Source organism: Pseudomonas sp. GW821-FHT09E04 (assembly GCF_059416185.1).
Genome location: NZ_JBWKOR010000005.1, coordinates 179,078 through 640,450, shown reverse-complemented (window position 1 = coordinate 640,450; position 461,373 = coordinate 179,078). Strand labels below are relative to the sequence as shown.

The 461,373-nt window shown below is 61.4% G+C and carries 391 protein-coding genes, 4 tRNA genes, 2 pseudogenes and 1 riboswitch (1 of these 398 running past the window's edge); of the genes and pseudogenes, 225 read left to right on the top strand and 172 right to left on the bottom strand.

All coding sequences use genetic code 11. The annotated features are described in order from the left end of the window. Positions 1–9,225, bottom strand: partial view of a LapA family giant adhesin gene (locus AC07N4_RS21605; RefSeq protein ID WP_493065926.1) — the 5' portion only. 7,008 nt of this gene lie to the left of the window's left edge; only the first 9,225 of its 16,233 coding nucleotides appear in the window; its start codon is at positions 9,223–9,225; the stop codon falls past the left edge of the window. A gap of 358 nt (positions 9,226–9,583) precedes the next feature. Between AC07N4_RS21605 and AC07N4_RS21600 the strand changes: the two genes are divergently transcribed. The 15 genes from AC07N4_RS21600 to AC07N4_RS21530 all read left to right on the top strand — a co-directional run bounded on the left by AC07N4_RS21600 (position 9,584) and on the right by AC07N4_RS21530 (position 28,449). Next, positions 9,584–10,936 (top strand): TolC family outer membrane protein, encoded by a 1,353-nt coding sequence (locus tag AC07N4_RS21600; protein ID WP_096823038.1) that lies wholly within the window; start codon positions 9,584–9,586, stop codon positions 10,934–10,936. A 34-nt stretch (positions 10,937–10,970) separates the two neighbouring features. Beyond that, positions 10,971–13,127, top strand: a complete 2,157-nt coding sequence (locus tag AC07N4_RS21595; RefSeq protein WP_096823037.1) for a type I secretion system permease/ATPase — start codon at positions 10,971–10,973, stop codon at positions 13,125–13,127. Continuing rightward, a complete protein-coding gene (locus AC07N4_RS21590) occupies positions 13,117–14,484 on the top strand; it encodes an HlyD family type I secretion periplasmic adaptor subunit (RefSeq protein WP_096823036.1) in 1,368 nt (455 codons plus the stop codon). The genes AC07N4_RS21595 and AC07N4_RS21590 overlap by 11 nt, the downstream gene beginning before the upstream one ends. Positions 14,485–14,771: 287 nt before the next feature. Further along, positions 14,772–15,668, top strand: coding sequence for a TauD/TfdA dioxygenase family protein (locus AC07N4_RS21585; protein ID WP_096823035.1), 897 nt, complete (start codon positions 14,772–14,774; stop codon positions 15,666–15,668). 18 nt (positions 15,669–15,686) lie between these two features. Then, positions 15,687–16,712 carry an ABC transporter substrate-binding protein gene (locus AC07N4_RS21580; RefSeq protein ID WP_493065925.1) on the top strand — a complete coding sequence of 342 codons (1,026 nt, stop codon included), beginning with the start codon at positions 15,687–15,689 and terminating at the stop codon, positions 16,710–16,712. Positions 16,713–16,717: 5 nt separating this feature from the next. Continuing rightward, positions 16,718–17,578: an ABC transporter ATP-binding protein gene (locus AC07N4_RS21575; protein WP_085712610.1), complete on the top strand. Its 861-nt coding sequence runs from the start codon at positions 16,718–16,720 to the stop codon at positions 17,576–17,578. Between the two features lie 20 nt (positions 17,579–17,598). Further along, the gene (locus AC07N4_RS21570) at positions 17,599–18,465 is read left to right on the top strand and encodes an ABC transporter permease (protein ID WP_085712611.1); all 867 of its coding nucleotides are present in this window, start codon (positions 17,599–17,601) and stop codon (positions 18,463–18,465) included. Positions 18,466–18,523: 58 nt separating this feature from the next. Further along, positions 18,524–19,441: a LysR family transcriptional regulator gene (locus AC07N4_RS21565; protein WP_011331856.1), complete on the top strand. Its 918-nt coding sequence runs from the start codon at positions 18,524–18,526 to the stop codon at positions 19,439–19,441. A gap of 102 nt (positions 19,442–19,543) precedes the next feature. Further along, entirely contained in the window at positions 19,544–21,079 is a 1,536-nt protein-coding gene (locus tag AC07N4_RS21560) for an MFS transporter (RefSeq protein WP_493065924.1), read from the top strand. 18 nt (positions 21,080–21,097) lie between these two features. After that, complete coding sequence (locus AC07N4_RS21555; RefSeq protein WP_096823031.1) at positions 21,098–22,168, top strand: HlyD family secretion protein; 1,071 nt, start codon at positions 21,098–21,100, stop codon at positions 22,166–22,168. After that, complete coding sequence (locus AC07N4_RS21550; RefSeq protein WP_493065923.1) at positions 22,165–23,664, top strand: efflux transporter outer membrane subunit; 1,500 nt, start codon at positions 22,165–22,167, stop codon at positions 23,662–23,664. Before AC07N4_RS21555 ends, AC07N4_RS21550 begins: the two co-directional genes overlap by 4 nt. Before the next feature lie 83 nt (positions 23,665–23,747). Further along, positions 23,748–24,527: an efflux RND transporter periplasmic adaptor subunit gene (locus AC07N4_RS21545; RefSeq protein WP_102620535.1), complete on the top strand. Its 780-nt coding sequence runs from the start codon at positions 23,748–23,750 to the stop codon at positions 24,525–24,527. Next, positions 24,524–25,843 (top strand): efflux RND transporter periplasmic adaptor subunit, encoded by a 1,320-nt coding sequence (locus AC07N4_RS21540; RefSeq protein ID WP_493065922.1) that lies wholly within the window; start codon positions 24,524–24,526, stop codon positions 25,841–25,843. Before AC07N4_RS21545 ends, AC07N4_RS21540 begins: the two co-directional genes overlap by 4 nt. Continuing rightward, positions 25,844–27,940 (top strand): site-2 protease family protein, encoded by a 2,097-nt coding sequence (locus AC07N4_RS21535; protein ID WP_493065921.1) that lies wholly within the window; start codon positions 25,844–25,846, stop codon positions 27,938–27,940. It begins immediately after the preceding gene. A gap of 11 nt (positions 27,941–27,951) precedes the next feature. Further along, positions 27,952–28,449 (top strand): GNAT family N-acetyltransferase, encoded by a 498-nt coding sequence (locus AC07N4_RS21530; RefSeq protein ID WP_493065920.1) that lies wholly within the window; start codon positions 27,952–27,954, stop codon positions 28,447–28,449. 1 nt (position 28,450) lies between these two features. On the opposite strand, the gene AC07N4_RS21525 is transcribed toward AC07N4_RS21530, so the two are convergent. The 6 genes from AC07N4_RS21525 to AC07N4_RS21500 form a co-directional block, all read right to left on the bottom strand. Continuing rightward, positions 28,451–30,637 carry a lipase family protein gene (locus tag AC07N4_RS21525; RefSeq protein WP_493065939.1) on the bottom strand — a complete coding sequence of 729 codons (2,187 nt, stop codon included), beginning with the start codon at positions 30,635–30,637 and terminating at the stop codon, positions 28,451–28,453. Between the two features lie 12 nt (positions 30,638–30,649). Continuing rightward, complete coding sequence (locus AC07N4_RS21520) at positions 30,650–31,423, bottom strand: hypothetical protein (protein ID WP_493065919.1); 774 nt, start codon at positions 31,421–31,423, stop codon at positions 30,650–30,652. After that, a complete protein-coding gene (locus tag AC07N4_RS21515; RefSeq protein WP_493065918.1) occupies positions 31,420–32,268 on the bottom strand; it encodes a DUF4123 domain-containing protein in 849 nt (282 codons plus the stop codon). The genes AC07N4_RS21520 and AC07N4_RS21515 overlap by 4 nt, the downstream gene beginning before the upstream one ends. Continuing rightward, the gene (locus AC07N4_RS21510) at positions 32,265–34,334 is read right to left on the bottom strand and encodes a type VI secretion system Vgr family protein (protein ID WP_493065917.1); all 2,070 of its coding nucleotides are present in this window, start codon (positions 34,332–34,334) and stop codon (positions 32,265–32,267) included. The genes AC07N4_RS21515 and AC07N4_RS21510 overlap by 4 nt, the downstream gene beginning before the upstream one ends. A 178-nt stretch (positions 34,335–34,512) precedes the next feature. Continuing rightward, positions 34,513–34,824 carry a DUF6916 family protein gene (locus AC07N4_RS21505; RefSeq protein ID WP_096823021.1) on the bottom strand — a complete coding sequence of 104 codons (312 nt, stop codon included), beginning with the start codon at positions 34,822–34,824 and terminating at the stop codon, positions 34,513–34,515. 56 nt (positions 34,825–34,880) lie between these two features. Beyond that, entirely contained in the window at positions 34,881–35,468 is a 588-nt protein-coding gene (locus AC07N4_RS21500; RefSeq protein WP_102620539.1) for a phage tail protein, read from the bottom strand. Positions 35,469–35,709: 241 nt separating this feature from the next. On the opposite strand from AC07N4_RS21500, the gene AC07N4_RS21495 reads away from it, so the two are divergent. From AC07N4_RS21495 to AC07N4_RS21465, 7 genes are all read left to right on the top strand, one after another. Further along, positions 35,710–37,305 (top strand): glycosyltransferase family 39 protein, encoded by a 1,596-nt coding sequence (locus tag AC07N4_RS21495; RefSeq protein WP_493065916.1) that lies wholly within the window; start codon positions 35,710–35,712, stop codon positions 37,303–37,305. A gap of 145 nt (positions 37,306–37,450) precedes the next feature. Further along, positions 37,451–38,287: a sulfotransferase family protein gene (locus tag AC07N4_RS21490; RefSeq protein WP_096823018.1), complete on the top strand. Its 837-nt coding sequence runs from the start codon at positions 37,451–37,453 to the stop codon at positions 38,285–38,287. A 52-nt stretch (positions 38,288–38,339) separates the two neighbouring features. Continuing rightward, entirely contained in the window at positions 38,340–45,638 is a 7,299-nt protein-coding gene (locus AC07N4_RS21485) for an Ig-like domain-containing protein (protein ID WP_493065915.1), read from the top strand. Between the two features lie 47 nt (positions 45,639–45,685). Next, the gene (locus AC07N4_RS21480; protein WP_457381759.1) at positions 45,686–47,200 is read left to right on the top strand and encodes a TolC family protein; all 1,515 of its coding nucleotides are present in this window, start codon (positions 45,686–45,688) and stop codon (positions 47,198–47,200) included. Beyond that, positions 47,184–47,789: an adenylyl-sulfate kinase gene (gene cysC / locus AC07N4_RS21475; RefSeq protein WP_192559451.1), complete on the top strand. Its 606-nt coding sequence runs from the start codon at positions 47,184–47,186 to the stop codon at positions 47,787–47,789. The genes AC07N4_RS21480 and cysC (AC07N4_RS21475) overlap by 17 nt, the downstream gene beginning before the upstream one ends. Further along, positions 47,786–48,571, top strand: a complete 786-nt coding sequence (locus AC07N4_RS21470) for an aspartyl/asparaginyl beta-hydroxylase domain-containing protein (RefSeq protein WP_273539211.1) — start codon at positions 47,786–47,788, stop codon at positions 48,569–48,571. The genes cysC (AC07N4_RS21475) and AC07N4_RS21470 overlap by 4 nt, the downstream gene beginning before the upstream one ends. Beyond that, a complete protein-coding gene (locus AC07N4_RS21465; protein ID WP_493065938.1) occupies positions 48,559–49,533 on the top strand; it encodes a sulfotransferase family protein in 975 nt (324 codons plus the stop codon). Before AC07N4_RS21470 ends, AC07N4_RS21465 begins: the two co-directional genes overlap by 13 nt. On the opposite strand, the gene AC07N4_RS21460 is transcribed toward AC07N4_RS21465, so the two are convergent. Next, positions 49,499–50,257, bottom strand: coding sequence for a slipin family protein (locus AC07N4_RS21460; RefSeq protein WP_007957673.1), 759 nt, complete (start codon positions 50,255–50,257; stop codon positions 49,499–49,501). The genes AC07N4_RS21465 and AC07N4_RS21460 overlap by 35 nt on opposite strands. A gap of 2 nt (positions 50,258–50,259) precedes the next feature. Continuing rightward, complete coding sequence (locus AC07N4_RS21455; RefSeq protein ID WP_493065937.1) at positions 50,260–50,757, bottom strand: NfeD family protein; 498 nt, start codon at positions 50,755–50,757, stop codon at positions 50,260–50,262. Between the two features lie 228 nt (positions 50,758–50,985). Here AC07N4_RS21455 and AC07N4_RS21450 point away from each other — a divergent pair, with 228 nt between their 5' ends. Both AC07N4_RS21450 and AC07N4_RS21445 read left to right on the top strand, forming a co-directional pair. Then, complete coding sequence (locus tag AC07N4_RS21450) at positions 50,986–51,447, top strand: aminoacyl-tRNA deacylase (protein ID WP_096821840.1); 462 nt, start codon at positions 50,986–50,988, stop codon at positions 51,445–51,447. Between the two features lie 130 nt (positions 51,448–51,577). Continuing rightward, positions 51,578–51,823 carry a DUF2789 domain-containing protein gene (locus tag AC07N4_RS21445; RefSeq protein ID WP_085712632.1) on the top strand — a complete coding sequence of 82 codons (246 nt, stop codon included), beginning with the start codon at positions 51,578–51,580 and terminating at the stop codon, positions 51,821–51,823. A gap of 3 nt (positions 51,824–51,826) precedes the next feature. Here the strand turns inward: AC07N4_RS21445 and AC07N4_RS21440 are convergent, their stop codons facing one another. Both AC07N4_RS21440 and AC07N4_RS21435 read right to left on the bottom strand, forming a co-directional pair. Then, positions 51,827–52,108, bottom strand: a complete 282-nt coding sequence (locus tag AC07N4_RS21440) for a type II toxin-antitoxin system RelE/ParE family toxin (RefSeq protein ID WP_096821842.1) — start codon at positions 52,106–52,108, stop codon at positions 51,827–51,829. Continuing rightward, complete coding sequence (locus AC07N4_RS21435) at positions 52,105–52,383, bottom strand: antitoxin of toxin-antitoxin stability system (RefSeq protein WP_096821982.1); 279 nt, start codon at positions 52,381–52,383, stop codon at positions 52,105–52,107. The genes AC07N4_RS21440 and AC07N4_RS21435 overlap by 4 nt, the downstream gene beginning before the upstream one ends. A gap of 205 nt (positions 52,384–52,588) precedes the next feature. Here AC07N4_RS21435 and AC07N4_RS21430 point away from each other — a divergent pair, with 205 nt between their 5' ends. From AC07N4_RS21430 to AC07N4_RS21355, 16 genes are all read left to right on the top strand, one after another. Beyond that, positions 52,589–53,017 (top strand): MarR family winged helix-turn-helix transcriptional regulator, encoded by a 429-nt coding sequence (locus AC07N4_RS21430; RefSeq protein ID WP_173861332.1) that lies wholly within the window; start codon positions 52,589–52,591, stop codon positions 53,015–53,017. Further along, complete coding sequence (locus AC07N4_RS21425) at positions 53,014–55,077, top strand: FUSC family protein (RefSeq protein WP_493065914.1); 2,064 nt, start codon at positions 53,014–53,016, stop codon at positions 55,075–55,077. The genes AC07N4_RS21430 and AC07N4_RS21425 overlap by 4 nt, the downstream gene beginning before the upstream one ends. Then, the gene (locus tag AC07N4_RS21420) at positions 55,074–55,283 is read left to right on the top strand and encodes a DUF1656 domain-containing protein (RefSeq protein WP_007957657.1); all 210 of its coding nucleotides are present in this window, start codon (positions 55,074–55,076) and stop codon (positions 55,281–55,283) included. The genes AC07N4_RS21425 and AC07N4_RS21420 overlap by 4 nt, the downstream gene beginning before the upstream one ends. Beyond that, positions 55,280–56,167 (top strand): efflux RND transporter periplasmic adaptor subunit, encoded by an 888-nt coding sequence (locus AC07N4_RS21415; RefSeq protein ID WP_102620551.1) that lies wholly within the window; start codon positions 55,280–55,282, stop codon positions 56,165–56,167. Before AC07N4_RS21420 ends, AC07N4_RS21415 begins: the two co-directional genes overlap by 4 nt. Next, complete coding sequence (locus tag AC07N4_RS21410) at positions 56,164–57,606, top strand: efflux transporter outer membrane subunit (RefSeq protein ID WP_096821846.1); 1,443 nt, start codon at positions 56,164–56,166, stop codon at positions 57,604–57,606. Before AC07N4_RS21415 ends, AC07N4_RS21410 begins: the two co-directional genes overlap by 4 nt. Before the next feature lie 93 nt (positions 57,607–57,699). Beyond that, positions 57,700–58,335, top strand: coding sequence for an NADH:ubiquinone oxidoreductase subunit N (locus tag AC07N4_RS21405; protein ID WP_096821847.1), 636 nt, complete (start codon positions 57,700–57,702; stop codon positions 58,333–58,335). 200 nt (positions 58,336–58,535) lie between these two features. Further along, positions 58,536–60,047: a YdgA family protein gene (locus AC07N4_RS21400; protein WP_493065913.1), complete on the top strand. Its 1,512-nt coding sequence runs from the start codon at positions 58,536–58,538 to the stop codon at positions 60,045–60,047. A 258-nt stretch (positions 60,048–60,305) separates the two neighbouring features. Continuing rightward, positions 60,306–62,789 (top strand): poly-beta-1,6 N-acetyl-D-glucosamine export porin PgaA, encoded by a 2,484-nt coding sequence (gene pgaA, locus AC07N4_RS21395; protein WP_192559456.1) that lies wholly within the window; start codon positions 60,306–60,308, stop codon positions 62,787–62,789. A 12-nt stretch (positions 62,790–62,801) separates the two neighbouring features. Then, positions 62,802–64,799: a poly-beta-1,6-N-acetyl-D-glucosamine N-deacetylase PgaB gene (gene pgaB, locus AC07N4_RS21390; RefSeq protein ID WP_273539686.1), complete on the top strand. Its 1,998-nt coding sequence runs from the start codon at positions 62,802–62,804 to the stop codon at positions 64,797–64,799. A 1-nt stretch (position 64,800) separates the two neighbouring features. Then, on the top strand, positions 64,801–66,156 hold the full coding sequence (pgaC, locus tag AC07N4_RS21385; RefSeq protein ID WP_096821851.1) for a poly-beta-1,6-N-acetyl-D-glucosamine synthase: 1,356 nt from the start codon (positions 64,801–64,803) through the stop codon (positions 66,154–66,156). Then, positions 66,153–66,683 carry a poly-beta-1,6-N-acetyl-D-glucosamine biosynthesis protein PgaD gene (gene pgaD / locus AC07N4_RS21380; protein ID WP_096821852.1) on the top strand — a complete coding sequence of 177 codons (531 nt, stop codon included), beginning with the start codon at positions 66,153–66,155 and terminating at the stop codon, positions 66,681–66,683. Before pgaC ends, pgaD begins: the two co-directional genes overlap by 4 nt. A gap of 103 nt (positions 66,684–66,786) precedes the next feature. Next, complete coding sequence (locus AC07N4_RS21375) at positions 66,787–67,347, top strand: YbhB/YbcL family Raf kinase inhibitor-like protein (protein ID WP_085733396.1); 561 nt, start codon at positions 66,787–66,789, stop codon at positions 67,345–67,347. An 88-nt stretch (positions 67,348–67,435) separates the two neighbouring features. After that, positions 67,436–69,127, top strand: coding sequence for a vWA domain-containing protein (locus AC07N4_RS21370; protein ID WP_493065912.1), 1,692 nt, complete (start codon positions 67,436–67,438; stop codon positions 69,125–69,127). Between the two features lie 29 nt (positions 69,128–69,156). After that, positions 69,157–69,738, top strand: coding sequence for an RNA polymerase sigma factor (locus AC07N4_RS21365; protein ID WP_493065936.1), 582 nt, complete (start codon positions 69,157–69,159; stop codon positions 69,736–69,738). Then, positions 69,735–70,346, top strand: a complete 612-nt coding sequence (locus AC07N4_RS21360) for a hypothetical protein (RefSeq protein WP_493065911.1) — start codon at positions 69,735–69,737, stop codon at positions 70,344–70,346. Before AC07N4_RS21365 ends, AC07N4_RS21360 begins: the two co-directional genes overlap by 4 nt. A gap of 20 nt (positions 70,347–70,366) precedes the next feature. Then, positions 70,367–70,636 (top strand): hypothetical protein, encoded by a 270-nt coding sequence (locus tag AC07N4_RS21355; protein ID WP_493065910.1) that lies wholly within the window; start codon positions 70,367–70,369, stop codon positions 70,634–70,636. 66 nt (positions 70,637–70,702) lie between these two features. Here the strand turns inward: AC07N4_RS21355 and AC07N4_RS21350 are convergent. Then, a tRNA-Arg gene (locus AC07N4_RS21350) sits at positions 70,703–70,779 on the bottom strand. A gap of 445 nt (positions 70,780–71,224) precedes the next feature. Between AC07N4_RS21350 and gabD the strand changes: the two genes are divergently transcribed. The 3 genes from gabD to AC07N4_RS21335 all read left to right on the top strand — a co-directional run bounded on the left by gabD (position 71,225) and on the right by AC07N4_RS21335 (position 75,483). Beyond that, positions 71,225–72,667, top strand: a complete 1,443-nt coding sequence (gene gabD, locus AC07N4_RS21345; RefSeq protein ID WP_085712649.1) for an NADP-dependent succinate-semialdehyde dehydrogenase — start codon at positions 71,225–71,227, stop codon at positions 72,665–72,667. A 185-nt stretch (positions 72,668–72,852) separates the two neighbouring features. Beyond that, positions 72,853–74,130 carry a 4-aminobutyrate--2-oxoglutarate transaminase gene (gabT, locus tag AC07N4_RS21340; RefSeq protein ID WP_007957613.1) on the top strand — a complete coding sequence of 426 codons (1,278 nt, stop codon included), beginning with the start codon at positions 72,853–72,855 and terminating at the stop codon, positions 74,128–74,130. Between the two features lie 141 nt (positions 74,131–74,271). Further along, positions 74,272–75,483 carry a response regulator gene (locus AC07N4_RS21335; RefSeq protein WP_102620557.1) on the top strand — a complete coding sequence of 404 codons (1,212 nt, stop codon included), beginning with the start codon at positions 74,272–74,274 and terminating at the stop codon, positions 75,481–75,483. Between the two features lie 25 nt (positions 75,484–75,508). Here the strand turns inward: AC07N4_RS21335 and AC07N4_RS21330 are convergent, their stop codons facing one another. Both AC07N4_RS21330 and desA read right to left on the bottom strand, forming a co-directional pair. Continuing rightward, positions 75,509–76,498 carry a GGDEF domain-containing protein gene (locus AC07N4_RS21330; RefSeq protein WP_102620558.1) on the bottom strand — a complete coding sequence of 330 codons (990 nt, stop codon included), beginning with the start codon at positions 76,496–76,498 and terminating at the stop codon, positions 75,509–75,511. Between the two features lie 145 nt (positions 76,499–76,643). Continuing rightward, positions 76,644–77,828, bottom strand: coding sequence for a delta-9 fatty acid desaturase DesA (gene desA / locus AC07N4_RS21325; RefSeq protein WP_493065909.1), 1,185 nt, complete (start codon positions 77,826–77,828; stop codon positions 76,644–76,646). A 146-nt stretch (positions 77,829–77,974) separates the two neighbouring features. On the opposite strand from desA, the gene dibA reads away from it, so the two are divergent. The 6 genes from dibA to AC07N4_RS21295 all read left to right on the top strand — a co-directional run bounded on the left by dibA (position 77,975) and on the right by AC07N4_RS21295 (position 84,181). Continuing rightward, complete coding sequence (dibA, locus tag AC07N4_RS21320; protein ID WP_096821859.1) at positions 77,975–79,894, top strand: phosphodiesterase DibA; 1,920 nt, start codon at positions 77,975–77,977, stop codon at positions 79,892–79,894. A gap of 190 nt (positions 79,895–80,084) precedes the next feature. Continuing rightward, on the top strand, positions 80,085–80,267 hold the full coding sequence (gene oscA, locus AC07N4_RS21315; protein WP_085733386.1) for a sulfur starvation response protein OscA: 183 nt from the start codon (positions 80,085–80,087) through the stop codon (positions 80,265–80,267). Between the two features lie 132 nt (positions 80,268–80,399). Continuing rightward, complete coding sequence (locus AC07N4_RS21310; RefSeq protein ID WP_096821860.1) at positions 80,400–81,413, top strand: sulfate ABC transporter substrate-binding protein; 1,014 nt, start codon at positions 80,400–80,402, stop codon at positions 81,411–81,413. A 70-nt stretch (positions 81,414–81,483) separates the two neighbouring features. Further along, positions 81,484–82,302 carry a sulfate ABC transporter permease subunit CysT gene (gene cysT / locus AC07N4_RS21305; protein WP_493065908.1) on the top strand — a complete coding sequence of 273 codons (819 nt, stop codon included), beginning with the start codon at positions 81,484–81,486 and terminating at the stop codon, positions 82,300–82,302. Positions 82,303–82,315: 13 nt separating this feature from the next. After that, entirely contained in the window at positions 82,316–83,188 is an 873-nt protein-coding gene (cysW, locus tag AC07N4_RS21300) for a sulfate ABC transporter permease subunit CysW (protein WP_064361637.1), read from the top strand. Between the two features lie 3 nt (positions 83,189–83,191). Continuing rightward, complete coding sequence (locus AC07N4_RS21295; protein WP_096821861.1) at positions 83,192–84,181, top strand: sulfate/molybdate ABC transporter ATP-binding protein; 990 nt, start codon at positions 83,192–83,194, stop codon at positions 84,179–84,181. 84 nt (positions 84,182–84,265) lie between these two features. On the opposite strand, the gene AC07N4_RS21290 is transcribed toward AC07N4_RS21295, so the two are convergent. Next, the gene (locus AC07N4_RS21290; protein ID WP_493065907.1) at positions 84,266–84,790 is read right to left on the bottom strand and encodes an Mpo1 family 2-hydroxy fatty acid dioxygenase; all 525 of its coding nucleotides are present in this window, start codon (positions 84,788–84,790) and stop codon (positions 84,266–84,268) included. Positions 84,791–84,875: 85 nt separating this feature from the next. Here AC07N4_RS21290 and AC07N4_RS21285 point away from each other — a divergent pair, with 85 nt between their 5' ends. Further along, on the top strand, positions 84,876–85,559 hold the full coding sequence (locus AC07N4_RS21285) for a Crp/Fnr family transcriptional regulator (RefSeq protein WP_493065906.1): 684 nt from the start codon (positions 84,876–84,878) through the stop codon (positions 85,557–85,559). A 3-nt stretch (positions 85,560–85,562) separates the two neighbouring features. Here the strand turns inward: AC07N4_RS21285 and AC07N4_RS21280 are convergent, their stop codons facing one another. After that, positions 85,563–86,567 carry an AraC family transcriptional regulator gene (locus AC07N4_RS21280; RefSeq protein WP_102620567.1) on the bottom strand — a complete coding sequence of 335 codons (1,005 nt, stop codon included), beginning with the start codon at positions 86,565–86,567 and terminating at the stop codon, positions 85,563–85,565. 100 nt (positions 86,568–86,667) lie between these two features. Between AC07N4_RS21280 and AC07N4_RS21275 the strand changes: the two genes are divergently transcribed. Next, positions 86,668–87,741 carry a fatty acid desaturase gene (locus AC07N4_RS21275; protein ID WP_493065905.1) on the top strand — a complete coding sequence of 358 codons (1,074 nt, stop codon included), beginning with the start codon at positions 86,668–86,670 and terminating at the stop codon, positions 87,739–87,741. Between the two features lie 220 nt (positions 87,742–87,961). Here the strand turns inward: AC07N4_RS21275 and AC07N4_RS21270 are convergent, their stop codons facing one another. From AC07N4_RS21270 to AC07N4_RS21260, 3 genes are read right to left on the bottom strand one after another with little or no spacing between them, the layout of a single operon-like run. Continuing rightward, the gene (locus tag AC07N4_RS21270; protein WP_493065904.1) at positions 87,962–89,572 is read right to left on the bottom strand and encodes an arylsulfatase; all 1,611 of its coding nucleotides are present in this window, start codon (positions 89,570–89,572) and stop codon (positions 87,962–87,964) included. Positions 89,573–89,586: 14 nt separating this feature from the next. Then, entirely contained in the window at positions 89,587–90,402 is an 816-nt protein-coding gene (locus tag AC07N4_RS21265; protein WP_096821867.1) for an ABC transporter ATP-binding protein, read from the bottom strand. Then, the gene (locus AC07N4_RS21260; protein ID WP_102620570.1) at positions 90,399–91,997 is read right to left on the bottom strand and encodes an ABC transporter permease; all 1,599 of its coding nucleotides are present in this window, start codon (positions 91,995–91,997) and stop codon (positions 90,399–90,401) included. The genes AC07N4_RS21265 and AC07N4_RS21260 overlap by 4 nt, the downstream gene beginning before the upstream one ends. A 304-nt stretch (positions 91,998–92,301) precedes the next feature. Here AC07N4_RS21260 and AC07N4_RS21255 point away from each other — a divergent pair, with 304 nt between their 5' ends. Continuing rightward, on the top strand, positions 92,302–93,315 hold the full coding sequence (locus tag AC07N4_RS21255; RefSeq protein WP_011331920.1) for an ABC transporter substrate-binding protein: 1,014 nt from the start codon (positions 92,302–92,304) through the stop codon (positions 93,313–93,315). A 39-nt stretch (positions 93,316–93,354) separates the two neighbouring features. Here AC07N4_RS21255 and AC07N4_RS21250 read toward each other — a convergent pair whose 3' ends face one another. After that, positions 93,355–94,275 carry a LysR family transcriptional regulator gene (locus AC07N4_RS21250; protein ID WP_039764497.1) on the bottom strand — a complete coding sequence of 307 codons (921 nt, stop codon included), beginning with the start codon at positions 94,273–94,275 and terminating at the stop codon, positions 93,355–93,357. A 181-nt stretch (positions 94,276–94,456) separates the two neighbouring features. Between AC07N4_RS21250 and AC07N4_RS21245 the strand changes: the two genes are divergently transcribed. Beyond that, the gene (locus AC07N4_RS21245; protein WP_102620572.1) at positions 94,457–95,365 is read left to right on the top strand and encodes a TauD/TfdA dioxygenase family protein; all 909 of its coding nucleotides are present in this window, start codon (positions 94,457–94,459) and stop codon (positions 95,363–95,365) included. Between the two features lie 113 nt (positions 95,366–95,478). On the opposite strand, the gene AC07N4_RS21240 is transcribed toward AC07N4_RS21245, so the two are convergent. Continuing rightward, positions 95,479–97,089 carry an alkaline phosphatase family protein gene (locus tag AC07N4_RS21240; RefSeq protein ID WP_493065903.1) on the bottom strand — a complete coding sequence of 537 codons (1,611 nt, stop codon included), beginning with the start codon at positions 97,087–97,089 and terminating at the stop codon, positions 95,479–95,481. A gap of 101 nt (positions 97,090–97,190) precedes the next feature. Further along, positions 97,191–98,135 carry a LysR family transcriptional regulator gene (locus AC07N4_RS21235; RefSeq protein WP_096821871.1) on the bottom strand — a complete coding sequence of 315 codons (945 nt, stop codon included), beginning with the start codon at positions 98,133–98,135 and terminating at the stop codon, positions 97,191–97,193. Positions 98,136–98,300: 165 nt separating this feature from the next. Between AC07N4_RS21235 and AC07N4_RS21230 the strand changes: the two genes are divergently transcribed. The 13 genes from AC07N4_RS21230 to AC07N4_RS21170 all read left to right on the top strand — a co-directional run bounded on the left by AC07N4_RS21230 (position 98,301) and on the right by AC07N4_RS21170 (position 111,043). After that, positions 98,301–100,661, top strand: coding sequence for a TonB-dependent receptor (locus tag AC07N4_RS21230; protein WP_102620575.1), 2,361 nt, complete (start codon positions 98,301–98,303; stop codon positions 100,659–100,661). Between the two features lie 23 nt (positions 100,662–100,684). After that, a complete protein-coding gene (locus AC07N4_RS21225; RefSeq protein ID WP_493065902.1) occupies positions 100,685–102,028 on the top strand; it encodes an aryl-sulfate sulfotransferase in 1,344 nt (447 codons plus the stop codon). A gap of 189 nt (positions 102,029–102,217) precedes the next feature. Beyond that, positions 102,218–102,544: a hypothetical protein gene (locus AC07N4_RS21220; protein ID WP_007952780.1), complete on the top strand. Its 327-nt coding sequence runs from the start codon at positions 102,218–102,220 to the stop codon at positions 102,542–102,544. 379 nt (positions 102,545–102,923) lie between these two features. Further along, a complete protein-coding gene (locus tag AC07N4_RS21215; protein WP_493065901.1) occupies positions 102,924–103,736 on the top strand; it encodes an energy transducer TonB in 813 nt (270 codons plus the stop codon). Between the two features lie 45 nt (positions 103,737–103,781). Next, positions 103,782–104,507 (top strand): MotA/TolQ/ExbB proton channel family protein, encoded by a 726-nt coding sequence (locus AC07N4_RS21210; RefSeq protein WP_011331927.1) that lies wholly within the window; start codon positions 103,782–103,784, stop codon positions 104,505–104,507. A gap of 1 nt (position 104,508) precedes the next feature. Then, a complete protein-coding gene (locus AC07N4_RS21205; RefSeq protein ID WP_003220570.1) occupies positions 104,509–104,910 on the top strand; it encodes an ExbD/TolR family protein in 402 nt (133 codons plus the stop codon). A 169-nt stretch (positions 104,911–105,079) separates the two neighbouring features. After that, complete coding sequence (locus tag AC07N4_RS21200) at positions 105,080–105,661, top strand: alpha/beta hydrolase (protein ID WP_085712674.1); 582 nt, start codon at positions 105,080–105,082, stop codon at positions 105,659–105,661. 56 nt (positions 105,662–105,717) lie between these two features. Beyond that, a complete protein-coding gene (locus AC07N4_RS21195; RefSeq protein ID WP_102620578.1) occupies positions 105,718–106,650 on the top strand; it encodes a sigma 54-interacting transcriptional regulator in 933 nt (310 codons plus the stop codon). Positions 106,651–106,814: 164 nt separating this feature from the next. Beyond that, positions 106,815–107,612, top strand: coding sequence for a MetQ/NlpA family ABC transporter substrate-binding protein (locus AC07N4_RS21190; RefSeq protein WP_096821875.1), 798 nt, complete (start codon positions 106,815–106,817; stop codon positions 107,610–107,612). 471 nt (positions 107,613–108,083) lie between these two features. Next, on the top strand, positions 108,084–108,749 hold the full coding sequence (locus AC07N4_RS21185) for an amino acid ABC transporter permease (RefSeq protein ID WP_096821876.1): 666 nt from the start codon (positions 108,084–108,086) through the stop codon (positions 108,747–108,749). After that, positions 108,730–109,389, top strand: a complete 660-nt coding sequence (locus tag AC07N4_RS21180) for an amino acid ABC transporter permease (protein WP_493065900.1) — start codon at positions 108,730–108,732, stop codon at positions 109,387–109,389. The genes AC07N4_RS21185 and AC07N4_RS21180 overlap by 20 nt, the downstream gene beginning before the upstream one ends. Next, positions 109,386–110,168, top strand: a complete 783-nt coding sequence (locus tag AC07N4_RS21175; protein ID WP_493065899.1) for an amino acid ABC transporter ATP-binding protein — start codon at positions 109,386–109,388, stop codon at positions 110,166–110,168. Before AC07N4_RS21180 ends, AC07N4_RS21175 begins: the two co-directional genes overlap by 4 nt. Beyond that, entirely contained in the window at positions 110,165–111,043 is an 879-nt protein-coding gene (locus tag AC07N4_RS21170; protein ID WP_096821879.1) for a transporter substrate-binding domain-containing protein, read from the top strand. Before AC07N4_RS21175 ends, AC07N4_RS21170 begins: the two co-directional genes overlap by 4 nt. 46 nt (positions 111,044–111,089) lie before the next feature. On the opposite strand, the gene AC07N4_RS21165 is transcribed toward AC07N4_RS21170, so the two are convergent. After that, positions 111,090–112,286, bottom strand: coding sequence for an AAA family ATPase (locus AC07N4_RS21165; RefSeq protein ID WP_096821880.1), 1,197 nt, complete (start codon positions 112,284–112,286; stop codon positions 111,090–111,092). A 144-nt stretch (positions 112,287–112,430) separates the two neighbouring features. Here AC07N4_RS21165 and AC07N4_RS21160 point away from each other — a divergent pair, with 144 nt between their 5' ends. From AC07N4_RS21160 to AC07N4_RS21145, 4 genes are all read left to right on the top strand, one after another. Next, positions 112,431–113,534 (top strand): efflux RND transporter periplasmic adaptor subunit, encoded by a 1,104-nt coding sequence (locus AC07N4_RS21160; protein WP_102620581.1) that lies wholly within the window; start codon positions 112,431–112,433, stop codon positions 113,532–113,534. Then, positions 113,531–114,595: an efflux RND transporter periplasmic adaptor subunit gene (locus AC07N4_RS21155; protein WP_096821882.1), complete on the top strand. Its 1,065-nt coding sequence runs from the start codon at positions 113,531–113,533 to the stop codon at positions 114,593–114,595. Before AC07N4_RS21160 ends, AC07N4_RS21155 begins: the two co-directional genes overlap by 4 nt. After that, positions 114,592–117,657, top strand: a complete 3,066-nt coding sequence (locus tag AC07N4_RS21150; protein WP_102620582.1) for an efflux RND transporter permease subunit — start codon at positions 114,592–114,594, stop codon at positions 117,655–117,657. Before AC07N4_RS21155 ends, AC07N4_RS21150 begins: the two co-directional genes overlap by 4 nt. Before the next feature lie 90 nt (positions 117,658–117,747). Then, positions 117,748–120,000, top strand: a complete 2,253-nt coding sequence (locus AC07N4_RS21145) for a glycoside hydrolase (protein WP_493065898.1) — start codon at positions 117,748–117,750, stop codon at positions 119,998–120,000. Positions 120,001–120,003: 3 nt separating this feature from the next. Here AC07N4_RS21145 and AC07N4_RS21140 read toward each other — a convergent pair whose 3' ends face one another. From AC07N4_RS21140 to AC07N4_RS21085, 12 genes are all read right to left on the bottom strand, one after another. Further along, positions 120,004–120,630 carry a class I SAM-dependent methyltransferase gene (locus tag AC07N4_RS21140; RefSeq protein ID WP_493065897.1) on the bottom strand — a complete coding sequence of 209 codons (627 nt, stop codon included), beginning with the start codon at positions 120,628–120,630 and terminating at the stop codon, positions 120,004–120,006. A 48-nt stretch (positions 120,631–120,678) separates the two neighbouring features. Then, positions 120,679–121,323 (bottom strand): methionine ABC transporter permease, encoded by a 645-nt coding sequence (locus tag AC07N4_RS21135; protein WP_096821885.1) that lies wholly within the window; start codon positions 121,321–121,323, stop codon positions 120,679–120,681. Beyond that, positions 121,313–122,434: a methionine ABC transporter ATP-binding protein gene (locus AC07N4_RS21130; protein WP_493065896.1), complete on the bottom strand. Its 1,122-nt coding sequence runs from the start codon at positions 122,432–122,434 to the stop codon at positions 121,313–121,315. Before AC07N4_RS21130 ends, AC07N4_RS21135 begins: the two co-directional genes overlap by 11 nt. Before the next feature lie 2 nt (positions 122,435–122,436). Beyond that, a complete protein-coding gene (locus AC07N4_RS21125) occupies positions 122,437–123,246 on the bottom strand; it encodes a MetQ/NlpA family ABC transporter substrate-binding protein (protein ID WP_096821886.1) in 810 nt (269 codons plus the stop codon). 13 nt (positions 123,247–123,259) lie between these two features. After that, entirely contained in the window at positions 123,260–124,624 is a 1,365-nt protein-coding gene (locus AC07N4_RS21120) for an LLM class flavin-dependent oxidoreductase (RefSeq protein WP_273537029.1), read from the bottom strand. After that, complete coding sequence (locus AC07N4_RS21115) at positions 124,624–125,817, bottom strand: SfnB family sulfur acquisition oxidoreductase (RefSeq protein WP_493065895.1); 1,194 nt, start codon at positions 125,815–125,817, stop codon at positions 124,624–124,626. The genes AC07N4_RS21120 and AC07N4_RS21115 overlap by 1 nt, the downstream gene beginning before the upstream one ends. Positions 125,818–125,855: 38 nt before the next feature. After that, a complete protein-coding gene (locus AC07N4_RS21110) occupies positions 125,856–127,097 on the bottom strand; it encodes an SfnB family sulfur acquisition oxidoreductase (RefSeq protein ID WP_493065894.1) in 1,242 nt (413 codons plus the stop codon). Between the two features lie 209 nt (positions 127,098–127,306). Beyond that, a complete protein-coding gene (locus tag AC07N4_RS21105; protein WP_493065893.1) occupies positions 127,307–128,071 on the bottom strand; it encodes a hypothetical protein in 765 nt (254 codons plus the stop codon). 473 nt (positions 128,072–128,544) lie between these two features. Further along, positions 128,545–129,294: an L-cystine ABC transporter ATP-binding protein TcyN gene (gene tcyN / locus AC07N4_RS21100; RefSeq protein ID WP_192559487.1), complete on the bottom strand. Its 750-nt coding sequence runs from the start codon at positions 129,292–129,294 to the stop codon at positions 128,545–128,547. A 4-nt stretch (positions 129,295–129,298) separates the two neighbouring features. After that, positions 129,299–129,964 (bottom strand): cystine ABC transporter permease, encoded by a 666-nt coding sequence (tcyL, locus tag AC07N4_RS21095; RefSeq protein WP_085733348.1) that lies wholly within the window; start codon positions 129,962–129,964, stop codon positions 129,299–129,301. Further along, positions 129,964–130,764: a cystine ABC transporter substrate-binding protein gene (tcyJ, locus tag AC07N4_RS21090; RefSeq protein WP_096821892.1), complete on the bottom strand. Its 801-nt coding sequence runs from the start codon at positions 130,762–130,764 to the stop codon at positions 129,964–129,966. Before tcyJ ends, tcyL begins: the two co-directional genes overlap by 1 nt. A gap of 246 nt (positions 130,765–131,010) precedes the next feature. Then, on the bottom strand, positions 131,011–132,003 hold the full coding sequence (locus AC07N4_RS21085; protein ID WP_493065892.1) for a D-cysteine desulfhydrase: 993 nt from the start codon (positions 132,001–132,003) through the stop codon (positions 131,011–131,013). A gap of 190 nt (positions 132,004–132,193) precedes the next feature. Here AC07N4_RS21085 and epsC point away from each other — a divergent pair, with 190 nt between their 5' ends. Together epsC and betT are read left to right on the top strand one after the other, a co-directional pair. Then, positions 132,194–133,120, top strand: coding sequence for a serine O-acetyltransferase EpsC (gene epsC, locus AC07N4_RS21080; protein WP_096821894.1), 927 nt, complete (start codon positions 132,194–132,196; stop codon positions 133,118–133,120). Between the two features lie 288 nt (positions 133,121–133,408). Further along, positions 133,409–135,370 (top strand): choline transporter BetT, encoded by a 1,962-nt coding sequence (betT, locus tag AC07N4_RS21075; protein WP_173861336.1) that lies wholly within the window; start codon positions 133,409–133,411, stop codon positions 135,368–135,370. 24 nt (positions 135,371–135,394) lie between these two features. Here the strand turns inward: betT and AC07N4_RS21070 are convergent, their stop codons facing one another. Then, positions 135,395–135,655: a hypothetical protein gene (locus tag AC07N4_RS21070; protein WP_096821896.1), complete on the bottom strand. Its 261-nt coding sequence runs from the start codon at positions 135,653–135,655 to the stop codon at positions 135,395–135,397. A gap of 261 nt (positions 135,656–135,916) precedes the next feature. Between AC07N4_RS21070 and AC07N4_RS21065 the strand changes: the two genes are divergently transcribed. Together AC07N4_RS21065 and AC07N4_RS21060 are read left to right on the top strand one after the other, a co-directional pair. Beyond that, the gene (locus AC07N4_RS21065; RefSeq protein ID WP_065261145.1) at positions 135,917–136,099 is read left to right on the top strand and encodes a type II toxin-antitoxin system HicA family toxin; all 183 of its coding nucleotides are present in this window, start codon (positions 135,917–135,919) and stop codon (positions 136,097–136,099) included. Beyond that, positions 136,096–136,560 (top strand): type II toxin-antitoxin system HicB family antitoxin, encoded by a 465-nt coding sequence (locus AC07N4_RS21060; RefSeq protein ID WP_244142429.1) that lies wholly within the window; start codon positions 136,096–136,098, stop codon positions 136,558–136,560. Before AC07N4_RS21065 ends, AC07N4_RS21060 begins: the two co-directional genes overlap by 4 nt. Positions 136,561–136,582: 22 nt before the next feature. Here the strand turns inward: AC07N4_RS21060 and AC07N4_RS21055 are convergent, their stop codons facing one another. Beyond that, positions 136,583–137,620 carry a LacI family DNA-binding transcriptional regulator gene (locus AC07N4_RS21055; RefSeq protein WP_102620591.1) on the bottom strand — a complete coding sequence of 346 codons (1,038 nt, stop codon included), beginning with the start codon at positions 137,618–137,620 and terminating at the stop codon, positions 136,583–136,585. Positions 137,621–137,826: 206 nt separating this feature from the next. On the opposite strand from AC07N4_RS21055, the gene AC07N4_RS21050 reads away from it, so the two are divergent. Genes AC07N4_RS21050 through mgrA form a run of 3 tightly spaced genes read left to right on the top strand, consistent with a single transcriptional unit; the run spans position 137,827 to position 142,450 of the window. After that, complete coding sequence (locus AC07N4_RS21050; RefSeq protein ID WP_493065891.1) at positions 137,827–140,052, top strand: TonB-dependent receptor; 2,226 nt, start codon at positions 137,827–137,829, stop codon at positions 140,050–140,052. Between the two features lies 1 nt (position 140,053). After that, positions 140,054–141,373, top strand: coding sequence for an LLM class flavin-dependent oxidoreductase (locus tag AC07N4_RS21045; protein ID WP_192559490.1), 1,320 nt, complete (start codon positions 140,054–140,056; stop codon positions 141,371–141,373). Between the two features lie 39 nt (positions 141,374–141,412). Next, positions 141,413–142,450, top strand: coding sequence for an L-glyceraldehyde 3-phosphate reductase (mgrA, locus tag AC07N4_RS21040; protein ID WP_192559491.1), 1,038 nt, complete (start codon positions 141,413–141,415; stop codon positions 142,448–142,450). A gap of 46 nt (positions 142,451–142,496) precedes the next feature. Here mgrA and tauD read toward each other — a convergent pair whose 3' ends face one another. The 7 genes from tauD to AC07N4_RS21005 all read right to left on the bottom strand — a co-directional run bounded on the left by tauD (position 142,497) and on the right by AC07N4_RS21005 (position 150,849). Further along, positions 142,497–143,339: a taurine dioxygenase gene (tauD, locus tag AC07N4_RS21035; protein WP_493065890.1), complete on the bottom strand. Its 843-nt coding sequence runs from the start codon at positions 143,337–143,339 to the stop codon at positions 142,497–142,499. A 57-nt stretch (positions 143,340–143,396) separates the two neighbouring features. Beyond that, on the bottom strand, positions 143,397–144,236 hold the full coding sequence (tauC, locus tag AC07N4_RS21030) for a taurine ABC transporter permease TauC (RefSeq protein ID WP_064382739.1): 840 nt from the start codon (positions 144,234–144,236) through the stop codon (positions 143,397–143,399). Further along, the gene (gene tauB, locus AC07N4_RS21025) at positions 144,233–145,027 is read right to left on the bottom strand and encodes a taurine ABC transporter ATP-binding subunit (RefSeq protein WP_493065889.1); all 795 of its coding nucleotides are present in this window, start codon (positions 145,025–145,027) and stop codon (positions 144,233–144,235) included. Before tauB ends, tauC begins: the two co-directional genes overlap by 4 nt. A 16-nt stretch (positions 145,028–145,043) precedes the next feature. Then, positions 145,044–146,021, bottom strand: a complete 978-nt coding sequence (gene tauA / locus AC07N4_RS21020) for a taurine ABC transporter substrate-binding protein (RefSeq protein WP_192559494.1) — start codon at positions 146,019–146,021, stop codon at positions 145,044–145,046. A gap of 322 nt (positions 146,022–146,343) precedes the next feature. Next, positions 146,344–147,927, bottom strand: a complete 1,584-nt coding sequence (gshA, locus tag AC07N4_RS21015; protein WP_493065888.1) for a glutamate--cysteine ligase — start codon at positions 147,925–147,927, stop codon at positions 146,344–146,346. A gap of 214 nt (positions 147,928–148,141) precedes the next feature. After that, the gene (locus tag AC07N4_RS21010) at positions 148,142–148,525 is read right to left on the bottom strand and encodes a PaaI family thioesterase (protein WP_085712709.1); all 384 of its coding nucleotides are present in this window, start codon (positions 148,523–148,525) and stop codon (positions 148,142–148,144) included. Next, positions 148,525–150,849, bottom strand: a complete 2,325-nt coding sequence (locus AC07N4_RS21005; RefSeq protein ID WP_493065887.1) for a Tex family protein — start codon at positions 150,847–150,849, stop codon at positions 148,525–148,527. The genes AC07N4_RS21010 and AC07N4_RS21005 overlap by 1 nt, the downstream gene beginning before the upstream one ends. A 360-nt stretch (positions 150,850–151,209) precedes the next feature. Between AC07N4_RS21005 and ompR the strand changes: the two genes are divergently transcribed. Next, entirely contained in the window at positions 151,210–151,950 is a 741-nt protein-coding gene (gene ompR / locus AC07N4_RS21000) for an osmolarity response regulator transcription factor OmpR (RefSeq protein WP_007952694.1), read from the top strand. A 114-nt stretch (positions 151,951–152,064) separates the two neighbouring features. Further along, the gene (locus AC07N4_RS20995; RefSeq protein ID WP_096821905.1) at positions 152,065–153,378 is read left to right on the top strand and encodes an ATP-binding protein; all 1,314 of its coding nucleotides are present in this window, start codon (positions 152,065–152,067) and stop codon (positions 153,376–153,378) included. A 35-nt stretch (positions 153,379–153,413) separates the two neighbouring features. Here AC07N4_RS20995 and rimK read toward each other — a convergent pair whose 3' ends face one another. Together rimK and rimB are read right to left on the bottom strand one after the other, a co-directional pair. Then, the gene (gene rimK, locus AC07N4_RS20990) at positions 153,414–154,319 is read right to left on the bottom strand and encodes a 30S ribosomal protein S6--L-glutamate ligase (RefSeq protein ID WP_007949201.1); all 906 of its coding nucleotides are present in this window, start codon (positions 154,317–154,319) and stop codon (positions 153,414–153,416) included. Beyond that, positions 154,316–154,795, bottom strand: a complete 480-nt coding sequence (gene rimB / locus AC07N4_RS20985; RefSeq protein WP_102620599.1) for a retropepsin-like aspartic endopeptidase RimB — start codon at positions 154,793–154,795, stop codon at positions 154,316–154,318. Before rimB ends, rimK begins: the two co-directional genes overlap by 4 nt. Positions 154,796–155,013: 218 nt before the next feature. On the opposite strand from rimB, the gene AC07N4_RS20980 reads away from it, so the two are divergent. Next, positions 155,014–155,421 (top strand): RNA-binding S4 domain-containing protein, encoded by a 408-nt coding sequence (locus AC07N4_RS20980; RefSeq protein ID WP_096821906.1) that lies wholly within the window; start codon positions 155,014–155,016, stop codon positions 155,419–155,421. A 67-nt stretch (positions 155,422–155,488) separates the two neighbouring features. On the opposite strand, the gene AC07N4_RS20975 is transcribed toward AC07N4_RS20980, so the two are convergent. Further along, positions 155,489–156,289 carry a phosphatase PAP2 family protein gene (locus AC07N4_RS20975; protein ID WP_493065886.1) on the bottom strand — a complete coding sequence of 267 codons (801 nt, stop codon included), beginning with the start codon at positions 156,287–156,289 and terminating at the stop codon, positions 155,489–155,491. Between the two features lie 104 nt (positions 156,290–156,393). Here AC07N4_RS20975 and hslO point away from each other — a divergent pair, with 104 nt between their 5' ends. Together hslO and AC07N4_RS20965 are read left to right on the top strand one after the other, a co-directional pair. Next, a complete protein-coding gene (gene hslO, locus AC07N4_RS20970) occupies positions 156,394–157,296 on the top strand; it encodes an Hsp33 family molecular chaperone HslO (protein ID WP_096821908.1) in 903 nt (300 codons plus the stop codon). 181 nt (positions 157,297–157,477) lie between these two features. After that, a complete protein-coding gene (locus AC07N4_RS20965) occupies positions 157,478–159,019 on the top strand; it encodes a phosphoenolpyruvate carboxykinase (protein ID WP_102620601.1) in 1,542 nt (513 codons plus the stop codon). Between the two features lie 65 nt (positions 159,020–159,084). Here the strand turns inward: AC07N4_RS20965 and nadS are convergent, their stop codons facing one another. The 6 genes from nadS to AC07N4_RS20935 form a co-directional block, all read right to left on the bottom strand. Further along, on the bottom strand, positions 159,085–159,372 hold the full coding sequence (nadS, locus tag AC07N4_RS20960) for a NadS family protein (RefSeq protein WP_127796615.1): 288 nt from the start codon (positions 159,370–159,372) through the stop codon (positions 159,085–159,087). Further along, positions 159,369–159,689 carry a type II toxin-antitoxin system RelE/ParE family toxin gene (locus tag AC07N4_RS20955; protein WP_197870129.1) on the bottom strand — a complete coding sequence of 107 codons (321 nt, stop codon included), beginning with the start codon at positions 159,687–159,689 and terminating at the stop codon, positions 159,369–159,371. Before AC07N4_RS20955 ends, nadS begins: the two co-directional genes overlap by 4 nt. A 111-nt stretch (positions 159,690–159,800) precedes the next feature. After that, positions 159,801–160,100, bottom strand: coding sequence for a hypothetical protein (locus AC07N4_RS20950; RefSeq protein ID WP_115076187.1), 300 nt, complete (start codon positions 160,098–160,100; stop codon positions 159,801–159,803). A gap of 311 nt (positions 160,101–160,411) precedes the next feature. After that, on the bottom strand, positions 160,412–160,603 hold the full coding sequence (locus tag AC07N4_RS20945) for an antitoxin PaaA2 family protein (RefSeq protein ID WP_493065885.1): 192 nt from the start codon (positions 160,601–160,603) through the stop codon (positions 160,412–160,414). A gap of 47 nt (positions 160,604–160,650) precedes the next feature. Next, complete coding sequence (locus AC07N4_RS20940; protein ID WP_493065884.1) at positions 160,651–161,778, bottom strand: hypothetical protein; 1,128 nt, start codon at positions 161,776–161,778, stop codon at positions 160,651–160,653. Between the two features lie 102 nt (positions 161,779–161,880). Continuing rightward, complete coding sequence (locus AC07N4_RS20935; protein WP_493065883.1) at positions 161,881–162,162, bottom strand: hypothetical protein; 282 nt, start codon at positions 162,160–162,162, stop codon at positions 161,881–161,883. Positions 162,163–162,466: 304 nt separating this feature from the next. Here AC07N4_RS20935 and AC07N4_RS20930 point away from each other — a divergent pair, with 304 nt between their 5' ends. From AC07N4_RS20930 to AC07N4_RS20915, 4 genes are all read left to right on the top strand, one after another. Next, the gene (locus AC07N4_RS20930) at positions 162,467–162,970 is read left to right on the top strand and encodes a polysaccharide deacetylase (RefSeq protein WP_273539554.1); all 504 of its coding nucleotides are present in this window, start codon (positions 162,467–162,469) and stop codon (positions 162,968–162,970) included. 386 nt (positions 162,971–163,356) lie between these two features. Beyond that, on the top strand, positions 163,357–165,285 hold the full coding sequence (locus tag AC07N4_RS20925; protein WP_493065882.1) for a RecQ family ATP-dependent DNA helicase: 1,929 nt from the start codon (positions 163,357–163,359) through the stop codon (positions 165,283–165,285). Positions 165,286–165,395: 110 nt separating this feature from the next. Continuing rightward, a complete protein-coding gene (locus AC07N4_RS20920; RefSeq protein WP_192559501.1) occupies positions 165,396–166,619 on the top strand; it encodes a 3-hydroxyacyl-CoA dehydrogenase in 1,224 nt (407 codons plus the stop codon). A 31-nt stretch (positions 166,620–166,650) separates the two neighbouring features. Then, positions 166,651–167,082 (top strand): acyl-CoA thioesterase, encoded by a 432-nt coding sequence (locus AC07N4_RS20915; protein WP_096821918.1) that lies wholly within the window; start codon positions 166,651–166,653, stop codon positions 167,080–167,082. A gap of 64 nt (positions 167,083–167,146) precedes the next feature. On the opposite strand, the gene AC07N4_RS20910 is transcribed toward AC07N4_RS20915, so the two are convergent. From AC07N4_RS20910 to AC07N4_RS20895, 4 genes are all read right to left on the bottom strand, one after another. Continuing rightward, positions 167,147–167,626 (bottom strand): glycine zipper domain-containing protein, encoded by a 480-nt coding sequence (locus AC07N4_RS20910; RefSeq protein ID WP_096821919.1) that lies wholly within the window; start codon positions 167,624–167,626, stop codon positions 167,147–167,149. A 210-nt stretch (positions 167,627–167,836) separates the two neighbouring features. Then, positions 167,837–170,185, bottom strand: coding sequence for an FdhF/YdeP family oxidoreductase (locus AC07N4_RS20905; protein WP_273541033.1), 2,349 nt, complete (start codon positions 170,183–170,185; stop codon positions 167,837–167,839). After that, entirely contained in the window at positions 170,182–171,021 is an 840-nt protein-coding gene (gene fdhD, locus AC07N4_RS20900) for a formate dehydrogenase accessory sulfurtransferase FdhD (RefSeq protein WP_096821921.1), read from the bottom strand. Before fdhD ends, AC07N4_RS20905 begins: the two co-directional genes overlap by 4 nt. 92 nt (positions 171,022–171,113) lie before the next feature. Beyond that, positions 171,114–172,001 carry a LysR family transcriptional regulator gene (locus AC07N4_RS20895; protein WP_102620609.1) on the bottom strand — a complete coding sequence of 296 codons (888 nt, stop codon included), beginning with the start codon at positions 171,999–172,001 and terminating at the stop codon, positions 171,114–171,116. Between the two features lie 137 nt (positions 172,002–172,138). Here AC07N4_RS20895 and lysM point away from each other — a divergent pair, with 137 nt between their 5' ends. Then, positions 172,139–172,579 carry a peptidoglycan-binding protein LysM gene (gene lysM / locus AC07N4_RS20890; RefSeq protein ID WP_008080501.1) on the top strand — a complete coding sequence of 147 codons (441 nt, stop codon included), beginning with the start codon at positions 172,139–172,141 and terminating at the stop codon, positions 172,577–172,579. Positions 172,580–172,621: 42 nt separating this feature from the next. Here lysM and yrfG read toward each other — a convergent pair whose 3' ends face one another. Next, positions 172,622–173,284 carry a GMP/IMP nucleotidase gene (gene yrfG / locus AC07N4_RS20885; protein ID WP_102620610.1) on the bottom strand — a complete coding sequence of 221 codons (663 nt, stop codon included), beginning with the start codon at positions 173,282–173,284 and terminating at the stop codon, positions 172,622–172,624. A gap of 88 nt (positions 173,285–173,372) precedes the next feature. Here yrfG and nudE point away from each other — a divergent pair, with 88 nt between their 5' ends. After that, complete coding sequence (gene nudE / locus AC07N4_RS20880) at positions 173,373–173,939, top strand: ADP compounds hydrolase NudE (RefSeq protein ID WP_102620611.1); 567 nt, start codon at positions 173,373–173,375, stop codon at positions 173,937–173,939. Between the two features lie 5 nt (positions 173,940–173,944). Continuing rightward, positions 173,945–174,778: a 3'(2'),5'-bisphosphate nucleotidase CysQ gene (cysQ, locus tag AC07N4_RS20875; protein ID WP_273539010.1), complete on the top strand. Its 834-nt coding sequence runs from the start codon at positions 173,945–173,947 to the stop codon at positions 174,776–174,778. A 31-nt stretch (positions 174,779–174,809) separates the two neighbouring features. Here cysQ and AC07N4_RS20870 read toward each other — a convergent pair whose 3' ends face one another. From AC07N4_RS20870 to rfbC, 4 genes are all read right to left on the bottom strand, one after another. Beyond that, positions 174,810–175,265, bottom strand: coding sequence for a YiiD C-terminal domain-containing protein (locus AC07N4_RS20870; RefSeq protein WP_102620612.1), 456 nt, complete (start codon positions 175,263–175,265; stop codon positions 174,810–174,812). Beyond that, positions 175,262–176,647: a sigma-54-dependent transcriptional regulator gene (locus tag AC07N4_RS20865; RefSeq protein ID WP_102620613.1), complete on the bottom strand. Its 1,386-nt coding sequence runs from the start codon at positions 176,645–176,647 to the stop codon at positions 175,262–175,264. Before AC07N4_RS20865 ends, AC07N4_RS20870 begins: the two co-directional genes overlap by 4 nt. Next, positions 176,644–178,452 (bottom strand): sensor histidine kinase, encoded by a 1,809-nt coding sequence (locus AC07N4_RS20860; protein ID WP_096821985.1) that lies wholly within the window; start codon positions 178,450–178,452, stop codon positions 176,644–176,646. The genes AC07N4_RS20865 and AC07N4_RS20860 overlap by 4 nt, the downstream gene beginning before the upstream one ends. A 106-nt stretch (positions 178,453–178,558) precedes the next feature. After that, positions 178,559–179,104, bottom strand: a complete 546-nt coding sequence (gene rfbC / locus AC07N4_RS20855) for a dTDP-4-dehydrorhamnose 3,5-epimerase (protein WP_096821926.1) — start codon at positions 179,102–179,104, stop codon at positions 178,559–178,561. 175 nt (positions 179,105–179,279) lie between these two features. On the opposite strand from rfbC, the gene AC07N4_RS20850 reads away from it, so the two are divergent. The 3 genes from AC07N4_RS20850 (at position 179,280) to AC07N4_RS20840 (ending at position 183,936) form a co-directional block, all read left to right on the top strand. Beyond that, positions 179,280–182,192, top strand: a complete 2,913-nt coding sequence (locus AC07N4_RS20850; protein WP_493065881.1) for an aminotransferase — start codon at positions 179,280–179,282, stop codon at positions 182,190–182,192. 179 nt (positions 182,193–182,371) lie between these two features. Then, the gene (gene aguA, locus AC07N4_RS20845; protein WP_493065880.1) at positions 182,372–183,478 is read left to right on the top strand and encodes an agmatine deiminase; all 1,107 of its coding nucleotides are present in this window, start codon (positions 182,372–182,374) and stop codon (positions 183,476–183,478) included. Positions 183,479–183,723: 245 nt separating this feature from the next. Further along, the gene (locus AC07N4_RS20840; protein ID WP_065257771.1) at positions 183,724–183,936 is read left to right on the top strand and encodes a hypothetical protein; all 213 of its coding nucleotides are present in this window, start codon (positions 183,724–183,726) and stop codon (positions 183,934–183,936) included. A 64-nt stretch (positions 183,937–184,000) separates the two neighbouring features. Here AC07N4_RS20840 and AC07N4_RS20835 read toward each other — a convergent pair whose 3' ends face one another. Beyond that, on the bottom strand, positions 184,001–186,088 hold the full coding sequence (locus AC07N4_RS20835) for a TonB-dependent receptor (protein WP_493065879.1): 2,088 nt from the start codon (positions 186,086–186,088) through the stop codon (positions 184,001–184,003). Positions 186,089–186,342: 254 nt separating this feature from the next. Here AC07N4_RS20835 and AC07N4_RS20830 point away from each other — a divergent pair, with 254 nt between their 5' ends. The 6 genes from AC07N4_RS20830 to AC07N4_RS20805 all read left to right on the top strand — a co-directional run bounded on the left by AC07N4_RS20830 (position 186,343) and on the right by AC07N4_RS20805 (position 191,041). Then, positions 186,343–187,011, top strand: a complete 669-nt coding sequence (locus tag AC07N4_RS20830) for a DsbA family protein (protein WP_192559506.1) — start codon at positions 186,343–186,345, stop codon at positions 187,009–187,011. A 298-nt stretch (positions 187,012–187,309) separates the two neighbouring features. After that, complete coding sequence (locus tag AC07N4_RS20825; protein ID WP_493065878.1) at positions 187,310–188,596, top strand: OprD family porin; 1,287 nt, start codon at positions 187,310–187,312, stop codon at positions 188,594–188,596. Between the two features lie 232 nt (positions 188,597–188,828). Further along, entirely contained in the window at positions 188,829–189,575 is a 747-nt protein-coding gene (locus tag AC07N4_RS20820) for a 2OG-Fe dioxygenase family protein (protein WP_096821932.1), read from the top strand. A 79-nt stretch (positions 189,576–189,654) separates the two neighbouring features. Continuing rightward, on the top strand, positions 189,655–190,032 hold the full coding sequence (locus AC07N4_RS20815) for a GNAT family N-acetyltransferase (RefSeq protein WP_096821986.1): 378 nt from the start codon (positions 189,655–189,657) through the stop codon (positions 190,030–190,032). Beyond that, on the top strand, positions 190,029–190,745 hold the full coding sequence (locus tag AC07N4_RS20810; protein WP_085608636.1) for an AzlC family ABC transporter permease: 717 nt from the start codon (positions 190,029–190,031) through the stop codon (positions 190,743–190,745). Before AC07N4_RS20815 ends, AC07N4_RS20810 begins: the two co-directional genes overlap by 4 nt. After that, positions 190,724–191,041 (top strand): AzlD domain-containing protein, encoded by a 318-nt coding sequence (locus AC07N4_RS20805; RefSeq protein WP_007909127.1) that lies wholly within the window; start codon positions 190,724–190,726, stop codon positions 191,039–191,041. Before AC07N4_RS20810 ends, AC07N4_RS20805 begins: the two co-directional genes overlap by 22 nt. Here AC07N4_RS20805 and AC07N4_RS20800 read toward each other — a convergent pair. Further along, on the bottom strand, positions 190,958–191,884 hold the full coding sequence (locus tag AC07N4_RS20800; RefSeq protein ID WP_085712740.1) for a LysR family transcriptional regulator: 927 nt from the start codon (positions 191,882–191,884) through the stop codon (positions 190,958–190,960). The genes AC07N4_RS20805 and AC07N4_RS20800 overlap by 84 nt on opposite strands. Before the next feature lie 479 nt (positions 191,885–192,363). Here AC07N4_RS20800 and AC07N4_RS20795 point away from each other — a divergent pair, with 479 nt between their 5' ends. Together AC07N4_RS20795 and AC07N4_RS20790 are read left to right on the top strand one after the other, a co-directional pair. Continuing rightward, entirely contained in the window at positions 192,364–192,582 is a 219-nt protein-coding gene (locus AC07N4_RS20795) for a tautomerase family protein (RefSeq protein WP_065257763.1), read from the top strand. A gap of 49 nt (positions 192,583–192,631) precedes the next feature. Beyond that, a complete protein-coding gene (locus AC07N4_RS20790) occupies positions 192,632–193,342 on the top strand; it encodes an SDR family NAD(P)-dependent oxidoreductase (protein ID WP_096821934.1) in 711 nt (236 codons plus the stop codon). Positions 193,343–193,513: 171 nt separating this feature from the next. Here AC07N4_RS20790 and AC07N4_RS20785 read toward each other — a convergent pair whose 3' ends face one another. The 8 genes from AC07N4_RS20785 to AC07N4_RS20750 all read right to left on the bottom strand — a co-directional run bounded on the left by AC07N4_RS20785 (position 193,514) and on the right by AC07N4_RS20750 (position 200,230). Then, positions 193,514–194,338 (bottom strand): 2OG-Fe(II) oxygenase, encoded by an 825-nt coding sequence (locus AC07N4_RS20785; RefSeq protein ID WP_493065877.1) that lies wholly within the window; start codon positions 194,336–194,338, stop codon positions 193,514–193,516. Between the two features lie 347 nt (positions 194,339–194,685). Continuing rightward, positions 194,686–194,761 (bottom strand) — tRNA-Thr (locus tag AC07N4_RS20780). Between the two features lie 75 nt (positions 194,762–194,836). After that, the gene (locus tag AC07N4_RS20775) at positions 194,837–195,673 is read right to left on the bottom strand and encodes an FkbM family methyltransferase (RefSeq protein WP_493065876.1); all 837 of its coding nucleotides are present in this window, start codon (positions 195,671–195,673) and stop codon (positions 194,837–194,839) included. 344 nt (positions 195,674–196,017) lie between these two features. Further along, a complete protein-coding gene (locus tag AC07N4_RS20770; protein WP_493065875.1) occupies positions 196,018–197,253 on the bottom strand; it encodes a methyltransferase in 1,236 nt (411 codons plus the stop codon). After that, a complete protein-coding gene (locus AC07N4_RS20765; protein WP_007952568.1) occupies positions 197,234–197,923 on the bottom strand; it encodes an ABC transporter permease in 690 nt (229 codons plus the stop codon). Before AC07N4_RS20765 ends, AC07N4_RS20770 begins: the two co-directional genes overlap by 20 nt. After that, on the bottom strand, positions 197,920–198,615 hold the full coding sequence (locus tag AC07N4_RS20760; protein ID WP_096821938.1) for an ABC transporter permease: 696 nt from the start codon (positions 198,613–198,615) through the stop codon (positions 197,920–197,922). Before AC07N4_RS20760 ends, AC07N4_RS20765 begins: the two co-directional genes overlap by 4 nt. Positions 198,616–198,693: 78 nt before the next feature. Next, positions 198,694–199,443, bottom strand: coding sequence for an ABC transporter substrate-binding protein (locus AC07N4_RS20755; RefSeq protein WP_096821939.1), 750 nt, complete (start codon positions 199,441–199,443; stop codon positions 198,694–198,696). Between the two features lie 13 nt (positions 199,444–199,456). Beyond that, a complete protein-coding gene (locus AC07N4_RS20750) occupies positions 199,457–200,230 on the bottom strand; it encodes an ABC transporter ATP-binding protein (protein ID WP_007897462.1) in 774 nt (257 codons plus the stop codon). 552 nt (positions 200,231–200,782) lie between these two features. On the opposite strand from AC07N4_RS20750, the gene gabP reads away from it, so the two are divergent. After that, positions 200,783–202,174, top strand: a complete 1,392-nt coding sequence (gene gabP, locus AC07N4_RS20745) for a GABA permease (RefSeq protein ID WP_493065874.1) — start codon at positions 200,783–200,785, stop codon at positions 202,172–202,174. Positions 202,175–202,244: 70 nt separating this feature from the next. Here gabP and AC07N4_RS20740 read toward each other — a convergent pair whose 3' ends face one another. From AC07N4_RS20740 to AC07N4_RS20725, 4 genes are all read right to left on the bottom strand, one after another. Beyond that, complete coding sequence (locus tag AC07N4_RS20740) at positions 202,245–202,697, bottom strand: hypothetical protein (RefSeq protein ID WP_096821941.1); 453 nt, start codon at positions 202,695–202,697, stop codon at positions 202,245–202,247. Positions 202,698–202,703: 6 nt separating this feature from the next. Continuing rightward, entirely contained in the window at positions 202,704–203,117 is a 414-nt protein-coding gene (locus AC07N4_RS20735) for a hypothetical protein (protein WP_096821942.1), read from the bottom strand. 20 nt (positions 203,118–203,137) lie between these two features. Next, positions 203,138–204,121 carry an alpha/beta hydrolase family protein gene (locus AC07N4_RS20730; RefSeq protein ID WP_493065873.1) on the bottom strand — a complete coding sequence of 328 codons (984 nt, stop codon included), beginning with the start codon at positions 204,119–204,121 and terminating at the stop codon, positions 203,138–203,140. 69 nt (positions 204,122–204,190) lie between these two features. Further along, complete coding sequence (locus AC07N4_RS20725; protein ID WP_102620622.1) at positions 204,191–205,249, bottom strand: PDDEXK nuclease domain-containing protein; 1,059 nt, start codon at positions 205,247–205,249, stop codon at positions 204,191–204,193. Between the two features lie 261 nt (positions 205,250–205,510). Here AC07N4_RS20725 and AC07N4_RS20720 point away from each other — a divergent pair, with 261 nt between their 5' ends. Further along, positions 205,511–205,960, top strand: a complete 450-nt coding sequence (locus AC07N4_RS20720; protein WP_493065872.1) for a carboxypeptidase regulatory-like domain-containing protein — start codon at positions 205,511–205,513, stop codon at positions 205,958–205,960. Positions 205,961–206,003: 43 nt separating this feature from the next. Here the strand turns inward: AC07N4_RS20720 and AC07N4_RS20715 are convergent, their stop codons facing one another. The 5 genes from AC07N4_RS20715 to AC07N4_RS20695 all read right to left on the bottom strand — a co-directional run bounded on the left by AC07N4_RS20715 (position 206,004) and on the right by AC07N4_RS20695 (position 210,195). Beyond that, positions 206,004–206,315, bottom strand: a complete 312-nt coding sequence (locus tag AC07N4_RS20715) for a hypothetical protein (RefSeq protein WP_493065871.1) — start codon at positions 206,313–206,315, stop codon at positions 206,004–206,006. A 136-nt stretch (positions 206,316–206,451) separates the two neighbouring features. After that, positions 206,452–206,527: transfer RNA gene (locus tag AC07N4_RS20710), tRNA-Phe, on the bottom strand. Between the two features lie 103 nt (positions 206,528–206,630). Further along, positions 206,631–206,903 (bottom strand): oxidative damage protection protein, encoded by a 273-nt coding sequence (locus tag AC07N4_RS20705; RefSeq protein ID WP_007952551.1) that lies wholly within the window; start codon positions 206,901–206,903, stop codon positions 206,631–206,633. Next, a complete protein-coding gene (mutY, locus tag AC07N4_RS20700) occupies positions 206,900–207,967 on the bottom strand; it encodes an A/G-specific adenine glycosylase (RefSeq protein ID WP_102620624.1) in 1,068 nt (355 codons plus the stop codon). Before mutY ends, AC07N4_RS20705 begins: the two co-directional genes overlap by 4 nt. Further along, positions 207,964–210,195 (bottom strand): AsmA family protein, encoded by a 2,232-nt coding sequence (locus AC07N4_RS20695; RefSeq protein ID WP_493065870.1) that lies wholly within the window; start codon positions 210,193–210,195, stop codon positions 207,964–207,966. The genes mutY and AC07N4_RS20695 overlap by 4 nt, the downstream gene beginning before the upstream one ends. Positions 210,196–210,548: 353 nt before the next feature. Here AC07N4_RS20695 and AC07N4_RS20690 point away from each other — a divergent pair, with 353 nt between their 5' ends. The 7 genes from AC07N4_RS20690 (at position 210,549) to AC07N4_RS20660 (ending at position 216,361) form a co-directional block, all read left to right on the top strand. Further along, a complete protein-coding gene (locus AC07N4_RS20690) occupies positions 210,549–212,213 on the top strand; it encodes an OFA family MFS transporter (RefSeq protein WP_096821954.1) in 1,665 nt (554 codons plus the stop codon). 263 nt (positions 212,214–212,476) lie between these two features. Further along, entirely contained in the window at positions 212,477–213,070 is a 594-nt protein-coding gene (hisB, locus tag AC07N4_RS20685; protein WP_085712764.1) for an imidazoleglycerol-phosphate dehydratase HisB, read from the top strand. Further along, positions 213,070–213,708, top strand: coding sequence for an imidazole glycerol phosphate synthase subunit HisH (gene hisH, locus AC07N4_RS20680; protein ID WP_085712765.1), 639 nt, complete (start codon positions 213,070–213,072; stop codon positions 213,706–213,708). Before hisB ends, hisH begins: the two co-directional genes overlap by 1 nt. After that, the gene (locus tag AC07N4_RS20675) at positions 213,709–213,969 is read left to right on the top strand and encodes a DUF2164 domain-containing protein (RefSeq protein WP_096821955.1); all 261 of its coding nucleotides are present in this window, start codon (positions 213,709–213,711) and stop codon (positions 213,967–213,969) included. A gap of 42 nt (positions 213,970–214,011) precedes the next feature. Beyond that, positions 214,012–214,749, top strand: coding sequence for a 1-(5-phosphoribosyl)-5-[(5-phosphoribosylamino)methylideneamino]imidazole-4-carboxamide isomerase (hisA, locus tag AC07N4_RS20670; RefSeq protein WP_003220753.1), 738 nt, complete (start codon positions 214,012–214,014; stop codon positions 214,747–214,749). A gap of 9 nt (positions 214,750–214,758) precedes the next feature. Next, positions 214,759–215,529, top strand: coding sequence for an imidazole glycerol phosphate synthase subunit HisF (gene hisF / locus AC07N4_RS20665; protein ID WP_007897430.1), 771 nt, complete (start codon positions 214,759–214,761; stop codon positions 215,527–215,529). A gap of 76 nt (positions 215,530–215,605) precedes the next feature. Beyond that, on the top strand, positions 215,606–216,361 hold the full coding sequence (locus AC07N4_RS20660) for a substrate-binding periplasmic protein (RefSeq protein ID WP_096821956.1): 756 nt from the start codon (positions 215,606–215,608) through the stop codon (positions 216,359–216,361). On the opposite strand, the gene AC07N4_RS20655 is transcribed toward AC07N4_RS20660, so the two are convergent. The 5 genes from AC07N4_RS20655 to gpmI all read right to left on the bottom strand — a co-directional run bounded on the left by AC07N4_RS20655 (position 216,342) and on the right by gpmI (position 222,951). Next, positions 216,342–217,742 carry a Vps62-related protein gene (locus AC07N4_RS20655; RefSeq protein WP_493065869.1) on the bottom strand — a complete coding sequence of 467 codons (1,401 nt, stop codon included), beginning with the start codon at positions 217,740–217,742 and terminating at the stop codon, positions 216,342–216,344. The two genes, AC07N4_RS20660 and AC07N4_RS20655, sit on opposite strands and share 20 nt — an antisense overlap. Positions 217,743–217,850: 108 nt before the next feature. Beyond that, on the bottom strand, positions 217,851–218,627 hold the full coding sequence (locus AC07N4_RS20650; protein WP_102622640.1) for a divergent polysaccharide deacetylase family protein: 777 nt from the start codon (positions 218,625–218,627) through the stop codon (positions 217,851–217,853). A 2-nt stretch (positions 218,628–218,629) separates the two neighbouring features. Further along, complete coding sequence (locus AC07N4_RS20645) at positions 218,630–219,949, bottom strand: S41 family peptidase (RefSeq protein ID WP_096821959.1); 1,320 nt, start codon at positions 219,947–219,949, stop codon at positions 218,630–218,632. 34 nt (positions 219,950–219,983) lie between these two features. Continuing rightward, the gene (locus AC07N4_RS20640; protein WP_493065868.1) at positions 219,984–221,288 is read right to left on the bottom strand and encodes a murein hydrolase activator EnvC family protein; all 1,305 of its coding nucleotides are present in this window, start codon (positions 221,286–221,288) and stop codon (positions 219,984–219,986) included. A gap of 136 nt (positions 221,289–221,424) precedes the next feature. After that, positions 221,425–222,951, bottom strand: coding sequence for a 2,3-bisphosphoglycerate-independent phosphoglycerate mutase (gene gpmI / locus AC07N4_RS20635; protein WP_493065867.1), 1,527 nt, complete (start codon positions 222,949–222,951; stop codon positions 221,425–221,427). A gap of 153 nt (positions 222,952–223,104) precedes the next feature. On the opposite strand from gpmI, the gene AC07N4_RS20630 reads away from it, so the two are divergent. Genes AC07N4_RS20630 through secB form a run of 3 tightly spaced genes read left to right on the top strand, consistent with a single transcriptional unit; the run spans position 223,105 to position 224,317 of the window. Continuing rightward, positions 223,105–223,518 (top strand): rhodanese-like domain-containing protein, encoded by a 414-nt coding sequence (locus tag AC07N4_RS20630; RefSeq protein ID WP_096821962.1) that lies wholly within the window; start codon positions 223,105–223,107, stop codon positions 223,516–223,518. Between the two features lies 1 nt (position 223,519). Continuing rightward, on the top strand, positions 223,520–223,774 hold the full coding sequence (gene grxC / locus AC07N4_RS20625) for a glutaredoxin 3 (RefSeq protein WP_096821963.1): 255 nt from the start codon (positions 223,520–223,522) through the stop codon (positions 223,772–223,774). Between the two features lie 57 nt (positions 223,775–223,831). Next, on the top strand, positions 223,832–224,317 hold the full coding sequence (secB, locus tag AC07N4_RS20620) for a protein-export chaperone SecB (protein ID WP_085733279.1): 486 nt from the start codon (positions 223,832–223,834) through the stop codon (positions 224,315–224,317). 65 nt (positions 224,318–224,382) lie between these two features. Here secB and AC07N4_RS20615 read toward each other — a convergent pair whose 3' ends face one another. Then, positions 224,383–224,838: a tRNA (cytidine(34)-2'-O)-methyltransferase gene (locus AC07N4_RS20615; protein WP_003220777.1), complete on the bottom strand. Its 456-nt coding sequence runs from the start codon at positions 224,836–224,838 to the stop codon at positions 224,383–224,385. On the opposite strand from AC07N4_RS20615, the gene AC07N4_RS20610 reads away from it, so the two are divergent. Further along, positions 224,837–225,277 carry a hypothetical protein gene (locus AC07N4_RS20610; protein WP_493065866.1) on the top strand — a complete coding sequence of 147 codons (441 nt, stop codon included), beginning with the start codon at positions 224,837–224,839 and terminating at the stop codon, positions 225,275–225,277. The two genes, AC07N4_RS20615 and AC07N4_RS20610, sit on opposite strands and share 2 nt — an antisense overlap. Positions 225,278–225,686: 409 nt before the next feature. On the opposite strand, the gene ntrC is transcribed toward AC07N4_RS20610, so the two are convergent. The 6 genes from ntrC to glnA form a co-directional block, all read right to left on the bottom strand. After that, positions 225,687–227,123: a nitrogen regulation protein NR(I) gene (ntrC, locus tag AC07N4_RS20605; RefSeq protein WP_096821966.1), complete on the bottom strand. Its 1,437-nt coding sequence runs from the start codon at positions 227,121–227,123 to the stop codon at positions 225,687–225,689. Next, positions 227,120–228,205: a nitrogen regulation protein NR(II) gene (gene glnL, locus AC07N4_RS20600; RefSeq protein ID WP_096821967.1), complete on the bottom strand. Its 1,086-nt coding sequence runs from the start codon at positions 228,203–228,205 to the stop codon at positions 227,120–227,122. Before glnL ends, ntrC begins: the two co-directional genes overlap by 4 nt. Positions 228,206–228,436: 231 nt before the next feature. Next, on the bottom strand, positions 228,437–229,060 hold the full coding sequence (locus tag AC07N4_RS20595; protein ID WP_493065865.1) for a DUF4124 domain-containing protein: 624 nt from the start codon (positions 229,058–229,060) through the stop codon (positions 228,437–228,439). After that, the gene (locus AC07N4_RS20590) at positions 229,057–229,566 is read right to left on the bottom strand and encodes a DUF4124 domain-containing protein (RefSeq protein ID WP_493065864.1); all 510 of its coding nucleotides are present in this window, start codon (positions 229,564–229,566) and stop codon (positions 229,057–229,059) included. Before AC07N4_RS20590 ends, AC07N4_RS20595 begins: the two co-directional genes overlap by 4 nt. A gap of 97 nt (positions 229,567–229,663) precedes the next feature. Then, on the bottom strand, positions 229,664–231,007 hold the full coding sequence (locus tag AC07N4_RS20585) for a toxin-antitoxin system YwqK family antitoxin (protein WP_493065863.1): 1,344 nt from the start codon (positions 231,005–231,007) through the stop codon (positions 229,664–229,666). Between the two features lie 75 nt (positions 231,008–231,082). After that, complete coding sequence (gene glnA / locus AC07N4_RS20580; RefSeq protein ID WP_085712782.1) at positions 231,083–232,489, bottom strand: glutamate--ammonia ligase; 1,407 nt, start codon at positions 232,487–232,489, stop codon at positions 231,083–231,085. Between the two features lie 328 nt (positions 232,490–232,817). Here glnA and thiI point away from each other — a divergent pair, with 328 nt between their 5' ends. Together thiI and typA are read left to right on the top strand one after the other, a co-directional pair. Continuing rightward, positions 232,818–234,272 carry a tRNA uracil 4-sulfurtransferase ThiI gene (thiI, locus tag AC07N4_RS20575; RefSeq protein ID WP_096821970.1) on the top strand — a complete coding sequence of 485 codons (1,455 nt, stop codon included), beginning with the start codon at positions 232,818–232,820 and terminating at the stop codon, positions 234,270–234,272. A 139-nt stretch (positions 234,273–234,411) separates the two neighbouring features. Further along, the gene (gene typA, locus AC07N4_RS20570) at positions 234,412–236,232 is read left to right on the top strand and encodes a translational GTPase TypA (RefSeq protein ID WP_096821971.1); all 1,821 of its coding nucleotides are present in this window, start codon (positions 234,412–234,414) and stop codon (positions 236,230–236,232) included. Between the two features lie 277 nt (positions 236,233–236,509). On the opposite strand, the gene AC07N4_RS20565 is transcribed toward typA, so the two are convergent. Next, positions 236,510–236,947 carry a YkgJ family cysteine cluster protein gene (locus tag AC07N4_RS20565; RefSeq protein WP_025110918.1) on the bottom strand — a complete coding sequence of 146 codons (438 nt, stop codon included), beginning with the start codon at positions 236,945–236,947 and terminating at the stop codon, positions 236,510–236,512. 258 nt (positions 236,948–237,205) lie between these two features. Between AC07N4_RS20565 and AC07N4_RS20560 the strand changes: the two genes are divergently transcribed. The 5 genes from AC07N4_RS20560 to AC07N4_RS20540 all read left to right on the top strand — a co-directional run bounded on the left by AC07N4_RS20560 (position 237,206) and on the right by AC07N4_RS20540 (position 246,526). Continuing rightward, a complete protein-coding gene (locus AC07N4_RS20560) occupies positions 237,206–239,656 on the top strand; it encodes a glycogen/starch/alpha-glucan phosphorylase (protein WP_096821972.1) in 2,451 nt (816 codons plus the stop codon). A 103-nt stretch (positions 239,657–239,759) separates the two neighbouring features. After that, a complete protein-coding gene (locus AC07N4_RS20555) occupies positions 239,760–243,353 on the top strand; it encodes a DUF2339 domain-containing protein (RefSeq protein WP_493065862.1) in 3,594 nt (1,197 codons plus the stop codon). Then, positions 243,350–244,714 carry a DUF3999 domain-containing protein gene (locus AC07N4_RS20550; protein ID WP_493065861.1) on the top strand — a complete coding sequence of 455 codons (1,365 nt, stop codon included), beginning with the start codon at positions 243,350–243,352 and terminating at the stop codon, positions 244,712–244,714. The genes AC07N4_RS20555 and AC07N4_RS20550 overlap by 4 nt, the downstream gene beginning before the upstream one ends. Positions 244,715–244,909: 195 nt before the next feature. Further along, entirely contained in the window at positions 244,910–245,920 is a 1,011-nt protein-coding gene (locus AC07N4_RS20545) for a class 1 fructose-bisphosphatase (RefSeq protein ID WP_096821975.1), read from the top strand. A gap of 3 nt (positions 245,921–245,923) precedes the next feature. After that, positions 245,924–246,526, top strand: a complete 603-nt coding sequence (locus AC07N4_RS20540) for a DUF924 family protein (RefSeq protein WP_493065860.1) — start codon at positions 245,924–245,926, stop codon at positions 246,524–246,526. Here AC07N4_RS20540 and AC07N4_RS20535 read toward each other — a convergent pair. Beyond that, on the bottom strand, positions 246,515–246,670 hold the full coding sequence (locus tag AC07N4_RS20535) for a hypothetical protein (protein ID WP_493065859.1): 156 nt from the start codon (positions 246,668–246,670) through the stop codon (positions 246,515–246,517). The two genes, AC07N4_RS20540 and AC07N4_RS20535, sit on opposite strands and share 12 nt — an antisense overlap. Positions 246,671–246,854: 184 nt before the next feature. Then, the gene (locus AC07N4_RS20530) at positions 246,855–248,747 is read right to left on the bottom strand and encodes a methyl-accepting chemotaxis protein (RefSeq protein WP_273538994.1); all 1,893 of its coding nucleotides are present in this window, start codon (positions 248,745–248,747) and stop codon (positions 246,855–246,857) included. 283 nt (positions 248,748–249,030) lie between these two features. On the opposite strand from AC07N4_RS20530, the gene AC07N4_RS20525 reads away from it, so the two are divergent. Then, the gene (locus AC07N4_RS20525; RefSeq protein WP_007952486.1) at positions 249,031–249,285 is read left to right on the top strand and encodes a hypothetical protein; all 255 of its coding nucleotides are present in this window, start codon (positions 249,031–249,033) and stop codon (positions 249,283–249,285) included. A 31-nt stretch (positions 249,286–249,316) separates the two neighbouring features. Beyond that, a complete protein-coding gene (locus AC07N4_RS20520; RefSeq protein WP_096821978.1) occupies positions 249,317–249,886 on the top strand; it encodes a lipocalin family protein in 570 nt (189 codons plus the stop codon). 48 nt (positions 249,887–249,934) lie between these two features. Here AC07N4_RS20520 and AC07N4_RS20515 read toward each other — a convergent pair whose 3' ends face one another. Then, entirely contained in the window at positions 249,935–251,299 is a 1,365-nt protein-coding gene (locus AC07N4_RS20515; protein WP_096821979.1) for a formimidoylglutamate deiminase, read from the bottom strand. Between the two features lie 145 nt (positions 251,300–251,444). On the opposite strand from AC07N4_RS20515, the gene hutC reads away from it, so the two are divergent. The 20 genes from hutC to AC07N4_RS20415 all read left to right on the top strand — a co-directional run bounded on the left by hutC (position 251,445) and on the right by AC07N4_RS20415 (position 275,593). Continuing rightward, a complete protein-coding gene (hutC, locus tag AC07N4_RS20510; protein ID WP_173861404.1) occupies positions 251,445–252,155 on the top strand; it encodes a histidine utilization transcriptional repressor HutC in 711 nt (236 codons plus the stop codon). Between the two features lie 22 nt (positions 252,156–252,177). After that, positions 252,178–252,747 (top strand): HutD/Ves family protein, encoded by a 570-nt coding sequence (locus AC07N4_RS20505; RefSeq protein WP_096821981.1) that lies wholly within the window; start codon positions 252,178–252,180, stop codon positions 252,745–252,747. 419 nt (positions 252,748–253,166) lie between these two features. Beyond that, entirely contained in the window at positions 253,167–254,849 is a 1,683-nt protein-coding gene (gene hutU, locus AC07N4_RS20500) for a urocanate hydratase (protein ID WP_493065858.1), read from the top strand. Positions 254,850–254,929: 80 nt separating this feature from the next. Continuing rightward, the gene (locus AC07N4_RS20495) at positions 254,930–256,402 is read left to right on the top strand and encodes a purine-cytosine permease family protein (protein WP_102622792.1); all 1,473 of its coding nucleotides are present in this window, start codon (positions 254,930–254,932) and stop codon (positions 256,400–256,402) included. Between the two features lie 70 nt (positions 256,403–256,472). Then, entirely contained in the window at positions 256,473–257,441 is a 969-nt protein-coding gene (locus AC07N4_RS20490) for an ABC transporter substrate-binding protein (protein ID WP_096819949.1), read from the top strand. Positions 257,442–257,511: 70 nt separating this feature from the next. Next, positions 257,512–258,363 (top strand): ABC transporter permease, encoded by an 852-nt coding sequence (locus AC07N4_RS20485; protein WP_096819948.1) that lies wholly within the window; start codon positions 257,512–257,514, stop codon positions 258,361–258,363. After that, on the top strand, positions 258,360–259,190 hold the full coding sequence (locus tag AC07N4_RS20480; protein WP_102622793.1) for a quaternary amine ABC transporter ATP-binding protein: 831 nt from the start codon (positions 258,360–258,362) through the stop codon (positions 259,188–259,190). The genes AC07N4_RS20485 and AC07N4_RS20480 overlap by 4 nt, the downstream gene beginning before the upstream one ends. Before the next feature lie 77 nt (positions 259,191–259,267). Then, the gene (gene hutH / locus AC07N4_RS20475; RefSeq protein ID WP_493065857.1) at positions 259,268–260,791 is read left to right on the top strand and encodes a histidine ammonia-lyase; all 1,524 of its coding nucleotides are present in this window, start codon (positions 259,268–259,270) and stop codon (positions 260,789–260,791) included. A gap of 117 nt (positions 260,792–260,908) precedes the next feature. Further along, a complete protein-coding gene (gene hutH, locus AC07N4_RS20470) occupies positions 260,909–262,441 on the top strand; it encodes a histidine ammonia-lyase (protein WP_493065856.1) in 1,533 nt (510 codons plus the stop codon). A 77-nt stretch (positions 262,442–262,518) separates the two neighbouring features. Beyond that, positions 262,519–263,724 (top strand): imidazolonepropionase, encoded by a 1,206-nt coding sequence (gene hutI / locus AC07N4_RS20465; RefSeq protein WP_096819944.1) that lies wholly within the window; start codon positions 262,519–262,521, stop codon positions 263,722–263,724. Between the two features lie 10 nt (positions 263,725–263,734). Next, positions 263,735–264,535, top strand: coding sequence for an N-formylglutamate deformylase (gene hutG, locus AC07N4_RS20460; protein WP_102620220.1), 801 nt, complete (start codon positions 263,735–263,737; stop codon positions 264,533–264,535). A 148-nt stretch (positions 264,536–264,683) separates the two neighbouring features. Further along, positions 264,684–265,631: a choline ABC transporter substrate-binding protein gene (locus AC07N4_RS20455; protein WP_096819942.1), complete on the top strand. Its 948-nt coding sequence runs from the start codon at positions 264,684–264,686 to the stop codon at positions 265,629–265,631. Further along, a complete protein-coding gene (locus AC07N4_RS20450; RefSeq protein ID WP_493065855.1) occupies positions 265,631–266,536 on the top strand; it encodes an alpha/beta hydrolase in 906 nt (301 codons plus the stop codon). Before AC07N4_RS20455 ends, AC07N4_RS20450 begins: the two co-directional genes overlap by 1 nt. A 104-nt stretch (positions 266,537–266,640) precedes the next feature. Beyond that, complete coding sequence (gene pip, locus AC07N4_RS20445) at positions 266,641–267,612, top strand: prolyl aminopeptidase (RefSeq protein ID WP_096819940.1); 972 nt, start codon at positions 266,641–266,643, stop codon at positions 267,610–267,612. Beyond that, positions 267,609–268,046, top strand: coding sequence for a D-aminoacyl-tRNA deacylase (gene dtd, locus AC07N4_RS20440; RefSeq protein WP_065260939.1), 438 nt, complete (start codon positions 267,609–267,611; stop codon positions 268,044–268,046). The genes pip and dtd overlap by 4 nt, the downstream gene beginning before the upstream one ends. Positions 268,047–268,367: 321 nt before the next feature. Beyond that, positions 268,368–270,182: a glucan biosynthesis protein G gene (locus AC07N4_RS20435; RefSeq protein WP_096819956.1), complete on the top strand. Its 1,815-nt coding sequence runs from the start codon at positions 268,368–268,370 to the stop codon at positions 270,180–270,182. After that, entirely contained in the window at positions 270,175–272,745 is a 2,571-nt protein-coding gene (gene mdoH / locus AC07N4_RS20430; protein ID WP_096819939.1) for a glucans biosynthesis glucosyltransferase MdoH, read from the top strand. Before AC07N4_RS20435 ends, mdoH begins: the two co-directional genes overlap by 8 nt. A 207-nt stretch (positions 272,746–272,952) precedes the next feature. Further along, entirely contained in the window at positions 272,953–273,750 is a 798-nt protein-coding gene (locus tag AC07N4_RS20425) for a transporter substrate-binding domain-containing protein (protein ID WP_085711037.1), read from the top strand. A 156-nt stretch (positions 273,751–273,906) separates the two neighbouring features. Further along, the gene (locus AC07N4_RS20420; protein WP_096819938.1) at positions 273,907–274,866 is read left to right on the top strand and encodes an amino acid ABC transporter permease; all 960 of its coding nucleotides are present in this window, start codon (positions 273,907–273,909) and stop codon (positions 274,864–274,866) included. Then, the gene (locus AC07N4_RS20415) at positions 274,859–275,593 is read left to right on the top strand and encodes an amino acid ABC transporter ATP-binding protein (protein WP_102620217.1); all 735 of its coding nucleotides are present in this window, start codon (positions 274,859–274,861) and stop codon (positions 275,591–275,593) included. Before AC07N4_RS20420 ends, AC07N4_RS20415 begins: the two co-directional genes overlap by 8 nt. Positions 275,594–275,778: 185 nt before the next feature. Here AC07N4_RS20415 and AC07N4_RS20410 read toward each other — a convergent pair whose 3' ends face one another. From AC07N4_RS20410 to ubiE, 10 genes are all read right to left on the bottom strand, one after another. Beyond that, a complete protein-coding gene (locus AC07N4_RS20410; protein ID WP_493065854.1) occupies positions 275,779–277,695 on the bottom strand; it encodes a methyl-accepting chemotaxis protein in 1,917 nt (638 codons plus the stop codon). A gap of 106 nt (positions 277,696–277,801) precedes the next feature. Next, positions 277,802–278,509, bottom strand: a complete 708-nt coding sequence (locus AC07N4_RS20405; RefSeq protein ID WP_273539251.1) for a 16S rRNA (uracil(1498)-N(3))-methyltransferase — start codon at positions 278,507–278,509, stop codon at positions 277,802–277,804. Continuing rightward, positions 278,506–279,300 carry a twin-arginine translocase subunit TatC gene (gene tatC / locus AC07N4_RS20400; RefSeq protein ID WP_493065853.1) on the bottom strand — a complete coding sequence of 265 codons (795 nt, stop codon included), beginning with the start codon at positions 279,298–279,300 and terminating at the stop codon, positions 278,506–278,508. Before tatC ends, AC07N4_RS20405 begins: the two co-directional genes overlap by 4 nt. A gap of 256 nt (positions 279,301–279,556) precedes the next feature. After that, complete coding sequence (tatB, locus tag AC07N4_RS20395) at positions 279,557–280,009, bottom strand: Sec-independent protein translocase protein TatB (RefSeq protein WP_273539252.1); 453 nt, start codon at positions 280,007–280,009, stop codon at positions 279,557–279,559. A 10-nt stretch (positions 280,010–280,019) separates the two neighbouring features. Next, positions 280,020–280,298, bottom strand: a complete 279-nt coding sequence (locus tag AC07N4_RS20390; RefSeq protein WP_007952423.1) for a twin-arginine translocase TatA/TatE family subunit — start codon at positions 280,296–280,298, stop codon at positions 280,020–280,022. Positions 280,299–280,323: 25 nt separating this feature from the next. Next, positions 280,324–280,656, bottom strand: coding sequence for a phosphoribosyl-ATP diphosphatase (locus AC07N4_RS20385; protein ID WP_007952422.1), 333 nt, complete (start codon positions 280,654–280,656; stop codon positions 280,324–280,326). After that, the gene (gene hisI, locus AC07N4_RS20380) at positions 280,649–281,050 is read right to left on the bottom strand and encodes a phosphoribosyl-AMP cyclohydrolase (RefSeq protein WP_007909357.1); all 402 of its coding nucleotides are present in this window, start codon (positions 281,048–281,050) and stop codon (positions 280,649–280,651) included. Before hisI ends, AC07N4_RS20385 begins: the two co-directional genes overlap by 8 nt. 80 nt (positions 281,051–281,130) lie before the next feature. Then, the gene (gene ubiB, locus AC07N4_RS20375; RefSeq protein ID WP_096819933.1) at positions 281,131–282,735 is read right to left on the bottom strand and encodes a ubiquinone biosynthesis regulatory protein kinase UbiB; all 1,605 of its coding nucleotides are present in this window, start codon (positions 282,733–282,735) and stop codon (positions 281,131–281,133) included. Beyond that, entirely contained in the window at positions 282,732–283,355 is a 624-nt protein-coding gene (locus AC07N4_RS20370) for a ubiquinone biosynthesis accessory factor UbiJ (RefSeq protein ID WP_007952419.1), read from the bottom strand. Before AC07N4_RS20370 ends, ubiB begins: the two co-directional genes overlap by 4 nt. Beyond that, positions 283,355–284,125, bottom strand: a complete 771-nt coding sequence (gene ubiE / locus AC07N4_RS20365) for a bifunctional demethylmenaquinone methyltransferase/2-methoxy-6-polyprenyl-1,4-benzoquinol methylase UbiE (RefSeq protein ID WP_007952418.1) — start codon at positions 284,123–284,125, stop codon at positions 283,355–283,357. The genes AC07N4_RS20370 and ubiE overlap by 1 nt, the downstream gene beginning before the upstream one ends. 165 nt (positions 284,126–284,290) lie before the next feature. Between ubiE and AC07N4_RS20360 the strand changes: the two genes are divergently transcribed. The 3 genes from AC07N4_RS20360 (at position 284,291) to AC07N4_RS20350 (ending at position 286,000) form a co-directional block, all read left to right on the top strand. Beyond that, positions 284,291–284,566, top strand: a complete 276-nt coding sequence (locus AC07N4_RS20360; RefSeq protein WP_085711042.1) for a polyhydroxyalkanoic acid system family protein — start codon at positions 284,291–284,293, stop codon at positions 284,564–284,566. Positions 284,567–284,727: 161 nt separating this feature from the next. Then, positions 284,728–285,150, top strand: coding sequence for a phasin family protein (locus AC07N4_RS20355; RefSeq protein ID WP_096819932.1), 423 nt, complete (start codon positions 284,728–284,730; stop codon positions 285,148–285,150). A gap of 10 nt (positions 285,151–285,160) precedes the next feature. Continuing rightward, positions 285,161–286,000: a phasin family protein gene (locus AC07N4_RS20350; RefSeq protein WP_493065852.1), complete on the top strand. Its 840-nt coding sequence runs from the start codon at positions 285,161–285,163 to the stop codon at positions 285,998–286,000. A gap of 254 nt (positions 286,001–286,254) precedes the next feature. On the opposite strand, the gene AC07N4_RS20345 is transcribed toward AC07N4_RS20350, so the two are convergent. The 10 genes from AC07N4_RS20345 to AC07N4_RS20300 form a co-directional block, all read right to left on the bottom strand. Next, positions 286,255–286,875: a TetR/AcrR family transcriptional regulator gene (locus tag AC07N4_RS20345; protein WP_096819930.1), complete on the bottom strand. Its 621-nt coding sequence runs from the start codon at positions 286,873–286,875 to the stop codon at positions 286,255–286,257. Between the two features lie 30 nt (positions 286,876–286,905). Further along, positions 286,906–288,588, bottom strand: coding sequence for a class II poly(R)-hydroxyalkanoic acid synthase (gene phaC, locus AC07N4_RS20340; RefSeq protein WP_096819929.1), 1,683 nt, complete (start codon positions 288,586–288,588; stop codon positions 286,906–286,908). A 150-nt stretch (positions 288,589–288,738) separates the two neighbouring features. Beyond that, positions 288,739–289,593, bottom strand: a complete 855-nt coding sequence (gene phaZ, locus AC07N4_RS20335; protein WP_085732561.1) for a poly(3-hydroxyalkanoate) depolymerase — start codon at positions 289,591–289,593, stop codon at positions 288,739–288,741. Positions 289,594–289,661: 68 nt separating this feature from the next. Beyond that, a complete protein-coding gene (gene phaC, locus AC07N4_RS20330) occupies positions 289,662–291,341 on the bottom strand; it encodes a class II poly(R)-hydroxyalkanoic acid synthase (protein WP_096819928.1) in 1,680 nt (559 codons plus the stop codon). A 258-nt stretch (positions 291,342–291,599) separates the two neighbouring features. After that, on the bottom strand, positions 291,600–291,977 hold the full coding sequence (locus tag AC07N4_RS20325) for a gamma-butyrobetaine hydroxylase family protein (RefSeq protein ID WP_102620210.1): 378 nt from the start codon (positions 291,975–291,977) through the stop codon (positions 291,600–291,602). Positions 291,978–292,053: 76 nt separating this feature from the next. After that, the gene (hslU, locus tag AC07N4_RS20320; protein ID WP_096819927.1) at positions 292,054–293,391 is read right to left on the bottom strand and encodes an ATP-dependent protease ATPase subunit HslU; all 1,338 of its coding nucleotides are present in this window, start codon (positions 293,389–293,391) and stop codon (positions 292,054–292,056) included. 48 nt (positions 293,392–293,439) lie between these two features. Beyond that, positions 293,440–293,976, bottom strand: coding sequence for an ATP-dependent protease subunit HslV (hslV, locus tag AC07N4_RS20315; RefSeq protein ID WP_003220875.1), 537 nt, complete (start codon positions 293,974–293,976; stop codon positions 293,440–293,442). A gap of 258 nt (positions 293,977–294,234) precedes the next feature. Next, a complete protein-coding gene (locus tag AC07N4_RS20310; RefSeq protein WP_096819926.1) occupies positions 294,235–294,951 on the bottom strand; it encodes an SPOR domain-containing protein in 717 nt (238 codons plus the stop codon). Position 294,952: 1 nt separating this feature from the next. Continuing rightward, positions 294,953–296,689 (bottom strand): arginine--tRNA ligase, encoded by a 1,737-nt coding sequence (gene argS, locus AC07N4_RS20305; protein ID WP_096819925.1) that lies wholly within the window; start codon positions 296,687–296,689, stop codon positions 294,953–294,955. A 142-nt stretch (positions 296,690–296,831) separates the two neighbouring features. After that, a complete protein-coding gene (locus AC07N4_RS20300; RefSeq protein ID WP_493065851.1) occupies positions 296,832–299,051 on the bottom strand; it encodes a primosomal protein N' in 2,220 nt (739 codons plus the stop codon). Between the two features lie 169 nt (positions 299,052–299,220). On the opposite strand from AC07N4_RS20300, the gene rpmE reads away from it, so the two are divergent. From rpmE to AC07N4_RS20285, 3 genes are all read left to right on the top strand, one after another. Next, complete coding sequence (gene rpmE / locus AC07N4_RS20295; protein WP_007975586.1) at positions 299,221–299,439, top strand: 50S ribosomal protein L31; 219 nt, start codon at positions 299,221–299,223, stop codon at positions 299,437–299,439. A 41-nt stretch (positions 299,440–299,480) separates the two neighbouring features. Then, positions 299,481–300,263 (top strand): thermonuclease family protein, encoded by a 783-nt coding sequence (locus tag AC07N4_RS20290; RefSeq protein ID WP_493065850.1) that lies wholly within the window; start codon positions 299,481–299,483, stop codon positions 300,261–300,263. 183 nt (positions 300,264–300,446) lie between these two features. Beyond that, positions 300,447–301,715, top strand: a complete 1,269-nt coding sequence (locus AC07N4_RS20285) for a malic enzyme-like NAD(P)-binding protein (RefSeq protein WP_096819922.1) — start codon at positions 300,447–300,449, stop codon at positions 301,713–301,715. A 169-nt stretch (positions 301,716–301,884) separates the two neighbouring features. On the opposite strand, the gene AC07N4_RS20280 is transcribed toward AC07N4_RS20285, so the two are convergent. After that, entirely contained in the window at positions 301,885–304,329 is a 2,445-nt protein-coding gene (locus AC07N4_RS20280; RefSeq protein ID WP_493065935.1) for a penicillin-binding protein 1A, read from the bottom strand. Positions 304,330–304,548: 219 nt separating this feature from the next. Between AC07N4_RS20280 and AC07N4_RS20275 the strand changes: the two genes are divergently transcribed. From AC07N4_RS20275 to hemE, 11 genes are all read left to right on the top strand, one after another. After that, on the top strand, positions 304,549–305,613 hold the full coding sequence (locus AC07N4_RS20275; RefSeq protein WP_273537446.1) for a pilus assembly protein PilM: 1,065 nt from the start codon (positions 304,549–304,551) through the stop codon (positions 305,611–305,613). After that, positions 305,613–306,179 carry a PilN domain-containing protein gene (locus AC07N4_RS20270; RefSeq protein ID WP_273537445.1) on the top strand — a complete coding sequence of 189 codons (567 nt, stop codon included), beginning with the start codon at positions 305,613–305,615 and terminating at the stop codon, positions 306,177–306,179. The genes AC07N4_RS20275 and AC07N4_RS20270 overlap by 1 nt, the downstream gene beginning before the upstream one ends. Then, positions 306,176–306,799: a type 4a pilus biogenesis protein PilO gene (gene pilO / locus AC07N4_RS20265; protein WP_102620203.1), complete on the top strand. Its 624-nt coding sequence runs from the start codon at positions 306,176–306,178 to the stop codon at positions 306,797–306,799. The genes AC07N4_RS20270 and pilO overlap by 4 nt, the downstream gene beginning before the upstream one ends. Beyond that, on the top strand, positions 306,796–307,320 hold the full coding sequence (locus AC07N4_RS20260) for a pilus assembly protein PilP (RefSeq protein WP_096819917.1): 525 nt from the start codon (positions 306,796–306,798) through the stop codon (positions 307,318–307,320). The genes pilO and AC07N4_RS20260 overlap by 4 nt, the downstream gene beginning before the upstream one ends. Positions 307,321–307,333: 13 nt before the next feature. After that, entirely contained in the window at positions 307,334–309,412 is a 2,079-nt protein-coding gene (locus AC07N4_RS20255) for a type IV pilus secretin PilQ (RefSeq protein WP_493065849.1), read from the top strand. Positions 309,413–309,416: 4 nt separating this feature from the next. Beyond that, positions 309,417–309,935, top strand: coding sequence for a shikimate kinase AroK (aroK, locus tag AC07N4_RS20250; protein ID WP_045121685.1), 519 nt, complete (start codon positions 309,417–309,419; stop codon positions 309,933–309,935). A gap of 142 nt (positions 309,936–310,077) precedes the next feature. Further along, positions 310,078–311,178, top strand: a complete 1,101-nt coding sequence (gene aroB / locus AC07N4_RS20245) for a 3-dehydroquinate synthase (RefSeq protein ID WP_493065848.1) — start codon at positions 310,078–310,080, stop codon at positions 311,176–311,178. Positions 311,179–311,188: 10 nt separating this feature from the next. Then, positions 311,189–312,787, top strand: a complete 1,599-nt coding sequence (locus tag AC07N4_RS20240; protein WP_102620200.1) for an AAA family ATPase — start codon at positions 311,189–311,191, stop codon at positions 312,785–312,787. A 350-nt stretch (positions 312,788–313,137) separates the two neighbouring features. Next, entirely contained in the window at positions 313,138–317,583 is a 4,446-nt protein-coding gene (gltB, locus tag AC07N4_RS20235) for a glutamate synthase large subunit (RefSeq protein WP_493065847.1), read from the top strand. Between the two features lie 33 nt (positions 317,584–317,616). Further along, positions 317,617–319,035 (top strand): FAD-dependent oxidoreductase, encoded by a 1,419-nt coding sequence (locus AC07N4_RS20230; RefSeq protein ID WP_007909438.1) that lies wholly within the window; start codon positions 317,617–317,619, stop codon positions 319,033–319,035. Between the two features lie 190 nt (positions 319,036–319,225). Next, positions 319,226–320,293 (top strand): uroporphyrinogen decarboxylase, encoded by a 1,068-nt coding sequence (hemE, locus tag AC07N4_RS20225; protein WP_007952372.1) that lies wholly within the window; start codon positions 319,226–319,228, stop codon positions 320,291–320,293. Between the two features lie 56 nt (positions 320,294–320,349). On the opposite strand, the gene AC07N4_RS20220 is transcribed toward hemE, so the two are convergent. Beyond that, positions 320,350–321,624, bottom strand: a complete 1,275-nt coding sequence (locus AC07N4_RS20220; RefSeq protein ID WP_096819912.1) for an MFS transporter — start codon at positions 321,622–321,624, stop codon at positions 320,350–320,352. A 117-nt stretch (positions 321,625–321,741) separates the two neighbouring features. Between AC07N4_RS20220 and AC07N4_RS20215 the strand changes: the two genes are divergently transcribed. Then, positions 321,742–322,638 carry a LysR family transcriptional regulator gene (locus AC07N4_RS20215; protein WP_039766450.1) on the top strand — a complete coding sequence of 299 codons (897 nt, stop codon included), beginning with the start codon at positions 321,742–321,744 and terminating at the stop codon, positions 322,636–322,638. Here the strand turns inward: AC07N4_RS20215 and AC07N4_RS20210 are convergent, their stop codons facing one another. Continuing rightward, positions 322,639–323,076, bottom strand: a complete 438-nt coding sequence (locus AC07N4_RS20210; protein WP_096819910.1) for an excinuclease — start codon at positions 323,074–323,076, stop codon at positions 322,639–322,641. Between the two features lie 118 nt (positions 323,077–323,194). Here AC07N4_RS20210 and AC07N4_RS20205 point away from each other — a divergent pair, with 118 nt between their 5' ends. Both AC07N4_RS20205 and AC07N4_RS20200 read left to right on the top strand, forming a co-directional pair. Beyond that, positions 323,195–323,500, top strand: coding sequence for a type II toxin-antitoxin system RelE/ParE family toxin (locus AC07N4_RS20205; protein WP_102620197.1), 306 nt, complete (start codon positions 323,195–323,197; stop codon positions 323,498–323,500). Continuing rightward, positions 323,497–323,784: an addiction module antidote protein gene (locus AC07N4_RS20200; protein ID WP_011332089.1), complete on the top strand. Its 288-nt coding sequence runs from the start codon at positions 323,497–323,499 to the stop codon at positions 323,782–323,784. The genes AC07N4_RS20205 and AC07N4_RS20200 overlap by 4 nt, the downstream gene beginning before the upstream one ends. A 48-nt stretch (positions 323,785–323,832) precedes the next feature. On the opposite strand, the gene AC07N4_RS20195 is transcribed toward AC07N4_RS20200, so the two are convergent. The 21 genes from AC07N4_RS20195 to AC07N4_RS20095 are packed head-to-tail and all read right to left on the bottom strand — an operon-like array spanning position 323,833 to position 342,271. Beyond that, complete coding sequence (locus AC07N4_RS20195) at positions 323,833–324,276, bottom strand: excinuclease (protein WP_192559577.1); 444 nt, start codon at positions 324,274–324,276, stop codon at positions 323,833–323,835. Between the two features lie 20 nt (positions 324,277–324,296). After that, positions 324,297–325,532 carry a beta-ketoacyl-ACP synthase gene (locus AC07N4_RS20190; protein ID WP_493065846.1) on the bottom strand — a complete coding sequence of 412 codons (1,236 nt, stop codon included), beginning with the start codon at positions 325,530–325,532 and terminating at the stop codon, positions 324,297–324,299. Beyond that, positions 325,532–326,260 carry a 3-oxoacyl-ACP reductase FabG gene (gene fabG, locus AC07N4_RS20185; RefSeq protein ID WP_192559579.1) on the bottom strand — a complete coding sequence of 243 codons (729 nt, stop codon included), beginning with the start codon at positions 326,258–326,260 and terminating at the stop codon, positions 325,532–325,534. Before fabG ends, AC07N4_RS20190 begins: the two co-directional genes overlap by 1 nt. Next, positions 326,253–326,717 (bottom strand): hotdog family protein, encoded by a 465-nt coding sequence (locus AC07N4_RS20180; RefSeq protein ID WP_085732583.1) that lies wholly within the window; start codon positions 326,715–326,717, stop codon positions 326,253–326,255. The genes fabG and AC07N4_RS20180 overlap by 8 nt, the downstream gene beginning before the upstream one ends. Continuing rightward, positions 326,714–327,910 carry a beta-ketoacyl-[acyl-carrier-protein] synthase family protein gene (locus tag AC07N4_RS20175; protein ID WP_493065845.1) on the bottom strand — a complete coding sequence of 399 codons (1,197 nt, stop codon included), beginning with the start codon at positions 327,908–327,910 and terminating at the stop codon, positions 326,714–326,716. The genes AC07N4_RS20180 and AC07N4_RS20175 overlap by 4 nt, the downstream gene beginning before the upstream one ends. After that, positions 327,907–328,389: a hypothetical protein gene (locus AC07N4_RS20170; protein ID WP_096819905.1), complete on the bottom strand. Its 483-nt coding sequence runs from the start codon at positions 328,387–328,389 to the stop codon at positions 327,907–327,909. The genes AC07N4_RS20175 and AC07N4_RS20170 overlap by 4 nt, the downstream gene beginning before the upstream one ends. Beyond that, positions 328,389–329,114 (bottom strand): class I SAM-dependent methyltransferase, encoded by a 726-nt coding sequence (locus tag AC07N4_RS20165; RefSeq protein ID WP_493065844.1) that lies wholly within the window; start codon positions 329,112–329,114, stop codon positions 328,389–328,391. The genes AC07N4_RS20170 and AC07N4_RS20165 overlap by 1 nt, the downstream gene beginning before the upstream one ends. After that, positions 329,111–330,358, bottom strand: coding sequence for an NAD(P)/FAD-dependent oxidoreductase (locus AC07N4_RS20160; RefSeq protein ID WP_493065843.1), 1,248 nt, complete (start codon positions 330,356–330,358; stop codon positions 329,111–329,113). Before AC07N4_RS20160 ends, AC07N4_RS20165 begins: the two co-directional genes overlap by 4 nt. Further along, the gene (locus AC07N4_RS20155; RefSeq protein ID WP_493065842.1) at positions 330,345–331,505 is read right to left on the bottom strand and encodes a cation:proton antiporter; all 1,161 of its coding nucleotides are present in this window, start codon (positions 331,503–331,505) and stop codon (positions 330,345–330,347) included. Before AC07N4_RS20155 ends, AC07N4_RS20160 begins: the two co-directional genes overlap by 14 nt. Then, positions 331,502–333,841, bottom strand: a complete 2,340-nt coding sequence (locus AC07N4_RS20150; RefSeq protein WP_493065841.1) for an MMPL family transporter — start codon at positions 333,839–333,841, stop codon at positions 331,502–331,504. Before AC07N4_RS20150 ends, AC07N4_RS20155 begins: the two co-directional genes overlap by 4 nt. Further along, positions 333,825–334,427, bottom strand: a complete 603-nt coding sequence (locus tag AC07N4_RS20145; protein ID WP_273535853.1) for an outer membrane lipoprotein carrier protein LolA — start codon at positions 334,425–334,427, stop codon at positions 333,825–333,827. Before AC07N4_RS20145 ends, AC07N4_RS20150 begins: the two co-directional genes overlap by 17 nt. Further along, complete coding sequence (locus tag AC07N4_RS20140) at positions 334,424–334,849, bottom strand: acyl-CoA thioesterase (protein WP_011332100.1); 426 nt, start codon at positions 334,847–334,849, stop codon at positions 334,424–334,426. Before AC07N4_RS20140 ends, AC07N4_RS20145 begins: the two co-directional genes overlap by 4 nt. After that, a complete protein-coding gene (locus AC07N4_RS20135; RefSeq protein ID WP_273535850.1) occupies positions 334,842–336,386 on the bottom strand; it encodes an aromatic amino acid ammonia-lyase in 1,545 nt (514 codons plus the stop codon). The genes AC07N4_RS20140 and AC07N4_RS20135 overlap by 8 nt, the downstream gene beginning before the upstream one ends. Continuing rightward, complete coding sequence (locus AC07N4_RS20130; protein ID WP_102620185.1) at positions 336,367–337,314, bottom strand: lysophospholipid acyltransferase family protein; 948 nt, start codon at positions 337,312–337,314, stop codon at positions 336,367–336,369. The genes AC07N4_RS20135 and AC07N4_RS20130 overlap by 20 nt, the downstream gene beginning before the upstream one ends. Then, the gene (locus AC07N4_RS20125; RefSeq protein ID WP_096819896.1) at positions 337,311–338,045 is read right to left on the bottom strand and encodes a glycosyltransferase family 2 protein; all 735 of its coding nucleotides are present in this window, start codon (positions 338,043–338,045) and stop codon (positions 337,311–337,313) included. The genes AC07N4_RS20130 and AC07N4_RS20125 overlap by 4 nt, the downstream gene beginning before the upstream one ends. Beyond that, the gene (locus AC07N4_RS20120; RefSeq protein ID WP_493065840.1) at positions 338,038–339,717 is read right to left on the bottom strand and encodes an ApeI family dehydratase; all 1,680 of its coding nucleotides are present in this window, start codon (positions 339,715–339,717) and stop codon (positions 338,038–338,040) included. The genes AC07N4_RS20125 and AC07N4_RS20120 overlap by 8 nt, the downstream gene beginning before the upstream one ends. Next, on the bottom strand, positions 339,714–340,259 hold the full coding sequence (locus tag AC07N4_RS20115) for a COG4648 family protein (RefSeq protein WP_096819894.1): 546 nt from the start codon (positions 340,257–340,259) through the stop codon (positions 339,714–339,716). Before AC07N4_RS20115 ends, AC07N4_RS20120 begins: the two co-directional genes overlap by 4 nt. After that, positions 340,256–340,510, bottom strand: coding sequence for an acyl carrier protein (locus AC07N4_RS20110; RefSeq protein ID WP_007909503.1), 255 nt, complete (start codon positions 340,508–340,510; stop codon positions 340,256–340,258). Before AC07N4_RS20110 ends, AC07N4_RS20115 begins: the two co-directional genes overlap by 4 nt. 9 nt (positions 340,511–340,519) lie before the next feature. Continuing rightward, positions 340,520–340,780, bottom strand: a complete 261-nt coding sequence (locus AC07N4_RS20105; protein WP_085711082.1) for a phosphopantetheine-binding protein — start codon at positions 340,778–340,780, stop codon at positions 340,520–340,522. Further along, positions 340,761–341,570, bottom strand: coding sequence for a lysophospholipid acyltransferase family protein (locus tag AC07N4_RS20100; protein ID WP_096819893.1), 810 nt, complete (start codon positions 341,568–341,570; stop codon positions 340,761–340,763). The genes AC07N4_RS20105 and AC07N4_RS20100 overlap by 20 nt, the downstream gene beginning before the upstream one ends. Then, a complete protein-coding gene (locus AC07N4_RS20095; protein WP_493065839.1) occupies positions 341,546–342,271 on the bottom strand; it encodes a beta-ketoacyl synthase chain length factor in 726 nt (241 codons plus the stop codon). The genes AC07N4_RS20100 and AC07N4_RS20095 overlap by 25 nt, the downstream gene beginning before the upstream one ends. A gap of 370 nt (positions 342,272–342,641) precedes the next feature. Here AC07N4_RS20095 and AC07N4_RS20090 point away from each other — a divergent pair, with 370 nt between their 5' ends. Continuing rightward, complete coding sequence (locus AC07N4_RS20090; RefSeq protein ID WP_096819891.1) at positions 342,642–343,412, top strand: ParA family protein; 771 nt, start codon at positions 342,642–342,644, stop codon at positions 343,410–343,412. A gap of 44 nt (positions 343,413–343,456) precedes the next feature. On the opposite strand, the gene trxC is transcribed toward AC07N4_RS20090, so the two are convergent. From trxC to AC07N4_RS20060, 6 genes and pseudogenes are all read right to left on the bottom strand, one after another. Continuing rightward, positions 343,457–343,891: a thioredoxin TrxC gene (gene trxC, locus AC07N4_RS20085; protein WP_064592954.1), complete on the bottom strand. Its 435-nt coding sequence runs from the start codon at positions 343,889–343,891 to the stop codon at positions 343,457–343,459. Positions 343,892–343,972: 81 nt separating this feature from the next. Then, positions 343,973–345,436: a protein adenylyltransferase SelO gene (selO, locus tag AC07N4_RS20080; RefSeq protein ID WP_493065838.1), complete on the bottom strand. Its 1,464-nt coding sequence runs from the start codon at positions 345,434–345,436 to the stop codon at positions 343,973–343,975. A 48-nt stretch (positions 345,437–345,484) separates the two neighbouring features. Beyond that, on the bottom strand, positions 345,485–348,838 hold the full coding sequence (gene mscK / locus AC07N4_RS20075; RefSeq protein ID WP_493065837.1) for a mechanosensitive channel MscK: 3,354 nt from the start codon (positions 348,836–348,838) through the stop codon (positions 345,485–345,487). Between the two features lie 34 nt (positions 348,839–348,872). Continuing rightward, complete coding sequence (locus AC07N4_RS20070) at positions 348,873–350,615, bottom strand: potassium/proton antiporter (protein ID WP_096819886.1); 1,743 nt, start codon at positions 350,613–350,615, stop codon at positions 348,873–348,875. Between the two features lie 312 nt (positions 350,616–350,927). Next, a pseudogene (locus tag AC07N4_RS20065) lies at positions 350,928–351,527 on the bottom strand (methyl-accepting chemotaxis protein); the annotation flags it as partial. A gap of 303 nt (positions 351,528–351,830) precedes the next feature. Continuing rightward, positions 351,831–352,487 (bottom strand): annotated as a pseudogene (locus AC07N4_RS20060) (MCP four helix bundle domain-containing protein); the annotation flags it as partial. A 343-nt stretch (positions 352,488–352,830) separates the two neighbouring features. Between AC07N4_RS20060 and AC07N4_RS20055 the strand changes: the two are divergent. The 3 genes from AC07N4_RS20055 (at position 352,831) to AC07N4_RS20045 (ending at position 355,397) form a co-directional block, all read left to right on the top strand. Next, on the top strand, positions 352,831–353,061 hold the full coding sequence (locus AC07N4_RS20055) for a hypothetical protein (RefSeq protein ID WP_007952320.1): 231 nt from the start codon (positions 352,831–352,833) through the stop codon (positions 353,059–353,061). Next, the gene (locus AC07N4_RS20050; RefSeq protein ID WP_096819884.1) at positions 353,058–353,360 is read left to right on the top strand and encodes a cell division protein ZapA; all 303 of its coding nucleotides are present in this window, start codon (positions 353,058–353,060) and stop codon (positions 353,358–353,360) included. The genes AC07N4_RS20055 and AC07N4_RS20050 overlap by 4 nt, the downstream gene beginning before the upstream one ends. Positions 353,361–353,459: 99 nt before the next feature. Further along, on the top strand, positions 353,460–355,397 hold the full coding sequence (locus AC07N4_RS20045; RefSeq protein ID WP_102620177.1) for a methyl-accepting chemotaxis protein: 1,938 nt from the start codon (positions 353,460–353,462) through the stop codon (positions 355,395–355,397). Between the two features lie 219 nt (positions 355,398–355,616). Here AC07N4_RS20045 and AC07N4_RS20040 read toward each other — a convergent pair whose 3' ends face one another. Continuing rightward, entirely contained in the window at positions 355,617–357,419 is a 1,803-nt protein-coding gene (locus tag AC07N4_RS20040; RefSeq protein WP_493065836.1) for an acyl-CoA dehydrogenase, read from the bottom strand. 278 nt (positions 357,420–357,697) lie between these two features. After that, positions 357,698–361,651 (bottom strand): trifunctional transcriptional regulator/proline dehydrogenase/L-glutamate gamma-semialdehyde dehydrogenase, encoded by a 3,954-nt coding sequence (gene putA / locus AC07N4_RS20035; protein WP_493065835.1) that lies wholly within the window; start codon positions 361,649–361,651, stop codon positions 357,698–357,700. 458 nt (positions 361,652–362,109) lie between these two features. Between putA and putP the strand changes: the two genes are divergently transcribed. The 5 genes from putP (at position 362,110) to AC07N4_RS20010 (ending at position 368,136) form a co-directional block, all read left to right on the top strand. Then, positions 362,110–363,594, top strand: coding sequence for a sodium/proline symporter PutP (putP, locus tag AC07N4_RS20030; RefSeq protein ID WP_493065834.1), 1,485 nt, complete (start codon positions 362,110–362,112; stop codon positions 363,592–363,594). 227 nt (positions 363,595–363,821) lie between these two features. Further along, complete coding sequence (locus tag AC07N4_RS20025; RefSeq protein WP_493065833.1) at positions 363,822–365,837, top strand: type VI secretion system Vgr family protein; 2,016 nt, start codon at positions 363,822–363,824, stop codon at positions 365,835–365,837. After that, complete coding sequence (locus AC07N4_RS20020; RefSeq protein ID WP_493065934.1) at positions 365,827–366,534, top strand: DUF4123 domain-containing protein; 708 nt, start codon at positions 365,827–365,829, stop codon at positions 366,532–366,534. The genes AC07N4_RS20025 and AC07N4_RS20020 overlap by 11 nt, the downstream gene beginning before the upstream one ends. A 335-nt stretch (positions 366,535–366,869) precedes the next feature. Continuing rightward, on the top strand, positions 366,870–367,190 hold the full coding sequence (locus AC07N4_RS20015) for a hypothetical protein (RefSeq protein WP_096819877.1): 321 nt from the start codon (positions 366,870–366,872) through the stop codon (positions 367,188–367,190). A gap of 106 nt (positions 367,191–367,296) precedes the next feature. Beyond that, positions 367,297–368,136, top strand: a complete 840-nt coding sequence (locus AC07N4_RS20010) for a 23S rRNA (adenine(2030)-N(6))-methyltransferase RlmJ (protein ID WP_007952304.1) — start codon at positions 367,297–367,299, stop codon at positions 368,134–368,136. Between the two features lie 161 nt (positions 368,137–368,297). Here the strand turns inward: AC07N4_RS20010 and msrA are convergent, their stop codons facing one another. The 5 genes from msrA to aceE all read right to left on the bottom strand — a co-directional run bounded on the left by msrA (position 368,298) and on the right by aceE (position 378,331). Further along, complete coding sequence (gene msrA, locus AC07N4_RS20005; RefSeq protein WP_102620170.1) at positions 368,298–368,963, bottom strand: peptide-methionine (S)-S-oxide reductase MsrA; 666 nt, start codon at positions 368,961–368,963, stop codon at positions 368,298–368,300. Positions 368,964–369,070: 107 nt separating this feature from the next. Continuing rightward, the gene (locus AC07N4_RS20000) at positions 369,071–371,767 is read right to left on the bottom strand and encodes a putative bifunctional diguanylate cyclase/phosphodiesterase (RefSeq protein WP_493065832.1); all 2,697 of its coding nucleotides are present in this window, start codon (positions 371,765–371,767) and stop codon (positions 369,071–369,073) included. A 238-nt stretch (positions 371,768–372,005) separates the two neighbouring features. Continuing rightward, positions 372,006–373,403 (bottom strand): alkaline phosphatase D family protein, encoded by a 1,398-nt coding sequence (locus AC07N4_RS19995; RefSeq protein ID WP_493065831.1) that lies wholly within the window; start codon positions 373,401–373,403, stop codon positions 372,006–372,008. 279 nt (positions 373,404–373,682) lie between these two features. Continuing rightward, complete coding sequence (gene aceF / locus AC07N4_RS19990) at positions 373,683–375,674, bottom strand: dihydrolipoyllysine-residue acetyltransferase (protein ID WP_493065830.1); 1,992 nt, start codon at positions 375,672–375,674, stop codon at positions 373,683–373,685. A gap of 11 nt (positions 375,675–375,685) precedes the next feature. Continuing rightward, complete coding sequence (gene aceE, locus AC07N4_RS19985; RefSeq protein ID WP_096819872.1) at positions 375,686–378,331, bottom strand: pyruvate dehydrogenase (acetyl-transferring), homodimeric type; 2,646 nt, start codon at positions 378,329–378,331, stop codon at positions 375,686–375,688. Positions 378,332–378,593: 262 nt separating this feature from the next. On the opposite strand from aceE, the gene AC07N4_RS19980 reads away from it, so the two are divergent. The 18 genes from AC07N4_RS19980 to AC07N4_RS19895 all read left to right on the top strand — a co-directional run bounded on the left by AC07N4_RS19980 (position 378,594) and on the right by AC07N4_RS19895 (position 398,094). Continuing rightward, on the top strand, positions 378,594–378,719 hold the full coding sequence (locus AC07N4_RS19980; protein ID WP_255261909.1) for a hypothetical protein: 126 nt from the start codon (positions 378,594–378,596) through the stop codon (positions 378,717–378,719). Then, entirely contained in the window at positions 378,716–381,655 is a 2,940-nt protein-coding gene (gene glnE, locus AC07N4_RS19975) for a bifunctional [glutamate--ammonia ligase]-adenylyl-L-tyrosine phosphorylase/[glutamate--ammonia-ligase] adenylyltransferase (RefSeq protein ID WP_493065829.1), read from the top strand. Before AC07N4_RS19980 ends, glnE begins: the two co-directional genes overlap by 4 nt. A gap of 51 nt (positions 381,656–381,706) precedes the next feature. Beyond that, the gene (waaF, locus tag AC07N4_RS19970) at positions 381,707–382,741 is read left to right on the top strand and encodes a lipopolysaccharide heptosyltransferase II (protein WP_039766536.1); all 1,035 of its coding nucleotides are present in this window, start codon (positions 381,707–381,709) and stop codon (positions 382,739–382,741) included. A gap of 1 nt (position 382,742) precedes the next feature. Next, entirely contained in the window at positions 382,743–383,804 is a 1,062-nt protein-coding gene (gene waaC / locus AC07N4_RS19965; protein ID WP_085711109.1) for a lipopolysaccharide heptosyltransferase I, read from the top strand. Then, positions 383,804–384,931, top strand: coding sequence for a glycosyltransferase family 4 protein (locus AC07N4_RS19960; RefSeq protein WP_493065828.1), 1,128 nt, complete (start codon positions 383,804–383,806; stop codon positions 384,929–384,931). Before waaC ends, AC07N4_RS19960 begins: the two co-directional genes overlap by 1 nt. Continuing rightward, the gene (gene rfaP, locus AC07N4_RS19955) at positions 384,932–385,738 is read left to right on the top strand and encodes a lipopolysaccharide core heptose(I) kinase RfaP (protein ID WP_096819869.1); all 807 of its coding nucleotides are present in this window, start codon (positions 384,932–384,934) and stop codon (positions 385,736–385,738) included. Beyond that, complete coding sequence (locus tag AC07N4_RS19950) at positions 385,738–386,472, top strand: lipopolysaccharide kinase InaA family protein (protein WP_493065827.1); 735 nt, start codon at positions 385,738–385,740, stop codon at positions 386,470–386,472. The genes rfaP and AC07N4_RS19950 overlap by 1 nt, the downstream gene beginning before the upstream one ends. Next, positions 386,469–387,221: a lipopolysaccharide kinase InaA family protein gene (locus AC07N4_RS19945; protein ID WP_493065826.1), complete on the top strand. Its 753-nt coding sequence runs from the start codon at positions 386,469–386,471 to the stop codon at positions 387,219–387,221. Before AC07N4_RS19950 ends, AC07N4_RS19945 begins: the two co-directional genes overlap by 4 nt. Next, positions 387,221–388,672: a lipopolysaccharide kinase InaA family protein gene (locus tag AC07N4_RS19940; RefSeq protein ID WP_493065825.1), complete on the top strand. Its 1,452-nt coding sequence runs from the start codon at positions 387,221–387,223 to the stop codon at positions 388,670–388,672. The genes AC07N4_RS19945 and AC07N4_RS19940 overlap by 1 nt, the downstream gene beginning before the upstream one ends. A gap of 159 nt (positions 388,673–388,831) precedes the next feature. After that, on the top strand, positions 388,832–389,167 hold the full coding sequence (locus tag AC07N4_RS19935) for a YceK/YidQ family lipoprotein (RefSeq protein WP_493065824.1): 336 nt from the start codon (positions 388,832–388,834) through the stop codon (positions 389,165–389,167). A gap of 5 nt (positions 389,168–389,172) precedes the next feature. Continuing rightward, positions 389,173–389,964 (top strand): DUF3800 domain-containing protein, encoded by a 792-nt coding sequence (locus AC07N4_RS19930; protein WP_493065823.1) that lies wholly within the window; start codon positions 389,173–389,175, stop codon positions 389,962–389,964. Positions 389,965–390,189: 225 nt separating this feature from the next. Further along, entirely contained in the window at positions 390,190–391,947 is a 1,758-nt protein-coding gene (locus AC07N4_RS19925; RefSeq protein ID WP_007952261.1) for a carbamoyltransferase family protein, read from the top strand. After that, positions 391,931–393,061 carry a glycosyltransferase gene (locus AC07N4_RS19920; RefSeq protein ID WP_096819863.1) on the top strand — a complete coding sequence of 377 codons (1,131 nt, stop codon included), beginning with the start codon at positions 391,931–391,933 and terminating at the stop codon, positions 393,059–393,061. Before AC07N4_RS19925 ends, AC07N4_RS19920 begins: the two co-directional genes overlap by 17 nt. After that, positions 393,061–393,957 (top strand): antimicrobial resistance protein Mig-14, encoded by an 897-nt coding sequence (locus AC07N4_RS19915; protein ID WP_096819862.1) that lies wholly within the window; start codon positions 393,061–393,063, stop codon positions 393,955–393,957. The genes AC07N4_RS19920 and AC07N4_RS19915 overlap by 1 nt, the downstream gene beginning before the upstream one ends. 8 nt (positions 393,958–393,965) lie before the next feature. Continuing rightward, the gene (locus AC07N4_RS19910) at positions 393,966–395,411 is read left to right on the top strand and encodes a PIG-L family deacetylase (protein ID WP_493065822.1); all 1,446 of its coding nucleotides are present in this window, start codon (positions 393,966–393,968) and stop codon (positions 395,409–395,411) included. Next, the gene (locus AC07N4_RS19905; protein ID WP_493065821.1) at positions 395,408–396,562 is read left to right on the top strand and encodes a glycosyltransferase; all 1,155 of its coding nucleotides are present in this window, start codon (positions 395,408–395,410) and stop codon (positions 396,560–396,562) included. Before AC07N4_RS19910 ends, AC07N4_RS19905 begins: the two co-directional genes overlap by 4 nt. A 14-nt stretch (positions 396,563–396,576) precedes the next feature. Beyond that, entirely contained in the window at positions 396,577–397,461 is an 885-nt protein-coding gene (locus tag AC07N4_RS19900) for a glycosyltransferase (RefSeq protein ID WP_096819955.1), read from the top strand. Positions 397,462–397,464: 3 nt separating this feature from the next. Beyond that, entirely contained in the window at positions 397,465–398,094 is a 630-nt protein-coding gene (locus tag AC07N4_RS19895; RefSeq protein ID WP_493065820.1) for a CatB-related O-acetyltransferase, read from the top strand. A 4-nt stretch (positions 398,095–398,098) separates the two neighbouring features. On the opposite strand, the gene AC07N4_RS19890 is transcribed toward AC07N4_RS19895, so the two are convergent. Together AC07N4_RS19890 and AC07N4_RS19885 are read right to left on the bottom strand one after the other, a co-directional pair. Continuing rightward, positions 398,099–399,319 carry an acyltransferase family protein gene (locus tag AC07N4_RS19890; RefSeq protein ID WP_102620155.1) on the bottom strand — a complete coding sequence of 407 codons (1,221 nt, stop codon included), beginning with the start codon at positions 399,317–399,319 and terminating at the stop codon, positions 398,099–398,101. Positions 399,320–399,321: 2 nt separating this feature from the next. Further along, positions 399,322–401,187, bottom strand: a complete 1,866-nt coding sequence (locus AC07N4_RS19885; RefSeq protein WP_102620154.1) for a bifunctional O-antigen ligase/aminoglycoside phosphotransferase family protein — start codon at positions 401,185–401,187, stop codon at positions 399,322–399,324. A gap of 154 nt (positions 401,188–401,341) precedes the next feature. Between AC07N4_RS19885 and msbA the strand changes: the two genes are divergently transcribed. The 4 genes from msbA (at position 401,342) to hldE (ending at position 406,144) form a co-directional block, all read left to right on the top strand. After that, positions 401,342–403,144 carry a lipid A export permease/ATP-binding protein MsbA gene (gene msbA, locus AC07N4_RS19880; protein WP_102620153.1) on the top strand — a complete coding sequence of 601 codons (1,803 nt, stop codon included), beginning with the start codon at positions 401,342–401,344 and terminating at the stop codon, positions 403,142–403,144. A gap of 164 nt (positions 403,145–403,308) precedes the next feature. After that, the gene (locus tag AC07N4_RS19875; RefSeq protein WP_096819855.1) at positions 403,309–404,013 is read left to right on the top strand and encodes a sulfotransferase family 2 domain-containing protein; all 705 of its coding nucleotides are present in this window, start codon (positions 403,309–403,311) and stop codon (positions 404,011–404,013) included. After that, positions 404,006–404,617: an adenylyl-sulfate kinase gene (gene cysC, locus AC07N4_RS19870; protein WP_096819854.1), complete on the top strand. Its 612-nt coding sequence runs from the start codon at positions 404,006–404,008 to the stop codon at positions 404,615–404,617. The genes AC07N4_RS19875 and cysC (AC07N4_RS19870) overlap by 8 nt, the downstream gene beginning before the upstream one ends. A gap of 102 nt (positions 404,618–404,719) precedes the next feature. After that, entirely contained in the window at positions 404,720–406,144 is a 1,425-nt protein-coding gene (hldE, locus tag AC07N4_RS19865; protein WP_096819853.1) for a bifunctional D-glycero-beta-D-manno-heptose-7-phosphate kinase/D-glycero-beta-D-manno-heptose 1-phosphate adenylyltransferase HldE, read from the top strand. A 66-nt stretch (positions 406,145–406,210) separates the two neighbouring features. On the opposite strand, the gene AC07N4_RS19860 is transcribed toward hldE, so the two are convergent. The 4 genes from AC07N4_RS19860 to AC07N4_RS19845 all read right to left on the bottom strand — a co-directional run bounded on the left by AC07N4_RS19860 (position 406,211) and on the right by AC07N4_RS19845 (position 409,663). Continuing rightward, a complete protein-coding gene (locus AC07N4_RS19860) occupies positions 406,211–407,179 on the bottom strand; it encodes a metal ABC transporter ATPase (protein ID WP_096819852.1) in 969 nt (322 codons plus the stop codon). 31 nt (positions 407,180–407,210) lie between these two features. Further along, positions 407,211–408,023, bottom strand: coding sequence for an aldo/keto reductase (locus tag AC07N4_RS19855; protein WP_493065819.1), 813 nt, complete (start codon positions 408,021–408,023; stop codon positions 407,211–407,213). Continuing rightward, on the bottom strand, positions 408,020–409,195 hold the full coding sequence (locus AC07N4_RS19850; protein ID WP_273536195.1) for an FAD-dependent oxidoreductase: 1,176 nt from the start codon (positions 409,193–409,195) through the stop codon (positions 408,020–408,022). Before AC07N4_RS19850 ends, AC07N4_RS19855 begins: the two co-directional genes overlap by 4 nt. 135 nt (positions 409,196–409,330) lie before the next feature. Next, positions 409,331–409,663, bottom strand: a complete 333-nt coding sequence (locus AC07N4_RS19845) for a DMT family transporter (protein WP_096819849.1) — start codon at positions 409,661–409,663, stop codon at positions 409,331–409,333. 102 nt (positions 409,664–409,765) lie between these two features. Between AC07N4_RS19845 and AC07N4_RS19840 the strand changes: the two genes are divergently transcribed. Beyond that, on the top strand, positions 409,766–410,668 hold the full coding sequence (locus AC07N4_RS19840; protein ID WP_096819848.1) for a LysR family transcriptional regulator: 903 nt from the start codon (positions 409,766–409,768) through the stop codon (positions 410,666–410,668). An 11-nt stretch (positions 410,669–410,679) separates the two neighbouring features. Beyond that, on the top strand, positions 410,680–411,960 hold the full coding sequence (gene waaA / locus AC07N4_RS19835) for a lipid IV(A) 3-deoxy-D-manno-octulosonic acid transferase (RefSeq protein WP_096819847.1): 1,281 nt from the start codon (positions 410,680–410,682) through the stop codon (positions 411,958–411,960). 31 nt (positions 411,961–411,991) lie between these two features. Here waaA and AC07N4_RS19830 read toward each other — a convergent pair whose 3' ends face one another. Further along, positions 411,992–413,425, bottom strand: a complete 1,434-nt coding sequence (locus AC07N4_RS19830) for a TolC family outer membrane protein (RefSeq protein WP_102620150.1) — start codon at positions 413,423–413,425, stop codon at positions 411,992–411,994. 219 nt (positions 413,426–413,644) lie between these two features. Then, a riboswitch (TPP riboswitch) is annotated at positions 413,645–413,750 on the top strand. A 146-nt stretch (positions 413,751–413,896) separates the two neighbouring features. Between AC07N4_RS19830 and thiC the strand changes: the two genes are divergently transcribed. Both thiC and cytX read left to right on the top strand, forming a co-directional pair. Then, positions 413,897–415,786, top strand: a complete 1,890-nt coding sequence (thiC, locus tag AC07N4_RS19825) for a phosphomethylpyrimidine synthase ThiC (protein WP_096819845.1) — start codon at positions 413,897–413,899, stop codon at positions 415,784–415,786. Between the two features lie 79 nt (positions 415,787–415,865). After that, complete coding sequence (gene cytX, locus AC07N4_RS19820) at positions 415,866–417,158, top strand: putative hydroxymethylpyrimidine transporter CytX (RefSeq protein WP_096819844.1); 1,293 nt, start codon at positions 415,866–415,868, stop codon at positions 417,156–417,158. On the opposite strand, the gene AC07N4_RS19815 is transcribed toward cytX, so the two are convergent. After that, positions 417,127–417,873, bottom strand: a complete 747-nt coding sequence (locus AC07N4_RS19815) for an RsiV family protein (protein WP_102620148.1) — start codon at positions 417,871–417,873, stop codon at positions 417,127–417,129. The two genes, cytX and AC07N4_RS19815, sit on opposite strands and share 32 nt — an antisense overlap. 228 nt (positions 417,874–418,101) lie before the next feature. On the opposite strand from AC07N4_RS19815, the gene AC07N4_RS19810 reads away from it, so the two are divergent. The 9 genes from AC07N4_RS19810 to AC07N4_RS19770 all read left to right on the top strand — a co-directional run bounded on the left by AC07N4_RS19810 (position 418,102) and on the right by AC07N4_RS19770 (position 427,491). Further along, the gene (locus tag AC07N4_RS19810; protein WP_096819842.1) at positions 418,102–418,719 is read left to right on the top strand and encodes an NUDIX domain-containing protein; all 618 of its coding nucleotides are present in this window, start codon (positions 418,102–418,104) and stop codon (positions 418,717–418,719) included. After that, entirely contained in the window at positions 418,710–419,162 is a 453-nt protein-coding gene (locus tag AC07N4_RS19805; protein WP_096819841.1) for a DUF1249 domain-containing protein, read from the top strand. The genes AC07N4_RS19810 and AC07N4_RS19805 overlap by 10 nt, the downstream gene beginning before the upstream one ends. A 126-nt stretch (positions 419,163–419,288) precedes the next feature. Beyond that, the gene (gene cpdA, locus AC07N4_RS19800; RefSeq protein WP_493065818.1) at positions 419,289–420,104 is read left to right on the top strand and encodes a 3',5'-cyclic-AMP phosphodiesterase; all 816 of its coding nucleotides are present in this window, start codon (positions 419,289–419,291) and stop codon (positions 420,102–420,104) included. A 96-nt stretch (positions 420,105–420,200) separates the two neighbouring features. After that, positions 420,201–420,809: a YqiA/YcfP family alpha/beta fold hydrolase gene (locus tag AC07N4_RS19795; RefSeq protein ID WP_493065817.1), complete on the top strand. Its 609-nt coding sequence runs from the start codon at positions 420,201–420,203 to the stop codon at positions 420,807–420,809. A gap of 50 nt (positions 420,810–420,859) precedes the next feature. After that, positions 420,860–422,767, top strand: coding sequence for a DNA topoisomerase IV subunit B (gene parE, locus AC07N4_RS19790; protein ID WP_102620145.1), 1,908 nt, complete (start codon positions 420,860–420,862; stop codon positions 422,765–422,767). Next, a complete protein-coding gene (locus AC07N4_RS19785) occupies positions 422,767–423,756 on the top strand; it encodes an esterase-like activity of phytase family protein (protein WP_192559620.1) in 990 nt (329 codons plus the stop codon). Before parE ends, AC07N4_RS19785 begins: the two co-directional genes overlap by 1 nt. Further along, a complete protein-coding gene (locus AC07N4_RS19780; RefSeq protein WP_096819837.1) occupies positions 423,753–424,277 on the top strand; it encodes a retropepsin-like aspartic protease family protein in 525 nt (174 codons plus the stop codon). The genes AC07N4_RS19785 and AC07N4_RS19780 overlap by 4 nt, the downstream gene beginning before the upstream one ends. Positions 424,278–424,284: 7 nt before the next feature. Continuing rightward, positions 424,285–426,549 (top strand): DNA topoisomerase IV subunit A, encoded by a 2,265-nt coding sequence (parC, locus tag AC07N4_RS19775; protein ID WP_096819836.1) that lies wholly within the window; start codon positions 424,285–424,287, stop codon positions 426,547–426,549. Between the two features lie 231 nt (positions 426,550–426,780). Continuing rightward, positions 426,781–427,491, top strand: a complete 711-nt coding sequence (locus AC07N4_RS19770) for a PqiC family protein (protein WP_102620143.1) — start codon at positions 426,781–426,783, stop codon at positions 427,489–427,491. A gap of 390 nt (positions 427,492–427,881) precedes the next feature. Here AC07N4_RS19770 and AC07N4_RS19765 read toward each other — a convergent pair whose 3' ends face one another. Continuing rightward, a complete protein-coding gene (locus tag AC07N4_RS19765; RefSeq protein WP_102620142.1) occupies positions 427,882–429,396 on the bottom strand; it encodes an AhpA/YtjB family protein in 1,515 nt (504 codons plus the stop codon). 134 nt (positions 429,397–429,530) lie between these two features. Here AC07N4_RS19765 and serB point away from each other — a divergent pair, with 134 nt between their 5' ends. Further along, positions 429,531–430,745 carry a phosphoserine phosphatase SerB gene (gene serB / locus AC07N4_RS19760; protein WP_249482589.1) on the top strand — a complete coding sequence of 405 codons (1,215 nt, stop codon included), beginning with the start codon at positions 429,531–429,533 and terminating at the stop codon, positions 430,743–430,745. Between the two features lie 39 nt (positions 430,746–430,784). Here the strand turns inward: serB and AC07N4_RS19755 are convergent, their stop codons facing one another. Beyond that, entirely contained in the window at positions 430,785–432,539 is a 1,755-nt protein-coding gene (locus AC07N4_RS19755; protein WP_493065816.1) for a cyclic-di-GMP receptor FimW-related protein, read from the bottom strand. A 222-nt stretch (positions 432,540–432,761) separates the two neighbouring features. On the opposite strand from AC07N4_RS19755, the gene AC07N4_RS19750 reads away from it, so the two are divergent. Continuing rightward, positions 432,762–433,163 (top strand): lectin OAA family protein, encoded by a 402-nt coding sequence (locus AC07N4_RS19750; RefSeq protein WP_096819831.1) that lies wholly within the window; start codon positions 432,762–432,764, stop codon positions 433,161–433,163. A 60-nt stretch (positions 433,164–433,223) separates the two neighbouring features. Here AC07N4_RS19750 and asd read toward each other — a convergent pair whose 3' ends face one another. The 3 genes from asd to AC07N4_RS19735 are packed head-to-tail and all read right to left on the bottom strand — an operon-like array spanning position 433,224 to position 436,496. Beyond that, positions 433,224–434,084 (bottom strand): archaetidylserine decarboxylase, encoded by an 861-nt coding sequence (asd, locus tag AC07N4_RS19745; RefSeq protein WP_096819830.1) that lies wholly within the window; start codon positions 434,082–434,084, stop codon positions 433,224–433,226. An 18-nt stretch (positions 434,085–434,102) separates the two neighbouring features. Beyond that, positions 434,103–434,918 carry a rhodanese-like domain-containing protein gene (locus tag AC07N4_RS19740; RefSeq protein WP_493065815.1) on the bottom strand — a complete coding sequence of 272 codons (816 nt, stop codon included), beginning with the start codon at positions 434,916–434,918 and terminating at the stop codon, positions 434,103–434,105. 39 nt (positions 434,919–434,957) lie between these two features. Beyond that, positions 434,958–436,496: an HDOD domain-containing protein gene (locus tag AC07N4_RS19735; protein ID WP_192559625.1), complete on the bottom strand. Its 1,539-nt coding sequence runs from the start codon at positions 436,494–436,496 to the stop codon at positions 434,958–434,960. Between the two features lie 166 nt (positions 436,497–436,662). Between AC07N4_RS19735 and motA the strand changes: the two genes are divergently transcribed. The 3 genes from motA to dinD all read left to right on the top strand — a co-directional run bounded on the left by motA (position 436,663) and on the right by dinD (position 439,615). Continuing rightward, on the top strand, positions 436,663–437,514 hold the full coding sequence (gene motA / locus AC07N4_RS19730) for a flagellar motor stator protein MotA (protein WP_007952169.1): 852 nt from the start codon (positions 436,663–436,665) through the stop codon (positions 437,512–437,514). Between the two features lie 3 nt (positions 437,515–437,517). Then, a complete protein-coding gene (gene motB / locus AC07N4_RS19725; protein ID WP_493065814.1) occupies positions 437,518–438,597 on the top strand; it encodes a flagellar motor protein MotB in 1,080 nt (359 codons plus the stop codon). Positions 438,598–438,763: 166 nt separating this feature from the next. Further along, positions 438,764–439,615 carry a DNA damage-inducible protein D gene (gene dinD, locus AC07N4_RS19720; protein ID WP_493065813.1) on the top strand — a complete coding sequence of 284 codons (852 nt, stop codon included), beginning with the start codon at positions 438,764–438,766 and terminating at the stop codon, positions 439,613–439,615. A gap of 104 nt (positions 439,616–439,719) precedes the next feature. Here dinD and rsgA read toward each other — a convergent pair whose 3' ends face one another. After that, on the bottom strand, positions 439,720–440,751 hold the full coding sequence (gene rsgA, locus AC07N4_RS19715; protein ID WP_102620136.1) for a small ribosomal subunit biogenesis GTPase RsgA: 1,032 nt from the start codon (positions 440,749–440,751) through the stop codon (positions 439,720–439,722). A 107-nt stretch (positions 440,752–440,858) separates the two neighbouring features. On the opposite strand from rsgA, the gene orn reads away from it, so the two are divergent. Next, complete coding sequence (gene orn / locus AC07N4_RS19710) at positions 440,859–441,401, top strand: oligoribonuclease (protein WP_096819824.1); 543 nt, start codon at positions 440,859–440,861, stop codon at positions 441,399–441,401. 84 nt (positions 441,402–441,485) lie between these two features. Next, complete coding sequence (locus tag AC07N4_RS19705) at positions 441,486–442,097, top strand: trimeric intracellular cation channel family protein (protein WP_096819823.1); 612 nt, start codon at positions 441,486–441,488, stop codon at positions 442,095–442,097. Here AC07N4_RS19705 and queG read toward each other — a convergent pair. Further along, entirely contained in the window at positions 442,079–443,158 is a 1,080-nt protein-coding gene (gene queG / locus AC07N4_RS19700) for a tRNA epoxyqueuosine(34) reductase QueG (protein WP_096819954.1), read from the bottom strand. The genes AC07N4_RS19705 and queG overlap by 19 nt on opposite strands. Before the next feature lie 63 nt (positions 443,159–443,221). Between queG and AC07N4_RS19695 the strand changes: the two genes are divergently transcribed. The 12 genes from AC07N4_RS19695 to AC07N4_RS19640 all read left to right on the top strand — a co-directional run bounded on the left by AC07N4_RS19695 (position 443,222) and on the right by AC07N4_RS19640 (position 458,220). Next, positions 443,222–444,721 carry an NAD(P)H-hydrate dehydratase gene (locus tag AC07N4_RS19695; RefSeq protein WP_493065812.1) on the top strand — a complete coding sequence of 500 codons (1,500 nt, stop codon included), beginning with the start codon at positions 443,222–443,224 and terminating at the stop codon, positions 444,719–444,721. Next, positions 444,709–445,179, top strand: a complete 471-nt coding sequence (tsaE, locus tag AC07N4_RS19690) for a tRNA (adenosine(37)-N6)-threonylcarbamoyltransferase complex ATPase subunit type 1 TsaE (RefSeq protein ID WP_096819821.1) — start codon at positions 444,709–444,711, stop codon at positions 445,177–445,179. The genes AC07N4_RS19695 and tsaE overlap by 13 nt, the downstream gene beginning before the upstream one ends. 51 nt (positions 445,180–445,230) lie before the next feature. After that, the gene (locus AC07N4_RS19685; RefSeq protein ID WP_425220387.1) at positions 445,231–446,619 is read left to right on the top strand and encodes an N-acetylmuramoyl-L-alanine amidase; all 1,389 of its coding nucleotides are present in this window, start codon (positions 445,231–445,233) and stop codon (positions 446,617–446,619) included. 5 nt (positions 446,620–446,624) lie between these two features. Beyond that, positions 446,625–448,526 carry a DNA mismatch repair endonuclease MutL gene (gene mutL / locus AC07N4_RS19680; RefSeq protein ID WP_493065933.1) on the top strand — a complete coding sequence of 634 codons (1,902 nt, stop codon included), beginning with the start codon at positions 446,625–446,627 and terminating at the stop codon, positions 448,524–448,526. Continuing rightward, positions 448,526–449,497, top strand: coding sequence for a tRNA (adenosine(37)-N6)-dimethylallyltransferase MiaA (gene miaA, locus AC07N4_RS19675; RefSeq protein WP_493065932.1), 972 nt, complete (start codon positions 448,526–448,528; stop codon positions 449,495–449,497). The genes mutL and miaA overlap by 1 nt, the downstream gene beginning before the upstream one ends. 93 nt (positions 449,498–449,590) lie before the next feature. After that, a complete protein-coding gene (gene hfq / locus AC07N4_RS19670; RefSeq protein WP_007902656.1) occupies positions 449,591–449,851 on the top strand; it encodes an RNA chaperone Hfq in 261 nt (86 codons plus the stop codon). 12 nt (positions 449,852–449,863) lie between these two features. Continuing rightward, a complete protein-coding gene (gene hflX, locus AC07N4_RS19665) occupies positions 449,864–451,165 on the top strand; it encodes a ribosome rescue GTPase HflX (RefSeq protein ID WP_096819817.1) in 1,302 nt (433 codons plus the stop codon). Positions 451,166–451,261: 96 nt separating this feature from the next. Beyond that, a complete protein-coding gene (gene hflK, locus AC07N4_RS19660) occupies positions 451,262–452,431 on the top strand; it encodes an FtsH protease activity modulator HflK (protein WP_085685164.1) in 1,170 nt (389 codons plus the stop codon). Then, on the top strand, positions 452,431–453,300 hold the full coding sequence (gene hflC, locus AC07N4_RS19655; protein WP_007950723.1) for a protease modulator HflC: 870 nt from the start codon (positions 452,431–452,433) through the stop codon (positions 453,298–453,300). Before hflK ends, hflC begins: the two co-directional genes overlap by 1 nt. 313 nt (positions 453,301–453,613) lie before the next feature. Then, positions 453,614–454,801 (top strand): ATP phosphoribosyltransferase regulatory subunit, encoded by a 1,188-nt coding sequence (locus AC07N4_RS19650; RefSeq protein WP_085746509.1) that lies wholly within the window; start codon positions 453,614–453,616, stop codon positions 454,799–454,801. Positions 454,802–454,855: 54 nt separating this feature from the next. Beyond that, on the top strand, positions 454,856–456,145 hold the full coding sequence (locus AC07N4_RS19645; protein ID WP_085711159.1) for an adenylosuccinate synthase: 1,290 nt from the start codon (positions 454,856–454,858) through the stop codon (positions 456,143–456,145). A 140-nt stretch (positions 456,146–456,285) separates the two neighbouring features. Beyond that, positions 456,286–458,220, top strand: coding sequence for a methyl-accepting chemotaxis protein (locus AC07N4_RS19640; protein WP_096819816.1), 1,935 nt, complete (start codon positions 456,286–456,288; stop codon positions 458,218–458,220). Between the two features lie 43 nt (positions 458,221–458,263). Here the strand turns inward: AC07N4_RS19640 and AC07N4_RS19635 are convergent, their stop codons facing one another. The 3 genes from AC07N4_RS19635 to AC07N4_RS19625 all read right to left on the bottom strand — a co-directional run bounded on the left by AC07N4_RS19635 (position 458,264) and on the right by AC07N4_RS19625 (position 461,118). Further along, on the bottom strand, positions 458,264–459,829 hold the full coding sequence (locus AC07N4_RS19635; RefSeq protein WP_096819815.1) for an ABC transporter permease: 1,566 nt from the start codon (positions 459,827–459,829) through the stop codon (positions 458,264–458,266). Continuing rightward, entirely contained in the window at positions 459,829–460,839 is a 1,011-nt protein-coding gene (locus AC07N4_RS19630; RefSeq protein ID WP_096819814.1) for an iron ABC transporter substrate-binding protein, read from the bottom strand. The genes AC07N4_RS19635 and AC07N4_RS19630 overlap by 1 nt, the downstream gene beginning before the upstream one ends. Before the next feature lie 192 nt (positions 460,840–461,031). Further along, a tRNA-Leu gene (locus AC07N4_RS19625) sits at positions 461,032–461,118 on the bottom strand. Positions 461,119–461,373: the final 255 nt, after the last annotated feature.

The following is a 461,373-nucleotide window of genomic DNA, read 5'->3' as shown; positions in this document are numbered from 1 at the left end:
GGTGGTGTCGACGGTGTCGGTGACCGTGGTCGAAACCGGGGTCTTGTCGGCTACGAGGTTTTCGTAGTTGCCGCCCGTCACGCCGGTGATCGCGTTGGTCAACGGCGCGTGACCGGTCAACGCATCGTTCGGTGCGGTGGTGGTGACAGTGCCGGTGGTCTTGCCGACTTCGATGGTGATGCTCTGGCCATTCGACAGGGTCACCGTGACGGGTGAACCGGTCACCGGGGCACCCACGGTTGCGGTGTAAGTAACGGTTCCGCCTTCAGCCGCCGACTCGGTCGCAGTGAGTTTCACCGTGGTGGTGTCGATGGTGTCGGTGACTTGGGTCACGGCCGGAACGGTGCTTGGCACCAGGTTCTCGAAGTTGCCGCCGGTGGCTGTCGAAATGGTCGCTTCGACTTTGCCGGCGTCCTTGTAGACGTCATCGGCCGGAGCCGCAACGGTTACGGTGCCGGTGGTCTTGCCGGCTTCGATGGTGATCACGGCGCCATTTGACAGGGTCACGGTCACCGGAGTGCCGGCCGGGTTGGTCAGCGTGGCGGTGTAGACGATCGAGCCGCCTTCGGCCACGGAGCCAGTGGCGCTCAGGGTCAGATTGGTGGTGTCGACGGTATCGGTGACGGTGGTCGAAACCGGTGTCTTGTCGGCCACCAGATTCTCGTAGTTGCCACCCGTCACGCCGGTGATCGCGTTGCTCAGCGGCGCGTGGCCATTGAGCGCATCGTTCGGCGCAGTGGTGGTCACGGTACCGGTGGTTTTACCCACTTCAATCGTGATGCTCTGACCGTTGGCCAAAGTGACAACCACAGGCGAGCCGGTGACTGGCGCGCCAACCGTCGCGGTGTAAGTGACGGTGCCGCCTTCAGCGGCCGTTTCGGAAGCGGTCAGCTTCACCGTCGTCGTATCGATGGTGTCGGTGACTTCCGTTACGGCTGGAACGGTGCTCGGAACGAGGTTCTCGAAGTTGCCACCGGTTGCATCCTTGATGGTGACTTCGACCTTGCCGGCGTCTTTGTAGACGTCGTCGGCTGGAGCGGCAACGGTCACGGTGCCCGTGGTCTTGCCGGCTTCGATGGTGATGACGGCGCCGTTCGACAGGGTCACGGTCAGCGGCGTGCCGGCCGGGTTGGTCAAGGTGGCGGTGTAAACGATCGAACCACCCTCGGCCACGGTGCCGGTCGCGGTCAGCGACAGGTTGGTGGTGTCGACGGTATCGGTGACGGTGGTGTTGACCGGGGTTTTGTCAGCTACGAGGTTTTCGTAGTTGCCGCCCGTTACGTCGGTGATCGCATTGGTCAGCGGTGCATGACCGTTCAACGCATCGTTCGGTGCGGTGGTGGTCACGGTGCCGGTGGTTTTGCCGACTTCGATGGTGATCGACTGACCGTTCGACAGGGTCACGGTCACTGGCGAGCCAGTCACAGGCGCGCCAACAGTCGCGGTGTAAGTAACGGTGCCGCCTTCAGCCGCCGACTCGGTCGCGGTGAGTTTCACCGTGGTGGTGTCGATGGTGTCGGTGACCTGGGTTACGGCCGGAACGGTGCTCGGCACCAGGTTCTCGAAGTTGCCGCCAGTGGCCGTCGAAATGGTTGCTTCGACTTTACCCGCATCTTTGTAGACGTCATCGGCCGGAGCCGGAACGCTGACGGTACCCGTGGTTTTGCCGGCTTCGATGGTAATCACCGCGCCGTTGCTCAGGGTCACGGTGACCGGCGTACCGGCTGGGTTGGTCAGGGTCGCGGTGTAGACGATCGAACCACCCTCGGCCACGGAGCCAGTGGCGCTCAGGGTCAGGTTGGTAGTGTCGACGGTGTCAGTCACGGTGGTGCTGACCGGGGTCTTGTCAGCTACGAGGTTCTCGTAATTGCCGCCCGTCACGCCAGTGATCGCGTTGGTCAGCGGCGCGTGACCGTTGAGTGCATCGTTCGGCGCGGTGGTGGTGACGGTTCCGGTGGTCTTGCCGACTTCGATGGTGATCGACTGGCCGTTGGCCAGGGTCACAGTCACTGGCGAACCGGTGACAGGCGCACCGACGGTGGCGGTGTAGGTGACGGAGCCACCTTCAGCAGCGGACTCGGTCGCGGTGAGTTTCACCGTGGTGGTGTCGATGGTGTCGGTGATGTTGGTCACGGCTGGAACGGTGCTTGGCACCAGGTTCTCGAAACCGCCGCCGGTGGCGGTCGAAATGGTTGCCTCGACTTTGCCGGCATCCTTGTACACATCGTCCGCAGGAGCCGGAACGGTCACGGTGCCAGTGGTCTTGCCGGCTTCGATGGTGATCACCGCGCCGTTCGACAGGGTCACGGTCACCGGCGTACCAGCCGGGTTGGTCAGGGTGGCGGTGTAGACAATCGAGCCACCCTCGGCGACCGAATCGGTGGCCGTCAGGTTCAGGTTGGTCGTGTCGACGGTGTCCGACACCGAGGTGTTTGCCGGTTTGCTGTCGACCGCCAGGTTTTCGTAGTTGCCACCGGTGGCCTTGTCGATGGTCACGCTCAGCGAACTGCCGCCAGCCAGCGGGCTGTTCGGCGCGACGAAGTTCACGGTGCCGGTGGTCTCGCCGACGGCGATGGTGATGGTCTGGCCGTTGGACAGGGTCACGACGACCGGCGAGCCGGTCACGGGCGCCGTCACGGTTGCGGTGTAGACCACGGTTTCGCCTTCGGCGACGTTGGCGGTAGCGGTCAGCGACACGGTGGACGTGTCGATGGTGTCATTGACGGTGGTGACCGCCGGGGTGGTGCTGGTGACCAGGTGTTCGAAGTCGCCACCGGTCGCGCCCTTGATGGTCGTTTCGACGGTGCCGGCGTCCTTGTAGACGTCGTCCTTCGGTGCATCGACGGTCACGGTGCCGGTGGTTTTGCCGGCCTCGATGGTGATCACGGCGCCGTTGCTCAACGTCACGGTCACCGGGGTGCCGGCGGCGTTGGTCAGGGTCGCGGTGTAGGTGATCTGGCCACCTTCGTTGACTGCCGGCGTCGCGCTCAGGGTCAGGTTGGTGGTGTCGACGGTGTCGGTCACGGTGGTGCTGACCGGTGTCTTGTCGGCTACGAGGTTCTCGTAGTTGCCGCCGCTCACGCCAGTGATCGAGTTGGTCAGCGGTTCGTGACCGTTGAGTGCGTCGTTCGGCGCGGTGGTGGTCACGGTGCCGGTGGTTTTGCCGACTTCGATGGTGATCGACTGACCGTTGGCCAGGGTCACGGTGACCGGCGAGCCAGTCACAGGTGCGCCAACCGTTGCGGTGTAAGTGACGGTGCCGCCTTCAGCCGCCGACTCGGTCGCGGTCAGTTTGACGGTCGAGGTGTCGATGGTATCGGTCACTTCGGTGACGGCCGGAACGGTGCTTGGCACCAGGTTCTCGAAGTTGCCGCCGGTGGCGGTCGAAATGGTTGCTTCGACTTTGCCTGCATCTTTGTAGACGTCATCGGCCGGTGCCGGAACGCTGACGGTGCCGGTAGTTTTGCCGGCCTCGATGGTGATCACGGCACCGTTCGACAGGGTCACGGTCACCGGGGTGCCGGCCGGATTGGTCAGGGTCGCGGTGTAAATGATCGAACCACCCTCGGCCACAGAACCGGTGGCGCTCAGGGTCAGGTTGGTGGTGTCGACGGTGTCGGTGACGGTGGTGCTGACCGGGGTCTTGTCGGCCACGAGGTTTTCGTAGTTGCCGCCGGTTACGCCGGTGATCGAGTTGGTCAGCGGTTCGTGACCGTTGAGCGCATCGTTCGGTGCGGTGGTGGTGACGGTGCCGGTGGTCTTGCCGACTTCGATGGTGATCGACTGACCGTTGGACAGGGTCACAGTCACAGGCGAACCGGTGACAGGCGCGCCGACGGTGGCGGTGTAAGTGACGGTGCCGCCTTCAGCTGCCGATTCAGTCGCGGTCAGTTTGACCGTGGTGGTGTCGATGGTGTCGGTCACTTCGGTGACGGCCGGAACGGTGCTTGGCACCAGGTTCTCGAAGTTGCCGCCGGACGCGTCCTTGATGGTGACTTCGACTTTGCCCGCGTCTTTGTAGACGTCATCGGCCGGTGCCGGAACGCTGACGGTACCCGTGGTTTTGCCCGCTTCGATGGTGATGACGGCGCCGTTGCTCAACGTCACGGTCACCGGCGTGCCGGCCGGGTTGGTCAGGGTCGCGGTGTAGACGATCGAACCGCCTTCAGCCACAGAACCGGTAGCACTGAGGGTCAAATTGGTAGTGTCGACGGTGTCGGTGACAGTAGTCGAAACAGGGGTTTTGTCAGCAACCAGATTCTCGTAATTGCCGCCGCTGACGCCAGTGATCGAGTTGCTCAGTGGCTCGTGACCGTTCAACGCATCGTTCGGCGCGGTGGTGGTGACGGTGCCAGTGGTCTTGCCCACTTCGATGGTGATCGACTGACCGTTGGCCAAGGTCACGGTGACCGGCGAACCAGTCACGGGTGCACCCACAGTCGCGGTGTAAGTGACTGTGCCACCTTCAGCTGCCGACTCGGTCGCGGTCAGTTTGACCGTGGTGGTGTCGATGGTGTCAGTGACTTCAGTCACGGCAGGAACAGTGCTCGGAACCAGGTTCTCGAAGTTACCGCCGGTTGCATCCTTGATGGTCACTTCGACTTTACCGGCGTCTTTGTAGACGTCATCGGCAGGGGCTGGAACGGTCACGGTGCCGGTGGTTTTGCCCGCTTCGATGGTGATGACGGAGCCGTTGCTCAACGTCACGGTCACCGGAGTGCCTGCGGGGTTGGTCAGGGTCGCGGTGTAGACGATCGAACCGCCTTCGGCCACCGAGCCAGTCGCGGCCAGCGACAGATTAGTGGTGTCGACAGTGTCGGTGACCGTAGTCGAAACCGGGGTTTTGTCAGCCACGAGGTTTTCGTAGTTGCCACCGGAAACGCCAGTGATCGAGTTGCTCAGCGGTTCATGACCGTTCAACGCATCGTTCGGCGCGGTGGTGGTGACGGTACCGGTGGTTTTGCCGACTTCGATGGTGATGGTCTGGCCGTTGGCCAGGGTCACGGTCACAGGCGAACCGGTGACGGGGGCGCCAACGGTCGCGGTATAGGTGACGGTGCCACCTTCGGCTACGGACGTATCGGCGCTCAACTTCACGGTCGAGGTGTCGATGGTATCGGTCACTTCAGTGACGGCCGGAACGGTGCTTGGCACCAGGTTCTCGAAGTTGCCGCCGGAAGCGTCCTTGATGGTCACTTCGACTTTGCCGGCGTCCTTGTAGACGTCATCGGCCGGAGCCGGAACGGTCACGGTGCCCGTGGTCTTGCCAGCTTCGATGGTGATGACGGAGCCATTGCTCAACGTCACGGTTACCGGGGTGCCGGCCGGATTGGTCAGGGTCGCGGTGTAGACGATCGAACCGCCCTCGGCCACGGAGCCAGTCGCGGTCAGCGACAGATTGGTGGTGTCGACGGTATCGGTGACGGTGGTGCTGACCGGCGTCTTGTCGGCCACGAGGTTTTCGTAGTTGCCGCCGCTCACACCAGTGATCGAGTTGCTCAGTGGCTCATGACCGTTCAATGCATCGTTCGGTGCCGTGGTGGTCACGGTGCCGGTGGTCTTGCCGACTTCGATGGTGATGGTCTGGCCATTGGCCAAAGTGACAGTCACTGGCGAGCCGGTCACAGGCGCGCCAACGGTCGCGGTGTAGGTGACAGTGCCACCTTCAGCAGCGGTTTCGGAAGCGGTCAGCTTCACGGTCGTCGTGTCGATGGTGTCAGTGACTTCAGTGACGGCCGGAACGGTGCTTGGCACCAGATTCTCGAAGTTGCCGCCGGACGCGTCCTTGATGGTCACTTCGACTTTGCCGGCGTCTTTGTAAACGTCATCGGCTGGTGCCGGAACCGTCACGGTGCCCGTGGTTTTACCCGCTTCGATGGTGATGACGGAGCCGTTGCTCAACGTCACGGTCACCGGCGTGCCGGCCGGGTTGGTCAGGGTCGCGGTGTAAACAATCGAGCCGCCTTCGGCCACAGAGCCAGTGGCGCTGAGGGTCAGGTTGGTGGTGTCGACAGTGTCGGTCACTGTGGTGCTGACCGGCGTCTTGTCGGCCACGAGGTTTTCGTAGTTGCCGCCAGTCACGCCAGTGATCGAGTTGCTCAGTGGCTCATGACCGTTCAATGCATCGTTCGGCGCGGTGGTGGTCACGGTGCCGGTGGTCTTGCCGACTTCGATGGTGATGGTCTGGCCATTGGCCAAAGTGACAGTCACTGGCGAGCCGGTCACAGGCGCGCCAACGGTCGCGGTGTAGGTGACAGTGCCACCTTCAGCAGCGGTTTCGGAAGCGGTCAGCTTCACGGTCGTCGTGTCGATGGTGTCAGTGACTTCAGTGACGGCCGGAACGGTGCTTGGCACCAGATTCTCGAAGTTGCCGCCGGACGCGTCCTTGATGGTCACTTCGACTTTGCCGGCGTCTTTGTAAACGTCATCGGCTGGTGCCGGAACCGTCACGGTGCCCGTGGTTTTACCCGCTTCGATGGTGATGACGGAGCCGTTGCTCAACGTCACGGTCACCGGCGTGCCGGCCGGGTTGGTCAGGGTCGCGGTGTAAACAATCGAGCCGCCTTCGGCCACAGAGCCAGTGGCGCTGAGGGTCAGGTTGGTGGTGTCGACAGTGTCGGTCACTGTGGTGCTGACCGGCGTCTTGTCGGCCACGAGGTTTTCGTAGTTGCCGCCGGAAACGCCGGTGATCGAGTTGCTCAGCGGCGCCTGGCCGGTCAGCACATCGTTTGGCGCCGTGGTGGTCACGGTACCGGTAGTCTTGCCGACTTCGATGGTGATCGACTGACCGTTGGCCAAAGTGACAGTCACTGGCGAGCCGGTGACCGGTGCACTCACCGTGGCGGTGTAGGTGACAGTGCCGCCTTCCGCGACCGACGTATCAGCCGTCAGTTTGACGGTCGAAGTGTCGATGGTATCGGTGACTTCCGTGACGGCCGGAACGGTGCTTGGTACCAGATTCTCGAAGTTGCCACCGGAAGCGTCCTTGATGGTCACTTCGACCTTGCCGGCATCTTTGTAGACGTCATCGGCTGGCGCAGGAACCGTTACGGTGCCAGTTGTTTTACCGGCCTCGATGGTGATGACGGAGCCGTTGCTCAACGTCACGGTCACCGGCGTGCCTGCGGGGTTGGTCAGGGTTGCGGTGTAAACAATCGAGCCGCCTTCGGCCACGGAGCCGGTAGCGCTCAGGGTCAGGTTGGTAGTGTCGACGGTATCGGTCACGGTGGTGCTGACCGGGGTCTTGTCGGCTACGAGGTTCTCGTAGTTGCCGCCCGTTACGCCAGTGATCGAGTTGCTCAGTGGCTCATGACCGTTCAACGCATCGTTCGGCGCGGTGGTGGTCACGGTACCGGTGGTTTTGCCGACTTCGATGGTGATGGTCTGGCCGTTGGCCAAAGTGACGGTGACCGGCGAACCGGTCACTGGCGCGCCCACCGTAGCGGTATAAGTGACAGTACCGCCTTCAGCCGCCGACTCGGTCGCGGTCAGTTTGACCGTAGTGGTATCGATGGTGTCGGTGACTTCGGTGACGGCCGGAACGGTGCTCGGCACCAGGTTCTCGAAATTGCCGCCAGTGGTACCGGTAATGCTGACTTCAACTTTGCCCGCATCCTTGTAAACGTCATCGGCAGGCGCCGGAACGGTCACAGTGCCAGTGGTTTTGCCCGCTTCAATGGTGATGACGGAGCCGTTGCTCAACGTCACGGTCACCGGGGTGCCGGCCGGATTGGTCAGGGTCGCGGTGTAGACGATCGAACCGCCTTCAGCCACGGAACCGGTGGCGCTCAGCGACAGGTTGGTGGTGTCGATAGAGTCGGTGACCGTGGTGGTCGCCGGTGTCGTGTTCGGTACCAGGTTTTCGAAGTTGCCGCCGGTAGCGCCGGTAATCGTGGTGCTGACGGTGCCACCGTTGTTGTAGACGTCATTCGGTGCGGTCGGCACGTTGACGCTGCCGCTGGTCTTGCCGGCTTCGATGGTGATGGTCGAGCCGTTCGACAGGGTGACGGTCACCGGCGTCTGCGCCGGGTTGGTCAAGGTCGCGGTGTAGGTGATCTGGCCGCCTTCGACCACGGTGCCGGTGGCTGTCAGGGTCAAACCGGTGGTGTCGATCGAGTCCACAATCGTGGTGACGGCCGGCGTCGGGTTCGGCACCAGGTTTTCGAAGTTGCCGCCGGTTGCGCCCGTAATCGTGGTAGTGACGGTGCTGCCGTTGTTATAGACGTCATTCGGCGCGGTCGGCACGTTGACGGTGCCGGTGGTCTGGCCGGCGCCGATGGTGATGGTCGAGCCGTTGGACAGGGTGACGGTGACCGGTGTCTGCGCCGGGTTGGTCAGGGTCGCGGTGTAGGTGATCTGGCCACCTTCGGTGACGCTGTTGCCCGCCGTCAGGGTGACGGTGGTGGTGTCGATGGTGTCGGTGACCTGGGTCACGGCCGGGGTGGTCGGCACGGTGACGGTAATGCCGTTGCCACCGGTGGTGCCGGTGACGGTCACGTTGATCTGGGTCGGGTCGTTGTAGACCGTATCGTTCGGTGCCAATGGCACGTTGACGGTGCCGGTGGTGGAGCCTGCCGGAATCACGATCACCGAGCCGTTGGACAGGGTGATGGTCAGGTCGGTCAGCGGCGCCTGGGTCAGGGTCGCGGTGTATACAAGCACGCCGCCGGCTTCAGTGATGGTCGGCGTGGCGCTGAGGCTCAGGGTCGAGTCGCGCAGGGCGTTGGTGGTGGTATCGGTGGTCTGGCCACCGGTGATGTTCTGGGCGGCCTGGCCACCGGAGTTGATGCCTGCGGTCGGGAAGCCGATGGTCGGGTCGACACGGCCTGCGGTCGCGTCGAGCATCACGAAACTGTGGCCGCCACCGGCAGCACCGCCCGTGCCTGCGGCGCTTGGGCCGGCAGCGGTGGCTTCAAGGGCGGTGGTCGGGTCAGCGCCGGCGGCGATGGCTTGTTGCAGTTCTGCAACGGACGGCGCGGCTTGCGCAGAGGCCTCGGCCAGATCGGTGCTGGAGTCCGGAGTGCTGGCGCTCCACTGCGTGTCGCGGCCCAGGTCCAGGGTGCGACCATCGGCCAGTTCCAGGGACACCGCGCCGGAAACGCCGGTATCGACCTGATCACCGACGAACAAGCGGTCGCCTTCAACGAGTACGCGACGGACGCCCTCTGGGGACACCACGAAAACCTGACCGACAATGCTTTTGACGATGGCAACAACACTGCTCATTGAAGACTCTCCGGGTGTCACGTTCAGTTGACTTCCATAGACCTGATGGCTTTCTGCGCCGATTCAGTCTGGACGTACTTTTAAAAAAATGTGAATCAAGTTTGACGCTGATCTTCGTCAATATTTTGGCTAGATTCTTTCGCTATTAAGTTTATGCCAAACTATTGACCTTCTGGGAGCCATCCTAAACAATCGCCCCAGTAATGTCACATTGATATTTATGCGGCGACCTGCCTTCAGCGTGTGATCCAGTTCCGGTTTTAAACTTTCCGACATACGGTCATTCCGGTTGCCATCTTCCGACGCAGCTCGCCATTTTGCTGTGATTCAAGACAAGAAGTTCTGGGAAATCTTTACCATGCGTTCGCACCTGCTCAAGGCTCTACCCTTCGCTCTCGCCGCCTCTTTTGCACAAGCACAATCCTTACCGGAAGCCATGCAACAGGCACTGGATGTCCATCCGGAAATCCAGGCAGGGGTCAACAGTCGATTGGCTGCGGATTATCAGTTAAAGGCTGCCAAAGGTGGATACCTGCCCAAGGTCGATCTGCTCGGCGGTTATGGCCGTGAAGGCACCGACAGCGTCACCACCCGTGCCAACGGTGGCGGCAATCACTGGGAAACCCTGAATCGCGGCGAGTCGAGTGTGCGCCTGTCGCAAATGGTTTTTGACGGTTTTGCGACGTCCAGCGAAGTCGGGCGTCAACAAGCCACCGTCAACTCCCGCGCCTACTCCTTGCTGGGCACCTCCGAACGCACCGCGCTGACCGTGGCCCAGGTTTACCTGGACGTGTTGACCCGTCGCGAATTCGTGCGCCTGGCCGAGGAAAACCTCAAGAGCCACCAGCGTATCTACGACCAGATCCAGTTGCGCACCCAGCGCGGCGTCGGCAGCGGTGCCGACCTCGACCAGGCCGAAGCGCGGATGGCCCAGGCCCGCAACAATCTGCTGACCGAGCAGACCAACCTCGCCGACTCGGAAACCAACTTCCTCAGCGCTGTCGGCCAGATGCCCGATCAACTGGAGCGTCCGGCGCCGTTCATGGCGATGATGCCGGCCAACCTCAATGAAGCGCGCCAGCAGATGCTGGAAAACAGCCCGATCCTGCGCTCGGCCGAGTCCGACATCGCTGCTGCCGAGAAGCAGTACGAAACCGCCAAGTCGACCTTCTACCCACGTTTCGACGCCGAACTGGGCCGCACCGCCGACAACGACCTCGACGGTCAGAACGGTCACAACAATGAATGGCAGGCGATGCTGCGCATGCGCTTCAACCTGTACTCCGGTGGCAGCAACAAGGCTGACCTGGAATCCAAGTCCTACCTGTCGAATCAGGCGCTGGACATCCGCAACAACGCCCTGCGTCAGTTGAACGAAGAACTGGGCCTGGCCTGGAACGCCTTGAACAACGCCAACGCCCAGGTGCCGATCGCTCAGCAGTACGTTGATCACAGCACCTCGGTGCGTACCGCTTACCAGCGTCAGTTCAGCCTCGGCGAACGAACCCTGCTGGATTTGCTCGACAGTGAAAACGAACTGTTCACCGCTTCGCGCCGTCTGGCCGAGATCAAAAACATTCAGTTATTTACTCAGTACCGAATCAAGGCGACCATGGGCGAGTTGCTCAAGAGCCAGGGAGTGGTCGCACCGATGGCATCCGTTGTGCAGAACGACGTGAAGCCCAAGGTCCAACTGCCCGGGATGAATTGAGTTGTCCCTTTTCAACTGTTAAAGAGTGTCGAGCGTGGAATCAGAAGTCAGTCGAGTTCATCTCAGTCATGATCCACGCGCGTTGCACGACGATCCGTTACTGGATGGTCTGCTCGCCCTTTGCATGCTGCACCAGAAACCCGCCAGCGCGGCGATGCTGACCACCGGTCTGCCGCTGCCCAAGCAACGCCTGAGTGTCGAGCTGCTGCCCCGTGCGGCGGCGCGCGCCGGACTGCAGGGGCGGGTGCTGCAACGCAAGCTGGAAGAGATTCCGGCCATCGCCATGCCGGCGCTGTTGCTGCTCAAGGATGGTCGCAGCGCTGTCCTGCTCGGCTGGCAGGGTGAGAACGAAGCCCGGGTGTTGCTCAGCGAAACCGACGGCGGCGAGTCCCTCGTCAACCGTGAGCTGCTGGCCGACGACTACCTCGGCAAAGTGTTCTTCGCCCAACCCCAGCACAAATTCGACGTCAACCATGGCACGCTGATCCCGCGTGCACGCTCGTGGTTCCGCGACACCCTCAAGCGCTCGCGCTGGCTGTACGTCGACGCCATCGCCGCCAGTTTCCTGATCAACATCATCGCCATGGCCGCGCCGCTGTTCGTGATGAACGTCTACGACCGCGTAGTGCCGAACCAGGCTGAAGCGACCCTGTGGGTCCTCGCACTGGGCATCACTGGCGCCTACATTTTCGACCTGATCCTCAAGAGCCTGCGCAGCCTGTGCCTGGATCTGGCCGGCAAGAAAACCGACCTGATCATCTCCGCCACGCTGTTCGAACGCATTGTCGGCATGGCCATGAAATACCGCCCGGCGCGGGTCGGCAGCTTTGCCCAGAACATCCATGAGTTCCAGAGCCTGCGCGATTTCCTCGCCTCGCTGACCCTGACCAGCCTGATCGACCTGCCGTTCACCCTCCTGATCTTCATCGTCATCGCGATTCTCGGCGGGCATCTGGTGTGGATTCCGGTGCTGGCCTTCCCGATTGCGCTGCTGATCGGCTACGCACTGCAGAAGCCGCTGGTGGCAACCATGGAACGCACCATGGCGCTGGGGGCCGAGCGTCAGTCGAGCCTGATCGAAACCCTCGCCGGCCTCGACGCGGTGAAGGTCAACAACGCCGAAAGCGAACGCCAGTATCAGTGGGAACAAACCATTGGCACTCTCAGCCGCCTCGAGCTGCGGGTGAAAATGCTCTCCGGCCTGGCGATGAACATCACCCTGCTGATCCAGCAACTGGCCGGGGTGATCATGATCGTCTTCGGCGTGTACCAGATCATCGCCGGCAACCTGAGCATGGGCGGTCTGATTGCCTGCTACATGCTCAGCGGTCGCGCACTGAGCCCGCTGGCATCGCTGTCCGGTTTGCTGACTCGTTATCAGCAGGCGCGGGTGACCATGACCTCGGTCGACCAGATGATGGAGCTGCCGCAGGAGCGCAATTTCGAAGAGCGCCCGCTGAGCCGCAAGGTGCTGCAAGGCGCCATTGAATGCCGTCAGCTCAACTTCACCTACCCGGATCAACAGAACCCGGCGCTGAAAAACATCAACCTGGTGATCCGTCCCGGCGAGAAGATCGGCATCATCGGCCGCAGCGGTTCGGGCAAGAGCTCGCTGGCCAAACTGCTGGTCGGCCTGTATCAGCCGGACGATGGCGCGTTGCTGGTGGATGGCGTCGATATCCGCCAGATCGACGTCAGCGAGTTGCGCTACAACATCGGCTACGTGCCGCAGGACATCCAACTGCTGGCCGGCACCCTGCGTGACAACCTGATTTCCGGCGCCCGTTACGTCGAGGACGAGCTGGTGCTGCAAGCCGCCGAACTGGCCGGCGTGCATGAATTCGCCCGCCTGCACCCGCAGGGTTATGAACTGCAAGTCGGCGAGCGCGGGCAGAACCTGTCCGGCGGCCAGCGGCAGAACGTCGCCCTGGCCCGGGCGCTGTTGCTCAATCCGCCGATCCTGCTGCTCGACGAACCGACCAGCGCCATGGACAACACCGGCGAAGAGCGCCTCAAGCAACGCCTGGCTGCAGTCGTTGAAAACAAGACCGTGGTGCTGGTGACGCACCGGGCGTCACTGCTGTCGCTGGTGGATCGTCTGCTGGTGATCGACCGCGGGCAGATTCTCGCCGATGGCCCGAAAGCCGCCGTGATGGAAGCGTTGAAGAAGGGGCAGATCAGTGTTGCTTAAGTCGGGTTTCAAGGATTCGATCCGTCGCTACTTCAAGGGCTCTGCCTCGCTGCAGGGCCAGCCGCTGCCGGAGGTCAACAAGGCCTTGATCGAGGACGCGCCGCGTGTGGTGCGGCTGACGATCTGGGCGATCATCGGTTTCTTCGTGTTCCTGATGCTGTGGGCCAACTTCGCCGTCATCGACGAAGTGACCAAAGGCGACGGCAAGGCGATTCCATCGTCGAAGATCCAGAAAATCCAGAACCTTGAGGGCGGTATCGTCTCCGAGCTGTTCGTCAAGGAAGGCCAGATTGTCGAAGCCGGCGCCCCGCTGGTTCGCCTGGACGACACGCGATTCGCTTCCAACGTCGGCGAAACCGAAGCTGATCGCTTGTCGATGCTGCTGCGGGTCGAGCGCCTGAGCGCCGAAGTCGATGACCGTCCGCTGAATTTCCCGGAGGACGTGCTCAAAGCCGTGCCGGGTCAGGCCAAGAGCGAAGAATCGCTGTACGTCAGCCGTCGTCAGCAATTGCACGATGAAGTCGGCGGCTTGCAGGAGCAGTTGATCCAGCGTCAGCAAGAGTTGCGCGAGTTCACCTCGAAGCAGGCGCAGTACCGCCAGCAACTCGGCCTGCAACGCCAGGAAATCAACATGTCCGAGCCGCTCGTGGCCCAGGGCGCGGTGTCGCCGGTGGAAGTGCTGCGACTCAAGCGTGCAGAAGTGGAAACCCGTGGTCAGCTCGACGCCACCACACTGGCGATCCCGCGTGCCGAATCGGCGATCAAGGAAGTGCAGCGCAAGATCGACGAAACTCGCGGCAAATTCCGCAGCGAAGCCCTGACTCAGCTCAACGAAGCCCGCACCGACCTGAACAAGGCCCAGGCCACCGGCAAGGCGCTGGAAGACCGGGTCAGCCGGACGCTCGTCACCTCGCCGGTGCGCGGCATCGTCAACAAGATGCTGGTCAACACCATCGGCGGTGTGATCCAGCCAGGCAGCGATTTGCTGGAAATCGTGCCGCTGGACGACACCTTGCTGGTCGAAGCGAAGATCCGTCCGCAGGACATCGCGTTCCTGCATCCGGGCCAGGAAGCTACGGTGAAATTCACCGCGTATGACTACACCATCTACGGTGGTCTGAAGGCCAAGCTCGAGCAAATCGGTGCCGACACCATCACCGACGAAGACAAGAAAACCACCTACTACATCATCAAGCTGCGCACCGATCGCAGCCATCTCGGCACTGACGAGAAGCCGTTGCTGATCATCCCGGGGATGGTGGCGTCGGTGGATATCATCACCGGCAAGAAGACCGTGCTGAGCTACCTGCTCAAACCGATCATCCGGGCGCGGGCTGAGGCGTTGCACGAGCGATAAGCCTTCACGGACGCCTTCGCGGGACTCGCGAAGGCGTCCGTCGCAACAACGTATCCCGTCCAGAAGTGACACAAATGGTCACTCACCATCCAGTCCATTCCAAAGCAATCGCCATATCGTTATTCGCTAACGGTATTTAAATTCCGCTTCTTATAGCTATAAAGTCGACCTCCTGCGTACCTGCCGACCAATCGGCGCGCCGCACGACACGAACCCACACGCAATCCAGCGTGAGTTTCTGATCGACGCGCGCGCCCTTGAGCGTGCCGTGCGTGGGAGATTGATTGATGTCCGCAGCTACTGCTACCCCAAGCGCCGCGACTGTCGCGCCGCAAACCTTCGAGATCCGCCCGTTCAGCGGTGCCGTCGGCGCCGAAATCATCGGCCTCGACCTGACCCGTTCGGTCAACGATGAAGACTTCGCCCGCATCCACCGCGCGCACCTCGATCACCACGTCGTGGTGTTCCGGGACCAGCGCATCACCCCGCAACAGCAGATCGATTTCAGCCGCCGCTTCGGCGTGTTGCAGATCCACGTGCTCAAGCAGTTCCTGCTGGCCAATCACCCGGAAATCCTCATTGTTTCCAACATCGTCGAGAACGGCCAGAACATCGGCCTCGGTGATGCCGGCAAATTCTGGCACTCGGACCTCTCCTATAAAGAGCTGCCGAGCCTCGGCTCGATGCTGCACGCCCAGGAGCTGCCGTCCGAAGGTGGCGACACCCTGTTCGCCGACATGCACAAAGCCTGGGACAGCCTGCCCGACGCGCTGCGCAAAGCCGTCGAAGGCCGTTCGGCTGCGCATTCCTACACTGCGCGTTACAGCGAAACCAAATTCGAAGGCAACTGGCGCCCGACCCTGACCCCGGAGCAATTGGCCCAAGTCGCCGAGGTCGTGCACCCGGTGGTCCGCACCCACCCGGAAAACGGCCGCAAGGCGTTGTTCGTCAGCGAAGGCTTCACCACCCGCATCGTCGGCCTGCCGGAGGACGAGAGCAAACAACTGCTCGATGAGCTCTACGCCCACAGCGTGCTGCCGCAGAACATCTATCGCCATCAATGGCAGCCCCACGACCTGGTGTTCTGGGACAACCGTTCGCTGATCCACCTTGCCGCCGGTTGCCCTGCGCACCTGCGCCGCAAGTTGTATCGCACCACCATCCAGGGCGACGCGCCTTTCTGATTTGCCGGAGAACCGATCATGTCCAAACGTCTTCCATTCGCGCCGCTGGCGGCTGCCATCGGCCTCGGTTTCAGCCTGATCGCCGGCAGCCTGGTGGCGCCGACCGTGGCCCACGCCGAAGGTGAAATCCGTATCGCCGAACAGTTCGGGATTGTCTATCTGTTGCTCAATGTGGTGCGCGATCAGGGACTGATCGAGAAGTACGGCAAGCAGGAAGGGCTCGACATCAAGGTCGACTGGACTCAGTTGTCGGGTGGCGCGGCGGTCAATGATGCGCTGCTTTCCGGCTCCATCGACATTGCCGGCGCTGGCGTCGGGCCGTTGCTGACCATCTGGGATCGCACCCATGGCAAGCAGAACGTCAAGGCCGTGGCCTCGCTGGGCAACTTCCCGTACTACCTCGTCAGCAACAATCCCAAGGTCAAGACCATCGCCGACTTCACCGAGAAGGATCGCATCGCGGTGCCGGCGGTTGGCGTTTCGGTGCAGTCGCGCTTCCTGCAATACGCGGCCGCCAAGCAGTGGGGCGACAAGGAATTCAATCGCCTCGACAAGTACACCATCGCCGTCCCGCACCCGGACGCCACCGCTGCGTTGATCGCCGGCGGCACCGAGCTGACCGGGCATTTCTCTAATCCGCCATTCCAGGATCAGGCGCTGCAGAACCCGAACGTGCACGTGGTGCTCAACTCCTATGACGTGCTTGGGCCGAACTCGCCGACCGTGCTGTTCGCCACCGAGAAATTCCGCAACGACAACCCGAAGACCTACAAGGCGTTCGTTGAAGCCCTGACTGAAGCCGCGCAATTTGCGCAGAACGATAAAGGCGCGGCGGCGGACACTTACCTCCGCGTGACCAAGGCCAAGATCGACCGCGCCGAACTGCTGAAAATCATCGACAACCCGCAGTTCGAATTCAGCGTCACGCCGAAAAACACCTACCCGCTGGCCGAATTCCTCTATCGCGTCGGCGCGATCAAGAACAAACCTGAATCGTGGAAGGACTACTTCTTCCAGGACGCCAAACCGCTGCAAGGGAGCTGATCGACATGAACGCCCCCTTGCAAGGCCACGCGGCCAGCAACCCGATCGCCACAGCGCAGGCGCTGTTGGCGGTCGACCAGGTCAGCCTCGAATACCGCACGCCGCAGCGCGTCGTGCGCGCCACACACCAGGTCAGTTTCGAAGTCGACCAGCAGGATCGCTTCGTGCTGCTCGGCCCGTCCGGTTGCGGCAAATCAACCTTGCTCAAAGCCGTCGCCGGGTTCATTGCGCCGTGCGAGGGCGAGATCCGTCTGCAAGGTCAGCGCGTCGACGCGCCGGGGCCGGACCGGATCGTGGTGTTTCAGGAGTTCGATCAACTGCCACCGTGGAAAACCGTCAAACAGAACGTGATGTTTCCGCTGCTGGCCTCGCGCACCTTGAAGAAAAAGGAAGCCGAGGAGCGCGCCCTGCATTATCTGGAAAAAGTCGGTCTGGCGGCGTTCGCCGATGCCTATCCGCACACCTTGTCCGGCGGCATGAAGGCGCGGGTGGCGATTGCCCGGGCGCTGGCGATGCAGCCGAAAATCCTGCTGATGGACGAGCCATTCGCTGCGCTGGATGCCCTGACCCGGCGCAAGATGCAGGAGGAATTGCTGCTGCTCTGGGAGGAGGTGCGTTTCACCTTGCTGTTCGTCACTCACTCGATTGAAGAAGCGCTGGTGGTCGGCAATCGCATCCTGCTGCTGTCGCCGCATCCGGGGCGGGTGAGGGCGGAAGTGCACAGTCATCAATACGATCTGCAAAGCCTCGGCGGTGTGGCGTTCCAGGAATCGGCGCGGCGCATTCATCGGCTGCTGTTCGATGAAGGGCAGTCGCCGGAAACCGAGCGCGAGCACGATTTCAACGACATTCGCATCGCTTATTGAGCCACCCGGAGGATCGCCCGATGAGCCATTCATCATCCGTACGTCAAGAATTCGAAACCGTTCTGCAACCGCTGACCAGCGTCCCGGTGGAGCGCGAACTACCGCTGGGCCAGCGCCTGTGGCAGCAGGGCTGGCTGCGCAAAAGCGTGATCCTGATTCTGCTCGCGGTGCTCTGGGAAGTGGTGGCCCGGGTGCAGAACAACGATCTGCTGCTGCCGAGCTTTTTGCAGACCAGTCATGCGCTGTACGACGGCCTGCTCAGCGGCGAGCTGCTGGGCAAGGTGTGGATCTCGCTGGTGGTGCTGCTCAAGGGTTACCTGATTGGCATCGTCCTGGCCTTCGCCCTGACCACGCTGGCGGTTTCGACCCAATTCGGCCGGGACCTGCTGAGTACGCTGACCTCGATGTTCAACCCGTTGCCGGCGATTGCGCTGCTGCCGCTGGCGTTACTGTGGTTCGGCCTGGGTCAGAACAGCCTGATTTTCGTGCTGGTGCATTCGGTGTTGTGGGCGCTGGCGCTGAATACTTACGCCGGGTTTCTCGGCGTCTCGGAAACCCTGCGCATGGCGGGGCGCAACTACGGTTTGAAGGGCATGCGCTTTGTGCTGTTCATCCTGATTCCGGCGGCGCTGCCGTCGATCCTCGCCGGGCTGAAAATCGGCTGGGCTTTCGCCTGGCGTACCCTGATCGCCGCCGAACTGGTGTTCGGCGCCACCAGCGGCAAGGGTGGTCTGGGCTGGTACATCTTCCAGAACCGCAACGAGCTGTATACCGACAAGGTGTTTGCCGGTCTGGCCGTGGTGATCCTCATCGGTCTGCTGGTGGAGAACCTGGTATTCGACACGCTGGAGCGGGTGACGGTGAAACGCTGGGGAATGCAGCGCTGATTGTTTGATCTGCTAGCATTGCGTCCGAATCAATTCTGATCGGTCACGAGTGCTCGGCATGCAACTTCCGGACATGAACCTGTTGGTCGCCCTCGACGCCTTGCTCGACGAGGGCAGCGTGGTCGGCGCCGCGCGGCGGATGAACCTCAGCCCGGCAGCCATGAGCCGCACGCTGACGCGAATCCGCGAAGCCATTGGTGATCCGATTCTGGTGCGTGCCGGCCGGGGTCTGGTGCCGACGCCCAAGGCGCTGGAACTGCGCGAACAGGTGCGCGATGTGGTCGAGCAGGCGGCGCTGCTGTTTCGCTCGGCGGATGCGGTGGAACTAGGCACCCTGCGCCGGCGTTTCAGCATTCGCGCCAACGATTTTTTCGTCGGCGTGTACGGCGGCAAGCTGTTCGACACCTTGGATCAACTGGCGCCGCACTGTGAATTGCGCTTCGTTCCCGAGGGTGACGGCGACGATGAAGCCTTGCGCGAAGGGCGAATCGACCTGAGTGTCAGCAACACGCGTCCGGTGACCCCGGAAGTCAAAGTGCAGAACCTGTTTTCCACCCACTTCGTCGGCCTGGTACGCGAGGATCACCCGCTGCTGGATGGCGAGATCACCGCAGAGCGCTACGCCGGTTTTTCCCACATCAGCATGTCCCGCCGGGGCATCGCCCGTGGGCCTATCGACACCGCCTTGAATGCCCTGGGGCTGGAGCGGCGAGTGGCGGTGATCGCGCCAAGTTTCCACGCGGCGATGTTCGCCCTGCCGGACTCCGACCTGATCCTGCCGGTGCCCAAGGAAGCGCTGCTCAGCGTGCGGCGACTGGGATTGAAGCTGCGCTCGTTCGACCTGCCGATCCCGTTGCCGACGCTGATGCTGACCCAGGCCTGGCACCCGCGTTTCGACAAGGACCCGGCCCACCGCTGGCTGCGGGAAACCCTCAAGACCTGCTGCGACGAAACCTGGCTGGCGGCGCAGCCCTGACGATTGCGTCTGACGCACTTATAAGCTGCCAACAAGTCAATTTTCGTCAGCTCTAAGCCTTACTAAGATGCTCCGGTATTTTTCCCTCCGGAGTTTGCCTGCATGACATCCCTGACGGTTACGGCGCCGATTGCCGCTGCCGCTCCGATGGCCGCCGCGCCCCCGGTGTTCGGGGCGCGGATCATCATTGGCCTGGTCGGCGTACTGCTGGCGGTGCTGGTGTCGGGCCTCAACGAGATGGTGACCAAGGTCGCCCTGGCCGACATTCGCGGCGCCCTGAGCATCGGCTACGACGAAGGCACCTGGCTGGTCGCCAGCTATACCGCGACTTCGGTGGCGGCCATGGCGTTCGCGCCGTGGTGCTCGGTGACCTTTTCTCTGCGTCGCTTCACCCTGTGCGCCATCGGCGTGTTCACCCTGCTCGGGGTGCTCTGTCCGTTCGCCCCGAACTACGAAAGCCTGCTGCTGATGCGCATCCTGCAAGGCCTGGCCGGCGGCGCGTTGCCGCCGATGCTGATGACGGTGGCCCTGCGGTTTCTGCCGGCCAATATCAAACTGTACGGCCTTGCCGGTTACGCCCTGACCGCCACGTTTGGCCCCGGTCTCGGTACGCCGCTGGCCGGGTTGTGGACCGAGTACGCCGGTTGGCAGTGGACGTTCTGGCAAATCATCGTGCCGTGCCTGATCGCCATGGCCGCTGTTGCGTATGGCTTGCCGCAGGATCCGCTGCGTCTGGAGCGCCTCAAGTCGTTCAACTGGAAAGGTCTGCTGCTGGGCTTTCCGGCGATCTGCATGTTGGTGATCGGTCTGTTGCAGGGCAATCGACTTGACTGGTTCGAGTCGAACCTGATCTGCGGTTTGCTCGGCGCCGGTTCGCTGTTGCTGGTGGCGTTTCTGATCAATGAATGGTCGCAGCCGATCCCGTTTTTCAAGTTGCAGATGCTCGGCATCCGCAACCTGTCGTTCGCCCTGATGACCTTGGCTGGCGTGCTGGTGGTGCTGCTGGCGGTGGTGCTGATTCCATCGAGTTACTTGGCTCAGGTGCAGGGTTACCGGCCGGTGCAGACCGCACCGATCATGTTGCTCGCGGCGTTGCCGCAACTGATCGCGCTGCCGCTGGTGGCGGCGTTGTGCAACCTGCGTTGGGTCGATTGTCGCTGGGTGCTCGGCATCGGCTTGAGCATGTTGACGCTGTCGTGCCTGGGCGGCTCGCAGCTGACCTCGGAATGGATTCGCGACGATTTCTACGTCCTGCAATGGCTGCAGATTTTCGGCCAGCCGATGGCGGTGCTGCCGTTGCTGATGCTGTCGACCGGCAGCATCCAGCCACAGGACGGGCCATTCGCGTCGGCGTGGTTCAACACCGTGAAAGGCCTGGCGGCGGTGGTCGCCACCGGTGCCATCGAGGCGCTGACCACGGCGCGCCTGCATTTTCACTCGACGATGCTGGTGGATCGCCTCGGCAACTCGCCGCTGGCCGCGAGCAACGACCCGGGCCTCGCCCATCGCCTGCACGAACAGGCCGTGGTGCTGACTTCTTCGGATCTTTATCTGTGTATGGCTGGCGTCGCAGTGACGCTGATCCTGCTGATTTTCTGGCTGCCGACGCGGATCTTTCCGCCGCGCGCGCCGACTTGACTGGAACAGAAGGTTTTTATGACGACTCAAGCAAAGCAAAAACTCGCGGTGGCCGTGGCCGCCGCTCTGGCGGTCGGTGTGCTGGTGTATCTGGCGATGCCCGGCCTGTTCGGCAAGCGCACTCAGCAGAACACCAACGACGCGTTCGTTTCTGCCGACTTCACCCTGGTGGTGCCGCGTGTGGCGGGGTTCATCAAGGAAGTGCTGGTGGAAGACAACCAGCAGGTCAAGGCCGGGCAGTTGCTGGCGCTGATCGATGACCGCGACCTGCGCGCCGCCGCCGAAGCCGCCGATGCGCACACCGTGGTCGCCCGCGCTCAATTGCAAAACGCCAAGGCCACGCTGGAGCGGCAGACCTCGGTGATCGCTCAGGCGCAGGCGTCGGTGGTTTCGGCCAAGGCTGAAATGGCCTTCGCCCAGCAGGAACTGAACCGCTACAACCACTTGGCCGGCGTCGGTGCCGGCACCGTGCAGAACGCGCAACAGGCGCGCACCCGGATTGATCAGGCTTCTGCGCGGCTGGACACGGCCACGGCAAAACTGGCCGCGGAACGCAAACAGGTCGAGATTCTGACGGCGCAGCGCGATGCCGCCGAAGGCAGTCTGAAACAGGCACAGGCGGCGCTGGAAATCGCCAGTTTCGAGCTGTCCTATACGCGCATCACCGCGCCTCAGGACGGCATGATCGGCGAACGCGCCGTGCGGGTGGGCGCCTACGTGACACCGGGCAGCAAACTGCTGGCGGTGGTGCCGTTGAAGCAGGCTTATGTGGTCGCCAACTTCCAGGAAACCCAGCTCACCGACGTACAGCCCGGACAAGACGTGCAAGTGCGGGTCGACAGCCTCGGCGGAGAAGCCCTGAGCGGTCGCGTTGAAAGCATCGCCCCGGCCACCGGCGTGACCTTTGCCGCTGTCAAACCGGACAACGCCACCGGCAACTTCACCAAAGTCGTGCAGCGGATTCCGGTGAAAATCCTGCTGGAACCGGGCCAGCCGCTGGCCGAGCGCCTGCGCGTGGGGATGTCGGTGGAGGCGAGCATTGATACCAAAAGCTCGGCGGCGTCGGTGCGTGAGGTGACGCAGCGATGAAGCGCTTTCAATCTCTGACGGTTGTTCTCAGTCTGTCGACGCTGGCGGCGTGCACCGTAGGCCCGGACTTTCAGAAGCCCGAAGCCACGCAGATTGCCGACTGGGCAAGACCGTCCAGGTCCGCCCCCAGCCAGGCCGTCAGCGAACCCCTGAACGAGCGTTGGTGGGAGGTTTTTCACGACGCGCAACTCTCAGCCCTGACCCAGCGCGCCGTGAGCAGCAACCTCGACCTGCAACTGGCCAGCAGCCGCCTGCAACAGAGCCGCGCCGCCCGCCAGGTGATCACCGCGGACCGCTATCCGACGACTGCTGCCAGCGGCAGTTATGCCCGCAAACGCAACAGCGGCGAAGGCCTGAGCGACCCGTCCGGGCACAACGGCGATTCCGCCTTCAACCTGTGGGACGCCGGTTTCTCCGCCTCTTGGGAACTGGACTTCTGGGGCCGTGTGCGTCGGGAAGCCGAAGCGGCGGATGCCAATCTCGAAGTCGCGGAAAACGACCGTCGCGGCGTGTTGCTGGCGGTGCTCGCGGACACCGCGCAGAACTACATCCAGCTGCGCGGCGTGCAAAACACCCGCGCGGTCACCGAGCAGAACCTCGAAGTCGCGCGGCACAGCCTGAAACTCTCACAACTGCGGTTGAACGACGGCGTGGCCACCGATCTGGACGTAGCCGAAGCGGCCGCGCAAGTGGCGGCCATCGAATCGCGGCTGCCGGCGCTGGAGCAGCGTCAGGCGCAACTGATCAATGCCATCAGCCTGTTGATGGGCGAACCGCCGCAAGCCCTGAGTAAAGAGTTATCCACAGACGCGCCGGTGCCACAGTCGCCGCTGGAAGTCGCCATCGGCCTGCCGTCGCAACTGGCCGAACGCCGTCCGGACATCCGCCAGGCCGAAGCCCGGTTGCACGCCGCCACCGCCAATATCGGCGTGGCCAAGGGGGATTTCTATCCGCGCATCACTCTGTCCGGCAATCTCGGCTCGCAAGCCATGCAGCTCAGCGATTTCGGCTCCTGGGGCTCACGCGCCTTCGGCTCCTGGGGCTCACGCGCCTTCGGCTCCTGGGGCTCACGCGCCTTCGGCATCGGTCCGCAATTCAGCTTGCCGCTGTTCGACGGCGGTCGCTTGCGTGGCGTGCTGCAACTGCGCGAAGCCCAGCAGCAGGAAGCCGCCATCGGTTATCAACAGACCGTTCTGCGCGCCTGGCACGAAATCGACGACCAACTGACCGCCTACAACGCCAGCCAGCGCCGCCGCGACAGCCTCGCCGAAGCCGTGCGCCAGAACCAGATCGCCCTGCGCACCGCACAACAGCAATACGTCGAAGGCGTGGTCGACTTCGTCAACGTCCTGACCGTGCAAAGCGCACTGCTCGCAACCCAGGAACAATGGGTGGAAAGCTCCACCGGCGTTTCACTGGCGATGGTCGGGTTGTACCGGGCGTTGGGCGGGGGATGGGAGTCGGTGTATCCGGTGGGGGAGATGGCGCAGCGTTGATTCTCGCACTTGAATGATGGCCTTTCGCTTGACGCTAACCCCCGCTGTCGTAGACTCCGAGCATCCGTCAGGGAGTAACGGTTATGCGGCGTTTTCGTGGTTGGGTTGTCGGATTGACCTTAGTAACGTGTGCAGTTCAGGCTCAAACGCCCGCGCCAGACGATCCGCTGCAGGATAGTGGCGGGGCGGCCAATGCGTCGGCCAGCAGCGAAGCACGGGGTGTTTTGCGGGCTCGGGATCAGGCGACGCTCGCCAGCGAGTTGTCCGGGCGGATTGTCGAGTTGCCGTTCAGCGAGGGCGAGTCGTTCAAGAAGGGCGATACCCTGGCGAAGTTCGACTGTTCGGCCTATCAGGCCCAGTTGAATGCCGCGCAAGCCGCCAGCCGTGGCGCCGGTGAAGAACTGGCGCACAACCGGCAACTGGCGGCGCTCAATTCCGTCGGGCGTTTCGAGGTGGCCCGGGCCGAGGCCAAGGTCAGCGAGACTCAGGCGCAATCTCAGGTTTATCAAGTCCAGGTCAAACGCTGCAGCGTGGTCGCGCCGTTCGACGGGCAAGTGGTTGAGCGCAAGGTGCAACGCTACGAAAGCGTGTCGGCCGGAGCTCCGCTGCTCGATGTGGTCGACAACCGCACGCTGGAAATCCATCTGCTGGTGCCCTCGCGCTGGATGGCCAGGCTAAAGCCCGGCCAGACGTTCAGCTTCGTCCCCGATGAGACCGGCCAGCCAATCGACGCCACGGTCAAACGCCTTGGCGCGCGGATCGATGAAGGCAGTCAGACCCTGTTGCTGGTCGCCACACTTCCCGAAGCCAAAGGCCTGCTCGCCGGCATGAGCGGCACCGCGCGTTTTCCGGAGCTTAAGTGAACGCCCCGGTGAGCGGCGCCGCCGAGCAGGTGTTCGCGCGGTTTCTCGATCTCGAACGGCAGACCCGCGCCGCCCGCGATGCGTCGCAACTGGCCTACAGCCTGGTCAATGACGGGCAGTCGCTGTTCGGTTATCGCCATGCGGCATTGCTGATCGCCGGCAAGGTACAGGCCGTGACCGGCGTCAGCGCGGTGGAACCGAATGCGCCGTTCGTGGCGTTCGTCGAGCAGGCGGTGGCGCAGTTGTTCAAGCAGGATGTGTTGAAGGTTGCGCGGGTGATCGCGCCTGAGCTGGTGGGCGAATCGATTCAGGCCGACTGGCGCAGCCTGTCCGCCGCTCAGGTGTTCTGGCTGCCGTTGATCGACCGCGAGGGCGAGGTGTTCGGCGGTTTGTGGCTGGCCCGCGACGTGCCGTGGAATCCATCCGAACAAGTGCTGCTGTCGCAACTGGGCGACACCTACAGCCACGCCTGGTTGGCGCTGCAACCGCGCAAGCCGTGGCGGCTGCGCTGGACTCGCAAGCGCCAGGTGGCGCTGGTCGCGGTGTTGTTGCTTGGCCTGTTGATCCCGGTGCGCCAGTCGGTGCTGGCCCCGGCCGAAGTGGTGCCGCAGGGCGGTCGTGTGGTCGCGGCTCCGGTGGACGGGGTGATCGCCGAGTTTCTGGTCAAACCCAATCAAACCGTGAAAACCGGCGACCTGTTGCTGCGTTTCGAAAGCACCACCCTCAAGGCCCAGGCCGATGTCGCGGAACGCGCGCTCGGGGTAGCCGAAGCTGAACTCAAAGCCAACTCCCAACGCTCGTTCGCCGACGCTGAATCCAGTTCACGAGTGGATCTGCTGGCCGCCCGCGTCGAGCAAAAACGCGCCGAGCGTGACTACGCTCGCGAACTGCTCAACCGCAGCGAAGTGCGTGCCGAGCGCGACGGCATTGCGGTGTTCGCCGACGCCGAGCGCTGGACCGGCAAACCGGTGCAGACCGGTGAGCGATTGATGGAAATCGCCGACCCGAACCAGGCCGAACTGCGCATCGAACTGGCGGTAGGCGATGCGATTTCGCTGGAGCCGGGCGCCGACATTGCGCTGTTCCTCGACAGCGATCCGCTGCAACGCCATGTCGCCAGACTTGAGCGTTCGGCTTATGAGGCGCAGCCCACCGCCGGCGGCCAACTGGCCTATCGGCTGGATGCGAATTTCACCGGCGCACCACCGCGTATCGGCCTGCGCGGCACGGCAAAGATATTTGGCGACCGCGCGCCGCTGGCGCTGTATCTGCTGCGCCGCCCGCTGGCCGGTCTACGCCAGAGCGTAGGCCTGTAAATGAACCTGCCGAGCCTGCGTGCCGACCTGCAACTGTCGCCCGCGGCGCCGGCACTGGACGGCTCGCCGCGCTGGACCCTGGCCGACCCGGTGCGCGGGCGCTATTTCAAACTCGGCACGGCGGCGATGCGCCTGTTGCGCCACTGGTCGTTGGGCGATCCCGAGCAAGTGCTGCGCGCCGCCAACCGCGAACCCGGCTTGCCGCTGGACGGCGTCGAGCTGGAGCAATTGCTGACGTTTCTGCGCGGGCATGACCTGATCAGCGCCCTCGACGATCAGCAACGCGCCAGTTACCAGCTCAAGGCCCTCGCGCAACGCCAGAGCCTGTGGAAAATCCTGCTGCATCAATACCTGTTTTTCCGCATTCCACTGTGGCGACCGGATGCGTTTCTCAATCGGGCGTGGCCGTGGCTGGAGCGCTTCGGGCCAAGGGTGCTGCGCTTCGGCTTGCCGGCGACGCTGGCGCTCGGGGTGTTTCTGGTCTCGCGGGACTGGCAGCGATTTGTCGGCACCTTTCCGCACCTGTTCAGCCTCGGCGGGGCGATTTCATTCGGTGTGGCGCTGTTCTTCGCCAAGCTCTGCCATGAGTTCGGCCACGCGTTCATGGCCAAGCGCGCCGGGTGTCGGGTGCAGAGCATGGGCGTGGCGTTCATGGTCTTGCTGCCGATGTTCTACACCGACGTCAGCGATGCCTGGCGGGTCAATGACCGACGTGCGCGGCTGCTGATCGGCGCTGGCGGGGTGATGGCGGAATTGCTGCTGGCGTGCATCGCGTTGCTGATCTGGTCGCTGCTGCCCGACGGCCCGGCGCGCACGGCGGCGTTCATGCTCGCCAGTGCAACCTGGATCACCACGCTGGTGGTCAATCTCAACCCGTTCATGCGCTTCGATGGCTACTTTCTGCTCAGCGATTTGTGGGAGGTCGACAACCTTCAGGGCCGGGCCTTTGCCTTTTGCCGCTGGCGCCTGCGTGAATTCTTGTTCGGCTATGGCGCACCGGCGCCAGAGCCTTGGTCGCCGGCGATGCAACGGCGTTTGCTGATCTGGGGGTATGGCTCATGGTTATGGCGTGCGGCATTGTTTTTCGGGATCGCGCTGGCGGTCTATCACCTGTTCTTCAAGGTGTTGGGGATCTTCCTGATGCTGGTGGAACTGGTGTGGTTCATCTTTCTGCCGATCATGAGTGAGTGGCGCCAGTGGTGGAGCCGCCGCGAACAGGCGCATGGTCCCCGTGTGCTGCTCAGCAGCCTGGCGGTGCTCGGCCTGTTGCTGGTGCTGATCGTGCCGTGGCGCAGCGCCGTCGAGTTGCCGACGATGCTCGAGGGCGGTCGGGCCAGTGCGTTGCACGCGCCGGTGGCGGCGCGGGTCAAAACGGTGAAGGTCACGGACGGCCAGAAGGTCGCACAGGGCGACGTGCTGATCGAACTGGAGTCGCCGGACCTCGATTCGCGGCAGGCCATCGTCCGCCGGGAAATCCAGATTCAGCAGTTGCTGATGCGCCGTCAGGCCGGTCGCAGCGAAACGGCTGCCGACGCCGGCATCGTCGAGCAACGCCTCGCCGAAGCCGTGGCGGAATACCGTGGCCTGAGCGCCCGCCGCGAACGCCTGCTGCTGCGTGCGCCCCATGCCGGCACCGTGCGTGATTTGCTACCGAACCTGACACCGGGCCGCTGGCTGTCGAGCAAGGATGCGCTGGCGCGGGTGGTCGAGGACGGTTCGCGCCTGCGTGGTTATGTGGCCGAAGCTGAACTGTGGCGGGTCAAACCGGGGGCCACCGGGCGGTTTATCGCCGATGATCCGATGCACCCGGCGATCACCGTGAAGCTCGATGAAATCGATACCAATGGCGTGGCCTATGTCGATCAGGAAGCGCTGACGTCCGATCACCACGGGCCGATTGCCGTGCGCCGCGATCAACAGCAACGGGCGGAACCGGTGCAGGCGCAATACGGCGCGCGATTGACTACGCTGGATCAGCCACCGACGCCGGTGCAACCGTTGCGCGGTGTGGTGGTGTTGCAGGGCAGTGGCGAGTCGGTGCTCGGCGTGGCCTGGCGTCGGTTGGCGGCGCTGGGGGTCAGGGAAAGCGGTTTCTAGGGAGCGTGAACATGGCGGACAATGCAGCAGTGGCGGCAGACGGATTGGTGGTGCGGCCTTCGCGGGCCACCGACGGGCCGTTTTTGCAAAGCCTCTATCAGTCGGCGCGCCCGGATCTGCAATGGATCGACGGCGAGCAGGAAGTGGTGCAGCACGTGGTCGCGCAGCAATTTCAGGTGCAGGAGCAGGGCGTCGGCGAAAACCATCCCAATGCCATGCACTACGTCGTGGAAAAACTCGGCACGGCCATCGGCGCACTGAGTACCGATTTCGGCCCCAACGAAATCCGCGTGTTGTACATCGCCTTCATCCCCCAGGCCCGGGGCAAGGGTTACGGTCGCGCGGTGTTGCAAGGCGTGCAAAAGGCCGCGCAGCAAGTCCGCTGCCCGGTGACGACGGTGGTCTGGGCCAACAATCCTCATGCGCGCCAGCATTACCTGGCGCTGGGGTTCGCGGTGGAAGAACGCAATCCGGCAGCGGAGCGGTTGGTGTGGTATCCACAGGGTTGAGTCAGATGACCGAGTCGATATCAAAGGTGTGCGGCGCGCCGATCTTGTGGCCGTAGAGCGTCGCCAGCAGCGGATCCTCTTCGGTGGCGTCCGGCGCCATGGCCAGTTGATGCGCGACTAGATTCTCCGGGTGGGCCTTCCAGCGCGGCAGGCTTTCGGCGAGTCGTTCCGGTTGTTCTGCCAGTCGCCCGTAAACGTCCTGGGCGACGACGCGTTGATGCCGGAATATTTCCAGACGTTTGCGGGTTGCCTCCACTTTATCGACCTCTCGACTCAAGGCTTCGATAGCTTTTTCACTCGCGCGGACGTAGGCGTCCGGACGACTCGACAAATCATTTCGCTTGTCCCGTAGCTGTAAAGTGATGCGTTGCAGCGCTTTCTCGACCAAGACGTATTCCTGATCGGTGACCAGTGAGCGCCCTGCCTCCAGCGCCTCCTGCCAACGGCGCAACGCCGCCCAGCACGCCGGAATGTACGCTCCGGTCATCGAGTGGTGCCCGGCGTCGAAGATCTGTTTGAGCAACGTCGGCCGATCCGGCAGACCGTGCCGCTGTCGAATCGCTACATCGCATGCGGCGTGCTGGGTGATGGTGTCGCAACCTGGTTTCCACAGGATCGATGACACTTGCCCACGCCCGAACTCGACCGGCATGGCGTGCCGCAGGCTGCCGTGATGGTCGTAGGCCTCTCCGGTCCAATTGGTGATACCGGCGACGAACACCGACAGACCCACCGGCACATTGACGAACGTCAGCGCCGCCCCGGCGCCGTAGATGTCGGCCTTGGTGTTCATCCAGCTGCCGGGCACGCTGGGTACCGGGTCGTTGTGATTGACCATGCGGTGATGCACGAGATCGGCTGCGGCCCGGACGAAATCCGCGTCGCCGGCGCGGGGGGCGCCGTAGGTGTAGAGCTGGATGTTGTAGTTGAACCCTGCTCTTCGGCGCAGCATTTCCGCGAGCAGTAATGTGATCGCACCTCCGAGGCTGTGGCCGCAGATCAGGAGGTTTTGGCCGGTGTAAAAGCGATCAAGATAACTGACCACAAAGGCTGCGGCCTTTTTAGCTGCTTCATAAAAACCACGATGGACTTGGCCCTCACCTTCGGTGAATGGCACTTGCAGGGCATCGGCATCGCGCAATCCATCGGCGATTATCTCGGCAGTGCCACGTACTGCAATCAGAATGAGTTCGTCGTTGTGGGTAATAAAGGCTTGAGTGTCAGTGCTGTATTTATTACCGATATCATCGAGAAAGTGAACGCTGGCCGGGTGTTCCAGATCTCCTTCAGGCGTCGGTCTGTTCATGGGGTAGAGGTTTGGATCGAACGGTATGATTTCGAGCCGTCTCGAGTAGGGTACGTCCTCATAGAGCGGGTAGTAAGCTTGGGTTTGAGCGCTGTCGACTTTCCACAGTTCTTCGCATTTGGCCAGGGAATCGCCAAACCAATTGCCTACGCTTGGTTGCAGAGGAAACTCTACGGTTTTTGTTTCTGCGGAGGGGATTTTGGGTTTCTGGCCGAAAGGGCTGTAACTCAAGGTCGCCATTAGTGCGAGCTGGTACAGATTGAGTGCGCAGAACTCCGGGGCTGTGGACAACATTGGACGCAACGATCGGAGCGGGCGCACTTCCAGAACGGTGTGGCGTTGCGGCATCAGGGCGGCGCCGAGTTTGCCGTGTTCACGCATGATGGCTGCGCACCCGGAATCCAGGGGGTAATCGCGAAATACCTCCGGTGGCAGGTGTGAAACGTGTCTGACCAGATGACGGACCTCAACTTGAAAGTAATCCCCTCCGTTTGCAACCTCGGGTCGTTCACGCGTGCGAGTGGCATTCGGGTTCAGGTAGCTGGTTTTCTCGGCTCGTACCTGGAGTTCGGTGATCTTGAGAGGGTAGTGAGGTCTTTCCATCATGCGCAGATAAACCTTTTCCTTCCCTTCATAAGCTTGGTCGAAGAGTAGAGAAACTGGTCCGGCGAAATGGTTTTCTACTTTTCCAATTCCTTTGGCATCAAGACACCCGGTGTATTTGTTTCCTTCTGAGTCAGTCGCGACGTAGGCTAAACCAGCATAGGGCTCACCTGAACAGTACTCGTCGATCAACTGAAAACTTGTCCACTTTCCGCCTGCGGGGCAAGCCAACATGCGACCGCTCAAGGGTGAATCCAATTCCTTTTCCAATGACTTAATGATGAGCGCTCCTTATTCTGTACAACCGGGATAAATGGTGCAGATACGGCCATCCGGCATGGTGAATCCACTGAAGTCGGTGTAATTGCCGCGGCAGTAGGCATCTTGATCTTCAAGGTTTTCCCCCATGCAGCGCTTCCAACCATTCGGCACCTTCACCCATGTGTCCCCCCATCCAGGCTTTTCCTTTTCTGCTAGCCCGACTTTTAGCCTCAAGGTCTTGCCCGGTAGTTGTTCAAGGGTGAAGGCAGAAAATGTCTTGCCCTGCTCTCGTGTTCCTTGGGCATTGGATGAGGAGCAATCAAGAATCTTGACGATACGGCGGTTGGTTCCCACAGTGCGGAACCACCATTCGCACTGGCTGTAAATGAAGCTTTCCCCAGCATCGTTGAAGGTGTTTTTGTACTGTTCTTCCAGCACATCACGAATGATCACCATGCCTTGATCACCGCTGATGTCTCCCCAGTCCTTGCCATACGCAGAGTTGATTTCCAGGGAGATTTTTCTGACCACCAAAGGACACCCCTTAACCGTCTTGCGAATCGTGATTTCGGCATCCGGCTTGTAATCCGTCCGCCACTTGCTGTTGAACACCGGGGCAAGGTTGTCGCGTCTGTCGAGGGTGCAGGTCTGGCCTTTTTCGGGTACGTAGTAAACCGCCGCGACATAGGCAAATCCCGGCGGTAGATCGGCTGTGAATTTGAAGGTGTTGGGCGGTTCGGTCTTGCAGCCTCCCAGTGCCGCGAAACAGCCGATCAGACCGAGGCTTTTGAGCTGAATCTTCATGAGGGCACCTCCGCGTTCCAGTGCTTCGAGAGCTGGTAAACCCGATCAAAGTGTTCATCCGGCGTTTCGTCCGGTCGGGCTTGCCAATGGGGCGCGAGATTCGGTGTTTGCAGGCTGTGGATCAGCAGAAACTCCAGCCGCTCCGGCGCCAGCCAGCCCCAGGCTTCGGCCAGTTCCAGTCGTTCACGCAGCCAGACATGCGGATCCTGAGCGCACGCCAACGCGGAATAAGCCTGCACATGCCCGGCCAGCAGAAAGCGGTGGGCATTGGCCAGGCGAATCGTCATGGCGTGCTCATCAGGTATCGGCAGTTGCAGCCACGGTGGCGCGGCCGGCACGGGGTAGCTGCCCGGCGCGGGGTTATCGGTTATCTGCCAGTGCGAGCCCTGCCAATGGCAAACGCTGATCGCCGGCCCCAGATACACCGGCAAAGCATCCACCGGCAGATGCTCCAGCGCCCGGGCCAGCACCCGGTTGTCGTGAAAGCGATACAGCGCCTGATGCGGGCGGGCGCCGACGATCAGCCGGTCCTGCCAGTGCCGGACCCAGGTCTTCAGCTCATCTTTGCCCAGGCTGGCCAACCATCCCCAATGGCTGTCCGGCCTGTCGAGCAGGGCGTCGAGACGACGGTCGTCGGGCTGGTCGAAGGTGAAGAGGAATGGGCCGGTGTCTGCCAGTTCGGCGACTGCGGTTTCGCTGTAGAGGCTGGCGTATTGCTCGTAACGGCTGCTTTTCAGCCAGCGCTGGCGCATGTCGCGCTCGTTCTGCGAGTCGAGGACCAGGCACAGGAGGCGATCGGCACGGTGTTGCTCGACCAGCCAGCGTCGTACAAGGGAGTCGCTCATGCTGCGGCCTCCGGGATCGTGCACATGCCCGCACGGCAGGCTTCGCAGATCGGGCAGAAATCCGCGCCCAGGGTTTTGCTGGCGGTCATCAATGCCTGTTGCGAGGGTGCGACCAATGGCGGCAAAGGTGCGGGAGCCGACAGGTCTTCAATACCGTCGGGCTGCAACAGCGGGGCTCGTAGCAAGGGCACCGGTGCGCCGCCGATCAGCAGATCGCTGCTGCCGTAAAGGCCGCTGTGGTCGAGGACAAAATGCTCGCCACCGACCTTCAGGCTGATGCTTTTTCCGGCTTCCAGCACCAGATGTTCGCCGGCGCTGAAGCACATTTGCCCGGCGGCTTCGGCCGTCAGCGATTGACCGGTCTTGATGTGGCTGCTTCCGCCGATGTGCAGGTATTCGCTGGCCTTGAGCCGGGTCTTGCGATCACCCGTGACGGTGCGGTGTTCCTCGGCGTGCAGCACGCTGAAGCTGTTGCCCCGGACGGTTTCCCGCCGTTGGTTGCCGATTTCCAGATGACTGTCGTTCTCGACCTTCAGCTGAAGATCGCGCTGGGCGCGCAGGTAAATCTGTTCCTGGCCTGCGCGGTCTTCGATCATCAGCTCGTTGAATCCCGCGCTGTCCGGCGAACTGCGGGAGCGAAACACGCTGCGGGTCTTGTGCATCGGCAACTCGTAAGGCACCGGGTTGGCGCTGTTGGTCAGGCAGCCACTGATCACCGGATGGTCGGGATCGCCGTGGAGAAAGGTCACCAGCACTTCCATGCCCACGCGCGGAACGATCACGCTGCCATGGGCATTGCCGGCCCAGCCCGAGGCCACCCGCAGCCAGCAACTGCTTTTGTCGTTATGGCGACCCTCGCGATCCCAGAAGAACTGCACCTTGACCCGGCCATACCGGTCGCAATGGATGTCTTCGCCTTCCGGGCCGGTGACCACGGCGGTCTGGGTCGAGCCGATGCGGGGTTTGCGGTAGCGCAACGGCGGGCGGTAGATCGCCTCCCAGGGCGTGGCCTTGAAGTGGTTGCGATAGCCCTGAATGAAGTCGTTCTCCGAGCTGAGTGGCGTGTGGCTGCCGGTTTCCTCCAACACTTGTGGTTGCTTGCCCTCGTGCCGGATTTCGGTCAGCAGCCACAAGTCGTTCAATGCCGGATCGGGATGTTCGGTCAGTGACAGAAAATGCCCCGACACCAGCGCCGGTTCGTTGCTGTCGCCTTCGCCCAGGCAGTCATCGGTGCGCTGGCGCTCCAGGGCCCGCCGGGCCAACCGCTTGCCGTGCTCGCGGACGAGGTAGCGTCCCGGATACTCGTAGACCTCAAGATCTGGCTGCAGGTGTTGATCAGGTTTTCGGGCATCTGCTTCCAGTGCCATCCGCGCCTTTTTAAAGTCATAGGCGCGGCTGGAGGCGTGGTTGGGCCGGGTTTCGAGACGGTAGTCGAAGCGCTGGATCACCGATCTGTCGGCAACCATGGCGTTGTGGGGTTTGAAGCGTGTTGGCCGAGAGAGGCGGGGAAACACGGTCTGGTCGTCGCCAAATACCAGCAGGTGCCTGTCGCGGCTGTGCCGGAAGTGGTAGTGCAGGCCGTCTTCCTGACACAGGCGCTGGATGAAGTGCAGGTCCGATTCGTTGTACTGCACGCAATATTCACGATCCGGCAACGGCTCACCGAGCTTGAACTGGTAGAGGTCAGCGTGAATGCCATGTTCTTCGAGAATCTGCGCGAGGATTCGTGGCACGCTCAGGTTCTGGAAAATCCGTTGATTGACGCGATGACGCAGATTGGCCAGCCGAGGGGCCAGGGTCAGGCTGTATCGCGTCAATCGCTTGCCGATGTTTCCCCGAGCGATGTGCTGGACCTGTCCGTGGATGCCGTGGCCCTGGTCATCGAAAGCAAGAAAGGCCTGTTGGTGCATCAGGCCTGGAAGATCGGCATCCGGTCTGGTGCTGACCAGCTCGACCTTGAAGGCAAAGGGTTCGCTGACGGCTTCGGTGCCGGTGAAGGAAAGCACCTGAAAATCGTGTTTAAAATCGTCGGTCGTGAGGCGAAAACGAGCATTGGCATTGAACATCCGTTGTTCCTTGTCCTGTGACGGATTCGGAACAACGCTATCAAGGTCATCCGGGAAATGATGTCGGACGTTTCCCAATAAAATGGGTTGAAGTGCCCGGACTACAAGGGCCTGACCTTGTTCCTACATCTTTTTCCTACAGGGCTTCGCGCGGATTTTGTAGGGCGCCGGTAGCGCATCAGTTGAAGGAAATGCAGAAGTAGCCCAATTGCGGATCTCGCCCCATCGCCGGCACCCGTGACACGAAGATGTCCTCCACTCGCCCGAGTTCCGGCAGTTCCAATGCGCACAAACCGTCGACAAACTCGGTCGGCACCAGGCTGTTGAATTCGAGGCAGAAGGGCATGCGTTCGCTGAAGCGGGTTTTCGCCGCAGGGACTTCTTCGAGGTATTCGATCTGAATCGGCAGCGCTGTGCCGTCCGGCAGGTGCAGCGTGTGTTGTTGTCCCAGCAATGCCTGGGCGTGTTGGATCTGAACCGCTTGCAGCATGGTCTGACTCCAGTGACGAGAGAAACGGCCGGGGGCCCGAAGCCCCCGGCGGTTGTTCAGTTGCGCGAAGGGAAGAGGCCGTTCAGGGCAACGCTGAAGTTGAGGACCAGGAAGGGGTTCATGATGCCCAGCGGCTGACTGCCGCCAGTGGAGGAAATGTCCCCGGTGACGGTTGTGGTCAGGCCCTGGATTGGAACCGGCGTGGCGCCTTGGGCGTCGGAGTAGATATTCGCCGAGCCTGGGCCGCCACCGGAGGCGCCGATGTAGGAGTTGGTGGCGGTTGGCGTGGTCGCCGGATTGCTCGCGGGTACGGCCAGTTTCAAGGCCGTATTGGCGGTGAGACCGGTCATGGCGTGCGTATGATTGGGCATGTTGGCAATGGTGGCGGTGACACTCTCGGTGCCGGACACTTCACCGATGACACGCGGCGTCAGCCCCAGCCCGGCCCCCTGAGCGACCATCGTGCGCCCTTGCAGATTGGGCAACTGAAAGTTGGTCGTGCCATTACCGCCGTAGTAGGTACCCAGCAAGGCAAACAACGCCTGGTATTGCGAGATGCCCAGGATTTGTCCATTACACAAGGCCCAGCCGCTGGGAGCGAAGTTGAAGGCGAACGGTTGAATCGTACCCATAAAGACTTCCATGGTTCCTCATCCTTCTGTTATGTGGTCGGCGCGCCGCGCGGTAGCCTCTACTGCCGGGCAGGTCGAAACGCTTTACTGACTCCTTCCATTTGCGCGGGCAGGTCACGCCAAGCCGTAGCGTAGACCCGGATCGACGGACTTGCCGGACGTCGTCGTGGCCGCGCGTCGGCTTCAGCTCTGGCCTACAGTGTGCGCAATGAATGGCGCTGTTTTTTACTCGGAATACCGTAAGGGAAGGTTGATGGAAGCGCGTCGCGAGACTCCGCTGGGGGATACCCAGGACCCGTTTGCCGCACCGAATGCCGGTGTCCGGCGTTTGCTGCGCTGGGCTCGCCAGCAGTGGCTGATACCGATTTTGCTGTTGGCGACGGTCGTGCGTTTTTATGACCTGACCGCTGCCGCGATCTGGGGCGACGAAGGCTCCAGCCTGCTGCTGGCGAACTATTCGCTGGGTGGCATCTGGGAGCATGCGGCGTTCGATGTGCATCCGCCGTTTTACTTCATGCTGCTGCATGGCTGGATCGGGTTGTTCGGCGACGGCATCCTGTCGATCCGCAGCCTCAGCGCCCTGGCCGGCATCGCCACGGTCGGGCTGGGTGTGTGCCTGGTCGACCGTCTGGCCACCCGCCGCGCCGCGATCATCGCCGGGGTGCTGCTGGCGCTGCTGCCGACGGCGGTGCGCTACAGCCAGGAAGTGCGCATGTACTCGCTGCTCGGCCTGCTGCTGATCGGCACCACCCTGGCGTTGATCTACTGGATCAGGCGCCCGCAGCGTCGCCGGTATCTGGTGATCTATGCGCTGCTGATGACCGCCGCGCTGTACACCCATTATTTCGCCGTGCTGGCTGCGCTGAGCCACTGGCTGTATCTGGGGCTGATCCGCTTGCTGCCGGGTTATCGCCTGCGGCATCTCCAGCGCAAGGACTGGTGGCTGGCCAACCTGGCCATTGTCGTGCTCTACCTGCCGTGGCTGCCGAACCTGCTCGGTCTGATGCAACACATGGAAGAGCTCAAGGCCGGTGGCGATGTCGGCTGGGAAGATCCGGTGACCCTGTCTTCCCTGCCGTCGATGATCTGGCTGTGGTTGATCCAGAACGATGGTGACCATCTTCCGCTGTTGCTGTTCGGCGGTGTGCCGCTGGCCTTGCTGGTGCTGGCGGGCGTGGCCGTTGCCCGCGACCGCAGTGTGAATCATGGCAGTGTGCTGCTGGCGCTCTACACCGGTGTGCCGTTGTTGCTGGTGTTCGCGGTGTCTTTCATCAGCCCGGTGTTTATCGAACGTTATCTGACAGCCTATGCGCTGGGATTGCCGATGTTGGCGGGGCTGGCCATCGATCGTTTGTACAGCCATGTTCGTGTGCTCGCGATAGCGGTGCTGGTATCGCTGATCGGGGTCGAGATGATCGGGGTGAACACCAACGCCACGGTCGATCCGAACGACCAGTTCAATGTCATGGTCGATCACATCAACCGCCACTTCGTCAGCGGCGACCGGATCGTCACCAGCGACATGCTCTGGTACTTGAGCTACGTCTACTACAACCGCACGGATGCCCAGATCCGCTTGTATACACCGCCCGCCGCCGATGGCCGTTCGACGCGTCCGAACCACTATGGTTTCGGCACGCTGGTGTCCGATGAGGTCTATCTGGATCGGCTGGGGGATCTGCCGAAGGACAGCGCTCGAGTCTGGCTGATCGGTGATCTGGACGTGGATGTACCCGATCCATTCGTACCCTTGCCGCCGACCTGGGAATTGCGTGACCAGACCCACGCCGGTGGAGCGAAAGCGCGACTTTTTTCGTTGAAAACAGCGCAAGGAACAGAAGCCAGATGACTTAAACGCTTCACCTTTTTATTCGCGATAAAAACGCATTTTAATAATCCGTTTTGCTCTATTTTGATATCAAAACACTACTAGTCGAAAGGGTATTGTTGGACTACGCTCGTCGGACAAAGGGACTTACAAATACGGTGAAGGGATGCAGCAGTTCCACTTTATCTCCGGCTTGCCGCGCTCGGGCTCGACCCTGCTTTCTGCGATCCTTCTGCAGAACCCGCGCTTTCATGCCGGCATGACCAGCCCGGTCGGCGCACTGTTCTCCGGTGTCCTTGAACAATGCAGCGCCGGCAGCGAATTCGGCGCGGTGATCGACACCGAGATGCGCCGTCGCCTGCTGCGCGGGCTCTTCGATTCCTACTACGCCGACAAGGCCGACAAACCGGTGGTGTTCGACACCAATCGGCAGTGGAGCTCACGCCTGCCGGCCATCAGCGACCTGTTTCCCCAAGCGAAAGTCATTGCCTGCGTGCGCAACGTCGCCTGGGTGATGGACAGCCTGGAACGGCTGTACCGCGCCAACCCCTATGAAAACACCAAGCTGTTCGGCGATGCCGTCGAGCGCAACACGGTCTACAGCCGCTGCGAAACCCTGGCCCAGCGCAACCGTCTGGTGGGATTCGCCTGGGCAGCGCTCAAGGAAGCCTATTACGGCGAGCACGCCGATTCGCTGCTGATCGTCGATTACGACTTGTTGACCCAGGCCCCGGAGCGCGTGCTGCGGCTGGTATACGACTTCATTGGCGAACCCTGGTTCGAACACGATTTCGAACACCTGGCCTATGACGCGCCAGAGTTCGACCAGGCCCTTGGCGTGGCCGGCCTGCACAAGGTCAAACCCAAGGTCGCCCTGCAGTCCCGGCGCACGATTCTGCCGCCGGACCTGTTCAAGCAATACGCCGATTTGTCCTTTTGGCTCGATGGCTCAGCCAGCGCTGCCAATGTCATTCGTATGAAGTCCGACGCCGCGATCAGTTGATCGCGGCGTTTTTCATTGATGCGTTACAACTGTTCGAGTCCGGGTGAGCAACATGTGGTGGAGCAAGCAAAAGTCGCGGGTAACCGAAGGCCAACGGACGCTGGCTGCGCCGCTGATCATGTCGCTGGAACCGCGCATGCTGTTCGACGGTGCCGTCGCGGCCACTGTCGCTGATACAGCCGCCCAGGCCGACAGCCATCCCACCGCCGATGCAGCCAAGGCGCCGACGGCCGATCATCCGGTGGCCAGCAAGGACACCCACGGCCAGGCTGATGCCACACCTGCCGCCAGCCCTGTCGCGGTACCGGGCCAAAGCGTGGTGTTCGTCGATGCCCGGGTCAAGGATGCCGACAGCCTGCTCAAAGGCGTCGCTCCCGGCACGCAAGTGGTCAAGCTCGATGCCAGCAAGGATGGTTTGCAGCAGATCGCCGATTACCTCGACCAGCACTCGGGCGTCAGTTCGGTGCAGATCATCGCCCACGGCAACGCCGGTGACCTTTGGCTTGGCAACAGCTACCTGTCGGCGGACAACGTCGCGCAGCGCAGCGCGGTGCTGGCTGAAATCGGCAAGGACATGAACGTCGGCGGCGACATCCTCATTTACGGCTGCTATACCGCCGAGGGTGACCGAGGCCTGAGCTTCGTCGACTCGCTGGCACAATTGACCGGCCGCGACGTGGCGGCATCGAACAACCGCACCGGTGTGGGCGGCGACTGGGATCTGGAGATTGCCACGGGCAAGATCGAGAGCGCCAACGTGCTGTCGACCCTGTCGATGAGCGAGTACCAGTGGGGCCTCGCCACCTGGACCGCCACCAACAACGCGAACACCGGGGTCGGCTCGCTGCGCGCAGCGTTGGCCTCGGCGCAGAACGGCGACATCGTGACCTTCGGCACCAGCATGACGGTGCAGCTCACTTCGGAGTTGTTGATCAACAAGAACATCACGGTCGATGGCGACCTGAACAACGACGGTGTCGCCGACGTCACGCTCGATGGCCAGTACAAGACCCGGGTGGTGGAAATCACCTCCGGCAGTACGGTAACGCTCGATGGCCTGGTCATTACCCGGGGCCTGGTCTCGGGCAACGGTGGTAATGGCGGCTACGGCGCAACCGGCGCCATGGGCGGCGGGATTTTCAACGCCGGCATCCTGACCCTGAACAACGTTTCGGTCACGGGTAACGCGGCGGCCGGCGGTGGTGGCGGCGGCGGTGTCACGGGCGCCAACTACGGCGGCGGTGGTGGCGGTGGCGGTGGCCTAGGCGGTCAGGGCGGCGGCCATGGCGGCACGGCCGGGCCAGGCACCGGTACGCTGGGCGGCCAGGCCGGCAGTGGCGGTGTCGGCGGCTACGGCGGTGGCTATGACGCAACGCACATGGGCGGACGCGGCGGCTCGACCACCGGCGGCGCCGGCGGTGTGGGCGTGTCCTATTACAGTAACGGCGGCAACGGCGGCACGGCCAACAACGGCACCATTTCCATTGGCGGCGGCGGTGGCGGCTCCGGTTGGGACAAGGTCGGCGGCGTCGGCGGCAACGCGGCCGGCGGCATTTACAACGCCTCGACCGGCACCCTGAAAATCGTCGGCACCTCGGTCATCAGCAACAACATCGGTGCAGGCGGCGGGGGTGGTGGCGGCAGCGGCCAGGGCAGCAACAACCTGAACGGCGGCGACGGCGGTCGGGGTGTTGGTGCGATCTGGAACCAGGGCGGCACGGTACTGATCACCGCCGCCAACTTCAGCGCCATCAGCGGCAACGCGGCCGGCAGCGGCGCCGGCGGTACGGAACTGGGCGGCGGCGTGACGGGCTCTGTACCGTTGGCCTTCGCGGCGATCTACAACAATGGCGGCACGCTCAATACCGCCTATGTGGAACCACCGACCGCGACCATCGTGATGTCGGACACAGCCCTGAAAATCGGCGAAACCTCGCTGGTGACCATCACCTTCAGCCGGGCAGTCACCGGGTTTACCAACGCCGACCTGACCATCGCCAACGGCACGCTGACATCGGTCAGCAGCAGCGACGGCGGCCTGACCTGGACCGCGACCTTCACGCCAACCAACAACATTACCGACAGCACCAACCTGATCACCCTCGACAACACCGGGGTGACCGCGATCAGCGACGGCGTGGCGGGCGTCGGCACGACCAATTCCATCAACTACGCGATCGATACCGCACGGCCGACCGTGACCATCGTGATGTCCGATACGGCATTGAAGATCGGCGATACGTCGCTGGTGACCTTCACTTTCAGCGAAGCGGTGACCGGTTTCACCAACGCCGACCTGACCATCGCCAACGGCACATTGACGGCGGTGAGCAGCAGCGACGGTGGCATCACCTGGACCGGAACATTTACCCCGAGCGCCAGCATCACCGACACCACCAACCTTATCTCCCTGGACAACACCGGTATTGCTGACCTTGCCGGCAACGCCGGCAGCGGCACGACGGATTCGGCCAATTACGTGATCGATACCGTGCGGCCGACAGCGACCATTGTCGTTGCCGACACCAATCTGGCGGCGGGTGAAACCTCGCTGGTGACCATTACCTTCAGCGAAGCGGTCAGCGGCTTCACCACCGCCGACATGACGGTGGCCAATGGCACCCTGAGCGGTCTGAGCAGCAGTGACGGCGGCATTACCTGGACCGCCACGCTGACGCCGACCGGCAGCATCACGGACACCACCAACCTGATCACCCTGGATAACACCGGGGTCGTCGATCTGGCCGGCAACGCCGGCAGCGGCTCCACCAACTCGAACAACTACGCCATCGACACCGCGCGGCCGACCGCGACCATCGTGGTGGCTGACAACGCTCTGAAAATCGGCGAAACCTCGCTGGTGACCATCACTTTCAGTGAAGCGGTGACCGGTTTCACCAACGCTGATCTGACCATCGCCAATGGCACGTTGACGGCGGTCAGCAGCAGCGACGGCGGCATCACCTGGACGGCAACGTTCACACCCACCGCCAGCATCACTGACGCGACCAACCTGATCACCCTGAACAACACCGGCATCGCTGACCTGAACGGCAACGCCGGCAGCGGCACGACCGATTCAAACAATTACGCGATCGACACCCAGCGTCCGACCGCGACCATCGTGGTGGCTGACAACGCTCTGAAAATCGGCGAAACCTCGCTGGTAACCATCACCTTCAGCGAAGCGGTGACCGGTTTCACCAACGCCGACCTGACCATCGCCAACGGCACGTTGTCGGCCGTCAGCAGCAGCGACGGCGGCATTACCTGGACCGCGACGTTCACCCCGAGCGCCAATATCACCGATGCCACCAACCTGATTACGCTGGATAACACCGGCATCGCTGACCTGGCCGGTAACGCCGGCAGCGGCACCGTCGATTCCAACAACTACGCCATCGATACCCAGCGTCCGACCGCGACCATCGTGGTCGCTGACAGCAACCTCACGGCCGGTGAAACGACTCTGGTGACTTTCACCTTCAGCGAAGCGGTGACCGGTTTCAGCAATGCCGACATTGTGGTTGCCAACGGCACCCTGACGGCGGTGAGCAGCAGCGACGGCGGCATCACCTGGACAGCAACGTTCACCCCGAACGTGGGCATCAATGACGCGACCAACGTGATCGGTCTGGCCAACACCGGCATCGCCGACCTGGCGGGCAACGCCGGCAGCGGCACGACCAACTCCAACAACTACACCATCGACACCGTGGTGCCGACCGCGACCATCATCATTGCCGACAACTCGCTGAAAATCGGCGAGACCTCGCTGGTGACCATCACGTTCAGCGAGGCGGTCACCGGTTTCACCAACGCCGACCTGACCATCGCCAACGGTACGTTGACGGCTGTCAGCAGCAGCGACGGCGGCATCACCTGGACGGCAACGTTCACGCCGACCAGCAACATCAACGACGCCACCAACCTGATCGTCCTGGACAATACCGGCGTACAGAACCTGTCGGGCAACGCGGGTAGCGGCACCACCGATTCGAACAATTACGCGATCGATACCGTGCGTCCGACCGCCACCATTGTGGTCGCCGACACCGCGCTCGGCATCGGCCAGACCAGCCTGGTGACCATCACCTTCAGCGAAGCGGTGACCGGTTTCACCAACGCCGACCTGACCATCGCTAACGGTACGCTGAGTGCGGTGAGCAGCAGCGATGGCGGCATCACCTGGACGGCGACGTTCACGCCGGCGGCCGGTATCACCGACACCACCAACATCATCACACTCGACAACACCGGCATCGCCGATCTGGCGGGCAACGCCGGCAGCGGCACCACCGATTCCAACAACTATGCGATCGACAGCCAGCGCCCGACCGCGACCATCGTGCTTTCCGACAGCAACCTCAGCGCCGGTGAAACCTCGCTGGTGACCATCACGTTCAGCGAAGCGGTGAGCGGTTTCACCAACGCCGACCTGACGATTGCCAACGGTACGCTGACGGCCGTGAGCAGTAGCGACGGCGGCATCACCTGGACGGCGACGTTCACCCCGAACGTGGGCGTCAACGACGCTACCAACGTGATCGCCCTGGCCAACGCCGGGGTCGCCGACCTGGCCGGCAACGCCGGCAGCGGAACCACCAGCTCGGCCAATTACACCATCGATACCGTGCTGCCGACCGCGACCATCATCGTGGCCGACCCCAGTCTGAAGATCGGCGAGACCTCGCTGGTGACCATTACCTTCAGCGAGGCGGTGACCGGTTTCACCAACGCCGACCTGACGATTGCCAACGGCACGTTGTCGGCAGTCAGCAGCAGCGACGGCGGCATCACCTGGACGGCCACCTTCACGCCGACCACCAACATCACCGATGCCACCAACCTGATTACGCTGGACAACTCCGGTGTTCAAAACCTGTCGGGCAATGCCGGCAGCGGCACCACCGATTCGAACAATTATTCGATCGATACGGTGCGCCCGACCGCCACTATCGTAGTGGCTGACACCGCACTCGGCGTCGGCCAGACCAGTCTGGTGACCATTACCTTCAGCGAAGCGGTGACCGGTTTCACCAATGCCGACCTGACCATCGACAACGGCACGCTGAGTGCGGTGAGCAGCAGCGATGGCGGCATCACCTGGACGGCCACCTTTACCCCGGCGGCCGGTATCACCGACACCACCAACATCATCACGCTGGACAACACCGGCATCGCCGACCTTGCGGGCAACGCCGGCAGTGGCACCACCGACTCCAACAACTACGCGGTCGACAGTCAGCGCCCGACCGCGACCATTGTCATGAGCGACTCCAGCCTGCGGCCGGGTGAAACGTCGCTGGTGACCATCACGTTCAGCGAGGCGGTGACCGGATTCGACAATTCCGACCTGAGCGTCGCCAACGGCACGTTGAGCAACGTCAGCAGCAGCGACGGCGGCATCACCTGGACGGCCACGTTCACGCCAAACATCGGTGTGACCGACCTCACCAACCTGATTGTCCTGAACAACACCGGCATCACCGACCTGGCCGGCAACACCGGCACTGGCACCACCAGTTCGGCCAACTACCAGGTGCAGACCCTGGTGCCGACCGCCACCATCGTGGTTGCCGACACTTCGCTCAAGGCCGGGGAAACCTCGTTGGTGACCATCACCTTCAGCGAAGCGGTGAGCGGTTTCGACAACAGTGACCTGACCATCGCCAACGGCACATTGAGCAATGTCAGCAGCAGCGACGGCGGTATTACCTGGACCGCGACCTTCACGCCGACGGCCAATATCTCTGACGCCACCAACCTGATCACCCTGAACAACGCCGGGGTGGCCAACCTGTCGGGCAACAGTGGCATCGGCAACACCGATTCCAACAACTTCGTCATCGACACCGCGCTGCCGACCGCCACCATCGTGGTCGCCGACAACCGGCTGGGCATCGGTGAAACCACCACCGTGACCATCACCTTCAGCGAAGCGGTGAGCGGTTTCGACCTGTCCGACATCAGCGTCGCCAACGGTGCGCTGTCGAACCTGACCAGCAGCGACGGCGGCGTGACCTGGACGGCGACCTTCACGCCAACAGCCGGCGTCAACGACGCGACCAACCTGATCCTGATCGACACCGCAGGTGTCCAGGATCTGGCCGGCAACCTTGGCGCGAGCATCGCCATCTCCAATAACTACATCCTCGATGCGACCCGGCCGACGGTGAACATCGTGGTCGCCAACCCGCATCTGGGCATCGGTCAGAGCACCACGGTGACCTTCACCTTCAGCGAGGCGGTGAGCAATTTCGACCTGTCCGACCTGAGCGTGACCAACGGTGACCTGAGCAACCTGACCAGCAGCGATGGCGGCAAGACCTGGACCGCGACCTTCACGCCGACCGCGAATGTCACCGACCCAAGCAATTTCATTGCCCTGGACACCAGCAACGTCACCGACCTGGCGGGCAACGTCGGCAGCACGGTGGCGGTGTCGAACAACTATGCCCTCGACAGTGAGCGGCCGACCGCCACGGTAGTGGTCGCCAACCCGAATCTGGGCGTCGGCCAGACGTCGCAGGTGATCATCACCTTCAACGAAGCGGTGACCGGTTTCGACCTGTCGGATCTCAGCGTGGCCAACGGCACCTTGTCCAACCTGAGCAGCAGCGACGGCGGCAAGACCTGGACCGCGACCCTGACGCCGAACGCCAACGTCAACAGCGCCAGCAATGCGATCAGCATCAACAGTGCCGGGGTCAGCGATCTGTCCGGAAACAGCGGCAGTGGTGTCAGCAGTTCCGGCAACTACGTGATCAATACAGTGCCGGCAGTGTCACCGACTTCACCGTCAGTCGTGGTGACGCCGGATCCGGAGTTCCGCAGCAGCGATCCGGTCGTGCAGCCGCCACCGCCGAACGTCCCGCTGCAACCGATCGTCTTCATGCCGCCCACCGGCAACCTCGGTTCACCGCTGACTTTCGCACCGTTGTTCGAACAGCGGGTGATCGGCGACGGCATCCGTCCGCTGGGCGATATTTTCATCAACCAAGGTGCGTTGAGCCCGAGTTTCATTGCCCAGGTCTTCACCAGCAGCGACAGCGGCGGTGACGGTTCCGGCCATGGCTTCCTCGGATTCGGCGGCGGCGATGGCGGGGTATTTGGCAGCAGCACGCTGTCGAGTCTGTTCAATCAGGACAGCGCCGCCGAGCGGGGTTCGCTGAACGCTTTCGACAGCCACTCGATCCGGGGCGGCGACGTGTCCCAAGGCCTGCGCGGTGTGTTCGGCGCGCCGACCCTGGGCCAGCAACTGCAACAGATCAAGGACAGCGAGCAGCACCGGGTCGACAACCTGGCGGCGGCTCTGCAACAGGTCGGCATCAGCGAAATGCCGGCCTGACAACACACAACAACTCAATATGTGCGGGACCTAGGGGCGATCCAGGGATGAAGAAAAGTCAGAAGTTGTTCGGCGCCAGCCTGCTGGCGCTGGCGATCAGCGGATGTGCAGTCACCAGTGAACCGATCGAACGCAGCGTCAGTGAGCAACGGGCCCGAGCCGACCTGCAAACCATGTACAAGGGCCAGGAACCGCTGCGCGGTCCGCTGACCCTGCACCAGGCCATGGCCCGCGCCGTGAAGTACAACCTTGAAGGGCGCTTGAAAATCATGGAGGAAGCGCTGGCCAAACGGCAGCTCGACCTTGCCAGTTTCGACATGCTGCCGCGCATGGCGCTGGACGCCGGTTACGTCGGGCGCAACAACGTCAGCGCTTCCAGCAGCCAGAGCGTACGCACCGGCACCCAGTCTCTGGAACCGTCGACCTCCCAGGACCGCGACCGCAACGTCGCGGACCTGACCATGGTCTGGAACGTTCTCGATTTTGGTGTCAGCTACATCAACGCCAAACAACAGGGCGACCAGCGTCTGATCGTTCAGGAACGTCGGCGCAAGGTGATCAACACCATTGTTCAGGATGTGCGCTCGGCCTATTGGCGGGCGATGGCGGCCGAACGTCTGCTCAAGCAGATCGACAGCCTGATGGCGCGGGTCGACGCTGCCCGGCGCAACAGCGAAAGCATGAGCGAGCAGCGTATCGGCGATCCGGTGCAGTCCCTCGGTTATCAACGTTCGCTGATCGAAGCCACCCGACAGCTGGAAGAGCAGCGCCGTGCGCTGTCGCTGGCGAAAACCGAACTGGCGACCCTGATCAACCTGCCGATGGGCACCAACCTGACGCTGGCCACCGACGACGGATATCAGATCCCGGAACTCAAGGTCGATATCGCCAAACTGGAACAGGAAGCCCTGACCAGCCGTCCGGAACTGCGTGAGCAGGATTACCAGACCCGAATCAGCGCCGCCGAAACCCGCAAGGCGATGTTGCGCATGCTGCCGGGCCTGGAGTTTTCCGCCGGCGGGCACTACGACAGCAACTCGTTTCTGGTGAACGACCGCTGGGCCGACTATGGCGTGAAAGTGACCTGGAACCTGTTCAACGTGATCTCCGCCCCGGCGGCCATCGACGTGGCCAAGGCCGGCGAAGAAGTTGCCACTGCGCGCCGTCAGGCCATGTCGATTGCAGTGCTGGCGCAGTTGTACGTGGCCAACGCCAACTATCAGGAGGCGCTGCGTCAGTTCAAGACCAACCAGCAACTGTCGGACATCGACGGGCAAATTGTCGGTCAACTGCGCAACCGTCATCAGGCGGCGGGCATCGGCGAACTGGATCTGATCCAGGGCGAACTGAACAACCTGCAAGCGGACTTGCGTCGCGACCTGTCCTACGCCGATCTGCGCAATGCCTATGGCCAGATCTTCGCCAGTGCCGGGCTCGATCCTTTGCCGGATCAGGTGCAGTCGACCGAAGTGCAGTCGATCGCCACGGCGCTGGCCAACCGCGAAGCGGCGTGGGCGTCGGGGGATATCTCGGTGCCGGTGGCCCATGCCTCCGCGAAGTGATGTGCTGGCGCCGACCGCCAGCATCAGCCGTGCACAGCGCGAGGCCCGCAATGGCCATCGCGGCACGGCCGTGTTGCTGACCGGTTTGCCGGCGGCGGGCAAATCGACCCTGGCTCAGGCGCTGCATGCCGAACTCTTCGAGCGAGGTCTGCAAAGTGTGGTGCTCGACGGCGATGGTCTGCGCGTCGGGCTCAACCGCGATCTGGGATTCACCGATGCCGACCGCCTGGAAAACATCCGTCGGGCCAGTGAACTGGCGGCGCTGCTGGTGGAGAACGGGCAGATCGTGATTCTGGCGATGATCGCGCCACTGGTGGAGTTGCGTGAAGTGTTCGCTCAACGCCTGGGCGATGACTATCGCGAAGTCTGGTGCAGCGCCGCGCTGGCGGTGTGCGAACAGCGCGATCCGAAAGGGCATTACGCCCGGGCGCGACGCGGCGAGCTGGCCGGGTTTACCGGCGTGTCGGCACCTTACGAGCCGCCGGCTCAGGCTTCATTGGTACTCGATACCGGAACGCTGACGGTCGAGGCCTGCCTTGACCGCTTGCTGACCTGGCTCGGCGAATCCGCGGTGTTGCCCAGGACATGAGCCGGCCGGCGTTTTCACGGCTGCCGCTGGCGGTGGATCTGCCGTTGCTGTTGCAGGCGCTGGCGGCGATTGAAAACGATGCCTGGCGCGGGCATTTCAACACGGCCTATTTCGCGGGCGACTGGAGCGGCGTGGCGCTGATTTCCGCTGCCGATGCGCTGACTGAACTGTCCCCAGGAACCGCCGAACCTGTACAGCGTGTGCCTTGGCTGAAGGACCGCCGCTGGCAGCAGGCGTTGCGTGATCTGCCGCTGGATATCGTCAGTGCCCGGCTGCTACGGCTGGGGCCGGGTGGTCAGATTCACGAGCATCGCGACTACGACCTCGAAGGACCTGACGCGGATTTCCGATTGCATATTCCGCTGCTCAGCCCACCTGCCGTGGACTTCTGGCTCGACGGTCTGCGCATGCCGATGTCGGCGGGCGAGTGCTGGTTTCTCGACCTTGCGCGGCCGCATCGGGTCGACAATCGCGACAGTACGGCGCGCATTCATCTGGTACTCGATTGCCGTCCCGGCGTCTGGCTGGAGCAGATGATTGCCGAGGGCTTATCGAACACGCCGCAGCCTGATGCCGAAGACTCGGCGTTGCAGCGATTTCATCGTCTGCTGGCCGTGGATCCTTCGTTGTCGGCGACCTTGCAGGCACTGCACGACCCCGAAGCGTTCATCAGCCAGACACTGGCATTGGCTGCCGAGCGCGGCTTGTCATTCTCCCGGGAAGAGCTGGAGGCGGCGATGCGCAAGGGGCGCCGGTCATGGAACGAACAATGGCGAGCCTGAATTTCGACGGCTGGCTGCCGATTCGCATCTGGAAAGACGCCAGCCAATGGCAGGTGGACTGGTGCTGGTTTGGCGATACGCCGCTGCATCAGCCGTTTTTTCGCGATGCGGTGGAAGAAGCGCTGCGGCTGCCGTTCAATCAGGCGTTTCGCCGACAAACACCCTTATTGGCACTCACGGATTGGCAGGCGCTCAGTTCTGGCCTGGCGCCGAGCGCCTTCATCCTGCACGCCTCGCGTTGCGGATCGACGCTGATCAGCCAGATGCTCGCCCGACTCGACGATCACATCGTGATCTCGGAACCGCCGCCCCTCGATGCCTTGCTGCGCAGTGATCTGCCGGCCGTCGAACGCCGTGCGGCCATCGCCGGGTTGCTCTCGGCCTACGGTCAGCGCCGGCGCGGTGTGGAGCAACGGCTGGTGATCAAGCTCGACGCCTGGAACATCGGTGAATGGCCTCTGCTTCACGAATGCTTCTCCGATACGCCTTGGTTGTTCGTCTACCGCGATCCGCTGGAAATCGCCGTTTCGCATCTGCGGCGCCCGGGCATGCACATGGTGCCCGGCATGCTCGGCGAGTGCGTGCTGGACGACGACTTGCCATTCGAAGGGCGTGAGGATTTCATCGCCCGGAGGCTGGGACGTCTGCTGGAGGCGGGGCGCTTGCACTGCGCTGATTTCGGCGGGCTGACGGTCAATTACAGCGAGTTGCCCGAGGCGATGACGGGGCGGTTGGCAAGGTTTTTCAGGTTGAACGTCACGCAACGTGAACAGGCTCTGGCAGGCTCGGCACAACATGCGAAACAGCCGTCACAGGCGTATGTCGCCGATGGCGAAAGCAAACGCCGTGAGGCTTCCACGCTGTTGCAGGCGCAAGTGGAACGTTGTGCGCGGGCGCCCTACGAAGCGCTTGAACGCCTGCGCGCGCTCACGATTTCGCCGACAGATCCGCCATCCCCTTGAGCAACTCGATCGGCAACGGAAAGACGATGGTCGAGCTCTTGTCGCCGGCAATCGAACTCAAGGTCTGCATGTAACGCAACTGCATGGCGCCTGGCTGGCGCCCGAGCATTTCGGCGGCCTGCATGAGTTTTTCAGAGGCCTGCAATTCACCTTCGGCGTGGATCACCTTGGCTCGCCGTTCCCGTTCGGCTTCGGCCTGTTTGGCGATGGCGCGGACCATCGATTCGTTGAGGTCGACGTGTTTGATCTCGACATTGGCGACCTTGATACCCCAGGCGTCGGTCTGGGCGTCGAGCACTTGCTGGATGTCGATGTTCAGGCGTTCGCGTTCGGCCAGCAGTTCGTCCAGTTCATGTTTGCCGAGCACCGCACGCAGGGTGGTCTGGGCCAGTTGGCTGGTGGCCATGAGGAAATCTTCGACCTGGATGATCGCTTTCTGTGGGTCGAGCACCCGGAAATACAGCACCGCGTTGACCTTCACCGACACGTTGTCGCGGGTGATCACGTCTTGCGGCGGCACGTCGAGGACGATGGTGCGCAGATCCACCCGGACCATTTGCTGAACCACCGGAATCAACAGGATCAGCCCCGGTCCCTTGACCTGCCAGAAGCGCCCGAGCTGGAACACCACGCCACGTTCGTATTCACGCAGGATGCGGAACGTCGAGCCGGCCAGGGCAATGAGCAACAGCAGCAGCGCGACAAAACCGATTTGCAGACCCATGATCACTCTCCGAGCGGTGCCGCGTCAGCCGCGGCCACTTGCAGCAACAAGCCCTTGCGCCCGACCACCCGCACCGGTTGCCCGGTGTGCAGCGGCGTCGCGCTCAGAACTTGCCAGCGTTCTCCCTGTAATTGCACCCAGCCGTTGCGAGCGTCCTGCGGCTGCACGACCGTCACGGCCGTTACGCTGCCAAGCAGGCCGGCGTCGCCGCTGACCGGATGGCGCGGTCGAGTCTTCAACGCGCGGATCAGCAGCGCAATCAACAGCAGGGCGCTGACCAGCCCGAGGCCGATCATCATCGGCACCGGCAGTTCGGCGTTGCCCAGGATCAGCGCGCCGATCACGAACATGACGATGCCGCCCAGGCCAATTACACCGTAGTTGGGCAGCGCGGCTTCGGCGATCAGGAACGCGATGCCCAAGGTGATCAGCCACAGGCCGATGGGGTCGACGGCGTGCAGCGGGGTGTCCACAGCCAGGGCCGATCCGCTCAGCAGCATCAACAGGACAAACGCACAGCGATGGGTGTTCACGTGACCCTCCGGGAGAGTCAGGGGTTCTCTTTACAGTCTAGTTGAGCCTGGGGCTGGATGAATTTTGATCAAATTGCCCGTGTCGCCAGTGGGCGGAATTCCCTTCACTCGCAGCGTGCCCGACTAGACTTTCAAGGACAGGAACAATGTTCATCACCGCCCGCCGCGCAGCGTCGGCGGGCACCGAGGTGCATCATGCGTATGGCAAGAAAAGTGCAAAGCAGCCTGACCCGGGCGCAATGCGAATATGACGTCCTCTCCCATCCGCACTCGAGCAGCAGCCTTGAAACGGCGCGGGTTTCGGGGATTCCGGCGGACAGGGTGGCCAAATCGGTGATCCTCGACGACCACCACGGGCATTACCTGATGGCCGTGTTGCCCGCCAGCCGCCATCTGGACCTGAGCAAAGTGCGCACCAGCGGCGAGTGGCAGATCACCCGCGAAAGCACCCTGGCGCACCTGTTCGACGACTGCGAACGCGGCGCGGTGCCGCCGCTGGGCGACTCCTACGGGCTGGACATGGTCATCGACCCGTTGGTGACCCGGCAAAAAGACATTTACCTGGAGGCCGGCAACCACAACAACCTGCTGCACATGAGCATGCCCGAGTTCCTGAAAATGGTGCCGCATGCGCAGGTGCGGGAGTTGAGTCAGTAGGTTTTTGTTAGCGTCTGCGCCGACGCCAATCGCGAGCAGGCTCGCTCCCACAGGTTCTGCAATGAACCTGTGGCAATGTGGCTTGCTCGCGAAATGTTTGCATCCACTGAATCTTCGAAGGAGTAGAACAATGGAAAATCCGACGCACAGCCTCCCATCCCTGTTCAAACAACTCGGACTGCCCAACGACCCGGTCAGCATCGACCAGTTCATCGCCACCCATTCCCCGCTCAAGCCCGAACTGCACCTGTGCGACGCGTTTTTCTGGACCAAGAGCCAGGCGGATTTCCTGCGGGACGAGATTCTCGATGATGCGGATTGGGCGGAGGTGGTGGACCAGTTGGATGTGATGTTGAGGAAGGGGCGGGCGGGGTAGCAGTCACCGTGGTAACGGCCATAATCGAGCGGTATGGACCAGTGCCAGAATCCAGGCTGCATCGTGTTCCAATTGATAAACGAGCCGATAGCTTTGGTGTGGAATGACTTCTCGCGTGCCGGCAATGATACCGACTGGGCCAATTTCCGGATTCTGAGAAATTCGGGAAACCGCTTCGCTGAAGCGGTTATCCATATCTACAGCGGCTTTTGGGTTTACGGAGTGAAGATAATCCCAAATTTTTTCACGATCCTTTTTGGCGGTTTTCGTCCAGATAATCCTCATTCTTGATTGTCTGCCCGCCTGCGCCTTGCGGCGAATTCTGCTTCTACTTCTTCATTCGACAAGCCATCCCCGTCGCGTATAGAGGCTCGTGCGATATCTACCTTCCGCTGCAGAAACGCCTCGTACTCGCGAGCCTCACGTTGAGTCTGGACGAAGTGCCGCATCATTTCTCTTACGATTTGCGAGGCAGGGCGATGCGTTGCTTCAGCTTCGGCCATGAATTGCTCACGCAACTCCGGCTCCAGCTTCATTGTGAAAACGGCTTGTTTTGACATGCTCAACTCCTTCGAAAGGGGGTTCGTACTGAAAAGGTATATACATTGTAAGTTCCTAATTAGGAACCACCTGATCGCTCTAACGACCAACGGGGCAATTTGTTTCAAAACTTGACTGAATTTCCCCTCAAATGCCATATTGATAGTTAGCAAACTAACAGTGTGTGTGCATTCCCTCGTGCCGAATACCCTCGACGCCCTCCAGATGAACATCAGCAGTGCCATGGTGGTGGCCGCCAGGCATTGGCGGAAGATCTGCCAGACCACGCTGGTCAACTATGGAATTTCCGAAGCCTGCGCCGTCCCGCTCTTGATGATCGGGCGTCTGGGGGAGCGCGTGCATCAGGTGCAGGTGGCGCAGGCGGCGGGGATCGAGAGCCCTTCGCTGGTGCGGCTGCTCGATCAGCTGTGCCACGCCGGCTACGTCTGCCGCACTGAAGATCCGCAGGATCGCCGGGCCAAATGCCTGAGCCTGACCGACACCGGCCGTGAGCTGGTACAAGCGGTGGAAGTCGAGTTGGTGCGTCTGCGTAATGAGGTGCTCGAAGGCATCGACCGGAGTGATCTGGAGGCTACGCTTCGTGTACTGAGAGCTTTTGAGGCGGCCAGCCCGCCAGCGGTGATCTATCCGTGAACGGCTTTTTTTCCGGCATTCCTCCGGCCCGGGACTGGTTCTACGGGATCCGTACGTTTGCAGCCTCGATGATCGCGTTGTACATCGCCTTGCTGATGCAGATGCCGCGTCCTTACTGGGCGATGGCCACGGTGTACATCGTTTCCAGCCCGTTCCTAGGGCCGACCAGTTCCAAGGCGTTGTACCGGGCGATCGGGACCTTTCTCGGCGCTGCGGCGGCGGTGCTGTTCGTGCCGATGTTCGTCCAGAGCCCGTATGTGCTGGTGGTGGTCATCGCGTTGTGGACCGGGATTCTGCTGTTCCTGTCGCTGCACCTGCGCACCGCCAACAATTACGCGCTGATGCTCGCGGGGTACACCTTGCCGCTGATCGCCCTTCCGACGGTGGATAACCCGCTGGCGGTCTGGGATGTGGCGGAAGCGCGCACCGAAGAGATCTTCCTCGGCATCGCGGTGGCGGCGGTGGTCGGTGCGATGTTCTGGCCTAGACGCCTGGCGCCGGTGTTCAACGATGCGGTGGGCAAGTGGTTTGCCGATGCGACGACCTACAGCCTGAAATTCCTCAGCCGCGACGTAAAGCCCGAAGAAGTCACCGCCCTGCGCATGGCCATGGTCGGCAGTTTCAACAGCCTGGAATTGATGATCGGCCAGTTGCCGCACGAAGGCGCGCGGCCGCAAACCGTGCGCAATACCAAGGAACTGCGCGGGCGGATGATCCATCTGCTGCCAGTGATCGACGCCTTGGAAGATTCGCTTTACGCCCTCGAACGGCGCACGCCGGAACTGGTGGAAAAATTCGCGCCGCTGCTCAGCGCCACCCGCGAATGGCTCGGCTATAAAGACGCCGATCTCGACCGCTGGCAAGCGCTGCGCGATCAGCTCGAAGCCCTGCAACCCAGCGCCGAAGCCCTCGAAGATCGCAAACAATTACTGTTTTCCAACGCGCTGTACCGCCTCGGCGAATTCATCGATCTGTGGCAGGACTGCCGCAGCCTGCAGGACGCGATCCTGTGCGAGCGCCAGGACAGCTGGCGCGCGGTCTATCGCCATTGGCGGCTCGGTCGCCTGACACCTTTTTTCGACCGTGGGCTGATGCTGTATTCAGCGACCTCGACCATTCTGGCGATCATCGTCGCTTCGATATTGTGGATTCTGTTGGGTTGGACCGACGGCGGCAGCGCGGTGATTCTGGCAGCGGTGTCGTGCAGCTTCTTCGCCTCGATGGACGACCCGGCGCCGCAGATTTACCGGTTCTTTTTCTGGACCGGGATGTCGGTGTTGTTCGCCAGTCTGTACCTGTTTCTGGTGCTGCCGAACCTGCATGACTTCCCGATGCTGGTGCTGGCGTTTGCCATCCCGTTCATCTGCGTCGGGACCCTGACGGTGCAGCCACGGTTCTATCTCGGCATGCTGCTGACGTTGGTCAACACCTCGTCGTTCATCAGTATCTCGGGCGCTTACGATGCGGACTTCTTCGCCTTCGTGAACTCCAACCTGGCGGGCCCGATGGGGTTGTTGTTTGCGTTTATCTGGACGCTGATCGCCCGGCCGTTCGGCGCCGAGCTCGCCGCCAAGCGCCTGACCCGTTTCAGCTGGAAAGACATCGTCAGCATGACCGAGCCGGCGAACCTCGCTGAGCACCGGCAATTGGGCGTGCAACTGCTCGACCGCCTGATGCAGCACCTGCCGCGTCTGGCGCTGACCGGCCAGGACACCGGCATCGCCATGCGCGAAGTGCGCGTGGGGCTGAACCTGCTCGATCTGCTGGCCTACACCCCGCGCGTGACCGGCGTGCCGAACGCGTTGCTCAAGCAAGTGGTGGCCGAGGTCGGCGATTACTTCCGGGCCTGTCTCAAGGCCGGCGAACGCCTGCCGGCGCCGAGCCCGTTGCTGATGACCATGGACCGCACGCGCCGTGCGCTCAACGGCCACGGCGATGAAGAAACCCGACTACACCTGTTGCACGCTTTGAGTGGTTTGCGTCTGGCGCTGTTGCCCGGCGTTGAATTCGTTTCCAGCGCCGAGCCCGAAGAACCGCTGCCCGAAGGAGCGCCCCTATGATCGGTGACCTGGACATCAGCGGCATTTTCCTGCCGACCCTGCTGGTGCTGATGGGCATCACGTATGTGCTGTTTGTGCTGGTACATGGCGTGCTTACACGCCTGCATTTCTACCGTCTGGTCTGGCACCGGGCATTGTTCAACGTGGCTCTCTACGCCGTGATGCTGTACGGCGTGGACTCACTCAGTCGATACCTGATGACATGAAAAAACCGTTTTTGACCATCGGTCGCGTGATGCTGACCTTGCTGATCGTGACTTTCGCCGTCGTCGTGGTCTGGCGCATGGTGATGTATTACATGTTCGCGCCCTGGACCCGTGACGGCCACATCCGCGCCGATATCGTGCAGATCGCCCCGGACGTGTCCGGGCTGATCCAGCAGGTCGAGGTCAAGGACAACCAGTTGGTGAAACGCGGCCAGGTGTTGTTCAGCATCGATCAGGACCGTTTCAAACTGGCGTTGCGTCAGGCCAAGGCAGCCGTTGCCGACCGCGAAGAAACCCTCGCCCAGGCCCAGCGTGAAGCCAAGCGTAATCGTGGTCTGGGCAATCTGGTGCCGGCCGAACAGCTGGAAGAGAGCCAGTCGAAAGTCGCTCGCGCGCAATCGGCACTGGCCGAAGCGCTGGTGACGGTGGACAGCGCCCAGCTCAACCTCGACCGCTCGGTGATCCGCAGCCCGGTCGACGGCTACGTCAACGACCGCGCGCCGCGCACCCAGGAATTCGTAACGGCCGGGCGTCCGGTGTTGTCGGTGGTGGACAGCAATTCGTTCCACATCGACGGCTATTTCGAAGAGACCAAACTCGACGGCATCCACGTCGGCCAGTCGGTGGATATCCGCGTGATCGGCGACCGCGCACGGTTGCGCGGGCATGTCGAAAGCATCGTCGCCGGCATCGAAGACCGTGACCGCTCGAGCGGCAGCAACCTGTTGCCCAACGTCAACCCGGCCTTCAGCTGGGTGCGCCTGGCGCAGCGGATTCCGGTGCGCATTGCCTTCGATGACGTGCCGGATGACTTCCGCATGATCGCCGGGCGTACCGCCACGGTGTCGATCATCGACGATAAACAGCAGGAGCCCGCGCAATGAACAGGGCCCTGATGATCGCCGGGCTGGGCGTGATGTTGTCGGCCTGTTCCATGGTTGGGCCGGACTATCACCTGCCGGGTGATGCGGCGATCCAGCGCAAGGATTTTCAGGGCGATCTGGCGGTGGCCGGCAAGCCGGTGGTCTCGTCGCCGGTGCCGGCGGACTGGTGGCGGTTGTATCGCGATCCGCGACTGGATCAACTGGTGCAGCAGGCCATGGCGTCCAACACCGATCTGCGGGTGGCGGCGGCGAACCTGTCGCGGGCCCGTGCCCAGGTTGATGAGGCCGAGGCCGCCGGTGGCTGGAGTGGCGGTGTGAAGATGGGCGCCCAGCGCTTGCAGGAATCCGGTCAGGCGTTCCTGCTGCCGGAGAAAGTCCCGGTGGCCAACGTCGCCGACATCGGCATCAGCGCCTCGTACCAATTCGACCTGTGGGGCGTTTTGCAGCGGGGGATCGAAGCAGCGAAAGCCAACGCCGATGCGACCCAGGCCGCTGCCGACACCGCACGCATCACCCTGGTGGCCGACGTGGTTCGGGCTTACACCCAGGTTTGTGCGGCCAACGAAGAGCGGGAAATCGCCCAGCATTCCCTTGACCTGCAATCCCAGAGCACCACGCTGATCCAGCGTCTGCGCGATGCCGGGCGCGGGGACGAAACCCAGGTCACCCGCTCGCAGACCCAATTCAAGTCCTTGCGCGCCGACATGCCGCGCTATGAAGCGGCGCGTCAGGCCGGGTTGTTCCGCCTGTCGATGCTGCTGGCCAAACCGGTCGATCAATTGCCGGCCGGCACCGCGACTTGCGCCGAATTGCCGAAAATCGCTCAACTGGTACCGGTCGGTGACGGTGCTGCGCTGCTCAAGCGCCGTCCGGATATCCGCCAGGCCGAGCGTCGACTGGCGGCCGCGACTGCCGGGATCGGCATTGCCACCGGCGAGCTGTACCCGGACATCAGCATTGGCGCGACCATTGGCACCGTCGGCATTGTCTCCGACCTCGGCGACCCGTCGACCAACCGCTGGGGCTTCGGCCCGTCGTTGAGCTGGAAGGTGCCGACCAACGGCGCCCGGGCGCGGATCCGTGAAGCAGAAGCCTCGACCCAGGGCGCACTGGCGCATTTCGACGGTGTGGTGCTGAACGCCATCCGCGAAACCCAGACCGGTCTGGCCCAGTACACCGCGCTGTTGCAACGCCGCGATGCGCTGGCTGATGCCGAGCAGTCGGCGAAGCTGGCGGCTGACCAGACTCACCGCTTCTTCCAGGCGGGCCGCGAGTCGTTCCTCGCCGACCTGCAAGCCACCCGCACCTACACCGATGTCACCGCGCAACTGGCCGCCGCCAACACCCAGGTTGCCATGAGCCAGATCGATTTGTTCCTCGCCCTCGGCGGCGGTTGGGAAAGCGGACGAACGCAAGCCTCGAGCGCCAGCAAACCCTGAGGCCGTTGCTATGCTTTGAAGTATTGAAGGGGCGCCCTGAGCAAGGCGCCTTTTCAGTGCACATTGCTAGCGCAGGTCTAGGGGAAACCAATAATGAAAAACCCTTACGCTCTCGGCTTCTGGTGCGCCCTGGTCGCACTGGTGCTGCTGTCGGCCACCTATTTCTACGGCATCATGCTGGCCCACCAGATCGACAAGGCGATGGTCTTCCTCGACAGCGCGACTGCGTTGATCGCCGTGATGGCGATCGTGGTGGTGGCCTGGTCGTTGGTGCAGGTGCAAAAACTCAAGAAAAGACAGCTTGAACAAAGCAAGACCCTGCTGCTGATCTGGGACACCAAGGTTGCGCTGCGCAAGGTCGAAACCGTGTTCGACCGCTACTTCTGGGGCAGCTACTGGCAACCGGGACGCACCTTCGCCGAGGTCATGGGCGAACTCACCGGCACCCCGCTGGAAAAAAGCCTCGAAGCCCTGAAAAAACAATGCCTGGCACTCGACAGACAAGTCGCCGATGAAGGCTGGCACTGGTTGAACAATGCGCGTGAATTGTCCGACGTCGCCACGGCCATGGCCCGTGAGCGCTATCAACTGGATTTCTGCGACCCGCGCGGCGACGGGCCGGGCGGGGCGGTGATCGACCGGGACTTCGAGGTGCTCGTGTACACCTGGACCGCACGCCTGAAAAGCTTCGATCATCAGCTCGATGAGATCGAGGTGCAGTATTCCTGACCTCCCGAAAGATCGCCGAACCCGGCGATCTTTTTGTTTGTCCATGTCCCGTGGACACTCTTTAACCTTTAAACATTGGGCCGCCCCGCGCTGCCAGTGCTAATCTCCACCGCTAAATTCAGCGGAGTCGAGCCACGGCCCGGTCACGGGTTCACGGAAGACGACCACACTTTCAGCCACGGAAATCGATCAGGTCATTCATGAATAAATCAGCAGGCGTGCTTCTCGGAATCGTTGTTGCCATCGGCGCCATCAGCGTCGGCGGGGCCTGGTACACCGGCACCAAGATCGAAGGCGTGCTCAACAACGCCGTCGTCGACGCCAACAAAGAGCTGCAAACCGCCATGGCCGGTTCCAACGGCAGTGCGTCGCTGGAGCTGGTGTCGCTGGAACGTCACACCTTCAGCAGCACCGCGCACTATCGCCTCAAGGGCGAAGGCGAGATGTTCGGTGAAGCGCCGGTCGAGCTGCTGTTCGTCGACCACATCGAACACGGCCCGCTGCCGTTCTCCCGCCTGGTCTCGCTGAAATGGCTGCCGGTCATGGCCACCAGTCACTACGAGCTGGAAAAGACCCCGATCACCGAGAAATGGTTCGCCGCCACCAAGGGCGCCGCGCCACTGAAGGGTGTGGTCAATATCGGCTACGACCAGTCCACCACCGGCAACATCGAACTGCTGCCACTGGAAACCGCACTGGACGAGCAGTCGAGCCTGAAATTCTCCGGCCTGAACATGGATATCTCCGCCAGTGCCCAGGCGCAGAAGGTCAAGGCCAACGGCTACATGGACAGCCTGCACCTGACCACCGTGGCTGAAGACCAGGCGCCGGTGCAGATCGAACTCAGCGGCCTGACCCTGGCCAGCAACCTCGCCAAGAGCAGCTACGGCTACTACACCGGCGAAAACACCCTGGAACTGACCAGCAGCAAGACCACTTTCGGCGCCAAGCAGTCCGTGCTGGGTGTGAAGAACTTCGAAATGAAGAACCTCACCGAAGAAAACGGCACCAATGCTTCCGGTCGTGCCGATTACAAAATCGGTGAAGTGACCCTCAACGACAAGAAAATCGGTTCGGCCAATCTGGCCATGAGCCTGAAAAACCTCGACATCCCGTCGGCCCTGTCGCTGATGCAGATCTACCAGACCAAGCTGCAGCCGTACGAAAAAGCCGCCGCCGAAGCCACCGCCGCCGGTCTGCCGGCGCCCGAGCTGAACCTGACCGAAGCCGAGTCCACTCAGGTCAAGGCTGACCTGCAGAAACTGCTGGCAGCCGGCCCGCAACTGGCGCTGGAAGACCTGTCGCTGAAAACCGCCAACGGTGAAAGCCGGGCCAATCTGGTGCTCGACCTGACCAAACCGGCCTCGATGGACCTGCCGCCGGATCAACTGGGCAAACAGCTGATCGCGCTGCTCGACGTCAATGTGCAGGTGTCCAAGCCGATGCTGGTGGACCTGCTCAGCGTTCAGGCCCAGATCGATGGTCAGACCGACGCCAAAGCCATCGTTGACCAGGCCAGCGCCGCTGCCGACATGTTCTCCGGCATGGCCGTGGGTTCGCAGCTGGCAACGCTGGATGGCACCAATGTGACGACCAAGTTGCATTACGCCGCCAATCAGGTGGAGTTCAACGGCCAGAAAATGACCGTCGAGCAGTTCGTCGGTTTCCTGATGAGCAAATTCGCTGGCGTCAACGTAAGCCAGGAACAGTAAAACCCCTCGCTACACCTCAACGCCCGGCCTTTGCTTCCCGCAGACGCCGGGCGTTTTGCTGTCTGGACTCTGCGTTTGCGGCGCGCGCCAGCGTTTCCGGTCACGAATCTGAACAAATATTGTGTTCTGAATATTGGTCTACGCTTGCGTGCAAGACTGCTTGGATAAGCTTGGCCAAGTGATTCTGACTTGGCCTCCGTTACGAATTGGGCAAGGGGGGGCATTGCAACCCGGCTGGCCATGTAAGGATGCTGACGAATGCCGCGTACTGATGTTCCCGTATTACATCGTGGTTTACGCCCTTTGTTTCGAGTCGCGCTGTGCAGCCAGTTGCTCTGGCCGGTACTCGCGTTGGCCGATACGGCCTACGATCAAATGGTGCTCGACGCCCGGGCAGGGCATTACACGCCTGCGCTGACCGCTTTGCGTCAAGTGCCGCCGGCCCAGGCTTCCACCGGCCAGGTCAGCGATCACTTGCAAATCGCCAGTTGGGCCGGGCTCGACGCCGAAGTGGTGCAGGTCTACGAGACCCAGGGACGCGGCCGCGCATTGCCGATCCAGGCCCTGACCGCCACCGCCCGCGCCTATCGCAATCTCAAGCGCTGGGATCAGGCCTCCGAGGTCTACACCAAGGCCCTGGCGCTGGAACCGAACAATGCCGACCTGCAACTCGGTCTGGCGTTGACCCAGGCTGATTCCGGCAAACCCGACGAGGCTGTGACCCGTGCGAAAGCGCTGGTGGCGGCCAAGCCCGACGATCCTTCCCGCCGTCTTGCTTTGGGCTATGCCCTGACCCGCGCCGGCAAGCAATACGACGCGCTGTTCGAATACGATCAGGCCTTCTCTCGTGCCGGCAGCAAACCGGAAGTTGCCCGCGAGTACGTGGTCGCTCTGCAAAAAGCCCGTCTGCCTGAGCCTGCGCTACGCCTGGCCAACCAGCGTCCGGGGCTGATCGATCCGGTGACGCTGCGCCGTCTCGAAGGCGATCTGGCCGCCGAACGCGTGCGTCTCGCCGAATTCGCCACCCGCAGCGAAAAAGAACGTTATGTGATCGCCGACCGTGCGTTGGCCGACTACGACAAACTGCTTGCCACCTGGACCCCCGACGCCAGCGCCCACGACGATGTAACCCGCTGGCGCATCGACCGCATGGGCGCCCTCAAGGCCCGGGCGCGCACTGCCGACGTCATCACCGAATACCAGAAGCTGCAAGCGGAAGGCGTGAAGATTCCGACCTACGCTTTGCGTTGGGTCGCCGCGTCTTATCTGGATCGACGGCAACCGGAAGTCGCCACCGATCTCTATCGCCAGGTGCTCTCGGCGCCGGACGCCGATGCCGGCGATCGCCTCGAAGACACCACCGCGCTGTATTACTCGCTGCTGGAGAGCGACCGGGCCGACGAGGCACGCAAGGTCGCCGAAGACCTGGCCAAAAACGAGAAACCGCGCGTCGAACTCAAGGGACTGCCAATCGGCAACCCCAGCGACGACTGGATGGACGCGCAATTGCTCTCGGCACAGGCTGCCGGTACCTACGGCGCGGACTTGCCCCACGGCGAGGATCGCTTGCAGACGCTGGTCGATCAGGCGCCGGGAAACATCGGCTTGCGCCTGTCCCAGGCCGATCTGTACCTGGCCCGCCAATGGCCGCGTCGCGCAGAAAGCCAGCTCAAGGAAGTCGAGAGCGTGGTACCACGGGACATGGGCTTGGAAGTCGCTCAGGCCCGCACGGCCATGACGTTGCAAGAGTGGCGGCAGATGGATGCGCTGACCGACGACGTCGTCGAGCGTTTCCCGGACAACCGCCAGGTTCAGCGCGCCGCACGCGAGCGCGAAGTGCATGACATGTCCGAGCTGCGCGTCGAAGCCTACGGCGGCAAGGCCAATGGCGGCAGCGGCGGCAATGCCGGCGCGGTCAGCGGCAGTCGGGACTTCGGCATCCAGAGCACGCTGTACAGCCCGCCGATCGATGAAGACTGGCGTGTGTTCGCCGGGGTCGGTTATGCCACCGGCGACTTCGCCGAAGGCACCGGCAACCACCGCTTCCAGCGCGTCGGCCTGGAGCGCCGCACCCGTGACATGACCCTTGAAGCCGAAGTCTCCAACCATTCCTACGGTTACGGTGACAAGCAAGGCGCTCGTCTGGCAATTGCCCGGGACATCAACGACAACTGGCAGTACGGCGGCAGCCTTGAATACCTGTCGGCCGACACCCCGTTGCGCGCGTTGAACAGCGACATAAAGGCCAACGGCGGCAGCGGTTTCATCCGTTGGCGCGCCAACGAAAGCCGCGAGTGGAAACTGTCGGTCAGCCCGTCGCATTTCAGTGACGGCAACAACCGCGTCGAAGCCTTGCTGACCGGGCGCGAAGGCGTCTACAGCACCACCCACGTGCAGGTCGACGCGGGTCTGGAAGTCGCCACCAGCCATAACTCCAATTCCGAAGACGTGCCGTACTACAACCCGAAGGCGGACCTCAGCGTGATGCCGACGGTCAACGTCAACCACGTGCTCTACCACCGCTACGAAACCTCCTGGAGCCAGCAGTTCCAGGCCGGCGCGGGTACGTACAGCCAGCGTGACCACGGCACCGGCGGCATGGCGTTGCTGGGCTACGGCCAGCGCTATGCCTGGAACGACGTGTTCGAGGTGGGCGGTTTGTTCAGTGTGATCAACCGGCCCTACGACGGTGACCGGGAAACCGATCTGCGTCTGCTCGTCGACCTCACTTTCCGCTTCTAGAAGAGTTTGAAGATGCCTTTTATTTCGCGTTTCATCCTTCTGCTGGGAGTGCTGCTGGTCAGCGCCTGCGCCCAGCAAGCTCCGGCCTTCGCACCGCCGTCCGAGCGCCCGGTGGCGGCCAATGAAAAACCATGGCCGAAAAACCACGTGCTGGGCATTGCCTACCACGACATCGAAGACCGTGATCCCGATCAGGCGGTGGTGGCGGTGCGCACCGAGCGCATGATCGAGCAACTGGCGTGGCTGCGGGAAAACAACTACAAGCCGGTGACGGTCGATCAGATCATGGCCGCGCGCAAGGGCGGGCCGGAACTGCCGCCCAAAGCGATCCTGCTCAGCTTCGACGACGGTTATGCGAGCTTCTACACCCGTGTGCTGCCGGTGCTGCGTGCCTACAACTGGCATGCGCTGCTGGCGCCGGTCGGCGTGTGGATCGACACACCGCTGAATCAACCGGTGGATTTCGCCGGCACTCCGCGTCAGCGCTCTGACTTCCTGACCTGGGATCAGGTGCGCGAAATCTCGCAATCCGGCCTCGTGGAAATCGCCGCTCACACCGATGCCAGCCACAAAGGCATCCTCGCCAACCCGCAAGGCAACCTGCAGCCGGCCGCCGCGACCCGGCGCTACGATCCGGTGACCAAACGCTATGAAACCGAGGCGGATTTCCAGGCGCGGATCCGCACCGACGTGGCCACCATTTCGGAGAAAATCCGCAAGGCCACCGGCAAGAAACCGCGTATCTGGGTCTGGCCATACGGTACGGCGGACGGCACTTCGCTGACCGTGGTGAGCGAGCAGGGTTATGAAATGGCCCTGACCCTCGACGACGGTCTCGATGCCTTAGACAACCTGATGAGCAGCCCACGATTCCTCGTCGCCTCCGACCCGGACGGCGAGCATTTCGCCAACAGCATCGTGGCGGTGCAGTCCGATTTCGCCATGCGCGTGGTGCATGTGGACCTGGACAACGTCTACGACCCGGATCCTGCGCAACAGGAAGTGAACCTCGGCAAACTGATCCAGCGCATGGCTGACATGGGCGCCAACACGGTGTTCCTGCAAGCCTTCGCCGATCCGAAAGGCGATGGCCTGGTGCATTCGCTGTACTTCCCCAACCGTCATCTGCCCATGCGTGCCGACATTTTCGACCGTGTCGCCTGGCAGTTGCGCACTCGGGCTCACGTGAAAGTGTTCGCCTGGATGCCGGTGCTGAGTTTTGCGCTGGATTCGAAGCTGCCACGGGTCACGCGCTGGGATCCGAAGACCGGCACCACGTCGGTCGACCCGGATCAGTACAAGCGGCTGTCGCCGTTCGACCCCGAAGTGCGGCGGATCATTGGTGAAATCTACGAAGACGTGGCGCGCCTGACCTCGGTCGACGGCATCCTCTACCACGACGACGCCGTGCTGTCGGACTTCGAGGACGCCAGCCCCGAGGCTCTCAAGGCCTATGCCGCCCACGGTCTGCCGGGCTCGATTGCCGCCCTGCGCGACGATCCGGCAGCCATGCAGCGCTGGACACGGTTCAAGAGCCGCTACCTGATCGACTTCACCAACGAACTGACCGCCAAGGTCCGCGCGATTCGCGGCCCGCAAGTGCTGACCGCACGCAACATCTTTGCCGAGCCGGTGCTCAATCCACAAAGCGAAGCGTGGTTCGCGCAGAACCTCGACGACTTCCTCGTGAGCTACGACTGGACGGCGCCGATGGCCATGCCGCTCATGGAAAAGCAGACCCATGCGCAATCCGGCCCGTGGCTGGAAGAACTGGTGGCGAAGATCAAACAGCGCCCCGGTGCGCTGGATCGCACGGTGTTCGAATTGCAGGCCCGGGACTGGACGAAAAAGGACCAGGCCGACATCGAAGGTGCACAACTGGCCGACTGGATGGGCCGCCTCAAGCGTCAGGGCGCGACGAGTTTCGGCTACTACCCGGACAACTTCCTCGAGAACCTGCCGGACCTGAAAACCGTGCGGCCTGCGCTCTCCAACAAATGGAACCCATGACATGCTGGATAGACTGCTGGCCCTGCTTGTTCTGGCGATTGTCCTCGGCGTCCCGCTGGGGCTGATCTTCCTGGTCACCGGGCAATTCCTGATGGACTTCGTGTTCTTCTACCCGCTGTTCATGTCCGGGTTGTGGATTTCCGGCGGCCTGTATTTCTGGCTGCACTGGGAGCGGCACTGGCCGTGGAAGGACGACACGCTGCCGCCACCGCTGGAAGGCGAACCGCTGATTTCGATCCTGATCCCTTGCTACAACGAGGGCGACAACGCCGCCGACACCATTCACGCGGCGCTGGCCCAGCATTACCCGAACATCGAAGTCATCGCGATCAACGACGGCTCCAAGGACAACACCGCACAAGTACTGGATGCGCTGGCCAAGGAAGATCCACGGTTGCGCGTGCTGCACCTGGCGGAGAACCAGGGCAAGGCCGTGGCACTGCGCATGGGCGCCATCGCTGCACGCAGTGAATATCTGGTGTGCATCGACGGTGATGCGCTGCTGGCGCCGAACACGGCGGCTTACCTCGTGGCGCCGATGCTCGACAACGCGCGACTGGGCGCGGTGACCGGTAACCCGCGGATCCGCACGCGTTCGACGCTGGTCGGGCGGGTTCAGGTCGGCGAGTTCTCGTCGATCATCGGGCTGATCAAACGCACCCAACGAGTGTTCGGGCGGATTTTCACTGTGTCGGGTGTGATCGTCGCGTTTCGCCGCACGGCGCTGAACCGGGTCGGCTACTGGAGCCCGGACATGATCACCGAAGACATCGACATCAGCTGGAAACTGCAACTGGACCACTGGAGCATCTTCTACGAGCCCCGCGCCCTGTGCTGGATCCTGATGCCGGAAACCCTGGGCGGGCTGTGGAAGCAGCGCCTGCGCTGGGCCCAGGGCGGTGCCGAAGTGCTGTTCAAGAACATTCGCGGCATCTGGCAATACCGTCACCGTTACCTGTGGCCGCTGCTGTTCGAATACTGCCTGTCGACCGGCTGGGCGTTCACTTTCCTGTTGTCGGTGATTTTCTGGGTGATGGGCAAATTCATGGTCATGCCTGAAGCGATCGCCGTGCATCACCTGATGCCGCCGGCGTTTACCGGGTTGCTGCTGGCGTTTGTCTGCCTGGTGCAGTTCGCGGTCAGCATCATCATCGACCGGCGCTACGAGCCGGGTCTGGGCAAGACCATGTTCTGGGTGGTCTGGTATCCATTGGTGTTCTGGTTCATCAGCCTGCTGACCACGCTGGTCAGTTTTCCCAAGGTGCTGTTCGGCCAGCATCAGAAGCGTGCGCGTTGGGTCAGCCCGGACCGGGGTATCAAACCGGTCGGGGACGACGAAGAGGAGGTCATCAAATGAAAATCATCCGGACCCGCCAGCGACCATTCCTGGTGGTGGTCGATGTGTTCCTCACGGTGCTGGCCTGGGTTGGCCTGCTGTATCTGTTGGTGCGCGGGCTGTGGCCGCTGATCGAAACCCATGCCGGCGGGCCGCGCATCGATAACTCGGCGTTCGAAGCGCTGGGGACCTTGCAGATCTACCTGTGGGTGGCGCTGGTCAACGCCGTCATTCTGATTTCCTGGGCGCGTTATCAACAACGCAAGAGCCGCAGTTTTGCTCAGCGTCGCCTGGCGGCTCCGGTGGTTGACGATGATGGCCTGAGCAAAAGCTTCAAGCTGTGCGATGACCGCCTGCAGAAGCTTCGCAGCCCGGGCGTCATCACCATCCACAACAATCAGGACGGTGACGTCAGCCATGTGGTGCCGCACCTGTGGCCGGTGGAACAGGCGGAATTGCCGCCACCGCTGGCGCCACTGGAGCATCCGCGGGTGATCTTTCTGCATGCCGAGGACGACGATAACCGTGAGCCGGTGAACCGTCTGTAAGCGCGGTGATACCAATGGGCGTCATTTGCCACTGCCACGGCACGAACGGTACAGCTATAGTCTGCAGGCCGAAGACGGCCCAACTGCACAAGGTGCTCCCGGAATGACCCGATTGACCTCTCTCAACCCTTGGCTGGCGGCCGTTGCCGTCGCCCTTTGCGTGCAGTTTCCGGCGCAAGCCCAGGAGCGCTTCACCCTCAGCATTCCCGGTGTTTCGGACAACCGTCTGTTCACTGCGGCGGCAGCCAGTGACGCCGCCGGTTGCGGCGGCAAGAACCAGTCGCCGGCGTTGAGCTGGAACGCCGGCCCGGCCGCAACCCAGAGCTACGCCATCGTGATGCACGATCCGGACGGCCAGAAAGGCCTGGGCGTCGATCACTGGGTTCACTACGGCATCAAGGCCACGACCCGGCAGATCCCGGCCGGCATTGGCACCAAACCGACCTTCGAAGGCCTGGGGGGCACCAACAGCAAAGGCACGACCACCTATGTCGGCCCATGCCCGCCGACTGGCGACAGTGCGCACCACTACATCATTCAGATCTACGCCCTGGACCTGGCCCCCGACGCCTTGCCGGCCGGCCTGACTCGCGCACAGCTGCTGGAGAAAATCAAAGGCCATGTGCTGCGCAACAGCAGTGCAGTGCGGCGTTATCACCGCTGAAAAAAAATTTCGGCGGCGTTTAACCCGAACTGAAAGGGCTGTCCGTCTCAGAGGTTGAATGGATCAATTCTTCCTCGAGGTCAGCCCCATGTCTCTTCCTTCGATGCTTCTGCGACCCCTTGCTGCCGGTGTGCTGTTGGCCGTCGCCGGTTGCGGCATTTCCTCCAGTCCGGAATCCGCCGCCGTGCCGCCACCGGCGCAGCTCCCCTCGAAACCGGTGGTGCAGCAAGAAGTGGTCATGGCCGATCACTCCTTGGCCAAGCGCAGCGCGCTGGCGGTGCCGATGGCCAGTTTTGCACCGATGCCGGCCGGGGAAAGTTATCCACAGGACTATCGCGCCGAGCCGCGTGAGCAATACGAAACCCTGGCGGATAATCCGATCCACAGCGTTGCCGAAACGCCCGTTTCGACCTTCAGTGCCGATGTGGATACTGGCGCCTACGCCAATGTCCGGCGTCTGCTCAATCAGGGACGCCTGCCGCCGGAAGGCGCGGTGCGGCTGGAGGAGATGGTCAATTACTTTCCGTATGACTATGCGTTGCCCACTGACGGATCGCCGTTCGGCGTGACCACCGAGCTGGCCACTTCGCCGTGGAACTCGCACACCCGCCTGCTGCGCATCGGCATCAAGGCGTCCGATCGTGCGGTGGCGGAATTGGCGCCGGCCAACCTGGTGTTTCTGGTGGACGTGTCCGGCTCGATGGATCGTCGCGAAGGGCTGCCGTTGGTCAAAAGCACCCTGAAGCTGCTGGTCGATCAACTGCGCGAGCAGGATCGCGTGTCGCTTGTGGTGTATGCCGGCGAATCACGAGTCGTGCTGGAACCGACTTCCGGACGGGAAAAGGCGAAAATTCGCACAGCCATCGAGCAGTTGACGGCGGGAGGCTCGACCGCAGGCGCCTCCGGCATCGAGCTGGCCTATCAAATGGCACAACAAGCCTTCATCCCCAAAGGCATCAACCGCATCCTGCTGGCCACCGACGGTGACTTCAACGTCGGTGTCAGCGACTTCGACAGCCTCAAGCAAATGGCTGTGGATAAACGCAAGACCGGGATTTCCCTGACCACCCTGGGTTTTGGTGTGGATAACTACAATGAACATCTGATGGAACAACTGGCGGATGCCGGCGACGGTAACTACGCCTACATCGACAATCTGCGCGAGGCGCGCAAGGTGTTGGTGGATCAGTTGGGGTCGACCCTCGCCGTGGTGGCGAAAAACGTCAAATTGCAGGTGGAATTCAACCCGGCGCAGGTCAGCGAATACCGGCTGCTGGGTTACGAAAACCGCGCGCTCAAGCGTGAGGATTTCAGCAATGACAAGGTCGATGCCGGTGAGATCGGCGCGGGACACACAGTGACGGCGTTGTACGAAATTGTCCCCGCAGGCGAGAAGGGCTGGCTGGAACCGCTGCGTTACGGAAAAACCGATGCAGGGGTTTCTGAAAAGAAAGGAGAACTGGCAATACTGCGTGTGCGATATCAAAAGCCTGAAGGTGGGAAAAGTCTGCTGATCGAACGACCAATTACCAATCAAGTCGCGCCGGCCAGCGAGGATCTGCGATTTGCCGCCGCCGTCGCCGCGTTTTCCCAGCAGCTCAAGGATGGCCGCTATACCGGTGATTTCAGCCTCAAGGACACCGAAGCGTTGGCCCGAGGTGCCCGTGGCGATGACCGCTTCGGCCTGCGCAACGAGTTCGTGCAACTGGTGGAACTGGCGCAGAGCCTGCGGACTTCGACCGCCTCCAACACGATGCCGACCGAGCGACGGATTGAATAGTGAGCCGCCTGAAGGGGTTTATCAGCCAGCTGTTTGCCTCCGCAGACAGCCTTGAGGCCAGCAGCGACGAATCGCTGCTGGCCCGTTATCGCGAGGGTGACGGCAAGGCGTTCGAGATCCTGTACGCCCGCCATCGCCAGAGTCTTTACCGGTTTCTGTTCGGGCTGAGCGGCAAACCGGAACTGGCCGAGGAGGTGTATCAGGACACGTGGCTGAGCCTGATCCGCAGCAGCAGTCAGCCACAAGGCCGGGCGACTTTTCGTACCTGGCTGTTCCAGATTGCCCGCAACCGTCTGATCGATCACTGGCGCAAGCATGGCGCCCATCAACCGCTGCATGACAGTTACGACGAACAGGCCCATGCGGTCAGTGACGATGCGAGCGACCCGGAGCAACTGCTGAGCCTCAGCCGCGACAGCCAACGCCTGGACAGCGCCCTGCAAACCTTGCCCGCCGACCAGCGCGAAGTGTTCCTGCTGCGCGCCCACGGCGAACTCGACCTGGCGCAAATCGCCAGCCTCACCGAAACACCGCTGGAAACCGTCAAGAGCCGCTTGCGCTACGCCCAGCAAAAACTGCGTCGGCTGCTGGCCGAGGAGGTACTGACATGACGGACACCCGCCAGACACCCGAAGAGCAACTGCTCAAGCATTACCGCGAGCAACAGACCGGCGAACCGCCGGCAAATCTCGACGCGTTGATTCTCAGCGCCGCGCATCGCCAGATCCCGGCACCGAAACCGAACCTGTGGCAACGCTGGATCAAGGCCTGCCAGACACCGCGCTATCAGGTGGCTTTCGCCAGTCTGGTCGGCATCGCGCTGATGCTGTCGCTGGTGCATCGCGCGCCGGAACCCGTGGCTCATTACGATTTCGCCCCAGCCGCCAAACCTGCTGCGCCACTGGCTCGTAAAGAGGCCATCGAATCCCGGACATTATCAGCACCCGCTGGCGCGTTATCCGCACCTGCGCCTGCGCCGATGGCGGAAATGGCCGCGCCGATGCAAAGCGAATCGATCAGCGCCGACAGCGCGGACGAAGCCAAAGTCAGCAAGCGCGCTGCCGCCCCGGCCAATGGCCTCGACGAGCAACTGCGCGAAGTCCTGCGCCTGCGCGAATCCGGTCAATCACAGGCTGCCGATACCCTGTACAACAATCTGCACAAGCGTTACCCGAGCGTGAATCTGGACCTGCGCCTCGAACAAATCCGCCAGAACTGACCGGGTGAACTCTCAGCCATTTGGCATTGCTCCGTAAAAACGCGCACTATCAGGCCATTGCCGATGCGCTGGAGGATGCCGTGGCCCAAAAAATCGACCGCATCGCCCAAATGCTCAACTGCCCGGTGAAGGGTGAGGAACTGCGGCGAGCAGTGACCGAGAGTCGCAAGGAGTTTCTTCTGGCGAAACAGGCAGAAGAGGATCTGGAGGAAGACGTTCTTGATGATGAGTTGATCGAGGACGACGAAGACGATGATGAATATGACGAGTTTGACTGGACGACGGAGTGAGTCGCCAATCAGCACCCACAAAAAAGCCCCAGACCTTACGGCCTGAGGCTTTTTCGTTTCTGTTCATGGCGCACCAGGCGGGATTCGAACCCACGACCCCTGCCTTCGGAGGGCAGTACTCTATCCAGCTGAGCTACTGGTGCAGCGGGCGACATCATACCTAGGTCGGCTCGGGGCGTCCATGCCGGGTTTTGGCGCTTATTGTCAGTGCGCGTGTCGGTCGAAAGCGCTGCATTCCATAAAGCTGTAACGTCCTGCAAAAGGCTCGCTTGGCGCTTTGGCGGGACTGAACTAAGGTTTCGTTGCGGCGCAGGCTGGTTTGCTCGTTGATCTGAAAAATCCGGCAAAAGCGGCGTTTTTGTTCTTTTTTTCGAACGACCTATTGTCCTTTACCCCCTTTGATCCTACGATCCGTTTGAGATTTCAAACGCTCTTTGATCGGGTGCCGAGCCGCACGTGTTTGCAACCGTGCACACTTCAGGTGCTTCAGCCCGGTGAATGATTTCCCTGACGGCAGCCTTGCGAGGCGCCTTTCTACAATCATAATTTTGCTCCGCGCTGGCCGCGGTGCTGTTAAGGAAAGCCGACATGCAGCTTAAAGACACCCAGTTGTTCCGCCAGCAAGCCTTCATCGATGGCGCTTGGGTCGACGCGGACAACGGTCAGACGATCAAGGTCAACAACCCGGCCACTGGCGAAATCCTGGGCACCGTGCCGAAGATGGGCGCTGCCGAAACCCGCCGTGCCATCGAAGCCGCCGACAAGGCGCTGCCGGCCTGGCGTGCACTGACCGCCAAGGAGCGTGCAGGCAAACTGCGTCGCTGGTTCGAACTGATCATCGAGAACCAGGAAGACCTGGCTCGCCTGATGACCCTCGAGCAGGGCAAGCCACTGGCCGAAGCCAAGGGCGAGATCGTCTACGCCGCTTCGTTCATCGAGTGGTTCGCCGAAGAAGCCAAGCGCATCTACGGTGACGTGATTCCGGGCCACCAGCCTGACAAGCGCCTGATCGTGATCAAGCAGCCGATCGGCGTGACCGCCGCCATCACCCCGTGGAACTTCCCGGCGGCGATGATCACCCGTAAAGCAGGCCCGGCCCTGGCCGCTGGTTGCACCATGGTGCTCAAGCCGGCTTCGCAAACCCCGTTCTCCGCTTTCGCCCTGGCCGAACTGGCCCAGCGCGCCGGCATCCCTAAAGGTGTGTTCAGCGTGGTGTCTGGCAGCGCTGGCGACATCGGCAGCGAGCTGACCAGCAACCCGATCGTGCGCAAACTGTCCTTCACCGGTTCGACCGAAATCGGTCGTCAGCTGATGTCGGAATGCGCCAAGGACATCAAGAAAGTCTCGCTGGAACTGGGCGGCAACGCACCGTTCATCGTGTTCGATGACGCGGACCTGGATAAGGCCGTCGAAGGCGCGATCATTTCCAAGTACCGCAACAACGGCCAGACCTGCGTCTGCGCCAACCGTCTGTACATTCAGGATTCGGTCTACGACGCCTTCGCCGAGAAGCTGAAAGCGGCCGTCGCCAAACTGAAGATCGGCAACGGTCTGGAAGATGGCACCACCACCGGCCCGCTGATCGACGAAAAAGCCGTGGCCAAGGTGCAAGAACACATCGCTGACGCCGTTGCCAAAGGCGCAACCGTGCTGGCCGGTGGCAAGCAGATGGAAGGCAACTTCTTCGAGCCGACCATCCTGACCAACGTGCCAAAAAACGCTGCGGTGGCCAAGGAAGAAACCTTCGGTCCGCTGGCGCCGCTGTTCCGCTTCAAAGACGAAGCCGAAGTGATCGCGATGTCGAACGACACCGAGTTCGGTCTGGCTTCCTACTTCTACGCTCGCGACCTGGGCCGTGTATTCCGTGTGGCTGAAGCCCTGGAGTACGGCATGGTCGGCGTCAACACCGGGCTGATCTCCAACGAAGTCGCGCCGTTCGGCGGCATCAAGGCCTCGGGCCTGGGCCGTGAAGGCTCCAAGTACGGCATCGAAGATTACCTGGAAATCAAATACCTCTGCCTGGGCATCTAAGCCGGGAAAGGGATCGCTGCAAACGCAAAGGGCACGAGAGCGCTGTCCCTTTGCGTCGTTTCAAACCGGAATTTTCTCTGCGGCCGGGAACGCCGTGGCAGTCGATCATCGCATGCTGCCACCGCCGATTCCTCCCGCTTAATCCTTGAACCACGCCGCCCGATGAGCGGTGAATGAGGACTGTAATGAGCAAGACTAACGCTGAACTGATGGCCCGTCGTACCGCAGCTGTTCCACGTGGTGTTGGCCAGATCCACCCGATTTTTGCCGAGTCCGCGAAGAACGCGACCGTGACCGACGTTGAAGGTCGTGAATTCATCGACTTCGCCGGCGGTATCGCCGTGCTGAACACCGGCCACGTGCACCCGAAAATCATCGCCGCCGTGACCGAACAGCTGAACAAGCTGACTCACACCTGTTTCCAGGTACTGGCCTACGAGCCATACGTTGAGCTGTGCGAAAAAATCAACGCTCGCGTACCGGGTGACTTCGCCAAGAAAACCCTGCTGGTGACCACCGGTTCCGAAGCCGTTGAAAACGCCGTGAAGATCGCCCGTGCTGCCACTGGCCGTGCTGGCGTGATCGCTTTCACCGGCGCATACCACGGTCGCACCATGATGACCCTGGGCCTGACCGGTAAAGTCGTGCCTTACTCGGCCGGCATGGGCCTGATGCCAGGCGGCATCTTCCGCGCGCTGTACCCGAACGAACTGCACGGCGTGAGCATCGACGACTCGATCGCTTCCATCGAACGCATCTTCAAGAACGACGCCGAGCCGAAAGACATCGCCGCGATCATCATCGAGCCTGTGCAGGGTGAAGGTGGTTTCTACGTCGCGCCGAAGGAATTCATGAAGCGTCTGCGTGCCCTGTGCGACCAGCACGGCATCCTGCTGATCGCTGACGAAGTGCAGACCGGCGCTGGCCGTACCGGTACTTTCTTCGCCATGGAACAGATGGGCGTTGCCGCCGACCTGACCACCTTCGCCAAATCCATCGCTGGCGGCTTCCCGCTGGCTGGTGTCTGCGGCAAGGCCGAATACATGGACGCCATCGCGCCAGGCGGCCTGGGCGGCACCTACGCCGGTAGCCCGATCGCTTGCGCCGCGGCCCTGGCCGTGATGGAAGTGTTCGAAGAAGAAAAACTGCTGGACCGCTGCAAGGCTGTCGGCGAGCGTCTGGTAACCGGCCTGAAGGCCATCCAGGCCAAGTACCCGGTGATCGGCGAAGTCCGTGCCCTGGGCGCCATGATTGCCGTCGAGCTGTTCGAAAACGGCGACAGTCACAAGCCAAACCCGACCGCAGTCGCTGCCGTCGTGGCCAAGGCGCGTGACAAGGGCCTGATCCTGCTGTCCTGCGGCACCTACGGCAACGTTCTGCGCGTCCTGGTACCGCTGACCTCGCCGGACGAGCAACTGGACAAAGGCCTGGCGATCATCGAAGAGTGCTTCTCGGAGCTGTAAGCCCGGGCACTGTGTGATCGGATCGACAAAAAACCCGCTTCGGCGGGTTTTTTTACGCTTGCTGAAACACATACCCCGCATTCGAGCTGTATCGAAACGCCAGCATTGGCTAAGGTTCAAGCATTGCAAGGGAGGGCGAGCATGCCTGCCGTCGAATTACCCGCTGTACCCCGAGTCCTGATTGCCGAGGCCGACCCATGGTCTCGTGACCTGCTCAAACAGGTTTTGCTCAACGTGCGCTGCGATGCGCGGCTGGATCTGTGCGCCGATGGCCAGGAGGCGATGACGCTGCTCAGCGAAGTCCCCTATGACCTGGCGATCGTCGACTGGGAGCTGCCCGGTGTCGACGGTTTGAATGTGTTGCGCAGTGTCCGCCAGCGCAAACGCAATCCGCCGCTGCCGTTCATTCTGATGAGCAGCCGCAACGACAGCGCCAGTGTGCGCGAAGCCCTGCCATTGGCGCCGACGGCCTATCTGGCCAAACCCCTGAACATGGAAAGCCTGACCGAGCGTTTGCAGGGGCTGCTGCTCAATGCCGGCGAGGAAGTGTTCTGCGAAGTGCCTGCACTGGCGCCGGGCATGACCCTGTCGGTGTTCCTCGAGCGTCGCCGCGAGCAGGCCGACGGCGCACCGTTGATGACCGACGTACAGGTGGCGGTCAAACGCAGCCTCAACCCCAACGGGCTGGATCTGAAGCTGCTGGAAGAGGAAGTCCGCACCGACCCGCAGATCACCGCCGTGTTGATCGCCGCAGCCAACAGTGCCGCTCAGCATCACGGTGCGGCGGTGCAGACCCTGGCTCAGGCGCTGCATCGCCTGGGCACCGGCCAAAGCATGAACCTGATCCTCGGCCTGGCCCTCAAGCGCAGCGCCAGACTCAGCGATCCATGCCTGGCGGACTACGCGGAGCGCTATTGGGGCCTGTCGCTACACACCGCTGAATACGCGCGTACCCTGGCGCGTCTGCTCGATCTGGATCAGGAACGCTGCTATTGCGCCGGGATGCTCCATCGTCTCGGCGATCTGGCGTTGCTGCGTTGTTTGCAGGAGTGGAAGCAGGCCGGCGGCGAGCTGGATGAACTGGAGGAAGTCGGCGATGCGCTGGCGGAATTCGGTGCGGCGTACGGCTCGGCGTTGCGTACTCGCTGGCGTTTGCCGCTGGAGTTGCGCGAGTTGATTGCATCCGTCTACCAGCTCGGTGGCGGGGTGTACTCCCGCGAAGCGCTGGTGATGAACATGGCGGCGCAAATGGCGCGACTGACCGAGCACGAGGGCGTCGAGGAGCTGGCTAAGAGTCGCACGGCGCGCTTGCTCAAGATCGGGCTGCCGGAGCTGATGCGGATGCGCAAATAGCGCTTGTTCCGCATCAGCGCTGTGTTCAGCCGGAAATGATCCGGTTCTTGCCCTGACGCTTGGCCTCGTACATCGCCGCATCGGCTCGGGCGAACAGGTCGTCGAGGCTTTCGTCTTCCGGGGTGAGGCTGGTGAGGCCCTGGCTGACGGTGATGCCGAAGGCCTGTTCACCGTGGCTGAAGCTCAGACGCTGGATTTCCTGTTGCAGGCGCTCGGCCACCTGCATCGCCATGTCCGGCGCGCAGCCCGGAAAAACCGCAGCAAATTCCTCACCGCCAATCCGTCCGAACAGATCCCCCCGACGCAACGAGGCGCGGCCACTTTCGGCGATTCGTTGCAGCACGTGGTCGCCTTCCGGGTGGCCGTAGGTATCGTTGATCACTTTGAAGTCATCGATGTCCAGCAACAGAAACGCCAGTGGCGCACCCTGTAAACGGGCTTCTTCAAACTCGCGGTTGGCGCATTCGAAGAAGTGTCGACGGTTGCTGCTTTGGGTCAGCACGTCGGTGGTGGCCAGGCGTTGCAGCTCGGTTTCCATCTGTTTTTTCTCGGTGATGTCTTCGGCGATGCCGACGATGATCACCGGTTGTCCCGGTTCTTCCTGGCGGTTGATGAAGCACTTGTCGCTGATCCAGCGCACCTGACCGTCGGCGTCGATGATCCGGTATTCGCGGTCTTCCACGGCGCCTTTGTGCAGCACTTCGGCGAGGCTGCGTTCGGCGTATTCCAGATCCTCGGGGTAGATGCTGTCGCGCCACTGGTTATGGTCGGCGAGCAGCAGGGCGGCTGAACGGCCGAAAATCCGTTCATAGGCGGGGCTGACGTACAGCACCTGACGGGTTTCCCAGTTGAAGGCCCAAAGCACGGCGTTGACGCTGACCAGCAGCGAGCTGAACAGCTGTTCGCGTTCGCTCAGGCGCGCCACTTCGCCTTGGGCGTGCATCAGCGCCATCAGGGTTTGTGCGGCCTCTGGCCACTGGGGAAGGGATGAGTCTTTTTGATTGTTGTTGACCATCGACACGGATCTCAAAGGGCGTGCCGATCAGTCGACAACGGCCACGGGACAGCCCGCCGGGGGTGGCGAAGTGTCTTTGAGATAGGGGATCGGGGGTGAAGTTCCGAAGGGGGCGCCCGGGAACCGGGCGCACCGATCAACGGCATCAGACGGCGGCGGGGCGCAGCGAGTAGGTTTTCAACTGGTCGGCGAATTCGCGCAGGGACTGGATACCGCTGGCCTCGGCCTCGTGTACCCATTCCTTGATGGCCGCGAGCATGTCGTGGCCATTTGCGCTGGTCTTGACCCAGATCTGCTGCAGGGCCAGGCGTTTCTCGTAAATTACCTTCAGCGCCTGGCTGTGCTCGAGCATGTTCTGGATACGCGCGTGGTGGCGATCTTCCAGCAGGCTGGTTTCACGGGAAAGCAGACGCTTGGCGCGGTGGAACTGATGGCGTACCGAATGATCGACCTTGTCCAGCTCCTGCTTGACCAGCGGCCCGATCACCAGCTTGCGGTACTGGGCCATGATCTGGAAGCGGTTGTTGAGGATCGCCATGGCGGTGTCCATGTCCAGGCTGCCCTTGCCTTCGACGCGGTGGGCGATCGGCGCAACGCGCTGCACCTTGGCCAGACGCAGGAAGCTGAAGACCTGGATCCAGGCCCAACCGAGGTCGAACTCCCACTTCTTGACCGACAGTTTGGCCGAGTTGGGGTAGGTGTGATGGTTGTTGTGCAGCTCTTCGCCGCCGATCAGGATGCCCCATGGCACCAGATTGGTCGCGGCATCGCGGCATTCGAAGTTGCGGTAGCCGATGGCATGGCCGAGACCATTGACTACGCCGGCGGCCCAGACCGGGATCCACATCATCTGGATCGCCCAGATGGTGATGCCGATGGTGCCGAACAGCAGCAGGTCGACGACCGCCATGATTGCAATGCCCAGCAACCGATGGCGGCTGTAGAGGTTGCGCTCGATCCAGTCTTCCGGGCAGTTCTTGCCATAGATGCGCAGGGTCTCGGCGTTCTGCGCTTCCTCGCGGTACAGCTCGGCGCCTTTGCGCAGCACTGTCGACAGACCCTTGACGACCGGGCTGTGCGGGTCATCGGCGGTTTCGCATTTGGCGTGGTGTTTGCGGTGGATGGCCGTCCACTCGCGGGTGTTCTGCGCCGTGGTCAGCCACAGCCAGAAACGGAAGAAATGCTTCAGCCCGGCATTCAGCTCCAGGGAGCGATGGGCCGAGTAGCGGTGCAAGTAGACCGTGACGGCAACGATCGTCACATGGGTCATCAGCAGGGTGACGGCGACCAGTGACCAGGCCGACAAGCCAAGAAAACCTTCGTACCACATAGGCTATAGGGCCCTCGATAAAGAAAAAACAGCCGTTGCATTATCACCAAGCACACAGATAAAACCAGTCGCCCTTTCAGATAAGAGATGGCTGGATGTTTCTTGACCTATAATCCCGACATTTTTGTAGGGACATGGACGGCCGAATGTCTGCCTCATACCGCGATGCCTTGCGTGCAGCGCTGCTTTACCTGGTCCTTGCCGTTGTCTGGCTGCAAGGCATTGGCTATTTATTGAACAGTTTCTTCGATAGCTCTGATGAGTTGCTGCGTTGGCAACTGATCAACGGCTATGCCTTTGTGGTGTTCAGCGCCGGTTTGATCTTTCTTGCCCGGGCGCGCCTGTTCGAATGCCTTGGCATTGGTGCCCGGTTGCGCGAGCGCCAGGCCGATCGCGAACGCCTGCGTCAGGCGGCTGCGGTATTCGACTGCACCCGCGAAGGCGTGCTGGTCACGGACCGGCAGGGGCTGATCGTGCACGTCAATCGCGCCTTCATGGAAATCACCGGTTATCAGCGTGAAGAAGTCATTGGCCAGCAGCCCAGCCTGTTCAAGTCCGGGCACCATCCTCCGGGGTTCTATCAGGCGATGTTCGCCACATTGCAGGCGCAGGATGAATGGAGCGGCGAGATCTGGAACCGTCGTAAAAGCGGCGAGATTTATCCGCAATGGCAGACGATCCGCGTCATTCGGGACGAAGACGGTCGGCTCAGCCACTACGTCGCGGTGTTTTCCGATATCAGCGCGATCAAGGATTCCGAGCATGAACTCAAGCACCTGGCCCACCACGATCCGCTGACCGATCTGCCCAATCGCCTGCTGTTCAGCGATCGCGCCGAACAGGCGCTGGCGTCGGCGCAGACCCACAAGCGCGGCTGTGCGCTGCTGATGATCGATCTGGACCACTTCAAACTGATCAACGACAGCCTCGGCCACAACATCGGTGACCGCTTGCTCAAGGCGGTCGCCGCGCGTTTGCAGGCGCTGTTCGGCTCTGGCATCACCCTGGCGCGGCTGGGTGGTGATGAATTCGCAGTATTGGCGGAAAGTTGTCCACAGCCTGCGCAGGCGGCGGCGCTGGCCCAACGCATTCTCGATGCGCTCAAGGAGCCGTTCTGCCTCGACGGTCATGAACTGTTCATCAACGCCAGCCTCGGCATCAGTCTGTTTCCCAGCGATGCGTTGAGCGCCGAACAGCTGTTGCGCAACGCCGATGCGGCGCTGTTCAAGGCCAAGAGCAGCGGCCGCAACGGCTACGCGCTGTACACCGAAGAACTCACTGCCCATGCCCAGCAACGGGTGGAAATCGCCTTCGAACTGCGCCGTGCGCTGGAGCAGCAGGAGTTGCGGGTCTACTACCAACCGGTGCACGACCTGAAAACCAGCCGCCTGATCGGCGTCGAGGCGCTGGTGCGCTGGGAACATCCGCAGCGGGGGCTGGTGTCGCCGGCGGAGTTCATCCCGATTGCCGAGCGCACCGGGATGATCTCGGAAATCGACGCCTGGGTCATGCAGCAAGCCTGCCGGCAGATGTGCCAATGGCAGCAGGCCGGGGTCGTGCTGTCGTTTGTCGCGGTGAACGTGTCGTCGCGGCTGTTCGCCCGCCGCGAGCTTTATCAACAGGTGGCGCAAGTGCTGCACGACACCGGGCTGGACCCGGCCTATCTGGAACTGGAAGTTACCGAAAGCGCGGTGATGGACGATCCGGAAGTCGCGCTGGAACAGATGCATCGTCTGCGCGAGCTGGGCATTCGCCTGGCCATCGATGACTTTGGCACCGGTTATTCGTCGCTGCTGCGGCTCAAGCGCCTGCCGGTGCAGAAACTCAAGATCGATCAGGGCTTCGTCGCCGGCCTGCCGTGGGACGAGGACGACGCGGCGATCGTCCGGGTGATCATCGCCCTGGCGCGCAGCATGGGCATGCAGGTACATGCCGAGGGCATCGAGCAGGCCGAGCAGGCGGCGTTCCTGCTGGAGCAGGCCTGCGATCTGGGGCAGGGCTACTGGTTCGGGCGGCCGGTGCCCGAAGCTCAAATCGACTGGACCCGAGCGCCGGCAATCGGCTGACGGTTGTGCACAGCGGGTTTGTAATCGGGCAAATCCGCCGCAAACCCTTGCTGCATCACATAATGTTTTCCAGTTATATAAACATTCTTAAATAGTCTTTTTAAGAATATCCGCGCCTCTCTTATATTGCTCCCACGCCGAACGCAGTGCCGCCCACTGCCAGGCATATCCCATACAAAGGAGCAGCACCATGAGCGCATCCCTGCGTAGCGTTGACGGTCAGGACGAAACCACCATCTTGCGCGAAATCCAGAGCGCCTTGCGCGACCTGCGTTTCGGCGCGGTGGAAATCACTGTGCACAACGCCCAAGTGGTCCAGATCGAACGCAAAGAGAAATTCCGTCTGCAGCAACCGGGTAACAAACCGGCCTGATTCGTAGTCTGCGGCAGCTCCTGCGGGGAGCTGTTGGCAGAAGCTGCCACAGGCTGCGGTCGTTGAATGAGCAACCCGATTCCAGCAATACATAAGAAAAAGCCACCACCAAGAATTCCAGGAGCTTTCACCATGTCGTCGATTCGCCGTTACGCTTTGGCCGCCCTGGCCAGCGCTGTGTTTGCCGGTTCCGCGGTTGCCAAGGATTACGAACTGCTCAACGTTTCGTATGACCCGACGCGCGAGCTGTATCAGGATTACAACGCCGAATTCGTGAAGTACTGGCAGGCAGAGCATGCCGGCGACACCGTGAAAATCCAGCAATCCCACGGCGGTTCGGGCAAGCAGGGCCGTGCGGTGATCGACGGTCTGCGCGCCGACGTCGTGACCCTGGCCCTGGCCGGCGACATCGACGAAATCGCCAAGCTCGGCAAGACCCTGCCGGCCGACTGGCAGAAGCGTCTGCCGGACGCGAGCACCCCGTACACCTCGACCATCGTGTTCCTGGTGCGCAAGGGCAACCCGAAAGGCATCAAGGACTGGGGTGACCTGGTCAAGAACGACGTCTCGGTGATCACTCCGAACCCGAAAACCTCCGGCGGTGCGCGCTGGAACTTCCTTGCGGCGTGGGCCTACGGCCTGAAAGCCAACGGCGGCAACGAAGCCAAAGCCAAGGAATACGTCCAAACCCTGTTCAAACACGTTCCGGTCCTGGACACCGGCGCCCGTGGCTCGACCATCACCTTCGTCAACAACGGTCAGGGTGACGTGTTGCTGGCCTGGGAAAACGAAGCCTTCCTGGCGCTGAAAGAAGACGGCGGCAAGGACAAGTTCGACATCGTCGTGCCTTCGCTGTCGATCCTCGCCGAACCACCGGTGGCGGTGGTCGACAAGAACGCCGAGAAGAAGGGCAACGAGCAGATCGCCGAAGCCTACCTCAAGCACCTGTACAGCCCGGCCGGCCAGGAAATCGCGGCGAAGAACTTCTACCGCCCGCGTGACAAGGACGTGGCTGCCAAGTACGCCCAGCAGTTCCCGAAACTGGAACTGGTGACCATCGACAAGGACTTCGGCGGCTGGAAAACCGCGCAGCCGAAATTCTTCAACGATGGTGGCGTGTTCGACCAGATCTATCAGGCGCAGTAAGTTTCAATAGCCTAAAACGAGCCCCGGATTTATGTTCGGGGCTTTGCGCGTTCTCAAACCAAGGACTTTTATGTCGCGTCGTATCTCCCCCGTCATACCCGGCTTCGGGCTGACGCTGGGCTACACCTTGGTGTACCTCAGCCTGATTGTGCTTATCCCGCTGGCGGCGATGTTCGTCCACGCCGCCCAACTCACCTGGGATCAGTTCTGGACGATCATCTCCGCGCCCCGCGTTCTCGCCGCACTGAAGCTGAGCTTCGGCACTGCGCTGTGCGCCGCGATCATCAACGGCATCATCGGCACGTTGCTGGCCTGGGTGCTGGTGCGCTACACGTTCCCGGGGCGCAAGGTGATCGACGCGATGATCGATCTGCCGTTCGCCCTGCCGACCGCAGTGGCCGGTATCGCGCTCACTGCGTTGTACACGCCGACCGGGCTGGTCGGGCAGTTCGCCGCCGACCTCGGTTTCAAGATTGCCTACACCCCGCTCGGGATTACCCTGGCGCTGACCTTCGTGACCCTGCCGTTCGTGGTGCGCACGGTGCAGCCGGTGCTGGCTGACATTCCGCGTGAAGTCGAAGAAGCGGCGGCGTGCCTCGGTGCCAAGCCGTTTCAGGTGTTCCGCCACATCCTGCTGCCGGCATTGTTGCCAGCCTGGCTGACCGGTTTTGCCCTGGCGTTCGCCCGGGGCGTCGGCGAGTACGGTTCGGTGATTTTCATCGCCGGCAACATGCCGATGAAAACCGAGATCCTGCCGCTGCTGATCATGGTCAAGCTCGACCAGTACGACTACACCGGCGCTACCTCCATCGGCGTGCTGATGCTGGTGGTTTCCTTCGTCCTGTTGCTGCTGATCAACTTGCTGCAGCGGCGCATCGAAACCCCATAAGGAGGCGCGAACCATGTCCCAATCGTCTATTGCGGCCGCTTCCTCGGCCAACGCCGCCCGCCGTGGCAGCGCCACTTCGCGCAGAATCCTGATCGGCCTCGGCTGGCTGATTTTCTTCCTGTTTCTGCTGTTGCCGCTGTTCATCGTGGTGTCGCAGGGTTTGAAGAACGGCCTCGGTGCGTTCTTCACCGCGATCTTTGAACCGGATGCCTTGTCGGCGCTGAAACTCACGGTGATCGCCGTGCTGATTTCGGTGCCGCTGAACCTGGTGTTCGGTGTCAGCGCCGCGTGGTGCGTGAGCAAATACTCGTTCCGTGGCAAGAGTATGCTGGTGACGCTGATCGACCTGCCGTTCTCGGTGTCGCCGGTGATCGCAGGTCTGGTCTATGTGTTGATGTTCGGCGCCCAGGGCCTGTTCGGGCCGTGGCTGCAGGATCACGACATCCAGATCGTCTTCGCCCTGCCGGGCATCGTGCTGGCGACGATCTTCGTCACCGTGCCGTTCGTGGCCCGTGAGCTGATCCCGCTGATGCAGGAACAAGGCACTCAGGAAGAGGAAGCCGCGCGTCTGCTCGGCGCCAATGGCTGGCAGATGTTCTGGCACGTGACCGTCCCCAACATCAAATGGGGCCTGATCTATGGCGTGGTGCTGTGTACCGCGCGGGCCATGGGTGAGTTCGGTGCGGTGTCGGTGGTTTCCGGGCACATTCGCGGGGTGACCAACACCTTGCCGCTGCACGTCGAGATCCTCTACAACGAATACAACCACGTGGCCGCGTTCGCCGTGGCGAGCCTGTTGCTGATCCTGGCGCTCTTCATCCTGCTGCTCAAGCAGTGGAGCGAAAACCGTATCAACCGCCTGCGCGCCAGCGCCGCGGAGGAATAATTCATGTCGATCGAAGTGCGTAACGTCAGCAAGAATTTCAACGCGTTCAAGGCGCTGGACAACATCAGCCTGGATATCCACAGCGGCGAGCTGGTGGCGCTGCTCGGCCCGTCCGGCTGCGGCAAGACCACCTTGCTGCGCATTATTGCCGGTCTGGAAACCCCGGATAACGGCAACATCGTGTTCCACGGCGAAGACGTTTCCGGCCACGACGTGCGGGATCGCAACGTCGGTTTCGTGTTCCAGCACTACGCTTTGTTCCGCCACATGACCGTGTTCGACAACGTCGCATTCGGCCTGCGTATGAAGCCGAAAAACCAGCGCCCGAGCGAAAGCCAGATCGCGACCAAGGTTCACGAGCTGCTGAACATGGTGCAACTGGACTGGTTGTCGGATCGTTATCCGGAGCAACTGTCTGGCGGCCAGCGTCAGCGTATCGCTTTGGCTCGCGCCCTGGCGGTAGAACCGAAAGTGCTGCTGCTCGACGAGCCGTTCGGTGCCCTCGACGCCAAGGTGCGTAAAGAGCTGCGCCGCTGGCTGGCGCGTCTGCACGAAGACATCAACCTGACCTCGGTGTTCGTGACCCACGACCAGGAAGAGGCGATGGAAGTGGCCGACCGTATCGTGGTGATGAACAAGGGTGTGATCGAGCAGATTGGCTCACCGGGCGATGTCTACGAAAACCCGGCCAGCGATTTCGTCTATCACTTCCTCGGCGATTCGAACCGTCTGCATCTGGGCGATGACAACCACGTGCTGTTCCGTCCACACGAAGTGTCGCTGTCGCGGCATGAGCTGGAGGATCACCACGCCGCTGAAGTCCGCGATATCCGGCCGCTAGGTGCGACCACGCGAGTGACGTTGAAGGTTGAAGGCCAGGCGGATCTGATCGAGGCTGAAGTAGTGAAGGATCACGACAGCCTGACCGGGTTGGCGAAGGGGGAGACGTTGTTCTTCAAGCCGAAGGTTTGGCAGAAAGTCGCCAACGTTTGATCTTGCGCGTTCCCACGCTCTGCGTGGGAACGCCGCGGGATGCATTCCCACGCAGAGCGTGGGCACGAGCGAATCAGCCTGTATTCAGACAGTCGCACGATTCGGATTGACCCGCACCACACCTGCCCGCGCTTCAATCTGCTCTTTCAGCTCATGACGCATCCCGAGCATGAAAGCCAACTCGGCCACCACAAACAGCGGCCCGACAATCAACCCGCTCAAGTCATCGACGAACGCCGGTTTGCGCCCTTCATAGTGGTGCCCGACAAACTGGATCACCCAGCCAATCACAAACATCGCCAGGCCGCTGCTCAGCCAGACCAGGGTGCTTTGCTGTGCCAAAGCATGCCCGGCCCAGACGGAAAGCCCCATCAGCACCGTCATCAACACACCGAGTTTCACTTCCAGTCGCAGGTAAAACCACGCCGAAGCCAGCGCCAAGATAACGGCAGGCGAAATCCACAATCCGCCTACCGACCATTCCGGCCGCGACAACAGCACGGCCACCGCCACCACAATCAGCGGAATCCCGATAAAGTGGCTGGCGATGTTGCGCGGGTCACGGTGGTAAGCGGCGTATTGACTCAAATGATCGACGAGGCTTTTCATTGTTGTTCCTCCTGTAGGGTGATCGAATCATGCCCCGGGTAAACGGTTCGCTCTGTCAGGCAGGCGACAATCTTTAGGAGAACGCATGGATAAGGTCTGGCGCGAGCGCCTGCTGACCGGGCAATGGTTCAGTCATCTGCCTTCGTCCTTTCAGGATAGTCTGCTGGCGGCGGCCAAGGAGCGGCGGCTGGCGGCGGGGCAGCGGCTGTTCCAGCGCGGCGATGCGCCGTGCGGGCTGTATGCGGTACTCGACGGCGCAGTGCGCATCGGTGCGGTCAGCGAGCAGGGCAAGGAGGCATTGCTGAGCCTGGTGGAGGCGCCGCACTGGTTCGGCGAAATTTGCTTGTTCGACGGTCAGCCACGCACCCACGATGCTTATGCGGTCGGTCCTTGTACCCTGCTGAACATTCCTCAGGCCACGCTACTGAAGCTGCTCGACGAACACCCCGTTTACTGGCGGCATCTGGCCTTGCTGATGAGCCACAAACTGCGTCTGACCTTCATCAACCTTGAACAGCTGAGCCTGCTACCGGCCCCGGCGCGTCTGGCTCATCGCTTGCTGATGATCGCCGAAGGCTACGGTGAACTCGATCCGCCACGCCGGGTGCTGCAACTGCCTCAGGAGCAACTGGCATCGATGCTGTCGCTGTCGCGCCAGACCACCAACCAGATCCTCAAGGAGCTGCAGGGGCAGGGGATTATCGGCTTGAGTTATGGCGAAATCGAAATCCTCGACGCTGCGCGATTGCGAGCGCTGGCTACCGTTTGAAACTCAGCGCAACTGATCCCGAAACTGCCCTGGCGTCATTCCCGTCCAGCGTTTGAACGCGCGACTGAAGCTGCTCGTATCAGCAAACCCCAACAGATAACTGACCTCGCTCAACGAGCAGTGCGGATCCCGCAGGTGCAGCAGCGCCAGGTTCTCGCGGCTCTCATTCAGAAGCGTATCGAAGCGACAACCCTCATCCGCCAGATGCCGTTGCAGGCTGCGCAGGCTCAGGTGCAAAGCCTGGGCGATGCGTTCGGCACTGGGTTCGCCTTCGGGCAGTTGCTCTTCGATGGCGTCGCGGACTTTGCGCTCCCAGGTCAGCGGCTTGAGCTGGGCGAGGGTGCGCTTGAGCACCGCTTCGTTGTGCTCGGCCAGTTCCGGGTTGGCGTCGTCGAGGTGGCTGTCGAAGTCGGTGAGGGCAAATTCGATGCGGTCTTCTTCGGCGGCGAAATGCACGGGTGAGCGGAACACTTTGTGCCACTGGTGCTCATCGGCCGGTGCAGGCCGACGCAGATACACCGCCAGTGGCGCGTAGTCGCGGCCCAGGCGATTGCGGCAGGTGCGCACGTAGATTGCGGCGAAGGCGTCGATGGCTTCGAACGCCGGGGCCGGGTTGTCGGCCGGAATCTTAAGGCGAAACCGGTAGCGGTCTTCGGTGCGCGTCAGCTCCAGCTCCAGTGCGTCGCTGACCACTTGGTGATAACGCACGATCCGCTCGAACACTTCCCGCAAGCTGCCGCTGGCCACCAACGCGTATCCCAGCGCGTGAAATGTCGTGGGGCTGACGAATCGCGACACCCGCAAACCGATCGCCGGATCACCGCTGACCTGCACCGCGATTTCCCACAGGCGCGTGGTGGCGGACAACGGATAGCGGGCGTTCGGGTCGTCCATCAATTGTGGATCGAGCCCGGCCTGCTGGCACAGGGCAGTGCTGTCCAGCCCCAGCGCGTCGAGTTGCTTGCGCAGGGCACGGGTCCAGCTGGCGAGAGAAGTCGGTTCCTTCATGCTGATTGGCGCTTCCGGTCAACAGGTTGGCGTTCTCGGCTACCGCGTTCGGAACTTGCACAGGGCAGGATGCGAACATCAATAACCAGAGGATGGAAGCATGGACCGTACTTCTGCAAGTCCCCAGCGACACAATGCTGCCCAGCGATCAGCGCATATTCGCGAAGTGGTGCTGGCCAAAGGCGTCGAGCTGCGCGAGCGCTACCCGATTCTCAACCATCAGGACGCCCTCGGCGCGGGGATTCTGGCCTTCGCGCTGGCCGGGATGATCGGTTCGGCGGCGCTCTACATCAGCGGGCACATGGCTTGGTGGGTATGCCTGTTGCTGAACGCGTTTTTTGCCTCGCTGACCCATGAGCTCGAACACGACCTGATTCACAGCATGTATTTCCGCAAACAGCGCGTGCCGCACAATCTGATGATGGGGCTGGTGTGGCTGGCGCGGCCGAGCACGATCAACCCGTGGATCCGTCGTCATCTGCACCTCAATCACCACAAGGTGTCCGGCACCGAAACCGACATGGAAGAGCGGGCGATCACCAACGGTGAACCCTGGGGTTTTGCGCGGTTGCTGATGGTCGGCGACAACGTGATGTCGGCGTTCATTCGCATGCTGCGGGCCAGGACATGGACGCACAAGTTCAGCATCATCAAGCGTTCGCTGAAGGTCTACGCGCCGCTGGCGCTGGTGCATTGGGGCGCGTGGTATGTGTTTCTCGGTTTCCATGCGGCCAACGGCATCGCCTACTTGATGGGCTCGCCGATTGAATGGTCAGCGACCACGTTGTCGGTGATGCAAGTGATCGACATCGCCGCTGTGGTCATCATCGGGCCGAACGTGTTGCGCACTTTCTGCCTGCACTTCATCAGTTCGAACATGCATTACTACGGCGACATCGAAGCGGGCAATGTGCTTCAGCAGTGCCAGGTGTTGAACCCGTGGTGGCTGTGGCCGTTGCAGGCGTTCTGCTTCAACTTCGGCAGCAGTCACGGGATTCATCATTTTGTGGTTAAGGAGCCGTTTTACATTCGCCAGTTGACGGTGCCGGTGGCGCATAAGGTGATGCGGGAGATGGGGGTTCGGTTTAATGATTTTGGGACGTTTGGGCGGGCGAACAGGTTTGTTCGCAAGGAAAATGAAGGGTTGGCGGGTAAGGTGATCGAGGTGAACTGACTTTGCATGTTTAGCTTGAGAACCAGCCCTCACCCTAACCCTCTCCCGGGGGGAGAGGGGACTGATTGGGGGATATTGGAGAAGTACGCCGACGTGAACGAACTGTTCTGAATCCATCGTCGACGGTTTTTTTCAGGTCGATGTATAGCGAAAGACAACGTGGTCAGCTCCCTCTCCCTCCGGGAGAGGGCTGGGGTGAGGGCGGCTCTTGATCTGAGTATCAATCCGGCTGAAACGGCGACTCACTCAAGATCACCCCGGTCTCCTCCACATACCGCTGCCAATGCTCGATCAGCGCTTCAAGCTTCTGCGGCTGACTCGACGCCAGGTCATGAATCTCCCCCGGATCACTCCCCAGGTCATAAAGCTGCCAGGTCGCCGGCCCCACCGGCCCGGGGATCCACACCGCCTTCCACTGCCCCTGCCGAATCGCCCGGCGCCCGAACAGTTCCCAGCCGGTAACGGTGTGTTCGTCATGCACCTGCGCCGTTTCGCCGGACAAGAACCCCAGCCACGATTTGCCACGCAACAGCGCCACCGGTTTGCCGTGCCACTGCTTGCCCGGATGGCGCACGCCGGCCAGATCGAGGATGGTCGGCGTGATGTCCATCACCGTGCCGAAACCATGGCTGATCTGCCCCTTCAACGGCAGCTGCGGATAGTGCAACAGTGCCGGAACGCGAATCCCGCCCTCGGTGGTGAACGCTTTGAACAGGCGTGACGGCGCGGTCGCCACCTGCGCCCAGTTCGGCCCGTACCAGACGTAGGAATTGGCACGGCCGATGTTGTCGAGGCTGTTGTCGTAATGCTGGCTCAGGTAAGTCACCAGCTCCGGGCCGAATTTCGGGAAAGCCTCCAGCAGCGCGCCTTCGGCACCGTTGTCGGACATGAACAGGATGAAGGTGTTGTCGAGTTGGCCTTGCTGGCGCAGGTAGTCGACGACGCGGCCGATGTTCCAGTCCATGCGCTCGACCATCGCGGCGTAGACCTCCATCGCCCGGGCGGAAATCCGTTTTTGCTCATCGCTCAGCGCGTCCCATTGAGCGGTCAGTTGGATCAGCGGATGCGGCTCGACATCCGGCTCGATCAGCCCCAGCGATTTGAGTTTTTCCAGACGCTCGAGGCGCAAGACTTCGGGGCCCGCGTCGTAGCGGCCACGGTATTTTTCGACGATGTCGGCGGGTGCCTGCAACGGCCAGTGCGGCGCGGAAAACGGCAGGTACGCGAAGAACGGCCGGCTCTGATCGCGCTCTTTGAGGTACTGCAACAGCTTGTCGCCGAAAGCGTCGGAGGAATAGAAATCCTTGGGCAATTCGTCGATGAAAGTGTCGTCTTCGATGTACAGCGCAGGGGTGGATTTCAGCAATCCCGGCGTGTGTTCATCGTAGGTCGGTTCGAATCCGTAGTGGTTCGCGGCGCCGGGCAGCAGCGAGAACGAGCGCTCGAAGCCACGGGCGTGGGGCGCCAGTTCGGCGGTCAGGCCCAGGTGCCATTTGCCGCTCATCAACGTCTGGTAGCCGGCCTCGCGCAGCAACTCCGGCAACGCGACGACGCGGTCGTTGAGGTAACCCTCGTAACCCGGTTTGCCGATCAGTTCCGGCGTCAGCGTTTCGGCCATGGTACCGATGCCGGCGATGTGGTGATCGGTGCCGGTGAGCAGCATCGAGCGGGTCGGCGAGCAGGTCGGTGCAGTGTGAAAGTCGGTCAGGCGCAGGCCGTTGTTGGCCAGGGCATCGAGGTTCGGTGTGGCGATTTCGCCGCCGAAGGCACCGATGTCGGAGAAGCCGAGGTCATCGGCCAGAATCACCAGAAAGTTGGGACGTTGCGGCATCAACAGGCTCCTGTTCAGCAGGCAATGAACGACAACGGCAGATCACGGATCTGTACCGGCACGCTCGGTTGGTAATGGTCATCACTGGTCAGTTCGTGCAGCAGTTCTTCGCGTAACTGATGGAAGTCAAAACTGCTGCGCTGGCGCGGATGGGGCAGGGCGATGTCCACCACTTGTTTGATCCGGCCGGGGCGCGGTTCCATCACCACCACGCGATCAGCGAGGAAAATCGCTTCCTCGACATCGTGAGTGACCAGAATCGTGGTGATTTTTGCCCGTTCACGAATCGCCAGCAGCTCGTCCTGCATCTGCTGGCGGGTCAGCGCGTCGAGGGCACCGAAGGGTTCGTCGAGCAGCAGGATCCGTGGGCTCGCCACCAGCCCGCGAGCAATCGCCACGCGCTGCGCCATGCCACCGGAGAGTTGATGCGGGTAGGCGCGGGTGAAGTCGCGCAGGCCCACCAGTTCGATGAAGTCGTTGATGCGTTGCTGCTTTTCGGAGGCAGCCAGCGGCTCGTTGACCAGGCCCAGGCCGATGTTGTCGGCCACCGTCAGCCACGGGAACAAACGGTGTTCCTGAAACACGATGCCGCGTTCGCCGCCGATCCCGCTGACGGCTTTGCCATCGACCGTGATCTGCCCGCGAAACTGTGTGTCGAGGCCCACCAGCAAGCGCAGCAGAGTGGATTTGCCGCAGCCGCTGGAGCCGACGATGGCGACGAATTCGCCCTCGGCGATGTCGAGGTTGAATTCGCGAATCGCCTCCAGTTCGAAGCCGTCGACGTCGAAGGATTTGCCTACGTGGGTGAAGCTGACAATCGGTGCGTTCATGCGTGTCTCCAGCGGGTGGCGCGGATTTCCAGGCGTTGGCCAATGAGGTTGAGCAGGGCGCCGGTGAGGCCGACCAGCAGCATCCCGGCCATGATCAGGTCCATGCGCAGCAGTTGTTGGGCGCCGATCATCTGGCTGCCGATGCCGCCGTTGGACGGCATGAAATATTCGGCGCCGATGGTGCCGAGCCAGGCGTAGATCAGGCTCAGTCGAAGCCCGGCGAAAATCCCTGGCGCGGCGCCCGGCAGCACCAGTCGGCGCAGGCGTTGAGCGAGGCTCAGGCGCAGCACCTGCGCGGCTTCGTTGAGTTGTGGCGAAAGGTTGGCGACGCTGCGCTGGGTGGCGACGAACAGCGGGAAAAACGCGGCAAGGGCGACGAACACCCACTTGGCCAACTCGCCCAGACCGAACCATGCGGTCAACAGCGGCACCCAGGCGAAAATCGCGATCTGCCGCAGCGCGGCGAGAGTCGGGCCGAGCACGCGTTCGCTGGTGCGCGAAAGACCCAGCAGCAAACCCAGAACGAGGCCGAGGCCGCCGCCAATCAACAGGCCGCCGAGTGTGCGACCCAGGCTCAGGACCATGCCCGAGATCAACGTGCCATCGAGCAATCCGTTTTTCGTCGCCTCAAGCACCGCCAACGGGCTGACCAGAATGTTGGCGTCGACCCATTGCTGATCGACCGCCAGTTGCCACAGCGCAAACAACCCCAGCGGCAACAGCCACGGCTGCACGCGCTGCCAGCCTTCATAGCGCGGCCCGCGACGAATTTCTGCCGTGGCCGGGTGCGGCCAGTGCACCAGTTTTCTGTCCAGCCGGCCGATGCCGCGATCCATCGCCACGCCGATCAGGCCGATCACCACGATGCACACGAACACGATGTCGAGCATGAACAGCTGCCGCGCCCAGACCATCAGGTAACCGATGCCCTCGCTGGAGGCCAGCAGTTCCACCGCGAGCAATGAAGTCCAGCCAGCGGCCAGCGCCAGACGCACGCCGGCCATGAACGCCGGGAGGGCGGCGGGCAGCACCAGTCGGCGGATCAGCAGGCGTGGCGGCAGGCGCAACACGGCGGCGGCTTCGCGCAGTTTCGGTTGTGCGTCACGCACGCCGACCAGTGTGTGCAGGGTCACCGGCACCACGATGGCCTTGACCAGCACCACCAGTTTCAGTGTTTCGCCGATACCGAAAAACACCATGAACAGCGGAATCCACGCCAGCGTCGGCACCTGGGCCAGACCGGCGAAGGTCGGAAAGATGAGGCGTTCGAGGCGACGGCTGAACCCCAGCGCTGCACCGAGTACGGCACCAGCCGAGATCCCGGCGAGCAGGCCCCAGAACAGTCGTTGCAGGCTGATCCACAAGTGACTCCACAACTCGCCCTGGGACAGCTCGACGGCACTGCTCCACACCAGCGATGGCGCCGGCAGGATCTGTTCGCTCATCCATTGATTGCGCGCCGCCAGCCACCACAGGGCGAACAGCCCGAGCGGCAGTAGCCAGGGTAAAACGCGGTGGCTCAGGCTTGGCCAAGTGCGCCGGTTTTTCAACGGCGGTGCGGCCAGTGGCAGGCTGAGCAGGGATTCACGGGCCATGGGTGACCTCCGTTGTCGGGTTGGATCGAGTCAGCGGAATTAGCTAAAAACTAATTGTTATAAGTGAATTAAAAAATAATCATTTTGGAGATAAGCAGCGCCATTTAAGGCCTCCAGCCCTGCACGCATCCAATGCATTCGAAGAATATTTTCGATGCTCTCCATGCATACCGCTCTGCATGTCCCGACTTTGCTGGCTTAGCTTTAAAAGCTATAAAAATGTGCTTTTTAAGTATTTAAGCGCTGGTACGGATTGCGCCTACTTTCGGCTCCTCAATGCCCGCCGTGATCAGGAGCCGCACCCATGAACCTTCCCTTCAAACGTGTCATCAGCCTGTTTGCCGCGCCGGCACTGGCGGGTCTGCTGGCGTTCTCTGCCCAGGCCGACGAGCTCAAGGAAATCAGGATCGCCGTGCCTGATCTGAGCGCCGGCACCCAGCACAGCGGCGGGGGCATCGTGGACGTGCTGCGCGATCAGCAGATCTTCGAAAAGGCCTTCGCCGATCAGGGCATCAAGATTCAGTGGAGTTTCTTCAAGGGCGCTGGGCCGGTGATCAACGAGGCGTTCGCCAACGGTCAGGTGGACCTGGCGTATCTGGGTGATCTGGCGGCCATCATCGGCAAGTCCAACGGGCTGGATACGCGTCTGCTCAGCGCCAGCGCCCGGGGTGTGAAGCAATACCTGGGCGTGGTGCCGGGTTCGGGGATCAAAACGTTGCAGGATCTCAAGGGCAAGCGCGTGGCGATCTTCCGGGGCACCGCGACCCAGTTGTCGTTCGATGCGGCATTGGCCAGCGTGGGCCTGAGCGAGAAGGACGTGAAGGTGATCAACCTCGATTTCAACGCAGCGGTTGCCGCGCTGGCGGCGAAGCAGATCGATGCGTCGTGGGGCAGCTCCGGGCTCACCGCCTTGCAGGCCAAGGGCCTGGCCGAGTTGCCACTGAACACCAAGGACCTCGGTGGTGCCGGCAGTGTGCAGTCGGTGCTGGTGGGTACCGGCAAGTTTGTCGACGGGCACCCGGAAGCCGTGGCGAAGCTGCTCAAGGCGCAGCAACAGGCGGTAGAGTGGCTGACTCAGGACAGCAACAAGGACGCCTACGTGCAACTGGTTTCGGGGCTGGCGAGCTATCCGCCGGTCATCCTGACTCAGGATCTGAAGGATCAGAACCTGAGTGAAGTGTTCCCGTCGACACTGGATCCGCTGTTCCTCGAAAACCTGCAGGGCAAGGTGGATCTGGCGGCGCAGCAGAAGCTGATCCGCAAGCCGTTCAAGGTGAACGAGTGGGTGGCGCCTGAGCTGGCGGCTGCGAAGCTCTGAGTGATGTGATCCTTCCCACGTTGAGCGTGGGAAGGATCCTTAAACCGCGACACTGATTTCCTGTTTATCCACCGCCACCAACGTCTCGATCATCGCCCGCGCCGCCGGTGACAGCCGGAATCCCGTGCGGCTCACAATCCCGCACCGCGCATTCATGCTTTCCAGATTCTGCGGCAGGTTGCGCCAGTGCAGCAGCGCCAGTGAGCCCTGGGCGATGTCCTCGACAAACGCCTCTTCAGTGCCCACGCCAATCGCGTTGGATTGCAGCACCACTTTCACCAGCGCCGGAAAATGCTCGGTCTCGATGGTGGGGGAAAAGTCGATCCGGCCGCTGAGGTTCGCCAGCAGTTTGCGAATGCCCGGCGGGATCAGCGTGGTCGCCAGCGGGTAGTCGAACATGTCGTTGGTCGACAGGCTTTCTTTGGCCAGCAGCGGATGCCCCGGCCGGCAGAAAAATACCCCGCGCTTGGGTGTCAGCGGCTGGGTCTGGAAGTTCGGGTCGGACTCGAAATGGCGGATGTCGGCGATGAAGAACTCGATCTCCTCGCGGCTCAGGGCGCGGCTGAGTTTTTCCCAGTTATCCACCTGAAAACAGGTGCGCACTTTCGGGTGCGCATTGATGAATTGCGCCACCGCATCCGGCACCAGTTTCACCGCCGGCGCCGGTCCGCAACCGAAGTGCAGTTCGCCGGCGTCGAGCTTGGTCATCTGCGTCACCTCGGCGCTGAGCAATGCCGCGCCCTGCACCAGGGTCAGGGCGTGTTGCAGCACCACCTGGCCTTCGGGCGTGGGGCGCAGATCCTTGTTGCCGCGATCCACCAGCACGCAGCCGAACTCCTGCTCCAGCCCTTGAATGCTGCGGCTGAACGCCGGTTGAGTGATGCCCATGGCATCGGCCGCGCGGACAAAACTGCGGTGTTCGTTGAGGGCGATGAAGTAGCGCAACTGGCGAAGATCCATATGCTTTTCCGGCATCCTAAAAATAGCTCGAAGGCATTTGCGACGAGGGTTGCTTGAGGTTTTAAATGCAAGCTCTTATTCCGTCAACGAAGCATGTGAATATCTATTAGATGTAAATGGAATATAGATAGAGCGTTGTTTCGCTGCCGTCCAACCGCAAGCAGTCGATGAGGGTCTACCCATGAGCAATGCCGCACTCGCTGTAAAACCCGCTGTCCACGCGCTGGAGATTCATCCGGTGGCCGGCCGTATCGGCGCCGAAATCCGTGGCGTGCACCTGTCCGGTGAGCTGGATGCCGCGACGGTTGAAGCCATTCAACAGGCGCTGGTGCAATACAAGGTCGTGTTCTTCCGCGAGCAGACTCAGCTCGACGATCAGCGCCAGGAAGCCTTTGCACATCTGCTCGGCGAGCCGGTGGCGCATCCGACTGTGCCGTCCCGCGAGGGCACTCGTTATCTCTTGGAGCTGGATGGCGCCGAAGGGCAGCGAGCCAACTCCTGGCACACCGACGTGACCTTCGTTGATGCCTACCCGAAAGCGTCGATCCTGCGCTCGGTGGTGGCTCCGGCATTCGGCGGCGACACCCTGTGGGCGAACACCGCGACCGCGTACAACGAACTGCCGACCGAATTGCGCGAGCTGGCGGACAAACTGGTGGCCGTGCACAGCAACGAGTACGACTACGCCGGGGCGAAGCCGGACGTGTCGGCTGAGAAGCTTGAGCGCTATCGCAAGATCTTCACCTCGACCGTCTACGAGACCGAGCATCCGGTGGTCCGCGTACACCCGATCAGCGGCGAAAAAAGCTTGCTGCTGGGGCATTTCGTCAAACGCATCAAGGGTTACTCCCAGGCTGATTCGGCGCACCTGTTCGGCTTGTTGCAGAGTCATGTGATTCGTCAGGAAAACACCGTGCGCTGGCGCTGGAAGGCCGGTGATGTGGCGATCTGGGATAACCGTTCGACGCAGCATTACGCGATTGATGATTACGGCACTCAGGACCGGGTGGTGCGTCGGGTGACGCTCAAAGGGGAAGTGCCGGTCGGGGCGAACGGGCAGCGTAGCCAGACCATCAAAGGGCGCGATTAAGATGATCGTTCCCACGCTTTGCGTGGGAATGCCTCAATGGACGCTCTGCGTCCGCTTTGGGACGCAGAGCGTCCCGGGCTGCATTCCCACGCGGAGCGTGGGAACGATCACTGTCACCAAACCCCGATCTGCACCATTTTCTCCGTCTCCGGCTCCCCATAACGAAACCGCTGCCCACGCAAATCAATCTCCTGATGACTGATCGTCGTGCGCCGCTTCAGCCCGCGCACCCACTCGAACAGATACCCCGCATGCTCCTCGCGCACCGCCGCATACGCCGGATCAGCGCCCAGATCCTGCAGCTCCTGCGGATCATTCAACAGATCGAAAAGCTGCGGCCGGAAGCCGTCGTACGCCAGGTATTTCCAGCGCTCGCTGCGCACCATGGTCATGCGACAACGGTCGATCGGCTGGCCCAGCCGCTCCCGTGCCGGGGCCTGGAAGGCGTAGTCGTATTCGCTGATCGCATAGCGGCGCCAGTCGGGATTCTCGCCGTGCAGCAGCGGAATCAACGAGCGACCTTCCAGTCGATGCTCCGCGCCCGTGACGCCCAGCGCTTCGAGAAAGGTCGGCACGCCGTCGATGGTTTCCGCCAGGCGTTCGTCCACCGTACCCCGTGTGATGTCCGCCGCCGCACGCGGGTCGCGCACGATCAATGGCACGCCCACCGCTTGCTCCAGCAAAAACTCCTTCTCCCCCAGCCAGTGATCGCCCAGGAAGTCGCCGTGATCGCTGGTGAACACGATCAAGGTGTCATCCCAGCGACCGTTGCTTTGCAGGAAATCGAACAGCCGCCCCAACTGGTCATCGACCTGTTTGACCAGGCCCATGTACGTCGGGATCACATTCTGTCGTACCGGATCTTTGGAGAAGTTCAGGCTTTCCTCATGCTGGCGAAAGGCCTGATAGACCGGGTGGTCGCTTGGAGAGGCATTACGTACCGGTTCGAGAATCGATTTCGTACTGTACAAGGTGTGGTACGGCGCCGGTACGATGTAGGGCCAGTGGGGTTTGATATAGGACAGGTGTAAAAACCACGGTTTTTCACCTTGCTCACCGATGAAGTCGATGGCTCGATTTGTAGTGTAGACAGTCTCTGAATGTTGCTCGGGAATTCGCGCCGGCAAATGGGCGTTGCGCATTTTCCAGCCGCTGAGAATTTCGCTGTTGTCACCTTCGGCAGCGTTGGCCCAGTCGTGCCAGGGGTTACGCCCCTCGAACCCCTGCTCGCGCAGGTAATGGGTGTACGGCGCGGATTCGCGTTTGTCATCGAACAGCGGGTCGTCGGGGAAGATGCCGTCGTGGCGAAAGTACGGCTCGAAGCCGACTTCATTCAGCACTTCGGCCTGTGCGCTTTCAGGGTTGATCGCCAGCCGCTGCAAGGCATCCACGTTGGCCGTGGCGTGGGTCTTGCCGACCAGCGCAGTACGAATGCCGTGGGGCCGCAGGTAATCGCCGATGGTCAGTTCTTCCAGCGGCAGCGGCACGGCGTTCCACGCCACCTGATGGCTGCTGACGTAACGCCCGGTGTAGGCCGACATCCGCGACGGCCCGCAGATCGTGCCTTGGGTGTAGGCGCGGCTGAAGCGCACGCCGGCAGCGGCCAGGCGATCGACGTTCGGGGTGTGCAGGTGCGGGTGGCCGTAGCAGGACAGGTAATCGCGGCGCAGTTGATCGCACATGATGTACAGCACATTGCGCACGGGGTTTTGCGGGTTGGACATGGGGTTCACCAGTCAGAAAGACAGGCGAGGTTTTTCGCTTTCGGCGAGGGTGTTCGGCAAGTGCATTCGGGGAATGCTTGTGATGCATGAAACGCATGGGCTCAGACGGCGAGGTTTGCCAGCGAGCACACCTCCTCATCCACCGCATCAATCGCCTTGATTTGCTCGATCATCGCCTCGGCCAATGGCGACAACCGATACCCGGCGCGACTGACAATTCCGTAGCGCGTGTACAGCTCCTCGAGATCATCCGCCAATCCCTCGATTTTTAAACACACCAGTTCACCCCGGGCCTGATGCAGCGCATCCGAATAGGCACCGACGATGCCGATCGCGTCGGAGCGCAGCACTACACCGAGCAGACTGGCGCTGTTCTCACACTCGACATTGGGTATGAAATCCGGGCGGCCACTGAGGTCGACGATGACCTTGCGCAGATTCGGCGGGCGAATGCTGACCGCCAGTGGATAACTCATCAATTGCTCGGCCGAGACCCGCTCAAAAGCAGCCAGCGGATGGCCGGCGCGGCAGCAGAAATGCCATTTGCGTGGCCGCAATCGGTAGGTCAGATAATCCGGATCCGCCTCGAAATGCCGGGTGTCGGCGACGAAAAATTCAAACTCTTCGCTCAGCAGCCGCTTGCTCAGGCTCTGCCAGTCATCGACCTGGTAATGCACCCGCGCTTTCGGGTATCGGCCGATGAAACTGCCGATCGCCCGTGGGATCAATCCAGCCGCCGGCGCCGGGCCGCAACCGAAGCGCAACTCTCCCGCCTCCAGCCCGTTGAACTGGCTGATCTCATTGGCCATTTGCTGGGCGCCGCTGACCAGTCGCCGTGCGTGTTCAAGCAGCACCTGGCCCTGTTTGGTCGGCGGCAATTCCTTGCGCCCGCGATCCACCAACTGGCAACCGACGCTGTGCTCCAGCGCCTGAATGCTGCGGCTGAATGCCGACTGCGACAGGTTCACCGCCTGCGCGCCCGCGACGAAGCTGCGTTGTTCGGCGAGGGCGATGAAGTGGCGGAGCTGGCGCAAGTCGATATGCATTTTTCACATAAAAAATATCCGGGAAATGCATTGGATATGCATTAGGTCGACTCCTTATAAAGGCAATCTCTTATGCAGTAAATCTTTGTAAAAACATAAATAAATAACTTAAAAGAATATGCGGCACAGAAGATGTCAGCGTGTTTTTTGACCAGGAGCAGCCCCATGAGTCCGTTGAACCTCGCTTCACCGCCGCCGCCACGACGGCTCAAACGCTTGCCTCTGGCCCTGTTGCTGGCGGGGAGTGCCAGCTGGAATCAGGGTTACGCCGATGAAGCTCAAAACCCTGTACCGACCCCGGCAGGCAAAAACGCCACCGCCACTTCGCAACTGGAGACCGTGACGGTCACCACTCGCCGTCGCGAAGAAAGTTCGCAGGATGTACCGACGCCGATGAGCGTGGTCAGCGGTCAGACTCTGGAGACGCAGCGGGTCTATCGGATTCAGGATCTGCAGCAACTGGTGCCCAGCGTCAACGTCGCCTACATGCATGCACGCCAGTCCAGCGTGTCAATCCGGGGCCTGGGCAACAACCCGGCCAGCGACGGTCTGGAAGGCAGCGTCGGCCTGTACATCGACAACGTTTATCTGGGCCGTCCGGGGATGGCGGTGTTCGACCTGATGGACATCGAACAGCTCGAAGTCCTGCGCGGGCCGCAAGGTACTTTATTCGGCAAAAACACCACCGCCGGGGTGATCAACATCAGCACCCGCGCGCCGAGTTTCACCCCGGAACGCAGCATCGAAACCTCGGTCGGCGAGGACGGTTATTTCCAGACCAAGGGCACGCTTTCCGGGCCGCTCAACGATCAATTGGCCGGGCGCATTTCCGCTTATCGCACCCGCAGCGACGGCGATATCAAAAACGAATTCAACGGTCATGACCTGAACGGCGGTTCCCGCGACGGCTTCCGAGCGCAGTTGCTGTTCAAGCCCAACGAAGATTTCAATCTGCGCTGGATCGGTGACTACAACGAAGAGGATTCCAGCGCCGGTACCCGCGTGCTGTACAACACCGGGCCGACCATCAACGGCGTCAACCTCTATCAGTCGCGGGCCAACGCCGCCGGCGCAACGCTGGTCAATGGCTCGCACCGCAAGGTCAATCTGGACAACGACCAGCACGTCACGGTGCATCAGGGCGGCACATCGGTGGAGGCTAACTGGACGCTGCCGAGCGACTTCACCCTGACGTCGATCAGCTCCTATCGCTTCTGGAATTTCACCCCGGCCAACGACGATGGCCTCAATGTCGCGGCGACCTACAACGCCGGGGTTTCCGTCGAGGACAAACAGTACTCGCAGGAATTTCGCCTCGCATCGCCCAAGGGTGAGTTCTTTGATTACGTGCTAGGCGCGTACTACTTCGGTTCGGATTTGGACAACAAATCCTTCGCCTATTACGGCCCGCAGGCCGACATCTGGAACGGCACGCCACGGGGCGCATTGGCCAACGTCGGCAGCGTCGGCAACGGTCACATCAAGACTGACAGTTTCGCCCTGTTCGCCCAAGGCACCTGGCACCTCACCGAGCGCCTGGATTTCACCGCCGGGGTGCGCGGCACCTATGAAGAGAAGAATGCCTGGGTCACTCGCGATGCACCGGTCGGTGGCGCCGCTGTCACCGGTGCAGCGGCCACTGCACGACGCGGACGTACCGGCGCTTACGACTCTGGCGATCTGAACCAGTACAGCTCCAGCCCATCCGGATTGCTCAACCTCAGCTATCGCATTACCGATGATCTGCTCGGCTACGCCACGCTGTCCCACGGCGAAAAATCCGGCGGGGTCAACCTCGTGGTCGGTTCCGCTCCGACCGCTGGCGCCGACTCGCTGCTGATCGGCACGGAGCGCGCCAACAACGCCGAGCTCGGCTTCAAGAGCACCCTGTGGGACCGCCGCCTGCAGCTCAACGCCAACCTGTTCTGGACTCAGGTCAACGCCTATCAGACCAACGCCTACGATGACGTCAACCGCGTGCAATACCTGACCAATGCCGGTTCTGTGCGCTCGCGTGGTGTGGAATTCGAAAGCACCGTGATCCCGCTGCGTGGCCTGACCCTGAACTTCAACGGCTCGTTCAACGACGTCAGTTACCTCTCGTACAAAGACGCGCCGTGCCCGCCGGAAGTCAGCCTGGCACCGGGGGCTCCGGCCTCTTGCGACCTCAGCGGTCATCAGGTCGTCGGTGCCTCGAAATGGATCGGCAACGCCAACGGCAAATACGAATGGAATCTGGCCAACGGGCTGCAACCTTACGTCACCGGCAGCTACGCATTTCGCTCCAAAGCGGTGGGCACCGTCGAGGATTCCGACTACGGCCAGATCCCGAGCTATGCGGTGGTCAATCTCTCCACCGGCCTGCGCGGCGATTTCAATCAGGGTCAGTGGGATGTCTCGCTGTGGCTGAAAAACGCCTTCGACAAAACCTACTACACGACCCTGTGGACCGGCGGCAACGGCGGTTATGAAGGCCTGCTCGGCACGCCGCGCACCCTCGGCGTCACCGGTCGCTACGACTTCTGATCGATCCTTCAAGGAGCTGCATCATGTTGCGCATCAAAACCGTTTTACCGGTGTTGTTGTCCGGCGCAGTGCTCAGTGCCGGAGCGCTCGCCGCGCCCAGCGTCTATCCCACAGGCGTCACCCGATACGACCCGGCCAAGGCCTTCAACCAATATGTGATCTTCAGCGGTGCCGACAAGCAGACGCACCTGATCGACATGAACGGCAACGAAGTGAAGAGCTGGTCTCAGGCCGGCTTCCCGTCAGCGATCATCGACCCGAAACTGGTCGGTGGTGAGCGCGGTCACGTCCTGCTGCAACTGAGCGACAAGGATCCGGGCAAGCTCGGTTCCGCCGGTAACGGCCTGGGTAATCAGAGTGTCGGCGAGCTGGACTGGAATGGCAAAGTCGTCTGGCAGTGGGGCGACAAGGCACCCGGTGGCGCTGCGCAACAGCATCACGACCAGCGTCGCCTGAGCAACGGCAACACCGTGGTGCTGGCGAACAAGGTGCACAAGGTCAAAGGCTTCAAAGTGCCCGAGGTGATCGACGATGCGATCTATGAAGTCAGCCCCGCAGGCGAGGTGAAATGGCAGTGGCTGGCGTCGGATCACTTGAACGAATTCGGTTTCACTGCCGAGCAATTGAAGCTGGTGCGTGCCAGTGAAAATCCGGATTACCTGCACATCAACAACCTCAGCCTGGTCGGGCCGAACAAATGGTTTGACTCAGGCGACAAGCGCTTCAATCCGGACAATCTACTGCTCGACTCACGCAACGCCAATTTCATCGCCATTATCGACAAACACAGCGGCAAAGTGGTCTGGCGCCTGGGGCCGAACCTGCCGCTGGCCAACCCGAAAACCGCGCAGAAAATACCGCGCCCGGTAGACCAGTTCGTCGGTCAGCATGATGCGCACATCATCCCGGCCGGGCTGCCTGGCGCCGGCAATCTGCTGGTGTTCGACAACCAGGGTTCGGCGGGTTATCCGAACGTCACGCTGGGGCTGATTTCCGGCTCGCGGGTGCTGGAAATCGACCCGGTGAAAAACGAAATCGTCTGGCAGTACAGCGCCGCCAATTCGAAGCAGCCGGGGTGGGCGTTCTACAGCTCGTTCATCAGCAGCGCGCGGCGTTTGCCCAACGGCAACACGTTGATCGACGAGGGCATGAACGGGCGGTTTTTCCAGGTAACGGCCAGCGGTGAAAACGTCTGGGAATACGTCAGCCCTTATCTGGGCAAGGCGCCGGGCAGCGATGCGATCAGCAACTGGGTGTATCGAGCACTGCCTGTGAGTTATGACTGGGTACCGGCCGGAACGCCGCGTTCGGAGACGGCAGTGATTGCGCCGGTAGTCAGTGTGCAACAGACCAACGCCAGCCGTTAGTTTAAATGCTATTAACACTCTTCAGATTCGAAATAAGTTATGAGCGACATGAATAGTGCATATAGCAATATCGTTGAAAAGTCGCGTGGACAATAAGTAAATGTCCAACCATCCTGAGTGTCGTGAGTTTCCAGGAGGAAACTTGCTCTCATCGGAAGACACTTATCCAACGATAAAGGAAATCTCGTTATGTCGAGCATTAATGGCAACTATGTAAACGCTAACGCTGGCGCCAAACTGACGATTACCGATGGCAACGACTCCAACGGCACCTTCAGCGGCAAATTCAGCCAGAACGGCGTGAACTACGACATCGCGTACGGTCACTACCACTTCCAGAACAGCACCGGGCAGCCTACGATCATTACTTTCGCGGCTCTGAATGACGGCACTGGCTATCAGTCCTGGACCCTGTTCTCGCCGGATCACAACTACTCGAAAGTTCGTGCGGTGGGTTCGCGCACCAACTTTGACGGTGATGTAGTCGGTCTGGCCGGGGAGTTTGTGAAGCAATAAGAAATTCTGTAAGTCGAAGGCCGATGCATTAAACATGCATCGGCCTTTTTATTTGCCTCTTGAAAAGTTCGTCAACTATCACCTTGGTATTAGTTGTCACTGAATGCCGGGGCGTCGATAACCCGATGCCTTGGATGAATACTTTTTATGCCGGGAAAGCATGTCGATTCTGGCGAATCGCTGGAAGCCTTGCGGGCCGTGGCTTTGGCGGAAATGACCGTTTTTTATATTCCATAAATATCTATCCATAACATGAAAGATTACTTTCGGAGATAAGCCTCTAGCCCAATGATTAACCCATCGATCACGCCGTGGGGGATTCAACAAGCGGCGCATCGGCTACGCGAAAAAACGCAAAGAGACCGCAGGGAGTAAATCAATGGGCAATGTCCAGACCGCCGCCAGTGCACAGGAGGTGCTGTGGCGCCAGGCGCCGAGCGGCGAGTTGGTCGATCTCGGCCGGCCCCATCGTGTGCCGTTGGGGCAACTGCGTTTGCAGCGCGCGCCCAGGGGCATTCTGAGCCGCCGCGAAACGATTCTGCTCGGCGTTCTGGCGCTGGTGGTGCATGGCGCGGTGATCTACTGGATCAATCAGCACCCGACGCCGGCGCTGCCGATCGTGCCGCCGGAAATTCCACCGATGACCATCGAGTTTTCGCGCCCGGCACCACCGGCACCACCTGTGGTTGTACCGCCGCCACCGGCACCTGTGGTCGAGCCACCGCCACCGGTGGAAGACGAACTGGCAACCAAGCCACCACCAAAACCGAAGCCGATTCCCAAGCCGAAACCGGTCGCCAAACCCGTACCAAAACCGGCCCCCAAAGCCGTCGAGCAACCCCCGGCTCCGCCACAACCGGCGGCCCCGGTCGCCGCACCAGCGCCACCTGCACCACCGGCGCCTGCTCCGGTGACCCCGGCCTCGGCCAACGCCGCGTACCTGAAGAACCCGGCGCCGGAATACCCTTCGCTGGCCCAGCGTCGCGGTTGGGAAGGCACGGTGTTGCTCCGGGTGCACGTACTGGCCAGCGGCAAACCGGGCGAGATCCAGATTCAGAAAAGCAGTGGCCGGCAACAGCTCGACGACGCGGCGCTGGACGCCGTGAAGCGCTGGAGTTTCGTGCCGGCCAAGCAGGGTGATGTCGCCCAGGACGGCTGGGTCAGCGTGCCCATCGATTTCAAGATTCATTAAACCGAAACCAATTTCGCGCTAAACGTTTACACGAGGGAACACATCATGACGTTACTGGCATCTCCACTGGAATCCATCGAAAGCGCGGTGATCTGGCTGCTGGTGGTCTTCTCTGTCGCCACCTGGGGCCTGGCATTGCTCAAGGCTGTGCAGTTCGGCCGGTTGAAGGCGCAGGATCGCAAATTTCACAAGCGCTTCTGGGCGGCGTCGAGTCTGGACTCCGCCGCCGAGTTGAGCGAAACCCAGCCCGGCGCGGCAGCGCGGGTGGCACAGGCCGGTTATGCGGCGATTCAAGTGGGCGAGGCGCCGCAGGCCAATGACCTGAGCCAGGCGATCAACCATCAGGATCGCCTCGAACGTGCCTTACGTCAGCAGATCGTCCGCGAGCGTCGTTCGCTGGAAACCGGTCTGGCGGTGGTTGCGAGTATTGGCAGCACCTCGCCGTTCATTGGTCTGTTCGGCACGGTGTGGGGAATCATGGAAGCGTTGAAAGGCATCAGCGCGGCAGGCTCGGCGAGTCTGGAAACGGTCGCAGGTCCCATCGGTGCAGCGCTGGTCGCCACCGGGGTGGGGATCGCGGTCGCGGTGCCGGCGGTGCTGGTTTACAACTACTTTTTGCGTCGTCTGAAACTGACGGCGGCGGACCTGGACGACTTTGCCCACGACTTCTACAGCCTGGCGCAAAAGAGTTCGTTCCGCGTGCTGATCCACCCGACCGCGCACAAGGCTGCGGCCCAGGGCAACGCAACAAAAGTGAAGGAGGCGTCCTGATATGGCCTTCTCCACGCAAGACAGCGACGAGGTGCTGAGCGAGATCAACGTGACGCCGCTGGTCGACGTGATGCTGGTGCTGCTGGTGGTGTTCATCGTCACCGCGCCGCTGCTGACCAACGCGATACCGATCAACCTGCCGAAGACCGAAGCGGTGGCGCCGGTCGAGCAGAAAGACCCGTTGGTGGTGAGTATCGACGGTGCTGGAAAACTGTTTATCAACAAGGACGAAATCCAGCCGGACCTGCTGGAGTTCAACCTCAAGTCGGCCAAGGCCAAGGACCCGGAAGTGCGCGTGCAATTGCAGGCTGACGACGGGGTGAATTACGGCGAAGTGGCGCGAGCCATGGCTTCGATTGAGCGGGCAGGCATCACCAAACTGTCGGTGATCACTGCACGATAAGGGTTTCACGTTTTTCCGGGGCCGTCTCCTTGGCAGGGTGCGGCCCCTTTTTTTGCCCGAGGATTTATATTCTTTTCAGGTCTTAATAAATAGCTTCTTATTCCTTAACGAATATAAATCCCGTCCCTATACTCCTTCAGGAACAGACACGACGCAGGAGAGCTCCCCCATGCGCAACGAATCAATCCGCTATCTGATTGTGCCGGGCTGGCAAGGATCGCCAGAAGATCATTGGCAAAGCCACTGGCAGAACAGCCTGCCGAACAGCGCGCGGGTGGAGCAGGCCGACTGGCTGACGCCGCGTCGTGAAGACTGGGTCGCGGCGCTGGCCGAGGCGATTGCCGCCGACAGCACGCCGGTGATCCTGATCGCCCACAGCTTGGGTTGCATCACCGTGGCGCACTGGGCGGCCACCGCGCCGTTGCAGCATTTGCGTCAGGTGCGCGGTGCGCTGCTGGTCGCGCCTGCGGATGTAGAACGTCCGGCCTGCGTGCCGGCACTGCGCAATTTCGCACCGATTCCGACCGACCTGCTGCCGTTCCCGAGCCAGGTCGTCAGCTCCGACAACGACGCCGCCGTCAGTGCACCGCGTGCCTTGGAGCTGGCACGCAACTGGGGTGCCGAGGCGGGAATTCTCGCGGGTGCCGGCCATATCAACGTGAAGTCCGGGCATCAACGCTGGGAGCAGGGATTCGCTTATCTGTATCGCCTGCAAAACCGCATGGAACACCACGCCCGGCGTCGTGCCTGACCATTTTTATTTTTTCAGCGCCCCCGTCTCCCGGCGATTTGGGGCGGGAGTCTGCCATGAGTTTCGAAACCTTCGGTCAGCCGTTGCTGACCTTTCCCGATGCGGAAAAAAGTCCCCTGAGCATTCGCGCGAAGGCGCTGGTGTTCGTCGATCCACGCTCGCGCCAGCTGCGCGAGGAAATGGCCCAACTCGCACCGCGCTCGATTTCGGTGTTGATTCGCGGCGAGACCGGTACCGGCAAGGAATTGCTCGCCCGCCATATCCACCGCGCCAGTGATCGCAGCGGCTTGTTTGTCTCGGTCAATTGCGGGGCGATCAGCCCGACGTATGCCGATGCCGAGTTGTTCGGCTACGCCGCCGGCAGTTACAGCGGCTCGGCCAGCAGCCGCGCCGGCTGGTTCGGTTCGGCCAACGGCGGCACGTTGTACCTGGATGAAATCGGCGACCTGCCGCTGCCGATCCAGATCAAGTTGCTCGCCGCGCTGGAAAACCACGAAGTCACCCGCGTCGGTGCCCATCAACCGAGCCCGGTGGATGTGCGCCTGGTGGCGGCGACCAGCATCGATCTGGCCCAGGCGGTGGCGGCGGGGAAATTCCACGAGCGGCTCTATCACTATCTCAGCGAGGGGCATCTGGAACTGCCGGCGTTGCGCGCGCGGGTCGGCGATATTCTGTCGTTGGCCGAGTACTTCCTCGGCATCTACAGCCAGCGCCTGGATCTGCCGGTGCCGCTGATCAGCGAAGCGGCGCAGGAGGTGCTGGAGCAACACAGTTGGCCGGGCAACACTCGGGAGCTGGAGAACGTCATTCATTTTGCGTTGCTGGTGAGCACTGGCGAGGAAATTCTGCCAGAGCACCTGAACCTGCCCGAGGTGTCTGGGACGCTGGTTCAGATCGAACGTCAGGTGGCGAGCATCACTGCCAAAGGGACAGCCGAGGAACGTAAGGCATTGAAAAAATTACTGTTGAGCCTGGGCGAGGCGTTGTAACCATTTTGTTCAACATGAACAAAATGGAATATGAAGCTGAATAAACGTTATTGTCCGGGAATAAAAAATCCCGGTATTGTCCGCTTCACGCCAGCAGTAGCACATCGCTGGCACACGTATTAATGCCGTCGTCGATGACGACCGATTTTCGATAAGGACACTGCATGAAAAAGGTTCTGTTGTTTACCGCATTGGCGGCTGCTCTGACGGCTTCCCTGGCGCAGGCCGGCGAGAAACTGGTTGTCGCGGCGACCCCGGTTCCGCACGCCGAGATCCTCGAACTGATCAAACCGACCCTCGCCAAAGAAGGCGTGGATCTGGAAATCAAAGTCTTCACCGACTACGTACAGCCGAACGTACAGGTTGGCGAGAAGCGTCTGGACGCCAACTACTTCCAGACCCTGCCGTACCTGAACAGCTTCAACCAGGGTAAATACAAGGACGACAAAGCCAAGTACCTGGTGACCGTGCAAGGCGTTCACGTGGAACCGTTCGGTGGCTACTCGAGCAAGTACAAGACCCTGGCCGAGTTGCCGGACGGCGCCACCATCGCCATTCCGAACGAAGGCAGCAATAGCGGTCGCGCACTGATCCTGCTGCAGAAAGCCGGCCTGATCGAACTGAAAGATCCGAAGAACGCCCTGGCGACGCCAAAAGACATCGCCAAGAACCCGCACAACTTCAAGTTCAAGGAACTGGAGTCGGCCCTGCTGCCGCGTGTTCTGAAAGAAGTCGATCTGGACATGATCAACACCAACTACGCGCTGGAAGCCAAGTTGAACCCGACCAAGGACGCCCTGGTGATCGAAGGTGCTGATTCGCCTTACGTGAACTTCCTGGTGGCCCGTGAGGACAACAAGAACAGCGACGCGATCCAGAAGCTGGCCAAGGCCCTGACCAGCCCGGAAGTCAAAGCGTTCATCGAGAAGAAGTACAACGGCGCGGTACTGCCGGCGTTCTGATCTGACGCAGCAACACAACCCCTTCAGGTATGAAAACGCCGATGGCCAGTGATGGTCATCGGCGTTTTTGTGTGTGCGGGTGAGGGGTTTTTAAGCTCACGCTATCCCGGTCTTCAACGCCCGGCGCAACGCCACCAACAATTTCACAATCTCATGCGGATCCAGTCGCTGCGGCACTTTTACGTCCATGTTCTCTTCCTTGTTATGGGGTTCGGCCGAGGGAGTCTGGCCAAAAGCTGTTCGTCCTTGGAGGGCTTTGATGAAAAAAAGATCCGTCCTACAGCGCTGGGGACAATAGCCTTCCTCCTCCTTCCCGGCAAACCCGTCGATTAGTTTTTTGTGTGATATCAATATGCTTTATCGGTATTTAAATTCTTCTTTTTATACCTTTAAAGTCGGTGCCTGCCGGACAGCTATCCGCTGCCCATGGACTGCACCACCGTCGCTTACCGAGCGGCGTCAGGATGTTTCATGAACTTCGATTACGCATTTATCCTCAGCACCCTGCCGGCGTTTCTCAAAGCCGTGGGCGTGACGCTGCAGGTCGGTTTGATCGCCATCGGCACCTCGCTGCTGGTGGCGTTGCTCAATGCGACGATTCTGGTGTTCCGCACGCCTTACCTGCAAAAGCTGGTCGGGCTGTATGTGGAGCTGGCGCGCAACACGCCACTGCTGATCCAGTTGTTCTTCGTCTACTTCGCCTTGCCGGCACTGGGGATCAAGGTTTCCGGTTTCACGGCGGCGATCATCACCATGACTTTTCTCGGCGGCGCCTACCTCACCGAAGTGCTGCGCGCCGGCGTCGATGCGGTGCCTCAGGCGCAACTGGAGTCCGGCCGTTCCATCGGCTTGTCCCACGGTCAGTTGCTGCGCTACGTGATCCTGCCGCAAGCGGGGATCCTCAGCCTGCCGTCGCTGTTCGCCAATTTCATTTTCCTGCTCAAGGAGACCACCGTGGTCTCGGCCGTGGCGGTGCCGGAGATTCTCTACACCACCAAGAGCTACATCGCGCTCTACTACAAAACCTACGAAATGCTCGCCGTGCTGACGCTGATCTGCGTGCTGTTGTTCCTGCCGCTGTCGCTGCTGTTGAGCCGTCTGGAAAGGAGGCTCCAGCATGGCCAGTTCGGGTCTTGAACTGCTCTGGGTGTCGTTGCCGCAATTGGCAAAAGGCGCCGGGCAAACCCTGTCGATCTCGTTCCTCAGCATCGCCATCAGTACCTTCGGCGGCGTGCTCTACGGTGTGCTGCGCACGCTCAACGTGACGTGGCTGAACGCGGTGCTGCGAATTTATCTGGAGCTGTTCCGGGCGATTCCGGTGCTGGTCTGGTTGTACCTGCTGTTTTTTGGCTTGCCGATTTTCTTTGGCCTGAGCCTGCCGAGTTTCTGGTGCGCGGTGCTGGTGCTGTCGCTGTGGGGCGCCAGCGAGGTCGGCGAAGTGGCGCGCGGTGCGCTGCATTCGTTGCCGCGCGGGCAGCGTGAAGCGGGGCTGTCGATCGGTCTGAACGCGGCGCAGCTCTATGGCTACGTGCTGTTGCCCCAGGCGCTGAAACGCATGACGCCACCGACCATCAACGTCTACACGCGGATCATCAAGACCAGTTCGCTGGCGGTGCTGATCGGCGTGGTGGATGTGATCAAGGTTGGCCAGCAGATCATCGAGCGCACCTACGAATCGGTGCTGATCTACGGCGCGCTGTTCCTGTTTTTCTTTTTCATCTGCTACCCGCTGTCGGCCGCCTCGCGCGTGCTGGAGCGGCGCTGGACGCAAGCATGAGCGCATTGATCGAGTTTCAGGGTTTCAACAAATTCTTCGGCGAACAGCAGGTGCTCAAGGGCATCGACCTGCAAGTGAAATCCGGTGAAGTCATCGTCATCCTTGGCCCTAGCGGTTGCGGAAAAAGCACACTGCTGCGTTGCCTGAACGGTCTGGAAACCGCCCACAGCGGTCACTTGAAATTCGCCGGCCGAGAGCTGCTGGACAAGGCCACCGACTGGCGTGAAATCCGCCAGCAGATCGGCATGGTGTTCCAGAGTTATCACCTGTTTCCGCACATGAGCGTGCTCGATAACTTGCTGCTCGGCCCGCTCAAGGTGCAGAAACGCGAACGCCGCGAAGCACGGCAGCAAGCCGAAGCATTGCTCGAACGCGTTGGTCTGCTGGACAAGCGCGATGCCTTTCCCCGGCAACTTTCCGGTGGTCAGCAGCAACGCATCGCCATCGTCCGCTCGTTGTGCATGAACCCGCGAGTGATGCTCTTCGATGAAGTCACCGCTGCCCTCGATCCGGAGATGGTCAAGGAAGTGCTGGAAGTGATTCAGGGCCTGGCCCGCGAAGGCATGACCCTGTTGATCGTCACCCACGAAATGGCCTTCGCCCGCGCGGTGGCCGATCGCATCGTGTTCATGGATGCCGGGCGCATCCTTGAACAGAACCCGCCCGAGCTTTTCTTTACGAACCCGCAAACCGCACGCGCGCAGCAGTTCCTGGAGAAGTTCTCCTACGTTGAAGCACTGCCCACAACGACTCAAACCAAGGAACTGGAACTGCCATGAAAACTGCCAAAGCTCTATTTGCATTACCGCTGATCAGCCTCGCTCTGCTGGCCGGCTGCAACAAGACCGAAGAACCGGCCAAGCCGAAAGTCGCCAGCGAAAGCACCGCGCCGGCCGGTTATCTGGACAAGATCAAGGCCCGCGACAAACTGATCGTCGGCGTATTCACCGACAAACCGCCGTTCGGTTTTGTCAATGAAGCCGGTCGCTATGTTGGCTTCGATACCGACATCGGCCGTCAATTCGCCAAGGATCTGCTGGGCGATGAAAACAAGGTCGAGTTCGTGGCCGTGGAGCCGGCGAGCCGCATTCCGTTCCTGCAAAGCGACAAGGTCGACCTGATCCTCGCCAACATGACCGTGACCCCGGAGCGCAAGGAAGCGGTGGAATTCACCAACCCGAACCTGAAAGTCGCGGTGCAGGCGTTGGTGGCTCAGGGCAGCGAAGTGAAGAAACTGGATGACCTGGCGACCCGCACCACCATCGTCACCACCGGCACCACTGCCGATATCTGGCTGACCAAGAATCACCCGGACTGGAAACTGCTGAAGTTCGAGAAAAACTCCGAGTCCCTGCAAGCCCTGGCCAACGGCCGTGGCGATGCTTACGCGCAGGACAATCTGGTGCTGTTCAGCTGGGCCAAGCAGAACCCGGGCTACCGCGTGCTGGATGAAAAACTCGGTGCCGAAGCCCCGATTGCACCGGCGGTGAAGAAGGGCAACATCGAATTGCGCGATTGGGTGAACACCGAGCTGGCCAAGCTGGGTGAAGAGAAATACCTGCTCAAGCTGTATGACCAATATGTGCGTAAAGAGCTGAGTGATGACACCAAGCCTGAGAGCGTGATTGTTGAGGGTGGGAAGTGGCAGGGCTAAGCCGATGATCGTTCCCACGCATGCGTGGGAACGATCGATCAACAAGCTAATCCGGCCAGTTCCACGCCGGCTCATCCAGCACCCTCTGCCCGACGATCCCGGTCTGGCCGAGGGTTTTTTCCAGCACGATGCAATTGCATTCCTCATCTTCCTGCAATGCCGAAATCAATCGCCGTGCGTGTGAAACCACCCACACCTGACACTCCTGCGATGCGCGAATGATCAACCGCGCCAGCGCCGGCAACAGATCCGGATGCAGACTGGTTTCCGGTTCGTTCAGCACCATCAGCGACGGCGGGCGTGGCGTCAGCAGTGCGGCGACCAGCAGCAGATAACGCAGCGTGCCGTCCGACAACTCTGCCGCCGACAGCGGTCGTAACAACCCTTCCTGAAAAAACTCGATGGCAAAGCGTCCGCCCGCCAGCGGCGCGATGTTCAACCGTGCGCCGGGAAACGCATCGCTGATCGCGGCCTGCAACGCCTCGGGGTCGCCGATTTCGCGGATGGTCTGCAAGGCTGCCGCCAGATCCCGGCCATCGTGATGCAGCACCGGCGTGCGCGTGCCCAGTTGTGGCTGGCGCACCGGGGCGTCGGCGTCGCTGCGAAAGTGATCGTAGAAGCGCCAGCGGCGGATGAACTCGCGCATCTGGAACACTTCCGGCGAGGTGCGCAGGCTACCGACCTGATCGAACAGGCTGTCGAATGTCGGCGTGTGCTGGGCCATGACATCCCAGGTGCGACCATCACGGGTACGAATCATTGGCCCGTCGCGGTCCACCAGCAAGCTGGCAGGTCGATAGAGCGGCCCGGCCCAGATGCATTCCCGCTTGATTTGCGGATCAAGGCTGAAGCGCGAAGGGGTCGGTACACGGTCTCCAGGCAGCATGAAATGCCCGTTGGAGTCGGGGAGCCCGAGGCTGATCGAGTAACTGAAATCCTCTCCGGCAAACCCCAGCCGCAGACGTTTCACACCCTGGCGGACCGTCGATTGAATCGGCACTTCGCCATTGCGCATGCGCCGGCTGATGGTTTCCGGCCCGGCCCAGAACGTCGAGTCCAGCCCGCCCTCACGGGCCAGCGCATTGACCACGCCGCCCTGAGCGGTTTCCGCCAGCAGTCGCAGCGCCCGGTAAAGATTGGACTTGCCGCTGCCGTTGGGGCCGGTGATCAGGTTCAGCCGACCCAGCGGGATTACCAATTTATTGATCGAGCGGTAATTGGCTACCGCGAGGGTCTTGAGCATGAAAATCCTTCTTGGGTGCCCCGAATTCCGGGTCAGGATACCTGCTGCACATAAATGCATATATCGCCCGGACGAAGGTTGAACCCTGTTCTAAGCTCACAGTCGTACCGTCACTTGCACGTTCGTACACAGGAAGGAGTCTGCATGGCGAGTCCCGGATTGAAAACAGCGGTGATGCTGAGCCTGCTCGCTTTGCTCGCGGCCTGCAGCGAAAAGAAGCCACCTCAGGAATACCTGCCACGGGTCTTTGTACAAGAGGTCAAACCCGCGGACTTCGCGGCGTCCGTGACCCTCACCGGTGACGTTCAGGCGCGGGTACAGACCGAATTGTCGTTCCGGGTCGGCGGCAAGATCATCCAGCGCATGGTCGATGTCGGTGACCGCGTTTCGGCCAAACAAGTGCTGGCCAAACTCGATCCCAAGGACTTGCAGACCAACGTCGACTCCGCCCAGGCCCAGGTGCTGGCCGAGCAGGCGCGGGTCAAACAGAGCGCCGCCGCATTCGTCCGGCAGCAGAAACTGTTGCCCAAGGGTTACACCAGCCAGAGCGAATACGATTCCGCACAAGCCGCATTGCGCAGCAGCCAGAGTGCCTTGAGCGCGGCCCAGGCGCAGTTGGCCAATGCCAGGGATCAACTGAGTTACACCGCGCTGATCGCCGATGCACCCGGCATCATCACCGAGCGTCAGGCCGAAGTCGGCCAGGTGGTTCAGGCCACCGCGCCGATTTTCAGCCTGGCCCGGGACGGCGACCGCGACGCGGTGTTCAACGTTTACGAATCGCTGCTGGCCGAGCGCCCGGCGGAGCGTTCGATTGTCGTCAGCCTGCTCGACAACCCGCAAATCAAGACCACCGGCACTGTTCGTGAAATCACCCCGGCGGTGTCGGCGCAGTCCGGCACGGTGCAGGTCAAAGTTACCCTCGACAGTCTGCCGCAGGGCATGCAGCTCGGTTCGGTGGTCAGCGCCACCGCCAAGGGCAGCGGCAAATCGGCGGTGGAATTGCCATGGTCGGCCCTGACCAAAAACATCAGCGAACCTGCGGTGTGGATGGTGGACGACAAGGGTGAGGCGCAACTGCACAACGTCACCGTCGGCCGCTACCTGACCGGGCACGTGATTATCAGCGCCGGCCTCACGGGCGGCGAGAAAGTGATCATTGCCGGCGGCCAACTGCTGCATCCGGGGATGAAAGTCGAGATCGCCGAGAACACCTACAAGGATCTGCAATCGGGAGCGCAGCCATGAAGCCTTTGTGGGTGATGTCGATCGGGCTGCTGCTGGGTGCCTGTTCCAAGAACGAGCCACCGCCGGAGCCGGTGCGCCCGGTGCTGTCGATCAAGGTCGAAGCGCTGAGCGAGGAAAACCTCGGCCGTTTCGCCGGCAGCATTCAGGCGCGCTACGAGAGCAACACCGGTTTTCGCGTCGGCGGGCGCATCGCCAGCCGCAACGTCGATGTCGGCGCCGAGGTGCAGAAGGGCACCTTGCTCGCCACCCTCGATCCGTCCGACCAGCAGAACCAGTTGCGTTCGGCCCAGGGCGATCTGGCGAAAGTCGAAGCACAACTGATCAACGCCCAGGCCAACGCTCGGCGGCAGCAGGCGCTGTTTGATCGCGGCGTCGGCGCCCAGGCGCAACTGGACATCGCCACCACTGATCTGAAGACCACCCAGGCGTCCCTCGATCAGGCGCGGGCGGCGGTCAACCAGAGCAAGGATCAGCTCGGCTATACCGAGCTGCGCTCCGACCATAAAGCCGTGGTCACCGCATGGAACGCCGAAGCCGGTCAGGTGGTGACGGCCGGCCAGCAAGTGGTGACGCTGGCGCAACCGGATATCAAGGAAGCGGTGATCGATCTGCCGGACACGCTGGTCGACCAGATTCCCAGCGACGTGGTGTTTCTGGTGGCCGGGCAACTCGATCCGAGCATCAACACCACGGCCGTCATCCGTGAAATCGAACCTCAGGCGCAAAGCGCCACCCGTACCCGCCGCGCGCGTTTGACGCTGGCCTCAACGCCGCCCGGATTCCGCCTCGGTACGGCGATCAGCGTGACCCTCAGTTCGGCGATCAAGCCGCGAATCGAATTGCCCGCGACAGCCTTGCAGGAGGCCGACGGCAAAACCCGGATCTGGGTGATCGACCCGCAAAACAAAACCGTTGCCCCGCGTGACGTCAGCGTGACCAGCCGCACCGACAGCACCGTGGTGCTGGCCGGTGGGGTCAAGTCCGGCGAGCGTGTGGTCAGCGCCGGCGTCAACAGCCTCAAACCCGGACAAGCCGTGAAACTCGACGAGGACAGTCAATGAAAGGGTCTTTCAATCTTTCCGAATGGGCCCTCAAGCATCAGTCGTTCGTCTGGTACCTGATGTTCGTCGGGCTGCTGATGGGGGTGTTCTCGTACATCAATCTGGGGCGCGAGGAAGACCCGTCGTTCACCATCAAGACCATGGTGATCCAGACCAAGTGGCCGGGTGCGACCCAGGAAGAAACGCTCAAGCAGGTCACGGACCGCATCGAGAAAAAACTCGAGGAACTCGATTCCCTCGACTACGTGAAAAGCTACACGCGCCCCGGCGAGTCGACGGTCTACGTCTATCTGCGCGACACCACCAGCGCCAAGGACATTCCGGAAATCTGGTACCAGGTGCGCAAGAAGATCAACGACATTCGCGGCCAGTTTCCCCAGGGCATTCAGGGGCCGGGATTCAACGACGAGTTCGGTGATGTCTTCGGTTCGGTCTATGCGTTCACGGCCGACGGCCTGACGATGCGTCAGTTGCGCGACTATGTGGAGCAGGCCCGCGCCGAGATCCGCGGTGTGCCGGGGCTGGGCAAGATCGAAATGATCGGCCAGCAGGACGAAGTGCTGTACCTGAACTTCTCGACCCGCAAACTGGCGGCGCTGGGCATCGACCAGCGTCAGGTGGTGCAGAGCCTGCAATCGCAGAACGCCGTGACCCCGGCAGGTGTGATCGAGGCCGGACCGGAACGCATTTCGGTGCGCACCTCCGGGCAGTTCGCCTCGGAAAAGGATCTGGCCGAGGTCAATCTCAAGCTCAATGACCGCTTCTATCGTCTGGCCGACATCGCCGAGATCAGTCGCGGTTATGTCGACCCGGCAACGCCGGAGTTCCGCTTCGACGGCAAGCCGGCCATTGGCCTGGCCATTGCGATGCAGAAGGGTGGCAACGTTCAGGCATTCGGTAAGGCCCTGCACGCGCGCATCGATGAACTCACCGCCGACCTGCCGGTGGGGGTTGGCGTGCACACGGTTTCCGATCAGGCCGTGGTGGTGGAAGAGGCGGTCGGTGGCTTCACCAGTGCGCTGTTCGAAGCGGTGGTCATCGTGCTGGTGGTGAGTTTCATCAGCCTCGGCGTGCGTGCCGGGCTGGTGGTGGCGTGCTCGATCCCGTTGGTGCTGGCGATGGTGTTTGTGTACATGGAGTACAGCGGCATCACCATGCAGCGGATTTCTCTGGGGGCATTGATCATCGCCCTCGGGTTGCTGGTGGACGATGCGATGATCACCGTGGAGATGATGGTGACGCGTCTGGAGATGGGCGAGAGCAAGGAGCAGGCGGCGACGTTCGCCTACACCTCCACAGCGTTTCCGATGCTCACCGGTACGCTGGTGACAGTGGCCGGTTTCGTGCCGATTGGTCTCAACGCCAGCTCCGCCGGTGAGTACACCTACACGCTGTTCGCGGTGATCGCGGTGGCAATGATCGTGTCGTGGGTGGTGGCGGTGTTCTTCGCACCGGTGATCGGCGTGCACATCCTCAGCACCAACGTAAAACCCCATGAAGCCGAACCCGGACGCATCGGGCGGGCGTTCAATGGCGGTCTGCTGTGGTGCATGCGCAATCGCTGGTGGGCGATCGGCATCACGGTGTTGTGCTTCGTACTGGCAGTGTTCTGCATGCGCTTTGTGCAGAACCAGTTCTTCCCGTCGTCCGATCGTCCGGAAATTCTGGTCGATCTGAACCTGCCGCAAAACGCCTCGATCGATGAAACCCGCAAGGCCGTCGACAAGCTCGAAGCCTCGCTCAAGGGCGACCCGGACATCGTGCGCTGGAGCACTTACATCGGCCAGGGCGCAATCCGTTTCTACCTGCCGCTGGATCAGCAACTGCAGAACCCGTACTACGCGCAACTGGTGATCGTCAGCAAAGACTTCAAGGCCCGTGAAGCCTTGAGCCAGCGCCTGCGTGATCGTCTGCGCAAGGATTTCGTCGGCATCGGCAGTTACGTGCAAGCCCTGGAAATGGGCCCGCCGGTGGGCCGTCCGATCCAGTACCGGGTCAGCGGCAAGGACGTCGATCAGGTGCGCAAGCACGCCATCGACCTGGCCACCGAACTGGACAAGAGCCCGCACATCGGCGAGATCATTTACGACTGGAACGAACCCGGCAAAGTCCTGCGCATCGACATCGCTCAGGACAAGGCGCGTCAGCTCGGCCTGTCATCGGAAGATGTGGCCAACCTGATGAACAGCATTGTCAGTGGCTCGCCGCTGACCCAGGTCGACGACGATATCTACCTGATCAACGTGGTCGGTCGCGCGGTGGATTCCGAACGCGGTACACCGGAAACCCTGCAAAACCTGCAGATCGTCACGCCCAACGGCACGTCGATTCCGCTGCTGGCCTTCGCCACGGTGCGATATGAACTGGAGCAGCCGCTGGTGTGGCGTCGCGACCGTTTGCCGACCATCACCATCAAGGCCTCGGTGCGCGATGAAATCCAGCCGACCGATCTGGTGAAAGTCCTCAAGCCCACCATCGATGCCTTCGCGGCCAAACTGCCGGTGGGCTACAAAGTCGCCACTGGCGGTACGGTCGAGGAGAGCGGCAAGGCGCAGGGGCCGATTGCCAAGGTCTTGCCGCTGATGCTGTTCCTGATGGCGACCTTCCTGATGATCCAGTTGCACAGCGTGCAGAAGCTGTTCCTGGTGGCCAGTGTCGCGCCGCTCGGGCTGATCGGCGTGGTGCTGGCGCTGGTGCCGACCGGTACGCCGATGGGCTTCGTGGCGATCCTGGGGATTCTGGCGCTGATCGGCATCATCATCCGCAACTCGGTGATCCTCGTGACGCAGATCGAAGAGTACGAGCAAAAAGGCTACGCGCCCTGGGATGCGGTGGTGGAAGCGACCGAGCACCGGCGCCGGCCGATCCTGCTCACCGCGGCGGCGGCGAGCATGGGCATGATCCCGATCGCCCGGGAAGTGTTCTGGGGGCCGATGGCCTACGCGATGATCGGCGGGATCGTGATTGCGACGTTGCTGACGCTGCTGTTTCTGCCGGCGCTGTATGTGGCCTGGTACAAGATTCGCGAGCCGAAGAAGGACGCCTCGTCATCGGCACAGTGAGTGCGCTTGTTACATATTTGCGAAGGGCCTGACTTACAGCGTCGGCGTATTCGGTTAACGTCCCTCCTCCTTTAGGAGAAGGGACGTCTGATGCTTACCGTTACTTGCTGGCTGCGCGCGTTATTGCTGATTGCCGGTTTATGCCTGTCGTCCCTGTCGTGGGCCGACACGCTATTGGAAAACTCGTTGTGGCGCGTGCAACTCGATCCGGCAACGCTGGCTGTCCGTATCACTCCTGTGGGCCGGGAGACGGTGCAGGCGTCGACGGGGATTGCCCCGCACAAGGTCAGTCAGTTGATCAGGCGCGACAACCGCGTCGACTGGCAATGGGATGACGGAGCCTGGACCCTCAGCGCCACGCTCGATCAACGTGATCTGTCCTTCTCGATCACGGCGCGTGAGCCCGCAGAACTGGAGTTTCTCCGTCAGCCCGCCAGCGCGATGGGCAAGGGGCTGATCTGGCCTCTGGCCGAGGGGCACTACGTGCCGCGCGGCGATCCGGTGTGGCATTCGTTTCTTTTGAATCAGGGCGAATTCAATACCACGCAGGATCTGAGTTTGCCGCTTTGGGGGGTTGAACATGATGGATTCAGCCTGCATTGGCTGATGTCCAATCCCTACAACAATCGACTGCTGCTCAGCGCCGAAGGCAAGACTCTGGCGCTGTCCGCCCGGCATCGCTTCACCTCACTCGATCCGTCGACGCCATTGACGTTCACGCTGTTTCTCGGGGCAACCGACCCGTTGGCCGGCGCCAAGCGCTATCGGCAATGGCTGATCGATAACGATCGTTATGAAGCCTTGAGCAGCAAATTCACGAAAACACCTGAGGCGAGGCGACTGCCGGGCGCCAGTCATCTGTACCTGTGGGGTAACGACCTGCTGGGAGCCAAAGATGTGCGCAGTTGGTCTGTGCTGCTCGACACCTTGCGCGGTGGGGGCTCACTGGCCAGTGAGCTGAAAGCGGGAATGGATCGTGAGGCGTTGCAGATCCTTGCCACTGGCGGGGAGTTGAACCGCTATCAGAAAACCGTACTTTTGCGCAGTCTCAATCACGCCCTGAATACTCTGGCGCGCAAGACCTGGCAGGCCCGGGCCGTGCCGGACATGCAGGCTCTGGTCAACGGTTACGCTGATGTGCGCGCACAAGTGGCAGCCCACCTCGGTGAGGCGCTGACGCCTGAACCCGAGCGCTGGGGCAGCACCTTGTCGCTGGATACGATCAAGCAATTACAGAACGCCGGGCTGTCCCGTTTGTGGTTGGGACTGGGTGAGGGCTGGGAGGGTGGCCTCTGGCACCCCGAGACGATCAAGGCCGGCGTGGCGGCGGGTTATCTGATCGCGCCGTACGACTCTTATGAGACGGCGCTGAGCCGTAGCGAGAACCCTGATTGGACCACCGCACACCTGGGGGACAAGGCAAATCTTGAGTGCGCAATCGTGAAGAGCGACGGAACGCTGAAAAGCGGCTTCCAGCAATCGGGGCATTACACCGACCCCCGTTGCGTGCGACCGCTGCTTGAGCAGCGGGTCGCGGCCATTCGCGACGCCGCCGGTTTCAACAGCTGGTTTCTCGATGCCTATGCCACCGGCATGCTGTTCGACAGCTACCGTCTCGGGGCAACGATGACCCAGGCACAGAATGCCGAAGGCAACATCGGGGCATCACGCTGGATCAATGAAGTGCTGAAACTGCCCGCAGGTTCCGAGGATGGCAACGCAACGACCGCGCAAGGCGTGTTGTTCGCCCATGGCATGCAGACGCCAGTGATCGGTTGGGGCGATGTCGAAATGAGCAAGAACCCCAAGTCCAGGTACTTTGCAGGCAAGTGGTATCCGCCGGAGCAGCCAGAGGTTTTCTTCAAACCTGTGCCGATCAAGGAGTCGTTGCGGCGTATTCACTTTGATCCGGCCAGCCGTTTGCCGTTGTATCAGGCGGTGTTCCATGGCTCGGTCATCACGTCCCACCATTGGCTGTTCGATAGTCTGAAACTGACCAATGTACGGGCGGACAACGAACTCGCGCAGTTGCTCTACAACGTTGCGCCGCTGTATCACCTCAGTGTCGACACGCTTGCGCAGCGATTGCCGCAGATTGCCCGTCAGGATGCATTCTTCCGGCCTTTGCATGAACGTCTGGCAACCCAGGCGCTCACCGGTTTCGAATGGTTGAGCGCGGACCGGCTGGTTCAGCAGACATCCTTTGAAGACGGCACGCGCTTATTGGCTAACTTTGATGTGCAGACGCATGAGGTGCAGGGGCAGACTGTGCCCGGGCGAAGCATCATGGTGCGCTCGCCGGGGAGTGCGCCAACCTGGTTTCAGGTTGAAGCGAGGCCCTGAGTTTCAGGCCTTGCGCCAGACACTGGCCAACCAAGGCTGCTGCTCACGCGGCAGCCCCGCCGGTCGGTAGTAATGCTCAAGTTCCACGAACCCGGCAGCGGTCAGCAATCCGCGCCAGGCTTCAAGATCGTGGTACGAGCCATAACGCGGCCCATTCCAGCCTTCACGGTTATCCCCACGCGGGTTGGAACTGAACAACACCCCACCCGGCTTCAGTGTCCCGTGTAACTGCTGCAGAACCCGTGGCAATTCCTGCAACGGCACATGAAACAGCACCGCATTGGCGAAGATGCCGTCGAAGCGTTCTGCCGGCAGATCCAGCTTCAGAAAATCCTGGCACCACACCTCGCAGCCGCTGTCTTCCCGGGCCATCTGCGCGAATTTTTCCGCGCCGTCGAGGCCGACGGCGACGTGACCCATGCGCGTGAAGGTCTGCAAATCCCGCCCAGGTCCACAGCCGAAATCGAGGATGGAAAACGGCGCCTCAGCCTGAATGTGCCGCAGCAGTGCATCGATGTTCTGGCTGACATCGTGATCGCGGGTGCCTTCACGAAAATCCTCGGCCACCGAGTTGTAGTGGCCGAGGGTGGTGGAGGTGATCTGTTCCAGATCGGTGGGGGTCTGTTTCATGGTCGGGCTGCGCTGGCAATGGATGTTGCCGACTATACGCCATGCAGTTCAGCGCTTGTTCAACCCTCGTGCCAGACGATCGCCGCCCAGCTGAATCACCGCTACCAGCGCCACCAGCAGCACGATTACGGTCAGCATGATCTGGCTGTCGAAGCGCTGATAGCCGTAGCGATAAGCGATGTCACCCAGGCCGCCGGCGCCGATCGCCCCGGCCATGGCCGACGAATTGATCATCGTCACCAGGGTGATGGTGAAACCGCCAACGATCCCCGGTAGCGCTTCAGGCAACAACACGTGCCAGATGATGTGCCAGCGTCGGCACCCCATAGCTTGCGCGGCTTCGATCAAACCGTGGTCGACTTCGCGCAGGCTCACTTCGGCGATTCGCGCAAAAAACGGCGTGGCCGCAATGGTCAGCGGCACAACGGCCGCCCACACACCGTACGTGGTGCCGACGATCAGCCGGGTGAACGGAATCAGTGCCACCATCAGGATCAGGAACGGGATCGAGCGAAACAGATTCACGAACGCGCCCAGCGCGCGATTCAGCACCGGCGCTTCGTAGATCCCCCCCTTGTCGCTGGTGACCAGAATCACTGCCATCGGAATCCCGGCGAGCAACGCGATCAGTGACGACACGCCGACCATCAGAAACGTATCGATGAAACCCTGCAGCAAGCGATCAAACCACATAGCCCAGCACCTCCGTGCGTTGTGCCCATTGGCCGGCGCGCTGACGCAATTCCTCGGCGTTCAGCTTCGAGCCTGCCACCGCCAGCAACAGTTGCCCGAGCGCGTGCCCCTGAATCCGTTCCACGCCGCCCTGCAGTAATTTCACCCGACCGCCGAGCGCGGCGAACAGCGCGGCCAGATCCGGTTCGTCTTGCTGGCTGCCGGTGAACTGCAAACGCAGCACCACGGCCGCATCGGACGACTGTTGCGCCTGCAAACGGCTTTGCAATTCTTCGGGCAAGGCGTGTTGCAGCGGTGCGAGCAAGGTCTGGCTGACTTCGTGCTGCGGGTTGCCGAACACTTCCCAGACCGGGCCGTGCTCGACGATGCGCCCGTGTTCCAGCACGACGACGCGGTCGCAGATTTCGCGGATCACGGCCATCTCGTGAGTGATCAGTACGATGGTCAGGCCCAGGCGTTTGTTGATCTCGCGCAGCAGGCCGAGGATCGACTGAGTGGTTTCCGGATCCAGCGCTGAAGTGGCTTCGTCACACAGCAGAATGTCCGGGTCGTGCACCAGTGCGCGGGCGATGCCGACGCGCTGTTTCTGCCCGCCGGACAGCTGCGCCGGATACGCCTTGTGCTTGGCTTGCAGGCCCACCAGCTCCAGCAGTTCGCGAACCTTTTTCTCCCGTTGCTCCTTCGGGACACCGGCGACTTTCAGCGGCAGTTCGACGTTCTGCCACACCGTTTTTGCCGACATCAGATTGAAGTGCTGGAAGATCATGCCGATCCGCCGACGCAGGGCGACGAGGCGATCCTCGTCGTACTCGCCGATGTCCACCTGATCGATCAGCACCCGGCCCGAGGTCGGTTGTTCGAGGCGGTTGATGGTGCGGATCAGCGACGACTTGCCGGCGCCGCTGCGACCGATGATGCCGAACACTTCACCGCGCTGGATCGCCAGGTCGATGCCTTGCAGGGCTGCGACCGGGCCTTGCTTGCCGTCGTAGGTTTTGCCGAGCCCGACGAAACGCACATGGGCGCGGTTCAGCTCGGGATGCAGCTCGGTGCGCTGTGCCAGCGCGGGTGGCTCTGGAAGATCCAGTCGCCGTTGAATGGCTGCGGTCATCCTCAGCTTTCCCAACCGGCCTGGTACAGCTTGCCGTGGGCCTTATCCAGCGCGGCGCGTACGGCCGGCGAATGCTGGTAGATGTCGACGAACTTGATCAGACGCGGGTCGGTCTTGCTCTTCGGCTGGATCACGAACTGGATCACGTATTCCTTGTGGTCGAGGCCGTCGAACAGCAGCGCAGAGCCTGCATCGAAGGTCTTCGCCAGACGGATGTAGGCCGGGTAGCCCTGGACCAGATCGGCGTCATCGTAGGCGCGTACCAGTTGCACGGCTTCGACTTGCAGGATCTTGATCTTCTTCGGGTTGGCGACGATGTCGTCTTCGGTGGCCTTGTAGCCGACACCCGGTTTCAACGTGATCAGACCGGCCTTGGCCAGCAGTTGCAGGCCGCGACCACTGTTGATCGGGTCGTTGGCGATGGCGACGCTGGCGCCCTCCGGCAGCTCAGCGAAGCTTTTGTATTTCTTCGAGTACAGGCCGACGTTGTTGATGATTCCCGGGGCGAACGGCACCAGGTCGAAACCGGAGGCCGCCTTGGCGTTTTCCAGGAACGGGATGTGCTGGAAGTAGTTCACGTCGATGTCGCCGGCGGCGAGGCTGACGTTCGGCGCGATCCAGTCGGTGAACTCCACGAGCTCGACTTTCAGGCCTTGTTTGGAGGCTTCCTCGACGGCGGCCTCCAGCGGAATCGCGAACGCGGCTGTGGTGCCGATTTTCAACGGCGCGTCGGCGGCGAAAACCGCCGAGCTGAACAGGCCGAAGGCCAGGGCCAGTGCTTTGACTGGGTGGGACAGGCGTTTCTTGGTCATGGTGGTTTTCCAGTCAGTGCGAGGAGGTGTGTCGGTAGTGGGCGCCGGTGTGTTGCTGCGGCAGGTGCGCTTCGCCGTAAAACAGTTTTTCCCGCAGGCTGCCGGTGTCGTACGCGGTCTTGTACGACCCGCGCCGTTGCAGTTCCGGAATCACCAGATCGATGAAATCCACATAGCTTTCCGGGGTGACGATGCGGGTCAGGTTGAAGCCGTCGAGGCCGGTTTCGGCGATCCACGATTCCAGTTCATCCGCCACTTGTTGCGGCGAGCCGACCACCGTGATGTAGCGCCCGCCGAGGGCGTGCTGGTCGAGCAACTTGCGGCGGGTCCAGTCGTTGTTCTGCAGGTTTTTGGTGGCGGACTGGATTGCGTTGCTCTTGACGTACTGGATGGGCTCGTCGATTTCGTACTGGGAAAAATCGATCCCGGTGGACGCCGAGAAATGCGCCACGCCCGCTTCGGCGCTGGCGTAGCTCAGGTATTCGGCATGCTTGGCCCAGGCCGCTTCTTCGGTCTCGCCGACGATCACGTTCAGGCCCATGAACACCTTGATGTCCTCGGGATTGCGACCCGCTTCGACGGCACTGGCGCGGACCTTGTCCACCTGCACTTTGGTCGACGGTTTGTTCTGACCGCTGATGAACACGCACTCGGCATGACGCCCGGCGAACAGCAGACCGCGATCCGAACTGCCGGCCTGGAACAGCACCGGCGTACGCTGCGGTGACGGTTCGCACAGGTGATAACCCTCGACCTGATAGAACTCGCCCTTGTGCTCAACCTTGTGCACTTTGTCTGGCTGCGCGTAGATCCGCTGCTGCGGATCGTTGAGCACTGCACCGTCTTCCCAGCTGCCTTCCCAGAGTTTGTAGAGGACTTCGAGGTACTCGTCGGCCTGGTCGTAACGCCGGTCATGTTCGACCTGTTCACTCAGGCCCATGGCCTTGGCGGCGCTGTCCAGATAACCGGTGACGATGTTCCAGCCCACCCGTCCACGGCTCAGATGATCGAGGGTCGACATGCGTCGGGCGAACAGATACGGCGGCTCGTAGGTGAGGTTGGCGGTCAGGCCGAAACCCAGATTTTTGGTCACCGCTGACATGGCCGACACCAGCAGCAGCGGATCGTTGACCGGCAGTTGGATCGACTCTTTCAGCGTGACGTCCACCGAGTTCTGGTAGACGTCGTACACGCCGACGATGTCGGCGATGAACAACCCGTCGAACAGCCCGCGCTCCAGCAATTGCGCCAGTTCGGTCCAGTATTCAATGGTCTTGTATTGGGTCGAGGTGTCCCGTGGATGGGTCCACAACCCGTGGTTGATGTGGCCGATGCAGTTCATGTTGAACGCATTGAGCAGGATCTTTTTCTTGCTCATCAGATGGTCCCTCGCAGCGGAGGGTTTTCATCGTTGAGGTAGTAATTGCCCACCGCGTGATACTTCCAGCGCACCGGGTCGTGCAGGGTGTGCACCCGGGCGTTGCGCCAGTGACGGTCGAGGCCGTGCTCGATCAGGGTGGCCTGGCTGCCGGCCAGTTCGAACAACGTGCTGCCGGCGGCCAGAGAAATTTCAGTGCTGATCGCCCGTGCTTCGGCGACGGCAATCGAGGCCGCCGCCACCGTCTCGGCGTTGGTCTCGGCCTGGGCTGCATCGAGGAATTCGCCGGCGCGTTCGAGCAGGGCTTCGGTGGCGTGCAGGCGGATGCTCAAGTGGCCGAAGCTCTTGAGGGTCAGTGGGTCTTCGGTGGCCTTGTCATTGCCCGAGTCTATCCATGGCCGGGTCTTGCTGCGCACGAAGTGCAGCGCATCTTCGTAGGCGGCGCGGGCGATGCCGGTGTCGATGGCGGCGTGAAGGATCTGCGCCAGCGGGCCGACGGTGGTCGGGCGTTCGAAAGCACTCTGGAAAGGAATGACGTCTTCGGCTGCGACAAATACGTCTTCGAACACCACCGAACCACTGCCGGTGGTGCGCTGGCCGAAGCCGCTCCAGTCGTCGATCACCGTCAGGCCTTTGCTGTCACGCGGGACGAACGCCAGTTGCTGCACACCGTTTTCATCGACCACGGACGTTGGAATCCGTTGGGCGTAAATGGCGCCGGTTGCATAAAACTTGCGACCGTTGATGCGATAACCGCTGCCGTCGCGTTTCAGGCTGGTAACCCGATCGTGGGCAGTCTTGGTGCCCAGTTCTGCCAGGGCATTACCGAAGCGCTGGCCGGCGAGGACTTCGGCGTACAGACGTTGTTTCTGCTCGTGGCTGCCATTCACCCGGAGTACTTCGAGGGCATAGAAATGGTTCTGCGGAATCTGCCCGAGCGAGCCATCGGCCCGGGCGATCAGGGCGATGACGTTGGCCAGGGTCACGTTGGACACGCCGGCGCCGCCGTATTCCTTGGGGACGCTAATGCCCCACAGGCCGGAGCGGGAAAACACGTCGAGTTCCGGCAGCGGCAGGCGGCGTTCGCGGTCGCGCAGGTTGCTGTCGCGCTGGAAGTCTTCGGCCAGGTCGCTGGCGACGATCAGGGCTTGCTCGTCGCTGGTGATGACCGCGACGGGATGGGAAAGAGTCATGTGTTTCTCCAGAGATCTGGTCAAAAGTGTTCTGGTCGTCAGATCCAGGAATGGCGTGCAGGCAACTTGCCGTTGAGGCGATAGGCGCCGACCGCGTGGTACTTCCAGCGCACAGGGTCGTGCAGGGTGTGCACCCGGGCGTTGCGCCAGTGACGGTCGAGGTTGAATTCGGCGAGGGTGGCGCGGCTGCCGGCCAGTTCGAAGAGCTTTTCGCTGGCCAGCAGCGAGATCTCGGTGGTCAGCACCTTGGCTTCGGCCACGGCAATCGAGGCGCGGGCGGCGGACTCGGCGGTGAGCGGCGCGGAGTGCACCTGATCCAGCACCTGACCGGCCTTGCGCAGCAGCGCTTCGGCGGCGTGCAGTTCGATTTTCAGTTTGCCGATATCGGCGATCACGTAGAGGTCATCGCTGGCGCGTTCGACCTTGGCATCGATCCACGGCCGGGCGCGGGTCTTGACGAATTCGATGGCGTCATCGATGGCGCCACGGGCGATGCCGGCGTCGATTGCTGCCTGAATCAGCTGCGACACCGCGCCCTGGGTGTTGGGCTTTTCGTTGATCTTCCAGTTGTCCACCACAAGACCAGCATCGACCCGCACGTTGTTCAGCAGGATTGTGCCGCTGGCGGTGGTGCGCTGGCCGAAACCGGACCAGTCGTCGACGATGCGCAATCCCGGCGTGCCGCGACGGACGAAGGCCAGGACTTGTTTGCCGTCATCGTTGAGTGCCTTGACCGCGACCCAGTGGGCGAACAGGGCGCCAGTGGAATAGAACTTCTGACCGTTGATCACGTAGTCATCGCCATCGGCGGTGATGCGCGCTTTCAGCTCCAGGGTGTCTTTGGTGCCGCGTTCAGGCCCGGCGTTACCGATGCGCCAGCCTTCGAGCACGCTCTGCAACAATTGTTTTTTCTGCTCTTCGGTGGCGCTGCCGAGGATCAGGTTGATGATGCCGAACTGGTTCTGCGGGATCTGTCCCAGTGCCGGGTCGGCCGCGGAGATGATCGCGAACACCTCGGCCAGGGTCACGAAGGAAACCTGCGGGCCGCCGTACTCGCGCGGAATCGCGATGCTGCCGAGGCCGCTGCGGGTGAACTGTTCGATTTCCGACCACGGCAGCTTGCGCTGGCGGTCACGTTTGGCGGCCTGCACGCGGGCGACTTGCGCCAGTTCATGTGCAGCCTTGATGGCTTGAGCGTCGTTGCGCAGCACTTGCGCGGGCAACAACAGCGGGGCGATGTCCAGGTCACTCTGGACGTTTGCGTCTGCCAGACTGGACATCAGTGCCACTCCTTGGCTGCACGCAATGCCCTGGCGATTTGCACTGGGGTGATTGTGTTCCGGACCATGTTACCTACCTCACATCTCATGAAAAACGCCGCAAAAGTGCGGCGAACGAAAGAATGTCCGGTGGTCCGGTTCATATACCCTAAGCGCGTATAAATATTAAATAAACTAACTTTTAGGAATATGCATAGAAGATCAAAAGCTCACTCGGCTTTGCGCTCCGCGGCCATGGGAATCTGCCTCAAGGGCACTTTCAGATAAGGATTCACGCAACCGATTTTCAGCGTCTGTGATGGTGCCCAACGCGAGTTGTTGCCGACCCGGTCGATGATGCAATAGGTCACATCCAGCCGCAGGTCTTCGCCGGCTTCGACGATGATTGCCGGGGGCACCCAGACCTGAATGCCGTGACCGATATCGGATTGGGTAATACGCGGCAGATCCATACGTACATCGCCCCAGCGCAGGGTGATTTCGTCACCCTCGGCCATGTTCAGGTAAGGCTCGATAGTCAGGGGAACGCCGCGCTTGATCTGGTTCGGGTTGATTCCGCGTCGGCGAATGACCTCGGGAAGACTGACCGGCAGCAGGTACTGGTTTTCCTCCGCGCAGCCTGCCGCGAATTGCCCGCCCGGGCAGTCGAGCTTGACCTGGAACTGCGCGCTGGCCGACAGCGCCGGGTTTCTTCCGACCTGCATGACCCGGTAATGCACGCGCGGCGAACCGCTGATGATGAAGCTTTCCGGTACCCGCAGGCTGACCGTGCTTCCGACATCCCCGGCATTCAGCACGCGGGAAGCAACGTAGCAGCCATCCCAGAACAGCTCGATCAAGTCGCCACTGTCCATGTCGTGCCAGGGCCTGATGTCGACCGTCAGGTTGGCGGCCGCCATGAGGTTGATACCGGCCCCGTGGGATTTTTCCAGGGTCGGTGGTGCCAGCAGCGGGGTGTTTGAAATGCAGGTCATCGGTTTCTCTCCTTGAAGCCTTGCAGCGAAGTCCGTTTTCGAAAGAACGAATGGCGTGAATTACCCGGCAATAAAACTTCGGAGTTCCGTACAAGTTTGAAAGTGTCTTGTTGAACTAGCGTGTGCCGGTTGGAGACTAGATAAGAGTTCACCGGAAGAGGTGTCAAGCGAGTGGATTAGTTAATCCGTGAATTACGAATTAATCAGAAGGTTCCTACATTGTCGCGGCTGTCAGCCTAGGCTCTGTAAGGAAGAGAGCTACAGATTGCTGCGGTTTTCAGCCTGTTTCGCTGTGAGTTCTACCGAAGCGGAAAATCAAGACGCGGCGAATTTTACGCACAGGGAACGTGTTGCAGGACATATATATGTACTGCGCTTTGAAGGGTTTTATTGTTTATTTTTGGAGGGGGAATGTATTGCGGGGAAAACACTACTTCCATCCATGGAAGTGAGTGATAGCACTTGCGAAGTTATCAGCCGTTGTTGCGGAACTTGCTGAGAAACTGTCGTGTGCGTTCTTCTTTCGGATTGGCAAACAGCGCCTTGGCTTCGCCTTGCTCGACGATCACACCCTTGTCGAAAAACACCACGCGGTTGGCCACGTCACGGGCGAACGCCATTTCGTGAGTCACGATAACCATGGTGCGTTTTTCTTCGGCCAGGCCGCGAATGGTCGCCAGTACTTCGCCGACCAGTTCCGGGTCGAGGGCCGATGTAGGCTCGTCGAACAGGATCACTTCCGGCTCCATCGCCAGCGCCCGGGCAATCGCCACGCGCTGTTGCTGGCCACCGGACAGGCGCCGTGGGTAGGCGTCTTCCTTGCCCGCCAGGCCGACCTTGGCCAGCAGCTTCTTGCCCAGGGCAATGGCTGTATCACGGGGCATCTTCTTGACCACGATCGGGCCTTCGATGACGTTTTCCAGGGCGGTGCGGTGGGGGAACAGGTTGAAGTTCTGGAACACGAAGCCCACATGCTGGCGCAGGTTGCGCACCAGGCTTTGCTGCTGGTTCAGCGGGCGGCTGGTATCGATCTCGATATCGCCGACCTTGATCCGGCCGCTGGTGGGTTGTTCGAGGAAGTTCAGGCAGCGCAGGAACGTGGTCTTGCCCGAACCGCTGGGGCCGATGATCGCCACGACCTCGCCTTCCTTCACTTCAAGATCGATGCCGTTGAGCACGACTTGACCCTTGAACTGCTTTGTCAGTTTTTCCACGACAATCATGGGGTCAGGACTCCTGGTCGTGCCGATTGACCCGCTCTTCCAACTTGTTCTGGAAGTGCGACAGCACTGTGGCCAGAATCCAGTAGATCAGCGCGGCGGCAAGATACATGGTGAAGACTTCGAAAGTCCGGGCGGTAATCAGTTGTGCCTGACGGAACAGCTCCGGCACCTGGATGGTGGCAGCCAGCGCGGTGTCCTTGACCAGTGAAATGAAGCTGTTGCCCAACGGCGGCAACGCCGTGCGCATCGCTTGCGGCAGGATGGCCCGGCGCAGGGTCTGCGCGCGGGTCATGCCGATGCTCGCAGCCGCTTCCCATTGGCCTCGTTCGATCGAACCGATCGCGGACCGCAGGATTTCACAGGCGTAAGCGGCCATGTTCAGCGAGAAGCCGATCAGGGCCGCCGGCAGCGGATCGAGTTCCAGACCCATTTGCGGCAAGCCGTAATAGATCACGAACAGCTGGACCAGCAATGGCGTGCCGCGAAAGAACGACACGTAGATGCGGGCCAGCCAGCTGACCGATTTGAAACGCGACAGGCGCATCAGCGCCAGGCCAAAGCCCAGCAGCAGGCCGAAGAACATGCCGCCGAGGCTGAGGACTACCGTGTAGTACGCGCCCTTGAGCAGAAAGGGCGCGGAGTCCAGTGCGAGTTGGAAAGCTGCTTCCATTATTTGGTGACGTCAGCTTGGAAGTACTTTTCCGAGATCTTGGCCAGGGTCCCGTCGGCACGCAGCTCGTCGAGGGCCTTGTTCACGGCCGCCAGCAGTTCAGGCTCGCCTTTGCGCAGGGCAATACCGGATTCCTGACGGGAGAACGCCTGACCGGCCGCTACGGTTTTCGGTGCTTTCTTGGCGTATTCGAGCGCGGCCAGACGGTCGATCAGAATCGCGTCGGTACGGCCGTTGTTCAGGTCGGCGAACTTGGTCGGATCATCGTCGTAGGTACGCACGTCGGCACCCGGCACGTTGGCGCGAACCCATTGCTCGTAGTTGGTGCCCAGGCCTACGCCGACTTTCTTGCCGGACAGGTCAGCGGCGGACTTGATGTTCAGCGCAGCTTCCTTGTCCTTCAGCACCAGCGCCTGAATCCCGGAGATGGTGTACGGCTCGGAGAAGTCATACTTCTTCTTGCGCTCGTCGGAGATGGTCACTTGGTTGACCACGACGTCCAGACGCTTGGATTCCAGTGCGGCGAGGATGCCGTCCCACTTGGTTGGCTGAATCTTGGCCTTGACGCCCAGCTTCTTGGCCAGGGCTTCGGACAGCTCGACTTCGAAACCCGACAGCTTGCCGTCGGCATCGACGAAGCTGAACGGTGGATAAGTGCCTTCCAGGCCGACGTTGATAACGCCTTTGTCCTTGATCTGTTGCAGTTGCTCACCGGCAACGGCGCTGCTGATCAGACCGGCGCTCAGTGCCAGGCCCAGCGAACCTACCAGCAGATTTCGACGTAGTGCGGAAAGAATCATGACAAGCCCCTGTGTTTTCTTATGGAAGACGCTTAAGGAAAGTTGGCGAATCCGGGAGTTGAACGACAGCGCTATCCTGCCTTAAAGCAGCTTATGCGTCTCTCGCGAAATTCGCCTGCGGCGAGACTATAAGACGGTTCTTTTAGAATGGAAAATAATGAATTTTCTATTTGTTATGCATTTAATGAATATGCATTCGAGCCGACGCTGAGCGTTCCCACGCAGGGCGCGGGAACGCGCTCAGGCCTACAGAAAATCCTTGTAGGCAAATAGCGCCGGGGCTCCGCCGGTGTGCAGGAAAATGATCGGGCCGTCGTCGAAACGCCCGCGACCGATGCCGTCGAGCAACCCGGCCATGGCCTTGCCGGTGTAGACCGGATCCAGCAGCACGGCTTCCTGACTTGCCAGCAGTTTCACGGCCGCCAATGTCCCGGCATTTGGCTCGCCATAGCGCGGGCCGAAGTATTCGTCCCACAACTCGACCTTGAAACTCTCCGGCAGCGCCACGCCCAACAGATCGGCAGTGCGCTCGGCCAGGCCCTGCACTTTCGGGCGCTGATCTTCTTCGCTGCGCGAGACGGTCACGCCGATCACCGGCAGTTGCGGCAGCGCTTCGCTCAAGGCCAGTGCCAGGCCGCTGTGCGTGCCGGCGCTGCCAGAGGCGAGCACCACGGCGGAAAATTGCAGGCCGGTGTCCTTGATCTGTTCCGCCAGCTCCAGGCCGGCGCGTACGTAACCCAGTGCGCCGAGGGCGTTGGAGCCACCGATCGGCACCAGATAAGGCTTCTTGCCGTTGCTGCGCAGACGCACGGCGAGGGCGGCCAGTTGTTCGTCGGCGTTGTCGAGGTTGTCGACCAGTTCGACCTTGGTGTCGAACAGATCCAGCAGCAGGCGGTTGCCGTTGCCGGTGTAGTTGCTGTCATCGGTGCCCAGCGGATTTTCCAGCAGCGCCACGCAGCCCAGGCCGAGTTTCGCGGCCAGCGCGGCGGTCTGGCGAACGTGGTTCGATTGCAGTGCGCCGGCGGTGATCAGCGTGTCCGCGCCTTGGGCGAGGGCGTCGGCGGCGAGGTATTCGAGCTTGCGCAGCTTGTTGCCGCCCATGGCCAGCGGCGTCAGGTCATCGCGCTTGATGTAGACATCGCGGCCGAGCCAGGTGGACAGGCGCTCGAGCTTTTCCAGTGGGGTCGGTTGGCCGAGCAGGTCGAGGCGGTTAAAGCGGTCCAGCTGTTGTTTGATCATGAGTCCGTACTGATGCAAGGAGATGTCAGGACTATAGGCACGCCGATTTACCGGGGCAACCGCCAATCGCTTATAGCCAAATGTGCTTAGGCCAGCACTATCGGTTCTTAATTCGCCTCCTAGGCGTTGCCGTAAAGTAGTGGCCGTTGACGCGGCCAGACAGTCCGGCCGCCCGTGAGGAGTCTTTACCGTGAGCGAGCGTTCCAGCCATTGGCAATTGCAGACCATCGTCAGCCAACTGCGTACCGCCCGGGATCAGTGGCGCACACAAAATGGCCGCGCCAGCGGCGAACAGGGCGGGCGCGAATTGCCGTCCCGTGATGCGATGGCGCAGATTCTCGAAGCCTTGTGCGGCGCGTTGTTCCCGATGCGTCTGGGGCCGGTTGATCTACGAGAAGAAAGCGAAGATTTTTACGTCGGTCACACCCTCGACGTTGCGTTGAATGCATTGCTGGCGCAGGCGCGACTCGAACTGCGTTACGTCGCCCGTCACAGTGCCCGGGCCGACACCGAAGTCGAGGCGCAGGCGATCAGGATCATCCAGGACTTCGCCCTTGCATTGCCGGGCCTGCGCAGTCTGCTCGACACGGATGTGCTGGCTGCGTATCACGGCGATCCGGCGGCGCGCAGCGTCGATGAAGTGCTGCTGTGCTATCCGGGGATTCTGGCGGTGATCCACCATCGTCTGGCGCACCATTTGTATCGCGCGGGTCTGCCGTTGCTGGCGCGGATCAGTTCGGAAATCGCCCACTCGGCGACCGGTATCGATATCCATCCGGGCGCGCAGATCGGCCGCAGTTTCTTCATCGACCATGGGACCGGCGTGGTGATCGGCGAGACCGCAATCATCGGCGAGCGCGTCAGGATTTACCAAGCGGTGACCCTCGGCGCCAAACGCTTCCCGGCGGACGAGGACGGCCAGTTGCAGAAGGGCCATCCTAGGCATCCGATTGTCGAGGACGACGTGGTGATTTACGCCGGCGCGACGATTCTCGGGCGCATCACCATCGGCCAGGGTTCGACCATCGGCGGCAACGTATGGCTGACCCGCAGCGTGCCGGCCGGGTGCAACCTGACCCAGGCCAACCTGCAGCATGATGACGGGACGCAGAAGTAATTTTCCTGTCCGTTCGTTCCCGCGCGAGGTGGGAACGAACGCCCTCGCCACAGCGTCATACCCCTCCTTGAGCTAGCGTACGAAAGCGACCGCTGAGCCCTGCGATTAGTCCTTAGCGTGCTATCCATGTTTAACTTGAACGTTCATTCAAGTTAAACCGGTAGCTCGCTGCCCGCTCACAACAGGAGGCTTGCCTTTGCTGAGTCCGATCATTTCAGCCATTTTCCAATCCCTTGAGGTGCACCGTTCATGAGTGCATCGTCCACCCCCGCCAGCGGCCTGGTACGCATGAATCCGCCGGTGTTCTGGTTCGCCGCGACAGTGATTCTGCTGTTTGGCCTGGTTGTCATCGCCATGCCGGAACAGGCCGGTGCCTGGCTCCTTGAAGCGCAAAACTGGGCGGCCAATACGGTCGGCTGGTACTACATGCTCGCGATGACCCTGTATCTGGTCTTCGTGGTGGTCACCGCGTTATCGGGCTACGGCAAGATCAAACTCGGTGCCGACCACGACGAACCCGAATTCAGTTACCTGTCCTGGGCCGGCATGCTGTTCGCCGCCGGGATCAGCATCACGCTGTTTTTCTTCTGTGTGTCCGAGCCGCTGACCCACATGCTCCAGCCGCCGCAAGGCGAGGCCGGCACCGCGGACGCGGCGCGTCAGGCGATGCAGATTCTGTTTCTGCACTGGGGCCTGCACGGCTGGGGCGTGTTCGCCTTCGTCGGCATGGCGCTGGCGTATTTCGCCTATCGGCATAACCTGCCGCTGGCCCTGCGTTCGGCGCTGTACCCGCTGATCGGCAAACGCATCAACGGTCCCATCGGCTATGCGGTGGACGGCTTCGGCATCATCGCCACGGTGTTCGGCCTCGGTGCGGACATGGGCTTCGGCGTGTTGCACCTCAACTCGGGTCTGGACTACCTGTTCGGCATCGCCCACACCCAGTGGATTCAGGTCGGCCTGATCACGCTGATGATGGGCGCGGCGATCATCGTCGCCGTTTCCGGAGTGGATAAAGGCGTGCGGGTCATGTCCGACATCAACATGCTGCTGGCCTGTGCGCTGCTGCTGTTCGTGTTGTTCGCCGGTCCCACCCAGCATTTGCTCAACACCCTGATCCAGAACCTCGGCGACTACCTCGGCGCGTTGCCGATGAAGAGTTTCGACCTCTACGCCTACGACAAACCGAGCGACTGGCTCGGTGGCTGGACAGTGTTCTACTGGGCCTGGTGGATCGCGTGGTCGCCATTCGTGGGCCTGTTCATCGCACGGATTTCCCGTGGCCGGACCATCCGCGAATTCGTCTTCGGCGTGTTGTTGATTCCGCTCGGTTTCACCCTGGCGTGGATGTCGATCTTTGGCAACAGCGCCATCGATCAGGTGCTCAACCACGGCATGTCGGCACTGGGCATGTCGGCCCTCGACAACCCGTCGATGACCCTGTACCTGCTGCTGGAAACCTACCCGTGGAGCAAAACTGTCATCGCGGTGACGGTGTTCATTAGCTTCGTGTTCTTCGTCACCTCCGCCGACTCCGGCACGGTAGTGCTCTCGACCCTGTCGGCCAAGGGCGGCAACCCGGATGAAGACGGGCCGAAATGGCTGCGGGTGTTCTGGGGCGCGATGACCGCACTGATCACCAGTGCGCTGCTGTTCTCCGGCAGCATCGATGCGCTGAAGTCAGCGGTGGTTCTGACCTCGCTGCCGTTCTCGCTGATTCTGCTGCTGATGATGTGGGGGCTGCACAAGGCGTTCTATCTGGAATCGCAGAAGCAGATCGCGCAACTGCATTCGCTGGCGCCTGTGTCCGGTTCACGACGTGGCAAGGGTGGCTGGCGCCAGCGCCTGAGTCAGGCCGTGCACTTCCCGTCGCGGGACGAGGTGTACCGCTTCATGGACACCACGGTAAAACCGGCCATCGAAGAAGTGACGGCGGTGTTCGTCGAAAAAGGTCTGAACGTGGTCACCCAACCGGACCCGGCCCATGACAGCGTCAGCCTGGAAATCGGCCATGGTGAGTTGCACCCGTTCATCTACCAGGTGCAGATGCGTGGCTACTTCACGCCATCGTTCGCTCGTGGTGGCATGGGTTCCAAGCAGCTCAATAACCGCCGCTACTACCGCGCCGAAGTGCATCTGAGCGAGGGCAGTCAGGACTACGATCTGGTCGGTTACACGAAAGAACAGATCATCAACGACATCCTCGACCAGTACGAACGGCACATGCAGTTCCTGCATCTGGTGCGTTGATCGGGGCAGGGCGCCGGGACGGTTTCAGGTCTCGGCGCTCAGCACCATGAACAACACCATCGCGGCGATCGGCACGCCGAACACGGCGCTGCCAATCGCGATCTCCGACCCCAGCGGCTGCCCGGCGTGCACCACGCCGACCGCGCCATTGATCACCGTCAACGCCAGCCACAACGCCGCGAAGCCGTAGGCCAGCGTCTGCCGGCTGAAGCCGATGCGCTCGCCGATATAGAACATCAGCGCCAGCAGGATCAGGCCGAAGAAGATGATGATTGCGGTGTGCATGGTCGGGATCTGCCTGTGAAAGGGAGTCGTCCTGTCTTTGCTGAGCATAGGTCAGCTGTCAGCCTCATGTCGTTCGACACATTTCGGCACGTATCCATCTGTTTATGCAGGCCGCTTGTTAGGCGCGCTCACCGCCGATCTGGCTATTAAACACGTGTCTGCCTGGTAGGCTAATATTTGTCCAAGTGTGTATGGTGTGTATTGGGTGAGGCGTCCAGCTCCTAAAGTACGCAGCTCTTGCTGTCGAACAGGGCGAAGGAAATGCGTAGTCGGGAAATGATCAGGATGATCGAGGAGGATGGCTGGTATCTGGTCGCCGTCAAAGGTAGTCACCACCAATACAAACATCCGGGCAAGCCAGGGAGGGTGACGATCAAGCATCCGGATTCGGATCTTCCCAAGGGTACGATCAACAGCATCTTGAAACAGGCGGGTTTGAAATGAAGCCCTTGATTGGAAACGAAAGTCCCTTTATGGACATGTCAGAGGAAGGATTCACTTACATGAAATTCCCGGTCGTTTTGCACAAGGATGCCGACTCAGACTACGGAGTGATTATCCCGGATGTACCGGGCTGTTTCTCCGCAGGCACAACGGTAGCCGAAGCTTTTGACAACACTCAGGAGGCACTGGCCTTGCACTATGAGGGATTGGTCGCTGATGGCGCGCCGTTGCCTCGGGTTCAGGACATTGATGCCCATCTAGAGAATCCGGATTACGCCGGCGGTATCTGGGGTGTAGTCGAGTTTGATATCACTCCCTACTTCGGCAAGTCGGTGCGCTTCAACGCTACGCTGCCGGAGCAGTTGCTGGAGCGTATTGACCAAACTGTACGACGGGATCAGCGTTACAGCTCTCGCTCCGGATTTCTGGCTGCTGCTGCCTTGCGTGAATTGTCGGCTTAAGGCCGGTTTACAGCATTTGGGGTCAGGTACTTTCCCGCTCAATGACCGTGCATTGCAGCAGATTCAACCGCTGCACCTCATCGCTCGGCAGCACGCCCAGACTTTCCAGTACTCGCGTCGCCGCCAGTACGCCGATCTCCAGCGCCGGCGGTTTGATCGTGCTCAGGCTCGGCAGCAGCATCTCGGCGAACGGGTAGTCGCCGAAGCCGAGGACGGCGCAGTCTTCGGGAATCTTGAGGCCGGCCCGTTGCCCGGCGAGCAGGCCGCCGGCGGCGAGGTTGTCGTTGGCGAAGATGATGGCGTCCGGGCGCGGTGAGGTGTTCATCAGCGCTTCCATCGCTTGCTTGCCGGCCTCGAACGGGGCGCGATCGGCATCTGGTGCGAATACCCACGGTTCCAGACCGAACTCGCGGACGGTCGCTGCGTAACCGTCGCGGCGTTCCAGTGCGCTGAAGTCGCCGGGTGCGCTGTTCTGCACGAAGGCGATTCGCCGATAGCCTTTGCCGTGCAGATAACGAGCGGCGCTGACACCCACCTCGAAGTGCGAAAAACCGATCTGCATCGGCTCGCGATCTGGCTGGTAATCCCAGGTTTCGATCACCGGGATATCCGCTTCGGCGAGCATCTTTTCCGTGCCCGTGCTGTGGAAGTGACTGGTGACCACCAGCGCCGCCGGCGACCAGCCGAGGAAGGCCCGTACCGCGTTTTCTTCTTGCTCGGCGCTGAAGTAACTCGAGGCCAGCAGCAACTGATAACCGTGGCGGCTGAGGGTGTCGCTGAAGCCTTGAATGGTGTTGGCGAAGATCGGCCCGGAGATGTTCGGGATCACCATGCCGACGATTTTTCCCCGCGCCGAGGCGAGCCCGCCGGCCACCAGGTTCGGCACATAACCCAGCTCGGCGACCACCGCCGCGATCCGCTCGCGGCGTTCGGGCGACACCTGGTCCGGCTGGTTGAAGTAGCGCGACACGGTGATTGCCGAAACACCGGCCTGGCGCGCCACCGCGTTGAGGGTCACGCGACCGGCGCCACGGCGTTTGCGGGGCTTTTCTTCGCTCAAGGCTCGATCCTTCTTAAAAACCAAAACGCATATAAAAGTAATTTTTCAGTATTGGACGGTCTATGTCCGGCTTGCCAATACTGGCGATGTTAGCGCTAACAAGGCGCGTTGTCTGCTACTCGCTCGAGCGAATGCCCAAGACACCGAGACAGGCGCTGTCGTCGCAGAACGGCAGCGGTTCAGGGCAACTTTTCGAGCGGGCAAACATGCACAACATTCCTGGGGCGACACACAAACTGGCGCAATCGATCCGCGCTGCGGGCTGGCTACTCACCGGGCTGGCCGCGCTGCCGATGCCCGCCGCGTTCGCCGCCGACAGCACCGATCAGGAGCCGACACTCAAGTCCGTCACGGTCACCGCCACCCGCCGCGAAGAGTCGCTGCAAAAGGTCCCGGTGGCGGTATCGGTAATCGACGGCGAGCAACTGGAACGCGACAACCGCAACAGCGTGGCGAGCATCGTCCAGCAAGTGCCATCGCTGAATTTCCGCACTGGCGCATCGAACAAGGACACCTCGTTGTTCGTGCGTGGCGTGGGGACGATTTCCACCTCGCCGGGCGTCGAGCCGACGGTGGCCACGGTGATTGACGGCGTGGTCTACGCCCGTCCTGGCCAGTCGACTCTGGATCTGCTGGATCTGGAGCGCGTCGAGGTTCTGCGCGGCCCGCAAGGCACGCTGTTCGGCAAAAACGCGTCGGCCGGCGTGCTGAACATCACCAGCAAGGCGCCGACCGCCGAGACCCACGGTTACATCGATCAGTCGTACTACAGCGGCAACGAAAGCCGCACCCGTTTCGGCATCGGCGGTAGTCTCATTCCGGACACGCTCAAGGGTTCGATCAGCACCTTGTTCGGCACTTACGACGGCAACGTCGATAACAAGCACAATGGCCAGGAGGTCAACGGTTACAACCATCGCGGTGTACGCGGCAAACTGGAATTCACCCCGAACGACGACGTCACCTTCACCCTGATCGCCGACTACATGCAGTCCCACGATGACGGCCCCAACGGCGTCGTCACCAAGTCGTTGACCCCGGCCTTCGCCAACGCGCTGAGTCCGGTCAGCGCCACCAGCCACAACCGCGACATCAACACCGACACCCGCACCCACGTCGAAGACACCAACAAGGGCCTGTCCGGCCAGCTCGACTGGCAACTGGGCGATTACACCCTGACGTCGATCACCGCGTGGCGTGGCTGGGACAACACCCAGTATCAGGACGGCGACCGCCTCGGCACGGTGACGGCCGCGTTCCCCGGCACGGCGGACAAGGGCGATCTGGCCTTCGACCAGTACTCGCAGGAGTTGCGTCTGGCCTCGCCGAAAGGCGAGTTCCTCGAATACGTCGGCGGCCTGTTCTACATGCACGGCAAGGACGAGGAAACCTATCAGCGCACGCTGACCACCACCACGCGGACTGATCGCGGCGTCGCCGATTACAGCACCACCAGCGACAGCTACGCGGTGTTCGGCGAGAGCACGCTGAATTTCACCTCGGATTTCCGTGGCATTGCCGGCCTGCGCTATACCCACGACGATCTGGAATACGATCACCGTCGCGTTTCCACTTCTGCAACCACGGTCAGCGGCATTCAACCGGCCACCCGCAGTTCCGGTTCGGTGGACGAGGACGGCTGGTCCGGTCGGCTCGGTTTGCAGTACGACTTGAGCGATGCGGTCACCACTTATTTGACCTACTCGCGCGGTTACAAAGGCCCGGCCTACAACGTGTTCTTCAACATGCAGCCGCGCGATACTGAAGCATTGAAGCCGGAAACCTCCAACACCTGGGAGGCGGGGATCAAAGCTTCATCCTGGAACAATCGCCTGACCACCAACCTCGCGGTTTTCCACAGCGACTACGACAACTACCAGGCGAACTTTTTCGACACCGTCGCCGGGCAAGTGGTGACGCGCCTGATCAACGCCGGCAGCGTCAGCACCGAGGGCGTGGAACTCGATTACGCCTTGCAGGCGACCCAGCAACTGAAGTTCTCCGGAGCGCTGGCTTACACCCGCGCCCGCATCGACCAGTTCGCCTGCCCGGCGGGTGCGGCGGCGTCGTGCAACGTCAACGGCAAACCGCTGCCATTCAGCCCGGACTGGAAAAGCTACGTGCGGGCCGACTACACCATCCCGCTGGATAACGGCCTGGATATCGAACTCGGCACCGACTACAGCTGGCAGAGCGAAGTGCAGTACGACATCAGCCAGAACGCCGACACCAAGCAGGGCGCCTACGGCCTCTGGAATGCCAGCGTCGCCCTGGCCGATTACACCAACGGCTGGCGCGTGGCATTGCTGGGCAAGAACCTCACCGACAAGTCGTATTCGCCGTTGCTCGCCAGCGGTGGCAATTACATCTACCGCGCCGTGCCTCGCGACGACGAGCGCTACTTCGGCGTGCAACTGCGCAAGGACTTCTGAGATGAGCAGACAGCTGAAACTCGGCGCGTTTCTCATGGCCACCGGGCACCACGTCGCCGCGTGGCGTCATCCGGATGTGCCGGCCAACGCCGGGCTGGATTTCGCCCATTACAAACGTCTGGCGCAGATTGCCGAGGCAGCGAAGTTCGATACGTTGTTCGTCGCCGACAGCGTCGCTGCGCCGACCCAGGATATCGCCAGCCGGATGGCCCGTTCGGATCACTTCGAGCCGCTGACGTTGCTCTCGGCCTTGAGCGCCGTGACCGAACGCATCGGCCTGATCGCCACCGCCACTACCAGCTACAACGAGCCGTATCACGTGGCGCGTAAATTTGCTTCGCTCGATCACCTCTCGGGCGGGCGAGCGGGGTGGAATCTGGTGACCTCGGACAACGCCGCCGAAGCGCAGAATTTCGGCCGCGACGAACACATCGGCCATGCAGAACGCTACAGCCGCGCCCGAGAATTTCATCAGGTGGTGACCGGGCTCTGGGACAGTTGGCAGGACGACGCCTTCCTCCGCGACAAGGCCAGCGGAGCGTATTACGACCCGGAAAAATTGCACGTGCTGGATCACGTCGGTGAGCACTTCCGGGTCAAGGGCCCGCTGAACGTCGCACGTTCGCCACAGGGTCAGCCGGTGATCGTGCAGGCCGGCTCGTCGGAAACCGGGCGTGAACTGGCGGCGCAGACGGCCGAAGTAGTGTTCACCGCGCAGACCTCACTGGCCAGCGCCCAGGCGTTTTACGCCGACCTCAAGGGACGCTTGCCGAAGTACGGACGCAGCGCCGACTCACTGAAAATCATGCCCGGTGTGTTTGTCGTCGTCGGGCAGACGGAAGCCGAAGCGCAGGAAAAATGTGAAACGTTTCAGCAATTGGTCGAACCCGAGGTTGGTGTCGCCCTGCTTGGGCGTATGCTGGGCAACTTCGACCTGTCGAAGTACCCGTTGGATGGGCCGCTGCCGGAATTGCCGCTGACTGAAAGCGGCCAGCAGAGCCGGCAGAAACTGCTGACAGAACTGGCCGGCCGGGAGCATCTGACCCTGGCCGAACTGGGCCGCCGAATCGCCGGCGGTCGCGGGCATTACAGCGTCGTCGGCACGCCGGCGCAGATTGCCGACCGCTTGCAGGAGTGGTTCGAGCAGGGCGCGGCGGACGGCTTCAACGTGCTGGTGCCGCACCTGCCCGGCGGGCTCGAAGACTTCGCCAATGGCGTGGTCCCGGAACTGCAACGGCGCGGACTGTTCAGAACCGAATACGAGGGCCGGACCTTGCGCCAGAACCTTGGCCTTGCCCGGCCCGGCAACAGATTTGCGTAGCAATCGACACCCAATTCAAGACCGACAAGAGAGGATTCGATGACTTACACCGCTGCCGAAAACCGTTATGACTCCATCCCTTACCGCCGCGTCGGACGCAGCGGTCTGGTGCTGCCGGCGCTGTCCCTGGGCCTGTGGCACAACTTCGGCGACAGCACGCCGATCGACACCCAGCGCGCCTTGCTGCGCACCGCGTTCGATCTGGGGATCAACCACTTCGACCTGGCCAACAACTACGGCCCTCCCTACGGCAGCGCCGAGACCAATTTCGGCCGTTTGCTGCGCGAAGACTTCAAGCAATATCGCGATGAACTGATCATCTCCAGCAAGGCCGGTTGGGACATGTGGCCCGGCCCTTACGGCCAGGGCGGCGGTTCGCGCAAATACGTGCTGGCCAGCCTCGACCAGAGCCTGCAACGCCTGGGCCTGGACTATGTGGATATCTTCTATTCGCACCGCTTCGACCCGGACACCCCGCTGGAAGAAACCGCCAGCGCCCTCGCCACTGCGGTGCAGCAGGGCAAGGCGCTGTACATCGGTATCTCGTCGTACTCCGGGGTGAAAACTCGTGAGATCGCCGCGCTGCTCAAAGAGTGGAAAGTGCCGCTGTTGATTCACCAGCCGGCCTACAACCTGCTCAACCGTTGGGTGGAAAAAGACCTGCTCGACACCACCGAAGAACTCGGCACTGGCGTGATTGCGTTCACCCCGCTGGCGCAGGGTCTGCTGACCGACAAATACCTCAACGGCGTGCCGGCGGATGCGCGGGTCAATCGTCCGGGGGGTGGTTCGTTGCAGGCTTCGCATTTGTCCGAGGCCAACATCGCTCATGTGCGGGCGTTGAATGAAATCGCCAAACGTCGTGGGCAGAGTCTGGCGCAACTGGCGCTGGCGTGGACGCTGCGGGATCCGCGAGTGACCTCGGCCCTGATCGGCGCGAGCCGGCCGGAGCAGATTGTCGAGAACGTCGGCGCGTTGAAGAACCTGAGTTTCAGTGCGGAAGAGTTGGCGGAGATCGACCGGTTTGCCCAGGAGGGCGGGATCAATCTTTGGGAGAAGCCTTCGACGGCGGAATAACGACACACTGATCGTTCCCACGCAGAGCGTGGGAACGATCAATTGTTCAGCGAAAAAACGGCACATCCCCCAACACCGTAGCCCGCTGCATCACCCGCCGCGCCGGCCGGTAATCATCCACCGCGTAGTGTTGCGTCACGCGGTTGTCCCAGAACGCAATGTCATCCTTCTGCCAGCGCCAGCGAATGGTGAATTCCGGCCGCGTCGCGTGGGCGAACAGGAACTTCAGCACCGCTTCACTCTCGGTTTCTGACAGCTCATTGATCTTCGACGTGAAGCCTTCGTTGACGAACAGCGAACGCCGTCCGCTCACCGGGTGCGTACGAATCACCGGATGCGACAGCGGTGGATTCTTGCGCCGCGCCTCTTCCCACTGCGCCAGTGCTTCCGGCGTGTTGCCATAACGCTCCAACGGAAACGAGCGGGTGAAGTCGTGAGTCGCGGTCAGCCCTTCGAGCAGAGCTTTCATCGGCGCAGAAAGTGCCTCATACGCGGCAATCCCGCTGGCCCACAACGTATCGCCGCCGAACTCCGGCAACAGCTTGGCGCTGAGCACCGCGCCCATGGCCGGGGTTGGCAGGAAGGTGACGTCGGTGTGCCAGATCGCGTTGTCGCGCACGTCGGTGACGGCGGTGTCGAGGATCAGCACTTCCGGTTGCTCAGGCACATTAGGGTAGATCGGGTGAATGTGCAGGTCGCCGAAATAGTGGGCGAAACGTGCCTGTTGCGACGGCTCGATCGGCTGATTGCGGAAGAACAGCACCTGGTATTTGAGCAGCGCCTGCTCGATGGCGTCGCGCTGTTCCAGGTTCAGCGGCTGGCTGATGTCGACGCCGCTGATCTGTGCGCCGAGGGCCGAGCTTAACGGGGTGATGTTCAGGCTGCTCATGGTGGTTCTCTTCAATTCCGGGGCCCCGAAACTGTCGGGGTAGTCAGTGCTGAAAAATCAGTGGGCCTGGCCGTGCCACGGCACCAGTTTGCGTTGCAGGGCGCGCAGGCCCATTTCCATGGCGAAGGCGATCAGGGCGATGACCAGAATCCCCAGCACCACCACATCGGTGACCAGGAATTGCGCGGCCGACTGCACCATGAAGCCCAGGCCACTGGTGGCCGCGATCAATTCGGCGGCGACCAGAGTCGACCAGCCGACACCCAGACCGATGCGCACACCGGTCAGAATGTCTGGCAGCGCGCTCGGCAAAATCACGTGGCGAATCAGTTGTGCGCGAGTCGCCCCCAGCGATTGCGCAGCGCGCAGTTTGGCCGGGTCGACGGTGCGCACGCCGGTGGCGGTAGCAATCGCGATCGGAGCGAAAATCGCCAGGTAGATCAGCAGCACTTTCGACAACTCGCCGATACCGCACCAGATCACGATCAGCGGCAGATAGGCGAGTGGCGGAATAGGGCGGTAGAACTCGATCAGCGGATCCAGCACACCTCGGGCGATGCGGTTGGCGCCGATGGCAATGCCCACCGGCACCGCGGTCAGAATCGCAAAACCCAGGCCCAGACCGATGCGGCTCAGGCTCGCGCCCAGGTGCTGCCACAACGTCGAATCCATGTAACCCGTGGTCGCCAGTAACCAGCCTTTTTGCAGTACGGCGGACGGTGGCGGCAGGAACAGCGGTTCGATCAGGCCGGTGGCCGTGACGGCCCACCAGATCACCAGCAACGCGAACAAGGTCAGCAGGCTGATCCAGCGAGTGCTGAGGCTGCGACGCACAGGAATCACCACCGACGTGGCGGCGGGTTTCACTGCGGTGGCGGAAACGTCGTAACTGCTCATGCGCGCTCCTGCCGCTGAACGGCGCTGCGTTGCGAGAACACTTTGGCGAGCACGTGTTCGCGGGTTTCGATGAAGCGCGGATCGGACTTGATCGACCGCGCCGATTCGCCGGCGGCGTAGCGCTGGCCGAAGTCGAGGTGCAGGCGTTCGACGATCTGCCCCGGATTCGGCGCCAGCAGAATCAGGTCGGTGGCGAGGAACACCGCCTCTTCAATGTCGTGGGTAATCAGGAACACCGGTTTGGCGGTGCGTTGCCAGACTTGCAGCAACAGCTCCTGCATCTGTTCGCGGGTGAAGGCGTCGAGGGCACCGAAGGGTTCGTCCATCAGCAGCACGCGCGGGTCGGCTGCGAGGGCGCGGGCCAGGCCGACACGTTGCTTCTGGCCACCGGAGAGTTGCCAGATGCGACGTTTTTCGAAACCGGAGAGATCGACCAGCGCGAGCATTTCCCGGGCGCGCTGTTCGCGTTTGTCCTTGGCGACACCGGCCAGTTCGAGACCGAAGGCAACGTTGGCCAGCACGTCCTGCCAGGGCAGCAGGGCGTCGTCCTGGAACACCACGCCGCGCTCGGCGCTCGGGCCTTTGACTGGCACGTTGTCGAGGGTGATGCGCCCTGCGCTCGGTTCGACGAAGCCGGCAATCAGGTTCAACAGCGAAGTCTTGCCACTGCCGGACGGGCCGAGGGCGACCAGCAATTGCTGGGGCCCCAGGGTCAGAGAGATATCCGCCAGCACCGGTTCCGGGCTGCCGGGATACTGTGCGCTGATGCGCTCCAGCTGTAGCAAGGCCATCGCAATTAACTCCCGATCAGTTGGTGATGTACTTGGCGCTGACGTACGGCGCGTAGTCCGGCAGAACCGCTTCGACCTTGCCTTGCTCCTTGAGGAACGCAGCGGTGTCGGTGATGGCTTTGGTGGTCGGCGCGCCGAGGTCACTGACCTGATCCGCCGCCAGCGGGTAGACGTTGCCTTGCAGCAGCAAAGGAATGTCGCTGGCCTTGGCGCCGGACAGTTTCACCAGTTTGTCGACGTTGCTCTGATTGGCGATCCAGGCTTTCGGATCCTTGCGGTAGTCGGCGTAGGCGTCGAGGGTGACCTTGGCGAATGCGGTAACGATTTCCGGGTGCTTCTCGGCGAAGTCTTTACGCACGATCCAGGCGTCGAAAGTTGGCGCGCCGAACTTGGCCAGCTCTCCGGAAGTGATCAGCACTTTGCCGTTTTCCTTGGCCACACCCAGCGCCGGATCCCAAACGTAGGTGGCATCGATGTCACCGCGCTTCCACGCGGCAATGATCGCTGGCGGGGCGAGGTTGAGGACGGTGACTTTCGAAGGGTCGATGTTCCAGTGCTTCAGCGCGGCCAGCAGGCTGTAGTGACCGGTGGACACGAATGGCACGGCGATTTTCTTGCCGACCAGATCCTGCGGCGTCTTGATGCCGGAGCCGTCGCGGGCGACCAGCGCTTCGGCAGCGCCGATCTGGGTGGCGATAAGGAAGGTTTCCACCGGGACTTTGCGGGTGATCGCAGCGGTCAGCGGGCTGGAACCGAGGTAGCCGATCTGCACGTCGCCGGAAGCGATGGCGGTGATGACGTCGGCACCGTTGTCGAACTTGCGCCAGCTGATATCGGCCTTGGTGGCTTTCTCATAGGCGCCGTCGGCCTGGGCGACTTTCGCCGGGTCAACGGTGGTCTGGTAGGCGACGGTGAGGTCGGCGGCCTGAGCCAGGAAACTCGCGGCAGCCAGAGAGGCCACGGCCAGCAGGCGAAGCGGGACATTCAGTTTCATTGAAGAGCTCCATATCAGGCGACCGAGCGTCGGCGTGAAAGGAGACTAAATGATCTAAGAATCTAGAAATAAATAACTTTTTAGACTTAGCTTATGAGCGGAAAAATCTAAGGGAAGGGGGGTATTTCGGATTTTTCGTTCGACGTGAGATCTTTTCCCCCTCACCCCAGCCCTCTCCCCCAAGGGTGCGAGGGGGAAAGGGAGCCAATTGGGGGGCTTTTCAGATCCTGAGTTCGGCTCGGTATTTCAGGTCGGCGTATCTTGCACCAACAACTCGGTCGGTTCCCTCTCCCTCTGGGAGAGGGTTAGGGTGAGGGGCTTTTCAGTTACTGATCGCCAAAATACTCGCCTGATACGACCCGACAAACACGTCGAAATCGCCCACCTCGTTCTTTTCCAGCTCAGCCTGTTGCGCCAGCGACGAGCGTGCCAGTTCTTCGAACTTCGCCTGTTCCTCAGCCGCCAACGGCTCGCTGCGGAAGAACTCGGCGTGAGCCTGGCTCTGGCGCAGGGAGAATTGCGCGAAGCTTTCCTTGTGCTCGGCCATCGCCGCCAGCACCTGGGCCGAAGGCGTCAGGGACGAATCCTTGACCTTGGCCAGTTGTGCGTCGAGTGCCTTGCTGTGGGCATCGCCGCCATGGCTTTGATCCAGCAGCGCCGCCAGTGGAGCAATTTTTTCCAGCAGTTCGGCGGCCCATTCCTTCAGTTCGACCGGTTGGCCGTCACGCTGCAATTGCAGGCCCGGACGACGACCTTCCTTGACCACGCTGAGGAAGTTCGACGTGGCGTTGCCGCAGCTGATGTTGGTCAGCAGCGGGCTGTCGTTCAGTGCGCAGTACAGCAGGAACGCGTCGAGGAAGCGCGATTCGGTGAGGTCGATACCCATCGGCAGGAACGGGTTGATGTCCAGGCAACGCACTTCGACGTACTGGATGCCACGGGCGACCAGCGCCTGGATCGGCCGCTCGCCGGTGTAGGTCACGCGTTTCGGGCGGATGTTGGAGTAGTACTCGTTTTCGATCTGCAGGATGTTGGTGTTCAGTTGCACCCACTCGCCATCCTGGTGCGTGCCGACTTCTACGTACGGCGCGTATGGCGTGGCCACCGCCTTGCGCAGACTGTCGGTGTAGCTTGCCAGGTCGTTGTAGCAAGGGGTCAGGCCAGCCTGGGCGTTGCTCTGGTAACCGAGGTCACTCATGCGCAGGCTGGTGGCGTAAGGCAGGTACAGAGTGTCCGGGTCCAACTGTTCCAGCTGATGCGAACGGCCGCGCAGGAACCCCGCGTCCAGCGCCGGCGAAGCACCGAACAGGTACATCAGCAGCCAGCTGTAGCGACGGAAGTTGCGGATCAGCGCGATATAGGACGACGACTGGAAATCCCGGTCGGTGCCGACGAAGCCTTCGGCTTCTTTCAGCAGCGGCCAGAGTTTTTCCGGCAGGGAGAAGTTGTAGTGAATCCCGGCGATGCACTGCATGGTCTTGCCGTAACGCAGGGCCAGGCCCTTGCGGTAGACGTACTTGAGCTGACCGATGTTGGAGGTGCCGTAATAGGCGATCGGGATATCTTCCTCGGCCGGCAACGGGCACGGCATCGATGGACTCCACAGGTACTCGTTGCCGAGCTTGCTGTAGGCAAAGCGATGAATCTTGTCCAGGCTGGCCAGGGTGTCGGCCGGGTCTGGCAGGGCAGGCGTGATGAATTCCAGCAGCGACTCGGAATAGTCGGTGGTGATCTGTTCGTTGGTCAGCGCGGAACCCAGGCTTTCAGGGTGCGGCGTTTGCGCCAGACGTCCCTCGCCGGTCACGCGCAGGCATTCACGTTCGATACCGTGCAGGCACTGCTCGAGCAGAGAGAGGTTGGCGCGCTCACCGAGCAGAGCCAGGCGGCGGTTGAGAAGTTCGCTCAATTTGGATTCCTTCACGCGTCAGTCGCCCCAATATGGGGGTGGGCAGGACGGTCTACAAGGGTGAAGTTGAAACTGGCGTTTTCGCCTGGTTTTCGGGCCATGAAAGCCCCATTGGAAACGCCAACTTCAGTCCCTGAATCTGGCAGACGCGGGCGAGGAAAACTCCGACGCTGCGATCACAGCGCCGAAATTAACTCAAAATGATGAACAACATCTACAGGACAGCGAACGTGCCTTGCGCTTTTGCGACCAGTTTGTCGCCCTGCATCACGTCGGCTTCGACCACCAGCGTGCGCCGGCCCGGGTGGATCACCCGCGCCGTGCACATCACCTCGCCCTCGGAGACGGCGCGGATGTAGTTGATCTTGCACTCGATGGTCGCGCTCTGTTGGTCAAAGCCGTGGGTGCTGGAACAGGCCAGCCCCATCGCGATATCGACCAGACTGAACAGCGCGCCGCCGTGCAGCTTGCCGCCGCGGTTGCGCAGTTCGGGTTCCAGCACCAGGGCGACTTGCGCCACCCCGGTTTCCAGGCTGTGCAGGCGGCAGCCCAACAGCTTGAAAAACGCGCTCTCGACGAGCCCGGCCGGAATTTCCATCAGCGTTTCTTCAACTGCTTGGCGTTGGCGAACAGCGACGCCATGGCGTTGTTCGCCGGAGCCGCCGGAGTGGTTTCCTTGCGCGGCGCCGAACCCTGCGACTGGCGTGGCGCCGAGCCTGGACGCGCGCCACGGGCACCGTCGATCTTCTCGCCCGGGGTGTCGCTCATGCGCATCGACAGGCCGACGCGTTTGCGCGGGATGTCGACTTCCATGACCTTCACTTTCACCACGTCACCGGCCTTCACCGCTTCGCGTGGATCCTTGATGAACTTCTCCGACAGCGCCGAAATGTGCACCAGACCGTCCTGATGCACGCCGATGTCGACGAACGCACCGAACGCGGTCACGTTGGTCACCACGCCTTCGAGGATCATCCCCAGTTGCAGGTCTTTCAGGTCCTCGACGCCTTCCTGGAACTCGGCGGTCTTGAACTCCGGACGAGGGTCGCGGCCCGGTTTTTCCAGTTCCTGCAGGATGTCGGTGACGGTTGGCAGACCGAAGGTCTCGTCGGTGAATTTCTTCGGATCCAGACGCTTGAGGAACCCGGCGTCGCCGATCAGCGAGCGGATGTCGCGGTCGGTTTCAGCGGCGATGCGTTGCACCAGCGGATAGGCTTCCGGGTGAACCGCCGAGGAATCCAGCGGGTTGTCGCCGTTCATCACACGCAGGAAGCCGGCGGCCTGTTCGAAGGTTTTCTCGCCCAGACGCGCGACTTTCTTCAGCGCGGCGCGGGTCTTGAACGCGCCGTGTTCGTCACGGTGAGTCACGATGTTCTGCGCCAGAGTCGCGTTGAGACCGGAGATCCGCGCCAGCAGCGCCACGGACGCGGTGTTCACGTCCACGCCCACGGCGTTCACGCAGTCCTCGACCACGGCGTCCAGGCCGCGCGCCAGTTTCAGCTGCGACACGTCGTGCTGGTACTGACCGACACCGATGGATTTCGGATCGATTTTCACCAGTTCGGCCAGTGGATCCTGCAAGCGACGGGCGATCGATACCGCGCCACGGATCGATACGTCCAGATCCGGGAATTCCTTGGCTGCCAGTTCCGATGCCGAGTACACCGATGCGCCGGCTTCGGAGACCATGACCTTGGTCATTTTCATCGCTGGATATTTTTTGATCAGCTCGATGGCCAGTTTGTCGGTTTCACGACTGGCGGTGCCGTTGCCGATGGCGATCAGGTCGACCGAGTGCTTGGCGCACAGGGCGGCCAGGATCGCGATGGTCTGATCCCATTTGTTGTGCGGCACGTGCGGGTAAACCGTGGCGTGATCCAGCAGCTTGCCGGTGGAGTCGACCACCGCGACCTTGCAGCCGGTGCGCAGGCCCGGGTCGAGACCCAGGGTGGCGCGCGGGCCGGCCGGAGCGGCCAGCAGCAGGTCGTGCAGGTTGTGGGCGAACACGTTGATCGCTTCGGTTTCGGCGCCGTCGCGCAGCTCGCCGAGCAGGTCGGTTTCCAGGTGGGTGTAGAGCTTGACCTTCCAGGTCCAGCGCACCACTTCACCCAGCCATTTGTCGGCCGGACGGTTCTGGTTCTGGATGCCGACTTGCTGGCCGATCATGCCTTCGCACGGATGCATGGTGCCCGGCAGTTCATCGCCGACCTTCAGTGCGGAGCTGAGAATGCCTTCATTGCGGCCACGGAAAATCGCCAGCGCGCGGTGCGACGGCATGCTTTTCAGCGGTTCGTCGTGTTCGAAGTAATCGCGGAACTTGGCGCCTTCCTCTTCCTTGCCGGCGATCACGCGGGCACTGAGGGTGGCTTCCTGCTTCAGGTAAGTGCGCAGTTTTTCCAGCAGGTTGGCGTCTTCGGCGAAGCGCTCCATGAGGATGTACTTGGCGCCTTCCAGCGCAGCCTTGACGTCGGCCACGCCTTTTTCGGCGTCGATGAAGCGTACGGCTTCGGCTTCCGGGGCCAGGCTCGGGTCGTTGAACAGACCGTCGGCCAGCTCGCCGAGGCCGGCTTCCAGGGCGATCTGGCCCTTGGTGCGGCGCTTCTGCTTGTACGGCAGGTACAAGTCTTCGAGGCGGGTCTTGGTGTCGGCGAGTTTGATTTCGCGCTCCAGTTCAGGGGTGAGTTTGCCCTGCTCCTGGATGCTGGAAAGAATGCTGATGCGCCGTTCGTCGAGTTCTCGCAGGTAGCGCAGACGCTCTTCCAGATGACGCAGTTGAGTGTCATCGAGGCTGCCGGTCACTTCTTTCCGGTAACGGGCGATGAAGGGAACGGTAGAGCCTTCATCGAGTAGCGCGACGGCCGCTTCGACCTGTTGTGGGCGTACGCCGAGTTCCTCGGCGATGCGGCTGTTGATGCTGTCCATAAAACCACCTGACAAATTGTGAAAGCAGGCTCGCAGGCACGTAAATAAAGGCCCGGAGTCTGGTTGGGCGGCCTGACGCTTGCCGCTGCCTGGGTCAAAAGGCATCCCATTGACCCGTGAAATCGAACAATTACTGCGACGGCCCGGAAAATAAGAGACGGCCACCTGCGGTAACGATTCAGACGTTGCCTGACACAAAAGGCCGCGCATTATAACCAGCGTTCTGTCATTCGGGGGCGACACAGTCTGTAGGCTCAAGCCCCGGTTTTCTGGCAGTGAAGGAAAAATCTGCTAACAATGCACACGGTGCGTATAACGGCAGCTACGCCATAATGCGCGCCGAGCTAAAAGGAGCATCCAATGAGCAGCACTGCACAAACTGCTGAAGGCGAAAAAATTCTTATTGTTGACGACGATCCGGGGCTGAGCAGCCTGCTGGAACGCTTCTTCGTCAGCAAGGGCTACCGCGCCCGCGCCGTACCGAATACCGAGCAGATGGATCGTCTGCTGTCGCGTGAAGTGTTCAACCTGGTCGTCCTCGACCTGATGCTGCCGGGCGAAGACGGCCTGACCGCTTGCCGTCGCCTGCGTGGCGCGAACAATCAGATCCCGATCATCATGCTCACCGCCAAGGGCGACGAGCTGAGCCGTATCAAGGGCCTGGAACTGGGCGCCGACGACTACCTGGCCAAGCCGTTCAACCCGGACGAGTTGATGGCCCGCGTCAAAGCCGTGCTGCGCCGTCAGGCCGCACCGGTGCCGGGCGCGCCGGGCAGCGAAGAAGAGAACGTCACGTTCGGTGACTACGTGCTGTCCTTGGCCACCCGCGAACTCAAGCGCGGCGACGAAGTGCACATGCTCACCACCGGTGAGTTCGCGGTACTCAAGGCCCTGGTGATGAACGCCCGTCAGCCGCTGACCCGCGACAAACTGATGAACCTGGCCCGTGGCCGGGAGTGGGATGCCCTGGAGCGTTCCATCGATGTGCAGATTTCCCGTCTGCGCCGGATGATCGAACCCGATCCGTCCAAACCGCGCTACATCCAGACTGTCTGGGGCGTGGGTTATGTGTTCGTGCCGGATGGCAACTCCACCAAGTGACGGGTGATTTGTAGGAGCGGGTCTGTGGGGAGCGGTCAAAAATGCCGCCTCCGCAGACTCGTTATCCGCAATATGCGAGCATTGCTCGCTCCTGCAAGTGCGTAGCGGTTATCCATGAAAACCCCTGTCTGGTTTCCCCAAAGTTTCTTCTCCCGCACCCTCTGGCTGGTGCTCATCGTCGTATTGTTTTCCAAGGCTCTGACCCTGGTTTATCTGCTGATGAACGAGGACGTGCTGGTGGACCGTCAATACAGCCACGGCGTCGCCCTCACGCTGCGTGCCTATTGGGCTGCCGATGAAGAAAACCGCGCGAAGATCGCCGATGCCGCGACCCTGATCCGGGTGGTCGGTGCCGGTGTGCCGGAAGGCGAGCAGCACTGGCCGTACAGCGAAATCTACCAGCGGCAGATGCAGGCGGAACTGGGGGCCGACACCGAGGTTCGGCTGCGCATGCATTCACCGCCGGCGTTGTGGGTGCGTGCGCCGAGCCTGGGTGATGGCTGGTTGAAAGTGCCGTTGTACCCGCATCCGTTGCGCGGCCAGAAAATCTGGAACGTACTCGGCTGGTTCCTCGCCATCGGGTTGCTCTCGACCGCGTCGGCATGGATTTTCGTCAGCCAGCTCAATCAGCCTTTGAAGCGTCTCGTGTATGCCGCACGGCAACTCGGCCAGGGCCGCAGCGTGCGCCTGCCGATCAGTGACACACCGAGCGAAATGACCGAGGTTTATCGCGCCTTCAACCAGATGGCCGAGGACGTTGAACAGGCCGGTCGTGAGCGTGAACTGATGCTCGCCGGGGTTTCCCACGACCTGCGCACGCCGCTGACCCGTCTACGGCTGTCGCTGGAACTGATGGGTGACCGCACCGACCTGACCGACGACATGGTGCGCGACATTGAAGACATGGACGCGATTCTCGACCAGTTCCTCGCGTTCATTCGCGATGGTCGGGACGAGTCGGTGGAAGAAGTGGATCTGAGCGATCTGGTGCGCGAAGTCGCGGCGCCGTACAACCAGAGTGAAGAGAAGGTGCGCTTGCGTCTGGAGCCGATCCAGCCGTTCCCACTGCGTCGGGTGTCGATGAAGCGCCTGCTGAACAACCTGATCGGCAACGCGTTGAACCATGCCGGCAGCGGCGTCGAGGTTGCGGCTTATGTGTCAGGTGACACCAGCGCGCCGTACGTGGTGCTGAGCGTGATGGACCGTGGCGCGGGGATTGATCCGTCGGAGCTTGAGGCGATTTTCAACCCGTTCACCCGTGGCGACCGCGCGCGGGGCGGGAAGGGTACCGGGCTGGGGCTGGCGATCGTCAAGCGGATTGCTTCGATGCATGGCGGCAATGTCGAGCTGCGCAACCGCTCCGGTGGCGGGCTGGAGGCGCGGGTGCGCTTGCCGCTGGGGTTGATGCTGCCGCGAGACGCGGTTTAAGTTTCAGGCGGCCTTGCGGCCGCCTGATTCAAGGTTCAACCCTTGCCTTTGGTGCGGGTCATGTTCGGCCCGCCATTCTTCTCAAGGTGTTCGATGATGATCCCCGCCACGTTCTTGCCGGTGGTGGTCTCGATCCCTTCCAGGCCAGGCGACGAGTTCACTTCCATCACCAGCGGCCCGTGATTCGAACGCAGGATATCCACACCCGCCACCGCCAGGCCCATGACCTTGGCGGCGCGCAACGCGGTCATGCGCTCTTCCGGGGTGATCTTGATCAGGCTGGCGCTACCGCCACGGTGCAGGTTGGAGCGGAATTCCCCGGGCTTGGCCTGACGCTTCATCGCCGCGATCACCTTGTCGCCGACCACGAAGCAGCGGATGTCCGCGCCGCCGGCCTCCTTGATGTATTCCTGCACCATGATGTTCTGCTTGAGGCCCATGAACGCCTCGATCACCGACTCCGCCGCCGTCGCGGTTTCGCACAGCACCACGCCGATGCCCTGAGTCCCTTCCAGCACCTTGATCACCAGCGGCGCGCCGTTGACCATGTCGATCAGGTCGGGAATGTCGTCCGGCGAGTGGGCGAAGCCGGTCACCGGCAAACCGATGCCCCGGCGCGACAGCAATTGCAGCGAACGCAGCTTGTCCCGGGAGCGGGCGATGGCCACCGATTCGTTGAGCGGAAACACCCCCATCATTTCGAACTGGCGCAGCACCGCGCAGCCATAAAACGTCACCGACGCGCCGATCCGCGGGATCACCGCATCGAACCCTTCCAGCGGCTTGCCGCGATAGTGGATCTGCGGCTTGTGGCTGGCGATGTTCATGTAGGCGCGCAAGGTGTCGATCACCACCATTTCATGCCCGCGTTCGGTGCCGGCTTCGACCAGACGACGGGTGGAATACAGACGCGGATTCCGCGACAGCACAGCGATCTTCATGCAACACCTGTGGAGGAGGTAGATACCGGGAACACCGGCTTGTCTTGTACATACTTGATACCCGGATTGACCACCAACTGGCCGTCGATCAGGGCTTTGGAACCGAGCAACAGGCGATAGCGCATGGACTTGCGGCAGGCGAGGGTGAACTCGACCGGCCAGACCCGATCACCGAGGGCCAGGGTGGTGCTGATCACATAGCGCACCTGGGCCTGGCCGTTGGAACTCTTGATGGTCTTGCGGGTGACCAGCGGTGCTTCGCAACGCCGGTGGCGCAATTGCACCACCGTGCCCAGGTGCGCGGTGAAACGCACCCACTTCTCGCCGTCCCGTTCGAACGGCTCGATATCGGTGGCGTGCAGGCTGGAGGTACTGGCACCGGTGTCGATTTTCGCCCGAAGGCCTGCGACTCCCAAACCTGGGAGCGCCACCCACTCGCGCAGACCAACAACGGTCAAATGGTCAAATGTCTTCAAAAAAATGCTCAACCGGTGAAAACCGATCAGCCCGCAGGGGGCCGGATTTGCGGTATTCACGCAGAATAGTGGTTAAAAGGCGACAGATATCTATGGCCCGGATTTGCGCGCTCTCAAGCACGCCCCGGAATGTGTGCATTGTAATCCGGGACAGCGCAATTCATGGCACGACAGAAACGGTAGTACAGTTCATCAATATTTCAGAATGAGGAAATTCCATGGCACAAAAAAGCGAAGAGGACGACAAGGTCCGTCTCGACAAATGGCTGTGGGCTGCACGTTTTTTTAAAACCCGTGCCTTGGCCAAAGCCGCCATCGAAAGTGGCAAGGTGCATTGTCGGGGAGAGCGCTGCAAGCCTGGCAAAGAGCCACGCATCGGCGATGAATTCGAGATTCGTACCGGCTTCGATGAAAAGACTGTCGTGGTCCAGGCCCTGTCGATCGTGCGCCGTGGCGCGCCGGAAGCGCAGACGCTGTATGCGGAAACCGAAGCCAGTATCGCCAAGCGCGAGGCGGCTGCAGCGATGCGCAAGGCGGGCGCGTTGGGTGTGACCACCGACGGCAAACCGAGCAAGAAACAGCGTCGGGACTTGTTTAAATTTCGTGGGAACAGTAGCGGCGAATAAAAAATCGCAGCCTGCATGCGCTCCCTGAGGAGCTGCCGGCGGCTGCGATCTTTTCAGGCGCATCGAATTAGCGGAGCGCCACCACACTCATCCGCGAAACCACCGGCAACTTGCCCACCAGCGTGAAAATCGGCGCTGTGATCTTCAGCCAGAAGTTCGCCGCGTGATAGGCAAACGGTGTGTAGTAACCCCAGCCCAACGCCCATACCGCCAACAGCAGGCCACCGATGTAATCGTCCTGGCCCCAGTGCGCGCCGGCCACCAGACGCGGCAGCATGAACAGCAGCGCCAGACCCCAGATCGTCAGGAACTGGCCGGCGGAGCGACTGAAAACGCCCATGAACAGCGCCCAGATCAACAGCACCGAAGCATGGTCACCGGGGAAGCTCTGGCTCGAGCGATCCTTCAGCTCAAAGGTCTTCTCGAGATGCGGGAAGTAGTCGCTCATATGAACGGCGCCCTGGAGCACCATGGATGGGCTATTGTGCTGCCAGCCCATGTGGTCGGCGAATTTGGAAAACAGCGCGCGGATCACCACCATCAGCAGCAGGATCGAGAAAAATCCGAAGAAGGCGCGACGCACGTCAATCGCCTTGAACACCCAGTCGCCCTTGATCAGCAGGGTCAGCAGGATCAGTCCGACGACAACGTCGAACGGGCGCAGACTTGCAATTGCCCAGATGTGGAGCCATATGGGGTTGCTGGCCAGCGGTGCATTGAGTGAGCGGAACAGCCACTCGTCGAAAACCACACACAGCATCTGACCCGTAGGCCATAACCAGAAAGCCAGTAGTGCCAAAGGCACTGCATTGCACAGAACCAGCCGGCCGAGGTTCCACCTTGATTGGAACAAACCCGGATTGTTCATAAAATGCCTCCCGTGGCTGAACATAGGCATCAAAATGGATGCCAGAAGCGCGGGATTTTCATTCTTTGTAACCTTTTTGTCATTAAAATCAGATACCTAGACCTATGACCGATTTCCTCGATACCGATTACACCCAACGCTTCATCTTCGATGACAGCGACACGCGCGGCGAACTGGTGTCGCTGGAACGCAGCTACGCCGAAGTGCTCGCCAAGCACCCGTATCCGGAGCCGGTTGCGCAATTGCTGGGCGAACTGATGGCTGCTGCGTCGTTGCTGGTAGGCACCCTGAAATTCGATGGCTTGCTGATTCTTCAGGCGCGCTCCGAAGGCCCGATCCCGCTGCTGATGATCGAGTGCTCCAGTGACCGCGAAATTCGTGGCCTGGCCCGTTATGAAGCCGACTTGATCGCCGCTGATGCGACCCTCTCCGACCTGATGCCCAACGGCGTGTTGGCGTTGACTGTCGATCCGACGGTGGGCCAGCGCTACCAGGGCATCGTCGACCTCGACGGCGAAACCCTGTCCGACTGCTTCACCAACTACTTCGTCATGTCCCAGCAGGTTGGCACCCGCTTCAAGCTGTGCGCCGACGGCCGTCGCGCCCGTGGCCTGCTGCTGCAGCAACTGCCTGCCGATCGCCTGAAAGATGAAGAAGAACGCGCCGCCAGCTGGCAGCACATCACCGCGCTGGGCAACACCCTGACCGCTGATGAACTGTTGAGCCTGGACAACGAAACGGTTCTGCATCGCCTCTACCATGAAGAACAGGTCCGTCTGTTCGATGTGCAGAAACTGCGCTTCCATTGCAGCTGCTCCCGCGAACGCTCGGGCAACGCACTGGTCAGCCTGGGTCTGGAAGATGCGCAGCAATTGGTGGCCGAGCAGGGTGGCAGCGTCGAGATCGATTGCCAGTTCTGCAACCAGCGCTACCTGTTCGACGCGGCGGATATCGCTCAATTGTTCGCTGGTGCGGGCGTCGAGACGCCGTCAGATACCCGGCACTAAAACGGTTCAGCGCAGGTAAATTCACTGCTCAACGACGGAATAACGCCGTTACGACGGGAGGGCCCTACTCTTTTTGGGCTTTTCTGGCATAATCCGGCCCACTTTTTTCGCGGTAGTAGTGCACGACTTTCTACTACAAAACGTTTGGAGCACACTCGGCCACTGGCCGACGGGGAACCTCATGACGCAAGCCAATAACGCCGTGTACACCGATCTGAGTGTTGATGATCTGGTAAAAGAAGCCCTGAAACGCGGTGAAGGCGAGCTTGCCGATACCGGCGCTCTGGTAGTTCGCACCGGTCACCGCACCGGCCGTTCGCCAGTCGACCGTTTCATCGTTGAAGAGCCTTCCACCCAGGACGCAATCGCCTGGGGCCCGATCAACCGCAAGTTCCCGGCCGACAAGTTCGACGCGCTGTGGGCTCGTGTTGAAGCATTCAACAACGCGCAAGAGCATTTCGTTTCCCACGTGCATGTAGGCGCGGCCGAAGATCACTACCTGGCCGTGAAGATGACCACCCAGACTGCCTGGCAGAACCTGTTCGGTCGTTGCCTGTTCATCAACCCGGCTCAGTACAACCCGGCCGGTCGTGACGAGTGGCAAGTGTTGAACGTGGCCAACTTCGAGTGCGTGCCTGAGCGTGACGGCACCAACTCCGACGGTTGCGTGATCCTCAACTTCGCACAGAAAAAAGTGTTGATCGCCGGCATGCGTTACGCCGGTGAAATGAAGAAAGCCATGTTCTCCGTGCAGAACTTCCTGCTGCCGGCCGCTGACGTGCTGCCAATGCACTGCGCTGCCAACATCGGCGAAGAGGGCGACGTGACCCTGTTCTTCGGTCTGTCCGGCACTGGCAAGACCACCCTGTCCGCCGACGAAAGCCGTTACCTGATCGGTGACGACGAACACGGCTGGGGCGAAGGCGTTGTCTTCAACATCGAAGGCGGCTGCTACGCCAAGTGCATCGACTTGTCCGAGAAGAACGAGCCGGTCATCTGGAAAGCCATCAAGCACGGCGCTGTGCTGGAAAACGTCGTGATCGACGATGCCAAGCACGCCGACTACGCCGATGTCAGCCTGACCCAGAACAGCCGCGCAGCCTACCCGCTGGAGCACGTTGCCAAGCGTTCCGAGAAGAACCTGGGCGGCGAGCCGAACGCTGTGATCTTCCTGACTTGCGACCTGACCGGCGTACTGCCGCCAGTGTCGATCCTGAACAACGAGCAAGCGGCTTACCACTTCCTGTCCGGCTACACCGCACTGGTGGGCTCGACTGAAATGGGTTCGGGCAGCGGCATCAAGTCGACCTTCTCCACCTGCTTCGGCGCACCGTTCTTCCCGCGTCCGGCTGGCGAATACGCTGAACTGCTGATCAAGCGCATCAAGGGCTTCGGCTCCAAGGTCTACCTGGTCAACACCGGCTGGACCGGCGGTGGCTACGGCGTCGGCAAACGCTTCAACATCCCGACCACCCGCGCCGTGATCGCAGCGATCCAGAGCGGTGCACTGATCGGTGCCGAAACCGAACACCTGGACACCATCAACCTGGACGTGCCACTGGCCGTACCGGGCGTCGAAACCAACCTGCTCAACCCGCGCAACACCTGGGCTGACAAGGCTGCGTACGACGAAGCTGCCAAAGCACTGGCCGGTCTGTTCATCGAGAACTTCAAGAAGTTCGACGTGAGCGACGCGATCAAGGCTGCCGGGCCTAAGTTGTAAGACTTAGTTTTGGTGAATGAAAAAGCCGCCTCTTGAGGGCGGCTTTTTTGTGGGCGTTCATTTTCTCAATGGGCCAATGCATTCAAAACATGAACCGGGTCGTTATGAATGGCCTTGAGCAGAGCCTTTGCCGGCCCGGTTGGCTCGCGACGACCCTGTTCCCAATTTCGTAGCGTGCCGAGTTGGACGTCGATCAGTGCCGCAAATTTGGTCTGGGTCAAACCGGTAGCTTTACGAATTTCTTTGACCTGCAATGCATCAACGTGGAATTCGCGAGAAGGTGCGCGCTGGCCTCGTACAATCTCGTCCATCTCTTGCACACTTTCCATCAGCTCATCAAAAAATTTGCTCATGGGCATCTCCATTTTTCGATCAAGACCTTGAGTGCTTTACGCTCATCGCTGGACAGATCGTGTTGTTCATTTTTAGGGTAGATCATCAATAACCCGATTTGTGACGCCGAAACGAAGTGGTAGTAGATAACCCGTGCTCCGCCTCGCTTGCCGTGTCCTTTCGCTGCGATTCGGGTTTTGCGGATCCCGCCTGTGCCTTCAATTACATCGCCAATCGAAGGACTTACAACCAGTTGCTTCTGAAAAGCGGCATACGTGTCATCGTCCAGCAGCTCTTTTACTCGACGGGTAAAGATCCGAGTCTCAACAAAAATCATCGTAAATGTACGCCATTGGCTTACCTTCCAGCAATGCTGAAGGGATTTGAGTAGATGACTGGTAAGTGATCGTTCTCATGTCGAACATGGGAACGATCTGATCACTCAACCTCAGACTGGAGCTTTCCAGTTGAGCATTCGTTGCTGGGCGACCTGCAACAGGTCAAACCCGTCTTTGGTCAGCAGGTAAAGGGCGTGGGTGATGTGGGGAATGTCTTCAACGTCGGCATGTTTGAAGCAGAGGCAGTAGAGAGTTTGCAGCAGGTCGCTTGAAGCGCGCAGGCGCTGGACGGCGCATTCGAGGATGTCTTGCGGGTTGGCCTCGGTGTCGATGACCAATGGCTTGGTGTCGGTGAGGTTTGTATCAAGTGGGCGGTAGCGATCGTTGGGGAACTGGTTCCATGATTTCATTGGTTAGACTCTCTCAAGTATCCGAAGAACCGCCAACATCATGACCAAACGATAGGAGGCGGACTGTGTTCGGGTTGGTCAACCAGAGAGAGAGAACTCCAGGCACGCCGAAGCGTCCCAAACACAGCCGCCATAACGCGTGCCGCATGAATCAGGCGGCAAGCATACAAGGGCATGCGAAGTTTCTCTCTCATTTTCAGGTGACCAAACCCGAGTCGCTGATTTGGCAGCGACAGTCACGACTATAGATTTGAGCTAACAAACGGCGATAGCCGATAAGGCATCACTCCATGTAGGACGTGGACGAAGATTCAATAGGGTCGTTCCTCCGGATTATTGCGTGTTCTCAACAGTTCACGTTTCGCTGCCATCAAGCGTCTCGACTCTTCATCGGGGATGCTTGGCCGGGGATCATCGATGCTTTTCTGAACTTGCCGAGTAACCCACTCTTTGTAGGTCTCCTCGTCGCAGTGAGGTTCAATTCCGTCAGTGGATCTATCCATCGTTCAATTCTCCCGTGATTGTGTTGACGTCTGTTACCGGTCCCGCCTCAACGAATTGCCCGATACCCTTCAACATCCAGCACACTCGTCGTCAGCCCGCTCGCCGGTGTGTAGATCGTGCCTTTCACCGTCGAGAACGGGACGCCTTTGCTGCCCAGTGAAACGTAGCGTTCACCCTGATCCAGTTCGGTGAACCAGGTGTAGGAGCATTTCTCCATGGCCTTGTATTTCGCTGCCGCGTTGACGAGGGCCGCGGTGTGGTTTCGCAGGGTGGCGTCAGTAAGGTTGAGGTTTTTGTCGAGCACGGTGCCCCAGCGTTTCAGGCAGACCTCGGCAAAGTGGCGGACGATGAGACCGGGTTCGGCCAGCACTTTTGGTCCACTGTTGCCATCGGCGGAGGCGTTGCCAACCAGGGTGGCGTGACGGCCGGGCATAGGGAAGATGCTGGTTTTGGTGCCGGTCGCGGTTTGCGGGATGACGCAGCTGAAACCCTTGGAGCGTTCGTCCCGTGCATAGAAACCCACGTACTCTTTTACGTTGTAATTGAGCTTCACCCGGTGTTCCTGAAAGTTACCGATGCCCGGCACAGGATCAATGGCAAAGATATTGACCGGAATGTTTTTCAGCGCACTGTCGTTGAACATGGCATTGGCCAGCATATGGCAACTAATGCCGCCACGGCTCCAGCCTACCAGATTGACCTTTGTTGGAATAACGCCGTCCTTGCGGAACGTTTTAATGATTTGCTCTTGTAACTTCTGTTGCGTGATGCTGCGATCACCATAGTTGTATTTGCGCCACAGCCAGGAGCCCTCGACTTTTACGTCCTCAATAGGAATGCCAGCAGCCTTGAGGCGGTTATATTCCGCTTCGGTCAGTTGCTCGCGCTGCCAGTCGCATTGGCCTTTGATGATGTTCATCGCATGCTGGACGTTTTCCTCCCAGCCCTTGCCGAACAGGGTTCCGCTGAGGCCGTAGTCCTTGGATTTGGTGAACAGATCATCGGCCTGCAGGTTGCTGGTGCCAGGGCCATCGACCACGATCCATTCGGCAAACTCGCGACCGGTGTGATGGGAGGCGAGTGTGGAAACCAGTTCGCCGTCCCAATAGTTTTCGTGGGTATTATCAAACTTTGTCGAACCTGTACCGCAAAAGAAAATAGTCAGCGTAGTCATGTTGTTGCTCTGGGTTGATGTAAGAGCAAACAGGCTAGTTCTGAACTTTGCAGTAATGGAAGCGAAGGGTTGTTGCGAACTTTGTAAGTTTGGCTCGTCGCGTTAATTATTTATTCGTTGCCTGGCAACTTCCAGCAAGTCACAGCCGTCCTGCGTCAACAAATAAAGCACATTGACGATGTTGGGGATGTCTTTCACGTCGGCCTGTTTGAAACACAGGCAGTAAAGAGTTTCCAGCAGATCGCTGGCAGCGCGCAGGCGTTGATCGGCAGCATTAAGCAGATCCCCAGGTTTGGCTTCGGTGTCGATGACCATGACCGGGATGTTGCCGTCGCAGGTTTTGAGAGGGCGAAAGCGAGTATTCAGCGGTTTGAACATGTTCATGATTGAGGCGTGTCCTTTACGAAGTCGCGTCGGTGGGCCGACACAGTGTTTTCAGCCGCGCCGGCCACTATAGAAGGGCGCCATCGAGTGGGACAAGACAGCCACAATGGACAGGATTCGTAGGGGTTTTTCCGGGGTTCGGGCATTTGCCCTACGCGTTTTTGCGGCGTTTTCACAGCCAAACCCTGAGGAGAGAAATTTCCCACGTGTTTGTCGGGCGATTCCCGGTAAACCTCTGTATGGTGCGCGCCAGAATCCGTAGGGCGTTTCCAGACGTCCGACACACGCTTAAAGGGAATTAGGTATGCAGTGGCTACGAATGGCCTCGATCATTTTGCTGTGGGCCAGTGGTTGTCGTTTGGCGGCGGCTTCCGACACAGGCAATGGGCTGGCGCTTGCCAATCTGGAGCGCAGTGGCTGGCCGGACGCGCTCACCACTCAGGACAACATCGATACGGCCTCCCGCGCTGAGGTACTGATCTTCGGCAAGGCCCTGTTGGCCAGCGAAGCTCTGGATGAGCAGGAACTCAAACAACGGCTGGGCGTGCAGCAAATGCAGCTCAAGTCGATCAGACAAGTGCGCGACGGTCTGTGGGATCGCTTGCTCAGCACCTACCGTAACGCCAGCCAGAACTGTGACGATCAAGCGTTTTGCCCACGGGTGCGCAGCGTCGCTGACTTGCGTCAGTTGGCGGCGGCATTTACGGGTGATATCAGCCCGGCCCATGCACAATGGGCAAGCAAGAGCCTGGATGTGCATGAGCGGGTACTGGATGAGCAATTGCGGGTAGCCGTATTGCGGCCATAGCAGCGCGCTTGCGGCTGCTAAGCCGACGAGGCTTCATCCGCTGTCACGGCGATCGCCAAGGGCGGAGGGAAGTCGTCGGGAACCGGCGTGCATGCGCCCAGCAACAGGGATGCAACGACGAGGGCGAGGGGCAGTTTCAAGTGGTTCGACATGTTCACTCCTTGATAAAAATCCATGCGCATCGGCCGTCCTGGCTCGAAGCGTGACGGACATTACTCTCGGTTCGATTCACGCGGCGATGAACAATGTGTTTCATTTGTTTGATCCCGTGGCGGAGCTGCCGACGCTGTATCATCCCGTATCGATTTGCCCCCCGACCTTTTCTCGATTCGCTGCGATCGCCCGCTAGGCTGTTGGCATCACAGCGGTCAACGGAGTGACAGCGAATGCACAACACCCTGGAACAGGTTTTCGGTTATCCACAGTTTCGACCCGGTCAGGAAGCGGCAATCAGCGCTGTGCTGGCCGGGCGCTCGGCGGCGGCGATCTTTCCCACGGGCTCCGGCAAATCCCTTTGCTACCAGGTGCCGGCTCTCCTGCTGCCGCACCTGACGCTGGTGGTCTCGCCATTGCTCGCGCTGATGCAGGATCAGCTGGCGTTTCTGCAACGTCACGGCATCTCGGCGGGGAGCATTGATTCTGCGCAGAATCGCGAAGACGCCAACGATGTGATGGCCCGTGCCCGTTCCGGCGAACTGAAGATCCTGATGATTTCCGTGGAGCGCTTGAAGAACGAGCGTTTTCGCAATTTTTTGCAGCAGGTGCCGATCTCGCTGCTGGTGGTGGATGAGGCCCACTGCATCTCCGAATGGGGCCACAACTTCCGACCCGACTACCTCAAGCTGCCGGACTACCAGCGCCAGTTCAACATTCCGCAGACCCTGCTGCTGACCGCCACGGCAACGCCGAAAGTCATCGCCGACATGCAGGCGAAATTCGCCATCGCCGCCGAAGACGTTGTGACCACCGGTTTCTATCGGCCCAATCTCAACCTGTTGGTGGAGCCGGTACGCGGTGAGGATAAGCGGCGACGGCTGGTGCAGTGGATGGCCGAGCGGGCGGGCCAGCCGACCATCGTCTACGTCACTCTGCAGAAAACCGCCGAACACATCGCCGAACATCTGGGGCGCAATGGCATTCAGGCTGAGGCTTACCATGCCGGGCTGCCTCACGAACAACGGGAAGCGATCCAGAAGCGCTTCATGGGTGGGCAGTCCAATTGCATCGTCGCGACCATCGCGTTCGGCATGGGCATCGACAAGAGCGACATCCGCAACGTGGTGCATTTCGACCTGCCCAAATCCATCGAAAACTACAGCCAGGAAATCGGCCGCGCCGGGCGTGATGGGCAACCGTCCGACTGTCTGGTGCTGGCCAACCGCGACAGCCTCAATGTGCTGGAAAACTTCGTCTACGGCGACACGCCGGAGCGCGATGGCATTCGCCATGTGCTGGACGAGTTGCAGGCCGCTGCGCCTGAAGGTCAGTGGGAGTTTTTGCTCGGGCCGCTGGCGGATCAGAGCAACATTCGTGCGCTGCCATTGAAGACGTTGCTGGTGCAACTGGAGCTGCGAGGGCTGATTGCCCCGCGCTACGCGTACTACGCCGAATACCGTTTCAAATACCTGCTGGAACCCGAGGCGCTGCTAGAGCGTTTCGAGGGCGAGCGCAGGGATTTCGTTGCGGCGATCATCCAGACCTCGAATCGCGCGCGGACCTGGGCCACGGTGAATTTCGAGGCGATGTACACGCAGTATTCGGCTGAGCGCAATCGTGTGGTGAAGGCGCTGGATTACTTCCAGGAGAAAGGCTGGGTCGAGCTGGAAAGCAAGCAGATGACCGAAGTCTACAACGTGCTGCACAGCGCCTTCGACAGCCAGGTCTTGAGTGGCGAGCTACATGATTATTTCTCTCGCCACGAACAGACCGAAGTGGCGCGGATTCACGCCATGCTCGAATTGTTCGCCACCGAGCGGTGCCTGGGCTATCGACTGGCGGAGTACTTCGGTGATCACAACGCCCCCGAGCAGTGCGGGCATTGCTCGGTGTGCCACGGGCAGGTTGCCCGGCTCCCGGCGCCTCCGGAATTGCTGGCGCTTGTGGATAAAAGTTTCTCGGCGTTGTGCGGCGATTTTATCCACAGGCATGAGCAGCAGACAGGCAGTGCGCCTTCAGCGGAGCGGCTGACGCGCTTTCTGTGCGGGATCAGTGTGCCGCTGTTCACCAAGCTCAAAGCACGGACCATTTCCGGGTATGCGGCGCTGGAGGAGTATCCCTACGCGGACGTGCGGGCTTGGGCTCAGGCGCATCTCTGATGCAACGAATCCATTTGCTGAATGTCGATCATCACAGCAATAAACTTCAAAAATACCCGTTGGCTGACTATGGTGAAGGCTGTCTTTGGATCTCCAACAAGAGAACAACAATGAGCCAGACATCCTTCGAAATTCGGCAGGCCGCCGTGATCGGCGCCGGCACCATGGGCCGTGGCATTGTCATGTGCCTGGCCAACGCCGGCGTGTCAGTGCAATGGGTCGATAACAATCCACAGATGCTTGAGCAGGCGCTGAAGACGGTGGCCGATACCTATGCGCACAACGTGCGTCAGGGTCGGATCGATCAGGCCGAGGCCGATGCGCGAATCGCCCGGATCAGTGCGGCGGCGGATTATGTTGCGATCCGCAATGTCGACCTGGTGATCGAAGCGGTGTACGAGAATCTCGAACTCAAGCAGAAGATCTTCCGTGAGCTCGATGGCTTGCTGAAACCCGAAGCCCTGCTGGCGAGCAACACCTCGGCACTGGACATCGATGCGATTGCCGCCGCGACACGACGACCGACGCAAGTGCTGGGTCTGCATTTCTTCAGCCCGGCGCACATCATGAAACTGCTGGAAATAGTCCGTGGTGCACAGACCTCGCCAGCCGTGCTTGAGGCTGCACTCGAGCTGGGCAAGCGTATGGGCAAGGTCAGTGTGGTGTCGGGCAACTGCCACGGATTCATCGGCAATCGCATGCTCCATCCTTACGTGCTCGAGGCGCGCAAGATGCTGCTTGAGGGGGCCTGGCCGCAGCAGATCGACGCAATATTGCAGGGCTTCGGTTTTGCCATGGGGCCGTTTCGCATGTACGACGTGGTCGGCATCGATCTTGAGTGGCGTGCTCGTGAGCTGGCCGGCAAGGGCCAGGATGCGCCAGAGGTTCAGGTGGATAACCGCTTGTGCGAGTTGGGTCGGTTCGGGCAGAAGTCTGGCAATGGTTACTACCACTACGAACCGGGCAGTCGTCAGGCCGAACATGATCCCGAGGTGGATGCACTGGTGTTGAGTGTCAGCGAAGGTCTGGGGTTTCATCGCCGTGAGATCGGATCTGAGGAGATCCTTGAGCGCTGTCTTCTGGCGTTGGTCAATGAGGGCGCAAAGATTCTGCAGGAAGGGATTGCCGAGTCGGCGCATGACATCGATCAGGTTTACCTGAACGGCTATGGCTTCCCGGCTGAGAGAGGCGGGCCGATGGCCTGGGCGGACGATCAGGGGCTGGCAGACATTCATAAACGACTGCTGGCGCTGGAAACACGACAGGGTGATCAATGGCGGCCGGCGCAACTGATTGGCGAGCTGGCGGCACGAGGCAAAGGTTTTTACCTTTAGACTGGGCCGATCACTCAAGGAATCGACACTGATGTCCAACCCGATGCCGCAACGCGCCGATTACCCGCATTTCCAGCCGATCACCACGCGCTGGCATGACAACGATGCCTACGGCCACGTCAACAACGTCACCTACTACAGCTTTTTCGATACGGCGGTAAACACCTACCTGATTCAGGTGGGTGGCCTGGATATCCACGATGGCGAGGTGGTGGGGTTTGTGGTGAGTTCGTCTTGCGATTACTTCGCCTCGATTGCGTTCCCGGACTTGATCGAAGTTGGTTTGCGGGTCGGCAAACTGGGCAACAGTTCAGTGCAATACGAGCTGGCCGTGTTCAAGGCTGGCGAGCATGAAGCCTGTGCGGCGGGGCGTTTTGTGCATGTGTTCGTTGATCGTGCATCGAATCAGCCGGTGGCGATCCCTGCGGGGTTACGCGGAGCGCTGGAACGGCTGGCGGTTTGACAGGCAAAAAAAATCGCAGCTCGGGGGAGCTGCGATCTGGCTGTACCGGCAATGAGGTCAAGCCTCAGTCGCGGTAGTAGCGGTGATGCTTGCGATGGCCATAGGCGTGGCCACGACCACGGTGGTCGTCGCGGTAGTAGCGACCACGGTCACGGCCGCGATCGTAACTGCGGTCTTCGCGATTACTCTCGTTGCCCATGTAGTTACCCAGCGCGCCACCGGCGCCGCCACCTGCTGCGGCACCGATCAGGCTGCCGGTGGTGCCGCCCATGCTGCGGCCAACCACGTTACCGCCGGCTGCGCCCAACGCACCGCCAATGGCCGCTTCGCCACGGCTGTGTTTGTTGGCGCCTACCGCGCTACCACCCGCGCCGCCCAGGGCCGCGCCAATGGTTGAACCTGTGCTGCCGCCTAAAGACTGACCGACGACCGAGCCAAGAACCCCGCCCAATGCGCCGCCCACACCTGCTTCGGTGGTGCCTCCGGCAGAAGCGAAGCCACTGACCAGGCCAAGGGACAACAAGAGAATCTGGGAGAACTTCATAGAGGAGCCTCAAAGGGATGACGGCGCGATCCTGAGGCTGTGTAACAAGGCTGACAATCGAAATCCGACGAATAACACGACTTGTATACAATTATGCAAGTTACTGATTTTTGGGTGGAACTTAACCGATTTTGGCCGGTCTTTAGCTACTTCACAAAGGCCGCTTTTATGCAAAAGCGGCCTTTTTTGTGGGCGCAGAAAAGTTTGGTGTCAGGCCGATTTGGCCATGATCAACCCCGTCTCACTCGCCGCCTCCAACCGGATCGCGATGAACTTCGACGTCGGCGTATGGCTGCCGTCCCCGGTGCTTTCGAGCGGCACCAGCGGGTTCACCTCAGGGTAATAAGCCGCCGCTTGCCCCGCCGGAATATCGAACGCCAGCAGTGTGAAGCCTTTCACGCGACGCTCACGGCCATCGTCCCACAGCGACACGATGTCAGCCTTCTGCCCAGGCTTGAAGCCCAGACGGATGATGTCCGCCTCGTTGGCGAACAGCACGTCACGCTGTCCCTTCACCCCGCGATAACGATCGTCGAGACCATAAATCGTGGTGTTGTACTGATCGTGAGAGCGCATCGATTGCAAGATCAGATCCGGCAGTTGACCGGTGGCGCGAGTGCGCTCATGGATCAGATCCTTGGGCAGCATGTTCGGCTTGAAGTTGGCCCGGCCCGAAGTCGTGTTCCACTTGCGCGCGCCGGCACTGTTGCCGAGGTAGAAACCGCCCGGGTTCTTGACCTTCTCGTTGAAGTCCTTGAAGCCCGGGATGGTGTCGGCGATCAGTTCGCGGATGCGCCGGTAGTCGGCCACCAGCCAGTTCCAGTCCACCGGTTTGCTGCCCAGGGTCGCGGCGGCAATGCCGGCGATGATCGACGGCTCCGAGCGCATCTGGTTCGACAGCGGCTGCAACTGGCCGTTGGAGGCGTGCACCATGCTGAACGAGTCTTCCACGGTGACGGCCTGCGGGCCTTCGGTCTGGATGTCGATGTCGGTACGACCCAGGCACGGCAGGATCAATGCGTCTTTGCCGTGGGCCAGGTGGCTGCGATTGAGCTTGGTGCTGATCTGCACGGTCAGGTCGCAGTTGCGCAGGGCTTGGAAGGTGCGCGGGCTGTCCGGCGTGGCCTGGGCGAAGTTGCCGCCCAGACCGATGAACACTTTGGCGCGGCCTTCGGCCATCGCGTGAATCGCTTCGACCACGTTGTGCCCGTTGTGGCGCGGCACCTTGAACTGGAAGCGACGCTCCAGGGAATCGAGAAACGCCACCGGCGGACGCTCGTTGATGCCCATGGTGCGGTCGCCCTGCACGTTACTGTGACCGCGCACCGGGCACAGACCGGCGCCGGGTTTGCCGATGTTGCCGCGCAGCAGCATCAGGTTGGCGATTTCCTGGATGGTCGGCACCGAATGGCGGTGCTGGGTGATGCCCATCGCCCAGCACATGATCACGTTCTTGCCTTTTGCGTACATGCGCGCCGCTTGCTCGATTTCAACCAGCGTCAGGCCGGACTGCGCAACGATCTGCTCCCACGGCGTGTCATCAACGACGCCGAGGTATTCCAGCACGTTGACGCTGTGTTCATTGAGGAAGTCGTGATCGAACACCGCCGGCGCACCGGCCTTCTGCGCATCGCGTTCCCATTGCAGCAGGAACTTGGCCATGCCGCGCAGCACAGCCATGTCGCCGCCCAGTGCCGGGCGGAAATACGCGGTGTTGGTCGGCTTGTCGCCGTTGGTGAGCATTTCGATCGGGTGCTGCGGATGCTGGAAGCGTTCCAGACCGCGTTCTTTCAGCGGGTTGATGCAGACCACCTGAGCGCCGCGTTTCACCGCTTCACGCAGGGGTTCGAGCATGCGCGGGTGGTTGGTGCCGGGGTTCTGGCCCCAGACGAAAATCGCATCGGCGTGTTCGAAATCGTCGAAGGTTACGGTGCCTTTGCCGACACCGACGCTTTGCGCGAGCGCCACACCGCTGGCTTCGTGGCACATGTTCGAGCAGTCGGGGAAATTGTTGGTGCCGTAGGCGCGCACGAACAGTTGATACAAATAGGCGGCTTCGTTACTGGCACGACCCGAGGTGTAGAACTCGGCCAGGTCCGGGCTCGGCAGGGCTTGCAGGTGCTTGCCGATCAGCGCGTAGGCATCGTCCCAACTGATCGGCTTGTAGCGGTCGGTTTCGGCGTCATAGACCACCGGTTCGGTCAGACGGCCCTGATATTCGAGCCAGTAGTCGCTCTGCTCCAGCAACGAGGTGACGCTGTGTTTGGCGAAGAACTTGCCGTCCACGCGGCGCTTGGTCGCTTCCCAGTTCACCGCTTTGGCGCCGTTCTCGCAGAACTTGACCATGCCGCTTTCCGGCGAGTCGCCCCAGGCGCAACCCGGGCAGTCGAAGCCGCCGTTCTGGTTGGTCTTGAGCATCATGCGCAGGTTCTTCAGCGCGTTGTCGCTGGTCAACCAGGCCTGGGCCACGCTGATCAGTGCGCCCCAGCCGCCGGCTGCGCCCTTGTAGGGCTTGTAGCGCGGGACGGGTTTCTGGTCGGCTTGATGGTGTTGGCTCACGAGTGTTTCTCCATTTCTGGGCTATACACCCGCGGCGCGTTTTTCTGCGGCAGGTGGATGAGATTGAGGTTATGGCGGCGGGCCCATTGCACGGCGAGGCCGGTGGGCGCGGACAGACTGACGAGGGTCTGGATCCCGGCGCGCAGGACTTTCTGGATCAATTCGAGGCTGCAACGGCTGGTGACAATCGCCAGGCCGCCGGTTGTGGATATCTTTTGCCGGATCAGGCCACCGATCAGTTTGTCGAGGGCGTTGTGTCGGCCGATGTCTTCGCGGCCCAGCAGCAATTCACCGCTGGCGTTCATGAACACCGCCGCGTGTACCGCGCCGCAATGCTGGCCCAGCGGCTGGAACGCACCGATGCGCTGGCGCAAACCGTCGAGCCATTCAATCGGCGGCAAAGGGGCGCCGGGCAAGACCTTGAGATCGGGCAGCGCCTGTTCCACCGCTTCTACGCCGCACAGCCCGCAACCGCTGGTGCCGGCCAGTTGCCGACGCTGCTGCTTGAGATTCCAGAAGGCGCGGTTGGCGATGGTCACCTGGGCGTATTGCGCCGAGCCTGAACCGGTCAGTTGCAGGTCATAGATGTCCGAGGCGTCTTCGATGATGCCGCTGCCCAGGCTGAAGCCGACGATGAAGTCTTCGAGGTCGGTTGGCGTCACCAGCATCACGGCCTGGCTGATGCCGTTGTAGGCAATCGCCAGTGCGACTTCCTCGGCCAGCGCGGTGCTGGCCGACTCCGCCAGGGGCAGGTCGCTGTAGCTGTAGGTCTGACTGGCGGCGGGCGCGGGCGTTTCGAGTGCAGGCGCCGCGCAGGCCGGGCGCTTGGCGTTCATGGCATCACCGACGGATTGATCAACGTTAAGACTAGGCGCGGCAACTTGTCGCGTCTAATCGCTAGTGTCGATCTATCGATAGATGCCGTCGATCAAGCGGCCGCTGGCGATTTCTGATACAGCGCGAAACAGGCCTCGGCCAGTGCCGAACGCGGGGCGCCGCGGCGCATGATCAGGCCCAGCCGGGCGAGGGTCTGGGCGTTTTCGATCGGTTGCAGGCGCAGGTGATCGGTGAGGCGTTCGAGGCCGCCGTCCAGCGGCATGATCGCGCAGCAGAATCCGCCGTGCACAGCTTGTAACAATTGATGCACGGCGTCGGTCTGCAACAGTGGTTGCGGTGTCAGGCCCCGGCTGTGGAAGTTGTGGTCGATGGACTGGCGAAAGTGCATGCCGCTGGTGAGCATGCCCAGCGGCAGTTCGATCAGCGCCTGCCAGCTCAGCGGTGCCTCGCCGAAGCTGAAGGAGCGCTGATCGTAAAGCAGGCCCATGCGGGTTTCGTCGAACGCCAGGGATTCGAAACGCTCGTTGTCGAGACGATCCAGGTAGGACACGCCGATGTCGATCCGGTTGTCCGCCAGTTGTTCGAGGATCTGCTCCGAACTCAGTGCCGACAATTCGAAGCGTAGCTCCGGGTGCGCAGCGTGCAGGCGTTGCATCAACGGCAGCGGATCAAAACTCGACAGCGGCACCACCCCCAGGCGCAAGGTACCGATCAGGTTGCCGCGACAGGCTGCCGCTTCCGCTTGCAAGCCGTCGTAAGCCGCCAGCACCGTACGCGCCCAGGCCAGCACTCGCTCGCCTGGCGCGGTGAAGCCTTCGAAGCGCTGGCCGCGATTGACCAGCGGCAGATCGAGTTCTTCTTCGAGGCTGCGCAGGCGCATTGATAGAGTCGGCTGGGTGATGTGGCACCGGGCGGCGGCCTGGCCGAAATGGCGGGTTTCGTCGAGGGCGATGAGGAATTTCAGCTGCTTGATGTCCATCTTCGCTCCGGGGCGCTGGCAAGGGTGGGTGATTCTACCGTTTGCGCGGCGACAGGGTCATTGGTCGGTCTGGAACCGGGTTGGTTTGTGGTGGTCTAGGCTTGGGCGTCTGGAACTTAAATCAAGGAGTGTGCGCTATGAGTCTTTTGAGCTTTGTAAAAGAGGCCGGTGAGAAGCTGATCGACCTGTTGACCCCTGGCAACGCCAATGCCAGCGAGCAATTGAAGGAACACATCAGCAAGGTCGGGTTGGGTAACCCGAATGTTCAGGCGACGGTGGATGGCGACAAGGTGACGGTCACCGGCGAGGTGGCGAGCCAGGAAGAGAAAGAAAAGATTCTGCTGGCGGTGGGCAATATTGAAGGCGTCGGCAGTGTCGATGACCAGATCACGGTCACCGGGCCGGTGGTGGCTGCCGCACGTTTCGTGGTGGTGAAAAAGGGCGACACCCTCAGCGCGATTTCCCTGGCGGTGTATGGCAATGCCAACCAGTACAACAAGATTTTCGAGGCCAACAAGCCGCTGCTCAAGGACGTGAACAAGATCTATCCGGGGCAGACGCTGCGTATTCCTGAGTAACAACAGACTTGCAGGAGCTGCCTCTGGCAGCTCCTGCAACGTTCAGAGTCCTGCTATCAAGTCCCGATAATCTTCGACGGCCACAAACTCCGCCGTGTCCTTCGGTCCCTTGCGACTGTCCGGTTCCTTTACGGCCAACAGATGCGCCACACCAAAGTCCCGTGCACTGCGCAGGATCGGCAGGGTGTCGTCGATGAACAGGCTGCGCGCCGGGTCGAAACCGATATCGGCCTGCAAGGCATCCCAGAACTGCGGGTTCTCCTTGGGAAAACCGTAATCGTGGGAGCTGATCAGCCGCTCGAAGTACGGCGCCAGTTCAACCCGTTCCAGTTTCAGCGACAGCGAATCGCGGTGCGCGTTGGTGATCATCACCACGCGTTTACCGGCCCGTTTGATCGCGGCCAGAAAAGTGTCGGCGTCCGGGCGCAGGGCAATCAGGTGGGCGGTTTCCAGCTTCAGCTCGCGCACCGACAGCTTCAATTCCGTGCTCCAGAAGTCCAGGCAATACCACTGCAATTGACCGGCATGACGTTCGAACAACGGCTGCAATTCCATTTCCGCCATGGCCCGGCTCACGCCATGCAGTTCGGCGTAGCGCTGCGGCAAGTGTTCCAGCCAGAAGTGGTTGTCGAAGTGCAGATCCAGCAACGTGCCGTCCATGTCGAGCAGAACGGTATCGATGTCGGACCACGGTAATGAAGGCATGGCAACGTCTCGAACGGTAGAAAGATATCCGACGCAAACAATCGGAAAAGCCGCGTTATAGTAGCGCGTTCACGCCAAGGAGCTTTGCATGCGCCAGAAACCAACCGTACTTGCCCGCGAAATCGTCGCCACCAGTCGTCTGTTCTGCGTGGAAGAGCTGAAACTGCGCTTTTCCAACGGCGTGGAGCGCACCTACGAGCGGCTGGTGGGCAAGGGCGCCGGTTACGGCGCGGTGATGATTGTGGCCATGCTCGATGCCGAGCACGCAGTGTTGGTCGAGGAATACTGCGGCGGTACCGACGAGTACGAATTGTCCCTGCCCAAGGGCTTGATCGAACCGGGCGAGGATGTGCTGGCGGCGGCCGAGCGTGAGCTCAAGGAAGAGGCGGGCTTTGGTGCCCGGCAATTGGAACACCTGACCGAGTTGTCGTTGTCCCCCGGCTACATGAGCCAGAAAATCCAGGTGGTGCTTGCCAGCGATCTGTACGAGGAGCGACTGGAAGGCGACGAGCCGGAGCCGATGCGGGTGGACAAGATCAACCTGCGGGATCTCTCTTCATTGGCGCAAAATCCGCAGTTTTCCGAAGGTCGTGCCTTGGCGGCGTTGTACCTGGCCCGCGATCTGCTGACCCAGCGCGGTTTTTTCCAGTCATGAGTGAGATGTCTATGAGTTTTTCCCATCCGTTGATGGCGCCGGTGGTTGAACTGGCGCTGCGGGCCGGCGAGGCGATTCTGCCGTTCTGGCGCGCCGATGTGGCGGTGACCGCCAAGTCCGATGATTCGCCGGTGACCGCTGCGGATATCGCTGCGCACCATGTGATCGTCGCCGGCCTGACCGCCCTGGATCCGAGCATCCCGGTGTTGTCCGAAGAGGACGCCAACATCCCGCAAAGCGTGCGTGCCGGCTGGCAGCGCTGGTGGCTGGTGGATCCGCTGGATGGCACCAAGGAATTCATCAGCGGCAGCGAAGAGTTCACCGTCAACATTGCCCTGATCGAAAATGGCCGGGTGGTCTTTGGCGTGGTATCGATGCCGACCAATGGGCGTTACTACGTTGGCGGTGCCGGGCTCGGTGCCTGGCGTGGCGACACGGGCGGCACGCCGGTGGCGATTCAGGTTCGCGACGTGCCGGGGCCTGGCGAAGCGTTCACTGTGGTTGCCAGCCGCCGTCATTCGAGCCCGGAACAGGAACGCTTGCTGGCCGGTTTGAGCGCGAGCCTTGGCGAGTTGCAACTGGCCAACATCGGCAGTTCGCTGAAGTTCTGTCTGGTGGCCGAAGGTGCGGCGGATTGTTATCCGCGACTGGCGCCGACGTCCCAGTGGGACACGGCGGCGGCGCAAGGCGTGCTGGAAGGTGCCGGCGGTGAGGTGCTGGATTTGAACGGTGATGCGTTCTGTTATCCACCACGGGAATCGTTGCGCAACGCGTTCTTTCTGGCGCTGCCGGCGAAAGCGGCGTGGCGAGCGAAGTTGCTGGAACTGGCCCGTTCGTAAGCGCGTTCCCGGACTCGGGAACGCTCAGCCTTCAGCGGTGCAGAACGTACTGCCCGCTGAAGGTCACCGCATCCTCATCGCTCCCCGCATTGACGACTCGCGTATGCAGCGTCAATCGTGCCCGTCCGTAGCGCTGATACATCGTCAGAAATTTCTTCCACACGGCCGCATTCGGCGCCGCGCAGATGGCGTTGGCATCGCCGGTTACCGGCAGCGGATAACTGATCTGTCCTTCCTGGATCACGATGTGTCCGTCGGTGATGCCTTCTTCTTTCAAACGCAAGTGCAGCCAGCCCCAGCCGGCCAGCACCGCGCCGCAATACAGACTGCCGCCGAACATGGTGCTCTTGTGATTGACGTTGGCTTCCAGCGGCAGATGCAGGCGTAGTTGCTGTTCCTGCCAGTCGAGCACCTTAAGGCCCATGTCCCGGGTCAGCGGAATGTCGTGATGGAGGACGGATTCCAGATAGCGGCTGTCGCGATTCATTCGGATTCGTCTCCATGGCTGCTGCTGTCGGCGAAATTCAGACCGTGCTTGCGCAGTTTGTCGTGCAGAGTCTTGCGCGGAATGCCCAAGGCTTCGGCGAGACTGCGTACCGAGCTGTGCGAGCGGGCCAGCTCGGCGGCGATCAATGACTTCTCGAAATTCTCCACCTGTTCACTGAGGCCACCGCTGGTGACCTCGATGGCGGTGCTGCTGCCGTCAGGCTGAGTGTTGTCCAGCGCCAGCTCCAGGCCAAGGGCGAAACGCTCTGCCGCGTTCTGCAATTCCCGCACATTGCCCGGCCATGAGTGACGCAACAGCAATGCCCGTTGCGCCGGTTGCAGTTCATGCGGTGGCAAACCGTGGCGGGCGCTGGCTTCGTCGGCATAGTGCTGGAACAGCACCAGCGCGTCTTCGCCCCGTTCGCGCAATGGCGGGATACGTAGAGGCGCTACATTGAGGCGGTAATACAAGTCGGCCCGGAACCGCCCTTGATCGGCGGCCTGGCGCAGGTCTTCCTTGGTGGCGGCGATGACGCGGATGTCCAGCGGGATCAACTGATTGCCGCCCAGCCGTTCGACGACTCGCTCCTGCAGCATGCGCAGCAGTTTGACCTGCACATCCATGCTCATGCTCTCGATTTCATCGAGGAACAGCGTGCCGCCATTGGCGAATTCGAACTTGCCGATCCGGCGCTTTTGCGCACCGGTGAACGCGCCGGGCTCATGGCCGAACAGCTCGCTTTCGACCACCGACTCGGCCAGTGCCCCGGCGTTGATCGCCACGAACGGGCCGTTGCGCCGGCTCGACAGGTCGTGCAATGCGCGGGCGACAACTTCTTTGCCGGCACCGGTTTCGCCGAGGATCAAGACGTCGGCCTTGGTCGCGGCCAGTGCGCCGATCTGCTCGCGCAGGCGCGCCATCGGGGCCGACTGGCCGACCAGTCGCGCGCTCAGTTCGTTGCGGTCGCTCAGGGCCATGCGCAGGCTGCGGTTGTCCAGCACCAGACGCCGCAGGGCCAATGCGCGGCGCACACTGTCGAGCAGGGCGTCACTGGCGAACGGTTTTTCGAGGAAGTCGTAGGCGCCGGCGCGCATGGCCTGCACGGCCAGCGGTACGTCGCCGTGGCCGGTGATCAGCAGCACGGGCAGCTCAGGGTCCTGCGCGTGCAGTTCGCTCAATAACTCAAGACCGTCCATGCCGGGCATGCGGATGTCGCTGACCACCACGCCCGGCCAGTCACGCTCCAGTTGGGCGGCCAGGCCCTTGGCTTCGGACAGCGGAAGGATTTTCAGGCCGGCCAGATCCAGCGTCTGGCCCAGGGCCTGACGCAGGTGCGGATCGTCGTCGATCAGCACCACCTGAATGCGGTTGTCGATGGTCATGCACTTCGATCCTCGGACGGTTGCAGGCTGACCCCGGGCGCGCCGGCGCGCAGCCGCAGGGTGATCAAGGCGCCACCTTGCTTGTGGTTGGCGAACGACAGTTCACCGCCGAAGGCGCGCATCAGGGTTTCGCAGATGGCCAACCCCAGACCAAGCCCCTGTGTGCGGGTCTTGGTGGTGTAAAACGGTTCGCTGGCGCGGCCCAGCGCTTCCATGCAAAAACCCGGGCCATTGTCGCGAATGTACAGATTGACGCCCTCGCCGGTGGATTCGGCACTCAGCCACAATTTGCGCGGCGGGCCTTTCTCGGTCAGGGCATCGAGGGCGTTGGCCAGCAGGTTGCCGAGGACCTGGCGCAGACGGGTTTCCCCGGCTTCAACCCACAAGGTTGCGGCGGGCAGGTCGCGGATCAGCTCGACGTCCATGCTCCGGCGACGTTTGGCCAGCAGCGCCAATGCATCGTCCAGTGCCGGTTGCAGGGCCACGCTTTCCGGGGCGTGGCGATCGCGGCGGGCGAAGGCGCGCAGGTGAGCGATGATCGACGCCATGCGCCCGGTCAGTTCGCTGATCAACTTGAGGTTGCCGCGAGCGTCGTCGGTACGCTGATGGTCAAGCAGCACCTCGGCGTTTTCCGCGTAACTGCGGATCGCCGCCAGCGGCTGGTTGAGTTCGTGGCTGATGCTCGCCGACATCGTCCCGAGCGCTGACAGTTTGCCGGCCTGCACCAGGTCGTCCTGGGCCCGGACCAGTTCCTGCTGGGCCTGTTCACGCTCCAGCACTTCCTGTTTCAGGCGCCGGTTGAGTCCTTCCAGATCGCTGGTGCGCTCGGCGACCCTGCCTTCGAGTTCCCGTCTTGCCTTGGCTTCGAAAGCGATCCGTTCCAGGTAATGGCGGCGGCGCTGCATCATCAGCCCGAGCAACAGCATGACCACCAGCAACGTGGCACCGCCGACGGCCACCACGGTGCGCACCGGACGATCGATCAGGGTGCGCGGTGCAAGAATGCTGACGCTCCAGCCGGTTTCTTCGATGTCCCGGGTCTGGGTCAGCCAGGCGGTCGGGCTGAGGTTCAATGGCCGCGGCTCGCGAGTCGGATACGGCTGGATCGCGGTGATTGCCGAACGTTCGTCGTTACTCAATGGACGGGTGGAGCGGAAGCGCCACTCCGGGCGCGAGGTGAGAATGACCACGCCGTTGTGATCGGTCACCAGCAGTTGTTCCGGGGTTTTGCCCCACAGGCTTTCGGTGTGGTCGAGGTCGACCTTGATCACCAGCACCCCGATGATTTTCTCGCCATTGCGCACGGCCGCTGCGAAGAAATAGCCGCGTTTGGCGGAGGTGGTGCCAAGGCCGAAGAAGCGGCCCAGGCGTCCGGCCATGGCTTCGCTGAAGTAGGGCCGGAACGAGAAATTGCGCCCGACGAAACTGTCGTGCTTGTCCCAGTTCGACGCCGCCAGCGTTCGGCCAGTGGTGTCCATCAGGTACATGACTTCGGCGCCGGTCTGGGAAGCGATGTTCTTCAGCAGGCGGTTGGCATTGCCCTGGGTGACACCGTCGTCCGGCGCGCCGACGACCGCACGCAGGGCCGGCAGATCGCCGAGGATCTGTGGCAGCACTTCGTAACGATGCAGAGTGCCCAGCAGGTTGGCGACGTAGAGGTCGAGAGTCTGGCGGTTCTGGCCAGCCAGCTCACTGCGGTAGTAACGCTCGGCGAGATGCTCCAGCGGCCACAGCAGCGGGGCCAGGCACAGGGCCAGCAGGGCGAGGCTGCGCCAGCGGGGGCGGCGGGGAAGGGTCGGAGTCATGAGCATCGAGCGCCTGTGGATACAGGCGCATTATGCCTAGGCTTGCAGTCGCAGTCTGCGCACCCGTTGTCGGGTGCACAGCAGCGCTGAAGTTTCACACAGGCATTCAGGAAAAGACGTCGGCGTCCTTGAGGAGTGCACCCGCCTGATCCTTGGCCGACAGTTTCGGTTCTTCGTCCAACTGCCAGTCGATGCCCAGATCCGGGTCGTTCCAGCGAATGCTGCGCTCCGCGGACGGGGTGTAGTAGTTGGTGGTCTTGTAGAGGAACTCGGCGAATTCGCTCAACACCACGAAACCATGGGCGAAGCCTTCCGGTACCCAGAGTTGGCGGTGGTTTTCGGCCGACAGCCGTACAGCAACCCATTTGCCGAAGTTCGGCGAGCTGCGACGGATATCTACCGCCACGTCGAGCACTTCACCAACGGTGACACGGACCAGTTTGCCCTGAGTGTTTTCCAGTTGGTAATGCAGGCCGCGCAGCACGCCTTTCTGCGAGCGCGAATGGTTGTCCTGGACGAATTGCGTATCCAGACCGGTCGCTTCCTGAAAAGCCTTGGCATTAAAGCTTTCGTAAAAGAAACCACGCTCGTCACCAAACACCTTGGGTTCGATGATCAGAACGCCGGGCAGATCGGTAGCGATTACATTCATGAGTTTTTTCCAGTGAGAGGTGTGAATGGTCGACATTCTTGCGCAAAGTGCCGGTGGGCGCGAGTGGTCTGAAACATTTCGCCCGAACTTGCGATCCCGTCCGACGGAGCAGGGGTTGCGAATCGTCCAAAGCAATGGCGATATAGGCGCCTAATAAAATTTCAGGGGTCGTTCCATGTCGTTCGCCACGTTGATTCATCGCGCCAGTCTGCCGGGCCCACAGGTCACTGCGGAGCAGGCGTTGCAGGTTCTGGCGCAGCATTACGGGCTGAACGGCACGTTGCAGGCACTGGGTAGCCAGCAGGATCTCAACTATCGCGTGGACAGCGAGCGCGGGCGATTCGTGCTGAAAATCTGCCGGGGCGACTATTCGCTGGTGGAGTTGCAGGCCCAGCATGCTGGCCTGAAATATTTGGCCGAACACTGCGATGTCCATGTTCCCCGGGTCATCCCGGCCAATGACGGCCAGGACCTGTTGTCGCTGGAGATCGGCGGTGAAGCGGTGCATGTGCGGTTGCTCGATTACATCGAAGGCCAGCCGCTGACGGCGCTCGATCATCTTGGCCACGAAGTCGTCGCCGGATTCGGCCGGCTCTGCGGTGAAATGGACCTGGCCCTGGCCGGGTTCGACCATCCGGGGCTCGCGCGCACGTTGCAATGGGATGCGCGCCACGCCAGTGCCCTGATCGAGCATTTGCTGCCGGTGATCGAGGATCAGCGCCAGCGCGCACTGATCGCCGAGGCCGCCGAACAAGCCGGGCGCCGTCTGCAGCCGTTGCTGGAAAAACTGCCGGTGCAAGCGATCCACATGGACATCACCGACGACAACGTGGTCTGGCAGCGTGATGCCCGGCGACACTGGCAGTTGCAGGGCGTCATCGATTTCGGTGATCTGGTGCGCACCTGGCGTATCACCGATCTGTCGGTCACCTGTGCGGCGTTGCTGCATCACGCCGGGGGCGATCCGTTCGTGATCCTGCCGGCAGTGCAGGCCTACCACGCGGTCAATCCGTTGCAACACGAAGAATTGCAGGCGCTGTGGCCGCTGATCGTGGCGCGCGCGGCGGTGCTGGTGCTCAGTGGTGAGCAACAGGTCAGCATTGATCCGGGCAACACCTACAGCCGCGACAACCTCACCCATGAATGGGAAATCTTCCGGGTCGCCACTTCGGTGCCGCTGGCGCTGATGGAGGCGGCGATTCTCTCTGCAGTCGAGCAGACGTTGCCGGCCATCGACAGTGAAGGCTTCGCGCCGTTGTTGCCCGGTCTGGTCGGGCGCGAGTTCGCGCTGATTGATCTGGGTGTGTTGAGCGCGCACTTCGAGGCGGGCAATTGGGAGCAATCGGGCATTGATCAACGTCTGTTGAACGAGGCCGCCGCCATCCACGGTCTGGCCGCCAGTCGATACGGGCAATACCGTCTGTCTCGTACCCGGCCTGACAGTGCCGAGGAGCCAGAAACATTCCCGCTGCACGTTGAGTTGCGCGTACCTCAGGCTACGACGGTGGAAGCGCCGTTTGCGGGCGTTCTGCATCTGTCGGCTGACGGCGCGCTGCGACTCGACGGCCCGCAACTGAGCGTGCGCCTGTGGGGCGTGACGCCGTCGTTGCACAGCGGTGCGGCGCTGGTCAAAGGCCAGGTGTTGGGTTCGGTGGAGGGCCCGTTGATCGTGCAACTGGTTCGCGATGCGCACCTTGAGGCACCGCTGTTCTGCACGCCGACCCGCGCGCCGGCGTGGCAGGCGCTGTCCCCATCGCCAGCGGCGCTACTGGGCCTGGCCTGCGACGCTGAGCCGGAACTGGATGCGCAAACCCTGCTGGCGCGCCGTGATGCCAGTTTCGCCCGCACCCAGAAACATTATTACGTCGACCCGCCGCGCATCGAGCGCGGCTGGCGCAATCACTTGATCGACATGCAGGGCCGCTCCTACCTCGACATGCTCAACAACGTCGCGGTGCTCGGGCACGGTCATCCGCGTATGGCCGCGGTTGCGAGCCGGCAGTGGTCGTTGCTCAACACGAACTCGCGGTTCAACTATGCGGCGGTCGCCGAGTTTTCCGAACGCTTGCTGAAACTGGCGCCGGAAGGCATGGACCGGGTGTTCCTGGTCAACAGCGGCAGCGAGGCCAATGATCTGGCGATCCGTCTGGCCTGGGCCTACAGCGGCGGGCGCGACATGCTCAGTGTGCTGGAGGCCTATCACGGCTGGACGGTCGGCGCGGATGCAGTGTCGACCTCGATTGCCGACAATCCGCAGGCCCTGAGCAGCCGTCCGGACTGGGTACACCCGGTGACTGCGCCGAACATCTATCGCGGCGAATTCCGAGGCCTCGATTCGGCGCCGGACTACGTGCGCAGTGTCGAACACAACCTGGCCAAAATCGACGAACAGAAACGCCAACTGGCCGGGTTCATCTGCGAGCCGGTCTACGGCAATGCGGGCGGGATCTCGCTGCCGCCGGGCTATCTGAAAAAGGTCTATGAATTGGTGCGCGCCCGGGGCGGCGTGTGCATCGCCGACGAGGTGCAGGTCGGTTACGGGCGCATGGGCCACTTCTTCTGGGGCTTCGAAGAGCAAGGCGTGGTGCCGGACATCATCACCATGGCCAAGGGCATGGGCAACGGCCAGCCACTGGGCGCCGTGATCACCCGCCGGGAAATCGCCGAAGCGCTGGAAGCCGAGGGTTACTTCTTCTCGTCCGCGGGCGGCAGTCCGGTGAGTTGCCAGATCGGCATGGCCGTGCTCGATGTGATGGAAGAAGAAAAGCTCTGGGAAAACGCCCAGGTAGTCGGCGGGCACTTCAAGCAGCGGCTGGAGGCATTGATCGATAAACATCCGCTGGTCGGCGCGGTGCATGGCTCGGGGTTCTATCTGGGGGTCGAACTGATCCGCAATCGGCAGACCCTGGAGCCGGCAACCGAAGAAACCACGTTGCTCTGCGATCGCCTGCGAGAGCTGGGCATCTTCATGCAGCCGACCGGCGATGACCTGAATATCCTCAAGATCAAACCGCCGATGGTCACTTCGCGTCAGAGCGTGGATTTCTTTGTCGACATGCTGTCGAAGGTGCTGGAAGAAGGCCTCTGAGCCTGTGATAGGCCGATTAATACCGATTTGTATCGGTATTAGTCGGTGGATTCAAAAGCGATCATTTGTTTTTAGCTTTTAAAGTCGATATTTATCGTTTATAAAGTCGCCATAGTCCGTCGTCCAAACCTGTTCGGCGCGTTGAACACCCTCGACCGTTCCCTGGAGTCCTGATCGACATGACCACCTTGAAAAGTACCCCACGCGCCGATGGCTTCCACATGCCGGCCGAATGGGCGCCGCAAACCCAGACCTGGATGATCTGGCCCGAGCGTCCGGACAACTGGCGTCTGGGCGGCAAGCCCGCGCAGGCCGCTCACGCCGCCGTGGCCAAGGCCATCGCGCGTTTTGAACCGGTGACCGTGGCGGTGTCCGCCGGCCAGTACGAAAACGCTCGCGCTCGCCTCGACGTGCCGAATATCCGCGTGGTCGAGATGTCCAGCGATGACGCCTGGGTCCGCGACAGCGGCCCGACCTTCGTGATCAACAACAGCGGCGAAGTGCGCGGTGTGAACTGGGACTTCAACGCCTGGGGCGGCTTTGACGGCGGCCTGTATTCGCCGTGGAACCGTGATTCTCAGGTTGGCGGCAAGATCCTCGAGATCGAACGCAGCCCACGCTACCGCACTGAAGGTTTCGTGCTTGAAGGCGGCTCGATTCACGTCGACGGCGAAGGCACCCTGATCACCACCGAAGAATGCCTGCTCAACCGCAATCGCAACCCGCACCTGGGCCGCAAAGAAATCGAAGCGGTGCTCAGCGAAAACCTGTCGGTGGACAAGATCATCTGGCTGCCGGATGGCCTGTTCAACGACGAAACCGACGGCCATGTGGATAACTTCTGCTGCTACGTGCGTCCGGGCGAAGTGCTGCTGGCGTGGACCGACGATCCGCAGGATCCGAACTACCCGCGCTGCCAGGCTGCGATGAAAGTGCTGGAAAGCAGCACCGACGCCAAGGGCCGCCCGTTCACGGTGCACAAGATGCCGATTCCGGGGCCGCTGTTTGCCACCGAAGAAGAGTGCGCGGGCGTGGACCCGGTGGACGGCACTCAGGAGCGCAACCCGAGCGTGCGTCTGGCCGGTTCCTACGTGAACTTCCTGATCGTCAACGGCGGCATCATCGCACCGAGTTTCGACGATCCAATGGACGCCCCGGCCCGCGAAATCCTGCAGAACCTGTTCCCGCAACACGAAGTGGTGATGGTGCCGGGTCGTGAACTGTTACTGGGTGGCGGCAACATTCACTGCCTTACCCAACAGCAACCCGCGCCGCACAAAGAGTGAGTGCGGATGTAACAGCTTGAGTTGATTGAAAAATCGACCGGGCAGTCATTTGTTGCCCACGCTTGAAGAGAAACCCGCAGCCCGTCAGGACTGCGGGTTTCTTTATGTCCGCTGGTCGACAATTTCACTACGTTGGCATAGCTCTTGTATCGCTCATGACGCACTAGGGAGGGGGGAGAACTTCAACAGTTCTGTCATAAACCTTGGATAACGTAGCCGCTCACGAACGGGGAGAGAGCGCTGAAATGAACGCCGAAGTGAACGTAATCAGCGAGCGGACGTTGCATCCCATGGCTGTAAATAGTGAGTCGCTCCAGATTGTCGCGCACTGGTTGAAATCCAATGGAACGCGTCAGATCAGGGAACCTGATCCGCGCCGGATGATGATCGAGCGTTACCCCGCTGGCCTGTTCAGCGAGGCCGAACTGGACGCATTGTGGGATGTGATGGAAGGATAAGAAGAACAAACAAGGATTGTAAAAAGCGCTGCCGGGATGGCAGCGCTTTTTTTATGGGCGTGAATCAGAAGCTGTAGGTGCCGGTCATGACCAGGCTGCGTGGTGCGCCTGGCTGGATCTGGAAGGCGCTGGTGGCCGACGAGTAATACTCGCGGTCGGTGATGTTGTTCAGCGCTGCGCGCAAGTCCCAGTCCTTGTGGCGGTAGCCGACCAGGGCGTCCCAGCGACCGTAGCCCGGCAACACGGTGGTGTTGGCGTTGTCGGCGTAACGCTGACCGACCAGGGTCAGACCGGTTTCGCCGTACCAGCCCATCTCCGGTTTCCAGGTCAGGAACAGGCTGCCGTTGTGCTTGGCGACGTTGTTGACGCGTTTGCCTTCCAGGCCGTTGTTGTCCTTCTCGATGGTCGCGTCCTGCACACCAACGCCACCGCGCACGTACCAGTTGCCGACGATCTTGCCAGTACCGGTCAGTTCGATCCCGCGCGAGCGCTGCAAACCGCTCATCACGGTCAGCGTCGGATCGACCGGGTCGGTGGTGCGGCGGTTGTAGAGTTCCAGCTCGTAGACGGCGAGGGTGGTGCTCAGGCGATCGTCGAGCCAGTCGCTCTTGACGCCGATTTCCTTTTGCTTGGTCAGCTCCGGACTCAGGTCGTTGGTGTTGCCGGCCGCACCGGGGGTGATACCGATCAGACCGCCGCCAACCGGTGAAAACGTCTTGGTCCATGAAGCGTAGAACGAGTGATTCTGCAGCGGCGTCCAGACCACGCCGAAACGCGGGCTGGTGCTGTGGCTGTCGCGGTCCTCGGAGATGTTGCGCAGTTTGTTGGTCGACTCGATATCGAAAGTGTCGTAGCGCAGACCGGCCAGCAGTTGCCATTGATCGTTCAGGCGCAGTTGATCCTGAACATAGATCGCGCGGCTTTCGACTTCGGTGTGGCTGCTGCTCGACACCTGCATGCGCCCGGTGTGGCGCTGGCTGCGATCCGGGTTGTACAGATCCAGCGACGGCACCGGTTGGGTGCCACGGCCGGTGGCCGCGTTGTACAGCGTCGGGTCGCGGCGCTGGCTGCCGGTTTCGATCCCGGTCAGCAGTCGATGTTCGAGGCCGAAGGTATCGAAGCCGCCTTCCAGTTCGACGTTGTTGAACACGTTGCGGGTGGTCAGGTCCTGTTGCCAGTGCTGGCGGGTGACCTTGTTGGTCTTCGCGTCGAAACCGGTGAGGTAGGTGTTGTCGAAATCGCTGTCGAGTTTGAACACACCGAGGGTGTGGCGCAGTTGCCAGTTGTCGTTGATTTCATAGCTCAGTTTCGAGCGCAGGGACTGCGTCTTGTCGTCGATGAAGTCGTGATCGTTGCCGTAGGTCGTGTCCCGGCCGACATCCGCCGGACGTCCACCGACGCCGGGAATGCCGCGATCCGGCGTGCGGTTGTAGCGGCTGTATTCGTATTGCACCAGCCAGTTCAGGTCAGGCGTGAGCTGCCAGCTCATCGACGGCGCAAACAGTTTGCGGTTGCCGCTGACACCGTCGCGGAAGCTGTTCTCGTCCATGTTGCCCATGTTCAGGCGCAGGCTGATGTTCTCGCTCGGGTCGGCGCTGAGGTCGGCGTACAGGCTGCGCAGATCCTCGCTGCCGCCCTGGGCCTCAATGGTCGAGCGGCGGCCGAACTCGGGCGCCTTGCTCACACGGTTGACGATCCCGCCCTGGCTGCCACGGCCGTACAGCACGGCGGCGGGGCCCTTGAGCACTTCGACGCGTTCGATGTTGTGCAGATCGCGCTTGTACTGGCTGTCGTCGCGGATGCCGTCCAGGTAGAAGTCGTTGCTGGCGTCGAAACCTCGGATGCGCAGGCTGTCGAAGCGCGTGTCGCCTCCGCCGCTGACGTTGGGAATCCCGCTCAGGGCATCTTCGATGTCATTGACGCCGTAATCCGCGACGTTGGCGGTCTTGATCGAATCGATCGCCTGCGGCACGTAGCGCACGGGGGTGGACGTGCGGGTTGCGGTGTTGCTGACCTTTACGCGCGGGTCGTCGGCCTGCGCTTCAGCACTGATCGAAGTGGCGGGAAGTTCGGTCGCGGAGTAAGCGAAACCAGAGGACAAAAAGGCAGAAAGCCCAAGCGTGACGGGCGTGAGACGGAACGGGGCAGGCATTGAAAAGCGCATCCGGAAGGGTGGAAGAATTCGAGCGCGCGAATGGTAATGCTTTGCATTTGCTTCCGTTAATTATTCCGGAAAAGTTCCGTGGTTTGATTGTGTCAATTTGTTTCGTGTCTGTTTCAAGACTGTCACGGGACTCACAACAAGCGCATTCGACCGATTGCCGAAACAGACTGAAAGCCATTCCGGCGTTTTTCTGCAACGGCCGAGGGACTAACGTGGCCGCCATCGATTTCCGGAGTTTTCAGATGATCCTTCACTACATCTACGACCCTCTGTGCGGCTGGTGCTATGGCGCCAAACCGCTGGTACAAGCCGCACAACAAGTGCTGCCGGTGATCGCCCACGCGGGCGGCATGATGACCGGTGCCAACCGCCAGAGTGTTTCACCGCAACTGCGCAATTACGTGATGCCTCACGACCGACGCATCGCCGAATACACCGGACAGCCGTTCGGCGAAGCCTATTTCGAAGGTCTGTTGCGCGATCACACGGCAGTTTTTGATTCCGCGCCACCGATTGCTGCTGTCATGGCAGCAGAAAGCATCGATGAGCGTGGCCTGGAACTGCTTGGCCGTTTGCAAACCGCACACTATGTAGAAGGCCGGCGAATTGCCGATGAAGCCGTGCTCGTGGAGTGCGCGGCAGAGATGGGCTACGAGGCGGATACGTTCCTCAAAACCCTCAAAGCGACTGACACCGATCAACACATAAAGAACAGCCGCGCATTGTTGGCGAAACTCGGTGGCCAAGGCTTTCCGACCTTTGCGCTGGAACAGGACGGGCAGTTCACTCTGATCGATATCGGCCCGTGGCTCGGCAAACCGCAGGCCTTTGCACAGTGGTTGAGCGAGTCGATTCCGTCGGCACCATCGGCGCAAACCTTGCCGGTTTGCGGCCTCGACGGTTGCGCGTGAGACGGCATCAAAATCCCTGATTACAGGCGTTTCCCTGCACGCAGCCATCGAAAAATTTACTTTTTTTAGACGATTTTTGCCTATTTAAAGACGATTCTTGAAATTGACACATTGTTCAGGGCGCAGCTACGATTCGGCCCAACGCCTGTGGCCAACCGCCATGACTCAAAAATAATAAGAAGGCCCGCCACGACTTTGTCGTGGGCGGGCCTTTTTGTTTCGGGGTGAAAAAAGAGTGCATTAGCGCCGTTTCAGCCGTTCGACACAGCGCGTTTCAACCCGTAATAAGGAAAACAAAATGTTGAACAAGCGGATCAGTCTGATCGCATTGGGGATGTTGAGCGCCACTCAGGCCATGGCTAACGACCAGGCCGAGTCCAAGGGTTTTGTTGAAGACAGCAGCCTCAAAGTGCTGCTGCGCAATGCCTATATCAATCGTGACTATAAAGACGGCAACAAGGACAAATCCGAGTGGGGCCAGGCGGCCATCGGTACGTTCTCGTCCGGCTTCACCCAAGGCACCGTCGGTGTCGGTGTGGACGCATTCGGTCTGTACGCCCTGAACCTGGAGCGCAGCGAAGATCGCAGCGGCGCCCAGGGTATCGACTTCTTCAAGAAGGGCGACAGCGGCCACCCGGCCAATGACCTGTCCAAGGGCGGCGCAGCGGTGAAATTCCGCCTGTCCAACACCACCCTGACTTACGGTGACCAGATGCCGGCCCTGCCGGTGCTGAACTACGACAACTCGCGTCTGCTGCCGGAAAGCTACACCGGTACCTTGATCACTTCCAAAGAGATCAAAGGTCTGCAACTGGATGCCGGTCGTTTCACTGCCGAATCGCGCAAAAGCGCTGAAGGCCGTGACAGCGGTGGTCTGAAGTCGATCAACGTGTTGGGCGGTAGCTACCAGTTCACCGAACAGTTCAAGGCAGCGCTGTACGCTTCCGACGTCGAAGACGTGCTGAAGAAGCAATACGTGAACGCCAACTACGTGTTCCCGATCGACAAGGATCAGTCCCTGACCCTGGACTTCAACGGTTACCGCACCAAGCTGGACAACTCCTATGTCCGCGAAAACGGTGTGACCGGCGACGACAACAAGATCTGGAGCCTGGCAGCGACCTTCGCTACCGGTCCGCACTCGTTCACCGTGGCACACCAGCGTTCCACCGGCGACAGCAACCTGGGTTACGCCTATGGCGGCTACCAGAAAGGTCAAGGTCGCGTGGGTGACGGTGGCAACACCATCTACCTGGCCAACTCCTACTGGTCGGACTTCAACGCTGAAGACGAGCGCAGCTGGCAGTTGGGCTACGGCCTGGACTTCGGCGCATTCGGCGTACCGGGTCTGAGCTACAACTTCGCTTATGTGCGTGGCGACAACATCACCACGTCCGCCAGCGAAGGCGGCACCGAGCGCGAAATCTTCAACCAGTTCAAGTACGTCGTGCAAAGTGGCCCGGCCAAAGACCTGAGCGTGAAACTGCGCAGCTCGATCCTGCGTGTTTCGCAGAAGTCCAGCGAATACAACGTCAGCGGCAACGAGCTGCGTGTGTTCGTGGATTACCCGATCAACATCTTCTGATGATCGGTTAAGGCTGCGAAACGCCATAAAAAACCCCGACTGGTTCGGGGTTTTTTTTTGACGTTTTTTGAAAAAAAAGCATAAAAACCCGTGTTTTTGTCATTTGAAACGCACTTTGAAGGCGTTTCAAATCGCGTTTCAAACAGGGCTTTAAATGCCTGAAATTCTTTCTCATGGACGCAAATTCTCCACCTAATAGATTAGGCCGCTCAATGCAGCGGAGAATTTGGTAATGATCGTTTTAACCAGAGAAGTGGGCGAATCGCTACGGCGTGACAAGTACGCCAATGTGCAGGGTGCTGACTTCAATCTCTACGGTCATTTCGCCGACTTCGTCAGACTGACCAAAAGTTGGGAAAACATGGAGCCTGACAGTTACTACGGTCAGGCCGAAGCCGGCATGCGTTACCGTCGTTACAGCGACTTTGAGTACAACCCCAAGACACGCGAACTGAAGCAACTGGAACACCGCGCGTACGTGCAGTCCAAGGAAAACAATGCTTACGTGGGCGGCGTTGTACGGCACTTCCAGGACTTCTCTGATGAAGTCATCAGTTCGCCGGTGATGCGCAGCCTGATCGACACCGATTTCGAAGTGTACAAAAGCGTGTTGCCGGAAGAGCTGCACGATGAAATCTGGCAATGCCAGATCCATCAGATCCGCATCGAGATCAAACCCGGCAAACAACTGGAAATCACACCGGAAGGCATTCACTGCGACGGTTATCCGTTCAGCGGTGTGCACTTCTGGGGCCGCAACAATGTCGAGGGCGCCGAAAGCCGTCTGTACGACATTCACGAGCAGCAACTGGCGTCGACCACTTACCTGGAAATCCTCGACACCACGTACTTCCTCGACCGCGACATGCGCCACTACGTGACACCGGCACGCAATACCCACTCCCATGCCATGGCGTATCGGCAGATTCTGGCGATTTCCTTCTCGCGGCCCGGGACCGCTTTCGACATTGTTCGCTAATCAGATCACTCAAATTGACGGCGTCGAATGCTCGACGCCGGTGGTGCTGCGTCGCGCGACGGCCAAGGATGCGCAGCGCATGGAGCGCTTCTTCCGCCAGTTCGACGAAGTGTCATTCTGCGAATGGCAGGACGCCAAATGCCTGCGCGGCGTGCTGATCCAGAAGACCACCACGGCGTATCTGGCCTTCGATGTCGAAGGCGAGATTGTCGGCGCGGTGCTGGGCGGCATGCTGGGCAGTCGCGGTACGATCAACCATCTGGCAGTCAGCGCGCGCTATCGCAGCCAGGGCGTCGGCCAGCGGCTGGTGGAAGCGGCGTCGGCCGACATGAAACGGGTCGGTGTGCTGCGGATGTTCCTGTTCGTCGATGATGCTAACCTCGCGGGCAAGCGTTTCTGGACTGCCCAGGGTTTTTGCGAACCACACGGCGAGCGGACATTTGAGAGGGATCTATGAATGAAACATCCGGCAGTGCGCCGCTGATGGTCGACCGTCAGCCGTCGCGCACTTTTGCCGAAGCCAGCCCGGTGGTGGCCGGTTATTTCACCGTGTCGTTCGTGTTCGGGCTGATGGCGGTCAACGCCGGGCTGCCGCTGTGGCTGCCGGTGGCCATGTGTCTGTTCGTTTATGCCGGGGCTTCGCAATTCGCGGCGCTGGCGCTGATCAGCAGCGGGGCGTCACTGACCACCATCGTGCTGACCACGTTTCTGATCAATGCGCGGCACATGCTGATGTCGGTGTACATGGCGAAGGCCCTGCGGGCGCTGGGCCTGAGCCGCATGGAGCGCTGGTGCTACGCCGGCGGCCTGACCGATGAATCGTTCGCCTTCCACAGCGTCAAACTGGGCACCGGTGCGCCGGTAAACATCCGTTATCTGATCGGCTTCAACCTGTTCTGCCACACCTCCTGGGTGATCGGCGGATTGCTCGGCGCCCTGTGCGCGCAGTACGCGTCACACCTGATCAAATACCAGCTCGACTATGCGCTGACCGCGATGATGCTCTACGTGCTGGTCTCGCTGTGCAACACCCGCAACAAACTCATCGCCGCACTGGCCGCTGTGGTCTGCATGGGCGCACTGAGTCTGGTCGGCAGCTCGCCATTCAACGTTTTCATCGCCACGTTTGTGGGCTGCGGAGTGGGTGTATGCCTGACCAAACGTTCCTGATTCTGGTGGTCGCGCTGATGATGGCCGTGACCTTCCTGCCGCGTGCCTTGCCGTTGCAGGTCAACACCGAGCACTGGCCGCCCTTCATCGCCCGGGCGCTGGAATACCTGCCGGTGGCGATCGTCGCTGCGATCAGCCTGACTCCCTTGTTGATCAAGGATCAGCACATACAGCTCGATCGCCCGGAATTCTATGCAGCGATTCCGACGCTGTTATGTGCGTATTTCAGCAAAAACCTCTTTCTCAGTGTGGCGGTTGGGACGGCTGCGTACATTGCGCTCGGCTCGTTCATGTAGCGGAAGATCGACCACATCGTTCAACGCCTGGCCGGACAGATCCGGGTTGTTCACCGCCAGGCGCACTTCGAGGAAATCCTCGAACCCGGGGAAAATCGTCAGGCCGTTCTTCTGTGCGGCCTCGCGGGAGACCATGCCGACCGCGTCCATCTGCGTGATGAGCGATAGGGTCAGCGTTTCGCTACAGGAATAAATCGTCCGCTGGCTGTTCTCGTGATTGCCCAGCCCGGCGTCGAGAAAACGCAAAAAGCTGTGGGAATACGGACAATCCTCTGCCGGACGCACCTGAAACTTGTTGCCGAGCAACGTCAGCGGATCGTTTTCCTGACCGCAGTGCGCGCCGACCACCTGTACCTGCACTTCTGGCAGGACAATGCTCGGCAAACCCGGACGTTGCGGGCCGATCAACACCGCAAGATCGAAGTCCTCGTTCTTCAGCTTGCTGAGGTTTTCCATCGACTCGGCGTAGCTGAATTCCATCTGGTAGTCGGGAAACACGTCGATCAGGCGTCCGATCAATCGTCGGTTGAAATCCGGGTCCAGCGTGGTGTTCAACGCCACTTTCAACGTGCGCTGTCCCGGCACCTTCAGCGCCTCGACTTTCTCTTCCATCTGCCGCGTGGCTATCAGCACTCTGTCCATATAGGGCGTCAGCTCCGTGCCTTGCGGCGTCAGCGTCAGCCCTTTGTTGGAACGGCGAAACAAGCGGAAACCGAACTGTTCTTCGACCTTGTTCAACTGTGCGGCCAGGGCCTGCACAGTCAGGCACGAATGCTCGGCTGCGGCCGACAACGAGCCGGTCTGCACGATGCGCATGAGGTTGCGTAAGGTTCTGCTATCCATGGGTAATGCCCTCTGAAGTGGGCTGGGTATTGTTGTGTACGTGACGGCCTGAACGGCTCCATTTGCCGGCTATATTCCTGCACCTGAGCATAGTTGTCGCGCAATTAGTAGCGAATTGATGTCCCTGCCGATGGCTGGAGGCTGACACAGGATCGGGGTTTTTGGTGACGCGGGGGTGATTGGGGTCAAAAAAAGTGCACGGTTTGGGTGCGTTTCCGGGGTTTTTCAAAGGGAAACGACTGACACGAATGGGGGCTTTCGCCCGCAAATTTTACGGATAGGTCTCAGAGATCACTGCGAATGAGCTGATATCGGACGCGGTCTTTTGCTCAAATTCAGGCCTGGTTGTGACAAGTTATTCATTACACCACCTCACAAATGAAGTACCCCACCCCTACTTTTTCCCCTACCGGCACACGCCTAAATTGAGCTCCAACACCTGACCATCATCCCGAGGCCAGGTCACTGGAGTAATCGTCATGCCATTTGTCAGCGTACGCATCACCCGTGACGGTGTTACCCGCGAGCAGAAAGCTCAGGTGATCGCCGAAATCACCGAAACCCTGGAACGCGTCCTCAACAAACGCCCGGATCTGACCCACATCGTGATCGAAGAAGTCGACACCGATAACTGGGGTTACGCCGGCATCACCACCACCGAATACCGCCGACAACTGGCGGAACGGAATCAGTCATGACCGCACTCACTGTCTTTTCGGTCACCATCAACCTGTTGAGGATTTCATCATGAGCCATTCGAAAAAAACCGTCGTCATCACTGGCGCCTCCCAAGGTCTGGGCGAAGGCATGGTCAAGGCCTTCCGTGAGCTGGGCTACAACATCGTCGCCACCTCGCGCTCGATCAAACCGTCGAACGACCCGCAGATCCTGACCATCGCCGGCGACATAGGCGATCCTGCCACCGCTCAGCGTGTGATCAGCGAAGGTGTGGCGCGCTTTGGCCGCATCGACACCCTGGTCAACAACGCCGGCATCTTCGTCGCCAAACCGTTCACCGCCTACACCCCGGAAGACTACGCCGCAGTGCTGTCGGTCAACCTCAACGGCTTCTTCTACATCACCCAACTGGCCATCGCCGAAATGGAAAAACAGGGCAAGGGCCACGTGGTCAACATCACCACCAGCCTGACCGACCACGCGGTCGACGGCGTGCCCTCGGTCCTCGCCTCACTGACCAAGGGCGGCCTCAACGCCGCCACCAAATCACTGGCCATCGAATACGCCAAACGCGGGATCCGGGTGAACGCGGTTTCGCCTGGCATCATCAAGACGCCGATGCATGGCGAGGAAACCCACGCGGCACTGGGGGCTCTGCACCCGGTTGGGCACATGGGCGAGGTCGACGATATCGCGCAGGCCGTGGTGTATCTGGATAACGCGGCGTTTGTGACGGGTGAGATTCTGCATGTGGATGGCGGGCAGAGCGCCGGGCACTGACCGTCGGCGTGTCGATCGGGTGCAACTGATTGACCTGATGCGGCTGGCCGAGGCTTCGGTCAGCTGCATCGATAGGTTCAAGCCGCAAAGGGGCTTGTTTTGCTTTTAGCCTGTCAATGAAACCAGGATTGCAGAATCAATTTGATACCGAACGGATCGCTGAAATTCGGCTCAATCTTTTTGATCCTTTTTATTGATCAGCTTGGTTCCTCGTCCCACTCGCAGCACTTTCGAGACCACATTACGAAGGCTGTTGTCCACAATACCCAGCAGGCGACGACCTGTTTCCTCCGGGCGGCCACTGAACGACGTTACGTGAAAGTATTCGTGATCATCCGGCGACGTTGCGGAGAAGTAATAGTTCGAAACGCAGCACCGAGGCATTTCGGCGCGAACACCGCTCACGGAGTGCCAGGAGTGTTTGTTGGTTTCCATCACCACCAGGCGATTGCACTTGGACACGATCGTTTTCTGCTGCTTGACCTTCGGATCCCACAACTCAAAGTTGCCGCCATTTTCAAGCGCCCAGTCGGGCGACACGTAATAGAGCAGATTCAGGCGGCGGTACAGGTTGCGCGTGCCGTCGTGGCTGTTGTCGATGTGAGGGTTCAGAAAGTCGCCTTGGAACATCATCGACAGGCCGCCGGCGTACAGGCTTGGGTCCGGCACGACATCATCCATCCCGACCAGTTGTGCAACCTTGGCCACAACAGATTCGTGCTGCATTGCGTAGGTCACGGCGCTCAGGATCTGCGGATAGTCGGAGAGATTGGTCAGCGTCTTTTTCTTCTCCCGGAACGACTGGCGGTCAAAGAACCCATCAGCATTACGCGGGAACGCCTCATAAATCGCCTCGGCCATTTCGTCCGTGAGCAGGTCGTCAACGAAGAAGTGGCGAGTGTGGGTGCCCTCGGGATTGTTCCACTGTCTCTGAATGTCAGTGCCCATTTCGTCAAGCCGATTGACGATAAGCGCAGCGATTTGTGTGACTTCCATTTGAGATCCTTGGCCTGGTGGCATTTGAGCGACCAACATTCTCCCCGAAACGGATCATCGTATTCAAACGGAAGCAGCGGTTTGCATTTGCGACCACGCTGGGATTGCCGGATAAGAGCACCCATCAATGCACTCGATGCCGAGCAGTACAAGCGCCGTTATGGCCATTCGGCAAGCGTGACATCCATGAAGGTGCTCAGGAATCTGCAACCGGCTTGAAGTGATCAGTCTATGGATTGTTCCGATTAAAACTGGCAACACGATTACTGATGATCGGAGATGTAGACGAAATGTGGACACTCCAGAAACAACAAAGCCCCTGCATTTCTGCAGGGGCTTGTTTTGTATGGTGCCGGCACCAGGAATCGAACCCGGGACCTACTGATTACAAGTCAGTTGCTCTACCATCTGAGCTATACCGGCGTGTGGGCGACGATTATAGCGACTCGGTTGCTTCTGTAAACCCCTGAATTCAGACTATTTTTGCGCGGGCTCCGATCAGGCCCGACGCAGGACGTTGCGCAGTTTCTGGATCGCTCGCCAGGCGCGGTTGTTCTGGATGGCGCGCAGTTGGGCTTCGGCGTGTTCGGCGCGTTGCAGAGCGGCGCTGATTTGCGCCAAGGCGTCGGCTTCGCCGGGGCTGACGGGGTGGGCGAAGGGGTGGCCGAGGCATAGCTGGAAGTTGTCGAGTTGGCAGGGCGCCATGTCGAAGGCCGGTTTCAGATTCAGGTGTTCGTCGGCCAGGAAGTAGCTGTTGAGGCCGTCGAAGCAAACGTTGGTGTAGCCGGCGTCGGTGACCAGGTGTTCCCAGGTGTGGTCGCGCTCGAACGGGGTTTCGATGAGGATGATCCATGGACGGAAGCGGCTGAAGTCCATGCCGCGCAGCACGGTTTCCTCGTGGCCCTCGACGTCGATTTTCAGGAAATGGATTTCGCGGCCGCTGGCGTGTTCTTCGCAAATCGAGGTCAGGGTCCGGGCCTGGACAGTGAGGCTGCGCACATCGAGGCCGAGATCGCGGCGCTCCTGGGCGGTGACTGGGTCGGCGGTGGACAGGCCGGTCCCGGGAATGCCATAGAAGGTCACTTCGCCGGGCTCATCGCTGGCGATACATTGCAGCGTCGTGTCGCGCGGGCGTTGTTGGCACAGGGCGTCGTGGAAGTTCTGCATCGGCTCGACGTTGATGCCGCTCCAGCCGCGATCGTAGAACGCCTTGGTGACCGAGTCGTGGGTCGGATCGTTGGCGCCGACATCGATGTAGAAGCCGTTTTCAAAGAACTTGAGGGCGCGCCACAGGCGGATGTCTTCGAAATTCTGTGCGTAAGAGATGAACGTCACGATCGCTCCCTGTTGGTCAGGTTCTTCTTGTTCGTGCGTGCGCTGCCGGCACGGTGTGAGCCTGTATAGCAAGGGTGGTGGGCAGGCGCAATTTTCGGTTGCCGGCGTCCGTGATTCGGCGGTTATGTCCTTTTGCTTGGGGGCTTATGCACAACAGGCGTTTAATTCGACAGGGTCAGGCGGGATTTTGTGGACGGGTTCTCATTTGAATCGCAAATCCCTGTTTTACCGGTTTTTTATTCATGTGAACAAAAAATGACCAGGGCTGTTAATGGCTTGAAACAGCCGCGGATATTGGATCCACGAGAAATCCATCAACAGAGTTATCCACAGGCTGTAAGGATTTAAGCGCGTTCGGCCAGCAGCAGGAAATTGCGGGGTGTGAGCGGCGCCTCGCAGAAGGTACCGAGACGTACGACGTATCCCTGTTCGGTGAGGAAAAGTGCCCGATCAAGATTCAGCCAAAGCTCCAACGGTCGTCGGAAGAGTCCGCGCATTAATTCCAGGTTGCGAACTTCGGCCAACCGCTGCCAACCCGCTGCTTCCAGTGCCGGCCAATCGTGCTCGCCGATTGTGGATAACTCTTTCAACGCCGCCAGGTCGCGACAGAAGTCGTCGAACGGCTTGTCCAGCCAGGCGCTGGGAAGGGATGGCGTCGGGAGGTACTCGTCGATACCCCGCACTTGCCGTTGCAGCAGATCGAAGGCCAACCGACGGGCCATGGAGGTATCACGTTGACGTCGGACGCGGGCCCCGGCAGTGACGGTTTCGCTCATCGGTAGGGACAGATTTTCCAGCGACAGCTGTAGGACTGATCGCGAACCGGCGCAAGACAACGCCTGATATTCAGTGCGACTGATCCGGTTATAGCAGCACGGTGCGATCGCCAATTGTCGGCAGCCAGCCTCGGAAGCCAGTTGCATCAGCCGCACATGCAGGTCGCCGCAAGCGTGCAGGGCGACGGGTGTGTGCTCGGCGTTCAGCAATAAAGCGGTGTTCGCCGCGAGCACATCCTGCTCGACATGCAGCGTATTCAGGTGATGACGTTGACTCAGCGCCTGACCGCTGGCGACCAGCGCCGGGTCATATTCCAGACAGGTGAGTTGCTGGTCAGCGCCGAGCAGGCGACGGCCCAAATGACCTTTTCCCGAACACCAATCCAGCCAGTGCTTCGGTTGTGAGGCAAACGACAAACGGCTGGCGAAGGCCTCGATCTGCTGCCATTTGCGCCCCGGCACATCGACATTCAGTCGATGGCTGGAAGCTTCCAGCTCCTGTGCAGGTAATTCACCCACCGAGCTCAGCTCAAGCGATAACGCTGCCAATGAAGCAAAGGGTTCGGGCGCACCCAAAAGTTCGGCGGGATTGTTGTGGGCGTTTTCCGCATCCTCCAGCGACCGACCACGTAGCCACAAGGCCAGCTCCGGGTAGGACGCTTCCCAGGGCAGTTGCAGATGAGTGAACGGGCGGGGTTTCCACAGCGCCTGATGCGCCGTGAGAAATGTATCCAGTGCCGTGAAACGGGCGAGCAGATCCTCGCCCGTCAGCACATAAGAAGCTTCAGCGCCCCTGGCAGGCATCGACGCGCAGCCAGCGTTCCAGCAACTTGAAGCCGCGAACCAGCACGTAGGCCATTACCAGATAGAACACACCGGCCGCGAAGAAGATCTCCACCGGCAAGTAAGTGCGGGCAATGATCGTACGGGCCATGCCGGTCAGTTCCAGCAAAGTCACCGTACTGGCCAGGGCACTGGCCTTGAGCATCAGGATCACTTCGTTGCTGTAGGCCGGCAAGCCGATGCGCGCAGCACGCGGCAGGATGATGTAGAACAGCGCTTTCGGCCGGGACATGCCCAGCGCCCGCGCCGCTTCGATTTCACCCGGGGGAATCGCCTGGATCGCGCCGCGCAGGATCTCGGCGATGTACGCCGCGGTGTGCAGGGTCATGGTCGCGGTAGCGCACCAGAACGGATCGCGCAGGTACGGCCACATCGAGCTGTTACGCACCGCGTCGAACTGCGCCAGGCCGTAATAGACCAGGAACAACTGAACCAGCAACGGCGTGCCACGGAAAAAGAAGATGTAGGCGTAGGGCAATGCGCGCACGTACCACAGCTTCGAAGAACGGGCGATGCCCAGCGGGATTGCCAGCAGCAGCCCGGCGATCACGGCGATGGCCACCAGTTCCAGGGTCAGGGTCGCGCCCTGAGCCAGTTTCGGCAGCCACTTGATGATGACTTCCCAGTTCATTGAGCGCTCCTCGCGAAGCCGCGTGCGGCGCGTTTTTCCAGGAAGTGCATGCCGGTCATGGCCAGTACGGTCAGGCCCAGGTACATGAAGGCGGCGACCATATAAAAGGTGAACGGCTGTTTGGATACGGTCACGCCGATCTGCGCGTGTCGCATGATTTCTTCCAGGCCGATCACCGACACCAGTGCGGTGTCCTTCATCAGGATCATGAACAGGTTGCCCAGACCGGGCAGGGCGATGCGCCACATCTGCGGCATGATCAGCCGGGTGAAGATCCGCCATTTCGACAGGCCCAGGGCCACGCCGGCCTCACGGTGGCCTTTGGGAATGGCGAGGATCGCGCCACGGAACACTTCCGTGGCGTAGGCGCCGAAGCACAGGCCCAGCGCAATGACGCCGGCGGCGAAGGCGCTGAGTTCCAGATCGGGATTGCCGAAGAACTCACCGAGGGCGCGCATGGCGTTGACCGTACCGAAGTAGATCAACAGCACCCAGAGCAATTCCGGGACGCCGCGCACCAGGGTCGAATAAGTGCCGCCAAGCCATTGCAGCGGCTTGTACGGGGAAGTCTTGGCCAAGGCGCCGAGCAGACCGAGCACCAGCCCGAGGCACAGGGCTGAGAGTGCCAGTTTGACGGTCATCAGCGCGCCGGCGGCGAGCGCCGGGCCGAATCCGTAGAGGTCGATAATCATGGATTTCTTTTCAAATCGCGGCAGGCAAGGCCGGGGATCGGCGCCACTCTGTAGCGGCGTCGATCCGGCAGGTCAGGATCAGTAGATGCTGAACGGGAAGTACTTGTCGTTGATCTTCTTGTAGGTGCCGTCGGCAACGATTTCCTTCAGCGCGACGTTCAGCTTCTCGCGGATGGCGTCGCCTTTACGTACAGCGATACCGATCTTGTCGCTTTCTTCCACCGGGTCGCCCTTGAATTCGTAGGCTTTGCCGGCGTCGCTTTTCAGCCACTCGTAGTTGACGTATTTGTCGGCGAGGATGCCGTCCAGGCGACCGGAAGTCAGGTCGAGGTAGGCGTTTTCCTGGGTGTCGTAGAGCTTGACGGTGATGTCGTCACCGAAGTGATCTTCCAGGAAGGTGCCGGCCAGGGTCGCGCGCTGGGCCCCGATCACTTTGCCCTTCAGCGCAGCCTTGTCGGTTTTGAAGTCGACGTTTTTCGGCGCGATGAATTGCAGCTTGTTGGAGTAGTACGGGTCGGTGAAGTCCACCGCTTGCTTGCGCTCGTCGGTGATCGACATCGAAGAGATGAGGAAGTCGAACTTCTTGGCATTCAGGGCCGGGATGATGCCGTCCCAGTCGGAAGTGACCACGGAGCACTCGACTTTCATCTTGGCGCACAGGGCATCGCCGATGTCTTTGTCGAAGCCGACGACGTTGCCGCTGGCATCTTTGTTGTTGAACGGCGGGTAAGCCGCTTCGATGCCCATCTTCAGGGTCTCGGCCATGGCGCCGGCGCTGAACGCCAGGGAGACGGCGGCGGCCAGGAAGACCTTTTTGTAGTTCTGCATGCGGGTAGCTCCGTTAGCGGTTGCTGGACATGAATTGTTTGCAGCGCGCCGAAAGCGGGTTTTCAAACACCTGCTGTGGCGATCCTTGCTCTTCGACCAGGCCCTGGTGGAGGAACACCACTTCACTGGAAACCTGACGGGCGAACCCCATTTCGTGGGTCACGAGCAGCATGGTGCGACCTTCTTCGGCCAATGCGCGGATGACATTAAGTACTTCCTGGACCATTTCCGGGTCAAGGGCGGAGGTGGGCTCGTCGAACAGGATCACCTTGGGCTGCATCGCCAGCGTGCGGGCAATTGCCGCGCGTTGTTGCTGGCCGCCGGACAGTTGCGCCGGGTAGGCGTGGCGCTTGTCGGCGATGCCGACCTTGGCCAGCAGGGCTTCGGCGACTTCGATGGCTTCGGCCTTGCTCTGGCCGAGCACGCGGCGCGGGGCTTCGATGATGTTGTCGAGCACGCTCATGTGCGGCCACAGATTAAAGTTTTGAAACACAAAACCAATCTCGGAGCGCAGGCGATTGATCTGCTTGCCGTCGGCGGCAACCAGCTCGCCATTCTTGGCGGCCTTGAGCTTGAGTTCTTCCCCGGCCACCAGGATCTGGCCCTGATGCGGGTTTTCCAACAGGTTGATGCAACGCAGGAACGTGGACTTGCCGGAACCGGAGGAACCCAGGATCGAGATCACATCGCCGTCGCGGGCGGTCAGCGAGATGCCTTTGAGCACCTCAAGCTGTCCGTAGCGTTTGTGCAAGTTGCGGATTTCAAGCGCGGGCGTGGCCTCAGCCATGTGCGTTCCTCATATATGTTGCGCTCCTGCTGTTGGTTGGCCTTCCTGGCGAGGCGGCCAAGCTAGCATAGCGTTTCAATGGCAGCCAACAGCGCTACGGGCGGTAAACGGATGGCGTGTGGCAGGTTGTCGCATCGGCGCAGCAGACTGTCGCCCCATCAACAACCGAACGGGTGTTTGAACGTTGATTCCCGTGGGTGCCGCGTAAAAAAAGGCGCGATGTTGCCACCTTTGGCGGGGTGTTGGAAGCGCTAACCGGCCGAACGTTCCTCATTCGCCCTTTTATTGTGCATCCCACACTTTTTCAGTGTGTTTCTGGTGCGCTCGATCGTTTAAAAAGTGAGTCGCAGGGTAACGCTTTGGCGAAAGGCCAGCATTCTCAAGGACTTGCGATGACTGTCCGGTCGCGCTGAAAACCGCGAGGCAGAAGAGTTTGAAACATTTTGGCGCAATTATTGCGTGCAGAATCCGGAACGCCCCGTTGGATTCTTTTTACGAGAAGGAACGCCAGACGGGACGGACTGAATCGCTTTCCTCGCAAAGGTAGTTTCAATGAGCAGTACCCAAAGCTCCAATGGCCTCGAACAGGGGCTCAAACCGCGTCATGTGACCATGCTGTCGATCGCCGGGGTGATCGGTGCAGGTCTGTTCGTAGGCTCCGGCCACGCCATCGCCGCCGCTGGTCCCGCTGTTCTGCTGGCGTACGCCGCTGCTGGCGCGCTGGTTGTGCTGGTGATGCGCATGCTCGGCGAAATGGCTGTTGCTTCGCCTGACACCGGCTCGTTCTCGACTTACGCCGACCGCGCCATCGGCCATTGGGCCGGTTTCACCATCGGCTGGCTGTACTGGTGGTTCTGGGTACTGGTGATCCCGCTGGAGGCCAACGCCGCCGCGACCATCCTGCACGCCTGGTTCCCGAGCGTGGAAATCTGGGCCTTCGCGCTGATCATCACCATGCTGCTGACGGTGACCAACCTGTTCAGCGTGAAAAACTACGGTGAGTTCGAATTCTGGTTCGCCCTGCTCAAAGTCGTGGCGATCATCGGTTTCATCATTCTCGGCATCGCGGCCATTTTCGGCTTCCTGCCGAATAGCCAGGTCAGCGGCGTTTCGCACATCTTCGACACCCAGGGCTTCCTGCCAAACGGCATGGGCGCAGTATTGGGCGCGATCCTGACCACCATGTTCTCCTTCATGGGTACAGAGATCGTGACCATCGCGGCCGCGGAATCGAAGAACCCTGGCAAGCAGATCTCCAAGGCCACCAACTCGGTGATCTGGCGGATCGGCCTGTTCTACCTCGTATCGATCTTCATCGTTGTGGCCCTGGTGCCATGGAACGACCCGGTTCTGGCGAGCCTCGGCTCCTACCAGACTGTGCTTGAGCGCATGGGCATCCCGAACGCCAAGATGATCGTCGACATCGTGGTACTGGTCGCGGTGACCAGCTGCCTGAACTCGGCGCTGTACACCTCTTCGCGCATGCTGTTCTCCCTCGGCAAGCGTGGCGATGCTCCTGCCATGGCAACCCGCACCAACAAAAGCGGCACCCCTTACTGGGCAGTGATGTTGTCCACTGGCGCGGCGTTCCTGTGCACCTTCGCCAACTACGTGGCCCCGGCTGCGGTGTTCGAGTTCCTGCTGGCCAGCTCCGGCGCCATTGCGCTGCTGGTGTACCTGGTGATCGCGATTTCGCAACTGCGCATGCGTAAACAACGCATGGCTCGCGGCGAAAAAATCGTCTTCAGCATGTGGCTGTTCCCGGGCCTGACCTACGCAGTGATCGCCTTCATCGTGGCAGCCCTGACCATCATGCTGTTCCAGGACGCCCATCGTGTGGAGATCCTCGCGACTGGTCTGCTGAGTCTGGTGGTTGTCGCCACCGGTCTGTTGGTGGCTCGCCGTCGCAAGACGGAAAAGCGTGGTGCGCCGGTTCTGAACTGATCCGTATCGCGTAATGCAAAACGGCCGCTGTCAGTGATGACAAGCGGCCGTTTTTGTTACTGAGCGGGGTTTATTCGCTCTTCTCTTCCGGTGCATCAACCGACTGACCGTAGCTATCCAGCGCAATCCCGAAGTCGGTGATGAACTGCGGTTCGCTCAGCCAGGCCTGGGCGGTCTCGCGGTCCATGCCGTCGGCCCACATGCGGTAGTCGATCAGCATGTCGGCGGCCAGGTGGGTGGCGGCCATGCCTTCGTTGTCGGCGTTTTCCATGTCCAGCAGTTCAGGATGATCAACGATGATGAACGCCAGCTCCCGCAGCAGCGTCAGCAGCATGTCGTTGCGGCTGACGGCTTCGGCGTCGCGCATCTTGCTGAACATCGCCAGGGTGTATTCCGGGATCGGCTCGGCCAGGTGACCGAGGTCATCGTCTTGGGCCAGAGGTTTGCGGCCGACCATGCGGATCTGCTTGGCTTTGGCCTTGGCGCGTTTGGCGCGTTTCTGCTGCTTGTTCAGGGATGCCATGGGAACTCAGTTTTTCTGTTGGGTTTGTGCGGCGATTGCGTCGGACGCGGCCACATAGTCTTTCTGGAAGGCAGGCGATTCGATCCACGCCAGGGCACCGGCCTCGTCGGTCTCGGTGGACCACTGGCGGTACTCGATCAGTGCGGCGAGGATGAAGTCCATCGCGCCTTCTTCGCCTTCCTGTTCGTACACCAGTTCCAGCAACGGGTCTTCGAGGAACGCAGCGCACATGGCCTGCTGGCTGATCTTCTCGGCGTCGATCATTTTCTTGAACAGCTCGGTCAGGTCCACCGATTCGAAATCGATGCGGTCGTCGTTCGGGTCCAGCTCGACCGGCGCTTCCGCACGTTTGGTGCGGTTCTGCTTGGCCTTGGTCTTGGCCCGGGCGGCACGTTTTTGCTGCTTGTTGGCAGAAGCCATGGTGTGTGTTCCGTGGTGCGTTAAGGGGCTTGGCTGCTCGGTACTTGCCGCCCCGGTGTGTCGGGGGCCAGTGCGCCGGTTTGCAGCCAGGTCAGAGCGATGGGCCATAGTGTGGCTTGGTATGCGCTGCGAAAAAAGGCGAAATGTCCGACTTCTTGTTCGCCGATGTCCTGGGGTTCGATTCGCAGGTGGGTTTTTTGGGCGTTGTGGAAGTAATTGAGCAGGCGTTCGGTTGCCGGAATGGTCCCGTAAGGATCGTCGCCGATACTGATTGCCAGGGTGTTTGCGTGGACATTGGAGAAGGGCAGGCGGCCGTTTTTCGCCAGCATCGCCCGACCGCTCGGACGCTGCTCATAACGTGCGCCAGGCGTGCTCCAGTCGCGCACTACGCCCGCGGGCGTGTCTTCCAGCCAGCCGAGGCGTTTGCCCGGAAAGTAGCCACAGAGCAGCGTGACCAGTGGCATCAGCAGATGCCATTTGCCGAACATCCGCCAGCGATGCTCGGGTGCGTAATCGCGCCAGTAAGCGAATTGCGCGCCGACCGTAACCAATCGTCGGATTACCTGCCCGGAGGCCCCCAGCCCCGCCGCACAACCACCGAAGCTGTGCCCGACCACATCGATCGGCTGACCGGGAAACTCCCTCTGAGCGCGTTTGAGCATCGTCTCGAAATCCAGCACGCCCCAATCCGTCCACGAAGCCTGCAAATGCCTCATCGACTTCGGGCGCGATTCACCAATGCCCCGGTAGTCATAAATGATCACGTCGAAACCGTTGGCAAACAGGTATGCCGCGAAGCGCGAATAGTGACGGCAGCGCACGGAAGTGGCGGCGTTGATGATCACCACCGGGCGCTGTGGGTCGGGCGAAGCGTGGCGCCAAGTGAAGCCGCCAAGACGATAGCCGTCGGCGGCGGGCTCCTGAAAGGGTGCGTCCTGAACATCGCTTGCGAGCGCGGTTCTGTTCCGGGCATCTTCCAGTGCGTGCGTCTCTTGAAAACCCATGGCTCTCGACCTTCGCGGAGTAGCTGCCAACGATAGTCTCAGGCGGCTCGGTGAACAATCCGTCGTCGGTTAATCATCCGGCTGATCAATCAAGCGTTCTTCCAGCAGCGTGTGTTCCCGGTTTAGCTCCGCTCGTAATTCCTCTTCGCTCGGCAGCACCAGTTTGTAGCTGCTGGCGAACAGTTGTTCATTGCCCTTGAGGATTGTGTAGCGCGCAACCGATTCATTTTGTTGTGCACAGAGAATGATCCCCACCGTAGGCCCGTCGCCCTCACTGCGTTTCAGGTCGTCGTACATGCGTATGTACATGTCCATCTGTCCCACGTCCCGAGCGCTGAGTTTGCCGCGCTTCAGATCCAGGATGACGAAGCATTTGAGCAGATAGTTGTAGAACACCAGGTCGATGTAAAAATCATCGTCTCCAGCGCTGATGCGTTGCTGACGGCCGACAAAAGCGAAGCCCTTGCCCAGTTCGAGGAGAAAACCCTGGAGCTGATCGATCAAGGCCTGTTCCAGTTCTGACTCCTGAAGCTTGCCCGGTGATGGCAGGCCGAGAAACTCCAGAAGGACGGGGTCGCGGATGAATTCCCGGGGATTGCTTTTCATCGCGGCAATGTTGGTCGCTGCCTCTGCATAGACGTCGGTTCTGTCTCGGCTCATCAACAGACGTTCGTAGTAGAGCGTGTTGATCTGGCGATCCAGGGCGCGGCTTGACCAGTTTTGCGTGGCGGCTTCGTTCATGTACCACTGGCGGGCTGATTCGCTTTCTATCCCCAATAGCTTGCGATAGTGGGTCCAGCTCAATTCGTGACGCAGTGCGTCACGAATTGGAAATGCCTGATAAAACAAACGCATGTAGCGAAGGTTTGAAGAATCGAAGCCTTTCCCAAAGTCCGCAGTCAGTTCTTTTGCCAACGTAGCCAGAAGTTGTTTTCCATACCCCGCCCGTCGGGCTCCCTGTTGTTCGAACTCGACAATATGTCGCCCGATCTGCCAGCAGGTCTGGACCTGAATCGTGTCGACCGTTCGCAGCACTTTCTGCCGCGCCTGGCGTATCAGGTCACCCAGATCGCCCAACAGCGAATCGAATTTTGGATCTTGCGTATCAGCAGGTTCAAGTTGGCTCATCAGGTCTTCCGGCTCAGGAGAAACAGAAGCAAGAGCATGCCAATAACTCACGGACTGGCGATGCCGGCCGTGTCTGGCTCAAACGAAGGAAGGGGGGACGGGGTTTGCAAGATACGACCGACGAAGATAGCGATTGAGGAATACAACGCGTAGTCCTTTTCGTACCCGCTCCAAGTTCCAATCAATCTAAAACCCGTCCCGCTCAGCAAAATCTAAACAGGAGTAACGATTGGGTTCTGCGAGAACCCGGGAGTACTCATCATGAAACGCGTCATTTCATTCATGCTGCCGGTCGCTGCAGTGGCTGTTCTGATGTTCCCGCTCATGGCGCAGGCGAGCAGCGCCGAGCCGATCGACAGTGCCGGTGTGCAAGTCCAACAACAACAGCAAAACGGTATCAATTACCTGTCCGGAGGGATTGGCCTGGACGAGTCGCGAGCCATTCAGCAAGCCGCCGGCTACAACCTGCACATGATCTTCTCCGTCGGCGCACAAAATCTGTACACCTCGGACGTCGACCTGGTTGTCCAGAAAGCGACAGGACAACCGGTGCTGAACCTGAGTCAGATCGGGCCGCTGGTCTATGCGCAACTGCCGCCAGGCAAATACACCGTGGTTGCCACGCGCAATGGTGAGGTGCGGCGGGACGTTGCCAATGTTGGCAGCGGCGGGGCAAGTAACCTGGTGTTCCATTGGGATTGGCATCAATAGCGTTGACCAGGACGGGGTTCGGGCTGAATCCCGTCCGTTACGATCACTTGCGTACCTTCAGGTGGATCCGTAACCCGAACAGCGCAACGCTCACCAGCAACAGGGGGACGAGGCTTTGCCACACGACTTCGAACCAGTACCTGCGCGGTTGCAGATTCCGGAGGTAGGTTGTGCGCGGGCCGCGATTGGTTGTGGTGATCGAGCCACTGATCAGGCTGTCGATGATCATGTAAATCGACGCGCCAATGGCGAACGTTATCAACAGCCCGACAAGAAGCGTCAGCCAGAACGAAGCCCGGCTCTGGCGATAGGGTGGTGGATGGGGCAGGGGGACGCGGGTTCTTTTCTGGTTCATCGACTGGATGACCCTCTTCCGTAAGGGCTGGGAAAAATATCGCGAATTCCGGCCTGCAAGAAGCGCGGGATCCAGTCTCCATCAAATCGCAGGCATAAAAAAACCCTGAATCTTGCGATTCAGGGTTTTCGGTATTTGGTGCCCAGAGACGGAATCGAACCGCCGACACGGGGATTTTCAATCCCCTGCTCTACCGACTGAGCTATCTGGGCAACGGGGCGCATTAAAAGGGTTTTTCGGATTTACGTCAAACACTTTTTTAAAATTTCTTAAATTAATTCCGTCGCTTACGATCCGACCCCCGATTTTCGGGGGTTATTCCGCTGGCGGCACGTAGCCTTCCGCCTGGGCGTATTCCTCGCCGGAGAAGTACTTGTCCATTTCGCCCTGCAGAAATTTGCGATCTTCGGCGTTCATCATGTTCAGGCGTTTTTCGTTGATCAGCAGGGTCTGGTGTTTCTGCCAGTCGGCCCAGGCCTTGGCCGAGACGTGTTCGAAGATGTCCTGGCCCTTGGCGCCCGGGTACGGTGGGCGCTCCAGACCTTCGAGTTGTTCTTTGTACTTGCGGCACATTACGGTGCGGGTCATGTCGACTCTCCTGCATTCAAGACGGCGGCCGCGCGTTCGAGCAAGGTTTTGACCGGGGCTGCGAGGCCCAGGCGCGGCGGGGTGGCGAGGTTATACCAGAGCCAGTCGGCCTCGGCCACGTGACCGCCGGCTTCCTGCACCTGAACCAGCCAGGGTTCGATGGACAGCTGGAAATGGCTGAAGGTGTGGACAAGGCTCGGCAGCGCCTGCTGCTCGCCGAGTTCCAGCGAGTGCTGCGCGGCGAGGTGTTGCAGGTCGTCGAGGTCGTCGAGTTCCGGCAGGCTCCACAAACCGCCCCACAATCCGCTGGAGGGGCGGCGATAAAGCAGAATCGCGCCCTCCTCGTTGGCCAGCAGCGGCATCAGCGTGCGTTTCTGCGGGATGGCTTTACGTGGCTTGGGAATCGGGTAGCGCGTCTCCAGGCCGAGCATATGCGCTTCGCAGCCCTTCTCCAGTGGACACAGCAGGCAGCTCGGTTTGCTGCGGGTGCACAGCGTGGCGCCCAGATCCATCATCGCCTGGGTGTAGGCGTTGACCCGATCCTGCGGCGTGAAGCGTTCTGCGTTGGCCCACAGCTGTTTGGCGACCTTTGGCTCGCCGGGGTAGCCCTCCTGCGCAGTAAAGCGCGCCAGCACCCGTTTGACGTTGCCGTCGAGGATCGGTGCGCGCAGGCCCATGCTGATACTGGCAATCGCGCCAGCGGTGGACAGGCCGATGCCCGGCAAATCCGTGAGCTTCTCGACATCACGGGGAAACTCGCCGCCGTACTGGCTGACGACGATCTTCGCGGTCTTCTGCAAATTGCGCGCGCGGGTGTAGTAACCCAGGCCCGTCCACAGGTGCAGCACTTCGTCCTCCGGCGCTTCGGCCAGGGCTTCGACCGTCGGCAATGCAGCCATGAACCGGTCGAAGTAGTTGAGTACGGTGCTGACCTGGGTTTGCTGCAACATGATCTCGGACACCCACACCCTGTATGGGTTGATGTTCTGTTGCCAAGGCAAATCATGGCGGCCGTGGCGGTCGAACCATTCCAGCACCGCCGTGGAAAACTGCTCCGCTCTCATCGCTTGAACAGCCCCTTCAATGCGTTTTTCAGTTCAGGGCTGACTTTGTCGCCCAGTTTCTCTTCGATTTTTTCGCTGAGTTTGTCGCCGGCCATTTTGGTCGCGACCTGGCCGAGCCGCTCGTTATCCACACGGCAAGCCTTGGCACCGAGCTCCAGCGGGCCACGGCAGCGCAGCGGCCACTCGATGCCGACGAATTTGTCGCCGACCTGACAGGCCGGGTCCGGCATGGCGCTGGTGTCGCCTTCGACGATGATGCCGACGCGATAGTCCATGCCCAGCACTTTCAGGTCGATGTCGCCGTCACCGTTGACGGTCATGCCCGGGATCCGCACTTTCAGGTCCGGGTTGCTGGCGACGCCGTTGCGGAAGGTCAGGTTGCCCTTGAGCTCCTGAAACGGCGTGTCCTTGCTGCGTGGCTCGCCGCTCAGGGATTTGCGGTTGAGCGTGGCGATGCCTTTGCACAGTTGCTGTTCAAGGTTGGCATTGAGCAGCACGCCGTTGTTGATCACGAAACTGGCGTTGCCGTTGAGGGTGTCGATCAGCGCCTGTTGGCTGTTGCCGCTACCGGTGACAGTGCTGGTGAGGTTCACCAGGCCTTTGACCGGTGGATTCTTGCCCTGGCTTTCGAGGATCTTCTCTACCGGCACCCGGTTGATCCGGGTTTGCAGATTCAGCACTGGCGCGGTCTGGCGTACATCCAGCGTGCCCTTGGCTTCGAAGTCGCCGTTGTACAGCTCGCCGCGCAGGTTCTCCAGGTTCAGCAGGCCGCCCTGGCCGGTGGCTTTCAGTGCGGCGTTCTGGATCGGCAACTTGTCGAGGGTCAACTGGCCGAAGGTCAGGTCGGCGTTCACGTCCAGTTTGCTCAGGCGCTCCACCGGAAACAGTCGCTCGGTGCTCCAGGCACTTTTGCTCGGTTTGTCCGGCAGCGGGGTGCTGCCGGCGCCGGCCATGGCATCGGCTTCGGTGCTGGCGACTTCGGTCTGACGTGCCTGGGTGGCGCTGGTGGCTTTTTCCGATTTTGGCGGCAGGTAGCGGTCGACGTTGAAAGTGTCGGCCTTGAGGATCGCCCGCAGCGATTGTTTGGCGAAGTCTTCGACGGCGATGCGACCGCTGAAGCTGCTGTCATCGAGTTTCAGATTGATGTTGTCCAGCGCCACGCTGGTCGGGGTGGCAGACACGCGGCTGACCAGCTCGACCTTGCTCAGGCTGCCTTCGGCCATCGCCGGCAGGGTCTGGCCGATGCTGTCGACGAATTTCGCCAGATCGAACTGGGCGATGGAAATCCCGCCGGTGATCTGCGGGGTCTTGTCGAGATCGTTGGCCTTCAGCTCACCCAAGGCACGCAACTGGTTGGCGGAGATCTTGATCCCGGTCCATTCGGCGACGTTCGCAGCCTTGTCCAGCAGCATCTGCCCCTGGGCGGAGAACGTCATGGCCTTGCCTTGCAGTGGATCGCCGGTCAGTTCGCCGGACAGCTTCAAGTCTTCGAACTTGTAGCGTTGCAGGGCGCGCTCGATGCGCAACTCGCCATTGAGCTCGGTGCGTACTCGCAACACGGGCTGATTGGTGCTGAGGAACGCCGTGGCTTTCAGCGGAATGTTGGTTGAATCGTGTACCGCGCCGGTGCTCAGCTGGATGCTTTCGGCACTGAACTGCTTGCCGGTCTGCTCGTCGTTGTATTCAACGCGGGCGTTGTTGACGGTCAGGCTGTCGATGTCGAGGCGGATCGGCTGCGGCGGTTTCTCCGGCTGGGCAGGCGTTTCGGCAACCGGCTCGCCAGCGGCAACCGGCGGAGTGCTTCCCGGCGCAGGCGCTGCGGCAGGCAGCTTGCCGATGTCTTCCCAGTTGCCGTGACCGTTCTTGTCACGGTTCAGGCGCAGGTTCAGGCCTTCGACACGCACATCGCTCATCTGCACTTCGCGGCGCAACAGTGGCAGCACGCGCACGGACAGGCCGAGCATCTGCAGATCGGCAAACGGTTCGGCGGGCTTGATCAGGGTGGCGACGCTGGCCTCGTGCAATTCCAGGCCGAGCCACGGGAACAGGCTCCAGCCGATATCGCCATTGAGCGTCAGCTCGATGTGGGCCTTGTCGCGGGCTATCTGGCGGATCTCGTCTTTGTAGTCGTTGGGATCGAAGAGGTGGGTCAGGGCGAAGCCCGCCGCCACAATGATCAGCAACAGCCCGAGAAGTACCAGACCCAGGATTTTGCCGAACGCTTTCATGGGCGAGTCCTTGTAGTTAGTCGAATTCGTAATTTAGCCGGGGAGTATAGCGCTGCATAACCCCGCGCTGGTGCGGCGTCCTGAGGAACCTGTTGATCCGCGACGTGCAGCGCTTCGACAACGGTCGGCAGGAGGGTTCCCCGGTCACAGGAGATCAGATGACTCAAAAAAGGTGATATCAGTTTGGTTTTTCTGTCACGTGCAGATGGTAACCTTCGCCCGTTCGTCCGCCCTTCTGCGACTTTTGGTCGCGCCTCAAGGAGCTTCACCCACCAACACGGTCATGCCTGCGTGCATAAAGGCCGGGGGTGACCAGTGGCTGGCGAACCATACTAATAATTGGGGGATACACAATGAGCACGAGCATTACGGCGGACGGCCTCAGCGCCGCCCAGCCTGCGTTCCTGTCCAAGGAACGCATCATCGCCAAGCCCGGTTTCAACCGCTGGCTGGTACCACCGGCCGCTCTGGCCATTCACCTGTGCATCGGCATGGCCTACGGTTTTTCCGTGTTCTGGCTGCCGTTGTCCAAGGCGCTGGGCATCACCGCTCCGGTGGCTTGCGCGCCGGACATGAGCTTCATCGCACAAGTCTTCTCGTCGCAATGCGACTGGCCGATCTCCATGCTCGGCTGGATCTACACCCTGTTCTTCATCTTCCTCGGCTGCTCGGCAGCGATCTGGGGTGGCTGGCTCGAACACGCCGGCCCGCGCAAGGCCGGTGTCGTCTCGGCACTGTGCTGGTGTGGCGGACTGCTGATCTCGGCGTTGGGTATTTATACCCACCAGATCTGGCTGATGTGGATCGGCTCCGGCGTGATCGGCGGTATCGGTCTGGGCCTGGGCTACATCTCGCCGGTGTCGACCTTGATCAAATGGTTCCCGGACAAGCGCGGCATGGCCACCGGCATGGCGATCATGGGCTTCGGTGGTGGCGCGATGGTCGGTGCGCCACTGGCGACCGCTCTGATGAGCCATTTCGCTTCGCCGGCTGGCGTGGGCGTGTGGCAGAGCTTTGTGGCCATGGCCGCGATCTACTTCGTGTTCATGATCGGTGGTGCGCTGTCGTACCGCGTCCCGCCGACCGGCTGGAAGCCTGAAGGCTGGACCGCGCCAGCGAAGAAAGCGTCGAATGCGATGATCACCCACCGTCACGTACACGTGAATGTGGCGTGGAAAACCCCGCAATTCCGTCTGGTGTGGCTGGTGCTGTGCCTGAACGTGTCCGCCGGTATCGGCATCCTCGGCATGGCTTCGCCACTGTTGCAGGAAGTGTTCGGCGGCAAGCTGCTGGGCAATGATCTGCCGTTCGGTCAGCTGGATGCCGGGCAACTGGCGTCGATCGCAGCGATTGCGGCCGGTTTCACTGGTCTGCTGAGCCTGTTCAACATCGGCGGCCGGTTCTTCTGGGCGTCGTTCTCGGACTACCTGGGTCGCAAGAACACCTACTTCGTGTTCTTCGCGCTGGGCTTTGCGCTGTACGCGCTGATTCCGAACCTCGGCCATCTGGGCAACGTTGCGCTGTTCGTGGCGGCGTTCTGCATCATCCTGTCGATGTACGGCGGTGGCTTCGCAACCGTTCCGGCCTATCTGGCCGACCTGTTCGGCACGCAGATGGTCGGTGCGATCCACGGTCGTCTGCTGACCGCCTGGGCTGCTGCTGGCGTGCTGGGTCCGGTGCTGGTGAACTACCTGCGTGAGTATCAACTGAGCATCGGCGTTGAACGCGCGGCGGCTTACGACATCACCCTGTACATCCTCGCCGGCCTGCTGGTGCTGGGTTTCCTGTGCAACCTGCTGGTACGTCCGGTGGCAGACAAGTACTTCATGACCGACGCCGAACTGGCTGCCGAGCAGGCGCTGGGCCACGACAAGGGTGCTGACAGCAGCACCGTGCTTGAGTGGAAAGCCGCGCCGGGCAGCAAGCCGTTGGCGGTTGCTGCGTGGCTGGCGGTCGGGATTCCGTTGGCGTGGGGTGTGTGGGTGACCCTGCAGAAGACGGCGGTGCTGTTCCACTAAGTAAAACGTCGTAACCCTGTGGGAGCGAGCCTGCTCGCGATGGCGGTCTGACAGTCGACAGTGATGTTGAATGTGCGGCTCTCATCGCGAGCAAGCTCGCTCCCACAGTTGTTTTGGGCTGTCCGAAATGGCTTGTATGGACATGTCTATCCCCGACAGTACGGGCTTCTATCCGTCTGCCATATCACGTCTCGTGTTTCTGTTTCGGCCCCGCGCCCCTATAATGGCTGCCTTTTTCGCCCAATGATTTTGCGGAGCTGGTGATGGCCGAACGTAAGGCGTCTGTCGAGCGCGACACTCTGGAAACCCAGATCAAAGCCTCGATCAACCTTGATGGCACCGGAAAGGCCCGATTCGATATCGGTGTTCCTTTTCTTGAGCACATGCTGGATCAGATCGCCCGTCACGGGTTGATCGACCTGGATATCCAATGCAAGGGCGATCTGCATATCGACGACCACCATACCGTGGAAGACGTCGGTATCACTCTCGGCCAGGCCTTCGCGCAAGCCATCGGCGACAAGAAAGGCATCCGTCGCTACGGCCATGCCTACGTGCCGCTCGATGAAGCGCTGTCGCGCGTAGTGATCGACTTCTCCGGCCGTCCGGGCCTGCAGATGCACGTGCCGTACACCCGCGCCACCGTCGGCGGCTTCGACGTCGACCTGTTCCAGGAATTCTTCCAGGGCTTCGTCAACCACGCGCTGGTCAGCCTGCACATCGACAACCTGCGTGGCACCAACACTCACCACCAGATCGAAACCGTGTTCAAGGCTTTCGGCCGCGCACTGCGCATGGCCGTCGAGCTGGACGACCGCATGGCCGGCCAGATGCCTTCGACCAAGGGCGTGCTGTAATGCAGACGGTTGCGGTAATCGACTACGGCATGGGCAACCTGCACTCGGTGGCCAAGGCCCTCGAGCACGTTGGCGCCGGCAAAGTGCTGATCACCAGCGATGCGGACGTGATCCGCGAAGCCGACCGCGTGGTGTTCCCCGGCGTCGGCGCGATTCGCGATTGCATGGCGGAGATCCGTCGCCTCGGTTTCGATTCGCTGGTACGTGAAGTCAGCCAGGATCGCCCGTTCCTCGGCATCTGCGTCGGCATGCAAGCCTTGCTCGACACCAGCGAAGAGAACGACGGCGTCGACTGCATCGGCCTGTTCCCGGGCGCGGTGAAGTTCTTCGGCAAAGACCTGCATGAAGACGGCGAGCACCTGAAAGTCCCGCACATGGGCTGGAACGAAGTGAAGCAGTCGGTGGATCACCCGCTGTGGCACAACATTCCGGACCTGGCGCGTTTCTACTTCGTGCACAGCTACTACATCGCCGCCGGTAACCCGCGGCAGGTGGTCGGCAGCGGTCATTACGGTGTCGATTTCGCCGCGGCGCTGGCCGAAGGTTCGCGTTTCGCCGTGCAGTTCCACCCGGAGAAGAGCCATACCCATGGCCTGCAATTGCTGCAGAACTTCGCTGCGTGGGATGGTCGCTGGTAAATGGCCGTCAAGAAATCCAAGCCGCCGATCCTGACCCTCACGCCCGAGCAGGAAAGCGACGCCAATCGCAAGATCCAGCGGTTCATGGAGGATCGTTTCGAACTGGACCTGGGTTCGTTCGAGGCGGCGGAAATTCTTGAGCTGTTTACCCGCGAAATTGCTCCGCACTATTACAACAGGGCGATTTTCGATGTGCAGACCCACCTCAAGGAGCGGTTTGAAAGCATCGAAAGCGACCTGTGGGCGCTCGAGAAAAACTGATTTCCGAGCCAAGCTGAACATTCAAATTTGAAGGTTTGCCAGATGCTGATTATTCCCGCTATCGATCTCAAAGACGGTGCCTGCGTACGTCTGCGCCAGGGCCGCATGGAAGATTCCACGGTGTTCTCCGATGACCCGGTGAGCATGGCTGCCAAGTGGGTGGAGGGCGGTTGCCGTCGTCTGCATCTGGTCGACCTGAACGGCGCTTTCGAAGGCCAACCGGTCAACGGCGAAGTGGTGACCGCCATCGCCAAGCGCTACCCGACCCTGCCGATCCAGATCGGCGGCGGCATCCGTTCGCTGGAAACCATCGAACACTACGTCAAGGCCGGCGTGAGCTACGTGATCATCGGCACCAAAGCGGTGAAGGATCCGGCGTTCGTCGCGGAAGCCTGCCGTGCGTTCCCGGGCAAGATCATCGTCGGTCTGGATGCCAAAGACGGTTTTGTCGCCACCGATGGCTGGGCTGAAATCAGCACCGTGCAGGTCATCGACCTGGCCAAACAGTTTGAAGCCGACGGCGTGTCCTCGATCGTTTATACCGACATCGCCAAAGACGGCATGATGCAGGGCTGCAACGTACCGTTCACCGCTGCGCTGGCTGCTGCCACCAAGATCCCGGTGATCGCGTCCGGCGGCATTCACAACCTGGGTGACATCAAGTCGCTGCTCGACGCCAAGGCGCCAGGCATCATCGGCGCCATCACCGGCCGGGCGATCTACGAAGGCACTCTCGACGTCGCCGAAGCGCAAGCTTTCTGCGACTCGTACCAAGGCTGAGGACTGACCATGGCGCTGGCCAAACGCATCATCCCTTGCCTGGACGTGGACAACGGCCGGGTCGTCAAAGGTGTGAAGTTCGAGAACATCCGTGACGCCGGCGACCCGGTGGAAATCGCCCGTCGCTACGACGAGCAGGGTGCCGACGAGATTACCTTTCTCGACATCACCGCCAGTGTCGATGGTCGTGACACCACGCTGCATACCGTCGAGCGCATGGCCAGCCAGGTGTTCATTCCGCTGACCGTCGGCGGCGGCGTGCGGACCGTGCAGGACATTCGCAATCTGCTCAATGCCGGTGCGGACAAGGTGTCGATCAACACCGCTGCCGTGTTCAACCCGGAATTCGTCGGCGAAGCGGCGCAGCATTTCGGCTCGCAATGCATCGTCGTCGCCATCGACGCGAAGAAGGTCTCGGGCCCGGGCGAAACCCCGCGCTGGGAAATCTTCACCCACGGCGGTCGCAAGCCGACCGGTCTCGACGCGGTCGAGTGGGCGAAGAAAATGGAAGGCCTGGGTGCCGGTGAAATCCTCCTGACCAGCATGGATCAGGACGGCATGAAAAACGGTTTCGACCTGGGTGTGACCCGCGCCATCAGCGATGCGCTGGGGATCCCGGTGATCGCTTCCGGTGGCGTCGGCAACCTGCAGCATCTGGCCGATGGCATCCTCGAAGGCCACGCCAGCGCCGTACTGGCGGCAAGTATTTTCCACTTCGGCGAATACACCGTTCAAGAAGCCAAGGCTTATATGGCGCACCGCGGCATCGTAATGCGTTAAACATCCATACAGGCCAGTGGACAGCATGGCGTACCCAAGGCACTCTTGGGCACGCCATGGATTTCGGTAGCCCGACATGATCAAACGCCTGCTTCTCGCTCTCGCCAGTGCCTCCGTGTTGTTGATCAACACTGGCCACGCCGAAGAAAGTCCCGACACCGATCTGGTGCTCCTCACCGAAAACTTCCCGCCGTACAACATGGCGAAGAACGGCAAGAATTTCGCTCAAGACGAAAACATCAACGGCATCGCCACAGACATTGTGCGCGAGATGTTCAAGCGTGCCGGCATCACTTACAGCCTGACCCTGCGCTTCCCGTGGGAACGGGTCTACAAGCTGGCGCTGGAGAACCCCGGTTACGGTGCTTTCGTCATGGCACGCCTGCCGGATCGCGAGACGCTGTTCAAGTGGGTCGGCCCCATCGGCCCGGATGACTGGGTCATGCTGGCCAAAGCCGACAGCAAGATCACCCTCGAAACCCTGAACGATGCGCGCAAGTACAAGATCGGCGCTTACAAAGGCGATGCGATTGCAGAGACCCTGGCCAAGCAGGGCCTGAAACCGGTGGTGGTGTTGCGCGATCAGGACAACGCCAAAAAGCTCGTCAGCGGTCAGATCGACCTGTGGGCTACCGGCGATCCCGCCGGCCGTTATCTGGCGCGGCAGGATGGCGTGACCGGGTTGAAAACCGTGCTTCGCTTCAACAGCGCCGAACTGTATCTGGCGCTGAACAAGGACGTGCCGGACGAAGCCGTCGCCAAACTTCAGGCAGCGCTTGATCAGATGCGCAAGGACGGCGTGGTCGACGAGATCATGGGGCGGTATCTGTAACTGTCGCTGATTCTTTCGTTGATTGCGGATCTGCCACGGGCTCCGCAGCCGGCAGCTTTTCAGGTTCCTTCTCTGGCTCGATGGCAGTCGGTTTCTCAAGTTCTTTCTTCGTATCCTTTGACGGTTCCGGCTCGGCCGGGTAGTCAGTCAGATGCAGGCTATTCATATCGGTATAGCTGAGATGGCCTTCCACTTGTGAACCGTCTTCGCGCAGCAATCGGTAGTCGCTCTGCATAAGATAAATCGCTGCGAACCGGTTTTTCGCAACCAGCGCAATAACTTCTGCCTGTTCGGAGTTCACCCATTCATAGGGTGCCGATTCGGTGTTGCAGAAACTGTCGCCCAACCTGGCTGAGCAGGTGATGGCCGACTCAGGCGCAGACAATGCCGACGGCCATTGGCTGCCGATGTCGATTCCGGTTTTGCGCGTGAACGTGCGCACCATTTCGAAGGATTGGGCTCGGCCGGCTCTCCACCTGAAAGGGCGATGCATGTCTGTGCTGTTCTGGTCTTGGCCGACGAGCAAGTAGCGATCAGTTCTTTCCATACGATAAAACGGTGAAGTGCGTAGCTGTACAAGGCTTGTCATCGCCGGGTCGCTGACCGTGAACCACGGCAATCGGACGACCTGTGTAATCTTGGGTGGCGTCAGGATGGCGGAGGCATCATGCCCGGTCAGTACAGGGGCCGCCGGAGGCGTATCGACCTGAAGCGCAATAGGCATCCGTAAGGCATAGGCCGTGATGGATGCAGCAGGTTTGCTGTAGCCGTTGGCACCGATAAACGTGCCGGGTGCAAAGAATATCTCCCCGGCAGGTGCGGTCGGAGGCTTGACGCTCCAGGTGCTGAAATCGCGGTCGGCTCCGCTACCCTTGTCGCTCCAGATCAGTGCGTTGGCGCTTGCGGCGACCACCAGATCTGCACGTACACAACGAACGGCGTTGAAGGACGGCTTGTTGCGGTCGTTGGAACATACCATTCCGAGTGCCACATAGCCTTCGGGAGGAATCGGCCGCCATACGGAGCAGTCACCGTTGGCGCGCGAACCTGAATCGCTCCATACCCGTTGGTAATCATCAGGCCTGCTCAGTGCCGGTCCCTTGCCGGCTTCGGCATTCTGCGGATCGCCCTCGCGGACAACCGCCATCACCTGCCTGTCGTTGATATTGTCCCGTCCGGAGACAACGAGATCGCCCAGCGGAAAATAGCCGGGCAGCAGGTCGGGAGCCGGTGTCGGGCGCCAGAAGCTGCCGGGTTTTGAATTCGAGCCTGTGTTGTCCCAGATCCGGTGAAACTCGGTGGTGAAATTGATCAGCAGGTTTTCAACTGCAATGGGCTCCATCTGCCGAACAGATGAGTTGAGAGAAGTTTGGGTGTTCATGATTGATCCCGAATAAAGAAAGCGGCTTGGTGTCGCCGCGACGGGTCTCAATATCCGGGTATGGAGGGGGCTGGCTGCGGTATCTATCTATAGCTTCGTGACAGCTTGTTACCGGTAGACGCCGTCTTTGCCATGAGCGGCCGTGGCGCGATTGCTGCGCACACTGATCATCTGCTTGATGTCGATCCACTCGATGCCTTGAGCTTTCAACTTCGGCAGTTCCCGTTCCAGCACCGCCAGGGTCTGTGGATAAGGATGGCCGATCATCACTGCTGAACCCTGTTTGCGCGCCAGGTTGATTGCCGTCTGCAACTGGGTGTAGATCGCCGCTTCGGTGCGCTCGTCATCGAGAAATACATCCCGCGAAACACTTGCCAGATCGATCTTCTGTGCCTGTTGAGCAGCGACGGTCTGGGCGCTGGTGCGGCTGTCGACGAAGAACTTGTGACGGCGCTGCAACTCACCCATCAACCACGCCATCGCCACCGGTTGAGCCGTCATTCGGCTGCCCATGTGGTTGTTGATGCCGGCGGTGTAGGGGACCATTTTGAACGCGGCGTTCAGCCGTTTCTCAAGCTCTTCGATGGGCAGTTCGGGATGCCAGGCAAACGGCCCGGTGGCCGGGTCCATCGGCATGTGCAGGATCACGATCTTGCCGGCGCGATGGGCTTCGCGGGCAAATTCGGTGGCGTGCGGGGTGTCGGGCATGATTGCCGTGGTGACCGGCCCGGGGAGGGCCAGCACGCGGCGATCCCGGGGCAGGTTCTGCCCCAGGTCGTCGATGATCAGTGTCAGGTAGGCTTTTTGTGGTGTCGGTCTGGCAGGCTCTGCGTGAGCAGCACCCGCCAGACAGCACAGCAGGACAAAGACAAAACGCAAAGACATCCTCAACGGCCGGACGTGATGCTCAGGCCTTTGAGCAGGCTCAGGGCCTGGGCCAACTGGTAATCGTCATCCTGCGGCATGGCTTTCGGTTTCGCGCCGGAGCCGGTCGGTTTGTCTGCGCCGCCGTTGCCGTTGCCCAGGTGACCCTGCAGGTCGGCTTCCTTGAAGTATTCGCCGTCCGCTTCGTTGGTGATCTTGGCCTTGCGTACTTCGATGTCCGGGACGATGCCCTGGGCCTGGATCGAGCGGCCGTTCGGCGTGAAGTACAGCGCGGTGGTGATTTTCAACGCACGGTCGTTGTTCAGCGGCAGCACGGTTTGCACCGAGCCTTTGCCGAAACTGGTGGTGCCCATGACCACAGCGCGTTTCTGGTCTTGCAGGGCGCCGGCGACGATTTCCGAGGCCGAGGCACTGCCACCGTTGATCAGCACAACCATTGGCACGGCTTCGCTTTCGTCCTTGCCGGTGGCGGAGAAGCGCAGTTCGGAGTTGGCGATCCGGCCCTTGGTGTAGACGATCAGGCCTTTGGTGATGAAGTGGTCGACCACTTCCACCGCTGCCTGCAGCACGCCGCCCGGGTTGTTGCGCAGGTCGAGGATGATGCCGTTGAGCTTCTTGCCGTTGTCCTTGCGCAGCTTGGCCAGGGCCTTGGAGACTTCCTCGCCGGTCTTGACCTGGAACTGGGTGATGCGGATCAGGCCGTAACCCGATTCCAGCAGTTGCGCCTTGACGCTCTTCACCTGGATCACCGCACGGGCCAGGGTCACGTCGAACGGCGTACCGCCGTCGCGCACCAGGGTCAGGGTGATTTTCTGGCCGATCTTGCCGCGCATCTTGTCCACGGCTTCGGTCATGGTCTGGCCACGAGTCGGCGCGCCGTTGATCTTGACGATAAAGTCACCGGCCTGGATGCCGGCCTTCGACGCTGGCGTATCGTCGATTGGCGACACAACCTTGATGAAACCGTCTTCCGAGCCGACTTCGATGCCCAGGCCGCCGAACTCACCGCTGGTGCTTTCCTGCAGCTCGGTGAAATCTTCCGGGCCGAGGTAGGCCGAGTGCGGGTCGAGGTTGCTGAGCATGCCCTTGATGGCGTTTTCCAGCAGGGTCTTGTCGTCCACCGGTTCGACATAGGCGGCCTTGATCCGGTCCATGACCTCGGCAAAGGTGCGCAACTCTTCCAGCGGCAACGGGGCCTTGGAAGTCGCGGCAGTGCCTGCCGGAGCGACAGCCGGAGCCGGTTGAGCGGCGAACGCCAGAGGCGCGCCGATCACCAGGGCGATCGTCAGGGCCAGCGAGGTAAGACGGGACAAATGCAGCATGTCGAACGAACTCCTAAAGTTGGTGACTCAACGCCTATCCTTGCGCGCGGCACCATTGCGCCGGATCACTCGGGTGACCCTGCTGACGAATTGCGAAATACAGCGCTGGTGTGTCCTGCCCGCCACTGCTACCGACAGTGGAGATGGACTCACCGGCTTTTACCACGTCACCAGCCGACTTCAGCAGCGTCTGGTTATGACCGTAAAGGCTCAGAAAACCGTTGCCGTGATCAAGGATCACCAGCAGCCCGGCACCGCGCAACCAGTCGGCAAACACCACGCGCCCGCCGTGTACGGCGTGAACCTGGCTGCCGGCGGAGGCGCTGATCATCACGCCATCCCACTTGGTGCGGGCATCGTCGCCACGGGTTTCACCGAAGCGTGCCAGCAGTCGACCATCAACCGGCCATGGAAGTTTTCCCCGGGTGGCGGCAAAAGGGCCGCCGAACGTCTCGCCGCTGCTGGAAACCAGCGCGCCAGGTGTGGGGCTGGCTTGTTTTCGCGGGGCGTCGCTGGTGTCCGACTCCGCATCGGCGCGGGCCTGGGCCTCACGCAAACGCTTTTTTTCGGCTTCCTGCTGGGCGATGAGCGCTTTCTGCCGCGCTTCTTCTGCCTCACGGGCCTGGCGGGCCAGGGTTTCTTCAATGGTTTTAAGGACTTTAGACAGGTCTGCCTGATCCTGCTCGCGGGAGGCCAGTTTCTGATCGCGCGCCTTCACGTCGTCGTTGAGCTTGGCCAGCACCTGCTGGCGCTCCTTGCGGACCTTGTCGAGTGCGTCGCGCTGGGTGTCGAGGTCGCTCTTCTGCACCAGCAACTGGGCTTGCTGGGCGGAGATGTCTTTTTCGACATTGGCCAGTTGGCGCAGGGTTTCGTTGAAATTCTTCAGCTGCTCCAGGCGGGCCTGGCTCAGGTAGTCGTAATAGGTGAGGGTGCGGGCGAATTTCTCGGGATTCTGCTGGTTGAGCAGCAGCTTGAGGTATTCCTGCCGACCGTTCTGGTAGGCCGCGCGGGCCTGGATGGCGATCAGTCGTTGCTGTTCAGTGCGCGCGCTCTGGAGTTTTTTTTTCTCCGCATCGAGCCGCTGCAGCTCGGACTCGCTCTTTTTCAGCTCTTTTTGCAGGGCGTCGACCTGTTTTTCGAGATTGCCCATCTCGGTTTCAGTGCCCTTGAGCTCTTTCTGAACGCCGGATTTTTCTTCCTGGAGCTTGCCCAGCAGCTTTTTCAGCTCGGCGATATCCTGACGCGTGGCGTCCAACTGTTGTTGGGTTTGCGCGCGCTCGTCAGCGAAGGCCGGTTGGAGCAGGCATGTCAGAGCGAGGGCGATCAGGACGCGAAGCATAGAGGCGGGCGGCACCAGGGTAAGGGACGGCCTAGTATGCCCGCCCCACGCGGCAAAAAAAACGCCTCAAAGCCAACTGCTTTGAGGCGTTCGTCATAAAAAGCCGTTTCAGGCTGATTACAGGGCGTTTTTGATATCAGACCAGAATCGAAGTGCCAGTCATTTCCGCTGGTTTTTCCAGCCCCAGCAGTTTGAGCATGGTCGGCGCCACGTCCGCCAGCACGCCGCCTTCGCGCACCTTGAGGTCGCGTTTGCCGACATAGATGAACGGCACCGGCTCGGTGGTGTGCGCGGTGTGCGCCTGGCCGGTGGCTTCGTCGGCCATTTGTTCGACGTTACCGTGGTCGGCGGTGATCAGCGCTTCGCCGCCGACCTTTTCCAGCGCTTCGACGATGCGGCCTACGCAGGTGTCCAGGCATTCCACGGCTTTCACAGCGGCGTCGAACACGCCGCTGTGGCCGACCATGTCGCCGTTGGCGTAGTTGACCACGATCACGTCGTAGCGCTGATTCTCGATGGCATCGACGATGCGGTCGGTGACTTCCGGTGCGCTCATTTCCGGCTGAAGGTCATAAGTGGCGACTTTCGGCGACGGGATCAGGATGCGCTCTTCGCCCGGGAACGGTTCTTCGCGACCGCCGGAGAAGAAGAAGGTCACGTGGGCGTACTTTTCGGTTTCGGCGATGCGCAGTTGGGTCTTGCCGTTCTTCGCCAGGTAGTCGCCAAGCACGTTTTCCAGGCTGCCCGGCGCAAAGGCTGCGGGGGCCGGGATGCTGGCGGCGTATTGGGTCAGGCCCACGTACTGCACTTTTGGCTGGCGTGCGCGCTCGAATTCCTTGAAACCGTCTTCGACAAACACGCGGCTCAGTTCGCGGGCACGGTCGGCGCGGAAGTTCATGAACACCACGGCGTCGCCGTCTTCGACTTTCACTGGCTCACCGATGCTGGTGGCCTTGACGAATTCGTCGCTCTCGCCACGGGCGTAAGCGGCTTCCAGGCCTTCCTGAGCGGTGGCGGCATTGAATTCGCCCTTGCCGTCGACGATCAGGTTGTAGGCCTGGAAAACGCGATCCCAGCGGTTGTCGCGGTCCATGGCGAAGTAGCGGCCGATGATGCTGGCGATGCGGCCCTTACCCAGTGCCTGGAAGGTCGCGTCGAGCAGCTCGATCGACGACGCGGCGCTTTTCGGCGGCGTGTCACGGCCATCGAGGAAGGCGTGCAGGTAGAATTTTTCGGCGCCACGCTTGAAGGCCAGTTCGGCCATGGCGATCAGATGATCCTGGTGACTGTGAACGCCGCCGTCCGACAGCAGACCCATGAAATGCACGGCCTTGCCGGCGGCCACGGCTTTGTCCACGGCGGCGCAGATGGTTGGGTTCTCGAAGAACTCGCCGTCGCGGATCGCTTTGGTCACGCGCGTGAAGTCCTGATACACCACGCGGCCGGCGCCGAGGTTCATGTGGCCGACTTCGGAGTTGCCCATCTGGCCGTCCGGCAGGCCGACGTCCATGCCGCTGCCCGAGATCAGGCCGTTCGGCACGGTGGCCCACAGGCGATCCAGCACGGGCTTTTTGGCCGCGAAGACGGCGTTGGATTCGGGGCTGTCGCTGTGACCGAAGCCGTCGAGAATCATCAGGACCAAAGGTTTAGGCGTGGTAGTCATGGAATCCACTCGTGGCTAATAAAGAAGAGGGCGATGGAAAAGGGAGTTGGAGTTTAAAGCGAAGTTCCGACCGCGTCACCGCCGGACGGGGTTTGGCCGACCATAGTGGCTGTGTATACTGGCCGACATTTTAACGCCCTGGAACCTCCTTCGATGGTTGCTCACCTGATTGAATTTGCCACTAACCACTACATTCTTGTCGGTATCTTCGTCGTACTGCTGGCATTGCTGCTGGCGCACACAGTGCAGGGCGGCGGCAAAAGCCTGAGCACGGGCGAGCTGACCGCACTGGTCAACAAGGAAGCCGGCGTGGTGGTGGACATCCGTCCGAGCAAGGATTACGCCGCCGGTCACATCGTTGGCGCGGTGAACATTCCCCAGGACAAACTGGCCGCCCGCATCGGCGAGCTGGAAAAACACAAGGCCAAGACCATCATTCTGGTCGACGCCCTGGGCCAGACGGCCGGCACCCACGCCCGCGAGCTGATGAAATCCGGCTTCACCGCCGCCAAGCTGTCCGGCGGGATTTCCAGCTGGAAAGGCGACAACCTGCCGCTGGTGAAGTGACATGAGCGAAGTCATCGTCTACTCCAGCGATTACTGCCCTTACTGCTCGCGCGCCAAGTACCTGCTCGCGAACAAAGGCGTGGCCTTCGAAGAGATCAAGGTCGATGGCAAGCCGCAAGTGCGCGCCGCCATGGCCCAGAAGGCCGGACGCACGTCCGTGCCGCAGATCTGGATCGGCGACACCCACGTCGGCGGATGTGACGATTTGTTTGCCCTGGAGCGCGCCGGCAAGCTCGACGCGCTGCTCAAGGCCTGAACTGCTGCACCTGCAAACCAAGAACCCTAAAAGACCCAAGATCAGAAAGGATCTGAGATGACTGACCAACAGAACACTGCAGCCAGCGAAGAAGAAACCGCACCGCAATTCTCCTTGCAGCGCATCTACGTACGCGACCTGTCCTTCGAAGCCCCGAAAAGCCCGGCGATCTTCCGCCAGCAGTGGGACCCGGCGGTCGGTCTGGATCTGAACACCCGTCAGAAGGCGCTGGAAGGCGATTTCTACGAAGTCGTGCTGACCCTGTCCGTGACCGTGAAAAACGGTGAAGAAGTTGCCTTCATCGCTGAAGTGCAACAGGCCGGTATCTTCCTGATCAAGAACCTGGACGCGGCTTCGATGAGCCACACCCTGGGTGCGTTCTGCCCGAACATCCTGTTCCCGTACGCTCGCGAAACCCTGGACAGCCTGGTGACCCGTGGTTCGTTCCCGGCCCTGATGCTGGCCCCGGTGAACTTCGACGCCCTGTACGCGCAAGAGCTGCAGCGCATGCAGGAAGCCGGCGAGACCCCGACCGTTCAGTAAGCGGTCGATGCGACAACGAAAAAAGCGCCGTTACAGGCGCTTTTTTCTTGGGCGATCGTATGGCGTTACTTGAAGTCGTTCTGCCGCCACGCTTCGTACACGGCCACTGCCACGGTGTTCGACAGGTTCAGGCTGCGGCAACCTTCACGCATTGGCAGGCGCAGGCGCTGTTCGGCGGGCAGGGCATCCAGCACTTCCGGCGGCAGGCCACGGCTTTCCGGGCCGAAGATGAAGGCATCGCCGGGGACGAACGCCGCATCGTGAAATGGTCGCGAACCTTTGGTGGTGAAGGCGAACAACCGAGGGTTACCGAGGCTTTCCAGGCAACTGGCCAGGTCGGCATGGCGCTGCAGAGTGGCATACTCGTGGTAGTCGAGACCGGCGCGACGCAGGCGCTTGTCGTCCATCTCGAAGCCCAGCGGTTCGATCAAATGCAGGTGGCAGCCGCTGTTGGCGCACAGCCTGATAACGTTACCGGTGTTCGGTGGAATTTCCGGTTGAAAAAGGATGACGTGAAACATGCACGGCTCCGAAGGTAAAGATGACGCGCATTCTACGCCGCAAGCCGACCCGCGTTCGAAACTATTCCCGCGGGTGATGGCTTCACTGGCGATCGTCGGTGTGATGGTCGGGATGATGATCGGCCGTTTGACCACGCCTGACCCGAGCGTTATGCAGCAGGTCGAGGTGGTCGATGGCGGTCTGGCGGTCTGGTTCAACAACGAGCCGAAGCTGCACGGCGAGATCGTCGATGGCAGCGTTGCGCTGTTGTTCGAGGCCGAAGGCAAGGCGCAGAAGGGCCAGCTCAAGCTCAACGGCAAGGACGTGAACTGGCGGACGCGATTGAGTGATGGGGGATTGTTGCTGACGCTGGTAGCAGCGCGGCCGCTGCAAGGGGAGTGGGCCGGCAGCAAGGTCGATGACCGCTGGCGGCTGGAGATCCATCTCCGGGAGCAATAAAAGAGGGAATCCCCGGCCTGCCTGTACCAAGGTTCCCGAAACGGGCGGGCTCATCGCATCGCGTACTGAGCCGGTGTAAAGAAGGAACCCCTGACCTGCCTGTATCAAGGGCCCCAAAAGGGTGGACTCGATGAGTCCGGTGTAAAGAGGGGAATCCCCGGCCTGCCTGTACCAAGGCCCCCGAAAGGGTTGGTGAATCGAATCACCTGATTGGGTTATTGCAGGGGGCGTGCCAGTTTTTATCGTTTTGAAACAAAAAAGCCCGATACAACGACGAAGGCCCCGTAATACGGGGCCTTCGTCTTTTCATCGGATGGTTTTTCAGCGGGTTGCGGTGCAGGAATGAGCCAGCGACCGTGCCCGATTACGGGTCACGGTGCCTTGCGGCGGTGCAGGCGGGCGCTGAGGGTCAGCCTTCTTCGCCTTCGTCGTCATCCCCGCCATCGACCTTCATTCCCAGTTCCTTGATCTTGCGGGTCAAGGTGTTCCGGCCCCAGCCCAGCAACACGGCAGCGTCACGACGACGCCCCGCGGTGTGCTTCAGCGCCGTCTCGATCATGATCCGCTCGAACGCCGGCACCGCGCTGTCGAGCAGGCTCGACTGGCCGCGCGCCAGGGCCTGATCGGCCCACTGACGCAGTGCTTGCTCCCAGTTGGTCACGGGCGCCGAGTCTTGCGGCAGGCTCAGCAGTTCCGGTGGCAGGTCGCTGATGTGCACCTCGCGCCCGGACGCCATCACCGTGATCCAGCGGCAGGTGTTTTCCAGCTGACGCACGTTGCCCGGCCATGGCAGGTTTTTCAGGTATTCCTCGGTCTCGCTTTTCAGCAGCTTCGGCTCTACCGCCAGTTCTTGTGCTGCGCGGCTGAGGAAGTGCTTGGCCAGGGTCGGGATGTCTTCGCGACGGTCCGACAGGCGCGGAATGTGGATGCGGATCACGTTGAGGCGGTGGAACAAGTCCTCACGGAATTTCCCGGCGTGAACCAGGGTTTCCAGATTCTGGTGAGTCGCGGCGATGATTCGTACATCGACCTTGACCGGCACGTGCCCGCCGACGCGGTAGAACTCGCCGTCGGCCAGTACCCGCAGCAGTCGGGTCTGGGTGTCCGCCGGCATGTCGCCGATTTCATCGAGGAACAGCGTGCCGCCGTCAGCCTGCTCGAAACGCCCGCGACGCAGGTTGGCCGCGCCGGTGAAGGCGCCTTTCTCGTGGCCGAACAGCTCGGATTCCATCAGATCCTTCGGGATCGCCGCCATGTTCAGCGCGATGAACGGCGAGGCCGCACGCGGGCTGTGGCGGTGCAGGGCGTGAGCCACCAGTTCTTTACCGGTGCCGGATTCGCCGTTGATCAGCACGGTGATGTTGGAGTGGCTCAAGCGCCCGATGGCGCGAAACACTTCCTGCATCGCCGGTGCTTCGCCGATGATTTCCGGGGTGCGGGTCAGGGTCGGCGCGACTTCCAGGCCCTGTTGTTCCTGGGCGTGCTGATTGGCGCGTTTGACCAGCGACACCGCTTCGTCGACATCGAACGGTTTGGGCAGGTACTCGAAGGCACCGCCCTGATAGGAGGCGACAGCGCTGTCCAGATCGGAGTGAGCGGTCATGATGATGACCGGCAGTCGTGGGTGTTGCTCGCGAATCCGCGCCAGAAGGTCCAGACCGCTGGCACCCGGCATGCGGATGTCGGAGATGATCACGTCCGGCTGCTGGCGCGCCAGGCGACTCATCACGCCATCGGCACTGTCGAAGCTCTGGGTGGTCATGCCTTCCTGTTGCAGGGCTTTTTCCAGGACCCAACGGATAGAACGGTCGTCATCGACGATCCACACGGTTTCACTACGGCTCATGTCGATGTGGCTCCTTGTTCCAGTGGCAGAAAGATCGAGAACGTGGTGTGGCCTGGATGGCTGTCACACTCGATCAGGCCCTGGTGCTGGCTGATGATGTTCTGGGTGATGGCCAGGCCCAGCCCGGTACCGTCCGGACGGCCGCTGACCATGGGAAAGAAAATGGTTTCCTGGAGTTCCGCCGGGATCCCCGGACCGTTGTCGATGATCTCGATCTTGGTCACCAGGCGATGGCGGATGTGGCCAATGGTGAACTGGCGCATGGCGCGGGTGCGCAGGCTGATGCGGCCCAGGCGCAACTCGTTCTGGCTGCTGATCGCCTGCATCGCGTTGCGCACGATGTTCAGCACGGCCTGAATCATTTGCTCGCGGTCGATCAATACGTCGGGAATGCTCGGGTCGTAATCGCGCACCAGCGTGATGCAGCCCTGGCTTTCGGCCTCGACCAACTGGCAAACGCGCTCCAGTACTTCGTGGACGTTGCACAGGGCCAGCGACGGCAGTTTGTTCGAACCGAGCATGCGGTCGACCAGATTGCGCAGGCGGTCGGCCTCTTCAATGATCACGTTGGTGTAGTCGCGCAGGCTGTCTTCCGGCAGTTCCCGGGCCAGCAGTTGCGCGGCGCCACGGATGCCGCCCAGCGGGTTCTTGATCTCGTGGGCGAGGCCGCGCACCAGCATCTTGCTGGTTTCCTGCTTCGACAGTTGCGCCTCTTCCTTGGTGATCCGCAGCAAGCGGTCGCGAGGGTGAACCTCCAGCAACAGCAGGGTCGCGCCGTTGCTGAGAATCGGTGTCACCGCGTAATCCACGGTCAGGGTCTGGCCGGTGAGGGCGGTGAGCATTGCTTCGCGCTTGGTGAACGGGTGCGCCTGTTCCACCGCCTGGCGCAACGAATTGAGCGCCTCGGTGGACTCGGTGAACAGCTCGCTGATGAACTGGCCATGGCTGCGCTGACCGCTGATGGCCAGCAGCATCTCCGCCGCCGGGTTCATGTACTCGAGGCGCAATTCGGCATCGAGCAGGATGGTGGCGGTGGTCAGGTTGTCGAGCAGCAAACGGTGGAGTGCGTCGCTTATGGTCATCAGGACCTCTTTTGGAGCAAGGCGTGCGCAAGGAACCAAGCGCCGATATCAGGAAAATGCAAAAACCAAACCAAGGCTCCGAAAAGAAGCGTTCGACCCCTGAAACGGGCGTTTGACGCTCGTTTGCGTGGCGATCGGCCGGCCCTGGCGGGTACTTTCGAACCAAAATGGGTTGCAATGTGGGTACGGTGCAGACTGTTGCACCAATATAGTGCGCAAAGCTGAACGGCGTTAGAAGAAACGCAGGAAGGGATTTTTCGGTTCGGCGGGTTTGTCTTTCAGCGGGCATTCCGGGCGAACGCCGTAGTCTTCGGTGGTGCAGGGTTTGACCTGGCGTTTCTGTGCCAGCGAAATGCGCTGCATGTGGAACGGCTGATTGGCGGTGCGCTCGACGATGCGATCCTGCGCGTCGAGAATCTCCACCGACAGGTTATGGCTGCCGCGATCGATATTGCTCAGCGGGAACACCGGGCTAAGGCCGGGCTCGCCGGTGGCCTGGCCGTCCAGCAGCAGGCGATAGCGATGACCTTTTTGCAGCCCCGGCTCGCTGGTGATGCTGACGATCAATTCGCCGGCGCTGCTGCGAATGGTCGCGTCCGGTTCGGGAACCAGCACCCGCAGCATGTCGTAGCGGAACAGCGGTTGCTCCGGTGATTTTTTAGCTTTGGTAATGGGCGCCGCCCCGGTCGGGTTGGAGGCCATGCGATTGCTGGTGGCCAGCGGCACACGCTTGGCATTGCCGCGCGGTTGATCGGTGTAGACCCGATTGCCTTGCGAATCGACATACGTGAAGACCTCGGCGGATGCGCCAAGCGCGAACAGAACCAGACACACGGCAATCAATCCGCGAGTCATGGCTTGTGCACCCGCTGTACAGTGAAGACCACTGCCGGACTCTGTTGAATGATCGCCTCGCCATTGATCACCTGAACCGCCAGCCGATGCTCGCCCCGGTCAATGTTCACCAGCTGCAGGATCGGCACGTTGCTCGGCTGGCCATAAGGCGCGTCGTCCAGCAGCAGGCGCAATTGATGTGGCGGTTGCAGGCGCGGCTTGATCAGCACGCTGACGGTGAACGTGCCGTTGTTGGCGCGCAGGGCCTCTTCGGTGGGCAGGCCGGTCAGTTCCAGCACGTCATAGGCATTGCGCGCAGGCGCCCGGCTGGTCGTGTCCGACGACGGCGCGCTCGGTGCCTGAGGCTGGACGCTGTTGAGCGGCGGCAACTCCACCGGCTGCGCCTTCACGCCGTCCGGCGCATGATCGCTGTACACCGTGTTGCCGCTGGCGTCGGTGTATTTGTAGATCTGCGCGCTGGCGGGCAGGGCGATCAGCAGCAGGATGTAGAGAAAGGTGCGACCCATGAAATCGACCGGAAACGAAAACGATGGGTTGCAGCATAGGCCAGGGGCGGCGGTTAGCCCAACCGGGACAACATCCGCTCACACAAGCGCCCCGGATTTATTGTGAAATGCTAGGCGTAACCGCACTTTCACGGACGCCGGACAGGACATCGGCCTTGTAGTGCTCGATGAAAAGCAGCACACCATTGGCGTCGACTTCACGCAACTCGCCTTCCTTTTTGTCGTCAGCGAAGTGGACACTCCGGGTGTGGCCATTGTCCGCCTTGGTCACCCAGAGGCCTTCGCGTTTGCCATCGCGATATTCGCCGCGCTCGGTCGTACCGCGAACAGTCAATTCACTGGGGCCGTTGAGTTGGCCGTGGGCATAGGTCTGGAATCCTGTGGCGACCCATTCCAATTCGTCGTAGTTGTGAAGCTGCCAGCGGCCCTCGCGCAAGTCATTCTGGTAGTCGCCATCCAGAATTTGACCATCCTGGTACAGACTCCACTGCCCCTCTCGTTTGCCCTCTACGAAATTACCGGACTCCGAATATTTTTCGTCTTTGGAAGACGACCACGGACCGATACGCACGCCTTGCTTGTAGGCCCCTTGGGCCGAGATCGATACGGAATCATAAGACACCGATTGGCCGTCTTCGCCGCCAGTGAATCTCGTCGGTTCGGTTTCCCAGGCAATACGCCTGACCCGATAGTTGTAGAGCGTGCGGTTACCCTCGACGAGGGTTTTGTCGAGCCAGCGCCAGAAGGTCACGGTGAGAAACCGGCCGTCTTTTTCCTGGTAGGTCTTCTTGAAAAAGTACGGCTCGTCATCTGGCGTCGGGTTGCTCAGTGGGTCGTAGTACTGGCTGTAATAGCTCACCAGTTTCCCTTGGCTGAGATCGAGCTGGTCGAATTCCGGCACACCGGACTCTTCAAGGAGGAGGCTGTAGTTGAGCGGGGTGATCTGGCTCAGCGCCTTCTTGATGGTCAGGGCGTCGAGCTGCTTGCGGCCTTGAGTGATACGGTCCAGCGCTGGCTGCAGTCGCGTTACACGGCTATAGAGGTGATCGTTGTCGTTGTACTTGTAGGCGTAGATCCTGTAGCCGTCGCTTTGCCGAAAAAGCACGAAACGAGTGGGGTCCTCACTGTCGAGCGACATGAGAAAAACCGACTCGATACTCGCCTGGCCGAAGTCATCAAGCAATTGCGGACGTTCGTCCGGTGTCTCGCAACGGCAGTAATAGCCTTTGACGCCGTTCGCTTCCTTGATGAACGCAAGGGTCGTCGAGCTTTCTTGCAAGCCCTGGATCAGCGGGTGAGCCAGCGGCTTGTCTTCATAGAACTCGGCAGCGCCGGCTGTCGAGCAGGCGAGGCCGGCCATCAGGGCGATAGCCCGTAACCACTTCATGCGAATCCCTTCGTCAAGGCGCCGGTCATGGCGCGAAAGCGGCGGATTATCCATGGATGAGCGGGCACAAAAAAGGCCTCCCGAAGGAGGCCTCTCTTTTGTCACGCCGCGTAGCGCAGCGCTACCGGATCAGCAGCTGTAGTACAGCTCATATTCCAGTGGGTGTACGAAGGTGCGAACCTTGATTTCTTCTTCGGATTTCAGCGCGATGTAGGCATCGATGAAGTCGTCGGAGAACACGCCGCCCTTGGTCAGGAACGCGCGGCCCTTGTCCAGCTCTTCCAGGGCTTCTTTCAGGCTGCCGCAAACTTGCGGGATCTCTTTCGCCTCTTCAGGCGGCAGGTCGTACAGGTTTTTGTCAGCAGCATCGCCTGGGTGGATCTTGTTCTGGATACCGTCCAGACCAGCCATCAGCAGCGCTGCGAAAGCCAGGTACGGGTTGGCAGCCGGATCCGGGAAACGTGCTTCGATACGACGGCCACGTGGGCTGTTGACGTAAGGAATACGGATCGAGGCGGAACGGTTGCGAGCCGAGTAGGCCAGCATCACCGGAGCTTCGAAACCTGGCACCAGACGCTTGTAGGAGTTGGTGGCCGGGTTGGTGAAGCCGTTCAGGGCCTTACCGTGCTTGATGATACCGCCGATGAAGTACAGGGCGGTTTCGGACAGGCCGGCATAGCCTTCGCCAGCGAAGGTGTTCTTGCCATCTTTGGCGATGGACATGTGAACGTGCATACCCGAACCGTTATCGCCGTACAGAGGCTTCGGCATGAAGGTCGCGGTGCGGCCATAGGCATCGGCCACGTTGTGTACAACGTATTTCAGAGTCTGAACTTCGTCAGCTTTCTTCACCAGGGTGTTGAACTTGACACCAATTTCGTTTTGACCGGCAGTTGCCACTTCGTGGTGGTGAACTTCAACGGTCTGACCCATCTCTTCCAGTGCGTTGCACATGGCGGTACGGATTTCGTGGTCGTGGTCGAACGGCGGAACCGGGAAGTAGCCGCCTTTCACGCCTGGACGGTGGCCTTTGTTGCCGCCTTCCACGTCCTGGTCGGACATCCACGAGCCTTGCTCGGAGTAGATCTTGAACATCGAGCCGGAGATGTCGGACTTGAACTTCACTTCGTCGAAGATGAAGAACTCAGGCTCTGGACCGGCGAATACGGTGTCACCGATACCGGTGGTCTTCAGGTATTCCTCGGCACGGTGGGCGATGGCGCGCGGGTCGCGATCGTAGCCTTGCATGGTCGACGGTTCGATGATGTCGCAGACCAGGATCAGGGTCGGCTCTTCGGTGAACGGGTCGAGAACGGCGGTTTCGTCGTCCGGCAGCAGGATCATGTCGGAGGCTTCGATGCCTTTCCAGCCAGCGATGGAGGAACCGTCGAACATCTTGCCAACTTCGAAGAAGTCGTCTTCCAGCGCATCGCGAGCCGGCATGGTCACGTGGTGCTGAGTGCCTTTGGTGTCCGTGAAGCGCAGATCAATCCACTTGACGTCATGATCTTTGATGAGTTGAACCGACTTCGACATAGTGTCCTCCGGGTGGCTTAGGGCTGGTAGTGGATGCCCTTAAATGTTGGTGATGCCGGCGCGAATACTCTGCCAAGGCAACCTGCCTCACAAGGGAGCAAATTGCATGCCAGTGCCCCAGCATGGGTTTTTTGCCCCAAATTCACGCTTATAAAGGTGCGAAGCGCATAAAGGGTGAAAATCTCGCCCTTTAATGTAGCGCTTTAAGTCGAAAATGACCCGTTTTGGTGCATGCAAAACCTTCTGCACATTAACTGGTTAAACCTTGAGCAATTTCCGCTATAATCCGCGCCCCCCTTTTTCGGCTGGCCCTGCGCGCGCTGTTTTCATGAAACTAATCGTAAAAGTCTTCCCCGAGATCACCATCAAAAGCCGACCTGTCCGGACGAAATTCATCCGCCAGCTGGCCAAGAACATCCGCACCGTGCTCCGCGACCTGGACCCGGCCGTGGTGGTGAACGGTGTGTGGGACAATCTCGAGCTGGAAACCCGCGTTACCGACCCCAAGGCCCTGAAAGAGATGGGCGAGCGCCTGACCTGCATGCCGGGCATCGCGCACTTTCTGCAGATCGACGAGTACCCGCTGGGCGACTTCGACGACATCACCGAGAAGTGCAAAGAGCACTACGGCGATGCACTGGCCGGGAAGATTTTCTCGGTGCGCTGCAAACGTGCGGGCAAGCATGCGTTCAGCTCGATGGACGTCGAAAAATACGTCGGCAGCAAGCTGCGCCGTGAGTGCGGTGCTGCCGGAATCGACTTGAAACAGCCGGAAATCGAAGTCCGCATCGAAGTTCGCGACAAACGGTTGTTTGTGATCCACAGCCAGCACAATGGCATCGGCGGCTACCCGCTCGGTGCGCTGGAGCAGACGCTGGTATTGATGTCCGGCGGCTTTGACTCGACGGTTGCCGCCTACCAGATCATGCGTCGCGGCCTGATGGCGCACTTCTGCTTCTTCAATCTGGGCGGTCGTGCCCACGAATTGGGCGTGATGGAAGTCGCGCATTTCATCTGGAAGAAGTACGGCAGCTCGCAACGCGTGCTATTTGTCAGTGTTCCGTTCGAAGAAGTGTTGGGCGAAATTCTCGGCAAAGTCGATAACAGTCATATGGGCGTCGTATTGAAGCGTATGATGTTGCGCGCGTCCTCGGCCATCGCCGAGCGTCTGCACATTGATGCGCTGGTCACCGGCGAGGCGATCTCCCAAGTGTCGAGCCAGACGCTGCCGAACCTGTCGGTGATCGACTGCGTGACCGACAAACTGGTCCTGCGTCCGCTGATCGTCGCCCACAAGCAGGACATCATCGACACGGCCAACGAGATCGGCACCGCCGATTTCGCCCGGCACATGCCGGAGTACTGCGGGGTCATTTCGGTCAATCCGAAGACCGCCGCCAAGCGTGGTCGCGTTGAGCACGAAGAGCAGGAATTCGACATGGCGGTGCTTGAGCGTGCGCTCGCAAACGCCAGACTGGTGCCGATCGATCGGGTGATCGACGAATTGGGCCAGGATTTGCAAATCGAAGAAGTCAGCGAAGCACTGGCCGGCCAGATCGTCATCGACATCCGTCACCCGGATGCCGCCGAGGATGAGCCGCTGGAGCTCGAGGGCATAGAAGTACAGACGATGCCGTTCTACGCAGTGAACGCTCGTTTCAAGGAGCTGGATCCGACTCGCCAGTACCTGCTGTATTGCGACAAAGGCGTGATGAGTCGCCTGCATGCTCACCATTTGCTCAGTGAGGGGCATGCCAATGTGCGCGTTTATCGACCGAGCTAAGTGCCCGGGGCTGTTTGCCTGTGGCCTGCGTCACCGGCCCCCCGACACCGCCGTCAAGCTGTAACGGCCATGCCGGACACTACTGCTAATCGCTGCCAAGACTTGTCAGCAAACCGAATCCTCTGATCGAGATACACAAGTGATCGAAAATCTACGCAACATCGCCATCATTGCCCACGTTGACCATGGTAAAACCACCCTGGTAGACAAACTCCTGCGTCAATCCGGCACTCTGGAGCGCAACGAGCTCAACGACGAGCGCGTGATGGACTCCAACGACCAGGAAAAAGAGCGCGGCATTACCATTCTGGCGAAAAACACCGCCATCAACTGGAACGGCTACCACATCAACATCGTGGACACCCCGGGCCACGCCGACTTCGGCGGCGAAGTTGAGCGCGTAATGTCCATGGTTGACTCCGTGCTGCTGCTGGTCGACGCTCAAGACGGCCCTATGCCGCAAACCCGTTTCGTGACCAAGAAGGCTTTCGAAGCCGGCCTGCGTCCAATCGTGGTCATCAACAAGGTTGACCGTCCGGGCGCGCGTCCTGACTGGGTTCTGGACCAGATCTTCGATCTGTTCGACAACCTGGGCGCTACCGAAGAACAACTGGACTTCCAGGTTGTTTACGCTTCGGCCCTGAACGGCATCGCCGGTCTGGACCACACCGCCATGGCGGAAGACATGACCCCGCTGTACCAAGCGGTAGTCGACCACGTTCCAGCTCCTGCTGTTGACCGTGACGGCCCGTTCCAGATGCAGATCTCCGCTCTGGACTACAACAGCTTCCTGGGTGTTATCGGTGTTGGCCGTATCGCTCGTGGTCGCGTCAAGCCGAACACTCCGGTTGTCGCTATCGACGCCAACGGCAAGCGCCGCAACGGCCGTATCCTGAAGCTGATGGGTCACCACGGTCTGCACCGCATCGACGTTGAAGAAGCAGCTGCCGGCGACATCGTCTGCATCAGCGGTTTCGACGAGCTGTTCATCTCCGACACCCTGTGCGACATCAACACCGTCGAGGCGATGAAGCCTCTGACCGTTGACGAGCCAACCGTTTCCATGACCTTCCAGGTAAACGACTCGCCATTCTGCGGTAAAGAAGGCAAGTTCGTGACCTCCCGTAACATCAAGGATCGTCTGGACAAAGAGCTGCTGTACAACGTTGCACTGCGCGTTGAAGAAGGCGACTCGGCTGACAAGTTCAAGGTTTCCGGCCGTGGTGAGCTGCACCTCTCGGTACTGATCGAAACCATGCGTCGCGAAGGCTTCGAGCTGGCCCTGGGCCGTCCTGAAGTGATCATCCGTGAAGTTGACGGCGTGAAGCAGGAACCGTTCGAAAACGTAACCATCGACATCCCTGAAGAATCGCAGGGCAAGGTCATGGAAGAGATGGGTCTGCGTAAAGGCGACCTGAGCAACATGGTGCCGGATGGCAAGGGCCGTGTTCGTCTGGAATACAACATCCCTGCTCGCGGTCTGATCGGTTTCCGTAACCAGTTCCTGACCCTGACCAACGGTGCTGGCATCCTGACCTCGATCTTCGATCGTTACGCTCCAGTGAAGTCGGGCCACATGTCCGGCCGTCAGAACGGCGTTCTGGTTTCGGTTGAAACCGGCAAGGCGCTGACCTACTCCCTGGAAACCCTGCAGGCTCGTGGCAAGCTGTTCGTAGAACACGGCCAGGAGATCTACAACGGTCAGATCGTTGGTCAGAACTCCCGCGACAACGACCTGGGTGTAAACCCAACCAAAGGCAAGAAGCTCGACAACATGCGTGCTTCGGGTAAAGACGAAACCATCGCTCTGGTTCCACCTGTTCGCTTCACCCTGGAACAGGCTCTGGAATACATCCAGGAAGACGAGCTGTGCGAAGTCACTCCTAAGTCCATCCGTCTTCGCAAGAAGATCCTGGACGAAAGCGAGCGTACCCGCGCTGCCAAGAAAGCCAAGGCGTAATTTAGCCCAGGCTTAAAAAAACGCCCCCGGTCGAGAGACCGGGGGCGTTTTTGTTTGTCCGGGGAAATGTGAATGGGCCTTGAAGATCAAGAGCCCCTCACCCTAGCCCTCTCCCGGGGGGAGAGGGAACCGATTGGGGGATGCTTAAGATTTACACCGACCTGATCTGGCGTTACCGAATCCATAATCGACTCGATTTTTCAGGTCGATGTATGACGCAAGACACCACGGTCGGCTCCCTCTCCCTCCGGGAGAGGGCTGGGGTGAGGGTCGGCTTTTAGAACTTCTCAATCGCCCGGAAATTCTGCACCCGCTCCACTTCCTTCGGCTTGTACGCGCAATACCCCGGACGCGGACCGATTTTCGGGTGGTTGCGGCAGGTGTCCGGGCGCTTGTCATAAATGGTGCACAGCCGGCTCTTACGATCCAGGTAGTAGCAATCGTTGTTGCTCATGCGTTGCAGGGTGAAGATCCCCGACTTCTGGTTGAAGCGTTCCACCAGGCCTTCCTTTTGCAGGCGCTTGGCGATGTTCTTCGGCGGGTCGCCCAGTTCGAACTCGTCGACCACACCGATACGCACCAGATCCTTGATCTTGACCTCGACCGGCAGCGTGCAGCAGCTGGACATGCACGATCCGCACATCGGGGCCGAATATTTGGCCCAGGTATCGAGACGGTCGATCTCGGCTGCGGCGATCAGGTTGGGCTTCATCATCGGGGTTTACCAGGCATGTGCATCAGGGCGCGCGATCATACCGGGACTGGTGGATTTTTGAACAACCTTTCGCCAGATTTTTTCTTCCTGCCGCCACCAGGACTGACAATTCGGCACGGCCCCTGCATTCATTCAGGCATTCGCCAGGGTAGTGCCGGACGAACGCTCACTCTCAGGAAAAACTGCCGAACCAGAGCCAACACCGTCGGTCAGACCGTCTAGGCTCTGACAATTCCCCGCTCGCTCGAGGTCCTATCGATGACTCAAGAACCACTAGTTCGCGAAGCAGAGGTGGCCGCATTCCGCGACGCCGTCCTGACCAAACTCACCTACGCGGTGGGCAAAGACCCGGATCACGCCTTTGACCATGACTGGTTCGAAGCCATCGCCCTGGCGGCGCGCGATCACATGGTCGAGCACTGGATGGACCACACCCGGCAGATCTACCGCAAAGGTCAGAAGCGGGTGTATTACCTTTCGCTGGAATTCCTCATCGGTCGTTTGCTGTACGACAGCCTGAGCAACCTCGGTCTGCTCGACGTCGCCCGTGAAGCATTGACCGAACTGGGCGTGGATCTGGAGCGCATCCGCCTGTTGGAGCCTGATGCAGCATTGGGCAACGGTGGCCTCGGACGGCTGGCGGCGTGCTTCATGGAAAGCATGTCGACCCTCGGCATCGCCGGTCATGGTTACGGCATCCGATACGAACACGGGTTGTTCCGTCAGGCCATTGTCGATGGCTGGCAGCAGGAACAGACCGAGCACTGGCTGGATTTCGGCAACCCGTGGGAATTCGAACGGCCGGAGGTCGTGTATTCCATCGGGTTTGGCGGCAGCGTCGAGACCGTCACCGATGTCAGCGGCAAGAGCAAACAGGTCTGGCACCCGGCAGAAACCGTCCGGGCGATTGCCTACGACACCCCGGTGGTCGGCTGGCGCGGGGCGAGCGTCAACACCTTGCGCCTGTGGCGGGCCCGGGCCATGGAAGATTTGCACCTGGAGCGCTTCAACGCGGGTGACCACCTGGGCGCCGTCGCCGAAGTGGCCCGGGCCGAAAGCATCTCCCGCGTCCTTTATCCGGCGGACAGCACTGAGGCCGGCCAGGAATTGCGCCTGCGTCAGGAATACTTCTTCGTCGCCGCCTCGCTTCAGGATCTGCTGCGCCGTCATCGCAACATGCACACCTCGGTGCTGACCCTGGGCGATCACGCGGCGATCCAGCTCAACGACACGCACCCCTCGATCGCCGTCGCCGAACTGATGCGCCAACTGGTCGACGTCTACGACGTGGCCTGGGATGCGGCGTGGCAAGTCACCGTCGACACGCTCTCGTACACAAACCACACGCTGCTGCCCGAAGCCCTTGAAACCTGGCCGGTGGGCCTGATGGAACGAATGTTGCCCCGGCACATGCAGATCATTTACCTGATCAACGCCCAGCACATCGATTCACTACGGGCCAAGGGCATCCACGATTTCGACGTGTTGCGCGCGGTGTCGCTGATCGAGGAAGACAACGGCCGCCGGGTGCGCATGGGCAACCTCGCGTTCCTCGGCTCGCACAGTGTCAATGGCGTATCCGGGCTGCACACGCAACTGATGCGCAAGACCGTGTTTGCCGAACTGCACAAGCTCTACCCGGAGCGAATCAACAACAAGACCAACGGCATCACCTTCCGCCGCTGGCTGTACCAGGCCAACCCGGAGCTGACGTCGATGCTGGTCGATTCCCTCGGCCCGGACGTTCTGGATAACCCCGAACAGCGTCTGCTCGATCTTGAGCCTTTCGCCGAGAAACCCGCCTTCCGCAAAGCCTTCGCCGAACAACGGCTGCACAGCAAAAAGGCCCTCGCTTATCTGATCCACGAGCGGCTGGGGATCGCGGTCAACCCGGCGGCGATGTTCGACGTGCAGGTCAAGCGGATCCACGAATACAAACGCCAGTTGCTCAACCTGATGCACACCGTCGCGCTGTATCAGGCGATCCGCGCCGAGCCGGAAATCGACTGGGTGCCGCGAGTGAAAATCTTCGCCGGCAAAGCGGCAGCCAGTTATCACCAGGCCAAGCTGATCATCAAGTTGACCAACGACATCGCCCGCGTGGTGAACAACGACCCGACCGTGCGCGGCCTGCTGAAAGTGGTGTTCCTGCCCAACTACAACGTCAGCCTGGCGGAAAGCATCATTCCGGCGGCGGACTTGTCGGAGCAGATCTCCACCGCCGGTTTCGAAGCCTCGGGCACCAGCAACATGAAGTTCGGCCTCAACGGCGCGCTGACCATCGGCACCCTCGACGGCGCCAACGTGGAAATGTGCGAGCGCATCGGTGCCGAACACATGTTCATCTTCGGCCTGAGCGCCCAGCAGGTCGAAGCGCGCAAGCAGAACCACGAGTTCAGCGCGGTGCCGGACATCGCCGCCTCCCATCGTTTGAACGATGTATTGCAGGCAATTCGCGGCGGGGTGTTTTCACCGGACGACACGTCGCGCTACACCGGGCTGATCGATTCGCTGGTGGATTACGACCGTTTCCTGGTCTGCGCCGATTTCGACTCTTACTGGGAGGCGCAAATGCGCGTCGATGCACTCTGGCACGATTCCAACAAGTGGTGGCGCTCGGCGGTGTTGAACACGTCGCGGATGGGCTGGTTCTCCTCCGACCGGACGATTCGCGAGTACGCCACGGATATCTGGAAGGCACTGGAGTAACTTTTAGCGACAAATGTGCGCCCGGCCCCCACGCTTGTTGGGCCGGGCCGATATACTGAGCCCTGGTTCGGCCCCGCTTCGGGGCTGCTCAGGGATATCGACCATGCAATGGATGTTCATGTTGATCGGGCTGCTGCTCGGTTGGCTGCTCGACGAATCGTTCAGTTCTGCGCTATTGGGCGCGTTGCTGGGCCTGGCGATCGGGCAGACGATCCGCATCATGCGGCTCGGCTCGCAGGTGGCGGAGCAACAGCAGCAACTTGAACAGGCGAAGGTGGCTTTGCAGGGCGTCGCGCAGCGTCTGTATCTGCTGGAGGGATCGCCTTCTCACGCGGTGCCGGTGCCAGGCGTAGAGCCGGCCCCCGAGCCTTTGGTCGAGCCCGTCGATGTCGTCGAAGAAGCGCCGGCCCCCGAACTGGTCTGGGAGCTGCCGCCCGAACTCGAACCTCTCTCTGCCGTCGCCAGCGAAGCTAGTCAGCCGCTGCCGGCTGATGTCTGGCGTCTGGACGCCGTTACTGCCGACCTTCCCGAACCGCAGCAACCCGCTGAACCCCGTGGCCCGAACCTTATCGAGCGCGGCATCAGCGCTGCGCGCAACTGGCTGTTCGGTGGCAACACCGTGTTACGGGTCGGCGTGGTGCTGTTGTTTTTCGGTCTGGCCTTCCTGCTGCGCTACGCCACCGAAGGCATGGTGGTGCCGATCGAAATGCGCTATGCCGGAGTCGCGGCAGCAGCACTGGGGTTGCTGGCGCTGGGCTGGTGGCTGCGCCATCGCAACAGCAGCTATGCCTTGATGCTGCAAGGCACCGGGATCGCGGTGTTGTACCTGACGGTGTTTGCGGCGATGCGTCTGCACCCGCTGCTCGATCCGTCCGCTGCACTGGGATTGCTGGTAGCGGTGACGGTGTTCTCGGCCATTCTGGCCATCACCCAGGACTCCCTCGCCCTGGCCTGCGTTGCGGCCTTGGGCGGTTTTGCCGCGCCGATCCTGACCTCCACCGGCGCCGGTAATCATGTCGCGTTGTTCAGTTATTTCGCGCTGCTCAACGCCGGCATCCTGGCCATCGCCTGGTTCAAGGCCTGGCGCCTGCTCAACCTGATCGGTTTCGCCGGCACCTTCGGCATCGGTTTCGCCTGGGGGCTGCGTTCGTATGCGCCGGAACTGCTGTGGAGTACCGAGCCGTTCCTGATTCTGTTCTTCCTGATGTACCTGGCCATCGGCCTGCTGTTCGCCCGACGCAAGTTGCTGGACATGCCGGACGCCCCGGCAGAGAACGATCGCGAGGCGCTGCTGAATTGGTCGGCGCGCAAGGGTGACTACGTCGACGGCACGATGCTGTTCGGCCCGCCGCTGGTGGGTTTCGGTCTGCAATTCGCGCTGGTGCAGCATCTGGAGTTCGTCGCCGCGTTCAGCGCGTTGGCACTGGGCATGATTTACATGACGCTCGCTCGGGTGCTGATGGGCGGCCGGGCGTTGTTGCTGGGCGAGACCTGCCTGGCGCTCGGCGTGATTTTCGCCAGCCTGGCGATTCCACTGGGGCTGGATGCGCGCTGGACATCTGCTGCCTGGGCAGTGGAGGGCGCGGGGATTTTCTGGCTCGGCCTGCGTCAGCACCGGCCGTTTGCCCGGGCCTTCGCATTGCTGCTGCAACTCGGTTCGGCGCTGGCGTTTCTCAGCCAGTTGCGTGTCGGCGAAAGCAGCCTGCTCGACGGTGCACCGCTGGGCGCGCTGATGCTCGGCATCGCGCTGCTGTTCAGTTTCTATCAGTTGCGCAAAGCTCCGGCGGAACACACGTCGGCGTGGGAACGCCAAGGTTTGCCGGTGTTGGCGAGTCTTGGTCTGACCTTCCTCTTTCTGCTGGCACCGCTGTTTTTCTTCACCCACGGCACGGCGATCAGTTGGGCGCTGGCCGGGCTGGTGACCTTGTTCATCGGCTTGCGCCTGCAATCGCGCACATTCCTGTTCACCGCGTTTGCCGTGCAGTTGCTGGGTGGTGCGTTGTTCCTGTTGCGCCTGCAAGGGGCGGGCGAGGACTCGGCAGCCGTGTTCAGCGCCGGTTGGAGCGGTTTGCTCAGCGCCTCGCTGATCGGTCTGGCGTTGATTGCCGGCATGCTGCTGGCGGCGCGCGACGACATGGTGCGCAACGATGTTCGTCTGTTGCGCGGTTTGTCGGTGGTGCTGTTGGCGGGGTTGGTGCTGATCAATCTGGCGGTGTTGTTCGTCCTGCCGTGGCAAACCGCGAGTGCCGTGTGGGCGGCCAGTGGGTTGCTGATCATCTGGCTCAGTCTGTACCTCAAGCAGCGCGTGAGTTTTGTCTTCGGTCTGCTGTTGCAACTGATCGGCGGTGCGGCGTTTTTGCTAGCCGGTCCCGAGCTGCTCGGGCCGCTGTCCAGCGAAGGTCTGCGACCGCTGGCTCATGGCGGGTTCTGGACGCCGCTGGTGCTGGGTCTGGCGGCGATGATCGGGGCGTGGCGCCTGCAACTGGGCAATCACGCTTCCGCGTTCGATGTGCTGAGTTTGCAGCGACTGTCCGAAGTGTTGCTGGTGTGGGGCGCCGGTTGGTGGGCGCTGGCGTGGGTCAGCGAAGTGCTGCGTTTTGCGCCGCTGAATTTGCAGGCAACGCTGTTGCTGCTGGTCGCCGCGCTGAGCGTCGCATTGTGGGCGCTGTTGGCATTGCGTTTGAAATGGCCTTCGCTTGGTTTGCTCTGCACCTTGCTGATACCGGCAGCCGGGCTGGTGTTGCTCGCTGCGTGGCACTCGCGTTATCACCCGGCGGCCAACTTCGGCTGGCTGGCGTGGGCAGCAGTGTTTGCGGTGCATTTCTTCAGCCTGCGGCGTCTGGCGCCGATGTTGCCGGCGCGGGCCTTGAGCACGGCGCATGTGCTCGGTTGCTGGCTGCTGATCGGCGTGCTGGCGCTGGAGTTGCGTTACGGCCTGCTGCTGTTGTCCGAGCAATACAACGCCTGGCGCTGGCTGGGCTGGGCGATTCTGCCGAGTGTCTATCTGTTGCTGATGGCCGCGCCGCGCAACTGGCCGTGGCCGGTGGCAGCGTTCCCTCGCGAGTACCGCTTGTACGCGGCGGCGCCGCTGGCGGTGTTGATGCTTGTCTGGTTCTGGCTGGCGAACGGAGTGAGCGACGGCAACGCCGAACCGCTGCCTTACGTGCCGCTGATCAACCCATTGGAGCTGGGCCTGTTGATCGCGTTGTTCAGCGTCTATGTCTGGTCACGCAGCGCGGTCACCGAGCTGTCGATTCGCAAGGATTACGCCGCTCACGCCTCGCAACTGATCGCCGGTGTTTCGCTGTTCGCGTTCTGCACCGCGATGGTGACCCGCGCCGCGCACCATTGGGCGGGGATTCCGTTCGAGCTGGACCTGTTGCTTGAGTCGATGCTGGTGCAGGCCGGGTTGTCCATCGTCTGGACGCTGATGGCGCTCGGGCTGATGATCGGCGGGCATCTGCGTCATCGCCGCGAAGTGTGGCTGATCGGTGCGGCGCTGATTGCGCTGGTGGTGGCCAAATTGATTTTTGTCGAACTGAGCAACCGTGGCGGGCTGGCCCGGATCGTCTCGTTTATCGGCGTCGGCGTGTTGCTGCTGGTGGTGGGCTACTTCGCGCCGCTGCCGCCCAAACGCGTCGAAGCTGCACCGGAGGCGGACAAACCGACCCCGGAAACCGAAGGAGTGTCGTCTTGAGTCGCAAGCTTAATCTGGGGTGGCTGTTGCTGGGCGTGGCCATGACGGCCGGCGCCCAGGAAAAACCGGCGGACTTCGCCGCACAGGTGCCGTTGTCGGTCAGTGGCGCAGGCCCGTGGTATCGCCTCGAACTGCCGCTGAGCGTGCAGTTGCAGGCGCGTCAGACCGATCTCAGCGACCTGCGGGTGTTCAACGCCGCCGGAGAGCCCCAGGCGTATGCGCTGGCCCGGGAATCAGCGCAGACCCGCGACGACGGCCAGTTGAACACGGTGAAGTGGTTCCCGCTGTACAACTCGGCGGATGCCACTGAGCGCGCGCCGAGTGTGCGGGTGCAGTCCACGACTACCGGCACGCTGGTGGAAGTGCAGCCATCCAGCCAACTGGAAGCGGGGGAAGAAGTGCTGCGCGGCTGGCTGCTGGATGCCAGTGCGATCAAGGCACCGTTGCAGCAACTGATCCTCGACTGGACCAGCGAGCGCGACGGCTTCCAGCGTTTCAGCATCGAGGCCAGCGACGACTTGCAGCACTGGCAAGCCTGGGGCGAAGGCCAGGTCGCGCGCCTGACCTTTTCCGATGAGCGCATCGAGCAGCATGAAGTCGCGTTGCCGGGACAATCGGCGCGTTATCTGCGCCTGCTGTGGGATTCGCCGAATGCGGCCCCGACCCTGACGTCGGCGCAGTTGAAAAGCAGTGACCCGCAAAACCTGCCGCTGCCGCTCGTCTGGTCGCCAGCGCTGGCCGGCAGCAGCACCAAGGCCGGGGAGTACACCTGGCAGTTGCCGATGGGGCTGAATATCGAGCGGGTCCAGGTTGAGCTGAAGCAACCCAACAGCCTGGCGCCGGTGACGCTGTCGGGACGCCGCGAAACCAGTCTGCCGTGGCAGCCGTTGAGCAGCGGCTTGCTCTATCGCCTGACCCAGAATGGCCAGGACGTGGTGCAGAACGAATTGCAGCTTTACGGGCAGACCGTCCAGCAGTTGAAACTGACGGTCGACGAACGCGGCGGCGGTCTCGGCGAGCAGGCGCCGAGCGTCAAGTACGCGGTGCGCGCCACCCAGGTGATCTTCCTCGCCCGCGGCGACGGGCCCTACAGCCTGGCGCTGGGCAATCCGACGGTGAGAACGGCGAACTTGCCGCTCTCGACCCTGATCCCTGACTTCAAACCGGAGAAACTGGCCACACTTGGCAAGGCGACGGTGCAGGGTGAGGCGGTGACGAGCCAGACTTCGACGGCCACCTCGGCAGCCACAACCGACACCAACTGGAAGAAATTCGGCCTGTGGGCGGTGTTGCTGCTCAGTGTGCTGTTTCTGGCCGCGATGGCCTTCAGTCTGCTGCGCAAGCCGCCGGCCAAGTCCTGAATATGACGGGTGTGGCCTCTACACCCGTCGGGTTTCCAACTACGCTGAATCCGGTGCATGAACTCTCTCGGTTCGATCACGTCTGATAGCAGGAATTGCACCCGACGCACGTTACCGGGCGTCATTGCTCGCTACGGTTTCAGACTCCCTGTAAACTGCGCGGGTTTTTAGCCCCCCATTCCACCGGAGCCGTCCATGTCCCGCGTTACCCTGAGTCGCTATTTGATTGAGCAGACCCGCAGCAACAACACTCCTGCCGATCTGCGCTTCCTGATCGAAGTGGTGGCGCGTGCCTGCAAGGAGATCAGCCACGCCGTGTCCAAAGGCGCCCTGGGCGGCGTTCTGGGCAGCATGGGCACTGAAAACGTGCAAGGTGAAGTGCAGAAGAAGCTCGACGTGCTGTCGAACGAAATTCTGCTCGAAGCCAACGAATGGGGCGGTCACCTGGCCGGCATGGCGTCCGAGGAAATGGACAACGCCTACCAGATCCCGGGCAAATACCCGAAAGGCGCCTACCTGCTGGTATTCGACCCGCTGGACGGTTCGTCGAACATCGACATCAACGCGCCGGTCGGCACCATCTTCTCGGTACTGCGTTGCCCGAACGAATACCTGAGCCAGAACGAGCCTTTGAATGAAAAGGCCTTCCTGCAGCCAGGCACTCAGCAAGTGGCCGCCGGTTATGCCATCTACGGTCCGCAAACCATGCTGGTGCTGACCCTGGGCCACGGCGTGAAAGGCTTCACCCTGGACCGCGAAATGGGCAGCTTCGTCCTGACCCACGAAGACATCACCATTCCTGAAAGCACCCAGGAATTCGCCATCAACATGTCCAACCAGCGTCACTGGGAAGCCCCGGTACAGCGCTACGTTTCGGAACTGCTGGCCGGTGAAGAAGGTCCGCTGAAAAAGAACTACAACATGCGCTGGGTCGCAGCGATGGTTGCCGACGTGCATCGCATCCTGACCCGTGGCGGTCTGTTCATGTACCCGCGCGACAGCCGCGAGCCGTCCAAACCGGGCAAACTGCGCCTGATGTACGAAGCCAACCCGATGTCGTTCCTGGTGGAACAGGCGGGCGGCGCTTCCACCGACGGTCACCAGCGCATCCTCGACATTCAGCCTGAAGGCCTGCACCAGCGCGTAGCTGTGTTCCTCGGCTCGAAAGAAGAAGTCGCTCGCGCCACGGCTTACCACAAGGAATAAACCATGACCGCGCCCTGGCAGCCGTTGCTCGATTGGTGGTTCGGTCATTCCGAGTCAGCCACTGAAGTGACGGCGCAACAGGGCAAGTTGTGGTTCGGCAAGAAAGACAGCCAGGACCTCGAAGCGCGTGAGCGTTTCGGGGTCTTTGTCGATCAGGCCCTCGCTGGCGGATTGACCGAGTGGACGCAACGTCCCGATGGTTGGCTGGCGGTGGTGCTGCTGCTCGATCAACTCCCGCGAATGATCTTTCGCGATACACCCAAGGCTTTCTCTGGTGATCTGCGGGCGCAGAAACTGGTTGCTCAGGGGATTGCTGCTGACTTTGATCGGCAGTTGAAACCGATCCAGCGACTCTTCATCTACCTCGTCTTCGAACACTGCGAAAACCTCGCGGTGCAGAATGAAGCCGTCTCGCGATTCATCGAATTGGTGGCTGAACAGCCGGAGGCGGAGCGCGGGGTGTTTGCCGACAACCTGGATTATGCCGAGCGGCATCAGCGGGTGATTGCGCGGTTTGGGCGGTTTCCGCATCGTAATGCGGTGTTGGGGCGGGTGTCTACGGCGCAGGAATTGGAGTTTCTCAAACAGCCTGGGTCAAGTTTCTAGCTTGTCCGCGTCCACTTTATCCAATTCAAGAAACAAGTCTTCAACGTCTCTGTACTTTTCTTGATCAATCTCGTCGGCACCCAATGCAAGGATTGCCAGTAAAGTAGTTTGATCTGAATCCGTGCAATCGTGTTTCTTGTTCATTAGCCACATCTCCTTGCGAATCGCGGATTACATTTTCGGCCTTCTGCGTCATGTATACCGCTATCGCGGGCAAGCCCGCTCCCACAGTGTTTGATGTGAAACACAAATTGTGTAAACACACATTACCTGTGGGAGCTACGGTGCGACGACTCGACTTGCCAGCGATGAGGTCAGTAGCCGCGCCTCAGATCCGGAAGCTACCCACCAACTGCTTCAACCGCGCCGCCTGCTGCTCAAGATCCGCACAAGCGCGCAACGTCGCCTGCAAGTTCTCCACACCTTCCTGGTTCAGCGTGTTGATCTCGTTGATGTCGACGTTGATCGACTCGACCACGGCCGTCTGCTCTTCCGTTGCCGTCGCCACCGACTGGTTCATGCCGTCGATCTCGCCGATGCGCTGGGTCACGCTGCCCAGGCGTTCGCCGGCCTGGTTGGCGATGCCGACGCTGCTTTCGCTCTCACGCTGGCTCTCGGTCATGATGCCGACCGCCTGACGCGCGCCGACCTGCAGCTCTTCGATCATTTTCTGCACTTGCTGCGCCGAATCCTGGGTGCGGTGCGCCAGGTTGCGCACTTCGTCGGCGACCACGGCGAAACCACGACCGGCCTCACCGGCACGGGCTGCTTCGATGGCGGCGTTGAGGGCCAGCAGGTTGGTCTGTTGGGAGATGCTGGTGATCACTTCCAGAATCTGCCCGATGTTCACGGTGTTGCTGTTCAGCGTTTCGATGTTGCCGCAGGAATCGCTGATCTTCGCCGACAGTTGCTGCATCGCGTGGATGGTTTTATCCACAACCTGCTGGCCGTCTTCGGCCAGGCTGCGCGCGTCGCTGGAGTGTTGCGAGGCGAGGGCGGCGTTCTGGGCGATTTCCTGGGCGGCGGCGCCGAGTTGATTGATCGCGGCGGCCACGCTGTTGGTACGCGAGGCCTGCTGGTCAGAGTTGTACATCGACGAGTTGGACGCCGCGACCACGCGCAGGGCAACTTCGTTGACCTGGCCAGTGGCAGAAGACACTTCGCGGATCGAGGTATGGATACGTTCGACGAAGCGGTTGAACGACAAGCCCAGCGCGCCGAATTCGTCGTGGCCGTGGATGGTCAGGCGTTTGGTCAGGTCGCCTTCGCCTTCGGCGATGTCATGCATGGCGCGGCCCATGGTCAGCAGCGGTTGCATCAGCACGCGGATCAGCATGCCGAGCAGGGCGATGATGATCACCACGGCAATGATCATGGCGATCAGCGCCGAGGTGCGGAACTCGCTGAGCATCGAGAACGCGGTGTCCTTGTCCAGCACCAGCGCCACGTACCAGTCGGCCGACGGCACGCCGTTGACGCGGGTGAAGGAGATCAGTTGGGTCTTGCCGTTGAACTCGACTTCTTTCAGGCCCGGGCTGACTTTTGGTGCGCCGTTGGGATAGGCCTCGGCCAGGGTCTTGAGCACCAGTTTGCTGTCGGGGTGGATCAGGATCTTGCCGTCGGCACTGACGATGAACGCGTGGCCATGGCCGCCGAAGTTCAGCGAGTTGATGATTGCGCTGATGCTGGTCAAGTCGATGTCGGCCCCGGCCACACCGATCATCTGGCCCTGGCGCTGCACCGGGGTGGCAACGGTAATCACCAGTTTGCCCGACGAGGCGGCGATGTACGGTTCGGTGACGATGGTCTGCTGTGCGCTGTTCGCGGCCTTGTACCAGCCACGGGCGCGCGGGTCGTAATCCGGTGCGCGGTTGCCGACCGGGACCGAGAACATCACGCCGTCGGCACCGCCGAAATAGCTGAGCTGGAAATTGCCGGTGTAGGCGGGCAGGTCGATGATGCGCTTAAGGTTGGCGGGGGCATTGCCGTCGGCGACAACCTGCTGCGACATCGATTGCAGCAATTGAATGCGGCTTTCCAGCCAGGTCTGGATGTTGCTGGTGGTCAGGCTGCCCAGTTCCTGCATTGACGCTTCGGTGCTGGTTTGCAGGGCTTCGCGTTGTCGATAGTCGTTGAACAAAATGAAACAGGCGAACGCAACGGCCACCACGAGGGCGGCAGCCAACAAGATCTTGTGGCTGAATTTCATGTTTCTGGTCATTAAGTGAGCTACCGCGAAGGGGCTGGTCAAGAAGGGGGCGGCAATTTGCCACACTCTGGGGCTTTGCGCTGCTCTTATTTCGACCGCGGCGCGCCAAAGATTAGGCGACTTTTGCGAAAGGCGACGAAATGCTCAATAGCCCTACAAAGTGTCTGATTTGCTGATGAAAGCCGGACGAGCGGGCTAACAAATAGCCATGTGCCCAGGGAACCAGACAGGGGTTTTCTCTTCTAAGCTTCTGGTTGGCGCCATGCCATCCCCCTTCCGTTCCAGGAGTTACACCATGTCGCTGCGATCTATCGCCCTTCTGTCGTTTTGCGTGCTGTTGGCCGCATGCAGCAAGGTCAATCAGGAAAACTACTCGAAGCTCTCGGCCGGGATGGCCAAGGCCGAAGTGGAGACGCTGCTCGGCAAGCCCACCGATTGCTCGGGCGCGCTCGGCATGTCCAGTTGCACCTGGGGCGACAAGAACAGCTTTATCAGCGTGCAGTACGCCGGTGACAAAGTGTTGATGTTTTCCGGCCAAGGCCTGAAGTAAACCGGGGCTACGCGCCCACGGGAGAAAAACAATGAAGCGGTTATTGCTTGTCCTTTTTGCCGGCCTGGTATTGGCCGGCTGCGCCACGACCGGTGAAGATCCGCTGGCGCCCAAGACAGTCCACAGCGTCAATCTCAAGCGTTACCAGGGCACCTGGTACGAGTTGGCGCGGCTGCCGATGTATTTCCAGCGCAATTGCGCTCAATCCGAAGCCCGCTACAGCCTCCAGCCTGACGGCAACCTCGGCGTGTTCAACCGTTGCCTGACCAAGGACTGGCAGTGGGAAGAGGTCAAGGGCAAGGCTTATCCACAGGTGCCGGGCAAGACCGACAAATTGTGGGTCGAGTTCGATACCTGGTTCTCGCGCTTGATTCCGGGCTCGGCGAAGGGTCAATACTGGGTGCTGTACGTCAGTGACGACTACAAGACCGCCATTGTTGGCGACCCGAGCCGACGTTACCTGTGGCTGTTGTCCCGCACGCCGACTGTCAATGGTGTGGTACGCGAAGAACTGCTGAGCAAGGCGCGTCAGCAGGGTTACGACACCACGCGATTGATCTGGCGCGCATCGGATCAGCAGATGGCCAAGACGTCCAACTGACGCGCAACAAAAAACCTGTGGAGGTTGCCCTCCACAGGTTTTTTTGTGTCAGCCCAAAAGGTCTCGCAGGACTTGGGTGAAGGCGCGATTGCTGTCCTCCTCCCCGGCATGTCGCCCGTCACGAACGACCCACTGACCGTTGACCAGCACGTCACGCACCTGACGGTCGCCACCGGCAAACAGCCAGCGGTTGAGGATCCCGTCACCGCTGGCCGTCGCCAGATACGGATCGCTGCCATCGAGCACAATCCAGTCGGCGCGCTTGCCGACTTCCAGCGCACCGATCGGCTGGCCCAGCGCCTGGGCTCCACCGTCCAGTGCCGCGTCGTACAGCGTGCGGCCGACCATCGGCTGATCCGCGCCGTACAAACGGTTGCGTCGTTGATCGCGAAGACGCTGGCCGTATTCCAGCCAACGCAATTCTTCCACCACGCTCAACGACACATGGCTGTCGGAGCCGATACCCATGCGTCCGCCCTGAGCCAGGAAATCCACCGCCGGGAAGATCCCGTCGCCGAGGTTGGCTTCGGTGGTCAGGCACAGGCCGGCGATGGCGCGGCTCTTGGCCATCAGCGTGACTTCTTCCGGATTGGCGTGGGTCGCGTGCACCAGGCACCAGCGCTGATCGACTTCGGTGTTCTCGTACAGCCATTGCAGCGGACGGCGACCGCTCCAGCTCAGGCAGTCGTCGACTTCCTTTTGCTGTTCGGCGATGTGGATGTGCACCGGGCATTGCTTGTCGCTGGCCGCCAGCACTTCGCTGATCTGCTGTGGGGTGACCGCGCGCAACGAGTGGAAACACAATCCCAGCGACTGAGCCTTTTCTTGAGCCAGCAGCGGTTGCAGGCGTGATTGCAGTTTCAGGTAGTTTTCGGTGCTGTTGATGAAGCGGCGCTGGCCTTCGTTTGGCGTCTGGCCACCGAAACCGCTGTGGCTGTAGAGCACCGGCAACAGCGTCAGGCCGATGCCGGCGGAGCTGGCGGCCTGGCTGATACGCAACGCCAGCTCGGCCGGATCGGCATACGGCTGACCGTTGTGATCGTGGTGGACGTAATGGAATTCGGCGACCGAGGTGTAACCGGCCTTGAGCATTTCGATGTACAGCTGACGGGCGATCACGCCGAGCTGGTCCGGGCTGATTTTTCCGACGAGCCGATACATCAGATCGCGCCAGGTCCAGAAACTGTCATTGGGATTGCCGGCCACTTCTGCCAGCCCGGCCATCGCTCGCTGGAACGCGTGGGAGTGCAGATTCGGCATCCCCGGCAGCAGCGGACCGCTCAGCCGTTCGGCGCCTTCTGCGGTGGAATCGGCCTGGATTCGGGTCAATACGCCTTCGGCGCTGACCTCGAGACGTACATTGTTGGCCCATCCGTTAGGCAGCAGCGCGCGTTCGGCAAAGAAGGCGGACATGGTTCAGCACCCCATCGTGTGTTATTTGTATATACATATACAGACGTTTGCCTGCCCGGTAAACTCCGGCAAGCTAGCAACCTTATCCAATGAACAGGGATCCACCGTGCCGACTCCGCCTCCAGTCTCTCCGTTGGCCGCGAACATGGGCGACAGTCCGGCGCCCTTGTACGCCCGCGTCAAACAGATGATCACCCAGCAGATCGACAGTGGTAACTGGCCGCCGCATTACCGCGTGCCGTCGGAAAGCGAGCTGGTCAGCCAGTTGGGCTTCAGCCGCATGACCATCAACCGCGCGCTGCGGGAAATGACCGCCGACGGTTTGCTGGTGCGCATGCAGGGCGTCGGCACGTTCGTCGCCGAGCCGAAGAGCCAGTCCGCGCTGTTCGAGGTGCACAACATCGCCGACGAAATCGCCTCCCGTGGCCATCGCCACACCTGCCAGGTGATCACCCTGGAAGAAGAGGCCGCCGGTTCCGAGCGCGCCCTGGCGCTGGACATGCGCGAAGGGCAGAAGGTGTTCCACTCGCTGATCGTGCATTACGAAAACGATATTCCGGTGCAGATCGAAGACCGTTTCGTCAACGCGCTGGTCGCCCCGGAATACCTCAAGCAGGACTTCACCCTGCAAACGCCTTACGCCTACCTCAACCAGGTTGCGCCGCTGACCGAAGGCGAGCATGTGGTCGAAGCGATCCTCGCCGAGCCGACCGAATGCAAATTGCTGCAGATCGAAAAAGGCGAGCCGTGCCTGCTGATTCGTCGCCGTACGTGGTCGGGCCGTCAGCCAGTGACGGCGGCGCGTCTGATCCACCCCGGTTCCCGTCATCGTCTGGAAGGTCGGTTTCATAAATAAAAAGCATAAATAGAGAGCATAAATGAGCGAGTTGAAGGTTCTACGCGCCGAAGGCTACCCGCGCATGCCGTGGAAAAACGGCGGCGGCAGCACCGAGGAAATCACCCGTGACGCCGGTGCCGGTCTCGACGGTTTCGGCTGGCGTCTGTCGATTGCCGACATTGCCGAATCCGGCGGCTTCTCGACGTTCACCGGTTATCAGCGGGTGATCACGGTGTTGCAGGGCGACGGCATGACCTTGTGTGTCGACGGTGACGACACTCGGCCGCTGTTACCCCTCGACCCGTTTGCCTTCAGCGGCGAAAGCCAGGTGTCCTGCACCTTGCTCGGCGGCGCGATCCGCGATTTCAACCTGATCTACGCACCGCAGCGTTACAGCGCGCGTTTGCAGTGGCTGGATGGCGAGCAACGGTTCTTCAGCTCCGCCGGCACCGTTCTCGTCTTCAGCGTCAGCGAGTTGCTGGAAGTGACGGTCGGTGACAGCGCTTCGCAACTCGGCCGGCATGATTGCCTGCAACTGGACGGTAACACCGGTCTGGTGGAAATCGCCGTCAACGCGGGCTGCTGTGTGATCGAACTGACTGCACACTGATCGGCCCCTTAAAAACCGCCGCTTTGAACAATGCCTGGAAGGGCTGTTGAGAGCGGCGGTTTTTTTCATCCCGACGTTCCCGAACGCGCACCAACTTGTTACCGAACGCCCCAGCGTGGCGCAAAACCACGCTCATGAACCCGCCTCCCGCTTGCTCAAACCAACCCGGCGAAAAAATTCATACACGCCACAACCCTTGATTCAGGCGTCCTCCAGCCGTGCCCGGCATTTTGTTGAACAGTCCTCCAACAAGTTGGCCGCTCGATTGCATATGCTTGTATGTACAAGTAAAGACGTATGCGTATGAGTCGTTAGAGGTTCTCCGCAGCGTCCCTGATTCGCTTGTCGCGCATTGAAGCGCACAAGCCGCTTGCCCATCGCCAGGGTTGGTTTGAATTGATCGCTGAGGAGTCTTTTTCGTGACTGACAATAAGCCTACAAAATATCGTGACGTCGAAATCCGTGCATCGCGCGGCAACAAGCTGACCGCCAAGAGCTGGCTGACCGAAGCGCCGCTGCGCATGCTGATGAACAACCTCGACCCGGAAGTGGCCGAGAACCCGAAAGAACTGGTGGTCTACGGTGGCATCGGCCGCGCCGCGCGTAACTGGGAGTGCTACGACAAGATCGTCGAAAGCCTGACCAACCTGAACGACGACGAGACCCTGCTGGTGCAATCCGGCAAGCCGGTCGGCGTGTTCAAGACCCACAGCAATGCGCCGCGCGTACTGATCGCCAACTCCAACCTGGTGCCGCACTGGGCGACCTGGGAACACTTCAACGAACTGGACGCCAAGGGCCTGGCCATGTACGGCCAGATGACCGCCGGCAGTTGGATCTACATCGGCAGCCAGGGCATCGTGCAGGGGACTTACGAAACTTTCGTCGAAGCCGGTCGCCAGCATTACAACTCCAACCTCAAGGGCCGCTGGGTCCTGACCGCCGGCCTCGGCGGCATGGGTGGCGCTCAGCCGCTGGCCGCGACCCTGGCCGGTGCCTGCTCGCTGAACATTGAATGCCAGCAGGTGAGCATCGATTTCCGCCTGAAAAGCCGTTACGTCGACGAGCAGGCCAAAGACCTCGACGACGCCCTGGCACGCATTGAGAAGTACACCAAAGAAGGCAAGGCGATCTCCATCGCGCTGCTGGGCAACGCTGCAGAAATCCTCCCGGAACTGGTTCGTCGCGGCGTGCGCCCGGACATGGTCACCGACCAGACCAGCGCCCACGATCCGCTCAACGGCTACCTGCCGGCCGGCTGGACCTGGGACGAATACCGCGCCCGCGCCAAGACCGAACCGGCCGCGGTGATCAAGGCCGCCAAGCAATCGATGGCCGTCCACGTCAAAGCCATGCTCGACTTCCAGAAGCAAGGCATCCCGACCTTCGACTACGGCAACAACATCCGTCAGATGGCTCAGGAAGAAGGCGTGGAAAACGCTTTCGACTTCCCGGGTTTCGTTCCGGCCTACATCCGTCCGCTGTTCTGCCGTGGCATCGGCCCGTTCCGCTGGGCGGCGCTGTCGGGTGATCCACAGGACATCTACAAGACCGACGCCAAGGTCAAAGAGCTGATCCCGGACGACGCGCACCTGCACAACTGGCTGGACATGGCCCGCGAGCGCATCAGCTTCCAGGGTCTGCCGGCGCGTATCTGCTGGGTCGGCCTGGGCCAACGCGCCAAGCTCGGCCTGGCGTTCAACGAAATGGTCCGTCGCGGCGAGCTGTCGGCGCCGATCGTGATCGGTCGCGACCACCTCGACTCCGGCTCGGTCTCCAGCCCGAACCGCGAAACCGAATCGATGCAGGACGGTTCCGATGCCGTCTCCGACTGGCCACTGCTCAACGCCCTGCTGAACACCGCGAGCGGCGCGACCTGGGTGTCGTTGCACCACGGTGGCGGCGTCGGCATGGGCTTCTCGCAGCACTCGGGCATGGTGATCGTCTGTGACGGTACGGATGAGGCGGCCGAGCGTATCGCTCGCGTGCTGCACAACGACCCGGGCACCGGTGTGATGCGCCACGCCGACGCCGGTTACCAGATCGCCATCGACTGCGCCAAGGAGCAAGGGCTGAACCTGCCGATGATCACCGGTAAATAAAAACGGCGGGAGCGAGCATGCTCGCTCCCGCTCAAGCCAATACAACAACAAAACCCAGAACAATCCACAGAGGTTGAATCATGGCTGGCAACACCGATCGTGCAAGCAACAAACCGTTGATCGAAAAGCGTTCGATCGACTACATCCCGGAAGCGGAAAGACACGGTCGTCTATTCAGTCAGTTCACCCTGTGGATGGGTGCCAACCTGCAAATCACCGCAATCGTCACCGGGGCCTTGGCCGTGGTGCTGGGCGGTGATGTGTTCTGGTCGCTGATCGGTCTGTTGATCGGTCAACTGCTGGGCGGCGGTGTCATGGCGCTGCACGCGGCACAAGGTCCGAAGCTGGGCCTGCCGCAGATGATCTCCAGCCGTGTGCAGTTCGGGGTTTATGGCGCGGCGATTCCGATCGTGCTGGTGTGCCTGATGTACCTGGGCTTCACCGCGACCGGCACCGTGCTGTCGGGTCAGGCGCTGGGCCAGTTGTTTGGTGTCAGTGACACTGTCGGCATCCTTCTTTTCGCCAGCGTCATCGTCGTGGTCACAGTGCTCGGCTATCGGGTGATCCACTGGATCGGCCGTATTGCCAGTGCCATTGGCGTGATTGCTTTTGTTTATCTGTTCAGCCGTCTGCTGAGTCAGGTGGACGTCGGTGCACTTCTGGAAATCCGCCACTTCAGCTGGAGCAGTTTCCTGCTGGCGGTGTCGCTGGCAGCGTCCTGGCAGATCGCCTTCGGCCCTTACGTGGCGGACTACTCGCGCTACCTGCCGAGCAAGGTTTCCTCGGTGAAAACCTTTTTCGCTGCCGGTGCCGGTTCGGTAATTGGCGCGCAGGTGGCGATGATCCTCGGCGTGTTCGCGGCGGCTTCGGCCAACGGCCAGTTCGCCGGTCATGAAGTGGCTTACATCGTCGGCCTGGGCGGGACCGGTGCCACCGCTGCGCTGCTGTATTTCAGCATCGCGTTCGGCAAGGTGACCATCTCCACCCTGAACTCCTACGGCAGCTTCATGTGCATCGCGACCATCATCAGCGGTTTCCGTGGTGACCTGAAAGTAACGCGCATGCAGCGTCTGGTGTTCGTGCTGGTCATCGTAGGTGCGGCGACGCTGATGGCGCTGCTCGGCCAGCACTCGTTCCTCGGGGCGTTCAAGTCTTTCATCCTGTTCCTGCTGGCGTTCTTCACGCCGTGGAGCGCGATCAACCTGGTGGACTACTACTGCATCACCCGCGAGCGCTACGACGTACCGGCGCTGGCCGATCCGAACGGTCGCTACGGCCGCTGGAACCTCCTCGGTATCAGCGTCTACGTGTTCGGTGTGCTGGTGCAGCTGCCGTTCATTTCCACCAAGTTCTACACCGGTCCGCTGGTGGCTGCGCTGGGTGATGTGGATATCTCGTGGATCATCGGCCTGGTGTTGCCTGCCGCGCTGTACTACGTGTGCGCAAAGAAATGGCACGGCAGCGTGCCCGATCAACTGATTCTGCCGGTCGAGCAGAACAGCGTTGTACAACCTAAAGCAAGCGGGGCCGGTCGCGCTGCGGCGCAGGCCTGATTTGGACGTGGACAGGGCTGGATGCCTCTTGACTGCCGTAAGCCAACTCATGATTAGGAGCGTCACAACAATGAAATCGAACAAGACCCTGCTGACCACACTGCTGTCCATGGGCCTGCTGGCCAGTGCCGGCGCCACTCAGGCTGCCGGCTGGTGCGAATCCGGCAAACCGGTGAAATTTGCCGGCCTGAACTGGGAAAGCGCGATGTTGCTGACCGACGTGCTGCAAGTCGTGTTGGAGAAAGGTTACGACTGCAAGACCGACAGCCTGCCGGGCAACTCCATCACCATGGAAAACGCCCTGAGCAGCAACGATATTCAAGTGTTCGCCGAAGAGTGGGTCGGCCGCAGCGAGGTCTGGAACAAGGCCGAGAAGGCCGGCAAGGTCGTCGGTGTCGGTGCGCCGGTCGTCGGTGCGATTGAAGGCTGGTACGTGCCGCGCTACGTGATCGAAGGCGATGCCAAACGCAAGATCGAAGCCAAGGCGCCGGACCTGAAAAACATCGCTGATCTGGGCAAGTACTCGGCAATCTTCAAGGACGCCGAAGAACCGTCCAAGGGCCGCTTCTACAACTGCCCGGCCGGCTGGACCTGCGAGCTGGACAACAGCGAAATGCTGAAAAGCTACGGCCTGGAAAGCACCTACACCAACTTCCGCCCGGGCACCGGCCCGGCGCTGGATGCGGCGGTGCTGTCGAGCTACAAGCGTGGCGAGCCGATCCTGTTCTACTACTGGTCGCCAACCCCGCTGATGGGTCAGATCGACGCCGTCAAACTGGAAGAGAAACCGGGTGTCGACAAGACCGTGACCATCAAGGTCGGCCTGTCCAAGACGTTCCACGAGCAAGCGCCGGAGTTGGTGGCCGTGCTGGAAAAGGTCAACCTGCCGATCGACCTGTTGAACCAGAACCTGGGTCGCATGACCAAGGAGCGGATCGAGTCGCCAAAACTGGCCAAGATCTTCCTGAAGGAACATCCTGAAGTCTGGCACGCATGGGTGAGCGACGACGCAGCCAAGAAAATCGACGCGGCCTTGTAGGTCGAGCTTCACCGGCTGCCGGCAACGGCAGTCGGACGCTTGATCGCAACCCCTTGATTGAGAGTCTCTTATGTTTCCCGAACGCTTTACGTTTTCCATCGCCGACTGGGTCAACGGTTGGGTCGATGCGCTGGTCACCAACTACGGCGACGTGTTCCGCCATATCTCCGACACCCTGCTGTGGGCCATCGTCAACCTTGAAGGCCTGCTGCGCGCAGCACCGTGGTGGTTGATGCTGGCCATCGTCGCGGGCGTTGCCTGGCACGCCACGCGCAAAGTCGTGACCACCGCCGTGATCGTCGGTTTGCTGTTCCTGGTCGGCGCCGTCGGCCTGTGGGACAAACTGATGCAAACGCTGGCGCTGATGATGGTCGCCACGGTCATCTCGGTGCTGATCGGTGTGCCGCTGGGGATTCTCTCGGCGCGCAGCAATCGCCTGCGTTCGATCCTGATGCCGCTGCTCGACATCATGCAGACCATGCCCAGCTTCGTGTACCTGATCCCGGTACTGATGCTGTTCGGCCTGGGCAAGGTGCCGGCGATTTTCGCCACCGTGATCTACGCCGCACCACCGCTGATCCGCCTGACCGATCTGGGCATCCGCCAGGTCGACGGTGAAGTGATGGAAGCCATCAACGCCTTCGGCGCCAACCGCTGGCAGCAACTGTTCGGCGTGCAACTGCCGCTGGCCCTGCCGAGCATCATGGCCGGGATCAACCAGACCACCATGATGGCCCTGTCGATGGTGGTGATTGCCTCGATGATCGGCGCCCGTGGCCTGGGTGAAGATGTGCTGGTGGGCATTCAGACCCTCAACGTCGGACGTGGTCTTGAAGCCGGTCTGGCGATCGTGATTCTCGCAGTGGTCATCGACCGCATTACCCAGGCGTATGGTCGGCCACGGCATGAGGTGAGCAAATGAACAACGCAACCGTGAGCAAGATCGAAGTCAAAAACGTCTTCAAGATTTTCGGCAACCGCGCCAAGGACGCCCTGGCGATGGTCGGCCAGGGCAAGACCAAGGATCAGGTGCTGAACGAAACCGGTTGCGTGGTCGGGGTCAACGACTTGTCCCTGAGCATCGGCACCGGCGAGATCTTCGTGATCATGGGCCTGTCCGGCTCCGGCAAATCCACGCTGGTGCGCCACTTCAATCGCCTGATCGACCCGACCAGCGGCGCGATCCTGGTGGACGGCGTGGACATCCTGCAATACGACATGGAAGCCCTGCGCGAATTTCGCCGGCACAAGATCAGCATGGTGTTCCAGAGCTTCGGCCTGCTGCCGCACAAGACCGTCCTCGACAACGTCGCCTACGGCCTGAAAGTGCGCGGCGAGACCAAGCAGCTGTGCGCCGAACGCGCACTGCACTGGATCAACACTGTGGGCCTCAAAGGCTACGAAAACAAATACCCGCACCAGCTCTCCGGTGGCATGCGCCAGCGTGTCGGCCTGGCCCGCGCTCTGGCGGCGGATACCGACATCATCCTGATGGACGAAGCGTTCAGCGCTCTCGATCCGCTGATCCGCGCCGAGATGCAGGATCAGTTGCTGGAGCTGCAAAAGACCCTGCACAAGACCATCGTCTTCATCACCCACGACCTCGACGAGGCTGTGCGCATCGGCAACCGCATCGCGATCCTCAAGGACGGCCGCCTGATCCAGGTCGGTACGCCGAAAGAGATCCTGCACTCGCCGGCGGACGAATATGTCGACCGCTTCGTGCAGCGGCGGGCGGCGGTGGTTTGAGGTTCGTTCCCGCGTCGAGGCGTCGAACCGTCTGCGTGGGAATGCATTCCGTGACGATCAGGTTAAAGAGGTTTTAGATGTCCCAGGCTGAAAAAATCGTTATCGCCGACGCCTCGATGCGTTGGCAGGATGTGGTCGCGGTAGCCCGTCACGGCGCGCAGCTCGAGCTGTCGGCCCAGATCTGGGCGCGCATCGAAAATGCTCAGGGCATCGTCCAGCGCATCGTTGCCAGCGGGGAACGTGCTTATGGCGTCAATACCGGGCTGGGCGGTTTGTCCAATGTCTCGCTGCAAGGCGAACAACTCAGCCAGTTGTCGCGCAACACCTTGCTCAGCCATGCCTGCGGCGTCGGCCCGGTGCTGGCCGACGAGCAGACCCGCGCAATCATGTGCGCTGCGATCCGCAATTACAGCCACGGCAAATCCGGGATTCATCGGCAAGTGGTCGAAGCGCTGCTGGCGCTGCTCAATCGCGGCATCACCCCGCAAGTGCCGTCGCAGGGTTCGGTGGGTTACCTGACCCACATGGCCCACATCGGTATCGCGCTGCTGGGTGTTGGTAACGTCAGCTATCGCGGGCAGGTTGTCTCTGCGCAGCAAGCGCTGGCCGAAGAAGGCCTGCAACCGGTGCAACTCGGCGCGAAAGACGGTTTGTGCCTGGTCAATGGCACGCCGTGCATGACCGGTCTCGGCTGCCTTGCCATCGCCGATGCCACGCGTCTGGTGCAATGGGCGGACGTGGTCGGTGCCATGAGTTTCGAAGCGCAGCGCGGCCAGATCGCCGCGTTCGACGCCGAGATCATCGCGCTCAAGCCGCACCCGGGCATGCAACAGGTCGGCGTCAATCTGCGTGCGTTGCTCGATGGCAGCGAAGTGATTGCGACGAGCAAAGGCATTCGCACCCAGGATGCGCTGAGCATCCGTTCGATCCCGCAGGTGCACGGCGCCGCGCGCGATCAACTGGAACACGCGATCAAGCAGATCGAAACCGAGCTCAACGGCTGCACCGACAACCCGTTGCTGTTGGGTACGCCGGACAACTTCCGGGTGATGTCCCAGGCCAACCCGCACGGTCAATCGGTCGCGCTGGCGGCGGACTTGCTGGCGATCGCGATGGCCGAAATCGGCTCGATTGCCGAGCGGCGTCTGGACCGACTGATCAACCCGCACGTCAGCGGTCTGCCGGCCTTCCTGGTGGCCAATCCGGGGGTGAACTCCGGGATGATGATCGTGCAATACGTCGCCGCGTCGCTGTGCGCGGAAAACCGCCAGTTGGCGCAACCGGCGGTGCTCGACAACTACGTCACTTCGGGCCTGCAGGAAGACCACCTGAGCATGGGTACCAACGCCGCGCTGAAGCTGCACCGCGCACTGGAAAACTGCACGCAGATCCTCGCCATCGAGTACCTGCTGGCGGCTCAGGCGTTTGAATTCCTCAAGGAACAACGCTTCGGCGCCGGCACCGATGTGGCGTGGCGACTGCTGCGCGAGAAAGTCCCGGCCTACGATCAGGACCGCTGGCTGGCGCCGGATATCGCCGCTGCCGCGAGCGTGTTGAAGGACTCGGATTTGCTGCACAACGTACTACCGAATTTGCACTGACAACTGCCTATACCAGCGTGCCAAGGCGCGGATCGTCCAAAAGACGAGAGGCGACGGATAACGGAATGCTCCGGAGCGACTGGTAGTTCATAACAAACTCTCAAAAGGAGCATTTAAATGACTGCGCTGAACCTGATCCCCGGCCAACTGAGCCTGGCCCAACTGCGTGACGTCTACCAGAACCCGGTCAAACTGACCCTCGACAACAGCGCCGCTGCGCAGATCGAAGCCAGCGTCGCCTGCGTCGAGCAGATCCTCGCCGAGAACCGCACTGCCTACGGCATCAACACCGGTTTCGGCCTGCTGGCCTCGACCCGCATCGCCAGCGAAGACCTGGAAAACCTCCAGCGCTCGCTGGTGCTGTCCCATGCCGCTGGCGTTGGTCAGCCGATCAGCGATGAGCTGGTGCGTTTGATCATGGTGCTCAAGGTCAACAGCCTGAGCCGTGGTTTCTCCGGCATCCGCCGCGTGGTGATCGATGCGCTGATCGCCCTGATCAATGCCGAGGTTTACCCGCACATTCCGTTGAAAGGTTCGGTCGGCGCATCCGGTGACCTGGCACCGCTGGCGCACATGTCGCTGGTACTGCTGGGCGAAGGCAAGGCGCGCTACAAGGGCGAGTGGATGGAAGCGACCGAAGCGCTGAAAGTCGCCGGTCTGACCCCGCTGACACTGGCGGCGAAGGAAGGCCTGGCGCTGCTCAACGGTACTCAGGTCTCTACCGCATTCGCGCTGCGCGGCCTGTTCGAAGGTGAAGACCTGTTTGCCGGTGCACTGGCGCTGGGCGGCCTTACAGTTGAAGCGGTATTGGGCTCGCGCTCGCCGTTCGACGCCCGCATCCACGCTGCCCGTGGCCAGAAAGGCCAGATCGACGCCGCTGCCGCTTACCGCGATCTGCTCGGCGAGCGCAGTGAAGTCTCCGACTCGCACCAGAACTGCGAAAAGGTTCAGGACCCGTACTCGCTGCGCTGCCAGCCGCAAGTCATGGGTGCTTGCCTGACTCAGTTCCGTCAGGCCGCTGAAGTGCTGGTGATAGAAGCCAACGCCGTGTCCGACAACCCATTGGTGTTCGCGGCCGAAGGCGACGTGATTTCCGGCGGTAACTTCCACGCTGAACCCGTGGCCATGGCCGCTGACAACATGGCGCTGGCCATCGCCGAAATCGGTTCCCTGAGCGAGCGTCGCATCTCGCTGATGATGGACAAGCACATGTCGCAACTGCCGCCGTTCCTGGTGGCCAATGGCGGGGTGAACTCCGGTTTCATGATTGCCCAAGTGACTGCGGCCGCCCTGGCCAGCGAGAACAAGGCACTGGCTCATCCGCATTCGGTGGACAGTCTGCCGACTTCCGCCAACCAGGAAGACCACGTGTCGATGGCCCCGGCTGCCGGCAAGCGTCTGTGGGAAATGGCCGAGAACACTCGCGGGATTCTCGCGGTGGAATGGCTGGCGGCGGCGCAGGGTCTGGACCTGCGCAACGGCCTGAAGACCTCGACCAAACTGGAAAAGGCCCGGGGGATTCTGCGTCGCGAAGTGCCGTTCTACGAGAAGGACCGCTTCTTCGCGCCGGACATCAATGCAGCGACCGAGCTGCTGGCTTCACGCATTCTGACTGAACTGGTTCCGGCGAAACTGCTGCCGAGCCTTTAACCCCACCACCGATCGTTCCCACGCTCTGCGTGGGAATGCAGCCCGTGACGCTCCGCGTCACTAGACGAGGACCTGGGATGAAAACCCTCTGGCAACACTGCCACGTCGCAACCATGGCGCAAGGCGTCTACTCGATCATCGAGGATGCGGCCATCGTGACGTCCGGTGCACACATCGAGTGGATCGGCCCGCGCACTCAATTGCCGTCGGGCGAATACCCGGCGGTCAACGATCTGCAAGGCGCGTGGGTCACCCCCGGCCTGATCGACTGCCACACCCACACCGTGTTCGGCGGCAACCGCAGCGGTGAGTTCGAGAAACGCCTGCAAGGCGTCAGCTACGCCGAGATCGCAGCGGCTGGCGGCGGTATCGCCAGCACCGTGCGCGCCACGCGCGAAGCGTCGGAAGACGAACTGTTCGCCAGCGCCGCCAAACGCCTGAAAAGCCTGATGCGCGACGGCGTGACCACGGTCGAAATGAAATCCGGATACGGCCTCGACCTGGCCAGCGAGCGCAAGATCCTGCGGGTCATCCGCCGCCTTGCCGACGAATTGCCGATCAGCGTGCGCAGCACCTGTCTGGCGGCTCACGCGTTGCCACCGGAATACAAGGATCGCGCTGACGATTACATCGATCACATCTGCACCGAAATGCTGCCAGCGCTGGCCGCCGAAGGCCTGGTGGATGCGGTGGATGCGTTCTGCGAATACCTGGCGTTCTCCCCGGAGCAAGTCGAGCGGGTGTTCATCGTCGCGCAAAAACTCGGCCTGCCGGTGAAGTTGCACGCCGAACAACTGTCGTCGCTGCACGGCTCCAGCCTGGCTGCGCGTTATCACGCATTGTCTGCCGATCATCTGGAGTTCATGGATGAAGCAGACGCCATCGCCATGGCCGAATCCGACACTGTCGCGGTGTTGTTGCCGGGCGCGTTCTACTTCCTGCGTGAAACCCAGTTGCCGCCGATGGAAGCCCTGCGCAAGCACAAGGTGAAAATCGCCATCGCCAGCGACCTCAACCCCGGCACCTCGCCGGCGCTGTCGTTGCGCCTGATGCTGAACATGGCCTGCACCTGTTTCCGCATGACCCCGGAAGAAGCCCTGGCCGGCGCCACGATTCATGCGGCGCAAGCCTTGGGCATGGCCGATACCCACGGTTCGCTGGAAGTCGGCAAGGTGGCGGATTTCGTCGCCTGGCACATCGACCGGCCGGCGGATCTGGCGTACTGGCTCGGTGGTGAACTGGACAAACGCGTCGTGCGTCACGGCGTTGAATCAAGTCTGTAGGAGAACGGTTGTGGATAAGGTTCTGAACTTCAAACAAGGTCGCGTGCCGCTGCTGATCAGCATGCCCCACGCGGGTGTGCGCCTGACGCCGGTGGTCGAGGCCGGATTGATCCCGGACGCGAAAAGCCTGCCGGACACCGACTGGCATATTCCGCAGCTCTACGATTTTGCCGCCGAGCTGGGCGCCAGCACGCTGGCGGCCGAGTACTCGCGGTTCGTCATCGACTTGAACCGGCCGTCCGACGACAAACCGTTGTACGCGGGCGCCACCACCGGGCTGTACCCGGCGACGCTGTTCGATGGCATTCCGTTGTTCAAGGAAGGCAAGGAACCGTCGAAAGAAGAACGTGCGACGTACCTGGAGCAGATCTGGACGCCGTACCACCGCACCTTGCAGGAAGAGCTGGCGCGGCTGAAGGCCGAGTTCGGTTACGTACTGTTGTTCGATGCGCACTCGATCCGTTCGGTGATCCCGCACCTGTTCGACGGCAAGCTGCCGGACTTCAACCTCGGCACTTTCAACGGCGCCAGCTGCGATCCACAATTGGCCACGCAACTGGAAGCGATCTGCGCACGCCACGGCGATTACAGCCATGTGCTGAACGGACGCTTCAAGGGCGGCCACATCACCCGTCACTACGGCAACCCGGCCGAAAACATCCACGCCGTGCAACTGGAACTGGGCCAGTGCACCTATATGGAAGAGTTCGAACCGTTCCGCTACCGCGCCGATCTGGCGGAGCCGACGCGGGTGGTGCTCAAGGAGTTGCTGCAAGGGCTGCTGGCCTGGGGCGAAAAGCACTACAACTGAGTCTGTTTTGGAGAGCGCCTGTCGCCACCGTGCAAATCCCGGTCGCCACAGGTCGCTTTTCCGTCTCGCCTGCTGCGTAATGTTTCGGCCACGGTGCAAGAAGACACCGATCCGAACAATAACCCGCTGCCGCACGAGACGATCCCACATGAAAAAACTGTTCACTCGTTGTGCGTTAATCCTCACCGGCAGTGCGCTGCTCAGCGCCGGCGCCATGGCTTCCGACGATGCTTCCTGCAAAACCGTGCGCATGGGCGTGGTCAACTGGACCGACGTGATCGCCACCAGCGGCATGGCCGACGTATTGCTCAATGGTCTCGGCTACGAAAGCAAACAGACCAGCGCCGTGCAGCAAATCATCTTTGCCGGCATCCGCGACAAGCGTCTGGATATCTTCCTCGGCTACTGGAAACCGGCGATGGACAAGAACATCGCGCCGTTCATCGCTGCCAATCAAGTCAAAGTGATGGACAAGCCAAGCCTGGCGGATGCTCAGGCGACGCTGGCAGTGCCGGACTATGTCGCGGCGGCGGGGCTGAAAACCTTTGGTGACATTGCGAAGTTCAAGGATCAGCTCGGCGCCAAGATCTACGGCATCGAGCCCGGCAGCGGCGCCAACACCACGATCAAGACCATGATCGAAACCAACCATTTCGGTCTGAAGGATTTCAAGATCATCGAATCCGGTGAGGCCGGCATGCTTGCCGCCGTGCAGCGGGCGGTGAACCGCAAGGAATTCGTGGTGTTCGTCGGCTGGACCCCGCACCCGATGAACATCAACATGAAAATCACCTACCTGACCGGCAGCGACGATGTCTACGGCCCGAACGAAGGCGCCGCCACCGTTTCCACCGTCACCTCGCCGGACTACGCCGAGCGCTGCCCCAACGTCCATCGACTGCTGGAGAACCTGACCTTCACCGCCGCTCAGGAAAGCCAGTTGATGGTGCCGATCATGGAACGCAAGACACCCCAGGAAGTGGCGAAGAACTGGTTGCGTGAGCACCCGGAAGATTTGCAGCGCTGGCTGGCGGGTGTCAGCAGTTTCGACGGCAAGGATGGCGTGGCCACGGTTCAGGCCAGTCTGAAAAACTGATGGGTACTTATCCACTGTCGCCGGCGATGGCGGCGTTTGTCGCCAGGACCGAAAGCTTCGCCAGCGATGACAGCAGCCTTGCTGGATTGCGCCGGGGCTATGACGAGATGTGCCGGGCGTTCACTCCACCGCGACCGGCAGGGCTTGAGGTAGAGGACTTTCGATTGGGCGCGGTGTCGGTCCGTGCCTATCGCCCACCCGTGGCGTTACCGCCCTGTGTGGTGTACCTGCACGGCGGTGGCTGGGTGGTCGGAGGGCTGGATTCCCACGACTTCATCTGCTGCGAACTGGCCGTGGCGCTCGGGGCGATGGTGGTGGCGGTGGAGTACCGGCTGGCGCCGGAGCATCCGTTTCCCGCCGGGTTCGACGATTGCCTGAGTGTCTGGCGTGCCCTGCGCGACGGATCGTTCGGCTTCGACCGCGAGCGGATGCTGGTGGCCGGCGACAGCGCCGGTGGCAATCTCGCCGCTGCGTTGTGCCTGGCCTTGCGCGATACGGGCGAGCCTCTGCCTGGCGCTCAGGTGCTGATCTATCCCGGACTGGGCGGCGACGAACATCTGCCGTCACGCAGCGAATGCGCCGATGCGCCACTACTGACCAGCAGCGATGTCGACTGTTATCACGCGTTGTACCTGCGTGGCTCGACGCAATCGAATGCCTGGGCCATGCCGTTGCTCGCCGATGACGTCAGCCGATTGCCCCCGGCCTGGATCGCCGTGGCGCAGTTCGATCCGTTGCGCGACGACGGGGTGCGCTACGCCGAACGACTCGCCGCCGCCGGGGGCGAGGCCGCGTTGTATTACGGTAAAGGGCTGGTGCATGGCTGTCTGCGGGCGCGGCATCAGGTCGCCGAAGTCGATCGTCTCTACGAAAGCCTGCTGGGGTTCATGGCTGACAAATTGTGACAGTGCACGGGCATGCTCATTGACGTAAATCGGGTTTATGATGCCGGACGGCAGAATAATAGAAGTCCCCCCAGGGATGACCTCGACCCCTTACGGAGCACGCAATGCAGACATTGTTTCCGCAGATCAAACCTCACGCACGGCACGATCTGGCCGTCGACGACACCCATACGCTGTACGTCGACGAAAGCGGTTCACCGGAAGGTTTGCCGGTGGTGTTCATCCACGGTGGTCCCGGTGCCGGGTGCGATGCCCAGAGCCGTCGCTACTTCGATCCTAACCTGTATCGCATTGTCACCTTCGACCAGCGCGGTTGCGGTCGCTCCACCCCGCACGCCAGCCTGGAAAACAACACCACCTGGGATCTGGTCGAAGACCTCGAGCGCATTCGCAAACACCTGGGCATCGAGAAATGGGTGCTGTTCGGCGGCTCCTGGGGTTCGACCCTGGCGCTGGCTTATGCGCAGACCCACCCAGAGCGCGTGCATGGTCTGATCCTGCGTGGGATCTTTCTCTGCCGCCCGCAGGAAATCGAATGGTTCTACCAGGCCGGTGCCAGCCGTCTGTTCCCCGATTACTGGCAGGACTACATCGCGCCGATCCCGCTGGACGAACGCGACGACTTGCTCAGCGCGTTCCACAAGCGCCTGACCGGCAACGACCAGATCGCCCAGATGCACGCGGCCAAAGCCTGGTCGACCTGGGAAGGGCGCACCGCGACCCTGCGGCCGAACCCGCTGGTGGTCGACCGTTTCTCCGAGCCGCAGCGCGCCTTGTCGATTGCGCGGATCGAATGCCACTACTTCACCAACAACGCTTTCCTTGAGCCGAACCAGTTGATTCGCGACATGGGCAAGATCGCCCATCTGCCGGGTGTGATCATCCACGGCCGCTACGACGTGATCTGCCCGCTCGACAATGCCTGGGAGCTGCATCAGGCCTGGCCGAACAGCGAGCTGCAGGTGATCCGCGACGCCGGTCACGCCGCGTCCGAACCGGGCATCACCGATGCGCTGGTACGTGCCGCCAGCAACATGGCCCGGCGCCTGCTCGACCTGCCGCCCGAAGAAGCATGAAGGGTCTTTTGCAGCGCGTGAAAGGCGCGCGGGTCGAAGTGGCGGGTGAGGTGGTCGGCAGCGTCGATCAGGGATTGCTGGTGCTGGTGGCGGTCGAACCCGACGACACGCAGGCCAGCGCCGACAAACTTCTGCATAAGCTGCTTAACTATCGAGTATTCAGTGACGCCGAAGGCAAGATGAATCTGTCTTTGGCGGATGTGGGCGGCGGGTTGCTGCTGGTCTCTCAGTTCACCCTGGCTGCCGACACCAAAAGCGGGTTGCGCCCGAGTTTCTCGACCGCTGCCCCTCCGGCTCTGGGCGAGGAATTGTTCGACTATCTATTAAGCAAAGCGAAACAGATGCATGGCACTGTGGCATCAGGTAGATTCGGCGCGGATATGCAGGTGCACCTGGTCAACGATGGCCCGGTAACCTTCCTGTTACAGACATGAAAGTGCTTGAAACAACTTTTTAAGGGCTTTTCGGCTGAAAACAGGGAATTTTCGCGATAAATACTTTGTTACCCCTGATGCGTTGTCACGCGGGCTACTAGATAATCGCGCGCTACGGGGATCAGCGTTCGTTGGTCCATTTTGACTTAGGTAGAGACTTGTCCGGATCCGATTGGGGAATCATTTTGACCCAGCGGAGTCGGAACAATGCTCGCCAACTTGGCAAGGGTGCCCTGCAAGGCCGGTATTTTTGTACCGAAAACCTCACAGGCACTTCATCTGGCCGTTGGTTTATTGATCTGTTTTCGGCGAGGGTTGCTCGTGATTGTTAGTCCCTGTAATGCAGCAAAATTGTCTGCCAAACGCTTGCGCAGCGCTCTGGTAGCGGGCTCGGCACTGCTGTGCCTGCTCAGCGCCGGCCAGCTTTGGGCATTCAATCTTGACGATGTGTCGGCCAAGGCCAAAGAACTGGCCGGGCAGAAATTCGAAGCCCCGCGCAGCAACCTGCCGAACGAATTCCGTGACATGAAATTCGCGGACTACCAGAAGATTCGTTTCCGCACCGAAAAAGCCGAATGGGCCGACCAGAAGACCCCGTTCAAGCTGTCCTTCTATCATCAGGGCATGCACTTCGATACGCCGGTGAAAATCAACGAAATCACCGCGAACACCGTCGAAGAGATCAAATACGATCCGAGCCGTTTCGATTTCGGCGATCTGCAGTTCGATCCAAAGGCCACCGAACAACTGGGCTATGCCGGTTTCCGTGTGCTGTACCCGATCAACAAGGCTGACAAGCAAGACGAAATCATGACCATGCTGGGCGCGAGCTACTTCCGCGTCGTCGGCAAGGGTCACACCTACGGTCTGTCGGCCCGTGGCCTGGCGATCGATACCGCTCTGCCGTCCGGCGAAGAATTCCCGCGTTTTCGCGAGTTCTGGATTCAGCAGCCGAAGCCGGGTGACAAGCACCTGGTGATCTTCGCCCTGCTCGATTCGCCGCGCGCCACCGGCGCCTACCGTCTGATCCTGCGTCCTGGCAGCGACACCATCGTCGACGTCAAAGGCCAGATGTACCTGCGTGACAAGGTTGGCAAGCTCGGCGTCGCGCCGCTGACCAGCATGTTCCTGTTCGGCGCCAACCAGCCGTCGAAAGTGCTCAACTACCGTCGTGAATTGCACGACTCCAGCGGTCTGTCGATCCATGCCGGCAACGGCGAGTGGATCTGGCGCCCGTTGAACAACCCTAAACATTTGGCTGTCAGCCAGTTCAGCGTCGAAAACCCGCGTGGTTTCGGTCTGCTGCAACGTGGCCGTGACTTCAGCCACTACGAAGACCTCGACGACCGCTACGACAAGCGTCCAAGCGCCTGGATCGAGCCGAAGGGCGACTGGGGCAAAGGCACCGTCGATCTGGTCGAGATCCCGACCGCCGACGAAACCAACGACAACATCGTTGCGTTCTGGAACCCGGAAAAACTGCCGGAGCCAGGCCAGCCGCTGGACTTCGCCTACCGCATGCACTGGACCATGGACGAAGCGGCGATTCACGCGCCGGACAGTGCCTGGGTCAAGCAGACCCTGCGTTCGACCGGTGACGTCAAGCAATCGAACCTGATCCGTCAGCCGGATGGCAGCGTGGCCTATCTGGTCGACTTCGAAGGCCCGTCGCTGTCGGCCCTGGCCCCGGATGCGGACGTTCGCAGCCAGGTCAGCGTCGGCGACAACGCCGAACTGGTCGAGAACAGCGTGCGCTACAACCCTGAAACCAAGGGCTGGCGCCTGACCCTGCGGATGAAGATCAAGGACGCGAGCAAGTCGACCGAGATGCGTGCCGCACTGGTGCAGAACATCGTCCCGGCCGATCTGGCCAAGACCTCGCTGCCGGCTTCCAACTCCTCGGTTGCCAAGGCCGACAAGGTCGCCGCCAAGCAACAGGAGAAAGCCGACAAGGAAGCCAAGGCCGCCGAAGCCAAACAGGCCGACGCCAAGCCAGCGACAGACGCCAAGGACAAGGCCAACAAAGACGCCAAGCAGCCAGCCGCTGCGGACGCGGCCCCAGCCACACCGGAATCGGCACCGACTGAAGAAGTCCTGACCGAGACCTGGAGCTATCAGTTGCCTGCCGATGAGTAACTCTCAAGTACAGCCAGAGACTCTGTCCGAGTACCTGGCGCATCTGCCGATGACCGACGAGCAGCGCGCGGAACTCGCGGGCTGCCAGTCCTTCAGCGAATTGCATGAACGCCTGTCGTCCTCGACGTTCGACGCGCCGACCGAAGCCGCCCAGGCTTCGGTGGGCAAGCGCCTGACCCTCAGCACCGCCGAAGAGCTGGAAGACGCGGAAATGCTGGGCGTGGACGCCAGCGGTCGAGTCCGTCTCAAGGCCACGCCACCGATTCGTCGGACCAAGGTCGTGCCGGAGCCGTGGCGCACCAATATCCTGGTGCGTGGCTGGCGCCGCCTGACCGGCCGGACCAATCCGCCGCAACCGCCGAAAGACGAAAACGTGCTGCCGGCCGCCCGCTGGCGCACCGTCGGTTCGATCCGTCGCTACATCTTGCTGATCTTGATGCTCGGCCAGACCATCGTCGCCGGCTGGTACATGAAAGGCATCATGCCGTACCAGGGCTGGTCGTTCGTCGATCTGGAAGAAGTCCTGCATCAACCGCTGCTGCAAACCGCCACGCAAGTGCTGCCGTATGCGCTGCAGACCAGCATCCTGATCATGTTCGGGATTCTGTTCTGCTGGGTATCGGCCGGTTTCTGGACCGCGCTGATGGGCTTCCTCGAGTTGCTCACCGGTCACGATAAATACCGGATCTCCGGTAAAAGCGCTGGCAACGAGCCGATTCCGAAAGATGCGCGCACCGCACTGGTGATGCCGATCTGCAACGAAGACGTGCCTCGGGTATTCGCCGGTCTGCGTGCGACGTTCGAGTCGGTGGCGGCCACGGGTGACCTGGATCGCTTCGACTTCTTTGTGCTCAGCGACAGTAACGACACCGATATCTGCGTTGCCGAGCAACAGGCCTGGCTGGACGTCTGCCGTGAAGCCAAGGGCTTCGGCAAGATCTTCTATCGCCGCCGCCGCCGTCGCGTCAAACGCAAGAGCGGCAACCTCGACGACTTCTGCCGTCGCTGGGGTGGTGACTACAAGTACATGGTCGTGCTCGACGCCGACTCGGTGATGAGCGGCGAGTGCCTGACCAGTCTGGTGCGCCTGATGGAGGCCACTCCGGACGCCGGTATCATCCAGACCGCGCCGCGTGCTTCGGGCATGGACACGCTGTATGCACGCATGCAGCAGTTCGCCACTCGCGTTTACGGTCCGCTGTTCACCGCCGGCCTGCACTTCTGGCAGCTGGGTGAATCCCACTACTGGGGTCACAACGCGATCATCCGCATGAAGCCGTTCATCGACCACTGCGCCCTGGCGCCGTTGCCGGGCAAAGGTGCGTTCTCCGGTGCGATCCTCTCTCACGACTTCGTTGAAGCAGCGCTGATGCGCCGTGCCGGCTGGGGCGTGTGGATTGCCTACGATCTGCCGGGCAGCTACGAAGAACTGCCGCCGAACCTGCTCGACGAGCTCAAGCGTGACCGTCGCTGGTGCCACGGCAACCTGATGAACTTCCGCCTGTTCCTGGTAAAAGGCATGCACCCGGTGCACCGTGCGGTGTTCCTGACCGGCGTGATGTCTTACCTATCGGCGCCGTTGTGGTTCTTCTTCCTGGTGCTGTCCACCGCGCTGCTGGCGGTCAACACGCTGATGGAACCGCAGTATTTCATGGAGCCACGCCAGCTCTATCCGCTGTGGCCGCAATGGCATCCGGATAAAGCGGTCGCGCTGTTCTCGACGACCATCGTGCTGCTGTTCCTGCCGAAGCTGTTGAGCATCATCCTGATCTGGGCCAAGGGCGCGAAAGAGTTCGGCGGCAAGTTCAAGGTGACCCTGTCGATGCTGCTGGAGATGCTGTTCTCCATGCTGCTGGCGCCGGTGCGGATGATTTTCCACACCCGTTTCGTCCTCGCCGCGTTCCTCGGCTGGGCCGCGACCTGGAACTCGCCACAGCGTGACGACGACTCCACGCCGTGGAGCGAAGCGGTCAAGCGCCACGGTCCGCAGACTCTGCTGGGCTTCTTCTGGGCACTGCTGGTGATCTGGCTGAACCCGAGCTTCCTGTGGTGGCTGGTGCCGATCGTCGGTTCGCTGATGCTGTCGATTCCGGTGTCGGTGATTTCCAGCCGCGTGGGTCTGGGCCTGAAGTCCCGTGACGAGAGCCTGTTCCTCATTCCCGAGGAATACAATCCGCCACAGGCGCTGCTGGCCACTGATCAGTACACCCACGAAAACCGCTGGCATGCGCTGAACGACGGCTTCGTCCGCGCTGTGGTCGATCCGCAGCAGAACGCCCTGGCGTGCTCGCTGGCGACCTCGCGTCACGGTGAGGCCGAGCCGATCGAGTGGCTGCGTCAGGAACGTGTGCGTCACGCGATCAAGGTGGGCCCGGCCGGGCTGAACAACCATGATCGCCTGCAACTGCTGAGCGACCCGGTCGCCCTGGCCCGTCTGCACGAGCAAGTGTGGGCCGAAGGGCACGCCGAGTGGCTGGACGCCTGGCGGGCCTCGGTGAAAGCCGATCCCCATGCGCCGTTGCTGCCGCTCAAGCCTGTGAGTTTGCAGGCGCAACCGGCCTGATGAAGAACCCCGCGAAAGCGGGGTTTTTTTTGTTCTCGATAAAGGAGCCCCTCGGCCCGGCCCTTGATTGTTAAACAAATCGTCCATTAAACCTTGTGCAAAAAATCGAGTGCGTTAGCATCCGTCCCCGAATTGGCGCACCCGGACAATCTTGTCCACCTCTGTCGGTTTTCGCGCCGCAAACGCAATGGTTTTGGGGACTTGAAGATGAAGAAGTATCTGTCGATGCTGCTGGTCGGCGTCACGGCACTGGTTGCAGTCAATGCGGCGCAGGCCGGCGCAATCGATGACGCGGTCAAGCGCGGCACCTTGAAAGTCGGCATGGACCCGACCTACATGCCGTTCGAGATGACCAACAAGCGCGGCGAGATCATCGGTTTCGAAGTCGACATCCTCAAAGCCATGTCCAAGGCCATGGGCGTCAAGCTGGAGCTGGTTTCGACCGGTTACGACGGCATCATCCCGGCGCTGATGACCGACAAGTTCGACATGATCGGCAGCGGCATGACCCTGACCCAGGAGCGCAACCTGCGCCTGAACTTCAGCGAACCGTTCATCGTGGTCGGCCAGACCCTGCTGATCCGCAAGGAACTGGAAGGCACCATCAAGTCCTATAAAGACCTGAACACCGCCGACTACCGCATCACCTCCAAGCTCGGTACCACCGGTGAAATGGTCGCCAAGAAACTGATCGCCAAGGCCAAGTACCACGGCTACGACAACGAGCAGGAAGCGGTGCTCGACGTGGTCAACGGCAAGGCCGACGCCTTCATCTACGATGCGCCGTACAACGTGGTCGCGGTGAACAAGGTCGGCGCCGGCAAACTGGTGTTCCTCGACAAGCCGTTCACCTACGAGCCGCTGGCCTTCGGCCTGAAGAAGGGTGATTACGACAGCATCAACTTCATCAACAACTTCCTGCACCAGATCCACGAAGACGGCACCTACGATCGCATCCATGACAAGTGGTTCAAGAGCACCGAGTGGCTCAAGGACATGGAATAACACCCGCTCGCCGATCGTTCCCACGTCGAGGCGTCGAACCGTCCGCGTGGGAATGCCGCCCGGGACGCTCCGCGTCCCTTCGCAAGCGTGACGCAGAGCGTCACAGGATGCATTCCCACGCAGAGCGTGGGAACGAGCGAATCAGAGAAACATTCAATGAAACAGAAAAAAGCCCAATGGCCCTGGCACGTGCTGACCGTGCTGGTGCTGATCGGCCTGGCTGGCGCGCTGTATTACGCCACGTCGCTGATGTCCTACGAATGGCGCTGGAACCGCGTGCCGCAGTACTTCGCCTATCAGGCCGAGGAAACCCAGCGCGCGACCGACATTTCCACCGTCAGCGAACTGGTGCGCAAGGGCGGCAGCGCGCAAGTCACCCTGCGCAACGATGCCGGTGACGAACAGCACCTGACCGTCGACGAAAACAGCCTGCAATTCGCCCAGGGCGACGATGTGGCTGAAGGCGACGTCGTGGGTGTTACCCGACATTGGGCGGCGGGTCCGCTGCTGTGGGGCCTGTGGACGACGCTTTGGCTGTCGGTGGTGTCCGGCGTGCTGGGCCTGTTGATCGGTCTGGCGACCGGGCTGTGCCGGCTGTCGAGCAACCCGACCCTGCGCGACCTGTCGACGATCTATGTCGAACTGGTGCGCGGCACGCCGCTGCTGGTGCAGATCTTCATTTTCTACTTCTTCATCGGCACGGTGATGAACCTGTCCCGGGAGTTCGCCGGGATCGCCGCGCTGTCGCTGTTCACCGGCGCCTACGTGGCGGAAATCATCCGTTCCGGCGTGCAGTCGATTGCCCGTGGCCAGAATGAAGCCGCCCGTTCGCTGGGTCTGAGCGCTGGCCAGTCGATGCGCCACGTAGTGTTGCCGCAAGCCTTCAAGCGCGTGCTGCCACCGCTGGCGGGGCAGTTCATCAGTCTGGTGAAAGACACCTCGCTGGTGTCGGTGATCGCCATCACCGAGCTGCTGAAAAGCGGTCGTGAAGTGATCACCACCTCGTTTTCGCCGTTCGAAATCCTGTTCTGCGTTGCCGGCCTGTACCTGTTGATCAACCTGCCGCTGTCGAAAATCGCCAGCCGGCTTGAGCGGAGGCTCGCGCAAAGTGATTGAAGTCCGCGATCTGGTAAAAGTCTTCGACACCCGTGGGCAAGTGGTCCGGGCTGTGGATAACGTCACCACTTCCGTCGCCAAGGGCGAGGTGCTGGTGGTGATCGGTCCGTCCGGCTCCGGCAAGTCGACCTTCCTGCGTTGCCTCAATGGTCTTGAGGAATTCGATTCCGGCTCGGTGAGCATCGACGGCCTGCAACTGGCCGACCCGAAAACCGACGTCAACGCCTACCGCCGCGAAGTCGGCATGGTGTTCCAGCACTTCAACCTGTTCCCGCACATGACCGTGCTGGAAAACCTGTGCCTGGCGCAGAAAGTCGTGCGCAAGCGTGGCCAGAAGGAAAGCGAGGCTAAGGCCCTGGCGTTGCTGGAGAAGGTCGGGATTGCTCAGAAGGCCCGCGAATACCCTTCGCGCCTGTCCGGCGGCCAGCAGCAGCGCGTGGCGATTGCCCGGGCGCTGGCGATGGACCCCAAGGTCATGCTGTTCGATGAGCCGACCTCGGCCCTCGACCCGGAGATGGTCGGTGAAGTGCTGGATGTGATGAAAAACCTGGCCGTGGAAGGCATGACCATGGTCTGCGTGACCCACGAAATGGGCTTTGCCCGGGAAGTGGCGGATCGGGTGCTGTTCTTCGATCACGGCAAACTGCTGGAAGACGCCTCGCCGGCGGCGTTCTTCGATGCGCCGAAGGATCCGCGAGCTCAGGCCTTCCTGCGGCAAGTCCTCTAAACGCAGGGCAAAAAAAATCGCAGCCATTGGCTGCGATTTTTTTGTCACCGATCGTTCCCACGTCGAGGCGTCGAACCGTCTGCGTGGGAACGCCGCCCGGGACGCTCTGCGTCCCTTCCCAAGCGCGACGCGGAGCGTCACAGGATGCATTCCCACGCAGAGCGTGGGAACGATCTGGCATCCACTTACACCTTGAAGCGGCCCACCAACGTTTGCAGGTGAGTGCCCAGGCGCGCCAGCTCGACGCTGGAGGCCGCCGTCTCTTCACTCGCCGCCGACGTCTGGTCCGATACATCCCGCACGTTCAGCACGCTACGGTTGATCTCTTCGGCCACGGCACTCTGCTGCTCGGCCGCCGCTGCGATTTGCTGGTTCATCGCCTGAATCGCCGACACGGTGCGCGTGATGTTTTCCAGCGAGCCACCGGCACGACGGGTCAGTTCCACGCTGCTCTGGGTCAGCGTGCGGCTGTTGTCCATGATCGTCGCCACTTGCTGGGTGCCGTTCTGCAGGCCGACGATCAGCTCTTCGATTTCTTCGGTGGACTTCTGGGTGCGTTGCGCGAGGCTGCGTACTTCGTCAGCAACCACCGCGAAACCACGTCCGGCTTCACCGGCGCGGGCCGCTTCGATGGCAGCGTTGAGGGCCAGCAGGTTGGTTTGCTGGGCCACGGACTTGATCACGTCGAGGACGCTGCCGATCTTGTCGCTTTCGCGCTTGAGCTCGCCCATGGCCTCGGTAGAGTGGCCGACTTCAGTGGCCAGGCGTTCGATCTGGGCGATGGCTTCGCCGACCACTTTGTCGCCTTCGCGGGCCTGTTGGTCAGCGGCGACGGCCGCTTCTGAGGCTTCCTCGGCGTTGCGCGCGACTTCCTGCACGGTGGCAGCCATTTCGTTCATGGCGGTGGCGACCTGATCGGTCTCGACTTTCTGATTGTTCACGCCGGCACTGGTCTGCTCGGTCACGGCCGACAGTTCTTCGGCGGCGCTGGCGATCTGAGTGACGCCGTCGCTTATCCCGCCGATCAAGTCGCGCAGGCCCTGAGTCATGCTCTGCATCGAACGCTGCAACTGGCCGAGTTCGTCGCGGCGCTGGGAGATCAGGTTGTGGGTCAGGTCGCCAGCGGCCACGCGCTCGGCGACTTTCAGGGTCTGCTCCAGCGGGATGATGATCTGCCGGGTGATCGCCCAGGCGGCGAGCAGGCCGAAGGCCACGGCCAGCAAGGTGGCGATCAGCAACTGGTTCTTGGCGCTGGCGGCATCGGTGTCACGCACGATGGTCTGGGAGTCGGTGAGCTTCTTGCTGATGTCCATCAACAGGTCGCCCTGGGTCGACATGCGGGCCAGCGCCTTGGCGCTGGCAACCTGCGAATCGCGGAACTGGCTGACAGCGGCGCGATAGGCTTTCAGCGACTCGGTAGCCTGTTGCAGATTGGCGATGTGCTGTTCCGGCAATTTGGCCGGCAGGGTCTCGAGGTTTTTCAGGGCGTTGTCGATGGCGTCGAGGGCCGGTTGTTCGGCTTCGGCCTTGGCGCTGTAGGTGTAGCCGCGCACCTGGAAGCGGGCCTGCTGGATCAGCTTGCTGAGGTCGATCACCGCGTTGAACTGGGCAACGCTGTCGCCTTGCAGCATGGATTTCTCGACTTCGGCAACCTTGGCCACGGCATTGTCGGCGGTGGCGCCGAGTTTGCTGCGGGCGTCTTCGCGCAGGGCGGTGGCCTGGGTCATGTCGGCGAAGGCGCGTTTGTATTCGGCAACGGCGGCCAGTTGCTGATCGACCATCGCCGCGTCGGCTGGCTGTTCGATCAGGCTGCGAGCGGTTTGCAGGCCGCTGTCGAGTTTGCCGAGCAGGTCATTGACTGTGCCCGGGCCTTGTTCGCCACGGCGCATTTCGTAGTCCAGACGCGCCAGGCGCAGGTCCTTGGTCAGCTCGTTGAGGCTCGAGATGAAACCGAGTTTGTCACCGCGGCTGATGATGCCGCTCATGCCGGTCCAGCCGGTAAAGGTGATCAACAGGGTCAGCAGCAGCACCAGGCCGAAACCGATGCCCAGCTTGCGTTTGACGCTGACGTTTCCAAGATTCTCGGCTAACCAACGGTACATGCGACGACTCCCCTCGGACCACTAATTGGACTTATGGAGACTGTATCGGCTGAGTGATGGCAATCTGTAACGCAATTTGTCTGGCGCCGAATGGCGCCAGAGCGGTTCAGAACAGGCGGGCGAGCAGGGCAGTGACGGCGGTTTCGACGCGCAGGATGCGTTCGCCGAGTTGCACCGGTTGCAGGCCGGATTTGCCCAGCAGGTCGATCTCGTAGGGAATCCAGCCACCCTCGGGGCCGATGGCCAGGGTCACCGGTTCGCTCAGGGCGCGCGGGCAGGGCGGGAAGTTGCCCGGATGGCCGACCAGGCCGAGGGTGCCGTCGGTGATGGCCGGCAGACGATCTTCGACAAACGGCTTGAAGCGCTTCTCGATGATGATTTCCGGCAGCACGGTATCGCGGGCCTGTTCGAGGCCGAGGATCAAATTCTCGCGAATCGCTTCCGGCTCCAGAAACGGCGTTTGCCAGAAGCTCTTCTCGACGCGATAGCTGTTGACCAGAATCACCTTCGACACACCCATGGTCGCCACGGTCTGGAACACCCGACGCAGCATCTTCGGGCGTGGCAGGGCGAGTACCAGGGTCAGCGGCAGCTTGGCCGGCGGTGGCTGATCGAGGGTGACCCGCAGTTCGGCTTCGCCCGCTTCCAGGCGCAGCAGCTCGGCCGAGCCCATCAACCCGTTGATGCGCCCGACCCGCAGGCTGTCGCCGACTTCCGAACGGTGGACTTCCTGCATGTGGGTCAGGCGTCGATCACGCAGCACGACGCGGTCGGCCGCAATGAAATCGGCCTCTTCGAGCAACAGCAGGTTCATGGTTGCGTCGCTGGCGGCTGGTCGTTGTGATCGTCGGCGGTTTCGTCCGGGCGCTCGCGCTTGCTGACCAGGCTGCCGAACAGGATGCCGACTTCGAACAGCATCCACATCGGCACGGCCAGCAGGGTCTGGGAGAAGATGTCCGGCGGGGTCAGGATCATGCCGACCACGAAGCAGCCGATGATCACGTACGGGCGGATCTTCTTCAGGTATTTGACGTCGACCACGCCGATCCACACCAGCAGCACCACGGCCACCGGGATTTCGAACGCCACGCCGAAGGCAAAGAACAGCGTCATGACGAAATCGAGGTAACTGGTGATGTCGGTCATCATTTCCACGCCGGCCGGGGTGGCCGAGGCGAAGAACTTGAAGATCAGCGGGAACACGAAGTAATAGGCGAATGCCATACCGGTGTAGAACAGCAGGATGCTGGAGATCAGCAACGGCACTGCGACACGCTTCTCGTGCTTGTACAGGCCCGGCGCGATGAAGCCCCAGATCTGATGCAGGATCACCGGGATCGCCAGGAACAGCGACACCATCATCGTCAGCTTCAGCGGCGTCAGGAACGGCGACGACACGTCGGTGGCGATCATCGTCGCGCCGGCCGGCAAGTAACTGCGCAGCGGCGTCGAGACGAAGGTGTAGATCTGCTGGGTGAAGGCGAACAGCCCGGCGAAGATGATGAAGATCGCCGCGACGCAGCGCAGCAGGCGGGTGCGCAACTCGGTGAGGTGCGAAACCAGCGGCATGTGCTGGTCGTTTTCGGGGAGGCTAGGGCCTGTCATCGGTCATTTCCTGTGTCGCGCCGAGCCCGTATTTGCGCAGGGCAAGGCGCGAGGCGCGTAGTTTGGCGTTTCAAATAAGCAACGAGTAACGCAGCCCTGCGCAAATACGGGCCGGCCCTTCGGGTTGTGCCTGAAAGCGGGCCAGGCCGCGTTGTAGTCCTTGGAAAGGTAAAACACATTCCCTGCGGACTACGCCTTGCCTGGCCCGCTTTCAGACGACAACGCGACACAGGAAATGACCGATGACAGGCCCTTGTCATGGGGCTCGCGGCGGCAATGTTGGGTCGTGAGGGGCCGGCGTGGTTGGCGCGGCGGCTGGAGCAACAGGTTCAATCGGCTTCATGATCGGCGCAGCTTCAGCGGCGGCGGCAGAAACGTGCTCGACGCTTGCCGGTTGTTCCGCAACGGGAGCCACTGGCGTTTGCTCTGCAACCGGCGGCACCGGTGTCGGCTCCTGCTGAACCGGAGGCGTGAAAATCTTCCGCGCCTCCTGCTCCAGCGACAGAATGTGTTCGTTGTGCAGTTGCCGACGGATTTCGTCGGCACCGATTTCACGTTCAACTTCCTGTTTGATCGCGTTGAAGCTGCGCTTCAGCCGCCCGACCCACAGGCCGGCGGTGCGCGCAGCGCCCGGCAAACGCTCGGGGCCCAGCACCAGCAGGGCAACGAGGCCGACGAGCAGCAGTTCAGAGAAGCTGATACCAAACATTAGTCAGTGCTCACACGTCTTTGCGGATCGGCTCTTCGACTTTTTGCGCCTGCACGTCGATGGTGTGCGGCGGGTTGGCCTGAGCGGTGGCTTGCGGCTGAACCGGTGGCACCGGTTGCGCAGGCGTGACGGTCGGATCGGCCGGTTTTTCGTCGTCGTTCATGGCTTTGCGAAAGCCCTTGATCGACTCGCCGACGTCGGTGCCGAGGTTTTTCAGTTTCTTGGTGCCGAACACCAGCACCACGACAACCAGAATGACGATCCAGTGTTTCCAGTCAAAAATGCCCATGTTGCTGTTCCTCTCTAATAGTTGTTCAGGCGGACGGACGCGAGGCTTTCTCGACGTGTCCGGACAGACCGAAGCGACGATCCAGCTCGTCGAGTACAGCCTGCGGATGCTGCCCCAGTTGGGCGAGCATGACCATGCTGTGAAACCACAGGTCGGCGGTCTCGTAGATCACGTCGCTGCAGTCGCCACTGACGGCGGCGTCCTTGGCAGCAATGATCGTTTCGACCGATTCTTCGCCGACTTTTTCCAGAATCTTGTTCAAGCCCTTGTGATACAGACTGGCCACATACGAGCTGTCGGCAGCAGCGCCCTTGCGCTCTTCAAGCACCTGAGCGAGGCGGGTCAGGGTGTCACTCATGTTTGTGTCCTGCGGAATAAATAGCGTGCGGGTCTTTCAAGACCGGGTCGACCGTTTTCCAGTCGCCGTTTTCGAAGACGCGGTAGAAGCAGCTCTGACGGCCGGTATGGCAAGCGATGTCGCCAATCTGTTCGACCATCAGGATGATCACGTCGGCGTCGCAGTCCAGGCGCATTTCATGCAGGGTCTGCACATGGCCGGACTCTTCGCCCTTGCGCCACAGCTTGCCACGGGAACGTGACCAGTAGATTGCACGGTTTTCCGCGGCGGTCAGCTCCAGGGCTTCGCGGTTCATCCAGGCCATCATCAGCACGCGTCCGGTCTTGTGATCCTGGGCAATCGCCGGCACCAGGCCATCGGCGTCCCACTTGATCTCGTCCAGCCAGTTTTTCATCTTCGACTCCGACAGCGAACCCACACTTCAATAGTCGGGTTCAGGCGTTGAAACAGTGTGCCAGCCGATCACGGAACTGGCTATCGGCGAACGACCAGATACAAGCCGACTGCCACCATGATCCCGGCGGGCCAATGCCCCAGTTCGTGCAACGGGCCGCCGGCGGCGAGGATCGTGCCGCCTGCCAGATGCGCGCTGCCGAGCAGGCGCAGGAACCAGTCGTCCTTGCGTTTGTGCCACGGTGGCGGTGGGTCGTTGGCGTGGGGCTGGGACATGCGTTCGAGCAGGTCACGGGCCATGTTGGCCAGGTGCGGTAGCTGTTCGAACTGGCTCTGGACGTTGCCGATCAAGGCTTTCGGGCTGACGCGCTCGCGCATCCAGCGTTCGAGGAACGGCTGCGCGGTGTTCCACAGATCCAGGTCCGGGTACAGTTGGCGGCCCAGACCTTCGATGTTCAGCAAGGTCTTTTGCAGCAATACGAGCTGTGGCTGCACTTCCATGTTGAAGCGGCGTGCGGTCTGGAACAGGCGCATCAGCACCTGGCCAAATGAAATATCTTTTAACGGTTTTTCGAAGATTGGCTCGCACACGGTACGGATCGCCGCTTCGAATTCGTTGAGCTTGGTTTCCGCCGGCACCCAGCCCGAATCGATGTGCAATTGCGCCACGCGGCGGTAGTCGCGCTTGAAGAAGGCGAACAGGTTGCGCGCCAGATAATCCTGGTCTTCCGGGGTCAGGCTGCCGACGATGCCGCAGTCGATCGCAATGTATTGCGGGCTCCACGGGTTGACGGTGCTGACGAAGATGTTGCCCGGGTGCATGTCAGCGTGGAAGAAACTGTCGCGGAATACCTGGGTGAAGAAGATCTCCACGCCGCGCTCGGCAAGCATTTTCATGTCGGTGCGCTGGTCGGCGAGGGTCGCCAGGTCCGTCACCTGAATCCCGTAGATACGCTCCATCACCAGCACTTTCGGCCGGCACCAGTCCCAATAGACTTGTGGCACATACAGCAGCGGCGAGCCTTCGAAGTTGCGCTTCAACTGGCTGGCGTTGGCCGCCTCGCGCAACAGGTCGAGTTCGTCGTAGATGGTTTTTTCGTAGTCGCTGACCACTTCCACCGGGTGCAGCAGACGGGCGTCGGCGGAGACCTTTTCGGCCGCGCGGGCGAGGATGAACAGCCACGCCAGATCCTGCGCGATGATCGGCTTCAGGCCCGGGCGGATCACCTTGACCACCACCTCTTCGCCGGTCTTCAACTGCGCGGCATGCACCTGCGCGACCGAGGCCGAGGCCAGTGGCTCGACGTCGAAGCGGCTGAACACTTCGCTGATCTTCTTGCCCAGCTGTTCTTCGATCAGCTTGACCGACAGCTGCGAATCGAACGGCGGCACGCGGTCCTGCAACAGCATCAGCTCATCGGCGATGTCTTCCGGCAGCAGGTCGCGGCGGGTCGAGAGGATCTGCCCGAACTTGATGAAGATCGGCCCCAGGTCCTGCAACGCCAGGCGCAGGCGTGCGCCACGGCTCAGGTCCAGCGGCTTGCGCGGGAACCAGCGCCACGGCAAGGCGTAGCGCAGCGCCAACAGGAACCACGGCAATGGCAGATCGAACAGCAGGTCATCGAGGCGGTAGCGGATCACGACGCGCTGGATGCGCAACAGACGGCGGACGGCGAGCAGCTTCATGCGTTATCGCTTGGGTCGAGGGATCGGGAAAGGCGCTCGAAGCGCGCCTCGAGACGTTCCAGATCGAGTTTGATCCGGTCCAGTTCGCTGAAACGGGCTTCGGCTTCGCGTTGCCCGACGAGGGTGCGCGATTCTTCGGCCAGGTATTCGGCGAGGTTCTGGTTGAGGCTGGCAAATCCTTGTTGATACCAGCGGGCGCGGCTGCGCAGGTGACCGCCGACCAGTTGCGTGGCGACCGGTCCCAGCCAGCGCGAGAGTTCGTACTCCCAGTCCAGCTCAAGGTCCTGCAGCACGCCCGCCAGTTCCAACAGCACGCCGCTGTCGCCGTCGAGTTCGACTTCCGGTGCGTGCAGCACCGCCGTCTTGTCCTTGCTCAGGGCCAGTTTCACCAGGCTCGAGGCCGGGGCGCGCAAGGTGCAGTCGACGCCGGTTTCCCAGTGGGACGCCAGCATCAGGCCTTCGTCGCTCGGCAGGATGAACAGTTGCAGCGCCGGGCTGCGGCAATCCACGGCAATCACCTTGCCGGTCAGATGCGCCAGTCGCGGCAGCGCCGTGCTGTCGAGACGCAGCACGCGGTTCAGGCCGAGTTCGACGCTGGCCAGCAGCCCGGTCAGCAGCATCAGGGTTTGATGCCGCGGTGCAGGGCAACGATGCCTGCGGTCATGTTGTGATAGGTCACACGGTCGAAACCGGCGTCGACCATCATCGACTTCAGGGTTTCCTGATTCGGGTGCATGCGGATCGATTCGGCCAGGTAGCGATAGCTTTCCGAGTCGTTGGTGATCAGCTTGCCCATCAGCGGCATGAAGGCGAACGAGTAGGCGTCGTAGGCCTTGGACATCAGCGCGTTGGTCGGCTTGGAGAACTCCAGCACCAGCAGGCGGCCGCCAGGCTTGAGTACGCGCAGCATGGAGCGCAGGGCGTCTTCCTTGTGCGTCACGTTGCGCAGGCCGAAGGCGATGGTCACGCAGTCGAAATGGTTGTCCGGGAACGGCAGTTTTTCAGCGTCCGCCTGGACGAATTCGACGTTGCCCGACACGCCGACATCCAGCAGGCGGTCACGACCGACCTTGAGCATGGATTCGTTGATGTCTGCGAGAACCACTTGACCGGTCGGGCCGACCAGGTGCGAGAATTTCTTGGTCAGGTCGCCCGTGCCGCCGGCGATGTCCAGCACGCGGTTGCCGGCGCGCACGCCCGACAATTCGATTGCGAAGCGCTTCCACAGACGGTGCATGCCGCCCGACAGAAGGTCGTTCATCAGGTCGTACTTGGCGGCTACGGAGTGGAACACCTCAGCGACTTTTTCCGCTTTCTGGCTTTCCGGAACGTTTTTGAAGCCGAAGTGAGTGGTGGGTTCGGCATCGCTGCCTTTGCGCTGATCAGTCATATCGCTGTCACCAAAAGAGAATGCGCGACATTCTAATCCCCAAGCCATGCTTTGTCTTGGAATGGCTAAAGGTAAGATGGGCAACCTTCGGGACGATTTGCCGCAGTGGCGGTCAAGATTCGTTGCAGGCATTCATAGCCCCATTCAAAAAGCAGGAGTCATTCAATGGCCCATATCAGTGTTGAGCGTGCCCACAGCCTGGGCAAGGAAGTTGCCCGCGAGAAAGCCGACAAGCTGGCGCAGAAACTGTCCGATCAGTATGGCCTCGAGCCGCAGTGGGCGGGTGACACCCTGAACCTCAAGCGTTCGGGCGTGAAAGGCGCGGTGCATGTGGCCGAGGATTCGATCCGGGTCGACGTGGAACTGGGCCTGATGATGTCGGCCATGAGCGGCATGATCAAAGCCGAGATCGAGAAGGCGCTGGACAAGGCGCTGGTCTGAACAGAACAGAGGGGGAGCTTCGGGCTCCTCTTTTTCTTTGTGGTGCACCTGCCTTTTATGTCAGTTGTTAGGGTGCCGTTTCTAATTTTTCTCCCTACTTTGTGCCTGAGCCCGACACACGTCCGGGCAGTTCCTCAAACCTTCTGCGCGTGAGGTGCACCATGGCCAAAGTTATTTTGAAGAAAAAAATCGACGCCTCGACTTCTGCTCTGAGCGACGTCAAATCCTATGCCCGCAAGATCTGGCTGGCAGGCCTGGGTGCCTACACCAAGGTCGGTCAGGAGGGCAGCGAGTACTTTCAGGAGTTGATCAAGGCTGGTCAAACTGTTGAAAAGAAAGGCAAAAAAGTCGTCACCGAAAAACTCGAAGCGGCCAATGCCGAGATCGACGAAGCCAAGAGCGAAGTCAGCTCTTTCAAAGGCCGCGTCGAAGTTCAGCTCGACAAGGTCGAGAAGGCGTTCGACACGCGTGTCGCCAGTGCCTTGAATCGTATCGGCATTCCGTCTAAACATGACGTTGAGGCACTCTCTGCTAAGCTCGATGAGCTGACGGCATTGCTCGAACGCGTCGCGCGTAAATCTTAAGGAGAACGGGATGGCTGGTAAAAAGAACACCGATAAAGAAGGCAGCTCGTGGATCGGGAAAGTCGAAGACTACTCCCGCAAGATCTGGCTGGCTGGTTTAGGCGTGTACTCGAAGATCGACACTGACGGCAGCAAGCTCTTCGATACATTGGTCAAAGACGGCGAGAAAGCCGAGAAGCTCACCAAGGCTGCAGTCGGCAAGACAGTCGATGCTGCCAAGGACTCTGCAAACTCGGCCAAATCGCGTATCAGCGGCGTGAAAGATCGCGCGCTGGGCACGTGGGATCAACTGGAAGGGGCTTTCGACAAGCGCCTGAACAGTGCGATTTCGCGCCTGGGCGTACCGAGCCGCAACGAGGTGAAGGATCTGCACAAGAAGGTCGATACCCTGACCAAGCAGATCGAAAAACTCACCGGTCTGAAAACCCAGCCTGTAGCGGCCAAAACCGCTGCAGCCAAACCGGCGGCAAAACCTGCTGCCAAACCATTGGCCAAGGCTGCTGCTAAACCTGCAGCAAAACCTGCGGCCAAAACCGCAGCCGCCAAGCCCGCAGCGAAAGCCGCGGCCAAACCGGTTGCCGCCAAGGCCGCCGCGAAACCTGCTGCAAAACCAGCGGCCAAGCCAGCAGCGAAAACCGCTGCCGCCAAACCCGCTGCCAAGACTGCCGCCAAACCGGCTGCGGCGAAAAAACCAGCAGTGAAAAAACCGGCCGCGCCGAAAGCCGCTGCGCCGAAACCGGTGACCACACCGGCAGCACTGGCAAGCACGTCGAACTCCGCTTCGGCTCCAACCCCGGCGCCTGCTCCGACTGTTGCATCGACTCCGTCGACGCCGACCAGTCAGTCCTGATTTTCAGGGCTCAAGAAAACGCCCGGCCTGTGAAGGTCGGGCGTTTTTGTATGTCTGATCCAAGAGCCCCCTCACCCCAGCCCTCTCCCGGAGGGAGAGGGGGCCGATTGGGGGATATTCACGAGATTTACCGACGTGCACTAACGCTTGTGAATCCATAATCGCCACGCTGTTTCAGGTCGGCGTATAGCAAAAGACACCTCGGTCAGTCCCCTCTCCCTCGGGGAGAGGGTTAGGGTGAGGGGCTTTTCGGGTTACTCGTGATCTTCGAGATACTGCAAAGCCATCCTCTCCGTCGCCACCTTCACCGGCGGCAACAGGTGCGGCGCCACCAGCATCATGATCTGGTAAACCACCAACCGTACTTCTCCTTCGCGATCGAGAATCCGCTGATAGTCCAGCGAAAACAGCAAGGTCATGGTGATCTGTTCCACCAGTTGCCCCAGCGCCTGGGTATCACTGACCAACTGCCCCGAGGCCTTCAGCCGCGCCAACAGTGACGCCAGCGTGCGCTTCAGGACGTTGAGAAAGTTGCGGATGCCCTTGGCCAGTTTCGGCAGCCGTCCGGCCAGGTTCGACAGGTCCTGGAACAGGAACCGGTACTGCGCCAGCCGCTCGACGATCAAGTGCAGGAACAACCAGTAATCCCCCGGCGCCAGCTCTACATCCGCGGGCGGGTCGAGCAGCGGCGCCAGTTCGTTCTGGAAGCGCTCGAACAACCCGAGAATCAGCGGCTCCTTGCCGTGAAAGTGGTAGTAGAGGTTGCCGGGGCTGATCCCCATTTCATTGGCAACCTCCATGGTGGAGACGTTCGGCTCGCCCTTTTCGTTGAACAACTGCAGGGCACATTCGAGGATCCGTTCGCTTGTTTTCATCCAGTCTTCTTAAAGGGCGGTTGGGGCCGGTCAGCGCACACGCACGTAAGTGCCGGGCGCCGCCTCCATCGGTGGATAGTTCGCGTTGCCAAGGGCCATCTGGGTTTCGCGCAGGGTGCCGGAGCGCTGCTGAACCCATTCCAGCCACTGCGGCCACCAGCTGCCGTCGACTTTTTTCGCGTCGTAGTACCAGGCACGCGGGTCGCTGCTCATCTTGCCGTTTTCGACGTAGTTGGCCTTGGGGTTGCTCGGCGGGTTGAGAATGCTCTGCACATGGCCGCTGTTGGACAGCACGAAGCGCCGCTCGCCACCGAGCAGCAAGGTCGAGCGATACACCGCGTCCCATGGCGTGATGTGGTCGTTCATGCCGGCCACGCTGAAACTGTCGACCGTGACTTTCTGCAGGTCGATCGGCGTGCCGCAGACTTCCAGGCCGCCCGAATGAATCAGCGGGTTGTGCTTGAAAAAATCCAGCAGATCGCCATGAAACGCGGCGGGCAGACGGGTGCTGTCGTTGTTCCAGTAGAGGATGTCGAACGCCGGCGGCTCCTTGCCCAGCAGGTAGTTGTTGACGAAGTAGCTCCAGATCAGATCGTTGGGACGCATCCAGGCGAACACCTTGGCCATGTCGCGACCGTCCAGCACGCCTTTCTGGTAGGAGCGGCGCTTGGCCGCTTCGAGGGTCTGTTCATCGGCGAACAGTGTGGCCGGAGAGTCGATCTGGCTGTCGAGCAGGCTCACCAGATAGGTTGCGCTGGAGACTCGGCGCAACTGCCGCTTGGCCTGCAAGTGCCCTTGCAGTGCGGCGATGGTCAGCCCGCCGGCGCAGGCGCCCATCAGGTTGACTTCGCGGGCGCCGGTGATCGCCCGGCAGATGTTCATCGCTTCTTCTACGGCTTCGACGTAGGTCGACAGGCCCCATTCGCGATGGCGCACATCCGGGTTGCGCCAACTGATCATGAAGGTCTGCAAGCCGTTCTTCAGGGCGTACTGGACGAAGCTGTTGTTCGGGCTCAGGTCGAAAATGTAGTACTTGTTGATTTGTGGCGGCACCACCAGCAGCGGTTTTGAATACTGCTTTTCGCTCATCGGCTTGTACTGGATCAGCTCAAGCATTTCGTTGCGAAACACCACTGAGCCGGTGGTGGTGGCGACGGTCTTGCCGACTTCGAAAGCCTGCTTGGTCACCTGGCGCGGCAGGCCGTCGTTGTGCAGCAGGTCATCGAACAGATGGCTCAGCCCACGCACCAGGCTGTGGCCGCCGGAGTTGAACAGCTCCTTGACCGCCAGCGGATTGAGCAGCGTGTTGGAGGGCGCGACGGCGTCGTTGATCAGGGAAAAAGCGAAGTGCGCACGGGCGCGATCGTCATCGCTCATGCTGCTGTCGTCGATCCAGCTCTTGACCTGTTTCTGCCAGCTCAGATAAGCCTGCAGGCTCCGGCGGTAGAACGGGTTGAGGCTCCAGGCCGGGTCGGCGAAGCGGCTGTCATTGGGGTTGGTCGGGTGCAGGGTTTCGCCGAGCAGCACGCGTCCGAGCGCGCCACCGAGTTTCAACGCGTGCCTCGCGCTGTGAATCGGGTTGCGCAGGCCGTGGGCGGCTACGCTGCGCAACGTCGAAATCAGGTCGCGGCCACGCAGGCCGGTCATTGCACTTTGTGCATTGATGAAAACGGCAGGACTGGGCACTACGCCCGTCGCTGGTTTGTCGCGCATGACTCAACACTCCTTCGTCTTCAGGTCAAAAACAAACACACCGAACCAGAACACCATAGACGCTGTTGCGGGTTGTTGCCTGCGCGGCGTCCTGCCACGCACTTTGAAAAGGCTCTGCAAGGAGCTGTCCAGAAAGCCGGACCGGGCCGGTTATCCGCCCAGCGGTGTCGGGTGGGGGTGCATCACTGCACGAAGACGTTCCTCCTGGAGGAACTTCATGATGATAGGCGCCACGGCTTCGGCCCGGGTGATCAGGAACAGATGACCGTCATCGATGATGTGCAACTGGGCGTTGGGAATCCGCCAGGCCAGCATGCGCATGTTGATCAGCGGGATCAGCGGATCGTCGTCACCGGCCAGCACCAGGGTCGGCTGATGGATCTTGTGCAGCCAGTGAATGCTGGTCCAGCCAAGGCCCGCGAACAGTTGCCAGTAGTAGCCGAGCTTGCCCGCCGAACGCACCTTGGCAGCATGGCTGGCGGCGAGTGTCGGGTCGCGGCGGAACGAGCCGCCGTAGATCATCGGGGCGATGCGGATCACATGGGACGGCTGGATGTAGCGCCGTGGACTGGCCATCATCCACAGCACCTTCGGCTTGCCCGGCACCATCACCGCGCCCGCCGCTGTCGCTGCCAATACCAGCTTCTTGCAGCGCTCTGGATAGTCATAGGCAAACTGTTGCGCCAGCGCGCCACCCCAGGACACGCCGATCACGTTGACCTGTCCGTAGTCGAGGTAGTCGAGCATCCGTGCAGTGAGCTTCGCCAGTCCCGGAAAGCGATACGGCCGTCTCGGCGTCGAAGAGCCACCGACACCGGGCACGTCGAAGGCGATCACTTCCAGGTCCGGATCCAGCGCCGCGACAAAAGGAAACACCAGCTCCAGGTTGGCGCCGATGCCGTTGAAAATCAGCAAGGGCGTCAAGTGAGGCTTGCCGGGGCGAACCGCCGTGCGGATGGTCTGGCCATCCAGCTCGACAGTACGAAAGATGAACGGTTGCGGCATGCTTCAAGGCCCTGTGGGTCGCAATCTCAGTGTTCACCTCACTCCCCGGAGGGAGTGAGGTGTATCGGTTACCGCTCGTGTACGTAAGTGCCCGGCGATGCTTCGCCTGCCGGATACGCTTTGTTGCCCAGTTTCGTCGGTGCCTTTTTCAGCTCGCCCGAACGCGCCGCTTGCCACGCTTGCCAGTGCAGCCACCAGGAGTCGGCATGCTTGGTCGAGTTTTCCTGCCAGTCATCGGCATTGGCGGTCATTTCGTCGCTGGTCATGTAGCGCGATTTCGGGTTGCCCGGCGGGTTCAGAATGCTCTGGATATGCCCGCTGCTCGACAGCACGAATTCCACCTTGCCGCCAAACAGCTGCGCCGACTTGTAGCAGGACTTCCACGGGGTGATGTGGTCGTTGGTGCCGGCCAGCGAGAAGATGTCGGCGGTCACCTGCTTGAGGTCGATCGGCGTGCCGCACACTTCCAGTGCATCGGGGCGGATCAGTGGGTTGTTTTTGAACATCTCGATCAGGTCGCCGTGGAACGCCGCCGGCAACCGGGTGGTGTCGTTGTTCCAGAACAGAATGTCGAACACCGGCGGCTCGTTGCCGAGCAGGTAGTTGTTGACCCAGTAGTTCCAGATCAGATCGTTGGGACGCATCCAGGCGAAGACCTTGGCCATGTCTTTGCCTTCGAGCACGCCGGCCTGATACGAATGGCGCTTGGCCATTTCCAGGGTCTGCTCGTCGACAAACAGCGCGACGTCGCTGTCCAGGGTGGTGTCGAGCACGCTGACCAGCAGGGTCAGGGCATTGACCTTGTTTTCGCCAGTGGCGGCATAGTGGCCGAGCAGGGCGGTGCACGTGATGCCGCCAGAGCAGGCGCCGAGCATGTTGACGTCCTTGCTGCCGGTGATCGCGGTGACCACGTCGACCGCTTCCTTCAGGGCTTCGATGTAGGTCGAAAGGCCCCACTCGCGCTGTTCCTTGGTCGGGTTGCGCCAGCTGACGATGAAGGTCTGCACATTGTTGCGCAGGCAGAAGCGCGCCAGGCTCTTGTCCGGGCTCAGGTCGAATACATAGAACTTGTTGATCTGCGGCGGTACGACCAGCAGCGGGCGCTCGTGCACCTGCTCGGTGATCGGCTTGTACTGGATCAGCTCCAGCACGTCGTTGCGAAACACCACTGCGCCTTCGGTCACGCCCAGGGTCTTGCCGACCTCGAACGCGCCCATGTTGACCTGGCTCGGCATGCCGCCGTTGTGTACCAGATCCTTGGCCAGATGCGAGAGGCCGTCGAGCAGGCTCTTGCCGCCGGTCTCGAAGAAACGTTTGACCGCCGCCGGGTTGGCCGCCGTGTTGGTCGGCGCCATGGCTTCGGTCATCAGGTTGATCACGAAGTGCCCGCGCGCAATGTCCTTGGGCGAGAGGCTGCTGTCGTCGATCCAGGCATGGAGTTCCTTGCGCCACGCCAGGTAGGTTTGCAGGTAACGCTTGTACAGCGGGTTCTGACTCCACGCCGGATCGGCAAAGCGACGGTCATCGCCAGCCGGTTGCAGTTCTGATTTGCCGAACAGCACGTTCTTCAATTCGAGGCCGAAATGAGTGACGTGTTTGACACTATGGATCGGTTGTTTGATGGCCTGGGTCAGCACCATTCGAGCAGAGGCCAGCAGATCCTTTCCGCGAAGCCCAACGACAGGATTCAGCCCCAGGGTGTTTTCCGAGGCTTGGTACTTCAAATCATCGTTATTCTTGTTACTCATCTACGACGCTCCATTGTCCTGAGACGAGTACCCGGTTTTCTGCTGTGCAGTTCCACAGCCAATGCCAGGTACTACTGCTCGGGTGACCGTTGATTCTGCATAGCTGCTTTACAGTCGTAGAGCACTGCAGGGAACTTGCCAGCTCCATTGGTTACCCGAGTTTAATTTTTTTCGCAAGCAGCCGATCCCGGGCCGCTTTAGCGGAGCATTCAAACAGATGAATTTAGAAAATGCCCTCTAAACAGTCCGAGGCGCGGACTAGAGCATCAGCTTGACGACGGACTCGTCCGGGTCGCGGGTTTTGCCGGCGGCTTTGAGCTCGGCCAGATAATCCGCCCAGAGTGCGTCATAACGTCGCCCCAGTTCGTAGAGGTAATCCCAGGTGAACAGGCCGCTGTCGTGACCGTCGTCGAAGGTCAGTTTCAGTGCGTACTGACCGGCCGGTTCTACCTTGGACAGGCCGACGTGCAGCTTGCCGAATTGCAGGATCGGTTTGCCGTGGCCCTGGACCTCGGCGGAGGGCGAATGCACGCGCAGGAATTCGGCGGGCAGGGTGTACTCCTCGCCGGACGCGTATTTGAGCGACAGGGTTTTCGAGGCTTTGTGCAGTTTGATGTCGGTGGGGAGTTGGGTCATTGCCGGCGTTCCGTCAGGTGAAAAAAATTGTGGGAGCCGATGGCTCCCACAGTTTCACGACCACTGTCAGTATGGCTTACAGGATATAACGAGACAGATCTTCGTTCTGCGCCAATTCACCCAGGTGGCTGTTGACGTACTCGGCGTCGATCAGGATCGCCTTGTCGTCGTGGGCGCTGGCCAGATCGCCGGCACTGAACGACACCTCTTCCAGCAGGCGCTCGAGCAGCGTGTGCAGGCGACGGGCACCGATGTTCTCGGTCTTCTCGTTGACCTGCCAGGCGATCTCCGCCAGACGCTTGATGCCGTCAGGCTGGAACTGGATGTTCAGGCCTTCGGTCTTCAGCAGCGCGCAGTATTGCTCGGTGAGCGAGGCGTGCGGTTCGCTGAGGATGCGCTCGAAGTCTTCCGGGCTCAGGGCCTTGAGTTCGACGCGGATCGGCAGACGGCCTTGCAGCTCCGGCACCAGGTCGCTCGGCTTGCTCAGGTGGAACGCACCGGAGGCGATGAACAGGATGTGGTCGGTCTTGACCATGCCCAGCTTGGTGTTGACGGTGCAGCCTTCGATCAGCGGCAGCAGGTCGCGTTGTACGCCTTCACGGGACACATCGGCGCCGCCGACATTGCCGCGCTTGGCGACCTTGTCGATTTCGTCGATGAACACGATGCCGTGCTGCTCGACCGCTTCCAGGGCCTTGGCCTTCAACTCTTCTTCGTTGACCAGGCGACCGGCTTCTTCATCGCGCACCAGCTTCAGCGCTTCCTTGACCTTGAGCTTGCGAGACTTCTTCTTGCCCTTGCCCATGTTGGCGAACAGGGACTGAAGCTGGTTGGTCATCTCTTCCATGCCCGGCGGCGTGGCGATCTCGATGCCGGCCATTTCGGCGACTTCGATCTCGATTTCCTTGTCGTCCAGCTGACCTTCGCGCAGGCGCTTGCGGAACAGCTGGCGGGTGTTGGAATCCGGGCTCGGCGCTTCTTCGTTGCTGAAGCCCATGCGTGCCGGCGGCAGCAGGGCGTCGAGGATACGGTCCTCGGCAGCGTCTTCGGCGCGGTGGCGAACGCGGGTCATTTCCTGCTCGCGCAGCATTTTGATCGCGGCATCGGCCAGATCACGGATGATCGATTCGACGTCGCGGCCGACGTAGCCGACTTCGGTGAACTTGGTCGCTTCGACTTTGATGAACGGCGCATTGGCCAGCTTGGCCAGGCGACGGGCGATCTCGGTTTTACCGACACCGGTCGGGCCGATCATCAGGATGTTCTTCGGGGTCACTTCAACACGCAGCTCTTCAGGCAGCTGCATGCGGCGCCAGCGGTTGCGCAGGGCAATCGCGACGGCGCGCTTGGCATCGTCCTGGCCGATGATATGGCGATTGAGTTCGTGGACGATTTCGCGGGGAGTCATGGACATAATAATTGACGGTCCTCAAGCAGAAACAAGCCGTGGCACAGGGCCGACTCAGGCTTCTTCAGCGAGATCCTGCTCCTCAATGGTCTGAGTGTGGTTGGTGAATACACAGATGTCGGCGGCGATCCCGAGAGCGGTCTCGACGATTTCGCGGGCCGACAGATCGGTCTTTTTCAGCAGCGCGCTGGCAGCAGCCTGGGCGTAACCGCCACCGGAACCCATGGCGATCAGGCCGTTTTCCGGTTCGACCACGTCACCGTTGCCGGTGATGATCAGGGAGGCGTCCTTGTTGGCGACCGCGAGCATGGCTTCGAGGCGGCTCAGGGAGCGGTCGGTGCGCCATTCTTTTGCGAGTTCGACGGCGGCGCGGATCAGGTGGCCCTGATGTTTCTCGAGCTGGCCTTCGAAACGTTCGAACAGGGTAAAGGCGTCGGCGGTGGCACCGGCGAAACCGGCGATGACCTGGCCGTGGTACAGGCGACGAACTTTCTTCGCGTTGCCTTTCATCACGGTGTTGCCGAGAGAAACCTGGCCGTCGCCGCCCATGACGACTTTGCCGTGGCGGCGGACTGAAACGATGGTGGTCAAGGGAAGAGTCTCCACACTGCGGGGCGAAAATGCCTTATGCCCATTCATATGGGGGTGGTGGAGAGGATTTCAACTGCGGGGAGGGAGAGGGGACGAGCGGTGCTTTGTACATGATCGTTCCCACGCAGAACGACATGATCGTTCCCACGCTCCGCGTGGGAATGCCTCAATGGACGCTCCGCGTCCCTGCGGCAATGGACGCGGAGCGTCCCGGGCTGCATTCCCACGCAGAGCGTGGGAACGATCGGTGGGGAGGTATCAGCGGCTCTGGCGTTGTTGTAACAACAGGTTGCTGAAGCCTGCGCCCGCCAGTTGTTTCTGGGCGGTGGTCAGTTGTTCGCGGTTGCTGAACGGGCCGACCAGTACGCGATACCAGGTTTCATCCTTCACCGTCCCGGATTCAACCGCTACCGCCTGGCCGAGCAGAATGATCTGCGCGCGCACCTTGTCGGCATCGGCCTCTTTGCGGAACGAACCGGCCTGGAGGAAGAACTTGGTTACCGGCGCAGCCTTGGTCACCGGCGGCGCTGGCGGCGGGGTAATCCCGGCCAGTGCAGCCTGCGCGCGCGCCGTGTCGATCTTCGCCGCTTCCGCCGGGGTCACCGGCGTGGTCGGGATCGCGGGAACCTGTGGCGTCGGCAAGGTTTTCTCCGGCACGGCGTCAGGCGGCACGATCACTTCCGATTCCGGCAGCAGGGTGTAGAAGTCGTACTTCGGCTTCACCGGTTGCGTCGGGCTCGGCGGGGTCTTGTTGGCCTCGGCGATCTTGGTGGCTTTCTGTTGCTGCTGTTGCTCGATCTTCTCGCGCTTGACCGTGTCGCTGCCCTTGCCCGGCTCCAGTTTCATCAGGAACACGATGAACGCGCCGACCGTCAGGCCGATGGCCATCCACAGCCAACCCGGGATCGGTTGCTTTGCAGGAGCTTGGTAACGGCTGGCGCCACGCTTGGGTGCAGGTTTTTTCTTGGCAGCCAACTTACATACGCTCCAGGGTTTCCAGGCCGAGCAGTTCCAGGCCTTGCTTGAGGGTACGGCCGGTCAGCGCGGCAAGGCGCAGACGGCTTTGCATTTGTGCCGGGGTGTCGGCGGCGAGGATCGGGCAGTTCTCGTAGAAGCTGGAGAACAGGCCGGCGACGTCGTACAGGTAGGTGCACAGAGTGTGTGGTGTGCCCTTTTCCGCGACGTTGTTCAGCACTTCACCGAACTGCGCCAGTTTGGCCGCCAGTTCCTGTTCGTGCGCCGCTTCGAGAACGATCTGGCCGTCGACCTCGCTGAAGTCCTTGCCCAGTTTGCGGAACACGCCAGCCACGCGGGTGTAGGCGTACAGCAGGTACGGCGCGGTGTTGCCTTCGAAGTTGAGCATCAGGTCGAAGTTGAAGCTGTAGTCGCTGGTGCGGTGCTTCGACAGGTCGGCGTACTTCACCGCGCCGATGCCCACGACTTTGGCGATGTTGCGCAGCTCGTCTTCGGCCAGCTCCGGATTCTTGTCCTTCACCAGGGTGTAGGCGCGTTCCTGAGCTTCGGTCAGCAGATCGATCAGCTTCACGGTGCCACCATCACGGGTCTTGAACGGACGGCCATCGGCGCCGTTCATGGTGCCGAAGCCCATGTGTTCCATTTCCATCGGATGGGTCACGAAACCGGCCTTGCGCGCCACGGCGAACACTTGCTGGAAGTGCAGGGCCTGACGCTGGTCGACGAAGTACAGCGCACGGTCGGCCTTCAGTTTGCCGCTGCGGTAGCGCACGGCGGCCAGGTCGGTGGTGGCGTACAGGTAGCCGCCGTCAGCCTTGACGATGATCACCGGCAGCGGCTCGCCTTCGGCGTTCTTGAACTCGTCGAGGAACACGCACTGGGCTCCGTTGCTTTCGACCAGCATGCCGGCGGCCTTCAGATCGTTGACCACGTTGATCAGGTCGTCGTTGTAGGCGCTTTCGCCCATCACGTCGGCCATGGTCAGTTTGACGTTGAGCAGTTCGTAGATCTTCTGGCAGTGCGACAGCGAGATGTCCTTGAACTTGGTCCACAGCGCCAGGCATTCGGCATCGCCGGCCTGCAGCTTGACCACCAGACCACGGGCGCGGTCGGCGAATTCCGGGGACTCGTCGAAACGCTGCTTGGCGGCGCGGTAGAAGTTTTCCAGGTCCGACAGCTCGTCGCTGGTGATCGGGTTTTCCTGCAGGTACGCCATCAGCATGCCGAACTGGGTGCCCCAGTCGCCAACGTGGTTCTGACGGATCACGGTATCGCCGAGGAACTCGAGCACACGGGCCACGCCGTCGCCGATGATGGTCGAACGCAAGTGGCCGACGTGCATCTCTTTGGCCAGGTTTGGCGCCGACAGGTCGACCACGGTGCGTTGCGCCGGGCCCGCCTTGCGCACGCCAACGTGAGCGTCGGCCAGTGCGGCGTCGAGGCGCGAGGCCAGCGCTTGCGTGTTTTGGAAGAAATTGAGGAAGCCGGGGCCGGCGATTTCGGCCTTGGTGACGTTCTCGTCAGCCGGCAGGGCGGCGATGATTTTCTCTGCCAGGTCGCGGGGCTTCATGCCCGCAGGCTTGGCCAGCATCATCGCGATGTTGCTGGCGAAGTCGCCGTGGGTCTTGTCCCGGGCGTTCTCCACCTGGATCGCCGGCGTCAGGCCTTCAGGCAACACACCTTCGTTGACGAGTTGGGTGAGGGCTTGTTGGATCAGCTGGCGAATGGTGTCTTTCATGGTCTTCTCTTTCGACCGCAAGCGCGGCGGCGCATCGATGCGCGGGTGGAAAAACTGGGCATTATCCGTTGCGAAGACGGGCTTGCCAACCTTAGCAGGCAGGATGTGGATGTGTGGTGACAATTCGAGCGGTTTTGCCCGGTCAGTACAGATCCACCGGATCGACATCCAGCGACCAGCGCACCGCCCGACCGCTCGGCATCTGCTCCAGCGTCAGCAGCCAGCTCGCCAGCAACCGGTGCAGCGGCGCCCGGGCCGTGGCCTGCAACAGCAGCTGCGCGCGGAAGCGTCCGGCCCGACGTTCCATCGGTGCCGGCACCGGTCCCAGCAGTTCGATGCCACTCAGGTTCTGCTCAGCCAGCAAGCGCTCGGCTTCGCTGCAGGCTTCATCAAGAAAGCCTTCGGCCTGCCCCGGCTTGTGGGCTTCGGCGCGCAACAGCGCCAGATGCGAGAACGGCGGCAGCCCGGCGGCGCGGCGTTCGCTCAGGGCCTGTTCGGCGAAGGCGAAGTAGCCCTGTTCGGTCAGTTGCACCAATAAAGGATGGTCGGCCAGGTGCGTCTGAATGATCACCTTGCCCGGTTCTTCCGCCCGTCCGGCGCGGCCGGCGACCTGCACGATCAACTGCGCCATGCGCTCGCTGGCGCGGAAGTCACCGGAAAACAATCCGCCGTCGGCGTCGAGGATCGACACGAGGGTGACCCGGGGGAAGTGATGACCCTTGGCCAACATTTGAGTGCCGACCAGAATGCACGGCTGACCTTTCTGGATCGTGGCGAACAACTGATTCATGGCGTCCTTGCGCGACGTGCTGTCGCGGTCGACGCGCAGTACCGGATAGTCCGGAAACAGAATCGCCAGCCGTTCCTCGGCCCGTTCAGTGCCGGCGCCCACCGGCCGCAGATCGACCTTGTTGCACTTCGGGCACTGGCGCGGCACGCGCTCGACGTAACCGCAGTGGTGGCAGCGCAGTTCGCCATAGCGCTGGTGCACGGTCATCCGCGCATCGCAGCGCTGGCACTCGGACATCCAGCCGCAATCGTGGCACAGCAGGGTCGGCGCAAAACCCCGGCGGTTGAGGAACACCAGTACTTGTTGGCCGGCGGCGAGGGTCTGGCCGATGGCCTGCTGCATCGGCCCGGAAATGCCGCTGTCCAGCGGACGACTTTTCACATCCAGACGCAGGAACCGTGGCTGCTTGGCGCCGCCGGCCCGCTCGTTCAGGCGCAGGAGCCCGTAGCGACCGGTGTAGGCGTTGTGCAGGCTTTCCAGCGACGGCGTCGCGGAGCCGAGGACGATCGGGATGTTTTCCTGCCGCGCCCGCACCAGCGCCAGATCCCGTGCGTGGTAGCGCAGGCCTTCCTGCTGTTTATAGGAACCGTCGTGTTCTTCGTCGATGATGATCAACCCCGGATTCTTCATCGGGGTGAACAGCGCCGAGCGGGTGCCGATAATAATGTCGGCCTCGCCATCGCGGGCGGCGAGCCAGGCGTCGAGCCGCTCGCGGTCGTTGACCGCCGAGTGCAGCAGGGCGATGCGTGCGTTGAAGCGTTGTTCGAAGCGCGCCAGGGTTTGCGGGCCGAGGTTGATCTCCGGGATCAGCACCAGCGCCTGCTTGCCGGCTTCGAGGGTTTCGCGGATCAGCTGCAAATAGACTTCGGTCTTGCCGCTGCCGGTAACCCCGGCCAGCAGGAACGCGTGATAACTGTCGAAACCGGCGCGAATCGCTTCATACGCGGCGCGCTGTTCGCTGTTGAGCGGCAACTCCGGCTGCGCCAGCCAGTGCTCGTGGCGTGCGCCGGGGGCATGGCGACGCACTTCGACCTGCACCAGATCCTTGGCCAGCAGCAGATCGAGGCTGTCCTTGTTCAGCATCAGTTTGCTCAGCAACTGATGGGCGACGCCGTGAGGATGCTGGGCCAAAGTTGCCAGGGCTTCACGCTGGCGCGGCGCGCGGGCGATGCGCGGGTCATCGAGGCTGGCACCGGGGGCAGCGGACCAGAAACGCTCCTGCCGGGCCTCGGCCAGTTCGCCCTGGCGCAGCAGCACCGGCAGTGCCCAACTCAAGGTGTCGCCGAGGCTGTGCTGATAATACTGAGCCGTCCACAGGCACAGCTTGAACAGTGCCGGCGGCAGCGGTGCCGTGGCATCGAGCAGGGCCAGCGCCGGTTTGAGCTTCTCCACCGGCACTTCACTGGTGTCAGTGACTTCCACCAGAATCCCGATCATTTCCCTCCGGCCGAACGGCACCCGCAAGCGCATGCCCGGTTGCAACTGCGAACGCAGCACGCCGGCCGGGGCCCGATAGTCGAACAGGCGGCGCAGGGGCGAAGGCAGGGCGAGGCGCAGAATGGCGTCGGGCACGCGGAGGATTCTCATAGGCGGGGCGGTGAAGAAGGGCGGGAGCCTAGCAGACGGTCGGTCTCAGTGACAGCTTGCGTGATTAGCATTGTCTGGTAGAATCCGCGGCCTAATTACGTGCGGTATTCAACAATAGTGTTGGGTGGCGGCACGCTAGCCTGAGGAAGACACCATGAAAGCTGATATCCATCCAGAATACCCAGCAGTTGCTGTTACCTGCAGCTGCGGCAACAAGTTCGAAACCCGTTCGACCTTCGGCAAAGCCCTGGCGATCGACGTTTGCAACGAGTGCCACCCGTTCTACACCGGTAAGCAGAAGACTCTGGACACCGGTGGTCGCGTTCAGAAGTTCGCCGACCGTTTCGGTGCTTTCGGCGCGAAAAAGGCCTAAGGCCCTTCATTCTGGAAAGCCTCAACGGTTTTTCCGGTCTGATGAAAAAGGCGTCCCTTGCGGGCGCCTTTTTTGTGTCCGCGATTTGGCTGTCCGGCGCCCAGGCCTTCTGCCCGGCTCCCGCCGGCCTGACCAGCGTCTCCGTGCAGCGCGTGGTCGACGGCGACACCTTGCGCCTGAACGACGGGCGCAGCGTGCGGATGATCGGGCTCAACACCCCTGAGCTCGGCAAGCAGGGTCGCAGCGACGAACCATTCGCGGTAGCGGCGCGCAAGCGTCTCGAAGCATTGGTCGCAGAGAGCGACGGTCGGGTCGGCCTGCTGCTCGGCGCCGAGTCCAAAGATCATTACGGCCGGACCCTGGCCCATGTTTTCAGCGCCAAGGGAGACAATCTCGAAGCGCAAATGCTCGCCGATGGCCTCGGTTTCCAGGTCGCGGTGGCGCCGAATGTCGATCTTGTTGATTGCCAGCAGGCTGCCGAACGACGTGCACGGCAGGCCGGTCTTGGCCTGTGGAAGCGCTCACCTGTACTGAAAGCGGAGCAGATCGAGCGATCGGGTTTCGCGGTGGTCAGCGGTCGTGTGAGCAAGGTTCAGCGCAATCGCGGCGGAATCTGGATCGAATTGCAGGACAAGCTTGTACTGCGCGTTGCACCCAATCTGCTGGATCGTTTCGATGACGCTTCGTTGCTAGCGCTGAAGGGCAGGCAGATCGAGGCCCGAGGCTGGGTGGTCGACCGTTCGCGACGGGGCGGATTGAAACCGGGTCAGGCCCGCTGGTTGTTGCCGCTGACCGATCCTTCGATGTTGCAATCGTCTCGCTGAAGAAAAATTGTAGACATTTTTTCTGTCGATTGTGAACAGTCAAGCCCTTGTGCGCCGTGGCTCTTGGCCCAAAGTCGTAGGGCAGGGCGCTTGACAGGGGTGACCGGGCAGTCTTGTGGGGACTTTGCGAGGCGCGTATCCTCGCTGACCAGTCTGTCCAACAGTAAAAAGCGGAATGCCAAAATGTCTGATCTGAAAACTGCCGCTCTCGAATATCACGCCCATCCTCGTCCAGGAAAGCTGAGTGTCGAGCTCACCAAGGCCACTGCTACCGCCCGCGACCTGTCGCTGGCCTACAGCCCCGGCGTAGCTGAACCAGTGCGCGAGATCGCTCGCGATCCTGAACTGGCCTACAAGTACACCGGCAAGGGCAACCTGGTTGCAGTCATTTCCGATGGCACCGCGATTCTGGGCCTGGGTAACCTCGGCCCACTGGCTTCCAAGCCAGTGATGGAAGGTAAAGGCGTGCTGTTCAAGCGCTTCGCCGGCATCGACGTGTTCGACATCGAAGTCGATTCCGAAAGCCCGCAAGCCTTCATCGACACCGTAAAACGCATTTCCATCACCTTCGGTGGCATCAACCTGGAAGACATCAAGGCACCTGAGTGCTTTGAGATCGAACGCGCTCTGATCGAGCAGTGCGACATTCCGGTGTTCCACGATGACCAGCACGGCACCGCGATCGTGACCGCTGCGGGCATGATCAACGCCCTGGAAATCGCTGGCAAAACCCTCGGCGAAGCCAAGATCGTCTGCCTGGGCGCCGGCGCTGCCGCTATCTCCTGCATGAAATTGCTGGTGAGCATGGGCGCCAAGGTCGAGAACATCTTCATGATCGACCGTACCGGCGTGATCCACGCTGGCCGTGACGACCTGAACCAGTACAAGGCTGTGTTTGCTCACGCTACCGAGAAACGCACGCTGGACGACGCCATCGAAGGCGCTGACGTATTCGTCGGCCTGTCGGGCCCGAACCTGCTGAGCGCCGAGCAACTCAAGCGCATGGCGGCCAACCCGATCGTCTTCGCGTGCTCCAACCCGGATCCGGAAATCTCCCCGGAACTGGCCCACGCCACCCGTAACGACGTGATCATGGCCACCGGCCGTTCGGACTACCCGAACCAGGTCAACAACGTGCTGGGCTTCCCGTTCATCTTCCGTGGTGCCCTGGACGTTCGCGCCAAGCGCATCAACGAAGAAATGAAAGTGGCTGCTGCCAACGCCCTGCGTGAACTGGCCAAACTGCCGGTTCCACAGGAAGTGTGCGACGCCTACGGCGGCATCAAGCTGGAATTCGGTCGTGAGTACATCATTCCGAAGCCAATGGACAAGCGCCTGATCACCCTGATCTCCGACGCCGTGGCCAAGGCCGCGATCGAGACCGGTGTGGCCACCCTGCCGTATCCGAAGCACTACCCGCTGAAAAGCGTGGATGACGTGTTCAACGGCTAAGTCGTTGTAGCGCTTCAACCGAAAGCCCCGGCTCGTGAGAGTCGGGGCTTTTTTGTGCCTGAGGGTTTTGTGTCGGGTGTGGCCGGTTCATCCAGCACCAATCCTGAAGGCAATAAAAAGCCCCGCACTTCTCACGAAGGCGGGGCTTTTTGGCGGATCAGGATCGGGATCAGAACAAATCGATCGGCGCCTGTTCATCCGCCGGCAGCGGGCTGCCCGGTGCGGTGCCATTGCCGATCTCGTTGACCGACGGCGGCGTGTCTTCGGCCTTGAACAGCTCGAAGTAGGCGCCCGGTGTGCTCGGTGTGGCGGCGCGGCCGCTGACCGGGTCCACCCGCAGGCTCAGGATGCCTTCCGGCTCTGGCTGGACATGCGGCGGCTTGTCCTTGAGCGCGGCGCTCATGTAGTTCATCCAGATCGGCAACGCCACGGTGCCGCCGAACTCCCGGCGACCGAGGCTTTCCGGCTGGTCGAAACCGGTCCACACCGTGGTCACGTAATCGGCGTTGTAACCGGAGAACCACGCATCCTTGGATTCATTGGTGGTACCGGTTTTGCCCGCGATGTCGCTGCGGCCCATGGCCAGTGCACGACGACCGGTGCCGAGCTTGATCACGTCCTGCAGCATGCTGTTGAGGATGTAGGTGGTGCGGCCATCGACGATGCGCTCGGCGACTGCCGGCACTTGCGGCATTGCGGCACTGCCCTGCGCTTCACCCGGAATCGGCGCTGCGTTGACGGTGATCGATTGGGTCGCCGGTGCCGCGATGCCGTCGGTGGCTGCGCCGCCCTGCGGTACGGTCGGCGGGTTGGCGACAAACAGCGTGTCGCCATTGCGGCTTTCGATCTTGTCGATGATGTACGGGGTGATCTTGAAGCCGCCGTTGGCGAAGGTGCTCCAGCCGGTAGCGATTTCCATCGGTGTCAGGGTCGCGGTGCCTAGCGCCAGGGACAGGTTTGGCGGCAGGTCCTGTTTGTTGAAGCCGAAGCGGGTGATGTAGTCGATGGTCTTGCCTACGCCCATCGCCTGCAGCAAGCGGATCGAAACCAGGTTGCGCGACTTGTACAGCGCCTCACGCAGGCGGATCGGGCCGAGGAAGGTGTTGGTGTCGTTCTTCGGACGCCAGACCTTGTCCAGGTACTCGTCGACGAACACGATCGGTGCGTCGTTGACCAGGCTGGCGGCGGTGTAGCCGTTATCCAGCGCGGCGCTGTAGACGAACGGCTTGAAGCTCGAGCCCGGCTGACGCTTGGCCTGCATCGCGCGGTTGTAGTTGCTCTGCTCGAAGGCGAAACCGCCGACCAGCGAGCGGATCGCGCCGTTCTGCGGATCCAGCGAGACCAGCGCGCCCTGGGCCTGCGGAATCTGGCTGAACTTCAGCGAATTGTTCGGCTGGCGCTGTACGCGCACCAGATCGCCGACCTGCGCGACATCCGATGGCTGACGCGGCGCGGCGCCCATGCTGTTGGTATTGAGGAACGGACGGGCCCATTTCATGGTGTCCCACGCCACGTGCTCTTCGCCGGTGCGGGTCAGCACTTGCAAACCGTTCTTGTCGACCTGGGTGACGATGGCCGGCTCGAGGCTACTGATGGTGCGCTGCTTGGTCAGCTCGGTGGCCCAGGCTTCATGGGTCTTGCCCGGCAGACGCGATTCAGGGCCACGGTAGCCGTGACGCTGGTCGTAGGTCATCAAACCTTCGTGCAGCGCGGTGTTGGCCATTTCCTGGAGGTTGCTCGGCACCGTGGTGGTGACGCGGAAACCTTCGGTGTAGGCGTCGCTGCCGTAGCGGCCGACCATTTCGGCGCGGGCCATCTCGGCGATGTACGGCGCGTTCACTTCCGGGGTTGGCACGTGATAGCTGGCGTTCAACGGCTCGTTGATGGCGGCGGTGTAGTCGGCCTCGGTGATCTTGCCGAGCTTGTACATGCGCCCGAGGATCCAGTCACGACGCTCCTTGCTGCGCGCCGGGTTGGCCAGCGGGTTGAAGCGCGACGGGGCTTTCGGCAGGCCGGCGATCATCGCCATCTGCGCCAGGCTGACCTCGCGGATCGACTTGCCGTAATACACCTGCGCCGCCGCCTCGATGCCGTAGGCGCGGTTGCCCAGATAAATCTTGTTCACGTACAGCTCGAGGATCTCGTCCTTGGTCAGCTGTCGTTCGATCTGCAGGGCCAGGAGGATTTCCGTGGTCTTGCGCGAGAAGCTGCGTTCGCTGGTCAGGAAGAAGTTCTTCGCCACCTGCATGGTGATGGTGCTGCCGCCGGACTGGATGTGCCCGCTCTTGACCAGTTGGGTCGCGGCACGCATCAGGCTGCTCGGATCGACACCATAGTGGTTGGCGAAGTTGTCGTCTTCAGCACTTAGTAACGCATTGATGAAATTGGGGGGAATGTCGGCGAAACGGATCGGCGTGCGGCGCATTTCGCCAAATTCTGCGATCAACTTGTTGTCGCTGCTGTACACCCGGAGCGGAATCTGCAACTGAATGCTTCTCAGCGCCTCCACAGATGGCAAACCCGGACTAAGGTAAAGAAACGCGCCGCTGAGACCTAAAAGCAGTCCGCAGAAAACGGCGACGATGGACCAACCGAAGAATTTCAGCAGACGAATCAAGGCTTTTGGACATCCAGGGCAAAGAATGAATTGGGCGACAGGGTTCCGGAAACACACAGAACGGCCCGCGCCGGCAGTAAAAAGCGGAAAAAATCGCTGGGCATTATAAGCACTTTTCCGCTGGGGGCGTCATTTGCGCTTCTGTCAAGACGGGGCGAGGGAACGCAATGCGCATTACAGAGTCCGTAACTCACGGATAGTCATAGGGAATTGGTAGTGCTAGGACTCTTCAACAAAAAGACCAACACGTTACTGGGGATCGACATCAGCTCCACTTCGGTGAAGCTGCTGGAGCTGAGCCGTCAGGGTGAGCGCTACCGGGTCGAGGCGTACGCGGTGGAGCCGTTGCCGGCCAACGCCGTGGTCGAGAAGAACATCGCCGAACTCGAAGGCGTCGGGCACGCCTTGTCCCGGGTGCTGGTCAAGGCGCGTACCGGGCTCAAGAGCGTGGCGGTGGCGGTGGCCGGCTCGGCGGTGATCACCAAGGTCATCGAAATGGACGCCGGGCTGTCCGACGACGAGCTGGAAAACCAGCTCAGGATCGAAGCCGATCAATACATCCCCTATCCGCTGGACGAAGTCGCCATCGACTTCGAAGTTCAGGGCGTTTCACCGCGCAATCCCGAACGGGTCAATGTGCTGCTGGCCGCCTGTCGCAAGGAAAACGTCGAAGTCCGCGAGGCGGCACTGGCCCTCGCCGGCCTGACTGCGCGGGTGGTGGATGTCGAGGCGTATGCGCTCGAGCGCTCGTTCGGCCTGCTGGCCATGCAACTGGCGGCTTCCCAGGAGCGCCTGACCGTTGCGGTGGTCGATATCGGCGCCACCATGACCACCCTCAGCGTCCTGCACAACGGCCGGATCATCTACACCCGCGAGCAACTGTTTGGCGGACGCCAGCTGACCGAGGAAATCCAGCGCCGTTATGGCCTGACCATTGAGCAGGCCGGGCTGGCCAAAAAGCAGGGCGGTCTGCCGGACGATTATGTCATTGAGGTCCTGCAGCCCTTTCGCGAGGCGCTGGTGCAGCAGGTCTCGCGCTCCCTGCAGTTCTTCTTCGCCTCCGGCCAGTACAACGCGGTCGACCATATTCTGCTGGCCGGTGGCACGGCGTCGGTGCCCGGGCTGGATCGGCTGATCGAAGAGCGCCTGGGCACGCCGACCCAGGTCGCCAATCCGTTTTCCGACATGGCCTTGAGCAGCAAGGTCAACGCCGGGGCCCTGGCCAGTGATGCGCCGGCCCTGATGATTGCCTGCGGGCTCGCGCTCAGGAGTTTCGACTGATGGCGCGGATCAACCTTTTACCCTGGCGTGAGGAGCGCCGCGAAGAACGACGCAAACGCTTCCTGCTGGCTCTGACGGGCGTGGTGGTCGGTTCGGTCGGCGCGGTCTTCATTGCTGCTCAGATTTTCAGCACCGCCATTGAGCGGCAACAGGTGCGCAACGATTACATCGGCAAACAGATCGCCGTGGTCGATGAGCGGATCAAGCAGATCAGCGAGCTCAAGGCACGTCGCCAGCAATTGGTGGAGCGGATGCGCATCATCCAGGACCTGCAGGCCAACCGGCAGGTCAGCGGGCGGATCTTCGATCAATTGGCGCGCACCCTGCCTGACGGGGTCTATTTCACCAGCGTGAAAATGGTCGGCAAAACCCTGTCGATCAGCGGTGCGGCGGAGTCGAACAATCGGGTGTCCGACCTGATGCGCAATCTCGATGCATCCGACTGGTTCGATGCGCCGAGCCTGAACGAGGTCAAAGCGACCACGGCCGGGCAACTGGATCAGGCCAACGTCTTTCAACTGACCGTCCGTCAAACCCGGCCCAAGAACCTGGAGGACGATCAATGAAACCGTCCGAATGGTTCGCAAGCCTGCGCAATATCGATTTCAACGACCTGGATACCAGCAACATCGGCTCCTGGCCGCCGGCCGTCAAAGGCCTGGCCGGGGCGCTGTTGATGATCCTGGTCCTGGCGCTGGGCTACAACTTTTTCGTCAGCGACATGGAAAACCAGCTTGAGCTCAAGCGTACGGAGGAAGCCACGCTCAAGGAGCAGTTCACCAGCAAGGCACACCTGGCGGCCAATCTCGAGCTGTATACCCAGCAGATGAAGGAAATGGAGAACTCGTTCGGCGTCCTGCTGCGGCAATTGCCCAGCGACACCGAAGTGCCGGGGCTGCTGGAAGACATCACGCGCACCGGTCTGGGCAGCGGTCTTGAATTCGAGGAGATCAAGCTGTTGCCGGAGGTGACGCAGCAGTTCTACATCGAATTGCCGATCCAGATCACCGTCACAGGCGCGTATCACGACCTCGCCACCTTCGTCAGCGGCGTGGCCGGATTGCCGCGGATCGTGACCCTGCACGACTTCGAGCTGGCGCCGGCCAACCCGGAAGGCGGGACGAAGTTGCGTATGAGCATCCTCGCTAAGACGTACCGCTACAACGACAAGGGGCTGCAAAAATGAGCCCGATCCGTTTCCTTCTATTGTCGACCTTGACGCTGGGCTTGAGCGGTTGCGGCGGCAACGATTTCAGCGATCTCGACGCCTACATGAATGAAGTGCGCCTGCGGCCGCCGGGCAAGATCGAGCCGACGCCGACCTTTCGTTCCTACCCGACGTTCACCTACAGCGCCGCCAGCCTGCGCAGCCCGTTCTCGCGTCAGGTGCGGGTTGATCTGGCCGGGCAGCAGCATGGTTCGCGCAACGTCAAACCGGACCCGAACCGGGTCAAGCAGTACCTCGAAGGTTTCAACATCGAGCAATTCGAGATGGTCGGCACGATTGCCAATGCTTCCGGCTCCTTTGCGCTGCTGCGCGGGGCGGGCGGGGTGCATCGGCTGAAAGTCGGCGATTACCTGGGGCGCAACGACGGGCGCATCGTCGCGATCAGCGCCTCCCAGGTCGATGTGGTCGAAATCGTTCCCGATGGCGAAGGGGCCTGGCTGGAGCGGCCGCGCACCATTCCTTTGAAAGAGCACTCATAGTGGAAGTCGAACAATGAACAGGATTTTCTCCACCCTCGGTTTTTCGCTATGGATAGCGCTGCTGTCGCCGATGGTTCAAGCGGCCAATCTTAAGACGCTGGACGTTGCGGCGCTGCCGGGCGATCGCGTCGAGTTGAAGCTGTCGTTCGACGGCCCACCGCCACAGCCCAAGGGCTACACCACCGATTCGCCTGCGCGGATTGCTCTGGATCTGCCGGGAGTGGCCAGCCGGCTCGCGAGCAAGACTCGCGACCTCGGTAGCGGAAATGCGCGCACTGCCACCGTGGTCGAGGCCAACGACCGTACCCGGTTGATCATCAACCTGACGCAGCTGGCGCCGTATGACGCCCGGGTCGAGGGGAACACGCTGTTCGTGGTGGTTGGGCAGGGCAGCAAAGTTACTGCGCCGCGACCTGCCACCAAGGCTCCGCGCGCCACGCCGGTGGCCGCCCCGGCCCGAACGTTTGTGCCGACGGCCAAGGCCATTCGTGGTGTGGATTTCCAGCGTGGCACGGCGGGTGAGGGCAATGTCGTCATCGACCTGTCCGACCCGACCATTGCGCCGGACATCCAGGAACATGACGGCAAGATCATCCTCAATTTTGCCCGCACCCAATTGCCCGAGCCGTTGCGGGTGCGCCTCGACGTCAAGGATTTCGCCACCCCGGTGCAGTTCGTCAATGCTGGCGTCAGCGGGGATCGCGCGACCATCACCGTCGAGCCCAGCGGCACCTTCGACTATTCCACTTACCAGACCGACAACAAGTTGACCGTGAGCATCCGGCCGTTGACCGTCGATGACCTGCAAAAGCGCAACGCCGACCGCAACAGCTACAGCGGTGAAAAGCTTTCGTTGAATTTCCAGGACATCGATGTGCGTTCGGTGCTGCAACTGATCGCCGATTTCACCAACCTCAACCTGGTGGCCAGCGACACGGTGCAGGGCGGGATCACCTTGCGCCTGCAAAACGTGCCGTGGGATCAGGCGCTGGATCTGGTGCTCAAGACCAAAGGGCTGGACAAGCGCAAGGTCGGCAACGTGTTGCTGGTGGCGCCGGCGGATGAAATCGCTGCCCGCGAACGGCAGGAACTGGAATCGCAGAAACAGATCGCCGAGCTGGCACCGCTGCGCCGCGAGCTGCTGCAAGTGAATTACGCCAAGGCTGCGGACATCGCCAAGCTGTTCCAGTCGGTCACCAGCGCCGAGGCCAAAGTCGACGAACGGGGTTCGATCACCGTCGATGAGCGCACCAACAACATCATCGCCTACCAGACCCAGGATCGCCTCGACGAGCTGCGGCGGATCGTGGCGCAACTGGATATCCCGGTGCGTCAGGTGATGATCGAGGCGCGGATCGTCGAAGCCAACGTCGATTACGACAAAAGCCTGGGCGTGCGCTGGGGCGGATCGATCCAGAACAAGGGCAACTGGAATACTTCCGGGGTCAGCAACGGCTCGTCGACCACCATCGGTACACCGGGGAGCACCAGCACCAACTCACCGTTCGTCGACATGGGCACGGTCAACAATACGTCCGGGATCGGCATTGCGTTCATCACCGACAACGTCTTGCTGGACCTTGAGTTGACGGCGATGGAGAAGACCGGCAACGGTGAAATCGTCTCGCAGCCCAAGGTCGTGACCTCCGACAAGGAGACCGCGAAGATCCTCAAGGGCACCGAAATTCCGTATCAGGAAGCCAGCTCCAGCGGCGCTACGTCGGTGTCTTTCAAGGAGGCCTCGCTGTCGCTGGAGGTCACGCCGCAGATCACTCCGGACAACCGCATCATCATGGAGGTGAAGGTCACCAAGGACGAACCGGACTACCTGAATAAAGTGCAGGATGTACCGCCGATCAAGAAAAACGAGGTCAATGCCAAGGTGCTGGTGAACGACGGCGAGACCATCGTGATTGGCGGGGTTTTCTCAAATACTCAAAGCAAGGTCGTAGATAAGGTGCCATTTCTTGGCGATGTGCCGTATCTTGGCCGCCTTTTCCGGCGTGATGTGGTTTCGGAGAAAAAATCCGAGCTGCTGGTATTCCTCACTCCGCGTATCATGAGTAACCAGGCGATTGCTGTGAGTCGTTGATTCTGTGCGAAATTTGATTCTTGTAGGACCGATGGGGGCTGGAAAAAGCACCATCGGCCGATTACTGGCCAAAGAGCTGCGCCTGCCGTTCAAGGATTCCGACAAGGAAATTGAACTGCGTACGGGCGCCAATATCCCGTGGATCTTCGACAAGGAAGGCGAGCCCGGTTTTCGTGATCGTGAGCAGGCGATGATCGCCGAGCTGTGCGCGTTCGACGGCGTGGTGCTGGCGACGGGCGGCGGCGCGGTGATGCGCGATGCCAACCGCAAGGCCCTGCATGAGGGCGGACGGGTGGTGTATCTGCACGCCTCCGTCGAGCAGCAGGTCGGCCGCACCTCCCGCGACCGCAACCGGCCGCTGCTGCGCACGGCCAATCCCGAGAAAACCTTGCGCGACCTGCTGGCGATCCGTGATCCGCTTTATCGGGAAATCGCCGATCTGGTGGTGGAAACCGACGAGCGGCCACCACGCATGGTCGTGCTCGATATTCTCGACCGCCTGCAGCAGCTTCCGCCCCGTTAAAGCGCCGCTCGAAATGCGCTATCCTCGGCGTCCTGTCGAGGGTTGTGGCGGATCGCATGCAAGCGGCGTCACATCACTCAAGACCGGGGACATCCGATAATTCAAGGCAGGACGCCTGCTTCCATCTTCACTGTGGGGACACATGCAGACACTCAAGGTCGATCTAGGCGAGCGCAGCTACCCGATTCATATTGGCGAAGGACTGTTGGATCAGCCTGAATTGCTGGCTTCGCACATCCACGGGCGGCAAGTGGCAATCATCTCCAACGAGACTGTTGCGCCGCTCTATCTCGAGCGTCTGACCCGCAGCCTGGCGCAATTCTCGGTGGTTTCCGTGGTGCTGCCGGACGGCGAAGCCTTCAAGAACTGGGAAACCCTGCAACTGATCTTCGATGGTCTGCTGACTGCTCGGCATGATCGTCGTACCACCGTCATCGCCCTTGGTGGCGGTGTGATCGGCGACATGGCCGGTTTTGCAGCCGCCTGCTACCAGCGCGGTGTCGATTTCATCCAGATTCCTACCACGCTGCTGTCCCAGGTCGATTCGTCGGTGGGCGGCAAGACCGGGATCAACCACCCGTTGGGCAAGAACATGGTCGGCGCCTTCTATCAGCCGAACGTGGTGCTGATCGATACGGCGTCCCTGAAAACCCTGCCAGCGCGCGAGCTGTCGGCAGGTCTGGCGGAAGTCATCAAGTACGGCCTGATCTGCGACGAGCCGTTCCTGACCTGGCTCGAAGACAACGTCGACGCCCTGCGCGCACTGGATCAGAAAGCCCTGACCTATGCCATCGAGCGCTCCTGCGCGGCCAAGGCGGCGGTGGTCGGCGCCGATGAGAAAGAAACCGGTGTGCGCGCCACGCTCAACCTCGGCCACACCTTCGGCCACGCTATCGAAACCCACATGGGCTATGGTGTCTGGTTGCACGGTGAAGCGGTCGCTGCTGGCACGGTAATGGCGATGGAGATGTCCGCGCGCCTCGGCTGGATCAGCGAGCAGGAACGCGATCGCGGGATTCGTCTGTTCCAGCGTGCCGGCCTGCCGGTGGTGCCGCCTGAAGAAATGAGCGAAGCCGATTTTCTCGAACACATGGCAATTGACAAAAAAGTGATCGACGGTCGTTTGCGCCTGGTGCTGCTGCGCCGGATGGGCGAAGCGGTAGTGACCGACGATTATCCGAAAGAGGTTCTACAGGCCACGCTGGGAGCGGATTACCGCGCTCTGGCTCAGCTTAAAGGTTAATAAGATTCCGATGACTAGTTTGCATGCCGACGAGGCGTTCCTCGGCCATTTCCAGTTAAGTCATGACCCTTTCGCTCCACGGGTCCCGGGCTTCAAATTCTTCCCGGCCCAGCGCAAACCGGTGCTGGGTCAACTGCACCACCTGGCGCGTTACAGCCAGTTGCTGCTGGTGGTCACCGGCCCTCAGGGCAGCGGCAAGACGTTGCTGCGCCAGGCGCTGGTTGCCAGCACCAACAAGCAGTCGGTTCAGAGTGTTGTCGTCTCCGCCCGTGGCGCCGGCGATGCGGCCGGTGTGCTGCGTCAGGTCGCCCAGGCGCTGGACGTGGCCCAGGCCGATGTCGGAGCGATCCTCGATCAGGTCGTACAGTTGGCGCTGACCGGCCAGGAAGTCTATCTGCTGGTGGACGATGCCGAGCAGCTCGACGAGTCCGCCCTCGAAGCCCTGATGGCTTTGGGTGCCGGCGCACCGGAAGGCCGTCCGCATGTGTTCCTGTTCGGTGAGTCGTCGCTGATTGCTCAGCTTGAGGCGCTGCACCTTGAGGAAGAGCGCTTCCACGTCATCGAATTGCAGCCATACACCGAAGAAGAAACCCGCGAATATCTCGACCAGCGGCTCGAAGGCGCGGGCCGTGGCGTCGAACTTTTCACCGCGGATCAGATCTCTGATATTCACGAAAGCTCCGAGGGCTGGCCGGGCAACATCAACCAGGTCGCTCGCGATGCTCTGATCGAAGTCATGATTGCCAGCCGCTCTGCGGTCAAGCGTCCAAGTATGGGGTTCAACATGCCGAAGAAACACGTATTGGCGATTTCCGCCGTCGTCGTGGTGGCGGTCGCTGCCGCCTGGCTGATGCCTGGTCGCAACAAGGCGCCAACCACCGGCGCACCGGCCAATGAACAGGCACAGCTGCCATTGGGCCAGGGTGGCGCACCGAACGTGGAGTTCGCCGGTAACACCCAGCCGATGCCGTTGCCGCTGGTCGGCAATTCGCAACCGGTCATGCGCAAGCCATTGGCCGAAGCTGCCGGCGGGATTACCGAGGGTGACGACGGTGTGCCGCTGGAAGGTTCCAGCAATACGCCGCCAACCGTGACCACCACCGCGCCACCGGCCGGTGTGCCGGCCGGTCCAGCACCGACGCCGGTTCCGGTCCCTGCGGCCAAACCGACACCGGCACCGACTCAGGTTGCCACGGCCAAGCCAGTGCCTGCTCCAGCCGCGCCAGTCGCCAAGCCTGCTCCAGCGCCGGCCAAGCCTGTAGCAGCGGCCAAACCGGCCGAGAAAGCCGCCGAGAAGCCGGTCACCGTCGCCAAAGCCGCTGGCGGCAGCTGGTACGCCGGCCAGGCGCCGGGCAACTACGTGGTGCAGATCCTCGGCACCAGCTCTGAAGCCGCCGCACAAAGCTTCGTCAAGGAGCAGGGCGGCGAGTACCGTTATTTCAAGAAAGTCCTCAACGGCAAGCCGCTCTACGTGATCACCTATGGCAGCTTTGCCAATCGTGATGCGGCCGTTTCTGCCATCAAGGCCTTGCCAGCGAAGGTTCAGGCTGGTAAACCTTGGCCTCGCACTGTCGCCAGCGTCCAACAGGAACTGGCAACAACTCGCTGAAGATTCGGCGGCCTTACCCAGGCCGCCTCTCCAAGCACCTCAAAATCTCTACAAGTGCGCGCCGTCTCTACAGACCGCGTGCCTTGTGGTGTCTGCGTCACAGTAGTCTTTGAGTCGTTGCGGTCAAAATTAAAAAAGTTTTGACTAGCACAGCAGATCGCTTTAAACCTTTCACAAATGCGACATGAATTTGCGACATTTCGTCGTCAAATTTGTGAGCCTCTGTGTCGCTGTGTACAATGACCACCCTTTTGCCCCCGCTAAGCCGGCGTACGTTCGGCGCGAGATGCAAGTGGTTGAATTGAAAAGAAATTTGCCTCGAAAAGAGGCAGCCTGGTGAGAAAGTGTCTATGAAAGCAGGTCTGTACCAACCAGATGAATTCAAGGATAACTGCGGTTTCGGCCTGATAGCCCATATGCAGGGCGAACCCAGTCATACCCTATTGCAAACGGCCATTGAGGCCCTGACCTGCATGACCCACCGCGGTGGGATTAATGCCGACGGCAAGACCGGTGACGGTTGCGGTCTGCTGATTCAAAAGCCTGACGCCTTCCTGCGCGCGATTGCCCAGGAAGCCTTCAGCGTCGAGCTGCCCAAGCAATATGCCGTGGGCATGGTCTTCTTCAACCAGGATCCGGCCAAGGCCGAAGCCGCTCGCGAGAACATGAACCGCGAGATCCTGGCCGAAGGCCTGCAACTGATCGGCTGGCGCAAAGTGCCCATCGACACCAGCGTCCTCGGCCGCCTCGCCCTTGAGCGCCTGCCGCAGATCGAGCAGGTGTACATCGGCGGCGAAGGCCTGAGCGATCAGGACATGGCGGTCAAGCTGTTCAGCGCACGTCGTCGTTCGTCCGTGGCCAACGCCGCTGACACCGACCACTACATCTGCAGCTTTTCCCACAAGACCATCATCTATAAAGGCCTGATGATGCCGGCCGACCTGGCCGCGTTCTATCCGGACCTGGGTGACCAGCGCCTGCAAACCGCAATCTGCGTGTTTCACCAGCGCTTCTCCACCAACACCCTGCCGAAATGGCCGCTGGCTCAGCCATTCCGCTTCCTCGCTCACAACGGCGAGATCAACACCATCACCGGTAACCGCAACTGGGCCCAGGCCCGTCGCACCAAGTTCAGCAACGATCTGATGGATCTGGAAGAACTCGGCCCGCTGGTGAACCGCGTTGGCTCCGACTCTTCGAGCATGGACAACATGCTCGAACTGATGGTCACCGGTGGCATCGACCTGTTCCGTGGCGTGCGGATGATCATTCCGCCTGCGTGGCAGAACGTCGAAACCATGGACCCGGATCTGCGTGCGTTCTACGAGTACAACTCGATGCACATGGAGCCGTGGGACGGCCCGGCCGGCGTGGTGATGACCGATGGTCGTTACGCGGTGTGCCTGCTCGACCGTAACGGTCTGCGCCCGGCGCGCTGGGTCACCACCACCAACGGTTTCATCACTGTCGCTTCGGAAATCGGCGTCTGGAACTACCAGCCGCAGGATGTCATCGCCAAGGGCCGTGTCGGTCCTGGGCAGATCCTCGCCGTGGACACCGAAACCGGTCAGATCCTCGACACCGACGCGATCGACAACCGTCTGAAATCCCGTCATCCGTACAAGCAATGGCTGCGCAAGAATGCCCTGCGCATTCAGGCGACCATGGAAGACAACGATCACGGTTCGGCTTTCTACGACGTCGATCAGCTCAAGCAATACATGAAGATGTATCAGGTCACGTTCGAAGAGCGCGATCAGGTACTGCGTCCGCTCGGCGAGCAAGGCTATGAGGCCGTTGGCTCGATGGGCGACGACACGCCGATGGCCGTGCTGTCCCAGCGCGTGCGCACGCCATATGACTATTTCCGTCAGCAGTTCGCGCAGGTGACCAACCCGCCGATCGACCCGCTGCGTGAAGCGATCGTGATGTCGCTGGAAATCTGCCTCGGTGCCGAGCGCAACATCTTCCAGGAATCGCCGGAACACGCTTCGCGCGTGATCCTCAGCTCGCCGGTCATTTCCCCGGCCAAGTGGCGTTCGCTGATGAACCTCGACCGCCCGGGTTTCGAGCGGCAGATCATCGACCTCAACTACGACGAAAGCGTCGGTCTCGAAGCGGCGATCCGCAACGTCGCCGATCAGGCTGAAGAAGCCGTGCGCGCCGGTCGTACCCAGATCGTTCTGAGCGACCGCCATATCGCGCCGGGCAAGCTGCCGATCCACGCCTCGATGGCCACCGGCGCGGTACACCACCGCCTGACCGAAAAAGGCCTGCGCTGCGATTCCAACATCCTGGTAGAAACCGCAACTGCCCGCGATCCGCATCACTTCGCGGTGTTGATCGGCTTCGGCGCCTCGGCGGTCTATCCGTTCCTGGCCTACGAAGTGCTGGGCGACCTGATCCGTACCGGTGAAGTGCTGGGCGACCTCTACGAGGTGTTCAAGAACTACCGCAAAGGCATCACCAAAGGCCTGCTGAAGATCCTGTCGAAGATGGGCATCTCGACCATTGCGTCCTATCGCGGTGCGCAGTTGTTCGAAGCCATTGGTCTGTCCGAAGAAGTTTGCGAGCTGAGCTTCCGTGGCGTGCCGAGCCGCATCAAGGGCGCGCGTTTCGTCGACATCGAAGCCGAGCAGAAAGCACTGGCCACCGAAGCCTGGAGTCCGCGCAAGCCGATCCAGCAGGGCGGCCTGCTGAAGTTCGTCCACGGTGGCGAATACCACGCGTACAACCCGGACGTGGTCAACACCCTGCAAGCCGCCGTGCAGCAGGGCGACTACGCCAAGTTCAAGGAATACACCTCGCTGGTGGACAACCGTCCGGTGTCGATGATCCGTGACCTGTTCAAGGTCAAGACCCTCGAGAAACCGCTGGACATCAGCGAAGTCGAGCCGCTGGAATCGGTGCTCAAGCGCTTCGACTCCGCCGGTATCTCGCTGGGCGCCCTGTCGCCGGAAGCTCACGAAGCCCTGGCCGAAGCCATGAACCGCCTGGGTGCGCGTTCCAACTCCGGCGAAGGCGGCGAAGACCCGGCACGTTACGGCACCATCAAGAGCTCGAAAATCAAGCAGGTTGCGACCGGTCGTTTCGGCGTGACCCCGGAATACCTGGTCAACGCCGAAGTGCTGCAGATCAAGGTCGCCCAGGGTGCCAAGCCGGGCGAGGGCGGGCAACTGCCGGGCGGTAAAGTGAACGGGCTGATCGCCAAACTGCGTTACGCAGTGCCGGGCGTGACCCTGATTTCGCCACCGCCGCACCACGACATCTATTCGATCGAAGACTTGTCGCAGCTGATTTTCGACCTGAAACAGGTCAACCCGAAGGCGCTGGTTTCGGTGAAGCTTGTGGCCGAAGCGGGCGTCGGCACCATCGCCGCCGGTGTGGCCAAGGCCTATGCGGACTTGATCACCATCTCCGGCTACGACGGTGGCACCGGTGCTTCGCCGCTGACCTCGATCAAATACGCTGGCGCACCGTGGGAACTCGGCCTGGCCGAAACCCACCAGACCCTGCGCGGCAACGACCTGCGCGGCAAGGTCCGGGTGCAGACCGACGGCGGCCTGAAAACCGGCCTCGACGTGATCAAGGCGGCCATCCTCGGCGCCGAAAGCTTCGGTTTCGGTACCGCGCCGATGATCGCGCTGGGCTGCAAATACCTGCGTATCTGCCACCTGAACAACTGCGCCACTGGCGTCGCGACTCAGAACGAGAAGCTGCGCAAGGATCACTACATCGGCACCGTCGACATGGTGGTGAACTTCTTCACCTACGTCGCCGAAGAAACCCGTGAGTGGCTGGCCAAGCTCGGCGTGCGTTCCCTCGAAGAGCTGATCGGCCGCACCGATCTGCTGGAAGTCCTCGAAGGCCAGACCGCCAAGCAGCATCACCTGGATCTGACCCCGCTGCTGGGCAGCGATCACATCCCGGCGGACAAGCCGCAGTTCTGTGGCGTCGAGCGCAACCCGCCATTCGACCAGGGCCTGCTGGCCGAGAAAATGGTCGAGATGGCGACGTCGGCGATCAACGACCTCAGCGGCGCCGAGTTCGAACTGGACATCTGCAACTGCGACCGTTCGATCGGCGCGCGGATCTCCGGCGAAATCGCCCGCAAGCATGGCAATCAGGGCATGGCCAAGGCGCCAGTCACCTTCCGCTTCAAGGGCACTGCGGGTCAGAGCTTCGGCGTGTGGAACGCCGGCGGTCTGAACATGTACCTGGAAGGCGACGCCAACGACTACGTCGGCAAAGGCATGACCGGCGGCAAACTGGTCATCGTGCCGCCGAAGGGCAGCGCTTATCAGACTCAGAACAGCGCCATCATCGGCAACACCTGCCTGTACGGCGCGACCGGCGGCAAGTTGTTCGCTGCCGGCACCGCAGGCGAGCGTTTCGCCGTGCGCAACTCCGGTGCCCACACGGTCGTGGAAGGCACTGGCGATCACTGCTGCGAGTACATGACCGGTGGTTTCGTCTGCGTCCTGGGCAAGACCGGTTACAACTTCGGCTCAGGCATGACCGGCGGTTTCGCCTACGTGCTCGACCAGGACAACACCTTCGTTGACCGGGTCAACCACGAACTGGTGGAAATCCAGCGGATCAGCGGCGAGGCGATGGAAGCCTATCGCAGCCACCTGCAGAACGTGCTGAACGAGTATGTCGCGGAAACCGACAGCGAGTGGGGTCGTGAACTCGCCGAGAACCTCGATGACTACCTGCGTCGTTTCTGGCTGGTCAAGCCGAAGGCTGCCAACCTGAAGTCGTTGCTTTCCAGCACCCGTGCCAACCCGCAGTGATATGCGCCTGAAGAGTTTGATGAGGTTTTAACAATGGCTGAACGTCTGAATAACGACTTCCAGTTCATCGACGTCGGGCGCAAAGATCCGAAGAAGAAACTGTTGCGTCAACGCAAGAAAGAGTTCGTGGAAATCTACGAACCGTTCAAACCCCAGCAGTCGGCCGACCAGGCCCACCGCTGCCTGGGTTGCGGCAACCCGTATTGCGAATGGAAGTGCCCGGTGCACAACTTCATTCCGAACTGGCTGAAACTGGTGGCCGAGGGCAACATCCTTCAGGCCGCCGAGCTGTCGCACCAGACCAACACCCTGCCGGAAGTCTGCGGCCGGGTGTGCCCGCAGGATCGTCTGTGCGAGGGTGCCTGCACCCTCAACGACGGCTTCGGCGCGGTGACCATCGGTTCGGTCGAGAAGTACATCACCGACACCGCGTTCGCCATGGGCTGGCGCCCGGACATGTCCAAGGTCAAACCGACCGGCAAGCGTGTCGCGATCATCGGTGCAGGCCCGGCGGGCCTCGGTTGTGCCGACGTGCTGGTGCGCGGCGGCGTGACTCCGGTGGTGTTCGACAAGAACCCGGAAATCGGCGGTCTGCTGACCTTCGGCATCCCCGAGTTCAAGCTTGAGAAGACCGTGCTGAGCAATCGTCGCGAAGTCTTCACCGGCATGGGCATCGAGTTCCGCCTCAACACCGAGGTCGGCAAGGACGTGACCATGGAGCAACTGCTCGCCGAATACGATGCCGTGTTCATGGGCATGGGCACCTACACCTACATGAAGGGCGGTTTTGCCGGTGAGGATCTGCCGGGCGTTTATGACGCGCTGGATTTCCTGATTGCCAACGTCAATCGCAATCTGGGCTTTGAAAAGTCGCCGGAAGATTTCGTCGACATGAAAGGCAAGAAGGTTGTGGTTCTGGGCGGTGGCGACACGGCGATGGACTGCAACCGCACGTCGATCCGCCAGGGCGCCAAGTCGGTGACCTGTGCTTATCGTCGTGACGAAGCGAACATGCCGGGCTCGCGCAAAGAGGTGAAGAACGCCAAGGAAGAAGGCGTGAAATTCCTCTACAACCGCCAGCCGATCGCCATCGTCGGCGAAGACAAGGTCGAAGGCGTGAAAGTGGTCGAGACCCGTCTCGGCGAGCCGGACGCCCGTGGCCGTCGCAGCCCAGAACCGATCCCGGGTTCCGAAGAGATCATCCCGGCCGACGCCGTGGTCATCGCATTCGGTTTCCGTCCGAGCCCGGCGCCGTGGTTCGAGCAGTTCGAGATCCAGACCGACAGCCAGGGCCGCGTCGTTGCGCCTGAGCAAGGTCAATACAAGCACCAGACCAGCAACCCGAAAATTTTCGCCGGTGGCGACATGGTGCGCGGTTCCGACCTGGTGGTGACGGCGATCTTCGAAGGTCGCAATGCGGCGGAAGGGATCCTGGATTACCTGGGCGTCTAAACCCGGTTCGAAACTGCACCGCAATACCTGTGGGAGCTGGCTTGCCAGCTCCCACATTGTTTTCAGGGTGTTGCTGAAATCCACGAAATCATTGCGACAAATTGACCCGATAGACAAAAGGCTGACCTGCAACCGTGCCTTTTGCGTCGCGCTCTGAGAAAATGCCCGCACTTTTTTTCCGGATGCCGACATGACTGCCCTGAAGAACGACCGTTTCCTCCGCGCCCTGCTCAAGCAACCCGTAGACGTCACCCCTGTGTGGATGATGCGCCAGGCCGGCCGCTACCTGCCGGAATACCGCGCCAGCCGCGCCCAGGCCGGTGATTTCATGAGCCTGTGCATGAATCCGGAATTCGCCTGCGAAGTCACGCTGCAACCTCTCGACCGCTATCCGCAACTGGACGCGGCGATCCTGTTCTCCGACATCCTCACCATTCCCGATGCCATGGGCCAGGGCCTGTACTTCGAGACCGGTGAAGGTCCGCGCTTCAAGAAAGTCGTCAGCACCCTGGCCGACATCGAAGCCCTGCCGATCCCGGATCCGCACAAAGACCTTGGGTACGTGATGGACGCGGTCAGCACCATCCGCCGCGAACTGAACGGCCGCGTGCCGCTGATCGGTTTCTCCGGCAGCCCATGGACCCTCGCCACTTACATGGTCGAAGGCGGCTCGTCGAAAGACTTCCGCAAGACCAAGGCGATGCTCTACGACAACCCGCAAGCCATGCACCTGTTGCTGGACAAGCTGGCGCAGTCGGTGACCTCGTACCTGAACGGCCAGATCCAGGCCGGTGCGCAAGCGGTGCAGATCTTCGATACCTGGGGCGGCAACCTGTCGGCGGCGGCGTATCAGGAATTCTCCCTGGCCTACATGAAGAAAATCGTCAGCGGCCTGATCCGCGAGCACGACGGTCGCAAGGTGCCGGTGATCCTGTTCACCAAGAACGGCGGCCTGTGGCTGGAAAGCATCGCCGACGCTGGCGCCGACGCACTGGGCCTGGACTGGACCTGCGACATCGGCAACGCCCGCGCCCGCGTTGGCGACAAGGTCGCACTGCAAGGCAACATGGACCCGACCGTGCTGTACGCCAAGCCGGAAGCGATCCGCACCGAAGTCGGGCGCATCCTCGCCAGCTACGGCAAGGGTAGCGGCCACGTGTTCAACCTCGGCCACGGCATCACGCCTGAAGTCGATCCGGAACACGCTGGCGCGTTCCTGCGCGCGGTGCACGAGTTGTCGGCGCAGTACCACGAGTGATCGTGCCTCAATAAAAAACGCCCGGCTTATGCCGGGCGTTTTTTTATGGGCGTGAATCAGGCTTTGACGCCGCCCAGCGGTGGCAACTTCGCCAGCTTCAACGCCACCAACAGCGCCACCAGCAACAATGCGCCAATGAACAGGCCTATCCCGTTCCATCCCGCCATGTGCCAGAACACTCCGCCCGCCGTCCCGGCGATGCTCGACCCGGCGTAATAGCTGAACAGGTACAACGACGACGCCTGGCCCTTGGCCTTGAGCGCCCGACGGCCGATCCAGCTGCTGGCCACCGAGTGTGCGGCGAAGAAGCCGAAGGTGAAGATCAGCATGCCGATGATCACCAGAGGCAGCGGTGTAAACATCGTCAGGGCGAGGCCGGCGAACATCAGGGCGATGGTTGCCCACAGGACTTTGCGGCGGCCCAGTTTGTCGGCCAGCGAGCCGATTTTCGCCGAACTGTAGATACCTGACAGATAGACCACCGACAACAACCCCACAAACACCTGATCCAGGTGATACGGCTCGGCCAGCAGGCGGTAGCCGATGTAGTTGAACAACGTGACGAACGCGCCCATCAGCACGAACGCCTCAAGGAACAGCAGCGGCAGGCCGGCATCGCGAAAGTGCATGGTGAAGCCGTCGAGCAGGCTGCGCGGATGCAGCGAGCGGGAGCGGAAGTTGCGCGACTCCGGCAGGATCTTCCAGAACACCGCTGCCGCAATCAGCGCGAGGCCGCCGATCACCAGCATCGCTGTGTGCCAGCTGACGAAGTCGATCAGTACGCCGGTGATCAAGCGCCCGCTCATCCCGCCAATCGCGTTGCCGCCGATGTACAGGCCCATCGCCAGACCGATGTGCTGCGGATGGATTTCCTCGCTGAGGTAAGTCATTGCAACCGCCGCCAGACCGCTCAACGACAACCCGATCAGCGCCCGCATGATCAGCACGCCGTGCCAGCTCGGCATCATCGAACTGGCGATGGTGCAAAGGGCTGCGGCAAACAGAGCGGCGACCATCACCGGTTTGCGCCCGACCCGATCGGAAATCGGCCCGGTGATCAGCAGACCGAAGGCCAACATGCCGGTGGCCACCGACAGGATCAGGCTGCTCTGCGCCGCGTTGATCGAATATTCCTGGGACAGCAGCGGCATCATCGGCTGCACGCAGTACAGCAGGGCAAACGTCGCGAAGCCGCCGCTGAACAGCGCGAGCACCGTGCGCATGAACGCGGGCGTGCCTTTCTCGATGTAGATCTCTTGCAGTTCGGTCAGCACATCGTCCGCCGCAGCGGGCGGGACTTCATGGGCCAGTGGAGCGACGGCGGTTTTCACATCAGACCTCGGAGGGCGCGGCAGGCAGGCAATGAAAAAATCATATAGCTGGCTAATGTTTCTATCCAATATATTGTTCGACCTGTTTGATAGCTTTAACGACCTAATGGGGCTTCCATGGAATTGCGTCACTTGCGCTACTTCATCGCCGTCGCCGAAGAACTGCACTTCGGCCGCGCCGCACAGGTGCTGGGCATCTCCCAGCCACCGCTGAGCCAGCAGATTCAGGCGCTGGAGCAGGAAGTCGGCGCACGGCTGTTCGAGCGTACCAATCGTCGGGTCGAGCTCAGCGAGGCCGGACGACTGTTTCTGGAAGAGGCGCGGTTGGTGCTTGCTCAGGTCGATAAAGCGGCGGACGTGGCGCGGCGCGCGCAATTGGGTGAGCTCGGCGAGTTGAAGATCGGCTTCACCTCGTCGGCGCCGTTCAACTCGACCATTCCCCAGGCGATTTTTTCCTTCCGTCAGCGCTTCCCGGCCGTGCACCTGAACCTGCGGGAGATGAGCAGCACCATGGTGGCCGACGCATTGGTGGACGAATCGATCGAGGTCGGCATCATGCGCCCCCTGGGCCTGCCGGATTCGCTGAGCGTGGTCGAACTGATGCGCGAGCCATTGGTGGCCGTGCTTAGTTCCAAACATCCGCTGGCGCAGGGCTCTGAAGAGGGGCTGTTCCTCTCGGCGCTGGCCCTAGAACCGTTCGTGTTCTTCCCGCGCAGCTACGGCAGCGGTTTGTATTCCCAATTGATCAGCCTGGCCCGTGACGCCGGTTTCAGCCCGCACTTTGCACAGGAAGCGGGGGAGGCGATGACGATCATCGGCCTGGTGGCGGCGGGCCTGGGCGTGTCGGTCATGCCGGCCTCGTATCAGCGGATGCGCATCGACGGCGTGGTCTATCGGCCGTTGCTCGATCCCGAAGCGGTGACGGCGGTGTGGCTGGTGCAGCGCAAGGATCAGAAATCGCCGATGGCCAAGGCGTTCGTCGAGCTGCTCACGCGCAAGGTCGAAGCCGGTTGATCAGGGCAGTCGCACCAGATCACCCTTCAACGCCACCCGCGTCACGAACACCCCGGCCCGACATTCGTAAGTGTTCAGATCCTTGCGCACATGCTGGTCGTAGTAGCTGACGATATTGGTCACCGCGTTGGCTCCGACGCGCTTGGCCTGGGCCTGCAGCGCAATCAGGTTCGACTGCAGAACCCACTCGCAGGAATCGTGATCGCTCTTGTTGAAACCGTTGGTCTTCAGATCGCTGACGACCCCGCGCTGCAACATCCGTTGAGTCCCCAGTGGTCCATTGCCGATCAGGTAAAACTTCACACTGCCATCCAGCCGCCCGGCGCGAATCGCATCCGACAGCACGGTTTCGAACGGCATGTACATCAGGTTGGTGGCATGGCTGGCACTGGGGAGCAGGCTGAAAAGGGCGGCGGCGATCAGGGCTTTCGCTTGCATGGTCATCTCCTTGACGTAACGCGCAGCAAATTACGGGTATGACGAGTGTAGACGCCGTATATCGGACAGAGAGAAGTCCATGTAGAGTGCGTGTAGCTCAACGGCTACACTTGCAGCCATGACTGAGATACTTCGAAGCTCCACATTCTCGAGCTGGCTTGTGAAGCTGGCTGATAGTCGCGCCAGGATGCGTATTCAGGTGCGAATTGATCGCATGGCTGATGGGAATTTCGGTGATGTCAAAGCCATTGGCGAAGGGATCAGCGAAGCCCGAATTGACTATGGCCCGGGATATCGGGTCTATTTCATGCAGCAAGGTCGTCAGCTGGTCATCCTCCTTTGTGGTGGAGACAAGAGCAGTCAATCTCGAGACATCAAGCAAGCCAGGCTCATAGCGGAATCCTGGCAGGAGCAAAACCCATGACCGAACAATTCACTCGTTGGGACTCAGCCGAGTACCTCAAGACAGAAGAGGACATGGCCAACTATCTGGACGCCTGTATGGAAGAGGCGGGTGACGACCCGGCTTTTATTGCCAAGGCACTTGGCACTATCGCTCGGGCGCGTGGCATGACGCAGGTTGCGCGCGATGCTGGGCTATCAAGGGAAAGTCTTTATCGCGCACTGTCAGGCGAGGTAAATCCTGAGTTTGGGACGATCCTCAAAGTCATGAAGGCGCTGGGGCTGAAGTTGCATGCCAGCACATGATCTGAACTGAAAAGGGCGCCGAAAGGCGCCCTTTGTCGTTTCCGGCGGTTACTGAACCGTCGCCAGATCACCCTTCAACGCAACGCCGGCCATGATCGCGCCCGCGTGGCACTCGTAGTTCTTCGCATCCTTGCGCTCGTTGCTCTTGTAGAAGCTGACGATGTTGGTCACGGCGTTGGCGCCGGCGTTTTTCGCGGCCTGGTGCAGGCTGATGATCGCCGATTGCACGACCCATTCGCAGGCCACTTCATCGGACTTGTTGAAGGCGTTGGTCTTCTTGTTGGTCACCGCGCCGCTGCTGACCACGGTGACTTTGCCGGCCGGGGCGTTGCCCGCCAGATAGAACTTCACGCTGCCGTCGATCTTGCCGGTGCGGGTTGCCTCGGCGACCGCCTTGTCGAACGGCAGGTACACCGCTGTGTCACGGGCCTGGCTGACGGCGGGCAAGGCGCAGAGCAGCAGGGTGGCGGCCGCGAGTTTGTTCAAACGCATGGAGGTCTCCTTGACCTGAATTAATTCGGTTGCGTCCAGCGGCGGAAGATCAGCGAGGTGTTGACCCCGCCAAACGCGAAGTTGTTGTTCATCACGTAGTCGTGGTGCATCTGGCGGAATTCGCCGCGCAGGTAATCGAGCTTGCCGCAGTGCGGGTCGACTTCGTCGAGGTTGAGCGTGTGCACGTACAAGTCGCGGTTGAGCATTTCGATGCTGAACCAGGACTCCAGCGCACCGCAGGCACCCAGGGTGTGGCCGAGGAAGCTCTTCTGCGAGCTGATCGGCATGCGCTCGCCGAACAGGCTGCTGGTGGCCAGGGTTTCGGCGATGTCGCCCTGCTCGGTGGCCGTGCCGTGACCGTTCACGTAACCGATGGCGTCAGGCGTCAGGCCCGCGTCTTCCAGTGCCAGCTCCATCGCACGACGCATGGTGACTTGCTCGGGACGAGTGGTGTGCTGGCCGTCGGCGTTGCTGCCGAAACCGACGATTTCGGCGTGAATGCGCGCACCGCGAGCCAGGGCGTGTTCCAGTTCTTCAAGCACCAGCATGCCGCCGCCTTCGCCGATCACCAGACCGTCGCGGCCCTTGTCATACGGACGTGGCGAAGTTTGCGGCGCATCGTTTTTCAAACTGGTGGCGTACAACGCGTCGAACACCATGGCTTCGGTCGGGCAGAGTTCTTCGGCGCCACCGGCGAGCATCAGCGGCAAACGACCGAATTTGATCGCCTCGTAGGCATAACCGACGCCCTGGCTGCCACTGGTGCAGGCGCTGGACGTCGGGATCAGGCGACCGGTGAGGCCGAAGAAGATGCTGATGTTCGCCGCCGTGGTGTGCGGCATCATCCGCACGTAGGAGTTGGCGTTGAGGCCTTCGGCCACCGAATTCAGCAGCATGTTGCCGAACGCCTTGATCTCGTCGGTGCTGCCGGTGGACGAGCCACAGGCCACGCCCATACGGCCGTCCTTGATCGATTCGTCGCCGAGCAGGCCGGCATCGGCCAAGGCTTTTTCAGCCGCGCCGACCGCCAGCCGCGAGACCCGGCCCATGCTGCGCAGTTGTTTGCGGGTCCAGTGCGCCGGCACCAGAAAATCGTCGATGGGCCCGGCCAGTCGGGTGTTGAGTTCGCTGAAACGATCCCACTCGTCCATCCGGCGGATACCGCTGCGGTTGGCGGCGAAGTTGCCGGCGATGGTGTCCCAGTCGCTGCCCAGCGAGGTGATGCCGGCCATGCCGGTGACGACAACGCGCTTCATCAGCACAAGCCTCCGTTGACTGCCAGCACCTGGCGGGTGATGTACGACGCTTCCGCCGACATCAGGAAATTCACCGCACCGGCCACTTCTTCCGGCGTGCCCATGCGTTGTGCCGGGATCATTTTCATCAGTTCTTCCACCGGCACGTTTTCATCGAGCATGGCCGTATCGATCAGGCCGGGAGCAACACAGTTCACCGTGATTTTGCGCTTGGCCAGTTCGATCGCCAACGCCTTTGCGGCACCGATCACACCCGCTTTCGAGGCGCTGTAGTTGACCTGGCCACGGTTGCCGATCAGCCCCGAGACCGAGGTGATACAAACGATGCGACCGGCGGCGCGGCGGCGGATCATCGGCATCATCACCGGGTGCAGGACGTTGTAGAAGCCGTCGAGGTTGGTGCGCAGCACCACGTCCCAGTCGTCATCGCTGAGGGCCGGAAACGCGCCATCGCGGGTCAGCCCGGCATTGAGCACCACGCCGTAATAGGCGCCGTGGGCTTCGACATCGGCTTCGAGGATGGCTTTGCAGGTTTCGCGGTCGGCGACGTCGAATTGCAGGATGCGCGCATGGCGACCGAGCGCTTCGACTTCGGATTTCACCGCTTGCGCCTCGGCCACGCCGCTGCGGCAATGCAGGACGATATCGTGGCCAGCCTGGGCCAGACGCAGGGCAATCGCGCGGCCGATACCGCGACTGGAGCCGGTGACCAGTACGAATTCAGTCATCGTTCGACTCCTTCAATTGTTCAAGATATTGCGCCGCGTGCGGCGGGCGGAACACGTTCAGCCGGGCGCTGGCTTCGATGCCGGGCGCATTGATGTGGCATTCGAACACGCCCATGCCGTTGTCGTCTTCCAGCGAGCGGATGCCATGGATAGTCAGTTCACAACCGACCGGAAACGCCTCGACATTGCATTCGAACTTGCGGGTGCCGAGCAGAAAGCCCAGCTCCACCGCATTGCCCTTCTGCCGTGCATGGCAGCCAGCGAATGCAGCGACGCTCTGTGCCATCAACTCGACGCCGACCCACGCCGGCAGGCTGCCGTCGGGCAGGTTGAACAAACCATCGGGTTTGACCGTCAGGGTGGTGTGGATCTGCTCGTCGTCGAAGCTGAGGATCCGGTCGATCAGAATCATGTCGCCAGCGTGGGGCAGCAGTTCGGCGAGCGGCCAGTCATTCATGGGGCGTCTCCGATAATCAGGCTGACGTTATTGCCACCGAAGGCAAACGAGTTGCTCATCAGGTAGCGGGGTGCAATGGACGCCAGGCGCTCGCTCGCGGTCACCCACTTCAGCGCTGGCAGGTCCGGATCGGCCTGGCCGTCCCAGACGTGCGGCGGCAAGGCGTGGTCGGGGTTGTCGGCGCTCAGGCTCAGCCAGCAGAACGCGGCTTCCAGTGCGCCGGCAGCACCGAGGGTGTGGCCGGTCATCGGCTTGGTCGAGGAACAGGCCACGCCCTGCGGGAACAGGGTGGAAACGGCCAGGCTTTCCATCGCGTCGTTGTGCTGGGTGGCGGTGCCGTGCAGGTTCAGATAACTGATTTGCGTGGCTTGCAGCTGCGCGCGGTCCAGCGCCTGTTGCATGGCTTGCAACGCGCCACGGCCGGACGGCTCCGGCGCGGAAATATGGTGCGCATCGGAGCTGGCGCCAGCGCCCAGCAGGGCAATGGCCGGGCCGTCGCCGCGCTGTTTGCTCATCACGAACAGCACTGCGGCCTCGCCGATGTTGATGCCGTTGCGGTTGGCCGAGAACGGGTTGCAGCGCTCCCCGGACACCGCTTCCAGCGACGAGAAACCGTTGAGGGTCAGTTTGCACAGGCTGTCGACACCGCCGCACAGCACCGCGTCGCACAGCCCCAGATCCAGCAGACGCCGGGCGCTCATCAAGGCCCGGGCGCTGGAGGTGCACGCGGTGGAAATCACGTAGGTCGGGCCGCTCAGTTGCAGCCAGTCGGCGAGGAACGTCGCCGGGGCGCCGAGTTCCTGTTGCCGATAGTCGTAATCGGCCGGGAACTGTTGTTCGCGAATGTAATGCGCCAGACCCTGGCTGGCCTCGTCGATGCCCGAAGTGCTGGTGCCGAGCACCACGCTGACGCGGTCGGGGCCATAGGTCTGAATGGCGGCGTCGATGTCGTCGCGAATCTGCAACGCGGCTTCCAGCAGCAACTGATTGTTGCGGCTCTTGTGCGCCGCCATCTGCGGCGGAACAGGCGCCAGGTCACCGTGCACTGCGGCCACCGGCAACTCGCGTTCCGGCACCCAGCCCGACTCGTGGCGCATGCCCGAGCAATCGCCGGCGAACAGGTTGCGTGCGATCTGTTGCTTGTCACGGCCCAGGGCGCAGATCACGCCGAGGGCGTTGAGGTAGGCGGTCATGGCGTCGATTCACCTAAAGGAGAAACCCGATACTGCGGGCCTTGGGGCAGGTTCAATTCGAAGCTCAACGGTTGTGCGTAACGGATGTCCCAACGCGCCGGCAAGGAACGTTGCCCGCCGTGTTGCTGCGCGGTGGGGTAATTGCGCGACAGTTCGCCGGACGGTGTCAGGGCGAACAGTAGCGCGGCGAACAACTCCCGGGCTTCCGGATTCGGCGGCAGCAGGCCGTCAGCCTGCCAGCGTCCGTCGATCAGTTGCTGACGGGCCTGGGGGATGCCCAGCGGATCCATCATCGACCAGCGAATGCCCGGGCCCTCGCGCTGGATCACCAGCAACCAGTCCTGACGCTGTTCGGCTTGCTGGCGCTCGATGTGCAATTGCAGCGGCAAGGGCAGCGTAGGGTTATCCACAGGCAGCGGCGCCTGGCTGGCGCAAGCGGTCAGCAGCAGGACGCAGGCGAGCAGCAGAACACGCAGCATCAGACGGTCTCTTCCAGCGGTTTGCGCGCCACGACGTTGACCAGGGTTTCTTCACGCTGGCCAAACGGCTTCGGTTTGCGCAGGCCAAAACGTTCCAGCAGACCAAAATCCTTTGAGCGGCTCCACCACAGGTACGGGTAGGAAACATTCCGCTCGGCGAACTCGAATCCCTGCTGGCGAATCATCTCCAGATACTGCGCCGCACTCTTTTGCACGTGCATCGGATGGCGGAACAACCAACGGATGACCCATGTATCAATGTAAGCCTCGGTGGACTCGGCGAACAGCAGATAACCGCCCGGCTTGAGCACCCGGTAGAACTCGGCCAGGGCTTTTTCCTGCTCCACCAGATGGTGGAAGGTCTGGTGACAGAACAGCAGATCGACGCTCGCATCCGGGACATTCAGTGTCGCGCAGTCGCTGCCGATCAGCTCGACGGCGAAGCCCTGGCGCGCCGCTTCCTCAGCGCTCAATTCCAGGCTGTGCGGGTCGGCATCGACGCCGATCAAACGCTGTGGCGCGAAGGTCTGGCGCAGATGGCCGAAGGATTTGCCCTGGCCGCAGCCTGCATCCAGCAGCACCGGGTTGGCCGGCAGCGGTTCGCTGAACAAGCCGCGCAAATCATTGATCGCCACGCGCAGCACATGGTGCTGCCAGGTGTGGCTGCGCAGGAACCAGAAGCCGAAACGGGTTTCCTCGACGTAGCTGTCGCTCAAGTAATTCATGTGTCGTCCCTTGCACAGAGTTCGGAAATCGTCTTCAGCCGGCGGCGCGCTTCGCTGACGAACGGGTTGCGTTCGTCCCAGGCGTAGCCGGCGAGGATCGAGCAGATCATGCGACGGATTTCGGGGGAGCCTTGCTCGTGGAAAATCACGTCCTGGAAGGTGCCGGCGTACCAGCCCTCGACATAGCAGCGGAAGGTATCGACGCCGCGCTTGAGCGGTTCGGCGAACTCGCTTTGCCAATCCACGGTTTCGCCCTGCAACTGCCGGTGCAGCACGCCGGCGGCCATGCTTGCCGAGCGCATGGCGATGGTCACGCCCGAGGAGAACACCGGGTCGAGAAACTCCGCCGCGTTGCCCAGCAGGGCAAAACCCGGGCCGTGCAGGGTTTTGACGTTGGCCGCATAACCGCCGAGGGTACGCGCCGGGGTATCCCACACGGCGTTGTTCAGAACCTTGGCCAGGCTCGGGGTTTCGGCGATGAAACCGCGCAGGCAGGCGTCGAGGTCGGCATCGCGCCCTGCGAAATGTTCGGCTGCCGCGACCACGCCGATCGAGCAGCGACCGTTGCTGAACGGGATCGTCCAGAACCAGATGTCGCGGTGCTGCGGATGAGTGGTGATGAGGATTTTTTCGCGGTCGAAGGCCGGGTGGTCGATGTGATCTTCGACGTGGGTGAACACGGCCTGGCGCACCGGGAAATTCGATGGAGCTTCCAGATCCAGCAGGCGTGACAGCACGCGGCCGTAGCCGCTGGCATCGAGGACGAAACCGGCCTCGACACGGTACTCGCTGCCGTCTTCGCGACGCACATCGAGTTGTGGATGCGGACGCTCGAAGTCGACGCTGACAATGGCGTCGCCATAACGGATTTCCACGCCTTGCAACGCCGCTTGATCGGCCAGCAGTTTGTCGAAGTCGGCGCGTTGTACCTGGAAGGTAGTCGGTTTGCCGCCGCTGAACGTATCGCCGAAATCAAACGCGCTGTAGCGCTCGCCCCAGGCGAATGCCGCGCCGGTCTTGCGCTGGAATCCGGCCGCGTTCACCGCTTCGAGCATCCCCGCTTCTTCGACGAAATCCAGGCAATGGCTGAGCAGGCTTTCGCCGATGGAAAACCGCGGGAAATGCTGGCGCTCGATGACCAGCACGTCGTGGCCCTTGCGCTTGAGCAACGCGGCGGCAATGGCGCCGGAGGGGCCGGCGCCGATGATCACGACCTGACGGGATTCCATTTCAACGATTGGCACGCGAGCTCCTGGGTACGGCAATAGGGTTCAGTGACGCCCGGTGCAGGCCGATGAAGGCCGGCAGCAGCGTCGCGATCAGGCCCATCAGCATCAGCGCAAAGTACAGCGCCGGGCTGATGAGTTGTTGTTGCAACAGCAAGTTGAGAAAGACGATTTCGCTCAAGCCGCGAATGTTCAGCAGCACGCTTTCGCGCCAGCGGCTGGCGCCTTCGAACGATGCGCCGGCCCAGCCGAGGCCCAACCAGTTGCCCAGCAGTTTGCTGGCAATCGGCAACAGCAGCAGCGCCATCCATTGCACAGCGCCGAGGCTGGCGAGGGCGCTGTGCACATCGATCTGCACGATGCCGAAGGTGAGGATCAGCGGAATCGCAATCCACGTCTGCAAACGGTTCATCCAGCGTGCCGGCAGAGGCAGCACCAACGGCACCTTCAGCGCGGCCATGCACAGCAGATAGCCGATGCCGAAAATCAGCGCATTGAGCTTGTAGTGTTCGGCCAGCACCAACAGCGCAAAGAAACCCAGACTGTAAGTCAGTGGCCGGCGGATGCCGAACACACGCAACAGCAATGGCACGCAGGCCAGCCCCAGCGGCAGCAACAGGCTGCTCAGGTGCAGACTGCCCTGGGCGAGGCCGAACAGGGTCCAGCAAGTCAGGTCGATCAGGATCGCAGTCTGCACCAGACGCCGGGTGGCGGCGGGCGGATAGTCGATATGGCGCAGGTACAGGTACAGCACCGGGATCGCGGTGATGGCGAACACCAGACCGATGGCCAGCGAGTTGATCCACGGTTGCGCCGGCAGCAGCCAGTACGCCGTCGCCAACCCGCAGGCGAACGGCACGGCAAAACTCGGCAGGGCAATTTTCACGCTCTGACGATCCAGGTGCAGGTCGATCACGTCGCTGAGAATGTGCCCGAGCAACAGCGCAAAACTCAGGCTGTAGAGGTTCTTCAGCCAGGCCGGCGCGATCAGTTCGGCACCGCTGAGCTGCCAGCCCGGTTCGATCCAGACGTACATCAACAGCGGCAGCACGAAACTGGCCAGCAGCAACTGGCTGACGATCGGAATCAATCCGAAATATCGACCGACACGGGTGGCCACGGCGAACAACGCCAGGGCCATGACCCAGAAGGCAGCGACCATCATGCTGCCGGCTCCGCGACTGTCGCAGCGTGAGCATGACGCCCGGCCCACGGCGCCAGCATGAAACTGAAGGCCAGCCCGAGGCTCACCGACAACCCGAAGTTGCTCACCGCCGGCGTACTCGACACTGCCAGCAGGCCGAACGACAGCCAGGTCGTCAGCGCCGCCAGCAAAGTGCCAAGCAGGCTGACCGCCGCGCCGCCGACCTGCTCGCGCATGAGAATCGCGTAATCGACACTGATCGCCGTCACCAGCAACAGACCGAACAGGCTGAACAGGGTCAACGGCTGACCGAGCCAGCCGAGGCTGGCCAGGCTGCACAGCGCCGCGAGCAGTGGCAGGGAAACGATGCGCAACGCGCCACCGAGACCGAACGGCAGGATCAGCACCAGCACGATCAGCACGCAGGAGGCGAGTTTCAGTTCGGCGGCGCTGATCTGGGTTTCGGCAAACACCCGGTTCAGGTCACCGAGGCGATCCACCAGTTCCACGCCGGGCAAATCCAGTGCCTGTACCCGCAGCAGCGCCGGGTTGTTCAGGCCTTGCAGGCTGACCATCGCCGCCACGCCTTCTTCGGTTGGACCGAGCCACAAGGTGCGGTAGGGCTCGCCGAGCGGGCCGACGAGTGCGGCGTCGATGTCTTCAGCGGGCAGGGCCTGCAATTGCATCAGTTCGGTTTGCAGGGCTGCCAGCGGTACGCCGACTTCAAGCAGCGGCTGCCAGAATTGCGGCAACTTGTTCAGCGCTTCGCGAACCTGCTGTTGCTGGCTCGGCGGGCTGACCAATTGGTTGAGGGCCAGATAACCCTGCAACTTGTCGAGGTTGACCAGTTGATCCAGTCGTTCGCTGAGGGCCGCCTGGCGCTCCAGCAGTTGCTCCTGGTTTTCTGCGCGCACAAGGAAGAACTGGCTGGTCGGCTGATAACCGGTGATGCGGGCGATGGTCTGCGCCTCATCGGTCAGGTGCTGCGGCGCGCCGACCCATTGGCGGATATCGTTTTTGCTTTGCAGTTGCACCAGGCCGCCGGCGCAGAACGCGATCAGCAGTGCCGCCAGAATCGGTGTGCGCACGTGTTCCAGCAGCGTTTCCCGAAGACTGACCATGCGCTCGGCCAGACGCAGCGGCCACTGCGCCGGGCGCAACTCGACGTTGCTCAACAGCGCCGGCAGCAGGCACACCGCGGACAGGTAAGCGCCGAGCAGGCCAGCAGCGGAGAACACGGCGATCTGGGTCAGGGCCGGGAACGGTGTCCAGGCCAGCGCCAGATAGCCGATGGCGCTGGTGATCAGGCTCAGGGTCAGGCCCGACACGGTCAGGCGCAAGGCCGGCCAGCTGCGCCACGGTTTGAGGCTCCAGCTCTTGGACAGATAGTGCAGCGGGTAATCCACTGCCACGCCGATCAGGCTCGAACCGAGCACCAGCGTCATGACATGCAGGTGCCCGAACAACGCCACGCAAGCCACCGCGCCGAACAGCATGCCCACCAGCACCGGAATGAACGCCAGCAAGACTCGCCAGCGGCGGAAGGCGAGTAGCAGCAACAAAAGAATGCCGAGGGTGGCGCCGCCGCCGACCCAGGAAATTTCCCGGGTCGCTTGTTGCTGACCATTGGCCGCGTAGAGCAATCCGCTGGCGGCCAGCAGTTGCACATCGGATTTCGCCGCTTGCTCGCGGCTGTGTTGCAGCAGCGCGGCGACTTGCAGCGGCAGGTTCATGTCGAAGGCGTTGCCGGTGGTGCGCGCGCGCAACAGTACCCAGCTCTTGCCGTCGGCATCGGCAATCAGCGCGCCGCTGCCGATGTCCAGTTGTACCGCGCCGTGCTGCGGCTGGTTGTTCTGGATGCGTCCGGTCAGGCCCAGCCAGTCGTCCTGGCTCGGCACCAGACTGAAACCGGTGAACGGATCGAACAGCGCCTGCACCCGTTGCTGGATGAAGGCGTCCGGGTGTTCGATCAGCAACTGTCGATCATCGGCCGAGAGCATCGCCAGTCGCCCTTGCAGCAATTGCGTGCGCAATGCGGGCAGATCGGCCTGCAGGTTCCACTGCACTTTTTCGAACAGTCCGCTGGCCTGCCATTGCTCGCCCAAAGTCTGGGCCATGGCCACGGCTTGCTGGCGATCGGTGTGCCCGACCAGCACCAGCATTTCCCGATTGAGCGGTTCCTGCATGCGTTGTTCGGCGCGCTGTTCGACGGCGTCCGGGTGGGTGCCGGGCACCAGCTCCATCAGGTTCGCCGACAGCGGTGCGCCGTTGCGCCACTGCCAGGCGCCCAGTGCGACGACGGCCAGCAGCAGGATCAGGAACAGCCAGGGCAGCCTGCGTTCACTCGGCAAAGTCATGTTGCTCCGCGTCGCTCAACGGTTGGCCGGCGGTACTGTCCTGCATGCGCAGCACAGTGCTGTCGCCCTGGGTTTCCAGCAGTTCGATGGTACTCACCAGTGTGCCGCCGGTGATGTTGATCTGGTTGAACACTTGCTTGAGCAGCACCGAACGCGGGGTGAGCGTCAGTTGCCATTTCTGCGCGTCGCCGTTCAGGGCCAGTTCGAAATCCCGTTGCAGACCGCTGCTGTCGCCTTGCAGGACGGCAAGGAACAGACGGTTCTGTTCGGCACCGGCGCTCTTGCCGGGCAACAGTTGCCAACCGTTGAGGTCACGACGGGCAATGCCTTTGGCGCTGATGCGGTAGTCCTGCTGCAGCGGGGTCTTCAGCAGCCAGAGCAGGCCGTGGTTTTTGGCGAGGACAAAGCTGCCCTTGCTGATCAGCGGCTGTGGCAGGGCGCGCAGGTGCTTTTCCTGGATGAACTGGCCGTGGATCACGTCCGGTTTCGCCAGTTGATCGCTCAACTGTTGCAGGTCGAAGGCGTTGGCCAGCGTCGACAGACCCAGCAGCGCCAAGGCTCCGAGGGATTTCACAAACACATTCATCGCAGCATCCTTTCCACGGCATCGGTGAAGACTTTCGGCGACGCCAGTTGCATCTCGCGGCTGCTCACCTCGACGGCGACCTGCACCGAACTTGCACGGGTCAGGCGTTCGCCGGTCTGGGCGTCGGTGATCAGGTAGTGAATCTTCAGGCGGTTTTCCCATTCCACCAGGCTGGCGCGCACGTTCAGCCGCTGACCGAACACCGCGCCGCGCACGTAGCGCAATTGCAGGTCGATCACCGGCCAGGCGTAGCCCGAGTCGACCATCTGGTTGTAGTTGTGGCCGATCTTGTCGAGCAACGCGCAGCGCGCCACTTCCAGGTATTTCACGTAATGGCCGTGCCAGACGACGTGCATGGTGTCGACGTCAAAGAACGGCACGAGGATTTCCGTATCGGCGTGAAGCACTCCGGCGCTACGCATGCAGCCTCCAGTGTTGCTCGGCGATGCGTTGCAGGCACAGGCGCAGTTCGCCTTCCAGAGCGCGGTCTTCGATCACCGGCGGGAAGTCCTGGGCCAGTTGCTCGTGCATGGCGGCCAGCGACGGCGGCAGTGGTCGCGCGTCCTCATCACGGCTGCGCAGCCACACGCCCTGATTGGCCGCGAGCAGCGTGGCGGCGGCGACCTGTTCGGTCAGCTCCAGCACGCGAATGGCGTCGCGGGCGGCGATGGTGCCCATGCTCACCTTGTCCTGGTTGTGGCATTCGGTGGAGCGCGAGAAGACGCTGGCCGGCATGGTGTTTTTCAAGGCTTCGGCAGTCCAGGCGCTGGCGCCGATCTGCACAGCCTTGAAGCCGTGGTTGAGCATCGCCCGATCCGCGCTGGCGCCGGACAGGTTGCTCGGCAAACCGTGGTTGTAACGCTCGTCCACCAGCAGCGCGAGTTGTCGGTCGAGCAGGTCGGCGACGTTGGCCACGAGGTTTTTCAGGCTGTCCATGGCGAAGGCGATATGCCCGCCATAGAAATGCCCGCCGTGCAGCACGCGCTCGGCTTCGGCGTCGATGATCGGGTTGTCGTTGGCGCTGTTGAGTTCGGTCTCGATGAACGAACGCAGCCAGTTCAGGCTGTCGGCCAATACGCCGAGCACGTGCGGAGCGCAGCGCAGCGAGTAGCGATCCTGCAAGCGGTGCAGCGGCGCGGTCGGCGCGTCGATCGCCAGATCCTTGCGCAGCCACGCGGCAACTTGCATCTGACCCGGATGCGGCTTGGCGGCGAACAGGCGCTCGTCGAAGTGCTCCGGATTGCCTTGCAGCGCCACCACGTTCAACGCGGTGATGCGGGTGGCCAGTTGCAGCAGGTAATCGGCGCGGGCGTAGGCCAGGCAGGCGAGGCCGGTCATCACGGCGGTGCCGTTCATCAGTGCCAGCGCTTCTTTCGGGCGCAGCACCAGCGGCGTCCAGCCGAGTTCGCGATGCACATCGGCGGACTGGCGGCGTTCGCCAAGGAACATCACTTCGCGCTCGCCGGACAGGGTCGCGGCGACGTAGGACAGCGGCGTCAGATCGCCGCTGGCACCCACCGAACCTTCTTCGGGGATCAGCGGCAGGATGTCGTGTTCGAGGAAGGCATGCAGACGTTCCAGCAGCTCGATGCGCACCCCGGACACGCCGTGGCACAGCGACTGCAAACGCGCCGCCAGCACCGCGCGGGTGGCCTGGGCGTCGAGCAGTTTGCCCAGTCCGCAACCGTGGAAGGTGTAGAGATGACGCGGCAGCGCCTCGACGTGATGCAGCGGCACCGCGACCACGCAGGAGTCGCCGTAACCGGTGGTCACGCCGTAGATCACGCCTTCCTTGTCCAGCAGCGAATCGAGGAACCGCGCGCCTTTGGCGATGCGTTCGCGGTAGTCGGCGTCGCTCTGCAACTGCACGGGTGCCTGACGGTTGGCCAGGGCCAGCACGTCTTCGATGCGCAAAGGGCGTTCGCCGAAGGTTACCGGCTCATGGGTTGGCGTCGTCATCGGTCTTCCAGAAAGGGTAAAAGTTGAACCATTGCTTGGGGGCTTCGAGGCAATAGTGACTCAGGCGTTCGGCATAGCGGGTCGCCCACTGATGAATGACCTGTTCGCGATCGCGGCGTGTCCACGTCACCGCATCGGCGAACGGTTCGAGGGTCAGGCGATAGTGTCCGTCAGGTTGCTTGAGGCACATCAGCAGATTGACTGGGCATTTCAGCAAGCCGGCCAGCAGCCACGGGCCTTGCGGAAATCGCGCCGGATGGCCGAGGAAGTCCACGGTTACGCTGCGCCCGCCGTGCAGCGGTACACGGTCGCCGGCAATCGCCAGCCATTCGCCGCGTTCCAGGCGTTCGTGCAGTTGCAGCATGATCACCGGGTCCAGCTCGCTGACCTGGATCAGTCGCAGATTGGTCGCCCCGGCCTCGCCCAGCAAGCGATTGAATTGTTCGGCGTGCTTGGTGTGCACCAGAACGTTCATGGTGACCTTTTCGCCGATCTCCGCCAGCGCCCGGCACACTTCGAGGTTGCCCAGATGCGCGCCCACCAGCATTTGCCCGCGACTGCCGCGCAACTGATCGCGCAACAGCGCCGGGTCGATGATTTCGATCTGCTCGATGCGCAGCTTGCGGTTCCACACGTCGAGCTTGTCGAGGAGCGAATCGGCGAACGCCATGAACTGGCCGAACACCCGCCACAGGCTTGGGCGCAATTCGTGGCGGCCGCTCCAGTCGGCGAGGCGTTGCTGATACTGCCAGGCACTGCGCCGGGCTGTGCGGCCGAACAGGAAAAAGTACAGGACGATGCCGTACAGCAACGGGCTCAGCAGGCGTCGGCCAAGAACCTTGGCGGCGAACGCGGTGAATTTCATCAGCAGAAAGCTGCCGCGCTCTTCGCGGTCGGCCCAGTGCTTCTTGTCGGTCTCGACCGTCATGCGCGCCACCGTCGCCAGAGGATCGCGGGCGAGCGCAGCAACATGCCGAAGAACAGGCGCGTGTGCATGCTCGAAATCAACACGTTGTCGTGGAACATCCGAAAGTGCGACACGCCGTCCAGCGGGTAGTGCACGCTGGTTTGCAGCCAGCGCATCGGCTGGTTGCGCCATGACAGGCGCACGAGGATGTCCGAGTCGAAATCCATGCGCTTGCCGATCCGTGCCGAGTCGATCAGTGCCAGTGTCGGCTCCAGCGGATAGACACGGAAACCACACATCGAATCGCGGATCTGCAGCGACAGGCTGTTGATCCACACCATCACGTGCGTGAGGTAACGGGCGTACAGGCGCCCCTTGGGCACGCTGGCGTCGTAGAGCGGATAACCGCAGATCAGCGCACGCGGATGGGCGCGGGATTCTTCGACGAAGCGGCTGACGTCCTGCAAGTCGTGCTGACCGTCGGCATCGACCTGCAAGGCATGAGTGAAACCCAGTCGCGCGGCTTCACGCAGTCCGGTCATCACCGCACCGCCCTTGCCCTGATTGGTGGTGAGTCGCACCAGATACACCCGCTCGCGTTCGGCCAGAACATCCAGCACGGCTGCGCAGGATTTGCTGCTGGCGTCGTCCACCAGAATGCACGGCAAGCCTTGGGCGAGCAGGGCCTCGACCACCGTGGTGATCGCGGTTTCGTGGTTGTAGACCGGGATGACCGCGCAAGGGTTATGCATCGCCAGCCCCCAGCAGAATCCGGCCGCTGGAGCAGGTCGCGGTGTCGTTGCGATAGGCGAAATACAGCTTGCCGCGTTCGGCGTCGAAGCGCAGGTGCAACTGGATTTCATCGCCGGGGCGCACCAGCTGCTGGAACTTCAGCACTTCCATGCCGGCGAATGCACCGGACAGGTTCAACAGGTGCCGACCGAGGTTCAACGCCCATTCGACCTGCACCACACCGGGCAATACCGGGGCCTTGGGGAAGTGACCGCTGAAGTAGGCAAGATCCGGCGGCACGCTCAGTTGCAGGCTCCATTCGCCCTCGGTTTCGGTCTGCTCCAGAACTTCCGGTGCCTTCGGACGCGGTGCCAGCAGCAAGGCTTCGACGTCAGCCTGAGGCAACTTGCCTTGAGTGTTCAGCGGCAGTTGTCGCAGCAAGCGCCAGCGCCGAGGCAGGGCGAGGGCTTCGCAATGCTCGCCGAGGTGACGGCGCAGGGTTTCGGTGAGGCTGCGCCGGCCGTGTTCGCGCAGGGCAAACAGACCGGATTCGCTGAGCACCAGCAAGGCACCGAGAGACGCACGGTTTTCCTGCACCACACCGAGTCGCGCTTCGGCGACCCAGTCGTGGGCGACCAAGGCCTGTTCCAGCATTGGCAGGGAGATACGCTTTTCTTCCAGTTTGACGATCCGGTCCAGCCGCCCGAGCAGTTCGAAACGACCATCGGCCTCGATGCGCGCGGCATCGGCGGTGTGTTCGACATGTCCTGAGGGCAAATACGGTGAGGCGATCAGCAACGCGCCGTCGCCGTCCTGGCTCAGCTCGACCCCGGTGAACGGCTGCCACAGCGACTCGCCCTGACGCCAGGCGATACCGCCGGTCTCCGAGCTGCCGAGGATTTCCGTCGGCCACTGTTGCAAACGCTGGTGCAGGCTTTGCGCGGCATCCGCCGGCAACGCACCACCGGAGGAAAACACCCGACGCACGGCGCTCAGGGCCGGCCAGTCGAGGTTGTCGCCCATGCGCTTGAGCAACGCCGGGCTGGCGACCCAGGCGAAGGCCGGGTGCTCGCGACTGGCGCGCTGCATGTCTTCGGGAAAGGCCAGTTGCTTGCGCAGAAACGGGCGTCCGGCACACAGCGGCCACAGCACACGGAACAGCAGACCGTAAATGTGTTGGGTGGCGACGCTGCCGATGATGCAGGCCTCACCGAGATCCGCGCCCCACAGTTGCTCGAGGGCTTCGACTTCGTTGGCCAGTTGCCGCAGGGATTTGTCGATGCGCTTGGGTTCGCCGCTGGAGCCGGAGGTGCACAGGCTCAGGCGGCACTGGTCGAGATCTAGTTCGGCGCCGGTCAGTGCGGTGTGCTGCCAATCGCTCAGGTGCGCGTCGTCCGCGTGATCGGTCAGCCACAGGTCGACTTCATGCGACCAGCGCTGGCGGGTCTGTGCTTGCAGATCCGAAGGCAGCAATACGCTGACGCCGGCGCGCCAGGCACCGAGCAGGGCGACGGCCAGTTCTGCGGCATCTTCCAGGTGCACGGCCATTCGCTGCACACCTTTGGCTTGCAGGCCCGCAGCCAGGCTCAGGGCCTGTTCGCGCAGGTGTGCGTGATCGAGTGCCGGCGCGACGGTGATGGCGCGCTGCGGCAGATCCTTGAGCAACAGTTGCTCAAGTTTTATCCAGTTCATGGGCGACCTCTTACCCGTTGTCGTATCAGCCATTCAATGGCAAACATCAGGCCGATCAATCCGTAGGAGATCAGGCCGGTGTACAACATCCACCAGTGCAGCGGCGCCCAAAGGGTCAGCAGGGCCGCGCACAAGCCGTTACAGAAAAAGAACACGCTCCAGGCCACGGTGACCTGGCGGGTGTAGCGGATCGCTTCGGGTGGCAGCTGCGGTTCACGCAAGCGCGCCAGGCGCTCGACCATCGGCGGGCCGTATTTCAGGCTCAGGCTGAACAGCATCAACATGAAGCCGCTGATCAGCACCGGGTACCAGCGCAGTAACAGCGGGCTGTCGAACAGCGCCAGCAGCAGGCAGAACACGATCGCCACGCAGGCCATCCACAGGCTGCCGGGCTTGCGCTCGCCGGTCAGCGCACGGGCCAGCCACAGGCTGCCCAGCAGCAGGCCGAACTGCCACGGCGCAAAGTGCTCCATGCCGAAATACACCGCAAAGGGGTACAACAGGCCCGCCAGCAGCAGGCCGAGGCCGATCAATCGGCTCATGCGGCCGGTTGAACCAGACGGTAGACCGCCTCGACCACGTCGCCGACGGTGCGCACCGACTTGAATTCCTCGGCGGCGATTTTCTTGCCGGTCTGACGCTTGATGTGGTCGATCAGGTCGACCGCGTCGATGCTGTCGATTTCCAGGTCCTGATACAGGTTCGATTCCAGGCTCACACGGGCCGGGTCCAGTTCGAACAGCTCGACCAGGGCATCGCGCAGGGTGTTGAAAATGTCGTCACGAGTTTGCATGGTCCGGTCTCAAGCTGCCTGTTTTGCCGTGACGAACGCCGCAAGGCTCGCCACGTTGGTGAAATGGTTGCGGGTGTCCTTGGCGTCGGCATCGATCTTGATGCCGTACTTTTTCTGGATGGCCAGGCCAAGTTCCAGGGCGTCGACCGAATCCAGGCCCAGGCCTTCGCCAAACAGCGTCTGGTCGTCGCCAATATCGTCGACGCTGATGTCTTCGAGGCCCAGGGCGTCGATGATCAGCAGTTTTATCTCACGGTGCAGATCGCTCATCTTCGGCGAGCTCCTTGATAAAAAAATGGTGCAGAAAGTCGTTGAGCTTGCGCGAGGCCTGCGGTGCAGGGCCTTGTGCGGCAAAGGTCTGTGGGTCTATATCGGCCCCGACGCGAAAACTGAAGTGAACACGGCGGCAGGGGATGCGATACCACGGCTCGGCCTTGGTCAGCGTAGTCGGGCTGACCTTGATGATCACCGGGGTGAGAATTTTCGCACCCCGCAGTGCGATGGCCGCCGCGCCCCGATGGAAGGCCGGTGCCTGTCCGGGCTGGGTGCGGGTGCCCTCCGGGAAAATGATCAGGGTCTGCCCGTCTCGCAGCGCATCGGCGGCGGCATCGAGCATGTCCATGCTGCCGTCGTTGCTGATGTATTCGGTGCTGCGCAGCGGGCCGCGGGTGAAAGGGTTTTCCCACAGGCTTTTCTTCACCACGCAATTGGCGTGGCGCACCAGACCGATCAGGAACACCACGTCGATCAGCGACGGGTGGTTGGCGATGATCATCTGCCCCGGACGGCCAAGGCGTTCGGCACCCTGGATGTCGTAGGTCAGCACCCCGGTGCGGGCCATGAACCGGACGAAAAACCAGAACAGCCGACTGACGGTCTGCCGCGCCCGCTCCCGATGGGTCTTCGCGTCACCCGGCAGGCAGCCCAGCAGCGGAAACACCAGCAGGCGCAGGCACAGCCCGCCCAGCCCGAACAGGGCGAAGCTGATGGCGGTGGCCAGCAGACGCCAGTAGTAGGCGTCGCGGTTTTTTTCGGTTACGGGTTGCGTTGCCAGGTCCATACACGATTTTTCCAGGCATGTTGGCAAAGGGTTTGCTGGCCGAGCAGGGTTTGCAGCAGATTCAGCGCGTGGGGCCATTGCGCTTTGGACAGTGCTTCGGGGGCGCTGTTCAGGGTCAGCCGCCAGTCGGTACCGGGGGTCAGTAGCAAGCCCACCGCATACGGAAACGGCACGTCATCGATCCATGCCGAATAGGCGGCGGGCGGTTGTTCTTCGGTGATCACCAACAGTACCGCTGGAGCGCCTTCGTCCAGCAGGGCGGCGGCTTCCAGCACGCCGTGCTCGAGGCCGTCGCCCGCTGCTGCGAGGGCGGTCATCTCACTGGTTTCGCCGCGCATGATCGACCACAGGCCGATGATCGCGTTGTGCACGGAGAGGCTGAACTGGGTCGGTGACAGCGGTTGTTCGTTGGCCAGGTCGCTGAGGATGTCGAACGTACGCGGGGTTTCACCGTGGCGGGAGACGAAGACCAGCGGCAGGTTTTCCCGACCGTCGGCCAGTGGCCAGCCGACACTGAAGGCCATCCGCGCCAGGCGGCTGAGACGGCGGCGCTGCATGGCGGGAAGGAACGACACATCGGGCGCGGCATCGCTGCTCGGGAGCGCGACCGGCTGTCGGCTCCAGGCTTGCCAGGCCTCCACACTGTCGAGCCCGGGAGCCCAGGCGCGCCATTGGGCGATGTTGAAGTTGATCACGGACATTCATCCCGCCCCTGCGGGCTGTTTTTGACGCGGTTCTGCCAAAGCCACAGAGGTGCTGACCTTGCCGAAAGTGGCGTGGCGCTTGGCGCCGGGTGGCGCGCATTATCCCGGTGCGACGAGTGTGTAGCAAATGCTGGTTACATTTTGCGCGCTGAAATGGACCGAAGGGTACATGGCAAAAAATGTCACTTGGCCATTATCCGGATTGCGACGGGATTGTCTGTCGGGCATATCGGCGGTCAATGGCGGCATTTGCGCCGTGCCCATTGAGATATTTGCGCCTGACCCTGTAGTCCGTGTCCGTGAAGGTAGCGAAGCGGGGCCGGGCACCACTACACTCGGTCATTCTTTGATACACGGAGGTTTTGTCATGCGGCGCGTGGTGTTCAATCAGAAAGGTGGCGTGGGCAAATCCAGCATCGCCTGCAATCTGGCGGCGGTCAGCGCCAGCGAGGGTTATCGCACGCTGTTGGTGGACCTCGATGCCCAGGCCAACTCCACTCAGTATCTGACCGGGCTCACCGGTGACGACATTCCGATGGGCATCGCCGACTTCTTCAAGCAGACCCTGTCTTCGGGTCCGTTCTCCAAGAAGAACAAGGCCGATATCTACGAAACCCCGTTCGACAACCTGCACATCATCACCGCCACGGCAGAACTGGCCGACTTGCAGCCCAAGCTCGAGGCCAAGCACAAGATCAACAAACTGCGGAAGTTGCTCGATGAGTTGAGCGAGGACTACGATCGTATCTACCTTGATACGCCGCCGGCCCTGAATTTTTATGCGGTTTCGGCGCTGATTGCTGCTGATCGGGTGTTGATTCCCTTCGATTGCGATAGCTTTTCCCGTCAGGCCCTGTACGGGCTGATGTCGGAGATCGAAGAGTTGAAGGACGACCATAACGAAGGCCTGGAAGTCGAAGGCATCGTGGTCAACCAGTTCCAGGCCCGGGCCAGCCTGCCACAGCAGATTCTCGATGAATTGATCGCTGAGGGTTTGCCGGTGCTGCCGGTTTACCTTGCCAGCTCAGTGCGCATGCGCGAATCGCATCAGGCCAGCACGCCGCTGATCCATCTCGACCCGCGACACAAGTTGACCCAGCAGTTCGTCGAACTGCACAACCTGCTCGAAGACGCCTGAAAAAAACAATGTGGGAGCAAGCTCCCACATTGGAGGGTGTCGTTTTAGATGCCCTGGCTGCGCAGCCACGCCATCAGTTGCGGCAGCGGAAACGCCCCGCTTTGCCGCGCTACCTCACGACCGTTCCTGAACAGAATCAGGCTCGGAATCGAGCGGATCCCCAACTGCGCCGACAACTGCTGATTGGCCTCGCTGTCCAGCTTGGCCAGCCGGCACTTGCCTGCCAATTGCGCAGCGGCTTGCTCGAACACCGGCGCAAACGACTTGCACGGCCCGCACCAGTCCGCCCACACGTCCACCAGTAACGGCAGATCGCCCTTGATCTGGCTGGCGTAGTCGCCTTGCTTGAGTTCGAACGGCTTGTTCAACAACACCTCTGACTTGCAGCGTCCGCATTTCGGGTGGTCGTTGAGGCGCTCGGCGGGAATGCGGTTGAGGCCGTTGCAGGAGGGGCAGGGGATGAGGAGTGGGTCGGTCATGATTGGCTCAATGAACAAAACGGGATCGTACGACTGATCTGGAGCCGTACGGATCGATTATCAAGGTTCAGTCGTTCCCGCTCACGACGAACAACTGATCTCCAAATGCTTGCCCCACTCCGGCGGTCGCTCGGCATAGCTCTCCATTCCAGGCTGTTCCTCGAATGGATTGCTCAACACGGATTGCAAGCGTCGCACTTCTGAATAATCACCCTGTTCCGCCGCATCGATCGCCTTCTGCGCCAGGTAATTGCGCAGGATGTACAGCGGATTCACCGCATGCATCCGCGCGCGGCGTTGTTCCTGATCGGTCGCGCCATCGCGTGCAACACGGTCGACGTAACGCTCGCCCCAGGCGTCGAAGCCTCGGATATCCACAAAGTCATCGCGCAACCGGGCAACAGCCTTATCTGCTGACTCCTCACCCAGACGACGGAAGAACAAGGTGTAGTCGACACCGCTGTTCTGCATCAATTGCAGCAGTTGCTCCAGCAGTTGCTGGTCTTCGTCCTCGGTCGTGGTGAAGCCCAGACGGCGGCGCATCAGGTCGAGGTAATGGGCCTGGAACAGCGGCAGGTACAGGCCAAGGGTTTCGCGCAGGGCTTCGACGCTGATGAACGGCGTCAGGGCCTGGGCCAGGGCGCTGAGGTTCCACTGGCCGACGGGCACCTGATTGCTGAACGAGTAGCGGCCCTGATCATCGGAGTGGTTGCAGATGAAGTTCGCGTCGAAGTCGTCGAGGAAGGCGAACGGGCCGAAGTCGAAGGTGATGCCGAGGATCGACATGTTGTCGGTGTTCATCACCCCGTGGCAGAAACCGTAGGCCTGCCACTTGGCGATCAGTTCGGCGTTGCGCTCGACAATTTCGCGGAACATCGCCAGATACGGTTCCGGCTGTTCCAGGCATTCGGGGAAGTGCATCGCCAGCACGTGTTCGCCGAGCAGTTTCTGCTGCTCGGGACGCTTGGTGTAATAGAAATATTCGAAGTGGCCGAAACGCACGTGGCTCGGCGCTAGGCGCAGGACCATCGCGGCGCGTTCCTGTTTCTCGCGCCACACCGGGGTGTCGGAACCGATCACGCACGCGGCGCGTGAGGACGGGATGTTCAGCGCATACAGCGCTTCGGACGCGAGAAACTCACGAATCGACGAACGCAGCACCGCACGACCGTCGCCCATGCGCGAAAACGGCGTCTGCCCGGCGCCCTTGAGGTGCAAGTCCCAATGCTCGCCGGCCGCGTTGTAGACCTCGCCCAGCAGCAGACCGCGACCATCGCCCAGTTGCGGGGTATAGCCGCCGAATTGATGCCCGGAATAGACCATCGCCCGCGGCTCGGCATCGGCCCACAACTTGTGGCCGCCGAACAGTTCAGCGAATTCCTGAGTGTCGGCCGTCGCCGGATCCAGATCCAGCAGCGCCAGGGCCGCCGGGCTGGCGACCACCAGTCGCGGGTTGTCGATCGGTTCGGGCAGCACATGGGCCGAAAACGCGTCGCCCAGGCGGGCGAAACGGTTGTCGAAGGTCAGTTCGTCGAGGGCTTTCAAGGGCCGGCTCCAGCAGAATGTCCGAGCATTCTGCTGGGATTAGCCGGGTTAGTCGAGTTTGGCGGGTGGCGGCTCTTGCAGCGGTTTTTGCTCGCCGCTGACGGGCACGATGGTTTTGCTGTCGTCTTCGACCGGCACCAGTTTGTACTCCTGGCCGTGGAGGTTCTTCAGGTAAACCTCCATCTGCCGGAACGAGATGTTGATGTGCTGCTTCTTGAACTCGCGGTTGATGAAGCGGTTGACCTCGTCGATCACCGGGTTGCGGTCACCGAGGTCGCGCACGTGCATGCGCAGTTCGTGGTCGAGGGTGCTTTCGCCGAAGTTGAGGAAGTACACGTGCGGCTCGGGTTCCTTCAGCACGCGCGGGTTTTCCCGGGCGGCCTTGAGCAGCAGTTCCTTGACCAGATCCAGATCGGAGCCGTAATCGACGCCGAGTTTCAGCGTCACCCGGGTGATGGTATCGGTCAGCGACCAGTTGATCAGTTGCCCGGTGATGAACGTCTTGTTCGGGACAATGATGTCCTTGCGGTCGAAGTCGGTGATGGTCGTGGCACGGATGCGGATCTTGCTCACCGTGCCCGACAGATTGCCGATGGTGATGGTGTCGCCGATCCGCACCGGACGTTCGAACAGGATCATGATGCCGGAGATGAAGTTCGCGAAGATCTCCTGCATACCGAAACCGAGGCCGACCGACAGCGCCGCCACCAGCCATTGCAACTTGTCCCAGCTCACGCCGAGGGTCGACAGGGTCGAGACGAAACCGACCCCGGCGATCACGTACGACAGCAGCGTCGTGGTCGCGTAGGCACTGCCCTGGGCCAGATTGAGTTTCGACAGCACGAACACTTCCAGCAGACCCGGCAAGTTGCGGGCGAGCGCAAAGGTGATGCCGATGATGATCAGCGCGCCCAGCATGTCGCCGATGCTGATCGGCACCATGCTCATGTTGGCGCCGGTGCCGCTGGTGTATTCGTAGAGGGTGATGTTGTCGAGGTACGAGAACACCGTGATCAGGTCGGCCCAGACCCAGTACAGCGCGGCGATGAAACCGCCGAGCAGCGCCAGGCGAATCAGGCGCAGGGACTGTTCGTTGACCTTTTCGATGTCCAGGGTCGGTTCTTCGATCACCGCTTCGCCGTCGCCGGCTTCTTTCGCTGCCTGACGTTTGGCCAGGGCCCGCTGGTAGGCGAGACGCCGTGCCGCGACCGCCAGACCACGGACGAAGGTGGCTTCGATCACCAGCCAGAACATCAGCAGGTACAGGGTGTTGATCAAGCGGTCGCTGAGTTTCAGCGCGGTGTAGTAGTAGCCGAAGCACACCGCGACGAACAGGGCGATCGGCAGGAGGGTGAACATCACACCCACGGCCTTGCGGAACAGCGAGGCGTTTTCGTGGGCCGGGCTGCTGATCAGCAGTCGACTGAGCAGCCACCCCATCAGGGCGTAGCAGGTCAGCACCACCGGCATGCCGATGACGTCATCGGCCAGCGCCGCCGGTTGCAGTTCGGCAACCGCCACCACCGCCACAAGTGCCATCACCACCAGACCGAGGCGACGCACCCAGCCCTGAAGGAATTCGACCTGCGGTTTTTCCCAGCGGAAATGCAGCTCGGCCACACCGCCCGGCGCGAGGATCCGGTAAGCGGTGTAGAACACCAGCCACGCCTGGCCCATTTGCAGCAGGGCCGCACCCATGTTGGCGTTCTGGCCCCGGGCGTCGATCTGTAGCGCCAGCCCGCACAACGCCAGGCCCAGCGCCACCGGCATCGCCAGCAGGATGTTGATCAGAATTGCCTGCGGCGTGTGCCACTGGCTGTCACGTTTGAAGTGACCGATGTCCTGGTGGACCTTGTTCAGTCGCGAATACAGCTGTTTGCGGCGCCACAGCAGCGCGCCGATCAGCAGCGCCAGCGGCAGGAACAGCAGCGGGCGCTGAGTGAGGCCGTCGGTCAGTTCGCTCAGGCTCGAGGCCAGCGGCAGGGTGTCGATCTGGCGTTTCAGGCGTTCCGGCACGCCGCGAATCCACTCGTTGTCCAGCGGCTTGTTGCTGGGGATCCAGAACATCTGCTCGTCGAGGGTCGCGCGCAGGCTTTGCGCGGTGCTCAGCAGTTGCTTCTGGTTCAGTTGCAGGGTGATCGACTCATTGAGCATCGCGCTCAGTTCGCGACTCAGCCGCTCCAGCAGATCGACGCGGGTGTTGGCCAGCTCCAGCAGGCTCTTGCGCAGCTGTGGCGTGACTTGCTCCGGCGGTTGGGTGGACAGCAGGTTGTCGACGTAAGTCGCCGGATTGCTCAACTGTTCGCGCTGTTGGTTGATTTCGAACTGGTACAGGCGAATGTCGGCGATCTGATCCGCCAGGTCGCGGTCGACCTTGAGGCGTGGCAGTGCCTGTTTCTGTTTATAGAGAATCTTCGACAGCAGCAGGCTGCCCTTGAGCACGTTGATCTGCTCGTCGAGGGCCGAATCGCTCTGGGTCACGCTGTCCAGCTGCTGCTTGGTCTGCAGGTTCTGCTGGGTGAGCTCGTTGAGGCGGTCGGTGCTTTTGAGCAGGTAGTCGGAGAGCTTGAGGTTGGCCGCGCTTTCAGTGGCGAGCAGGGTGCTGCTGCCCGACTTCTGAGCCTCGATCGACTGCTGCGTCACGGTTTCCTGAGACAGGGTCAGACGTTTCTGGTTGATCAGGGTTTGCAGTTCCTGGATCTCATGGTCCAGGCGGTCGGACTTTTCCGTGAGCAGGTCATGCTGGCTGTTGCCCAGATCCTGCAACTGGTTGTTGCCGGCCAGTTCCTGACGGCGCAGCGGGATCAGGGCATTGAGCGACGCCAGCTCGGCGTTGAGCAGGTCGCGTTGCTCGGCGCTCAGGGTCTTGCCGCTGTCCTTGCCGGTCTTGAGGATGTTGTTGATCTGCTGGATGCGCGTCTGGCTGCTGGCGATTTCTGCCTGGGCGCGCTCCGGGCGAGTTTGCGCAGTGATGATCAGGCTGTTGGCGTCGGCCAGGGCTTTTTGCAGATCGCTTTGCTGGGTCGAGCGCTCGGTGAGTATCTGCTCCAGCTGCTGGATGTTCTCTTTGGTGAAGCGCTGCGCCACTGGCACCACAGGGGTGGCCTTGAGTCGCGTCAGTTCGCGCGCGTTCTCGATAGTCTGCTTCGGCGCAGTGGCCAACTGCTGCTTGAGGTCGCTCAGCTTCTGCTCGTAGTCACGCCGGTTGTTGAGCTGGTTCAGCGTGTTTTGCAGGAGCGTTTGTAGGGCCTTTTTGTCGGCCTCGGGCAGTTTGCTGTCGGTGAGCTTGTCCAGGTTGGCCTGCACGGCGTCGCTGGATGGCGGTTCTGCGGCGTGCAGCGGGCCGACAGTAAGACTCAGGCCCAGCAGGGCCGCGAGGAAAAAGGAGCGCAGGGTAGGCATAGAGACCGGTCAAGCAAGTGAGAGTGGAGGCAGTTTAGAGGAAGAGCCCGGGGCCCGGGCGACTTCCTTCGGGGAATCTGACGCCCACTTTGGCGATCTTGTTCCCGTCCATGACCGCAACCGTCCAGTGGGTGTTGTTCCATTCCACCTGGTCGCCCACGATCGGCGCACCGCCGACTTTCTGGGCAATGAAGTGGCCCAGGGTCATGTCCGGATCGATGCCTTCGGCCGGTAGGCCGTACAGGGCCGCAACCGCTTTGAGCTGGGCGTCTCCTTCGAGCACGAAGTCGCCGAAGAAACGCAGATCGAGGCCCCGTTGCGGTGCCTGGCTGAACAGTTTTCCGAGGGCCGGCAAGTTGTGTTCATGGCCGATAACGCACAGCAAATCATCGACTTCCAGCACCGTACTACCCGACGGATGGAGCAGTTGCTGGCCGCGAAACAGGGCGGCGATGCGTGTCCCTTCGGGCATTTTCAGCTCGCGCAGGGGTGAACCGATGCACCATTTCTCTGCGCCAAGCTTGTAAACGAACAGTTCCCACTCGCTGGTGATGTGCACTTCCAGGGCCGAACGGGAGATCGGCGCAGGCTCCGGCGGCACCGTCACCTTGAGCAGTCTGGCCACCCACGGCAGGCTCGTGCCCTGCACCAGCAGCGACACCAGCACGATGAAGAACGCGAGGTTGAAGTACAGCTGCGCATTCGGCAGCCCGGCCATCAGCGGGAACACCGCCAGAATGATCGGTACCGCGCCACGCAGGCCGACCCAGGAAATGAACGCCTTTTCGCGACCATGGAACGCCTTGAACGGCAGCAACCCGACCACCACAGACAGGGGCCGTGCGAACAGAATCATCCACAGCGCCAGGCCCAGAGCAGGCAGGGCGATCGGCAGCAAGTCGTGCGGAGTAACCAGCAAGCCCAGCACCAGGAACATGCCGATCTGCGCCAGCCACGCCATGCCGTCGAGCATGTGCAGAATGCCGTGGCGGCTGCGCACCGGACGGTTGCCGATCACCAGGCCGCACAGGTAAACGGCAAGGAAGCCGCTGCCGTGCAGGGCGTTGGTCAGGGCGAACACCACCAGACCACCGGCGATTACCAGGATCGGATAGAGGCCGGTGGCGAGGTTGATCCGGTTGACCAGTTGCAGCATCAGCCAGCCGCCGCCGAGGCCGATCACGCCACCGATGCCGAACTCGCGGATCAGGTGGGTCAACAGGCTCCAGTGCAGGCCGGTCTGGCCGCTGGCGAGCATGTCGATCAGGGTCACGGTGAGGAACACCGCCATCGGGTCGTTGCTGCCGGATTCGATTTCCAGGCTGGCGGTCACCCGTTCGTTCAGGCCCTTGCCGCCGAGCAGCGAGAACACCGCTGCGGCGTCCGTTGAACCGACGATGGCGCCGATCAACAGGCCTTGAATCAGGTTCAGGTCGAACAGCCAGGCTGCGGCCATCCCGGTGAGGCCGGTGGTTATCAGAACGCCGACGGTGGCCAGCGACAAGGCCGGCCACAAGGCAACGCGGAAACTGGACACCCGGGTGCGCAAACCGCCGTCGAGGAGGATCACCGCCAGAGCGAGGTTGCCGACCAGATAGGCCGTCGGGTAGTTATCGAAAATGATGCCGCCGCCATCGACCCCGGCAGTCATGCCGACTGCGAGGATAATCACCAGAATCGGGATGCCGAGACGCGACGAAAGGGAACTGACAAGAATGCTCGCACCTACCAGCAACGCGCCGATCAAGAACAGGCTGTTGATGGTCGTCGCATTCAAAGGCAGTACTCCAGAAGCGGAAAGACGGGCACAAACTGACCATGCAGTCTGCGTGCCAGCGATTCTAACCTGTTGAAATGTGATGCTGTCAAAAAGCTTTTTCAGTGGGGTATTCGGATTTGCGTTCGGCGCGCGATTGCTGCCCTCACCCTAGCCCTCTCCCAGAGGGAGAGGGGACTGATCGTGGTGTTTGTGTGAGCTACGGCGACCTGAAATTCCGAGTCGAACTCAGGATCTGAAAAGCCCCCAATCTGCTCCCTCTCCCTCCGGGAGAGGGCTGGGGTGAGGGGCTTTTGATCTTGATCTCAAAAATTACAGGCTGAACCGCCCAACCATATTGTTCAGATCCAGCGCCAGGCGCGACAGCTCGTTGCTCGCCGCACTGGTCTGATTCGCGCCGGTCGCCGATTGCACCGACAGATCGCGGATGTTGACCAGGTTGCGATCCACTTCACGTGCAACCTGTGCCTGCTCTTCGGCAGCGCTGGCGATCACCAGGTTGCGCTCGTTGATTTCGACGATGGCCGTGTTGATGGTGTCCAGCGACAGACCAGCGCCACGGGCGATGTTCAGGGTCGATTCGGCGCGCTCGGTGCTGTTGCGCATCGAATCCACGGCGTGTTCGGTGCCGCTCTGGATGCTGCCGATCATGCGCTCGATTTCGCTGGTCGACTGTTGGGTGCGGTGCGCGAGGGCACGGACTTCGTCCGCCACCACGGCAAAACCGCGACCGGCTTCACCGGCACGGGCCGCTTCGATGGCAGCGTTCAGTGCCAGCAGGTTGGTCTGGTCAGCCAGGCCGCGGATCACGTCCAGCACCTTGCCGATGTCACGGGATTCGTTGGCCAGATCACCGATCAGGGTCGCGGTGCTCTGCACATCGGCGCTCATGCGCTCGATGGCGCTGACGGTTTCCTGCACCAGATCGCGACCGTCGCCGGCGGAAGTGGTGGCGTTCTTCGAGGCTTCCGAGGTGCTGACCGCGTTGCGTGCGACTTCTTCCACGGCGCTGGTCATCTCGTTGACCGCCGTGGCGGCCTGCTCGATTTCGTTGTTCTGCTGGGTCAGGCCACGGGCGCTTTCGTCGGTGACACTGTTCAGCTCTTCGGCGGCGGACGCCAGTTGGGTGGCCGAGCCGGAGATTCGCTGCAGCGTGTCGCGCAGCTTCGACTGCATCTTGGCCATGGCCGCCAGCAGGCGACCGGCTTCGTCGGTGCCGTCAACGTGGATCGGCTGGGTCAGGTTGCCTTCGGCGATGGTTTCCGCCGCATCCAGCGCTTTGGAAATCGGCTTGGTGATGCTCAGGGTCAGCAGCCAGGCGAAGAGGAAGGTCAGGCCGGTCGCGATCACCAGCAGCGTCACCACCAGGCTGAAAGCCGAAGAAAACTGCTCGGCGGCTTGCTGGTTGGTGGTGCTGATCTGCTCGCCGTTGATTTGCATCAGACGGTTGAGCACCGAGTTCATCGCTTCGGAGTTGTCGAGCAACTGGGTGTTCAGCAGGTTGCGCAGCTCATCCACCTGATTGTTGCGCGACAGGGTTTTCATCCGGTCTTCGATCTGGCGGTATTGACCCAGCAACTGCACGTATTGGTCATAGGCCGCACGCTCGGCCGGACTGCCGATCAACGGCTCGTAATCGGTCTGGGCCTTGCGGATCTGCTGGTTGCGCATCTCCAGCAGTTCGATGGTTTTCTGCTGGATGTCCGGCTCGCGGTTCACCAGCAAACGGTACGACAGCACTCGCAGGCGCAGGGTCAGCTGAGTGAACTCGTCGAGGTTCTTGATGCTCGGCACGCTGGTGGTGGTGATGTTTTCGGCGGCGCCGCGGATCTTGCTCATCTGGTTCAGGGCGAACACACCGAGAATGAGCATCAGGCCGCCGATCAGGGCGAAACCGGTGAACGCCCGGGGGGCGATATTCATATTGCGAAGGGACATGGGGCGTATACCAGGAAGGGCCGCATCCATGCGGGCTGAGACTGCTGTTGGATGACTTATCGGTCATACGACTAAAGTCTTGAGCCCGTGCGCGTATTTGTCGCACTGAAGGCCGGGCGACGAAGTGCAGGAACCAGATCGGCAGATCGCAGTCTCTAACACTCGCAGGAACGGTCGGCCACCAGGAAAATCAAGGCCTTGCGCCGGTTTAACCCTGGCATCCACGACGACTTTTCTTTATCGTACGCGCCCTTTGAAAATGCCCTGGAAGATCAAAATGTTGGAAGCATCCCTCAGCCAATTGGAACAGCTCGTCAGCGACCTGGTGCAACAGAACCAGACCCTCTCGGAAACCAACCAGACCCTGTCCACGGAACTGGCCCAGGCCAAGGATGAAAACGAAAGCCTGCAACTGAGCCTGATGGAACAGGAAGAAAAGCACGGCGCCACCGCCGCACGCATCCAGGCCCTGGTTGATCGCGTCAACGCAGGTCCTGTCAGCGCATGAACCACGGCACAGCAGGGGTAAAAGTCGTCTCCATCATGGGGGAGGACTATTCGATCAAGGCACCGGCCGGGGAAGAACAGACCCTGCTGGACGCCGCATTGATGCTCAAGGCCGCACTGGCCGATACCAAACGCAAATACCCGACGCTGATCGGCGACCGCCTGCTGGTGCTGGCGGCGATGAATCTGTGCTCGCAGCAGATTGAAATGAAGAAGCAGCACCAGCAGGAACTCGAGCGTTACCAAGAGCAAGTCAGCGCCACGGTCGAGACCATCGCCAAGACCATCAATCAGGGTTGATGGGTTGCGCACAACCAAAGAGTAAGATTGTCGATTGCGCTGTATACAATCGGCACGGCTGTTGCAGTGTTTCAGCCTCTTATTCTTTGGGGGTGCTCCATGCAGTTCTGGCGTCGCAGTATTCAATGGCAGTTGATCCTCGGCATGGGCACCGCTCTGCTGGTCAGCATCCTGATCGTGGTTGGCATTTATACCCTGGTGGTCAACCGCCTCGCCCAGAGCTATCTGGTCGAGCAGGCGTTGCCGTCGAGCATCGAAGCGACGCGCAACGACATCGAGCGAATCCTCGTTCAACCCCTCACCGCCGCCAAAGACATCGCCAGCAACACAATGGTCCGCGACTGGCTGGCCACAGGTGAAGACTCCGCCAAAACGGCAGGCTTCGCGCAATATCTGGAAGGCATCCGCGCCGAACACAAGGCGTTTACCGCGCTGATCATCGGCACCGAATCCAATCACTACATCACCGAAAAAGGCCTGGATCGCACCCTCAGCCGCGCCAAACCGGCCGATGCGTGGTTCTACTCATTCCTGGACAGCAATCAGCCCCGAACCCTGAACATCGACAACGACGGGGCCACCGGAGAGTTGGCGCTGTTCATCGACCTGAAGGTCGAGCAGGCCGGCAAAGTGGTCGGCGTTGCGGGGCTAGGTCTGAGCATGAAAGAGCTGTCCGAGCTGATCCACAACTTCAGCTTCGGTGAACGCGGGAAGGTCTATCTCGTGCGTTCCGACGGTTTGATCCAGGTCCATCCCGAGGCGCAATTCAGCGGCAAGCGCACGCTTACGGAGCAGATCGGCGCAAGCGCGGCACAAGCGGTCATGGGCCATAAAGTGGCGGCCAACAGCAGCTTCCAGCGTGACGGCGAAGACTTCCTCGCCTTCAGCCTGCCTTTGCGTGACCTCGGTTGGACTCTGGTGGCCGAAGTGCCGCAGTCACAGATCTACGCCGAAGCCCGACGGGCGATGTGGATGAGCAGCGGCATCGGTCTGGCGGTGGCGCTGGTTTGCCTGGCGCTGGTGATCTGGCTGGCTCAGGGATTGGTGCGACCGATTCGTCAGGTAACAGCTGCGCTGGTAGCAATCGGTAGCGGTGGTGGAGATTTGACCCATCGGTTAGATTCCAGCCGCGCCGATGAGCTGGGCGACCTCGCTCGGGGCTTCAACCGTTTCCTCGACAGCCAGCGCGGGATGATCGCCGAGGTGTTGACCACCAGTGAGCGTTTGCGTGTCGCTGTGGGTCAGGTGGCCAGGGTTGTGGATAACACCGCCGAGCGCTCCGGTCGCCAGCAGGAAATGACCGACATGGTTGCCACCGCCGTCCACGAAATGGGCCTGACCGTGCAGGAAATCGCCCAGAACGCCGGCAACGCCGCGCTCGCCTCGCAAACCGCTCGCGATGAAGCGATGCAGGCGCGCGAAGTGGTCGGCGGCTCGATTCGCCATATAGAAAGCATGTCTGATGAAATCGGCGTCGCGGCCGGCGCGGTGGGGGAGTTGGCGCATCAGGTGGCTTCGATCGATCAGGTGCTGGCGGTGATTCGCGGCGTTTCCGAGCAGACCAATCTGTTGGCATTGAACGCGGCGATTGAAGCGGCGCGGGCCGGGGACATGGGGCGTGGTTTTGCGGTGGTGGCCGATGAAGTGCGCACCTTGGCGCGCCGCACTCAGGCATCCACTGACGAGATCCAGCAGATGATCGGCAGTCTCAAACAGGGGGCGGAGAATGCCGTGTCTTCAATGCGTACGGGACAGGCGGCAACCGGCACCGGCGTAGAGTCGAGCCAGCGTACGGGTGCGTCTTTGACCGCGATTACCGGGCAGGTCGAGCGCATCAGCGACATGAACCATCAGGTGGCGACGGCGACTGAGGAGCAGTCGGCGGTGACCGAGGAGATCAACCGCAACGTGCAGGGGATTTCCGATCTGGCGCGGGCGACGGCGGGGGAGGTTCGGGCTTGTCGTGAGGATTGTCAGATGCTGCAGCGGCTGGCGGATGATCTGGCGCGGCAGATGGGTGGGTTCAAGTTGAGTTGAGTGCCAAGAGCCAAAGAGCCCCTCACCCTAACCCTCTCCCGGAGGTAGAGGGGACTGATTGGGGAATATTGAAGAGGTTCACCGACTTGAAGGATCGGCGTTGAATCCATAATCGACTCGGTCGTTCAGGTCGATGTACCTCGCAAAACTATGCGGTCGGCCCCCTCTCCCTCCGGGAGAGGGCTGGGGTGAGGGGAAGGGGCCCAGCTCGGTTAATGATCAGAACCACGCATCCTGCATCCCCAGACACGTATCATCCCGCACCTCCAGCAACGCTAGCTCATGATGGCAACCCGGCACTTCCCACGTCAGGAAATACCGCGCCGCCTGCAACTTGCCCTTATAGAAGTCGGCATCCGCCGCATTCCCCTTGGCCAACCCTTCCTCGGCGCGAATCGCCTGCTCCAGCCAGCGCCAGCCAATCACCGTGTGCCCGAACACTTTCAGGTACAACGCCGAATTCGCCAGGCTGCTGTTGACCTTGCCCTGGGCCAGATCCGTCAGCAGGCCGATGGTCACGCTCTGCAGGCGTGCGACCAGTTTCTCCAGCGGCTCACGCAATGCGGTCAACGATTCGTACGCCACCGCGCGTTCGGCGGTGTCGGCAATCAGGCGGATCAGTTGCTTGAGCCCGGCGCCACCGTTCTGCGCCAGTTTGCGTCCCAGCAAGTCCAGCGACTGAATGCCGTGGGTGCCTTCGTGGATCGGGTTCAGTCGGTTGTCGCGGTAATACTGCTCCACCGGGTATTCGCGGGTGTAACCGTGGCCGCCGAGAATCTGGATCGCCAGTTCGTTGGCCTTGAGGCAGAACTCCGATGGCCAGGATTTGACGATCGGCGTCAGCAAGTCCAGCAGCTCATGCGCCTGTTTGCGCTCGGCTTCGGTTTCCAGCGTGGTGGTGTCATCAAACAGCCGCGCCGCGTACAGGCCGAGATCGAACGCACCTTCAACGTAGGACTTTTGCGTCAGCAGCATGCGTCTGACATCCGCGTGCTGAATGATCGCCACCGGCGCCGTCGTCGGGTCCTTGCTGTCCGGCACCCGGCCCTGCGGACGTTCGCGAGCGTATTCCAGCGAGTACAAATAGCCGGCGTAACCGAGCATCACCGCGCCCATGCCGACGCCAATCCGCGCCTCGTTCATCATCTGGAACATGTAGCTCAAACCGTGATGCGGCTTGCCCACCAGATAGCCGACACACTCGCCGTTATCGCCGAAATTCAGTGCCGTGGACGTGGTGCCGCGCCAGCCCATCTTGTGGAACAACCCGGCCAGCAACACGTCGTTGCGTTTGCCGAGACTGCCGTCATCGTTGACCAGAAACTTGGGCACGATAAACAGCGAAATCCCCTTCACCCCGGCCGGTGCGTCCGGCAGTTTGGCCAACACCATGTGCACGATGTTTTCCGAGAGCGGGTGATCGCCGCCGGAGATGAAGATCTTGTTGCCCTTCAGGCGATAAGTGCCGTCGGACGCTGGTTCGGCGCGGGTACGAATATCCGACAACGACGAGCCGGCATGGGGTTCGGTCAGGGCCATGGTGCCGAAGAAACGGCCATCGATCATCGGTTGCAGGAAGCGTTGCTTCTGCTCCTCGGTGCCGAAGCTTTCGATCAGGTTGGCCGCGCCCATGGTCAGGAACGGGTACGAGGTCGACGCCGCGTTGGCCGACTGAAAGTGAGCGAAGCAGGCCTGGGACAACAATGTAGGCAGTTGCATGCCACCGGCGTCGAAACTGCGCGCCGCGTTGAGGAATCCGGCTTCGAGGAAGGCATCCACCGCCGGTTTCACTTCGGGAATCAGAATCGCCTGACCGTTCTCGTAGCGCGGCTCGTTCTCGTCGCCCTTGCGGTTGTGCGGTGCGAAGTACTTCTCGGCGATGTTGCGCGCCGTGCCGATGGCGGCATCGAAGGTTTCGCGGTTGTGTTCGGCAAACCGCTCGCGCCGGGTCAGGCCCTCGGCATCGAGGACTTCGTACAGCTCGAAAGCCAGATTGCGGGAACTGAGCAGCGTCTCGGACATGGCGGCCTACCTTTTTTTGGAATGGACCGAGTCTAGGCGTGCGAATAAAGGCTGAATAGGAAGATTGATAACGGTGATGGAGAGGCCAAAAAAATGGGCGCCGGTGAGGGCGCCCATTTTCAGGTTGCTGTGCTGATCGTTCCCACGCTCTGCGTGGGAATGCCTCAAGGGACGCTCCGCGTTCCAGCCGCGCTGCCAACTTCAAGCCTGGCACCGATGGGACGCGGAGCGTCCAGGGCTGCATTCCCACGCGGAGCGTGGGAACGATCGCGCGGGGGTTAGCCGATGGTCATCAGGCTGGCGTTGCCGCCCGCCGCTGCGGTGTTGACGCTCAACGCGCGCTCGATCACCAGGCGCTCCAGCGCAATGTTGGTCTCGCCCTGGGACAGGCCCTGAACCCCGACGATGGCGCCGGCACGCTTGGCGATCTGCTGGCAGACCGCGCGCAACTGGTCGGAGTGGCCGTGATGCAGAACTGCATCGAATACCACGTCGTCCTTGTTCCAGTCGGAAACCAGTTTGATCCGCGCCTGAATCTCCTTCGGCAGGCGTGCGAACAATGCCTTGCTGGTGTCGGATTCCGGCCAGACCGCCGAACCGCCCACTGCCAGTACTGCCGCGAGTTGGGTCAGCAGGTCACCTTCGATGTCCGCCAGGCACAGCACGTGCTCGCGCGGCAGGATCGCGTAGCTGTTCTTCTCGCCGGTCGGGCCGGCCAGTACGCGGGTGATACCGCTTTGCGATTGGGCTGCGTACTGCACGCACAAGGTGCTCAGGTCGGCGAACTTGCTGCTGTCGGCCCAGGCTTTCAGGGCAACCAGCGGTTTGCTCAGGGCGTCGCGCAGACGAACGTCCGGTGCCACGGCCGCATCACCGCGAGCGAAGGATTGTTCGATGGCGTCGGTAGGACGTGTCGACAGCAGACGGTACAGGTACAGCGGGCCACCGGCCTTCGGACCGGTACCCGACAGGCCTTCGCCGCCGAACGGCTGGACGCCGACCACGGCACCCACGATGTTGCGGTTGACGTAGACGTTACCGGCGTTGACGTTGTCGATCACCTTGGCGATGGTCTCGTCGATGCGGGTGTGCACGCCGAGGGTCAGGCCGTAACCGGACGCATTGATCTGGGCGATCAACTGGTCGATTTCTTTACGCTTGTAGCGCACCACGTGCAGCACCGGGCCGAAGATCTCGCGTTGCAGCTCGTCGAAGCTTTCCAGTTCGATCAGGGTCGGCATGACGAAGGTGCCGCGTTTGACTTCCTCGGCATCGGCGATGGCCACCTGGTACACGTTGCGACCTTTGTCGCGCATGCCCTGGATGTGCTTCTCGATGCCGGCCTTGGCTTCGGCGTCGATCACCGGGCCGATGTCCACGGACAGGCGCTCCGGGTTGCCGAGACGGCTTTCAGCCATCGCGCCCTTGAGCATTTCGATGACGCGATCAGCGGAATCTTCCTGCAAGCACAGGACGCGCAGGGCCGAGCAACGCTGACCAGCGCTGTCGAAGGCCGACGAAACTACGTCGATCACCACCTGTTCGGTCAGTGCCGAAGAGTCGACGATCATCGCGTTCTGGCCGCCGGTTTCGGCGATCAGCGGAATCGGACGGCCCTGGTTGTCGAGGCGACCGGCGATGTTGCGCTGCAGCAGACGCGCGACTTCGGTGGAACCGGTGAACATCACGCCTTTGACGCGCTCATCGCCCACCAGACCAGCGCCGACGGTTTCACCGCGCCCCGGCAGCAGTTGCAGCACGCCTTCCGGGATCCCGGCTTCGAGCAGCAGGCGTACGGCTTGTGCAGCCACCAGCGGAGTTTGTTCGGCCGGTTTGGCCAGGACCGGGTTGCCGGCGGCCAGTGCGGCGGCGACTTGACCGCTGAAGATCGCCAGCGGGAAGTTCCACGGGCTGATGCAGACCACCGGGCCCAGTGGGCGGTGGGCGTCGTTGCTGAAATCGTTGCGTGCCTGCACTGCGTAATAACGCAGGAAGTCGACGGCTTCGCGGACTTCGGCGATGGCGTTGGCGAAGGTCTTGCCGGCTTCGCGAGCCAGCAGGCCCATCAGCGGCTGAATCTCGCCTTCCATCAAGTCGGCGGCGCGTTCCAGAATCGCGGCGCGTTCGGCCGGCGGGGTGGCCTGCCAGATCGGTGCAGCGTTCAGGGCGCATTGAATGGCGTTGTCGACGTCTTCGACAGTGGCTTCCTGCACGTGGCCGACCACGTCACGCAGATCGGACGGGTTCAGGACTGGTGCCGGCGCTTCGTTGCTGGAGGCGCAACCGAGCATCGGTGCGGCTTTCCAGTGGTTGTGCGCGGTCGCCAGCAGGGCGCAGGACAGCGATGCCAGGCGATGTTCGTTGGCCATGTCGATGCCGCTGGAGTTGGCGCGCTCGGAACCATAAAGGTCACGCGGCAGCGGAATGCGTGGGTGCGGCAGGCCGAAACCACCTTCCACGGTCGCCATCTGCTCGATCTGCGCAACGGGATCGGCCACCAGTTCCTGAATCGAAATCGACTGGTCGGCGATGCGGTTGACGAACGAGGTGTTGGCGCCGTTTTCCAGCAGACGACGTACGAGGTACGCCAGCAGGGTTTCGTGGGTGCCGACCGGAGCGTACACGCGGCACGGACGGTTCAGCTTGCCTTCGGAAACCTTGCCTACAACCTGCTCGTAGAGCGGTTCGCCCATGCCGTGCAGGCACTGGAATTCGTACTGGCCCGGGTAATAGTTCTGACCGGCAATGTGATAAATCGCCGACAGGGTGTGGGCGTTGTGCGTGGCGAACTGCGGGTAGATGACTTCCGGTACCGACAGCAGTTTGCGGGCGCAAGCGATGTAGGAAACGTCGGTGTACACCTTGCGGGTGTACACCGGATAGCCTTCCAGGCCTTCGACCTGGGCGCGCTTGATTTCGCTGTCCCAGTACGCGCCTTTCACCAGACGGATCATCAGGCGATGACGGCTGCGGCGAGCCAGGTCGATCACGTAGTCGATCACGTACGGGCAACGCTTCTGGTAGGCCTGGATCACGAAGCCGATGCCGTTCCAGCCCGTCAGTTGCGGCTCGAAGCACAGGCGCTCGAGCAGATCCAGCGACAGCTCCAGGCGGTCGGCTTCTTCGGCGTCGATGTTCAGGCCGATGTCGTATTGCTTGGCCAGCAGGGTCAGCGACAGCAGGCGCGGATACAGCTCATCCATCACGCGCTCGTACTGGGCGCGGCTGTAACGCGGGTGCAGGGCCGACAGTTTGATCGAGATGCCCGGGCCTTCATAAATCCCACGGCCGTGAGAGGCTTTGCCGATCGAGTGAATGGCTTGTTCGTACGAGGCCAGGTACTTCTGGGCGTCGTGTTCGGTCAGCGCCGCTTCACCGAGCATGTCGTAGGAATAGCGGAAACCCTTGGCTTCGAACTTGCTCGCGTTGGCCAGGGCTTCGGCGATGGTTTCGCCGGTCACGAACTGCTCGCCCATCAAGCGCATGGCCATGTCGACGCCCTTGCGGATCATCGGCTCGCCGCTCTTGCCGATGATGCGGCTCAGGGACGAAGTCAGGCCGGCTTCGTTGTGGGTCGACACCAGTTTGCCGGTCAGCAGCAGACCCCAGGTCGCCGCGTTGACGAACAGCGACGGGCTGTTACCCAGGTGCGGCTGCCAGTTGCCGGTGCTGATCTTGTCGCGGATCAGTGCATCGCGAGTGCCTTTGTCCGGGATACGCAGCAGCGCTTCGGCCAGGCACATCAGCGCCACGCCTTCCTGGGACGACAGGGAAAATTCCTGCAGCAGACCCTGAACAATGCCTGCACGACCGCCGGCACTCTTCTGGTTACGCAGTTTTTCCGCGATCGAGGCAGCGAGTTTGTTGGTGGCTTCGGCCATCGGCGCCGGCAGGCGAGCCTGTTCGATCAGCATCGGTACCACTTCCGGCTCAGGGCGACGGTAAGCGGCGGTGATCGAGGCGCGCAGCACCGATTGCGGCAGGATGCTTTCGGCAAATTCGAGGAAGCATTGGTGAGCGTGATCGGTGTGGACTTCGCCTGCCTCGTCGGCATCCTTGGCGGTCAAACCGTTCAGCTCGGTCAGGGTTGCACCACCCTCGAGTTTTTCCAGGTAATTGAAAATTGCCTGCTTGATCAGCCAGTGCGGTGTGCGATCAATCGAGGTTGCGGCGGCCTTCAGGCGCTCGCGGGTCGGGTCATCGAGTTTGACCCCAAGGGTGGTGGTAGCCATATTTTTATCCTCATAGGTGCCGCAGTTGCGCGACAACAGCTGGCGGCAAGATTAGCCGTGAGCTTGCAGAGGTGCAACCGGGTGCAACCCTTTTTTTGTCGGAATATTCGGCAACTTGTCAGGAATAAATTTCAGCTTCGCGATGACCGCTCTAGATAGGTGCTTTCAAGGCAGATGGAGGGGTGTCACTGCGCCGGAACTGTGCAAAATAGGCAGTTTGCAGTCGAAAAAACGACGTAGGTGCAACTAATTCTCAAGAAACTGGTTGCACCTGTTTTGCTTTGTTGCATAGGATTCGCGCCCAAGGTGCAACCGGGGAACCCGGTGTACCGGCCAATGGCTTTCCTGGGGAAACATTGGTCATAAATGCGCGGCCGTGCGAATCGTCTGTCAGACGTCAGTCTGCAAACGGTGCAACCGCCGCCGCTACATAAAAACAAAGCCAGGGCACGTACGTAATGAGCGCAAGCAATCCAACCCTGATCACGTTCGTGATCTACATCGCTGCAATGGTGCTGATCGGCTTCATGGCCTATCGCTCCACCAACAACCTATCCGACTACATTCTGGGCGGCCGCAGCCTGGGCAGCGTGGTGACCGCATTGTCCGCCGGCGCTTCCGACATGAGCGGCTGGTTGCTGATGGGCCTGCCGGGCGCCATCTACATGTCCGGCCTGTCCGAAAGCTGGATCGCCATCGGCCTGATCGTCGGTGCCTACCTGAACTGGCTGTTCGTTGCCGGTCGTCTGCGTGTTCAAACCGAACACAACGGTGATGCGCTGACCCTGCCGGACTACTTCGCCAGCCGTTTCGAAGACAAAAGCGGCCTGCTGCGGATCATTTCGGCGGTGGTGATTCTGGTGTTCTTCACCATCTACTGCGCTTCCGGCATTGTTGCCGGCGCCCGTCTGTTCGAAAGCACCTTCGGCATGTCCTACGAGACCGCGCTGTGGGCCGGTGCTGCGGCGACGATTGCCTACACCTTCGTCGGCGGTTTCCTCGCGGTCAGCTGGACTGACACCGTGCAAGCCACCCTGATGATCTTCGCGCTGATCCTGACGCCGATCATCGTGCTGCTGGCCACCGGCGGCGTCGACACCACGTTCCTGGCCATCGAAGCCAACGATCCTGGCAACTTCGACATGCTCAAAGGCACCACTTTCATCGGCATCATCTCGCTGATGGGCTGGGGCCTGGGTTACTTCGGTCAGCCGCACATCCTGGCGCGCTTCATGGCCGCTGACTCGGTGAAATCCATCGCCAACGCCCGCCGCATCTCCATGACCTGGATGATCCTGTGCCTGGGCGGCACCGTGGCTGTGGGCTTCTTCGGTATCGCTTACTTCTCGGCCAACCCGGACGTGGCAATGCCCGTGAGCGAGAACCACGAGCGTGTGTTCATCGAACTGGCGAAAATCCTCTTCAACCCGTGGATTGCCGGTGTCCTGCTGTCGGCCATTCTGGCGGCGGTGATGAGCACCCTGAGCTGCCAGTTGCTGGTGTGCTCCAGCGCCCTGACCGAAGACTTCTACAAAACCTTCTTGCGTAAGTCCGCCTCGCAAGTCGAGCTGGTATGGGTCGGCCGCGCCATGGTGTTGCTGGTTGCACTGATCGCTATCGCGATGGCCGCCAACCCGGAAAACCGCGTGCTGGGCCTGGTGTCCTACGCCTGGGCCGGTTTCGGCGCAGCGTTCGGTCCAGTCGTACTGATCTCGGTGATCTGGAAAAAGATGACCCGCAACGGCGCATTGGCCGGCATCCTGGTCGGCGCGATCACCGTGATCGTGTGGAAGCATTTCGAGGTGCTGGGCCTGTACGAAATCATCCCGGGCTTCATCTTCGCCAGCCTGGCGATCTACTTCGTCAGCCTGCTGGGCCAGCCGAGCACCGGCATGGTTCAGCGCTTTGAAGCGGCCGAGAAGGATTTCCATCTGAACAAGTGATGGGAAAGAGCTGAGGCTCACAAGAAAACGGCCCGTTTCCTGTAGGAAGCGGGCCGTTTTTTATTGCCTGTGGTTTTTCTGAAGGAAAAGTCTGTAGTCGAATACGCCGATTATTGAAGGGGAGATCGAAATTTGAAGTAGGGAAAATCTGATTTTCCGGTCACCCATCCTGCACCCCTTGCCCCTCATGCAGAATCGCCCGCCCTCAATCTGCAGAGAGACATCGGATGTTCGCGCCTGCCAATCAACCGCGTTTCACGTTGACCGTCGAAGGCGCCCAGTTTGATCTCAAAGTCCTTGAGTTCACGGGCAAGGAAGCCATCAGCCAACCCTATCGATTCGAGGTGGAGTTGGTCAGTGAGCGGCCGGATCTGGATCTGGAAAGCCTGCTGCATTGTCAGGCGTTTCTGAGTTTTGATGCCCAAGGTAACGGTGTTCACGGGCAGATTTATCAGATTGGTCAGTGGGATTCCGGAAAACGTCTGACCCGCTACCACTTGAGCCTTGTTCCGCGTCTGATGTATCTCGGTCATCGGATCAATCAACGGATTTTCCAGCATCAGACGGTTCCGCAGATCGTCGCGCAGATCCTCAAGGATCATGCAATCCTGCGCGACGCCTTCGAGTTCCGACTGGGGAGTGACTACCCCGCGCGCGAATATTGCGTGCAGTACGCCGAGAGTGATTTGGCGTTTATCCAGCGCCTTTGTGCTGAGGTGGGCATTCATTTCCACTTTCAACACAGTTCCAGCGGACATTTTCTGGTATTCGGCGATGACCAGACCGTGTTTCCACGACTGGCCGAGCCCGTCTTGTATCTGCCCGGCAGCGGCATGATCGGGACGGCGTCGGCGATCCAGCGCTTCAACGTTCGCCTGGAAACGCGGACCAGTGTTGTCACTCGGCGCGACTACAACTTCGAGAAACCGCTGCTGCACATGCAAAGCGGCATCGACAGTGAACAGCGCCCGGTGCTGGAGGACTATCACTTTCCCGGCCAGTTCAGTGATCGCGAGAGCGGCAGGCAACTGGTTCAGCGCGCACTTGAGCGACATGTCGCCGATTATCGGCAGGTCGAGGGGCGCAGCGATGCATCCGCACTGGCCTGCGGACACTTCCTGCAACTGGCCGAACACCCACGCCAGGATTGGAATGACCTCTGGTTGCTGACAGCCATCGAGCACTATGGCCGACAGCCGCAAGTGCTGGAGGAATTGGTGACCAGTGATGGGGAGGATGCTCAAGGTTACCGTAATGCCTTTCTTGCAACGCCGTGGGATGTGTTTTTCCGTCCAGCTCTTGGGCCAGACAAACCACGAATGCTTGGCTATCAACCGGCCGTGGTCACCGGCCCCAAAGACAGTGAAATCCATTGCGACGAGTACGGCCGGGTCAAGGTGCAACTGGCCTGGGATCGCGACGGCGAACTCAACGAACATTCCAGTTGCTGGCTGCGGGTCGCCAGCGGTTGGGCCCACGACCGTTATGGCAGCGTGCTGATTCCACGGGTCGGCATGGAAGTGCTGGTGGGTTTCATCGATTCCGATGCCGACAAGCCGCTGGTCATGGGTTGCCTGCCGAACGCGGCGACGCCGGTGCCGCTGGACCTGCCGGCCGACAAGACCCGCAGTATTTTCCGCAGCCAGAGCAGTCCCGGTGGCGGCGGTTACAACGAATTGCGCATCGAGGATCGCAAAGGCGCCGAGGAAATCTACCTGCGCGCCCAGCGAAACTGGACGCAGCATGTGTTGAATGATCAGCAGGTGCAGGTCGACAACCAGCGCAGCGTCGTTGTCACGGGCCTCGCCAAGCATGAGCTGAAGGCCGATGAGCAGCACATCACCCACGGTCAGCGTCAGACCGAGGTAAAGCAGGATGATCACCTCACGGTGACCGGCGACCGTAATATCCGCGTGAACAACCAGACGTTCAGCGCCAATGCGCAATTTCACGTCAGCGCCGGCCAGCAAGTGGTGATTGACGGCGGCGCGAGCGCAACGATTCAGGCGGGCGGGCAGTGGATCAACATCGGTCCCGGCGGGATCTTCAGCAGTGTGCCGATTATGGTGGGTGGTGCGCCGATGGCGGCGATGAGTGCAGCACCAACAGTGCCGGGGCTGCCGGAAAAACTCGTCGCGGCCCCGGCAGCGATTCTGACTGCCGCGCAAATCATGAGCCTTAAGGGAGACGCGCCGTTCTGCGAAGAATGCGAGCGCTGCAAGGACGGTGTCTGTGCAGCCTGATCGATGGTTGAAGGATGAGCCGCTGAAAGCGACGGAGCAGTTGTTTGCGATTTTCAGTCGTGCGAGTGCGGTGGACCCGCTGAAAACCTGGCCGTCGAATGCGCAGATGCCGAAGCCGGTCTGGGCGGGAACGATCTATCACGAGTGGGATGCGGTGATGCCCTACGTGGGAATCGTCGACGCAGGCAGTGAGTTTCTGGATTGGGTGGCGACCACGGAGTCTCGGGACTGGGGCTGGCTGGCAGTGTCCTCGGCGGGGCTTGAGGTGGTGGTCGAGCATTTTCGCAGTTTGACTCAGGTACTGATGCCGGACGGGAAAACGGTGTTCTTTCGGTTTTGGGATGGGCGGTATTTGTTGCCGATCCTTGAGTCGCCCGAGGTGGAGGCCGGGCAACTTCTACCGGTCCTCTCGCGAGGGTTGGTCAACGGTCAGGCCGTCGAGATCGGGGGCAGGGGACAGGCCTCGGGGCGGGAATTTCCTTGGTGGTCGGTGCCGGAAAAACTGCTGACGCAATTCGGTGGTGATGCCCGGATCAACAATGCCTTGCAGTGGTTGAGCGAGGAACATCCGGCATTGTTCGAGGCATTCCCCGCCGATGTCCTGCGCTGCAAGGTTGTCAGGTTTTTTGAAGTTTCGGCGTCGGACGAATCTTCGGATTCGGCGTTGCTGGACTACTTACGGGACGAGTCAGAGTGAAATTTCCGGGCAAGGGCTTCGGACGTTTCCCGCGAGTTGCGGTGGTTTGCGTGAACTGGTGGGCATGGTGGTGCGGGGATAGTCTTTTGGCTGTCACTGCGAGAGTAGTGACAGGGTGTAGGAACCCTTGGAAAACTCACCGTGCATTAGCTCTGTCCTTCGATTGCGGCACTTAAGTGTGTCCATAACATCGTTCGCGGCGGCTGTGCGCGGGAACGCTTCGGCGTAGCTGAGTTTGGTGGGTTCCTCAGTTTCCTACTCTCGCGTACAGCTGCCACCCAAACCTGTAGGAAGGTCGTTGGCAGCCTCACTTAACCTGCCGAGGTGCAAACAATATGTCGACGTTAAAACCCGATCCACCGTACGAACCCTTCATCCCCCACCCCAACAACCGCCTCATGGCGCTGACCAGCAACTGCAACGACATGCCCACCCTGTTCATCGACACCCACGCCCCGCTCGACATCCTGATGGACGCCGCCAACTACCGCATCCGCGCGGTCATCCAGGTCCTGGAAAACATGTGCATGCGCGGCTCGGTCGAGTGCGACTCCGTCATCCTCAGCGACTTCGCCCAGCTCTGCGTGATTCCGTTGCGCGATGGCTGTGATGTGTTGGATGTGATTGGCAAGCGCCTACGCGCCATACCGTCCTGACTCGATCGTTCCCACGCTCTGCGTGGGAACAAACGCCCACTCAGCCCCCAACCCCTGACTTGCCGCCCGGTAAAAGGTAAACTTCACGGCCCTCGCAGGAGCAGCCATGAATTATCGTCACGCCTTCCATGCCGGCAATCACGCCGATGTGTTCAAACACCTGACCTTGACCCGCCTCATCGCCCTGATGTCGCGCAAGGAGCAGCCGTTTGCCTATCTCGACAGCCACGCCGGCATCGGTCTGTATGACTTGCAGGGCGATCAGGCCAACCGTACCGGCGAGTACCTGGAAGGCATCGCACGCTTGTGGGATCAGCCGGATCTGCCGGCGCTGACTGCCGACTACATGAAAGTGCTGCACGAGATGAACCCGGACGGCCAGTTGCGCTATTACCCGGGGTCGCCGGAGCTGGCGCGGCGTCTGACCCGGCCGCAGGATCGGGTGATGCTCAATGAGAAGCACCCCGAAGACGGCGTCCTGCTCAAGGACAACATGGCCGGCGATCGTCGGGTGAAAGTGCATCTGGGCGAGGGCTGGCATGTCGCCCGCGCGATGTTGCCGGTGCAGGAGAAACGCGCGGTGATGCTGATTGATCCGCCGTTCGAACAGCTCGATGAAATGCAGCGCTGTGCAGCCTCGATGAAAGAGGCCATTGGCCGGATGCGCCAAACCGTGGCGGCGATCTGGTATCCGGTGAAGGATCAGCGCGCACTGCGTCGTTTCTATCAGGATCTGGCCGGCACCGGTGCGCCGAAGTTGCTGCGGGTCGAACTGCTGGTGCATCCGCTGGATACGCCGAACAGTCTGAACGGCTCTGGCCTGGCGATCGCCAATCCGCCGTGGGGGCTGGAGGAAGAATTGCGTGAGCTGCTGCCGTGGCTGTCCAAGAAACTGGGCCAGACCCAGGGTGGGTGGCAGATGGATTGGTTGATCGCCGAGAGCTGATCAACCGTCAATGATCGTTCCCACGTCGAGGCGTCGAACCGTCCACGTGGGAACGCCTCAATGGACGCTCTGCGTCCGCTGTTGGGACGCGGAGCGTCCCGGGCTGCATTCCCACGCGGAGCGTGGGAACGATCGGGTGATCAGGCGATCAGACGACGCGGTCAGTTACCCGCCAGGCTCGGTGGCATGCAGACGCCAGTGCCGCCAATCCCGCAGTAGCCTTCCGGATTTTTCGCCAGATACTGCTGGTGATAGGTCTCGGCAAAGTAAACGGTCGGCGCCTGTTCAATCTCGGTGCTGATTTCACCCAGGCCTGCCTTCGACAGCTCAGCCTGATAAACGGCTTTGCTCTTCAGCGCCGCATCCAGTTGCTCCGGATGGGTCGCGTAGATCACCGAACGGTACTGGGTGCCGATGTCATTGCCCTGACGCATGCCCTGCGTCGGGTTGTGTAATTCCCAGAACATTGCCAGCAGCTCTTCGTAGCTGACTTTGTCTTTGTCGAAAACCACCAGCACCACTTCCGAATGACCGGTCAGGCCCGAGCAGACTTCTTCGTAGGTCGGGTTCGGCGTGAAGCCGCCGGCGTAACCGACCACGGTGCTGACCACGCCTTCACGCTGCCAGAAGCGGCGTTCCGCGCCCCAGAAACAGCCCAGTCCGAAAATCGCGAAATCGACGTCCTGGAAGAACGGGCCAAGCAGCGGCGTGTCTTTGAAGACGAAATGGTTTTCAGGCAGGGTCATCGCCGTTTCGCGGCCAGGCAGAGCTTGTTCTTTAGTCGGTAGCACGTTTTTGTTCACCAGAATTTCCGAGCGCAGAACCATGATCGTTCCTCTCAGTCAGGATGGGATGTCAATTACACAGACCACCAGTGTGCCCAATGATGCCCAGTTAATCACTAGTCAAAATGTGCGGGTACTGCGGTTGTGGTTTACAGCGGGAGAGGGCCGCGCGGGTAGCGCTTGAGCGCTTGGATCAGCTCGGCGCCCGGAATCGGCCGGTCGAACAGGTAGCCCTGGCCGACGTCGCAGCGGTGCCGGCGCAGGAACGCCAGCTGCTCGGCGGTCTCGATGCCTTCGGCCACGACCTTGAGTTTCAGGTTGTGGGCCATGGCGATCACGGCGGAGGTGATTTCCATGTCGTCCTGGTTGTCCGGGATTTCGTGGATGAAGCTGCGATCGATCTTGATGATGTCGATCGGGAATTTCTTCAGGTAGCTGAGCGACGAGTAGCCGGTGCCGAAGTCGTCCATGGCCAGGGTCAGGCCCAGGCGCTTGAGCTGGTCGAGCTGCAAGTGGGTGTCTTCGGTGGCTTCCAGCAGCAGGCCTTCGGTCAGTTCCAGCTCCAGCAGATTGGCCGGCAGCGCTTCTTCCTTGAGGATGTTGGCGATGGAGGCCACCAGATCCGGGTCGGAGAACTGCTTGGGCGACAGGTTGATCGCCACTTGCAGGTTGCCCATGCCCGCAGCGGTCAGCGCCTTGCTCATGCGGCAGGCCTGGCGGGCGATCCACTTGCCGATCGGAATGATCAGGCCGGTTTCCTCGGCCACGCTGATGAACTGGTCCGGGCGGATCATGCCGCGTTCCGGGTGGTTCCAGCGCAGCAGCGCTTCCATGCCCAGCAACCGGCCGCTGCGCAGGCACAGCTTCGGCTGGTAGAACACGTCCAGTTCGTTCTGGGTCAGGGCGCGGCGCAGGTTGTTCTCGACGAACAGCTTGTAGCTGGCCTCGGCGTTCAGCGCCTCGGTGAACACCTGCACTTGATGTTTGCCGTTGGCCTTGGCCTTGTGCAGGGCGAGGCCGGCGTTGCGCATCAGGGTCTGCGGGTCGCGGCCGTGCAGCGGCGCGCAGGCCAGGCCCACGGAACCGGTGACGCTGATCAACTGGTTGTCGACGAACATCGGTTTGTCGAGGGTCAGCAACAACTGGCTGGCGATCTGTTGGCCGGCCTCAAGGTCGGTGTTGTCGAGCAACACCGCGAATTCGTTACTGGCGAACCGCGCCAGACTGCCGCTCGGGCTCAGGCTGTTGCGCAGACGCCGGGCCAGGCTGATCAACAGTTTGTCGCCGGTCTGGTGGCCGAGGCTGTCGTTGATCCGCTTGAAGTTGTCGATGTCCACCAGCAGCAGGCTGATCGGGGTATCGCTGTCTCGGGCAAAGCGCTCATCCAGATTGCGGATAAATGCAGGGCGGTTGCCGAGGTTGGTCAGGTTGTCGGTGTAGGCCAGACGCTCGATGCGCTGCTGCGCCAGTTTGGTCTGGGTGATGTCTTCGTAGATGCCGATGTAGTGCGTCAGCTCACGGTTGTCGCCGTAGACCTTGGAAATCGACAACTGGCCCCAGTAGGGTTCGAGGTTCTTGCGGCGGCTCTTGAATTCGCCCTGCCAGCTGTTGCTTTTGGCCAGCGCCGAGGGCGCGTCGAACAACAGCTCGCTGAGGTTTTCCAGGGCCGGCAGCTCTGACAGGCGCTGGCCGTGGACTTCCTCGGTGGTGTACTGGGTGATCGCAGTGAAGCTCGGGTTGACGTACTCGACCACGCCGTCGCAATTGACCAGCAAGAAGGCATTGGCGCTTTGCTCGACCGCGCGCTGGAACAGGTGCAGGGCGCTGGTTGCGGTACGGCGGTTGTGATTGTTGATGACCTGGGCGAACTGGTCGGCCAGTTCACCGGCAAAGGCGATTTCGTCGGACTGCCAGGCGCGGGTGACGCCGGTCTGCTCCAGGCACAGCACGCCGACCACCTGGCCGTCGACACGGATGCTGGCGTCGAGCATGGCGTTGACGTCACGCGGACGCAGGGCTTCGGCCATTTCCCGGGTACGTGGGTCGCGCATCGCGTTGTGCGCGTCGATGGCGCGGCTGCCGTGCAGGGCGTCCATGTAATCGGGGAAGCCGCTGACGTCGATCACCTCCGGCAGGATGTATTCCTGGGTGGCGCGGTGATAGGCGGAAATCGGCACCAGCTTCTGGCCTTCGAGGTTCCACAGGCTGGCGCAGTCGATTTCATAGATATCGCAGGCACAGCGGGTAATCAGCTCGGCGGCTTCTTGCAGGGAGTTCTGGCTGCTGTAGCGCTGGCGGGCCAGCAACAGGATCAGGTCCTGCTGGGCGCGCACCCGCTCCAGATGCTGCAGTTGTTCCTGCTGGGCACGCTGATTGAGCTCAAGGGCGATCTGCAGGCGCGAGTTCTGGGTTTCCAGGTCGACGGACGGCAGCGTTGGAGCCTCGTCAAATACGTCGTCGACCGCCAGCAGGTAACCGCGCAGCAAGTGGCGATTGTGCTGTTTGTAGGCTTCACCGAGTTCGAGAATGCTCAGCGCCCCGGCGGCGGTGTGCAGGGTATAGCGCACCAGATAATGCGGGCTGTCGCGCAGTTGTTGCTGGATCGCGTCGTGCAACTGATAGCGCGCCTCGGGCTCCATCAGGCTGGCGTAGGGTGAACCGACCAAAGCGCAGAGTTCGACGGCAGGCTGGCCGAACTGGCGTTCGCAGTTGGGATCGAGAAACAGCATCGCCCAGCTGGCTTCATTCAGGCGCTCGAAACGCAGCATGCCGAGCCGCGAGGGCACAGGCAACTGCGTCACTACCTCGGCCGCCATACGGCTGGCGGCATCGGGTTGGCTCTTCATGAAGGGAACTCGCTTGGAAATTTGCTGAACGCGCCGGGCTCTCGCCCTCTTTACTGTTGCCTGCGGCAAGGTTGCATCATTGCGGCACCGACTGACAAGAGACATGAAGGCCAAGTGCTATAAGAATATGTCGGCTGCGCTGAACATTTCTCCAGCGGGCGCTGGAAAGTAATGCAGCGGCGCGCTGAGAGCGCCGTTCCAGAGCCTTCTGGCATCCGGAGCGGCGGCATTTTTCCATTCAGCGCAGTGGAATGTCGATTGATTGCAAGTGTTTGCCATCCCGGTCGTGGTAGTTGACCCGGATGTGTTCGACCTCGACCACCATGTGGGCAAAATTGTCCTGGCTGACGACTTGGCTGGTCAGCGTGTGCCGGTATTCTCCCGCGTCTGTGCGAGCCAGCGGCTGATCGAGAATGAACGTCGATGCCCTGGCATAGGGCAGCAGTTTGCTGTTGCTCAGCGGCGAGGACACGACGGTGTGTACTTCAAAGTCCTGGTCTTCGCTGTGGGTCAGGCGACTGGTCAGCGAACCATGCACATCGCCGGAAATGAACACGACGTTTTTGAGCCGATGCTGGCGGATGGTCTCCAGCAGGCGCAGGCGCTGTTCGGGAAAGCCCGCCCAGGCATCATTGCCGTTGATTTTGCGGTCGGGGTAGAACATGACGCTGGTGACCACGAACTTGATCCGCGCCGGGCTCTCGACCAACCACTTGCACAAGGCCTGTTCCTGTTCTTCATCGAGGATGCGGCGGTTCTCGGTCGACAAGTTGCGGCGAGTTCGACTGTCCGTCACAAACCATTCGATATCGCCGTCGCTGAATTGATACCAGTAGTGCTTCAGTGTCGTGCGATCAATTGTGCCGTTAGTTGTTGTCGCGCAGATCGGGCTATGACTTGCTTGATAAATATCGTAAGCCGCTATTGCATTGCGATACAGGGTTTTATCAGACTTGCTGGCATTCATTGGCCAGTTGTCTTCTATTTCGTGATCATCAAGGATCATGTAAGTCGAAGTGCCGGACATCAGTCGTCGGATATTGGGCAGGGAAAACGCCACACGATACTTTTCAATGAACTCGTCGTAGTCGCGATCCGGTGCGAACAGGTTCAGATCGTCCGCGTAGATCTGATCGCCACACATCATGATTGCACTGATCGCCGGTTGTGCCCCCTCGATCAACTGGCTGATGGACGCGAAGATCCGGTCGCCCAGATGCGGGAGCGACGGGATGCCGGCGGTCAGGCGCAGATAGCGGCAGGAACCGAGGATGTAAGCGCGAGGCTGCAAAGGCCGATGGCTGCGGGTGCGCAGGCGATACGTCTCCCGTGGCCATTGCAGCGGCAACTCCGCCACGCTGTGGATGGTGTGGACGGGGCTCATCGGGCTGAACCAGCCGGTCTGGTATTCGTAGTCGGTGTCGGCTTGCAAATGATCGAGTACCAGCACTTCAGTCATGTCGCGGGTTGAATCCAGTTTGACAAACTGGCCCGGTTGCCATTGTTTCGAATCCAATATTCGATAGCGAATACCGGCAAATACGGCCGTGTCATGTTGCAGTCCGCCGCGAATGAAGATCCGCGCCTGATTAGTTGTTGTGTGGCCAACGATCGGGCCGACAGTAGGTTTCAGCATGTTCGAATCCATTCGAATAAGTATTGGTAATGAATAAAGTTATCCAGCTTTATAGGCGTAACTTTAATGCGCAAAGGTTAGTTGTCTGTTGCTGAAAAATATCGATAGGAAGTGGACTTGGGTCGTGGCTTATATCAGCGCAAATTGTGGGAAAAGTGCGGGCGGCAGTTATTTAAGGCAAAAAAAAGCCCCGCCAAACTGACGGGGTTGAGGTACGAGCGTGTGGCGCTCGAAAACGTGGAACCCGGTCGGCCCTCCGTTGCCGGAGGGCCAAGCGGTTTACAGCAGGATGGTGCGGATGTCCGCCAGCAGGCTGCTCAGACGCTGGGTGAAGCGTGCGGCAGCGGCGCCGTTGATCACACGGTGATCGTAGGACAGCGACAGTGGCAGCATCAGTTTCGGCTGGAAGGCTTTGCCGTCCCAGACTGGCTGGATGGTTGCCTTGGAAACACCGAGGATCGCCACTTCCGGCGCGTTGACGATCGGCGTGAAGCCGGTGCCGCCAATGTGGCCGAGGCTGGAAATGGTGAAGCAGGCGCCCTGCATGTCGTCAGCGGTGAGCTTCTTGTCGCGGGCCTTGGCGGCCAGCGCAGCGGCTTCGGCTGCCAGTTGCAGCAGGCTCTTCTGGTCGACGTTCTTGATGACCGGTACCAGCAGGCCATCCGGGGTGTCGACGGCGAAGCCGATGTTCACGTACTTCTTGCGGATGATCGCCTTGCCGCTTGGAGCCAGCGAACTGTTGAAGTCCGGCAGTTCCTTGAGCATGTGTGCGCAGGACTTGAGCAGCAGCGGCAGAATGGTCAGCTTGACGCCAGCCTTCTCTGCAACGGCTTTCTGAGCGATACGGAATGCTTCCAGCTCGGTGATATCAGCCGAATCGAACTGAGTCACGTGCGGGATGTTCAGCCAGCTGCGGTGCAGGCTCGACGCGCCGATCTGCATCAGGCGAGTCATCGGCACTTCTTCGATTTCGCCGAAACGGCTGAAGTCGACGACCGGAATCGGCGGGATGCCCGCGCCACCGGTTGCGCCAGCAGCAGCGGCCGGAGCTTCCTTGGCCTTCTGCATCATGGCTTTGACGTAAGTCTGCACGTCTTCTTTCAGGATGCGACCGTGCGGACCGCTGGCGCCAACAGCGCTCAGCTCGACGCCGAACTCGCGAGCCAGTTGACGCACGGCAGGGCCGGCGTGAACTTTCGCACCAGGCTTGGCTGGAGCAGCAACTGGAGCGGCAGCAGGTGCAGGTGCAGCGGCAGCCGGAGCAGCAGCGGCTGGCGCAGGAGCGCTCGGAGCGGCAGCGGCAGGTGCCGGGGCAGCAGCCGGAGCGGCGCCTTTGACTTTCAGCTTGAGGATCAGGTCGCCAGTGCCGACTTCGTCGTCCAGCTTGATGGAAATGCTTTCCACCACGCCAGCGGCAGGCGACGGGATTTCCATGCTCGCCTTGTCGGATTCCAGAGTGATCAGCGACTGGTCGGCTTCAACGCTGTCGCCAGCCTTGACCAACACTTCGATGATCTTGGCCTTGCCGGCCGAACCGATGTCCGGAACGTGGATGTCCTGAACGCTGTCGGCAACCGGTGCGGCAGGTGCAGCAGCCGGAGCCGGCGCAGCGGCAGCGGCTGGAGCAGCAGCCTGGGCCGGAGCGGCCGCAGCAGGGGCCGCAGCACCCGCCACTTCCAGATCCAGGATCAGGTCGCCAGTGCCGACTTCGTCGTTCAACTTGACGCTGATGGCCTTGACCACGCCAGCGGCAGGCGACGGGATTTCCATGCTCGCCTTGTCGGATTCCAGGGTGATCAGCGACTGATCAGCCTCGACCTTGTCGCCGACCTTGACCTGGATCTCGATGATCTGGGCCTTGCCCGACGAACCGATGTCCGGCACGTGCACTTGCTGAACCGAAGCAGCAGCAGGTGCAGCGGCTGGCGCGACAGCAGCAGGTGCAGCGGCTGGCGCGACAGCAGCAGGAGCGGCAGCCGGTTTGGCTTCAGCCTTGGCGGCAGGAGCAGCAGCCGGAGCAGGGGCCGCTTGCGCGGCGCCCTCGACTTCCAGCTCCAGTAGTTCGTCGCCTTCTTTCAGGCGATCGCCCAGCTTCACTTTCAGGCTCTTGATGACGCCGGCCTTCGGGGCCGGCACTTCCATGCTGGCCTTGTCCGATTCCAGAGTCAGGATGCTCTGGTCGGCTTCGATACGGTCGCCGACCTTCACAAACAGTTCGATTACTTCACCTTCACCGCTGCCGATGTCAGGTACGCGAATGAGTTCGCTCACAGAGTTTCTCCTCAGCAGTCCAGTGGGTTGCGTTTTTCCGGGTCGATACCGAACTTGGTGATGGCCTCGGCCACGACTTTAGGTTCGATATCACCACGGTCAGCCAGTGCTTCCAGGGCTGCCAACACCACGAAATGACGGTCGACTTCGAAGAAATGACGCAGTTTCTTGCGGCTGTCGCTGCGGCCGAAACCGTCGGTGCCCAGGACTTTGAATTCCTTGGACGGTACCCACTGACGGATCTGCTCGGCGAACAGTTTCATGTAGTCGGTAGAGGCGATGACCGGACCCTTACGGCCGCTCAGGCACTCTTCGACGTAGCTGCGCTTAGGCTTCTGGCCTGGTTTCAGACGGTTGCTGCGCTCTACGGCCAGGCCGTCGCGACGCAGTTCGTTGAAGCTGGTGACGCTCCACACGTCGGCACCGACGTTGAACTCTTCACGCAGGATCTTCGCCGCTTCACGGACTTCACGCAGGATGGTGCCGGAGCCCATCAGCTGTACGTGGTGCGCCGCTTCGCGGGTGTCTTCTTCCAGCAGGTACATGCCTTTCTTGATGCCTTCTTCGGCACCGGCCGGCATGGCTGGCTGCTGGTAGGACTCGTTCATCACGGTGATGTAATAGAAGATGTCCTGTTGCTCTTCGGTCATCTTCTTCATGCCGTCCTGAATGATCACCGCCAGCTCGTAGCCGTAGGTCGGATCGTAGGTGCGGCAGTTCGGGATGGTGGCAGCCAGCAGGTGGCTGTGACCGTCTTCGTGCTGCAGGCCTTCACCGTTCAGGGTGGTACGGCCGGCGGTGCCGCCGATCAGGAAGCCACGGGTGCGGCTGTCGCCGGCAGCCCAGGCCAGATCGCCGATACGCTGGAAGCCGAACATCGAGTAGAAGATGTAGAACGGCAGCATTGGCTGGTTGTGGCTGGAGTACGAAGTACCGGCCGCGATGAAGGAGCTCATGGCGCCCGCTTCGTTGATGCCTTCTTCAAGGATCTGACCTTTCTGGTCTTCCTTGTAGAACATCACCTGGTCTTTATCGACTGGCTCGTAGAGCTGGCCGACGGACGAGTAGATGCCCAGCTGACGGAACATGCCTTCCATACCGAAGGTACGGGCTTCGTCCGGGATGATCGGAACGATGCGCGGGCCGATTTCCTTGTCCTTGACCAGTTGCGCGAGGATCCGCACGAACGCCATGGTGGTGGAAATTTCACGGTCGCCGGAACCGTCGAGGATTGCCTTGAGGGTATCCAGATCCGGGGTCGGTACGCTGAAGCTCTGTGCGCGACGCTGAGGGACGAAACCGCCCAGTGCAGTGCGACGCTCGGCCAGGTAACGGGCTTCGGCGCTGTTTGGCTCCGGCTTGAAGAACGGCAGGTTTTCCAGCTCTTCGTCTTTCACCGGGATGTCGAAGCGGTCGCGGAACAGCTTCAGGCTGTCGACGTCGACTTTCTTGGTGTTGTGCGCGGTGTTTTTCGCTTCGCCCGCACCGGTGCCGTAACCCTTGATGGTCTTGGCCAGGATGACGGTCGGTTGTTCTTTGTGGTTGACCGCTTCGTGGTACGCCGCGTAGACCTTGTACGGGTCGTGGCCGCCACGGTTGAGTTTCCAGATCTCGTCGTCGGACAGGTCTGCAACCATCGCCTTGAGTTCAGGCGTGTTGAAGAAGTGTTCGCGAACGAACGCGCCGTCTTTGGCTTTGTAGTTCTGGTACTCGCCGTCGATGACTTCGTCCATGCGACGTTGCAGGATGCCGTCGACGTCCTTGGCCAGCAGTGGGTCCCAGAAACGGCCCCAGATGACTTTGGTCACGTTCCACTGAGCACCGCGGAACACGCCTTCGAGTTCCTGGATGATCTTGCCGTTGCCGCGAACCGGGCCGTCGAGGCGCTGCAGGTTGCAGTTGATGACGAAGATCAGGTTGTCCAGCTTCTCGCGGCCGGCCAGGGAGATTGCGCCCAGGGATTCCGGCTCGTCGCACTCGCCATCGCCCAGGAAGCACCAGACTTTCTGTTTGCCCGGCTGGATGAAGCCGCGGTGTTCCAGGTACTTCATGAAGCGAGCCTGGTAGATCGCCTGGATCGGGCCCAGACCCATCGATACAGTCGGGAACTGCCAGAAGTCAGGCATCAGCCAAGGGTGCGGATAGGACGACAGGCCCTGACCGTCGACTTCCTGGCGGAAGTTGTTCATCTGGTCTTCGGTGATGCGGCCTTCCATGAACGCACGGGCGTAGACGCCTGGCGAGGTGTGGCCCTGGAAGTAGATCAGGTCGCCGCCGTGTTCGTCGGTCGGGGCCTGGAAGAAGTAGTTGAAGCCGATGTCGTACAGGGTCGCGCTGGAGGCGAAGCTGGAGATGTGACCGCCCAGGTCAGAATCTTTCAGGTTCGTACGCATTACCATGGCCATCGCGTTCCAGCGTACCAGCGAGCGAATGCGGCGTTCCATGAACAGGTCGCCAGGCATGCGTGCTTCGTGGGTAACGGGAATCGTGTTGCGGTAAGGCGTGGTGATGGCGTAAGGCAGTTGCGAGCCGCTGCGGGTCGCGAGTTCGCCCATACGGGTCATCAGATAGTGAGCACGGTCTTCGCCTTCTTTGTCGAGAACCGATTCCAGGGCGTCCAGCCATTCCTGGGTTTCGACGGGATCGAGGTCTTGCATGGCTTGCTCCAGGGCGGAAAGGCTTCCAGAATCGGTTGCCTGAGTTTGCGACTGGCCTTGTGGGCAGACGATTTAAAATTCTTGGATTGCCGACAGGTTGTTCCGGCGGCGTGTAGTTTTACTACAAATCATCCGGCATTTCAGCCTTTCGAATGTATAGACGAGTAGTAAAACTACAGATGAAAGGCTTGTGGCCTCCGACTGCGTTGTGAGAATAATCGTTAAGGTTGCTCTTTAGCCATCCGAAAAAGGTGAAAGTTTGATGCTGGCTGCCAAAGAAAAAGAAATTTCAGCTATTTCTCACTTTTGTTCGACAGTCCTTCGCGTAGCGGTTTTTCAATCATCACTACAAGCGGCCATTTACACGCCGATCAAGGATAGACCATGACCCTGCCCGCGCTTGCCGAACTGCCCGCCATTCTCCTGCCGTTGGTCAGCCGATCCGAGCAGTCGTTCCGTACGGCCGTCGCTCAGCTTCAAGACGATCTTGGCTTCTCCACCTGGACCCCGGAGCGCTGGGCGCAGTTCGCCCGTGTCACCGCCGCCAGCGATTTCGTGATTGAACAGAGCGTTCGTGACCCTTTGATGTTGCTGTCGCTGGTGCAGTCCGGCGAGCTCGATCGGCCGTTCGCCCCCGGCGAGTTGTGTGGGCAGATTGCGGCGGCGGTCAGCACCGCGCAGAGCGAGGATGAGCTGGGTCGCGTCCTGCGTCGTCAGCGCGCCCGGCATCAGGTGCGGATCATCTGGCGCGACCTGACTCGCCAGGCCGATCTGGTGCAGACCTGCCGCGACCTCTCGGACATGGCCGACGCCAGCATCGACCAGGCCTATCAATGGCTGTACAGCCGCCATTGCGAACAATTCGGCACGCCGACCGGCCGGCGCAGTGGCGAACCGCAGCAAATGGTCATCCTCGGCATGGGCAAGCTCGGCGCGGTCGAGCTGAACCTGTCGTCGGACATCGACCTGATCTTCGCCTACCCCGAGGGCGGCGAAACCGTCGGCGTGAAGCGCGCGCTGGATAACCAGGAATTCTTCATTCGTCTCGGCCAGCGCCTGATCAAGGCCCTCGACCCGATGACCGTCGACGGCTTTGTGTTCCGCGTCGACATGCGCCTGCGCCCGTACGGCTCGTCCGGCGCGCTGGTGCTGAGCTTCAATGCGCTGGAGCAGTATTACCAGGATCAGGGCCGTGACTGGGAGCGCTACGCGATGATCAAGTCGCGGGTGGTGGCCGGCGATCAGGTGGCCGGGGCGCAGTTGCAGGAAATGCTGCGGCCGTTCGTTTACCGGCGCTATCTGGATTTCTCGGCGATCGAAGCGCTGCGCACCATGAAGCAACTGATCCAGCAGGAAGTCCGGCGCAAGGGCATGGCCGACAACATCAAGCTTGGCTCCGGTGGTATCCGTGAAGTCGAATTCATCGCCCAGGCCTTTCAGTTGATTCATGGCGGTCGCGATCTGAGCCTGCAACAGCGGCCTCTATTAAAGGTGTTGAGCACGCTGGAAGGGCAGGGTTATCTGCCGCCGGCAGTGATCAGCGAATTGCGTGAAGGTTATGAATTCCTGCGCTACACCGAACACGCGATCCAAGCGATTGCCGATCGGCAGACCCAGATGCTGCCGGACAGCCAGCAGGATCAGGCCCGCATCGCCTTCATGCTCGGTTTCGCCGACTGGGACGCCTTCCATGAAAAGCTGATGTTCTGGCGTGGCCGGGTGGCTTGGCATTTTGCTCAGGTCATCGCCGATCCCGATGAGGAAGAAGGCGCCGACTGCGAAGTGGTGGTCGGCGGTGAATGGCTGCCGCTGTGGGAAGAGGCTCAGGATGAAGAAGCCGCTTGCCGCCAACTGGAAGAGGGCGGTTTCGCCGATGCCACCAAAGCCTTGAAAGCGCTGGCCGGTCTGCGCAGCAGTCCGCAGCTGCGGGCGATGCAGCGTCTGGGGCGTGAACGCCTCGACGCCTTTATTCCGCGCCTGCTCGCCCAGGCGGTGGAGCATGACAACCCGGATCTGGTGCTTGAACGGGTTCTGCCGCTGGTCGAAGCGGTGGCCCGGCGTTCGGCTTATTTAGTGTTGCTGACGGAAAACCCCGGCGCGCTGCGTCGCTTGCTGACCCTGTGCGCCGCGAGTCCGTGGATCGCCGAGCAGATCACCCGTTTCCCGCTGCTGCTGGATGAGTTGCTCAACGAAGGTCGCCTGTTCAAGCCGCCCTTGGCGCCGGAACTGGCCGCCGAATTGCGCGAGCGCCTGACCCGGATCCCCGAGGACGACCTCGAACAGCAGATGGAAGCCCTGCGCCATTTCAAACTGGCGCATCGCTTGCGCGTCGCCGCGTCGGAAATCGCCGGCAGCCTGCCGTTGATGAAAGTCAGCGATTACCTGACCTGGCTCGCGGAAGCGATTCTGGAACAAGTGCTGGCCCTGGCCTGGCGCCAGACCGTGGCCAAGTACGGCACGCCGCTGCGCACCGACGGCACGTTGTGCGATCCCGGCTTCATCATTGTCGGTTATGGGAAAGTCGGCGGGATCGAGTTGGGGCATGGTTCGGACCTGGATCTGGTGTTCATCCATGACGGCGATCCACAGGCAGAAACCGACGGGGCGAAGCCTATTGATGGTGCGCAGTTCTTTACCCGGCTCGGCCAGCGGATCATTCACTTGCTGACGGCGCAGACCAACTCCGGCCAGCTCTATGAAGTGGACATGCGCCTGCGGCCGTCCGGTGCGTCGGGGCTGTTGGTCAGTTCGTTGGGGGCATTTGCCCGCTATCAAGAAAATGAAGCCTGGACGTGGGAGCATCAGGCTCTGGTGCGGGCGCGGGTGCTGGTGGGCAGTCAGGATGTCGGCCAGGCGTTCGAGAAAGTACGGGCTCAGGTGCTGGGCAAGGCGCGGGATCTGGCGAAACTGCAACAGGAAGTGAGCGAGATGCGCGCCAAGATGCGCGATAACCTCGGCAGCAAGAGCACCGCCGCCGGTACCGGGGCGAATGCCTTCGATGCCACGGCGCCGTTCGACCTCAAGCAGGACGCCGGAGGTATCGTCGATATTGAATTTATGGTGCAATACGCGGCCCTGGCGTGGTCGCAGACCCACCCGCCGTTGCTGCGCTGGACGGACAATATCCGCATTCTGGAAGAGCTGGAACACGAGGGGCTGATGCCCGTCGAAGACGCCAGCCTGTTGCGCGAGGCCTATAAGGCCTATCGTTCCGCCGCCCACCGGCAGGCCTTGCAGAAGGATGCCGGGGTGATACCGGGCGATCAGTTCGCGGACGAACGGCGGCAGGTGATGCGGATCTGGCGCGAGCTGGGGCTAAGCTGATTCTCGAGACGGGGAGGCGTAAAGCCTCCCCGGTTCGTTTTTGGAAACCACATGAATATTCTGATCGTTGGGCCCAGTTGGGTCGGTGACATGGTGATGGCGCAGACACTGTTTCAGTGTCTCAAGCAGCGCCACCCGCAGTGCGAAATCGACGTGCTGGCCCCCGAGTGGAGCCGGCCGATCCTTGAGCGCATGCCCGAAGTGCGCAAGGCCTTGAGCTTTCCGCTCGGCCACGGCGCGCTGGAGCTGGCGACCCGCCGGCGGATCGGCAAATCCCTGGCCGGCCAGTACGACCAGGCGATCCTGCTGCCGAACTCGCTGAAGTCGGCGTTGGTGCCGTTCTTCGCCGGCATCCCGAAACGCACCGGCTGGCGCGGCGAATTCCGCTACGGCCTGCTCAATGACGTGCGCACGCTGGATAAAGAACGCTATCCGCTGATGATCGAGCGCTTCATGGCCTTGGCCTACGAGCCGAACGCCGAGCTGCCGAAACCGTATCCGCGCCCGAGCCTGCAGATCGACCCGGTGACCCGCGAGGCGGCGCTGGCCAAGTTCGGTCTGACCCTCGATCGCCCGGTGCTGGTGTTGTGCCCCGGTGCCGAATTCGGCGAAGCCAAACGCTGGCCGTCCGAGCATTACGCCAAGGTCGCCGAAGCGCGTATCCGCGAAGGCTGGCAAGTCTGGCTGTTCGGCTCGAAGAACGATCACGCGGTGGGCGAAGACATCCGCGCGCGGCTGATTCCGGGCCTGCGTGAAGAGTCCGTGAACCTCAGTGGCGGTACTTCGCTGGCCGAAGCCATCGACCTGATGTCCTGCGCCGACTCTGTGGTTTCCAACGATTCCGGTCTGATGCACGTTGCTGCAGCGCTGAACCGTCCGTTGGTGGCGGTCTACGGTTCGACTTCGCCGGGTTTCACCCCGCCGTTGGCCGAGCATGTGGAAATCGTCCGTCTGGGCCTCGATTGCAGCCCTTGCTTTGATCGCACTTGCCGTTTCGGCCATTACAACTGCCTGCGCCAGCTGATGCCGGACGCGGTCAACGATGCCTTGCAGCGTTTGCAGGGCTCTGTGGTCGAGGTCCATTAAGTTGCGGGTATTGCTGATCAAGACTTCATCGCTGGGCGACGTGATTCATGCGTTGCCGGCGCTGACCGACGCCGCCCGGGCGATTCCCGGGATCAAATTCGACTGGGTGGTGGAAGAAGGCTTTGCCGAAATCCCGACCTGGCACCCGGCCGTGGGCAAGGTGATTCCGGTGGCGATTCGCCGCTGGCGCAAGAATCTCTGGAAAACCATCACCAGCGGCGAGTGGAAGCGCTTCAAGCAATCCGTTCGGGCGAACAAATATGACCTGGTGATCGATGCTCAAGGCCTGCTGAAAAGCGCCTGGCTGACTCGCTACGTCAAAGCCCCGGTGGCCGGTCTCGACAAGGGCTCGGCCCGCGAGCCGATCGCTGCGCGCTTTTATGACCGCAAACTGGCGGTGGCCCGTGGTCAGCACGCCGTTGAGCGCGTGCGTCAGTTGTTCGCTATCGCCTTGGGCTACGACTTGCCCAAAGGCCTCGGTGATTACGGTCTCAACGTCGAGCGTCTGGTCGAGCTGCCACGCAAGAATGCTTACGTGGTGTTTTTGCACGGCACCACCTGGGACACCAAACACTGGCCGGAAAGCTATTGGCGTGAGCTGACCGAGCGGGTCGGCTACCTCGGCGTGGGGATCAAGCTGCCGTGGGGCAACCCGCTGGAGAAGGCCCGTGCCGAGCGCATCGCTGCCGGCTTCAAGCATGCCGAAGTGCTGCCGAAGCTCAACCTGGCCGGGGTCGGCAAGGTGCTGGCCGGCGCCCAGGCCTGTGTCGCGGTGGACACCGGTCTCGGCCATCTCGCTGCGGCACTGGATGTGCCGACGATTTCGCTGTTCGGCCCGACCAATCCGGGCCTGACCGGCGCCTACGGCAAGCTGCAGATTCACCTCGGCAGCGATTTCCCGTGCGCGCCGTGCCTGCAAAAGAAATGTACGTATCAACCGACCGCGCAGGATGCCCGTCAGTTTGACCTGAAACGCGAGTTGCCTTTGTGCTTCACGCGTCTGAATCCCGAGCGTGTCGCCAGCCGACTGAGCACGTTGTTGATGGCTGAGGAGCTGCGTTGATGCAATTGGCATTTGTCCTTTACAAGTATTTCCCGTTCGGTGGTTTGCAGCGCGACTTCATGCGCATCGCCCTCGAATGCCAGAAGCGTGGCCACAAGATTCGCGTCTACACCCTGATCTGGGAAGGCGACGTGCCGCCCGGTTTCGAAGTGCTGGTGGCGCCGGTCAAGGCGTTCTTCAACCATCGCCGCAACGAGAAACTCAGCGCGTGGATGGAAGCGGACCTGGCCAAGCGCCCGGTGGATCGCCTGATCGGCTTCAACAAGATGCCGGGGCTGGACGTCTACTACGCCGCCGACGGCTGCTTCGAGGACAAGGCGCAGAACCTGCGCAATTCGCTGTATCGCCGTTGGGGGCGCTATCGCCACTTCGCCGAGTACGAGCGCGCGGTGTTCGCCAAAGACGCGAAGACTGAAGTGTTGATGATCTCCGAAGTGCAGCAGCCGCTGTTCATCAAGCATTACGACACGCCGCTCGAGCGCTTCCACCTGCTGCCGCCGGGCATCGCCCAGGATCGTCGGCGTCCGGCGGATGCCGACGAAATTCGCGCCGGTTTCCGCGCCGAATTCAACCTCAAGGACGACGAACTGTTGCTGGTGCAGATCGGCTCCGGGTTCAAGACCAAGGGCGTCGATCGCAGCCTGAAGGCGCTGGCCGCATTGCCCGCCGAACTGAAGAAACGCACCCGGCTGTTTGTAATCGGCCAGGATGACCCCAAATTGTTCCAGATGCAGAGTGCAACATTGGGTCTGGGCGACAACGTGACGTTCCTCAAGGGGCGCAGCGATATCCCGCGTTTCCTGCTCGGCGCCGATCTGTTGATCCACCCGGCGTACAACGAGAACACCGGTACGGTATTGCTTGAAGCGCTGGTCGCCGGGTTGCCGGTGCTGGTCAGCGCGGTCTGCGGCTACGCCCATTACATTGCCGAGGCCGAGGCCGATGCCGGGCGCGTGCTGGACGAGCCGTTCGATCAGGCGCAACTGACGCAATACCTGACTGACATGTTGAACGACGACGCTGCACGGGCGGCCTGGAGCCGCAACGGTCTGGCTTTCGCCGAGACGGCCGACCTCTACAGCATGCCGCAGCACGCGGCCGATGTGATTCTGGCGGAGCACGCATAAATGAAGTTGATGCTGGCTGAACCGTTCAAGAGCCTCTGGGCCGGCCGCGATGCGTTCGCGGAAGTCGAGGGCTTGCAGGGCGAGGTGTACCGCGAGCTGGAAGCCCGCAGGACTTTGCGCACGGAAGTCGACGGCAACGGATTTTTCGTCAAGATCCACCGAGGCATCGGCTGGGGCGAGATTTTCAAGAACCTGCTGACTGCCAAGTTGCCGGTGCTTGGCGCGGGCCAGGAATGGAAGGCTATCCAGCGTCTGCAGGAAGTCGGTGTGCCGACCATGACCGCCGTCGCGTACGGCGAGAAGGGCAGCAACCCGGCGGACCAGCATTCGTTCATCGTCACCGAAGAACTGGCGCCGACCATCAGCCTCGAAGACTTCAGCATCGACTGGGTCAAGCAGCCGCCGCAGCCAAAGCTCAAGCGCGCGCTGATCGCCGAAGTTGCACGCATGACGGGGATGATGCACCGCGCGGGGGTCAACCACCGCGACTGCTACATCTGCCACTTCCTGCTGCACACCGACAAACCGGTCACCCCGGAAGATTTCAAACTCTCGGTGATCGACCTGCACCGGGCCCAGACTCGCCCGGCGATCACTCAGCGCTGGCGCAACAAGGATCTGGCGGCGCTGTATTTCTCCGCGCTGGACATCGGCCTGACCCGTCGCGACAAGCTGCGCTTTCTCAAGGGTTACTTCCAGCAACCGCTGCGCCAGATCCTGGCGGAAGAAGCGCCGTTGCTGAGCTGGCTCGAAGGCAAGGCCAACAAACTCTACGAGCGCAAGTTGCGCTACGGGGATGCGCTCTGATGGCGGGTTGGAATCTTGAACCCGAGTACAGCGACCTCGCAGCGGATTTTGGCAGCCTTGAAGCGGTATTCGCGCTTGAAGGCGAGCGTCTGACCCGCGACCCGCTGTCCGAAGTCATCCGCGTGCAGCGCAACGGTGTCAATTACTACGTCAAACGCTACGTCGGCGCCGGCAAGGGCTTGCGCCGTTACCTCGGCAAGCCGCGGGTGAAGATGGAGTGGCAGAACCTCAAGCGTTTCGCCAAGTGGGGCATTCCCACCGCCGAAGTGGTGGCCTGGGGCCTGGAGCGCAATGGCATGGCCTACGATCGCGGGGCGATGATCACCCGCGAACTGCCGCGTACCGAGGATCTCTCGGCACTGGCCGAGCGCAACGACCCCAAGCTGAAGAATCATAGCTGGGTTGACGGCATCAGTCGGCAGTTGGCCGTTTACACCCGGACAATGCACGACCATCGCTTCACCCATAACGATCTGAAGTGGCGCAACCTGCTGATCGACGATCAGGCGCGGCTGTTTCTGATCGACTGCCCGAACGGCGATTTCTGGCGCGGTTTCTGGCTCAAATACCGGATTACCAAGGACCTGGCCTGTCTCGACAAGGTTGCCAAATATCACCTGTCGAACACCCAGCGCCTGCGCTTCTACCTGCAATACCGCCAGCGTGACCGGCTCAATGCCGCCGACAAGAAACGGATTCGCCACGTGGTGAGATTTTTCGAGGGACGCGAATGACTGATTTTCTGGCCGCTGAAGACCGTACGCTACTGGAGCGCCACGGCCTCGGCACGTTCGACGCGTTGTGGGACAAGCAACTCGATGCGGTGGATGAACCGAACACCGACGGCGGCGGCTGGAGCAGTGTGTTCCGGCTCGAACTCGAAGGCCACGGTTACTACCTCAAGCGTCAGAGCAACTACCTGACCCGCACCCTGCACGCGCCGTTTGGCGAGCCGACGTTCGCCCGGGAGTTTCGCAACATCAGCCGTTACAACCAGCTCGGCATTCCGGCGCTGCAAGCGGCGTTTTTCGGCCAGCGCAAAGTCAACGGCGAAGTGCGCGCGATCCTGCTGACCCGAGCCCTCGACGGTTGGGATGATCTGGATTCGTTGCTGCAGCGCTGGTCTAGCCTGGAAGTCACGCAGCATTCGGCGATTCTCAAGGCCTGCGGCCAGCTGGCGCGGCGCCTGCACGGTGTACGTCAGGTGCACGGCTGCTTCTATCCCAAGCACATTTTCCTGCGTGCCGAGGGTGCCGGGTATCAGGCGCAACTGATCGACCTGGAAAAGACCCGGCCCCTGCTGTTCGGCCAGCGTGATCGGGTCAAGGACCTTGAGCCGCTGCTGCGTCGCGCTCCGGAGTGGAGTGATGCCCAGTTGCGCGAGTTGCTGGCGGCGTATCTCGATCAGTCGGTCGACAGTTCACTGGTCGATAGCTGGGTCACGCGGCTGACCGCGCGGCGCAGTCGCAAGGAGACGCGCTGATGCAGTTGTCCGACCTGAAAAACGCCGGGCGTACACCGAGCTTGCCGCTGACGGTTTCGTTGGCCGATGCGGCGGGTGCCGCCGATTTGCAGTTGCTCAGCCTGTTGCGGGTGTTGCCGGGGCAGCGCTATGTCGGTGCCGGCGTGTGGCGCGGGCGTCCGGTGTTGGCCAAATTGCTGGTTGGCAGCAAGGCTGCACGGCATTTTCAGCGTGAACTGGAAGGGGTGAAACTGCTCGCCGCCCAAGGCATGACCACACCGTTACTGCTGGCCGATGGCCTGAAGGACGGCGAGGGTGGCTGGCTGCTGTTCGAGTTCCTTGAAGGTTCCGAAAGCCTCGGTGATGCCTGGAACAAGGTCGAGTCCTTGCCGGTGCTGGCCGACGAACAGTCGGCGGTGCTGGCCGAAGCCCTCGGCGCCATTGGCCAATTGCACGGCAAAGGCCTGTGGCAGGAGGACCTGCACCTGGACAACCTGCTGCGCCACGGCGATCAGTTGTACCTGATCGATGGCGCCGGTATCTGTGCGGAAAACGCCGGTCAGCCGTTGTCCCGGCAGAAAGTGCTGGAAAACCTCGGGGTGTTTTTCGCCCAGTTGCCCAAGTCGCTCGAGCCGTTCACTGAAGAGCTGCTGGTGTATTACCTGCTGAGCAACAGCGAACACGCATTGCCGCTGGAGGCCTTGCAGAAACAGATCGACAAGGTGCGCGCCTGGCGGTTGAAGGATTTCCTGATCAAGGTCGGTCGTGAATGCACGTTGTTCAGCGTGCGACGCGGAGCCTTTGGCCTGCGTTCGATCCGTCGCGAGGAAGAACCCGCGATGCTGCCGGTGCTGGAGCAGGCCGATGCCTTGCTCGATCAGGGGCACCTGTACAAGACCGGCGGCGCGGCCAGCGTCGGCAAGGTCGAAGTCGCCGGGCGTCCGCTGGTGATCAAGCGTTACAACATCAAGAACTTTGCCCATTGGCTCAAGCGCTTCTGGCGCCCGAGCCGCGCCTGGCACTCCTGGCGCGAAGGCAATCGCCTGGCGTTTCTCGGCATTGCTACGCCGAAGCCGCTGGCGGTGCTGGAAACGCGCTTCTTTTGGTTGCGCAGCAAGGCGTACCTGATCACCGAGTACCTGGCCGGGCCGGACATCATCGAGCGTTTTGCACCGTACGTTGAAAGCGGCGAAGCGCCGGAAGCCGAGTTGCAGGCGCTGGATCAGTTGTTTGCGCGGTTGATTGCCGAGCGCATCAGTCACGGCGATTTCAAGGGCCACAACCTGTTCTGGCACGAGGATCGCTGGGCGCTGATCGATCTGGATTCGATGTGCCAGCACGGCTCGGCGGGCAGCTTTGCTCCGGCTTATGCCAAGGATCGTGCGCGGTTCATGCGCAACTGGCCTGAGAGCAGTGCGCTGTACCAGGTGATTGATCAGCGTTTGCCCAAGGATGCATCGGGCGCTGCGTGATTTCTTTCGCAAGCCGGTAAGACGTTTCTGCAATAAAAATCGGGTAAGGCATGTGGTGACAAATCCTTGTGACTTGTCCTACGGCCTTCCCGTAACCCATGAACTGCCCCGCATAAAGCCCCGATGCTAGTTTGCCCCGACGTTCCCGGAGGGCAAACCTTGACCATCAAAACGGCTATCACCATTGGCGCATTTTCCCTGGCGCTATCCGGCTGCGGCACCGCCGTCACCGTGTTGCAGGACGACGAGGACGCCACGCGCGGCCTGCGCAAACAGAAAACCTACTGCCAGTCCATTCCGCGCATCTACAGCGGCCTCGCCCACGACTTCTGCCTGCTGCACGCGCCGCCCGACCCCACCGGCATTCTGGTGCCGGTCGTCCTGCTCGACCTGACCCTGTCCGGCGTCTTCGACACGGCTTGCCTGCCTTATACGATCTATCGTCAGGCGGTGGACGGGAATATCAGTGTTTATTGGCGGCCAGGTCGGGGGTAATTACCTTGCCCCCAACCAGTGAATACAGCGATGTCATCGTTTATGTCGATGAGAGCGGTGATCATGGAATGCAAACACTGGATCCCAACTATCCAGTTTTCGTGCTCGCGTTTTGTGCGTTTCATAAAAGGCATTATTGCGAGAAGGTCATTCCGGCCCTGCAGAAATTCAAGTTCACCCATATGGGACACGATCTGATCGGTCTGCATGAGCTCGAAATTCGTAAAGAAAAAGGAGCGTTTTCTGGCCTCTTCATGTCGAGAGAGCACAAGAATGCTTTTCTTGAGGAGCTGACTTGCATCATTGAAGCCAGCAACTTCGTTCTGATCAGTTGCGTCGTAGACAAGGCTTCCCTTCGCGAGAAACAAGGCACGGGACACAATCCTTATCACCTCGCGCTCGGCTTTTGTCTGGAAACGCTCTATGAGTTTTTGCAGGAGAAGAATCAACAAGGGGCACTGACGCACGTGATTTTCGAGCGCCGAGGAAAGCGAGAGGATAACGAGCTTGAATTGGAGTTTCGCAGGATGTGTGGTGGGGCGAATCGATGGGGTATTCAACTGCCGTTTGACATCGTTTTTGCAACCAAGCAGGTGAACTCCACCGGCTTGCAGCTAGCCGATCTTGTTGCGAGGCCCATTGGCATGAGCTTTTTGAGGGCGGGTCAGGGAAACCGTGCTTTTGACGTGCTCAAGCGCAAATTCTATTGCAGCGGAGGGCGGAGCAAAGTTGGAGAGGGTTTCGAGAATTGGGGTTTGAAGCTTTTCCCATCCCCAGAAAGCGAAAAGCCCCGATGATCTCACCGAGGCATTAGCGCCGACCGGGATCTCCCAGTCCATTTGCGCTGGAGTCTATGTCGATGCTACTCGAGTGTCAACGCACTGGCCGGCCAGTTCCGCTAGAGGTTTGTCGGCGCTTTTAAGCTATAATCCCGCCCTTTAGCTGTCTCTCGCCCGGTGCGAGGGCACATCATTTTTCAAGGCGCATCGCGCCTGAATGCAGACTAAAGAGGCTAGACCCCTGTGGCATTGACGATTCTTGGCCTGTCCGGCGCCCTTAGCCATGATCCTTCAGCAGCCTTGTACATCGACGGCAAGCTGGTCGCGGCGGCTGAGGAAGAGCGCTTCGTACGCGATAAACATGCAAAGAACCGCATGCCCTACGAATCGGCGAAGTTCTGCCTGGAGCAGGCTGGCATCAAGCCGTCCGACGTTGACGTGGTAGCGATTCCGTTCGCCCCGATCAGCATTTTCGGCAAGGCCCGCTGGCAGTACGCCAAGCGTTACTGGTACGCCCCGGACCGTGCACTCGACGCGATCCTGATGGGTAACCGCCGCTACAAGCGCTATCGCAACAAGATCGTCTGGTGCCTGGAGCAACTGGGCTTCGATCCGAAGAAAATCAAGATCGAACCGGTCGAACACCACCTGGCCCACGCCTCCAGCGCCTACCACTGCTCGGGTTTCAAAGAGAAAACCGCGATCCTCGGCATCGACGGCAAGGGCGAGTACGCCACGACCTTCTTCGGTTATGGCGAAAACGGCAAGATCCACAAGATCAAGGAATTCTTCGATCCGGACTCTCTCGGCGGTCTGTACGGCGCGATCACCGAGTTCCTCGGTTTCGACATGCTGGACGGTGAGTTCAAGGTCATGGGCATGGCGCCGTACGGCGACGCCAGCAAATACGATTTCTCGCGCCTGGCCTCGTTCGAGAACGGCGAGCTGGTGATCAACACCGACTACGCCAACGTGATCGGCCTGCGTCGCTATAAAGAGAAGGGCAAGGGTTACTACTTCTCGCCGAAGCTGATCGAGTGGCTGGGTCCGAAGCGCGAAGGCGACATCGCCGACGAGCCGTACATCCACTACGCCGCCAGCATTCAAGCGCTGTTCGAAAAAATTGCGCTGCAGATGATCGACTACTACCTGGGCGACGTGCTCAAGGAAACCGGCAAACTGGCTTACGCCGGTGGCTGTGCGTTGAACGTCAAGCTCAACCAGAAAATCATCGCCCGCGACGACGTCAAGGAACTGTTCGTGCAGCCTGCATCCGGCGACGCCGGCACCGCAGTCGGCGCAGCGGCCTATGTGTCCAACGCCCGTGGCGTACCGGTCGAGAAGATGGAACACGTCTACCTCGGCCCGTCGTACAGCAACGAAGACGTGATCGCCGCGTGCGCCCGTCACGAGAACAAGCCGACCTGGCGCAAGCTCGACAACATGCCGGAGCAGATCGCCAAAATCATGGTCGATGGCAACCCGGTGGCCTGGTTCCAGGGCCGCATGGAGTTCGGTCCGCGTGCACTGGGTGGTCGTTCGATCATCGGTTGTCCGAGCGTCGCTGGCGTGGCTGACCGCATCAACCACCAGATCAAGTTCCGCGAGCGCTGGAGGCCTTTCTGCCCGTCGATGCTCGACACCGTTGCGCCGCAGATGATCAAGATCGATCACCCGGCGCCGTTCATGACCTTCACCTTCGAAGTGGCGGAAGAGTGGAAGACCCGCGTGCCGGAAGTCGTCCACGAAGACGGTACTTCCCGGGCCCAGGTGCTCAAGCGCGAATACAACCCGCGCTACTACGACATGATGAAGGCGCTTGAAGTGCTGACCGGCAACGGCGTGTCCCTGAACACCTCGCTCAACCGCCGTGGTGAACCGATGATCTGCTCGCCGACCGATGCCCTGAACATGTTCTTCGGCTCCGATCTGCAGTACCTGATCATGGAAGACATCCTGGTGGTCAAAGAAGGCGCAAACGCTTATGACACGCTCGGCTGAACGCCATGTGCTGCAGTTCTGCCACGGCTATGACGGGCCGTTCCTGGACTGCGCGCGGCAGTACGCCAGCCTGTTCGCGGGCACCGGTTATCGGGTCACCACGGTCTTTCTGACCGGGGCGGCCGATAGCGAGGTGGCTGCGGCCTGCGCCTCCGACGAAGTGTTGTTCATGGAATACAGCTCCAAGGCCATTCGTGGCCTGAAGCTGGGCGCCATCGGCGATCTGCGCAAGATCGCCGCTTCACGCAATTTCAGTTTCTGCATCGCCCATCGCTTCAAGCCGATCTACATCGCCTTGCTCGGCACTTCGCTGCCGGTGATTGGCGTGCACCACGCGTTTGGCGATTACAAACGCGGCACGCGCAAGCTGTTCGCGCACATTTTCCGCAAGCGCCTGAGCCTGCTCGGCGTGTCCGACGCGGTGCGCGACGACATGCGCCGCTGCCTGCCGAAATGGCCGGCGACGCGCATCCAGACCCTCTACAACCGTATCGATGTTTCGGCGTTGCAGATGAGTCAGGTGTCCGCCCGTGAAGCCCGCGAGACCCTCGGTCTTTCAGCGGATGCGTTCATTGTCGGCAACGTCGGTCGCCTGCACCCGGACAAGGATCAGGCCACGCTGCTGCACGGTTTTGCCGCGGCGCTGCCGGGTCTGCCGGCCAACAGCCAACTGGTGATTCTCGGCAAGGGGCGTCTTGAGGATGATCTGAAGGCGCTGGCCCGCGAACTGGGCGTCGGTGATCGCGTGCTGTTTCTCGGTCAGGTGCCGGACGCGCGCAATTATTTCCGTGCATTCGATGTGTTTGCCCTGAGTTCCGACCACGAACCGTTCGGCATGGTGCTGCTGGAGGCCATGGCCGCTGGCGTGCCGTTGTTGGCGACTGCGTGCGGCGGGGCGAAGGAAGTGGTCGAAGGCGTGGGCATTCTGTTCCCGCTGGGTGATGCCGAACATCTGGCCCAGGGCCTGAAACATCTGGCCGGCATGGACGAGCAGCAACGCCGTCAATGCGCCGAGATGATGTTCGATCGCCTGCGCGAGCGCTTCTCCGACCGCGCCGTACGCGACACCTTCTGGCATTTGCCGCAAGTTACCGATCTGGCACCGAGGGGCTGATGCTCAACCGATTTCAAGGCTGGCGCGAACGTGGCTGGTCGCCCGTTGACGCCTCAACTTATGCACAGGCCTGGCAGCGTTTTGGCGGCAGCGTCGCGACTCATCCGCTGGTCGTCGAGCGTCTGGCGGATCTGGCCGGCATCCCGGTGCGCTATCTGGCCTGGGAGCAGCAGGGCGAAGTCAAAGCGGCGATCCCGACCTGGGGCCGCGATCTGGCCTTGTCCAAGGACGTGCTCAAGCGCAACGGCAAGAAAGGCCTGTTCGACCTCGGCAACGCCGAGCTGATCCTGCCGGCCGCCGTCGATGCCCAGGCCCCGCTGCGCCATCGCGGGCGCTACCTGTCGGCGCTCAATGAAAACCGCTTCAGCGGTCTCAAGTTGCAGACCGAACAACTGGCCATGGCCCGCACCCCGGAAGAACTGTCGAAGAAGTTTCGCTACAACCAGCGTCGTGAGTTGCGCCTGCTTGAAGAGGCGGGCGGTGTCGTACGGCCGGTCAGCGAGTTCACGAGTGCGGAACTGGCAGCCATTTATTGCGACCTGTTCCAGCGTCGCTGGGGATTCCCGGCCACTGGCGCGGCACGCATGGCCGAGGTCATCGAGTTGTTGCGCGAGCTGTTGATCGGTTCGGTGATCTTCCTCAACGATGCGCCGATCGCCATTCAACTGGTGTATCGCGTCGAAGCGCCGGAGTGGATCAGCGTCGAATACATCAACGGCGGCGTCGACCCCGAAACCCGTGAATTCAGCCCCGGCAGTGTCTTGAGCTTCCTCAATACGCAATCGGCGTGGGAGCACGCCCGGGCGCTGAACAAGCCGCTACGCTTTTCCTTCGGTCGTGCCGACCGTGAATACAAGGATCGCTGGTGCAATCCTGTGCCGGTCTTCACCGTATGAGTCAGCCCATGAGCCGCAAACAGCAACTGCTCAAGCGTCACCGGCGCAATAAACGCATCGGCCTGTTGATCGCGCTGATCGTGTTGATCGCCCTCGGTGTGCTGGTGGCCTGGTGGTTGCCGCTGGTGCTGGCGGTGGTTGGCTGGATCGCTCACGAAGCGTGGTTCGCCGATCATTTGTTCTACTCGCCGAAAGACGACTACCAATACAGCTTTCCGCCGTTCACACCGCAGCCGAAAGTGCATTTGAGCGGTGAGCAGTTGCGCCTCGACGAGGGCGTGATGCTGGTGGACGACGCCACGCTGATCCTCGCCGTGCGGGTGAAAAACACCTGGCTGGGACGTTTCTTCGATCCACGCGTGGAGCTTGCGGGCGGAGCGAATCCGGATGCACAGACCTTCGAACGTGGCGTCAACGGCCTGCGTTATCTGAACCTCAGCGGTCAGGCGCAGACCTTGTCGCAAGGCCTGTTGCGCCTGCGCGGACGTTTCTGCCGGGTGACCGGCGAGCCGGTGCTATGGGCGCTGGAACAACCGGATTACCGCCGTCAGCGGGTGATGGTGATCGCGCCGCACGCCGATGATGCCGAGTTGGCCGCTTACGGTTTGTACAGTCAGGCCGATGAGGCCTGGATCGTTACCCTGACCGCTGGCGAGATCGAAGCCGAACACTATCAGCAGATGGGCCTGAACAAGGTCGAGGCGGCGCGACTCAAGGGCCGCTTGCGGGCCTGGGACAGCCTCGCCGTGCCGCGCTGGGCCGGTGTGCCGCAGGAACACTGCGTGCAGCTCGGGTATTTCTGCCTGCAACTGGCGGCGATGCAGGCTGCGCCGAATCAACCGGTGGGTTCGCGGGAAGCCGATCTGAGCGACACGCGAATTTTTCGTCAGTTGAATCCGTTTGCCTTGCCCGGCGATGCCGACGGCGCGCCGACCTGGAACAATCTGCTGGCCGACCTGCGTGACGTCCTGTCTCGTGCGCGTCCGGATGTGATCGTGCTGCCGCACCCGACGCTGGATCCGCATCCCGACCATATCTGCGCCCAGGAGGCCGTACTGGAAGCCTTGCGCGGTCTCGATTACCAACCGACCCTGCTCGGTTACGCCAACCACCTGCACGACAACGATCGCTGGCCGATGGGCGACAGCGGGCAGGGCATCGCCTTGCCGCCGACGTTCGATGCAAACGTGGCGATGCAACCGCTGTGCCTGCCGCTGCCGATCGAGCTGCAACGTGACAAGGCCATGGCGCTGGGCATGATGCATGACCTGCAGCCGCCGGCACCGTTCAAGCGGCGTCTGCGCCGGCTGTTTCAGCGACTGCTGGCCGGTCGTATGCCGTCGGTCTACGGCGAGAACGAATTTTTCCGCAAAGCGGTCAGGCGCCAGGAGTTGTTCTGGGTGCTGAAGCAGAGCGAAACAGGCGCGACGGGTTCGCAACGGGGAGAGTCATGAGTCAACGCGCAAAGGTTCTGCAGCTGCAGCCCGACTACAACGTCAAATCCCATGATTTCGCCGACCTCGCCGAACAGATCGTCAAGGCTTTGCCGACGGATCGTTATGAGGTGACGGCAGCATTCCTGCGCGGCAAGCCCGGGCCGGGTGAAGCCGTCAGCCGGGCCGACCGTTCGGTGTATTTCGAGTTTTCCGACAAGTCCCTCAAAGGCATGCGCCTGCGGGCGATGTGGCAGCTGTACAAGTTCTGCCGGCGGGAAAAGTTTGATGTGGTGATCTGCAACCGGTTCAAACCGGTGAACATGATGCTGACGCTCAACCGTTGGTTGAAAGTGCCGTTGTGCATCGGCATTTCCCACGGTTTTGGCGAGTACGATCGCTTCTATCGCCGTCGTCAGACCCAGCGTCTGATCGATCGCCACTGGCGCTTTGTCGGTGTGTCGCCGGCGGTCAAACAATACCTGCTGGACTGCGATTGCGGTTTCACCGATCAGAATACGTACGCGATCACCAACGCCATCGACATCGAACAGGCCGAAGGTTTGCAGCACAGCCGCGAGCGGGCCCGTGAGCTGCTCGGTATCGACCCGAAGGTGCGCCTGATCGGTGCGCTGGGCCGGCTGGTGTCGGTCAAGGGCCACACTTACCTGTTGCAGGCTTTCGCCCAACTGAAAGACAAATACCCGAACACCCAACTGGCAATCATCGGTGCCGGGCGCCTGCAAGCGCCGCTGGCGGCCGAGATCGAACAGTTGGGTCTGACCGGCCGCGCGCACCTGCTGGGCTTCAAGGAAAACGCTCTGCAATACGTACGTGCGTTCGATATCTGGACCATGCCGTCGCTGGCCGAAGGCCTGGGCCTGGCCTTGCTGGAAGGCATGAGCGGGCATCTGCCGGTGATCGCGTCGAACGTGCCGGCCATGTTGCCGCTGATCGAAGGTGCCGGTGGCCTGTCGATCACCCCCAAGGACGTGACGAGCCTGGTCACTGCACTGGATGCTTACCTCGGGCTGTCGGATGACGAGCTCAAGGCCAAGGGCGAGCAGGCCTATCGCTATTTACAGGAACAACACGACATCGAGGTCTTCCGTCAGGAATACCTGACCCTGATCGACTCCGGCCTGGCGCAGGCCCGCAAGGAACAGCCATGAGTGAGGTCACCGCCCTGAGCGATGCACAACCCATCGTCACCGTGATCATCGCGTCCTACAACCACGGACCGTACATCGAGGAAAGCATCCTCAGCGTCATCAACCAGAGCTACAAGAACATTGAGCTGCTGGTGGTCGACGACGGCTCGAAGGATGACAGCGTCGAGCGCATCAAAGCCTTGCAGGAAAAGCACGGATTCGACTTCCGTGTGCAGCAGAACCAGGGCCTGACCAATACGCTGAACGGCGCGATTGCGCGGGCCAGGGGCAGCCTGATCGTACCGTTCGGCTCCGACGACATCATGTACCCGGACCGGATCGCCACCCAGGTCGCGTACATGGACGGCAAGCCGGAAGTGGGTATCTGCGCCGGCAACATCGAGTTGATGGACGCCGACGGCAACCTCTACCCGGAAAAGCGCCAGCGTCGGGACGTGCCGTTCCGTCGCCTGGATTTCGATGACATGTTCCTGGAGCGCAAGCCGTATCCGCCGGCGCCGACCCTGATGATCCGCCGCGAGGCGCTGGACAAGGTGGGAGGGTTCGATCCGACGATTCGTCTTGAGGATCTGTACATCGAGCTGAAAGTCACCCGCGCCGGGTATTTCATCGACGGCCTGAACGTGGTGATGGCGCGCTATCGCAAACACGCCACGAACTCGTACAAGAACCACCGTTTCATGATCGAAAACATCCTGCGCACCTACGCGCTGTTCAGCGATCACCCGCTGTACGACGAGGTGCGCTACAAGTCGCTCAATTCGATGTTCCTGAAAACCGCCAACCGTGACCGCAAACTGGCGCGGGAGCTGCTGGCACAGATTCCGCTCAAGGCCTGGAACAAGAAAACCTGGCGCGGTCTGGGCCGGCTGCTGTTTTCACCGCTGGAAAAGGACTGAGCCATGGGCTGGCTTCAGCGCTGGCGTGAGCAGCGCGCCAAACGGGCGATTCGCAAGCTGCCGAAGATCGAACGCGGCGCGGCGCGGTTCGCCCGGGCTTACCCTGACTACAGCTTTGGCCGGGGCAGTTATGGTCTGCCGATCGTTCATGACTGGAAGGAAGGCTCGACGCTGAAGATCGGTGCCTACTGTTCGATTGCCGTAGGTGTGCAGATTTTTCTTGGCGGGCATCACCGTGCGGACTGGGTGACCACGTTTCCCTTTCCGGCGATGCTGCCGGAGGCCGCTGGCATCTGCGATTACAGCGGTACTCACGGGGACGTGATAATCGGCAACGATGTCTGGCTGTGCTCCAACTGCACAATCCTGTCGGGTGTCACGATCGGCAGTGGCGCGATCATCGCTGCCGGTGCACTGGTCACGCGGGATGTTGAACCCTATGCGGTCATGGGCGGCAATCCGGCGAAGTTCCTGCGCTGGCGGTTTCCCGAGGAGCAGCGTCAGCAGTTGTTGCAGAGTGCCTGGTGGGATTGGCCGGAAGCCGAACTGCGCGGGCTGGTCGGCAAGCTCTGCAGCGATGACATCGAGGCTTTCCTGAGTTATGCCCGTCAACGTCAACGTCAGCCGGTGTAGCCGCTCAGTGGTCCTGAACGGCTTTGTCGGCCAGTTTTTTCGGCGCCTGCTTCTGACGTAACCATTGCAGAAACTTCCTGCCTGCTTCGATGCCCGGTTTCTCGATGTACAGAAATGTCAGGCTGGCGATCACGATCAGCAGACAACTGCACACGGCCATCAACAGCAGATAGAGGATCGGGTTCTGTGGATTGAAGGGAACCAGGTGTGGCAGTTGCTGCACCATCATCCAGAGCACATAGCCGTGCAGCAGATAGGTGCTGTAGCTGATCTCTCCCAGCCAGCGGACGCTACGCAGGCGCAAGGCGCCAAATAGCGCGTTGCCCGATGCCACGATGACGAAAAACACGCCCAGCAACAGCAGCGGCATCAGGCTGAAGGCGCGTTTGTATTGCGTCATCACGAGAACAAGGGCCAGCAGGGCAATGAAGGTGGCGAACCGTGTCTGGCTCCATGCCACCAGATGGGGACGTCTCACCCAGTAAGCCGCGGCGATACCCCCCAGGAAACTCGCCAGAAAGTGCTTTTTCAGCGAGTGCTCCCAGCCGACCACCTGATAAAGGGCATAGATCCCGATCAGGCACAGGACCACCTGCAGCCAGTGCTTGCGGTAGATGAATATCAGCCCCAGAAGTGGCAGCGCCAGGTAGAAAAACACCTCATAGGCCAGCGTCCAGGTTACGTTGGAAATCAACATGCCGCTATGGGGGTACTGATTGATGTCGGGGCGGTCGAACGTCAGCCAGGCCAGTATCTGCCCGGCCAGCTGCGTGCCGGAGTCTTTCAGCTCCCAGCCTTGCAGGTGGAAGACGGTGACAAACACGATCAGCATCAGCGGCAGGTAAAGCGGATAAAGCCGAAACACGCGTGAAACCGCAAATGCCTGCCAGTCATGGTCGCGACCCTGTTTGAGCAGGCGGCTCCAGAACAGGAAACCGGTGATCATGAAAAACAGCGCGACACTGGCCTGGCCCAATTGGGAGTAGAGATTGCTGGGCGGAAAGTCGATGACGCCGGTGCGCAGGTAGAACCAGGTAATGATTGCGTGATGAATGAACACGCCAAAAGCCAGATAGCCGCGCAAGCCGTCAATGCTGTTATAGCGGCTTTCGCCGCTATGACGCAGGTGCTGGGCGGCTTTGGGTATCAGACGCAGGAACATTACCGACGTCGCGATAGCGAGCAGATACGCTATCGCGGCAAAGACTGGGTTTGTATCCGTCATGATCAGTGGGCCCGAGCCGGGCGACCTCCCTGTTGCACTTGCCGGTGCAGATTGTCGACGGCAGCCTTGGAGGCCGTCACCGAATACCCCTGGAGCAGGGCATCGAAGTGATCCTCGAACAGCCAGCGCTTGTCTTCCGTGTAGCGTTGCATGTGGCGCAAATTGCGCTGGCGCAATGAAAGGCTCAAGGGTGATGGATAGATGCGCAGGTCGGCCAGATCGATCAGCCCGAACTCACCGTCCTCCAGCACCAGTACGTTACCCAGATGCAGTGAGCGGAAATAGACACCCTGCTCATGAAGCCGGGCCATGAACTTGCCGAAACGCTCGACCAGCGCCTGTCGCACCGCTGGTGCTGGGATGCCCTGCAGCACCTGACGCAAGGTGTGACCCGGCAACGGAGCGTAGTGCACCGCGCTGCTGCCATCGTCCAGGCGATACAGATTCAGCACCTGCGGGGTCGGGATGCCCATCCGGCGCAACTGTTCGCTATTGATGGCGAAGCGTTCGGAGTACGGGTTGAAGTTGCCGGAGGTGTACCAGCGGCGGCGGCGGAACAGCTTGAGGAAGCTGCCATCGGTCAGGCGCAAGACCTTTGGACCCAGGCCGTCCTCTTCGATCACCTGAGCATCGGCGCAGCGTTGTTGCAGGCCGGAGACCGACAGTTTCTGCACCGGTATTGCCAACAGGCGTCGGGCCCGCTGATTGATGCTGATCGCAGCAATCAGCGCCAGCGGAATCCACAGCAGGAACCAGTGCTCCTTGGGGCGCGAAATGATGCCGCCACCTTCTGTCAGCCCGGCGCCGATGCCGAACACCAGCCAGGTGGAAGCGATGATCAGCAAGGGTTGTACGCGTTGACGCCAACTGCTCAGCAAGCTCCAGCCCTGGAAGAACAGCCACGGCAGCAGGCCCAGGATGCCGACGTAATAAAGCACGCCGAGGACAAAGCTGTGCGGTTCCTGAAAGCTGTAGCCAACGCCCGGGTCAATCGCCAGATCGGCGTTGTAGCCATGACCGATCCAGGGGTGATCGGCAATTTTTTGCAGGGCAATCTGCCAGATTTCGAAACGATAGGAGTCGCCGCGCTCGGTGATCATCTTCGAGAACAGGGCGACCACGGCGATGCCGACGGCCGCCAGCGACCCCAGCATCACCAGCGAACGCCGGTTCCAGCAGATGAAGGCCAGCCACAAGGCCGCCATGGTCAAGGCGACCAGCGGCGTTCTGGAACCGGTCGAGATCACCGCCGCGAACATGATCAGCATCGCCGGCAGGCTGAGCCAGAGCAGGCGGCCATGTTTGCAGGACATGCTGACGCTGAGCCAGTAGGCACAGAAAAAACCGAACAGATGGGAGCTGAGCAGCGGGTTGTCGAACGCCCCGCCGCCGACCAGACGCGCACCTGGCTGGTAATGATGGATGAAGGGGATCAGGAAACAGATCGTGGCGATCAAGGCAACCACGGCCGCGACGAACAGCATCGGCGAAATAATGTCACTGCGGTAGCGCACCACCAGGTAGCAACCGACGAACAGCAGCAAGGTATGCAGCGGGGGTTTGAGCATGCCGCCGAACGATTCGCCATCGGGCGGACCCCAGCACAGACTGAGCAACGCCCAGGCGATGAACGCAAGCACCGCAAGAACCACCGGTTCGCCCAGCAGCTCTTTCAACTCCCGCGGGCGCAGGCACAGGGCGATCAGTGCAGGAATGCTGAACAGACCATAAAACAGTTTGTGATGCAGGCTGCGACCCGGCAGGAAGAACAGCGCGCACAAGAGCAGGAAGAAGCCGACGGGAAGTATCCACAGGCTGATGAAATCGAAGATTCGATTGGACGTACTGCTGAAGCCGCGAAGTTGCATGCTGTGAGATTCAATCCTGAAGTTGATCGGCCATTTCATTGATGGCTATTTGATGCTGAAAAAGATGCCTAACAATAACAGCCTTTGCCCGATTGCCAGAACCCTGAAGAAGCTGTGCTAAAGTCAGCGTCCTTTTTATCGACTCTCGCGTGATATGACCGACTCCAGTCTCGCCGCAAGCCCTTCGAGCTTGAAAATCTACTTCCGCCTGCTCGGCTACGTCCGGCCGTATATCAGTCTGTTCCTGATCAGCATCGTCGGTTTTCTGATTTTCGCATCGACCCAGCCGATGCTCGGTTACATTCTCAAGTATTTCGTCGACGGTCTGTCCAATCCCGAGGCAGTGCTGTTTCCCACCGTGCCGTACCTGCGCGATCTGCAACTGTTGCAGGCCGTACCGCTGCTGATCATCCTGATCGCTGCGTGGCAGGGCCTGGGATCCTATCTGGGCAACTACTTCCTGGCCAAGGTCTCCCTGGGCCTGGTGCACGATCTGCGGGTGCAGCTGTTCAACAACCTGCTGGTGCTGCCGAACCGGTATTTCGACAAGCATAACTCCGGCCATCTGATTTCGCGTATCACCTTCAACGTGACCATGGTCACGGGGGCGGCAACAGATGCGATCAAGGTCGTAATCCGTGAAGGCATGACGGTGATCTTCCTGTTCGCCTCCCTGTTGTTCATGAACTGGAAGCTGACGCTGGTGATGGTCGCCATCCTGCCGCTGATCGCCGTGATGGTGCGTACCGCGAGCAAGAAATTCCGCAAGCAGAGCAAGAAGATCCAGGCGGCCATGGGCGACGTGACACACGTGGCCTCGGAAACCATCCAGGGTTATCGCGTGGTGCGCAGCTTCGGCGGCGAAACCTACGAAGAAAAACGCTTCCTCAACGCCAGTCAGAGCAATACCGACAAACAACTGCGCATGACCCGCACCGGCGCGATCTACACGCCGATGCTGCAACTGGTGATCTACAGCGCCATGGCGGTGTTGATGTTCCTGGTGCTGTTCCTGCGCGGTGACGCTTCGGCGGGTGACATGGTGGCCTACATCACCCTGGCCGGCTTGCTGCCAAAGCCGATTCGCCAGTTGTCCGAAGTCAGCTCGACCATCCAGAAGGGCGTTGCCGGTGCCGAAAGCATTTTCGAGCAGTTGGACGTCGAGCCGGAAATCGATACCGGCACGATCGAGCGCGATGCGGTCAGCGGTCGTCTCGATGTGCGTAACCTGAGCTTCACCTACCCGGGGACCGAACGTCAGGTACTCGACAACATCAGCTTCTCGGTCGAGCCGGGGCAGATGGTGGCGCTGGTGGGGCGCTCCGGCAGCGGCAAGTCGACGCTGGCCAACCTGATCCCGCGCTTCTATCACCACGACAAGGGTGAAATCCTGATCGATGGCGTGGAAGTCGAGCAGTACAAGTTGCTCAACCTGCGCCGCCACATCGCCCAGGTGACCCAGCACGTCACGCTGTTCAGCGACACCGTGGCCAACAACATTGCCTATGGCGACCTGGCCGGGGCACCGCGTGAAGACATCGAGAAAGCGGCGCGTGATGCGTACGCGATGGATTTCATCGCGCAACTGCCGGAAGGCCTGGACACCCAGGTCGGCGAGAACGGCGTGCTGCTTTCCGGCGGTCAGCGCCAGCGCCTGGCGATTGCCCGTGCCTTGCTCAAGAACGCGCCGCTGCTGATCCTCGACGAGGCCACCTCGGCTCTCGACACCGAATCCGAGCGGCACATTCAGGCGGCTCTGGACCAGGTGATGAAAGGCCGCACCACGCTGGTGATCGCTCACCGTCTGTCGACTATCGAGAAGGCCGATCTGATTCTGGTCATGGATCAGGGCCGGATCGTCGAGCGCGGGACTCACGGCGACCTGCTGGCGCAGAACGGCTACTACGCGCGTCTGAACGCCATGGGCCTCGATGCGCCGGCCGAAGACATCGCCTGATCCAGCCTTGTGAAGGTCGGGCGCGCAATGCGCCCGGCCATTTGTATCCGAATCTTTACCCTTCTTGACCAAACCTGCATAAAACCCGGCATCGCGCTTGTTAAGGTTCCTGACTGAACTCTGACTTCCAACGAAGGGGCTATCCCCGTCGCGCGGGTACTCTCATGCTGCAACGCTATCTGTGGAAACTGTTGCCCAAGTCGCAGCGAACCTTCCTGCTTGGGCGCCTGTCGGTGGTCGACCGGCAAGTGGTGAACAAGTCGATGTCGGCCAACCTGCGCTTTCCCAAAGCCTTCGAGCAGCATTCCTGTCTGTTCATTCATGTGCCCAAATGCGCCGGCAGCAGCGTGTGCGCGGCGATGTTTGACGGCTGGCGGCCGGGCCATCTGCCGTTGTACTGGTATGAAGAACAGTTTCCCGCGCAGTTTGCGGCTGCATACAAGTTCGCTTTCGTGCGTGATCCGCTGGAGCGTGCCTATTCGGCCTACGCGTTCCTGCGGGGCAACGAACTGAGCGAGCGTGATCACGCAGCGCAGCAAATGGTCAGGCATTACCGCGACTTCGACGATTTTGTTGCACGCTGGCTACATGCCGACACCATTGCGCGACAATTGCACTTTGCCGCGCAAACCGACTTTCTCACCGATTCGCTGGGGCGCCTAGCGCTGGATTTCGTCGGCTATCAGGAGCATCTGGAGCGGGACTTCCGCCTGGTGTGCGAGCACCTGGGGCTGACGAGTCAATTGCAGCACGTCAACGTTTCCCGGCAGCGGCGTCCGCTGCCGGCGCGTGATTTCTGCACGCAGCGCACCCGACGCCTGGTTCGGCGGGTCTATGAACGTGACTACGAGATGCTCGGCTATGAATGAAGCACTGTCCGTTTCCCTGTTGCCACCGGCCATCCGCCCCTATGCCCTGGCACTGCCCGCCCAGGCTCGTGCCGAGCAGAAGTCGCAGCAACCGCGCTGCCTGTGGCTGACCGGGTTGTCCGGGGCCGGCAAATCGACGCTGGCCAATGCACTGGAGCTGCATCTGCATCAGTTCGGGCTGCATACGTTCCTGCTCGATGGCGACAACCTGCGCGGCGGTCTTTGTCGCGATCTGGGGATGACCGAGGCCTGTCGGCGCGAGAACATCCGGCGCACCGCCGAAGTGGCACGGTTGATGGTGGACGCCGGGTTGATCGTGATCGTGGCCGCCATTTCACCGTTTCGTGCCGAGCGGGATACGGCGCGCCGGCTGTTTGCCGAAGGCGATTTCATTGAAGTGCATGTCAGCACCTCGCTGGAGGTCTGCGCCCGACGTGACCCGAAGGGGTTGTACCGGGCGGCGCGGGAAGGGCGGATCAAGGACTTCACCGGGATCGACAGCCCGTACGAGGCGCCGCTGGCGGCCGAGTGCCGGATCGATACCGATGAGGTGGAACTGGCCGATGCCTGCCATCGACTGGCCGCGTTCCTGTGCAAAAAATGAGCAAAAAAGCCTGTCGTTTCATCCTGTTGCAGCCACCGCACAAGCCTTCGCCAACCCTGTGTTAATATCGCGCCCCTGTTCATTTTGTATGTGGGTTGCTCCATGAAGTTGTCCATGCCGCGATTCGATCAAGCCCCTGTCTTGGTGGTCGGCGATGTCATGCTCGACCGTTACTGGCATGGTGGTACCTCACGGATTTCCCCTGAGGCGCCGGTTCCGGTTGTAAAGGTCGAGCAAATCGAAGACCGCCCGGGCGGTGCCGCCAACGTTGCCTTGAACATTGCCGCGCTGGGCGCGCCGGCGTCGCTGGTCGGTGTGACCGGTGACGACGAAGCCGCCGACAGCCTGAGCAACAGCCTCAAGGGTGCGGGCGTGCGCGCCTTGTTCCAGCGCATTGCGCACCAGCCGACCATCGTCAAGCTGCGGGTCATGAGCCGGCACCAGCAATTGCTGCGTATCGACTTCGAAGAACCGTTCGCCACTGATGCCCTGGCCCTTGCTTCCCAGGTCGACGACCTGCTGGAAGGCATCAAGGTGCTGGTGTTGTCCGACTACGGCAAAGGCGCCCTGAAAAACCATCAGGCGTTGATCCAGGCCGCCCGTGCCAAAGGCATTCCGGTGCTGGCCGACCCGAAGGGCAAGGATTTCTCGATCTACCGTGGCGCGAGCCTGATCACCCCGAATCTCAGCGAGTTCGAAGCTATCGTCGGCGGTTGCGCCGATGAGCACGAACTGGTGAGCAAGGGCGCAACGCTGATGCACGACCTCGAGCTCGGCGCACTGCTGGTGACCCGCGGCGAGCACGGCATGACCCTGCTGCGTCCGGATCATCCGGCGCTGCACCTGCCGGCCCGGGCCCGTGAAGTGTTCGACGTGACCGGTGCCGGCGACACGGTGATTTCCACCCTGGCGGCCGCGATTGCCGCTGGCGAAGAACTGCCGCACGCGGTGGCGCTGGCCAACCTGGCGGCCGGCATCGTGGTCGGCAAGCTGGGTACGGCGGCGATCAGCGCTCCGGAACTGCGCCGCGCGATTCAGCGCGAGGAAGGTTCCGAGCGGGGTGTGCTGGGCCTGGAGCAACTGCTGCTGGCGGTTGCCGATGCCCGGGCGCACAACGAGCGGATCGTGTTCACCAACGGCTGTTTCGACATCCTCCATGCCGGCCACGTGACCTACCTCGAGCAGGCGCGGGCCCAGGGCGATCGCCTGATCGTTGCGATCAACGATGACGCTTCGGTCAGCCGCCTGAAAGGCCCGGGCCGGCCGATCAACAGCGTCGATCGGCGCATGGCGGTTCTCGCCGGTCTCGGTGCGGTGGACTGGGTGATCAGCTTCGCCGAAGGCACCCCGGAAAACCTGCTGCGCGAGGTCAAGCCGGACGTGTTGGTGAAGGGCGGCGACTATGGCATCGACCAGGTTGTCGGCGCCGACATCGTCAAGGCCTACGGTGGCACCGTTAAAGTGCTGGGGCTGGTGGAAAACAGCTCGACCACGGCGATTGTGGAAAAAATCCGCAAGTCCGAGTGATGCAAGCATAAAGACCGCGCCTGCGACGACTCTCTGGAGTCACTCGCAGGCGCGGTCTTTTGCCGTTCAGGAGTTCACTTTTTTGCGCGGCACGATCTTCTTCAGCAGTTGTTTCGCCTTGCCGCGCAAGCGCGCCAGCCCCGTGTCCTTGGGCGGGGGCGTCAAACCTTGCTGCCGCAGCCAGTCCTTCCAGCGAATCCGCTCCTCGCGCACCAGCCAGCCGTCCTGTCGGGCGAAGCTCTCCGCCAGATACAGACCGCGAGTGCCCGCCGGGTACAGCTGACCTTTCTTCAGCGTATACAACTCAGGGAGCGGTTCGCCGTCCTGCAACGGCATCAAGTACAGATCGGGGCGTTTGCGGTCGAGCCGGGCGACCAGTTGATCGCCTTCCAGCCGTTCATCGACATGGAACAGGCTCAGGCTCTTGGCTTCCTTGGGCACGTCCAGCCGCAGGTCGTAGATCAATTGCAGGGACGCGGTCGGCAAGTGCACGTAGGCCTGTGGCCGTTCGAGCAATTGCAGGTTGGCGCAGCGCACCGGCCGGGCCGAACCGGACAGCGGCGTCAGGCGAAAGGGCAGGGCCTCGCGATAATGCAGCGCCGATGCGTACGGCGCTGGCAGCCAGGTGTCGTTGAAGCGCCCGCCGAGCCAGCCTTCCGGGGTTTCCAGCAAGCATTCCTCGGCGATCTCCTGGATCGCCGTGTGCAGCGGAATGTTCAGTTCATGCGCCGGCACGTAGCCGGAAATCAGCTTGAGCACGACATCGCCGCGATCCTGCCGCCGCTGGCGCACCAGCACCCAGTAATCACGATTCTGCCAGTGCAGGGTCAGGCGCACCGAGACGCCGAGGTTGGCCAGCTCCAGCGCAAAGCGTTCGGCATCCGCCACGCTGACCGGTTTGCGTCGTTGCAGGGTCTGGGCGAAATTCAGCGGCATGCCGACGCTCTGGTAGGTCAGGCCTTCGGGCGTCGCTTCGACGAACAGCGGCAGCGTCTTGAAGTTGCTCGGGTTCTTTCTGATGAGCGTACGCGGCATGTCGGCTCCTGCTTAAGGCCGCGGGGCGGCGTCATTGACCACGAAGGACCTGGGCAACGGTCGCAACGTTATGGGCGAGGTGCAGCGGATTGATCGTCCCGACAATGGCGCTGGCCACACCGGGCTGGGCGAACAGCAACTCGAAGCTGGCGCGCACCGGGTCCACGCCGGGACTCAGGCACACGTGACCGCTGGCCAGCGCCTTCTTCACCAGAATGGCTTTGCCGTGGGCAGCAGCATAGTCAATGACTGCCTTCTCGTTTTGCTCGTTCAGATTGTAGGTGACCATCGCGCAATCGCCTTGCTCCAGTGCTTTCAGGCCGCCGTCGACGGTTTTGCCGGAGAAACCGAAGCCGCGAATCTTGCCCTCGGCCTTCAGCGCCGCGAGGGTCGCGTAGACTTCGCTGTCATTGAGAATCGCCAGATCGTTGCCATCGGAGTGCACCAGCACCAGGTCGATAAAATCGGTTTCCAGACGTTGCAGGCTGCGCTCCACCGACATTCGCGTGTGAGCGGCGCTGAAGTCGTGGGTCGACTGGCCATCGACAAATTCTTCGCCGACCTTGCTGACGATCACCCAATCCTCGCGCTCGCCGCGCAACAGCGGGCCGAGGCGCTCTTCGCTGCGGCCATAGGCCGGTGCGGTGTCGATCAGGTTGATGCCCAGCTCCCGCGCCTGCTTGAGCAGCATCCGCGCAGCGTCGTCGTCCGGGATCTGAAAGCCGTTGGGGTATTTCACCCCTTGGTCGCGACCGAGTTTGACGGTGCCCAGGCCCAGTGGCGAAACCTTCAGGCCGGTGCTGCCCATTGGGCGGTGCAAATCGTGCAGGGTCGGCAGGCTCATGGCAGCAGTTGCTCCCAGGCCGGAACGCCCATCGGTGGTTTCGGCAGCTCGGGCAGCGGAGCCGGGTGGCTCGGCTGGATGCCGTCACGTTCGAGGGACGCGATCACCCGGTCGGCGAAGTCCGGCGCGAGTGCGAGTTTGGTTGGCCAGCCCACCAGCAGACGACCTTCTTCCGCAAGGAAGGCGTTGTCCGGGCGGGTCAGGCCGGTTTGCAGCGGTTCGGCGCGGTCGACGCGCAGGGTCGCCCACTGCGTGGTGCTGAGATCGATCCACGGCAACAACTGTGCAATTTCCTTTTGCGCAGTGGCGATCTGCTCGGCCGGCTCGCGGGCAACGCCTTCACTTTCGGCAATGTCGCCACCCATGTACCAGACCCACTGACCATTCGCTGCCGGATGGGTCGTGACGGTGATGCGCGGCTTGGTGCCGCCTCCGAGGCAGTGAGCGTACAGCGGCTTCAGGCCGGGGCCCTTGGCGATGATCATGTGCAACGGCCGGCGTTGCATGGCCGGATGAGTCAGGCCGAGGGTTTCCAGCAGCGCTGCGGTGCCAGCACCGGCACTGATGACAATGCGCTGGGCACGAATCTCTCGGCCATCAACTTTCAAGCCAACCAGCACGCCGCTTTCCAGCAACGGCTCGATGTTCTGGCCGGCGAGCAGACCGTCGCCCGCCAGGTCGGCCAGGCGCTGGATCACGCTCGGCACATCGACCACCAGCTCGGCGAGGCGGTAAACCTTGCCCTTGAAGCGCTTGTCCTGCAGGGCCGGCGGTAATTGGTCGCCCTTGACCTGATCGACCCGGCCACGCACCGCTTTACTGGCGAAGAAACTGGTGAGGTTGCCGGCCAGGGTGCCCGGCGACCACAGGTAATGGGCTTCGGACAGCAGGCGCACGCCGCTAAGGTCCAGTTCGCCGTCGCCGGCCAGGGCTTCACGCCAGCGGCGCGGCATGTCGGCGATGGCTTCCGAGGCGCCGGTCAGCGCACCGTGCAACGCGTACTTGGCGCCGCCATGGATGATGCCCTGGGACTTCACACTCTGCCCGCCGCCGAGGCTGGCGCTTTCCACCAGCACGGTCGAAAAACCCTGGCGGCGCAGGCGCGCGTTCAGCCAGAGACCGGCGACACCCGCGCCGACAATCAGCACGTCGGTGGAAATTGGAGATGGCATGCAACGACCTCAGTGTTCAAGACGAGGGCGCAGTATACAGACTCGGGGAAAAGGGGATTTGTTGCTGATCAACAGAGGGAAGGCACCCGCCACGGTGGGAGCACGCTGGCTCCCACAGGGATCTGGATCGACCTGTCAGTGGCCGGCGGTTTTCGAGAACAGCTGGATCACCACCACGCCGAGCACGATCAAGCCCATCCCGAGCATCGCCGGGATATCCAGCTTCTGTCCGTAGATGAACAGCGCCGCGATGCTGACCATCACGATGCCCATGCCGGCCCACACCGCGTAGGCCACGCCCACCGGCACGCTGCGCACTACCAGCGTCAGCATCCAGAACGCGATGCCGTAGCCGACGATGACCAGCACCAGTGGCAAAGGCGTGCTGAAACCTTTGACGGCTTTCATCGAAACGGTCGCGATCACTTCGGCGCAAATGGCGATGGCCAGGTAGACGTAAGCGTTCATGTTCAAATCCTCGTGTGAAGCGTTGCTTTCTGAGGCGGCATTCTAGTGACTCCCCAGATGGGGTAAAGTCATTACCTATCTGTTTATGAGATGGGTTGGCCGATGAGCATGCAGTGGAATCTGGATCAGTTACGCGTGTTCGTCGCGGTCGCCGAACAACGCTCGTTCTCCGCTGTGGCGCGCCAGCAGCGCAAGGCGCAGTCGGCAATCAGTAGCGCGATCGCGATGCTGGAGGACGACCTCGGTGTCAGTCTGTTCGAGCGTAGCAGCGGTCGCCAGCCGAGTCTTACCGAAGCGGGTGAAGCCTTGCTCGAAGAGGCGCGGGAAGTCCTGCGTCAGTGCGAGCGCCTGAACGGCCGGGCCATGGCCATGTTGCGCGGTCAGGAGGCGCAACTGCGGGTCGCCCAGGATGAGGCGATGCCGTATCAGGCACTGGTGGAGAGCTTCGGCGCACTGGCCGAGCAGTTTCCGAGTCTGGAGGTGCAACTGACCAGCGCCGCCCAGGGCGAGGTTTCGCGCAAACTGGTGGAGCGCCGGGCCGATCTCGGGCTGCTGTTCTATCACGACGAAATCCCCGAGGCACTGGAGCGCCGGGTGCTGGGCAGTGTGGAAATGGTCACGGTGTGTGGCGTCAATCACCCGCTGGCGGCGCAATCCCGGGTTAATTGCCAGCAACTGGCGCAGCATCGGCAACTGTTGATGTCGACCCAGACCAGCGTTTACCCCGGCAGCGAACCGGCCAGCCCGCAGGTGTGGCGCGCCGACAGTTTCTACGTGATGGCCGAATGGCTGGTGCGCGACCTCGGCTGGGCCTGGCTGCCGCGCCACGTGGTGCAGTACTCGGCGTATCAAGGGCTGATGGTGGAACTCGACAGCGAATGGACGCCGCCGGCGCTGGTGGTGGAACTGGTCTGGCGCCGTGACGAACCGCTGGGGCCGGCGGCGCGTTGGCTGGCGGAGCGATTTGCCATACACCTGCGGGCGATCGGCGGCAAAAGCCGATAAACTCCGCCGCCATGAATAGAACTCTCTACACCGCGCTGTTTTACCTGGGGCTGCCATTGGTGGCGATTCGGCTATGGCTGCGTTCGCGCAAGGCGCCGGCGTATGCCAAACGGATTGGCGAACGCTTCTCCTACGGGATGCCGACGCTGCAACCCGGCGGCATCTGGGTCCATGCGGTGTCGGTGGGCGAAAGCATCGCGGCCGCGCCGATGATCCGCGCGCTGCTGCAACGTTATCCACAGCTGCCGATCACCGTGACCTGCATGACGCCGACCGGGTCGGAGCGCATCCATGCGATGTTCGCCGACGAACCGCGCATCCAGCACTGCTACCTGCCTTACGATTTGCCCTGCGCGGCGGCGCGTTTTCTCGATCGCGTGCAGCCGAAGCTGGCGGTGATCATGGAAACCGAACTCTGGCCCAACCACATTCACCAATGCGCCAAACGCGGGATCCCGGTGGCGCTGGCCAACGGGCGCCTGTCCGAGCGTTCGGCCAAAGGCTACGGTCGGTTCAGCAAACTGACCGCGCCGATGCTGGCCGAGATGAGCCTGTTCGCCGTGCAGACCGAAGCGGAAGCCCAGCGTTTCCGTGATTTGGGCGCACGCCCTGAGACAGTCGAAGTCACCGGCTCGATCAAGTTCGACCTGACCATCGACCCGCAGCTGTTGCAACGCGCCGCTGAACTGCGCGGCCAATGGCAGGCGCAGGAGCGTCCGGTGTGGATCGCCGCCAGCACCCATGAAGGCGAAGACGAGGTGGTGCTGAACGCCCATCGCCGTTTACTGGCCAACCATCCCGATGCGTTGCTGATTCTGGTGCCGCGCCATCCGGAGCGTTTCAACTCGGTGTTCGAACTGTGCCAGCGCGAAGGTTTTGCCACGGTGCGTCGTTCGACCGGCGTCAACGTCGACGCCACAACGTCGGTGCTGCTCGGCGACACCATGGGCGAGTTGCTGTTTCTCTACGCCCTGGCCGACAGCGCATTTGTCGGCGGCAGCCTGGTGCCCAACGGCGGACACAACCTGCTGGAACCGGCAGCGCTGGCGAAACCGGTGATCAGCGGCCCGCACCTGTTCAACTTCCTCGACATCGCCGCGCAACTGCGCAGCGCCGGGGCGTTGGCCGAAGTGGATGACGCCGAAGGTCTGGCGACAGAAGTGCAGCGCCTGTTCGAACTGCCGCGCGACGCACAGCGCATGGCCGAAGCCGGATTGAGCGTGATGCGCCGTAATCAGGGCGCGTTGCAGCGCTTGCTTGATGGCCTGGGAAGGTTGATCGACCGCCCATAAAAAAACGCAGCCTCAGGGCTGCGTTTTTTGTTTAAGGCCGGGCCTTGAGCTGTGCTTCCGCAGCCTTGGCCAGATCCGGCGGCAGGAAATCCTTGTCCGGGTTGTAGTCGGCCTTCAGATAACGTGTCAGGTCCTGCAAGTCGCCCGGGTTCAAGGTGCCCGCGGCCTGCTTCAGGCGCAGGTTGTCGAGGATGTAGTCGTAACGGGTGTTGTTGTAGTTGCGCACCGAGGTGTAGAGCTGGCGCTGGGCGTCGAGCACGTCGACGATGTTGCGCGTCCCCACCTGATAACCGATTTCCGTGGCTTCCACCGCGCTCTGGTTGGAGATGATCGACTGGCGGCGCGCCTGCACCTGCTCGACGTCGGTGTTCACCGCGCGATGCAGGTTGCGGGTGTTTTCCACGATCTGCCGGCGCAGGCTTTCGCGCTGCTGCTCGCTCTGATCCAGTTGCGCGTAGGACTGGCGCACCTGGGAGCTGGTCAGTCCGCCGCTGTAGATCGGGATGTTCAGTTGCAGGCCCACAGTGCTCTGCTCGACGTTGCCACTGTACGGCGTACCGAAGGCATTCGGGTTGGCGAATCCGAGCGCGTCGTTGTCGCCTTTTTCGTACTTGGCCACGGCGTCCAAGGTCGGCAGGTGGCCGGCCTTGCGTTGCTTCAGGGTCTGTTCGGCGGAGCTCACCGCAAAGTTGCTGGCCAGCAGGTTGAGGTTCTGTTTCGCGGCGGTGTCGACCCAGGCCTTCGCGTCGTTCGGCGCCGGCGGCAGGATCGGCAGGGTGTGGACGATGCCCTGGATCGAGTTGTACTGGCGGTTGGTCAGGGTGATCAGCGCTTCGAATGCATCATCGACCTGACGCTGGGCGACGATCCGGTTGGCGCGGGCGGTGTCGTAACTGGCTTGCGATTGCAGCACGTCGGTCTTGTCCGACAGGCCCACGTCGAAGCGCTCGTTGGACTGGTCGAGCTGGCGCTTGAACGCGGCTTCTTCGGCTTTGGTCGAGGCCAGGTTGTCCTGGCTGCGCAGCACGTTGAAATAGCTTTCGGCCGATTGCAGGATCAGGTTCTGCTCAGTGGCCGAGAGTTGCAGCGCGGCTTGCTCGTTGACGTCCTTGGCGGCCTGGTACTGGAACCAGCGATCGGCGCGGAACAGCGGCTGTGCCAGCGTCGCCTGATAGGAATGCGCGCTGCGGTTGGCGGTGGCCGAAGGCTGGTCGATCGAGGTGCGCACGTTGGCGGTTTCGGCGCCGCCGGAGAGGTTCGGCAGCAAGCCCGCGCGGGCCTGTGGCACCACTTCTTTCTGGGCACCGTACTGGGCGCGGGCGGCGGCCAGATCGGCGTTGTTGTCGACCGCTTCCTGATAGACGCTGACCAGATCGGTCTTGGTCGACAAGGGCGCTTCTGCTGCCCAGACCATTGCGTTGGACGCACAAGACACGGCAACAGCCAGTGAGAGTTTGCGCAGCATGAGGCGATCCCTAGCATGAATATTATGGAAATAATCCGGGCGCCAAAGGTAGGGCGCGGGCACTGCATCGTCAAGGCTTGGCGCCAAGGCGCGGCAGGGCAAGGCGAGTGTAGTTGTGCATTGAGGCGCTCACAATCCTGTCGGCCGCCGCAATTGCGCCATTCATCATGGTGTTTGCCACGGTGTTGGCGTTCTTTGCCGGTTGTGTCTAGACTGGCCGGGTTCTTGTCGGGGTGCCTTGCTATGAGGCTGAGATCGAATAATTTCGGATCCCGTTGAACCTGATCAGGTTAGCGCCTGCGTAGGGAACAAGATTTCTCGTCACCCGGCGAGTCCTCTTGTGCTTCGTCCGGGAAATTGTTCGACAATCGAACGCTCGACGACGATGCACAGCACCAGTCCTGGTGCGTCCGTGCCTTTCAGGTTCTGCTCCGACAATCCACTGCCTGGATGCTGTCTGGAGAGCCCGTGATGACTACAAAATCTAAAAACGCGATCAACCTGAGTGACTCGGCCAAGGTCGATGAACAGTCGGTTCAACCGTTCACCCGTTCGCAAAAAGTCTACGTTCAGGGCTCCCGCCCGGACATCCGCGTGCCGATGCGCGAAATCACCCTCGATGTGACCCCGACCGACTTCGGCGGCGAAATCAACGCGCCGGTCACCGTCTACGACACCTCTGGCCCGTACACCGATCCGAACGTGGTGATCGACGTACGCAAAGGTCTGGGCGATGTGCGTTCGGCGTGGATCGACGACCGTGGCGACACCGAGCGCCTGCCAGGCCTGAGCTCGAACTTCGGCCAGCAACGCCTTGCCGACGCCGAACTGACCAAACTGCGTTTCGCCCACGTCAACAACCCGCGCCGCGCCAAGGCCGGGGCCAACGTCAGCCAGATGCACTACGCCCGCCAAGGCATCATCACCGCCGAGATGGAATACGTCGCCATCCGCGAAAACATGAAGCTGCAAGAGGCCCGCGCCGCCGGCCTGTTGAAGCAGCAGCACGCCGGTCACAGCTTTGGTGCGAGCATCCCGAAAGAAATCACCCCTGAGTTCGTGCGTGAAGAAATCGCCCGTGGCCGCGCGATCATCCCGGCCAACATCAACCACGTCGAACTGGAACCGATGATCATCGGCCGTAACTTCCTGGTGAAGATCAACGGCAACATCGGCAACAGCGCACTGGGTTCGTCTATCGAAGAAGAAGTGGCGAAACTGACCTGGGGCATTCGCTGGGGTTCGGACACCGTCATGGACTTGTCCACCGGCAAACACATTCACGAAACCCGCGAGTGGATCATCCGCAACTCGCCGGTGCCGATCGGCACCGTGCCGATTTATCAGGCGCTGGAAAAGGTTAACGGCGTCGCCGAAGACCTGACTTGGGAGCTGTTCCGCGACACGCTGATCGAGCAGGCGGAGCAGGGCGTCGACTACTTCACCATCCACGCCGGCGTACTGTTGCGCTACGTGCCGCTGACCGCCAAGCGCGTGACCGGCATCGTTTCCCGTGGCGGTTCGATCATGGCCAAGTGGTGCCTGGCGCACCACAAAGAGAACTTCCTTTACACCCACTTCGACGAAATCTGCGAAATCATGAAGGCCTACGACGTCAGCTTCTCGCTGGGCGACGGCCTGCGTCCGGGCTCGATTGCCGACGCCAACGATGAAGCGCAATTCGGCGAACTGGAGACCCTCGGCGAGCTGACCAAGATCGCCTGGAAGCACGACGTGCAATGCATGATCGAAGGCCCGGGCCACGTGCCGATGCAGTTGATCAAGGAGAACATGGACAAGCAGCTGGAGTGCTGCGACGAGGCGCCGTTCTACACCCTCGGCCCGCTGACCACCGACATTGCACCGGGCTACGACCACATCACCTCCGGCATCGGTGCGGCGATGATCGGCTGGTTCGGTTGCGCGATGCTCTGCTACGTGACGCCGAAGGAGCACTTGGGTCTGCCGAACAAGGATGATGTGAAGACCGGGATCATCACCTACAAGATCGCCGCTCACGCCGCGGACTTGGCCAAGGGGCATCCGGGCGCGCAGATCCGCGACAACGCCTTGAGCAAGGCGCGGTTCGAATTCCGTTGGGAAGACCAGTTCAACCTTGGTCTGGACCCGGACACCGCCCGTTCGTATCACGATGAAACCCTGCCGAAGGACTCGGCGAAGGTCGCGCATTTCTGTTCGATGTGCGGGCCGAAATTCTGCTCGATGAAGATCACTCAGGAAGTCCGCGAATACGCGGCCAACCAGCGGATCGACGCGGTCGACGTGGACGTCGCCCAGGGCCTGGCGGAACAGGCCGAGCGGTTCAAGAAGGAAGGCAGTCAGCTGTACAAGAAGGTTTGATCTGACCTGAGTCGGGCGGCGTTCGCGCCGCCGCGATGACGATCAAAAAAACAACAAATGTCCCTCTGAGATAACACCCTTGAGCATTCAACCCGGTACTTATTCCCCCGACCTCGCCGTGCCCGCCGACAAGCGTGTATTCGGCGGTCGCGATCTGTTTTCCCTGTGGTTCTCCCTCGGCATCGGCCTGATGGTATTGCAGACCGGTGCGTTGCTGGCGCCAGGGCTGGGCCTGTCGGGATCGCTGCTGGCGATCTTCCTCGGCACGCTGGTCGGCGTCCTGTTGCTGGCCGCCGTTGGCGTGATCGGCAGCGACACCGGCCTGTCGTCGATGGCCGCGCTGAAACTCAGCCTCGGCCGCCAGGGCGCGAGCCTGCCGGCGCTGCTCAATCTGCTGCAACTGATCGGTTGGGGTTCATTCGAAATCATCGTCATGCGTGACGCTGCCAGTCTGCTCGGCACCCGTGCGTTCAGCGAAGGCTCGCTGTGGGCCAGTCCGATGTTGTGGACCTTGTGCTTCGGTGCGCTGGCGACGCTGCTCGCCGTCAGCGGTCCGCTGACGTTCGTGCGCAAGATCCTGCGCAAATGGGGTATCTGGCTGATTCTGGCCGCGTGCATCTGGCTGACCTGGAACCTGTTCGCCAAGGCCGATCTGGGCGCCTTGTGGGCACAGGCCGGGGATGGTTCTATGCCGTTCGCCGTGGGCTTCGACATTGCCATCGCGATGCCGCTGTCATGGCTGCCGCTGATTGCCGACTACTCGCGTTTCGGCAAGAAGGCGAAGAACGTGTTCGGTGGTACGGCGATCGGTTTCTTCATCGGCAACTTCTGGCTGATGAGCCTGGGCGTTGCCTACACCCTGGCCTTTGCGCCGAGCGGTGAAGTCAACGCGTTGCTGCTGGCGCTGGCCGGTGCCGGTCTGGGGATTCCGTTGCTGCTGATCCTGTTGGACGAGTCGGAAAACGCCTTTGCCGACATTCACTCGGCAGCGGTTTCCAGCGGGATTCTGTTGCGTCTGAAAGTCGAGCATCTGGCTTTGGCTATCGGTGTGATCTGCACCCTGATCGCCTTGCTCGCGCCATTGGCGCAGTACCAGAACTTCCTGCTGTTGATCGGCTCGGTGTTCGCGCCGCTGTTCGGCGTGGTGCTGGTGGATCACTTCATCCTGCGCAAGCGCAGTGGCCAGGTGGCTTCGGCCGCGTTGCGCTGGCCGGCGCTGTTGGCCTGGCTGGGTGGCATCAGCACCTATCACCTGCTGGCCAATCTGTATCCGGATGTCGGCGCAACCCTGCCGGCGCTGGTCCTGGCAGGGCTGCTGCAGCTGGTGCTCGGTCGGGCTTTCAGTTACGGCCGGGAAACAGCTCGGGCTTGATGATGCCGTTCAGGCGCGGGTAAGGGATCTTCAGTTCGACGTGGCCCAGCGCATAAGGCGCGATAGTGGTCACGTCGTACTTGAGGATCACGCCGCCGTAAGTCAGCGCCACGTGCGGGGTTTTGACGAACGGCCAGTTCTTCACATATTCCGGTTCCTGATCCAGCTTGGTGCTGATCAGCCAGCTGTTATGCGCCACTTGCGCAGCCTTCCAGAACGCTTCTTCCTGACCCGGCACCAACATATCCGACAGGCTCAGCACCTTGTGCTGCTGGCGCGAATAGTTGATGAAGCCACGACCCGGTGTGCCATGGGCGCCGCCGGTATCCAGGTAGCTCGACACTTCGACAATCACCAGACCGTCATGCTGCTCGCGTACTTTCGCCTGCAAATAGCTGCTGTTGCGCGGGCCGGCAGTGCGCAGGAACTGCTCGCGATAGGCGGCCAGGGTTGGCGCCACCGGTGCATCCGGCGATGTGCGGGTGAATTGCAGCAGGCGTTTTTCGATGATGCCATCCAGTGCAGGCTCTGCCGGGAAGTGCAGAGTGTCGATGTTCACCAGTGGGCAGTCAGGGTTGGAGCAACCGGGTTTCAGCGTTTCCGAGGCGTCGCGGGTGGTTTCCAGCGGCGTCCGGTAGTTGGGCTGGAACAGGCTGGCGCAAGCGCCCAGGGTCAGGGCGATGGCGGCCACGGAGGCAATTTTGAAAAGCGACATGGGCGTCCTTTCTGAAACAGGGGAAGGCAAAAAGTTACCGCTTCGACTCTCTACGAAGCAGTCAGTTCGCCACTAAGCTAATTAGAGTGGGTTTCACCTCCACCGTCCATCCCGCTGACGGTAAAGGGGCTGCATCAAACGTCACGGGCGCGTTAGGATGGCGCGAAGTCGAGGTTGCAGGTAGCAAAAATGAACCTCGTATAGGATTTGCAGTAAACGAGGATGCTCATGACCGATTTTGCCAAAGCCATTCCGTCCGCCATCGACATCGTGCGACGCGAGCAATGCTACAAGGGCTTCTACAAGCTCGATCGCGTGCATTTGCGCCATGAATTGTTCGCCGGTGGCATGAGCCGCGAGATCAATCGTGAAGTGTTCGTGCGACACGACGCCGTGTGCCTGCTGCCCTACGATCCGCAGCGCGATGAAGTGGTGCTGATCGAGCAGTTTCGCGTCGGCGCCATGGGCAAGACCACCAATCCCTGGCTGGTGGAGCTGGTCGCCGGTCTGATCGACAAGGAAGAAGTGCCGGAAGAAGTTGCTCGCCGCGAAGCGCAGGAGGAAGCTGGACTGGACATCAAGGCCCTGTGGCCGATGATGCAATATTTCCCGTCGCCGGGGGGCAGCAACGAGTTCGTGCATTTGTACTTGGGGCGTTGCAGCACCGAAGGCGTTGGCGGCCTGCACGGGCTGGAGGAAGAGGCAGAAGATATCCGCGTCACGGTCTGGGCCTTCGAAGATGCCCTGCAGGCTGTACGCGACGGACGGATTGCCAATGCGGCGAGCATCATCGCCTTGCAGTGGCTGGCGCTCAATCGCGCCGAAGTGAGGGGGCTATGGTCGTAAACAAACTGCGCGATCGCTATCGTGTCGACCTCGTGGGCCTGCAAGCCGCCTGCGAGGCCAACTACGCGCGCCTGATGCGACTGTTGCCGGACATGCGCCGCGAACCTGAAGCGCGGCGCATCGCCGTGACCCAGGGCGACCAGATGCTCGGCGTGTTGGCCATCGAAGTGCTGCAGGCCTGTCCGTACACCACGACCCTGCAAGTGCGACAGGAACACAGCCTGCCCTGGCTGCCGGTGCCGCAACTGGAAGTGCAGGTCTATCACGACGCGCGCATGGCCGAAGTGATCAGCGCCGAACATGCACGACGCTTTCGCGGCATCTATCCTTACCCCAACGCGGCCATGCATCAGCCGGACGAAAAGGCCCAGCTCAATCTGTTCCTCGGAGAATGGCTGAGTCATTGTCTGGCCTGCGGTCACGAGTACGCTGCCGTTCGATAGCTTCGATAGCTGTGATAACAGCGGCAAGTTGTGAACTGCGTCCGGTTCGGCGGTTTCTTCCCGGGGCCTTCCCCCAGCATAATTGCGAACCTTTCCGACCCGGCGATCCAGCCTTGGGAGAACGCCTTGCCGAGCGTATCGACTCTGACCACCGCCGATACGGCGTTGCTGGTGCAACTGTCCGACAGTCATTTGTTCGCCGAGGCGGACGGTACGCTGCTGGGCATGAAGACCCGCGAGAGCCTGCAAAAAGTCATCGAACTGGTGCTCGAGCAGCAGCCGCAGATCGACTTGATCGTTGCCAGCGGTGATCTGTCCCAGGACGGCACGCTGGAGTCCTACCAGCAATTTCGTCAGATGACGGCGCAGATCGACGCGCCGGCCCGCTGGATCCCCGGCAACCACGACGAACCGCAGATCATGCAGATGGCCGCGGTACAAAGTGCATTGCTGGAGCCGGTGGTGGATGTCGGCAATTGGCGCGTGACCCTGCTCGACTCGGCGGTGCCGGGCTCGGTGCCGGGGTATTTGCAGGATGACCAACTGCAATTGCTGGCGCGTTCGCTGAGCGAGGCGCCGGATCGGCATCATCTGGTGTGTTTCCACCATCACCCGGTGTCGATCGGTTGTGCCTGGATGGAGCCGATCGGCTTGCGCAATCCCGAAGCGTTCTTTGACGTGCTCGACCGTTTCCCGCAGGCCCGGGCCGTGTTGTGGGGACATGTGCATCAGGAGATCGACTGCGAACGCAACGGCGTGCGACTGATCGCCTCGCCGTCTACCTGCATTCAGTTCGAGCCGGGCAGTGTCGACTTCAAGGTCGGCGAGCAGTCACCGGGCTATCGCTGGTTGCGGCTGTTGCCGGACGGGCGGATCGAGACGGGCGTGGAGCGTGTCACCGATTTCCGGTTCACCGTCGATTATGGCTCCAACGGCTACTGATTCAGGGGCGCGGTGCTGATTTCCTCGGGTGCTGGCCCAACACCCCCTGACTCCCTGTAAACTCCGCTTTCTTTAGCCGACACCCAGGGAGCTCAAATGTCCGGTTCGATCCTCTATATCCACGGTTTCAACAGCGCACCGGCCTCGAAGAAGGCCTGTCAGCTGGTCGAGGTGATGGAGCGGCTGGGTTTGAGCGATCAACTGCGTGTCCCGGCGCTGCATCACCACCCGCGTGAAGCCATCGGTCAGCTGAAGCAGGCAATCGCCGAACTCGGCCGGCCGTTGCTGGTGGGAAGCTCGCTCGGCGGCTACTATGCGACTCACCTGGCCGAGCGCCATGGCCTGAAAGCCCTGCTGGTCAACCCGGCCGTCAGTCCGCACCGGATGTTCGACGGATACCTGGGGACGCAGAAAAACCTGTACACCGACGAAACCTGGGAATTGACCCACGACCATGTGACGGCCCTGGCCGAACTGGAAGTGCCGGCACCGCAGGATTCGCAGCGGTATCAGGTGTGGTTGCAGACCGGGGACGAAACGCTGGACTATCGCCATGCCCAGCAGTATTACCGGGCCTGTGCCTTGCGCATCCAGGCCGGCGGCGACCATAGTTTCCAGGGGTTTGCCGGGCAATTGCCGGCGTTGCTGAGTTTTGCCGGCATTGGCGCCGATTTGTTTCAGGCAATCGATTTCACCGCGCTGTGAGCGGTTGCCCCATTAATTCCTTATTCACCGAACACTGACGACGAGACCTTATGGCCACTCCCAGCGCTAGCTCCTATAACGCCGACGCCATCGAAGTCCTCTCGGGCCTCGACCCGGTGCGCAAACGCCCCGGCATGTACACCGACACCAGTCGGCCGAACCACCTTGCCCAGGAAGTCATCGACAACAGTGTCGACGAAGCCCTGGCCGGCCACGCCAAATCGATCCAGGTCATCCTCCACGCCGACCACTCGCTGGAAGTCTGCGATGACGGTCGTGGCATGCCGGTCGACATTCACCCGGAAGAGGGTGTGTCGGGCGTTGAGCTGATCCTCACCAAGCTCCATGCGGGCGGCAAGTTTTCCAACAAGAACTACCAGTTCTCCGGCGGTCTGCACGGGGTGGGTATTTCCGTGGTCAACGCCTTGTCGACCCAGGTGCGGGTACGGGTCAAGCGTGACGGCAACGAATACGAGATGACCTTCGCCGACGGCTACAAGGCCACCGATCTGCAAGTGATCGGCACGGTCGGCAAGCGCAATACCGGGACCAGCGTGTACTTCGCACCGGACCCGAAATACTTCGATTCGCCAAAATTCTCCATCAGCCGCCTCAAGCACGTGCTCAAGGCCAAGGCCGTGCTGTGCCCGGGTCTGCTGATCAGCTTCGAAGACAAGGGCACCGGCGAAAAGGTCGAGTGGCATTACGAAGATGGCCTGCGTTCCTACCTGGTAGACGCGGTCAGTGAATTCGAGCGTCTGCCGGACGCGCCGTTCTGCGGCAACCTGGCAGGCACCAAGGAAGCGGTCGAATGGGCCCTGCTTTGGCTGCCGGAAGGCGGCACCTCGGTCACCGAAAGCTACGTCAACCTGATCCCGACGGAGCAGGGCGGCACCCACGTCAACGGTCTGCGTCAGGGCCTGCTCGACGCGATGCGCGAGTTCTGCGAATTCCGCAGCCTGCTGCCGCGCGGCGTGAAGCTGGCGCCGGAAGACGTCTGGGAACGCATCGCCTTCGTGCTGTCGATGAAGATGCAGGAGCCGCAATTCTCCGGCCAGACCAAGGAGCGTCTGTCCTCCCGTGAAGCGGCGGCGTTTGTCTCCGGCGTGGTCAAGGACGCGTTCAGCCTGTGGCTCAACGCCAACCCGGAAACCGGTCTGGCGTTGGCGGAGCTGGCAATCAGCAACGCCGGCCGTCGCCTGAAAGCCAGCAAGAAAGTCGAGCGCAAGCGCATCACCCAGGGGCCGGCGTTGCCGGGCAAACTGGCCGATTGCGCCGGGCAGGACCCGATGCGTTCCGAGCTGTTCCTGGTGGAAGGTGATTCCGCCGGCGGTTCGGCCAAGCAGGCGCGTGACAAGGAATTCCAGGCGATCCTGCCGTTGCGCGGCAAGATCCTGAATACCTGGGAAGTTGACGGCAGCGAAGTGCTGGCCAGCCAGGAAGTGCACAACATCGCCGTGGCCATCGGCGTCGATCCGGGCGCCGAGGACATGAGTCAGCTGCGCTACGGCAAGATCTGCATCCTCGCCGACGCCGACTCCGACGGTCTGCACATCGCCACGTTGTTGTGCGCCTTGTTCGTCCAGCATTTCCGCCCGTTGGTGGATGCCGGTCACGTCTACGTCGCGATGCCGCCGCTGTACCGTATCGACCTGGGTAAAGAGATTTTCTACGCCCTGGACGATGCCGAGCGCGACGGGATCCTCGACCGTCTGGTGGCCGAGAAGAAGCGCGGCAAGCCGCAGGTCACCCGATTCAAGGGTCTGGGTGAAATGAACCCGCCGCAACTGCGTGAAACCACCATGGACCCGAACACCCGGCGTCTGGTGCAGTTGACCCTCGGGGACGACTTCGCCGAAACCTCGGAAATGATGGACATGCTGCTGGCGAAGAAACGCGCCGGTGACCGCAAGACCTGGCTCGAGTCCAAGGGCAACCTCGCCGAGGTCCTGGCCTGATGCGGTTTGGCTGGGCCTTGGCGGGTGCGTTGCTGCTGGGGTCGATGACGGCGTCGGCGGAGCCAGTGCAAGAACTGCGCGTGCTCGCCGAACACCCGGTCGAAGGCATGCGCGGCGGCAATCTGTCGGGGCTGGCCCTGTGCGGCAACGAGCTGTGGACGGTGTCGGATCGCGATGATGATCAGATCTACCGTCTCGATACTCGCGATCCCGTCTGGCAGGCGACTGCTGTGCGCATCGATCCGCCGCCAGTCCCCGACAGCGGTTTGCCGTGGGGCATCAAGTCTCGGACCTGGGCGGCGTCGTTCGTTCGCGGCGGAGACCTGGATTTCGAAGGGATCACCTGCGACAGCGCCGGCAATCGCTACATTGTCAGCGAAGGCCACGCAGCCGTATTGCAAGTACCGCCGCAAGGGCCGTCGTCATGGCTGAAAATCTCGCCGATGATGGTGCGCGAAGCGCGGGCCAGTGGCCTGCTGCTGCAATTCAATGCGATTTTCGAAGGCCTGGCGATCAATCCGGCGGGCGATCAGATGTGGCTGGCCGCCGAACGGCAAAGCCGTGGTTTGTTGCTGATCAAGCGCCAACAGACGGTGTGGGACTGTGACGGTCGCTGCGTGTTGCTGAGCGAAGGCGGGATGGAAATGCAGCCGCCGCAGTTTCCCAAGGCCAGACCGGTCAATCGGGATTTTTCCGACCTGTCATTGTTCAACGGCAAACTGTTTACCCTTGAGCGCAACGCCTACCAGATCTGTCGTCGCGATGCGCAGACGGCCAAGGTCGAGCTTTGCTGGTCGTACGCGGCCGAGCTGTTGCAGGGCAATCGTCGTTACGCGCAGAACTTCGGGCTGGAAGAGGCGCTGGTCGTCGATGCTCAAGGCGCCTGGATCGGCGTCGACAACAATTTTGGTCCTCGCGCCGATGGCGAGGTCCGCCCGATTGTCTGGCGCTTTGCCGCGCCTGAGGGTGGCTGGAGCGCCAAGCCATGAGTCAGCAACCGCCGGGCAAGCGCGCCGGGCGTGTGCTGATGATTCTGGCCTGGTGCGCGGCGCTGTTTCTGGCCACGCGGTTTTTCGGCCAGTGGGAAGACCGCCAGCGTAATCCCAATGCAGAGGTGACTTCGCAGCAGGGCAACGGCTATATCGAAGTGAAACTGATCGGCAACGCCCAGGGACATTTTGTCGTCAGCGGCCTGATCAACGGTCGGCCGGTGGAGTTCATGCTCGACACCGGCGCGACCGACGTGGCAATCCCGGCGGAGGTGGCGAAAAGCCTGAAGCTGGAAGAAGGTTTCGGTGTGACCCTGAGCACGGCCAATGGCCTGAGCCAGGGCTATCGCACCCGTATCGACCGCCTGCAACTGGGCGACATCGTGCTGCGGGACGTCCGCGCACTGGTGGCGCCGGGGCTGCATGGCGACCAGGTGCTGCTCGGCATGAGCGCCCTGAACAAACTTGAATTTACTCAGCGCGGCGGCACCATGCTGTTGCGCCAGACAACGAACCGATGAGGCCCGCATGAGCGACAACCTTGCAGACAGCTTAGATGGCGTAGAACGCCGGTCGCTGGCTGACTTCACCGAAAATGCCTACCTCAACTACTCCATGTACGTGATCATGGACCGTGCCTTGCCGCATATCGGCGACGGTCTGAAACCGGTACAGCGGCGTATCGTCTACGCCATGAGCGAGCTGGGGCTGGACGCCGATTCCAAGCACAAGAAGTCGGCGCGTACCGTCGGCGACGTGCTCGGCAAGTTCCACCCCCACGGCGACTCGGCGTGCTACGAAGCGATGGTGCTGATGGCCCAGCCGTTCAGCTATCGCTACACGCTGGTGGACGGCCAGGGTAACTGGGGTGCGCCGGACGATCCGAAATCCTTCGCCGCCATGCGATACACCGAAGCGCGGCTGTCGCGTTATTCCGAAGTGCTGCTCAGCGAACTGGGCCAGGGCACCGCAGACTGGGGCCCGAACTTCGACGGCACCCTTCAGGAACCGCTGGTTCTCCCTGCGCGTCTTCCGAACATCCTGCTCAACGGCACCACCGGTATCGCCGTGGGCATGGCCACCGACGTGCCGCCGCACAACCTGCGCGAAGTCGCCACGGCGTGCGTGCGTCTGCTCGATGAGCCGAAAGCCACGGTCGAACAGCTCTGCGAACACATTCAGGGCCCGGACTACCCGACCGAAGCGGAAATCATCACCCCGCGTGCCGATCTGCTGAAAATGTACGAAACCGGCAAGGGCTCGGTGCGCATGCGCGCTGTGTACCACGTCGAGGACGGCGACATCATCGTTACAGCGCTGCCGCACCAGGTCTCCGGGGCCAAGGTGCTGGAACAGATCGCCGCGCTGATGCAGGCCAAACCGTCGAAAGCGCCGCAGATCGCCGACCTGCGTGACGAGTCCGACCACGAAAACCCATGCCGCATCGTGATCATCCCGGTCAACAGCCGTGTCGATCACGAAGCGCTGATGCAGCATCTGTTCGCCAGCACCGAGCTGGAGTCGACTTACCGGGTCAACGTCAACATCATCGGTCTGGACGGCAAGCCGCAGCTGAAAAACCTCCGTGCGTTGCTGGTGGAGTGGCTGGAATTCCGCGTGCTGACCGTGCGTCGCCGCCTGCAGTTCCGCCTCGACAAGGTCGAGCGTCGCCTGCACCTGTTGGACGGTTTGCTGATCGCTTACCTCAACCTGGATGAAGTGATCCATATCATCCGCACCGAGGAGCACCCGAAAGCCAAGCTGATCGAGCGTTTTGCCCTCAGCGAAATCCAGGCCGACTACATCCTCGATACCCGTCTGCGTCAGTTGGCGCGACTGGAAGAAATGAAGTTGCGCGACGAGCAGGACGAACTGCTCAAGGAACAGGCCAAGCTGCAAGCCCTGCTGGGCAGCGAAGCCAAGCTGAAGAAACTGGTGCGCACCGAGCTGTTGAAAGACGCCGAAACCTACGGCGATGACCGTCGGTCGCCAATCGTCGAGCGCACGGAAGCCAAGGCGCTGACCGAGCACGATCTGCTGCCGAACGAGAAAGTGACCGTTGTGCTGTCGGAAAAAGGCTGGATTCGTTCGGCCAAGGGCCACGAGATCGACGCCACCGGCCTGTCGTACAAGGCCGGCGACGGCTTCAAGACCTCGGCGGCGGGGCGCTCAAACCAGTCAGCCGTGGTCATCGACTCCACCGGTCGCAGTTACTCGGTGGCCGCGCACACCTTGCCGTCGGCACGGGGCCAGGGCGAGCCGTTGACCGGCCGTCTGACGCCGCCGCCTGGCGCCACGTTCGAATGCGTGCTGATGCCGGAAGACGATGCGCTGTACGTGATCGCCTCTGACGCCGGCTACGGTTTTGTGGTGAAAGGCGAAGATCTGCAAGCCAAGAACAAGGCCGGCAAGGCCCTGTTGAGCCTGCCGAACAATGCCAAGGTGATCGCGCCGCGTCCGGTGGCCGATCGCGAGCAGAACTGGCTGGCCTCGGTGACGACCGAGGGTCGCCTGCTGATCTTCAAAATCAGCGATCTGCCACAATTAGGGAAGGGCAAAGGCAACAAGATCATCGGTATTTCCGGTGAGCGTGTGGCCAGTCGCGAAGAATATGTCACGGACATCGCCGTTCTTCCGGAAGGCGCCACGCTGGTGCTGCAGGCCGGAAAACGTACCTTGTCGCTGAAAGCCGACGACCTCGAACACTACAAGGGTGAGCGTGGTCGCCGTGGCAATAAACTGCCACGGGGCTTCCAGCGAGTGGATGCGCTGCTCGTCGAAAACCTCAATTAAGCGGCCAGGAAGCGTTCGCACTCATTTCTCCTTCGGGGAAAATGACTGAGAACGCCTCTCTAGAGCGCCCGATCTTCGATTTAACCCGTAGATCGGCGCTTTGGCGCTGGAGTCGGAACGCATATTCACGGATGATATGGCCTTTCCAAGCGCCGGCGTGGCCGAGCGTTCTTCATATTTTTTGAGTATTTTCACTGTGGTCAGCCTTGTGGCGGCCACCTGGACGGGATGATGACTTCTCTGCGCCCCCTTATTTTCCTGCTCGCCGGCGTTCTTGGCCTGGCGGGTTGCAGCGTTCACCAGCCGGTGTCGCTGTATCAGCTGGACAGCGGAAGTCCGGCTCAGCCTGCGCAAAGCGCGGGCATGGCAGTTTTGCTGGGCCCTGTGGTAGTTGCCGACTACCTGCAACGTGAAACCCTGTTGCAGCGTCAACCGGACGGCAGCCTGCAGGCATCGATCGACGGCCGCTGGGCCGGCAGCCTGTCTTCGGACATCGATCAGTTGCTGTTGCGTCAGGTCGCCGGCCATCTGGACAGCCAGCGTGTGGTATTGGCGCCGGCCACTCTGGGTTTCACCCCGGATGTGCAGGTGCTGTTGACCATCACGCGTCTGGATTCCGGCGTGTCGCAGCCGGCGATTCTCGATGCCCAATGGCGTCTGATCGACCGTCGTGGCCAGGTGCGTGACAACCGCATCGTCCATCTGCAAGAGCAGCACAGTGGCGGCACGGCTTCGCAGGTTCAGGCGCAAGGCATCTTGCTGCAACGCCTGGCCGAGCAGCTCTCGGTAGCGCTCAAGCCGTTGGCCAACCAGCCACCGGTTGCCGAAGCGCCGCGCAAACCGGCACCAAAACCGGCAGCACCGGCGGCGGAAGCCGAGAAGCAACCGAAGATCCCGATGGCTTCGCCGATTCGCACCGATATGGAAGTGTTTCGCTTCTAAGGCTGGATCGAGTCAGGACAGAGCCCGCCTTGTGCGGGCTTTGTCGTTTCTGGGCGTTGGTGGTACATGCATTGATGCCTGTCTCGAAAAGCTCCCCTCACCCTAACCCTCTCCCGGAGGGAGAGGGGACTGACCGAGGTGTCTTGCGTCATTCATCGACCTGCGAAGTCTTGGCGATTATGGATTTGGCGCAGAGCGGTCTCACAATTATGGATTCGGCACAGCATGTTCAGGTCGGTGTAGATCCCGAATATCCCCCTATCAGTCCCCTCTCCCTTTGGGAGAGGGTTAGGGTGAGGGGACTCCAAAGCCTGGCGAGATCACGAAAACGCCACACACAAAAAAGCCCGCAGACAATCACTCGTCTGCGGGCTTCTTCACATCAAGGCCTCAGGCCCGACGCTCATGCATCCGCGCCAGTTGCCGCTCGAGCATCGACGGATAAGGCTCCATCAACCGCTCCACACAGCAAGCCCCTTCAGGGCTGGCAATCGGCCGGATCCGTGCACGCTGGCGAATCAGCGCGTCATCACCGATCTTGCGCTCCACCAGCAACAGGTTGCGGCTGTGCTGCGACAGCGCCAGGGCGTCCTGGGCGGAGTCGGTCAGCAGCAGGTCGATCTGGCTCAGGCCGAACAGTTCGTCGCCGAGGGTCAGGCCCAACTGCAATTGCAGGGTGATGCCGCTGTCGGCGACTTCGATCTGCAACTGGTGGCCCAGCGCTCGCAGCAGTTCGCCGCAGCAGATGGCGTTGGTCAGGTAATCGTCGCCGCTGTCTTCGGTGTGGAACAGCATCAGCGTGCTGCCATCGTTCAGGGTTTCGATTTCACCCTGATACAGCGAAGCCGCCTGCTCCAGGCAGTCACGATAGCGCTCCTGCAACTCTTCCAGACGTGCCCGCGGCAGGCGGCGAAGTTGCTCCTGCGAACCCAGTTGCACTGCCAGCACCGCGGTGTGCTGCGGCACGCTCGGGGTTGGCTTGCGAACGGCAGGTTGCGCGGGTTCGTTCAGCGATTCGTCACGCAGATCGGCAAACGGGTCTTCGTCATCGTCGTCTTCAACGGTGCTGACCACATGGCGCGGCGCAGGCTTCTGCGCGGCCATCGGGCGGCTCTCGTCAAAGCTCGGATCGCGCAGGTTGCGCACTTCGAATTCCGGCTCGACGTCATCGTCCTCGAACTCGGGTTCCGGCTCAGGCTCGGGAATGGTTGGTTCCGGGGCGTAACTGGCGTGCAGTTGACGGGCCAGGTCGCCGATCTCGTCCTGACGCTCGATCCCCGGCGTGTATTCGTCGATCCGGCGCAGCCACACGCGCAATTGCAGCAGCGGCGTGGAAATGTGCCGGCCAAGGCGCAGACTCAGGGCCAGGGACAGTGCCAGCAGGATCGCACTCAGGATGCCCATGCTTTGCAGGCTGATGGTCATCGGCTGCTGGAACTGATCCATGTCCAGGCTGATGCGCAGTTGCCCGGCGGTCACGTCCTGGAAGGTGATCTTGCTCTCGTACATGCCCTCGGCTTCGCCCAGCAGGCTGTGCTTGGGCCGCTGACCGGACTCGGCGAGGATGCGGTTGTCCACGCTGTAGATGGCGGCGTGGGCCACCAGCTTGTTCTTGGTCAGGTTGTTGAGCAGCACGTTGAGGCTGAGGATGTCGTTGGACACCAGCAGCTCGGTCGCGGAGGTGGCGGTCTGCGTGGTCAGGCTTTCGCCCAGCGCATCGGCCTGCTCGTGCATGGCCTGCTTGAACTGCAAGCCCATCACGCAGGCATAGATCACCAGGGCCAGGGCGACCAGGATCACGTTATGGCTGGCAATGCGTAATGCAATCGGTACACGGCGGTGGCGCAGTGCACGGAAGATCAGCAGAAAGAAGTTATCGGTTTTAACTGGCGTGGGCCGGTTCACTGAGCTCGGCTCTTTTGTCCGTGAAGTTGACGCGCAGTATAGCGACAGGCCCTAGACCGGCAAAGCGCTGGCGGTGCCCGATGGTCACTGAAAGTGGGTAGAATGCGGTTTTTTTCCAGTTGCGGGGGTGCGCGTTGCGCGAAATCGTCCTGATTAACATCACGGGAGTCGACCGTCCCGGTCTGACGGCGGCCATTACCGGTGTTCTGGCCCAGGGTGGTGTGAACATCCTCGATATCGGTCAGGCGGTGATCCACGACATGCTGTCGTTCGGCATCCTCGTGGAAATCCCCGACTCCGAGCAAGGCAAGTCGGTGCTCAAGGACATCCTGTTCAAGGGTTACGAGCTCGACCAGCAGGTGCGCTTCACCCCGGTGTCCGAAGAGGATTACCAGCAATGGGTGGGCAATCAGGGCAAAAAACGCCACATCGTCACCCTGCTGACCCGCAAGGTCACTGCCGGCCAGTTGCAGGCTGTGAGCTCGATCACCGCCAAGTACGGCCTGAACATCGACCATATCGACCGTCTGTCGGGTCGCATGCCGCTGGACACGCCGGCCGACAAGGGCAAGGGCTGCATCGAGTTCTCCGTGCGTGGCGAAGCTGCCGATCCGCAGGCCCTGCGCGCCGAATTCCTCAGCGTGGCCCAGGAGCTGAACGTCGATATCGCCTTCCAGGAAGATTCGCTGTTCCGTCGCAACCGCCGTCTGGCGGTGTTCGACATGGACTCGACCTTGATCGAAGCCGAAGTCATCGACGAACTGGCCAAGGCCGCCGGCGTTGGCGACCGGGTTTCGGAAATCACCGAACGGGCAATGGCCGGTGAGCTGGACTTCCGCGCCAGCTTCAAAGAGCGCCTGGCGCTGCTAAAAGGCCTGGATGTCAGCGTGCTCGATTCGATCGGCGCCTCGCTGCGCCTGACCGAAGGTGCCGAAACCCTGTTCGCCGAACTCAAGCGCCTGGGCTACAAAACCGCCATCCTGTCCGGCGGCTTCACCTACTTCGCCAAGCAATTGCAGGCCAAGCTTGGCATCGACTACGTGTTCGCCAACGAACTGGAAGTGGTCGACGGCAAATGCACCGGCGTGGCGATCGAGCCGATCGTCGATGCCCAGCGCAAGGCTGATCTGCTGAAACAGCTGGCTGAAAAAGAAGGTTTGCGCCTGGAACAGACCATCGCGGTGGGTGACGGTGCCAACGACCTGCCGATGCTGGCGATTGCCGGTCTGGGTGTGGCGTTCCGCGCCAAGCCGCTGGTCAAACAGTCGGCGAAACAGGCGATCTCGACCCTCGGGCTGGATGGCGTGCTGTACCTGCTGGGCTTCCGGGATCGCGACGGGCAGCTCTGACAACGGCACAGGATCGCAGCTCCCGGCTGCGGTCCTGGCTCAAAGGGATTTCCACAACGAGTCGAAATCCTCCTCGCTCCCGCCATTCTGCGCGGCCTCCAGCGAGCGATAGGCAAACTGATTGAAACTGTGGGTGCTCGCCACCCGCCGATCCAGCCCGGCGCGGTGCTCTTCGCCCTGGGTGTTGATCATGACTTTACTGCCTTCCTGAAACGGCAGTCGTGGCGCCAATAGTGTCGCGGGCAAGTCGATGGCGCTGATTTCCGGCAACAACAAACCCCGCAGGTAATGGCTGTGATCGTCCCGCGTGCGCACCAGTTGCAAGCCGCAGGGCTGGGCGTGTGGCGCCACCAGTTCGATGCCCATTTGTGTCCCGGCACCGCGCACCTGGCGGATCCAGCGCACCACGGCAATGCTCCAGCCCTGATTCGTGGTGTCCTGGATGCCGACCATCTCCCCGGTCTGCAATTCGGCGGGCACTTCTTTTGGCCACGCCAGGCAATAACCGCCGGGGCTGTGGTTGATGACCGGCAACGCATAGGTCGGGTAATGCGGCGGGCTGTCAGCGTCGCCTTCGTCGTCGGCCAGGGGTTCGTAGCGGATTTCTTCGTAAGGCAAAAATTCGTCGGACTTGCTCTGTGGGGCTGCATCGAATGCCTGACTCCAGCTGTCCTTTTCCCCTTGGGCCACCGCGCGGCTGAAGTTCGCGGCGCGCGAGCCGGGATGCCGGAGCAGTTCGCTGAAGGTGCGTTCGCCACCCAGATAGAAGTGCAGGGCGCTCATGCCCACACATACGGTCAGGTTGCCCTGGCCGACGGTGCGCTGGAAGCTGCGCTCGGCGGCTTCGCCCCAGGTGGCATGCAGATGTTGCAGGGTGTCGAGCGTCAGGCCGGCCGGCACTGGCAGCGGCGTCGAGGTGTCATGATGCAGCAGGTGAGCCTCGATGGCATTTACCAGCGCCTGCGGATCGAATCCCAGCAGTCCCGGCTGTTGTTCGCTGCGAAATTTGCTGCGATAGCGCGGACCGGCGTCGATCTCCGCAGAAATGGCAAACAGCCCTTCGCCCGAGGCACCGGGATGGAGTTTCAACCAGGCACTCCACGGCTCAAGCACCTGCGCGAGTTGGGCGATCGGGTTCTGGCGCAGTTGATTGCAGCGGGCGCTGCCCAGCAGCAGAGCGGCGATGTAGGTCTGTTCGACGCTCAGTTCCCCGGCGAGGCTGGCCAGGTCATCACGGACCCGACGGTGTTGCAGCTGCAAGTCGCAGGCGCAGCGAAACAATTGGTGCAATTCAAACCACAGCTGTTCCGGCGCCGGGCTGTACAACTGCGTGGCGCGCACCAGTTGCCCTTTCAGCGCATGGGTGGCGCGTTGCAGCGCCTCGCTCAGCAGAGTCGCCCGATCCTTTGTGTATTTGGGCGCGATCCGCAGAACGATCTGTTTGTAACCGATGGCCAGTTGGCTTTGCAGCGCCTGGCACAGGTTGCTGATCTTGCGTGAACGCTCATCGAGCATGATCGCCTGATGCAGAAAGTGCCGCTCAAGGTGCTGGCAGACGAAGTACACCTCGGGCCGCAGCAGTTCCAGCAGATGCAGACGATTGTCACTGGGCGTCAGCAATTGATTGAGTTCGCCAAGGCCCTGATAAAGCTGGCGCGCGGTTTCGCCGATGTTGGCTTTCGGCAGGCCGGCGATCCAGCGCTTGAGATCGCGCGGAGTCGCTTCACAGAACGACAGGCGCAACTGAGTCGGCGTCGGGGCGCTCAGTGGTGGTTGGGATCGAGGCTCACTCATGCCGTGACCCGCTCCGGCGGCGAATAGGACGATGCCAAAAACTCTAGCAGTTGTGGTCTGTTTCGCAGGCGTTTGTCAGGCTTTTTTACCGTTGGTCTGCTGGCTTGGTGCCATTTCGGCAGGCGCTACTAGGCTCTTTGGCGTGCGATCGGAAACGCACGGTTGCACGGCTTGCCGCACACGTCGGGCAGGTCTCTGAACAACTTCAAGGAGATGAGGTTCATGTCTAAATACGCAGTGGCAAATCAATGGGGCGGTAATTCGGCACCCTGGCATCCGGGTGGAACCTGGGTACTGGGCGCGCGGGACAACCAGAAAGTCGTCGCGATCGAGATCAAGTCCGGCGACGGCGGCAAAAGCTTCACCGGCACCATGACCTACGCCGGCGAAGGCCCTATTGGCTTCAAGGCTCAGCGCACTGGCCAGAACCAGTACAACGTCGAGAACCAGTGGGGTGGCAACGATGCCCCGTGGCACCCAGGTGGCAAATGGGTGATCGGCGGTCGGGATAACCAGAACGTTATCGCGTTGAGTGTCACGTCGAGTGACGGCGGGAAAAACCTCAGCGGCACCAATACCTACGCCAACGAAGGGCCGATCGGCTTCCGTGGGCAGATAGAGTAACGGCGCCAGCCAGGTCGTGTCCGCCCCTTCGCAGACGTGCGAAAGGGCGGATCAACAGGTTCAGGCGTTCGGCAATGCCAGGGCCTGGCCCATCTGTACCGGCGAGCCGGCTTTCATTTCTTCAACCCATTTCACCTGATCCGGGCCAAACAGCACGATCGCGGTCGAACCCAGCTTGAAGCGACCCAGTTCCGCACCTTTTTCCAGATGAATCGGCGCACGGGCGGCTTCGTCGTAGCGGAAGGTTTTCAGTTCGCGCTTCGGTGGAGTCACCAGACCGGCCCACACGGTTTCAATCGACGCCACGATCATCGCGCCCACCAGCACCACGGCCATCGGCCCGCGCTCGGTGTCGAAGATGCACGCTACGCGCTCGTTGCGGGCGAACAGCTCAGGGACGTTTTCAGCGGTGGTCTTGTTGACCGAGAAGATCCGGCCCGGGATGTAGACCATTTCGCGCAGGGTGCCGGCCAGCGGCATGTGCACGCGGTGGTAGTCCTTCGGCGACAGGTAAACGGTGGCGAATTCGCCGCCCATGAACGGCGCAGCATTGGCCGCGTCGCCACCCAGCAGTTCCAGCACGCTGAAGCTGTGGCCTTTAGCCTGGAAAATGCGACCGTGTTCGATCGGGCCGAGCTGGCTGATCGCACCGTCGGCCGGGCTGAGGATCGCGCCCGGTGTCTCGTCCAGAGGACGGGCGCCGTCTTTCAGAGCGCGGGTGAAGAAGGCGTTGAAGTGCTCGTAAGCGGTCACGTCCTCAACCAGCGCCAGCGACATGTCCACCTGATAACGCTTGGCGAACCAGGTGGTGAAGGCATTCTTGAACCAGCGCACGCGGCACTCGGCAATGCAGCCGGCCAGGCGCGACAGCAAGTGGTGAGGCAGCAGGTATTGGCTGATGATAAACAAACGCTCTTTCATGACTGTCCTTAAAAATCCTTAAAGCTCGACGGGGGTGTCGGGGTGGTTGCCCCATTCGCCCCAGGAACCGGCGTAGCCCTTGACCCGCGGATAACCGAGGGATTTGGCCACCAGATAAGTGAAACCGGACCGGTGATGGGTCTGGCAGTGAGTAATGATTTCTTTGTCTTTCGTGATCCCGAGGCTTTCGAGGATCTGCGGCATGTCGGTGCGAATGCGCAGCTGGCGCACCTGATCCATGCCTGCCGTCCATTCGAAGTTGACTGCGCCGGGGATGTGCCCACCCTTGGCCGCCAGCACTTTCTCGCCGGAGTATTCCAGTGGCCCGCGAGCATCCCAGATCGCCAGGTCGGCGGCACCGAGGCGGCTTTGCAGGTATTCGCGGGTGGCGGTCGGTTCGTCGTGCAGGGTCAGGGCTACCGGACCGCCGACGACAGGAGGGATCTGGATCGACATCGGCGAGCCTTCCGCCAGCCACGCCGGCAGGCCGCCGTCGAGGTAGTGGTACTTGTCGTGACCGATCACGTCGAGCAGCCAGATGAAACGTCCGGCCCAGCCACCGCCTTCGTCGTCATAGACCACGTAGACCGCGTCCTTGTGATGACCCAGTTCACCAAACAGTTCTTCGAGTTTTTCTTTTGTCGGCAACAGGCCCGGAGCCGGTGCCTGGCCCAGCTGGGTGCGCTTCGGATCGACGAAGCGTGCGCCGGGAATGTGACCCTCGGCATAGCGGGCGGCACTGGTCAGATCCACCAGAATCAGGTTGCGGGCTTCGAGGCGAGGGAGCAGGTCGCTCGGCTCGATCACCAGCGCCAGGCCAGAGAAGTCAGACATGTGAGGTCTCCAGAGCACAAAGGGGAAGGATTGTAGCTGTCATTGGCCGCGCTGGCTAAAGCTGTGCAGGGCTTTCTCGATGCACTGCGCGGTTTTGCCGAAGGCTTGCACGGTGATGTCGGCGAACGGCCCGCCACCTTGGTCGGCCACCACGATCATGATGACGCGGCCGTTGTGGACCAGCGAGCGCAAGAACAGGTGTTCGCCTCGGAACAGCGTGCGCAGCGAGGGCGGCAGCAGGGCGGAAAACTGGGCGTTGTTGTCCGGGGTGATCCGCACTTGTGCCTGCTGCGCGAGCAAGCGTTGCAACACGGTGCTTTGACTGACGACGAAGTTGAGCGCAGCGGCTTCCTTCGGCAGACCGGAAATCTGATGCACACGCAGACTGGACTGCGTGCGGTCGGCCATCAGGATCATCACCCGGCGCATGCCGCTGGCCACCAGCGCGTCGCGAGCGGCAATGGTCAAGTGCATGGCATTGGTGAAACGGCTCGGCTCGGCCAGCAGTTCGGCGCATTGCCGGCGCCACTTGGCGAGGTCGTCGGCATTGGGTGCGGCGGCCGGCAGCATTCCGGCGGGCAGGCGATGGGTGCCCCACGGCCACAACAGGGAAACCGCCGGGTGCCACAGATCCGGCATCGAATGCCGGCGTGCGCTGTTGGCGGCCTGCTGGTGCAACTGTTGTTGCACCTCGTCCATCGAGATTTGCAGATAGAGGCTGGTCAGGTATTGCCAGCGCTCGCTGTGCGGACTGTCCCAGGCCTGTTGTGCCGACAGCGCCAGGCCGTTGGCCAGCAGCACGGTGTTGGCCGGCTGATTGAGCCAGTGGCGCAGGGTCGGGTCGTCATCGAGGCGATTCTGCTGGCGTAGCGGGTGATCGACATCGCGGGCGATGCGCAAAACCTTGACCAGTTCGCGCTGCTCGGTGAGCAGCAATCGATAGCCCTGCTGCACCCAGATCGGCAATCGCCAGACTTCGACCAGCGCCTCACCGATCTTCAGCAGGCGCACGCCGAACAATTGCTTTTCCACGTCGCGGGCCGATTCGCCCTTGTGGATAACCCGCACTTCCCACTCTTCGAGCAGTTGGGGAAAGGTCAGCGCCAGCGGCCACAGCGGCGACAGAAATAACAGACTGCCCCAATGAATGTCCTGCCACAGCCGCGCCAGGCGACTGGCAAAAAAGCCGTTGGCCTGTTGCGTGGCGTGCTGGCTGATCATCTGTATCTGGCGCAAGGCCTGGGGAATTTGTGCCTGCGGTTCGGCGGGCAGGCGAGCCAGCAGTTCTTCGGTGCGGGCGAGGCCAAGGCGATTGATCGCGACCTCAAGGTTTTCCGCCGGTGCAGTCATGCTGCCCTGGGTGTGGCGATTGGCTTCGCGAATGATGCTCAGCGCCAGCGCCGGGCTGTCCTGCATCAGGTCGGCGATGTCGCGCAGCGAGCTGCGATTATCGCGGATGGCGCGGCAGACACGATCGTGGGCTTCTTGCGGCACCGGCAGGCGCACGCCGTCGAGCAGCTTCACCCAGCCATCGAGTGTGGTGGGTTTTACGTGTGGGACGTTCGTTTCATTAGCCATGTCTGGACGAGATCTTCACTGACTGTAGACGCGCCCGGCATGGGCTAAATTGGCTTTTCGCCTGAACTGGCTATAGTCTGGCGCAGTTTTGCCGATAAGTAGAAGAAGAGATTTTTTAACTTCCGAATATGACCTTGAACCCGACTTAAATAAGTACTTTCTACCTATGGCTAAAATTATCGGCATCATCGTCGTATTCGCGAGCGTGCTCGGCGGATACGTGCTCTCCCACGGCAAGATTGCCGCCCTGATCCAGCCTTTCGAGGTGATGATCATCGGTGGTGCGGCACTCGGAGCATTCCTCCAGGCCAACCCCGGTTACATGACGATGCACGTGCTCAAGAAATCCCTGAGCATGTTCAGCTCGCGTTTCAGCCACACGTTCTATCTGGAAGTGCTGGGCCTGATCTACGAGATCCTCAACAAGAGCCGCCGTGAAGGCATGATGGCCATCGAGGGCGACATCGAAGATGCCGCTGCGAGCCCGATCTTCGCCAAGTACCCGGCGGTATTGAAAGACGAACGCATGACCGCGTTCATCTGCGATTACCTGCGCATCATGTCGTCCGGCAACATGGCGCCGCACGAGCTGGAAGGCTTGTTCGACATGGAACTGTACAGCCTCAAGGAAGACCTCGAGCATCCGTCCCACGCGGTGAACGGCATTGCCGACGCCATGCCGGGTTTCGGTATCGTCGCGGCGGTACTGGGTATCGTGGTGACCATGGCCTCGTTGGGTGAAGGCGATCAGAAGTCCATCGGTCTGCACGTAGGTGCGGCACTCGTGGGTACCTTCTTCGGTATTCTCGCGGCATACGGTTTCTTCGGCCCGCTGGCGCACTCCCTGGCGCACGATGCCAAGGAAGAGCTGAACGTCTACGAAGCCATCAAGGCCTCGCTGGTGGCTTCGGCGTCCGGCATGCCGCCATCGCTGGCTGTCGAGTTCGGTCGCAAGGTTCTGTACCCGGCTCACCGTCCAAGCTTTGCCGAGCTGGAACAAGCCGTTCGCGGTCGTTAAGTCATGGAAAATAACCAGCCGATAATCATCAAGCGCGTCAAGCGCATCGCCGGCGGGCATCACGGCGGGGCGTGGAAGATCGCCTTCGCCGACTTCGCGACGGCGATGATGGCGTTCTTCCTGGTGTTGTGGCTGCTGTCCACCGCGACCCCGGAACAGAAGATCGCCATCGCCGGTTACTTCAAGGACCCGGTCGGTTTCTCCGAGAGCGGCACGCCGTACATCATCGACCTGGGCGGTACGCCGACCCTGGCGCCGGAAAACACCCTCAACCCTGAAGTGAAGTCTCAGCCGCAGCCGGACAAGGTCACGGTCGACACCGAGCAGGTTGAAGGCATGGCCGAACAGGTCGAGAAGGAGCGCTTGGAACTGTTGCTGCAAGAACTGCAGAACAAGGTCGACGAGAATCCGCAGCTGCAGAAGTTCAAGGATCAGATCCTGTTCGAGATCACGCCGAACGGCTTGCGCATCCAGATCATGGACGCCGAGAACCGTCCGATGTTCGACTCCGGTTCTGCACGCCTGAAGCCGTACTTCGAAGACATCCTGCTGGCCATGGCCGACACCATCAAAGCGGTGCCGAACAAGATCAGCATCAGCGGCCACACCGACGCCAAGCCGTACACCGGCACCGGTGACTTCGGTAACTGGGAGCTCTCGGCCAACCGTGCCAACGCCGCCCGGCGTGCGCTGGTGGCGGGTAGTTATCCGGACGGGCAAGTGGCGCGGGTCGTGGGTTACGCCTCGTCGGCGCTGTTCGACAAGGAGAACCCGTTCAACCCGGTCAACCGTCGCATCGACATCGTGGTGCTGACCAAGAAGGCCCAGGCGGCCATCGAAGGTTCGCAAGGTACCGAACCGTCGAAACCGGCAGATCAAGGTCAGAACGGTGCGGCCCCGGCCACACCGGTCGACCCGAACGCCTTGCCGGCGGATCAGCAGCCAGTGCCGGCGCACGAGCTGCGTGAACGGTTGAACCTGTTTGACGACGCGGCGCCGAAACCAACCGCGCCGGGCAGCGCGGCGCCAGCCCCGGCGCCCGCTGCACCCGCCACTGCACCGGCGCCCGCGCCCAAGCAGTGACCCACAAAAAAGCCGACAGTGATGTCGGCTTTTTTGTATCCGGCGACGACTGGGCGCTTTTTTGATCAGCCTCTCACGGATAATCCCCGATCAGCGCACACGGGTGTTTTGCTTTAAATGGCCAGCAATGAATTCAAATCCTTCTGAACCACAGGGAGTCGTGACGATGGAAAATCAGACAATCTTTTTGCTGCAACAGCAATTTGACGAATTAGCGCAACGGGTGCCTGGCGAGGGTATCGAGTTCTGGTTCGCTCGCGAACTGCAGGAGCCTTTGGGTTATGCACGTTGGGAAAACTTTCTCACCGTTGTCCAGCGTGCAATAGCCTCGTGTGAAGCCACCGGTGTGGATGCTCTCGATCATTTTCGTGGCGTTACGAAAATGATCGAGATTGGCAAAGGTGGGCAACGAGCTACCGACGATTTCATGCTTACGCGCTATGCCTGTTACTTGATTGCGCAGAATGGCGATCCGCGTAAACGGCCCATTGCCTTTGCTCAGAGCTATTTCGCGCTACAAACGCGCAAGCAAGAGTTGATTGAAGACCGGATGCGCCTGCTGGCCCGCTTTGATGCTCGTGATCGCTTGCGCGAGTCGGAAAAAGAACTGTCGCAGAATATTTATGAACGTGGCGTGGATGATGAGGGGTTTGCTCGTATCCGCTCCCGGGGAGATGCAGCGCTTTTCGGTGGGAAAACGACTCAAGCGATGAAAGATCGCTACGGCATCATCAAGAGTCGGCCACTTGCTGATTTTCTGCCTACATTGACTATTGCTGCGAAAAATCTTGCCACTGAGATGACCAATCACAATGTGCTTCGGGTTGATTTACAGGGTGAGTCGGCTATTGCGAGCGAGCATGTCCAGAACAATTTGAGCGTGCGCGACATGCTGGACCAGCGTGGTATCAAACCCGAGGAACTCCCTGCGGAAGAGGATATTCGCAAGCTTGAACGTCGGGTTAAATCACAGGAAAGGAGCATCGCCAAGCAGGCGCCGAAGCTACCGGCTGACTGATATTGAGGTGGTCGCTGGAGTGGATCCACAAACAAAAGCCGCAGGTGACTGCGGCTTTTGTTTGGCTGGGACATTCCCAAAGTCAGCGTTGCTGGCGATCTTGTTCAGTAGCCGTTTTCAGGCAGGCTGGCGATGATCGAGCGGTAGCTGTTCATTCGCTGCTGTTGCACGCGGCCATCTTCCAGGGCCTTGAGCAGGGCGCATCCTGGCTCGCGGTCGTGCTTGCAGTCGCGGAAGCGGCAGGTGCCGAGCAGGTCGTCGAACTCGATGAAGCCAGCCTCGACGTCGGCTCGGCTGACGTGGCCCAGGCCGAATTCGCGGATACCCGGGGAGTCGATCAGCTCACCGCCACCAGGGAAGTGGAACAGGCGCGCGGTGGTCGTGGTGTGGGTGCCCTGGCCGGACAGTTCGGACAACGGGCCGACGCGGGTTTCCACCTCGGGCAGCAGGCTGTTGACCAAGGATGACTTGCCGACACCGGACTGACCGACGAACACGCTGATGCGCCCGTCGAGCTGCTTCTGCAATTGCTCCATGCCGTTGCCGTGATGCGCCGACACTTCCAGCACCGGATAACCCAGCGTGCGGTACACCGCCAACAACGCGTTCAGCGCCGGGGCGTTCTGTTCGTCGATCAGGTCGAATTTGTTCAGCAGCAGCAACGGGCGGATGCCGGCGTGCTCGGCCGCGACCAGATAGCGGTCGATCAGGTTCGCATGGGGCTCGGGCAGCGGGGCGAAGACGATGACGATCATGTCGACGTTGGCGGCCACCGGTTTGAGCTGGCCACGGCTGTCCGGGCGGCACAGTTCGGTGGTGCGCGGCAGTTGCGCGACGATCACACCGATGCCCTGGTTGCCGGCGCGCCACACGACCTGATCACCGGTCACCAGTGCGGGCAGGTTGGCTCGCAGGTGGCAGCGGAAAACCTGGCCGGCCAGTTCGCCGTCAACGGCCTCGACTTCGACCTGCACACCGAAGTGGGCGATCACCAGGCCGTGCTGTTCCGGGCCCAGATCGCCGCCTTCGAGCGCCTCGACAGCCGAGGACTCGCGTTTGGCGGCGCGGGCGGCGCGCTCGCCCTGAATCTTTTCGATGCGCCAGTTTTGACGACGATTGAGTTGGCGTTTGGCCATGGGTGTTCCGTCTGAAGAATGCAGCGATTAGGTAAAACGGCCGCGAGTTTAGCACGCCCGGGCACCGCCCTAGGCTAAACTGCGCAGCATTGCCTAGGAGCCGAAATATGCAAAACCCGCAGAATCTGATCTGGATCGACCTGGAAATGACCGGTCTGGATCCGGAAAACGACGTCATCATCGAAATGGCCACCATCGTCACCGACAGTGACCTGAATACTTTGGCCGAAGGCCCGGTGATCGCCATACACCACAGCGACGAAGTGCTGGCCCGCATGGACGAGTGGAACACCCGCACCCACGGCAACTCCGGCCTGACCCAGCGCGTGCGCGACAGTCGCGTGAGCATGGCCGAGGCTGAAGCCGAAACCATCGCCTTCCTCGAGCAGTGGGTGCCGAAGGGCAAGTCGCCGATCTGTGGCAACAGCATCTGCCAGGATCGTCGCTTCCTCTATACCCACATGAAGTCGCTGGAAAGCTACTTTCACTATCGCAACCTCGACGTTTCCACGCTCAAGGAACTGGCCGCGCGCTGGGCGCCGGACGTGCGCGACAGCTTCAAAAAGGGCAGCACTCACCTGGCGCTGGACGACATCCGTGAATCCATCGCCGAGCTGCAGCACTACCGCAAGCATTTCATCAAGTTCTGAGATCGGCGACCCACGCCGAGGCGCCCTCTTTTGGTGCCCCGGCGAAGTGAGTAGACTGCGCGCCTTCCTGCCAGGATCGCCACCATGTTGCTGATGCTCTACCTCGTCGCCATTACTGCCGAAGCCATGACCGGCGCCCTGTCTGCGGGCCGTCGCGGCATGGACTGGTTCGGCGTGGTGCTGATCGCCTGCGTCACGGCATTGGGCGGCGGTTCGGTGCGCGACGTGCTGCTCGGGCACTACCCGCTGACTTGGGTCAAACACCCGGAATACCTGGTGCTGACCACGGTCGCGGCGATGATCACCGTGTTTACGGCACGCTGGATGCGCCATCTGCGCTCGCTGTTTCTGGTGCTCGACGCGGTCGGTCTGGTGGCGTTCACCCTGATCGGCTGCATGACCGCGCTGGAAATGGGTCACGGCATGCTGGTGGCTTCGGTCAGCGGCGTGATTACCGGGGTGTTCGGCGGCATCCTGCGCGACATCTTCTGCAACGACATCCCGCTGATCTTCCGCCGCGAACTCTACGCCAGCGTCTCGTTCGCCGCGGCGTGGTGCTACATGCTGTGCCTGTTCCTGAACGTGCCGAGCGAGCAGGCGATTCTGATCACCCTGTTCGGTGGCTTTCTATTGCGGCTGTTGGCGATTCGCTTCCATTGGGAAATGCCGAAGTTCGTCTATAACGACGCGCCTTGACGGTCGGCGTGCTGTTTCAGCGCCCACTCCACATGTTCACGCACCAGTTCTGACGGGTATTCGCGCCGCGCCTTGAGCGCTTCCAGCACCGGAATGCTCGACGGTGCGTTACCCAGTCCCACCGCCAGATTGCGCAGCCAGCGCTCATAGCCGGCGCGACGCAGCGGCGAACCCTCGGTGCTGCTGAGGAATTTGTCTTCATCCCACAGAAACAGCTCGGCCAGTTCGGCGTTGTCCAGATTGTGCCGTGGCTTGAAATCGCTTTCGCCGGACGGGCGGGCGAAGCGGTTCCACGGGCAGCAGATCTGGCAGTCGTCGCAGCCGAACACCCGATTGCCAATCAACGGTCGCAGGTCTTCGGGGATGGCGTTCTTCAGTTCGATGGTCAGGTAGGAAATGCAGCGTCGCGCATCCAGCACATACGGCCCGACGAAAGCGTTGGTCGGGCAGATGTCGAGGCACGCGGTGCAGCGCCCGCAGTGTTCGGTGCTGTGGGGTTCGTCCACCGGCAACGGCAGGTCGACGAACAGTTCGCTGAGAAAGAAGTAACTGCCGGCCTTGCGGTTCAGCACCAGGGTGTTTTTGCCGATCCAGCCCAGCCCCGCCTGTTCGGCGATGGCTTTTTCCAGCACCGGGGCGCTGTCGACGAAGGCGCGGAAGCCGAACGGGCCGATTTCGGATTGAATCTTGTCCGCCAGTTGTTGCACGCGTTTACGGATCAATTTGTGATAATCGCGGCCCAAGGCATAACGCGAGATGTAGGCCTTTTCCGGTTTGGCCAGCAATTGCGCCATTTGCGTGTCGCCCGGCAGGTAGTCCATGCGCAAGGACACCACGCGCAAGGTGCCCGGCACCAGCTCTTCGGGGTGCGAGCGTTTGCTGCCGTGGGCGCCCATGTAATCCATTTCGCCGTGGTAGCCGGCCTCGAGCCAGCGTTGCAGATGCTGCTCGTGCTCGGCCAGGTCCAGACCGCTGATGCCGACTTGCTGGAAGCCCAGCTCGCGGCCCCAGTCCTTGATGGATTGGGCGAGGGCGGGAAGATCTGTGGTGATGGCGGACATGAGGCGAGAGAAACCGGAGCTGAGGTGCGTATAATTCTGCCAGACATCGGAGCCCGAAGACGCATGCCGCACACTAAAGATCAATTACCCGACGCGCTGTACTGCGCCGCGCAAGTGCGGGCACTCGACGCACGGCTGATTGCCGCCGGCACGCCGGGCTTCGAATTGATGCAGCGTGCCGCCCATGCCACCTGGCGTGCACTGGTGCGCCAATGGCCAGCCGCGAATGAATTGACGGTGCTGGCCGGGCACGGCAACAACGCCGGCGATGGTTATCTGGTGGCTGCGCTGGCCCGGCGTGCGGGGTGGACGGTGCAGGTGCTGGCCGTCGGCGATCCGCAACGCTTGCAGGGCGATGCGGCCCTGGCGCATGCCGAAGCAGTGGCTGAAGGCGTTGCGATTGCGGCGTGGACTGCTTCCAGTGAATTGCGCGGAATTCTTGTCGACGCACTGCTCGGCACCGGATTGAGCGGTAAGGTGCGCGAGCAGTATGCATCTGCCATCGCAGCCATCAATGCCAGCGGTCTGCCGGTGGTGGCGGTCGATATCCCTTCCGGTTTGTGTGCCGATACCGGCCAGGTGCTGGGCAGCGCGGTGCGCGCTGACCTGACCGTGACCTTCATCGGGCTGAAACTCGGCCTGTTTACCGGGGACGCGGCGGATCACGTCGGCGACCTGCTGTTTAACGTTCTGCAAGCGCCTGCCGAAACCTACAGTGACATTGCCGTCGCCGCCCGCCGGCTCAATGCCGGTAATCTGCCGCACCTGCCTGCTCGATTGCCGGCTGCGCACAAGGGGCGTTTTGGCCATGTCCTGCTGATCGGTGGCGATCACGGCTTTGGCGGCGCGATTCTTCTCAGCACCGAAAGTGCGTTGCGCAGCGGAGCCGGAATGGTGTCACTGGCGACCCGCCCGGAACATGTCCCGGCAGCGTTGAGCCGGGTTCCGGAAGCCATGGCGTTGGGCACTTCGTCGGCCAATCAACTGATGGGGCTGCTGGAAAAGGTGTCCGTGCTGGTAGTAGGTCCGGGGCTTGGGCAAGCGAGTTGGGGCAGGGCACTGCTGTCGGCCGCCGCCAATGCGCCGCTGCCGCAAGTGTGGGATGCCGACGCGTTGAATTTGCTGGCGTCCGGATTTGTCACTCTGCCCAAAGATTGTGTGATCACGCCGCATCCGGGTGAAGCGGCGCGTTTGCTGGGGATCAGCACCGCCGAGGTGCAGGCCGATCGTCCTGCGGCAGTACTGGCCTTGAGCAAAAAATATACAGCGGTGGTGGTGCTCAAGGGCGCCGGCAGTCTGATCGCTCATCCCGACGGGCGTCTGGCGTTGTGTCATCAAGGCCACCCGGCCATGGCCACTGCGGGCCTCGGCGATGTGCTGGCCGGTCTGGTCGGTGCGTTGCTGGCTCAGGGCATGAATGCGTTCGATGCGGCGTGCCTGGCGGTCTGGCTGCACGCCAACGCAGGAGCGCAACAAGGTAAATTCGGCCGTGGGCTGGCGGCCAGTGATCTGATTCCAGCCATTCGTCAGTTGTTGGAGGAGCATGCACCGTGTCTGAAGTAACCCTGTACCTGGCCGATGAACAGGCGATGAGCGACTTTGGCGCACGGATCGCCCGCGTGACCGGGGGGCATGGCCTGATCTTCCTCGAAGGCAACCTCGGCATGGGTAAAACCACGCTGTCGCGGGGCATCATTCGAGGGCTGGGGCACGTCGGTGCGGTGAAAAGTCCGACCTTCACGCTGGTCGAGCCCTACGAGATCGGTGACATCCGCGCCTTCCACTTTGATCTGTATCGTCTGGTCGATCCGGAAGAGCTGGAGTTTCTCGGCATTCGCGACTATTTCGAAGACGACGCCCTGTGCCTGATCGAGTGGCCCGATAAAGGTGCAGGCTTTTTGCCAAAGCCTGACCTGACCATTACCATTAGCCCGCAAGACAGCGGGCGTTCGCTGACTATTTTGTCCCAGGGCTCGCGTGGCGAGGCCTGGTGTGCCGCTTTGGCATTGGAAACCAATTAAATGATGGGGTTAGGTATGCGCTTTCGCGCGTTGGTGGCTGCCGCTGGACTGATGTTGATGGCAGTAACCGTCAACGCTGTGGCCGACACGAAGGTCAACAGCGTGCGCCTGTGGCGGGCGCCGGACAACACGCGTCTGGTGTTCGACCTGACCGGTCCGGTGCAGCACAGCGTTTTCACCCTGACGTCGCCGGACCGTCTGGTCATCGACATCAATGGCGCCACCCTCGGCGCGCCGTTGAAAGTCTCCACCGCCAATACGCCGATCACTGCGATGCGTTCGGCCCAGCGTACGCCGACCGACCTGCGGGTGGTCATCGACCTGAAAAAAGCCGTCACTCCGAAGAGTTTCTCGCTGGCGCCAAACGCGCAGTATGGCAACCGTCTGGTGGTCGACTTGTTCGATAACCCGGCCGATGCCGCGCCGCCGCCACCCACACCTGCGCCGACACCGACAGTTGCGACCGTTCCGGCCGTGCCGGTCACCCCGACAGAACCGGCGATCAAACTGCCTCCGGCCCCGGCCGGCAAGCGCGACATCATTGTGGTAATCGACGCCGGCCACGGTGGCGAAGACCCGGGTGCGTCCGGCTCGCGCGGTCAGCGCGAGAAAGACGTGGTATTGCAGATCGCCCGTGAGTTGCAGCGTCAGGTCAACGGCATGAAAGGTTTCCGCGCCGAACTGACCCGTACCGGCGACTACTTCATCCCGCTGCGTGGCCGTACCGAAATCGCCCGCAAGAAAGGCGCCGATCTGTTCGTCTCGATCCACGCCGACGCCGCGCCGTCTGCGGCGGCCTTCGGTGCTTCGGTGTTTGCCTTGTCCGACCGTGGCGCCACCTCGGAAACCGCCCGCTGGCTGGCAGACAGTGAAAACCGTTCTGACTTGATCGGTGGTGCCGGCAACGTCAGCCTCGATGACAAGGACCGGATGCTTGCCGGCGTGCTGCTCGACCTGTCGATGACCGCCTCGCTGACCTCCAGCCTCAACGTCGGCCAGAAAGTCCTGACCAACATTGGTCGCGTCACGCCGTTGCACAAGCAACGCGTGGAGCAGGCCGGGTTCATGGTGCTGAAGTCGCCAGACATCCCGTCGATCCTGGTGGAAACCGGCTTTATCTCCAACGCCAACGAAGCGAACAAGCTCTCGGCCTCGAGCCACCAGCAGGCGCTGGCGCGTTCGATCAGCAGCGGCGTGCGCCAGTTCTTCCAGCAGAACCCGCCACCGGGCACTTACATTGCCTGGCTGCGTGATTCGGGCAAGATCGCTCAGGGCCCGCGTGATCACCGCGTCAGCCCCGGCGAAACCCTGGCGATGATTGCCGTGCGTTATCAGGTGTCGCCAGCCACTTTGCGCAGTGCCAACAACCTCAGCAGCGATGAGCTGAAGGTCGGTCAGCACCTGACCATTCCTGGTACCGAACTGGCGTCCAAAGAATGAATCAGGTGTTGAACGCTGCCCGCATTGAACTGCTCAGCCCACGGCTGGCGAACCAGATCGCCGCTGGCGAGGTGGTTGAGCGCCCGGCCTCGGTGATCAAGGAATTGCTGGAAAACAGCCTCGACTCCGGCGCCAAGCGCATCGACGTCGATGTCGAGCAGGGCGGCGTCAAGCTGCTGCGGGTGCGTGACGATGGCAGCGGCATTTCTGCCGATGACCTGCCGTTGGCGCTGGCCCGTCACGCCACCAGCAAGATCCGCAACCTTGAAGACCTCGAACAGGTGATGAGCCTGGGTTTCCGGGGCGAGGCACTGGCGTCGATCAGCTCCGTGGCGCGCCTGACCCTGACGTCGCGTACCCGCGATGCCGATCAGGCCTGGCAGGTCGAGACCGAAGGTCGCGACATGGCACCCCGCGTGCAGCCGGCGGCGCATCCGGTCGGCACCTCGGTGGAAGTCCGTGACCTGTTCTTCAACACCCCGGCACGGCGCAAATTCCTCAAGACCGAAAAAACCGAATTCGATCATCTGCAAGAAGTGATCAAGCGCCTGGCGCTGGCGCGTTTCGACGTGGCCTTCCATCTGCGCCATAACGGCAAGACCATCCTCAGCCTGCACGAGGCTCACGATGACGCGGCCCGCGCCCGGCGTGTGGCGGCGATCTGCGGTTCGGGCTTCCTTGAACAGGCCTTGCCGATCGAGATCGAGCGCAATGGCTTGCATCTGTGGGGTTGGGTCGGTCTGCCGACGTTCAACCGCAGTCAGGCGGACTTGCAGTATTTCTTCGTCAACGGCCGTGCGGTGCGCGACAAACTGGTGGCCCACGCGGTGCGTCAGGCTTATCGCGATGTGCTGTTCAACGGTCGGCATCCGACGTTCGCGCTGTTTTTCGAGGTCGATCCGGCAGCGGTCGACGTCAACGTGCACCCGACCAAACACGAAGTGCGCTTCCGTGACGGGCGCATGGTGCATGACTTCCTGTATGGCACCTTGCACCGTGCCCTCGGCGATGTGCGACCGGAAGATCAGCTTGCCGGTTCGGTCACTACCGCAATCGTGCGGCCAACCGGCCTCGAAGCCGGTGAGTTTGGCCCGCAGGGTGAAATGCGTCTGGCCGCCAATGCGCTGCTGGAGCAGCCGCAGGCACAACCGACTTTCAATACCTCGTCGGGCGCCAGCACTGGTGGCGCTTATCAGTATCAATACACGCCGCGTCCGCAATCTGCGGTGCCGCCGGCCGCTGAAGCTCAGGCTGCGTACCGCGAGTTTTTCGCGCCGCTGCCCGAGGCGAATGCCAATGCGCTACCGGCCGGTCAGGAAGACATTCCGCCACTTGGCTATGCGCTGGCGCAGCTCAAGGGCATCTATATTCTGTCCGAGAACGCCCAGGGCCTGGTTTTGGTGGACATGCACGCCGCTCACGAGCGGATCATGTATGAGCGCCTGAAGATCGCCATGGCCAGCGAAGGCCTGAGCGGTCAGCCGTTGCTGGTGCCGGAGTCGCTGGCGGTCAGTCAGCGCGAGGCCGATTGCGCCGAAGAGCATGCGGCGTGGTTCCAGCGTCTCGGGTTCGAATTGCAGCGTCTGGGCCCGGAAACCCTGGCGATCCGCCAGATTCCGGCCCTGCTCAAACAGGCCGAGGCCAACCGTCTGGTGGGCGACGTACTGTCGGACTTGATGGAATACGGCACCAGTGACCGGATCCAGGCGCACCTGAATGAACTGCTCGGCACCATGGCCTGCCACGGCGCGATCCGCGCCAACCGCCGCCTGGCCTTGCCGGAAATGAACGGTCTGCTGCGCGACATGGAAAACACCGAGCGCAGCGGTCAATGCAACCATGGCCGACCGACCTGGACCCAATTGGGCCTGGACGATCTGGACAAACTGTTTCTGCGCGGTCGTTGATGAGCCAGCTTCCTCCAGCGATTTTCCTGATGGGCCCGACCGCTGCGGGCAAGACCGACCTGGCCATCGAGCTGACCAAGGTGCTGCCGTGCGAGTTGATCAGCGTCGATTCGGCGCTGGTCTATCGCGGCATGGACATCGGCACGGCCAAACCGTCCAAAGAACTGCTCGCCGAACATCCTCATCGGCTGATCGACATTCTCGACCCGGCCGAGAGCTATTCGGCGGCCGATTTCCGCCGCGATGCCCTGCAAGCCATGGCCGAAATCACCGCACGCGGAAAAATTCCGCTGCTGGTAGGCGGCACGATGCTCTATTACAAGGCTTTGGTCGACGGTCTGGCGGATATGCCGGCGGCGGATCCCGAGGTTCGTGCGCAGATCGAGGAAGAGGCTGCACGCCTTGGCTGGCAAGCCTTGCACGATCAGTTGGCAGTGATCGACCCGGAATCGGCAGCGCGTATTCACCCGAATGATCCTCAGCGCCTGAGTCGTGCGCTGGAAGTCTATCGGGTCAGCGGTCAGAGCATGACTGAACTGCGGCTGAAACAATCTGAACAAAGTACCCAAGCTGCGGCATCGGGACTGCAACAATTGCCCTATACTGTCGCGAACTTGGCCATTGCTCCGGCAAATCGTCAGGTACTGCACGACCGCATTAAACAAAGATTCACAAATATGCTGGAACAGGGATTCATCGACGAGGTCGTAGCCCTGCGTAATAGAAGTGACCTGCATGCCGGGTTGCCGTCTATACGTGCGGTAGGCTATCGCCAAGTCTGGGATTACCTGGATGGCAAGCTGACGTCGGCCGAAATGCAGGAGCGGGGCATCATTGCCACGCGCCAATTGGCCAAACGCCAGTTTACCTGGCTGCGCAGCTGGGACGATTTACACTGGCTCGACAGTCTGGATTGCGACAATCTGCCACGCGCCTTGAAATACCTTGGGACCATCTCCATATTGAGCTGAGTCCTTGCAATTGCCGTCTATCCTTGGGGGTGTGGCGGCAAAAGCCATCTGATTACCTATTTTTTATATTGAATCCTTAAAGGAGTGCGGCACATGTCAAAAGGGCATTCGCTACAAGACCCTTACTTGAATACTTTACGTAAAGAGAAAGTTGGGGTTTCCATCTACCTGGTCAACGGTATCAAACTGCAAGGCACGATCGAGTCGTTCGACCAGTTCGTTATCCTGCTGAAGAACACCGTCAGCCAGATGGTTTACAAACACGCTATCTCTACAGTCGTGCCGGTTCGTCCAATTCGTCTGCCAAGCGCAACCGAATCCGAAGCAGGTGACGCTGAGCCAGGTAACGCCTGATAGGAGTCTCCTTTGTTCTTTGAGCGCCACGGTGGTGGTGAGCGAGTGATCCTCGTTCACTTGGATGGACAGGACCCTGAGGCGCGCGAAGATCCGCAGGAGTTTCAGGAGTTGGCAAATTCGGCCGGCGCCGAGACCGTTGCGTTTTTTAACGTGCCGCGTCATCGGCCAACGGCCAAATTCCTGATTGGCAGCGGCAAGGTCGAGGAGCTGCGCGACCTGGTCCACGCCGAAGAAGCCGATCTGGTGATCTTCAATCACGTCCTCACGCCCAGTCAGGAACGTAACCTCGAACGTGTTTTCGAGTGTCGCGTGATCGACCGTACCGGTCTGATTCTCGATATTTTCGCCCAGCGCGCCCGCACCCATGAAGGCAAGCTCCAGGTCGAACTGGCCCAGCTTGACCACATGAGCACCCGGCTGGTTCGCGGCTGGACTCACCTTGAGCGTCAGGGTGGCGGTATCGGCATGCGCGGTCCGGGTGAAACCCAGCTCGAAACCGACCGGCGACTGCTGCGGGTTCGCCTGCGCCAGATCAAGGGGCGGCTGGAAAAAGTGCGCAGCCAGCGCGAACAGTCGCGTCGCGGCCGCTCGCGTGCGGATATCCCAACCGTGTCTCTGGTGGGCTATACCAACGCCGGCAAATCCACGCTCTTCAATAACGTGACGAAATCCGACGTGTACGCGGCGGACCAGTTGTTCGCCACGCTGGACCCGACCCTGCGCCGTCTGGAACTGGACGACCTGGGGCCGATTGTCCTGGCCGACACCGTGGGTTTCATTCGTCATTTGCCGCACAAGCTGGTCGAGGCATTTCGGTCTACGCTCGAAGAGTCGAGCAATTCCGACCTGCTGTTGCACGTGATCGATGCGGCCGAACCGGATCGCATGTTGCAGATCGAGCAGGTGATGGTGGTGCTGGGCGAGATTGGTGCCCAGGACTTGCCGATCCTCGAGGTCTATAACAAACTCGATTTGCTTGAAGGCGTTGAGCCACAAATCCAGCGCGACGAAAATGGCAGGCCTCAACGGGTCTGGCTGTCGGCGCGGGATGGCACTGGTCTGGAATTGCTTGAGCAAGCCATTGCCGAATTGCTGGGCAGTGATTTGTTTGTCGGAACCTTGCGTTTGCCCCAGCGGTTTGCGCGTCTGCGTGCACAGTTCTTCGAGCTGGGCGCGGTACAGAAAGAAGAATACGACGAAGAAGGTGTCAGCTTGCTGGCCATTCGATTGCCGCGCTCGGAGCTCAATCGACTGGTCAGTCGTGAAGGCGTTGTGCCGACGGAGTTCATCGAGCAACACACTTTGCAATAAAAGCCTGAAAAAGCGGTTGTGCCGCAACGGCAGGCATTCTGTAGCATTGGTCGGCGCGCCGTGGGTGCGTCTTTGCTTTATCAGATGGAGAGCGCTATGGCTTGGAATGAGCCGGGTGGCAACTCGAACAATCAGGATCCTTGGGGTGGCAAGCGCCGCAATAACGGCGACCGCAAGGGACCACCAGATCTCGACGAGGCCTTCCGAAAGCTGCAGGAAAGCCTGAACGGGTTGTTCGGTGGTGGTAAGAAACGGGGTGACGATGGCGGTGGTTCGGGCAAGAGTGGCGGCTTCGGCGGCCTGCTCGGCATCGGCCTCGTCGTGCTGGCGGCCGTGTGGCTGTACAGCGCGGTGTACGTGGTGGACGAGCAGGAGCAAGCCGTGGTGCTGCGCTTCGGCAAGTACTACGAGACCGTCGGCCCGGGCCTGAACATCTATTTCCCGCCGATCGACAAGAAGTACATGGAAAACGTCACGCGTGAGCGTGCCTACACCAAGCAGGGCCAGATGCTGACCGAAGACGAGAACATCGTCGAAGTGCCGCTGACCGTGCAGTACAAGATCAGCAACCTGCAGGACTTCGTGCTGAACGTCGACCAGCCGGAAATCAGCCTGCAACATGCGACCGACAGTGCGCTGCGCCATGTGGTGGGTTCCACCGCGATGGACCAGGTGCTGACCGAAGGTCGTGAGCTGATGGCCAGCGAGATCAAGGAGCGTCTGCAACGTTTCCTCGATACCTATCGCACCGGTATCACCGTCACCCAGGTCAACGTACAGAGCGCAGCCGCACCGCGTGAAGTGCAGGAAGCCTTCGATGACGTGATCCGCGCCCGTGAAGACGAGCAGCGTTCGCGCAACCAGGCTGAAACCTACGCCAACGGCGTGGTGCCGGAAGCCCGTGGTCAGGCCCAGCGCATCCTCGAAGATGCCAACGGCTACCGCGACGAAACGGTCTCGCGCGCCAAGGGTGAGGCAGATCGCTTCACCAAGCTGGTTGCCGAGTATCGCAAGGCGCCCGAGGTCACGCGTCAGCGTCTGTACCTGGACACCATGCAGGAAGTCTTCAGCAGCACCAGCAAGGTACTCGTGACCGGCAACAAGAACGGCCAGAGCAACCTGCTTTACCTGCCGCTGGACAAAATGATTCAGAACAGTTCGGGCAGCAATGCACCGGTCACCGGCTCGGCTGCCGCCAGCAACAACACGGACGTCACGCCGCATGTCACTGACCTGCCGCAGTCGCGCACAAGGGAGACCCGCTGATGAGCAATAAATCGCTGATCGCCCTGATCGTTGGCGTTGTTGTGGTACTGGTTGGCTGGAACTGCTTCTACATCGTGGCTCAGACCGAGCGTGCGGTGTTGCTGCAGTTCGGTCGTGTGGTTCAGGCCGATGTTCAGCCTGGTCTGCATGTGAAGGTGCCTTACGTTAACCAGGTGCGTAAATTCGACGCACGTCTGATGACGCTGGATGCACCGACACAACGCTTCCTGACGCTGGAAAAGAAAGCCGTGATGGTCGATGCCTACGCCAAGTGGCGCGTGAAGGATGCCGAGCGCTTCTACACCGCGACTTCCGGCCTCAAGCAGATCGCCGACGAGCGTCTGTCCCGTCGTCTGGAATCGGGCCTGCGTGACCAGTTCGGTAAACGTACCCTGCACGAAGTGGTGTCCGGTGAGCGCGATGCGCTGATGGCCGATATCACGGCGTCATTGAACAAGATGGCGGAAAAAGAGCTGGGTATCGAAGTGGTCGATGTCCGGGTCAAGGCCATCGATCTGCCGAAAGAAGTGAACCGCAGTGTGTTCGAACGTATGAGCACCGAGCGTGAGCGTGAAGCTCGCGAGCACCGCGCCAAGGGTAACGAGCTGGCCGAAGGCATCCGTGCCGACGCCGATCGTCAACGCCGCGTGTTGCTGGCTGAAGCCTATCGTGAATCCGAAGAGATTCGCGGTGACGGTGACGCCCAGGCTGCTGCGATCTACTCCAAGGCCTACGGCCAGGATCAGGAGTTCTACGGTTTCTACCGTAGCCTGCGTGCCTACCGTGAAAGCTTCGCGAACAAATCCGACGTCTTGGTCCTCGACCCAAGCAGCGACTTCTTCCGTTACCTGGAAAAGTCCAAGCCTTGATACGACGTTGACCTGAATCATTCCGCCCGGCGGCTAAAACCTCGGGCGGGGTGATCCTTTGGGAAAACGTGTGTATGATGCGGCAGCCGGGAAATTCCCGGCTTTTTTGCGTCTGCACGTTTGATTGCTGTTTTTGTTGCAGAAGATCGGGTTGAATGACCCGACAGTTTTTCGAGGAAAGTGATGGGCGAAGCCGGTAACAGGCCTTTCGCCGCGTCGTTCATGCGCGTGCGTTTTGAACGGGCCGGTCATTTTCTGCTTCACTCAAGGCTCGCCCTCGGGCTGGCCGCCCGGATCTAAGGGGAATGGCGTAATGGCAACGGTAGACCGCTGGCTGCTGCCAGATGGCATCGAAGAAGTACTGCCACCGGAAGCGGCGCGCATTGAAGTCGCGCGTCGTCAGGTGTTGGATCTGTTCCAGAGCTGGGGTTACGAGTTTGTCGTGACTCCCCATATCGAGTACCTGGAATCCCTGCTGACCGGCGCGGGCCAGGACCTGGATCTGCGTACCTTCAAGGTCATCGACCCGCAATCGGGCCGGCAGATGGGGTTCCGTGCCGACATCACGCCGCAAGTGGCGCGCATCGATGCGCACACCCTGCGTCGCGAAGGCCCGAGCCGTCTGTGCTACGCCGGCAGCGTGCTGCATGCCCAGCCGCGTGCCTTGTCGTCCTCGCGCAGCCCGATCCAGTTGGGCGCCGAGTTGTACGGCGATGCGAGCCCGAGCAGCGACGTTGAAGTCATCAGCCTGATGCTGGCCATGCTGCAACTGGCCGATGTGCCGGATGTGCACATGGACCTGGGGCATGTCGGCATCTACCGCGGTCTGGCCCAGGCGGCCGGTCTGTCGGGTGAGGTCGAGCAGCAGTTGTTCGATGCGTTGCAACGCAAGGCTATCGACGAGGTCATTACCTTGACCGAAGGCCTGCCGGCCGATCTGTCCGGCATGCTGCGTGCGCTGGTCGACCTGTGCGGCGGCCGTGAAGTATTGAGCGCTGCCCGTGAGCGTCTGGCCAATGCGCCGGCGCCGGTACTGGCCGCGCTGGAAGATTTGCTGGCGATCGCCGAGCGGCTGTCGGCGCGCTTCCCGGAGCTGCCGCTGTACTTCGATCTGGGCGAGCTGCGCGGTTACCACTACCACACCGGTGTGGTGTTCGCGGTGTTCGTGCCGGGTGTTGGCCAGTCCATCGCTCAGGGCGGTCGTTACGACGACATCGGCGCCGACTTCGGTCGCGCCCGTCCGGCCACCGGCTTTTCCACCGATTTGAAAACCCTGGTGACCCTGGGGCGTGCTGAGATCGAGCTACCGTCTGGCGGTATCTGGATGCCTGACAGTACGGATGCGGCACTCTGGCAGCAGGTTTGCCAGTTGCGCAGTGAGGGTCAGCGTGTCGTTCAGGCGTTGCCTGGACAACCTTTGGCCGCCGCCCGTGATGCGGACTGCGACCGGCAATTGATCCAGCAGAACGGGCTTTGGCAAGTATCGCCACTGGCTTCTTGAGTTTTCCTGCCGGCCACCGCCGGCACCAAGTTTGCGCGAATGAGGACAAGTGTTATGGGTAAGAATGTCGTAGTCCTGGGCACCCAATGGGGTGATGAGGGCAAAGGCAAGATCGTTGATCTGCTGACCGAACATGCTGCCGCCGTAGTGCGCTACCAAGGTGGCCACAACGCTGGCCACACGCTGGTGATCGACGGTGAAAAAACCGTCCTGCACCTGATCCCGTCGGGCGTGCTGCGCGAAGGCGTGCAGTGCCTGATCGGCAACGGCGTGGTGGTTGCACCCGACGCCCTGCTGCGCGAGATCACCAAGCTGGAAGAGAAAGGCGTACCGGTGCGCGAGCGCCTGCGTATCAGCCCGTCCTGCCCGCTGATCCTGTCCTTCCACGTGGCGCTGGACCAGGCCCGTGAAAAGGCCCGTGGCGAGCTGAAGATCGGCACCACCGGTCGCGGCATCGGCCCGGCGTACGAAGACAAGGTTGCACGTCGTGGCCTGCGTGTTGGCGACCTGCTCAACATGCCGCGCTTTGAAGACAAGCTGCGTGAACTGGTGGACTACCACAACTTCATGCTGGTCGGTTACTACAAAGAGCCTGCCATCGAGTTCGAAAAGACCCTGGCCGAGTGCAAGGAATACGCCGAGCTGCTCAAGCCGCTGATGCTGGACGTGACTGCCGAGCTGCACGACCTGCGTCGCGCCGGCAAAGACATCATGTTCGAAGGCGCCCAGGGTTCGTTGCTCGACATCGACCACGGTACCTACCCGTACGTGACCAGCTCCAACACCACCGCTGGTGGCGTGGCGACCGGTTCGGGCGTTGGCCCGATGTTCCTGGACTACATCCTGGGCATCACCAAGGCTTACACCACTCGCGTAGGTTCGGGTCCATTCCCGACTGAGCTGTTCGACGAAGTGGGCGCACACCTGGCCAAGCAAGGTCACGAGTTCGGTGCTACCACCGGCCGTGCCCGTCGTTGCGGCTGGTTCGACGCCGTTATCCTGCGTCGCGCTATCGATGTGAACAGCATCTCGGGCATCTGCCTGACCAAGCTGGACGTACTCGACGGCCTGGAAACCATCAACATCTGCACCGGCTACAAAGACGCGCAAGGCAACGCTGTTGCGCCGACTGACGCTGACAGCTACGTGGGCCTGCAGCCTGTGTACGAAGAAGTGCCGGGCTGGACCGAATCGACCGTGGGTGCTAAGACCCTGGAAGAGCTGCCGGCCAACGCTCGTGCCTACATCAAACGCGTTGAAGAGTTGATCGGCGCGCCGATCGACATTATTTCGACGGGCCCGGACCGCAACGAAACCATCGTTCTGCGTCATCCGTTCGCTTGATAAGTCGTTGATGTAAAAACACAAAGGCCCCTTCATCGGGGCCTTTGTCGTTTATGCCTGTTGGACGGCATGACCTTTGCTGTGAATCTGTCTACAAGAGTGCCATCAAATTAATGGCGTCAGAAGTAGAGGGATTCACAGTGTCGGCCGTTCTCTCACTGTTACAAAGCCGTTTGTTGCGGCCCGTATTCGTTACCCTTGGTATCGCCCTTTTGGTGCAAGTGTTGGTGGCCGTCGCCCTGACGCGGAGCACCGTCACCGCGCTGGAAGCCGATCTCGGTGCTCGCCTGGGCGTCGACAGCCAGAAGCTGTCCGGTGAGCTGGAGCAGGCCGGGCGGGAAGTCACGTCGAGCCTCGATACGCTATCCACCAATACTCGTCAGCGGCTGACTGCCGGCCTGTCCTCGCGTCTGAAGGACGAGCAGGCACAACTGCGTGCGACCCTGGAAAAAGACCTGAAGGACTCGGCCAACGACATGGCCCAGTTGCTCGCGTCCGTAGCGCCTCGCGCCATGTGGGACAGCGACGTGCCGACCCTGTCCGAATTCGCCCGCCGAGCCCAGCGCAATCCCAACGTGCTGTTCGTGGTTTATGACGACGCCACCGGCCAGCATCTGACCCGCTATCTCAACCGCGAAAACCCGATCAACAAGGCCCTTCTGGAAAAAGGCCAGGGTGAGCGGGCGCTGGATAAAGTGCTGGATGCGGCGAAGAACGATCCCTCGGTCTATTACCTCGAAGCGTCCATCAATCCCAACGGAGTCGAAATCGGCAAGGTGCTGATGGGCGTCTCGACGGCCTCGGTGGATGCTGATCTGGCGGCGCTCGATCAACGCTTCTCGGCGCTGATCGCCAGCAGCGATCAACTGGTCGGCGACAGCCTCAAGGGCGCGGCCGCCGACAGCGCCACGGCCATGCGCGCGCGCCTGCAATCGGCGCAGTCCACCGCTGCCGAGATGAAAGCCAACACCACCAGCACCGTACAGGACGCCGCCGCGACGCTGCGCTGGCGCATCGGCATGGGTCTGGCGCTGGTTGGTGCCGGCGTGCTGTTGCTGCTGGCCGTGGTACTTGGTCACCGTGTGGTCAACCGCTTGAAGATGCTCAACGCCGCCATGGATGATCTCGCGGCGGGTGAGGGCGATCTGACCAAGCGTGTGCAGATCAACAGCAAAGACGAAATCGGCGACATGGCTTCGGCGGTCAACCGCTTTGTGGATAAGTTGCAACCAATCGTGCGCGAGGCCGGGGATGTGGCTCAGCGTACCGGTGTGGAAATCGGCGCGATGACGTTGCGCAATGCCGGTGCCGACGCGGCGGCCGGGATGCAGCGTGATGAAGTCGCCGAAAGTCTGCGGGCACTGTCGCAAATGGCCGATGAGGCGCAGTCGGAAAGCCATGCGATGCAGGCGGCGCTGAAGCAGGTGGTGGATATTCGTCAGGCTACCGACGAGAACACCCGCACGTCGGCCAAGGTCGGCAGCCTGATCGAGGCGCTGGCAGGGCAGGTTGATACCGGCGCGAAAGTCATCGAGCGCCTGGCGCAGCAAAGTGAGCAGATCGAAGTGGTGTTGACCGTGATTCACGGCATCGCCGAGCAGACCAACCTGCTGGCGCTCAACGCCGCCATCGAAGCGGCCAGGGCTGGTGAAACGGGGCGAGGGTTTGCGGTGGTGGCGGATGAAGTCCGTGCGCTGGCGAGCAAGACCCAAAGCTCCACTGGCGACATCCAGGCGCACATCGTGGCCTTGCAGCAGGGCGCTCGTGAGGCGGTTGAGGCGATCGGGCAGGCCGGGCGCCAGGCCAGCGAAGGTTTGCTGGTGCTGCGTGACAGCGCGCGACTGCAGCAGTCGGTGCAGGCGTCGGTCGAGCAGGTGCATGCGGCGATTGGCCTGGCGACTCAGGCCGCGGCGCATCAGGCGCAAGGCGCGCAGGCTGTGCGTGGGCGCGTCGAGACGATTCATGCCCAGGCCGAGAAAGCCGCTCAGGCGGTGGTCGAAACAACGGCCAGCGGCAAGGTGTTGGACGGGCTGGCGGCGCAGCTCAAGGCCAGTCTGGGTCAGTTCCGGGCTTGATATATTGCGGGCAAAAAAAATCGCAGCTTCGGCTGCGATTTTTTTATCGGCTCAAATACATCCGGGTTGTCAGCAGGTAGACGGGCAAGCCCGACACCACAATCAACAACGCTGCATAAGGCGCTGCCGCGGCAAATTCGACGTTCGCGGTGTGTGCCCAGACTTCGGTCGCCAAGGTGTTGAGCCCGGTCGGACTCAGCAGTAGCGTCGCCGTCAGTTCCTTCATGGCATCCAGAAACACCAGCGCAAACGCCGCGCCCAGTGCCGGGAAGATGATCGGTAAAGTCACGCGGCAAAACGCGGTGAACGAAGACGCGCCCAGTGTGCGGGCGGCCTCTTCCAGTTGTGGTGCTGCCTTGTTCAGCGCCGTGCGGATCGGCGCTTGAGCCAGTGGCAGAAACAGCAGCGCATAAGCGATCAGCAACAGCGCGGAAGTCTGGTACAGCGCCGGCACATAATGCAGGGCGAAATACACCAGTGTCAGGGCGATCACCAGCCCCGGCAGCGCGTGCAGCAGATAAGGCAGGCGCTCGGCCCAGATCGCCAATTGGCCTTTGTAACGTACGACCAGCAACCCGACCGGCACCGCCAGCACCAGACACAATCCTGCGCCACCCAGAGACAGCGCCAATGAAGACAGCAAAGCTTCAGTGATCGCTGCAACCGGAAACGCCGCTGACGATCCCACGGCGAGCCAGTACGCCAGCATCCCCAGTGGAATCCCGCTGCCGACAATCGCCAGCATCAGGCAGTACAGCTGACCCGCAGCGGCCCACGGTCCCAATTGCACTTGCTCGGCGCGACGCGCAGCCCCTTGGCCGGTACGCACATGACGGCCCTTGCCGCGCACTCGCAGTTCCAGCCACAACAGCATCAAACACAACGCCAGTAGCACCGCTGACAGCATCGCCGCGTTGGCATTGCTGAATTCCAGTTCGAATTGCTGATAGATCGCGGTGGTGAAGGTTTGCAGGCCAATGATCGACAGTGCGCCGAATTCCACCAACATGTGCAGCGCAATCAATAATGAGCCCGCCAGCAAAGACGGCCAGAGCAGCGGCAGGGTGACGCGGAAAAACACGCCCCAGCGATTCTGCCCCAGCGTTCGGGCGGACTCTTCAAGGGACGGATCGAGATTGCGCAGCGTGGCTGCCACCGGCAGGAAGATCAGCGGGTATTTAGACAGGCTCATCACCAGAATCGCCCCGCCGAGCCCTTCGAACTGCGCGCTGAGTGAAACCCAGGTAAAGCTGCTGACGAAGGCCGGCACCGCGAACGGCAAGCATAGAATCACGCCCCACAGGCGCCGGCCCGGCAGATTGCTGCGCTCCAGCAGCCAGGCCAACGACAGGCCGATCACGCCACAAGTTACGGTTACGCCAACCATCAGCGCTAGCGTGTTGCGCAGCAGGCCGAACACGTAGGGGCGCCACAGCAAGTGCAGCGCTTCGCTCCAGCCGGCCTGCCAGGCTTTGAGCCCGACGTAGGCCAGCGGCAGCAGACTCATGACCACCAGCAGCAACACCGGCAGCACCAGCCAGATCGATGGCCGCTTGCGGCGTGGCACGTAACCCCCGCGAGCGGCGGAAGCGGATAACGATGCGGTCATCAGTTCAGGCCAACTTCGCGTTCCAGGTCCAGCGCTTCTTCGGCATTGCCCAGGTCGGCGGGCGTGACGTCCGGCGCTTCCAGTTCACTGAAAGGCTTGAGGCCGCGATCCGACTCCATGCCTTTGTGCAGCGGATACTCGGCAGTCGTCTGGGTGATCACACGCTGGCCTTCTTCGCTGGCCATGTACGCGAGGAATTGCTGGGCTTCTTTTGGATGCTTGCTGGATTTCAGCACGGCTGCGCTGGAGACGGTAATCAAACCGCCCACATCGCCGCCGGTGAAGTAATGCAGTTTGGAGTCGAGCTTGCCTTTCTCCCGTTGCAGGGCGAACCAGTAGTAGTTGTTCACCAGTACGGTGGCGACTTCGCCGTTTTCCACAGCCTTGAGGGCGACCATGTTGTTGCTGTAGGTCTTGCCGAAGGCGCGCAGGCCGGTCAGCCATTCTTCGGCGGCTTCGCGACCGTGCTTTTTGATGATGGCGACGGCCTGTTCCTGAAACGCGCCGCTGGTGGGCACGAAACCGACCTTGCCTTGCCATTGTGGGTCGGCGAAATCCAGGACCGATTTCGGCAGGTCTTTTTCATCGACCAGTTTCGGGTTGAAGGCCACCACGCGAACCCGGGCGGTGACCCCAATCCAGGTGCCGTTGCCGGCGACGTATTCTTTTGGCAGAACAGCCAGGGTTGCATCGTCGGCCTTGGCCAGCAGGCCTTGTTCGCCGAGGTTGTTCAGCGGTGGGGATTCTTCGGTGTAGATGACGTCGGCGGGGGAGCGGTCGCCTTCTTCGATGATCTGGCTGGCGAGCTGGTTGCTGCTGCCCTTGCGTACATTGACGTGAATGCCGGTCTTGGCTTCGAAGGCTTTGGCGATCGCATCGCCGACTTCCTTGTGTTGACCGTTGTAGAGCGTCAGGGAAACCGCGTCGGCAGCCTGGGTGAGGGGAGTGGCGAGTGCCAGGCCGAGCAGGGTGAAGGTCAAGCCGCGGCGCAGGGTATTTCGAAACATCATTCGCAGGGTTCCTCACTGTCGCATTGCAAAAACTTGCAACAATGATAAACGATATCGTTTCTCAAATGCTCCTTGCGGGGAGAGGGTGTGTCTGGTAGGCGCTGTGTCTCGGGCTTTTCCAAACCCCGGAAACGCAAAAACCCGCTTTCGCGGGTTTTTGTGAGATTCAAGATCGTGACCTTGAATTTGAATTGGTGCCCAGAAGAAGACTCGAACTTCCACGACCGTAAGGTCACCAGCACCTGAAGCTGGCGTGTCTACCAATTTCACCATCTGGGCTTCATCTTCAGCGTTGCCGCTGTTGATGTGGCGCACTATACGGAGCGTCTTTTGATCTGTAAACCCCTGATTTGATTTTAATAAATCAGTTTTAAGAAAATGACGGCTTAGAATGCAAAAAACCCGCTTTCGCGGGTTTTTGTGTGAGTCTTGAAACTGATCTAGTCTCAAACTCGAAATTGGTGCCCAGAAGAAGACTCGAACTTCCACGACCGTAAGGTCACCAGCACCTGAAGCTGGCGTGTCTACCAATTT

Bases quoted from the DNA above. Each gene is read 5' to 3' on its own strand.
- AC07N4_RS20910 (WP_096821919.1), bottom strand. From the start codon at position 167,626: ATGAAGTTCTCCCAGATTCTCTTGTTGTCCCTTGGCCTGGTCAGTGGC.
- cysW (WP_064361637.1), top strand. From the start codon at position 82,316: ATGTCCCAATCGTCTATTGCGGCCGCTTCCTCGGCCAACGCCGCCCGC.
- AC07N4_RS19855 (WP_493065819.1), bottom strand. From the start codon at position 408,023: ATGAGCCTGCCGACCCTGCACGATTTGCACCGCCCAATGGGCAGCACC.
- AC07N4_RS20145 (WP_273535853.1), bottom strand. From the start codon at position 334,427: ATGAATGTGTTTGTGAAATCCCTCGGAGCCTTGGCGCTGCTGGGTCTG.
- AC07N4_RS20840 (WP_065257771.1), top strand. From the start codon at position 183,724: ATGAACGCCGAAGTGAACGTAATCAGCGAGCGGACGTTGCATCCCATG.
- AC07N4_RS21260 (WP_102620570.1), bottom strand. From the start codon at position 91,997: ATGGCCCGTGAATCCCTGCTCAGCCTGCCACTGGCCGCACCGCCGTTG.
- AC07N4_RS20755 (WP_096821939.1), bottom strand. From the start codon at position 199,443: ATGCAGAACTACAAAAAGGTCTTCCTGGCCGCCGCCGTCTCCCTGGCG.
- AC07N4_RS20535 (WP_493065859.1), bottom strand. From the start codon at position 246,670: ATGAACAAGAAACACGATTGCACGGATTCAGATCAAACTACTTTACTG.
- lysM (WP_008080501.1), top strand. From the start codon at position 172,139: ATGAGTCTTTTGAGCTTTGTAAAAGAGGCCGGTGAGAAGCTGATCGAC.
- AC07N4_RS21155 (WP_096821882.1), top strand. From the start codon at position 113,531: ATGAAGCCTTTGTGGGTGATGTCGATCGGGCTGCTGCTGGGTGCCTGT.
- tcyJ (WP_096821892.1), bottom strand. From the start codon at position 130,764: ATGATTCTTTCCGCACTACGTCGAAATCTGCTGGTAGGTTCGCTGGGC.
- orn (WP_096819824.1), top strand. From the start codon at position 440,859: ATGCAAAACCCGCAGAATCTGATCTGGATCGACCTGGAAATGACCGGT.
- gabD (WP_085712649.1), top strand. From the start codon at position 71,225: ATGCAGCTTAAAGACACCCAGTTGTTCCGCCAGCAAGCCTTCATCGAT.
- hutI (WP_096819944.1), top strand. From the start codon at position 262,519: ATGAAAACCCTCTGGCAACACTGCCACGTCGCAACCATGGCGCAAGGC.
- dibA (WP_096821859.1), top strand. From the start codon at position 77,975: ATGTCTGCCTCATACCGCGATGCCTTGCGTGCAGCGCTGCTTTACCTG.
- AC07N4_RS20285 (WP_096819922.1), top strand. From the start codon at position 300,447: ATGTCTGATCTGAAAACTGCCGCTCTCGAATATCACGCCCATCCTCGT.
- AC07N4_RS21280 (WP_102620567.1), bottom strand. From the start codon at position 86,567: ATGAAGGAACCGACTTCTCTCGCCAGCTGGACCCGTGCCCTGCGCAAG.
- AC07N4_RS21135 (WP_096821885.1), bottom strand. From the start codon at position 121,323: ATGTGGTTTGATCGCTTGCTGCAGGGTTTCATCGATACGTTTCTGATG.
- nadS (WP_127796615.1), bottom strand. From the start codon at position 159,372: ATGAGCAAATTTTTTGATGAGCTGATGGAAAGTGTGCAAGAGATGGAC.
- AC07N4_RS19895 (WP_493065820.1), top strand. From the start codon at position 397,465: ATGGGCTGGCTTCAGCGCTGGCGTGAGCAGCGCGCCAAACGGGCGATT.
- cysT (WP_493065908.1), top strand. From the start codon at position 81,484: ATGTCGCGTCGTATCTCCCCCGTCATACCCGGCTTCGGGCTGACGCTG.
- AC07N4_RS20270 (WP_273537445.1), top strand. From the start codon at position 305,613: ATGGCGCGGATCAACCTTTTACCCTGGCGTGAGGAGCGCCGCGAAGAA.
- AC07N4_RS20015 (WP_096819877.1), top strand. From the start codon at position 366,870: ATGTCGACGTTAAAACCCGATCCACCGTACGAACCCTTCATCCCCCAC.
- AC07N4_RS21455 (WP_493065937.1), bottom strand. From the start codon at position 50,757: ATGCTGCTGAGCGGATCGGCCCTGGCTGTGGACACCCCGCTGCACGCC.
- AC07N4_RS20560 (WP_096821972.1), top strand. From the start codon at position 237,206: ATGACTCAAGAACCACTAGTTCGCGAAGCAGAGGTGGCCGCATTCCGC.
- betT (WP_173861336.1), top strand. From the start codon at position 133,409: ATGAATCCGCCGGTGTTCTGGTTCGCCGCGACAGTGATTCTGCTGTTT.
- AC07N4_RS21530 (WP_493065920.1), top strand. From the start codon at position 27,952: ATGGCGGACAATGCAGCAGTGGCGGCAGACGGATTGGTGGTGCGGCCT.
- AC07N4_RS21250 (WP_039764497.1), bottom strand. From the start codon at position 94,275: ATGGATCTTCGCCAGTTGCGCTACTTCATCGCCCTCAACGAACACCGC.
- AC07N4_RS21460 (WP_007957673.1), bottom strand. From the start codon at position 50,257: ATGGGTCTGCAAATCGGTTTTGTCGCGCTGCTGCTGTTGCTCATTGCC.
- AC07N4_RS21435 (WP_096821982.1), bottom strand. From the start codon at position 52,383: ATGTCAAAACAAGCCGTTTTCACAATGAAGCTGGAGCCGGAGTTGCGT.
- AC07N4_RS20835 (WP_493065879.1), bottom strand. From the start codon at position 186,088: ATGCCTGCCCCGTTCCGTCTCACGCCCGTCACGCTTGGGCTTTCTGCC.
- asd (WP_096819830.1), bottom strand. From the start codon at position 434,084: ATGAAAGAGCGTTTGTTTATCATCAGCCAATACCTGCTGCCTCACCAC.
- AC07N4_RS20100 (WP_096819893.1), bottom strand. From the start codon at position 341,570: ATGGACCTGGCAACGCAACCCGTAACCGAAAAAAACCGCGACGCCTAC.
- pgaB (WP_273539686.1), top strand. From the start codon at position 62,802: ATGCCTTTTATTTCGCGTTTCATCCTTCTGCTGGGAGTGCTGCTGGTC.
- AC07N4_RS19890 (WP_102620155.1), bottom strand. From the start codon at position 399,319: ATGACGGATACAAACCCAGTCTTTGCCGCGATAGCGTATCTGCTCGCT.
- AC07N4_RS21065 (WP_065261145.1), top strand. From the start codon at position 135,917: ATGCGTAGTCGGGAAATGATCAGGATGATCGAGGAGGATGGCTGGTAT.
- AC07N4_RS20345 (WP_096819930.1), bottom strand. From the start codon at position 286,875: ATGAAAACAAGCGAACGGATCCTCGAATGTGCCCTGCAGTTGTTCAAC.
- AC07N4_RS19960 (WP_493065828.1), top strand. From the start codon at position 383,804: ATGCAATTGGCATTTGTCCTTTACAAGTATTTCCCGTTCGGTGGTTTG.
- AC07N4_RS20695 (WP_493065870.1), bottom strand. From the start codon at position 210,195: ATGAAAGCGTTCGGCAAAATCCTGGGTCTGGTACTTCTCGGGCTGTTG.
- AC07N4_RS21185 (WP_096821876.1), top strand. From the start codon at position 108,084: ATGAACTTCGATTACGCATTTATCCTCAGCACCCTGCCGGCGTTTCTC.
- AC07N4_RS20155 (WP_493065842.1), bottom strand. From the start codon at position 331,505: ATGATGGTCGCTGCCTTCTGGGTCATGGCCCTGGCGTTGTTCGCCGTG.
- aroB (WP_493065848.1), top strand. From the start codon at position 310,078: ATGCAGACACTCAAGGTCGATCTAGGCGAGCGCAGCTACCCGATTCAT.
- AC07N4_RS21295 (WP_096821861.1), top strand. From the start codon at position 83,192: ATGTCGATCGAAGTGCGTAACGTCAGCAAGAATTTCAACGCGTTCAAG.
- AC07N4_RS20820 (WP_096821932.1), top strand. From the start codon at position 188,829: ATGATCGTTTTAACCAGAGAAGTGGGCGAATCGCTACGGCGTGACAAG.
- AC07N4_RS20950 (WP_115076187.1), bottom strand. From the start codon at position 160,100: ATGAAATCATGGAACCAGTTCCCCAACGATCGCTACCGCCCACTTGAT.
- AC07N4_RS20810 (WP_085608636.1), top strand. From the start codon at position 190,029: ATGAATGAAACATCCGGCAGTGCGCCGCTGATGGTCGACCGTCAGCCG.
- ubiB (WP_096819933.1), bottom strand. From the start codon at position 282,735: ATGAAGCTGCTCGCCGTCCGCCGTCTGTTGCGCATCCAGCGCGTCGTG.
- AC07N4_RS21230 (WP_102620575.1), top strand. From the start codon at position 98,301: ATGAGTCCGTTGAACCTCGCTTCACCGCCGCCGCCACGACGGCTCAAA.
- AC07N4_RS21420 (WP_007957657.1), top strand. From the start codon at position 55,074: ATGATCGGTGACCTGGACATCAGCGGCATTTTCCTGCCGACCCTGCTG.
- tatC (WP_493065853.1), bottom strand. From the start codon at position 279,300: ATGACAGGCCCTAGCCTCCCCGAAAACGACCAGCACATGCCGCTGGTT.
- queG (WP_096819954.1), bottom strand. From the start codon at position 443,158: ATGTCCGCCATCACCACAGATCTTCCCGCCCTCGCCCAATCCATCAAG.
- AC07N4_RS20595 (WP_493065865.1), bottom strand. From the start codon at position 229,060: ATGACTCGCGGATTGATTGCCGTGTGTCTGGTTCTGTTCGCGCTTGGC.
- AC07N4_RS20940 (WP_493065884.1), bottom strand. From the start codon at position 161,778: ATGACTACGCTGACTATTTTCTTTTGCGGTACAGGTTCGACAAAGTTT.
- AC07N4_RS21500 (WP_102620539.1), bottom strand. From the start codon at position 35,468: ATGGAAGTCTTTATGGGTACGATTCAACCGTTCGCCTTCAACTTCGCT.
- AC07N4_RS21440 (WP_096821842.1), bottom strand. From the start codon at position 52,108: ATGAGGATTATCTGGACGAAAACCGCCAAAAAGGATCGTGAAAAAATT.
- AC07N4_RS20785 (WP_493065877.1), bottom strand. From the start codon at position 194,338: ATGGAAGTCACACAAATCGCTGCGCTTATCGTCAATCGGCTTGACGAA.
- AC07N4_RS21265 (WP_096821867.1), bottom strand. From the start codon at position 90,402: ATGAACGCACCGATTGTCAGCTTCACCCACGTAGGCAAATCCTTCGAC.
- AC07N4_RS21045 (WP_192559490.1), top strand. From the start codon at position 140,054: ATGAGCAGACAGCTGAAACTCGGCGCGTTTCTCATGGCCACCGGGCAC.
- AC07N4_RS21565 (WP_011331856.1), top strand. From the start codon at position 18,524: ATGCAACTTCCGGACATGAACCTGTTGGTCGCCCTCGACGCCTTGCTC.
- AC07N4_RS21490 (WP_096823018.1), top strand. From the start codon at position 37,451: ATGCAGCAGTTCCACTTTATCTCCGGCTTGCCGCGCTCGGGCTCGACC.
- AC07N4_RS20095 (WP_493065839.1), bottom strand. From the start codon at position 342,271: ATGTCCGTGATCAACTTCAACATCGCCCAATGGCGCGCCTGGGCTCCC.
- AC07N4_RS20630 (WP_096821962.1), top strand. From the start codon at position 223,105: ATGGTTGCTCACCTGATTGAATTTGCCACTAACCACTACATTCTTGTC.
- AC07N4_RS20705 (WP_007952551.1), bottom strand. From the start codon at position 206,903: ATGACCCGCACCGTAATGTGCCGCAAGTACAAAGAACAACTCGAAGGT.
- AC07N4_RS20425 (WP_085711037.1), top strand. From the start codon at position 272,953: ATGAAGAAGTATCTGTCGATGCTGCTGGTCGGCGTCACGGCACTGGTT.
- AC07N4_RS21505 (WP_096823021.1), bottom strand. From the start codon at position 34,824: ATGCTGCAAGCGGTTCAGATCCAACACGCCCAGGCATTGCTGGGACAA.
- AC07N4_RS21445 (WP_085712632.1), top strand. From the start codon at position 51,578: ATGGAAAATCCGACGCACAGCCTCCCATCCCTGTTCAAACAACTCGGA.
- AC07N4_RS21130 (WP_493065896.1), bottom strand. From the start codon at position 122,434: ATGACCGCAGCCATTCAACGGCGACTGGATCTTCCAGAGCCACCCGCG.
- AC07N4_RS20975 (WP_493065886.1), bottom strand. From the start codon at position 156,289: ATGAACAATCCGGGTTTGTTCCAATCAAGGTGGAACCTCGGCCGGCTG.
- secB (WP_085733279.1), top strand. From the start codon at position 223,832: ATGACTGACCAACAGAACACTGCAGCCAGCGAAGAAGAAACCGCACCG.
- AC07N4_RS21110 (WP_493065894.1), bottom strand. From the start codon at position 127,097: ATGTCCAGTCTGGCAGACGCAAACGTCCAGAGTGACCTGGACATCGCC.
- AC07N4_RS20530 (WP_273538994.1), bottom strand. From the start codon at position 248,747: ATGACCAGAAACATGAAATTCAGCCACAAGATCTTGTTGGCTGCCGCC.
- tcyN (WP_192559487.1), bottom strand. From the start codon at position 129,294: ATGATTGTCGTGGAAAAACTGACAAAGCAGTTCAAGGGTCAAGTCGTG.
- AC07N4_RS21430 (WP_173861332.1), top strand. From the start codon at position 52,589: ATGAACATCAGCAGTGCCATGGTGGTGGCCGCCAGGCATTGGCGGAAG.
- AC07N4_RS21215 (WP_493065901.1), top strand. From the start codon at position 102,924: ATGGGCAATGTCCAGACCGCCGCCAGTGCACAGGAGGTGCTGTGGCGC.
- AC07N4_RS20715 (WP_493065871.1), bottom strand. From the start codon at position 206,315: ATGAACCAGAAAAGAACCCGCGTCCCCCTGCCCCATCCACCACCCTAT.
- AC07N4_RS20010 (WP_007952304.1), top strand. From the start codon at position 367,297: ATGAATTATCGTCACGCCTTCCATGCCGGCAATCACGCCGATGTGTTC.
- waaF (WP_039766536.1), top strand. From the start codon at position 381,707: ATGAATATTCTGATCGTTGGGCCCAGTTGGGTCGGTGACATGGTGATG.
- AC07N4_RS21470 (WP_273539211.1), top strand. From the start codon at position 47,786: ATGAGCCGGCCGGCGTTTTCACGGCTGCCGCTGGCGGTGGATCTGCCG.
- AC07N4_RS20360 (WP_085711042.1), top strand. From the start codon at position 284,291: ATGGCCCATATCAGTGTTGAGCGTGCCCACAGCCTGGGCAAGGAAGTT.
- AC07N4_RS19995 (WP_493065831.1), bottom strand. From the start codon at position 373,403: ATGCTGAAACCTACTGTCGGCCCGATCGTTGGCCACACAACAACTAAT.
- AC07N4_RS20865 (WP_102620613.1), bottom strand. From the start codon at position 176,647: ATGACCATCGACAACCGCATTCAGGTGGTGCTGATCGACGACGATCCG.
- AC07N4_RS20760 (WP_096821938.1), bottom strand. From the start codon at position 198,615: ATGATTATCGACCTCTACGGATTCGGCCCGGCGCTCGCCGCCGGCGCG.
- AC07N4_RS21485 (WP_493065915.1), top strand. From the start codon at position 38,340: ATGTGGTGGAGCAAGCAAAAGTCGCGGGTAACCGAAGGCCAACGGACG.
- AC07N4_RS21125 (WP_096821886.1), bottom strand. From the start codon at position 123,246: ATGACCAAGAAACGCCTGTCCCACCCAGTCAAAGCACTGGCCCTGGCC.
- ubiE (WP_007952418.1), bottom strand. From the start codon at position 284,125: ATGACTGATCAGCGCAAAGGCAGCGATGCCGAACCCACCACTCACTTC.
- AC07N4_RS20720 (WP_493065872.1), top strand. From the start codon at position 205,511: ATGAAACGCGTCATTTCATTCATGCTGCCGGTCGCTGCAGTGGCTGTT.
- AC07N4_RS20135 (WP_273535850.1), bottom strand. From the start codon at position 336,386: ATGACGACGCCAACCCATGAGCCGGTAACCTTCGGCGAACGCCCTTTG.
- aceE (WP_096819872.1), bottom strand. From the start codon at position 378,331: ATGCAAGACCTCGATCCCGTCGAAACCCAGGAATGGCTGGACGCCCTG.
- AC07N4_RS20255 (WP_493065849.1), top strand. From the start codon at position 307,334: ATGAACAGGATTTTCTCCACCCTCGGTTTTTCGCTATGGATAGCGCTG.
- thiC (WP_096819845.1), top strand. From the start codon at position 413,897: ATGACTACAAAATCTAAAAACGCGATCAACCTGAGTGACTCGGCCAAG.
- pgaD (WP_096821852.1), top strand. From the start codon at position 66,153: ATGAAAATCATCCGGACCCGCCAGCGACCATTCCTGGTGGTGGTCGAT.
- AC07N4_RS20325 (WP_102620210.1), bottom strand. From the start codon at position 291,977: ATGACCCAACTCCCCACCGACATCAAACTGCACAAAGCCTCGAAAACC.
- hslU (WP_096819927.1), bottom strand. From the start codon at position 293,391: ATGTCCATGACTCCCCGCGAAATCGTCCACGAACTCAATCGCCATATC.
- AC07N4_RS21235 (WP_096821871.1), bottom strand. From the start codon at position 98,135: ATGCATATCGACTTGCGCCAGCTCCGCCACTTCATCGCCCTCGCCGAA.
- AC07N4_RS21200 (WP_085712674.1), top strand. From the start codon at position 105,080: ATGCGCAACGAATCAATCCGCTATCTGATTGTGCCGGGCTGGCAAGGA.
- AC07N4_RS20040 (WP_493065836.1), bottom strand. From the start codon at position 357,419: ATGTCCGAGACGCTGCTCAGTTCCCGCAATCTGGCTTTCGAGCTGTAC.
- mdoH (WP_096819939.1), top strand. From the start codon at position 270,175: ATGAGTAACTCTCAAGTACAGCCAGAGACTCTGTCCGAGTACCTGGCG.
- AC07N4_RS21255 (WP_011331920.1), top strand. From the start codon at position 92,302: ATGAACCTTCCCTTCAAACGTGTCATCAGCCTGTTTGCCGCGCCGGCA.
- AC07N4_RS21560 (WP_493065924.1), top strand. From the start codon at position 19,544: ATGACATCCCTGACGGTTACGGCGCCGATTGCCGCTGCCGCTCCGATG.
- AC07N4_RS19915 (WP_096819862.1), top strand. From the start codon at position 393,061: ATGCTCAACCGATTTCAAGGCTGGCGCGAACGTGGCTGGTCGCCCGTT.
- AC07N4_RS20355 (WP_096819932.1), top strand. From the start codon at position 284,728: ATGGCCAAAGTTATTTTGAAGAAAAAAATCGACGCCTCGACTTCTGCT.
- glnA (WP_085712782.1), bottom strand. From the start codon at position 232,489: ATGTCGAAGTCGGTTCAACTCATCAAAGATCATGACGTCAAGTGGATT.
- rpmE (WP_007975586.1), top strand. From the start codon at position 299,221: ATGAAAGCTGATATCCATCCAGAATACCCAGCAGTTGCTGTTACCTGC.
- AC07N4_RS21515 (WP_493065918.1), bottom strand. From the start codon at position 32,268: ATGAGCGACTCCCTTGTACGACGCTGGCTGGTCGAGCAACACCGTGCC.
- AC07N4_RS21145 (WP_493065898.1), top strand. From the start codon at position 117,748: ATGCTTACCGTTACTTGCTGGCTGCGCGCGTTATTGCTGATTGCCGGT.
- fabG (WP_192559579.1), bottom strand. From the start codon at position 326,260: ATGACTGAATTCGTACTGGTCACCGGCTCCAGTCGCGGTATCGGCCGC.
- AC07N4_RS20390 (WP_007952423.1), bottom strand. From the start codon at position 280,298: ATGGGCATTTTTGACTGGAAACACTGGATCGTCATTCTGGTTGTCGTG.
- AC07N4_RS21140 (WP_493065897.1), bottom strand. From the start codon at position 120,630: ATGAAACAGACCCCCACCGATCTGGAACAGATCACCTCCACCACCCTC.
- AC07N4_RS20610 (WP_493065866.1), top strand. From the start codon at position 224,837: ATGCACGGCTCCGAAGGTAAAGATGACGCGCATTCTACGCCGCAAGCC.
- AC07N4_RS20920 (WP_192559501.1), top strand. From the start codon at position 165,396: ATGAGCCAGACATCCTTCGAAATTCGGCAGGCCGCCGTGATCGGCGCC.
- ompR (WP_007952694.1), top strand. From the start codon at position 151,210: ATGAGCAGCACTGCACAAACTGCTGAAGGCGAAAAAATTCTTATTGTT.
- AC07N4_RS20490 (WP_096819949.1), top strand. From the start codon at position 256,473: ATGAAATCGAACAAGACCCTGCTGACCACACTGCTGTCCATGGGCCTG.
- trxC (WP_064592954.1), bottom strand. From the start codon at position 343,891: ATGACCGACCCACTCCTCATCCCCTGCCCCTCCTGCAACGGCCTCAAC.
- hslO (WP_096821908.1), top strand. From the start codon at position 156,394: ATGACCGATTTCCTCGATACCGATTACACCCAACGCTTCATCTTCGAT.
- AC07N4_RS19780 (WP_096819837.1), top strand. From the start codon at position 423,753: ATGAGTCAGCAACCGCCGGGCAAGCGCGCCGGGCGTGTGCTGATGATT.
- grxC (WP_096821963.1), top strand. From the start codon at position 223,520: ATGAGCGAAGTCATCGTCTACTCCAGCGATTACTGCCCTTACTGCTCG.
- AC07N4_RS20165 (WP_493065844.1), bottom strand. From the start codon at position 329,114: ATGAATTACTTGAGCGACAGCTACGTCGAGGAAACCCGTTTCGGCTTC.
- AC07N4_RS21495 (WP_493065916.1), top strand. From the start codon at position 35,710: ATGGAAGCGCGTCGCGAGACTCCGCTGGGGGATACCCAGGACCCGTTT.
- msrA (WP_102620170.1), bottom strand. From the start codon at position 368,963: ATGGTTCTGCGCTCGGAAATTCTGGTGAACAAAAACGTGCTACCGACT.
- gltB (WP_493065847.1), top strand. From the start codon at position 313,138: ATGAAAGCAGGTCTGTACCAACCAGATGAATTCAAGGATAACTGCGGT.
- dinD (WP_493065813.1), top strand. From the start codon at position 438,764: ATGGAAAATCAGACAATCTTTTTGCTGCAACAGCAATTTGACGAATTA.
- AC07N4_RS19695 (WP_493065812.1), top strand. From the start codon at position 443,222: ATGCCGCACACTAAAGATCAATTACCCGACGCGCTGTACTGCGCCGCG.
- motB (WP_493065814.1), top strand. From the start codon at position 437,518: ATGGAAAATAACCAGCCGATAATCATCAAGCGCGTCAAGCGCATCGCC.
- AC07N4_RS21205 (WP_003220570.1), top strand. From the start codon at position 104,509: ATGGCCTTCTCCACGCAAGACAGCGACGAGGTGCTGAGCGAGATCAAC.
- AC07N4_RS21375 (WP_085733396.1), top strand. From the start codon at position 66,787: ATGACCCGATTGACCTCTCTCAACCCTTGGCTGGCGGCCGTTGCCGTC.
- AC07N4_RS20105 (WP_085711082.1), bottom strand. From the start codon at position 340,780: ATGAGCGATCTGCACCGTGAGATAAAACTGCTGATCATCGACGCCCTG.
- mgrA (WP_192559491.1), top strand. From the start codon at position 141,413: ATGACTTACACCGCTGCCGAAAACCGTTATGACTCCATCCCTTACCGC.
- AC07N4_RS21415 (WP_102620551.1), top strand. From the start codon at position 55,280: ATGAAAAAACCGTTTTTGACCATCGGTCGCGTGATGCTGACCTTGCTG.
- AC07N4_RS20640 (WP_493065868.1), bottom strand. From the start codon at position 221,288: ATGCTTCGCGTCCTGATCGCCCTCGCTCTGACATGCCTGCTCCAACCG.
- miaA (WP_493065932.1), top strand. From the start codon at position 448,526: ATGAGCCAGCTTCCTCCAGCGATTTTCCTGATGGGCCCGACCGCTGCG.
- AC07N4_RS20690 (WP_096821954.1), top strand. From the start codon at position 210,549: ATGAGCACGAGCATTACGGCGGACGGCCTCAGCGCCGCCCAGCCTGCG.
- AC07N4_RS20200 (WP_011332089.1), top strand. From the start codon at position 323,497: ATGACCGAACAATTCACTCGTTGGGACTCAGCCGAGTACCTCAAGACA.
- AC07N4_RS20260 (WP_096819917.1), top strand. From the start codon at position 306,796: ATGAGCCCGATCCGTTTCCTTCTATTGTCGACCTTGACGCTGGGCTTG.
- pip (WP_096819940.1), top strand. From the start codon at position 266,641: ATGCAGACATTGTTTCCGCAGATCAAACCTCACGCACGGCACGATCTG.
- AC07N4_RS21050 (WP_493065891.1), top strand. From the start codon at position 137,827: ATGCACAACATTCCTGGGGCGACACACAAACTGGCGCAATCGATCCGC.
- phaZ (WP_085732561.1), bottom strand. From the start codon at position 289,593: ATGCCGCAACCGTTCATCTTTCGTACTGTCGAGCTGGATGGCCAGACC.
- glnL (WP_096821967.1), bottom strand. From the start codon at position 228,205: ATGACCATAAGCGACGCACTCCACCGTTTGCTGCTCGACAACCTGACC.
- phaC (WP_096819929.1), bottom strand. From the start codon at position 288,588: ATGCGCGACAAACCAGCGACGGGCGTAGTGCCCAGTCCTGCCGTTTTC.
- AC07N4_RS21195 (WP_102620578.1), top strand. From the start codon at position 105,718: ATGAGTTTCGAAACCTTCGGTCAGCCGTTGCTGACCTTTCCCGATGCG.
- AC07N4_RS19650 (WP_085746509.1), top strand. From the start codon at position 453,614: ATGGCAACGGTAGACCGCTGGCTGCTGCCAGATGGCATCGAAGAAGTA.
- mutY (WP_102620624.1), bottom strand. From the start codon at position 207,967: ATGAGAGCGGAGCAGTTTTCCACGGCGGTGCTGGAATGGTTCGACCGC.
- AC07N4_RS20860 (WP_096821985.1), bottom strand. From the start codon at position 178,452: ATGACTCCGACCCTTCCCCGCCGCCCCCGCTGGCGCAGCCTCGCCCTG.
- AC07N4_RS20205 (WP_102620197.1), top strand. From the start codon at position 323,195: ATGACTGAGATACTTCGAAGCTCCACATTCTCGAGCTGGCTTGTGAAG.
- AC07N4_RS20765 (WP_007952568.1), bottom strand. From the start codon at position 197,923: ATGAACTGGGAAGTCATCATCAAGTGGCTGCCGAAACTGGCTCAGGGC.
- tauD (WP_493065890.1), bottom strand. From the start codon at position 143,339: ATGAGCAGCCTGAACATCACCCCGTTAAGCTCGGCCCTCGGCGCACAG.
- AC07N4_RS20090 (WP_096819891.1), top strand. From the start codon at position 342,642: ATGCGGCGCGTGGTGTTCAATCAGAAAGGTGGCGTGGGCAAATCCAGC.
- AC07N4_RS21160 (WP_102620581.1), top strand. From the start codon at position 112,431: ATGGCGAGTCCCGGATTGAAAACAGCGGTGATGCTGAGCCTGCTCGCT.
- AC07N4_RS19850 (WP_273536195.1), bottom strand. From the start codon at position 409,195: ATGCCATCTCCAATTTCCACCGACGTGCTGATTGTCGGCGCGGGTGTC.
- AC07N4_RS21480 (WP_457381759.1), top strand. From the start codon at position 45,686: ATGAAGAAAAGTCAGAAGTTGTTCGGCGCCAGCCTGCTGGCGCTGGCG.
- cysC (WP_192559451.1), top strand. From the start codon at position 47,184: ATGCCTCCGCGAAGTGATGTGCTGGCGCCGACCGCCAGCATCAGCCGT.
- hisH (WP_085712765.1), top strand. From the start codon at position 213,070: ATGCAGACGGTTGCGGTAATCGACTACGGCATGGGCAACCTGCACTCG.
- AC07N4_RS19645 (WP_085711159.1), top strand. From the start codon at position 454,856: ATGGGTAAGAATGTCGTAGTCCTGGGCACCCAATGGGGTGATGAGGGC.
- AC07N4_RS20590 (WP_493065864.1), bottom strand. From the start codon at position 229,566: ATGGGTCGCACCTTTCTCTACATCCTGCTGCTGATCGCCCTGCCCGCC.
- AC07N4_RS20130 (WP_102620185.1), bottom strand. From the start codon at position 337,314: ATGACGGTCGAGACCGACAAGAAGCACTGGGCCGACCGCGAAGAGCGC.
- AC07N4_RS20125 (WP_096819896.1), bottom strand. From the start codon at position 338,045: ATGCATAACCCTTGCGCGGTCATCCCGGTCTACAACCACGAAACCGCG.
- AC07N4_RS21450 (WP_096821840.1), top strand. From the start codon at position 50,986: ATGCGTATGGCAAGAAAAGTGCAAAGCAGCCTGACCCGGGCGCAATGC.
- AC07N4_RS21465 (WP_493065938.1), top strand. From the start codon at position 48,559: ATGGCGAGCCTGAATTTCGACGGCTGGCTGCCGATTCGCATCTGGAAA.
- AC07N4_RS21535 (WP_493065921.1), top strand. From the start codon at position 25,844: ATGAACCTGCCGAGCCTGCGTGCCGACCTGCAACTGTCGCCCGCGGCG.
- AC07N4_RS19830 (WP_102620150.1), bottom strand. From the start codon at position 413,425: ATGCTGCGCAAACTCTCACTGGCTGTTGCCGTGTCTTGTGCGTCCAAC.
- AC07N4_RS20730 (WP_493065873.1), bottom strand. From the start codon at position 204,121: ATGGGTTTTCAAGAGACGCACGCACTGGAAGATGCCCGGAACAGAACC.
- AC07N4_RS20955 (WP_197870129.1), bottom strand. From the start codon at position 159,689: ATGATTTTTGTTGAGACTCGGATCTTTACCCGTCGAGTAAAAGAGCTG.
- gabP (WP_493065874.1), top strand. From the start codon at position 200,783: ATGAGCAGTACCCAAAGCTCCAATGGCCTCGAACAGGGGCTCAAACCG.
- AC07N4_RS21225 (WP_493065902.1), top strand. From the start codon at position 100,685: ATGTTGCGCATCAAAACCGTTTTACCGGTGTTGTTGTCCGGCGCAGTG.
- AC07N4_RS20645 (WP_096821959.1), bottom strand. From the start codon at position 219,949: ATGCTGCATTTGTCCCGTCTTACCTCGCTGGCCCTGACGATCGCCCTG.
- AC07N4_RS21270 (WP_493065904.1), bottom strand. From the start codon at position 89,572: ATGCCGCAACGTCCCAACTTTCTGGTGATTCTGGCCGATGACCTCGGC.
- AC07N4_RS19950 (WP_493065827.1), top strand. From the start codon at position 385,738: ATGGCGGGTTGGAATCTTGAACCCGAGTACAGCGACCTCGCAGCGGAT.
- tauA (WP_192559494.1), bottom strand. From the start codon at position 146,021: ATGAAACTGAATGTCCCGCTTCGCCTGCTGGCCGTGGCCTCTCTGGCT.
- AC07N4_RS19785 (WP_192559620.1), top strand. From the start codon at position 422,767: ATGCGGTTTGGCTGGGCCTTGGCGGGTGCGTTGCTGCTGGGGTCGATG.
- AC07N4_RS20565 (WP_025110918.1), bottom strand. From the start codon at position 236,947: ATGATGAAGCCCAACCTGATCGCCGCAGCCGAGATCGACCGTCTCGAT.
- AC07N4_RS20655 (WP_493065869.1), bottom strand. From the start codon at position 217,742: ATGAACACCCAAACTTCTCTCAACTCATCTGTTCGGCAGATGGAGCCC.
- glnE (WP_493065829.1), top strand. From the start codon at position 378,716: ATGACCCTGCCCGCGCTTGCCGAACTGCCCGCCATTCTCCTGCCGTTG.
- AC07N4_RS21150 (WP_102620582.1), top strand. From the start codon at position 114,592: ATGAAAGGGTCTTTCAATCTTTCCGAATGGGCCCTCAAGCATCAGTCG.
- AC07N4_RS20540 (WP_493065860.1), top strand. From the start codon at position 245,924: ATGACCGCGCCCTGGCAGCCGTTGCTCGATTGGTGGTTCGGTCATTCC.
- AC07N4_RS20895 (WP_102620609.1), bottom strand. From the start codon at position 172,001: ATGGACATCAAGCAGCTGAAATTCCTCATCGCCCTCGACGAAACCCGC.
- AC07N4_RS20480 (WP_102622793.1), top strand. From the start codon at position 258,360: ATGAACAACGCAACCGTGAGCAAGATCGAAGTCAAAAACGTCTTCAAG.
- AC07N4_RS20045 (WP_102620177.1), top strand. From the start codon at position 353,460: ATGCAGTTCTGGCGTCGCAGTATTCAATGGCAGTTGATCCTCGGCATG.
- aguA (WP_493065880.1), top strand. From the start codon at position 182,372: ATGACCACCTTGAAAAGTACCCCACGCGCCGATGGCTTCCACATGCCG.
- AC07N4_RS19885 (WP_102620154.1), bottom strand. From the start codon at position 401,187: ATGCAACTTCGCGGCTTCAGCAGTACGTCCAATCGAATCTTCGATTTC.
- AC07N4_RS19940 (WP_493065825.1), top strand. From the start codon at position 387,221: ATGCAGTTGTCCGACCTGAAAAACGCCGGGCGTACACCGAGCTTGCCG.
- AC07N4_RS21335 (WP_102620557.1), top strand. From the start codon at position 74,272: ATGCCTGCCGTCGAATTACCCGCTGTACCCCGAGTCCTGATTGCCGAG.
- AC07N4_RS21285 (WP_493065906.1), top strand. From the start codon at position 84,876: ATGGATAAGGTCTGGCGCGAGCGCCTGCTGACCGGGCAATGGTTCAGT.
- hflC (WP_007950723.1), top strand. From the start codon at position 452,431: ATGAGCAATAAATCGCTGATCGCCCTGATCGTTGGCGTTGTTGTGGTA.
- AC07N4_RS21580 (WP_493065925.1), top strand. From the start codon at position 15,687: ATGTCCAAACGTCTTCCATTCGCGCCGCTGGCGGCTGCCATCGGCCTC.
- AC07N4_RS20660 (WP_096821956.1), top strand. From the start codon at position 215,606: ATGATCAAACGCCTGCTTCTCGCTCTCGCCAGTGCCTCCGTGTTGTTG.
- tcyL (WP_085733348.1), bottom strand. From the start codon at position 129,964: ATGGAAGCAGCTTTCCAACTCGCACTGGACTCCGCGCCCTTTCTGCTC.
- AC07N4_RS20055 (WP_007952320.1), top strand. From the start codon at position 352,831: ATGTTGGAAGCATCCCTCAGCCAATTGGAACAGCTCGTCAGCGACCTG.
- AC07N4_RS21010 (WP_085712709.1), bottom strand. From the start codon at position 148,525: ATGGAAATTCCGGCCGGGCTCGTCGAGAGCGCGTTTTTCAAGCTGTTG.
- AC07N4_RS20965 (WP_102620601.1), top strand. From the start codon at position 157,478: ATGACGCAAGCCAATAACGCCGTGTACACCGATCTGAGTGTTGATGAT.
- AC07N4_RS21245 (WP_102620572.1), top strand. From the start codon at position 94,457: ATGAGCAATGCCGCACTCGCTGTAAAACCCGCTGTCCACGCGCTGGAG.
- AC07N4_RS20915 (WP_096821918.1), top strand. From the start codon at position 166,651: ATGTCCAACCCGATGCCGCAACGCGCCGATTACCCGCATTTCCAGCCG.
- hflK (WP_085685164.1), top strand. From the start codon at position 451,262: ATGGCTTGGAATGAGCCGGGTGGCAACTCGAACAATCAGGATCCTTGG.
- AC07N4_RS21070 (WP_096821896.1), bottom strand. From the start codon at position 135,655: ATGCACACCGCAATCATCATCTTCTTCGGCCTGATCCTGCTGGCGCTG.
- AC07N4_RS19685 (WP_425220387.1), top strand. From the start codon at position 445,231: ATGTTGATGGCAGTAACCGTCAACGCTGTGGCCGACACGAAGGTCAAC.
- AC07N4_RS21290 (WP_493065907.1), bottom strand. From the start codon at position 84,790: ATGAAAAGCCTCGTCGATCATTTGAGTCAATACGCCGCTTACCACCGT.
- AC07N4_RS21170 (WP_096821879.1), top strand. From the start codon at position 110,165: ATGAAAACTGCCAAAGCTCTATTTGCATTACCGCTGATCAGCCTCGCT.
- AC07N4_RS20520 (WP_096821978.1), top strand. From the start codon at position 249,317: ATGAAGCGGTTATTGCTTGTCCTTTTTGCCGGCCTGGTATTGGCCGGC.
- hisI (WP_007909357.1), bottom strand. From the start codon at position 281,050: ATGAAAAACTGGCTGGACGAGATCAAGTGGGACGCCGATGGCCTGGTG.
- AC07N4_RS21370 (WP_493065912.1), top strand. From the start codon at position 67,436: ATGTCTCTTCCTTCGATGCTTCTGCGACCCCTTGCTGCCGGTGTGCTG.
- msbA (WP_102620153.1), top strand. From the start codon at position 401,342: ATGACCGACTCCAGTCTCGCCGCAAGCCCTTCGAGCTTGAAAATCTAC.
- fdhD (WP_096821921.1), bottom strand. From the start codon at position 171,021: ATGAACGCCAAGCGCCCGGCCTGCGCGGCGCCTGCACTCGAAACGCCC.
- waaA (WP_096819847.1), top strand. From the start codon at position 410,680: ATGAATAGAACTCTCTACACCGCGCTGTTTTACCTGGGGCTGCCATTG.
- AC07N4_RS19905 (WP_493065821.1), top strand. From the start codon at position 395,408: ATGAGTCAACGCGCAAAGGTTCTGCAGCTGCAGCCCGACTACAACGTC.
- AC07N4_RS20995 (WP_096821905.1), top strand. From the start codon at position 152,065: ATGAAAACCCCTGTCTGGTTTCCCCAAAGTTTCTTCTCCCGCACCCTC.
- AC07N4_RS21005 (WP_493065887.1), bottom strand. From the start codon at position 150,849: ATGGACAGCATCAACAGCCGCATCGCCGAGGAACTCGGCGTACGCCCA.
- mscK (WP_493065837.1), bottom strand. From the start codon at position 348,838: ATGCCTACCCTGCGCTCCTTTTTCCTCGCGGCCCTGCTGGGCCTGAGT.
- AC07N4_RS20830 (WP_192559506.1), top strand. From the start codon at position 186,343: ATGATCCTTCACTACATCTACGACCCTCTGTGCGGCTGGTGCTATGGC.
- AC07N4_RS20120 (WP_493065840.1), bottom strand. From the start codon at position 339,717: ATGAACTGGATAAAACTTGAGCAACTGTTGCTCAAGGATCTGCCGCAG.
- AC07N4_RS21275 (WP_493065905.1), top strand. From the start codon at position 86,668: ATGGACCGTACTTCTGCAAGTCCCCAGCGACACAATGCTGCCCAGCGA.
- hisF (WP_007897430.1), top strand. From the start codon at position 214,759: ATGGCGCTGGCCAAACGCATCATCCCTTGCCTGGACGTGGACAACGGC.
- AC07N4_RS21585 (WP_096823035.1), top strand. From the start codon at position 14,772: ATGTCCGCAGCTACTGCTACCCCAAGCGCCGCGACTGTCGCGCCGCAA.
- AC07N4_RS20795 (WP_065257763.1), top strand. From the start codon at position 192,364: ATGCCATTTGTCAGCGTACGCATCACCCGTGACGGTGTTACCCGCGAG.
- oscA (WP_085733386.1), top strand. From the start codon at position 80,085: ATGAGCGCATCCCTGCGTAGCGTTGACGGTCAGGACGAAACCACCATC.
- AC07N4_RS20935 (WP_493065883.1), bottom strand. From the start codon at position 162,162: ATGAACATGTTCAAACCGCTGAATACTCGCTTTCGCCCTCTCAAAACC.
- AC07N4_RS20800 (WP_085712740.1), bottom strand. From the start codon at position 191,884: ATGGATAGCAGAACCTTACGCAACCTCATGCGCATCGTGCAGACCGGC.
- AC07N4_RS21220 (WP_007952780.1), top strand. From the start codon at position 102,218: ATGTCGAGCATTAATGGCAACTATGTAAACGCTAACGCTGGCGCCAAA.
- hutH (WP_493065857.1), top strand. From the start codon at position 259,268: ATGTCCCAGGCTGAAAAAATCGTTATCGCCGACGCCTCGATGCGTTGG.
- AC07N4_RS19980 (WP_255261909.1), top strand. From the start codon at position 378,594: ATGCTGGCTGCCAAAGAAAAAGAAATTTCAGCTATTTCTCACTTTTGT.
- hutH (WP_493065856.1), top strand. From the start codon at position 260,909: ATGACTGCGCTGAACCTGATCCCCGGCCAACTGAGCCTGGCCCAACTG.
- AC07N4_RS20215 (WP_039766450.1), top strand. From the start codon at position 321,742: ATGGAATTGCGTCACTTGCGCTACTTCATCGCCGTCGCCGAAGAACTG.
- AC07N4_RS19810 (WP_096819842.1), top strand. From the start codon at position 418,102: ATGACCGATTTTGCCAAAGCCATTCCGTCCGCCATCGACATCGTGCGA.
- parC (WP_096819836.1), top strand. From the start codon at position 424,285: ATGAGCGACAACCTTGCAGACAGCTTAGATGGCGTAGAACGCCGGTCG.
- AC07N4_RS21240 (WP_493065903.1), bottom strand. From the start codon at position 97,089: ATGTCCAACCCGCAAAACCCCGTGCGCAATGTGCTGTACATCATGTGC.
- tauB (WP_493065889.1), bottom strand. From the start codon at position 145,027: ATGGCCTTGCTACAGCTGGAGCGCATCAGCGCACAGTATCCCGGCAGC.
- AC07N4_RS21330 (WP_102620558.1), bottom strand. From the start codon at position 76,498: ATGGTCAACAACAATCAAAAAGACTCATCCCTTCCCCAGTGGCCAGAG.
- AC07N4_RS21400 (WP_493065913.1), top strand. From the start codon at position 58,536: ATGAATAAATCAGCAGGCGTGCTTCTCGGAATCGTTGTTGCCATCGGC.
- AC07N4_RS19795 (WP_493065817.1), top strand. From the start codon at position 420,201: ATGTCCGGTTCGATCCTCTATATCCACGGTTTCAACAGCGCACCGGCC.
- pilO (WP_102620203.1), top strand. From the start codon at position 306,176: ATGAAACCGTCCGAATGGTTCGCAAGCCTGCGCAATATCGATTTCAAC.
- AC07N4_RS19735 (WP_192559625.1), bottom strand. From the start codon at position 436,496: ATGGCTAATGAAACGAACGTCCCACACGTAAAACCCACCACACTCGAT.
- AC07N4_RS20350 (WP_493065852.1), top strand. From the start codon at position 285,161: ATGGCTGGTAAAAAGAACACCGATAAAGAAGGCAGCTCGTGGATCGGG.
- AC07N4_RS20925 (WP_493065882.1), top strand. From the start codon at position 163,357: ATGCACAACACCCTGGAACAGGTTTTCGGTTATCCACAGTTTCGACCC.
- AC07N4_RS19910 (WP_493065822.1), top strand. From the start codon at position 393,966: ATGAGCCGCAAACAGCAACTGCTCAAGCGTCACCGGCGCAATAAACGC.
- AC07N4_RS19770 (WP_102620143.1), top strand. From the start codon at position 426,781: ATGACTTCTCTGCGCCCCCTTATTTTCCTGCTCGCCGGCGTTCTTGGC.
- AC07N4_RS19845 (WP_096819849.1), bottom strand. From the start codon at position 409,663: ATGAACGCTTACGTCTACCTGGCCATCGCCATTTGCGCCGAAGTGATC.
- AC07N4_RS20585 (WP_493065863.1), bottom strand. From the start codon at position 231,007: ATGGATAATCCGCCGCTTTCGCGCCATGACCGGCGCCTTGACGAAGGG.
- parE (WP_102620145.1), top strand. From the start codon at position 420,860: ATGGCCACTCCCAGCGCTAGCTCCTATAACGCCGACGCCATCGAAGTC.
- dtd (WP_065260939.1), top strand. From the start codon at position 267,609: ATGAAGGGTCTTTTGCAGCGCGTGAAAGGCGCGCGGGTCGAAGTGGCG.
- ntrC (WP_096821966.1), bottom strand. From the start codon at position 227,123: ATGAGCCGTAGTGAAACCGTGTGGATCGTCGATGACGACCGTTCTATC.
- putA (WP_493065835.1), bottom strand. From the start codon at position 361,651: ATGGCTACCACCACCCTTGGGGTCAAACTCGATGACCCGACCCGCGAG.
- AC07N4_RS19805 (WP_096819841.1), top strand. From the start codon at position 418,710: ATGGTCGTAAACAAACTGCGCGATCGCTATCGTGTCGACCTCGTGGGC.
- pgaA (WP_192559456.1), top strand. From the start codon at position 60,306: ATGCCGCGTACTGATGTTCCCGTATTACATCGTGGTTTACGCCCTTTG.
- AC07N4_RS19840 (WP_096819848.1), top strand. From the start codon at position 409,766: ATGAGCATGCAGTGGAATCTGGATCAGTTACGCGTGTTCGTCGCGGTC.
- AC07N4_RS20410 (WP_493065854.1), bottom strand. From the start codon at position 277,695: ATGTACCGTTGGTTAGCCGAGAATCTTGGAAACGTCAGCGTCAAACGC.
- AC07N4_RS20615 (WP_003220777.1), bottom strand. From the start codon at position 224,838: ATGTTTCACGTCATCCTTTTTCAACCGGAAATTCCACCGAACACCGGT.
- gpmI (WP_493065867.1), bottom strand. From the start codon at position 222,951: ATGACTACCACGCCTAAACCTTTGGTCCTGATGATTCTCGACGGCTTC.
- AC07N4_RS20805 (WP_007909127.1), top strand. From the start codon at position 190,724: ATGCCTGACCAAACGTTCCTGATTCTGGTGGTCGCGCTGATGATGGCC.
- motA (WP_007952169.1), top strand. From the start codon at position 436,663: ATGGCTAAAATTATCGGCATCATCGTCGTATTCGCGAGCGTGCTCGGC.
- AC07N4_RS20140 (WP_011332100.1), bottom strand. From the start codon at position 334,849: ATGCGTAGCGCCGGAGTGCTTCACGCCGATACGGAAATCCTCGTGCCG.
- AC07N4_RS20115 (WP_096819894.1), bottom strand. From the start codon at position 340,259: ATGAGCCGATTGATCGGCCTCGGCCTGCTGCTGGCGGGCCTGTTGTAC.
- AC07N4_RS19755 (WP_493065816.1), bottom strand. From the start codon at position 432,539: ATGAGTGAGCCTCGATCCCAACCACCACTGAGCGCCCCGACGCCGACT.
- AC07N4_RS21570 (WP_085712611.1), top strand. From the start codon at position 17,599: ATGAGCCATTCATCATCCGTACGTCAAGAATTCGAAACCGTTCTGCAA.
- AC07N4_RS20370 (WP_007952419.1), bottom strand. From the start codon at position 283,355: ATGCTGCTGACCGGGCTGCTGGCCAGCGTCGAACTCGGCCTGAACCGC.
- yrfG (WP_102620610.1), bottom strand. From the start codon at position 173,284: ATGCCTTCATTACCGTGGTCCGACATCGATACCGTTCTGCTCGACATG.
- AC07N4_RS20515 (WP_096821979.1), bottom strand. From the start codon at position 251,299: ATGTCCGCCTTCTTTGCCGAACGCGCGCTGCTGCCTAACGGATGGGCC.
- argS (WP_096819925.1), bottom strand. From the start codon at position 296,689: ATGAAAGACACCATTCGCCAGCTGATCCAACAAGCCCTCACCCAACTC.
- AC07N4_RS21175 (WP_493065899.1), top strand. From the start codon at position 109,386: ATGAGCGCATTGATCGAGTTTCAGGGTTTCAACAAATTCTTCGGCGAA.
- AC07N4_RS21120 (WP_273537029.1), bottom strand. From the start codon at position 124,624: ATGAGCAAGAAAAAGATCCTGCTCAATGCGTTCAACATGAACTGCATC.
- AC07N4_RS20050 (WP_096819884.1), top strand. From the start codon at position 353,058: ATGAACCACGGCACAGCAGGGGTAAAAGTCGTCTCCATCATGGGGGAG.
- AC07N4_RS20240 (WP_102620200.1), top strand. From the start codon at position 311,189: ATGACTAGTTTGCATGCCGACGAGGCGTTCCTCGGCCATTTCCAGTTA.
- nudE (WP_102620611.1), top strand. From the start codon at position 173,373: ATGCGCCAGAAACCAACCGTACTTGCCCGCGAAATCGTCGCCACCAGT.
- AC07N4_RS20980 (WP_096821906.1), top strand. From the start codon at position 155,014: ATGGCACAAAAAAGCGAAGAGGACGACAAGGTCCGTCTCGACAAATGG.
- thiI (WP_096821970.1), top strand. From the start codon at position 232,818: ATGAAACTAATCGTAAAAGTCTTCCCCGAGATCACCATCAAAAGCCGA.
- AC07N4_RS19860 (WP_096819852.1), bottom strand. From the start codon at position 407,179: ATGCCGCGTACGCTCATCAGAAAGAACCCGAGCAACTTCAAGACGCTG.
- desA (WP_493065909.1), bottom strand. From the start codon at position 77,828: ATGTGGTACGAAGGTTTTCTTGGCTTGTCGGCCTGGTCACTGGTCGCC.
- cysC (WP_096819854.1), top strand. From the start codon at position 404,006: ATGAATGAAGCACTGTCCGTTTCCCTGTTGCCACCGGCCATCCGCCCC.
- AC07N4_RS19635 (WP_096819815.1), bottom strand. From the start codon at position 459,829: ATGACCGCATCGTTATCCGCTTCCGCCGCTCGCGGGGGTTACGTGCCA.
- AC07N4_RS21360 (WP_493065911.1), top strand. From the start codon at position 69,735: ATGACGGACACCCGCCAGACACCCGAAGAGCAACTGCTCAAGCATTAC.
- AC07N4_RS20025 (WP_493065833.1), top strand. From the start codon at position 363,822: ATGTTCGCGCCTGCCAATCAACCGCGTTTCACGTTGACCGTCGAAGGC.
- tauC (WP_064382739.1), bottom strand. From the start codon at position 144,236: ATGAGCAGTTACGACGTTTCCGCCACCGCAGTGAAACCCGCCGCCACG.
- AC07N4_RS21180 (WP_493065900.1), top strand. From the start codon at position 108,730: ATGGCCAGTTCGGGTCTTGAACTGCTCTGGGTGTCGTTGCCGCAATTG.
- AC07N4_RS20815 (WP_096821986.1), top strand. From the start codon at position 189,655: ATGGAGCGCTTCTTCCGCCAGTTCGACGAAGTGTCATTCTGCGAATGG.
- AC07N4_RS20455 (WP_096819942.1), top strand. From the start codon at position 264,684: ATGAAAAAACTGTTCACTCGTTGTGCGTTAATCCTCACCGGCAGTGCG.
- hemE (WP_007952372.1), top strand. From the start codon at position 319,226: ATGACTGCCCTGAAGAACGACCGTTTCCTCCGCGCCCTGCTCAAGCAA.
- AC07N4_RS19705 (WP_096819823.1), top strand. From the start codon at position 441,486: ATGTTGCTGATGCTCTACCTCGTCGCCATTACTGCCGAAGCCATGACC.
- AC07N4_RS20675 (WP_096821955.1), top strand. From the start codon at position 213,709: ATGGCCGTCAAGAAATCCAAGCCGCCGATCCTGACCCTCACGCCCGAG.
- AC07N4_RS20420 (WP_096819938.1), top strand. From the start codon at position 273,907: ATGAAACAGAAAAAAGCCCAATGGCCCTGGCACGTGCTGACCGTGCTG.
- AC07N4_RS21410 (WP_096821846.1), top strand. From the start codon at position 56,164: ATGAACAGGGCCCTGATGATCGCCGGGCTGGGCGTGATGTTGTCGGCC.
- putP (WP_493065834.1), top strand. From the start codon at position 362,110: ATGAGCGCAAGCAATCCAACCCTGATCACGTTCGTGATCTACATCGCT.
- AC07N4_RS20170 (WP_096819905.1), bottom strand. From the start codon at position 328,389: ATGCTGCGTGTTCTGCTGCTCGCCTGCGTCCTGCTGCTGACCGCTTGC.
- AC07N4_RS20385 (WP_007952422.1), bottom strand. From the start codon at position 280,656: ATGAGTGACACCCTGACCCGCCTCGCTCAGGTGCTTGAAGAGCGCAAG.
- AC07N4_RS20770 (WP_493065875.1), bottom strand. From the start codon at position 197,253: ATGCCTGCCAGGGGCGCTGAAGCTTCTTATGTGCTGACGGGCGAGGAT.
- AC07N4_RS19945 (WP_493065826.1), top strand. From the start codon at position 386,469: ATGACTGATTTTCTGGCCGCTGAAGACCGTACGCTACTGGAGCGCCAC.
- AC07N4_RS20545 (WP_096821975.1), top strand. From the start codon at position 244,910: ATGTCCCGCGTTACCCTGAGTCGCTATTTGATTGAGCAGACCCGCAGC.
- AC07N4_RS20190 (WP_493065846.1), bottom strand. From the start codon at position 325,532: ATGAAGCGCGTTGTCGTCACCGGCATGGCCGGCATCACCTCGCTGGGC.
- AC07N4_RS20555 (WP_493065862.1), top strand. From the start codon at position 239,760: ATGCAATGGATGTTCATGTTGATCGGGCTGCTGCTCGGTTGGCTGCTC.
- AC07N4_RS19875 (WP_096819855.1), top strand. From the start codon at position 403,309: ATGCTGCAACGCTATCTGTGGAAACTGTTGCCCAAGTCGCAGCGAACC.
- AC07N4_RS20110 (WP_007909503.1), bottom strand. From the start codon at position 340,510: ATGCAAACTCGTGACGACATTTTCAACACCCTGCGCGATGCCCTGGTC.
- hldE (WP_096819853.1), top strand. From the start codon at position 404,720: ATGAAGTTGTCCATGCCGCGATTCGATCAAGCCCCTGTCTTGGTGGTC.
- AC07N4_RS20790 (WP_096821934.1), top strand. From the start codon at position 192,632: ATGAGCCATTCGAAAAAAACCGTCGTCATCACTGGCGCCTCCCAAGGT.
- AC07N4_RS19815 (WP_102620148.1), bottom strand. From the start codon at position 417,873: ATGTCGCTTTTCAAAATTGCCTCCGTGGCCGCCATCGCCCTGACCCTG.
- AC07N4_RS21060 (WP_244142429.1), top strand. From the start codon at position 136,096: ATGAAGCCCTTGATTGGAAACGAAAGTCCCTTTATGGACATGTCAGAG.
- AC07N4_RS20725 (WP_102620622.1), bottom strand. From the start codon at position 205,249: ATGAGCCAACTTGAACCTGCTGATACGCAAGATCCAAAATTCGATTCG.
- AC07N4_RS21165 (WP_096821880.1), bottom strand. From the start codon at position 112,286: ATGCTCAAGACCCTCGCGGTAGCCAATTACCGCTCGATCAATAAATTG.
- rfbC (WP_096821926.1), bottom strand. From the start codon at position 179,104: ATGAATGTAATCGCTACCGATCTGCCCGGCGTTCTGATCATCGAACCC.
- AC07N4_RS20740 (WP_096821941.1), bottom strand. From the start codon at position 202,697: ATGGCATCCCTGAACAAGCAGCAGAAACGCGCCAAACGCGCCAAGGCC.
- AC07N4_RS20485 (WP_096819948.1), top strand. From the start codon at position 257,512: ATGTTTCCCGAACGCTTTACGTTTTCCATCGCCGACTGGGTCAACGGT.
- AC07N4_RS21405 (WP_096821847.1), top strand. From the start codon at position 57,700: ATGAAAAACCCTTACGCTCTCGGCTTCTGGTGCGCCCTGGTCGCACTG.
- AC07N4_RS21190 (WP_096821875.1), top strand. From the start codon at position 106,815: ATGAAAAAGGTTCTGTTGTTTACCGCATTGGCGGCTGCTCTGACGGCT.
- AC07N4_RS21115 (WP_493065895.1), bottom strand. From the start codon at position 125,817: ATGACTCTTTCCCATCCCGTCGCGGTCATCACCAGCGACGAGCAAGCC.
- AC07N4_RS20450 (WP_493065855.1), top strand. From the start codon at position 265,631: ATGGGTACTTATCCACTGTCGCCGGCGATGGCGGCGTTTGTCGCCAGG.
- tatB (WP_273539252.1), bottom strand. From the start codon at position 280,009: ATGTTTGGTATCAGCTTCTCTGAACTGCTGCTCGTCGGCCTCGTTGCC.
- AC07N4_RS19740 (WP_493065815.1), bottom strand. From the start codon at position 434,918: ATGTCTGACTTCTCTGGCCTGGCGCTGGTGATCGAGCCGAGCGACCTG.
- AC07N4_RS21210 (WP_011331927.1), top strand. From the start codon at position 103,782: ATGACGTTACTGGCATCTCCACTGGAATCCATCGAAAGCGCGGTGATC.
- rfaP (WP_096819869.1), top strand. From the start codon at position 384,932: ATGAAGTTGATGCTGGCTGAACCGTTCAAGAGCCTCTGGGCCGGCCGC.
- AC07N4_RS20945 (WP_493065885.1), bottom strand. From the start codon at position 160,603: ATGGATAGATCCACTGACGGAATTGAACCTCACTGCGACGAGGAGACC.
- hisB (WP_085712764.1), top strand. From the start codon at position 212,477: ATGGCCGAACGTAAGGCGTCTGTCGAGCGCGACACTCTGGAAACCCAG.
- AC07N4_RS21310 (WP_096821860.1), top strand. From the start codon at position 80,400: ATGTCGTCGATTCGCCGTTACGCTTTGGCCGCCCTGGCCAGCGCTGTG.
- AC07N4_RS20505 (WP_096821981.1), top strand. From the start codon at position 252,178: ATGAGCGAGTTGAAGGTTCTACGCGCCGAAGGCTACCCGCGCATGCCG.
- AC07N4_RS21085 (WP_493065892.1), bottom strand. From the start codon at position 132,003: ATGATCAAACAACAGCTGGACCGCTTTAACCGCCTCGACCTGCTCGGC.
- AC07N4_RS20405 (WP_273539251.1), bottom strand. From the start codon at position 278,509: ATGAACCTGCTGTTGCTCGAAGAGGCCGATTTCATTGCGGCCGACCGC.
- cysQ (WP_273539010.1), top strand. From the start codon at position 173,945: ATGTCTATGAGTTTTTCCCATCCGTTGATGGCGCCGGTGGTTGAACTG.
- AC07N4_RS20850 (WP_493065881.1), top strand. From the start codon at position 179,280: ATGTCGTTCGCCACGTTGATTCATCGCGCCAGTCTGCCGGGCCCACAG.
- AC07N4_RS20290 (WP_493065850.1), top strand. From the start codon at position 299,481: ATGAAAAAGGCGTCCCTTGCGGGCGCCTTTTTTGTGTCCGCGATTTGG.
- AC07N4_RS20750 (WP_007897462.1), bottom strand. From the start codon at position 200,230: ATGGCTGAGGCCACGCCCGCGCTTGAAATCCGCAACTTGCACAAACGC.
- AC07N4_RS21520 (WP_493065919.1), bottom strand. From the start codon at position 31,423: ATGAAGATTCAGCTCAAAAGCCTCGGTCTGATCGGCTGTTTCGCGGCA.
- AC07N4_RS20930 (WP_273539554.1), top strand. From the start codon at position 162,467: ATGCAGTGGCTACGAATGGCCTCGATCATTTTGCTGTGGGCCAGTGGT.
- rsgA (WP_102620136.1), bottom strand. From the start codon at position 440,751: ATGGCCAAACGCCAACTCAATCGTCGTCAAAACTGGCGCATCGAAAAG.
- hfq (WP_007902656.1), top strand. From the start codon at position 449,591: ATGTCAAAAGGGCATTCGCTACAAGACCCTTACTTGAATACTTTACGT.
- AC07N4_RS20000 (WP_493065832.1), bottom strand. From the start codon at position 371,767: ATGAAGAGCCAACCCGATGCCGCCAGCCGTATGGCGGCCGAGGTAGTG.
- AC07N4_RS21105 (WP_493065893.1), bottom strand. From the start codon at position 128,071: ATGACCTGCATTTCAAACACCCCGCTGCTGGCACCACCGACCCTGGAA.
- pgaC (WP_096821851.1), top strand. From the start codon at position 64,801: ATGCTGGATAGACTGCTGGCCCTGCTTGTTCTGGCGATTGTCCTCGGC.
- hutC (WP_173861404.1), top strand. From the start codon at position 251,445: ATGGGCGACAGTCCGGCGCCCTTGTACGCCCGCGTCAAACAGATGATC.
- AC07N4_RS21600 (WP_096823038.1), top strand. From the start codon at position 9,584: ATGCGTTCGCACCTGCTCAAGGCTCTACCCTTCGCTCTCGCCGCCTCT.
- AC07N4_RS20150 (WP_493065841.1), bottom strand. From the start codon at position 333,841: ATGACTTTGCCGAGTGAACGCAGGCTGCCCTGGCTGTTCCTGATCCTG.
- AC07N4_RS21555 (WP_096823031.1), top strand. From the start codon at position 21,098: ATGACGACTCAAGCAAAGCAAAAACTCGCGGTGGCCGTGGCCGCCGCT.
- AC07N4_RS20870 (WP_102620612.1), bottom strand. From the start codon at position 175,265: ATGAATCGCGACAGCCGCTATCTGGAATCCGTCCTCCATCACGACATT.
- hisA (WP_003220753.1), top strand. From the start codon at position 214,012: ATGCTGATTATTCCCGCTATCGATCTCAAAGACGGTGCCTGCGTACGT.
- AC07N4_RS20650 (WP_102622640.1), bottom strand. From the start codon at position 218,627: ATGTCTTTGCGTTTTGTCTTTGTCCTGCTGTGCTGTCTGGCGGGTGCT.
- AC07N4_RS19630 (WP_096819814.1), bottom strand. From the start codon at position 460,839: ATGATGTTTCGAAATACCCTGCGCCGCGGCTTGACCTTCACCCTGCTC.
- AC07N4_RS21575 (WP_085712610.1), top strand. From the start codon at position 16,718: ATGAACGCCCCCTTGCAAGGCCACGCGGCCAGCAACCCGATCGCCACA.
- gabT (WP_007957613.1), top strand. From the start codon at position 72,853: ATGAGCAAGACTAACGCTGAACTGATGGCCCGTCGTACCGCAGCTGTT.
- rimK (WP_007949201.1), bottom strand. From the start codon at position 154,319: ATGAAGATCGCTGTGCTGTCGCGGAATCCGCGTCTGTATTCCACCCGT.
- AC07N4_RS20735 (WP_096821942.1), bottom strand. From the start codon at position 203,117: ATGGCTTCTGCCAACAAGCAGCAAAAACGTGCCGCCCGGGCCAAGACC.
- AC07N4_RS20495 (WP_102622792.1), top strand. From the start codon at position 254,930: ATGGCTGGCAACACCGATCGTGCAAGCAACAAACCGTTGATCGAAAAG.
- AC07N4_RS20195 (WP_192559577.1), bottom strand. From the start codon at position 324,276: ATGCGTTTGAACAAACTCGCGGCCGCCACCCTGCTGCTCTGCGCCTTG.
- AC07N4_RS20825 (WP_493065878.1), top strand. From the start codon at position 187,310: ATGTTGAACAAGCGGATCAGTCTGATCGCATTGGGGATGTTGAGCGCC.
- AC07N4_RS20230 (WP_007909438.1), top strand. From the start codon at position 317,617: ATGGCTGAACGTCTGAATAACGACTTCCAGTTCATCGACGTCGGGCGC.
- AC07N4_RS20210 (WP_096819910.1), bottom strand. From the start codon at position 323,076: ATGCAAGCGAAAGCCCTGATCGCCGCCGCCCTTTTCAGCCTGCTCCCC.
- phaC (WP_096819928.1), bottom strand. From the start codon at position 291,341: ATGAGTAACAAGAATAACGATGATTTGAAGTACCAAGCCTCGGAAAAC.
- AC07N4_RS20525 (WP_007952486.1), top strand. From the start codon at position 249,031: ATGTCGCTGCGATCTATCGCCCTTCTGTCGTTTTGCGTGCTGTTGGCC.
- AC07N4_RS20175 (WP_493065845.1), bottom strand. From the start codon at position 327,910: ATGACCGCCTACCTCAACGCCCTCGGCGTGATCTGCGCCCTGGGCCGT.
- AC07N4_RS19920 (WP_096819863.1), top strand. From the start codon at position 391,931: ATGACACGCTCGGCTGAACGCCATGTGCTGCAGTTCTGCCACGGCTAT.
- AC07N4_RS21510 (WP_493065917.1), bottom strand. From the start codon at position 34,334: ATGTTCAATGCCAATGCTCGTTTTCGCCTCACGACCGACGATTTTAAA.
- AC07N4_RS21545 (WP_102620535.1), top strand. From the start codon at position 23,748: ATGCGGCGTTTTCGTGGTTGGGTTGTCGGATTGACCTTAGTAACGTGT.
- AC07N4_RS21550 (WP_493065923.1), top strand. From the start codon at position 22,165: ATGAAGCGCTTTCAATCTCTGACGGTTGTTCTCAGTCTGTCGACGCTG.
- AC07N4_RS19750 (WP_096819831.1), top strand. From the start codon at position 432,762: ATGTCTAAATACGCAGTGGCAAATCAATGGGGCGGTAATTCGGCACCC.
- AC07N4_RS20180 (WP_085732583.1), bottom strand. From the start codon at position 326,717: ATGAATGACTGGCCGCTCGCCGAACTGCTGCCCCACGCTGGCGACATG.